This window comes from Bacillus sp. 0209A (assembly GCF_036765095.1).
GTDB lineage: Bacteria > Bacillota > Bacilli > Bacillales > Bacillaceae > Bacillus > Bacillus subtilis_G.
Window position 1 is genome coordinate 170748 of the sequence record NZ_JBAIZV010000003.1, and the last position, 461373, is coordinate 632120.

The 461373-nt window shown below is 42.8% G+C and carries 515 protein-coding genes, 1 tRNA gene, 1 other RNA gene, 20 pseudogenes, 4 riboswitches and 1 other annotated feature (2 of these 542 running past the window's edge); of the genes and pseudogenes, 101 read left to right on the forward strand and 436 right to left on the reverse strand.

The window, feature by feature from the left end; all coding sequences use genetic code 11:
- The 11 genes from V6D44_RS11460 to kdgR form a co-directional block, all read right to left on the reverse strand.
- On the reverse strand, positions 1-1526 hold the 5' end (the start) of the coding sequence (locus tag V6D44_RS11460; protein ID WP_333516527.1) for a dynamin family protein. The gene continues 2053 nt to the left of window position 1, outside the view; the window shows 1526 of its 3579 coding nt (coding positions 1-1526); its start codon is at positions 1524-1526; its stop codon lies off the left edge, out of view.
- Positions 1527-1698: 172 nt separating this feature from the next.
- On the reverse strand, positions 1699-1788 hold the full coding sequence (gene fbpC / locus V6D44_RS11465; protein ID WP_141113371.1) for a Fur-regulated basic protein FbpC: 90 nt from the start codon (positions 1786-1788) through the stop codon (positions 1699-1701).
- A 70-nt stretch (positions 1789-1858) separates the two neighbouring features.
- Complete coding sequence (locus V6D44_RS11470) at positions 1859-2365, reverse strand: isoprenylcysteine carboxyl methyltransferase family protein (protein WP_087990485.1); 507 nt, start codon at positions 2363-2365, stop codon at positions 1859-1861.
- A gap of 3 nt (positions 2366-2368) precedes the next feature.
- On the reverse strand, positions 2369-3466 hold the full coding sequence (locus V6D44_RS11475; protein WP_242519852.1) for a type III polyketide synthase: 1098 nt from the start codon (positions 3464-3466) through the stop codon (positions 2369-2371).
- 72 nt (positions 3467-3538) lie between these two features.
- The gene (pbuX, locus tag V6D44_RS11480) at positions 3539-4855 is read right to left on the reverse strand and encodes a xanthine permease PbuX (protein WP_087990486.1); all 1317 of its coding nucleotides are present in this window, start codon (positions 4853-4855) and stop codon (positions 3539-3541) included.
- Entirely contained in the window at positions 4852-5436 is a 585-nt protein-coding gene (gene xpt, locus V6D44_RS11485) for a xanthine phosphoribosyltransferase (protein ID WP_087990487.1), read from the reverse strand. The genes pbuX and xpt overlap by 4 nt, the downstream gene beginning before the upstream one ends.
- A 90-nt stretch (positions 5437-5526) precedes the next feature.
- A riboswitch (purine riboswitch) is annotated at positions 5527-5626 on the reverse strand.
- Positions 5627-5766: 140 nt separating this feature from the next.
- Entirely contained in the window at positions 5767-7272 is a 1506-nt protein-coding gene (ypwA, locus tag V6D44_RS11490; RefSeq protein ID WP_087990488.1) for a carboxypeptidase, read from the reverse strand.
- A 112-nt stretch (positions 7273-7384) separates the two neighbouring features.
- Positions 7385-8374: a 2-keto-3-deoxygluconate transporter gene (gene kdgT, locus V6D44_RS11495; protein ID WP_333516528.1), complete on the reverse strand. Its 990-nt coding sequence runs from the start codon at positions 8372-8374 to the stop codon at positions 7385-7387.
- Between the two features lie 41 nt (positions 8375-8415).
- Positions 8416-9006, reverse strand: coding sequence for a bifunctional 4-hydroxy-2-oxoglutarate aldolase/2-dehydro-3-deoxy-phosphogluconate aldolase (eda, locus tag V6D44_RS11500; protein WP_289347571.1), 591 nt, complete (start codon positions 9004-9006; stop codon positions 8416-8418).
- Between the two features lies 1 nt (position 9007).
- Complete coding sequence (kdgK, locus tag V6D44_RS11505; RefSeq protein ID WP_333516530.1) at positions 9008-9982, reverse strand: 2-dehydro-3-deoxygluconokinase; 975 nt, start codon at positions 9980-9982, stop codon at positions 9008-9010.
- 37 nt (positions 9983-10019) lie between these two features.
- Entirely contained in the window at positions 10020-11039 is a 1020-nt protein-coding gene (kdgR, locus tag V6D44_RS11510; protein WP_253268396.1) for a pectin utilization transcriptional regulator KdgR, read from the reverse strand.
- A 222-nt stretch (positions 11040-11261) separates the two neighbouring features.
- Here kdgR and kduI point away from each other — a divergent pair, with 222 nt between their 5' ends.
- Both kduI and kduD read left to right on the forward strand, forming a co-directional pair.
- Positions 11262-12089 (forward strand): 5-dehydro-4-deoxy-D-glucuronate isomerase, encoded by an 828-nt coding sequence (gene kduI, locus V6D44_RS11515; RefSeq protein ID WP_253268397.1) that lies wholly within the window; start codon positions 11262-11264, stop codon positions 12087-12089.
- Between the two features lies 1 nt (position 12090).
- Positions 12091-12855, forward strand: a complete 765-nt coding sequence (gene kduD / locus V6D44_RS11520) for a 2-dehydro-3-deoxy-D-gluconate 5-dehydrogenase KduD (protein ID WP_087990494.1) — start codon at positions 12091-12093, stop codon at positions 12853-12855.
- A 43-nt stretch (positions 12856-12898) separates the two neighbouring features.
- Here kduD and V6D44_RS11525 read toward each other — a convergent pair whose 3' ends face one another.
- Together V6D44_RS11525 and V6D44_RS11530 are read right to left on the reverse strand one after the other, a co-directional pair.
- A complete protein-coding gene (locus tag V6D44_RS11525; protein WP_087990495.1) occupies positions 12899-14824 on the reverse strand; it encodes an ATP-dependent DNA helicase in 1926 nt (641 codons plus the stop codon).
- A 103-nt stretch (positions 14825-14927) separates the two neighbouring features.
- A complete protein-coding gene (locus V6D44_RS11530; protein WP_087990800.1) occupies positions 14928-15119 on the reverse strand; it encodes a hypothetical protein in 192 nt (63 codons plus the stop codon).
- A gap of 163 nt (positions 15120-15282) precedes the next feature.
- Between V6D44_RS11530 and V6D44_RS11535 the strand changes: the two genes are divergently transcribed.
- The gene (locus V6D44_RS11535; RefSeq protein ID WP_010327933.1) at positions 15283-15435 is read left to right on the forward strand and encodes a YpzG family protein; all 153 of its coding nucleotides are present in this window, start codon (positions 15283-15285) and stop codon (positions 15433-15435) included.
- A 52-nt stretch (positions 15436-15487) separates the two neighbouring features.
- Here V6D44_RS11535 and V6D44_RS11540 read toward each other — a convergent pair whose 3' ends face one another.
- The 9 genes from V6D44_RS11540 to V6D44_RS11580 form a co-directional block, all read right to left on the reverse strand.
- Positions 15488-16645: a THUMP domain-containing class I SAM-dependent RNA methyltransferase gene (locus V6D44_RS11540; RefSeq protein ID WP_087990496.1), complete on the reverse strand. Its 1158-nt coding sequence runs from the start codon at positions 16643-16645 to the stop codon at positions 15488-15490.
- 100 nt (positions 16646-16745) lie between these two features.
- Positions 16746-17128: RNase P RNA component class B (gene rnpB / locus V6D44_RS11545), an RNA gene on the reverse strand.
- A 65-nt stretch (positions 17129-17193) separates the two neighbouring features.
- The gene (gpsB, locus tag V6D44_RS11550; protein WP_003225629.1) at positions 17194-17490 is read right to left on the reverse strand and encodes a cell division regulator GpsB; all 297 of its coding nucleotides are present in this window, start codon (positions 17488-17490) and stop codon (positions 17194-17196) included.
- 77 nt (positions 17491-17567) lie between these two features.
- Entirely contained in the window at positions 17568-18113 is a 546-nt protein-coding gene (locus V6D44_RS11555; RefSeq protein WP_087990801.1) for a DUF1273 domain-containing protein, read from the reverse strand.
- Positions 18114-18201: 88 nt separating this feature from the next.
- Complete coding sequence (gene cotD / locus V6D44_RS11560) at positions 18202-18426, reverse strand: spore coat protein CotD (RefSeq protein ID WP_087990497.1); 225 nt, start codon at positions 18424-18426, stop codon at positions 18202-18204.
- A gap of 83 nt (positions 18427-18509) precedes the next feature.
- A complete protein-coding gene (locus tag V6D44_RS11565) occupies positions 18510-18638 on the reverse strand; it encodes a hypothetical protein (RefSeq protein ID WP_003230707.1) in 129 nt (42 codons plus the stop codon).
- A 100-nt stretch (positions 18639-18738) separates the two neighbouring features.
- Positions 18739-19992, reverse strand: a complete 1254-nt coding sequence (locus V6D44_RS11570; RefSeq protein WP_087990498.1) for a ribonuclease H-like domain-containing protein — start codon at positions 19990-19992, stop codon at positions 18739-18741.
- Between the two features lie 15 nt (positions 19993-20007).
- Positions 20008-22257: an ATP-dependent helicase MrfA gene (mrfA, locus tag V6D44_RS11575; protein WP_253268398.1), complete on the reverse strand. Its 2250-nt coding sequence runs from the start codon at positions 22255-22257 to the stop codon at positions 20008-20010.
- A 102-nt stretch (positions 22258-22359) separates the two neighbouring features.
- Positions 22360-22866 carry a PTS sugar transporter subunit IIA gene (locus V6D44_RS11580; protein ID WP_087990802.1) on the reverse strand — a complete coding sequence of 169 codons (507 nt, stop codon included), beginning with the start codon at positions 22864-22866 and terminating at the stop codon, positions 22360-22362.
- A gap of 137 nt (positions 22867-23003) precedes the next feature.
- Between V6D44_RS11580 and V6D44_RS11585 the strand changes: the two genes are divergently transcribed.
- Positions 23004-23423 carry an Hsp20/alpha crystallin family protein gene (locus tag V6D44_RS11585; RefSeq protein ID WP_087990500.1) on the forward strand — a complete coding sequence of 140 codons (420 nt, stop codon included), beginning with the start codon at positions 23004-23006 and terminating at the stop codon, positions 23421-23423.
- 20 nt (positions 23424-23443) lie between these two features.
- Here the strand turns inward: V6D44_RS11585 and V6D44_RS11590 are convergent, their stop codons facing one another.
- On the reverse strand, positions 23444-23812 hold the full coding sequence (locus tag V6D44_RS11590) for a YppG family protein (RefSeq protein ID WP_087990501.1): 369 nt from the start codon (positions 23810-23812) through the stop codon (positions 23444-23446).
- A gap of 186 nt (positions 23813-23998) precedes the next feature.
- Between V6D44_RS11590 and V6D44_RS11595 the strand changes: the two genes are divergently transcribed.
- Positions 23999-24187 carry a YppF family protein gene (locus V6D44_RS11595; RefSeq protein WP_333516531.1) on the forward strand — a complete coding sequence of 63 codons (189 nt, stop codon included), beginning with the start codon at positions 23999-24001 and terminating at the stop codon, positions 24185-24187.
- A 39-nt stretch (positions 24188-24226) separates the two neighbouring features.
- Here V6D44_RS11595 and V6D44_RS11600 read toward each other — a convergent pair whose 3' ends face one another.
- Entirely contained in the window at positions 24227-24598 is a 372-nt protein-coding gene (locus V6D44_RS11600; RefSeq protein WP_087990803.1) for a YppE family protein, read from the reverse strand.
- 45 nt (positions 24599-24643) lie between these two features.
- Positions 24644-24889: a DUF5446 family protein gene (locus tag V6D44_RS11605; RefSeq protein ID WP_087990502.1), complete on the reverse strand. Its 246-nt coding sequence runs from the start codon at positions 24887-24889 to the stop codon at positions 24644-24646.
- 199 nt (positions 24890-25088) lie between these two features.
- On the opposite strand from V6D44_RS11605, the gene sspM reads away from it, so the two are divergent.
- Positions 25089-25193: an acid-soluble spore protein SspM gene (sspM, locus tag V6D44_RS11610; RefSeq protein WP_003225606.1), complete on the forward strand. Its 105-nt coding sequence runs from the start codon at positions 25089-25091 to the stop codon at positions 25191-25193.
- A 24-nt stretch (positions 25194-25217) separates the two neighbouring features.
- Here sspM and V6D44_RS11615 read toward each other — a convergent pair whose 3' ends face one another.
- On the reverse strand, positions 25218-26180 hold the full coding sequence (locus V6D44_RS11615) for a DUF2515 domain-containing protein (protein ID WP_087990503.1): 963 nt from the start codon (positions 26178-26180) through the stop codon (positions 25218-25220).
- Between the two features lie 40 nt (positions 26181-26220).
- Between V6D44_RS11615 and recU the strand changes: the two genes are divergently transcribed.
- Both recU and V6D44_RS11625 read left to right on the forward strand, forming a co-directional pair.
- Positions 26221-26841 carry a Holliday junction resolvase RecU gene (gene recU / locus V6D44_RS11620; protein ID WP_087990504.1) on the forward strand — a complete coding sequence of 207 codons (621 nt, stop codon included), beginning with the start codon at positions 26221-26223 and terminating at the stop codon, positions 26839-26841.
- Positions 26842-26862: 21 nt separating this feature from the next.
- Entirely contained in the window at positions 26863-29604 is a 2742-nt protein-coding gene (locus tag V6D44_RS11625) for a PBP1A family penicillin-binding protein (RefSeq protein ID WP_087990505.1), read from the forward strand.
- Between the two features lie 75 nt (positions 29605-29679).
- Here V6D44_RS11625 and V6D44_RS11630 read toward each other — a convergent pair whose 3' ends face one another.
- The 18 genes from V6D44_RS11630 to V6D44_RS11715 form a co-directional block, all read right to left on the reverse strand.
- The gene (locus tag V6D44_RS11630) at positions 29680-30174 is read right to left on the reverse strand and encodes a YpoC family protein (RefSeq protein WP_087990506.1); all 495 of its coding nucleotides are present in this window, start codon (positions 30172-30174) and stop codon (positions 29680-29682) included.
- On the reverse strand, positions 30171-30830 hold the full coding sequence (gene nth, locus V6D44_RS11635) for an endonuclease III (protein ID WP_087990507.1): 660 nt from the start codon (positions 30828-30830) through the stop codon (positions 30171-30173). The genes V6D44_RS11630 and nth overlap by 4 nt, the downstream gene beginning before the upstream one ends.
- 18 nt (positions 30831-30848) lie before the next feature.
- Entirely contained in the window at positions 30849-31547 is a 699-nt protein-coding gene (gene dnaD / locus V6D44_RS11640) for a DNA replication protein DnaD (RefSeq protein ID WP_087990508.1), read from the reverse strand.
- A 94-nt stretch (positions 31548-31641) separates the two neighbouring features.
- The gene (gene asnS / locus V6D44_RS11645) at positions 31642-32934 is read right to left on the reverse strand and encodes an asparagine--tRNA ligase (RefSeq protein WP_148961503.1); all 1293 of its coding nucleotides are present in this window, start codon (positions 32932-32934) and stop codon (positions 31642-31644) included.
- 143 nt (positions 32935-33077) lie between these two features.
- A complete protein-coding gene (aspB, locus tag V6D44_RS11650; RefSeq protein WP_087990509.1) occupies positions 33078-34259 on the reverse strand; it encodes an aspartate transaminase AspB in 1182 nt (393 codons plus the stop codon).
- Between the two features lie 22 nt (positions 34260-34281).
- Entirely contained in the window at positions 34282-34767 is a 486-nt protein-coding gene (gene tseB, locus V6D44_RS11655) for a cell wall elongation/penicillin-binding protein regulator TseB (RefSeq protein WP_087990510.1), read from the reverse strand.
- Positions 34768-34775: 8 nt separating this feature from the next.
- Positions 34776-34946 (reverse strand): YpmA family protein, encoded by a 171-nt coding sequence (locus V6D44_RS11660; protein WP_003225588.1) that lies wholly within the window; start codon positions 34944-34946, stop codon positions 34776-34778.
- 142 nt (positions 34947-35088) lie between these two features.
- The gene (dinG, locus tag V6D44_RS11665) at positions 35089-37884 is read right to left on the reverse strand and encodes an ATP-dependent DNA helicase DinG (protein WP_333516533.1); all 2796 of its coding nucleotides are present in this window, start codon (positions 37882-37884) and stop codon (positions 35089-35091) included.
- A 125-nt stretch (positions 37885-38009) separates the two neighbouring features.
- Positions 38010-38393, reverse strand: coding sequence for an aspartate 1-decarboxylase (gene panD / locus V6D44_RS11670; protein WP_087990512.1), 384 nt, complete (start codon positions 38391-38393; stop codon positions 38010-38012).
- Between the two features lies 1 nt (position 38394).
- Positions 38395-39255 carry a pantoate--beta-alanine ligase gene (panC, locus tag V6D44_RS11675; RefSeq protein WP_087990513.1) on the reverse strand — a complete coding sequence of 287 codons (861 nt, stop codon included), beginning with the start codon at positions 39253-39255 and terminating at the stop codon, positions 38395-38397.
- A gap of 1 nt (position 39256) precedes the next feature.
- On the reverse strand, positions 39257-40090 hold the full coding sequence (gene panB / locus V6D44_RS11680) for a 3-methyl-2-oxobutanoate hydroxymethyltransferase (RefSeq protein ID WP_087990514.1): 834 nt from the start codon (positions 40088-40090) through the stop codon (positions 39257-39259).
- A gap of 244 nt (positions 40091-40334) precedes the next feature.
- A complete protein-coding gene (locus tag V6D44_RS11685) occupies positions 40335-41312 on the reverse strand; it encodes a biotin--[acetyl-CoA-carboxylase] ligase (RefSeq protein WP_087990515.1) in 978 nt (325 codons plus the stop codon).
- Entirely contained in the window at positions 41297-42490 is a 1194-nt protein-coding gene (locus V6D44_RS11690) for a CCA tRNA nucleotidyltransferase (RefSeq protein WP_087990516.1), read from the reverse strand. Before V6D44_RS11690 ends, V6D44_RS11685 begins: the two co-directional genes overlap by 16 nt.
- Before the next feature lie 4 nt (positions 42491-42494).
- Complete coding sequence (gene bshA, locus V6D44_RS11695; protein ID WP_087990517.1) at positions 42495-43628, reverse strand: N-acetyl-alpha-D-glucosaminyl L-malate synthase BshA; 1134 nt, start codon at positions 43626-43628, stop codon at positions 42495-42497.
- Positions 43625-44335 carry a bacillithiol biosynthesis deacetylase BshB1 gene (bshB1, locus tag V6D44_RS11700; RefSeq protein ID WP_087990518.1) on the reverse strand — a complete coding sequence of 237 codons (711 nt, stop codon included), beginning with the start codon at positions 44333-44335 and terminating at the stop codon, positions 43625-43627. The genes bshA and bshB1 overlap by 4 nt, the downstream gene beginning before the upstream one ends.
- On the reverse strand, positions 44328-44741 hold the full coding sequence (gene mgsA, locus V6D44_RS11705; protein ID WP_087990519.1) for a methylglyoxal synthase: 414 nt from the start codon (positions 44739-44741) through the stop codon (positions 44328-44330). The genes bshB1 and mgsA overlap by 8 nt, the downstream gene beginning before the upstream one ends.
- 15 nt (positions 44742-44756) lie before the next feature.
- Positions 44757-45560, reverse strand: coding sequence for a 4-hydroxy-tetrahydrodipicolinate reductase (gene dapB / locus V6D44_RS11710; RefSeq protein WP_087990520.1), 804 nt, complete (start codon positions 45558-45560; stop codon positions 44757-44759).
- A gap of 11 nt (positions 45561-45571) precedes the next feature.
- The gene (locus tag V6D44_RS11715) at positions 45572-45907 is read right to left on the reverse strand and encodes a nucleotide pyrophosphohydrolase (protein WP_039074303.1); all 336 of its coding nucleotides are present in this window, start codon (positions 45905-45907) and stop codon (positions 45572-45574) included.
- A gap of 139 nt (positions 45908-46046) precedes the next feature.
- Here V6D44_RS11715 and V6D44_RS11720 point away from each other — a divergent pair, with 139 nt between their 5' ends.
- Positions 46047-46919: a YitT family protein gene (locus V6D44_RS11720; protein WP_087990521.1), complete on the forward strand. Its 873-nt coding sequence runs from the start codon at positions 46047-46049 to the stop codon at positions 46917-46919.
- A gap of 286 nt (positions 46920-47205) precedes the next feature.
- Here the strand turns inward: V6D44_RS11720 and ypjB are convergent, their stop codons facing one another.
- From ypjB to V6D44_RS11900, 36 genes are all read right to left on the reverse strand, one after another.
- Complete coding sequence (gene ypjB, locus V6D44_RS11725; RefSeq protein ID WP_087990522.1) at positions 47206-48000, reverse strand: sporulation protein YpjB; 795 nt, start codon at positions 47998-48000, stop codon at positions 47206-47208.
- Positions 48001-48068: 68 nt separating this feature from the next.
- Positions 48069-48662, reverse strand: coding sequence for a DUF1405 domain-containing protein (locus tag V6D44_RS11730; RefSeq protein WP_176365269.1), 594 nt, complete (start codon positions 48660-48662; stop codon positions 48069-48071).
- Positions 48663-48774: 112 nt separating this feature from the next.
- Positions 48775-49542 (reverse strand): menaquinol-cytochrome c reductase cytochrome b/c subunit, encoded by a 768-nt coding sequence (locus V6D44_RS11735; RefSeq protein ID WP_087990523.1) that lies wholly within the window; start codon positions 49540-49542, stop codon positions 48775-48777.
- Positions 49543-49576: 34 nt separating this feature from the next.
- Positions 49577-50251 carry a menaquinol-cytochrome c reductase cytochrome b subunit gene (qcrB, locus tag V6D44_RS11740; RefSeq protein WP_003225560.1) on the reverse strand — a complete coding sequence of 225 codons (675 nt, stop codon included), beginning with the start codon at positions 50249-50251 and terminating at the stop codon, positions 49577-49579.
- 1 nt (position 50252) lies between these two features.
- Positions 50253-50756, reverse strand: coding sequence for a ubiquinol-cytochrome c reductase iron-sulfur subunit (locus V6D44_RS11745; RefSeq protein WP_333516534.1), 504 nt, complete (start codon positions 50754-50756; stop codon positions 50253-50255).
- A 145-nt stretch (positions 50757-50901) separates the two neighbouring features.
- Positions 50902-51345: a YpiF family protein gene (locus V6D44_RS11750; RefSeq protein WP_333516535.1), complete on the reverse strand. Its 444-nt coding sequence runs from the start codon at positions 51343-51345 to the stop codon at positions 50902-50904.
- 54 nt (positions 51346-51399) lie between these two features.
- Entirely contained in the window at positions 51400-51939 is a 540-nt protein-coding gene (locus tag V6D44_RS11755; protein WP_087990525.1) for a ReoY family proteolytic degradation factor, read from the reverse strand.
- Positions 51940-52010: 71 nt separating this feature from the next.
- Positions 52011-53282, reverse strand: a complete 1272-nt coding sequence (locus tag V6D44_RS11760; protein WP_087990526.1) for a tetratricopeptide repeat protein — start codon at positions 53280-53282, stop codon at positions 52011-52013.
- A gap of 347 nt (positions 53283-53629) precedes the next feature.
- Positions 53630-54916 carry a 3-phosphoshikimate 1-carboxyvinyltransferase gene (gene aroA / locus V6D44_RS11765; protein WP_087990527.1) on the reverse strand — a complete coding sequence of 429 codons (1287 nt, stop codon included), beginning with the start codon at positions 54914-54916 and terminating at the stop codon, positions 53630-53632.
- A gap of 11 nt (positions 54917-54927) precedes the next feature.
- Positions 54928-56043 (reverse strand): prephenate dehydrogenase, encoded by a 1116-nt coding sequence (locus tag V6D44_RS11770; protein ID WP_087990528.1) that lies wholly within the window; start codon positions 56041-56043, stop codon positions 54928-54930.
- A 48-nt stretch (positions 56044-56091) separates the two neighbouring features.
- A complete protein-coding gene (gene hisC, locus V6D44_RS11775; protein ID WP_087990529.1) occupies positions 56092-57174 on the reverse strand; it encodes a histidinol-phosphate transaminase in 1083 nt (360 codons plus the stop codon).
- Positions 57175-57180: 6 nt separating this feature from the next.
- Positions 57181-57987 (reverse strand): tryptophan synthase subunit alpha, encoded by an 807-nt coding sequence (gene trpA / locus V6D44_RS11780; protein WP_087990530.1) that lies wholly within the window; start codon positions 57985-57987, stop codon positions 57181-57183.
- Positions 57980-59182 (reverse strand): tryptophan synthase subunit beta, encoded by a 1203-nt coding sequence (gene trpB / locus V6D44_RS11785; RefSeq protein WP_087990531.1) that lies wholly within the window; start codon positions 59180-59182, stop codon positions 57980-57982. The genes trpA and trpB overlap by 8 nt, the downstream gene beginning before the upstream one ends.
- On the reverse strand, positions 59163-59810 hold the full coding sequence (locus V6D44_RS11790; RefSeq protein WP_333516537.1) for a phosphoribosylanthranilate isomerase: 648 nt from the start codon (positions 59808-59810) through the stop codon (positions 59163-59165). The genes trpB and V6D44_RS11790 overlap by 20 nt, the downstream gene beginning before the upstream one ends.
- A 4-nt stretch (positions 59811-59814) precedes the next feature.
- The gene (gene trpC / locus V6D44_RS11795) at positions 59815-60567 is read right to left on the reverse strand and encodes an indole-3-glycerol phosphate synthase TrpC (protein WP_202327396.1); all 753 of its coding nucleotides are present in this window, start codon (positions 60565-60567) and stop codon (positions 59815-59817) included.
- Complete coding sequence (trpD, locus tag V6D44_RS11800; protein WP_087990534.1) at positions 60560-61576, reverse strand: anthranilate phosphoribosyltransferase; 1017 nt, start codon at positions 61574-61576, stop codon at positions 60560-60562. The genes trpC and trpD overlap by 8 nt, the downstream gene beginning before the upstream one ends.
- Positions 61548-63095, reverse strand: coding sequence for an anthranilate synthase component I (gene trpE, locus V6D44_RS11805; RefSeq protein WP_202327394.1), 1548 nt, complete (start codon positions 63093-63095; stop codon positions 61548-61550). The genes trpD and trpE overlap by 29 nt, the downstream gene beginning before the upstream one ends.
- 213 nt (positions 63096-63308) lie before the next feature.
- Positions 63309-63692 (reverse strand): chorismate mutase, encoded by a 384-nt coding sequence (gene aroH, locus V6D44_RS11810; protein ID WP_087990536.1) that lies wholly within the window; start codon positions 63690-63692, stop codon positions 63309-63311.
- Complete coding sequence (aroB, locus tag V6D44_RS11815) at positions 63689-64777, reverse strand: 3-dehydroquinate synthase (protein ID WP_087990537.1); 1089 nt, start codon at positions 64775-64777, stop codon at positions 63689-63691. The genes aroH and aroB overlap by 4 nt, the downstream gene beginning before the upstream one ends.
- Positions 64777-65949, reverse strand: coding sequence for a chorismate synthase (gene aroC, locus V6D44_RS11820; protein WP_202327392.1), 1173 nt, complete (start codon positions 65947-65949; stop codon positions 64777-64779). Before aroC ends, aroB begins: the two co-directional genes overlap by 1 nt.
- 74 nt (positions 65950-66023) lie before the next feature.
- Entirely contained in the window at positions 66024-66794 is a 771-nt protein-coding gene (locus V6D44_RS11825; protein ID WP_202327384.1) for a protein-glutamate O-methyltransferase, read from the reverse strand.
- Positions 66795-67027: 233 nt separating this feature from the next.
- On the reverse strand, positions 67028-67477 hold the full coding sequence (gene ndk / locus V6D44_RS11830; protein WP_087990540.1) for a nucleoside-diphosphate kinase: 450 nt from the start codon (positions 67475-67477) through the stop codon (positions 67028-67030).
- 114 nt (positions 67478-67591) lie between these two features.
- Positions 67592-68554, reverse strand: a complete 963-nt coding sequence (hepT, locus tag V6D44_RS11835; RefSeq protein ID WP_176365272.1) for a heptaprenyl diphosphate synthase component II — start codon at positions 68552-68554, stop codon at positions 67592-67594.
- Positions 68555-68579: 25 nt separating this feature from the next.
- The gene (gene menG, locus V6D44_RS11840; RefSeq protein WP_087990542.1) at positions 68580-69281 is read right to left on the reverse strand and encodes a demethylmenaquinone methyltransferase; all 702 of its coding nucleotides are present in this window, start codon (positions 69279-69281) and stop codon (positions 68580-68582) included.
- A gap of 6 nt (positions 69282-69287) precedes the next feature.
- Entirely contained in the window at positions 69288-70043 is a 756-nt protein-coding gene (hepS, locus tag V6D44_RS11845) for a heptaprenyl diphosphate synthase component 1 (RefSeq protein ID WP_064812849.1), read from the reverse strand.
- A 163-nt stretch (positions 70044-70206) separates the two neighbouring features.
- A complete protein-coding gene (mtrB, locus tag V6D44_RS11850) occupies positions 70207-70434 on the reverse strand; it encodes a trp RNA-binding attenuation protein MtrB (RefSeq protein ID WP_087990544.1) in 228 nt (75 codons plus the stop codon).
- 21 nt (positions 70435-70455) lie between these two features.
- Positions 70456-71028: a GTP cyclohydrolase I FolE gene (folE, locus tag V6D44_RS11855; RefSeq protein WP_202327382.1), complete on the reverse strand. Its 573-nt coding sequence runs from the start codon at positions 71026-71028 to the stop codon at positions 70456-70458.
- A 187-nt stretch (positions 71029-71215) separates the two neighbouring features.
- A complete protein-coding gene (gene hbs / locus V6D44_RS11860) occupies positions 71216-71494 on the reverse strand; it encodes a non-specific DNA-binding protein Hbs (RefSeq protein WP_003153447.1) in 279 nt (92 codons plus the stop codon).
- 375 nt (positions 71495-71869) lie between these two features.
- The gene (spoIVA, locus tag V6D44_RS11865; protein ID WP_087990546.1) at positions 71870-73348 is read right to left on the reverse strand and encodes a stage IV sporulation protein A; all 1479 of its coding nucleotides are present in this window, start codon (positions 73346-73348) and stop codon (positions 71870-71872) included.
- 182 nt (positions 73349-73530) lie between these two features.
- The gene (locus V6D44_RS11870) at positions 73531-74265 is read right to left on the reverse strand and encodes a hypothetical protein (protein WP_087990547.1); all 735 of its coding nucleotides are present in this window, start codon (positions 74263-74265) and stop codon (positions 73531-73533) included.
- 21 nt (positions 74266-74286) lie between these two features.
- Positions 74287-74490 (reverse strand): DUF2768 domain-containing protein, encoded by a 204-nt coding sequence (locus V6D44_RS11875; RefSeq protein ID WP_087990548.1) that lies wholly within the window; start codon positions 74488-74490, stop codon positions 74287-74289.
- Positions 74491-74828: 338 nt separating this feature from the next.
- Positions 74829-75866 (reverse strand): NAD(P)H-dependent glycerol-3-phosphate dehydrogenase, encoded by a 1038-nt coding sequence (locus V6D44_RS11880; protein WP_202327381.1) that lies wholly within the window; start codon positions 75864-75866, stop codon positions 74829-74831.
- Between the two features lie 17 nt (positions 75867-75883).
- Positions 75884-77194, reverse strand: coding sequence for a ribosome biogenesis GTPase Der (gene der, locus V6D44_RS11885; RefSeq protein WP_148961470.1), 1311 nt, complete (start codon positions 77192-77194; stop codon positions 75884-75886).
- Positions 77195-77347: 153 nt separating this feature from the next.
- Positions 77348-77542 (reverse strand): capping complex subunit for YIEGIA, encoded by a 195-nt coding sequence (locus V6D44_RS11890; RefSeq protein WP_333516541.1) that lies wholly within the window; start codon positions 77540-77542, stop codon positions 77348-77350.
- Positions 77539-78432 (reverse strand): YIEGIA family protein, encoded by an 894-nt coding sequence (locus tag V6D44_RS11895; protein WP_333516542.1) that lies wholly within the window; start codon positions 78430-78432, stop codon positions 77539-77541. Before V6D44_RS11895 ends, V6D44_RS11890 begins: the two co-directional genes overlap by 4 nt.
- Entirely contained in the window at positions 78429-79028 is a 600-nt protein-coding gene (locus tag V6D44_RS11900; RefSeq protein WP_333516543.1) for a YphA family membrane protein, read from the reverse strand. Before V6D44_RS11900 ends, V6D44_RS11895 begins: the two co-directional genes overlap by 4 nt.
- Before the next feature lie 77 nt (positions 79029-79105).
- Between V6D44_RS11900 and V6D44_RS11905 the strand changes: the two genes are divergently transcribed.
- Positions 79106-79237, forward strand: coding sequence for a YpzI family protein (locus V6D44_RS11905; RefSeq protein ID WP_010334754.1), 132 nt, complete (start codon positions 79106-79108; stop codon positions 79235-79237).
- A 42-nt stretch (positions 79238-79279) separates the two neighbouring features.
- Here V6D44_RS11905 and fni read toward each other — a convergent pair whose 3' ends face one another.
- The 17 genes from fni to V6D44_RS11990 form a co-directional block, all read right to left on the reverse strand.
- Positions 79280-80329 (reverse strand): type 2 isopentenyl-diphosphate Delta-isomerase, encoded by a 1050-nt coding sequence (fni, locus tag V6D44_RS11910; RefSeq protein ID WP_333516544.1) that lies wholly within the window; start codon positions 80327-80329, stop codon positions 79280-79282.
- A gap of 12 nt (positions 80330-80341) precedes the next feature.
- Positions 80342-81490, reverse strand: a complete 1149-nt coding sequence (gene rpsA / locus V6D44_RS11915) for a 30S ribosomal protein S1 (RefSeq protein ID WP_087990555.1) — start codon at positions 81488-81490, stop codon at positions 80342-80344.
- A 234-nt stretch (positions 81491-81724) separates the two neighbouring features.
- Positions 81725-82399: a (d)CMP kinase gene (gene cmk, locus V6D44_RS11920; RefSeq protein ID WP_148961465.1), complete on the reverse strand. Its 675-nt coding sequence runs from the start codon at positions 82397-82399 to the stop codon at positions 81725-81727.
- A 78-nt stretch (positions 82400-82477) separates the two neighbouring features.
- On the reverse strand, positions 82478-82654 hold the full coding sequence (locus tag V6D44_RS11925; protein ID WP_087990557.1) for a YpfB family protein: 177 nt from the start codon (positions 82652-82654) through the stop codon (positions 82478-82480).
- 44 nt (positions 82655-82698) lie between these two features.
- Positions 82699-83352, reverse strand: a complete 654-nt coding sequence (locus V6D44_RS11930) for a flagellar brake protein (RefSeq protein ID WP_289347611.1) — start codon at positions 83350-83352, stop codon at positions 82699-82701.
- A 93-nt stretch (positions 83353-83445) separates the two neighbouring features.
- A complete protein-coding gene (ypeB, locus tag V6D44_RS11935) occupies positions 83446-84798 on the reverse strand; it encodes a germination protein YpeB (RefSeq protein WP_087990559.1) in 1353 nt (450 codons plus the stop codon).
- 36 nt (positions 84799-84834) lie between these two features.
- The gene (gene sleB, locus V6D44_RS11940) at positions 84835-85746 is read right to left on the reverse strand and encodes a spore cortex-lytic enzyme (protein WP_087990560.1); all 912 of its coding nucleotides are present in this window, start codon (positions 85744-85746) and stop codon (positions 84835-84837) included.
- Between the two features lie 149 nt (positions 85747-85895).
- Positions 85896-86552: a glutamic-type intramembrane protease PrsW gene (prsW, locus tag V6D44_RS11945; RefSeq protein ID WP_087990561.1), complete on the reverse strand. Its 657-nt coding sequence runs from the start codon at positions 86550-86552 to the stop codon at positions 85896-85898.
- A 119-nt stretch (positions 86553-86671) separates the two neighbouring features.
- Positions 86672-87646, reverse strand: coding sequence for a YpdA family putative bacillithiol disulfide reductase (locus V6D44_RS11950; RefSeq protein ID WP_087990562.1), 975 nt, complete (start codon positions 87644-87646; stop codon positions 86672-86674).
- A gap of 110 nt (positions 87647-87756) precedes the next feature.
- Positions 87757-89031 (reverse strand): NAD-specific glutamate dehydrogenase, encoded by a 1275-nt coding sequence (gene gudB, locus V6D44_RS11955; protein WP_087990563.1) that lies wholly within the window; start codon positions 89029-89031, stop codon positions 87757-87759.
- A 158-nt stretch (positions 89032-89189) separates the two neighbouring features.
- Positions 89190-89774: a genetic competence negative regulator gene (locus tag V6D44_RS11960; RefSeq protein ID WP_148961461.1), complete on the reverse strand. Its 585-nt coding sequence runs from the start codon at positions 89772-89774 to the stop codon at positions 89190-89192.
- 158 nt (positions 89775-89932) lie between these two features.
- Positions 89933-90712 (reverse strand): metallophosphoesterase, encoded by a 780-nt coding sequence (locus V6D44_RS11965; RefSeq protein WP_333516546.1) that lies wholly within the window; start codon positions 90710-90712, stop codon positions 89933-89935.
- Positions 90713-90797: 85 nt separating this feature from the next.
- The gene (locus V6D44_RS11970) at positions 90798-91241 is read right to left on the reverse strand and encodes a YpbF family protein (protein WP_087990566.1); all 444 of its coding nucleotides are present in this window, start codon (positions 91239-91241) and stop codon (positions 90798-90800) included.
- Positions 91242-91307: 66 nt separating this feature from the next.
- Positions 91308-92045: a LysM peptidoglycan-binding domain-containing protein gene (locus V6D44_RS11975; RefSeq protein ID WP_333516547.1), complete on the reverse strand. Its 738-nt coding sequence runs from the start codon at positions 92043-92045 to the stop codon at positions 91308-91310.
- The gene (locus V6D44_RS11980; protein WP_176365270.1) at positions 91996-92598 is read right to left on the reverse strand and encodes a CPBP family intramembrane glutamic endopeptidase; all 603 of its coding nucleotides are present in this window, start codon (positions 92596-92598) and stop codon (positions 91996-91998) included. The genes V6D44_RS11975 and V6D44_RS11980 overlap by 50 nt, the downstream gene beginning before the upstream one ends.
- 26 nt (positions 92599-92624) lie before the next feature.
- Positions 92625-94115: a RecQ family ATP-dependent DNA helicase gene (locus tag V6D44_RS11985; protein ID WP_333516548.1), complete on the reverse strand. Its 1491-nt coding sequence runs from the start codon at positions 94113-94115 to the stop codon at positions 92625-92627.
- Positions 94108-95166 (reverse strand): helix-turn-helix domain-containing protein, encoded by a 1059-nt coding sequence (locus V6D44_RS11990; RefSeq protein WP_087990808.1) that lies wholly within the window; start codon positions 95164-95166, stop codon positions 94108-94110. Before V6D44_RS11990 ends, V6D44_RS11985 begins: the two co-directional genes overlap by 8 nt.
- A 265-nt stretch (positions 95167-95431) precedes the next feature.
- On the opposite strand from V6D44_RS11990, the gene V6D44_RS11995 reads away from it, so the two are divergent.
- Positions 95432-95680: a ferredoxin gene (locus tag V6D44_RS11995; RefSeq protein ID WP_003225461.1), complete on the forward strand. Its 249-nt coding sequence runs from the start codon at positions 95432-95434 to the stop codon at positions 95678-95680.
- 39 nt (positions 95681-95719) lie between these two features.
- On the opposite strand, the gene fmnP is transcribed toward V6D44_RS11995, so the two are convergent.
- Positions 95720-96292, reverse strand: coding sequence for a riboflavin transporter FmnP (gene fmnP / locus V6D44_RS12000; protein ID WP_087990569.1), 573 nt, complete (start codon positions 96290-96292; stop codon positions 95720-95722).
- A 151-nt stretch (positions 96293-96443) separates the two neighbouring features.
- A riboswitch (FMN riboswitch) is annotated at positions 96444-96579 on the reverse strand.
- 206 nt (positions 96580-96785) lie between these two features.
- Between fmnP and serA the strand changes: the two genes are divergently transcribed.
- Positions 96786-98363 (forward strand): phosphoglycerate dehydrogenase, encoded by a 1578-nt coding sequence (gene serA, locus V6D44_RS12005; RefSeq protein WP_087990570.1) that lies wholly within the window; start codon positions 96786-96788, stop codon positions 98361-98363.
- Positions 98364-98405: 42 nt separating this feature from the next.
- Here the strand turns inward: serA and aroD are convergent, their stop codons facing one another.
- From aroD to scpA, 15 genes are all read right to left on the reverse strand, one after another.
- Entirely contained in the window at positions 98406-99173 is a 768-nt protein-coding gene (gene aroD, locus V6D44_RS12010; protein ID WP_087990571.1) for a type I 3-dehydroquinate dehydratase, read from the reverse strand.
- A 109-nt stretch (positions 99174-99282) separates the two neighbouring features.
- A complete protein-coding gene (locus V6D44_RS12015; RefSeq protein ID WP_333516550.1) occupies positions 99283-100389 on the reverse strand; it encodes a GerMN domain-containing protein in 1107 nt (368 codons plus the stop codon).
- A complete protein-coding gene (gene sigX / locus V6D44_RS12020; protein WP_202327357.1) occupies positions 100325-100909 on the reverse strand; it encodes an RNA polymerase sigma factor SigX in 585 nt (194 codons plus the stop codon). Before sigX ends, V6D44_RS12015 begins: the two co-directional genes overlap by 65 nt.
- A gap of 204 nt (positions 100910-101113) precedes the next feature.
- A complete protein-coding gene (resE, locus tag V6D44_RS12025) occupies positions 101114-102883 on the reverse strand; it encodes a sensor histidine kinase ResE (RefSeq protein ID WP_202327355.1) in 1770 nt (589 codons plus the stop codon).
- The gene (resD, locus tag V6D44_RS12030; RefSeq protein WP_087990574.1) at positions 102880-103602 is read right to left on the reverse strand and encodes a DNA-binding response regulator ResD; all 723 of its coding nucleotides are present in this window, start codon (positions 103600-103602) and stop codon (positions 102880-102882) included. The genes resE and resD overlap by 4 nt, the downstream gene beginning before the upstream one ends.
- Positions 103603-103683: 81 nt before the next feature.
- Positions 103684-104859, reverse strand: a complete 1176-nt coding sequence (resC, locus tag V6D44_RS12035; RefSeq protein ID WP_202327353.1) for a cytochrome c biogenesis protein ResC — start codon at positions 104857-104859, stop codon at positions 103684-103686.
- A 37-nt stretch (positions 104860-104896) separates the two neighbouring features.
- Positions 104897-106507 carry a cytochrome c biogenesis protein ResB gene (resB, locus tag V6D44_RS12040; protein ID WP_202327350.1) on the reverse strand — a complete coding sequence of 537 codons (1611 nt, stop codon included), beginning with the start codon at positions 106505-106507 and terminating at the stop codon, positions 104897-104899.
- Positions 106504-107043, reverse strand: coding sequence for a thiol-disulfide oxidoreductase ResA (gene resA, locus V6D44_RS12045; RefSeq protein WP_087990577.1), 540 nt, complete (start codon positions 107041-107043; stop codon positions 106504-106506). The genes resB and resA overlap by 4 nt, the downstream gene beginning before the upstream one ends.
- A gap of 94 nt (positions 107044-107137) precedes the next feature.
- The gene (rluB, locus tag V6D44_RS12050; RefSeq protein ID WP_087990578.1) at positions 107138-107872 is read right to left on the reverse strand and encodes a 23S rRNA pseudouridine(2605) synthase RluB; all 735 of its coding nucleotides are present in this window, start codon (positions 107870-107872) and stop codon (positions 107138-107140) included.
- Positions 107873-107963: 91 nt separating this feature from the next.
- Positions 107964-108500 (reverse strand): spore maturation protein SpmB, encoded by a 537-nt coding sequence (gene spmB, locus V6D44_RS12055; protein ID WP_087990579.1) that lies wholly within the window; start codon positions 108498-108500, stop codon positions 107964-107966.
- Between the two features lie 4 nt (positions 108501-108504).
- Positions 108505-109095 (reverse strand): spore maturation protein SpmA, encoded by a 591-nt coding sequence (gene spmA / locus V6D44_RS12060; protein WP_024121904.1) that lies wholly within the window; start codon positions 109093-109095, stop codon positions 108505-108507.
- A complete protein-coding gene (locus tag V6D44_RS12065; protein WP_087990580.1) occupies positions 109083-110231 on the reverse strand; it encodes a D-alanyl-D-alanine carboxypeptidase family protein in 1149 nt (382 codons plus the stop codon). The genes spmA and V6D44_RS12065 overlap by 13 nt, the downstream gene beginning before the upstream one ends.
- Positions 110232-110353: 122 nt before the next feature.
- The gene (locus V6D44_RS12070) at positions 110354-110893 is read right to left on the reverse strand and encodes a YpuI family protein (protein ID WP_087990581.1); all 540 of its coding nucleotides are present in this window, start codon (positions 110891-110893) and stop codon (positions 110354-110356) included.
- Between the two features lie 55 nt (positions 110894-110948).
- Positions 110949-111542 carry an SMC-Scp complex subunit ScpB gene (scpB, locus tag V6D44_RS12075; protein ID WP_333516551.1) on the reverse strand — a complete coding sequence of 198 codons (594 nt, stop codon included), beginning with the start codon at positions 111540-111542 and terminating at the stop codon, positions 110949-110951.
- Positions 111532-112287 carry a segregation/condensation protein A gene (gene scpA / locus V6D44_RS12080; RefSeq protein WP_202327346.1) on the reverse strand — a complete coding sequence of 252 codons (756 nt, stop codon included), beginning with the start codon at positions 112285-112287 and terminating at the stop codon, positions 111532-111534. Before scpA ends, scpB begins: the two co-directional genes overlap by 11 nt.
- A gap of 273 nt (positions 112288-112560) precedes the next feature.
- On the opposite strand from scpA, the gene V6D44_RS12085 reads away from it, so the two are divergent.
- Positions 112561-113085, forward strand: a complete 525-nt coding sequence (locus tag V6D44_RS12085) for a DUF309 domain-containing protein (RefSeq protein ID WP_333516552.1) — start codon at positions 112561-112563, stop codon at positions 113083-113085.
- A gap of 13 nt (positions 113086-113098) precedes the next feature.
- On the opposite strand, the gene ribT is transcribed toward V6D44_RS12085, so the two are convergent.
- The 8 genes from ribT to V6D44_RS12125 all read right to left on the reverse strand — a co-directional run bounded on the left by ribT (position 113099) and on the right by V6D44_RS12125 (position 118916).
- The gene (gene ribT, locus V6D44_RS12090) at positions 113099-113473 is read right to left on the reverse strand and encodes a GNAT family N-acetyltransferase RibT (protein ID WP_087990585.1); all 375 of its coding nucleotides are present in this window, start codon (positions 113471-113473) and stop codon (positions 113099-113101) included.
- 113 nt (positions 113474-113586) lie between these two features.
- On the reverse strand, positions 113587-114051 hold the full coding sequence (gene ribH, locus V6D44_RS12095; RefSeq protein WP_202327339.1) for a 6,7-dimethyl-8-ribityllumazine synthase: 465 nt from the start codon (positions 114049-114051) through the stop codon (positions 113587-113589).
- Positions 114052-114083: 32 nt separating this feature from the next.
- Entirely contained in the window at positions 114084-115280 is a 1197-nt protein-coding gene (locus tag V6D44_RS12100) for a bifunctional 3,4-dihydroxy-2-butanone-4-phosphate synthase/GTP cyclohydrolase II (protein WP_202327338.1), read from the reverse strand.
- A 14-nt stretch (positions 115281-115294) separates the two neighbouring features.
- Positions 115295-115942 carry a riboflavin synthase subunit alpha gene (ribE, locus tag V6D44_RS12105; protein ID WP_087990587.1) on the reverse strand — a complete coding sequence of 216 codons (648 nt, stop codon included), beginning with the start codon at positions 115940-115942 and terminating at the stop codon, positions 115295-115297.
- 10 nt (positions 115943-115952) lie between these two features.
- Entirely contained in the window at positions 115953-117038 is a 1086-nt protein-coding gene (ribD, locus tag V6D44_RS12110) for a bifunctional diaminohydroxyphosphoribosylaminopyrimidine deaminase/5-amino-6-(5-phosphoribosylamino)uracil reductase RibD (RefSeq protein ID WP_087990588.1), read from the reverse strand.
- Positions 117039-117168: 130 nt separating this feature from the next.
- Positions 117169-117313, reverse strand: a riboswitch (FMN riboswitch).
- A gap of 119 nt (positions 117314-117432) precedes the next feature.
- Positions 117433-117777: a hypothetical protein gene (locus tag V6D44_RS12115; protein WP_087990589.1), complete on the reverse strand. Its 345-nt coding sequence runs from the start codon at positions 117775-117777 to the stop codon at positions 117433-117435.
- Positions 117778-118009: 232 nt separating this feature from the next.
- The gene (gene sipS / locus V6D44_RS12120) at positions 118010-118564 is read right to left on the reverse strand and encodes a signal peptidase I sipS (protein ID WP_087990590.1); all 555 of its coding nucleotides are present in this window, start codon (positions 118562-118564) and stop codon (positions 118010-118012) included.
- Between the two features lie 94 nt (positions 118565-118658).
- A complete protein-coding gene (locus tag V6D44_RS12125; RefSeq protein ID WP_087990591.1) occupies positions 118659-118916 on the reverse strand; it encodes a hypothetical protein in 258 nt (85 codons plus the stop codon).
- 15 nt (positions 118917-118931) lie between these two features.
- Here V6D44_RS12125 and V6D44_RS12130 point away from each other — a divergent pair.
- Positions 118932-119169: pseudogene (locus V6D44_RS12130) on the forward strand (hypothetical protein).
- Here V6D44_RS12130 and V6D44_RS12135 read toward each other — a convergent pair.
- The gene (locus V6D44_RS12135; RefSeq protein ID WP_087990592.1) at positions 119112-119318 is read right to left on the reverse strand and encodes a zinc ribbon domain-containing protein; all 207 of its coding nucleotides are present in this window, start codon (positions 119316-119318) and stop codon (positions 119112-119114) included. The pseudogene V6D44_RS12130 and the gene V6D44_RS12135 sit on opposite strands and share 58 nt — an antisense overlap.
- Positions 119319-119617: 299 nt before the next feature.
- Here V6D44_RS12135 and V6D44_RS12140 point away from each other — a divergent pair.
- Positions 119618-119825, forward strand: a pseudogene (locus tag V6D44_RS12140) (spore germination protein).
- Positions 119826-119998: 173 nt separating this feature from the next.
- Here the strand turns inward: V6D44_RS12140 and V6D44_RS12145 are convergent.
- On the reverse strand, positions 119999-120430 hold the full coding sequence (locus V6D44_RS12145) for a peptidylprolyl isomerase (RefSeq protein ID WP_087990809.1): 432 nt from the start codon (positions 120428-120430) through the stop codon (positions 119999-120001).
- A 257-nt stretch (positions 120431-120687) separates the two neighbouring features.
- On the opposite strand from V6D44_RS12145, the gene V6D44_RS12150 reads away from it, so the two are divergent.
- Positions 120688-121560, forward strand: a complete 873-nt coding sequence (locus V6D44_RS12150) for a DUF1002 domain-containing protein (protein WP_087990593.1) — start codon at positions 120688-120690, stop codon at positions 121558-121560.
- A 30-nt stretch (positions 121561-121590) separates the two neighbouring features.
- On the opposite strand, the gene lysA is transcribed toward V6D44_RS12150, so the two are convergent.
- The 23 genes from lysA to ansA all read right to left on the reverse strand — a co-directional run bounded on the left by lysA (position 121591) and on the right by ansA (position 141465).
- Positions 121591-122910 (reverse strand): diaminopimelate decarboxylase, encoded by a 1320-nt coding sequence (gene lysA / locus V6D44_RS12155; RefSeq protein ID WP_202327723.1) that lies wholly within the window; start codon positions 122908-122910, stop codon positions 121591-121593.
- Between the two features lie 106 nt (positions 122911-123016).
- A complete protein-coding gene (locus V6D44_RS12160; protein WP_087990595.1) occupies positions 123017-124498 on the reverse strand; it encodes a spore germination protein in 1482 nt (493 codons plus the stop codon).
- Positions 124443-125060, reverse strand: coding sequence for a stage V sporulation protein SpoVABEA (gene spoVAEA / locus V6D44_RS12165; protein ID WP_087990596.1), 618 nt, complete (start codon positions 125058-125060; stop codon positions 124443-124445). The genes V6D44_RS12160 and spoVAEA overlap by 56 nt, the downstream gene beginning before the upstream one ends.
- Before the next feature lie 7 nt (positions 125061-125067).
- Positions 125068-125418 carry a stage V sporulation protein AE gene (spoVAE, locus tag V6D44_RS12170; RefSeq protein ID WP_087990597.1) on the reverse strand — a complete coding sequence of 117 codons (351 nt, stop codon included), beginning with the start codon at positions 125416-125418 and terminating at the stop codon, positions 125068-125070.
- Position 125419: 1 nt separating this feature from the next.
- A complete protein-coding gene (gene spoVAD / locus V6D44_RS12175; protein WP_087990598.1) occupies positions 125420-126436 on the reverse strand; it encodes a stage V sporulation protein AD in 1017 nt (338 codons plus the stop codon).
- Positions 126437-126449: 13 nt separating this feature from the next.
- On the reverse strand, positions 126450-126902 hold the full coding sequence (spoVAC, locus tag V6D44_RS12180) for a stage V sporulation protein AC (RefSeq protein WP_202327333.1): 453 nt from the start codon (positions 126900-126902) through the stop codon (positions 126450-126452).
- 12 nt (positions 126903-126914) lie between these two features.
- Positions 126915-127340, reverse strand: coding sequence for a stage V sporulation protein SpoVAB (spoVAB, locus tag V6D44_RS12185; protein ID WP_087990599.1), 426 nt, complete (start codon positions 127338-127340; stop codon positions 126915-126917).
- Positions 127330-127950: a stage V sporulation protein SpoVAA gene (gene spoVAA / locus V6D44_RS12190; RefSeq protein ID WP_087990600.1), complete on the reverse strand. Its 621-nt coding sequence runs from the start codon at positions 127948-127950 to the stop codon at positions 127330-127332. The genes spoVAB and spoVAA overlap by 11 nt, the downstream gene beginning before the upstream one ends.
- A 126-nt stretch (positions 127951-128076) precedes the next feature.
- A complete protein-coding gene (sigF, locus tag V6D44_RS12195) occupies positions 128077-128844 on the reverse strand; it encodes an RNA polymerase sporulation sigma factor SigF (protein ID WP_087990601.1) in 768 nt (255 codons plus the stop codon).
- An 11-nt stretch (positions 128845-128855) separates the two neighbouring features.
- The gene (gene spoIIAB, locus V6D44_RS12200; RefSeq protein ID WP_087990602.1) at positions 128856-129296 is read right to left on the reverse strand and encodes an anti-sigma F factor; all 441 of its coding nucleotides are present in this window, start codon (positions 129294-129296) and stop codon (positions 128856-128858) included.
- Positions 129293-129646 carry an anti-sigma F factor antagonist gene (spoIIAA, locus tag V6D44_RS12205; protein ID WP_087990603.1) on the reverse strand — a complete coding sequence of 118 codons (354 nt, stop codon included), beginning with the start codon at positions 129644-129646 and terminating at the stop codon, positions 129293-129295. The genes spoIIAB and spoIIAA overlap by 4 nt, the downstream gene beginning before the upstream one ends.
- A gap of 95 nt (positions 129647-129741) precedes the next feature.
- A complete protein-coding gene (gene dacF, locus V6D44_RS12210; protein ID WP_202327324.1) occupies positions 129742-130911 on the reverse strand; it encodes a D-alanyl-D-alanine carboxypeptidase DacF in 1170 nt (389 codons plus the stop codon).
- Between the two features lie 153 nt (positions 130912-131064).
- On the reverse strand, positions 131065-131880 hold the full coding sequence (locus V6D44_RS12215; RefSeq protein WP_087990605.1) for a purine-nucleoside phosphorylase: 816 nt from the start codon (positions 131878-131880) through the stop codon (positions 131065-131067).
- Between the two features lie 12 nt (positions 131881-131892).
- The gene (gene deoB / locus V6D44_RS12220; RefSeq protein WP_202327317.1) at positions 131893-133077 is read right to left on the reverse strand and encodes a phosphopentomutase; all 1185 of its coding nucleotides are present in this window, start codon (positions 133075-133077) and stop codon (positions 131893-131895) included.
- Positions 133078-133238: 161 nt separating this feature from the next.
- Positions 133239-134129, reverse strand: coding sequence for a site-specific tyrosine recombinase XerD (xerD, locus tag V6D44_RS12225; protein ID WP_087990607.1), 891 nt, complete (start codon positions 134127-134129; stop codon positions 133239-133241).
- A gap of 7 nt (positions 134130-134136) precedes the next feature.
- On the reverse strand, positions 134137-134364 hold the full coding sequence (locus V6D44_RS12230; protein ID WP_003223970.1) for a YqzK family protein: 228 nt from the start codon (positions 134362-134364) through the stop codon (positions 134137-134139).
- Between the two features lie 124 nt (positions 134365-134488).
- Positions 134489-134938, reverse strand: coding sequence for a ferric iron uptake transcriptional regulator (gene fur, locus V6D44_RS12235; protein WP_010328189.1), 450 nt, complete (start codon positions 134936-134938; stop codon positions 134489-134491).
- Between the two features lie 112 nt (positions 134939-135050).
- Complete coding sequence (spoIIM, locus tag V6D44_RS12240; RefSeq protein WP_202327315.1) at positions 135051-135695, reverse strand: stage II sporulation protein M; 645 nt, start codon at positions 135693-135695, stop codon at positions 135051-135053.
- A gap of 101 nt (positions 135696-135796) precedes the next feature.
- The gene (locus V6D44_RS12245) at positions 135797-136012 is read right to left on the reverse strand and encodes a hypothetical protein (protein ID WP_087990609.1); all 216 of its coding nucleotides are present in this window, start codon (positions 136010-136012) and stop codon (positions 135797-135799) included.
- A 103-nt stretch (positions 136013-136115) separates the two neighbouring features.
- Positions 136116-137435 (reverse strand): NAD-dependent malic enzyme, encoded by a 1320-nt coding sequence (locus V6D44_RS12250; protein WP_087990610.1) that lies wholly within the window; start codon positions 137433-137435, stop codon positions 136116-136118.
- A gap of 17 nt (positions 137436-137452) precedes the next feature.
- Positions 137453-138859 carry a malate-H+/Na+-lactate antiporter MleN gene (gene mleN / locus V6D44_RS12255; RefSeq protein ID WP_087990611.1) on the reverse strand — a complete coding sequence of 469 codons (1407 nt, stop codon included), beginning with the start codon at positions 138857-138859 and terminating at the stop codon, positions 137453-137455.
- A gap of 143 nt (positions 138860-139002) precedes the next feature.
- Entirely contained in the window at positions 139003-140430 is a 1428-nt protein-coding gene (gene aspA, locus V6D44_RS12260; RefSeq protein ID WP_087990612.1) for an aspartate ammonia-lyase, read from the reverse strand.
- A gap of 45 nt (positions 140431-140475) precedes the next feature.
- Complete coding sequence (gene ansA / locus V6D44_RS12265) at positions 140476-141465, reverse strand: asparaginase (protein ID WP_202327305.1); 990 nt, start codon at positions 141463-141465, stop codon at positions 140476-140478.
- A gap of 180 nt (positions 141466-141645) precedes the next feature.
- Between ansA and ansR the strand changes: the two genes are divergently transcribed.
- The gene (ansR, locus tag V6D44_RS12270) at positions 141646-141996 is read left to right on the forward strand and encodes an HTH-type transcriptional regulator AnsR (RefSeq protein ID WP_202327303.1); all 351 of its coding nucleotides are present in this window, start codon (positions 141646-141648) and stop codon (positions 141994-141996) included.
- Positions 141997-142004: 8 nt separating this feature from the next.
- Here the strand turns inward: ansR and V6D44_RS12275 are convergent, their stop codons facing one another.
- Positions 142005-143168: a TIGR00375 family protein gene (locus V6D44_RS12275; RefSeq protein ID WP_202327301.1), complete on the reverse strand. Its 1164-nt coding sequence runs from the start codon at positions 143166-143168 to the stop codon at positions 142005-142007.
- Positions 143165-143722, reverse strand: a complete 558-nt coding sequence (gene nudF / locus V6D44_RS12280; RefSeq protein ID WP_202327300.1) for an ADP-ribose pyrophosphatase — start codon at positions 143720-143722, stop codon at positions 143165-143167. Before nudF ends, V6D44_RS12275 begins: the two co-directional genes overlap by 4 nt.
- A gap of 74 nt (positions 143723-143796) precedes the next feature.
- Between nudF and mciZ the strand changes: the two genes are divergently transcribed.
- Both mciZ and V6D44_RS12290 read left to right on the forward strand, forming a co-directional pair.
- Positions 143797-143919, forward strand: coding sequence for a Z-ring formation inhibitor MciZ (gene mciZ / locus V6D44_RS12285; protein WP_014114281.1), 123 nt, complete (start codon positions 143797-143799; stop codon positions 143917-143919).
- Positions 143920-143982: 63 nt separating this feature from the next.
- Positions 143983-144903 (forward strand): aldo/keto reductase, encoded by a 921-nt coding sequence (locus V6D44_RS12290; protein ID WP_087990617.1) that lies wholly within the window; start codon positions 143983-143985, stop codon positions 144901-144903.
- Positions 144904-145192: 289 nt separating this feature from the next.
- On the opposite strand, the gene V6D44_RS12295 is transcribed toward V6D44_RS12290, so the two are convergent.
- Entirely contained in the window at positions 145193-145417 is a 225-nt protein-coding gene (locus tag V6D44_RS12295) for a YqkE family protein (protein ID WP_087990810.1), read from the reverse strand.
- Positions 145418-145582: 165 nt separating this feature from the next.
- Between V6D44_RS12295 and V6D44_RS12300 the strand changes: the two genes are divergently transcribed.
- On the forward strand, positions 145583-146503 hold the full coding sequence (locus V6D44_RS12300; RefSeq protein WP_087990618.1) for an alpha/beta hydrolase: 921 nt from the start codon (positions 145583-145585) through the stop codon (positions 146501-146503).
- A 78-nt stretch (positions 146504-146581) separates the two neighbouring features.
- Here the strand turns inward: V6D44_RS12300 and V6D44_RS12305 are convergent, their stop codons facing one another.
- The 7 genes and pseudogenes from V6D44_RS12305 to V6D44_RS12335 all read right to left on the reverse strand — a co-directional run bounded on the left by V6D44_RS12305 (position 146582) and on the right by V6D44_RS12335 (position 150771).
- Positions 146582-146821, reverse strand: coding sequence for a YqkC family protein (locus tag V6D44_RS12305; RefSeq protein WP_003236767.1), 240 nt, complete (start codon positions 146819-146821; stop codon positions 146582-146584).
- A gap of 14 nt (positions 146822-146835) precedes the next feature.
- Entirely contained in the window at positions 146836-147159 is a 324-nt protein-coding gene (locus tag V6D44_RS12310) for an iron-sulfur cluster biosynthesis family protein (RefSeq protein ID WP_087990619.1), read from the reverse strand.
- Positions 147156-148187, reverse strand: coding sequence for a bifunctional GNAT family N-acetyltransferase/GrpB family protein (locus V6D44_RS12315; RefSeq protein WP_087990620.1), 1032 nt, complete (start codon positions 148185-148187; stop codon positions 147156-147158). Before V6D44_RS12315 ends, V6D44_RS12310 begins: the two co-directional genes overlap by 4 nt.
- Positions 148180-148525: pseudogene (locus V6D44_RS12320) on the reverse strand (antibiotic biosynthesis monooxygenase family protein). Before V6D44_RS12320 ends, V6D44_RS12315 begins: the two are co-directional and overlap by 8 nt.
- A 9-nt stretch (positions 148526-148534) precedes the next feature.
- A complete protein-coding gene (locus V6D44_RS12325; protein WP_087990621.1) occupies positions 148535-149005 on the reverse strand; it encodes a GNAT family N-acetyltransferase in 471 nt (156 codons plus the stop codon).
- Positions 149006-149197: 192 nt separating this feature from the next.
- Entirely contained in the window at positions 149198-149536 is a 339-nt protein-coding gene (locus tag V6D44_RS12330) for a YolD-like family protein (protein ID WP_087990622.1), read from the reverse strand.
- On the reverse strand, positions 149533-150771 hold the full coding sequence (locus tag V6D44_RS12335) for a DNA polymerase IV (protein WP_087990623.1): 1239 nt from the start codon (positions 150769-150771) through the stop codon (positions 149533-149535). The genes V6D44_RS12330 and V6D44_RS12335 overlap by 4 nt, the downstream gene beginning before the upstream one ends.
- Positions 150772-150938: 167 nt before the next feature.
- On the opposite strand from V6D44_RS12335, the gene V6D44_RS12340 reads away from it, so the two are divergent.
- Positions 150939-151145, forward strand: coding sequence for a YqzH family protein (locus V6D44_RS12340; protein WP_148961969.1), 207 nt, complete (start codon positions 150939-150941; stop codon positions 151143-151145).
- A 63-nt stretch (positions 151146-151208) separates the two neighbouring features.
- Here the strand turns inward: V6D44_RS12340 and V6D44_RS12345 are convergent, their stop codons facing one another.
- Positions 151209-151382 (reverse strand): hypothetical protein, encoded by a 174-nt coding sequence (locus V6D44_RS12345; protein ID WP_202327287.1) that lies wholly within the window; start codon positions 151380-151382, stop codon positions 151209-151211.
- Positions 151383-151685: 303 nt separating this feature from the next.
- On the opposite strand from V6D44_RS12345, the gene V6D44_RS12350 reads away from it, so the two are divergent.
- Positions 151686-152918, forward strand: a complete 1233-nt coding sequence (locus tag V6D44_RS12350; RefSeq protein WP_253268409.1) for an MDR family MFS transporter — start codon at positions 151686-151688, stop codon at positions 152916-152918.
- A gap of 205 nt (positions 152919-153123) precedes the next feature.
- On the opposite strand, the gene V6D44_RS12355 is transcribed toward V6D44_RS12350, so the two are convergent.
- The 5 genes from V6D44_RS12355 to V6D44_RS12375 form a co-directional block, all read right to left on the reverse strand.
- The gene (locus V6D44_RS12355; RefSeq protein WP_087990626.1) at positions 153124-153510 is read right to left on the reverse strand and encodes a VOC family protein; all 387 of its coding nucleotides are present in this window, start codon (positions 153508-153510) and stop codon (positions 153124-153126) included.
- Between the two features lie 4 nt (positions 153511-153514).
- Positions 153515-154474, reverse strand: a complete 960-nt coding sequence (gene coaA, locus V6D44_RS12360; protein WP_087990627.1) for a type I pantothenate kinase — start codon at positions 154472-154474, stop codon at positions 153515-153517.
- A gap of 71 nt (positions 154475-154545) precedes the next feature.
- Positions 154546-155880, reverse strand: a complete 1335-nt coding sequence (dsdA, locus tag V6D44_RS12365) for a D-serine ammonia-lyase (protein WP_087990628.1) — start codon at positions 155878-155880, stop codon at positions 154546-154548.
- 78 nt (positions 155881-155958) lie between these two features.
- The gene (locus V6D44_RS12370; protein WP_087990629.1) at positions 155959-156738 is read right to left on the reverse strand and encodes an SDR family NAD(P)-dependent oxidoreductase; all 780 of its coding nucleotides are present in this window, start codon (positions 156736-156738) and stop codon (positions 155959-155961) included.
- Between the two features lie 5 nt (positions 156739-156743).
- Positions 156744-157703, reverse strand: coding sequence for an MBL fold metallo-hydrolase (locus V6D44_RS12375; RefSeq protein WP_087990630.1), 960 nt, complete (start codon positions 157701-157703; stop codon positions 156744-156746).
- A gap of 402 nt (positions 157704-158105) precedes the next feature.
- On the opposite strand from V6D44_RS12375, the gene proC reads away from it, so the two are divergent.
- The gene (gene proC / locus V6D44_RS12380) at positions 158106-158936 is read left to right on the forward strand and encodes a pyrroline-5-carboxylate reductase (RefSeq protein ID WP_202327283.1); all 831 of its coding nucleotides are present in this window, start codon (positions 158106-158108) and stop codon (positions 158934-158936) included.
- A 43-nt stretch (positions 158937-158979) separates the two neighbouring features.
- On the opposite strand, the gene V6D44_RS12385 is transcribed toward proC, so the two are convergent.
- Positions 158980-160614 (reverse strand): M20/M25/M40 family metallo-hydrolase, encoded by a 1635-nt coding sequence (locus tag V6D44_RS12385; RefSeq protein WP_202327281.1) that lies wholly within the window; start codon positions 160612-160614, stop codon positions 158980-158982.
- A 173-nt stretch (positions 160615-160787) separates the two neighbouring features.
- Between V6D44_RS12385 and namA the strand changes: the two genes are divergently transcribed.
- Together namA and V6D44_RS12395 are read left to right on the forward strand one after the other, a co-directional pair.
- Positions 160788-161804: an NADPH dehydrogenase NamA gene (namA, locus tag V6D44_RS12390; protein WP_148961976.1), complete on the forward strand. Its 1017-nt coding sequence runs from the start codon at positions 160788-160790 to the stop codon at positions 161802-161804.
- Between the two features lie 109 nt (positions 161805-161913).
- Complete coding sequence (locus tag V6D44_RS12395; RefSeq protein WP_333516554.1) at positions 161914-162675, forward strand: alpha/beta fold hydrolase; 762 nt, start codon at positions 161914-161916, stop codon at positions 162673-162675.
- Positions 162676-162717: 42 nt separating this feature from the next.
- Here V6D44_RS12395 and rpmG (V6D44_RS12400) read toward each other — a convergent pair whose 3' ends face one another.
- Positions 162718-162867, reverse strand: a complete 150-nt coding sequence (gene rpmG / locus V6D44_RS12400; RefSeq protein WP_003226511.1) for a 50S ribosomal protein L33 — start codon at positions 162865-162867, stop codon at positions 162718-162720.
- 82 nt (positions 162868-162949) lie between these two features.
- A complete protein-coding gene (gene rnz / locus V6D44_RS12405) occupies positions 162950-163873 on the reverse strand; it encodes a ribonuclease Z (protein ID WP_333516556.1) in 924 nt (307 codons plus the stop codon).
- 226 nt (positions 163874-164099) lie between these two features.
- Here rnz and zwf point away from each other — a divergent pair, with 226 nt between their 5' ends.
- On the forward strand, positions 164100-165569 hold the full coding sequence (gene zwf / locus V6D44_RS12410; protein WP_333516557.1) for a glucose-6-phosphate dehydrogenase: 1470 nt from the start codon (positions 164100-164102) through the stop codon (positions 165567-165569).
- 125 nt (positions 165570-165694) lie between these two features.
- Here zwf and gndA read toward each other — a convergent pair whose 3' ends face one another.
- Positions 165695-167104, reverse strand: a complete 1410-nt coding sequence (gene gndA / locus V6D44_RS12415; protein WP_289347648.1) for an NADP-dependent phosphogluconate dehydrogenase — start codon at positions 167102-167104, stop codon at positions 165695-165697.
- A gap of 109 nt (positions 167105-167213) precedes the next feature.
- On the reverse strand, positions 167214-168458 hold the full coding sequence (locus V6D44_RS12420) for a DNA polymerase IV (RefSeq protein ID WP_333516558.1): 1245 nt from the start codon (positions 168456-168458) through the stop codon (positions 167214-167216).
- 72 nt (positions 168459-168530) lie between these two features.
- Here V6D44_RS12420 and mifM point away from each other — a divergent pair, with 72 nt between their 5' ends.
- From mifM to V6D44_RS12435, 3 genes and pseudogenes are all read left to right on the forward strand, one after another.
- Positions 168531-168818: a membrane protein insertion/folding monitor MifM gene (gene mifM / locus V6D44_RS12425; RefSeq protein WP_075746683.1), complete on the forward strand. Its 288-nt coding sequence runs from the start codon at positions 168531-168533 to the stop codon at positions 168816-168818.
- A gap of 29 nt (positions 168819-168847) precedes the next feature.
- Positions 168848-169675 carry a membrane protein insertase YidC gene (locus tag V6D44_RS12430; RefSeq protein ID WP_333516559.1) on the forward strand — a complete coding sequence of 276 codons (828 nt, stop codon included), beginning with the start codon at positions 168848-168850 and terminating at the stop codon, positions 169673-169675.
- Positions 169676-169837: 162 nt separating this feature from the next.
- A pseudogene (locus tag V6D44_RS12435) lies at positions 169838-170387 on the forward strand (YqjF family protein).
- Between the two features lie 48 nt (positions 170388-170435).
- On the opposite strand, the gene V6D44_RS12440 reads toward V6D44_RS12435, so the two are convergent.
- The 3 genes from V6D44_RS12440 to mce are packed head-to-tail and all read right to left on the reverse strand — an operon-like array spanning position 170436 to position 173504.
- Positions 170436-171551: a tripeptidase T gene (locus tag V6D44_RS12440; protein ID WP_087990640.1), complete on the reverse strand. Its 1116-nt coding sequence runs from the start codon at positions 171549-171551 to the stop codon at positions 170436-170438.
- Positions 171552-171568: 17 nt separating this feature from the next.
- On the reverse strand, positions 171569-173092 hold the full coding sequence (locus V6D44_RS12445; RefSeq protein ID WP_253269163.1) for an acyl-CoA carboxylase subunit beta: 1524 nt from the start codon (positions 173090-173092) through the stop codon (positions 171569-171571).
- Complete coding sequence (gene mce, locus V6D44_RS12450; RefSeq protein WP_253269164.1) at positions 173085-173504, reverse strand: methylmalonyl-CoA epimerase; 420 nt, start codon at positions 173502-173504, stop codon at positions 173085-173087. Before mce ends, V6D44_RS12445 begins: the two co-directional genes overlap by 8 nt.
- An 89-nt stretch (positions 173505-173593) precedes the next feature.
- On the opposite strand from mce, the gene prli42 reads away from it, so the two are divergent.
- A complete protein-coding gene (prli42, locus tag V6D44_RS12455; protein WP_003226489.1) occupies positions 173594-173686 on the forward strand; it encodes a stressosome-associated protein Prli42 in 93 nt (30 codons plus the stop codon).
- A 20-nt stretch (positions 173687-173706) separates the two neighbouring features.
- On the opposite strand, the gene V6D44_RS12460 is transcribed toward prli42, so the two are convergent.
- From V6D44_RS12460 to brxB, 6 genes are all read right to left on the reverse strand, one after another.
- Positions 173707-174240, reverse strand: a complete 534-nt coding sequence (locus tag V6D44_RS12460) for a L,D-transpeptidase (RefSeq protein WP_087990641.1) — start codon at positions 174238-174240, stop codon at positions 173707-173709.
- 51 nt (positions 174241-174291) lie between these two features.
- Complete coding sequence (locus V6D44_RS12465) at positions 174292-175260, reverse strand: aromatic acid exporter family protein (protein WP_202327274.1); 969 nt, start codon at positions 175258-175260, stop codon at positions 174292-174294.
- A gap of 72 nt (positions 175261-175332) precedes the next feature.
- The gene (artR, locus tag V6D44_RS12470) at positions 175333-176055 is read right to left on the reverse strand and encodes an arginine ABC transporter ATP-binding protein ArtR (RefSeq protein WP_087990643.1); all 723 of its coding nucleotides are present in this window, start codon (positions 176053-176055) and stop codon (positions 175333-175335) included.
- A complete protein-coding gene (artQ, locus tag V6D44_RS12475) occupies positions 176048-176707 on the reverse strand; it encodes an arginine ABC transporter permease ArtQ (RefSeq protein WP_087990644.1) in 660 nt (219 codons plus the stop codon). The genes artR and artQ overlap by 8 nt, the downstream gene beginning before the upstream one ends.
- A gap of 80 nt (positions 176708-176787) precedes the next feature.
- Entirely contained in the window at positions 176788-177555 is a 768-nt protein-coding gene (gene artP / locus V6D44_RS12480; RefSeq protein WP_087990645.1) for an arginine ABC transporter substrate-binding protein ArtP, read from the reverse strand.
- A 267-nt stretch (positions 177556-177822) separates the two neighbouring features.
- The gene (brxB, locus tag V6D44_RS12485; protein WP_087990646.1) at positions 177823-178260 is read right to left on the reverse strand and encodes a bacilliredoxin BrxB; all 438 of its coding nucleotides are present in this window, start codon (positions 178258-178260) and stop codon (positions 177823-177825) included.
- Positions 178261-178416: 156 nt separating this feature from the next.
- On the opposite strand from brxB, the gene V6D44_RS12490 reads away from it, so the two are divergent.
- From V6D44_RS12490 to V6D44_RS12500, 3 genes are all read left to right on the forward strand, one after another.
- Positions 178417-179310, forward strand: coding sequence for a YegS/Rv2252/BmrU family lipid kinase (locus V6D44_RS12490; RefSeq protein ID WP_253268411.1), 894 nt, complete (start codon positions 178417-178419; stop codon positions 179308-179310).
- A 101-nt stretch (positions 179311-179411) separates the two neighbouring features.
- On the forward strand, positions 179412-180581 hold the full coding sequence (gene bmr / locus V6D44_RS12495) for a multidrug efflux MFS transporter Bmr (protein WP_087990648.1): 1170 nt from the start codon (positions 179412-179414) through the stop codon (positions 180579-180581).
- A 71-nt stretch (positions 180582-180652) separates the two neighbouring features.
- Entirely contained in the window at positions 180653-181492 is an 840-nt protein-coding gene (locus V6D44_RS12500) for a MerR family transcriptional regulator (protein WP_087990649.1), read from the forward strand.
- A 57-nt stretch (positions 181493-181549) separates the two neighbouring features.
- On the opposite strand, the gene V6D44_RS12505 is transcribed toward V6D44_RS12500, so the two are convergent.
- From V6D44_RS12505 to V6D44_RS12540, 8 genes are all read right to left on the reverse strand, one after another.
- Positions 181550-182824 (reverse strand): dihydrolipoamide acetyltransferase family protein, encoded by a 1275-nt coding sequence (locus tag V6D44_RS12505; RefSeq protein WP_333516562.1) that lies wholly within the window; start codon positions 182822-182824, stop codon positions 181550-181552.
- A 21-nt stretch (positions 182825-182845) separates the two neighbouring features.
- Positions 182846-183829 carry a 3-methyl-2-oxobutanoate dehydrogenase subunit beta gene (bfmBAB, locus tag V6D44_RS12510; protein ID WP_289347658.1) on the reverse strand — a complete coding sequence of 328 codons (984 nt, stop codon included), beginning with the start codon at positions 183827-183829 and terminating at the stop codon, positions 182846-182848.
- A 13-nt stretch (positions 183830-183842) separates the two neighbouring features.
- Positions 183843-184835 (reverse strand): 3-methyl-2-oxobutanoate dehydrogenase subunit alpha, encoded by a 993-nt coding sequence (gene bfmBAA, locus V6D44_RS12515; RefSeq protein WP_333516563.1) that lies wholly within the window; start codon positions 184833-184835, stop codon positions 183843-183845.
- A 21-nt stretch (positions 184836-184856) separates the two neighbouring features.
- On the reverse strand, positions 184857-186281 hold the full coding sequence (lpdA, locus tag V6D44_RS12520) for a dihydrolipoyl dehydrogenase (RefSeq protein WP_289347660.1): 1425 nt from the start codon (positions 186279-186281) through the stop codon (positions 184857-184859).
- A gap of 20 nt (positions 186282-186301) precedes the next feature.
- On the reverse strand, positions 186302-187393 hold the full coding sequence (gene buk, locus V6D44_RS12525) for a butyrate kinase (protein ID WP_333516564.1): 1092 nt from the start codon (positions 187391-187393) through the stop codon (positions 186302-186304).
- Between the two features lie 18 nt (positions 187394-187411).
- Positions 187412-188506 (reverse strand): branched-chain amino acid dehydrogenase, encoded by a 1095-nt coding sequence (bcd, locus tag V6D44_RS12530; RefSeq protein WP_087990654.1) that lies wholly within the window; start codon positions 188504-188506, stop codon positions 187412-187414.
- Positions 188507-188517: 11 nt separating this feature from the next.
- Positions 188518-189417: a phosphate butyryltransferase gene (gene yqiS, locus V6D44_RS12535; protein WP_087990655.1), complete on the reverse strand. Its 900-nt coding sequence runs from the start codon at positions 189415-189417 to the stop codon at positions 188518-188520.
- A gap of 124 nt (positions 189418-189541) precedes the next feature.
- Complete coding sequence (locus V6D44_RS12540; protein WP_087990656.1) at positions 189542-191620, reverse strand: sigma-54 interaction domain-containing protein; 2079 nt, start codon at positions 191618-191620, stop codon at positions 189542-189544.
- Positions 191621-191771: 151 nt separating this feature from the next.
- On the opposite strand from V6D44_RS12540, the gene V6D44_RS12545 reads away from it, so the two are divergent.
- The gene (locus tag V6D44_RS12545) at positions 191772-192008 is read left to right on the forward strand and encodes a DUF2627 domain-containing protein (protein ID WP_087990657.1); all 237 of its coding nucleotides are present in this window, start codon (positions 191772-191774) and stop codon (positions 192006-192008) included.
- A 43-nt stretch (positions 192009-192051) separates the two neighbouring features.
- Here the strand turns inward: V6D44_RS12545 and prpB are convergent, their stop codons facing one another.
- From prpB to V6D44_RS12580, 7 genes are all read right to left on the reverse strand, one after another.
- Positions 192052-192957, reverse strand: a complete 906-nt coding sequence (gene prpB, locus V6D44_RS12550) for a methylisocitrate lyase (protein ID WP_202327240.1) — start codon at positions 192955-192957, stop codon at positions 192052-192054.
- 16 nt (positions 192958-192973) lie between these two features.
- On the reverse strand, positions 192974-194392 hold the full coding sequence (locus V6D44_RS12555; RefSeq protein WP_202327238.1) for a bifunctional 2-methylcitrate dehydratase/aconitate hydratase: 1419 nt from the start codon (positions 194390-194392) through the stop codon (positions 192974-192976).
- 21 nt (positions 194393-194413) lie between these two features.
- Positions 194414-195532: a citrate synthase gene (gene mmgD, locus V6D44_RS12560; protein WP_333516565.1), complete on the reverse strand. Its 1119-nt coding sequence runs from the start codon at positions 195530-195532 to the stop codon at positions 194414-194416.
- Between the two features lie 37 nt (positions 195533-195569).
- The gene (locus V6D44_RS12565; protein WP_087990660.1) at positions 195570-196703 is read right to left on the reverse strand and encodes an acyl-CoA dehydrogenase; all 1134 of its coding nucleotides are present in this window, start codon (positions 196701-196703) and stop codon (positions 195570-195572) included.
- A gap of 31 nt (positions 196704-196734) precedes the next feature.
- Positions 196735-197598 carry a 3-hydroxybutyryl-CoA dehydrogenase gene (locus V6D44_RS12570; RefSeq protein ID WP_087990661.1) on the reverse strand — a complete coding sequence of 288 codons (864 nt, stop codon included), beginning with the start codon at positions 197596-197598 and terminating at the stop codon, positions 196735-196737.
- Positions 197599-197623: 25 nt separating this feature from the next.
- Entirely contained in the window at positions 197624-198805 is a 1182-nt protein-coding gene (locus V6D44_RS12575) for an acetyl-CoA C-acetyltransferase (RefSeq protein WP_087990662.1), read from the reverse strand.
- Between the two features lie 127 nt (positions 198806-198932).
- Positions 198933-199664 carry a glycerophosphodiester phosphodiesterase gene (locus tag V6D44_RS12580; RefSeq protein ID WP_087990663.1) on the reverse strand — a complete coding sequence of 244 codons (732 nt, stop codon included), beginning with the start codon at positions 199662-199664 and terminating at the stop codon, positions 198933-198935.
- 407 nt (positions 199665-200071) lie between these two features.
- Between V6D44_RS12580 and V6D44_RS12585 the strand changes: the two genes are divergently transcribed.
- A complete protein-coding gene (locus V6D44_RS12585) occupies positions 200072-201190 on the forward strand; it encodes an NADH-dependent flavin oxidoreductase (RefSeq protein ID WP_333516566.1) in 1119 nt (372 codons plus the stop codon).
- Between the two features lie 43 nt (positions 201191-201233).
- Here V6D44_RS12585 and V6D44_RS12590 read toward each other — a convergent pair whose 3' ends face one another.
- The 28 genes from V6D44_RS12590 to V6D44_RS12725 all read right to left on the reverse strand — a co-directional run bounded on the left by V6D44_RS12590 (position 201234) and on the right by V6D44_RS12725 (position 224540).
- Positions 201234-201587, reverse strand: a complete 354-nt coding sequence (locus V6D44_RS12590) for a hypothetical protein (protein WP_333516684.1) — start codon at positions 201585-201587, stop codon at positions 201234-201236.
- 129 nt (positions 201588-201716) lie between these two features.
- Positions 201717-202520, reverse strand: a complete 804-nt coding sequence (gene spo0A, locus V6D44_RS12595; protein WP_003226427.1) for a sporulation transcription factor Spo0A — start codon at positions 202518-202520, stop codon at positions 201717-201719.
- Positions 202521-202795: 275 nt separating this feature from the next.
- The gene (gene spoIVB / locus V6D44_RS12600) at positions 202796-204076 is read right to left on the reverse strand and encodes a SpoIVB peptidase (protein WP_202327226.1); all 1281 of its coding nucleotides are present in this window, start codon (positions 204074-204076) and stop codon (positions 202796-202798) included.
- 174 nt (positions 204077-204250) lie between these two features.
- A complete protein-coding gene (gene recN / locus V6D44_RS12605; protein WP_087990666.1) occupies positions 204251-205981 on the reverse strand; it encodes a DNA repair protein RecN in 1731 nt (576 codons plus the stop codon).
- A gap of 37 nt (positions 205982-206018) precedes the next feature.
- Positions 206019-206468, reverse strand: coding sequence for an arginine repressor ArgR (argR, locus tag V6D44_RS12610; RefSeq protein ID WP_087990667.1), 450 nt, complete (start codon positions 206466-206468; stop codon positions 206019-206021).
- A 96-nt stretch (positions 206469-206564) separates the two neighbouring features.
- Positions 206565-207410, reverse strand: a complete 846-nt coding sequence (locus V6D44_RS12615; protein ID WP_087990668.1) for a TlyA family RNA methyltransferase — start codon at positions 207408-207410, stop codon at positions 206565-206567.
- Complete coding sequence (gene dxs / locus V6D44_RS12620; RefSeq protein WP_087990669.1) at positions 207407-209308, reverse strand: 1-deoxy-D-xylulose-5-phosphate synthase; 1902 nt, start codon at positions 209306-209308, stop codon at positions 207407-207409. Before dxs ends, V6D44_RS12615 begins: the two co-directional genes overlap by 4 nt.
- A gap of 180 nt (positions 209309-209488) precedes the next feature.
- Entirely contained in the window at positions 209489-210379 is an 891-nt protein-coding gene (locus V6D44_RS12625) for a polyprenyl synthetase family protein (RefSeq protein ID WP_202327220.1), read from the reverse strand.
- Positions 210369-210623: an exodeoxyribonuclease VII small subunit gene (locus V6D44_RS12630; protein WP_003226409.1), complete on the reverse strand. Its 255-nt coding sequence runs from the start codon at positions 210621-210623 to the stop codon at positions 210369-210371. Before V6D44_RS12630 ends, V6D44_RS12625 begins: the two co-directional genes overlap by 11 nt.
- Positions 210620-211966 (reverse strand): exodeoxyribonuclease VII large subunit, encoded by a 1347-nt coding sequence (xseA, locus tag V6D44_RS12635; protein ID WP_087990672.1) that lies wholly within the window; start codon positions 211964-211966, stop codon positions 210620-210622. Before xseA ends, V6D44_RS12630 begins: the two co-directional genes overlap by 4 nt.
- Positions 211967-212103: 137 nt before the next feature.
- Positions 212104-212955, reverse strand: coding sequence for a bifunctional methylenetetrahydrofolate dehydrogenase/methenyltetrahydrofolate cyclohydrolase FolD (folD, locus tag V6D44_RS12640; protein ID WP_087990673.1), 852 nt, complete (start codon positions 212953-212955; stop codon positions 212104-212106).
- A gap of 11 nt (positions 212956-212966) precedes the next feature.
- Complete coding sequence (nusB, locus tag V6D44_RS12645) at positions 212967-213362, reverse strand: transcription antitermination factor NusB (RefSeq protein WP_087990674.1); 396 nt, start codon at positions 213360-213362, stop codon at positions 212967-212969.
- A 264-nt stretch (positions 213363-213626) separates the two neighbouring features.
- Positions 213627-214034, reverse strand: coding sequence for a fatty acid biosynthesis protein YqhY (gene yqhY, locus V6D44_RS12650; protein WP_010328286.1), 408 nt, complete (start codon positions 214032-214034; stop codon positions 213627-213629).
- 20 nt (positions 214035-214054) lie between these two features.
- Positions 214055-215407, reverse strand: a complete 1353-nt coding sequence (gene accC / locus V6D44_RS12655) for an acetyl-CoA carboxylase biotin carboxylase subunit (RefSeq protein ID WP_333516567.1) — start codon at positions 215405-215407, stop codon at positions 214055-214057.
- A gap of 11 nt (positions 215408-215418) precedes the next feature.
- Positions 215419-215901 carry an acetyl-CoA carboxylase biotin carboxyl carrier protein gene (gene accB, locus V6D44_RS12660; protein ID WP_087990676.1) on the reverse strand — a complete coding sequence of 161 codons (483 nt, stop codon included), beginning with the start codon at positions 215899-215901 and terminating at the stop codon, positions 215419-215421.
- 156 nt (positions 215902-216057) lie between these two features.
- Positions 216058-216720 (reverse strand): stage III sporulation ratchet engulfment protein SpoIIIAH, encoded by a 663-nt coding sequence (spoIIIAH, locus tag V6D44_RS12665; protein WP_087990677.1) that lies wholly within the window; start codon positions 216718-216720, stop codon positions 216058-216060.
- A complete protein-coding gene (gene spoIIIAG / locus V6D44_RS12670) occupies positions 216721-217410 on the reverse strand; it encodes a stage III sporulation protein AG (RefSeq protein WP_333516568.1) in 690 nt (229 codons plus the stop codon).
- Positions 217403-218023 (reverse strand): stage III sporulation protein AF, encoded by a 621-nt coding sequence (gene spoIIIAF / locus V6D44_RS12675; RefSeq protein ID WP_087990679.1) that lies wholly within the window; start codon positions 218021-218023, stop codon positions 217403-217405. The genes spoIIIAG and spoIIIAF overlap by 8 nt, the downstream gene beginning before the upstream one ends.
- A 13-nt stretch (positions 218024-218036) precedes the next feature.
- Positions 218037-219236, reverse strand: coding sequence for a stage III sporulation protein AE (gene spoIIIAE, locus V6D44_RS12680; protein WP_087990680.1), 1200 nt, complete (start codon positions 219234-219236; stop codon positions 218037-218039).
- 18 nt (positions 219237-219254) lie between these two features.
- Positions 219255-219656: a stage III sporulation protein AD gene (spoIIIAD, locus tag V6D44_RS12685; protein WP_003230228.1), complete on the reverse strand. Its 402-nt coding sequence runs from the start codon at positions 219654-219656 to the stop codon at positions 219255-219257.
- A gap of 6 nt (positions 219657-219662) precedes the next feature.
- Positions 219663-219869 carry a stage III sporulation protein AC gene (gene spoIIIAC, locus V6D44_RS12690; RefSeq protein WP_003153142.1) on the reverse strand — a complete coding sequence of 69 codons (207 nt, stop codon included), beginning with the start codon at positions 219867-219869 and terminating at the stop codon, positions 219663-219665.
- Positions 219870-219891: 22 nt separating this feature from the next.
- A complete protein-coding gene (gene spoIIIAB / locus V6D44_RS12695; RefSeq protein ID WP_202327206.1) occupies positions 219892-220407 on the reverse strand; it encodes a stage III sporulation protein SpoIIIAB in 516 nt (171 codons plus the stop codon).
- The gene (gene spoIIIAA / locus V6D44_RS12700; protein ID WP_087990682.1) at positions 220401-221324 is read right to left on the reverse strand and encodes a stage III sporulation protein AA; all 924 of its coding nucleotides are present in this window, start codon (positions 221322-221324) and stop codon (positions 220401-220403) included. The genes spoIIIAB and spoIIIAA overlap by 7 nt, the downstream gene beginning before the upstream one ends.
- Before the next feature lie 76 nt (positions 221325-221400).
- Positions 221401-221682, reverse strand: a complete 282-nt coding sequence (locus tag V6D44_RS12705; RefSeq protein WP_003226379.1) for a YqhV family protein — start codon at positions 221680-221682, stop codon at positions 221401-221403.
- Positions 221683-221825: 143 nt separating this feature from the next.
- Entirely contained in the window at positions 221826-222383 is a 558-nt protein-coding gene (gene efp / locus V6D44_RS12710) for an elongation factor P (RefSeq protein ID WP_148962031.1), read from the reverse strand.
- 24 nt (positions 222384-222407) lie between these two features.
- Positions 222408-223469, reverse strand: a complete 1062-nt coding sequence (papA, locus tag V6D44_RS12715; RefSeq protein ID WP_087990684.1) for an aminopeptidase PapA — start codon at positions 223467-223469, stop codon at positions 222408-222410.
- Positions 223466-223912: a type II 3-dehydroquinate dehydratase gene (aroQ, locus tag V6D44_RS12720; RefSeq protein ID WP_087990685.1), complete on the reverse strand. Its 447-nt coding sequence runs from the start codon at positions 223910-223912 to the stop codon at positions 223466-223468. The genes papA and aroQ overlap by 4 nt, the downstream gene beginning before the upstream one ends.
- An 88-nt stretch (positions 223913-224000) precedes the next feature.
- Positions 224001-224540 (reverse strand): YqhR family membrane protein, encoded by a 540-nt coding sequence (locus tag V6D44_RS12725; protein ID WP_087990686.1) that lies wholly within the window; start codon positions 224538-224540, stop codon positions 224001-224003.
- A 224-nt stretch (positions 224541-224764) separates the two neighbouring features.
- Between V6D44_RS12725 and V6D44_RS12730 the strand changes: the two genes are divergently transcribed.
- Positions 224765-225721 carry a DUF1385 domain-containing protein gene (locus tag V6D44_RS12730; protein WP_087990687.1) on the forward strand — a complete coding sequence of 319 codons (957 nt, stop codon included), beginning with the start codon at positions 224765-224767 and terminating at the stop codon, positions 225719-225721.
- 39 nt (positions 225722-225760) lie between these two features.
- Positions 225761-226156 carry an SA1362 family protein gene (locus V6D44_RS12735; RefSeq protein ID WP_003226367.1) on the forward strand — a complete coding sequence of 132 codons (396 nt, stop codon included), beginning with the start codon at positions 225761-225763 and terminating at the stop codon, positions 226154-226156.
- On the opposite strand, the gene V6D44_RS12740 is transcribed toward V6D44_RS12735, so the two are convergent.
- The 3 genes from V6D44_RS12740 to lipM form a co-directional block, all read right to left on the reverse strand.
- Entirely contained in the window at positions 226153-227028 is an 876-nt protein-coding gene (locus tag V6D44_RS12740; RefSeq protein ID WP_087990688.1) for a patatin-like phospholipase family protein, read from the reverse strand. The two genes, V6D44_RS12735 and V6D44_RS12740, sit on opposite strands and share 4 nt — an antisense overlap.
- A 126-nt stretch (positions 227029-227154) precedes the next feature.
- Positions 227155-227583 carry a transcriptional regulator MntR gene (gene mntR, locus V6D44_RS12745; RefSeq protein WP_003236923.1) on the reverse strand — a complete coding sequence of 143 codons (429 nt, stop codon included), beginning with the start codon at positions 227581-227583 and terminating at the stop codon, positions 227155-227157.
- A 99-nt stretch (positions 227584-227682) separates the two neighbouring features.
- Positions 227683-228519, reverse strand: a complete 837-nt coding sequence (gene lipM, locus V6D44_RS12750) for an octanoyltransferase LipM (protein WP_087990689.1) — start codon at positions 228517-228519, stop codon at positions 227683-227685.
- Between the two features lie 190 nt (positions 228520-228709).
- Here lipM and V6D44_RS12755 point away from each other — a divergent pair, with 190 nt between their 5' ends.
- On the forward strand, positions 228710-229090 hold the full coding sequence (locus V6D44_RS12755) for a rhodanese-like domain-containing protein (protein ID WP_014664580.1): 381 nt from the start codon (positions 228710-228712) through the stop codon (positions 229088-229090).
- Between the two features lie 36 nt (positions 229091-229126).
- On the opposite strand, the gene gcvPB is transcribed toward V6D44_RS12755, so the two are convergent.
- From gcvPB to gcvT, 3 genes are read right to left on the reverse strand one after another with little or no spacing between them, the layout of a single operon-like run.
- On the reverse strand, positions 229127-230593 hold the full coding sequence (gene gcvPB / locus V6D44_RS12760; RefSeq protein WP_202327204.1) for an aminomethyl-transferring glycine dehydrogenase subunit GcvPB: 1467 nt from the start codon (positions 230591-230593) through the stop codon (positions 229127-229129).
- A complete protein-coding gene (gcvPA, locus tag V6D44_RS12765; RefSeq protein WP_253268416.1) occupies positions 230586-231932 on the reverse strand; it encodes an aminomethyl-transferring glycine dehydrogenase subunit GcvPA in 1347 nt (448 codons plus the stop codon). Before gcvPA ends, gcvPB begins: the two co-directional genes overlap by 8 nt.
- A 29-nt stretch (positions 231933-231961) precedes the next feature.
- Positions 231962-233050, reverse strand: coding sequence for a glycine cleavage system aminomethyltransferase GcvT (gene gcvT, locus V6D44_RS12770; protein ID WP_087990691.1), 1089 nt, complete (start codon positions 233048-233050; stop codon positions 231962-231964).
- A gap of 172 nt (positions 233051-233222) precedes the next feature.
- Positions 233223-233324: riboswitch (glycine riboswitch) on the reverse strand.
- A 168-nt stretch (positions 233325-233492) separates the two neighbouring features.
- On the opposite strand from gcvT, the gene V6D44_RS12775 reads away from it, so the two are divergent.
- The 4 genes from V6D44_RS12775 (at position 233493) to sinR (ending at position 236707) form a co-directional block, all read left to right on the forward strand.
- Positions 233493-235166, forward strand: a complete 1674-nt coding sequence (locus tag V6D44_RS12775) for a DEAD/DEAH box helicase (protein ID WP_253268417.1) — start codon at positions 233493-233495, stop codon at positions 235164-235166.
- 20 nt (positions 235167-235186) lie between these two features.
- The gene (locus tag V6D44_RS12780; protein ID WP_253268418.1) at positions 235187-235981 is read left to right on the forward strand and encodes a YqhG family protein; all 795 of its coding nucleotides are present in this window, start codon (positions 235187-235189) and stop codon (positions 235979-235981) included.
- Positions 235982-236164: 183 nt separating this feature from the next.
- Complete coding sequence (sinI, locus tag V6D44_RS12785; protein ID WP_087990694.1) at positions 236165-236338, forward strand: anti-repressor SinI; 174 nt, start codon at positions 236165-236167, stop codon at positions 236336-236338.
- Positions 236339-236371: 33 nt separating this feature from the next.
- Positions 236372-236707: a transcriptional regulator SinR gene (sinR, locus tag V6D44_RS12790; protein ID WP_003226345.1), complete on the forward strand. Its 336-nt coding sequence runs from the start codon at positions 236372-236374 to the stop codon at positions 236705-236707.
- Between the two features lie 91 nt (positions 236708-236798).
- Here sinR and tasA read toward each other — a convergent pair whose 3' ends face one another.
- The 3 genes from tasA to tapA all read right to left on the reverse strand — a co-directional run bounded on the left by tasA (position 236799) and on the right by tapA (position 238964).
- A complete protein-coding gene (tasA, locus tag V6D44_RS12795) occupies positions 236799-237584 on the reverse strand; it encodes a biofilm matrix protein TasA (RefSeq protein WP_087990695.1) in 786 nt (261 codons plus the stop codon).
- Between the two features lie 62 nt (positions 237585-237646).
- On the reverse strand, positions 237647-238219 hold the full coding sequence (sipW, locus tag V6D44_RS12800) for a signal peptidase I SipW (protein WP_087990816.1): 573 nt from the start codon (positions 238217-238219) through the stop codon (positions 237647-237649).
- Positions 238203-238964, reverse strand: a complete 762-nt coding sequence (tapA, locus tag V6D44_RS12805) for an amyloid fiber anchoring/assembly protein TapA (protein WP_202327199.1) — start codon at positions 238962-238964, stop codon at positions 238203-238205. The genes sipW and tapA overlap by 17 nt, the downstream gene beginning before the upstream one ends.
- A gap of 261 nt (positions 238965-239225) precedes the next feature.
- Here tapA and V6D44_RS12810 point away from each other — a divergent pair, with 261 nt between their 5' ends.
- Positions 239226-239555, forward strand: coding sequence for a YqzG/YhdC family protein (locus tag V6D44_RS12810; RefSeq protein ID WP_087990817.1), 330 nt, complete (start codon positions 239226-239228; stop codon positions 239553-239555).
- 43 nt (positions 239556-239598) lie between these two features.
- Here V6D44_RS12810 and V6D44_RS12815 read toward each other — a convergent pair whose 3' ends face one another.
- The 10 genes from V6D44_RS12815 to V6D44_RS12860 all read right to left on the reverse strand — a co-directional run bounded on the left by V6D44_RS12815 (position 239599) and on the right by V6D44_RS12860 (position 245429).
- Positions 239599-239778, reverse strand: coding sequence for a YqzE family protein (locus V6D44_RS12815; protein WP_087990697.1), 180 nt, complete (start codon positions 239776-239778; stop codon positions 239599-239601).
- A gap of 68 nt (positions 239779-239846) precedes the next feature.
- Complete coding sequence (comGG, locus tag V6D44_RS12820; RefSeq protein ID WP_202327198.1) at positions 239847-240221, reverse strand: competence type IV pilus minor pilin ComGG; 375 nt, start codon at positions 240219-240221, stop codon at positions 239847-239849.
- Positions 240222-240629 (reverse strand): competence type IV pilus minor pilin ComGF, encoded by a 408-nt coding sequence (gene comGF / locus V6D44_RS12825; protein ID WP_284690388.1) that lies wholly within the window; start codon positions 240627-240629, stop codon positions 240222-240224. It lies immediately after the preceding gene.
- Between the two features lies 1 nt (position 240630).
- On the reverse strand, positions 240631-240978 hold the full coding sequence (gene comGE, locus V6D44_RS12830; RefSeq protein WP_087990700.1) for a competence type IV pilus minor pilin ComGE: 348 nt from the start codon (positions 240976-240978) through the stop codon (positions 240631-240633).
- On the reverse strand, positions 240962-241393 hold the full coding sequence (gene comGD, locus V6D44_RS12835) for a competence type IV pilus minor pilin ComGD (RefSeq protein ID WP_087990701.1): 432 nt from the start codon (positions 241391-241393) through the stop codon (positions 240962-240964). The genes comGE and comGD overlap by 17 nt, the downstream gene beginning before the upstream one ends.
- On the reverse strand, positions 241383-241679 hold the full coding sequence (comGC, locus tag V6D44_RS12840; RefSeq protein WP_087990702.1) for a comG operon protein ComGC: 297 nt from the start codon (positions 241677-241679) through the stop codon (positions 241383-241385). Before comGC ends, comGD begins: the two co-directional genes overlap by 11 nt.
- Before the next feature lie 13 nt (positions 241680-241692).
- Complete coding sequence (gene comGB / locus V6D44_RS12845) at positions 241693-242730, reverse strand: competence type IV pilus assembly protein ComGB (RefSeq protein ID WP_202327196.1); 1038 nt, start codon at positions 242728-242730, stop codon at positions 241693-241695.
- On the reverse strand, positions 242717-243787 hold the full coding sequence (gene comGA / locus V6D44_RS12850) for a competence protein ComGA (protein WP_087990704.1): 1071 nt from the start codon (positions 243785-243787) through the stop codon (positions 242717-242719). Before comGA ends, comGB begins: the two co-directional genes overlap by 14 nt.
- Positions 243788-244002: 215 nt before the next feature.
- Positions 244003-244413 carry a CBS domain-containing protein gene (locus V6D44_RS12855; RefSeq protein ID WP_087990705.1) on the reverse strand — a complete coding sequence of 137 codons (411 nt, stop codon included), beginning with the start codon at positions 244411-244413 and terminating at the stop codon, positions 244003-244005.
- Positions 244414-244475: 62 nt separating this feature from the next.
- Positions 244476-245429 (reverse strand): magnesium transporter CorA family protein, encoded by a 954-nt coding sequence (locus V6D44_RS12860; RefSeq protein WP_087990706.1) that lies wholly within the window; start codon positions 245427-245429, stop codon positions 244476-244478.
- Between the two features lie 143 nt (positions 245430-245572).
- Between V6D44_RS12860 and V6D44_RS12865 the strand changes: the two genes are divergently transcribed.
- Positions 245573-246901, forward strand: coding sequence for a hemolysin family protein (locus tag V6D44_RS12865; RefSeq protein WP_087990707.1), 1329 nt, complete (start codon positions 245573-245575; stop codon positions 246899-246901).
- Positions 246902-246960: 59 nt separating this feature from the next.
- Here the strand turns inward: V6D44_RS12865 and V6D44_RS12870 are convergent, their stop codons facing one another.
- The gene (locus V6D44_RS12870; protein WP_087990708.1) at positions 246961-247800 is read right to left on the reverse strand and encodes an STAS domain-containing protein; all 840 of its coding nucleotides are present in this window, start codon (positions 247798-247800) and stop codon (positions 246961-246963) included.
- An 88-nt stretch (positions 247801-247888) separates the two neighbouring features.
- Here V6D44_RS12870 and V6D44_RS12875 point away from each other — a divergent pair.
- Positions 247889-247959 (forward strand) — tRNA-Gln (locus V6D44_RS12875).
- A 66-nt stretch (positions 247960-248025) separates the two neighbouring features.
- On the opposite strand, the gene mgsR is transcribed toward V6D44_RS12875, so the two are convergent.
- On the reverse strand, positions 248026-248403 hold the full coding sequence (mgsR, locus tag V6D44_RS12880) for a transcriptional regulator MgsR (protein WP_087990709.1): 378 nt from the start codon (positions 248401-248403) through the stop codon (positions 248026-248028).
- A 231-nt stretch (positions 248404-248634) separates the two neighbouring features.
- Between mgsR and V6D44_RS12885 the strand changes: the two genes are divergently transcribed.
- Positions 248635-248880: a DUF2626 domain-containing protein gene (locus V6D44_RS12885; RefSeq protein WP_003226300.1), complete on the forward strand. Its 246-nt coding sequence runs from the start codon at positions 248635-248637 to the stop codon at positions 248878-248880.
- A gap of 39 nt (positions 248881-248919) precedes the next feature.
- Here V6D44_RS12885 and V6D44_RS12890 read toward each other — a convergent pair whose 3' ends face one another.
- On the reverse strand, positions 248920-249555 hold the full coding sequence (locus tag V6D44_RS12890; RefSeq protein ID WP_333516569.1) for an MBL fold metallo-hydrolase: 636 nt from the start codon (positions 249553-249555) through the stop codon (positions 248920-248922).
- Positions 249556-249710: 155 nt separating this feature from the next.
- Here V6D44_RS12890 and V6D44_RS12895 point away from each other — a divergent pair, with 155 nt between their 5' ends.
- Positions 249711-249884 (forward strand): DUF2759 domain-containing protein, encoded by a 174-nt coding sequence (locus V6D44_RS12895; protein WP_202327183.1) that lies wholly within the window; start codon positions 249711-249713, stop codon positions 249882-249884.
- A gap of 31 nt (positions 249885-249915) precedes the next feature.
- On the opposite strand, the gene V6D44_RS12900 is transcribed toward V6D44_RS12895, so the two are convergent.
- The 12 genes from V6D44_RS12900 to V6D44_RS12955 all read right to left on the reverse strand — a co-directional run bounded on the left by V6D44_RS12900 (position 249916) and on the right by V6D44_RS12955 (position 260179).
- Positions 249916-250230, reverse strand: a complete 315-nt coding sequence (locus tag V6D44_RS12900) for an MTH1187 family thiamine-binding protein (RefSeq protein ID WP_202327181.1) — start codon at positions 250228-250230, stop codon at positions 249916-249918.
- Positions 250231-250232: 2 nt separating this feature from the next.
- Complete coding sequence (locus tag V6D44_RS12905; RefSeq protein WP_202327178.1) at positions 250233-251288, reverse strand: hypothetical protein; 1056 nt, start codon at positions 251286-251288, stop codon at positions 250233-250235.
- 68 nt (positions 251289-251356) lie between these two features.
- Positions 251357-252487, reverse strand: a complete 1131-nt coding sequence (locus V6D44_RS12910; protein ID WP_333516675.1) for a M14 family metallopeptidase — start codon at positions 252485-252487, stop codon at positions 251357-251359.
- 81 nt (positions 252488-252568) lie between these two features.
- Complete coding sequence (locus V6D44_RS12915; RefSeq protein WP_087990715.1) at positions 252569-254485, reverse strand: LTA synthase family protein; 1917 nt, start codon at positions 254483-254485, stop codon at positions 252569-252571.
- Between the two features lie 115 nt (positions 254486-254600).
- Positions 254601-255566, reverse strand: a complete 966-nt coding sequence (glcK, locus tag V6D44_RS12920) for a glucose kinase GlcK (RefSeq protein WP_087990716.1) — start codon at positions 255564-255566, stop codon at positions 254601-254603.
- 17 nt (positions 255567-255583) lie between these two features.
- Positions 255584-255787: a YqgQ family protein gene (locus V6D44_RS12925; RefSeq protein WP_087990717.1), complete on the reverse strand. Its 204-nt coding sequence runs from the start codon at positions 255785-255787 to the stop codon at positions 255584-255586.
- A 110-nt stretch (positions 255788-255897) separates the two neighbouring features.
- Positions 255898-257424 carry a rhomboid protease YqgP gene (gene yqgP, locus V6D44_RS12930; protein WP_333516570.1) on the reverse strand — a complete coding sequence of 509 codons (1527 nt, stop codon included), beginning with the start codon at positions 257422-257424 and terminating at the stop codon, positions 255898-255900.
- 88 nt (positions 257425-257512) lie between these two features.
- A complete protein-coding gene (locus V6D44_RS12935) occupies positions 257513-257686 on the reverse strand; it encodes a hypothetical protein (protein ID WP_087990719.1) in 174 nt (57 codons plus the stop codon).
- A 67-nt stretch (positions 257687-257753) separates the two neighbouring features.
- Positions 257754-258317: a 5-formyltetrahydrofolate cyclo-ligase gene (locus tag V6D44_RS12940; protein WP_087990720.1), complete on the reverse strand. Its 564-nt coding sequence runs from the start codon at positions 258315-258317 to the stop codon at positions 257754-257756.
- 82 nt (positions 258318-258399) lie between these two features.
- Entirely contained in the window at positions 258400-258549 is a 150-nt protein-coding gene (gene rpmG, locus V6D44_RS12945; protein WP_003153056.1) for a 50S ribosomal protein L33, read from the reverse strand.
- Positions 258550-258632: 83 nt separating this feature from the next.
- Positions 258633-259712 (reverse strand): glycosyltransferase family 4 protein, encoded by a 1080-nt coding sequence (locus V6D44_RS12950; protein ID WP_087990721.1) that lies wholly within the window; start codon positions 259710-259712, stop codon positions 258633-258635.
- Complete coding sequence (locus tag V6D44_RS12955; RefSeq protein ID WP_202327161.1) at positions 259709-260179, reverse strand: hypothetical protein; 471 nt, start codon at positions 260177-260179, stop codon at positions 259709-259711. The genes V6D44_RS12950 and V6D44_RS12955 overlap by 4 nt, the downstream gene beginning before the upstream one ends.
- A 179-nt stretch (positions 260180-260358) precedes the next feature.
- On the opposite strand from V6D44_RS12955, the gene V6D44_RS12960 reads away from it, so the two are divergent.
- Together V6D44_RS12960 and V6D44_RS12965 are read left to right on the forward strand one after the other, a co-directional pair.
- Entirely contained in the window at positions 260359-260712 is a 354-nt protein-coding gene (locus V6D44_RS12960; protein WP_087990723.1) for a hypothetical protein, read from the forward strand.
- A complete protein-coding gene (locus V6D44_RS12965) occupies positions 260709-261173 on the forward strand; it encodes an endolytic transglycosylase MltG (RefSeq protein ID WP_087990724.1) in 465 nt (154 codons plus the stop codon). The genes V6D44_RS12960 and V6D44_RS12965 overlap by 4 nt, the downstream gene beginning before the upstream one ends.
- A gap of 29 nt (positions 261174-261202) precedes the next feature.
- Here V6D44_RS12965 and pstB (V6D44_RS12970) read toward each other — a convergent pair whose 3' ends face one another.
- From pstB (V6D44_RS12970) to V6D44_RS13010, 9 genes are all read right to left on the reverse strand, one after another.
- Entirely contained in the window at positions 261203-261985 is a 783-nt protein-coding gene (pstB, locus tag V6D44_RS12970) for a phosphate ABC transporter ATP-binding protein PstB (protein ID WP_087990725.1), read from the reverse strand.
- Positions 261986-261995: 10 nt separating this feature from the next.
- Positions 261996-262805 carry a phosphate ABC transporter ATP-binding protein PstB gene (gene pstB, locus V6D44_RS12975; protein WP_087990726.1) on the reverse strand — a complete coding sequence of 270 codons (810 nt, stop codon included), beginning with the start codon at positions 262803-262805 and terminating at the stop codon, positions 261996-261998.
- Positions 262806-262825: 20 nt separating this feature from the next.
- Positions 262826-263710 carry a phosphate ABC transporter permease PstA gene (gene pstA, locus V6D44_RS12980; protein ID WP_087990727.1) on the reverse strand — a complete coding sequence of 295 codons (885 nt, stop codon included), beginning with the start codon at positions 263708-263710 and terminating at the stop codon, positions 262826-262828.
- Entirely contained in the window at positions 263710-264639 is a 930-nt protein-coding gene (pstC, locus tag V6D44_RS12985) for a phosphate ABC transporter permease subunit PstC (RefSeq protein ID WP_087990728.1), read from the reverse strand. Before pstC ends, pstA begins: the two co-directional genes overlap by 1 nt.
- Positions 264640-264707: 68 nt before the next feature.
- The gene (locus tag V6D44_RS12990) at positions 264708-265610 is read right to left on the reverse strand and encodes a phosphate ABC transporter substrate-binding protein (RefSeq protein ID WP_087990729.1); all 903 of its coding nucleotides are present in this window, start codon (positions 265608-265610) and stop codon (positions 264708-264710) included.
- Positions 265611-265764: 154 nt separating this feature from the next.
- Complete coding sequence (pbpA, locus tag V6D44_RS12995) at positions 265765-267906, reverse strand: penicillin-binding protein 2A (RefSeq protein ID WP_087990730.1); 2142 nt, start codon at positions 267904-267906, stop codon at positions 265765-265767.
- Between the two features lie 113 nt (positions 267907-268019).
- Positions 268020-269312 (reverse strand): MFS transporter, encoded by a 1293-nt coding sequence (locus V6D44_RS13000; RefSeq protein WP_087990731.1) that lies wholly within the window; start codon positions 269310-269312, stop codon positions 268020-268022.
- Between the two features lie 106 nt (positions 269313-269418).
- Positions 269419-270027, reverse strand: a complete 609-nt coding sequence (gene sodA / locus V6D44_RS13005) for a superoxide dismutase SodA (protein ID WP_087990732.1) — start codon at positions 270025-270027, stop codon at positions 269419-269421.
- Positions 270028-270208: 181 nt separating this feature from the next.
- Positions 270209-270691: a DUF456 domain-containing protein gene (locus tag V6D44_RS13010; protein ID WP_087990733.1), complete on the reverse strand. Its 483-nt coding sequence runs from the start codon at positions 270689-270691 to the stop codon at positions 270209-270211.
- A gap of 109 nt (positions 270692-270800) precedes the next feature.
- Here V6D44_RS13010 and V6D44_RS13015 point away from each other — a divergent pair, with 109 nt between their 5' ends.
- From V6D44_RS13015 to ispG, 3 genes are all read left to right on the forward strand, one after another.
- Entirely contained in the window at positions 270801-271562 is a 762-nt protein-coding gene (locus tag V6D44_RS13015; protein WP_087990734.1) for a DUF1189 domain-containing protein, read from the forward strand.
- A 94-nt stretch (positions 271563-271656) separates the two neighbouring features.
- The gene (locus tag V6D44_RS13020) at positions 271657-271956 is read left to right on the forward strand and encodes a LysM peptidoglycan-binding domain-containing protein (protein ID WP_087990735.1); all 300 of its coding nucleotides are present in this window, start codon (positions 271657-271659) and stop codon (positions 271954-271956) included.
- Positions 271957-272077: 121 nt separating this feature from the next.
- Positions 272078-273211, forward strand: coding sequence for a flavodoxin-dependent (E)-4-hydroxy-3-methylbut-2-enyl-diphosphate synthase (gene ispG / locus V6D44_RS13025; protein WP_087990736.1), 1134 nt, complete (start codon positions 272078-272080; stop codon positions 273209-273211).
- Between the two features lie 24 nt (positions 273212-273235).
- Here the strand turns inward: ispG and V6D44_RS13030 are convergent, their stop codons facing one another.
- On the reverse strand, positions 273236-273622 hold the full coding sequence (locus tag V6D44_RS13030; RefSeq protein WP_087990737.1) for a hypothetical protein: 387 nt from the start codon (positions 273620-273622) through the stop codon (positions 273236-273238).
- Between the two features lie 132 nt (positions 273623-273754).
- Here V6D44_RS13030 and V6D44_RS13035 point away from each other — a divergent pair, with 132 nt between their 5' ends.
- Positions 273755-274336 carry a hypothetical protein gene (locus V6D44_RS13035; protein WP_087990738.1) on the forward strand — a complete coding sequence of 194 codons (582 nt, stop codon included), beginning with the start codon at positions 273755-273757 and terminating at the stop codon, positions 274334-274336.
- Between the two features lie 37 nt (positions 274337-274373).
- Here the strand turns inward: V6D44_RS13035 and zur are convergent, their stop codons facing one another.
- Both zur and V6D44_RS13045 read right to left on the reverse strand, forming a co-directional pair.
- Positions 274374-274811 carry a zinc uptake transcriptional repressor Zur gene (gene zur, locus V6D44_RS13040; RefSeq protein ID WP_087990739.1) on the reverse strand — a complete coding sequence of 146 codons (438 nt, stop codon included), beginning with the start codon at positions 274809-274811 and terminating at the stop codon, positions 274374-274376.
- Positions 274812-274943: 132 nt separating this feature from the next.
- On the reverse strand, positions 274944-275825 hold the full coding sequence (locus tag V6D44_RS13045) for a YitT family protein (protein ID WP_087990740.1): 882 nt from the start codon (positions 275823-275825) through the stop codon (positions 274944-274946).
- Between the two features lie 115 nt (positions 275826-275940).
- On the opposite strand from V6D44_RS13045, the gene V6D44_RS13050 reads away from it, so the two are divergent.
- Entirely contained in the window at positions 275941-276195 is a 255-nt protein-coding gene (locus tag V6D44_RS13050) for a DUF2624 domain-containing protein (RefSeq protein WP_202327157.1), read from the forward strand.
- Positions 276196-276220: 25 nt separating this feature from the next.
- Here V6D44_RS13050 and V6D44_RS13055 read toward each other — a convergent pair whose 3' ends face one another.
- Both V6D44_RS13055 and cshB read right to left on the reverse strand, forming a co-directional pair.
- Positions 276221-277114 (reverse strand): deoxyribonuclease IV, encoded by an 894-nt coding sequence (locus V6D44_RS13055; protein WP_202327156.1) that lies wholly within the window; start codon positions 277112-277114, stop codon positions 276221-276223.
- A 9-nt stretch (positions 277115-277123) separates the two neighbouring features.
- Positions 277124-278440 carry a DEAD-box ATP-dependent RNA helicase CshB gene (gene cshB / locus V6D44_RS13060; RefSeq protein WP_333516572.1) on the reverse strand — a complete coding sequence of 439 codons (1317 nt, stop codon included), beginning with the start codon at positions 278438-278440 and terminating at the stop codon, positions 277124-277126.
- A 167-nt stretch (positions 278441-278607) separates the two neighbouring features.
- Between cshB and vrrA the strand changes: the two genes are divergently transcribed.
- Together vrrA and V6D44_RS13070 are read left to right on the forward strand one after the other, a co-directional pair.
- The gene (gene vrrA / locus V6D44_RS13065; protein ID WP_087990743.1) at positions 278608-279330 is read left to right on the forward strand and encodes a VrrA/YqfQ family protein; all 723 of its coding nucleotides are present in this window, start codon (positions 278608-278610) and stop codon (positions 279328-279330) included.
- Positions 279331-279452: 122 nt separating this feature from the next.
- Positions 279453-280397, forward strand: coding sequence for a 4-hydroxy-3-methylbut-2-enyl diphosphate reductase (locus V6D44_RS13070; RefSeq protein ID WP_087990744.1), 945 nt, complete (start codon positions 279453-279455; stop codon positions 280395-280397).
- Positions 280398-280421: 24 nt separating this feature from the next.
- Here the strand turns inward: V6D44_RS13070 and V6D44_RS13075 are convergent, their stop codons facing one another.
- The 25 genes from V6D44_RS13075 to rpsU form a co-directional block, all read right to left on the reverse strand.
- Positions 280422-281543 (reverse strand): Nif3-like dinuclear metal center hexameric protein, encoded by a 1122-nt coding sequence (locus V6D44_RS13075; RefSeq protein ID WP_333516574.1) that lies wholly within the window; start codon positions 281541-281543, stop codon positions 280422-280424.
- Positions 281536-282186 (reverse strand): tRNA (adenine(22)-N(1))-methyltransferase TrmK, encoded by a 651-nt coding sequence (locus V6D44_RS13080; RefSeq protein WP_242519863.1) that lies wholly within the window; start codon positions 282184-282186, stop codon positions 281536-281538. The genes V6D44_RS13075 and V6D44_RS13080 overlap by 8 nt, the downstream gene beginning before the upstream one ends.
- Positions 282187-282440: 254 nt before the next feature.
- The gene (cccA, locus tag V6D44_RS13085) at positions 282441-282803 is read right to left on the reverse strand and encodes a cytochrome c550 (RefSeq protein ID WP_087990746.1); all 363 of its coding nucleotides are present in this window, start codon (positions 282801-282803) and stop codon (positions 282441-282443) included.
- A 328-nt stretch (positions 282804-283131) separates the two neighbouring features.
- Positions 283132-284247, reverse strand: a complete 1116-nt coding sequence (gene rpoD, locus V6D44_RS13090) for an RNA polymerase sigma factor RpoD (protein WP_003226225.1) — start codon at positions 284245-284247, stop codon at positions 283132-283134.
- A 199-nt stretch (positions 284248-284446) separates the two neighbouring features.
- Positions 284447-286258, reverse strand: a complete 1812-nt coding sequence (gene dnaG / locus V6D44_RS13095; protein WP_253268420.1) for a DNA primase — start codon at positions 286256-286258, stop codon at positions 284447-284449.
- 33 nt (positions 286259-286291) lie between these two features.
- Positions 286292-286786: a YaiI/YqxD family protein gene (locus V6D44_RS13100; protein WP_087990748.1), complete on the reverse strand. Its 495-nt coding sequence runs from the start codon at positions 286784-286786 to the stop codon at positions 286292-286294.
- A gap of 255 nt (positions 286787-287041) precedes the next feature.
- Complete coding sequence (locus V6D44_RS13105; RefSeq protein WP_087990749.1) at positions 287042-287854, reverse strand: pyruvate, water dikinase regulatory protein; 813 nt, start codon at positions 287852-287854, stop codon at positions 287042-287044.
- A gap of 25 nt (positions 287855-287879) precedes the next feature.
- Positions 287880-288518 carry a transcriptional regulator CcpN gene (gene ccpN / locus V6D44_RS13110; protein WP_003237058.1) on the reverse strand — a complete coding sequence of 213 codons (639 nt, stop codon included), beginning with the start codon at positions 288516-288518 and terminating at the stop codon, positions 287880-287882.
- Between the two features lie 133 nt (positions 288519-288651).
- Positions 288652-290691 carry a glycine--tRNA ligase subunit beta gene (gene glyS / locus V6D44_RS13115; protein ID WP_333516575.1) on the reverse strand — a complete coding sequence of 680 codons (2040 nt, stop codon included), beginning with the start codon at positions 290689-290691 and terminating at the stop codon, positions 288652-288654.
- Positions 290684-291571 carry a glycine--tRNA ligase subunit alpha gene (gene glyQ / locus V6D44_RS13120; RefSeq protein WP_087990751.1) on the reverse strand — a complete coding sequence of 296 codons (888 nt, stop codon included), beginning with the start codon at positions 291569-291571 and terminating at the stop codon, positions 290684-290686. The genes glyS and glyQ overlap by 8 nt, the downstream gene beginning before the upstream one ends.
- Before the next feature lie 87 nt (positions 291572-291658).
- Positions 291659-291835 (reverse strand) — a binding site (T-box leader).
- 39 nt (positions 291836-291874) lie between these two features.
- Positions 291875-292642 carry a DNA repair protein RecO gene (recO, locus tag V6D44_RS13125; RefSeq protein ID WP_087990752.1) on the reverse strand — a complete coding sequence of 256 codons (768 nt, stop codon included), beginning with the start codon at positions 292640-292642 and terminating at the stop codon, positions 291875-291877.
- A 36-nt stretch (positions 292643-292678) separates the two neighbouring features.
- Positions 292679-292822 (reverse strand): YqzL family protein, encoded by a 144-nt coding sequence (locus V6D44_RS13130; RefSeq protein ID WP_087990753.1) that lies wholly within the window; start codon positions 292820-292822, stop codon positions 292679-292681.
- Between the two features lie 143 nt (positions 292823-292965).
- Complete coding sequence (gene era, locus V6D44_RS13135; RefSeq protein ID WP_087990754.1) at positions 292966-293871, reverse strand: GTPase Era; 906 nt, start codon at positions 293869-293871, stop codon at positions 292966-292968.
- Complete coding sequence (locus V6D44_RS13140) at positions 293852-294262, reverse strand: cytidine deaminase (RefSeq protein ID WP_010330699.1); 411 nt, start codon at positions 294260-294262, stop codon at positions 293852-293854. Before V6D44_RS13140 ends, era begins: the two co-directional genes overlap by 20 nt.
- Before the next feature lie 121 nt (positions 294263-294383).
- Positions 294384-294755 carry a diacylglycerol kinase family protein gene (locus V6D44_RS13145; protein ID WP_087990755.1) on the reverse strand — a complete coding sequence of 124 codons (372 nt, stop codon included), beginning with the start codon at positions 294753-294755 and terminating at the stop codon, positions 294384-294386.
- A complete protein-coding gene (gene ybeY, locus V6D44_RS13150; RefSeq protein WP_087990756.1) occupies positions 294736-295209 on the reverse strand; it encodes an rRNA maturation RNase YbeY in 474 nt (157 codons plus the stop codon). Before ybeY ends, V6D44_RS13145 begins: the two co-directional genes overlap by 20 nt.
- Positions 295210-297345 (reverse strand): cyclic-di-AMP phosphodiesterase PgpH, encoded by a 2136-nt coding sequence (gene pgpH, locus V6D44_RS13155; RefSeq protein WP_087990757.1) that lies wholly within the window; start codon positions 297343-297345, stop codon positions 295210-295212. It abuts the gene before it with no gap.
- A gap of 78 nt (positions 297346-297423) precedes the next feature.
- Positions 297424-298383 carry a PhoH family protein gene (locus tag V6D44_RS13160; RefSeq protein ID WP_087990758.1) on the reverse strand — a complete coding sequence of 320 codons (960 nt, stop codon included), beginning with the start codon at positions 298381-298383 and terminating at the stop codon, positions 297424-297426.
- Positions 298380-299576 (reverse strand): sporulation protein YqfD, encoded by a 1197-nt coding sequence (gene yqfD, locus V6D44_RS13165; protein WP_087990759.1) that lies wholly within the window; start codon positions 299574-299576, stop codon positions 298380-298382. The genes V6D44_RS13160 and yqfD overlap by 4 nt, the downstream gene beginning before the upstream one ends.
- 18 nt (positions 299577-299594) lie before the next feature.
- Positions 299595-299876: a sporulation protein YqfC gene (yqfC, locus tag V6D44_RS13170; protein ID WP_003237082.1), complete on the reverse strand. Its 282-nt coding sequence runs from the start codon at positions 299874-299876 to the stop codon at positions 299595-299597.
- 56 nt (positions 299877-299932) lie between these two features.
- Positions 299933-300349, reverse strand: coding sequence for a hypothetical protein (locus V6D44_RS13175; protein WP_087990760.1), 417 nt, complete (start codon positions 300347-300349; stop codon positions 299933-299935).
- A 24-nt stretch (positions 300350-300373) separates the two neighbouring features.
- Positions 300374-301369 (reverse strand): flotillin-like protein FloA, encoded by a 996-nt coding sequence (floA, locus tag V6D44_RS13180; protein ID WP_087990761.1) that lies wholly within the window; start codon positions 301367-301369, stop codon positions 300374-300376.
- Between the two features lie 21 nt (positions 301370-301390).
- Positions 301391-302704, reverse strand: coding sequence for an NfeD family protein (locus V6D44_RS13185; RefSeq protein WP_202327137.1), 1314 nt, complete (start codon positions 302702-302704; stop codon positions 301391-301393).
- A gap of 130 nt (positions 302705-302834) precedes the next feature.
- Positions 302835-303281: a GatB/YqeY domain-containing protein gene (locus V6D44_RS13190; protein ID WP_087990762.1), complete on the reverse strand. Its 447-nt coding sequence runs from the start codon at positions 303279-303281 to the stop codon at positions 302835-302837.
- Between the two features lie 14 nt (positions 303282-303295).
- Complete coding sequence (rpsU, locus tag V6D44_RS13195; RefSeq protein WP_003152957.1) at positions 303296-303469, reverse strand: 30S ribosomal protein S21; 174 nt, start codon at positions 303467-303469, stop codon at positions 303296-303298.
- 172 nt (positions 303470-303641) lie between these two features.
- Between rpsU and V6D44_RS13200 the strand changes: the two genes are divergently transcribed.
- Positions 303642-304565: a Na/Pi symporter gene (locus tag V6D44_RS13200; protein ID WP_087990763.1), complete on the forward strand. Its 924-nt coding sequence runs from the start codon at positions 303642-303644 to the stop codon at positions 304563-304565.
- A gap of 33 nt (positions 304566-304598) precedes the next feature.
- On the opposite strand, the gene mtaB is transcribed toward V6D44_RS13200, so the two are convergent.
- The 12 genes from mtaB to gpr all read right to left on the reverse strand — a co-directional run bounded on the left by mtaB (position 304599) and on the right by gpr (position 318537).
- A complete protein-coding gene (gene mtaB, locus V6D44_RS13205) occupies positions 304599-305954 on the reverse strand; it encodes a tRNA (N(6)-L-threonylcarbamoyladenosine(37)-C(2))-methylthiotransferase MtaB (RefSeq protein ID WP_087990764.1) in 1356 nt (451 codons plus the stop codon).
- Complete coding sequence (locus tag V6D44_RS13210) at positions 305954-306724, reverse strand: 16S rRNA (uracil(1498)-N(3))-methyltransferase (protein ID WP_087990765.1); 771 nt, start codon at positions 306722-306724, stop codon at positions 305954-305956. Before V6D44_RS13210 ends, mtaB begins: the two co-directional genes overlap by 1 nt.
- 22 nt (positions 306725-306746) lie before the next feature.
- The gene (gene prmA, locus V6D44_RS13215; protein WP_253268425.1) at positions 306747-307682 is read right to left on the reverse strand and encodes a 50S ribosomal protein L11 methyltransferase; all 936 of its coding nucleotides are present in this window, start codon (positions 307680-307682) and stop codon (positions 306747-306749) included.
- 24 nt (positions 307683-307706) lie between these two features.
- Positions 307707-308834 (reverse strand): molecular chaperone DnaJ, encoded by a 1128-nt coding sequence (dnaJ, locus tag V6D44_RS13220; protein WP_087990767.1) that lies wholly within the window; start codon positions 308832-308834, stop codon positions 307707-307709.
- Between the two features lie 201 nt (positions 308835-309035).
- Positions 309036-310871 carry a molecular chaperone DnaK gene (dnaK, locus tag V6D44_RS13225; protein ID WP_148962094.1) on the reverse strand — a complete coding sequence of 612 codons (1836 nt, stop codon included), beginning with the start codon at positions 310869-310871 and terminating at the stop codon, positions 309036-309038.
- Positions 310872-310894: 23 nt separating this feature from the next.
- A complete protein-coding gene (grpE, locus tag V6D44_RS13230) occupies positions 310895-311458 on the reverse strand; it encodes a nucleotide exchange factor GrpE (protein WP_087990769.1) in 564 nt (187 codons plus the stop codon).
- 71 nt (positions 311459-311529) lie between these two features.
- Complete coding sequence (hrcA, locus tag V6D44_RS13235; protein WP_148962096.1) at positions 311530-312561, reverse strand: heat-inducible transcriptional repressor HrcA; 1032 nt, start codon at positions 312559-312561, stop codon at positions 311530-311532.
- A gap of 80 nt (positions 312562-312641) precedes the next feature.
- The gene (hemW, locus tag V6D44_RS13240) at positions 312642-313781 is read right to left on the reverse strand and encodes a radical SAM family heme chaperone HemW (protein ID WP_087990771.1); all 1140 of its coding nucleotides are present in this window, start codon (positions 313779-313781) and stop codon (positions 312642-312644) included.
- A gap of 56 nt (positions 313782-313837) precedes the next feature.
- Positions 313838-315673 (reverse strand): translation elongation factor 4, encoded by a 1836-nt coding sequence (gene lepA, locus V6D44_RS13245; protein ID WP_087990772.1) that lies wholly within the window; start codon positions 315671-315673, stop codon positions 313838-313840.
- Between the two features lie 133 nt (positions 315674-315806).
- Positions 315807-316145, reverse strand: coding sequence for a YqxA family protein (locus V6D44_RS13250; protein ID WP_087990773.1), 339 nt, complete (start codon positions 316143-316145; stop codon positions 315807-315809).
- Between the two features lie 17 nt (positions 316146-316162).
- Positions 316163-317368: a spore autolysin SpoIIP gene (gene spoIIP, locus V6D44_RS13255; RefSeq protein ID WP_087990774.1), complete on the reverse strand. Its 1206-nt coding sequence runs from the start codon at positions 317366-317368 to the stop codon at positions 316163-316165.
- Positions 317369-317430: 62 nt separating this feature from the next.
- Positions 317431-318537, reverse strand: coding sequence for a GPR endopeptidase (gene gpr, locus V6D44_RS13260; RefSeq protein ID WP_087990775.1), 1107 nt, complete (start codon positions 318535-318537; stop codon positions 317431-317433).
- A gap of 203 nt (positions 318538-318740) precedes the next feature.
- On the opposite strand from gpr, the gene rpsT reads away from it, so the two are divergent.
- Positions 318741-319007: a 30S ribosomal protein S20 gene (gene rpsT / locus V6D44_RS13265; RefSeq protein ID WP_087990776.1), complete on the forward strand. Its 267-nt coding sequence runs from the start codon at positions 318741-318743 to the stop codon at positions 319005-319007.
- 14 nt (positions 319008-319021) lie between these two features.
- Here rpsT and holA read toward each other — a convergent pair whose 3' ends face one another.
- Positions 319022-320065, reverse strand: coding sequence for a DNA polymerase III subunit delta (holA, locus tag V6D44_RS13270; protein ID WP_333516576.1), 1044 nt, complete (start codon positions 320063-320065; stop codon positions 319022-319024).
- A gap of 39 nt (positions 320066-320104) precedes the next feature.
- Positions 320105-320254, reverse strand: a complete 150-nt coding sequence (locus V6D44_RS13275; RefSeq protein ID WP_141113374.1) for a hypothetical protein — start codon at positions 320252-320254, stop codon at positions 320105-320107.
- A 40-nt stretch (positions 320255-320294) separates the two neighbouring features.
- On the opposite strand from V6D44_RS13275, the gene V6D44_RS13280 reads away from it, so the two are divergent.
- Positions 320295-320429 carry a YqzM family protein gene (locus V6D44_RS13280; protein ID WP_003229983.1) on the forward strand — a complete coding sequence of 45 codons (135 nt, stop codon included), beginning with the start codon at positions 320295-320297 and terminating at the stop codon, positions 320427-320429.
- A 40-nt stretch (positions 320430-320469) separates the two neighbouring features.
- Here V6D44_RS13280 and V6D44_RS13285 read toward each other — a convergent pair.
- The 3 genes and pseudogenes from V6D44_RS13285 to V6D44_RS13295 form a co-directional block, all read right to left on the reverse strand.
- A pseudogene (locus V6D44_RS13285) lies at positions 320470-322799 on the reverse strand (DNA internalization-related competence protein ComEC/Rec2).
- Between the two features lie 3 nt (positions 322800-322802).
- The gene (locus V6D44_RS13290; RefSeq protein WP_087990779.1) at positions 322803-323372 is read right to left on the reverse strand and encodes a ComE operon protein 2; all 570 of its coding nucleotides are present in this window, start codon (positions 323370-323372) and stop codon (positions 322803-322805) included.
- A 66-nt stretch (positions 323373-323438) separates the two neighbouring features.
- Positions 323439-324053 (reverse strand): helix-hairpin-helix domain-containing protein, encoded by a 615-nt coding sequence (locus tag V6D44_RS13295; protein ID WP_087990780.1) that lies wholly within the window; start codon positions 324051-324053, stop codon positions 323439-323441.
- Positions 324054-324136: 83 nt separating this feature from the next.
- Between V6D44_RS13295 and comER the strand changes: the two genes are divergently transcribed.
- Positions 324137-324958 (forward strand): late competence protein ComER, encoded by an 822-nt coding sequence (gene comER, locus V6D44_RS13300; RefSeq protein ID WP_087990781.1) that lies wholly within the window; start codon positions 324137-324139, stop codon positions 324956-324958.
- A 65-nt stretch (positions 324959-325023) separates the two neighbouring features.
- On the opposite strand, the gene V6D44_RS13305 is transcribed toward comER, so the two are convergent.
- From V6D44_RS13305 to V6D44_RS13340, 8 genes are read right to left on the reverse strand one after another with little or no spacing between them, the layout of a single operon-like run.
- On the reverse strand, positions 325024-325767 hold the full coding sequence (locus V6D44_RS13305) for a class I SAM-dependent DNA methyltransferase (protein ID WP_087990782.1): 744 nt from the start codon (positions 325765-325767) through the stop codon (positions 325024-325026).
- The gene (rsfS, locus tag V6D44_RS13310) at positions 325764-326120 is read right to left on the reverse strand and encodes a ribosome silencing factor (RefSeq protein WP_019258939.1); all 357 of its coding nucleotides are present in this window, start codon (positions 326118-326120) and stop codon (positions 325764-325766) included. The genes V6D44_RS13305 and rsfS overlap by 4 nt, the downstream gene beginning before the upstream one ends.
- Positions 326121-326137: 17 nt before the next feature.
- On the reverse strand, positions 326138-326698 hold the full coding sequence (gene yqeK, locus V6D44_RS13315) for a bis(5'-nucleosyl)-tetraphosphatase (symmetrical) YqeK (RefSeq protein ID WP_087990783.1): 561 nt from the start codon (positions 326696-326698) through the stop codon (positions 326138-326140).
- Positions 326688-327257: a nicotinate-nucleotide adenylyltransferase gene (locus V6D44_RS13320; RefSeq protein ID WP_087990784.1), complete on the reverse strand. Its 570-nt coding sequence runs from the start codon at positions 327255-327257 to the stop codon at positions 326688-326690. The genes yqeK and V6D44_RS13320 overlap by 11 nt, the downstream gene beginning before the upstream one ends.
- Positions 327258-327268: 11 nt before the next feature.
- Positions 327269-327559, reverse strand: coding sequence for a ribosome assembly RNA-binding protein YhbY (gene yhbY, locus V6D44_RS13325; protein ID WP_003226133.1), 291 nt, complete (start codon positions 327557-327559; stop codon positions 327269-327271).
- Entirely contained in the window at positions 327553-328395 is an 843-nt protein-coding gene (gene aroE, locus V6D44_RS13330) for a shikimate dehydrogenase (protein ID WP_202327125.1), read from the reverse strand. Before aroE ends, yhbY begins: the two co-directional genes overlap by 7 nt.
- A gap of 18 nt (positions 328396-328413) precedes the next feature.
- Positions 328414-329514, reverse strand: coding sequence for a ribosome biogenesis GTPase YqeH (gene yqeH, locus V6D44_RS13335; RefSeq protein ID WP_087990786.1), 1101 nt, complete (start codon positions 329512-329514; stop codon positions 328414-328416).
- Positions 329515-329517: 3 nt separating this feature from the next.
- Positions 329518-330036 carry a YqeG family HAD IIIA-type phosphatase gene (locus tag V6D44_RS13340; RefSeq protein WP_087990787.1) on the reverse strand — a complete coding sequence of 173 codons (519 nt, stop codon included), beginning with the start codon at positions 330034-330036 and terminating at the stop codon, positions 329518-329520.
- Between the two features lie 357 nt (positions 330037-330393).
- Between V6D44_RS13340 and V6D44_RS13345 the strand changes: the two genes are divergently transcribed.
- Complete coding sequence (locus tag V6D44_RS13345; RefSeq protein ID WP_003226124.1) at positions 330394-330534, forward strand: sporulation histidine kinase inhibitor Sda; 141 nt, start codon at positions 330394-330396, stop codon at positions 330532-330534.
- A 304-nt stretch (positions 330535-330838) separates the two neighbouring features.
- Here the strand turns inward: V6D44_RS13345 and V6D44_RS13350 are convergent, their stop codons facing one another.
- The 3 genes and pseudogenes from V6D44_RS13350 to V6D44_RS13355 all read right to left on the reverse strand — a co-directional run.
- Positions 330839-331570: an SGNH/GDSL hydrolase family protein gene (locus V6D44_RS13350; protein ID WP_087990788.1), complete on the reverse strand. Its 732-nt coding sequence runs from the start codon at positions 331568-331570 to the stop codon at positions 330839-330841.
- Between the two features lie 248 nt (positions 331571-331818).
- Positions 331819-331914: pseudogene (locus V6D44_RS21130) on the reverse strand (peptidoglycan-binding domain-containing protein); the annotation flags it as partial.
- Between the two features lie 12 nt (positions 331915-331926).
- Positions 331927-332360, reverse strand: a pseudogene (locus tag V6D44_RS13355) (peptidoglycan recognition protein family protein); the annotation flags it as partial.
- A gap of 254 nt (positions 332361-332614) precedes the next feature.
- Here V6D44_RS13355 and V6D44_RS13360 point away from each other — a divergent pair.
- Entirely contained in the window at positions 332615-333241 is a 627-nt protein-coding gene (locus V6D44_RS13360) for a TVP38/TMEM64 family protein (protein ID WP_087990789.1), read from the forward strand.
- 18 nt (positions 333242-333259) lie between these two features.
- On the opposite strand, the gene gnd is transcribed toward V6D44_RS13360, so the two are convergent.
- Positions 333260-334153: a phosphogluconate dehydrogenase (NAD(+)-dependent, decarboxylating) gene (gene gnd, locus V6D44_RS13365; RefSeq protein ID WP_202327124.1), complete on the reverse strand. Its 894-nt coding sequence runs from the start codon at positions 334151-334153 to the stop codon at positions 333260-333262.
- A 381-nt stretch (positions 334154-334534) separates the two neighbouring features.
- Between gnd and V6D44_RS13370 the strand changes: the two genes are divergently transcribed.
- Positions 334535-335257, forward strand: a complete 723-nt coding sequence (locus V6D44_RS13370) for a YqeB family protein (protein WP_333516676.1) — start codon at positions 334535-334537, stop codon at positions 335255-335257.
- Positions 335258-335292: 35 nt separating this feature from the next.
- Here the strand turns inward: V6D44_RS13370 and nucB are convergent, their stop codons facing one another.
- Positions 335293-335703: a sporulation-specific Dnase NucB gene (gene nucB / locus V6D44_RS13375; RefSeq protein ID WP_148962112.1), complete on the reverse strand. Its 411-nt coding sequence runs from the start codon at positions 335701-335703 to the stop codon at positions 335293-335295.
- 198 nt (positions 335704-335901) lie between these two features.
- Between nucB and sigK the strand changes: the two genes are divergently transcribed.
- Complete coding sequence (sigK, locus tag V6D44_RS13380) at positions 335902-336630, forward strand: RNA polymerase sporulation sigma factor SigK (protein ID WP_013308023.1); 729 nt, start codon at positions 335902-335904, stop codon at positions 336628-336630.
- 120 nt (positions 336631-336750) lie between these two features.
- On the opposite strand, the pseudogene V6D44_RS13385 reads toward sigK, so the two are convergent.
- The 12 genes and pseudogenes from V6D44_RS13385 to V6D44_RS13440 all read right to left on the reverse strand — a co-directional run.
- A pseudogene (locus V6D44_RS13385) lies at positions 336751-336855 on the reverse strand (recombinase family protein); the annotation flags it as partial.
- A pseudogene (locus V6D44_RS13390) lies at positions 336813-336991 on the reverse strand (hypothetical protein). The pseudogenes V6D44_RS13390 and V6D44_RS13385, both read right to left, overlap by 43 nt.
- A 451-nt stretch (positions 336992-337442) precedes the next feature.
- Positions 337443-338456, reverse strand: coding sequence for an NADP-dependent oxidoreductase (locus V6D44_RS13395; protein ID WP_087990821.1), 1014 nt, complete (start codon positions 338454-338456; stop codon positions 337443-337445).
- A gap of 463 nt (positions 338457-338919) precedes the next feature.
- Positions 338920-339669, reverse strand: coding sequence for an SDR family NAD(P)-dependent oxidoreductase (locus V6D44_RS13400; RefSeq protein WP_087990793.1), 750 nt, complete (start codon positions 339667-339669; stop codon positions 338920-338922).
- A 359-nt stretch (positions 339670-340028) separates the two neighbouring features.
- Positions 340029-340814, reverse strand: a complete 786-nt coding sequence (locus tag V6D44_RS13405) for an SDR family NAD(P)-dependent oxidoreductase (protein ID WP_087990794.1) — start codon at positions 340812-340814, stop codon at positions 340029-340031.
- A 336-nt stretch (positions 340815-341150) separates the two neighbouring features.
- Positions 341151-342209, reverse strand: a complete 1059-nt coding sequence (locus V6D44_RS13410) for an alkene reductase (RefSeq protein WP_087990795.1) — start codon at positions 342207-342209, stop codon at positions 341151-341153.
- 14 nt (positions 342210-342223) lie between these two features.
- Complete coding sequence (locus tag V6D44_RS13415; RefSeq protein WP_087990796.1) at positions 342224-343072, reverse strand: alpha/beta fold hydrolase; 849 nt, start codon at positions 343070-343072, stop codon at positions 342224-342226.
- 111 nt (positions 343073-343183) lie between these two features.
- The gene (locus tag V6D44_RS13420; RefSeq protein ID WP_087993865.1) at positions 343184-343759 is read right to left on the reverse strand and encodes a TetR/AcrR family transcriptional regulator; all 576 of its coding nucleotides are present in this window, start codon (positions 343757-343759) and stop codon (positions 343184-343186) included.
- Between the two features lie 217 nt (positions 343760-343976).
- Positions 343977-344119, reverse strand: a pseudogene (locus tag V6D44_RS13425) (tryptophan--tRNA ligase); the annotation flags it as partial.
- A 224-nt stretch (positions 344120-344343) separates the two neighbouring features.
- Positions 344344-345351, reverse strand: coding sequence for an NADP-dependent oxidoreductase (locus tag V6D44_RS13430; RefSeq protein ID WP_253268432.1), 1008 nt, complete (start codon positions 345349-345351; stop codon positions 344344-344346).
- Between the two features lie 7 nt (positions 345352-345358).
- Positions 345359-345661 (reverse strand): annotated as a pseudogene (locus V6D44_RS13435) (zinc-binding dehydrogenase); the annotation flags it as partial.
- A 128-nt stretch (positions 345662-345789) separates the two neighbouring features.
- A pseudogene (locus V6D44_RS13440) lies at positions 345790-345911 on the reverse strand (TetR family transcriptional regulator); the annotation flags it as partial.
- Between the two features lie 526 nt (positions 345912-346437).
- Between V6D44_RS13440 and rapE the strand changes: the two are divergent.
- The 5 genes from rapE to V6D44_RS13465 all read left to right on the forward strand — a co-directional run bounded on the left by rapE (position 346438) and on the right by V6D44_RS13465 (position 350553).
- Complete coding sequence (gene rapE, locus V6D44_RS13445; protein ID WP_087993863.1) at positions 346438-347565, forward strand: response regulator aspartate phosphatase RapE; 1128 nt, start codon at positions 346438-346440, stop codon at positions 347563-347565.
- Positions 347555-347689 (forward strand): phosphatase RapE inhibitor PhrE, encoded by a 135-nt coding sequence (phrE, locus tag V6D44_RS13450; protein ID WP_014114495.1) that lies wholly within the window; start codon positions 347555-347557, stop codon positions 347687-347689. Before rapE ends, phrE begins: the two co-directional genes overlap by 11 nt.
- A 109-nt stretch (positions 347690-347798) precedes the next feature.
- On the forward strand, positions 347799-348212 hold the full coding sequence (locus V6D44_RS21135) for a CDI toxin immunity protein (RefSeq protein WP_017696292.1): 414 nt from the start codon (positions 347799-347801) through the stop codon (positions 348210-348212).
- A 114-nt stretch (positions 348213-348326) separates the two neighbouring features.
- A complete protein-coding gene (locus V6D44_RS13460; protein ID WP_333516578.1) occupies positions 348327-350252 on the forward strand; it encodes a ribonuclease YeeF family protein in 1926 nt (641 codons plus the stop codon).
- A gap of 13 nt (positions 350253-350265) precedes the next feature.
- Positions 350266-350553: a hypothetical protein gene (locus V6D44_RS13465; RefSeq protein ID WP_087993861.1), complete on the forward strand. Its 288-nt coding sequence runs from the start codon at positions 350266-350268 to the stop codon at positions 350551-350553.
- Between the two features lie 66 nt (positions 350554-350619).
- Here the strand turns inward: V6D44_RS13465 and V6D44_RS13470 are convergent.
- The 4 genes and pseudogenes from V6D44_RS13470 to yrkP all read right to left on the reverse strand — a co-directional run.
- A pseudogene (locus V6D44_RS13470) lies at positions 350620-350870 on the reverse strand (IS3 family transposase); the annotation flags it as partial.
- Positions 350871-351758: 888 nt separating this feature from the next.
- The gene (gene psiE / locus V6D44_RS13475; RefSeq protein WP_253268434.1) at positions 351759-352175 is read right to left on the reverse strand and encodes a phosphate-starvation-inducible protein PsiE; all 417 of its coding nucleotides are present in this window, start codon (positions 352173-352175) and stop codon (positions 351759-351761) included.
- 45 nt (positions 352176-352220) lie between these two features.
- Positions 352221-353519 (reverse strand): two-component system sensor histidine kinase YrkQ, encoded by a 1299-nt coding sequence (gene yrkQ / locus V6D44_RS13480; RefSeq protein WP_253268435.1) that lies wholly within the window; start codon positions 353517-353519, stop codon positions 352221-352223.
- Positions 353506-354201, reverse strand: coding sequence for a two-component response regulator YrkP (yrkP, locus tag V6D44_RS13485; protein ID WP_253268436.1), 696 nt, complete (start codon positions 354199-354201; stop codon positions 353506-353508). Before yrkP ends, yrkQ begins: the two co-directional genes overlap by 14 nt.
- Positions 354202-354468: 267 nt before the next feature.
- Between yrkP and V6D44_RS13490 the strand changes: the two genes are divergently transcribed.
- Entirely contained in the window at positions 354469-355665 is a 1197-nt protein-coding gene (locus V6D44_RS13490) for a DUF418 domain-containing protein (protein ID WP_253268437.1), read from the forward strand.
- A 531-nt stretch (positions 355666-356196) separates the two neighbouring features.
- Complete coding sequence (locus V6D44_RS13495; RefSeq protein ID WP_202327121.1) at positions 356197-356754, forward strand: GNAT family N-acetyltransferase; 558 nt, start codon at positions 356197-356199, stop codon at positions 356752-356754.
- 60 nt (positions 356755-356814) lie between these two features.
- Here V6D44_RS13495 and V6D44_RS21140 read toward each other — a convergent pair whose 3' ends face one another.
- Entirely contained in the window at positions 356815-357183 is a 369-nt protein-coding gene (locus V6D44_RS21140; RefSeq protein WP_442893320.1) for a hypothetical protein, read from the reverse strand.
- A gap of 90 nt (positions 357184-357273) precedes the next feature.
- Positions 357274-357722, reverse strand: a pseudogene (locus tag V6D44_RS13505) (ArpU family phage packaging/lysis transcriptional regulator).
- Positions 357723-357978: 256 nt separating this feature from the next.
- Between V6D44_RS13505 and V6D44_RS13510 the strand changes: the two are divergent.
- Positions 357979-358245 carry a transcriptional regulator gene (locus V6D44_RS13510; RefSeq protein WP_087993855.1) on the forward strand — a complete coding sequence of 89 codons (267 nt, stop codon included), beginning with the start codon at positions 357979-357981 and terminating at the stop codon, positions 358243-358245.
- Between the two features lie 135 nt (positions 358246-358380).
- Here the strand turns inward: V6D44_RS13510 and V6D44_RS13515 are convergent.
- Positions 358381-358906: pseudogene (locus V6D44_RS13515) on the reverse strand (DUF421 domain-containing protein); the annotation flags it as partial.
- 200 nt (positions 358907-359106) lie between these two features.
- Here V6D44_RS13515 and V6D44_RS13520 point away from each other — a divergent pair.
- Positions 359107-359970, forward strand: coding sequence for a ferritin family protein (locus V6D44_RS13520; RefSeq protein WP_202327717.1), 864 nt, complete (start codon positions 359107-359109; stop codon positions 359968-359970).
- 345 nt (positions 359971-360315) lie between these two features.
- Positions 360316-360693: pseudogene (locus V6D44_RS13525) on the forward strand (glycosyltransferase); the annotation flags it as partial.
- A 799-nt stretch (positions 360694-361492) separates the two neighbouring features.
- Here the strand turns inward: V6D44_RS13525 and V6D44_RS13530 are convergent.
- Positions 361493-361852 (reverse strand): hypothetical protein, encoded by a 360-nt coding sequence (locus V6D44_RS13530; protein ID WP_333516580.1) that lies wholly within the window; start codon positions 361850-361852, stop codon positions 361493-361495.
- 112 nt (positions 361853-361964) lie between these two features.
- A complete protein-coding gene (locus tag V6D44_RS13535; protein WP_202327120.1) occupies positions 361965-362132 on the reverse strand; it encodes a hypothetical protein in 168 nt (55 codons plus the stop codon).
- Positions 362133-362406: 274 nt separating this feature from the next.
- Between V6D44_RS13535 and V6D44_RS13540 the strand changes: the two are divergent.
- From V6D44_RS13540 to V6D44_RS13550, 3 genes and pseudogenes are all read left to right on the forward strand, one after another.
- Positions 362407-362578: pseudogene (locus tag V6D44_RS13540) on the forward strand (transcriptional regulator); the annotation flags it as partial.
- 360 nt (positions 362579-362938) lie between these two features.
- Positions 362939-363781, forward strand: a complete 843-nt coding sequence (locus V6D44_RS13545; RefSeq protein ID WP_333516581.1) for a sialate O-acetylesterase — start codon at positions 362939-362941, stop codon at positions 363779-363781.
- Positions 363778-364305, forward strand: coding sequence for a PadR family transcriptional regulator (locus V6D44_RS13550; protein WP_202327716.1), 528 nt, complete (start codon positions 363778-363780; stop codon positions 364303-364305). The genes V6D44_RS13545 and V6D44_RS13550 overlap by 4 nt, the downstream gene beginning before the upstream one ends.
- Positions 364306-364502: 197 nt before the next feature.
- On the opposite strand, the gene V6D44_RS13555 is transcribed toward V6D44_RS13550, so the two are convergent.
- The 4 genes from V6D44_RS13555 to V6D44_RS13570 form a co-directional block, all read right to left on the reverse strand.
- Positions 364503-364766 carry a hypothetical protein gene (locus V6D44_RS13555; RefSeq protein WP_253268440.1) on the reverse strand — a complete coding sequence of 88 codons (264 nt, stop codon included), beginning with the start codon at positions 364764-364766 and terminating at the stop codon, positions 364503-364505.
- A 621-nt stretch (positions 364767-365387) separates the two neighbouring features.
- Positions 365388-365957 (reverse strand): flavin reductase family protein, encoded by a 570-nt coding sequence (locus V6D44_RS13560; RefSeq protein WP_087993829.1) that lies wholly within the window; start codon positions 365955-365957, stop codon positions 365388-365390.
- A gap of 413 nt (positions 365958-366370) precedes the next feature.
- On the reverse strand, positions 366371-367216 hold the full coding sequence (locus tag V6D44_RS13565) for a MerR family transcriptional regulator (RefSeq protein WP_087993828.1): 846 nt from the start codon (positions 367214-367216) through the stop codon (positions 366371-366373).
- 440 nt (positions 367217-367656) lie between these two features.
- Positions 367657-368007 (reverse strand): DUF2200 domain-containing protein, encoded by a 351-nt coding sequence (locus V6D44_RS13570; RefSeq protein WP_087993827.1) that lies wholly within the window; start codon positions 368005-368007, stop codon positions 367657-367659.
- A gap of 404 nt (positions 368008-368411) precedes the next feature.
- On the opposite strand from V6D44_RS13570, the gene nikA reads away from it, so the two are divergent.
- Genes nikA through nikE form a run of 5 tightly spaced genes read left to right on the forward strand, consistent with a single transcriptional unit; the run spans position 368412 to position 373501 of the window.
- The gene (gene nikA / locus V6D44_RS13575; protein WP_253268441.1) at positions 368412-370031 is read left to right on the forward strand and encodes a nickel ABC transporter substrate-binding protein; all 1620 of its coding nucleotides are present in this window, start codon (positions 368412-368414) and stop codon (positions 370029-370031) included.
- A 9-nt stretch (positions 370032-370040) separates the two neighbouring features.
- Complete coding sequence (nikB, locus tag V6D44_RS13580) at positions 370041-370985, forward strand: nickel ABC transporter permease subunit NikB (protein WP_253268442.1); 945 nt, start codon at positions 370041-370043, stop codon at positions 370983-370985.
- Positions 370982-371812 (forward strand): nickel ABC transporter permease subunit NikC, encoded by an 831-nt coding sequence (gene nikC, locus V6D44_RS13585; protein WP_087993824.1) that lies wholly within the window; start codon positions 370982-370984, stop codon positions 371810-371812. The genes nikB and nikC overlap by 4 nt, the downstream gene beginning before the upstream one ends.
- A gap of 18 nt (positions 371813-371830) precedes the next feature.
- Positions 371831-372658 (forward strand): nickel import ATP-binding protein NikD, encoded by an 828-nt coding sequence (gene nikD, locus V6D44_RS13590; RefSeq protein ID WP_087993823.1) that lies wholly within the window; start codon positions 371831-371833, stop codon positions 372656-372658.
- 24 nt (positions 372659-372682) lie between these two features.
- A complete protein-coding gene (nikE, locus tag V6D44_RS13595) occupies positions 372683-373501 on the forward strand; it encodes a nickel import ATP-binding protein NikE (RefSeq protein ID WP_253268443.1) in 819 nt (272 codons plus the stop codon).
- A 206-nt stretch (positions 373502-373707) separates the two neighbouring features.
- On the opposite strand, the pseudogene V6D44_RS13600 reads toward nikE, so the two are convergent.
- Positions 373708-374306, reverse strand: a pseudogene (locus tag V6D44_RS13600) (autotransporter-associated beta strand repeat-containing protein); the annotation flags it as partial.
- A 149-nt stretch (positions 374307-374455) separates the two neighbouring features.
- The gene (locus V6D44_RS13605) at positions 374456-375211 is read right to left on the reverse strand and encodes a metal-binding protein ZinT (protein WP_202327112.1); all 756 of its coding nucleotides are present in this window, start codon (positions 375209-375211) and stop codon (positions 374456-374458) included.
- Positions 375212-375636: 425 nt separating this feature from the next.
- On the opposite strand from V6D44_RS13605, the gene V6D44_RS13610 reads away from it, so the two are divergent.
- The 5 genes from V6D44_RS13610 to V6D44_RS13630 are packed head-to-tail and all read left to right on the forward strand — an operon-like array spanning position 375637 to position 377954.
- A complete protein-coding gene (locus V6D44_RS13610) occupies positions 375637-375882 on the forward strand; it encodes a spore gernimation protein GerQ (RefSeq protein ID WP_087993820.1) in 246 nt (81 codons plus the stop codon).
- A gap of 17 nt (positions 375883-375899) precedes the next feature.
- Positions 375900-376268, forward strand: coding sequence for a spore coat protein (locus tag V6D44_RS13615; RefSeq protein ID WP_087993819.1), 369 nt, complete (start codon positions 375900-375902; stop codon positions 376266-376268).
- A gap of 18 nt (positions 376269-376286) precedes the next feature.
- The gene (locus V6D44_RS13620) at positions 376287-377423 is read left to right on the forward strand and encodes a zinc-dependent alcohol dehydrogenase (protein ID WP_087993818.1); all 1137 of its coding nucleotides are present in this window, start codon (positions 376287-376289) and stop codon (positions 377421-377423) included.
- A gap of 18 nt (positions 377424-377441) precedes the next feature.
- Positions 377442-377639, forward strand: coding sequence for a hypothetical protein (locus tag V6D44_RS13625; protein ID WP_087993817.1), 198 nt, complete (start codon positions 377442-377444; stop codon positions 377637-377639).
- A gap of 15 nt (positions 377640-377654) precedes the next feature.
- Entirely contained in the window at positions 377655-377954 is a 300-nt protein-coding gene (locus V6D44_RS13630; protein WP_202327110.1) for a spore coat protein, read from the forward strand.
- Between the two features lie 112 nt (positions 377955-378066).
- Here V6D44_RS13630 and V6D44_RS13635 read toward each other — a convergent pair whose 3' ends face one another.
- Together V6D44_RS13635 and adhR are read right to left on the reverse strand one after the other, a co-directional pair.
- Positions 378067-378345 (reverse strand): HPr family phosphocarrier protein, encoded by a 279-nt coding sequence (locus tag V6D44_RS13635; protein WP_087993816.1) that lies wholly within the window; start codon positions 378343-378345, stop codon positions 378067-378069.
- 237 nt (positions 378346-378582) lie between these two features.
- On the reverse strand, positions 378583-378981 hold the full coding sequence (gene adhR, locus V6D44_RS13640) for an aldehyde stress transcriptional regulator AdhR (RefSeq protein WP_087993815.1): 399 nt from the start codon (positions 378979-378981) through the stop codon (positions 378583-378585).
- A 180-nt stretch (positions 378982-379161) separates the two neighbouring features.
- On the opposite strand from adhR, the gene V6D44_RS21145 reads away from it, so the two are divergent.
- The 3 genes from V6D44_RS21145 to yraA all read left to right on the forward strand — a co-directional run bounded on the left by V6D44_RS21145 (position 379162) and on the right by yraA (position 381359).
- Positions 379162-379461: a 4-carboxymuconolactone decarboxylase gene (locus tag V6D44_RS21145; protein ID WP_087993814.1), complete on the forward strand. Its 300-nt coding sequence runs from the start codon at positions 379162-379164 to the stop codon at positions 379459-379461.
- Between the two features lie 188 nt (positions 379462-379649).
- The gene (locus tag V6D44_RS13650) at positions 379650-380699 is read left to right on the forward strand and encodes an NAD(P)-dependent alcohol dehydrogenase (RefSeq protein ID WP_087993813.1); all 1050 of its coding nucleotides are present in this window, start codon (positions 379650-379652) and stop codon (positions 380697-380699) included.
- Positions 380700-380849: 150 nt separating this feature from the next.
- Entirely contained in the window at positions 380850-381359 is a 510-nt protein-coding gene (gene yraA / locus V6D44_RS13655; protein ID WP_087993812.1) for a cysteine protease YraA, read from the forward strand.
- Positions 381360-381455: 96 nt separating this feature from the next.
- Here yraA and V6D44_RS13660 read toward each other — a convergent pair whose 3' ends face one another.
- The 8 genes and pseudogenes from V6D44_RS13660 to V6D44_RS13695 all read right to left on the reverse strand — a co-directional run bounded on the left by V6D44_RS13660 (position 381456) and on the right by V6D44_RS13695 (position 390202).
- Positions 381456-383489, reverse strand: a complete 2034-nt coding sequence (locus V6D44_RS13660; RefSeq protein WP_202327108.1) for a GH32 C-terminal domain-containing protein — start codon at positions 383487-383489, stop codon at positions 381456-381458.
- Positions 383422-383564: pseudogene (locus tag V6D44_RS13665) on the reverse strand (hypothetical protein). The gene V6D44_RS13660 and the pseudogene V6D44_RS13665 overlap by 68 nt, the downstream one beginning before the upstream one ends.
- An 85-nt stretch (positions 383565-383649) precedes the next feature.
- Complete coding sequence (gene levG, locus V6D44_RS13670) at positions 383650-384477, reverse strand: PTS fructose transporter subunit IID (RefSeq protein ID WP_014114571.1); 828 nt, start codon at positions 384475-384477, stop codon at positions 383650-383652.
- A gap of 22 nt (positions 384478-384499) precedes the next feature.
- Positions 384500-385306: a PTS fructose transporter subunit IIC gene (gene levF, locus V6D44_RS13675; RefSeq protein WP_087993810.1), complete on the reverse strand. Its 807-nt coding sequence runs from the start codon at positions 385304-385306 to the stop codon at positions 384500-384502.
- A gap of 16 nt (positions 385307-385322) precedes the next feature.
- Positions 385323-385811, reverse strand: coding sequence for a PTS fructose transporter subunit IIB (levE, locus tag V6D44_RS13680; protein ID WP_087993809.1), 489 nt, complete (start codon positions 385809-385811; stop codon positions 385323-385325).
- Positions 385811-386251, reverse strand: coding sequence for a PTS fructose transporter subunit IIA (levD, locus tag V6D44_RS13685; protein ID WP_087993808.1), 441 nt, complete (start codon positions 386249-386251; stop codon positions 385811-385813). Before levD ends, levE begins: the two co-directional genes overlap by 1 nt.
- A gap of 189 nt (positions 386252-386440) precedes the next feature.
- Positions 386441-389248, reverse strand: a complete 2808-nt coding sequence (gene levR / locus V6D44_RS13690) for a transcriptional regulator LevR (protein WP_253268445.1) — start codon at positions 389246-389248, stop codon at positions 386441-386443.
- Positions 389249-389611: 363 nt separating this feature from the next.
- The gene (locus V6D44_RS13695; protein WP_242519848.1) at positions 389612-390202 is read right to left on the reverse strand and encodes a hypothetical protein; all 591 of its coding nucleotides are present in this window, start codon (positions 390200-390202) and stop codon (positions 389612-389614) included.
- Positions 390203-390633: 431 nt separating this feature from the next.
- Here V6D44_RS13695 and V6D44_RS13700 point away from each other — a divergent pair, with 431 nt between their 5' ends.
- Positions 390634-392022, forward strand: a complete 1389-nt coding sequence (locus V6D44_RS13700) for an amino acid permease (RefSeq protein WP_253268446.1) — start codon at positions 390634-390636, stop codon at positions 392020-392022.
- Between the two features lie 123 nt (positions 392023-392145).
- Here V6D44_RS13700 and V6D44_RS13705 read toward each other — a convergent pair whose 3' ends face one another.
- Entirely contained in the window at positions 392146-392775 is a 630-nt protein-coding gene (locus tag V6D44_RS13705) for a LysE family transporter (RefSeq protein ID WP_087993804.1), read from the reverse strand.
- Between the two features lie 151 nt (positions 392776-392926).
- Between V6D44_RS13705 and V6D44_RS13710 the strand changes: the two genes are divergently transcribed.
- Positions 392927-393754 (forward strand): TrmB family transcriptional regulator, encoded by an 828-nt coding sequence (locus V6D44_RS13710; protein ID WP_087993803.1) that lies wholly within the window; start codon positions 392927-392929, stop codon positions 393752-393754.
- Positions 393755-394109: 355 nt separating this feature from the next.
- Here the strand turns inward: V6D44_RS13710 and V6D44_RS13715 are convergent, their stop codons facing one another.
- The 7 genes from V6D44_RS13715 to V6D44_RS13745 form a co-directional block, all read right to left on the reverse strand.
- On the reverse strand, positions 394110-395369 hold the full coding sequence (locus V6D44_RS13715; RefSeq protein ID WP_087993802.1) for an MFS transporter: 1260 nt from the start codon (positions 395367-395369) through the stop codon (positions 394110-394112).
- Positions 395370-395390: 21 nt separating this feature from the next.
- On the reverse strand, positions 395391-396584 hold the full coding sequence (locus tag V6D44_RS13720) for a spermidine synthase (RefSeq protein ID WP_087993801.1): 1194 nt from the start codon (positions 396582-396584) through the stop codon (positions 395391-395393).
- Between the two features lie 22 nt (positions 396585-396606).
- On the reverse strand, positions 396607-397290 hold the full coding sequence (locus V6D44_RS13725) for a pentapeptide repeat-containing protein (protein WP_333516584.1): 684 nt from the start codon (positions 397288-397290) through the stop codon (positions 396607-396609).
- Entirely contained in the window at positions 397283-398107 is an 825-nt protein-coding gene (locus tag V6D44_RS13730) for a CmcI family methyltransferase (RefSeq protein ID WP_333516585.1), read from the reverse strand. Before V6D44_RS13730 ends, V6D44_RS13725 begins: the two co-directional genes overlap by 8 nt.
- An 8-nt stretch (positions 398108-398115) precedes the next feature.
- Positions 398116-398736, reverse strand: coding sequence for a DUF6445 family protein (locus tag V6D44_RS13735; protein ID WP_333516586.1), 621 nt, complete (start codon positions 398734-398736; stop codon positions 398116-398118).
- A complete protein-coding gene (locus V6D44_RS13740; protein ID WP_087993991.1) occupies positions 398733-399344 on the reverse strand; it encodes a DUF6445 family protein in 612 nt (203 codons plus the stop codon). The genes V6D44_RS13735 and V6D44_RS13740 overlap by 4 nt, the downstream gene beginning before the upstream one ends.
- 88 nt (positions 399345-399432) lie before the next feature.
- On the reverse strand, positions 399433-399597 hold the full coding sequence (locus V6D44_RS13745) for a hypothetical protein (protein ID WP_164907163.1): 165 nt from the start codon (positions 399595-399597) through the stop codon (positions 399433-399435).
- 310 nt (positions 399598-399907) lie between these two features.
- Here V6D44_RS13745 and V6D44_RS13750 point away from each other — a divergent pair, with 310 nt between their 5' ends.
- Positions 399908-400204 (forward strand): YrhK family protein, encoded by a 297-nt coding sequence (locus V6D44_RS13750; protein WP_087992244.1) that lies wholly within the window; start codon positions 399908-399910, stop codon positions 400202-400204.
- A 235-nt stretch (positions 400205-400439) separates the two neighbouring features.
- Here the strand turns inward: V6D44_RS13750 and cypB are convergent, their stop codons facing one another.
- The 7 genes from cypB to V6D44_RS13785 form a co-directional block, all read right to left on the reverse strand.
- Positions 400440-403604 carry a bifunctional cytochrome P450/NADPH--P450 reductase CypB gene (gene cypB / locus V6D44_RS13755; RefSeq protein ID WP_087992245.1) on the reverse strand — a complete coding sequence of 1055 codons (3165 nt, stop codon included), beginning with the start codon at positions 403602-403604 and terminating at the stop codon, positions 400440-400442.
- Positions 403605-403622: 18 nt separating this feature from the next.
- Positions 403623-404213, reverse strand: coding sequence for a transcriptional regulator FatR (gene fatR, locus V6D44_RS13760; protein WP_087992246.1), 591 nt, complete (start codon positions 404211-404213; stop codon positions 403623-403625).
- 221 nt (positions 404214-404434) lie between these two features.
- On the reverse strand, positions 404435-404977 hold the full coding sequence (locus tag V6D44_RS13765) for a class I SAM-dependent methyltransferase (protein WP_087992247.1): 543 nt from the start codon (positions 404975-404977) through the stop codon (positions 404435-404437).
- A gap of 187 nt (positions 404978-405164) precedes the next feature.
- On the reverse strand, positions 405165-405323 hold the full coding sequence (locus V6D44_RS13770) for a hypothetical protein (protein WP_333516589.1): 159 nt from the start codon (positions 405321-405323) through the stop codon (positions 405165-405167).
- Positions 405324-405479: 156 nt separating this feature from the next.
- Positions 405480-405629: a YrzI family small protein gene (locus V6D44_RS13775; RefSeq protein WP_087992248.1), complete on the reverse strand. Its 150-nt coding sequence runs from the start codon at positions 405627-405629 to the stop codon at positions 405480-405482.
- A 394-nt stretch (positions 405630-406023) separates the two neighbouring features.
- Complete coding sequence (locus V6D44_RS13780; protein ID WP_253268447.1) at positions 406024-406824, reverse strand: formate/nitrite transporter family protein; 801 nt, start codon at positions 406822-406824, stop codon at positions 406024-406026.
- A gap of 261 nt (positions 406825-407085) precedes the next feature.
- Positions 407086-407454 (reverse strand): DUF2294 domain-containing protein, encoded by a 369-nt coding sequence (locus V6D44_RS13785; protein WP_024714924.1) that lies wholly within the window; start codon positions 407452-407454, stop codon positions 407086-407088.
- A 314-nt stretch (positions 407455-407768) separates the two neighbouring features.
- Here V6D44_RS13785 and fdhF point away from each other — a divergent pair, with 314 nt between their 5' ends.
- Complete coding sequence (gene fdhF / locus V6D44_RS13790) at positions 407769-410711, forward strand: formate dehydrogenase subunit alpha (protein WP_333516677.1); 2943 nt, start codon at positions 407769-407771, stop codon at positions 410709-410711.
- Between the two features lie 18 nt (positions 410712-410729).
- The gene (locus V6D44_RS13795) at positions 410730-411212 is read left to right on the forward strand and encodes a DUF1641 domain-containing protein (protein WP_202327089.1); all 483 of its coding nucleotides are present in this window, start codon (positions 410730-410732) and stop codon (positions 411210-411212) included.
- A gap of 35 nt (positions 411213-411247) precedes the next feature.
- Here the strand turns inward: V6D44_RS13795 and V6D44_RS13800 are convergent, their stop codons facing one another.
- From V6D44_RS13800 to V6D44_RS13820, 5 genes are all read right to left on the reverse strand, one after another.
- A complete protein-coding gene (locus V6D44_RS13800; protein ID WP_087992250.1) occupies positions 411248-411478 on the reverse strand; it encodes a YrhC family protein in 231 nt (76 codons plus the stop codon).
- Between the two features lie 82 nt (positions 411479-411560).
- Entirely contained in the window at positions 411561-412700 is a 1140-nt protein-coding gene (locus tag V6D44_RS13805; RefSeq protein ID WP_202327088.1) for a bifunctional cystathionine gamma-lyase/homocysteine desulfhydrase, read from the reverse strand.
- 1 nt (position 412701) lies between these two features.
- Positions 412702-413625 carry an O-acetylserine dependent cystathionine beta-synthase gene (locus V6D44_RS13810; protein ID WP_087992252.1) on the reverse strand — a complete coding sequence of 308 codons (924 nt, stop codon included), beginning with the start codon at positions 413623-413625 and terminating at the stop codon, positions 412702-412704.
- Positions 413626-413686: 61 nt separating this feature from the next.
- Positions 413687-414382, reverse strand: coding sequence for a 5'-methylthioadenosine/S-adenosylhomocysteine nucleosidase (gene mtnN, locus V6D44_RS13815; RefSeq protein ID WP_087992253.1), 696 nt, complete (start codon positions 414380-414382; stop codon positions 413687-413689).
- Positions 414383-414402: 20 nt separating this feature from the next.
- Positions 414403-415044: a class I SAM-dependent DNA methyltransferase gene (locus V6D44_RS13820; RefSeq protein WP_075748112.1), complete on the reverse strand. Its 642-nt coding sequence runs from the start codon at positions 415042-415044 to the stop codon at positions 414403-414405.
- A 191-nt stretch (positions 415045-415235) separates the two neighbouring features.
- Here V6D44_RS13820 and V6D44_RS13825 point away from each other — a divergent pair, with 191 nt between their 5' ends.
- Entirely contained in the window at positions 415236-415439 is a 204-nt protein-coding gene (locus tag V6D44_RS13825) for a YrzA family protein (RefSeq protein WP_003225924.1), read from the forward strand.
- A 17-nt stretch (positions 415440-415456) separates the two neighbouring features.
- Here V6D44_RS13825 and V6D44_RS13830 read toward each other — a convergent pair whose 3' ends face one another.
- The 4 genes from V6D44_RS13830 to greA all read right to left on the reverse strand — a co-directional run bounded on the left by V6D44_RS13830 (position 415457) and on the right by greA (position 418783).
- Positions 415457-415627, reverse strand: a complete 171-nt coding sequence (locus V6D44_RS13830; RefSeq protein WP_202327085.1) for a hypothetical protein — start codon at positions 415625-415627, stop codon at positions 415457-415459.
- Between the two features lie 102 nt (positions 415628-415729).
- A complete protein-coding gene (locus V6D44_RS13835; protein ID WP_087992254.1) occupies positions 415730-416437 on the reverse strand; it encodes a YrrS family protein in 708 nt (235 codons plus the stop codon).
- Positions 416438-416501: 64 nt separating this feature from the next.
- Complete coding sequence (locus V6D44_RS13840) at positions 416502-418256, reverse strand: peptidoglycan D,D-transpeptidase FtsI family protein (protein ID WP_333516594.1); 1755 nt, start codon at positions 418254-418256, stop codon at positions 416502-416504.
- Between the two features lie 53 nt (positions 418257-418309).
- Positions 418310-418783 carry a transcription elongation factor GreA gene (gene greA / locus V6D44_RS13845; protein ID WP_087992256.1) on the reverse strand — a complete coding sequence of 158 codons (474 nt, stop codon included), beginning with the start codon at positions 418781-418783 and terminating at the stop codon, positions 418310-418312.
- Between the two features lie 662 nt (positions 418784-419445).
- On the opposite strand from greA, the gene V6D44_RS13850 reads away from it, so the two are divergent.
- The 3 genes from V6D44_RS13850 to V6D44_RS13860 all read left to right on the forward strand — a co-directional run bounded on the left by V6D44_RS13850 (position 419446) and on the right by V6D44_RS13860 (position 421999).
- A complete protein-coding gene (locus V6D44_RS13850) occupies positions 419446-419634 on the forward strand; it encodes a hypothetical protein (protein ID WP_333516595.1) in 189 nt (62 codons plus the stop codon).
- 162 nt (positions 419635-419796) lie between these two features.
- Positions 419797-421647 (forward strand): T7SS effector LXG polymorphic toxin, encoded by a 1851-nt coding sequence (locus V6D44_RS13855; protein WP_333516596.1) that lies wholly within the window; start codon positions 419797-419799, stop codon positions 421645-421647.
- A gap of 10 nt (positions 421648-421657) precedes the next feature.
- Positions 421658-421999: a tRNA-Val4 gene (locus V6D44_RS13860; RefSeq protein WP_333516597.1), complete on the forward strand. Its 342-nt coding sequence runs from the start codon at positions 421658-421660 to the stop codon at positions 421997-421999.
- 36 nt (positions 422000-422035) lie between these two features.
- Here V6D44_RS13860 and V6D44_RS13865 read toward each other — a convergent pair whose 3' ends face one another.
- From V6D44_RS13865 to V6D44_RS14095, 48 genes and pseudogenes are all read right to left on the reverse strand, one after another.
- On the reverse strand, positions 422036-423013 hold the full coding sequence (locus V6D44_RS13865; protein ID WP_333516598.1) for an N-acetylmuramoyl-L-alanine amidase: 978 nt from the start codon (positions 423011-423013) through the stop codon (positions 422036-422038).
- Positions 423014-423056: 43 nt separating this feature from the next.
- A complete protein-coding gene (locus V6D44_RS13870; RefSeq protein WP_326139141.1) occupies positions 423057-423479 on the reverse strand; it encodes a phage holin family protein in 423 nt (140 codons plus the stop codon).
- Between the two features lie 53 nt (positions 423480-423532).
- Positions 423533-423709: an XkdX family protein gene (locus V6D44_RS13875; protein WP_252684466.1), complete on the reverse strand. Its 177-nt coding sequence runs from the start codon at positions 423707-423709 to the stop codon at positions 423533-423535.
- Complete coding sequence (locus V6D44_RS13880; RefSeq protein WP_333516599.1) at positions 423709-424074, reverse strand: hypothetical protein; 366 nt, start codon at positions 424072-424074, stop codon at positions 423709-423711. Before V6D44_RS13880 ends, V6D44_RS13875 begins: the two co-directional genes overlap by 1 nt.
- A 12-nt stretch (positions 424075-424086) precedes the next feature.
- Complete coding sequence (locus V6D44_RS13885) at positions 424087-425904, reverse strand: BppU family phage baseplate upper protein (protein WP_333516600.1); 1818 nt, start codon at positions 425902-425904, stop codon at positions 424087-424089.
- Positions 425905-425916: 12 nt separating this feature from the next.
- Positions 425917-426087, reverse strand: coding sequence for a hypothetical protein (locus V6D44_RS13890; protein WP_333516601.1), 171 nt, complete (start codon positions 426085-426087; stop codon positions 425917-425919).
- Positions 426084-426392 (reverse strand): hypothetical protein, encoded by a 309-nt coding sequence (locus tag V6D44_RS13895; protein WP_333516602.1) that lies wholly within the window; start codon positions 426390-426392, stop codon positions 426084-426086. The genes V6D44_RS13890 and V6D44_RS13895 overlap by 4 nt, the downstream gene beginning before the upstream one ends.
- 14 nt (positions 426393-426406) lie before the next feature.
- Entirely contained in the window at positions 426407-428311 is a 1905-nt protein-coding gene (locus V6D44_RS13900) for a phage baseplate protein (RefSeq protein ID WP_333516678.1), read from the reverse strand.
- A 28-nt stretch (positions 428312-428339) separates the two neighbouring features.
- Entirely contained in the window at positions 428340-430046 is a 1707-nt protein-coding gene (locus V6D44_RS13905; RefSeq protein WP_333516603.1) for a phage tail protein, read from the reverse strand.
- 11 nt (positions 430047-430057) lie between these two features.
- Complete coding sequence (locus tag V6D44_RS13910) at positions 430058-430897, reverse strand: phage tail domain-containing protein (RefSeq protein WP_442893321.1); 840 nt, start codon at positions 430895-430897, stop codon at positions 430058-430060.
- The gene (locus V6D44_RS13915; RefSeq protein WP_333516604.1) at positions 430897-434775 is read right to left on the reverse strand and encodes a phage tail tape measure protein; all 3879 of its coding nucleotides are present in this window, start codon (positions 434773-434775) and stop codon (positions 430897-430899) included. The genes V6D44_RS13910 and V6D44_RS13915 overlap by 1 nt, the downstream gene beginning before the upstream one ends.
- 12 nt (positions 434776-434787) lie before the next feature.
- Positions 434788-434967 carry a hypothetical protein gene (locus tag V6D44_RS13920; RefSeq protein ID WP_268377658.1) on the reverse strand — a complete coding sequence of 60 codons (180 nt, stop codon included), beginning with the start codon at positions 434965-434967 and terminating at the stop codon, positions 434788-434790.
- Positions 434968-434969: 2 nt separating this feature from the next.
- Entirely contained in the window at positions 434970-435308 is a 339-nt protein-coding gene (gpG, locus tag V6D44_RS13925) for a phage tail assembly chaperone G (RefSeq protein WP_268316547.1), read from the reverse strand.
- A gap of 53 nt (positions 435309-435361) precedes the next feature.
- On the reverse strand, positions 435362-435976 hold the full coding sequence (locus V6D44_RS13930; RefSeq protein ID WP_333516605.1) for a major tail protein: 615 nt from the start codon (positions 435974-435976) through the stop codon (positions 435362-435364).
- A gap of 3 nt (positions 435977-435979) precedes the next feature.
- Positions 435980-436357: a tail completion protein gp17 gene (gene gp17 / locus V6D44_RS13935; protein ID WP_333516606.1), complete on the reverse strand. Its 378-nt coding sequence runs from the start codon at positions 436355-436357 to the stop codon at positions 435980-435982.
- Positions 436354-436737, reverse strand: a complete 384-nt coding sequence (locus tag V6D44_RS13940) for an HK97-gp10 family putative phage morphogenesis protein (protein WP_333516607.1) — start codon at positions 436735-436737, stop codon at positions 436354-436356. The genes gp17 and V6D44_RS13940 overlap by 4 nt, the downstream gene beginning before the upstream one ends.
- Positions 436730-437101, reverse strand: a complete 372-nt coding sequence (locus V6D44_RS13945) for a phage head closure protein (protein WP_333516608.1) — start codon at positions 437099-437101, stop codon at positions 436730-436732. The genes V6D44_RS13940 and V6D44_RS13945 overlap by 8 nt, the downstream gene beginning before the upstream one ends.
- Positions 437034-437384, reverse strand: coding sequence for a head-tail connector protein (locus tag V6D44_RS13950; protein WP_010330946.1), 351 nt, complete (start codon positions 437382-437384; stop codon positions 437034-437036). The genes V6D44_RS13945 and V6D44_RS13950 overlap by 68 nt, the downstream gene beginning before the upstream one ends.
- A 14-nt stretch (positions 437385-437398) precedes the next feature.
- Positions 437399-437908 (reverse strand): collagen-like protein, encoded by a 510-nt coding sequence (locus V6D44_RS13955; protein WP_010330947.1) that lies wholly within the window; start codon positions 437906-437908, stop codon positions 437399-437401.
- Between the two features lie 28 nt (positions 437909-437936).
- Positions 437937-438251, reverse strand: a complete 315-nt coding sequence (locus V6D44_RS13960; protein WP_010330948.1) for a hypothetical protein — start codon at positions 438249-438251, stop codon at positions 437937-437939.
- A gap of 15 nt (positions 438252-438266) precedes the next feature.
- Complete coding sequence (locus tag V6D44_RS13965; protein ID WP_333516609.1) at positions 438267-439469, reverse strand: phage major capsid protein; 1203 nt, start codon at positions 439467-439469, stop codon at positions 438267-438269.
- A gap of 36 nt (positions 439470-439505) precedes the next feature.
- A complete protein-coding gene (locus V6D44_RS13970) occupies positions 439506-440132 on the reverse strand; it encodes an HK97 family phage prohead protease (protein ID WP_010330950.1) in 627 nt (208 codons plus the stop codon).
- Entirely contained in the window at positions 440122-441369 is a 1248-nt protein-coding gene (locus V6D44_RS13975; protein WP_333516610.1) for a phage portal protein, read from the reverse strand. Before V6D44_RS13975 ends, V6D44_RS13970 begins: the two co-directional genes overlap by 11 nt.
- A gap of 5 nt (positions 441370-441374) precedes the next feature.
- Positions 441375-441545, reverse strand: a complete 171-nt coding sequence (locus tag V6D44_RS13980; protein ID WP_276735231.1) for a hypothetical protein — start codon at positions 441543-441545, stop codon at positions 441375-441377.
- Positions 441546-441557: 12 nt separating this feature from the next.
- Positions 441558-443267: a terminase large subunit gene (locus V6D44_RS13985; protein ID WP_333516611.1), complete on the reverse strand. Its 1710-nt coding sequence runs from the start codon at positions 443265-443267 to the stop codon at positions 441558-441560.
- Positions 443267-443800: a phage terminase small subunit P27 family gene (locus V6D44_RS13990; protein ID WP_333516612.1), complete on the reverse strand. Its 534-nt coding sequence runs from the start codon at positions 443798-443800 to the stop codon at positions 443267-443269. Before V6D44_RS13990 ends, V6D44_RS13985 begins: the two co-directional genes overlap by 1 nt.
- 71 nt (positions 443801-443871) lie before the next feature.
- On the reverse strand, positions 443872-444021 hold the full coding sequence (locus V6D44_RS13995) for a hypothetical protein (protein ID WP_250634967.1): 150 nt from the start codon (positions 444019-444021) through the stop codon (positions 443872-443874).
- 160 nt (positions 444022-444181) lie between these two features.
- Positions 444182-444556, reverse strand: coding sequence for an HNH endonuclease signature motif containing protein (locus tag V6D44_RS14000; protein WP_333516613.1), 375 nt, complete (start codon positions 444554-444556; stop codon positions 444182-444184).
- A 112-nt stretch (positions 444557-444668) separates the two neighbouring features.
- Positions 444669-445427, reverse strand: coding sequence for a hypothetical protein (locus tag V6D44_RS14005; RefSeq protein WP_333516614.1), 759 nt, complete (start codon positions 445425-445427; stop codon positions 444669-444671).
- 62 nt (positions 445428-445489) lie between these two features.
- Positions 445490-445828, reverse strand: a complete 339-nt coding sequence (locus V6D44_RS14010; RefSeq protein ID WP_333516615.1) for a hypothetical protein — start codon at positions 445826-445828, stop codon at positions 445490-445492.
- A 191-nt stretch (positions 445829-446019) separates the two neighbouring features.
- Complete coding sequence (locus tag V6D44_RS14015) at positions 446020-446700, reverse strand: FRG domain-containing protein (protein ID WP_333516616.1); 681 nt, start codon at positions 446698-446700, stop codon at positions 446020-446022.
- Between the two features lie 170 nt (positions 446701-446870).
- Complete coding sequence (locus V6D44_RS14020) at positions 446871-447458, reverse strand: hypothetical protein (RefSeq protein WP_333516617.1); 588 nt, start codon at positions 447456-447458, stop codon at positions 446871-446873.
- Between the two features lie 223 nt (positions 447459-447681).
- Complete coding sequence (locus tag V6D44_RS14025) at positions 447682-448224, reverse strand: tyrosine-type recombinase/integrase (protein ID WP_333516618.1); 543 nt, start codon at positions 448222-448224, stop codon at positions 447682-447684.
- On the reverse strand, positions 448224-448673 hold the full coding sequence (locus V6D44_RS14030; RefSeq protein WP_333516680.1) for an ArpU family phage packaging/lysis transcriptional regulator: 450 nt from the start codon (positions 448671-448673) through the stop codon (positions 448224-448226). Before V6D44_RS14030 ends, V6D44_RS14025 begins: the two co-directional genes overlap by 1 nt.
- 253 nt (positions 448674-448926) lie before the next feature.
- A complete protein-coding gene (locus V6D44_RS14035; RefSeq protein ID WP_333516619.1) occupies positions 448927-449445 on the reverse strand; it encodes a hypothetical protein in 519 nt (172 codons plus the stop codon).
- A gap of 169 nt (positions 449446-449614) precedes the next feature.
- Positions 449615-450286 carry a hypothetical protein gene (locus V6D44_RS14040; RefSeq protein WP_333516620.1) on the reverse strand — a complete coding sequence of 224 codons (672 nt, stop codon included), beginning with the start codon at positions 450284-450286 and terminating at the stop codon, positions 449615-449617.
- Between the two features lie 63 nt (positions 450287-450349).
- Positions 450350-450606 (reverse strand): annotated as a pseudogene (locus V6D44_RS14045) (hypothetical protein).
- A complete protein-coding gene (locus tag V6D44_RS14050; protein WP_333516621.1) occupies positions 450603-450929 on the reverse strand; it encodes a VWA domain-containing protein in 327 nt (108 codons plus the stop codon). Before V6D44_RS14050 ends, V6D44_RS14045 begins: the two are co-directional and overlap by 4 nt.
- Before the next feature lie 41 nt (positions 450930-450970).
- On the reverse strand, positions 450971-451168 hold the full coding sequence (locus V6D44_RS14055; RefSeq protein WP_045384225.1) for an XtrA/YqaO family protein: 198 nt from the start codon (positions 451166-451168) through the stop codon (positions 450971-450973).
- Between the two features lie 78 nt (positions 451169-451246).
- Positions 451247-451402 (reverse strand): hypothetical protein, encoded by a 156-nt coding sequence (locus V6D44_RS14060; RefSeq protein WP_014480890.1) that lies wholly within the window; start codon positions 451400-451402, stop codon positions 451247-451249.
- Positions 451403-451414: 12 nt separating this feature from the next.
- On the reverse strand, positions 451415-451555 hold the full coding sequence (locus V6D44_RS14065; protein WP_003237439.1) for a BH0509 family protein: 141 nt from the start codon (positions 451553-451555) through the stop codon (positions 451415-451417).
- A gap of 107 nt (positions 451556-451662) precedes the next feature.
- Complete coding sequence (locus tag V6D44_RS14070; RefSeq protein WP_202328079.1) at positions 451663-452211, reverse strand: hypothetical protein; 549 nt, start codon at positions 452209-452211, stop codon at positions 451663-451665.
- Entirely contained in the window at positions 452208-452366 is a 159-nt protein-coding gene (locus V6D44_RS21150; RefSeq protein ID WP_373925782.1) for a DUF6906 family protein, read from the reverse strand. Before V6D44_RS21150 ends, V6D44_RS14070 begins: the two co-directional genes overlap by 4 nt.
- On the reverse strand, positions 452363-452512 hold the full coding sequence (locus V6D44_RS14075) for a hypothetical protein (protein ID WP_252684375.1): 150 nt from the start codon (positions 452510-452512) through the stop codon (positions 452363-452365). Before V6D44_RS14075 ends, V6D44_RS21150 begins: the two co-directional genes overlap by 4 nt.
- Positions 452513-452524: 12 nt before the next feature.
- On the reverse strand, positions 452525-453355 hold the full coding sequence (locus tag V6D44_RS14080) for an ATP-binding protein (RefSeq protein WP_333516681.1): 831 nt from the start codon (positions 453353-453355) through the stop codon (positions 452525-452527).
- Positions 453339-454211 carry a phage replisome organizer N-terminal domain-containing protein gene (locus V6D44_RS14085; RefSeq protein ID WP_333516622.1) on the reverse strand — a complete coding sequence of 291 codons (873 nt, stop codon included), beginning with the start codon at positions 454209-454211 and terminating at the stop codon, positions 453339-453341. Before V6D44_RS14085 ends, V6D44_RS14080 begins: the two co-directional genes overlap by 17 nt.
- Positions 454212-454423: 212 nt before the next feature.
- On the reverse strand, positions 454424-454753 hold the full coding sequence (locus tag V6D44_RS14090) for a hypothetical protein (RefSeq protein ID WP_003237453.1): 330 nt from the start codon (positions 454751-454753) through the stop codon (positions 454424-454426).
- Positions 454754-454798: 45 nt separating this feature from the next.
- Positions 454799-454996 (reverse strand): helix-turn-helix domain-containing protein, encoded by a 198-nt coding sequence (locus tag V6D44_RS14095; protein WP_010330981.1) that lies wholly within the window; start codon positions 454994-454996, stop codon positions 454799-454801.
- Positions 454997-455196: 200 nt separating this feature from the next.
- Between V6D44_RS14095 and V6D44_RS14100 the strand changes: the two genes are divergently transcribed.
- The gene (locus V6D44_RS14100) at positions 455197-455586 is read left to right on the forward strand and encodes a helix-turn-helix domain-containing protein (protein ID WP_129550689.1); all 390 of its coding nucleotides are present in this window, start codon (positions 455197-455199) and stop codon (positions 455584-455586) included.
- A 223-nt stretch (positions 455587-455809) separates the two neighbouring features.
- Here V6D44_RS14100 and V6D44_RS14105 read toward each other — a convergent pair whose 3' ends face one another.
- Both V6D44_RS14105 and V6D44_RS14110 read right to left on the reverse strand, forming a co-directional pair.
- Positions 455810-456040 (reverse strand): hypothetical protein, encoded by a 231-nt coding sequence (locus V6D44_RS14105; protein ID WP_333516623.1) that lies wholly within the window; start codon positions 456038-456040, stop codon positions 455810-455812.
- Entirely contained in the window at positions 455979-457163 is a 1185-nt protein-coding gene (locus tag V6D44_RS14110) for an AimR family lysis-lysogeny pheromone receptor (protein WP_333516624.1), read from the reverse strand. Before V6D44_RS14110 ends, V6D44_RS14105 begins: the two co-directional genes overlap by 62 nt.
- Positions 457164-457452: 289 nt before the next feature.
- On the opposite strand from V6D44_RS14110, the gene V6D44_RS14115 reads away from it, so the two are divergent.
- Positions 457453-458625: a site-specific integrase gene (locus V6D44_RS14115; protein ID WP_333516625.1), complete on the forward strand. Its 1173-nt coding sequence runs from the start codon at positions 457453-457455 to the stop codon at positions 458623-458625.
- Between the two features lie 416 nt (positions 458626-459041).
- On the opposite strand, the gene udk is transcribed toward V6D44_RS14115, so the two are convergent.
- The 3 genes in view from udk to V6D44_RS14130 are tightly spaced (at most 18 nt apart) and all read right to left on the reverse strand, a layout consistent with a single transcriptional unit that may run on beyond the window.
- On the reverse strand, positions 459042-459674 hold the full coding sequence (gene udk, locus V6D44_RS14120) for a uridine kinase (RefSeq protein WP_333516626.1): 633 nt from the start codon (positions 459672-459674) through the stop codon (positions 459042-459044).
- A gap of 6 nt (positions 459675-459680) precedes the next feature.
- A complete protein-coding gene (locus tag V6D44_RS14125) occupies positions 459681-460949 on the reverse strand; it encodes a peptidase U32 family protein (protein ID WP_087992257.1) in 1269 nt (422 codons plus the stop codon).
- Between the two features lie 18 nt (positions 460950-460967).
- Positions 460968-461373, reverse strand: partial view of a peptidase U32 family protein gene (locus V6D44_RS14130; protein ID WP_289347776.1) — the 3' end only. The gene runs 524 nt beyond the window's last position; the window shows 406 of its 930 coding nt (coding positions 525-930); the start codon falls outside the window, past its right edge — the gene reads right to left on this strand; its stop codon occupies positions 460968-460970.

A 461373-nucleotide genomic window follows, 5' to 3' on the forward strand; every position in this document is an offset into this window, starting at 1 on the left:
TTCTCTAAACGGGCCTGTTCTTGAAGAATGGCAAGTTTTTCTGATTCATGAATGAGCCGGTCATTGATCGTTTCCAAGTCTTTAGAAACACTCTCTTTCACCATCGCAGTAAGCGCCTTTATGATGTCTGCCGCTTCTCTTTTCGCTTCTTTGCGGATGAGCTCTGCCAAATCTTTTGTATATTGCAATACATATTCAGAAGAAAAAGCTGCACCATGCTTAACCGCGCGTTCTATGATGTCAGCTTCCAGCGGCGTGCAATAGGCCTGTATCAGCTTTTCACTTTCAGCTGTATGAACATGAAATGCCTTGGCGAGTTGATGGAACGTGTCTATTATGTGCCAATCCGCTTCGGCCTCTGTTCGTTTTGACACATCAGAGAAAAAAACATTTCTTCTTCTATCTCTTTCCTGTGCAGTTTTTGCTTTCGAAAAGAAAAAACCGGTTTTAAAGGAAGGCTCTCGTGATTCTAAAAATGCAGCTGCGAGTTCACGCATTTCAAAAGGCGTCAGGTTGGCGTTCTTTAAAATGCGGTTGACTTCTTCCAGCATCCTGTTTTCTGCCTCGGTCGCTTGCTTTGCCGTCTCATCCAATTGATCACGCAGCGATTGGACCAGTTCAGCTTGTGTGTTAAGCTGTTCAGTAAAGCTGGGACCATCTGTTTCGTCTTTTAAAAGCATCTCCGTATGTTCGTTCAGCAGATTGCGGACTTTTTGTTCTGTTAAAGGCTGGAGGTTGCTTTTTGATTGCTGTTCTATTTTTTTTAATTCTTCTCTCAGAGCCCCAATCTGATTGAACGGATGGTTTGGTTCTGTCACTGACGTAAAATAGAGAGCGTCCTTTGAAATGCCTTCATTGCAAAGCATCTCCTCTACCTGCGCTTTATAATCTTCAAAATGCGTTTCCGCCTCATCATGGCGGTCAATTTGATTTACGATAAAATACACATTGGGAATGCTTTCTCTTTTCGACCTGAGAAACTTTACATTTTCCTCAGCGTGCACGTGATTATAGTGAACGACGTAAAACAGCGCATCCGCCTGATGGAGAATAGACGCCGCCGACAGAAAATGCGCATCATCTGTTGAGTCAATCCCAGGGGTATCAATATACGCAACCCCGGCATCGATGTCAGTATATCGATCAAAAATTTCAACGCTTTCAATCTGCTCCCCATCTTTGCAATATTGCTGCACCTTGTCTTTCCGATAAGCCCCCTCCAGCTCAGCACATGCTCCGTCTGTTGTATGAAGCCGCACACGCTTTTCCCCGTTTCTGATCACAACAAGGTTAGCGCTTGTCGGAATCGGGCTTGTGGGCAATATATTCTCCATTAACAAGCAGTTCAGCAGTGAGGATTTACCTGCCGAATAGTGCCCGGTAAACGCGATATAAACCTCTTCATCAGCCGCTTTGTTCATGACCGCAGCCAGTTTAGCAGCTCTTTGTTCATCTTGATTCTCGATAAATCGCTTATAAAGTTCCCCAGTTTTGTGCAAAAGCTCTTCTCTGTTATATTCTGTCATAATTCTGAACCCCTTTGTGCCATTTCACTTGTGAATCTTTCGAAAGATCTGAATACATTCCCTTTCATTTTACACAAAAATGAGCCGAATTTCTTTAAGAGAATAGAAAAAAGCCGCCATTACGGCAGCTTCTATAAAAGAAAATCTGCAACTTTGACAAGTTCCAGATTCATTAAACAGATCTATTAGAGATTCCTTTTAATACAAAACCAATTAATACACTATATGTACAAACCGCCCCAAGCAAAAACAGCATTGTCATTTGCTTCACCATCCTGATTGAGAATCTTTTTCAAATTCATTCTAACACGGGTGAGAATGATTTTCAATCTCTATTTTATACTGAATTCCTCTAATGCTTTGTCTTCTGCACGAATTCTGACGGTTAACAACACGGCATTAACAATGGAAAACAGACACATGGTGACGTACGCTTGATACAGCAGCGGAATCAATAAAATTTCTAGTATAACAACGGTATAGTTGGGATGCTTCATCCATTTGTAAGGGCCTTTTTTTACAAGCTCAGCACCTGGAACGACAAGGATTTTCGTATTCCAATATGCTCCTAAGGAACAAAGGGCCCAATACCGTACTGCCTGCACGCTTAAAATAGCCGCAGCGATACCGATCCACCAGCTTGACGGCTGTTTGTTCATCAGCAGCACTTCTGCAGTTAAAGACAGGAAAAAAAGGATATGCATGATGATGATATACGGATAGTGGCTCTCACCGAATTCGATCGCCCCTTGTTTCTTTACCTTTTGTTCATTTTGTCTGGCTACAGCCATTTCAGCTGCTCTTTGAGTAATGAGAATAGCGATCAACAACCAAAACATGAGTCAAGCCCCCTTTTCCCAGCTGAATAACAGCAGCTCTGATGAAAATCCCGGCCCTAATGCGCCAATCAGTCCCCGTTCTGCTTCGTTTTTATGCCCGTTCAACAGATGCTCTTTAATCACATACAATATTGTGGCTGAAGACATATTTCCGTGCTTTTGCAATACGCTTTGCGCAGATAAAAGCTTTTCTGCTGACAGTTCAAGACTTTCGATGTATGCATCAATCACCTTTTTTCCGCCAGGATGTGCTAAAAAAACACTGATATCACTGAATAAAAGCTGATGTTTGTCCAAAAAAATTTGCACATTTGTTTTGAGCCACTTTTCCACCAAAGTCGGAATATCTCTTGAGAAAATGACTTTGAAACCTCGATCAGTAAAGTCCCAGCCCATGACATCTTCTGATTGTTTCATCAAAACGGATTGGGAATCCGTTATCCTCGGCACCAGTTTTAGTTTCGACATCGTGCGGTCCGCCTTCTCTCCGCATAATAATGCTGACGCAATGCCGTCCCCAAAAAGTGAGGTGCCGATCAGATTGCTTTTCGTTTTATCTTCCGGCTGGAATGTCAGGCTGCACAGCTCAGCAGCAATGACAAGCACAAAAGCCTCAGGATACGCTTTGCAGTATTCGGCTGCGCGCGCTAGTCCGCTGGCTCCTCCTGCACAGCCGAGACCCCAGAGCGGAATTCGCTTCGTATATGGAGAAAACGGAAGTTCATTCATGAGCCGCGCCTCGATGCTCGGTGTGGAAAGACCCGTGCTGGAGACGAAAAAAACAGCATCCACCTTCTCATAAGGAATGGCGCCTTGAATAAATGCAGGATGGGAGAGGCACTCTCTCACCGCTTCTCTGCTGTGCTTAAGTGTTTCTTCTATGTATATTTGATTTTTTTCTTCGAAGCTGTGGCCTTCTTTATACCATTCAATCGTCTTGACAAATTGTCTCGATTGAATTTGCCCGTTTTTAAAGGAGGTTAACAGCCGGTCAATATCTTTAAAGGAATGCTGAAACATGTAGCGGGCGAACTCAGCCGCTTTCTCTTGGTTTACATCGTACGCAGGAAGACTTGTTCCGACGGATAAAATAAACGCCATGTGATCACCTCTTTGCATACATTGTGCCGCAACGATCTTTTTTATATGCAAAAAACTCCGCCGCGGCGGAGTTTAGACTGCTGTTTTTTGTTCAGTGATATCAGCTTTTTGTTCTGTTTTTTTGGCTTTAGAAAATACGTTATATATAATATTCAAGATTACTGCAGTAAAGCTGCCGGCGACAATGCCGTTTGTTGTAAGAAGCGTTAAGGCACTCGGAAGCTGTTTAAAAATATCCGGCACAACGGTCACACCAAGACCCAGACCCACTGAGCAGGCAACAATCAGCAGATTTTCTTGTTTTGCAAAATCAATGCGGCTGAGCATTTTGATTCCGTAAGCGATCACCATTCCAAACATCGCTACCATTGCCCCGCCCAGAACAGCAGATGGAATGATGGTCGTGAAAGCAGCGATCTTCGGAAACAGCCCGAATGCCATTAAGATCACACCCGTGACAACAATTACGGCATTTTTCTTGATTCCTGTAAGCTGCACAAGTCCGACATTTTGAGAGAACGCCGTGTAAGGAAAAGCGTTAAAAATACCGCCCAGCAGCACAGCCAGTCCTTCAGCGCGATAGCCTTTAGACAAATCTTTCTCTGTCAGACTGCGGTTCGTCAAGTCACCTAAGGCAAAGTAAACACCAGTTGATTCTACAAGGCTGACAATCGCCACGATGGTCATCGTAATGATAGGCGCTGTGTGAAAAGACGGCGCTCCGAAGTAAAACGGCTGAATCATTTGAACAACTGCCGCGTCCGATACGTTATCAAATTGAACTTTTCCCATAAAATAAGCGATGAAAGTCCCGATCAAAATACCGATCAAAATCGAGATGGATTTGATAAAGCCTTTCGTAAAACGGTATAAAAGCACAATGACACCCAAAACGATAAAGGCGAGTGCAAGATTGGAAAGATCTCCGAAATCTGCACTTCCTTCTCCCCCGGCCATGTTATTCATGGCTACCGGCATAAGGGTAATACCGATAATCGTAACAACTGAGCCTGTCACGACCGGCGGAAAAAACGATACCAGCTTTCCGAAGAAAAATGAAATCAGAATGACAAGAATACCTGAAGCGATAATACTTCCGTAAACCGCGGAAACCCCGTATTCAGATCCAATTGCAATCATCGGCGATACAGCCGTAAATGTACAGCCAAGCACAACCGGAAGCCCGATTCCGAAAAATCGGTTCCTCCACACTTGCAAAAGTGTAGCCACACCGCACATAAAAATATCAATCGATACTAAGTAGGTCAACTGTTCAACAGTCAGCCCCATTGCTTTTCCGACAATCAGCGGAACAACAATGGCACCGGCATACATGGCGAGCACATGCTGTATTCCTAAAGACAGCGTTTTGCCGAATCCGTTTTTCATGAATGAACCTCCTGTACGAAGGACACTTTTCCTTCTTCTAAAGATTGAATTCTTGCCAAAGATTCCACTCTGTAGCCAAGGTTCACTAGTTCTACTCTCCCTGGTTGAAATGATTTTTCAATGACAATGCCAAGCCCCCCAATAGAAGCTCCCGCCTGCTTCACAATCGACACGAGCCCGTGCGCCGCTTGTCCATTTGCCAGAAAATCATCGATAATCAGCACATGATCCTGATCCGACAGGTGGGTTCCTGACACTGCGATTTGGCTTTCTGTTTGCTTCGTAAAGGAATAAACAGACGCTGTCAGCAAGTGATCAGTGAGTGTTAAAGATTGATGCTTTCTGGCGAAGACAACCGGCACACCCAGCTGCAAGCCCGTCATCACAGCGGGAGCGATTCCGGATGACTCGATTGTCACAATTTTAGTAATACCGTCTTTTGCAAATCTCGCTGCAAATTCGTCACCGATTTTCTGCATAAGCAGCGGGTCAATTTGGTGATTCAAAAAAGAATCCACTTTCAATACTTGATCAGATAATACGACGCCTTCTTCCTCTATTTTCCGTTTCAGTGCTTCCATCCTGTCTTACCTCCGTTATGAGAATAAAAAAAGCATTGCCCGCTCAAAAAAAGAGCAAGCAATGCTGATATAACAAAAAACCGTACACATGCGGTCTCATTGCTCACTCATAGTCGGACATTTATGGTGCCCGGTAGAAACTTGCGTGCCATATCCACGCGATTATATGAGTGTTCCTATGATATTGTCATAAATTATATCAAGATTCTAATCTCTTGCATAGACAAAAAAGCGAAATTCCCGAACTTTATTTTTATTTTCTATTTAATCATTCGTCTTTTAAGTTTTTTGATCGTAAAAAGCCTGACGGCCACGCCGCCAGGCTTTTAATTACGACAGATAGAGATTTGAATATTTGTTTGACAAATAGTCAATCAAATAGCGTACATTCAATTCTTCCCCAGTTGCATCTTTAATAATCTCTAACGGCTTTTTCCGTTTTCCGTGAATGTGCACCTTTTCCGTCAGCCATTGTTTAATCGGATGGAATTCCCCTCTTTCCAAAAGGGTGTCAAATTCAGGAAGATCCTCAAGCATTTTTTGTTTCAGCTGGGCCGCATACATGTAGCCGAGCGCATAGGATGGGAAGTAGCCAAAATCTCCTCCTGCCCAATGGACATCCTGTAAAATCCCCTCTGCGTCCGTCTGCGGTGTAATCCCTAAATAATCTTGGTATTTTTGATTCCAAAGCGATGGCAGTTCTTCCACAGACACTTCATTGCTGAAAATCGCTTTTTCAATTTCATAACGGATGATAATATGAAGAGGATACGTCAATTCATCCGCTTCAACCCTGATGAATGAAGGCTTTGATTCGTTGATTGCCCGGACAAAATCATCCAGAGAAATGTCCTTGAACTGTTCAGGTGATGCTTCTTGAATCTTCTTGTAGTACGGTGTCCAAAAATGCTTGTTTCGGCCAATAAAATTCTCGTAAAATAATGATTGAGATTCATGGATTCCCATTGATGCGCCATCTGACAAGTTCGTGCCGCTCAGTGCTTCGTCAATATTTTGCTCGTATATGGCGTGACCGCACTCATGAATGGTGCCAAAGATCGCCGTACGGAAATCTTTTTCATCATATCTCGTCGTGACCCGGACATCTCCGCGGTTCATCGTGGTCGCAAACGGATGAACCGTTTCATCAAGCCGTCCCCCATCAAAATCGTAGCCAAGCTCCTGCAAAAAATACAAGCTGAGCTCTTTTTGCTTTTCTTTAGGGAACGCTTTTGTAATAAAGCTTGTATCCGGTTTATTTCCGGAAGCTGTCACTTGTTTAACAAGCGGAATGATCGCTTCTTTGAGCTCAGCAAACAGCTGATCAAGCACCTTTACCGTGACACCCGGCTCAAACAAATCAAGCAATGCATCATAAGGATGCTCTTGATAACCCCAATATGTAATAAAATGTTTATTGAATTCAATCAGCTGTTCTAAATAAGGGGAAAATAAGCTGAAATCAGATTTTCCTTTCGCTTCTTCCCACGCGGTTTCTGCCTTTGAACACAGAATGACGTATTCCTTGTATTCAGCCTCAGGGATTTTTTTATTCTCTTCATACTCTTTGTTCGCCAGCTCCACTGCCTTTTTCGTATCTTCAGACAAGTCATCAAATCGTTCATACAGGGCATCGATAAGCGCCTTCATCCGATCTGATGTCTGGATATTAAATATATCTGTTGAAAGCTGGCCGATACTTTCGGCACGGTCTTCTGAACCGTTTTTGGGCGCACCTGTTCTGGAGTCCCAGTGCATTAACGCAACTGCTTCGCTGTAGTGTGAGATTCTTTTTAGAAGATCAAAAAATTCCTTTTCATATGTATGTATCTCCATATCCATTCCCTCCCTATTCTAGCCGTTCCATTACAGGCTAATGGAAGGGTGTATGAAAGTCAAATTGTTTGGATAAGAGGCTGCCGGTATTCTTGGCGGCAGCCTTCTTTATTCAGTTGATCGTCATTTGATTTTTTGGAGGCGGTGTTTTCCGCTTTTTTTTGATTTTTTTATCCACCCACACTGTTGCCAGCGGGGTTAGCAGCGAGGTGACAATCACGCTTGTCGCTATGATTGCAGTTGCTGATTCGGCAACTGGCGCAAACGAAGAGTTGGCTTCCGCTAATGCGTACGGCACGGCCACTGCCGCACCCGCCGTAGAAGAAGCGGCCACGCCCGCGACACCGTCTCCCCGCGCGACAAAACGATCAAGCAAAAACAAGGAGCTGCCCGATAAAATGACGACCGAAACACCGATAAATATCCCAAGCAGTCCTGATTGAATCAGCATTCCAAAATTCAAGGTATTGCCGAGCGAAAAAGCAAAAAACGGGATAATTGCCGGCACAACCTTGCTGAATAAGTCTCTGAGATCATGATCAAGATTTCCAAGTATACAGCCGAGTAAAAACGGGATGACCGTCGCTGCCAGCGTTTCCCACGGGAATGCCGCAAGCCCCGTTACACCAAACGTCACCATGGTCATAAAAGGCCCTGATTCTGTACTGATAAACGCGAAAGCCCCCGCATCCTCTTTTCTTCCCAAATGGTTCATGAGCGCCAAATACAGGCCGCCGTTCGTTTCATTCATCACCGCAACAATTGCTAAAACAGAAAGACCTGCAAAAAAACCGGATTGTATGCCATTATCAGGAATAAATTGGGCCGCGATCACGCCGAGAAGCGCCGCAAATCCGATCTTCCCCAATAATAATGTGATTCCTTTCCTTGCGATATAGCCTGAAGAACGAAAATCAATCGTCACCCCTACACAAAAGATAAAAACACCCAGTATCGGCAGCGTTCCGGTAATCAAAGCACCCGTAAACCCTCCAAAGAACTCCGCTGTTCCAGGCGCAAACGTATTGAGCGCCGCTCCCAGAAACAGCGGAATAATCATCATGCCTCCAGGTACCCGTTCAATTGTCGCTTTGATTTTCATATGTGGATTCTCCCATCTCCGGTTATGAAAAAACAATACCCTTACACTTGGAAAACAGCCTGCAAATCGTCTTTTGAACAGCTGTCCAGCTGGCTGCCGACACCAACGGCGCCTGCTCCGGCCTTGAGCCAATCCGGCACTTCAGACGGATGTATCCCGCCTGTCGGAATAAAGGTCACCTGCGGGAAAGGGCCTGCTAAATTTTTCATAAACGGGATGCCAAACACACCGCTTGGGAACAGCTTTAATGTAGTATAACCGCATGTCAGCGCTTCCATAATTTCGCTTGGTGTCAATACACCGGGGATATAATGTATCTTCAAAAACGAAAGATGTTCAGCGAGGTCAGGTGAAAAACCCGGACTGACAATAAATTGCGCACCAGCCTCGGCAGCTTCTCCCGCTTGCTGCGCAGTGATGACTGTGCCCGCGCCGATTAAGATATCTTCTCTATTACGGAATGATTCGATAATTTCCGATGCCCCAGGTGTAGTATACGTCACTTCAACTGCACGAATCCCTTTATTTAATAAGCTCTCAATCTGCCGGCAGGCTTCCTGTTTATCCTGTGAACGAATGACTGCAATCAGCCTTGCTTCTTTCAGACGGTTTTCAACGATTTTAGACTCCATATTAATAATCCCCTTTCTTTTGGTAAACCGTTCTTTGAGCAGATAAAAACGCAGCTAATTTCTCCCTGGTCGGCAGGCCGTCCATATCCCCCGGTGCCTGCACTTGCAAAGCGCCGATCGCATTTCCTCTTTGAACCGCATCCTTGTACGACAAACCGTCAAGGATGCCGCTGATCACACCGACTGCAAATCCGTCTCCGGCACCGACCGTATCAACCACCTGTTCAACCCGGAAACCTTCTGCAAATCCTTCACTTTCCCTTGTTTTAAAGTAAGCGCCTTCTTTTCCGAGTTTAATAGCAACAAAGCTGACACCTTTATTCAGATAATAATCGGCAATACCTTCAGGTGTTTTTTCTCCGGTCAACAGCTCCCCCTCTGCGATCCCCGGGAAAAACCAATCTGCAAGCCCCGCCAGATCATTGATCGTCTGGGCCATCGTTGCTTGATCAGGCCAAAGCGAAGGCCTTAAATTGGGATCTAACGATACCGTTTTCCCAGCATGTTTCAAATCCTTCATCACGTGGTAGGAAAAGTCTTTCATTTCAGCGGATAAGGCTGGGGGAATACCTGTCACATGCAAATGGCCCGTGCATTGAAAATAATCTCTCGGATATTCAGCAGACGTTAGTGTGCTTGCAGCTGAGTGTTTCCTGTAATAGGAAACTTGCGGATCGCCTTCTTTCACTTTTGACTTCAGCAGCAGGCCGGTGGGATTTCCGTCCTGCGAGCGGATTACGCGGGACACATCCACTCCCTCTTTTTTAAGCTCCTGTAAAATAAATGTTCCGAGCTGATCATTGCCGACCTTGCTCATCCATCCCACCTGAAATCCAAGTCTGGCCAGACCGCAAGCGACATTGCTTTCTGCTCCGGCCAGCCCTTTAGAAAAAGTGGATACTTCATGAAGGCCTCCGTACTCATTTGCATAAAACATGGCCATCGATTCCCCAAATGTCACCGCATCAAGCTTCATCTCTCCCAACCTCCTCTTCAGTTGAGGGCATCTAGGATTAAAGTGACTGTCTCATGATGACTTCCGCCTCTAATTCAATGGTTTGAGGCGCTCCCTTGTCACCTTCAATCCTTTTTAATACACGTTCCATCGCCGTCCTGCCCATATCATGTGACGGCTGGGCAATCGTTGTAATGCCCGGACCGATCAGTTTATACCATTCCGTATCATCGAACCCTGCAATCCCTATATCTTGAGGGATGAGCAGGCCGAGCTCTTCCATACAGCTGATGATTTTCAGCATAATTAGGCCGTTCAAGGCCAGAATCGCTTTTTTTTGCTCCGGCATCTCCTTGTGAAAAGAAAGAAGCGCCGCCTTAAGCTGCTCCTTGTTTTTCACGTCAATTTCATACATTCTGACAAGCCCGTTCACATTTTGAGCCGAAGCCATTTCCTGGTACACAGCTGCTCTTTCTGCACGAGGGCTGATAGATGAAATCGGTTCGCTAAACAGTGCGACATCAGTGTATCCTTTGCTGTAAATCTTCTGAAGTATCTCTTTTGTGATCCTTCTATTGTCAGTTGTTACCGTATCCAGTTTCAGATCCGGAAGTTTCCGGTCAATTAATATCGTGGGAATTTGCTGCTCTGCAAAGGTGTGCAGTACATCCTTGTTTTCTCCCGTTGCGTTTAAAATCAGCCCTTCAACCGAATGGGCTTCAAGCTTTAGGAGCATTTCCCGCTCTTTTTCAGGACTGTTATCTGTGTTGCACACCATAATGCTGTAGCCATATTGATCACAAATCTCTTCGACTCCCCTGAAAGCCGCGACTGAAAAAGGATTTGTAATGTCAGCTACAACAAATCCGATTAATTTGCTTTTTTTTATTTTTAAACCCTGTGCCATTTTACTTGGCCGATAATTCAATTCTGCGATTGCCTTTTTAATGCTTTTCACTTTTTCAGGAGAAATCGCATCAATTTTTCCGTTGATATAACGGGAAACTGTCGATTTCGAAACTCCTGCACATTCTGCTACATCTTTGATCGTCGTATGGCTTGTTGTTTTCTTTTTCATTCAAGTGCTCCTGTATCATCTTATATTTGAAACCGATCCCAAAACCGTTACAACACAAGAATACCATATTTTTAAAATTCGAAAAGAGTTTTTTCAAAAATGTGCCTATTAATAATTTTAACATTGACTCTTTTCACTATTTATCCTAAAATTTTCTTTGAAACCGTTACCAAAATGTTTTCATTCAAGTGGTGCCGAAATCTTAACTAAGGGGGAAACACAATGGAAAATCGTTATTCTGTACACCCTGAACAAGTAAAGCGCTTTACAACTGAGGAGCTGCGCAGTCATTTTTTAATGGAACCTTTATTTAAGGAAAACAAACTTTCAATGTATTACTCACATGAAGACCGAGTTGTCATCGGCGGCGCGGCTCCGGGACAAAGTGAACTGAAGCTTGATGCCGGAGATTTCCTTAAAACAGACTTCTTTTTGGAACGGCGTGAAATCGGGATTATTAATGTTGGCCAGCCTGGCGCTGTCAGGGTTGGTGATGATGAATATGTGCTTCAAACAAAGGATTTTCTTTATATCGGAATGGGCAATCAGGATGTAACGTTTACAAACCTGAACGGAGGCAAAGCTAAGTTTTACTTCGTCTCCGCTTGTGCTCATCAAAGCTATCCGACACAAAAAGCCGCTCTTTCCGAACTGACACCGGACCGCCTTGGCGATGAGGCAGCCTCTAATGTCAGAAGCCTGTACAAAGTCATTCATCAAGAAGGCATTAAAAGTTGTCAGCTAATGATGGGAATTACGATGCTAGATCAAAACAACAACTGGAATACCATGCCGGCTCACGTCCATGACCGCCGGATGGAGGCTTACCTTTACCTTGATCTTAAAAAAGATTCAAAGGTGTTTCACTTCATGGGCCAGCCGAATGAAACGCGCCATCTTGTTGTCGGAAATGACCAGGCTGTCCTTTCTCCTGCCTGGTCTATTCACTCTGGCGCAGGAACTTCGAACTACAGCTTTGTGTGGGCGATGGCTGGAGAAAATTACACATTTACGGACATGGATGCCGTCCCGATGGATGGGCTGAAATAAGATGAGTTATCTACATGATACCTTTTCATTAGAAGGAAAAACAGCGCTGGTGACAGGCCCGGGAACAGGAATCGGTCAAGGAATTGCCAAAGCGCTGGCGGGGGCTGGCGCCGATATTATCGGCACATCACATAAAAGCAGCCTGACTGAAACACAACAGCTTGTGGAACAGGAAGGCCGTACCTTTACATCTTTTACATTGGACATGAGCAAGCCGGAAGCAATAAAGGATTCTGCAGCTGAACTGTTTGAAAGCCGCCAAATCGACATCCTTATCAATAATGCCGGCATTATTCACCGGGAAAAAGCAGAACATTTCGCAGAAGAGAACTGGCATCACGTACTGAATGTCAATCTAAACAGCTTGTTTATTCTGACACAGCTGGCAGGCAGACACATGCTGAACAGAGGTTATGGAAAGGTTATTAACATCGCCTCCCTTCTGTCTTTTCAAGGCGGTATTCTCGTTCCCGCATATACAGCGAGCAAACACGCGGTTGCCGGTTTGACTAAATCATTTGCTAATGAGTGGGCAGCGTCCGGTGTTCAGGTCAACGCCATCGCCCCTGGTTATATTTCTACCGCCAATACACAGCCTATACGCGATGATGAAAAACGAAATGAGGACATTTTAAAGAGAATCCCCGCCGGCCGCTGGGGCAAAGCGGATGATATCGGCGGGACAGCAGTCTTTCTGGCATCCCGCGCTTCAGATTATGTAAATGGGCATATTTTAGCCACTGACGGCGGTTGGCTGGCCCGCTGACAAAATAAAAAAGCTGACGAATACGATCGTCAGCTTTTTTCTATTACATCATTTTCGGTTCAACAGGCAAGACCTTTTTGACTTCATCAATGATGCGTTCATTTTCTCCGCCGGCGTAAATGTGGATCGAGCCGCTGTCTTGATTCGAACGGATCAGACGCCCGATGCCCTGCCGCACGCGTAATAACATATATGGCAGATCAACTTCTTCAAACGGATCTTTTTTTGCCCCGTTGCGTTTCGCTGTAAATACAGGATCATGAGGCGGGAATGGCAATGACCAAATGGTCACATTTTTTAATGCGTCACCGGGAATATCAAGTCCTTCCCATAAGTGAACCGAACATAGTACGGTTTCCTCTTTCTCTTGGAATTTCTCCACTAAGCCGCTGATTTCCTCATCGCCTTCAAAGTAAATCGGATACGGCAGCTCCCAAGCCGCTGACAGCTGCTTAAACTCGTTTAATTCCTCAAAAGAAGGGAAAAGCATCAGCGTTCTGCCTTTATAACGCTTGATCGTTTCAATCGTTTCAGCCGTTTTTTGTTCGGAAGTCATATCTGTTTTCGCATATAGATTAACGGTCATTTGCTCGTCATAATCATATGGAGAATCAACAGTTAACGACAAATAATCATGAATCCCGAGGCTGTCGGCAATATAATCAAACGATCCGCCTTCTGACAGCGTAGCAGAAGAAAAGATATGAGGAATTTTCTTGGAAAACACTTTTTCACCCAGCACTTCTGCTACCGTTCTCGGCATGACAACAAAAGTTGATTCTTCTTCTTTTTTCTCCAGCCAGCTGATCGCATCCTTTTGATATAGGGATAATGAATACGCCATTTGTTCTACATATTCTTCCACAACTGACAATTCGTATTGATCAATTGTGTACATCTCAGACTCAAACACGAGAGCCTCACCGATTTTATCGAGCAAACGGCAAAGCTCGTCCGCCGCCTTTTTGACACGCTGGTCATTTTTTATTTCTAAACGGTGTGAACCGGCTACTTCTTTAGCTTCTTCAGAAAGAACATAGAAAAATTCGTCGTTTGCAGCAAGGGCATCTTCAATCAGTTCGGCAAACTCTTCTCTGATGTCATTTTGAAGCAAGCGCTCTAAAAACAATTCAAGAGTAGACTGCTTCACTCTGTAGGTTAACGCTTTTTGTGCGGCAAACTCTAACAAATGCCCTTCGTCAAATACAACCGCGCTATGATCAGGCAAGAGTGGCAGCTGTCCCTCTCGTTTACGGGATTCTTCCGTCCACACATGCTCCATATAAAAATCATGGGAACAAACGATCAAGTCTGTTGACTTGCGGTAGTGATCTCTGGAAAGCGTCAAACCGCATCTGTGCCTCATATCACAAGTCAGACAATCCTGAAACGAATCATAGCTTACTTCAGACCATTCTTCATTTGACAGATTGGCATACTGCTTACGGTCGCCATACGGATAAAAGCGCTGCATCGCCTGTGATTCATGAACAAATGACGGTAACGACTCATAAAGATCCAGCCATCTATCATCATCAGAGCGTTGCATTGTTTTTTCCAGTTTCTTTAAGCATAAATATTGCTCATGTGATTTTGACAGTCTTGTATCAATTTTCAGATCCAAATGCTCAGCCAACTTCGAAATATCGCCCTCTTTTTTCACTAGCTGTTCGATTAATGTTTCATCAGCACAAGCGATAATGGCGGGTTTGCCGACATATCTTGCATAGCTGATCGCAAAAAGAAGATAAACCAGTGTTTTCCCCGTTCCCACTCCAGCTTCGGCAAACATGACTTTTTTCTCTTTAAACGCTCGCTCCAGCTGAAAAGCCATAAATACTTGCTCATCCCGAAGATCAAACCCTTTTTCGGGAAGGATATCGTAAAACACGTCACCAATCCAATTGTTCAATTCTTCATAAAAATTCTTTGTTTTCGTTAAAGAAAAAGGCAAACGTGATGTTGTCACCTAGTTCCAACCCCCAACTATTCGACATTCAGACCATCAATAATATCATTTCCCACTGATGAATACAATAAAAAAACCTGGCATTGCCAAGTTTTTTTACAGCTTACTTTCGATTGATCACATGCGAAGATAAAAAAGGATGGTCTGTTGAATAAATATGTTCCACCGCTTTTTCTAAATCGATTTGCGCATGGGAAATCACGGACGGAGACAAATCAACTCCGAGCTCGTTCAGCTCGTTTGCTGTTGCGTCAAGCGCCCTTTGAATAAGATTAAAATGTTCACTGTTCAGCATGAGATCACCTCTGATGGAAATAATCATCATTGTATGCGAACTTTTCATTTTATATACATGCTTCCCGCATGTTATCACCGAAACATGCGCAAACTACAATTGATATTCCGGTATCCGGATTATCCGTCTTATCAACAATATTCTATCAGGGAGTGATGTTGACATGAGTTATAGAAATCGATTAGATCAGCATTCTGAGCTGTTTCATCACAATTGGACGCGGCCTAAACGTTCTAAGTCTCAAGTAAACGGTCACACTGAAATGTCCCAAACCAACATTATATTGAGAAGCAACGCGAAAGCGCACCGTTGGTAACGATAGAATATAGCTGAAAGACGAAAGAAGACGCATGCAAAGCGTCTTCTTTTTATTCGTTTTCTGTTTTCGTGCGCTGCGGTCTTACTTTTGACCAGTATTGATAATAATCCGTTTTAATAAATCCGTTAAAGAGCTTTCGTTTCTTCGTCGCTTTTCTGCCGTATGCTTCCTCAAAATCCTCATTTGATGTCAGCATATACACAGACCAGCTATCAAGCGGTTCGAATGCCTGTCCCATTTCTTTGTACATCTGCTCAACAGCTTTTTTCTCGCCGAGACGCTCTCCGTATGGCGGGTTTCCGACAATTACCCCAAACTCCAGATTTGTCGTGAAGTCTTTGACCTGCATCTGCTTAAATTCGATTAAATCTCCCAAGCCTGCTTCTTCTGCATTCTCTTTTGCGATTTGAACCATGCGGTGGTCTATGTCGCTTCCGAAAATCGTAAGCGGCTGGTCATAGTTCGCTTTTTCTTCAACTTCAAGGCGCGCTTTGTCCCACTGCTCTTTACCGATCCATTCCCAATCCTCCGAGACAAAATCACGGTTAAAACCCGGGGCGATGTTTTGGCCGATTAACGCGGCTTCAATCGCGATCGTTCCAGAACCGCAGAAAGGATCAACAAACGGACGGTCCGGGGTCCAATTTGTTAGTTGAACTAAAGCGGCAGCAAGTGTTTCTTTAATCGGCGCGCCGCCCTGATCGACACGGTATCCTCGTTTGTGGAGGCCTGTCCCTGAGGAATCGAGCGTTATAACCGCCTGATCTTTCAATAAAGAAATTTCAACCTTATACTCGGCACCTGTTTCTTCAATCCAGTCATTGGCTTTGCCGGACTGAAGCTTGAGCTTTTCGACAATTGCTTTTTTGACGATCCGCTGACAGTCAGGAACGCTTGCAAGTGTCGATTTCACTGATTTCCCAATGACAGGGAATTTCCCGTTTTCAGGTATAAATGAGCGCCAGTTAATCGCTTTCGTTTTTTCAAACAGTTCATCAAATGTTTTCGCTTTAAAAGAAGCAACCTGAACCTTTATGCGGTCGGCTGTTCTAAGCCAAAGGTTTGCACGGCAAATGGCAAGCGCATCACCTTCAAAAATAATTTTTCCGTTATCAACCTTGCATTCGTATCCTAAGTCTCGTACTTCCTTTGCGACAACAGCTTCAATGCCCATCGGCGCCGTTGCAATTAGTGTATACTTCTTCATCGTATCACCCTGTCTTTTAAAACTTTTCTCTTTTCAAGATAAAAGCTCTCCTTATACGGGAGAGCTTGTTTTCATCATTTTAAATGTAAGTGGTCTAACGTTCTGTAAGCCATGTTTTGTTTCCGTCGTACTGCAAGCGGCTCATCACCTCGTACTCAGGCGGCAATCATCTATCTACAGAAAGTATTCTGTCCTTCTCTCCGTTGAATTCCGTTAAGAAGGTTCCCCTACCAAAATTTGGGTTTCTCGCTCGAGGGGTTTACCGCGTTCCACTCTCACCATTTCTAGTGAGACTTCGTCACTGTGGCACTTTCAAGGATACTCAGCCATATCCAAAGGACGTAGGCTTTTTTCCTGCCGTCAGCCTATCAAGGCTGCCCTAGCTTATGACTTCGCTAGGCACGAACACTACGGGCATCTCAGCACCGTGCGAGCATGGACTTTCCTCTACAGATTCAAGATCTGCAGCGATTACCCGAACGTTAAGAACATGAATTATTATATAACAACTGATTGCAATTTACAAGTGCCATTTTTTTCAAGAACGATCAATCATAAAGCTTGCTGCCAAAAACGTGTTTTTCTAAGTTAGACAGCCGTTTTAAAATATCAAAGTTCGTTGTGTTAGATTGCACCGGCTGTTTTTTGCTGGCTTCTTCAAGCTGTTTTTTCAGCTGCAGATTTTCCTGCTGCAGTTCTTCAATTTCTTGATGGAAGGTTTCATAATCCTTAATAATCATATCTAAAAATTTGTCAACGTCTTCTTGCTTGTAGCCTCTAACGCCTGTTTTAAATTCTTTTTCCAAAATTTCTTTCGCAGAAAGCTTTACTTTATCAGCAAGCATCTTTTTCACCTCGTATCGTGAATCATCAACTATATTTTTTCAGAAATCTGTACGGTTGTCAAATTTCTCTTTCTTTGTTATGAGTAGCTGTCTTCCTCTACTGTCACTCTCAAGTCATCCATTGTAATAAAGTAAATAGGGTAGCCGTCCTGTTCGCGTCGCTTTTCCGCTGTCTCAAGCATATACTTTGGAGAGCCTTCCATTTCCGAATCATATAAAAGCATAAGCGCATCTGATTTCTCAATGAAGAACTGATTTTTTTGTTTAAACTGAAGCGGGCTTTCATATGGCCTGTGAGTCAGGCTTTCTTCATAGTCAGCCTGTGCCAGAACAGCTTCATAAAGCTCTTTATTAGGTTCTTTCCAGTTCTTTTCCTGATCGTAAAAAGGGGTAATCACAGCTACCTTTAAATCAGGGTATTCCTCCTGCAGATCATAGGCAGCTTCAGCCGCCCAGAGTTCGGCTCCGAGCTGGCCCGAAATTAAAATCCATTCCAGTCCTTCATCTAAAAAAGCAATCAGCCGGTTCTTAATGGCTTTTTTTATGTAATACAACGCTTTGTCATCTTGTTTAAAAATCCCGAGTTCAAATGGCTTGTATCCTGTTACTGCCAATACTTTCATTATTTCACCTGCTTTAAAAAATGGGGCTCCCCATTGGGCCCCATTTTGATGTGCTGTTGTTTCAACCATCAAGCTGCACGTTTCCATACTAGTCGAAGAAAGGTCTTCTCGCTTGAAAATGTTGATGCGTAGCCGTATCAACGTTTGAGAAAGTGTGTGGAAAGTAGTGAACGTGCTGAAAATGCTGGTGATTTACGTTTGTTGTGTGCTGTGGGTGAATATGCGGCACGATAGTATTTGAAAACGTATGGTTTTCACAGCAATGAGTAGGATGGACAATCGGCGCCATCATGTGCGGTCTGCAGTGATGCATGATTAAATCCCCTTTCCATAAACTTTATTACAATACTAAGTTATGAAAAATAGGGGGTACATGTTCTGATGCAATGACCTATTTTAAAAGTGTGCAATTAAGCTGTCTTTAAAGTTTGAAAATACGAAAGCAATCAAAAAAACAACGACAAAGAACAAATAAAAAACACCCTTATACATACCAACTCTCCCTTTAAAAATAACTAACGTCATTTTACAGGATTCGCCGGTATTCTACAACAAAATCGATGTGAATCCAGCAAAAAAAATTCTTGGCGAAAGAAGTCGTCTTTTGCGCTTTCCCGGGGAATATTCAAGAGGAATATTTCCTCTTCAGCCGCGCAATTCTTACATGCAGATTTTCAACTTCTTTTTCTGATAAAAACGCCTCATCGCTAAGTAATTGTTCTGCTATACGCAGGGCTTTTCCGAACTCTTTTTTCTTATGCTCAAAAAATTTCGCAAGCTCTATCACAGCGGTGTATCTGCACTTCTGATTTTGGGAACGGGACAGCTTTTCCCAAAGCGGCACTGCCTCCTCCAACCGGTTTTGTTTTTTGTACAGTAGTGATAAATCCAGCCGGGCCCTATCCTGACCCTCAAACGGCTTTTCTTTAAGCCTTTCCAGCTGTTTGACCGCTTGATCCGTTTCTTTATGGGCCATAAACCATTTCGCCATCGCATAAGCTTCACTGTGCTCTTTTGGCGCATGTGATTCAGAGAGAATTTTTTTAGACATATGAATGTACAATGAAATGAGCGATAGCACATCCATTTCATTATGATGCAGAACACCTTTTAGAAGATCCGGCTCTTGCGCCTTGATAAAATGAAAGTAAAGCATTGGCGCCAAGTAGCCCGGTGTATCTTCTTGCCTGCGGATGCCGAGCTCCTCTTTTTCAACCGTGCCAAGCGATACGCGGTCCATTTTGTGTTTCCACAAGCGTCTTGCTCCGTGCAGCAGGTCAAAGTGGCCGAACTCCGGGAGATTCGGAAGTCTGTCGCGGATCAATGTGTGCCTTGTTTTCACCTGCGGCCAATCAAAGGCTTTACCGTTGTAGGTCACGAGTGATGTAATGTCAACCTCGCTTAAAAAGCTTTGATACAAGGCGACTTCATTTCCCGGCTTGGGCAAAAGATGCTGTTTGACTGACACTCGGTCTTCATATACTCTCGCATGCCCAAGCAAAAAAATGGTATTTCCGGCGCCGCCTCCAAGACCGGTTGTTTCCGTATCAAAGAAAAAGAGACTGTTTTTGTTATACCCTTTTGCTGACAAAGTATGCGCCAGGCAGCTTTGATTCCACAATGCAATCACTTCATCAAGTTCAGAAAAACGGTATAACCCATGCCGGTGAGAAAGCGGATATTCTACTTCTCTAATGAGGCAGTACTCATCTTCGAAGAAAAAAGGCTTCATACCAAAAGCCTCCCACTCTTCTAAAAATGGAATCTCAGCATGGTTCTCAATGAGTTTGTTTTCTTGTTCGCCTTTTTCTATTTTATATTCCCCTTCATCAAGCACCATATGCTTTTTCATTCGCTGGAGTTTCCCTTTTAATGACATATCTGACCTCCCTCCTTACGACATTTGATCCAGCAGCTGCAAAATTCTTTCCTTTGCTTTTATCCCTTCTATTTCGGTACCTATACAAGACGGACAGCCGTCATGACAAGGACATTGTTTAATAAGCTGTTTCGCCGCTTCGTTTATGTCTGAAAAACGTTTGTAGACTTCCTCCGCCAAACCAATACCGCCCGGATAATGATCGTACAAAAAGATGGTCGGCAATCCGGTATGGGCCGCTTTAATTTGAGAAACGACATGCACATCGTTTCGATCACACATGATATACACAGGGACAATATGCTGCAGCACATTCGAGATGCCAAGAAGGAGCTGTTCCAACGTCTTTTCCCCGATATCTTCGTCTGCTGTTTTGATTTCGAGCCAAGCTGCACTTGTATGCAGTTCTTCTTCCGGCAAATGAATAGGGCCTGAGCCAATATTTTCAAAGGTGGTCATTTTAATTTTTTTAAAAATGGTCGGCAGGGCATTGACAGTGACGTCACCATAGTGCAATGACATACTGCTTTTTTCGTTCGTTTTATCAACTTCTAATACTTTCAGCTGAACTGCCAGGTTGGCATCCGTGTAATACTCGACATCGACGTTTCTGACATAAGCCTTTTTATGGTCCCAATCAAGCTTCTCTACTTGATATTGCACCCCTTCATGCAAATAAATCGCTTCATCATGTAAAAGCGTCATCGCGCTAAAACGATCCATTTCACCGATAATCCGCACATTTGCAATATCTGACTGATCAACAATGACGACATTTTCTTGTGAAGCGGACCGTAAACTGATATTTGATGCGGGGAACGATTCACTTGCCCAATGATACCGTTCGCCGTTGCGGTGAAGAACGGCCTCTTCCTGAAGGTACTCAAGAATATCACTTACATCCATCGGCCCAAACTCTTCATCAGCTCTAAAAGGAAGCTCATAAGCCGCACACTTTAAATGGTCTACTAAAATAATCAAATTCTCCGGATTGATTCTTGCAGATTCCGGCGAACGGTTAAAGAAGTATTCGGGATGCCTCACAATATATTGGTCAATCGGCGTTGAATTGGCGACCATGATAATCAAAGACTCACCGTGCCTTCTGCCGGCTCGTCCCGCCTGCTGCCATGCACTTGCCACACTTCCAGGATAACCCGTCATCACACACACTTGCAGCTGGCCGATATCAACACCAAGCTCTAAGGCATTCGTACTGACCACTCCTAAAATCTCGCCTTCTCTCAGACCTCTTTCGATTTCTCTCCGCTCTTTTGGAAGATAGCCTCCCCGATAGCCTCTGATTGACTTTGTCCCAATCTCTTTTTTCACAAGCTCCTGAATATGGCTTAAAATAATTTCCACCCGGACTCTGCTTCTGGCAAAAACAATGGTCTGCACTTTGTTTTTCAGGAACTCTTTCGCCAGTTCATTCACTTCTGCTGTTGCGCTTTTTCTAATATTCAGCGGTTTGTTCACAATTGGCGGATTATAAAACACAAAGTGTTTCCGTCCGCTCGGGGCTCCGTTGTCATCAACCAGCCGCATCGGTTTTCCCGTCAGCTGCTCCCCCAATTCCTTCGGGTTGGCAATCGTTGCGGAAGTACAAATAAAAACCGGATCACTTCCGTAAAACCGGCAGATTCGCTTCAGCCGCCGGATCACATTCGCCACATGGCTCCCGAACACACCGCGATACGTATGAAGCTCGTCGATGACGATATACTTAAGGTTTTCAAACAAACTGACCCATTTCGTATGATGCGGAAGAATGGCAGAATGAAGCATATCGGGGTTTGTAATGACAATATGGCCTGCTTTTCTCACCTTTTGCCTAATTGCCGGAGACGTATCCCCGTCATATGTAAAGCTTTTAATATCAATGCCCATTTCATCAATGATTTCATTTAGCTCGCTCTTTTGGTCTTGCGCCAGCGCCTTAGTCGGAAATAAATATAGCGCCCGATTTGTTTCGTCGCGGGCGATGGACTGCAACACTGGGAGGTTATAGCATAATGTTTTTCCTGATGCGGTTGGCGTTACGGTAACGATGCTTTCTCCTTTTTGCACATATTGAAAAGCGGAATATTGGTGGGTATATAGTTCATTAATGCCCCTTTTCGAAAGGGCTGCTTTTATTCTTTCATCTATACTTTCAGGCATCGGCCTTGTTCTTGCTTCACGAGGCTCAATTTCATGCCAATTCACAACGTTTTCATTTCCTTTTAACTCAGAAATGAGCTCAGTCAGTGATTTCCTTTTCATTCTTTACACCTCTTTGTCAAATACAGTTTACCGAATATTTGTTTGCATGGCTAGGTGCAAATTTTATACAATCGAATAAAAAAAGCAAGGCATGCGCCCTGCTTATTTCGCTTTTATTGTGAGAAGCTTTGTTTCGCCTTTGAGGGCAGCGTTTTCTCCTGCCGGCACAATTGATCCTACAGCCTCACCATTCATGATAACGATCGGGATGACCGTGCTGCTCGCTTTTTCTTTAATTAATTCCAAGTCACACGTAATCAACGGATCACCGACTTTCACTTTATCCCCTTCTTTCATGTGGGCAGTAAACCCTTCTCCGTTCATATTGACTGTTTCCAGCCCGACATGAATTAAAAGTTCAATTCCCGAGCGAGTTCGAATGCCCACGGCGTGTTTGGTGTGGAAAATCTGAATCACTTCACCTTCAACAGGTGAAACGATTTCACCGTTTGATGGTTCCACCGCTATTCCTTCCCCCATCATTTTCTGTGAAAAAACAGGGTCCGGCACATCAGTCAGGTCCATTACCGTACCATCTGCCGGAGAATAAATAACCTCTTCTGCCACTTTTTCCTGAGTTTTGCCCATTCCGAATAATTTTTTCAGCAATGTGTTTTCTCCCTTCTCATTCGCCTCAACCATTATCCCTTCAATCACCACTATTTAACCACACTTTCAATTTTGCTTCAATTTATAACAACATCTGGCACAGGCGCATAATCTGGTTAAAAAAGGCGGTGGCAAATTTGGAATTCAATCATGACAAAAAAAACGAACTGCAAAAGAAAGAAGAAATCATCGCGGAGGCAATGGACCATCTTTTTCAATCCTCAGCATTCGGCAACCTATTAAACGGATTTCAGAACTTGATCAACTCGAGTTTAAAAGATGTACAGACGACCATACATGTCAGAGAAAGAGATACCGGGCTGTATGTCGATATCACGATTCCGGAGACGTTTCGAGATGGCGAGATCATCGTTGATATTAAATCGAGGTATCTGCATGTAACTCTCCAAGAGAAACAAAAACAGCAAAATGAGGCCACTTTTACAAGCATGACCAGAACGGTTCAGCTGCCTTATGAAGTACACCAAGAAGATATGGAAACATCTTGGAACGAGCAGACAATGACGCTTTTCTTCCCAAAAAATAAGCATGAATGAGTGATTCATTCATGCTTCTATCATTTAAAAAAGCTGGTAAATCCCTTTATTAAAGATCCGACCTGATTCATTGCACTCATCACTTGACCTGTCGTATCCATCATTTTATTAAAATCAAACTGCCCGTTGGCTTTTTTGAACTGCGACATGATACTTTGAAATTGTGAGGGCTGCTGCTGGTTAGGCCTTGGGATTGGATAAGGGTTGGAGAATACTGGAGGCTGCGTAGGCATCGGCTGGAGCGGAGAATGCGGCTGATAAAAATCCGGCTGTCCATAATGCTGCTGCGGCCAGTATTGTCCATGTGCTGCCTGCTGATAATATCCTTGCATTTGCTGAGGATAATAATAGTCCATTTGCCGAGGATAGATTTGAGAACTCCTGTTCATTGCGATTCCCCCTAAACTCAACATGTTTCTCTTCTATATATGTATGAATGAAGTCTATTGGTTGTGTCACAGGTTCTGATTCGCGTTTGTCAAATTGTGTCGAAAGTTTAAATTTTTTAAAAACAGAAAAAAGTCGAATCATTATGGTACCATATTTTCAATACAGATGAGAGGGGATGCACCATAATGAACGTATCATACTTAAGCAAACGTTTTGCAGAAATGAAGAAATATGAAACAGACTGTATGAATAAACTGATGGACTTTGCCAAGTTCCTCTATATTCAAGGACATCTCAGCACAACTGAGTTTCGTTACAGTATGAAGGTTCTCGAAGCAAATGGAGCAGAAAGCCCGGCATATGAGTTGAATTAACGTCCGGCCCCCTACAACAAACTTAAAAGAAGACAGCCTTTACCGGCTGTCTTTTCTTGCAATTTCATCCTTTACTGCGTGCAATGTATAAAGGACTGACTCAGTGATGTCCTTGAATCGTTTTTTATGAATATGATGAACATATGATTGAAGGACCAATTCCAGGAAATTGTCCTTTACGGTCTCAATTTGCTCTCTATGCACATATTTCGGACGGCGGGCTTTTACCAATTCAAGCGCCCCTTGCGCCCAGCGAGCCGCCAGATCATCATTCTCTTCAACTGCAGGCTTTATCGTCTCAAAAAAATCATATGAAAGATTCTTGTCTTTTCCTTCCTGGTATCGATCAGCGCCATTTTCAGCAGTTTCAATCATTTGCTCGGTCATTTCCAGCAATGTTTGTGATTGCAACATCCTTCACCTCAATGACTATCGTACCAAATTTCGCCCGCAAATTCAGCCGATGCGGTATACCTTTTCAAATGCATACCTGTGTTCAGGTGATTGATGCAGCTCATTTATACAAATATGAAGGTCCATGATTTCTTCTTCCAGCACACTCAGGCGATCGTTTTCCTTTTCCCGCATCTCAGCCTCCCATGCGTTTAAGGAATGGTTCAGGCTTTGGTCGGCTCGGGTTAATTCATCTTCTATATCAGAAAGCATACGGAGAATATCTGTCTTGCTTACGTAACCGGACATTCGTGGTACCTCCCTTTCCTCGTCTCTCCCGGTTAAGATTCTTTGCTCTTCAGTCTCTTTCCTTCCTCATGACAAAACTAGAAGCAAATCGTCAAACAAACAGGTTTTCCACGGAAAGCTGAAGTTTTCGACAAAAACAACCGCAAAAATTGTATGATCCTCCCCCTTAATGCAAACGATACTTGTGAGGAGGTGCCGTATGAAAACCAGACCGAAAAAAGCCGGCCAGCAAAAAAAGACTGAATCAAAAGCAATCGATTCTTTAGATAAAAAATTAGGCGGCCCGAACCGCCCTTCTACGTAAGAAGCAAGGAAATTCCTTGCTTCTTTATTTTTTCAGCCAATGCTCGACTGCAAAAAGCGCATGAAGCTGGCGTTTTTTATGCAGATACCAGTCTGTCAATTCAATCTGCTTCGGCAATTCCTCACGTCTAAAGAACGCTTTCTTGATCTTTCCATGAAACCAATCCGTTTTCTTTCCGTCTAATGAGTGGATGAACTCAGGGTAGCATGTCCTTAACATAGGAGATGTTCTTTTTGTGATCCCGATCATTTTTTCCATATCAAAACGGGAGCCTGTGTGCGGCACTGTGTGCAAAAAGTGATAAAAAGAGGAGAATAATTCGGGGCTGAACAGCAATTGAGACAGCTGCTTTCCCAGCCTTATCCTTTCCTCTGTCTTTGAAAAGCGTTTCACTGAAATGCCGTAAAGAAACCCGTCTGAAGAAGGAAAAATAACGGTGTTAAAATGAAACCAGTCACTTAAATAAAAAGGAATCGTGTCAAAAACGTTCTTTTTAAACGAAGGATTTTGTATAATAGGTGTTTGGATAGTGTTTTGTTCATTTACAATGAGGGCATACATCAGCCGCTCGGTGTTTCGCTCATGCCAAAAACGGGCCCATTCTTCCGTCATAAATTGCGAGACGCCAAACACATGGAGATGATGGAACAGCGGTTTCCCGATTTTTTTTGACCAGTGGTACAAAAGAAGCTGCGGATAGGCATCCGAAAAAATAAGCCAGTTCGCTCTTTCATAGGCTAAAAAGAACCACTTTTGCTGTCTCTCACGGAGTCCAAGCTGAAACAGACTGCCTTTTAAGTCAGTCATTGACCAGCCGGCATTGCGAGAAACAAAAGATGCTAAGAGCGACCATTTGATTTCCGGATGACAGTCATAAAATGCTTTATATGCGTTCGTTCTTGAAATGTTATCTGCGTTTTTTGCTTTTGTCTGCCGTTCAATCCGGCTAAGAAGCTTTCTGATGGCCTGTTGTTCTTGCACGTACATTCACTTCCGTCACGAATAGTTTAATAAGGAGGATGAGAAAGTGATTCGGTATCCTAACGGAAAAACGTTTCAGCCGAAACATTCGGTTTCATCCCAAAACAGTCAGAAAAGGGCCCCGTCCTACAGTAATCGCGGAATGACCCTCGAAGATGACTTAAACGAAACGAATAAGTATTATCTGACAAACCAAATTGCCGTTATACACAAAAAGCCGACACCTGTTCAAATTGTAAATGTCCATTATCCAAAAAGAAGCGCCGCGGTGATTAAAGAAGCTTACTTTAAACAATCATCGACAACAGATTATAACGGGATTTACAAAGGGCGGTATATTGATTTTGAGGCGAAAGAAACGAAAAACAAGACCTCTTTCCCCCTGCAGAATTTTCATGACCATCAAATCGAGCATATGAAGCAGGTAATGGCTCAAGACGGCATTTGTTTTGTTATTATATCCGCTTTCGACCAGGTTTATTTTTTGGAAGCCGATAAACTGTTGGATTTCTGGGACAGAAAAGAAAAAAACGGCAGAAAATCAATTCGAAAAGATGAATTAGAGGAAGCGGCTTATCCGATTTCTCTTGGATACGCACCTAGAATTGATTATATTAGTATTATTGAACAGCTTTATTTTTCGCCGTCATCTAGTGCGAAAGGTTGATTAACGAAAGGTTGAGATGTTATGTCAGATCAATTTAACAGCCGTGAAGCTCGACGAAAAGCGAACAGCAAATCGAGTCCTTCACCGAAAAAAGGCAAGAAACGAAAAAAAGGCGGATGGTTTAAAAAGACTCTTTTTACCTTACTCATTCTGTTTGTTTTAGGTGTAGTTGGCGGTGCCGTCACATTTGCTGTCATGGTTTCCGATGCGCCAAAACTTGACGAAAACAAATTAAAGACGCCTTATTCTTCGACAATATATGATAGAAATGGAGAAGAAATTGCTGAATACGGCTCCGAAAAGCGAACCTACGTCTCAATAGATGAAATTCCTGATACTGTAAAAGAAGCTTTTATTGCGACAGAGGACGCCCGTTTTTATGAACACCATGGGATTGACCCTGTCCGTATCGGAGGCGCCGTAGTCGCCAACTTTACAGACGGTTTCGGAGCTGAAGGCGGAAGTACGATCACCCAGCAGGTTGTCAAGAACTCCCTTCTTTCTCATCAGAAGACGCTGAAACGGAAGGTGCAGGAAGTGTGGCTTTCGATTCAGCTGGAGCGCAATTACTCTAAAGACGAAATTTTAGAAATGTATTTAAATCGGATTTATTTTTCTCCTAGAGCATATGGAATCGGAAAAGCGGCGGAGGAATTTTTCGGCGTCACAGATTTAAGCAAATTGACTGTGGAACAGGCGGCAACACTTGCGGGCATGCCGCAAAGCCCGACAGCGTACAATCCCGTTAAAAACCCGGATAAAGCGGAAAAAAGACGGAACATCGTACTCAGTCTGATGAAAAAGCAAGGATTTATTTCTGATTCTGAATTTAATAAAGCCAAAAATGTGGCGATGAAAGACGAAGGCGTTGTGTCACAAAAGGAATATGAAAAAAACAATTCAAACAAATACAGCGCGTTTGTTGAAGAAGTCATGAAAGAAATTGAAGAAAAATCTGATGTCAATCCAGGAACTGACGGATTAAAAATTTATACGACATTAGATACAAAAGCACAAGACAAACTAGATGAATTAATGGACGGAGACACCGTCGGATTTACTGAAGGCATGCAGGGCGGCGTTACCCTTCTCGATACAAAAAACGGAGAAGTCCGCGCGATTGGTGCTGGGCGCAATCAGCCTGTCGGAGGCTTTAACTATGCAACTCAAACTAAGGCACAGCCTGGTTCGACCATAAAGCCGATTTTAGACTACGGTCCAGTTATTGAAAACAAAAAATGGTCTACGTATGAACAAATTGATGACTCAGCTTACACTTATTCTAACGGAAAACCAATCCGTGATTGGGACCGTAAATATCTAGGGCCTATCTCTATGCGTTATGCACTTGCACAATCTAGAAATATACCAGCCTTAAAAGCATTCCAGGCAGCTGGTAAAGATACTGCTGTAGACTTTGCAAATGGACTTGGACTGGGATTAACAAAGGATAATGTACCAGAGGCCTACTCAATTGGCGGTTTTGGTGGAGACGATGGTGTTTCTCCTCTGACAATGGCAGGCGCATACAGTGCGTTTGGAAATAACGGAACATATAATGAACCGCATTTTGTAAAATCCATCGAATTCAACGATGGCACGAAGCTTGATTTAACACCGAAATCAAAGTCAGCAATGAGTGACTATACTGCGTTTATGATTACAGATATGCTGAAAACAGCTGTTAAGACAGGTACAGGACAGCTCGCTCAAGTACCTGGGATAGAAGTAGCCGGTAAAACCGGGACTACAAACTTTGATGAAAGTGAAGTCCAAAGGTACAATATCGCAAGCGGCGGTGCCCGAGATTCTTGGTTTGTCGGTTACACACCGCAATATACTGCAGCCGTCTGGACGGGTATGGAAGAAAACGATGCTGGAAAGAAATCACTTTCTGCTGAAGAGCAAAAAGTCGCAAAACGAATCTTCGCCCAGCTCATTGCCGATGTCGATGACGGAAGCGGATCGTTTGAGAAGCCTGACAGCGTAGTTGAGGCCACTGTAGAAAAAGGCTCTAACCCGGCAAAACTGGCAGGGCCGAATACGCCAAGCGATAAAAAGCTCACGGAGTACTTTGTCAAAGGCACTGCCCCTTCCACTGTTTCTAAAACGTATGAAAAAGAAGAAACAGATAAACCGACTGGCTTAAACGTGAAATATGATAAAGACAATCAATCTCTGACATTAAGCTGGAAATATGACGGTGATGCCACCTTTGAAGTGAAGCAGTCTGTCGATGGCGGCAGCTACTCCGAGATTCAGAACAGTTCTGCAAAAGAAGCCGTCATATCCGGTGTGCAGCCTGGATCTGTGTATAAATTCCAAGTAACAGCCATCAGCGACGATGTCCGCAGCGATACAGCCGCCACTTCGTATGAAGTGCCGAAGGCTGAGGATAAAGAAGATAAAGACGACGAAGAGAAAACCGATGATGAAAAGCAAGATGAAGATAAATCTCAGGATGATACACAGACTGATGATTCGCAAACAGATGACAGTCAGACAGATCAAGATCAGACAGATGATTCAACGAACGATCAAGACAAAAAACAAGACAACACGAACACCAATCCGTCCGACAACAGCAATCAAGACCAAACCAACGATAACAGCAACAATAACAACAGCAACAATCAGGGTACGTCGGATGATGATTCGAACTCAGATACAAATGATTCATCAGGCTCTGATACAAATAAAAACAAAACAAATACATCTGACAAAACACAAACGAATTCATCATCAACTGAAAAAGCAAATTAAACAAAAAGCCCCGTCACTCTATTGGGTGATGGCTTTTTCTTCATCATAAAAAACCTCCCCTTAAAAGGGGAGGTTTTAGCGATTCATCGCATGGTATTTATAAAAATGCTTTTTCATTTCAGCAAATAGCTCATCAAGCTGAATAAAGCAATGGTATTGAGTCGGCTTTAGAAGAATAAATTCTACTCGTTCAGGCCAATTGATTGGCTTCACGGGAAATGATTTTTCCGTTAGTTCTGGCCAATCGAGCGATTTTACCCGCTCACCCGCTGTCCAGTGGAACGAAGCGAGCAAACATACAATGCCCTTCAGCATGTCATTTTGGTCACATCTCGATTTTCGTGTTTGAAAGACTGGGAGAAGTGATTCTTTAATGTCTTCCCACACTTCAAATAAAAGCGGAACGTACTTGCCGCTGTCTTCCCATGGCAAAACACCTTGAGATTCCAAACAGAGGTCAACATACACAGGGTTGATTCTCAAGGCTTCTGATATATCCAGGGAGTTCATCTGGCCAAGACTGCTTAAGTACTGCTCATAGGAAGCCAACACGTCTTTCGCTTGCGTCATCGTTTCACCAGTCCTTTTTTATCTCTCTTCTGCCCTTCTCTGCACAAAGACAGCAGCGGACATTCCGCACAGCGCGGAGACTGGGCCTTACAGTGATATCTGCCGAAGAAAATAAGCCGGTGATGGGTAACAGACCAGTCTTCTTTTGGCACCTTGCGCATCAGCGTCTTTTCCACTTCCAGCACCGAGTCTTTCCACCGGCAGATTCCCAAACGTTTGCTGACTCTCTCCACATGGGTGTCTACAGCAATGGCCGGCACGCCAAAGGCAACAGATACTACGACGTTGGCGGTCTTTCTTCCGACACCAGGCAGTTTGACAAGCTCATCGCGGTCTTTCGGCACTTCTCCGCCGTAATCTTCAATAATCATTTTACTCAATTTTTGGATGTTATTTGCCTTATTACGATACAAACCGATTGATTTAATATCCTGCTGAAGTTCTTCCAGCGAAACAGCCAGATAGTCTTCCGGCTGTTTATATTTTTGAAATAATGTTTTGGTCACCCTGTTTACAAGTGCATCTGTACATTGCGCAGATAAAGCGACTGCCACCACTAATTCAAAAGGATTGGAATGAACCAGTTCACACTCTGCGTGGGGAAACATGTCGCCTATCTTGTCCAAACAGAATTCAATTTGTTTTAGATTTAACACGATTGTCACCTTTTCACTTTATTGTTCAAGCCAATTGTAAAAAGGAACTTGCCTTTTATACTCTTTTTGCGGTTCAGTCTGCTTGGTTTGTACCCGCCGGAATTTCTGGCTGTGGATTTTTGCCTGCTCCACAGTTTTCAGCCCGTTTTTCTTCCACTCAAACAAAATCCGGTCAATGTAGCGGAAACTGAGTTTCCCTGACAGTACCGCCTCTTTTAAGGCGTGTTTGATCAGCTGTGCGTCATGCTGATCTTGATCCTGCCAAATGGCCAGTGTTTCACACTCCAAAGGTGATAACGGCCTTGCGAACTCTTCCTCAAAAATGGTATAAAGGCTTTTTTGTTCCCCTTCTGCTTTTCTTTCCTGCGTTTGATTCTGTGCAAGCTGTATATACTCGTACAGATTGCCCCATAAAGGCTGAAGAGAATATTTCTCAAATTTGATACCGTTTTGGTCCTCACATTCTTCAATAAACAGAAAACCTTTTTGAATAAACATCCTCAATCTGTTTGTGCATTCTTCAACAGAAATTGACATCCCTTCTTGCAGCTGATTCGGTGTAGGAAAATAAGATCCTTTTTCTAAATGCATTTTAATTTTTAAGAGCAGAATAAGTTCTGTTTCGTTAAGCCCGAGCTGTTTATAATGCGTAAGCAGAAGATTAGGGATTGTTGACGTTCCCTGTTCATGCATATCAATAAATTGCTGTTTTTTCATCGTCACACCTCTTACTGTAAAGGATCATGTTTTCCCCTTTACTGTAAAAAGTCTCCCTTGCAGGAGACTCTTTTTCTTGTTTCATTTGAATGTATTATGGATATAGACGGTTTAACAGTCTTGGGAACGGAATGGTTTCACGAACGTGAGGCGCTCCGCTGATCCAAGCTACTGTCCGCTCTAATCCAAGGCCGAAGCCTGAATGAGGAACTGATCCATATTTTCTAAGTTCAGCATACCATTTATATGCGTCAGAATCCAGTCCATGTTCTTTAAGGCGCGCTTCCAAAAGCTCCATATCGTGAATCCGTTCGGATCCGCCGATGATTTCTCCATATCCTTCCGGCGCAATCAGGTCAGCGCAGAGCACGACATCCTCACGGTCAGAAGCCGGCTGCATATAGAATGGTTTTAAGGACGTCGGGTAGCGAGTGATGAAAACCGGTTTGTCATAGTGTTCCGCAATCGCTGTTTCATGAGGCGCCCCGAAGTCGTCTCCCCACTCGATATCGTCAAAGCCTTTTTCTTTCAGAAAATCAAGCGCTTCATCATACGTGATTCTTGGGAACGGAGCTTTGATTTGCTCAAGTTTTGATGTGTCTCTTCCTAATGTGTTTAATTCAATTTTGCAATTCTTAAGTACGGATTGCACAATGAAAGAAACGTAATTTTCCTGCACTTGAAGGTTTTCTTCAAATTGTACAAACGCCATTTCCGGTTCGATCATCCAGAATTCGATCAAGTGGCGTTTTGTTTTAGATTTTTCCGCTCTGAATGTCGGCCCGAAGGAAAATACTTTTCCTAAAGCCATTGCCGCAGCTTCCATGTAGAGCTGGCCGCTTTGAGACAGGTAAGCATCTTCCTCAAAGTACTTTGTCGCAAAGAGCTCTGTTGTTCCTTCAGGCGCGCTTCCAGTCAGAATGGGCGGATCCACTTTTACGAAGCCTTCGTTATTAAAAAATTCATAAGTCGCGCGAATGATTTCATTACGAATTTTCATGGTGGCATGCTGGCGTTTTGAACGAAGCCATAAATGTCTGTGATCCATCAAGAATTCTGTGCCGTGTTCTTTTGGCGTAATTGGATAATCAGTCGCTTCGTGAATGACTTCAATACCTGTCACAGCTAGCTCATAACCTAGCGGAGAACGCTCGTCCTCTTTGACAATCCCTTTTATATAGAGTGACGTTTCCTGCGTCACTGATTTAGCTGTTTGGAAAATGCTTTCTTCCACTTCCGCTTTGACTACGACACCTTGAATAAAGCCGGTACCGTCCCGCAGCTGCAAAAACGCGATTTTCCCGCTTGAACGCTTATTAGCGACCCAAGCTCCGATCGTTACTTCCTCACCTACGTGTTTGTACACTTGGTTGATTGTTGTTTTCAACATATTTCCCTCCAAAACAAGAAAGACATTCGGAAGCCCATTGCCCCGCGAACTCTTTTATCATCACTTTATTATACCCGCTCTTAACTAGCCGGGTCAATGCAGATAAAAAGCGGCTTTTCTGTCAGCCGCTTTTTGATCTGTTAGCTATGTTTTTCTACAAAACGTTTGATTCTCTCAACCGCTTTTTCAAGAAGTTCTAACGATGTTGCGTAAGAAAGGCGTACATTATCAGGAGAGCCAAATCCGGAGCCAGGAACAATCGCAACTTTTTCCTCCTCAAGAAGCGCTTTAACAAATTCGTCTACATCTTTGAAACCGCAAGTTTGAGCTGCTTCTTTTGCATTCGGGAACAAGTAAAAAGCACCTTCCGGCTTCACACAGCTAAACCCGGGGATCTCTAAAAGCTTTGCGTAGATCGTGTTTAATCTATGTTCAAACGCTTCTCTCATTTCTTCCAGCGGCTCAGAAGGCCCGTTATAAGCAGCAATCGCTCCGTACTGTGCGATTGATGTCGGATTTGACGTGCTGTGGCTTGCAAGGTTAGTCATTGCTTTAATAATGTCTTCGGCCCCCGCCGCATAACCGATTCTCCAGCCCGTCATGCTGTGTGACTTCGACACGCCGTTAATAATAACCGTTTGCTCTTTCAGGCTGTCAGACAGCTGTGCAATGGAAACGTGTTTCTTTCCGCTGTATGTAAGTTTTTCATAAATTTCGTCAGACACAATCAGGATGTCATGTTCAAGGCACACTTCACCGAGCGCCGCCAGTTCGTCTTCCGTATACATAACGCCAGTCGGGTTGCTTGGAGAATTGATGACGATCGCTTTTGTTTTTTCCGTGATCGCATTTTTCAGCTGTTCAGGAGAAATTTTGAAATGATTTTCCTCAAGCCCTTCTACATAAACAGGCTTTCCGCCAGCGAGTTTCACCTGCTCCGGATAGCTCACCCAGTAAGGTGTTGGAATAATGACTTCATCTCCTTCATCCAAAATCACTTGGAAAAGGGTGTACAGCGCATGTTTGGCACCTGTGCAGACAATGATTTGAGACGGTTTGTATTCAATATTCTGGTCACGTTTAAATTTCTCTGCAATGCTGTTTTTGAGTTCAGCCAGACCACCTGAAGGCGTGTACTTCGTATGGCCTTCGTTCATAGAACGTACAGCGGCATCAATGATGTGCTGCGGTGTATTAAAGTCAGGTTCGCCTGCCCCTAGGCCGATAACATCATGGCCTGCCGCTTTCAGTTCTTTCGCTTTTGCTGTGATTGCCAGTGTGGTAGACGGTGTTAATGCGGATACTCTTTTTGCCAGTTTCAACTTGAACTCCCCCTAATTCGTCTTAAGGCGTCATATTTTTGAGAATCTTTCCAGTTGTAAAGTCCACATAACTTAAACTGTATTGACCTTCTTTGTCTAAGTACGTTACTTCCCAAAGCAGGACATTTCCCTCTCTTGCCAGATGAACCTCTTTTTGCTTTGAAACCAGTCCTTCATCCTGTATGATTTTCGCCGCTTTGTCTTCGGAGATTCCCTCTTTTGCTTCTTTTGAGAGAATTTTTGCTTTTTTATCGGCAGGAACCCAGACATATAATTTGCTTCCTTTTTTGTCCGTTCCCTTTACAACATAATATTTTTCTTTTCCGACAAATGTTTCGACTTGATCAACGTTGGCGAGATCGGTTTCTTTTTTAGCTTCAGCAGCTGCTGCTTCGTGCCCCTCTTCCTTTTGTGCCATGGCTGATTTATAAATGCTTGCCGAGACAAGAAGTACTGCTAAAAAAATAATACCAAAAATGGCGGTAAATATTAATGCTTTTTTTCTCATCTTCTCACCTACGTACGATAAATGGTAAAAACGGCTTGGTTTTTGTTTTCTTCATCCAGCGCAAGGCCGAACATCAGATTATCTCTTTTCAGTGTCCGATTCAGTGTGTCTACAATTTTATAAAGGTCATCAGAATGCTCTACATTAATTGTTGAAAGAATCTCGATTTTGCTTTCCATTTTTTCATCCTCCAGTTTGAACAAATATTGTTAGTCATACTCCGTTTTAGGACACGCCATACTAGTATCACAGAGCGGCAAAACCGCTTTTAAATAAAACACCATCCTATTCCCACACCGCAAAAGCCGCTTTATGCGGCTTTTATTCTTTTTCCCCTGCAACGTAAGCCTCAAGCTCGCTGTCAGTCATTTCGGATACGTAAGTTGTCGGCAGGGCATCAAGAAACAACCGGCCATAACCTGCCGTTTTAATCCGTCTGTCCAATATGACAATCGTCCCTTTGTCTCCCGCTGTCCGCAGCAAACGGCCGATTCCTTGCCTGAAGGTCAGCACAGCTTCCGGAAGTGATACTGTTTGAAACGGATTCCGCCCTTGTTTTCGGGCAAGCTCACATTTCGCAGCATGAAGCGGATGATCAGGGGACCGGAATGGAAGCCTTGCGATCATTACCGTTGTCAGCTCATCACCAGGAAAATCAACGCCTTCCCAAAAGTGATTTGTACCAAGCAAGATCGCCTGATTGGATGTTTTAAAAGTTTTCATCAGTTTGCCTGGACTTCCGCCTGAAATTCCTTGCGCCAAGAGCTGAATGCCGGAAGCACTCATCGCTTGCTTCAGCTCCTGATGAACCTTTTTCAGCATATCATGAGACGTGAACAGCACAAGGATTTTGGGCTGTTTTTCCTTTGCCATCAGTTCAATATAACGGGCCGTATCCTGTATAAATTCAGTTTGCCCTGTATCTTGAATTGATTTCATTTCTTTTGGAATCATCACCCGCATGCGCTCATCGTAAGAAAAAGGCGACTCAATTCTCATTGTTCGCGGGAAAAAGTCATCCAGTCCCAGACGTTCAATCATAAATTGAAATGAATCTTCGACAGTAAGGGTTGCAGATGTCAGCACCACACTGTTTTTGCGCGCGAAAAACTGATCAGCCAGGAGTTCACCAGGTTCAAGCGGCTGTGCGTAAATGGCCACTGCGTTTTTTGCTCCCTTTGCGTCTATTTCAACCCAAACCGCTTCATCGTCATCAGACTCGAAGAACAGCTTCTGCAACGTTAGACAGTAATGCTGCAAGCCTTTCATGACTCTTTGATATTCATCGGCTAAATAAGCGGTTTTGCTCTTCATACTCGTCAGATGTTTTTCCATCAGAGCCGACTGTGCCTCAAAAAGCTGCTGCAAATGTGTCAGCATGGAACAAAGCCTCTCTGCTCCATCCGTTAAAATAGGCCAGCTTTTATCTTGGCTTTCTTTGTTCACCTTATAGACTAGACGGTTTAAGTCTTCTTTAGGTTTTCTTCGTTTGACAAAAGAATGCACAGAGCTGAAGAAAGCATCACTTTCTGCTTGGATGTGCTGAATCCACTCTTCCAATTCGAAAAAAGAATCAACGGGCAGGCTGTTTCGCTGAAATAGCTGTCTCATCTTTTTTAGAAGCCCCTGTTCCTTCAGAGTGCCGATTCTGTTCAATTTAGAATGCAATTCTATATACGTGGCTCTTTTTCCTAAATGTTCGCTCGCCGCACGTTCAAAATGATGGGCTTCATCGATAATAAATGTGCCGCTTTCAGGGAGTCTTTTTTTCTGGCTGCCTTCATCGGTCAGCAAAAGGGAATGGTTGGTAATCACCAAATCGGAACGCATGGCAATCTCCTTGGCACGCTCATAAAACCCGGTCACACTTTCATGTCGACTTCTTTTATAGGAGCCCTCGTCATAAGCCAATCTGTCCCACAGCAATTTTCCGCCTGAAGGCAGATTCAGTTCAGCTACATCTCCTGTGTTTGTCTCAGTCAGCCAAACGAGGAGCTGTGCCTTTGTCAATACGGCATCATAATTATCATCTTCTTCATGAAGCACCTGCTCGAATTTATACAGGCATAAATAATGCGATTGTCCTTTTAAAACCGCCGCTGTTACCGGAAATGGAAACAGATCTTGGACAATCGGCAAATCCTTTGTCAAAATCTGCTGCTGTAAAAGCGTTGAATACGTGCTGATAATGACCGGTTTTTTTGATTTCTTGGCAAAAAGCGCAGCCGGAATGAGGTAGCCAATCGTTTTTCCGATTCCCGGAGGAGCTTCAATCAGCGCATGCTCACGATTCGCAAACGCTTCAGCCACCTCTTTGATCATCATCATTTGGCCGTCTCTTTTTTCATAACCGGGCATTAACGCAGACAGCGCTTTTTCATTGCCCGCTTCCCAATTTTCCATCTCAAATGAGAAGTTTCCGTCTTCATTGACACGTTCATCGATCGTTGCAGGTTCTCTGACAGAAAAGGAAGAAAAGCGCGCATAGCCGGGTATTTCGGTATGTTTGTTTTCATAAATGAACATATCCAACAAATGCGTCAGATCACTGATAAAATGCTGCGAAAGTCTTCTTAACTGTTTTAATGTCGGATCAGGAAGCTGCCGCAGCTTTTCAAGGATTTCCAAAAAAATAAGCCCTGTCACTTCAGCGTCGCTGTCAGCCCGGTGCGGCTGATCATGCCGCAGTTGAAGCTCCTCGCTTAATTCGGTCAGCTTATACCCTTCAAACCCCGGAAAAACAATACGGGAGAGTTCGACAGTATCCAGCACTTCACAATCTGGGAGCTGAAAGCCCGCCTTATGTAACTCATACTTGACAAATCCAAGGTCAAAATGGATATTGTGGGCGACAAAATAAGCGCCGTCAAGCAAATGAAACACTTCCTCAGCGACAGCCTCAAACGGCTGTTCATGCTCTACCATTTGATTGGAGATTCCTGTAAGCTGCTCAATGAAAGCAGGAATGGATTTATTTGGATTAATGTATTTTGAAAACCGCTCAGTAATTTGTCCATTTTCAATTACAACCGCTGCGATTTGTATGATTTTATCGCCTTTCTTCGGCGAATTCCCTGTTGTTTCTACATCTATAACAACGAACCGTTGCTTATTCATTAAAATGGACACCTCAATTCTTGCATACGACAAAAGTGTAACACGTTTTGTACGGAAATGGAGCGGCAAAACCGTTTTACTCTCAAAATCTTAAAAGAAAACCCCCGATAAAGGGGGCTTTTCTTCTACAACATTGTACGGGCTGGTTCGTTCCCCAGCATTTGTTCAATTTTGTTTTGATCATTCAGAACAGCCACTTTTGGCTCGTGGCTTGCCGCATCTTGATCAGACATCATTTTGTAGGAAATGATAATAACCTTATCTCCTACCTGCACAAGGCGTGCGGCTGCACCGTTTAAGCAGATGACGCCGCTTCCGCGTTCACCAGGAATAATATACGTTTCCAGACGCGCTCCATTATTATTATTCACAATTTGCACTTTTTCATTAGGAAGCATTCCCACTGCATCAATAAGATCTTCATCAATTGTAATGCTTCCCACATAGTTCAGATTTGCTTCCGTAACGGTTGCCCTGTGAAGCTTGCCGCTCATCATCGTGCGATACATATTATATTCTCTCCATTTCTCGAATATCAATAATGATATTATCTATTAAACGCGCTTTTGAAAAAGCAACTGCAACAGCCAGAATGACCTTTCCTTCCATTTTGTCCGCAGGCTCGAGTTTCGGATAGGAATAAAGCTCCACATAGTCAATGGTGCCGCTTGTCGTTTCAATGATTTCTTTCGCCGCTTTTATCACCGCTTCAGGGTCTCTTTCGCCGGCTCTGATCAACTCCGCACTTGTTTGAAGGGCCCGATACAGCTTAGGCGCTTCTTTTCTTTCCTCAGCAGTTAAGTATACATTGCGGGAGCTTTTGGCTAAGCCGTCTTCCTCTCTGACTGTATCGACAGCAACCAGTTCAATATCCATGAAGAAATCGCTGATTAAGCCATCAACAACCGCCACCTGCTGTGCATCCTTTAAACCGAAATAGGCACGGGTCGGCTGCACAAGATTGAACAGCTTCGTCAGTACAATTGCAACACCGTCAAAATGTCCTTCTCTTGAGCGTCCGCATAAAACATCCGTGCGTCTTTCGACGCGAATCGTGACATTCTTTTCGCCAGGATACATATCATGGGCACTAGGCGTAAAAAGAATATCGACGCCTGCGTTATCTGCAAGGCCCGCATCCCGCTCAATATCGCGCGGATATGCCTCAAAATCTTCATTAGGACCGAATTGCGCAGGATTCACAAAAATACTCATAACGACGGCGTCATTTTCTTGTCTTGCTTTGTCTGCCAAGGTTAAATGCCCCTCATGCAGAAAGCCCATCGTCGGAACAAATCCGATTGACTTCCCCTCTGACTGGTATTGTCTTATGGCTTCTTTCAGCTGTGAAATATCTGTAATCTGTCTCATCTTATTTTCCTCCGTACAAGCCGTCCAGCACTGTCTGATTCATTTGAAAGGAATGTTTTTGTTCAGGGAAAGCACGATGTCTTACATCCTGGACATATCCGCTGATTGCTGTTTCGATTGTTTCGTCAATTCGCGTATATTGCTTTACAAATTTAGGTGTTCTCTCTACACCGTGGCCGATAATATCATGATAAACGAGAACTTGTCCGTCCGCTTTCACACCGGCACCGATTCCGATGACAGGTATGCTTAGCATCTCGGCAATTTTGGCTGTGAGTTCTGCAGGCACACATTCCAGCACAAGCATCATAGCTCCTGCTTCTTCGCATTTTATACTGTCTTCTATTAATTTTTTGGCGCTTTGTTCGTCTTTGCCCTGTACTTTATATCCACCCAATACACCGACTGACTGCGGTGTCAGACCTAAGTGACTAACTACCGGAATGCCCCCAAGCGTCAATGCGCGAATGGATTCAAACACGCCTTCTCCGCCTTCAAGCTTCAGTGCGTCGGCTCCGCTTTCCTGAACGATAGCCGCTGCATTTTTCAGCGTATCTTCCTTGGACAGGTGATAAGACATAAACGGCATATCCGTTACGATAAATGTATTTGGCGCGCCCCTTTTAACGGCTTTTGTATGATGGATCATGTCCGCAACTGTCACGCCGACAGTTGAATCAAGTCCGAGGACGACCATTCCGAGTGAATCACCGACTAAAATCATGTCAACTCCCGCTTGTTCAGCAAGCTTAGCTGCCGGATAATCATAAGCGGTCAGCATCACAATCGGTTCTTCAGTCTGCTTCATTTTTAGAAAATCGAGTTTTGTTTTCATGTTTTCTCCTCCTCATGTTTAGAGGAGATGAGCTGCCGTTTTCTTATACAAGCCAAAAAACCTTCCGTTACACGAGAAGGATTCTTCACTTTCTAAAGTTCGGCGAGTTTCATCCCTCTGTCCCAGTCCTTTTTTGGATCAAGGCAGACTGCTGCAATGTCAATCTATTTTTATAATAGGTGCAGTTCGCAGGCGATACTGCCCAATGGAAGTATACCAAAATCAACGGGCTTGTACCAACACATTAACCTAATTCTATATCGGCAGAATAGATTTTTTTAATGCCTTCCTTCGTTTCTAAAAGAAGAACACCTTCATCATCTATACCTAACGCCTTCCCGTAAAATGTTCCATTTAATGTTCTGGCCCTCATATTAGAGCCGATTCCCAGCGCGTAGCTTTCCCATAAAAGCTTAATCGGCGTAAAACCGTGCGTCATATAATCCCGGTACCGTTTTTCAAAGGTAAGCAAGATATGCTGGATGACACCGGCCCGGTCAATTTTTTCTCCGGCGGCTTGGCTGAGGCTTGTCGCAATGTCCTTCAGGTCATCTGGAAAATCATCCGACTGCTGATTGACGTTAATGCCAATCCCGATGATGACCGAACGTACCCGGTCTTCCTCGGCCTGCATTTCTGTTAAGACGCCGACTGTTTTTTTTCCGTTAATCAAAATATCATTAGGCCATTTTATATCCGTTTGGATGCCTGCTGCCTCTTCTATTCCCTGCACAACAGCTACTGCAGCAAGTAATGTGAGCTGCGGTGTTTTTTGGAGCGGAATGTCAGGCCGTAAAATCAGGCTCATCCAAATACCGTTTCCCTCTTGGGAATGCCATACCCTTGACATTCGCCCCCTGCCGGCTGTTTGTTTATCAGCCACGACGAGAGTGCCCTCTGCTGCGTTATTATTTGCAAGCTCATGCGCCGTTTTTTGCGTGCTTGCTAGAACGTCGTGATAAATAAGGTACTGGCCCATCACTTCCGTTTTCAGTCCGAAGCGAATTTCACTTTCACTGAGTTTCCCGGGCTTTTTGATGAGACGATATCCTTTTCTCCTAACAGCTTCTACTTCATAGCCCTCTTTCCGAAGCTCTTCAATATGCTTCCACACAGCAGTTCTGGAACAGCCGAGGGCGTCACTGATTTTTTGGCCGGAAATAAATTCATTTCCAGCCTGAGAAAATAATTCAATAAGATCTTTTCTTAATGTTGACCGCATGTCTTCAGCCACTCCTCTATGTGCTTCTTTTGATTGGAGAGCTTTCCCGTCAAAACAGCCTGCTCAATCCGCTGTAATTCTTCCGACACCCATTGTCCGGCAGGCCGGTTTCGCAGCGCAAGCAAATCCTTACCCGTGATATCAAGATCCTTAAGGTTTTTAATCGGCAGGCTTTGATAAGCGTTTTGGATGTCCTTCAATTTTTCTTCATCTAGTCTTTCGTTTTGCCGAAGCTGTGATATTCTGGCCGCTGAAAGAAGTGCTTTTTCCCCAGCCTCGTACATTGACATAGCGTCAAGGCTTTGGCCAAACGTATAGGCAATGTGAATGGCTTCCTTCATTACTTTTCCCGGAAGCTTCCATGCTTTCAGGAAAAGCGGCGCATCTTTCAAATCTATTTCAAGATCAATTAAAAGCGCAGCCCAAAGCTCCTCACGGGATGTTAAAGATTCAAACGAAAACTCACTCGCCGCAAGCAGGTTCTCTCGTTTATGATAAAAACCAGGCAGTTCTTCGTACAACCCAGTTTGAATGAGAGTTTGAAGCGCCTGGCGGGACGCTCTTCCCTTTAGCAGTTTCTCGAACTCTATTGTTTTTCGTTCAACTGAAACATGGGATAAGAGTGTTTTTTCCTTCGTGATCGCTTCTTCTGTTTCTAGTGAAAGCGTAAAGCCAAGCTGGCTCATAAAACGTACGGCTCTCAGCATGCGAAGCGCATCCTCTTGAAATCTGTGATTGGGCCTTCCGACGGTTCGAATCAGCTTCTGATCAATATCTTTCTTGCCGCCAAAATAATCAAGCACTTGACCTTCCGCTGTCATGGCCATCGCGTTAATCGTCAAATCCCTGCGTTTCAAATCCTCTTCTAATGATGTGATAAAGTTCACTTCTGAAGGTCTTCTATAATCCTCATACTCTGATTCAGTCCGGAATGTCGTGACTTCATAGGTTTCATCTTCCCAGAGCACAATAATGGTCCCGTGCTCTTTTCCTACATCAACCGTCCGCTGAAACAGCCGTTCTACTTGATCCGGTGCCGCATCAGTCGCAATATCGACATCTCCGATCGTTCGTTTCATATAGCTGTCTCGAACTGCGCCTCCCACAAAATAAGCCTGGTGGCCCGCTTCAATTAAGGTGCGGAGCACGGGAAGCGCTTTGATAAAAACTTGTTCCATATGATCACTCCGGTTCTGCTAAATCGGCATAAATCTGTTCATACTGGCTGACAATTTTTTGTGAAGAAAATTCATTTTTTAGCATTTCCATTGCCGCCTTTGTAAAACCCTTGCTTAGCTGTTCATCTTCTAAAATACGCATCGCGCAGGCTGTTGCGGCTGCAACGTCGCCGACATCCACCAAAAATCCGCTCACACTGTTTTTAATAACCTCCGGGATACCGCCAGTGTTTGTTCCGATACAAGGCACTCCGCAAGCCATCGCTTCAAGCAGGACAAGTCCGAAGCTTTCTTTTTCGGACAGCAGCAGTTTCAGATCGCTAATAGAATAAAGCTCCTCAACACGGTCTTGATTTCCAAGCATTAAGACTTGGTTTTCCAATCCATATTTTCTGACAAGCTCACAGGCCGTCGACTTCTCCGGGCCGTCCCCGACTAAAAGCAGCTTGGCTTTCGTTTTGCCGGCGATATTCCGGAACACGCGGATGACATCCTGCACGCGTTTGACCTTTCTGAAGTTAGACACATGGATGACGACTTTTTCGTCTGGTAAAATACCATGTTTCTCTTTAATCGCTCCATTGTTTTTCTTCAAATACACGCGCTCATCTATAAAGTTATAAATCGTTTCTATTTTTTTCTCCGGTTTAATTAAATCGTACGTTTCAGCTGCAAGCGCTGAGGAGACAGCGGTCACCCTGTCTGATGCCTCAATGGCAAAACGGATAAGATCTTTTAGAGACGGGTCATATCCCAGCACCGTAATATCCGTGCCGTGCAAAGTTGTCACAATGCCGATATTGCGTTTCAGCATCTGCTTTGCTAGATAAGCGCAAACCGCATGCGGGAGAGCGTAGTGAGCATGTATAATGTCTAAATTCTCCCGTTCCGCCACCTCAGCAATTTTGCTTGCCAATGCCAAATCATACGGCGGATACTTAAAAACAGCATATTGATTAACCTCAACCTCATGAAAATGAATATTGGGGTGATATGTATTCAGTCTAAACGGGATGCTTGATGTGATAAAATGGATTTCATGTCCTTTTTCAGCAAGCTGCTTCCCCAGTTCTGTCGCAATGATACCTGAGCCTCCGACGCTCGGATAACATGTGATCCCTATTTTTAGTTTTTTCATTGTTCGCCCCCAAGCACATCATGATCGAGCAACAGCATCCGTTTGGAAAAGAAACCCTCGGCATACTCCACACCCGCTTCTTTACCGTAAAGCTTTTCTCTCGCTTCAACGATCTCGATATAGCCATTCGTCAGAGGAGTTGAAACTGAATCCTTTGACGGTATAAACTGGCTTTTGTAGGCATTAAGGCTTTGTTTCTTGGCCTCTATTGTATTCGATATATCAATGACAAAATCAGGCTGATGAAAACCATTTATCATATAGTAGTAAACCTTGCTTATTTTATGCGCGGGAAGGCTCTTTTCATCTTTATATTTATGGATTCCTGCGGAAAAGATTGCTTCTTCCACCAGTGCAGCGGCATTGCCGTGATCCGGATGGCGATCCTTTTTATATGGCATAAAAACTGCTTTTGGCCGGCAGGTTCTGATCACACTGACAATCGCCCGAATGGCCTGGTCACTCATCATCAGGCCGCGGTCTGGAAGCGTCAGCTGCATTCTTTTTTCTGCGCCTAATATACGGGCTGCTTCAGCTGCTTCTTCTTTACGTAAACTGACAGTTCCGTTTGAAGAGAGTTCCGCTTCGGTCAAATCGCATATCATTACTTTTTTTCCTTGTTTGACAAACTTTGCGATTGTGCCGCCCATTCCGATCTCGACATCATCACTGTGGGCGCCAAAAGCAAGAACGTCAGCATTATACATTCGGCTCTTCTCCCCTAAGAAGATTGCGGAATTCGAAAACACCTTCATCAAGGGTGCGGACAAGAATCTCCGCGGTACCCATATTTGTGGCGAGCGGAATGGAATACACGTCACATAACCGGATTAATGCCGAGACATCCGGTTCATGCGGCTGCGCGGTCAGCGGGTCGCGCAAAAAAATGACAAGGTCGAGTGCATTGGCTGCGATCAGTGCGCCGATTTGCTGGTCTCCACCTAAAGGGCCGGATTGAAAACGTTCAATTTGAAGACCTGTCGCCTCTTGAATTTTCAACCCCGTTGTTCCGGTTGCGTATAGGTCGTGATGCCTCAAAATATTCCGATAGGCAGTCGTGAATTGAATCATATCCTGTTTTTTCTTGTCATGCGCGATCAAAGCAATTTTCATCATTTATCCCCCTGTCTAATCAATGATATTTTCTAATCCATACACAAGCTGGTCAATCTTCATGACTTGTTCGACTGACAGTTTAACACCTGACATGAAAGAAGCGCGGTTATAGGAATCATGGCGAATCTGAAGCATTTGGCCATCCATGCCGAACATGACTTCCTGATGTGCGATCAGCCCCGGAAGACGCACGCTGTGCAAGCGGATACCGTTTTGCTCCGCTCCTCTTGCTCCTGGGAGAATTTCTTTTTCATCGGGATGTCCTTGTTGTTTTTCTTTACGGACTTCTGAAATCATTTCCGCTGTTTTAAGTGCAGTTCCGCTCGGTGCGTCAAGCTTTTGGTCATGGTGAAGCTCAATAATTTCTACATCCTCAAAGTAGTTGGCAGCCATTTTCGAAAATTTCATCATCAGCACCGCACCAAGTGCAAAGTTTGGAGCGATGATGGCTCCGATTCCCTTCTCTTCTGTTAGAGACGTGAGCTCATTTAAATCATCTTCTGAGAAACCGGTCGTTCCGACAACAGGACGAACTCCGTACTCTAATGCAATTTTTGTATGTATTTTCCCAATTTCAGGCGTTGTTAAATCAATTAAGACATCCGGCTGTGTTTCTGTAAAGCAGGCATGGATATCTGTGTAAATCAGAGCCTCTGACTCAACAGACATCACATCAGATAATTTTTGCCGGTCGTATGTATGGTCAATGGCCCCAACAAGGTCAAACTGAGGTGTTCGTTCCGCCAATTTCACAGCTTCCTGCCCCATTCTTCCACGCGGCCCTGCAATGACTACTTTAATTGTTTCGTTTGACATCATGATCTCCTCTACTTTCCTTCTTCTATTCTAGTCCAGCGATCTTTATCTCTCGTATTAAATTTATACATCACTCGGTCGTGGGCTTCCTCTAATGAAATATCAAGTGAGTTGGCTAAACAAACCAACACAAACAGCACGTCGCCCATTTCCTCTTCCATGCTTTTATCATCTTCAGTCGCTTTTTTTGGTTTTTCTCCATAACGATGATTGACTTCTCTGGCAAGCTCGCCCAGTTCTTCGGTCAGCCTTGCCATCATGGCAAGCGGGCTGAAATACCCTTCTTTAAATTGGCCAATGTAACGGTCTACCTCAGCCTGTATGTCTTTCATTGTTTTTTCACTCACTGCACGAAACCTCCTATCATCCTCTTACATGTTAGCTAATTCAGATACGTTTGACAAATGTTTAAGCACGTTTGCTGTTTTCTTTTTCATCCACTATAATATAAACGCTATCCAATGGAAGGAAAAGGGGTTTTGTGTGATGCTTGGAGAAATTAGATTAAAAAACATATTTTTCATTTTAATCGGAGCGGCAATTTTTTCATTCGGCTTGGTTCATTTCAATATGCAGAACAATCTGGCTGAGGGCGGTTTTACAGGTATTACACTTTTGCTTTATGCCCTTTTCCATATCAGCCCCTCTATCTCGAACCTGGTTTTGAACATCCCGATCTTTTTTATCGGCTGGCGTTTACTTGGCAGGACTATGTTTGTTTATACCCTTGTCGGCACTGTCGCCTTGTCTTTGTTCCTCAGCATCTTTCAGCGATATGAAATACATATGCCTCTTCAGCATGATTTAGCGCTCGCTGCTTTATTTGCCGGCGTGTTTATCGGAGCCGGATTAGGAATTATATTTAAGTTTGGCGGAACGACAGGCGGGGTTGATATTATCGCCCGTTTGGTCAATAAGTATTTTGGGATTCCGATGGGCAGAACGATGTTTGCTTTCGATGCCTGCGTCATTATTTTGTCTTTGCTTACTTATCTCTCCTATAAAGAAGCGATGTATACCCTGGTGGCTGTATTTGTAGCTGCAAAACTCATTGATTTTATTCAGGAAGGCGGATACACTGCTAAAGGCGCTACGATCATCTCATCGAAAAACGACCGGATTCAGAAAAAGATTCTTGAAGAAATGGAACGAGGCGTCACCATTTTGAAAGGACAGGGTTCCTATACAAAAGAGGATATAGATGTCCTTTATTGTGTGGTGCCGAAAAACGAATTGGTAATGCTGAAAAGTGTGATTAACTCCGTTGATCCTCATGCCTTTGTGGCGGTAAGCGATGTCCACGATGTGCTCGGAGAAGGATTTACGCTTGATGAAAATAAAAATCCGCTTCCCCGCTGATATTTAATTATAAAAAGGCGGCTGCCGCCGCCTCAGATTGTTGACAAAATCCTAAAACGACTTTCGTTTTAGGATTTTGTCATCTTTTCAGCGTGATTGAAAACCTTTGAAGTCTAGGAAGGACGAGCATTGGAGCAGGCTTCCGCAGGATGCGGTGACAGCGGCGTCTGAGCAGGGCGCTCTAGCTTTTAGCCGCTGATCTTTTTTTACGCGAGCACCAACGCGCAGGACTGACAACGAATGCGAGGGTTTGCCGACACGCTGAGGCAGCTGCCGCCCCTCATGCTTATTTAGGGTAGTCCCGTTTTTTCAGCTTGTTTTTTTCCGCTTTGTATTTTCTGTAGCCGACATAGGTGAGAGCAGTAATAATGATACTGCCGGTTGTGATCATCACCCAGAGCAAAGACGGATCAGCATCATCCTCTTCCACCCTGTCAAATACGTTTTTCAGATCATGCTGAAGAAGGGATAGCCGTTCAAGCTTCGTGCTCTCGGTCATTTGCTGAAATTCCTCTTGCTCAATGACTTCTATATGTTTTCCGACTGTTTCAAGCTGATCCTCTGATACATCGATTGTAAGACTGGGATAAATCAAATCATATAAACTGATAAATTCATTCCATTTTTCATGAAAGCTCGTGCTTTCATTCTTTTGAACATCCTGCTTAAGTTCAGCAAAGGCTTCCATAATCGGTTTTTCCAGTGAGCCCCAAAGCGGAACGGATCGATTCTCAACCGCATCCACCAGCATTCTGAATTGCGCGGCTGCTCTGAGTTTTTGTATATCTGATGTATCAGTCTGCTTTAAGCTCCGTACCATATCGTTATAGCCCAGTGTGATTTGACGGATTTGGGCTCCGGTTAGCATGAGGTCTTGCTGTTTTTTTTCAGCGGATTTTAATGTTTTTTCAAAATAATCCAAGACTTGCAGCGCCTCTTCATATTTCGACTGGCGGGTCATTTGAAAGACTGTATCGGATAAATCATTCAATTCTTCGAGGCTTCCCCGCTCTGCAGCCTTGGCATTTCCATTATAAAAAATAAGAGCAATCAACAAACAGATCGTCAGCTTTCGTTTCATGCAGGTCCCTCCCACTCTCTCTCCTTACAGAATATGAAGAAAGGGACAAGGATAGACCAAGATTGTCTTTACATCAGGTCAAGCTTTGTTTGCTTTTTTGAAACCACTAAAAAGTAAGCTAGCCCGATTGAAAAGATGCTGAGCCAAAATGTTCCGTACCCTATATCTGTCATATAATCAGAAAGCATAGAGTATTGAGGCATCATGTCAAACAAGTAATCAATGACATCGTTATGCAGCGTCCAGACTGCAGCAATTGCAAGATGCCAAAAAGAAAAACGAAAATACGGACTGTACAATACGCCTTGGACCGCCATTGCAAAATGCGAGGCAATCAGCATATAGCCCTCCCACGGCAAGTCACCTGTTACAGCCAGCACAAGAAAATTCATAGCGACCGCCCATAGACCGTACTTTACGAGGGTGACTAGCGCAAGCGCCTCAAAGAGCGGAGCGTTCCGTTTCATGATAAAGGCGAGCAGCACAAACAGAAAGAAAAATGTTGCTGTCGGACTGTCCGGAACAAAAATCAGGAAACGGGCCGGTGTCTCCAGAAGCTGCGGCAAGTACCAATAGTACCCGTAAACCGTTCCCAGAAAATTAATGGCTAAGACAAGAATCAGCATCGGGCGCTGTCCTAATACATATTGAAACCATTTCACATCATATCAACTCTCAGTCTGTAAAAAATAAGGTGTCCATATAAAAAAGCTGACGCCGGGTCAGCTTTTGATATTCAAAGTATATCCTTCCATTACACCATTCACAATATGTTTATTTTGCGGTTGTTTCCGAAATGAATTTCGCAAGTTCTTCGAGCTGCTTATCATTCCCTTTAAACACACCCGCCGGCATTTGGCCTTTCCCTTCGACAGCGATTTTTTTGATTTCTTCCGGTTTCAGTCCAGTGTCCACTAATGAAGGCCCGGCCGCTCCCCCTTGAAGGTTATCCCCATGGCAAGAAATACAGCCCTGCTCCTTAAAAATCTTATATCCTTCCGCATTGGTGTCAATGTCGGCTTCTTTTGTGATTTTTCCCTGTTCTTCTGCCTTGGCCCAGTCGTGAGTCGCAACTGACTGCCACGTCAAAAATACAGCAGCGGAAATGGCCAGAAGCATCATACCGACAGCAACAGGACGCTTCCAAGGCCTTCTTTCCGTTCCTCTGTCAAGAAATGGCGCCAAAAGCAGGGCGCCAAAAGCGAGCCCCGGCATAATCATGGCGCCGACCACTGTAAAGCTCCCGGCGGCGTATTCATACTTCAACAGCTGGTATAAGAAAAGAAAATACCAATCCGGCAACGGAATATAACCAGTATCAGTCGGGTCCGCCATCCGCTCCAAAGGCGGCTGATGCACAATCGTCAAAACAAGAAAACCGATCAGAAAGACAGCGCCAACCATCCATTCCTTCAACAAGAAATTCGGCCAGAAAGCCTCTGTTTTCCCGGGATACTCCGAATAATCCTTCGGTATATTCGGCTTTTTTTCAGCCGGTATCCTTGAGTCGCCTACAAATTTCATCCCTTTGCCCCGGTGCATGTCATCCCCTCCCTTTTATTCGCAGATCAAGAGTTTAAAGCGGTCCTGAAATCCCCTGCTTTCGGATCATAATAAAATGTGCAGCCATCAGCCCGAACAATGCGGCAGGAAGAAAGAATACATGGATCGCAAAAAACCTAGTCAGCGTTTGGGCGCCTACAATATCCGGGTGCCCCGCAAGGAGTGTTTTGACTTGCGTCCCGATCAAAGGCGTGGCTTCAGCGATCTGCAGCCCGACTTTTGTTGCGAACAGAGCCTTCATGTCCCAAGGCAGCAAGTAACCTGTAAAGCCAAGCCCGAGCATGACAAAAAAGATCAGCACACCGACAATCCAGTTCAGCTCGCGCGGCTTTTTATACGCCCCTTGGAAAAAGACCCTCAGCGTATGTAAAAACATCATCACAATGACCAGGCTCGCACCCCAGTGGTGCATCCCCCTGACAATCTGGCCGAATGCCACTTCATTTTGCAAATAATATACCGATTCCCAGGCATTTTTAATATCCGGCACATAGTACATCGTTAAAAACATTCCAGATAACACTTGGATAACGGTTACAAAAAACGTCAATCCTCCAAAGCAATACACAAACGCAGAGAAATGATGGGCGGGATTTACATGTTCCGGTACTTCGTGATCGGCAATATCCCTCCACATCGGTGTAATATCAAGCCGCTCATCTACCCAGTCATAAATTTTGTTCAGCATGTCACCCTTCCCCCTTAGGCTTTGCTTTTCCAAGATACAGGAAGCCGTCTTTTACTTCTTGCTCATAATGATCAAGAGGCGCTAGCGGCGGCGTGCCCGGGACATTGGTGCCGTCCTTTTCATAGAGTCCGTAATGGCATGGACAAAAGAATTTATTCGGATTTTTAGGATCACTATTCCAGTTCACCGTACATCCTAAATGTTTGCAAATTGGCGAAAGCGCTACAATTTCATCCTCGTTTTTGAAGACCCAGGCTGATCTTGACTCTTCTGACTCATACCAGGCATCGACTTGATTAATTTTGAAATCAAAACGCTGCGGTTCTTTTGTCAGCTCATCTACGCTGACAACCTGAACCATATCCTGCTTTCCTGTCGATTTTAATACCGGGTCGAGTGCGAAGCGAACCATAGGCATGAGCATACTAGCCGCCATAAAACCCCCTACGCCTGTAAGCGTATAATTTAAAAATTGACGTCTGGATATATCATGTTTTCCGCCCATCTTTTCTCCCCCCTCTAGGTCACCCCTGCAAACTGACTAAAATAGAAAATATTGCAATAACACTAGACACCCTCATAATATATGAATCTCTCAACAAGGTCAATATAGCCAAAATATTGTTTATCAGGAAATGTAAGTGTTTTTATTAAGTGCTCCACAACTGTAACAAAACGTTCAAAATTTCAGCAGTGCGTTCATCTAATATTTTTCTTTTTAAAGAGTCATTCAAATGCTCTAACGGAACAGACGGTGTCACAATGATTTCACCTAATGCATGCTCGTTTTTCCAATTTTCGTCAGATGTGAGCAACACAACATGCGGAAATTCTGATATGAGCTCTTCCCGTAAATCTTGTAGTCCATGAACGGTTTTTTCATTTCTATCAACATATATATAAGGGGGCAGTAAATATACCCGTCCCTTTAGCTGCCTTTCCAGTTCTTCTGACAGAAGCTGCGTGAATTCGCCTTTCTCGGCCGCCATTTTGAAATGGCCCCCTACTTTAATGTTAATTAGTGGAATGACAGCGGTATCAATATAATCTTTTGCTTGTAAATAGTCCTTGGCATCAGTGATTCTCCACCTCATCGTTCTCCCCCTTTACGACAACAAGCCTTGCAATACGCTGCAAGGCTGGTCTTATTATGTGAGCTGATTCAATTGGCGCGATAATTGTTCAAATGCGTCTTTATCATGACGATCTAGCGCGTCGTCAATATCTTTTAATAATTTTTCTTTTTGGAATGTAGAAATAGCGTGCTCCAAAATTTGTTCAGCCAACCCCTGATCTTTTTTGTTCTCAAACAGATCCTTTGGAATATGCGGATTGGACTCCAGCACCGCCGCATACTCAGGTGAGCTGTAAGCTGAACGGAAATTAAGCTGGATAAACAAATCCTGCTGTTTATTTAATCTAATATCATGAAAAGATTTTTCCGCGTCGGTTGTCATGACATTCTCTTTATAGAACCGAAACGGAACTTCTTCAACACAATGTGTTGACATGATGATGCCTCTCGGACAAAATTCTGCCTGCTCTACAAAATGAACCTTTTCCATGAGAGAATCATGGCTCATTAAGTAGTTCAAGATCCAAACGCACTCTCGGCGCTTTAACTGATAATGGTTTAAAAACCAACGGATAAAATCCTTTTTCTCATTGACAGAAACAGGGGTCTGCATGTAATTCCCTCCTCTATCGTTCGTATAATCTATATACTTATATGTTCCACATGAATGGTGATCATTCCTGCTTATCTAGAAAATTCATCTTCGATTCGCAAAATCGTTTCTTCCAGCTCTTCATTGGTTCCGTCAATTTCAAGAACCTTTTTCAAAAGCGGCAGCGCTTCTTTTTGAAGGCCTTCTTCTAACAGGAAGCTTCCGTATTCATATAAGAAATCTCTGTCATCCCGGTAGTGAAGAAAGGCAGCCTCAAAGGATTGTTTTGCTTTCTCGTAATGCTCCAATTCGGTATATGCGCTTGCAAGATACCAGTTGTATTTCGGATCTTCTTCTCCGTAGCCGCGCACCTCTTGAATAAGATCAATGATCAGTTCATAATCCTCTTCTTTATGATACACGGCAAGCAGTGTATGAAGTGCTTCGACGAAGCCCGGATCAAGCGCAAGCGCCTCCTGAAGCAGCTTTTTCCCATCTTCTGACTTCCCGATTTTCAAGGCCATTTTTGCAGCATAGAGGAAAAGTTCTTTGTTATATTCATCATAACTGATACCCTCTTTTGCCGTTTTTAATGCCTCTTCATACATTCCTTCAGCTTCATAGCTTTTCGAAAGCGGCATATAAAGTGAAGAATAAGACGGATCAAGCCCCTTTAAATCAGACAGCTGCTTAATCGCTGTTTTAACAAACCCCGCCTGTAAGGCTGTAAACCCATAGCCGAAAATCGTATTAGGATCAGGATTCTCATCAGCAGCTTTCTCGTACCACGGAATGGCATCCTCAAATTCACCTGAGGCACTTAACGATTCTGCAAGTCTTTGATGGACGTTAACGCCACCGATCTCACTCTGCTCCTCAGCCGTTGTTTTAAAATATTGAACCGCTTTTGCATAGGCTCCCTGAGTAAAGTAAAGTTCACCCAGTGCGAAATCAATAATGGGTTCATTGGCCAAAATGGACTTTGCTTGTAAAAGCTTTTGTTCACTGACTTCGAATAACCCCTGCATCTGATAAAGATCCGCCATAAGCAGCAAACTTTCCGGATATGATGGATCTGTTTCCGGAATGGTTTCCAGCACAGCGAGGGCTTTTTCTTCTTCGTCAATATCTATTAAAAGTTCAGCATAAAAATTCGTCAGTTCTGTTTCATTCGGATATAAATCATGTAAGTCACTGATCAGTGAAATCGCTTTTTCTACATTGCCCCACTCGTAATACAGCTGGGCTGCGATGGCTTTATCTTCATCATGGAGCTGTTTTTCGGCTTTTGACAGAGTATTGAGGCCTTTTTCTGTTTCACCTGCTTCAACTAATTTTATGGCTTCTTGAATCAATGTATTCAAATCGGACCGGTCCTTTCTTTTCCTATACAACATCAACCATACAAAAAACTTTATTTGTTGGGGTTAATCTTATCATAATTCAGACGATTGCCCCCGGCAAATAAGATGCTTGCTGTACGGCAGGGAATGATTGAGTCTTTTTAGTTTACCAAAAGATCTTGAGATAGAAAATGAAAAAAGGAAGATCGCCCTCTGTACAGTAAAGCAGCTCTCTGACCTGCCGGCTTGTAAGTAAAGCAAATCCCCCCTTTTCGTTTTTCTTTTCCCTCTATAAGACAAGCTATGTTTTTTTCCTTGAATTATGATTCTTACAGCCAATCCGCACAAAAAATCCTGAAGCAAGAACTTCAGGATTTGTTTGAAAGCGTCGTTAAATGCTCGAAGAAGGTTGGATAAGAGACATGAATGGCATCTGTCTGCTCGATTTCAATCGGCTCCTCCGTTATAGAGGAAGCGATGCCAAGCATCATTCCGATTCGATGATCTCCATGACTGGACACTGTGGCGCCGCCTTTTAGTGTTTGTTTGCCATGAATCATCATTCCATCTGCTGTCGGTTCAATCTCAGCACCCAGCTTACGAAGCTCGGAAACCACAGTGTCAATGCGGTTTGTTTCTTTTACTTTAAGCTCTGCCGCGTCCTTAATTACGGTGATTCCTTCCGCCTGAGTCGCAAGAAGCGCGATGATAGGGATTTCATCAATTAAACGCGGAATAATATTTCCTCCGATTTCAACCGCTTTTAGAGATGACGTTTCTATGACCAAATCTCCGTAAGGCTCCGCACTGCTGTCAGCAGACGGTTTGATGTCAAGTTTTGCCCCCATGTTTTGAAGGACGTCAATGATACCTGTCCGAGTCGGATTTAAACCTACGTTTTTCAGTACAATGCTGCTGTTTGGAACCATTGCACCCGCAGCAAGGAAAAACGCCGCTGAAGAAATGTCCCCAGGAACAAAAATATCTGCAGCTGTCAGTTTCTGGCCTCCTGCAATAGAAACACTCGTTTGATCTTCAGAAAGTTTAACCCCAAAAGCAGAAAGCATCCGCTCAGTGTGGTCACGAGATTTATGAGACTCTGTGACGGTTGTTGTGCCCTCAGCTTGCAGTCCGGCCAGCAAAACAGCCGATTTAATTTGCGCGCTTGCAACAGGTGAGACAAAATCAATTCCTTTTAATGAAGCGCCGCTCACTGACAGAGGTGTAAATTCTCCGCCGGATCTGCCGTCGATTTTAGCCCCCATTTGTTTCAAAGGCTCAGTTACACGTTTCATAGGGCGCTTTGCAATGCTCTCATCTCCAGCTACCGCACTGTAAAAAGGACGGCCCGCCAAAATTCCGAGCATCAGGCGAATCGTTGTGCCTGAATTTCCGACGTCTAAAAAGCTTTCTGGCTCGCTCAGGGAATCGATTCCTTTTCCGTAAATCACTACATCGCTGCCGTTTTGCTCGATTTGAACACCCATTTTTCTAAAGCAATCGATCGTGCTCAGACAATCCGCTCCCGGCAGAAAGTTTTTAACAGTTGTTGTGCCTTTCGCCAGCGCCCCAAACATGACGGAGCGATGAGAAATGGATTTATCACCGGGAATCTGTATTTCTCCGTTTAAAGCCTGCACCTTTTCTCTTTTCATTATTTTCCACCTCAATCAGCATAAAAAGTTTCATATTCCGCCCGGGCTTCAATGCAATGTTCAGCCCGTTTGCGATCGTCATCAGACTGAAAACTGATCCTTAAAATCCCGTTAATATCTTCTCGTGTTTCAATAATGCGGATATTCGTAATACTGATGCGCTCCGCAGCTAATATAGCCGTTATCTCGGAAATCACACCCGGATGGTCGGGAACATCCACATATAAATCATAAAATGCAGGGATCGCACCCTTCTGCCGAAGCGGCAGCCCGTCGCGATAATCCTTAGCGTTTTTAAAATAACGAAATAGATTTTCCGCATCTTCTTGTTCTACATATGTCCGGATCGTCTCGATTTCTCGAATCCACTCATCAAAACGATCCAAGATTTTATCTTTATTATGTAATAGAATATCCCGCCACATTGCCGGGCTGCTCGATGCAATCCTCGTAATATCCCTGAACCCGCCGGCAGCAAAACGCTTAACAAGCGGATAAAGCTCTTCCGAATGATGGGTTTGGTGAACAAGGCTTGCTGCGACAATATGCGGAAAATGACTGATCACGCTTGTCACGCCATCATGCTCTTCCGGTGACATTTCCACAAAATGGGCATTTGTCCCGTTCAGCAGGTTTTTTAACTGTTCTACCGCTTGTCTTTCCGTTTTATGCCCTGGCGTTAAAATATAAAATGCATTTTCAAACAGGAATTCCTTCGCAGCAGCCACTCCTGATTTGTGTGACCCCGCCATCGGATGCCCTCCGACAAATTGATAGCGGCTAGGCAGCACTTGATCAGCATATTGAACCACTTTTTGCTTTGTGCTTCCTACATCGGTAATCAAAAGCTGGTGTTCAATTCCTGAATGAGCCAGCTCATCAAGCATAAGCAGCGTTTGCGCGACAGGTGTCGCAATGATCACTGTAGCTGCCTCTTTCGCACCGCTAATAAACGAATCAGCACGCTCGTCAATCACACCTAATTTTAAAGCGGCTACCGCCTGTTCATCAGAAATGTCGATCCCGATAATCCGTTTGCCGGGATGCTTTTTTTTGATCGCTAACGCAATCGAACCGCCTATCAATCCGAGACCGGCGAGCAATATTGTGTCTTTCATTCGATTCATACGTCATCACCTGGTTTATAGACTAAAGAGGTGATATTTAATCACCTCTTATAAAATTTCAGCTAAAATTGCAAGGATTTCTTCATTTTGCTCTTTTGTTCCGATCGTTATCCGGAGTGATGTCGGGAAACCTAATGCATTTCCTGACCGGACAATATAGCCTTTTTCCAGGAGAGCCTGAAACAGTTCATCGGAAGGACGGTTACAGTCTATTAACACAAAATTTGTTTCTGAAGGGTAGCACTTTAAACCATGAGTCTGAGCAAAATCAAAATATTGCTGAAGGCCTGCTTTATTTTGCTCGACACAGGACGTAATAAACGCTTGGTCATCAAGCGCTGCGATCGCCGCAGCCTGGCCTAGACGGCTCGTGTTAAAAGGCTCTCTGGCCGGCTCAATCTGGCGAATCAGGTTCTCGTCAGCAATTCCGTATCCGACTCTGAGCGCTGCCAGTCCGTAAGCCTTTGAAAATGTGCGCAATATCATTAGATTGGAATAGTTGCTTAAGAGCGGCACGGTTTCCGGGTAATCCTCTGCTGTTACATATTCATAATATGCTTCGTCAAGCACAACGAGGACACGAGAAGGCACGCGCTCCAGAAAAGCAAGTAATTCTCCTTCTGATGTATAAGTGCCAGTCGGGTTATTCGGGCTGCATATCCAAACGACTTGTGTCTGTTCGTCAATCGCTTCAAGCATGGCGTCTACATCATGTGAGCCGTCAGGACGAAGTGCGATTTCACGAACTTCAGCACCTTCAATGACCGCATTGTGTTTATATTGCGGAAAAGTCGGTGCAGCAGTTATCGTGTTGGTTTTCTCATTTAAAAATGCCCGGCAGATGATCTGAATGATTTCATCTGAACCGTTTCCGAAAATAAGCGATGTTTCGCTGACATTGAGGTGCTCACTGAGCCTTGTCCGCAAAGCGGCGCTATACCCATCGGGGTAAAGGGCAAGCTGTTGAATCTCATGATGAAGCGCCTCTTTTGCCGCTTCTGAACAGCCGTAAGGGTTCTCATTTGAAGCTAGCTTCACGACTTTATCCAAGCCATATTCTAATTTCACTGCTTCAATCGGCTTACCAGGCTGATAAGGCTTCAGCTGTTTTAAATGTTCTTTGATACGCAAATCCAGTCACCTCTTTAAACTGTACAAGCCGCCAAACGCCGTTGCGTAATCTTCAAACTCCTGCAGCGCTTGATCTCTCGTTTCAGCGCTGATGAGCCGGTCCTTTAGCTCTTCTATTTTTCTGACGAGCGCACTTCCCACTACGACACCGTCACAAATTTTATTCATCTTCATAACCTGTTCGCGGTTTGAAATACCGAATCCTACAGCAACCGGAACAGTACTGAGATCCTTCACTGCCCGGATGAACGGATAGACGGATGAATTGAACTCATTGCGGACACCGGTCACACCTAGAGAAGATACACAGTAGACGAAGCCCTCGGCTTGTTCAATAATGGTTTTCAAACGGCTTTCGCTTGTCGGCGCAACCAAAGAAATATACGTCACCTCATGATTTTTGCATTCCGCTTGGAGGCTGGCGCTTTCTTCTAATGGCAGATCCGGAACAAGCAGACCGTCAATATGATTTTCCCGCAGTAAAGCGAAAAAGTATTCTTTGTTCAATTGTAACACAGGATTATAATACGTAAAGAGGATAATCGGAATATCCACTCCGTTTTTTTTCATTTTTCCGCCTAATTCGATTGCCTTTACGATATTCATTCCATGATCAAGCGCCCGCTTTGAAGCTCTCTGGATCACCGGACCGTCTGCAAGCGGGTCTGAGTATGGAACACCAAGCTCCAATGCCGTGGCACCTGCTTTTTGGAGAGACTTCGCCAGTTCAATCGAAACCTCAGGCAATGGATCACCCGCTGTAATAAACGGGATAAACAATTTTTCTGGCGCTTGAAGGTTTAATTTAAACATGCGCTTTCACCTCTTCTTCCAATACATTCATTAATGTGTTGACATCCTTATCTCCCCGTCCTGATAAACAGACAAGAATGATTTGATTGCGATCCATCTCTTTGGCGAGTTTGAATGCTTTCGCTAACGCATGGGCAGATTCAATCGCCGGCAAAATTCCTTCTTTTTCTGATAAGAGTTTTAATGCATCCACCGCTTCTTCGTCTGTGATACTGTCATAAGTGACACGGCCGCTCTTATGCAAATAAGCGTGCTCCGGACCGATTCCAGGGTAGTCGAGTCCTGCTGAAATGGAGTAAGGCTCAATAATTTGCCCGAACTCATCTTGAATGAGATAAGTCAATGAACCGTGAATAACGCCTACGGTTCCTTTCGAGATAGTAGCGGCATGAAGAGGGGTATCAATTCCTTTTCCGGCTGCTTCAGCACCGATCAGTTCAACGTCTTCATCTAAAAACGACTGAAACATGCCCATCGCATTGCTTCCTCCGCCTACACACGCCACTACTTTATCAGGCAGAGCGCCTTCAATGCGTTTCAGCTGATCCTTCGCTTCTTCTCCGATCATTTTTTGAAATTCACGAACCACTTGCGGATAAGGGTGCGGTCCGACAACTGATCCAATCATGTAAAAATGATCCTCGCAATGTTGAACCCAGTACCGAATCGCCTCATTTGTGGCATCCTTCAATGTGCCGTTTCCGCTTGTTACAGGCACAACTTCCGCTCCAAGCAGCTTCATGCGGAAAACATTCAGAGACTGGCGGGCAACATCCTCCTCGCCCATAAACACAGTGCAGGAAAAGCCGAATTTAGCTGCGACTGTCGCTGCGGCAACACCGTGTTGACCAGCGCCGGTTTCTGCAATGATTTTCGTTTTTCCCATTTTCTTAGCGAGCAGCGCTTGACCTAACGCATTATTGATTTTATGAGACCCTGTATGGTTCAAATCTTCTCGTTTCAAATAAATTTTCGCGCCGCCTAAATACTCAGTAACTCGATCAGCGAAAGTGAGTGCAGTCGGCCTACCGGAATAGTCATTTAACAGCTTGTAATATTCATTACGAAAAACAGGATCATCCTTGATTTCTTTAAATGCGGTTTCAATTTCTTCTAATGGCTGCATCAGTGTTTCCGGAACAAACTTTCCGCCAAAATCGCCGTATCTGCCTATTTCATTCGGATATGGATACATATTGATTCATCCTTTCTTCTAAAAGCCTCATCAGATTCTGATCTTTTTGTCCGTTTTTTTCGATTCCGCTGGCTAGGTCAATTCCTGCCGGATGATATTTCAATAGGTCTGTGATGGTATCAGGATTCACGCCGCCTGCGATAAAACAGCGTTTGCCTATAGCCGCCTGCTGGTATTCCGGCACACAATCCCACGAAAAAGCAACACCAGTGCCGCCTCTTGCCCCTTTGACAGATGAATCAATCACAAAGCCGTCCACATCACCTTTAAAGCGGGCTATTTCTTGAGTTGTGTTCTCATGATGGTGAAGCGCCTTCCATATTTCACAATCTGTCAGCATGCGAAGCGCCTCGGCATCCTCAGGTTCCTCATCACCGTGAAGCTGAATGACGTCGAGATTCAAGTCTTCGGCAATGCGTGACATCATCTCTATCGATTCATTAACAAAAACCCCTGCAACCTGTTTTTCGACACGAACTTGACTCAGCCACTTTTTCACATCTTGCGGAGATACTTTTCGTTTGCTTTCAGCAAAAATAAAGCCCAGATAATCAGCCTGTGAGTCCGCTGCAAGCTGCAAATCCTGCAATGACCGTATGCCGCAATATTTTAATGCCGGCTTCTTCACATCCTCACTCCCCAAACAAAGCATAGATTGCTTTTTGCTGTGATGTTTGTCTCATCAATGATTCACCGATAAGCACAGCTTGTGCCCCTTGTTCTTTGACGAATGTTAAGTGTTCTAAAGAACCGATCCCGCTTTCGCTGACTAGCAGTGATTCTTTCGGAACTAGAGTTGCGATTTGTTCTGTCTGTTTTATAGAGGTTTCAAATGTTTTTAAGTTTCGATTGTTGATGCCGAGAATATCAGGTGTGAACACTTTCAATATTTGTTCAAGCGTTGATGCATCATGAACCTCCACTAACACGTCCAGCTGCTTTTCACCTGCTTCCAGATACAGTTCGTGAAGTTGGAAAGGATCAAGCGCCTCACCGATTAACAATATGGCATCCGCTCCGATTCTTTTTGATTCCTCCACTTGCAGAGAATCAATAATAAAATCTTTTCTAAGTACAGGTATTGAAACAGCGCGCTTCACGTCTGATAAATAGCTGTTTTCCCCTTGAAAAAACGGGGTGTCAGTTAAAACGGAAAGCGCATCTGCCATCGCATTTTGATAGTCTTTTGCAATCCGCTCAGGGACAAAATCCTTTTTAATAAGCCCCTTAGACGGCGAAGCTTTCTTCACTTCGGCAATCAACCCGATAAACCGATTCGGGCTTGCCAGCGCCTCTTTAAATGAACGTTTTTCGAAAGGCTGCTCTTCCGGCAGGACCAGTGTTTTTACTTCTTCTTTCTTTTGTTTGATGATGTTTTCAAGCATAGATCTCTTCCTCTTTCTGCTTTAGTCGTTCGAGCTGCGCGGCTGCGCCTCCGCTTGTAATCGTCTCTAACGCTAGCTCGGTTCCTTCCTTCAATGAGGCGGTAATCCCCGCCGTGTATATCGCAGCCCCTGCATTAAAAGCAGTAATAGATAAAGCGGAACTGCTGCTTTTATTTTCAAAAATATTCTGAATGAGATAGGCACTCTCTTTCGGTGACTGCACCTGTAAATCTTCAAGTCTGCCATTTGTGAAACCGAAATCTTCGGGTGATACGGTATATTCCCGGCGCTCCCCGTCCTTTAATTCAATTACATCAGTCGGTGCTGTAATGGAAAGCTCATCTAAACCGTCACGGCTTGCTACGAACAGGACGTGCTTCGGCTGAAACGGCTCCAGCGCGCTTGCCATTAGTCCCGCTTTTTCAGCGGAATAGACTCCGATCACCTGACGCTTCGCTTGTAAAGGATTGCTGAGCGGTCCGAGCAGATTAAATACCGTTCTAAAACCTAGTTCTTTTCTTGTACCGGCTACATGTTTCATAGACGAATGATAAAGCGGGGCAAAGAGAAAACCCATATTGTAAGTTTCAATGCTGCTTTTAACCTTCTCGGGAGTAGTTTGAATCGGAACCTCTAACTCCTCTAGTACATCAGCGCTTCCGCTTTTAGAAGAGACAGAGCGATTGCCGTGCTTAGCGATTTTTGCACCGGCTGCAGAGGCAACAATTGCCGATGCTGTTGAGATATTAAAAGTGGAAACACCATCTCCTCCGGTACCGCATGTATCAACTACATCAGGAAGTCCATCGACTGCAAGAGCTCGCGCCCGCATCGCCTTCACAAAACCCGTAAGCTCTGCTGGCGTTTCTCCCCGATGGGCAAGGATAGACAATATACCGCCCATTTCAGAAGGAGCCATTTCCGCTGTCATCATCATATTCATCAGTGCTTCAGCCTCACCGGCAGTAAGTGTTTTTCCGTCAACGCACAATTGTAGAAATTTGTTCATCAGCTTTATCCTCCTTGCTATGGAACATGTCTTCTGCAATATGAATCGTTTTCAGCAGCGCACCCGCTTTATTGCAGCTTTCTTCATATTCGGATTCCGGAATAGAATCAGCAACAATACCAGCTCCTGCTTGTATTGATGCAACACCGTTCTTTACACTCATCGTGCGAATCGTAATACAAGAATCGATATTCCCGTCAAATCCGATGTAAGCGATACAGCCGCCGTATGTCTCTCTCGGCGTGGGCTCAAGCTCTTGCAAAAGCTGCATGGCACGGATTTTTGGAGCACCTGTTAAAGTTCCTGCCGGGAAAGCGGACATCAGTGCATCGACAGGATGAACACCTTCTTTCAAGCGGCCAGTAACCACTGAGATAATGTGCATAACATGCGAAAAGGAGACAATTTTGGTGAACTCCGGCACAGAAACAGATCCGTATTCTGCTACTCTGCCGACATCGTTCCGAGCAAGATCAACGAGCATGTAGTGCTCCGCTTTTTCTTTATCATCCTTCATCAGCTCAGCTTTGAGTTTTTCATCCTCCTCTTTGTCTGCGCCTCGTTTTCTCGTTCCGGCAATCGGATGGATTTCCAAGTGCCCGTCCTGAACGTGGATTAACCGTTCTGGAGAGCTGCCGACTATTTCTCTGTCTTGGAGTTTCATATAATACATATACGGAGAAGGATTGACGATCCTAAGCACTCGGTATAATTCAAAGGCCTCTGCTTTTATCGGAATCTCAAATTTCTGTGACAAAACGCCTTGGAAGATATCGCCCGCTTTTATATATTCTTTGATTTTCTCTACATCAGCCATAAAAGCCGATTTTTCATAATTAGAAGACACGGTTTCAAAGCTGGGTGTCTGATATGAATCAGCAGATAGAAACAGCTCTTTTATATTTTTTTGATTCATCATTTTTTCAATGAGATCTTGGAGCTCCTGATGATGTTGATGAAACACATCGATTTTTTCGTTTTCTGTTTCTTGTCCATTGAGTCTCGCATATTGGATAAAGTGGACATTTTTGGTTTCATGATCATACGCAATTAATGTCCGACAAACAAAGAGCATACACTTTTCCAATCCTGTTTCCTTTGCGTGCGGAGGAACAGATGACTCAATCAGCGGAATCATATCATAGCTTAAGTATCCGACAGCACCGCCGACAAAAGGAATACCAAGCTCCGGCGTTTTGATTTTGTACGTGGTATTCATCCAGTTCAGCACTTCTTTTAATTCGTTTCCTGTGTAAAGAGATCTGCCGTCCTGATCAGCAGCTGTAAAACGGCTCTCCTCTTCTTTAATCGTGAGAAATGGATTCAGGCCGATAAACGAATATCTTGACCAACTGGATGTATCATCCTTGCTTTCAAGAAGATATGTAATCTCCCTGTCGAGCTTCTCTATCATTTGAATGGGTGTCAGCGTATCGACTGTGAAGGTCTCCACAATCGGTATAGTGTGGGAGGACAAGCTGTCCTCTAAAAATGCAGAAATGTTTGATTGGAAATTCATAACTCTCACTCCTTTTGGCAAGGAGAATGAGAAGATGGCATGAGAGGATAAAACGATATAACAAATAAACCCAAAAGAAAGGCTTCTTTTGGGTAGAATAAACATACATGTCTCAGCTCAACTAAACTCATTCTCTGCTACCCTATTCTCTGACTCAACTCATTTAATCGCTTTATACACGCTCTTGTGTATTTCTAAGCTGTTCTTATCGTATTACAATTCAGTATTTTTTGTCAATGATAAATCGGGTCTTAATACGACGGCTTTTTCTAAATATACATGTCTGATCTGATCCTGAGGAACATCTGTCTGGACGGTCATCATGACTCTTATGCACTTTTTCAGACCACCGGCCACATCCATTTCCTGCATACATGTTACCGGCACATACTGCCAGCCTGAAAGCTCACGAACAGCTTTTGCCGGAAAAACGGAGTGCAAATCAGGTGTCGCCGAAAGAAGCATTTGAACAACATCTTCGGGCTTTGTTTTGTTTTCTTCTATGATTTTCTCTAACAGCTGTTTTGTTTTTTGTAAAATTTCTTCTTCAGTATCCCGTCCAACTGTAGTTGCTCCGCGAATTCCGCGAATCATCATGATGTTACCTCCAATCGCCATTTGTTCAGCCAGCTCTCTAGTTCATTTTTGGAAAATGTGCGATCAGCAACTTTTCCTAATTCGTTGAGCACGATAAACTGAATCATCCCGCCGCGGGTTTTCTTATCATTCATCATGCGATCTAAAAGAACTGAAGATTGCGCCTCTTTTTTGATTCGACTTGGATACCCCAAGCTTTTTAGCCAGCTGACCAAACGTTTTCTGTCCATTTCACAGCCCGCTGTCTTTTCGCTTAAATATAAAGCAAACTGCATCCCGAGGGCTACGGCATCACCGTGAGTGATCTGCCCGTATCCATATTCCGCCTCAACGGCATGGCCGAGCGTATGTCCAAAGTTTAAGTAAGCTCTTATCCCCTCTTCTTTTTCATCCTGCTGAACAACAGACGCTTTAATTGAAATGCCTTTAAAAATCATATCATTCAGCTGATCACTTGTAATATCGTGCAATGAATGGATATTCAGCAGCTCTTCCAGAAACGATTTGTCATAGATAAAAGCGTGTTTAATCACTTCTGCCATCCCGGACCGAAGCTCCTTTTCGGACAGAGAACGAAGGAAGTCTGTATCGTAGAGCACGGCTTTCGGCTGATAAAACGCACCGATTAGATTTTTTCCGAGCGGATGATTCACGGCCACTTTTCCTCCGACGGCGCTGTCATGCGCTAAAAGCGTCGTAGGCATTTGAATAAAATCAATGCCGCGCATAAAAGTAGCAGCCACAAATCCGGCAAGATCTCCTACAACACCGCCACCGAATGCGATGATGCATGAGGAGCGATCCATATGAAAACGAATCGCTTCACTCTGCAGTTTTGTGTACATGTCCATAGATTTCGCCTGCTCTCCGCTCGGCACCGTCACTTTTTTCACAGGCCATTTTTCTTCCAGCAAATGAAGCATTTCATCACCATACAGGCGATCCACCTCTTCATCTGTGACAAGCATAATTCGTGTTAAAGGCCTGTTTAAAGAGGTTAATAGTTCACAAACCTCTTTTCTGATGCCTTGTCCGATAAAAACAGGATACGACGAGGAAGCGGTTTGAACATGCAGTGTTCTCATTAAAATTCCCTCGACAGTTTTCTCATATTCTCCACATTTTCTCTAATGCGGTCGATTTGATCTAAGCCGAATTGTTCAACGACTGCGTTCGCAATTTCCCATGCGACAGCGGCTTCAGCTACTACACTTGCCGCAGGCACTGCACAGCTGTCTGAACGTTCAATGCTGGCAGAAAATGGTTCTTTTGTTTCAATATCCACGCTTTTCAGCGGTTTATACAAAGTCGGAATCGGCTTCATGACCCCGCGGACAACAATCGGCATACCTGTTGTCATGCCGCCTTCCAGTCCTCCAAGTCTGTTTGTAGCGCGAGTATATCCCTTTTCCTCGTCCCAAATGATCTCATCATGAACTTCGCTTCCATTTCTGCCGGCCGCCTCAAAGCCGATGCCGAATTCAACACCTTTAAATGCGTTAATTGAAAGTACAGCAGCAGCAAGCTTGCTGTCCAGCTTGCGGTCATAATGGACGTAGCTGCCCACGCCTACTGGCATTCCCTCGACAATGACTTCTACAATTCCGCCGATGGAATCGCCGTTTGCCTTCGCTTCATCAATGGCAGCCATCATTTTGTTGCCTGCTTCTTCATCGTAGCATCTGACCGGAGACTCCTCCGTGACACGCTGCAGGTCATCAATTGACGTATATTCTGTTTTCTCAGCTTTAACTGCGCCAATTTGCAATACATGGCCCGCCACCTTAATGCCCAGCTCAGAAAGAATCTTTTTAGCGACAGCTCCTGCCGCCACTCTGACAGTTGTTTCCCTTGCTGAAGAGCGCTCCAGCACATTTCTCATATCGCGATGATTATATTTAATCGCACCGTTTAAGTCAGCGTGACCTGGTCTCGGTCTGGAAATTTGACGCTTCATTTCCTTTTCTTCATCCTCTGTAATCGGAGCCGGACCCATGATTTTAGTCCAATGTTTCCAGTCGTTGTTTTCTACTGCGAGAGCAATTGGTGAACCGAGCGTTCGGGCATGGCGCACCCCGCTCATAATTTTGGCCTGGTCTTTTTCAATCTGCATGCGGCGGCCGCGGCCGTGGCCTTTTTGGCGTCTGGCAAGCTCAAAATTGATATCTTCCTCCATTATGTAAAGCCCGGCAGGCACACCTTCAATAATGGTCGTCAGTTGGGGGCCGTGTGATTCTCCGGCTGTTAAATATCTCATGACTTCTTCTCCCTTCATCGCATTAACGCTTTTAAGTAAAACTACTATAACATATTTTTCAGCAAAAAGTCAGTCTATCTTTTTTGATAAAAGAATGTATCAGCTGAAACCAGGCCGAATTTCTCAGGATTGAAGATTTGCTCGGTGCTGCCGACAAAAAGAATCCCATTCTTTTTCAGGCTCTGTGCCATTTTTAAATAAAGCTCATCCTTTGCGCTTTCTGTAAAATAAATCAATACATTTCGGCACACGATTAAGTCAAATTCTTGTTCATAACGGTCCGCCAGCAGATTGTGCTTTTTGAATGTAATATTATTTTTGATTTCCGGTTTTACTTCATAACTTCTATTTGCATGCTGAGTAAAATAACGATCCTTCACAGATGTCGGCACTTCCTGTAAAGACCGCTCCTGATACACGCCTTTTTTCGCTTTCTCCAATGCTTTTTCATCAATATCAGTCGCCAGAATCTGAAAGCCGGGAAGACCTTTTTGCTGATTCAAAAGCATGGCAAGCGTATAAGGCTCCTCACCCGTTGAGCAGGCGGCACTCCATATCTTTAAAGGCTTAGAATGCTTGATTAACGGCAGAATAGCAGTCTCAAGCACTTCCCATCTTTTATAATTACGATAAAATTCAGAAACATTAATCGTCATTCTGTCCAGTGTTTCATTTAAGAGCGCTTGATCCTTTTCCAAGGCTGCCGCAAAATCCTTAAAGCTTTGAAACCCCTTTTTCTCATAAAGCGACGTCAGCCTTCTCTTCATTTGTGCTTCTTTATATAAAGTTAAATCAACACCGGTTAATTGTTTCCATTTTGTTATAAATAAGCTGTATGTATCCATCTCTACTCTCCCAGTCTCGCTGTCTTTTTGTCCTAGTATAGCTTGTTTTCTCAGAAAATTGTATTGTTTCAATAAAAAAATCAGCTTTTCAGCTGATTTTAGATCATTGGGAAGGCAGGAATCTGATCAACATTGCCATTAACCCCTTATTCACTTAATGTAAACCTTTACAAAAGAAAACGAAAACCGGCGTCATTACATAGTGCCGGCCCTGCTACTTATTTTCATAATGATTAATAGATCCAGCCTGCCATGAGCTGTTGATATGATACTAATTCTTCATTCTTAAAGAAAATGTTAATCTCGCGTTCAGCACTTTCGAGAGAATCAGAGCCGTGGATGATGTTTTTTCCGACAAACATGCCATAATCTCCACGAATTGTGCCAGGCAAAGCTTCTTTAGGATTTGTCTTTCCGATCAGCTGTCGTGTCACTTCAATGACATTTTCGCCTTCCCAAACCATTGCGAATACAGGTCCTGAAGTAATAAACTCAACGAGCTCTCCGAAGAAAGGCTTCCCTTGATGTTCGGCGTAGTGTTTCTCAGCTATTTGTTCAGTCACTCTCATTAACTTGGCACCAGATAATTGTAAGCCCTTACGTTCGAATCTCGACAAAATATCACCAATGAGCTGACGTTGGACACCGTCTGGTTTCACCATAATAAAAGTCTTTTCCATCACATTCTCCACCCCATCATTATGTATGTATAGGCTTTCACACTGCACACCGAAATCGTAACATCTTTCTGAAAATTAATCAATCCGGGGCGGAGAAATTTCTAAATATCTACAAAATTAAAATTTTCTTTTTCCGATATATTTTGCGATGGCCGCAAGAGACGAACGTGCACGCCCTCTCGGAAGCGTGTTTAATTTCTGGAAAGCTTTCTGCAGATACATTTCGCTTACTGCCATAGATGCTTCAATTGCATCTGTTTTTTTCATTTCTTCAATGATCGGCTCAAGCTGTTCCTGCGTTGTCTCGGTGTTAATCAATTTAAGCTGATTTTTTAATGCTGGATTTTTCAGGGCATACAGCACTGGCAATGTAACATTTCCTTGAAGTAAATCTCCTCCAACAGGTTTGCCCAGCTCTTCTTCCGTTGAAGTAAAATCAAGAATATCATCAATGATTTGATAAGACATGCCGACGTAATACCCAAACCAGTACAGCGCCTTATGAATCTTTTCATCAGCGCCGGACGCAATGGCACCGAGCTGGCAGCTGACCGCGATAAGGAGCGCCGTTTTTCTTTTGATGCGGCGGAGATATGTTCTGAGGTTTTGTTCCATGTTGTATTTGTCTTTGATCTGCTCGATTTCCCCAAGACAAACTTCAACAATCGTCTGCGACAAAATCCTATGGGCTTTCGGTTCGTTAATTCTCGTCATCATTTCAAGAGATCCCGCAAGCATATAATCACCTGTGTACATCGCAATGCGATTGTCCCACTTTGCTTTGATTGTCGGCTTCCCTCTGCGAAGCTCCGCATCGTCAATGACATCATCATGAACCAAAGATGCCATGTGAATCATTTCCAAAGTGACGGCGACATATTTAATCTTATTAATGTCATAATCGCCAAACATGCCGGAAAGCAGCACGAAAACAGGGCGTATGCGTTTCCCTCCCGCCTGCAGCAGATGAAGACCCGCCTCGCTTAAAAGCGGGTAATCGGAACGTACGGTTTGTTCAAGTTCTCTTTCAATTACATCAATATCGTCATTTAAAAAAGAGTAGGCCATTTTAAATTTCATATCATTCACCCAAACATCTGTGTTTTCATTTCCATCCGATATGCGTGGCAGCGACTCCGCCAGTAAACGAATGATATTTGACATTTTTCAAGCCCGCCTCTTCAAACAGGCCCGCCAGTTCTTTCATTCCAGGGAATTCTCTGGCTGATTCTTGAAGCCAAGAATATTCTTTATAGCTCTTCGCAAACAATTTCCCGAAAAACGGCATAATATACTTAAAGTACATAAAGTAAGCCTGTCTGAATCCGAACGTTTCCGGCTGGGACGTTTCCAGACATACCACCTGGCCGCCCGGCTTCACCACACGTCTCATCTCTTTCAGTACGGTCAAGTAATCAGGGACATTGCGCAGTCCGAAGCCAATGGTCACATAATCAAATGTATCATCATCAAAGGGAAGCTCCATCGCATTTCCGTGCAGCAGTTCAATTTGGCTGAATCCGCCGTCTTTTACTTTCTGCTGGCCGACACTCAGCATATTTTCACTGAAGTCCAAGCCCTTGATCTCACCGCTTTTACCGGCTGCTTTTGCAAGAGCGATCGTCCAGTCAGCCGTTCCGCAGCAGACATCAAGTGCCTTGGCGCCTTCTTTTACATTCATGATGCGCATCGTTTTGTCGCGCCATTTTTTATGCTGCTGAAAACTGATGACAGAGTTCATTTGGTCGTAGTTTTTATATATTTTTTCAAATACTCCGTGTACGCGCTGTTCTTTTGAGTCCTGCATAATGGTTTACCCTTCTTCCACTTTCTGATGATAGGTTTGATCTTGGCTGATTGTCTTCAGGCGGTTTAATAAAATATGCTGAATAGGTGAATTTAGAGGCAGAAGTGACTCAATGCTGTTTTTCGCTTTTTTAAAACAATCTTCTAATATCTCTTCTTTTGTTTTTCCCAGCTGTATAAAACTGCCGATCACATCCAGAAATGTATCATTCCCGTTCATAAGCCGCTTAAATACAAAAAAATCACTCGACAGCTTTTTCCAGCGCGGGAGGTTGAAGTGTTCCGCCACCCGATGGAATAAAGCTGACTCAACAATGCCGACACTTTCGAAAAAATCGTGTTCATCCTTGAAAGAACGGTCATATAGCCGAATTTTGTGTTCATTGATTTCTTTGATAGCTGTAGCAAGCGTCCGAATCATGTAGATATCCTTCATTTCAGATAGTAAAGAGTAGTACAGCCCGCTGAAATAATCGCCTGCGAGAACAGTCAATTGGCGGTTTTTGTTTTCGTCTCGTTTTATGACTCTGGCTGTCGTCACTTCATCATGGGTATCAAGGGCGCTTTGTACAAGCATCGCTGTTACAATATAATTTTCTCTGTCATTGTTTTTTATGTCGGCTTCTTCAAATAAAGCATGAAAAAGAAGAAGCTTATCCTCATCAATTTTCGGCGCAGAAATATGCTTCGCTAAATAAGGATGAGACAGCTTTTGTTTTAATTTTGTGTTCAGATTGGCTAAAGTTCCGTAGATGTCTTGCAAAAATATCACCCTTGTCCCCAAATTCACATTTATTTCTTAATCTATGTATGAGTTTTATCTTTTCATTCACTTACGCATGTATCATTATAGCATAAAAAAAAGAAATTGGCTGTATCCTCCCGCTGTTTGCGAGCATTTGCTTTTAACAGCGGGGACAGCCAGCTTATTTTTTTTCGCTTTTCATTTCTCCGTATGCGGTTTGAATGAGTGCCTCTCCTCTGATTTTAATGGCCGAAGTATGCTCTGTAAACTGAGCGATGATTACTTCTCCCTTGTCGAGTTTTTCGGAATGGTGAAACTTTGTATCGGTTCCTCTTGTCAGGCCGATCACATTCACTCCGTCTTCAACCGCTTTTATGATGACAAAATCACTTGAATGCTTTTCGTTCATTTCTAGCACCCTCTATCTTTATTAGTCCTGGTGTTTAATATGTTCCAATACTTCGGCACGGGCAGCTGCATCATCTTTAAAAATGCCTCTGACTGCTGAAGTGACGGTTTTTGCACCCGGTTTTCTCACACCGCGCATCGTCATGCACATGTGTTCTGCTTCAACCACTACCATGACGCCATACGGGTCAAGCGTTTCTACGATGCTTTCCGCAATTGTAGATGTGATACGCTCCTGAAGCTGCGGACGCTTTGCAACGGCTTCAACGGCACGCGCCAATTTACTGAGCCCTGTGACCTTTCCGCCTCGCGGTATATATGCAACGTGCGCTTTTCCATAAAAGGGAACAAGGTGATGCTCACACATAGAATGAAACGCGATATCTTTTACAAGAACAAGCTCCTCATGGTTTTCACCGAAGATAGTCTGGAAATGTTCTTTTGGGTCTTCATTCAAGCCGGAGAATACTTCGGCGTACATCTTTGCGACTCTTTTCGGAGTATCAAGAAGCCCTTCTCTGTTCGGGTCTTCTCCGATCGCTTCTAAAATTTGACGAACAGCTTGTTCGATTTGCTCTTTATTAACTTCTTTCATGTTCTATGTCCTCCACCAATGAATACATTTAATTTCGATTCTAGCACACATGCCCCGCTAAAAGCAAAGTGAATGCCCTGTCAGGAAGCCCATGCCCTTGAAATATGAAAAGCCCCTTGGAAAGGGGCTTTTCTGTGAAGAAATAAAGTGTATGTAAGCTAGATGCATACACGATCTATATTCACAATTATTTTCCGGCAACTGCGTCTTTAAGCGCTTTACCTGGTTTGAAAGCAGGTACTTTGCTCGCTGGAATTTCGATTTCTTCACCTGTTTGAGGGTTGCGTCCTTTACGTGCAGAACGTTCACGCACCTCGAAGTTACCAAAACCGATCAGTTGAATTTTATCACCGTTTTTAAGTGCATCTAAGATCGTATCAAAAACAGAGTCAACTGCTTTTGTAGCGTCTTTTTTAGACAATTCGCTTGCTTCTGCAACCGCATTGATAAGTTCTGTTTTGTTCATGCCTTTCACCTCCTCCCAAAAGGGATACATTCAGTTCGTTTATTATCATTTCTTCACAGTTCAGTCTGATTCTAAACCTGGCCCAGAAAAAAATCAGAGCAGGCAAGAGAAAGACAATTAAACGGCTTTTTAAGAAAAACTGCACTCTGAGGAATGTTTGTCCAACAAAGTGAAGAATTTCTGTATGTAGAGTAACACATATAAAAAGCCATATCAAGCATTTTAAAGCGTCAATCCCTTGCTCGTCAAGGATTTAACGTGGTTTACCGAACAAATATTCCTTTTTTTTGCTTTTTTCATCCTATTCTTTGATCCTTTTCCATTATTAAGAGCAAAGAAAAAAGACCTCCCATTCTATAAAGAGGTCTTCCGGTATTACAGGATGATGGCGATTAAGCCGCCAGAGCCTTCGTTTATAATTCTTTCTAACGTTTCTTTTAATTTATACCGCGCGTTTTCAGGCATTAATGACAGCTTTGCCTGAATCCCTTCTCTCACAATTGAGCTCAGTGATCTTCCGAAGATATCGGAGTTCCAGATGGAGAGCGGATCATCCTCAAAGTCCTGCATTAAATAGCGTACAAGCTCTTCGCTTTGTTTTTCCGTTCCGATAATCGGCGCGAATTCGCTTTCGACGTCTACTTTGATCATATGGATCGATGGCGCGACAGCTTTTAGCCTCACACCGAATCGTGAGCCCTGCCTTATAATTTCCGGCTCATCGAGACTCATATCAGTTAAAGCAGGCGCTGCAATGCCGTATCCCGTCTGTTTGACCATTTTTAAGGCATCAGACACTTGATCATATTCTGTTTTCGCATGGGCAAAGTCTTGCATGAGTTCAAGCAAATGGTCTCTTCCTCTGATTTCAACACCCACCACTTCTTTCAAGATTTGATCATATAAGTGGTCCGGCGCGTACAAATCGATTTCTGCGACCCCTTGACCCAGCTCAATTCCGGCTAATCCGGCACTTTCAATAAATTCAAACTCGCTGAATTGGCCGACAACCCTGTCTACGTCCCGAAGCCGCTTAATATCCTTAACAGTTTCCTTCACGGATTCCTGGTAGCTTTCACGCAGCCAATGGTTTTCTTTTAGCACCATTACCCAGCTTGGGAGGTTGACATTTACCTCAAGCACCGGAAACTCGTAGAGGGCTTCTCTGAGCACACTCAGCACATCTGATTCCCGCATGCTTTCCACGCTCATTGCCAAAACCGGGATATCATATTTTTCGCTTAAATCCTGGCGCATGGCTTCTGTTTCCGGATGATACGGCCTGACTGAGTTGATGACCATAATAAAGGGTTTGCCAACCTCTTTCAGCTCTTCAATGACTCTTTCTTCAGCCTCTATATAGTCACTTCTGGCGATATCACCAATGGTGCCGTCTGTTGTAATGACAACTCCGATGGTCGAGTGTTCTTGAATGACTTTTCGCGTGCCAATTTCAGCAGCCTCATGAAATGGGATCGGTTCTTCGTACCAAGGCGTGTTAATCATCCGCGGCCCGTTTTCATCTTCATATCCTTTAGCGCCGGGTACTGTGTAGCCTACACAATCTACTAATCTTATATTGACATCGAGTCCGTCTGACACGTGAACAGACATCGCCTGATTCGGAACAAATTTAGGCTCTGTAGTCATAATCGTTTTGCCGGCCGCGCTCTGCGGCAACTCATCCTGCGCACGGGCCCGGTCTGCTTCGTTACCGATATTCGGGAGCACCACAAGCTCCATGAATTTTTTAATGAACGTGGATTTTCCTGTACGGACAGCACCTACGACTCCTAAGTATATATCGCCTCCTGTTCGTTCAGCGATATCCTTGAAAATATCGACCTTTTCCAAGTGAATCCCTCCCGGACTTCCTATCCTTATCAATTTTATTAAGCTCTTTCAATCAAACACAGGACACTATATGTGTATGACGTTGTCCTATTTCAATATGACATCTTTAGAAAATTTTCCGTCCTCAATCTATTAAAGTATAAAAAAACCTTTCTCCCTATTTGTATGCAAGGGAGAAAGGTTCATTCCTTTTTCATATCATTTTCTAAAAAAACAGGTTCCTGTTTGTCATTTACCGTATATTTCACAGAAAACGCCGGGACGAAAGGCGTTTCTTGCCAAATCATATCCTGAATTTCAGATCCGGGCTTAAACGTTTTTTTGCTTTTTTTGAGCCAAGAAGCCAGCTCAGTCCGGTAATCGGCATATATTTCTCCGTCTCCGTCAATCATAAGCGGCAAGGAATTCCCTGAGATTGGGCTTGTCACTGTAAGAGAGCTTCCAACCCCCAGCTTCTTCTCATCTAGTGTAAATAAATCACGTGACAGCACATCCTGATAAGGCGGATATTGATGCTCCTGGCGGTACATTTGGACACGCAATTTCACATCGCGGATTTTTTCAGCCATCTTTAGATCAATCAATTTAACAGTCGGATCGTTCTCTACGTCGACAAGCACGTATTGATAGTCTCCTCCGCTTTCATATGCCGTGCTTGGAGGTTCGGCCATATACCTCGGCGCTAAACGGTTAAAGTCTATCGGATATTTTTGATACAGAGGTGTCGACATATCTTTTGTTTGAATGGGAAGCAGTCCTCCATTTGCCTTTTGGAATTCGTCAACAGCAGACTGGACCTGCTCTAACTGGTCCTGATAAGGAATGGCATGTACACTGCTTTTCCGCTCATTTGGATATAAACAGCCTGATAAAAACACGACTGCCGCAAAAATCATAGCGCACTTCAGTTTACCCATACAGCACTTCCTTTTACAGCTTTATTCATTGACAGGACCGCTGAATACCACGACAAACACAATAATTCCCGATATGAGCATACACATGTAAGCAAACGATGAAACCGCAATCTTCAGAAAACGATTCCGAAACTTAAACCGGCTTAAATAGATGGACGCTACAGCCAGAAACATCAGGCCCATGGACCCCAGTGCAAACCACATTTTCATCAATGCCAGACTCAATGACCTGCGCCTCCCCCTAATATGTATGATGTAAGCGTTATATTTCATTTTAATATACAGCGCCGGTAAAGATCAACCAGATTTTCCATCCTTTGATAGAACAAAAAACTGAAGCAAAGAGGGGGACCTTCGCTTCAGTCAAATTGACTATATTCACCTGCACGTTTAAGAAACACTCTCTTGGACTTCGATGCTATAGTATGCGACTTGGCATACAGATGCATCCTCTATTGCCTAAATCAGCAAAATGTTTCAGGAGATCCCAAGACTTGGGTGTTCTACTGTTTTTCGGGCTTTCGTTCAATTAAGATATGCGGTCGTCAATACAATTGACACTTTTACTTCACTTGATTTTCAAACGTATTTACCAGATCCTCCATCTCGTGGGTTTTCCCTCTCGCCATTAAAGATTCAACAGCAGTTTCCACTTTTTGTCCGTTAAATAGAACTTGATGGAGTGCTTTTGTAATCGGCATTTTCACATCATATTTCTCCGAAAGCTGGTAAGCCGCTTTTGTCGTACGGACGCCTTCGACTACCATTCCCATCTCTTCAAGAACGTCTTTGAGCTTGTACCCTTTTCCGAGCAAATTGCCGGCACGCCAGTTTCTGGAATGAACACTTGTGCACGTCACAATCAGATCGCCCACTCCTGTCAATCCAGAAAACGTCAGGGGATTCCCGCCCATTTTCGTTCCGAGTCTCGCGATTTCGGCAAGTCCGCGCGTAATCAATGCAGCTTTGGCATTGTCGCCATACCCTAAACCGTCTGTAATTCCTGCGGCAAGTGCAATGATATTTTTTAAAGCCCCGCCGATCTCAACTCCGATAATGTCAGGGTTTGTGTACACCCGGAAATTGTGATTAATAAATAAATCCTGCACCTCTTCTGCTGCCCGCATGCTTTTTGAAGATGAAGTAACGGTCGTCGGATGGCGCAGCCCCACTTCTTCCGCATGGCTCGGGCCGGAAAGGACCACAACATCTTTTCTGACATCGCTTGGGAGCTCGTCTTCCATAATCTCAGAAATGCGAAGGAGCGAATCAGGCTCTATTCCCTTGCTGACATGAACAAAGACTGCCTTTTTCGTGATAAAAGGCACAGCCTGTCTCAGCACTTCCCGAATCGCTTTTGTCGGAACCGCAACAATAATGAAATCTGCGTCCGAAACAGCTTTCCCGATATCCGTTGTAGCCTCTATTGATTCCGGCAGCTTGACGTTCGGCAAATAATCCTTATTTTCATGCTGATCATTGATTTGATCAATCAGATCTGCACGGTGCCCCCACATGGTTACATTGTGATGATTATCGGCTAACACTAAAGCCAGTGCCGTCCCCCAGCTTCCCGCTCCGAGCATAGTGACTTTTTTCATATTTGCTTCACACCTTTTTATTTTCTAGCTCTTGCAAATATTTTGATTGGTGTCCCTTCAAAATCGAACGCGTCTCTGATTCGGTTTTCTAAAAAGCGTTCGTACGAGAAATGCATTAATTCCGGATCGTTTACAAACACAACGAAACTCGGCGGTTTTACCGCCACTTGGGTCGCATAATAAATCTTCAAACGAGAACCGTTATGAGTCGGCGTCGGATTCATTGCCACAGCGTCCATGATGACATCATTTAAGACATTCGTTTGAACCCGCAGTGAATGATTTTCACTCGCTTTGATAATCGCAGGCATCAGCGTATGAATCCGTTTTTTCGTTAAGGCTGACATGAATAAGATTGGCGCATAATTAAGAAATTGAAAATGGTCACGGATATTTTCTTCAAATTCTTTCATCGTGCTTTCATCTTTGTCAACAGCATCCCATTTGTTTACGACGATCACGACAGCTTTGCCCGCTTCGTGTGCATAACCGGCGATGCGCTTATCCTGTTCAATAATGCCTTCTTCGCCGTCCAGCACAACCGCAACGACTTCTGAGCGGTCGATTGCTTTCAGCGCCCGCAGTACACTGTACTTTTCAGTCGTTTCATAGACTTTCCCTTTTTTTCGCATGCCGGCAGTATCAACAATGACAAACTCCTGCTGGTTGTACGTAAATGCCGTATCAACAGCATCTCGTGTCGTTCCTGCCACGTTGCTCACAATGACGCGCTCTTCGCCGAGCATCGCGTTCACTAGCGAGGACTTTCCGACGTTCGGGCGTCCGATCAGGCAGAATTGAACCACTTCTTCATCGTATTTCGTTTCAGGAATGTTTTTAAAATGCTCTGCAACGGCATCCAGCAAATCACCTAATCCGAGTCCGTGTGTTCCCGAAATTGGATACGGCTCGCCAAAGCCAAGCGAATAAAAATCGTAAATATCCGCTCTCATTTCTGTGTTATCCAGTTTATTAACTGCCAAAACAACTGGCTTTTTCGTGCGGTACAAAATTTTCGCTACTTCTTCATCAGCAGCAGTCACGCCTTCACGGCCGTTCACCATAAAGATAATGACATCCGCTTCATCCATGGCGATTTCAGCCTGCTGGCGAATCTGCGCTAAGAACGGCTCATCACCGATATCAATACCGCCAGTATCAATTAAATTAAAATCATAATTCAGCCACTCAGCCGAGCTGTATATCCGATCCCTTGTCACACCAGGGGTATCTTCTACTATTGAAATTCTTTCTCCCGCAATCCGATTAAAGATTGTGGATTTTCCTACATTTGGTCTCCCGACAATGGCTACGACAGGTTTACCCATAGTACCCTTCCTTTCGATCCAGCCGCTTTCATTTTTACATAAATTTTCAACCGGTTATTAAAATCATTTCATTCACTTTTATGAAAAGAAACCCTTCAGAGGAAGGGCTTAACTCATTTATTATATCAGTTTTTACTGGGATCACAACTATTCTTAAAAATGTTTCACGATCAAATACACGTCATCTCCAATTCTGTGCGCTATTCCATCAAGGATCGCCTCAAGATTTATAGCGAAAAGCTCCATCTCCTTTCTGTCATTGCAAAAAAAGACAGGAGCTCCCCCCGCAGCCCGGTTTCGGTTCGTCGTAATCACAGACAAAATCATTTTCGTAAGAGATTCGCTCATTCTATCACCTTATCCTGGTTCTTGATAAATTCCGTCGGCATTCTGATCGCGTTTTCCAAAGTTGGAACATTGCTGATAATCTGAACAGCTGTTTCGGGGTGATTAATTTGCGGAAGAACAAAAACTGCCACTCTCCCGTCATTTAAATCGCGTTTTGCAATTGGAGTGAGAGACGGCTCGCCCGAATCCCGATAAACCCCGAGTACATTCGAAACATCAAATAAAATGGCCTGGCGCTGCCCTAAGTTGGCAATCGTCGCTGCTGAATTAAAGTTTTTTGGCGTTAAAATAAATCCCATGCCGTGCTTTAAAATCAGTTCCTGTTTTTCCGGTAGCCCAATATTCATCATATAAATATTATCAACAAACAGTCCCGGGCCGTCAAAGCGCGGCTTTATGTACTCGATATCTACAATCTCCTTCAACACACTGCCCGACATAAATTTCATTGCCAGCAAGAAACAAACAATAGCTGCTATAACTGCAGCCCAAACGGATAAAAGCACATACGCAGAGGTTGTCAAAAGAGCTGTAAAGATCACGATATAATTTCTGCTTTCAAACGCAATCGCAATTCCCTCAATATATGTGCTTCCCCTTGAGACAAGTTCATACGAATCCATTTGCGTCAGTGTGTTCCGCTCCATGTTTCGAACATCTCTAAATTGCGTCGCTGCCAATGTTAAAAACGTGATGGCCGTAAATTCCTCCTGCAAAAGCGCCGGCATAATAATGGCCCCTAAACCAGCCGCAATCAGCCCTAGTGCAATGTGAATGACTTTCCCATGAACATAGGTCGGATACTGGCGGTAATCCGTTTTCAGCATATAAAGCCGTGTCGCGACCCCGGCAATGACCCCAGCAATAATTGGATAAATGTAATCACTCATGACATTTTGGTAGCTCCTTTGTTTGATCTTTTGCTCCTTTGACCAATCTGGCTTGCCAGCTGTTCGTATTTCGATATGCCAAACAGCAATATAATACCCGCGGAACACGTATTCAGCCATTGAAAGCCACCGACAGCCAAAGCCCCGGCCAGCTTCTGAATCACAAACGAATACACCAGTTCGCCTTGGCACATCCCTAGCACAAATAATGTAAGCTGTTTCTGGAACTCCCTTTCAACCGAAGCTGTCAAAAGCACTAATAATATTACGGCAGCCCACTCAGGTTTTATGATAAACCAAACTGGATCATATAATGCAAAAAGATAAACAAACGCATACCCGGCAATAAGCATCAGATAGACCATGAGATAACGAAAACGATACATTTTCAAATACCCTGCATAGACACACCCGCAGAAAAAAAACATCATATAAGCAGTATTTAGGGAAAAATATAAAGTGATGTCATGTATGCTTAGAATCATATTAGTCAAAATAAAGACAGAGACGGCAAATCGCCTTTTCGTCTTTTCAAAAATAAACGTCGTCAGGACCCACAGAAACCACATTGACCAATAGTAATAAAATTGTTCCATTTTGCTTCCTCCATACTCCCAGTATGGAGCCCGAGCGCTTTTTTTAAACAATCCACCTCACAATAAGGAGTATGATCATGGGAAAAGACAGACAGGAAAAAAAACTCAAAGCTTCTGGCAGAGTCGAATCAGATCGCGACCAGTCCATTCACTATGACGGAGCAACAAGCCTTGAACAAAACGGAAAATTCAAAAAGCGAAAATCATAATGCAAAAGCCCAAAACTCATAAGGTTTTGGGCTTTTGATCATTCATCGCACACTATAGCTGGACGTATCAATCCCTCTCTCTGTGAGCCAGTGATGGGTTTCACCTTTGATCACAAGAGGTGTCTTTTGCAAATCAGTAATCGTTCTGGCGCCCAGTACGGTCATAATCATTTTTAATTCGTCAAGGATCAGCTGAACCTCCTCAAGCAGTCCTTCCTCTCCGCTTTCAGTCAGCGCTTTTAAAAAGTGTCCTGCCATTCCGGTGCAAGAGGCCCCCAGCGCTATTGCCTTTGCCACATCAAGCGCATCCTGCAGGCCTCCGGACGCCATCATTGTGCTTGCGGGAAACGCAGAGCGGATTTCCGCCAAACTTGCTGCTGTCGAAATGCCCCACGAGTTAAAAAAGGTGATTTGCCGATGTCTTCGGAGATTTTCGATTTTCGAGAAATTCGTGCCCCCGTAACCGCCGATATCTACAGCTGCAGCACCAGCTTCATAAAGCTTCCCTGCTGATTCTTTGCTCATACCGAAGCCGACCTCTTTCACAATGACCGGCACACTGACCTGACTGCAAATCTGTTCAATACGGTCCAGAGCTCCGCTGAAGCTTCTGTCTCCTTCAGGCATCACAATTTCCTGAATCACATTCAAGTGAATCTGCAGCGCGTCTGCTCCAATCATTTCCACTGCTTCCTTTGCCTGATCAGCTGTCGCCTCGCTTCCCAAGTTGGCAAAAATCAGTCCGTTTGGGTTTTCTTTTCGAACGATTTCATACGAAAAACGCTCTGAGGGATCTTTTAATGCTGACATTTGGGATCCGACAGCAAGAGGTATACCGGCCTGACGAGCCGCTCGTGCAAGTGATTGATTAATATCATATGTAAGTTGTCCGCCGCCGCCAGTCATTGCATTGATAAAAATCGGCGAACTGCTTGAAAGTTCGCCGATTTTTGTGGAAATATCTACTTGTTCTAATGCAAGATCGGGCAGACTGGCATGAACAAACGTAATATCATCAAGACCCGTGTCCCGCTTTTGTCCAGTGGACAGGGCATGATTGATGTGTTGTTTTTTCCGTTCTGCTCGAGTCACGTTTATCACCAATTATTTTAGTTTATTCAGCTTATCTCCGATCAAATCACCAAGCTGGAAGCCAGTGCTTGTTTCTTCCTTCGCCTGATATTGACGGTAATCTTCCTGATCGGCTTTAGGCGCTTCTTCAAGTTCACGCATACTTAATGAAATGCGCTCCTCATTTTCATTCACATCAAGAACCTTCACTTTTACAGTCTGTCCTTCTTCAAGGACTTCATGCGGCGTGCCGATGTGTTTATTGGAAATTTGAGAAATATGAACGAGACCTTCAACACCCGGAAAAATTTCAACAAAGGCTCCGAAGCTTACAAGACGCTGCACAGTTCCTTCAAGCACATCGCCTGGTTTCACTTTCTCGCCGATTTGGCTCCACGGTCCAGGCAGTGTGTCTTTGATAGATAAAGAAATACGTTCATTATCACGGTCAACCGATAATACTTTCACTTTTACTTCTTGTCCTTCTTCAACAACGTCGGACGGCTTCTCCACATGGGAGTGGGAAAGCTGCGAAATGTGTACAAGTCCATCGATACCGCCGATATCAACAAACGCACCAAAATCAGTCAGGCGCTGCACTTTGCCATCAAGTACACTTCCAACTTCGAGAGACTGAAGAAGTTCTTGTTTTTTATTTACTTGCTCACTTTCAACAACGGCACGGTGTGAAAGGATCACGCGGTTTTTATCACGGTCAAGCTCTACAACGAGCAGAGACAGTGTTTTTCCTTTATAATCAGTAAAATCTTCAACGAAATGCGCTTCAACAAGTGATGCCGGAATAAAACCGCGAACGCCGATATCAACGACAAGTCCGCCTTTCACGACATCTTTAACTTCAGCTTCAAACACTTCTTTTGTTTCAAATTTTTTCTCAAGGTCTTCCCAAGCGCGGTCTGCATCAACAGCACGTTTAGATAAAATCAAAGCATCGTCTTCCACTTTTGTTACTTTCAGGTCAAGCTCGTCGTCTACTTTTACAACATCCGATGCTTTCTCTACATGAAGACTTGATAATTCACTGATTGGAATAATACCGGACTGTTTGACATTGATAATTTCAACATCCACATGTTTATCCTCTACCTTTGTCACAATCCCTTTAACTACATCTCCAACCTCTGGCACTTGAACATCAATTTGATTCATTTCCTCTGTCATTTGAATAACCTCCTTGGTCCAAACCTACACAGCTTAATTAAAACGGTTTGAAAGCTGGACATATAACATGCCCGCTTTTAGCCGAATATGTATTTTAAAGAATCATCCAAAAAAGTTTTTTGAATGATCAATAAAAAGTTTTATTAGTATTAACTTCTAATAAAAGGACAGGTTTGTCAAGCAATAACATTCTTTCTTGGCTGAAAAAATCCAAAAAAGTGGCATTCGCCATAATCAGCGGGACTTTTGCTCCACTGCCTTGAGGATTTTATCAGCTACCTCTTGAATGGAAAGAGATGTCGTATCGATCTCAAGAGCGTCTTCTGCTTTGCGCAACGGAGATACTTCGCGCTCTGAATCAAGCTTGTCTCTTCTTGCAATTTCCTCAATCAATGTCTCATAGTTGACATCGTAGCCTTTTTTCACGTTTTCTTCATAACGGCGTTTCGCTCTTTCCTCAACAGAAGCCAAAAGAAAAATTTTCACTTCAGCATTCGGCAGCACGTGAGTCCCGATATCACGTCCATCCATGACGACGCCGCCTTTTTCCCCAAGCTGCTGCTGGCGTTTCACCATTTCTCCCCTGACGCTTCTGTGCTTTGCTGCTATTGAAACTTGGTTGCTGACTTCGTCTGTTCGGATCGCCTCAGTTACATCGGTGCCATTAACGAGCACTTTTTGTCCTACTTCTGTTGTCATCAGTTCAATGTTTGTCCGCTTTAGCAGCTCAGCCAATTTTTCTTCATTTGCCAGGTCAATGTTTTCTTGCAAAGCCGTGTACGTTATCGCCCGATACATCGCTCCTGTATCAATATATATGTACGATTTCTTCTCAGCCACAATTTTGGCAACGGTGCTTTTCCCCGCAGCTGCCGGGCCGTCAATTGCAATCGATAATTTCTTTTCCATAATTCCTCTCCTTGCTCTTTTCTCCTCTATGGATTGTATCACGAACTTTATGAAAAAGGGTGGAAAATTGATGAATAATTAATGTTTGAAGGTTTCAATCCTATTGTTCTCCTCCATTTTATCCACCCCTTCATATTGAATCACTTTTGATACATAAGGCTCAATATGCTCATAGTGAAAAAGAATCTGGACACCAAGTAAAATGATGGCCTGAATGAACAATAATTTGATCAGCAGCCGTTCAAATGTTTTCATCGGAGCACCTCCATCACAAATAGTATGGAAGTGTTTGCCGATGTTTATTCCATCCGTGCCTTTCTTCTCTTATTTAACTGGCGCCGGATGCAATATTGAAGCAGAAACTGCTGGTCACTCGCTGAGATTCCCGTATACTCAAGGGTCATTTTATGCTTCCCTGTTTTCGGATCGTCAAAGACTCGTCTGACAACGGCTGCTGTTTCTATTTGACGTATGTTTTCATTTTCAGAAAGACTGATAATCAGGCGCAATGATTCCCCGGATTGAAAGGAATGGCCATCCGCTAAAATTAAGGCGATGCCGCCCGCGCTGATATTATAGGAAAGTGTGCTGAACTCTTCCTCAGCTGCCGGCTGCATTCGCACATCCAATACCGCATCAGTTCTCACATACTGGCGGCGCTGGATCCGTTTCACCTTTTCACGGGGAGGCACTTCAAGACAGATCATTTGAAGTTTGTCCTTCACTTTACCTTTTATACGGCTTGTAAAGCGGTAAGGAACTTCGTCTTTGCCCACAAACTCTACCGTTACTTCCATATCGTTATGCAAAATCACAGTTCGCCCTGTAGCTACATCAACCGGGTACGCGATCAAAAGCTCATTGTTTTCGTTGCTTACAGCTTTACTTTTCGCTTTTTTCAATTCATTTTCTTCTATATATTCTAAATATATATTTTCCCCAATCTCAATCATTAACTTCACTCTTTCGTATTCAATATACTCTCATTTTTATTAAAGCACGTTATGAAAAAAAGGAAAAGACATTTAGTCCTTTCCTCCTGTTTTTTATAGGTCTTTATATATAGGTTCAGCATTTTTTAATTTTTCAACCTTTTCTTCCGAACCATCACTGGCATTTATATACATTCTGAATGTGTCATTTTCAATTGTCCCGAGCATTTCATAGCATAACACTTCTTGGCCAAGTTCATTTGTAATCAAAGCAAGCCTTGTTTCTCTTACTTGTACATTTTTATTTAATTTCGATTTCGCTTCTGCCTCAGTAATGGCCGGCTTAGGAATATTTCTTTTTCTGTGGGATGTTAGGAAGTCCCTTGCTGAAAAGCCTACAACCTCACCGTCATCCAAAGCCACTTTCATGCGAATGGCTTCCGGGTACATTCGGATTTTATTTTCAACAGGCACATATGAAAATACGCCGATTTTATCATATTGGGCACTTTCATCAATTTCCAAATCATCTGTTTCAAATCCGTTTTTCTTTAAAAAGGCGAGCGCGCGGTTCGACCCGTCATTCAAACTGAATTTCTGATTCTTCACTTTTCTGTTTTGGATCAAATATACCGGATGCCCGCCCTTTCTCGTAATATCCATATAAATCGCTGCTTTATGGTCTGGGTCTTTCATGCTGACGCTATATACGTCGCGGTTTGTTTTTTTTCCACTTTTCACCACTTTAATTGAATAATTGTCATCCGGGGCAAAACGCTCAGCAATTTGTTTTGCTTCCTGTTCGGAAATTTGTTTTCCTTTCAGATGGCTGAAGCCCTTCTCTTCTTTTTTGGTGCTGGTGAAACTCGGGCCAAGGTCTGTTCCGGTGGAGAATGCACCGACATTTTTTTCGACGGTTTTAAAGCTGTTGATAATCGTATTATCGCTTTGTTTTTCGTCAGAAGCCAGTGCCATCTCTACGTCCATCCAGCGAAGGTTTTTGCTCATAACAAGGTGCTGAACATGACGCAATTCATTTTGTATATCTTCGGATTGCTGATATAGCTTATTTAGTGATGTATACTCTTTTTTATCTAGCGGCTTTTGCTCCAAATCTCTGACTGACGTTTTATAACTGAAATCGCCGATCTTTGATAATAACTCTTCTGTTTTGTTAAACGGCATTAATGTAAGCGGCAGCTGACTGACACTGTTATGGGCTTCAGATGTAATCCTCCACACATCTACCAATGCAGGTGACAGTGATTTTTGGCTGTTCATGGCGAGTGTTGTTCCGATTTTATCGTGAAGCTGATCCATCTGATAGGTAAGTTCATGGAACGCCCGCTGGTAGTTATTTTCAGCATGAAGAAGAACTGCGTCTTTTTCCTGGTGTTCTTTGTATCCCCAGTAGCTTGTACCGACAATTGCAATACCGAGCAACGCGATTAAAATACCTCTGATCATTTATCACACCTCATTTTTATGCTTTCTTATATCCTGCTACTCACAGAAAATGTGTTTTCCGATTCTCTTGATCTGCGGGCGTCCCCAAATCCATGCGCTGGTCGCTGTATCCGGATTAAAGTAGTACAGTGCTTCCTCGGTTGGATCCCAGCCATTAATGGCATCCAGCACTGCTTCTCTTGCCGTTTCATTCGGCTGCATATAGATTTGCCCGTCAGCCACTGCTGTAAAAGCAAGCGGTTCAAAAATAATACCAGCAACTGAATTGGGAAATAACGGACTGTTCAACCGGTTCAAAATAACTGCCGCGACGGCAACCTGACCCTCGTACGGTTCTCCCCGTGCTTCCCCGTAAACCGCTTGAGAAAGCAGCCGAATATCATTGTTGGAAAATCCGCCAGGCATGTTAGCTGCGACCGCGTCCTGTTTTCTTGTTTTTTCAGGTGTGTTGTTTTGCTGTTTATCCGCTTTAGGCTGCTGCGTTGTTTTTTCCGCAGGCTGTTTCTGCCGCGCTTCTGCTTGCTGTCTTGCTTTTTGTGTTGCTGCTTTTGACGGTTTCGTCTGATACTTTAGCGGAATTTTTCCGTAATGCGTGAACGTATTCCCTTTTTGAAGCTGTTCCATGACATATTCACGATAGTATTTAGATTTAGATATTAGGGTTTGCTTTGTTTTAGCCCCTACAAGGCCATCAACCTCTTTTAACCCGAATTGATCCTGAAAATTTCGAACTGCCCAGTACGTTCCCCATCCATAAACCCCGTCAATTTTTCCGTTATAGTATCCATTATATTGAAGGCGCGCTTGGAGTTCGATCACATCGTCTCCTGTAGCCCCTCTTTGAATGACCTGATTGGAAAAGGCAGAGATGGTTTCAGTATTGATAAACGTCGTTATTGTAAAGGAAAAAAGGATGAGACATGCCATAATCGTTCCTTTGGACTTCATCTTTTCAAGCCTCCTACAGCAAATTTTTGAGTGTAATCGTATTTTCTGTAACGAGGTTATTTTTATACACTCTTTCCTTGTTATCCCTCAGAACATAAATCTCATTTGATAAATCGGCACACAAAAAGCCGCACGGTTCTGTGCGGCTTCTATACTTGCATCATATTGACGGAACGGGCTTTTTTCGCTTTGCGCAAACCAAACCACCATAAAAACAACATAAATGGAAACATATAATAAATCCAATTGCTGAGTGCTGTCAGAATAAAATCATACGATCCATGCAAAAGTGACGGAACAGCTAAAGAAAGAATAAGCCACTTCACACGCGCCTTATGAGCGGAAAAACGGGCTTTCCCAAGGTAAAATCCCATAATAACACCTATCAAGGCATGGCATGAAACTGGCAGCAGCGCCCTGACAAACGCATGCTCCACACCGTGGCCGATTAAGTAAAGAATATTTTCGAGAGTTGCAAAACCGAGCGATACACTGGCCCCGTACACAATCCCGTCATAATGCTCATCAAAGTGGGCGTGCGGGTATACACTGACCATCAGAATAAACCATTTCAGTGATTCCTCCAAAAACCCTGAAGTCAAAAAAGAAACGAAAAAGCTTCCGCCTCCCACATTCTCTTTTTCAAGCACGTACTGGATAAACATTGTGGGAAATACAAGAACAACTCCCAGAAAAAACGACCGAAGCACCATATGTACAGGTTCATTATCATACTGATCTTTTAAATAAAAATAACTTAACAGCGCGATGCCGGGAGCGATTCCTGCAGAGATGATTGCAAACATCAGGCAACCTCTTTCCTTTATATTCCTAAGTCTATCCTACCATGTTGTTTATGATTTTACATCTGTCTGAACTTAAAAAAACAAAAAGAGCATACGAATTCTTCATATGCTCCCCTTCTTTAACAATTTTCTCTTTTGGCGATTTCCGCTGCGATATGTCCCCCGTGAAATCTGCCGTTTTCAATAAATATTTCATTTGCATTGTTCCCGGCAACAATGACCCCGGCAATAAAAATGCCTTCAACGTTTGTTTCCATCGTTTCTTCATTAAAAAATGGACGTCCTGTTTCTTGATCAATTTTAACACCCATTTTTTCAAGAAATTGATGATCGGGATGATAGCCTGTCATGGCAAATACAAAATCATTTTTAATGGTAATGGGTTCCTTCTCGCCGGAGCGGAATACCACTTCATCCTCGGTGATTTTTTCGACACATGCCCCAAATTCCATGCGAATTGTCCCGTTTCTGACGAGCGACTCAAATTCAGGCAGGATCCACGGCTTAATGCTTGGCGAATACTCATTGCCCCTGTATAAGACTGTGACACGCGCTCCAGATTTCACGAGTTCAAGCGCAGCGTCTACGCTTGAATTTTTGCCGCCGATGACGACGACATCTTTATCAAAGTACGGATGGCCTTCTTTAAAATAATGGAATACTTTTGGCAAATCCTCACCGGGTACGTTCATATAGTTTGGATGATCATAATAGCCTGTTGCAATAATACAATACGGTGTCGTGTAAGTTCCTTTTGACGTCTCTATAACAAATGAATTGTTTTCCGCTTTCGTGACTCTATGCACCATTTCAAACGCATTGACACGGATGTTTTTCCGTTTGACGACTTCCCGGTAATACGACAAAGCCTGAATTCTGACAGGTTTTCTGTTTTCCGTAATAAATGCCACGTCTCCAATTTCAAGCTTTTCACTTGAGCTGAAAAAGGTTTGATGCGTCGGATAATTGTAAATGCTGTTAACGACATTGCCTTTTTCAATGACGAGGGCATCAATGCCAATTTGTTTTAGGTGAATGGCAGCAGATAGTCCACAAGGTCCTCCACCAATAATTATTGCTTTTTCTTGAATCATTTCCGTCAACTCCTGCGATTGGCATTTCACTTCATATTTTTATATATCCGAATAAAAAAAATCTCCTATTTTATCATAGGAGATTTTTTATTTTTATGCAAATTATCAACTTATATCCAGCCTCTAAAGCGCGAAGCTTCAGCCATTTTGCGAACACCGACCATATAAGCAGCGAGCCTCATGTCAATTCTTCGGTTTTTAGCCATTTCATAAATATTGTTAAATGATTTGATCATCATTTTTTCTAATTTCTCTTCTACCTCTTCTTCACTCCAGTAGAAGCCTTGGTTATTCTGAACCCATTCAAAATATGAAACCGTTACGCCACCGGCGCTTGCCAGTACGTCTGGCACAAGCAGAATGTCCCGGTCTGAAAGAATTTTTGTTCCTTCAAGCGTTGTTGGCCCGTTTGCCGCTTCAACGACAATTCCAGCCCGGATATTATGGGCATTTTCTTCTGTAATTTGATTTTCAATTGCGGCAGGAACAAGGATATCACAATCCAGCTCCAGCAGCTCCTGGTTCGTAATAGTATCGTTGAAAAGCTTTGTTACGGTACCGAAGCTGTCGCGGCGGTCGAGTAAGTAATCGATATCGAGGCCTTCCGGATCATAAAGTCCGCCATACGCATCTGAGATGCCGACAACCTTTGCTCCCGCATCATGCATAAATTTAGCTAAATAGCTTCCCGCGTTTCCGAAGCCTTGAACAACGACACGCGCACCATTAATATCGATGCCTTTTTTCTTTGCCGCTTCTTTAATACAGATCGTTACGCCTTTTGCTGTCGCAGATTCTCTCCCGTGAGATCCGCCAAGCACAAGCGGCTTGCCCGTAATAAATCCAGGCGAATTAAATTCATCAATTCTTGAATACTCATCCATCATCCAAGCCATGATTTGTGAGTTTGTAAATACATCCGGTGCCGGCACGTCTTTTGTCGGGCCGACAATTTGGCTGATTGCTCTGACGTATCCTCTGCTCAGACGCTCCAGCTCTCTAAACGACATATCCCTTGGATCACAAACAATTCCGCCTTTACCACCGCCATATGGAAGATCAATTATGCCGCATTTTAAACTCATCCAAATAGAAAGCGCCTTCACCTCTTTTTCTGTTACGTTCGGGTGAAAACGTATCCCGCCCTTCGTCGGACCGACAGAGTCATTGTGCTGCGCACGATAACCTGTAAAAATCTGTACTGAACCGTCGTCCATACGAACAGGTATTTTTACCGTTAATAATCTCATCGGCTCCTTTAACAGTTCGTAGACTTCTTCGGGATATCCCAATTTTTCCAGAGCCTTATGTATTACGGTTTGGGTTGATTTTAACACATCAAGTTTGTCCTCTTCTGTATGACCGGTGTTTCGATCGGCTGCCATTTGAGTTAACCTCCTAGAATCTTCTGTTTCTCACATGCTCCCTTTCAGAGAATAGTATACACCTTCATATGATTTATGCATAGAATAAACGTTATGTTTTTCCATGTTTTTTAACTCAAAAAAAACTGCTGTCAAATCAGCAGTTTTCCGTTGCATTTTTATAAAAAATGAGTCTGTATCGTCTCAACAGCATTATCGTCCATAATAAGCTTACCATACTCTTGCAAGCGATAAATCGTTAAAGTTGTCGGATTGCCGTATTCAGCCAGAACCGACACAACTCCCTCAGCCGTATGTGACCCCAGGTCTTCAAGGCTTAAAAAGTACTGTCCCTCATAGTGGTAGACAGTCCCCCCTGTGATACCGATTCGCTGTAAGCTTTCTGAAAGCTGAATGATATCTTCAAAGGAATGGAATTGATAAATGATGTCCGCGCTTTCATCAAGCTTGACTTGCATTTCGATGTAATCATCATCATACTCATCGTCTTCGGAATCTGCTTCCTGGTTCTTTGTTACGATCACAACCATCCCTTGTGCTTGGAGAGAATACACTTCCACTGCAATCGGTCCATTCGCTTCAAAGCCGAGCTCTGTATTAGCTTCATTCATCATATCTTTAAATAACTGGTGGACTTTAAATGAGTCCTTCCAGAGGTCTTCTTTTGTCAATCCCCGGTCTGTCAAATCATCGAGGGTTAAAAAGATTTTAATCTTATTATAATTCAGACGCTCAAGCCGCATAACGTTCCCTCCTGCCTCTACTTGCACACAAATCATATAACACATTATATGAGATGATGAGTCATAGGTTCTTAATTGTTATCAGTTTACACTGAGTTCACTAGTAAGACAAGCACAATGCAGTTTTTATTGCCTTATGGATTTTTGCTTTTGAGAAGTTATTCTGGCGCGCAAAGAGTTACAATATGTGTTTCCGGCTCAGCACCTAAACGAAGAGGCACTTTTGTCGTGCCATATCCGTTGCTGATCAGATACGCCGCATGTTTAACAATACCTGTTTTTCCAAGCTCATACGGGCCGAATTTCCCAAACCTGATCTGACCGCCATGGGTATGCCCGCTGAATATCGCATCAATACCGTCGGTTTCATTGATTTGTTCGTGGATTTCCGGGTTATGGCAAACCAGAATATTCAGCTGGCTTTTGTCGAGCTCTTTAATGGCTTCCTCATAATGATCCATCTCCATCTTGATATCATCAACTCCCGCAATCGCAATCGTATGCCCATTGTGCGAAAACGAAACTGATTCATTCCTCAGGCTGATGACACCGTACGCTTTGAATATGGAATACAGCTTATGCTGTCTGACTTCATAATCGTTATTTCCCCACACAAACACAACAGGGACCCCAATATTTGAGAGCCGTTTGATGTTTTCCTCGATTCTCGTACTGGGCACCCCGCCCTCGGCTAAATCACCGCCGATGATAACCAGGTGAGGGGTATGACTACGCGCTTTTTGTAAAAGGTCTTGATCGATGGAACGTTTATGAATGTCCGAAATAAAAAAGATTGTAAGAGGCAATTTGCCCTTCATTTTTGATAAAAGAAACGTATGTGTTTTCAAATGGTTGCCTTTTGCTGTTGAATACATTTTTGCCGTCATAGCCGCTGCGGCAACAGTTAGGGCACCGGCAATTTTCACTGATAGCTTCATAAAAACTCTCCATTCTTTTTAGAACTTATCAATAAGACGGACAATAAAAAAAAGACGTTTCTATCGTTTGAGAAAACGCCCCATTTTATTTACTTTCAAAATATAGATTAATATCATATTTGTGCTTCATCATTTGAAAAACAGACTCTCTCGCCTTCCATTTATCCGGCTGCGGCCAAAGATCAGTGCTCTTCTGAATAATTTCGCATCTCAGTTTATGGAAATCGCCCTCAGCTTTATCTTCCTTTTTCTTAAAATAAAATGAAGTGCAGTATGCAAAAGCGGTTGCCATCATCCAAAATAAATAAAAGGTACGGCTTAGCATTTCTTGAAGAACGAGCTGAGGCGCCGGGCTTTTGATCATGATCATAAGACATAATAAGCCCAAGCAAATGAGTGAAGCCCATCGCCATCTGCGGCATTGCGCTGCATAATTTTCAAATTTTTGTTTTCGTTTCACCAGCGCTTGGAGCATCTGTTTGGTCGGCGCATCTGTAAACTGATCGAGCTGATTCCATAAGGATTCCATACGCTTCACACCTTGTCCATTTTCATTGCTACAATATATGAGCGTGAATTAAAAAAAATGCCCTATTCATCCATCAAGGGGGATGTCCAAAACTTGTCCGGTGTATACATCATTTCCATTCAAATGATTATACGCACGGATTTTTTCTTCTCCCGACCGGCTTTTATAATATTTCATGGAAATGCGGTACAGCGTTTCTTTCTTTTGGACGGTGTGCTTAACTACGCGTTTCGCCTTAGATTGAACTGGTTCTGCCGGCTGCTGTTCTTTTTGGGCTGCTGTTTGTTGAGAAGAGGAAGCAGCCGCGGCGGTTGCTTCCTCCTTATTTTCTGAGTCTTCTGTTTCCGCTAAAGCAGGCTGTTTTTTATCAGTTGTTGTTTTTGCCGGCTCTTTAGCCTTTGTATTCTCAGACTTTTTTTTGGACGCTTGCTGCAGTGCAGTCTCTTTGGTGTCGTCTTCTTTGGTGTTTTTTTCACCCTCTGATTTCGATACAACCTCATATTTGCTTTGGCTGCTGTCGATAAAAACATCTTCATAATCGTCACGGTGATCCGGGTGGTTTTTTAGATAAAATAAACTGACTAAAACGATAACCGGGACAAATACAAATAATACAGCGAGCACAGTGAATAATGGCGTTTTTGTTTTACCTTGCTTTTTTTTCTGTTCTCTTTGATTTTTTACAGATTGTCTTGTCGGAAGGCTTTCTCCATCATCATCGAAATATTCGTCCGCCAAGGCGGCGTTTTGATCTTCATAAAGATTCTGGTTTTTTCTTCGCTCTACTCTCGACATGTTCGTCATGTTTATCCCTCCTCACATGTTCAAAACGAATCTGACAGGCAAACACGGCATCAATGATAAAATGCGCCGTCATCGGAACAAATAAGTTACCGGTCCATTCATACATCAGTCCGAGCAAAAAGCTGATTGCTGTCACCATGATAAATAACAGCCATTTTGACAAATACCGAAAATGAAGAACGGCAAATACAAGGCTGGCCGCCCATAAACCGATATGAGTCTGCAGCACTCCTCTGAATAACATTTCTTCCGCGAAAGCAATCAGAAGCGTTAAAAATATAATATGAGGGATTGACCTCTTACTGAATATTTTTTTATTGATTCCCCCGTCATCATATAGATGGGGCGGGCACCATTTCATCACTGCCATATCGGCTAAAATCACAATAACAGCAATAGAAACACCGTACCATATGATTCGCATATCGCTAATATCCCAGAGTTTTAGTACGTCTCTGACATCCTTAAAAAAGAACAATCCTGCTGCAGCTGCGGCGATGAGGATCAAAAGCTGCGTCAAATATAACTGCTTCAGCATATCACGGTCTGACATTTGCTGAATGAAATCCTTTTGCTGTTTCAGTCCAGTTCACCTACAGTCTGCAAGCTGAATATTCGGTGCAATTCCGAACTCCAGCTGTCTAATGAAGCCTTTTTATTCCGTTCTTCTTTTTGTTCATACAAGGATAGATCGAAACCGCAATGAGAACAGCACGGGAGGTTTCCGTCCTCAGGATCGTATGATTCATCAAAATAGGTTAACAGCGATTGTCTTATACAGCCATCACGCTGAAGCAGCAAAGATACGCGGCGAACTTTTTCCAGCTTAAGTTCCATGCGATAAGAAATCTCCCGCTTCACCAGTTCAATTGATGTTTTGCCCTGCATGAAGAGATGTATTATCATACGGCCTTGGGTCTCTCCGATATCATATTGCATTAATAAGTCACGCAGCCTTCTCTCATCCCGCTCCTCCGTCTCCTCAAGCACACGGATCACATTGGCGATTTCTTCAGCTGTAACACTCTCCATTTGGATAATCTGCTCCTGAAGTTCAAAATCCCCTGGCGCCCGCAGCAAAATGCTGACACTCGGTTTTCCATCGCGTCCCGCTCTGCCGATTTCCTGCATAAAAGCTTCAGCCGTTTGCGGGAGGTGAAAATGGATCACATATCTGATATCAGGTTTATCGACACCCATTCCAAACGCATTCGTACAACATATCACATCAAGCTGGTTATGAATAAACTGCTGCTGAATTAAAATCCTGTCGCCAGATTCCATACCGCCATGGTAAAAGTCGGCTCTGCTGCTCGTTTTGCTTTTAATTTCACCCGTTAATTCCTCAGCCCATTTCCTTGTCGGACAATAAACAATTCCCGGACCTTGCAGGTTTTCAACCAGCTGAATGACCCTATCTATTTTTTCGACAGTATCAGCCGCATGTTCAACCCTGAGCGCGATATTTGGACGATTGACTGAATTGAGATGCCGTTCGGCATGCTGCAGCTCAAGCAGGTCCGTGACATCTTGCAGCGTAGCCTTTGTAGCTGTAGCGGTCAATGCCAGAACCGGCGGATGCCCAAGTTTTTTTCTCAGCTGTCCAAGCTTTGAATAGTCAGGCCTGAAGTCATGCCCCCATTCAGATATACAATGCGCCTCATCAATAACAAATAGGCTGATCGATACGCTTTTCAATTTTTCCAATACATATGGGGACTGCAAAGCCTCAGGAGACAAGTACAAAAATTTATAGCGATGAATATGATCTAAAACGAATTGTCTCTGCTGCATGCTAAGCATGCTGTTCAAAGCTGCCGCACGCTTTTCACCCCGCGCCTTCAGCTGCTGTACCTGATCCTCCATTAAGGAAAGCAATGGAGAAACGATTAATACCATGCCGTCAAGCATATAACCAGGCAGCTGGTAGCAAAGCGATTTTCCTCCCCCAGTCGGGAGCATCGCAATGGTATCCTTCCCGCTAAGTATGCTTCTAATAATGTCCTCCTGCCCTTTTTTAAAGGAAGTAAAACCAAAAAACTGATATAACGTTTGCTGTAATTTAGTCATATTGCTGCACCTGCTTTGTCAATGCCAATCTGATTTGAAAATAGCTGAACCGCTGTTCCATCCCGTCGCGAATTTGTTTGATTTTGTTCGTTCTCATCCGTTTGGCAAACTCTGCAATTTTGAGCTGGTCTTCCGCTGATACATAGTCATCTATCTTAAACGCAGGCTCGTGGAGAGAAATCTCGACAATATGGTCTTCGATCGTCGCTGTTTTCAGCTTTCTGATTTCTGCAATTCGCTGTATCGGAATCCCTTGTTTGACCATCTGCCATGTTTTTCTCGTTGACTCTGTCAGGGCATTCTCAACATGCACATCAGAGAGGAGGTCCTTTAACAGAGAATGTTCACACTCCGGAAGAGAATGTATAAAATAATGTACGGAAGCCCAAAACATGATATAAACATACCATTCATCTTCTTCCAGCGTGTCAGCAAGCTGTCTGCTCGTATAGCCGATCCTATCGTGCGAGGTTAAAGAGTAGACAAAAATTTTCGCTTCTTTGTCATCAATCTTATACAAATGCTCCTCCAGCATGGCAAAAAAGCTGCGTGCCATCTCTATATGATCCGTATGGCGGGAGAGGTATTTCTTTACCCAGTGAAGCGTCTTATAATCCTTTGTGACAGGAATATACTGCCTGCTCCCTTGCAGTTTATTAGATAAGACCTGCACAAGCAGGGAAAGCCTTCTCCAAAGCACACCGGCAGCCTGCTGGTAATAAGCGCCGTGGCAATGAACAGGCCAAGGCCGTTCATTGAGAGCATGACTCAATGCCGCTGCGCCGCTGGCTGTCACTTTATATGTATCTGTTTCAGCCATTGGTTCGAGATATGAATGCTGTTCGAGCTTGGTGATTGACGCTAAAATATCGCTTCTCGAACATTTCCGCGCCATTCCAAAGTATTTTGCAGTCTGAAATAAGCCGGCGTCTTGAATGGTTTGTGACGATCTTTTGCCTTTGAATAGGTGAAAAACAGCGCTTCCCGAACGTTCTCCGTTTATTTTGCAAAGGCAATCGAGAACCATAATATCGAAGTAATTTAATGACAACCTATCCACCCACATTCTTCCTGACAAAAATCGTTGATTTGCTCTTTTTATTTTAACAGATTTTAAACAGAAATCGACGTTTAAAGTCATCGTTAGGGGGGATGTTATGTAGATAACCCCTTATGTGATAAGCATTCTCAATCATTTTTCTGTTGAAATGTGGCAGCAACATCATTACAATAAGTAAGAGGAATAGGTGTTAAATTGATTAAATATAAAGATTGATCCATTTGTTCCACCAAGAACAATCTGGGAGGTTTTATTCATGGCAAAGTACACAATCGTAGACAAAGATACATGTATTGCATGCGGCGCTTGCGGCGCTGCTGCACCAGACATTTACGATTACGATGATGAAGGCATCGCGTTCGTAACACTTGATGAAAACAAAGGCGTTGTTGAAGTTCCTGAGGTACTGGAAGAAGATATGATTGACGCATTTGAAGGATGTCCTACTGATTCCATCAAAGTGGCGGATGAGCCATTTGAAGGCGACCCGCTTAAATTTGAATAGAAGTATGGAAAAAGCTCCCCTGCGGGAGCTTTTTATATTTTAATGGATATGAGCGCTTCGCTGCTGTTCAATCCATGGCTTCAACTTGATGAAAATAAGTGAGAAAACAATCGTAATCACAATGCCTTTTATGATGTTAAACGGCAGAATACCAGCGACGACGGCTGTTTTCAGCGCGCTGTCGGATAATGCCGGCGAATGTAAAAACCACGTGTAAGCCGGAAGAATCAGTACATAATTTAAAATACTCATCAAAACGGTCATCGCTGCAGTTCCCAGAAGCAGACTGACAGCCATCCCCTTTGCTGAGCTCAGCTTTTTAAATAAGAAAGCAGTCGGCAAGATAAAGAGTGTTCCTGCGATAAAATTCGCAGTCTGCCCGACAGGAACTCCGGCCATGCTTCCCTGAATAATATATTGAAGAACGTTTTTTATCGCTTCGACGGCAATTCCCGCCAAAGGACCGTAAATCAGAATGGCAATAATAGCGGGCACGTCGCTAAAATCAATTTTCAAATAATCCGGAAGCCCCGGAAACGGGAAATTTAACAGCATCAAAACAAATGCAATGCTGCTCAGCATACTGATCACAACTAATTTTTTCACTTTCACTTCACTCTCTCCTTTTCGATCACATCTTACTCGAAAACGGAAAGGTTCTTTTCCAGCCAATAAAAAAACCGCTTCATCTAAAAAGCGGGGTTTCGAAAATTAGGCTAGGCAAAGAAACGTTTGAGAAATAAATTTCAAAACGCTTATGAACCTCCATCTTCTCCCATCCAGACTGTACTGTCGGCTCCGGAATCTCACCGAATCCTGCTGTAAAAAACAGCTCGCGGGCTTAGAGCCATCGGCTCATCACCGCCGGTAGGGAATTTCACCCTGCCCCGAAGATTGATCATATGAATTTAGTTCCATTATAAACGATAACTTGTTGCCTGTATAGAGAATTGCTTCAAATTATAAATAATACCCAAAAGCTGTGAAAACATTGATTTTCAAGCTTTCCTTTTACCCTTTACTGCGTCAATACACGTTGACACTCTATTGAGAATATGTTAAATTATCAGATATTTAGTTTGTCAATTTAGGAGGAAATCTAACGATGTTTCGAGTATTGGTCTCAGACAAAATGAGCAACGACGGCTTACAGCCACTTATTGAATCAGACTTTATTGAAATCGTTCAAAAAAACGCAGCAGAAGCAGAGGATGAATTACATACTTTCGATGCTCTTTTGGTGCGAAGCGCAACAAAAGTAACAGAAGACCTTTTCAACAAAATGACTTCTTTAAAAATTGTCGGAAGAGCCGGTGTCGGTGTAGATAATATCGATATTGACGAGGCGACTAAACACGGCGTCATCGTAATTAACGCTCCAAACGGCAACACCATTTCGACAGCTGAGCATACATTTGCGATGATCTCTTCTTTAATGAGACACATTCCTCAGGCTAATATCTCCGTGAAATCCAGAGAGTGGAACCGCACGGCTTATGTCGGTTCAGAGCTTTACGGGAAAACGCTTGGGATTGTTGGATTAGGCCGCATTGGAAGCGAAATCGCACAGCGTGCGAGAGCGTTCGGTATGACCGTTCACGTTTTTGATCCTTTCTTAACTGAAGATAGAGCGAAAAAAATCGGTGTAAACAGCCGTACATTTGAAGAAGTGCTTGAAAGCGCAGATATTATTACTGTTCACACACCTTTAACAAAAGAAACAAAAGGCTTGTTGAATAAAGAAACGATTGCAAAAATGAAAAAAGGTGTTCGCTTAATTAACTGCGCACGAGGCGGTATTATCGATGAAGCTGCACTTCTCGAAGCTTTGGAAAGCGGGCATGTTGCCGGAGCGGCGCTTGACGTTTTTGAAGTTGAACCGCCTGTTGACAATAAACTCGTTGATCATCCATTAGTCATTGCAACTCCTCACTTGGGAGCATCGACTAAAGAAGCACAGCTGAATGTCGCGGCTCAAGTCTCAGAAGAAGTTCTGCAGTTCGCAAAAGGTCTTCCTGTCATGTCAGCTATCAACCTGCCAGCCATGACAAAAGATGAATTCGCTAAGATTAAGCCTTACCATCAAATCGCAGGAAAAATTGGCAGCCTAGTATCCCAATGCATGAAAGAGCCGGTACAGGATGTTGCCATTCAGTATGAAGGCACAATTGCTAAACTTGAAACATCGTTCATTACAAAAAGCCTTCTGTCAGGCTTTTTAAAACCGCGCGTTGACTCAACTGTTAACGAAGTCAATGCCGGCGGTGTCGCAAAAGAACGCGGCATCAGCTTCAGTGAAAAAATTTCCTCTTCTGAATCTGGATACGATAACTGCATCAGCGTAAAAGTAACGGGAGACCGCAGCACCTTTACTGTGACGGCTACGTATATCCCTCATTTCGGAGAACGTATTGTCGAGATCAACGGCTTTAATATCGATTTTTATCCGACAGGTCACTTGGTATATATCCAGCATCAGGATACAACAGGTGTCATCGGCCGAGTAGGACGTATTCTCGGAGATAACGATATTAACATTGCAACCATGCAGGTTGGCCGTAAAGAAAAAGGCGGAGAAGCCATCATGATGCTTTCCTTTGACAGACATTTGGAAGATAAAATCGTGAAGGAACTAACAGAAGTTCCCGATATTGTATCTGTTAAGCTCATTGATCTTCCATAAATCAAAAAAACTCAAGCTATATAGCTTGAGTTTTTTATTGTTTTATTTTCGTATGTTTTTGTGCAAAATGTCTAAGACACTCCTCAGCTCAGAAACAGGTATTTGACCAGGTGCCGAGGCCTCTTCTCCGGCGCCAAAAGTACAAGCTGATCCAAAAACCTCGCCGCTCAGTCTGCTGATCAGTCCTGTTGCAGCCATGGACATTGTAATGATTGGACGGTTTGCATATTTTGTTTTCATTGTATACGTTGCATCAAGCAGCGTTAAGAGATCTCCTGTATCATTCGGCATGACAGCCATTTTTGGAATATGCGCCCCTAAATCCTGCATTTTTCGAAGTCTCGAAAGAATTTCATCTTTCGCAGGCGTTTTCTCAAAATCATGATTTGACATCACCACATAGACATTATGTTCTTCTGCCAGCGATACTAACGCTTTCACATTTGCATCTCCTGAAAATAATTCAATGTCAATAAGATCGATGTCTTTTGTCTGGACTGCCGCTTCCAGCAAGGCAATATATGAGCTTTCATCCATTTCCATACTGCCGCCTTCTTTATGGGTTCTGAAGGTAAATAGAAACAGCTTGTCAGCTACAGACTCCCGAAGCTTAGAAATCATCTGTGTGACAGCTTCTTTGTCGTTTGCTTTTTCAAATAGGTCGACTCGCCACTCCACAATGTCCGGATCCAGTAATTTTACAGCTTCTGCTTCGTTCAAAATTTGTTTTTCCGTTTTTCCCATCAACGGAATGATGATTTTCGGCATCCCTTCTCCGATGGAAACTCCTTTGATTGTTAACACGTTCACTCATCTCAAATCCTTTCAATCGTTACCTTGTTTTATTATACACGCACAACTATTTTTTGAAAATTTCTATTATATGAAAGGCAACTAAAAAAGACCCTGAGGGCCACTTTTAGTTTAAAGAGATGGGGTTTGGAGCAGCAGGTACCGGAATAGCACCTGATACGTCATACCTGCCGATTTTTTTTGTTCTGGTTTCCGTAAAGGTCACCTTTGTAAAACCAAATTCCTTTGCTGTTAAAAGAAGTCCTTCAAGCATTAAGATACCAGCAATAGAATCGTCAACTTTTGAGTCTTTTGAGAAGTGGATATATAAGTGTTTCTTTTTCTTCGTTACAGATTTGACAGCTCCCGCTTGAAAAAGAGGTGTTGTATCTTGTTGGTTGCTCGATTCCATTTCCTTAATCGCTTCTTTTACCGTATCAAATGTTTTTTCTGATGGTACGAGAAAGTCTTGTCCTTGTTTATTTCGGTACAAGTAGTAGGCTCTTTTCGACTGTTTGGGAATCGAAATTTCCGTAAAAGTGCCATATGAGCCAATACGGATGCCACCATCGTTTTGATCCGATAAAAATTTGATTTTTTCATAAGGACTCCATTTTAAAGATTCTTTCAGCAATTTTTTTAACAGTGTATCATCTTTTACAGAAAAATCCTGAACCGGCTGATGGACTCGTATACTCAATTCCTTCTGGTTTGGTTTTTCCTTTACCTCTATTTCATCTATGAAGGATGGGATCGTAATGGCATGATCCAAAATACCCAGTTCACTACTTTCAAACAACATCTCCTGTATCGTTTGGTCTTCGTTTGTTTTTTTGATGCTAAGAGGTATAATTGCGGATGTTTCGGCATCAGCAATCGCTACAGTGATGTAATTGTTCTGTTCCTTTTCAGAAACAACATACGATGTCTGATCCAGGGATGATGCAGCCTTTGGGCTGTCTGCTGTCTCAGTTTTCGTCACAGCGTTATCTTGGGACGCTTCTTTTTGTTGAGGTTGTGCCTGATCAAAAAATTGAGGAGAAATAATGAAGGCGATATAAACCGCAATTGCAGTGGCACACGCGGGGCCAATCCACCTAACAGCTGGCTTTTTTTTGATTTTTGCCATCGTCAGCCGCTTGTAAATATCTTGGGGCGAACGATGGTCTTTAACTGCCGGAAGTTGACTTAACAACTCCTTTATCTGCTCTTCGTTCCAATCTGACTTCATCATCCATTAGCTCCTCCCTCAAAAGCTCCATATGTTTCCGAAGTACTTTGAGCCCTCTGTGTTGGGTCGTTTTGACTTTGCTTTCCGAGAAGCGCAGAGCATTGGCTGTTTCCTGTATTGAATATCCCTGAATAAACCGCAAGATAATCACAGCTCTTTGATCGATCGTACATTGATCAAGCGCAGCATAAATTTCCCGGACATTTTCATTTTGAACCGCAAGTTCATCCGGAAGCAATTGCTGATCTCTGACATCCTGTGTATCCCAATCAAATGTGCCGAGTATACGCTGTCTGATCGTCTGCTGTTTACGGAACCAGTCTATCGCAACATGGCGTGCGACAGACAAAAGCCATGTTTTTTCACTGCTTCTTCCTTCAAACGTATGATAAGAATGTAATACCCGGATATAAACCTCCTGAAGAAGATCTTCAGCCTGGTTTTTATCCTTTACCATATAAAATAAAAACTGGTATAAATCTTGATGATAAGTATCATATAACAATTGAAAGGTTTCTTCCATTTGAAACCCCTCCGTTCACTTTTTTGTCGTATTAATAGCTTGAAAAGTTACATTACAACTATATTACGAGAAACTGGAATTTGGAAGGGAATTTATATTAACATATCCTTAAATTTTATTAATATTGGCTTTTAAAAAAACACCCGCTAAGATCAGCGGGTGTTTCTTATGGAACAAGATTCTTCGGCAAATTCAGACTCGATTTTATGGTTTTGTCGGAATATAAAATGTAAATGTCGTTCCTTTATCCATTCGGCTGTGCACCGTAATTGACCCGTTGTGGGCCTCCACGATATTTTTAACAATAGCCAGCCCAAGTCCGGTTCCTGCTCTGCCTCTAGTCCTCGCTTTATCTGCCTTATAGAACCGCTCAAAGATAAAAGGGAGATCTTCTTCCGGTATACCGGATCCAGAGTCTTTGATATCGATTTTCAATCCATCCTTCACAGAATGGACTTCAATAGAAACACTGCCGCCGGATGAAGTATGCCGCAGCGCGTTATCGACCAAATTGGTAAATACCTGCTCCATCTTGTCTTCATCAAACATAAATTCCTCTTCTATGAGAGAAACGTCTTGATGTAAAGCGATATTTTTTTCTTTAGCAACGCCGGAAAATTTCCGGATGATCTTCTCTAAAAATTCATTAACATTGATTTTTTCATAATGCAAGCCTGTATGGCCTGATTCCATTCGGGCTAAATCAAGCAGATCGTTGACTAAGCGGCCCATTCGCAGCGATTCATCATAAATGATTTGAGCAATTTCTTTTCGGTCTTCTTCAGAGCTTGCAATGTCATCGACAATCGCTTCACTGTATCCCTGAAGCATGGAAATCGGTGTTCTCAACTCATGACTGACATTTGCGATAAAATCCTCACGCAGCTTATCAAGGCGTCGTTCTTCCGTCATATCGCGCAGCACGGCAACCGCTCCTCTGACGTGCGCTTCCGCATAAAGCGGCGACATCAAAAGCACCCATGATCTGCCTTGCAGCGTCATTTCTATCATTTGTTCTTTTTCGGTGCTGACAGCGTTTTGGAACAGCTCTTTTGCTTCAGGCGGAAGATTATCCCCTTCTTTAATATTCATGTTCTGCTCATAATACCAAGCTTGAAGAAAACGTTCAGCCGGCGGGTTTGTCACAAGAATCGTACCGTCAATATTAATGGTAATGACCCCGTCAGCCATACTGCTCAAAATATTAGAAAGCTGCTCTTTTTCTTGATTGAGCGCATTAATATGAAAGTTAAGCTGCCGCCCCATTTGATTAAAAGCAGTTGCCAGTTCACCGATTTCATCCTGAGTTAAAATTGGGATTTTTGTATCAAACTTGCCCTTAGCCAAGTCCTGTGCGCCCTCTCTCATTTTTCGAAGCGGATACGTGACCCTGCTTGATAAGAAGAAAGCGAAAAACGTGGTCAGTACAATCGCAATCCCCGCGGCCAGAAAAATATAGCGGGTCGTGTGTTTTGTTGTATCTTTAACGGCAAGCAAAGACTGGGATAAAAAGACCATGCCTTTCTTTCCGTCTTTTTCATACGGGACACCTACAATCAGACGCTCATTATCCGTGTCTGTATCGCTCAGCCCCGATCGTTTGCTTACTTTTTTATGATCTTGGAGAGCTTGATTTAAGTCATTGTCATGCTGTATTTGCTCAACCGTAATAGACGACAGGCGATTTTTATCATTCGGAGAATACCAATACTGTTTCTCATCTTGAATGATTGCAATGCTTGTTAAGTTATCAGCGAGCTCCCAAGTGATTGATCTTGCCAGCGCCTGGTCCTCGTGATTTTCTAAGATGACAGCAACTTTATTCGCAAGCTGTGTTAAATCATTCTCGGCTTCTTCCACATGGTAATTTTCAATAAACTCCAACAAAAGAACCGTTAAAATAAATAATACGATCAAAACGAGTGAAAGGATCGTAAACCACAGCTTGCCTACTACGCTTTTCCAAAATTTCATTCAGCGCCTACCTCAAATTTATAGCCTACACCCCATACGGTGACAATTTTTTTCGCAGCTTCCGGGGATACCTTGTTCAGCTTCTCTCTCAGGCGTTTAACATGAGTGTCCACTGTCCGCAGATCACCAAAAAACTCATATTGCCACACTTCTTTGAGAAGCTTTTCCCGATCATACACTTTGTCAGGAGTTTTCGCTAAGAAGTGTAGGAGCTCATACTCTTTCGGCGTTAGGCTTACTTCTGTTCCCTCAGCCGTTACGCGGTGGGCATCATGGTCAATGGACAGATGTGAAAACACAAGCACATTTTTCGTCGGTGTATTGGCGTTGATATAAGAGGTTTGGGATGCTCGTCTCAAAAGGGCCTTTACCCGCAGCACGACTTCTCTCGGGCTGAACGGCTTGACAATATAATCATCTGTTCCCGCTTCAAACCCCTGCACCCGATTTGTTTCTTCTCCTTTTGCGGTCAGCATGATGATTGGTGTCGCTTTTTTTTCCCGAAGTTGCCGGCACACTTCAATTCCATCAGTCCCCGGCATCATCAGATCAAGCAAAATCAAGTCATAATTGGCTTCAAGTCCTTTGGCAATGGCTTCATCACCATTTTCCGCTTCGTCTATGACATAATTTTCACGTTCCAGATACATTCTTAAAAGGCGGCGAATTCTGGCTTCGTCATCAACTACTAATATTTTGGTTTCGTTCGTTTGGTCCATCGTTTTCCCCCTGCTTTCCTTCTGTTACTTTCATTTTATCAAATCGTGAGAAAGTTTGAGAACTGTGTCGCTTTCTTAGGACTAAGCATAAGAATGAAGTCCGGCAAGCACTAGATTTACGAATATTAAATTAAACATAATAATAGCAAAACCAATTACGGCCAGCCATGCTGACTTCTCACCGTGCCAGCCTCTTGACAGTCTTAAATGCAAATACGCGGCATAAAACAAAAAGGTGATCAGCGCCCATACTTCCTTCGGGTCCCAGCCCCAAAATCTGGTCCATGCGAGCTGAGCCCAAATCATTGCAAAGATCAGCGCGCCGAGCGTAAAGATCGGAAACCCGATTGATACGGCCCTGTACCCAACCTCATCCACCAGATCAAGATTGACGTTTTTCACAAGCGGATGTAAAAGGGCACTGATTCTTTTTCTGATAATCAGACGAAGCGCGCCGTACAAAACCAGCCCTGTGCCAAATGACCAAATGACAGTGTTCACCTTTCTGCCTGAGAAAAGAGCAGGAAGCTCAACAAGCGGCTCCATTTTTTCCTCGGTCAAAAGCTCTCCCTGATGCGGGCCGACAAGCGCAGGCATTTCGTACACCATCACGCTTTTTTCCTTATTTTTATCCACCCAGTTGAACTCCGCCTCATAGCCTGCAAGACGAAATGCTGATGTGATCAAAATAAAAGCGACGGTTGTGACGAGGATAAACATAATCGCTTCAAGCCAGAAGGTTTTTTTGCTGCGTTTTGTCTGGTCTACATGCTTCAAAAGAAAGATGACACCTGCGACAAAGCTGATGGCAAGTATAGCTTGCCCAAGCGCGGCCGTTGTTACGTGAATATACAGCCAATTGCTCTGCAGGGACGGAATTAATGGCGAGATATCCGTCGGAAACATGCTGGCGTATGCAATCAGCAATAAAGCGATTGACAGCGTAAACAAGCCTAATGAAGGCAATCTATAGATAAAATAAAGAATAATAAACGCTAAAACGAGCATCATGCCAAACGCGGTGGTGAATTCAAACATATTGCTGACAGGCGCATGGCCGCTGGCAGCCCACCTTGTGCTGAAATATCCAAGGTGGCAAAGAAAACCGATAATAGAAAGAGTGATTCCAATGTTTGCCCATCGGTTTGGCTTGCCCTTTTGATCTTTATTTCCTCGTATGGCCCCGCCGAAAATCGGGACAGCGATTAAATACACAAGAAAGGCCGCATAAAGAAAATTTCCGCTCAGCTCTGCCATGTCATCACTCCCTTTTCGCCTATTTCTGTGTTTTGATTCATTCTTTTTGGTCCGCCGGTTCAGTCAGTCCGGAATCAGCCAATACAAATGCTAAATCCTTCTTAAGGCCATACCAGTTTTTATTGGTATGCGCCGCCACCATAACTGCCCCGCCCTGTGAGCGCAGCCAGATTCTTCGGTGCTGCCAGTACATTCCTTGAATGACACCGATCATAAAAATAGCTCCGCCGACGGCAAGCACCCAAAGTGTCAGATCCTTTCTGACTGTAAGTCCGGTAATGCTTTTCGTTTCGACATGGTCAAATTTCAGCTTGTATTTATTGCTGCCGGAGCCTTCGATTGTTTCTTGGATGGCGACAAAGCTCTTTTCACCCTTCGGTTTGTCCGGTGTTATGACATTAAAGACAAAAGCCGGATTGTTAGGGAGCTTTGTTTTCGTGCTCGGTTCCCCGTCCTGATTAAAATAGAAGTCTGGCAGGTAGCTGGCTATTTCAATTTTGTAACCGTTGCCAAGATCATAAACCGAATCTGGATCCAAAAGGTTGATCTTCATGCTCCCAAAGGATTTTTTTGTTTTTTTGTCTATAAGCTGAAACACCATTTGATCAAGCTGATTCTCTTTATAATCCACCTGGTAAACGGAAAAAGAATCAAAACGCAGCGGCTGATTGACTCGGATATCCTCTTCTGATACTTTTTTCAGTTTTGGCTTCTCACCGTAAACAATTTTTCCTTCTCTCTTGTAGAGTACGGCATCTGTTTGAAAGTTCTTTGCCACTTTCCCGTCCCCGACTCTGTCAATGGCATCTGCGAATACCTTTTTTTCCGTTTTACTGTTATAGGTCTCTACGCTGAATTGATTGTTTTTTAAATAATATTTACCGTCTGTTCCCGGGATTGCCGCGGTCTCGCCTTCTCTGACCCAAAGCGTCTCATCAACGTACATGCCAGGCACAAATCTCAGCATCGCACCAATCAGAAAGATAATCAATCCAATGTGGTTGACATACGGGCCCCAGCGGGAAAAACGCCCTTTTTCGGCAAGGATGCTTCCCTCTTTTTCTCTGATTCTATAATGCTTTTTCTTTAAGAGAGCTACAACCTTTTCTTTTGCTTCCCCATCCAATCCAGTATCCGTTTCACTGAACAAGCGCTGCCTTCTTAAAAAAGCAGGACTCCTTTTGACACCTTGTTTCTTTAACGCCCTGTACAACGGAATGACCCGATCGAGGCTGCAAATCACGAGTGAAATGCCGATCGAGGCGATAAGCAGCAAATACCACCAAGAACCATATAAATGATGAAATCCGAGCAAATAATAAAGCTGACCAAATGTGCCGTACTGCTCTTTGTAATAAGTGTCAGCCTGTGCGCCCGGAGGCAAATAGGCTTCTTGGGGAAAAATGGTGCCGAACGCTGATGCAGCAAGGGTTATCATGATAAGCCAGATTCCAACCTTAACCGAAGAAAAGAAATTCCAAATTTTATCAATAATTGTTTTGTTATAAGTTTGTGAACGCCTTGCGCTTCCGTCATATCTCATATCAGCAAGCGGAGGCTGAGTGACTTGGAGAGCTCTTCCGCACGATTCACATAGAACGGTTCCGACCGGGTTTACATGTCCGCATTCACATTTGACTTGCTTCATCCCGAAGTCTCTCCGGGTTTTATCAGATTCATATAATCATGGATCATGCTTTCTGTCATAGTGCCGGTCACCACCTTGACAACTTTTCCTTCCGGATTGATTAAAAAGGTTGTCGGAAGCGGAGATACGTCATAGGCATCAAGCACTTGGCGATCTGTATCCAGAACAACCGGGAAATTGACTCCGTAGGATTTCATAAAATTATGTACTGCTATCTTTGACTCCCCAACATTTACCGCGACAACTTCAATACCTTTGTCTTTAAAATGCTTATATTGGTTCGCCATATAAGGAAATTCTTTTTTGCACGGTTCACACCATGTACCCCAGAAATTCAAAAAAACACCTTTCCCTTTTAAATCACTGAGCTCGATACGCTTCCCATTCGTATCTTCAAGGACAAAATTCGGTGCGTCGGACCCTTCGGATATGCTCTCTTTGCCGGCAAATACAGCATTGTAAATCGTATAGCCAAGCGCGCAGATTAAAACGAGAAGGATGCCGGTCCGAATGAATAAACGCCTTTTTTTCTTCATTGTCCACTGCCCCCTTCCCCCTATTGCAGATCCATTCAATTATATCATTGCACATTCATTTCACATTTCTTACTTTTTGAAGGTTATGTGAAATTTAGAAAGCGTTTTTACCGTGCTCCGCCAGCGCTCTGAGTCTTTTGACTTCATGCGGCGTAAGTTCTCTGGCATCTCCCGTGTGCAAGCCTCGCAGGTTTAAAAACGCGTATTCTTCGCGCTTCAGCTTGATTACCTCATGCCCGATCGCTTCGAACATGCGGCGCACCTGTCTGTTGCGTCCTTCATGAATTGTCAGCTGAATAATGCTTGTCTGCTTTTTCTTATCCAAAGACAGAAGCTTCGCTTTAGCAGGCGCCGTTTTGCCTTCTTCCAGCATAATTCCGCGCTCCATCTTTCTGAGCAGCTCTTTAGGCGGAATGCCTTTCACCTTCGCCACGTATGTTTTGTCTATTTCATATTTAGGATGCATCAGCTTATTGGCAAACTCGCCGTCATTGGTTAAAAGCAAAAGACCGCTCGTATCATAATCCAAACGCCCGATCGGATAAATGCGCTGCGGGACTTCTTTAAAAAAGTCTGTCACGACTTTGCGTCCTTTGTCATCTTGGGCTGCAGAAATAACGCCTCTTGGTTTATATAAGAGAAAGTAAACCGGCTCCTCACGTTCAACCTTTAACCCGTTTACCTCAACCTGATCAGAACCGGTGACCTTAACACCAAGCTCTGTTACTACTTTGCCGTTCACCTTTACTTTTCCTTCTTTAATCAGCTCTTCTGCCTTTCTGCGCGATGCAAATCCGGCATGAGCAATCACTTTTTGCAGTCTTTCCATGTCTTTCACCTCAAGTATTATCTTACTTTTTTCGACCTGAACAAACAAGCTTTTTCAGACTGTATGCGCCCAATCTAAAAAAACGCCGTTTTCAGGCGCCCCCAAATAATAACGTAACGATGATGATAGATGCAACTACACCGATTAAATCAGCAAGAAGTCCCACCTTTAATGCATCACCCATTTTTTTAATGCCGACTGCCCCGAAGTACACAGTCAGCACATAAAGCGTTGTATCCGTTGACCCCTGCATAACGGATGCCAGTCTGCCAATGAAGGAGTCCGGCCCGTAAACTGCAATTATATCGGTTGTCATACCGAGTGCAGCCGTACCCGAGATCGGGCGGATCAGGGCAAGCGGAACCACCTCAGCGGGTATACCGATAGCGGAGAAAACCGGTTTTAATAGGTCCATTATAAAATCAAGCGCGCCTGATGATCTGAAAACAGTAATGGCGACAAGCATTCCGACTAAGTAGGGGATAATGGAAAAGGCGATCTCTATGCCTTCTTTTCCGCCTTCTACAAATGATTCATATGTGGGAACCTTTTTGATTGTTCCATAAAGAAGAATGCCGGCAATAATGATCGGAATCATGGCTAAAGACAGCCAATTAATGATTTCCATCCGCTCACCTTCCCTTCTTTTTGCGGCGGTAATAAAAATACCTGTCAATGATAATGGCGCCGATTCCAGAAATGAGGGTCGCCAAAATACTTGGTCCGACGATATCTGTCGGTGTTTTGGAGGAATAAGCCATTCGGACAGCGATTACGGTTGTCGGAATGAGAGTGATGCAGGACGTATTGACAGCTAAAAAAGTAATCATCGACCGGCTTGCTTCCGATCGGTTTCCATTCAGCTTTTTCATTTGCTCCATTGCTTTAATGCCCAGCGGAGTTGCCGCATTCCCAAGGCCGAAGAAGTTCGCCATGAGATTAGATAAAATGTAGCCCATCGCCGGGTGATCCGGAGGGATATCCGGGAACAGCTTAGATATAAAAGGCCTGCACATCCGGCTGAAAATATCCAAAAGCCCTGACTGCTCGGCTATTTTCATTAAGCCAAGCCAGAAAACAAGCACGCTCATCAGCCCGAATGAGATCGTAACAGCTTCCTTTGCCCCCTTAAACACAGCTTCATTTACATCTTGCAAGGTTCCGTTGCACATCGCAAAAACAAGTCCGATCACAGTTAAGCTGACCCATATTATATTGACCATTTTGCCCCGCCAGCCGCATTCAGAAAGATTGATTTGAACGTTTCAAAAAATTGTTTCTTCGGTTTTTGATTTCGTTCATTTTCATAATAGATCGGCACTTTTGCGATGGTTTCATCGTTAAACATGATCTTCATGTGCCCTACGATGTCGGGAATCTTTGAGGCGTCTTTTTCCCATCCTTTTTTCGGTTTAAGCAGCGTGGTTTGAATGTTGACCTCTTCTTTTTCCTCTTCGGTTAACAAATAGGTGATGTCCCGTTTAATAAAAGCCTTAGATTCATAAAATGTGCCATTCAGCCTTGGAATGTCCCCTTTTTTCGCGATTAAATAGGTTTGATAATGATTAAACACATAGTTAAACATTTTCATATGATCATCCCAATCGTCAGGATCATTGATGGTCACGGCTATCAGGTCAATGCTATCCTTTGTGGCTGTTGAGACCAGTGTCCGTTTTGCAAGTTTTGTATAGCCTGTTTTCCCTCCTGTGCTGTATCGATAAAGCATCGTCAGCAGTTTATTTTTGTTTTTCCAAACGCTTTCCATCGTTTCTGCTCTGTATACTTTTGTGCCTGAAATTTTTTGATAGTCTTTCAGCTTCATAGCGTATTTGGTTAAAATGGCCATATCAAAGGCTGTTGAATAATGGTTTTTGTGGTCGTCCAATCCGTGCGGGTTTTGAAAACGGGTATTCTCCATACCAAGCTGCTCGGCTTTTTGATTCATCATATAAACAAATCCATCAAGACTTCCGCCGACATGTTCAGCAATCGCAACAGCGGCGTCGTTTCCTGATCTCAGCATGAGGCCGTACACAAGATCTTTTAGTTTCACTTTTTGGCCTTCTGTTAAATAAATGGCAGAGCCTTCTGTTCTGACAGCATTTGCCGAAACCGTCACCGTTTCATCCATTTTGCCGGATTCGATGGCGAGAACAGCCGTCATGATTTTTGTGATGCTTGCAATCCGCCTTTTTTCATGCTCGCTCTTGGCAAATAACACTCTGCCTGACGCTCCATCAATGACAATCGCACTTTTTGCACTGACATCTATAGCAGCATGTGCTGTGTTCACATTTACATTTGCAAAAAGAAAAGAAATCATAACCATGAATACTGCTTTTTTGAAAATGCGCATGTTTGCTCACGTCCTTGTGGTGGTTTGTACAAGTTTATGCGCATGTCCACCAGTTATGAATACCAATTATAGATCTGCAGGCAAACATAAAAAAACTCTCCCTGAAAAAGGGAGAGTAAACGTTATCTGATTGGCGCCATGCTTGATCCGGACGCTTCGTAATGAGCCAGCTCTTCTCTCATTCTCAGAAAGGCTGCGCTCAGCGGCAATAATAATTGCTCAAGCGACGCAGGAACAGCATGGTAAAACTCAATTGCGCTGACCCCGGTATAAGACGCCCGGCTATTTTCACACCACGTGTCCTTTTTGGGCATAAAGAACTCTTCAATGCATTGGTGATACACCTTGTAAAGTGTTTTTCCCGCTCTGGCTTCTTGAAAAGGCTCCTGCATCAGGAGACGGCGGCACGCTTCTGCGCCTCCTTCACAATATACTGTCATTCTTCTCAGAGTGCTCAGCACATCACAGCAGTATCCTTTCTCAATAGGCAATTCAGCCTGCAAGGACGCAAGCGTTGTTTGGTTTAGGTAATCGTTAACAGTATTGACAACCATTGATAAGAATTCGTCTGTTTTTTGAGTCTGCGCTCGCACAATCGAATGTCTCATTTCGTTTGGTATCTTCCCCTCATGTCTTTGTCTCTCACATTTTGCTTCTTTCATAATAGCTTCTTTCCTTATATCTTATGTTGATGAAAAATCGCGATTCATTAAACATCTATTTTATATCTTCGAAGGTTTGGTTAAAGTTTTCAAAAAATAAATCTGCTTCTTCTTGAAGAACGTCTTCTTCCGCATTTTCAGGCAGCGGCGGAAGCTCGTCCAGCGTTTTCAAACCGAATTGTTCAAGAAAAGTCGGCGTGGTGCCGTATAATATGGCCCGTCCCGGACCGTCAGCCCGTCCAACTTCACACAATAAAGCCTTCGCGACGAGGCTATGTAAAATCCGCTCTGATTTCACGCCTCTGATTTCTTCAATTTCTGCTCTGGTAATCGGCTGTTTATAAGAAACAATGGCCAGCACTTCTAATGAAGCTTGAGAAAGGCCCTTTGACGGCACTTCTATTAGTTTTTTCAAATACCGCGCAAAGGCTTTTTTGGTAGAGAGCATGTACGTATCTGCATATGTAATAAGTTCAATGCCCCTTGCATCCCCGCGGTATTCTTCCGCCACATCCGCCATAATGGTGTTCAGTTCAGGCTCTTCGATTTCAAGCACTGTTAACAGCTGCTTTTTTGTGAGCCCTTCATCGCCTGCCGCATAAAGAAGGGCTTCCACTATAGCTTTCCAATTCACGATATCAAGCCCCATGAATGGATTCACTCCCCGTAATGTAAATATCTGAAAAATTGTGCTCCTGTTCAATGAGAATCCGCTGATTCTTCATCAGCTCGAGAACAGCTAGAAAAGTTACAACCAAATGGTCTTTTTGCTCATACGGAAACAGCTCCATAAAGTTGATTCTCGTTCCTCTAGATTTCAGGCTGTGCACGATTTCGTTCATTCTGTCTTCGATTGGTATTTCTTGTCTGGTAATTGTTGTTTCCATCGGTTTTGTTATTTTTTTGCGTTTCAGCACTTTTTGAAAAGCCCCGATCATGTCATAGACCGTGACTGAGAGCTTTTGCTCAGACTGTTTGACTTCTTTTGCATATTCACTCAAATCACTCGGCGGTTTCGTGAACGATTTTTGTCTTTCTTCTTCCCGTTCTTTTAAATCCTTCGCCGCATCTTTATATTTTCTATACTCAATCAGCTTTTCAATCAGTTCCTCCCGCGGATCCTCTTCTTCAAGTAATTCATCTTCAAAAAGCTCCTCCTCTTGCTTCGGGAGCAGCATTCTGCTTTTAATGCTGAGCAGCGTGGCAGCCATGACCAAATACTCGCTGGCAATATCGAGCTCAAGCACTCGCATCGTATGTACATATAATAAATATTGTTCAGTGATCTTTGCCACAGGGATATCATATATGTCAATTTCAAGACGATTGATTAAATGAAGCAGCAGGTCCAATGGGCCCTCAAACGTATCAATTTTCACTTGATATTCTTCCATCATCTCACCATTTTCAAGTATCACTCTCATTGCCGGTTAAACTGGCTATCCTTTAGTATAAGGCACCAAAAAGCTCTCGTCCAATACTATTTCATTTCCTGTTTTGAAGCTATTTGTACAGAAAATTCAAAACAATAAAGGAGTTGCGAGAAAGGCCCCCGCGGCGGTTTCCCTTTCAATTGTCGTGGTAAACAAAGAATCAATCAGGGCTGAGCGTTTTTTTCTTTTATTCTTCCTATGTTACACTGAAAGCAGATTAAAGGAGGAAGCATCGTGTACCCGAAAGCTTATATCGATTATCTCGTTGAGTTTCACGCAACACGGGATTATTTTGAATGCCATGAAATATTAGAAGAATATTGGAAGGAAGATCCTCCAAATCAACGAAAAATGTATTGGGTCGGCTTTATTCAGCTTGCGGTTGCTTTGTATCATCATAGAAGGCAGAATACAGCCGGTGCAAAAAGACTGATGGCGAACAGCATCCGGATTCTTCAAGCCGAAAAACAAGCGGTCGAAGACTTGGGACTTGATTATAGCCGTTTACTCGAACTTATGCAGTCGGTTTACGAACAAATCGAAATGGGATCTTCCTATAAAAGCATCATGCTGCCGATCAAAGATGAGAAGCTGGAGGAAACATGCCGCATTGAATGTCAGAAAACAGAGTACACATGGGGGCAGCCCAGCACAATCACCGACACATTTCTTATTGACAAGCACCGTTTGCGGGATCGGACTGAGGTCATCCTTGAGCGTGAAAAAGAGATAGAACGGAGAAAAAAAAGCAGAGGCTGATGACAGCCTCTGCTTAATTATTGTATGAAATGTCTTGATCCTGCTGATCTTGACAACGTTCGAAAAAGCTCTGCGTTAATTCATTCGGAACCAGTATCTGCGTTTTGAATAAATGCTTTAAAGCATCCATCATCTGTTTTCCGATTCCTTGATGGCGATGAGAAGGATTCACACTGATATGCCGGATTTCAACCTCGGAATCCTTTTTTTCGACTCCGATTGCTCCGACGATATCCTCGTCCTCTTTCCAAAGAAAGAGCTGGCGGTCTGTATCCGTTTCGTAGTCCTTAATTGTCTGCTGAAGCTGCTTAAGGTCTTTTTCATTCGGCATGAACGAAAGAAGCCCCATCGCAATCTTTTCAAACGATTTTTTATAACGAATTAACATAAAAACCCCTCTATATCCAAAATGTCCAGTCTGGCTATTAACGGATACGAATAGGTGATCCGTTTTCTCACATTATATCATTTTCGCCATATTTTTAAACTGTTTTCAACAAATTATTCAAATGAGCGGTTTAAATTTGCCATTTCTATGGCAGAAACAGCGCAATCTACACCTTTGTTGCCTGCTTTCGTGCCGGCACGCTCAATTGCCTGCTCAATGTTTTCAGTGGTGACAATGCCAAAGATGACAGGTACGCCTGTCGTGTTTGCTGTTTGCGCGATGCCTTTTGCAGCTTCATTGCAAACATAATCATAATGTGTCGTTGCACCTCTGATAACAGTGCCCAATGTGATAATCGCGTCATATTTTTTTGTTTCCGCCATTTTTTTGGCGGCAAACGGTATTTCAAATGCGCCTGGAACCCAAGCCACATCAATATCATTTGTGTCTACGCCGTGTCTGAGCAACGCATCTTCTGCACCGCTTAGCAGCTTGCTTGTAATAAAATCATTAAATCTTCCTACTACGATTCCGATTTTAAGACCTGTACCAACTAAGTTTCCTTGTATGATATTCATATGATTCCCATCCTTTTTTGTGATATTTGTGATTAGAAATGAAGCAAATGACCCAGTTTATTCATTTTGGTTTGTAAATATTTTTTATTGTGCTCTTTTGCCTCCATTTGAAGGGGCACTCTTTCTGAAATGCTGAGTCCATAGCCTTCAAGACCGGCGATTTTTCGCGGATTATTCGTCAGAAGCTTCATATTCCGCACACCGAGATCGCGTAACATTTGTGCCCCGATGCCATAGTTGCGAAGGTCCGGTAAGAACCCGAGAGCTTCGTTGGCTTCTACGGTATCATAGCCTTGTTCCTGAAGCTTATAAGCTTTTAATTTATTGATTAAACCGATGCCTCGGCCTTCTTGGCGCAAATACAAGAGCACTCCCCGCCCTTCAGCGGCAATTTGCGCTAGCGCGGCGTGCAGCTGCGGGCCACAGTCACAGCGATGAGACCCAAACACGTCACCTGTGAGACATTCAGAATGAACCCGGACCAATACCGGTTCTTCACCGAACGGCACGTCTCCCATCACAAATGCGACATGCTCTTTTCCGTCTACCTCGTTTGTGTATCCGTAAATCTTGAATGTGCCAAAATCAGTGGGCAGCGTAATGTCGACTTCGCGCTCGACAAGTGTTGTCAGGTTGTAACGGTATTGAATTAAATCTTTAATGGTGATCATTTTTAATTGATGCTTTTTCGCTATTTCAATGAGCTCAGGCACTCTTGCCATCGTCCCGTCTTCATTCATAATTTCACAAATGACGCCGGCCCCTTGGGATCCGCAGGCTTCAGCAAGATCAACAGCGGCTTCTGTATGGCCTGCTCTTTTCAGGACACCTCCTTTTTTCGCAATGAGCGGAAAAATGTGCCCCGGACGCTGAAAATCAGACGGCACGGATTTGCTGTCCAGCAATGCTTGAACGGTAAAAGATCTTTCTTGAGCACTGATACCCGTTTTCGTTTTGCGGTGGTCAATGCTTACCGTAAATGCAGTATGATGAGAATCTGTATTGTGCTCAACCATTGGGTGAAGATCAAGCTTGTCCGCGATTTCCTCACTAAGCGGCGTGCAAATCAGTCCTCTTCCGTGGGTCGCCATAAAGTTAATGACTTCTGGGGTTGCATGCTCGGCAAGAGCGACAAAGTCTCCTTCATTTTCTCTGTCTTCATCATCTACAACGATGATAACTTCGCCTTTTTTTAAAGCGTCTAGCGCTTCTTCTATTAGATGAAACATGCGAATCTTCCTCTCTAAAAGCCGTTTTCGCTTAAGAAGGCTTTTGTAATGGTTTGTTGGGTCTTATTTTCATTGGCTTTATGCAAAAATCGATACATATATTTTCCGATCATATCGCACTCGATATTCACTGTAGAGCCGATTGTTTTTTCTGAAAAAATCGTTTCGCTGATGGTATGCGGTATTAAAGAAATCGTCACTTTATCTTCCGACAGGCCGAATATGGTCAAGCTTACACCATCCACGGTAATGGATCCCTTTAAAACCAATGTTTTTGTTAAAGACGGGTCCATCTTTAAATCATAGTAAACAGCGTTAGATTTCTCTTCAATTCGTGTAATTTCAGCAGTTCCGTCAACATGTCCTGAGACGAAATGGCCTCCGAATCGGCCGTTTGCCGCCATCGCTCTTTCCAAATTTACTTTGCTTCCTTTTGATAATTCATTCAGTGATGTCGCTTTGACTGTTTCAGGCATTACATCTACTGTGAATTGATTTTTTGTAAAATCGGTGACAGTCAGGCAAATGCCGTTCACCGCAATGCTGTCGCCCAGATGAACATCCTCTAATATCTTTGAGCATTTAATTGTTAAGGCCATTGAATGCCCTGCTTTTTTCATCGATTCGATTGTGCCTGTTTCTTCTATAATTCCTGTAAACATGGTCACCATCCTACTCGTTTATCGGTTTTGCCGTCAGTTTGATATCACGGCCGATTTGGGTTATATCAGTGAATTGCAATAAGGGGACATCTTTCATTGATTGAAAACCTTCACCGGAGATTAAGCTGGGAGCATGCGTTCCTCCGATTAGTTTGGGGGCAAAATAGAAGATGATTTCTTGAAAACAGCCTTCTTGGACAAAGCTTCCGTGAACAGCAGAACCGCCTTCCACATACACAGACATAATGCCTTCTTCTGCAAGGATTTTCAGAACATCAGGAACTTGAATGTGATCTGTTTCAAACGTATATATCTTCACTCCCAAAGCTGAAAGCCGTTTTTTCTTTTCCTCGTCTGCGCGTGCCGTTGTGAAAATCCATGTCGGCGCTTCCTGATCGCAAATCACTCGGGCGTCCTCAGGAATCGAGAGTTCGGTGTCAAGGATTACCCGAACCGGCTGTTTGGCCACATTCGGCAGCCTGCAGGTTAAACTCGGATCGTCGGCTTTCACGGTGCCAACTCCGACTAAAATGCTTTGGTTTGTTTTCCTGTATTGCTGAGCATCCTGTCTTGCAGCCTCTGACGTGATCCATTTGCTCTCGCCCGTGCTGGTGGCTGTCTTTCCGTCAAGGCTGGCGGCAGCTTTTAGTGTGACGTAAGGGAGGCCTGTCCTCATGAAGTGCAGGAATTTTTCATTCAGCTTCTCCGCCTGGTCTGCCAAGATGCCTTCCTTTACTTCAATACCGGCTTCTTCAATCATGTTGACTCCTCTTCCAGCCACAAGCGGATTAGGGTCTCTCATCGCCACAAACACTCTTTTGATTCCAGAGTTGATAATCAGCTCTGCACATGGCGGTGTTTTACCGTAATGGCTGCACGGTTCGAGTGTCACGTAAATATCAGCACCCTTTGCGTGGGAGCCGGCCATATGGATGGCATGAACTTCTGCATGAGCTTCCCCATATTTTAAATGGGCGCCCATTCCGACAATTTGTCCGTCTTTTACCACAACAGCGCCGACGAGCGGATTAGAATCGGTCTGTCCTTCGCCCTGCTTCGCAAGATCTAATGCCAGCTTCATATAATACTCTTCCATTTATTTCCCTCCCCTCTTTTATTGATTTACCGTCAAAAAAGCCCCGAATTTATGAAAAATCCGGGGCTTTAGGTATTTTACGCAATAAGAAATAACACTATGCATTTTTGAACCATTTGCATAGCGGCTCATCATCCTTCTCCCATCCAGACTCTCACTGTCGGCTTCAGCTTAAACTGAATCCACCGCGCGCTGATGCACACGGGTCACGGGCTCTAAAGCGCATTCGCTTTACTACCGCCGGTCGGGATTTCCACCCTGCCCCGAAGGATACAATCTTTATTCATTTGTCCTTATTGGCTATTATAGCGATCCTTCTTAAAGTACGCAATGAAATAAACTTACAATTTGAGAAAACAAAACATCACCCTTCAATCCGAAAGGTGATGTTTTGTTAATCATTCACTTTGGCAACTTTAATTAATCCGTCGATCCGCTTTGATTTGCTGAAGTATGCCTTAATCTTGTCGCCTTCTTCTATATCAGACAAATCCTGATTTAATTTTTTTCCATTGAAGATGATTTTCGTACCGTTTTCGGCTTCTCCATGATATTCAGAGCCGTCAATTTCCGTCACTTTATATTCCTGAATGGTGTATTCCTCTTCTTCCGAGGACAAGGTTTGTCCAATTGCTGTTGGAACATCCTTCAGCTCAACGCCATTTATGTACATATAACCGCCTGCAAGTAGAAGCAAAAGCACTAACAGAATGGTAATCTTGGTTTTTATTCTTCCCATTTTTAAACCTCCAGCCGATATGAATCTATTCATTCATATGAGTTATTCCACTTTTTCATGAATAAAAAACCGTCATTTCTCGTAAATTATTAATATAACGATGCATAACGAGAATATGTTTCACCTTTCTGCAATTTCTTTTCTATAGTTATACGAATTTATGTTCTGGTTTTGGGGGATGAATATAAAAAAGAAATAAAAAAAGCAGCCCCTGTTCGGAAGCTGCTCGATCCTAATTTGTTTTACGCATTTCGTTAAATGGGAAGAAAACAAACTTTGACGTGCCGGCAATTTGTTTTTTTGTGAAGAGGCCAAGCCCGTTTCGGCTGTCCATTGAGTTCCGCCGATTATCCCCCATCAAAAAATACTTGTCATCAGGCACTTTCACCGGGCCGAAATCATCGGTCAGAAGGTCATAATTGTCCTGTTTTGCTCTCTTTTTATTAGCTGCCAAATAAGGCTCGGCCACCTTTTTCCCATTGATATAAAGCTGGTCGTTCTTCATTTCAACCGTATCTCCAGGCAGGCCGATAATCCGCTTGACATAGTGGACATCATCCCCGTTTAATACGACGATGTCTCCTCTATCAAACTCACCGATGTACTTGATTGTCATGTTGACAAAGACTCTTTCCCGGTTATGAAGGGTTGGATACATAGAGTCACCGTCAACGACATACGGCGCAAAAATAAAATGGCGGATGAGCAAAGCGAGAACAACAGCAATCACAATTGCTTTTGCCCATTCTAACATTGTTTTTTTCTTCGAAACATTTTCTGATTTCAACTGATTTCCTCCAATAAACAACGGTCTTCAAATTTATGTTATCACGAATCGAAAAGAAATCCTATCAGGACCATTGCCATGATTTTATACTCTATCAATCTTCATCTTCTACCCAAATCATGCCTATCTTTTTCTTGCCAGCCACAACCAGCCCTGCATCAAATGTCGCTTGGGAAATTGGAGTCCAGCTGCTTAGTTCAACATAACCGGAATGAACAACAACATCAGCATTTGTATAATACGTAGGCACATCCGCAAAGTAATCAAAAAAATAATCGCATAATTCAGAAGCAATGGACTTGGATGAAAGAGTGAACTCGTATGCTAAATCTTTAGATAGGATATAAGTCATGAGGTGACGGGCAGTCTGTTCATCTACTGCATTCCATTGATCGCCAAGTTCATGATACCCATAGCACTTGACAAAATGATTCACGTCATGAAGGGTACTGGAATGTTTACGGCAGCCTATTTCACAGGTGATATAACCGGCATCCCGTTTGGCTTTCAGGATGTGTTTAAAATCATTGAAGCTCGAAAACATGGATCAGCCTCCAAAAAACAAATCCAATATGTTGCCGGCTGTTGAGGATTCTTTATTATAAAACTCTGAATATCCGCAATTCTTGCAGTACACCACTAGAAAACGGTTATGCTGCACGTCAAACAACTTTGACAATCCCGTGCCGGTTGTGGCGATTTCTTTTTGGCCTGCTTCAGAGCTTCCGCATTTTATACAGCCTTTGTTGTTCATAACGCCAAACTCCTTTTCATCACATTACGTTTGTTTTTGATTTATTTTACTACAAAATACCATTTTTTTGAACGATGTAACTTTAAAGTTTTCTTAATTTTACATATAACTCCACACAAAAAATCCCATTATGCAAGCTTGAATTGGAAGCGAATACGCATGACTCGCTAAACAAGATGCAATGCACCTTTGCACGACATCATATAAAAGTTAATTATTTTTACCAATAAGTTTACGCTTAACGCCTCTAGCACTAATACATATAAAAAATAGAATAATATGAAAGGAGACTCGATAGTGTGATTGTTTATCCTATCAATATAAACAACATTTCCGGAAACAGCGTAGTGAACGTAGGCGGCGCTTTTATGATCAGGCCATTAACTGTGTCCAAATCTGTGTCTGGTTCCGGCGGCTCGAATACGGGAATTGTTATTGAAAACAACTTTGTAAGCCAAACTAATTAACCATCAATTTACTGATCAGAACGTGACCAAAATATTTTAATTACATTTCATCATGAAGCGAAAGGCGGGGAAACACTCGCCGCAATGTCTTCACTTCAACCTAATCAAGCCTGTTTGTTTTTACAGCCTCCAGCACTCGGGCGGTTTTTTATTGGTATATTTTTCGCAAATAAAAAAGCTTCCCCCGATACGAGGAAGCCTTTTGCCTGCCTATTAGCCTTCTACACGAACTTCTTTCATGACGTCGCCGTTAGACATGTTTTTCGCGAATTCTAGTCCGCTTGTTACTTTACCAAATACAGTGTGAACCCCGTTCAAATGAGGCTGTGGCTCATGAACGATGAAAAATTGGCTGCCGCCAGTGTCTTTTCCTGCATGTGCCATAGAAAGCGAACCCGCTTCATGAGTGTGCGGGTTTCCTTCTGTTTCACATTTGATTGTGTATCCTGGACCGCCTGTGCCAGTTCCGTGCGGGCAGCCTCCTTGGCTGACGAAGCCCGGAATCACTCGGTGGAATGTAAGACCGTCATAGAAGCCTTCGTTCGCAAGCTTTTCAAAGTTTGCGACAGTGCCCGGTGCAGCTTCAGGATAAAGTTCAAATTCAATTTTGTTGCCGTCTTCTAATAAAAAGTAACCTGTTTTCAATTGTATGCCTACTTTCTTTATTTTAATTTTCAAAGGAGATTATGTATGATAGGTTATAGCCTGTCTCTCCTTGTCGCGGCTATTATACCACACCTTTCGGGGGAAAACGAATCTCCCGGCTTTAGTAAAAAATAAAAATGAAACCTGAATGTCTTTATCTCCGTCTTACCTAACGGAACTGTCTTTTCATCATGATTCAGGTCCTCGCAAAGCAGCTCTACCCCGCTGCTTGTGAAATTGAAGGAGGTCAAACTGCTTTGAAAAAAATATGGATTGGAATGCTGGCAGCGGCCGTTTTGCTGCTGACGGTTCCGAAAGTCAGTCTCGCGGATGCCGCAGTTGGAGATGTCATTGTCACACTGGGTGCTGATTTGTCAGAATCTGATAAACAAAAAGTGCTTAATGAAATGAATGTCCCTGATAATGCCACAACGGTAACGGTGACCAATAAGGAAGAGCATGAATATTTAGGAAAATATATATCGAACGCTCAAATCGGATCAAGAGCGATTTCTTCATCGTCAATAACCATCGCCAAAAAAGGCTCTGGACTGAATGTTGAGACACATAATATTAGCGGCATTACAGATGAAATGTACCTAAATGCGCTGATGACAGCCGGTGTTAAAGATGCGAAGGTGTATGTGACAGCACCGTTTGAGGTATCCGGGACTGCGGCTTTAACCGGATTAATTAAGGCGTATGAAGTTTCTTCTGATGAAGCGATCTCAGAGGATGTGAAGCAAGTAGCCAACCAAGAGCTTGTCACGACATCAGAGCTTGGAGACAAAATCGGTAACGAAAATGCGGCTGCACTGATTGCAAAAATCAAAGAAGAATTTGCTAAAAACGGTGTGCCTGACAATAAGGCTGACATTGAAAAACAAGTGGACGACGCGGCTTCTGACTTAAACGTCACACTTACAGACAGCCAAAAAGATCAGCTTGTCTCCTTATTCAATAAAATGAAAAATGTCGACATCGACTGGGGACAGGTCGGTGACCAGCTTGATAAAGCGAAAGATAAGATTACGAAATTCATAGAATCAGATGAGGGCAAAAACTTCATCCAGAAAGTTATTGATTTCTTCGTATCTATCTGGAATGCGATTGTTTCTATATTCAAATAAGAAAAGGCGCCGAGAGATTCGGCGCCTTTCTTATTGCTTTACACTCGTTTTAAAGGGCAGGTCAAGTTTGACTACATCCTCGTATGTTTCTCGCTTCACGACTAAATGGGCCTCTCCATTTTCTACAAATACAACAGCAGGTCTCGGGATTCGATTGTAATTGTTGGCCATGCTGTATCCGTATGCGCCTGTACAAAAAACGGCAAGAAGATCGCCTTCTTTTACTTCTGGCAGATCAATATCCCAAATCAGCATATCACCGCTTTCACAGCACTTTCCGGCAATCGATACCGTATTGTCATGCGCTTCTCCGATACGATTGGCTGTCGCTGCTTCATACTTAGCCTGATAAAGTGCAGGACGAATATTGTCGTTCATGCCTCCGTCTACAGCCACATACTGGCGGACGCCCGGCACTTCTTTTTGAGAGCCAACCGTATAAAGGGTTGTGCCAGCATCTCCCACGAGAGAACGTCCCGGTTCGATCCAAATTTCCGGAATGTTAAAACCGTAACGGGCAGCATTTTCTTTCACAGCATCGATAATTTTTTCAACGTATTCAGTAGCGTGAAGCGGTTGATCTTCTTCGGTATAACGGATGCCGAAACCTCCTCCGAGATTCAACACCTTGGATACAAACGAGTATGATTCTCTCCACTCGTCGAGTTTTTTGAAGATTTTTTCCGCTGCTAACACAAAACCGGCCGTATCAAAAATTTGCGAGCCTATATGGCAATGGACACCCAGAAGCTGAATGTGTTCTGATTGTAATACTTGCTCAATCGCCCGTTCAGTTTGTCCGTTATGAAGATCGAAACCAAACTTCGAATCTTCCTGGCCAGTTGTAATGTAGTCATGCGTATGCGCTTCTACTCCTGGCGTGATTCGAAGAAGAACATCGATGGAGTGTCCCGTTTCTTTACATAGGTCTTCCAAAAGCGAAATTTCATAGAAATTATCCACCACAATGCAGCCGATGCGATGCTCAAGTGCCATCCGCAGTTCTTCCCTGCTCTTGTTATTCCCATGAAAGTGAATGCGTTCTGCAGGGAAGCCCGCTGCAACAGCTGTATAAAGCTCTCCACCGGACACGACATCTAAAGAAAGTCCCTCTTCCTCAGCAAGCTGAATCATTGCAACTGATGAGAATGCTTTGCTCGCATATGCCACCTGTGCTTTAAGCCCTGCAGTCATAAATGCCTGCTTAAAGCTTTTAGCACGCTCACGTATTAAAGCCACATCATATACGTAAAGAGGTGTTCCATATTTTTCCGCTAAATAAAGAGCGTCCACACCTCCGATTTCTAAATGCCCATGTTGATTTTGTCTGCTTGTGCCATGTAAGAACAATGTCATTCCCTCTTTCTTCGCTTATGGGTGAAAAGGACAGTTTTATGGACTGTCCCTTCATAATTAAGACATACATTATCATACTCTTCAGTCAGTTTCAATGCGATTATGAATTGGTAGGTTGTCTTAAGCGATTTCTTGGGTGAACGATACTTGGTCTTACTTTTGCGCCTGGTTTCGCTGTGCGGACCAGTACCTGCCACAGCGCCTTGCCGTTAAAGGGCATCAGCGGCCATAAGTACGGTGTTTGCAGGGATTTGATACTGGCCATGGCAATAATCAGCACTGTAAAACCGATAACAAGCCCTTTTACATGAAATAAGGCAACGAGTATCATGAGGGCAAGTCGGCTCATTTTATTTGCCAAACTCAATTCATAACTAGGCGTCGTAAAGGTTCCGATCGCTGCAAGTGAGACGTATAGAATCACCTCTGGTGAAAACAGGCCGACTTCAATGGCAATCTGTCCGATCAGCACAGCAGCAATTAATCCCATTGCTGTCGATAAAGCGGTCGGTGTGTGTATGGCGGCCATTCTGAGAAATTCGATTCCTAAGTCAGCTAAGAATATCTGCAGGATGATCGGGATATGCGTATCTTTATTTAAACCGATAAATTTCATATTCTCGGGCAGCAGGTCCGGCTGCAGCACAAAGAGAAACCAGATTGGGAGAAGTATAGTGGATGCCATGATACCGAAAAATCTCACCCATCTTAAAAAAGTACCGACTGCAGGCGCCTGCCTGTATTCTTCAGCATGCTGGACATGGTGGAACATTGTCGTCGGTGTGATAATCACACTCGGCGATGTATCAACCATGATGACGACATGGCCTTCAAGCACATGATTGGCCGCGACATCGGGTCTTTCGGTATAACGGACGAGCGGATACGGGTTGTAGCCTTGTTTAATAATGAATTCCTCTACTGTTTTGTCAGCCATCGTTAAGCCGTCGACATCAATGGCAGCAAGTTCTTTTTCCACAATATCTACCAGATCCGGATCTGCAATATCTTCAATATAAATAATGCTCAGATCCGTTTTTGATCGCTCGCCAACCTTTGTCATCTTAATGCGAAGTCGTTCGTCTCTGATCCGCCTTCTGAGAAGGGCCGTATTGACGACGATATTTTCAACAAATCCGTCTCTGGCTCCCCTGACCACCTTTTCCGTATCAGGTTCTTCCGGATTTCTGCCCGGATAGCTTCTGACATCAATAATAAATGCGAAGCCCGTGTCTTCAACAATAACTGCGACTAATCCCGACAGCAACTGGTCAGTCGTTTCATCCAGCGTTTTTACTTTTTCGACCTGGGCGTTAAGAAGCCTGTTTTCGACAATATCGACCAGATGATCTGGATCCTCATCCCGATTGTTAATGGCAACGAGTTCTCTCATTAAATGAATGATAAAGGCCGTATCACATAATCCATTCAAATAGTAGAGCTGGATTTCTTTATCTAAAATGGTGAGCTTGCGAACCCCTACATCGTAGCTCGTTCCCATCCCGACACGGTTTTTAAAGTATGCTTCATTTTTGTCTGGATTCCGATAAACCCGGGTTTTCTCTTTCTTTTGGTCCGGCATGATACCCGCTCCTTTCTAAAATAAACTCGACCGCTTTCATGGTGATGGGCGACCCTTTTGAGATATCGTCTTTTCTGCCCATTTTGCCAATATCCCCGATACCGACAATAAGCGGGAGATCAAGTTTATCAAGGCAATAGACTGTATCTCCGTTCATTCTGTGTTCATCAAATTCCCGTTCCCCGACTTTATCTACACCGTATTCAGTTATTTCTCCATTGCGGTCAATGCTTACGTCAACCCTAGTCCATTCAGCCTGATGTGTTTTTGATGCGACCGCAATCACACCGAGCACTTCAATTGACGGATGCGTGGCGACATAGGTTAGAGCGGCTTCTCCCGGACCCTCTCCTTGAAGGCCGGAGTCGTCAAACATGACAAATACGGGATCATACGGTGCTGAGGTGATCAACTTGACAAGCTCCGCGCCGCTGCGAATGGAGGGATTGCCCTTTGATTGTGATATACATCGCCCTCCCACTTTGCTTGCGGCGTATTCAATTGTTTTAGCGGCGTATACATCCCCGTCTGTTACCAGTATGACCTTTCGTTTTGTCGTCATGTCGGCATTATCCTTTCGGTTTGAAAATAACAGCTACGATAAAGGCGAAGAGAATGGCGGCTGAGATACCAGCAGAGGTCAGCTCAAAAATCCCCATGCCGATTCCGATAAATCCATGTATATGAGCCTGGTGCATGGCACCGTGCAGAAGGCTGTGGCCAAAGCTGACGATCGGAACGGTGGCGCCTCCTCCGGCAAATTCAATAAATTTATCGTAAATGCCAAAACCATCTAAAATCGCGCCACTCACAACAAATGATGTCATGACGTGGGCTGGCGTCAATTTAAAAATATCCAAGAGCAGCTGGCCGACAATACAAATGGCCCCGCCGCATACAAAAGCCAAAAGGTAGTCCATGTTAAGATGCACCTCCCGCACGCTCAAATACAACCCCGTGTGCAATGGTCGGGATGGTTTCTTTTTGCTGGATCATCGTCGGGCTTAACAGCGCTCCAGTCGCCACGACGAATACACGGTTTAATTTTCCTTCTCTCAGCTGCTTAAAAATGTGAGAGTAGGTGACAAGCGCTGAACAAGCACATCCGCTCCCTCCGGCAAAGACCTGCTGATCCGGTGTATAAACTAAAAGCCCGCAATCATCATGTTTTGTGCCGACCGGATAGCCATCTTCTTTTAAGAGATCTTTTACGATAGGAGATCCGACGCCGGATAGATCACCTGTCAGGATTAGATCATAGTCATCCGCTGTCCGGTTGAGATCTTTAAAGTGCTGCTTAATCGTATCTGCTGCCGCCGGAGCCATGGCGGATCCCATATCAAACGGATCTGTAATTCCTAAGTCAGAGACCTTTCCGACAGTCGCGCTTGTGATTTGGATATCACCCCGTGTCTGACTGATAACAACGGCTCCGCTTCCGGTCACAGTAGAAGTGGCGGTGTCCGGTTTTTGCCCCCCGTATTCCGTCGGATAGCGAAACTGTCTTTCCGCTGTAGCATTATGACTGCTGGTGGCAGCGAGCGCTCTCTTGGCAAATCCGCCGTCAACTAAGGCTGATGCGACAGCCACTGTTTCCATTGATGTTGAACAGGCGCCAAACATACAAAGAAACGGGATGTTTAAGTGTCTTGCCACATAGTTGGCCGTTACGTTTTGATTCAGCAAGTCGCCTGCCAGCAATAGATCAATATCATCTTTTGTCAAATTATTTTTTTGAAGTGTTGCATTAACAGCATCTTCCATCAGCTGACGTTCAGCCATTTCCCAGCTTTTTTGATTACAGTGCATTTCATCATAGGTTTTATCATATAAAGAGCCGAGCGGTCCGTCTTTTTCCTTCGGTCCTGCTGCTGTTCCTGCCGAGTTTACAAATAACGGATGTTCAAATACCCAGGTTTGCTTTCCTGTTAATTTCATTTTTCTTCTCCTCCTATGACATCAGTTTCTCAAAAGCAAACCGAATCATTCCGACGATGTACGCAGCCACAACACCGAAAACGATGACATTCCCCGCCAGTTTAAACATGTTTGTCGCTACTCCGAGCACGAACCCTTCGCTTTTATATTCAAGAGCCGCGCTTGCCATGCTGTTGGCAAAACCTGTGACCGGCACGGCTGAACCGGCGCCTGCAAACTGCCCGATTCTGTCATAGATGCCAAACCCGGTAAGCAAGGCTGAAATTAATATCAGTGTTGCCGCCGTTGGATTTCCCGCTGTTTTTTCATCAAAATCGAAAAAATGAATAAAAAAATTTTGCAGACCTTGTCCGATCGCACAGATCAGCCCGCCTACAAGAAAGGCTTTGACACAATTCCAGACGTAAGGCGGCTTAGGCTGATATGTTTTCACTTTTGATTTGTAGTTTTCTTTTATGTTTGTCATCTTGAAACCTCCTTATGAATGATCAATAAAATACAGCCAGTGAAATAAAGACCCCGCGATTTTCCCAATCACGATGGCCATTAACAGAATAATAATTTTACTTCTGAGCCCGATTCGTTTTGCTAAAATCGGCAGGACATTTAAAACCTCTGTAAGGGCAGCTGCGAGCATCCCGACAAACACACCTGCCAGCAGCCCGACCGGTACGGCAATCCATTTTGTTAAAAAAAGATGGTTCATATGAAGCGTCTCCCATCCCCCGAAAACAGCGCCAAGTATAACAGCTGCTTCATAGGCCTGAACGAATCTCATCGTTTTGGTGAGCTGCATCAGCCGCGGAATGATTCCCATTACGGTTAAAAAAGCAACGAAGCCAGCCCCCACCGTGATGCCTCCGCCGAGCCCGACAAAAATAATGAACAATGCACTAACGATCATGCAGGTCCTTTATTGTCTCTTGATTCTCATGCATGGACACATAGTGATCGAGATCAAGCTGATAGTTAAACATCTCAACCTCCAGCGGACTGGGCTCTTCATTAAGGCGCTTTTTAAAGATGTGGTTAAAAAAAACGATCATCCCCAGTCCCAAACCGATGCTGTATGGGATTTGAAGCAAGTATGGATAGTCATTCCTCTCTCCGGTTATGATTTCATATAGTGCGATATGAACATCTCTCATGCTTACATCCTCATGAAAGTTCATGATGGCAAGACACGATCCGGTAAACAGAAGCAGCCAGACACCGATAAACAGAACCGTTGACATTTTCCGTTTGCGATATTGAATTTCGACAATGGTTTCTGCTCCGCCAACTGTTTGAACATCAAGTGCCGGATCTTGTAAATGAATGGCTTTAAGGACTTGTATGATATCCAGAATTACGATATTTTTATCTTTTTCGCTCACCTGATAAAGCGGCATAGCCGAAAGTTTCTTTTTCAACTGAATCTGTCCTTCAATTTGCGCTGCATCTCCAACCGTGATGATATCTCCCGGATGGGCCAGCACCCTGTGGCGAAGTCGGATAAATATACGTCGTTCCATTATTGATCACCATCTTTCGGTGGTTATATATGTAGTATGTGGTTCGATTTTGTTCTCATTCATCCGCTCGAAAAGACCATAAATTACCACGCTTTTACACACAAAAAAGCCAGCCTGCATGGCAGACTAGCTATCCGGATGGTCCATTTGAACCTTGATCTGTTTTAATATTTTCTTTTCAAGTCTGGAAACCTGAACTTGAGAGATCCCAAGCCGCTCAGCCACCTCGGACTGCGTTTGGTCTTTATAATATCTGAGATAGACGATTAGTTTTTCCCTTTCTTCCAAATCTCTGATTGCTTCTTTCAATGCAATTTTGTCAAACCACTTTTCTTCAGAGTTGTCAGCGATTTGATCAAGCAGGGTGATTGGATCTCCGTCATTCTCATATACTGTTTCGTGAATCGAAGACGGCGCCCTTACCGCCTCTTGAGCGAGTACGACATCTTCAGCTTCAATCTCCAGATGCCCGGCGATCTCCTGCACTGTCGGCACTCTGCCCAGTGTTTTTGAAAGCTCATCTTTCGCGCGCCGGATTTTGTTTCCGAGTTCTTTTAATGACCTTGATACCTTTACCGTTCCGTCATCGCGGATAAAACGCTGAATTTCACCGATAATCATCGGAACTGCATACGTTGAAAAACGCACATCATAGGTTAAATCAAATTTGTCAACAGATTTTAACAGCCCAATGCAGCCGATCTGGAAAAGATCATCAGGCTCATATCCTCTGTTTAAAAACCGCTGTACGACAGACCAAACAAGACGCATGTTTTTTTCTATGAGGAGGTCTCTTGCCTGCTGGTCGCCATTTTGGCTTTGTTTGATTAATTCCTTTACTTCATGGTCCTTCAGCTGAGCGTTTTTGCCGTTTTTCTTAACCTCCACATCCATAACAAATCTCCTTAATTACAAAGCGCTTTGCTTTTTGATAAGTGCTTTGTTAAGCGAATCGTTGTCCCCATCTCAGGCGAGGAATCGATACTGACATCATCCATGAAATTTTCCATAATGGTAAAGCCCATTCCAGATCGCTCAAGTTCAGGCTTAGTCGTGAATAAAGGCTGGCGGGCTTCGTCAAGATCTGTAATGCCCATGCCTTCATCACGAATGGTCATATATACGACATGATCTTCCAGCGTCACTGAGATGTAAACTTTCCCGTCACAGTTCTCTTCATATCCATGGATAATGGCATTCGTTACAGCCTCTGACACGACTGTTTTGATTTCGGTCAGTTCGTCCATAGTCGGGTCTAGCTGGGCAATAAATGAAGCAACTGTCACACGAGCGAACGATTCATTCTGGCTGAGGGCAGAAAATTCAAGATGCATTTCATTTTTCATGATGCCACCCCCAGTGTCAGCAGCGCCTTCTGCTCAGATTGTTCAAATCTGATAATTTTAAACAGGCCCGACATATCAAACAGCCGCTTTACCGCAGGGGAGATAGCGCAAACGACCATTTCCCCGCCAGTTTGCTTAATTTGCTTGTATCTTCCTAAAATGACGCCAAGCCCCGAGCTGTCCATAAAGGAAAGGTCCTCCAAGTTCAGTACGATGTGGCAAATATCATCCTTCTCCAGTGATTGAGTCACTTTGTGTTTCAGGGTTTCAGCCGTATGGTGATCGAGTTCGCCTGTTAATCGAATACAAAGCACAGATTCTTTGACATGCATGTCAATTCCAAGGCTCATGCTCATTCCTCCTTGATATGATCGGATAATGAGTGTTTCGATTTCGACGGAATAAATTCCTTCACCGTGACAAAACTAGTGGTCATTCGGCATAATTACTTAAATTTTGTCCAGTCTCCCATCGTCCGCTTCAAGAATGTTAAGAAACCGGCTTTCTTCATATCTTCTTTAGCAGCAACAGGACTTTCAGCAAGCACTTCTCCATCCTTTTTCAGAACGAGTGTGCCAAGCTCCTGGCCTTTTTGAATCGGAGCACTTACATTGTCATTCATTTTGATTTCTTTTTTCACATTTTTCATATCCTCGCCTTTTTTCGTCAATATTGAAATCGGCTCAGAAGTAGTGAGTTCGATAAATGTTTGTTTTCCTTTTTTGACCTTTACTTTTGCTACTATTTCATTTCGTTTATATAAAGGATGTGTTTCGTATTGACTAAAAGCGAAATCAAGCATCTTTGTGACTTGCGCGTTTCTTTCTTTAGGTGTACTCGCCCCGAACACAACCGCAATGGCCCGCATGTTTCCTTTTTTAGCCGAAGCTGTCAGACAATATTTCGCCTCTCCTGTATAGCCCGTTTTCACGCCGTCTACACCATGGTAAAATTTAATAAGCCGATTCGTGTTGACGAGCCAAAACTTTTTATCTGTATTTTCCCGCAGGTAATCCTCATACGTGCCTGTAAATTTCGTGATTGATTCGTATTTCAATAATTCCTTAGCCATGATTGCCATGTCATAAGCAGAGCTGTAATGGCCCTCCTCGGTCAGTCCGGTCGGGTTTTTAAAAGATGTGTTTTTCAAGCCCAGCTCTTTTGCTTTTTTGTTCATCTTGTTTACAAATTCTTCTTCAGAGCCGGAAATAAATTCAGCCATCGCTACGGAAGCGTCATTTCCCGAAGCGATTGCGATGCCTTTCAGCATTTCTTTGACAGTCATTTCCTCACCGGGCTCGAGGAAAATTTGTGATCCGCCCATTGAAGCCGCATGCTCACTTGTCCGGACCTTATCATTCATTTTGATTTTGCCTTCATCTAAAGCTTCCATAATTAAAAGCATCGTCATAATTTTCGTCATGCTTGCGGGAGCCAGTCTCTCATTGCTGTTCTTGTTGTAAAGCACTTTTCCCGTGTCACGTTCTATCAGCACCGCAGACTTCGCTTCATGAGCAAGCTCCGATGTGCCTTTTCCGTCTTGTTTTGCAAATGCAGACGGTGCAAATGTAAGCAGCATGATACCAATCAACAAAGTGGATAAAAGACGTTTCATCTCAAAAGCCCTCCATTTCATAATCTTTTTTATTTTTTCCAAGCGGGATGGTTTTATACGCCACTGATGGAAAATGTTTCGTATCTTTTTTGGGCATAAAAAAAGACAGCTGCGTCATATCAGACACAGCTGTCTTTTGATCTTACTATTGTTTTATTCGTATTGAGCGACAACTGCTTTTACGAGCTGCAAGAATCCTGCTTTTACTTTTTCCGTCACTTCCATTACTTCAGCATGACTTAAAGGCTGATCCAGAATTCCGGCTGCCGCGTTAGAGATGCAGGAAATGCCAAGGACACGCATTCCGGCATGATTAGCCACAATAACTTCCGGAACAGTGGACATGCCGACTGCGTCAGAGCCCATTGTTCTTAAGAAACGGACTTCTGCCGGTGTTTCGTAAGAAGGTCCTGTCACAGCGGTATACACGCCTTTTTGGATCGGAATGTTAAGGTTTTTCGCAACCTTTTCAGCCAAGCCGGATAGATCTTTGTCATAGGCTGAAGACATATCTGGAAATCTGGCGCCGAAATCGGCTTCGTTTGGCCCGATTAACGGATTTGTTCCCATAAAATTGATATGATCGGTAATGATCATTAAGTCTCCCGCACGGAATTCAGTGTTGACGCCGCCAGCGGCGTTTGTCACGATCAATGCTTCCACGCCGAGCGCTTTCATCACACGTACAGGGAAAGTGACTTTCTCCATTGAATAGCCTTCATAAAAATGAAAACGGCCCTGCATCGCAATGACGGAAACTCCTTCAAGGGTGCCAAGCACAAGCTGGCCGGCATGTCCTTCAACAGTAGATACCGGGAATTCTGGTATGTCTTCATATTTCAGTTTGACCGGATTTTCGATTTCGTCTGCCAAAATACCAAGACCAGATCCTAAAATAAGGCCGATCTTTGGAGATTCCGGCAGTTTTTGCTTAATAAAAGCGGCTGCGCGTTCGATTCTGTCTTTCAAGAAACAGTCCCCCTATTGTAATGAAGATAAAAAGCTTTTTCCGTATTTCGGTTTATTCGCTTGGAAATTATCAGCGATCGTCGCGCCGATATCAGCAAATGTATCTGCAAGCGGCAGCATTTGCACGTTCTTATGTTTTTTGCTGTAAGCGAGAATCGGCACATACTCGCGTGTATGGTCGGTTCCGTGATGAACCGGATCGTTGCCGTGGTCGGCTGTAATGATTAACAAATCGTCTTCTTTCATTTTCTCAAATACTTCCGGAAGCCGCGCATCAAATTCTTCAAGCGCGCGTCCGTAGCCTTCCGGATCGCGGCGGTGTCCGAATAAGGCGTCAAAATCAACAAGGTTCGCAAAGCTCAAACCTGTAAAGTCTTCTCCCAGCGTGTCGATCACCTTGTCCATTCCATCCATATTGGAAACTGTTCTCCGTGAAGAAGTAATGCCTTCTCCGTCATAGATATCAGAGATTTTTCCGATTGAGATCACATCTAAGCCGCTGTCTTTCAATTCGTTCATGACAGTGCGGTCAAACGGCTTAAGCGCATAGTCATGACGGTTTGGTGTCCGTTTGAATTGTCCCGGCTCTCCGACGAACGGCCGTGCGATAATGCGGCCTACCATATACTTCGGATCAAGCGTCAGCTCTCGCGCCGTTTCACAAATACGGTACAGCTCCTCAAGCGGCACAACCTCTTCGTGAGCGGCAATTTGCAGAACAGAGTCAGCAGATGTGTATACAATTAAAGCCCCTGTCTCCATGTGCTCTTGGCCAAGTTCATCCAAAATCGCTGTGCCGGAAGCCGGCTTGTTTCCAATAATTTTGCGTCCAGATCTCTTTTCCAGCTCTTGAAGCAGTTCATCAGGAAAACCTTCCGGGAACACTTTAAACGGTTTATCAATATACAAGCCCATGATCTCCCAATGGCCGGTCATGGTATCTTTACCGTTAGACGCTTCTTGCATTTTTCCATAATACGCAAGCGGATGTTCTGTTTTTTCCACACCTTTGATATCTCCGATGAGACCAAGGCCGAGTTTTGCCATATTCGGCATATGTAATCCATTCATATGCTCGGCAATATGCCCGAGCGTATTGGCGCCTTCGTCATTAAAGTCAGCGGCGTCCGGCGCTTCGCCGATTCCGACTGAGTCCATCACAATTAAAAACACACGATTATATTTGTATGCAGGCATCTTGAAAGCCTCCTTTTTTTCTATACGTCTATTGTATCGCTAAGAGGTCTGACAACTCAAGTATAAACCGTTTTCATTCCCGTTGACAATGAATTCGGAAATAATGAGAAACTTCAATATTTTCTGTCGCGCTAAACAAAAAAGCCGCAGCCCCCCTGCGGCTAGGCGCGCGGATGAAACTGCTTGTACACATCCTTCAGCCTTGTTTTCGTCACATGCGTATAAATTTGCGTCGTGGATATATCCGCATGGCCGAGCATTTCCTGCACCGCTCTAAGATCAGCCCCGTTCTCAAGCAGATGCGTCGCAAAGGAATGCCTGAGTGTATGCGGGGTCAGCTCTTTTTTGATTCCGGCTTCAAGGGCGATTTTCTTTAGGTTTTTCCAAAACCCCTGACGGCTGATTTGCTTGCCGTGATGATTTAAAAAGAGGGCGTCAGACACTTTGTTTTTCAGTAGTTTCCCCCTGGCTTTCGTCATATATTCCTCAATGGCGGAAGCGGCAGCTTCACCGATTGGCACAATCCGTTCTTTTCTTCCTTTCCCGAAGCAGCGGACAAAACCCATGGATAGATGAACATCTGCCGTTTTCAATTCTATCATTTCACTGACTCGTATGCCTGTTGCATAAAGCAGCTCCAGCATCGCTTTATCCCGATAGCCGAAAGGGCTCGTCAGTTTAGGCGTGTCCAATAATCGCTCGACCTCATTAAGCGCGAGCACCTTCGGAAGCGCCCGTTCGGTCTTTTGTGTTTCGATATGAACGGAAGGATCCTTGTCCGTCACCTTTTCCCTGAGCAGAAATTGGTGAAAAGAGCGAATGGATGCCAAATGCCTCGCTGATGTCTTGCCGGATTTCCCCGAGTCCTTCAAATGCTTTAAATATTGGATAATATGTATGCGGGTTACGTGATTCCAATCTGTAACATGAAGGGTTTCTGTTACATAGAGAGAATAGCTTTTCAGGTCCCGTTCATAGGATACCACCGTGTTTTGTGAAAGCCCTCTCTCTACCATGACGTAGTGGATGAAATCCTTTATTTGATCTTTCACTCTAGATCTACTCCCCGTTTTGGTAAAAAAAGATCAACCGGTCGAACCATCCGCCTTTTTCATCCTGATCCATTTCAACAACTTTTACAGCGGAGCCTTCCGGTTTATCGTACCGATGATAGTTTTCATATTCTTGATTCACCCATATCATAGCATAATAGAACAGAGCGGTAAAACCGGTAAACAGGATGAAAACTTTCAATGCATCGAGAGCTGTTTTCAGGAATCTTCCCATGTCTTAATCGATCCTTTCCCTATGGTTCCAGTTATTTAAACCATATGCCAAATCAGAAAGGTTTTATACATAGAAACAGCAAAAAACCCTTTCCCCGTGAGAAAAGGTTCGCGCTCGGCATCGTCTATTCAGTTTCTGTTCCGTTACAGCGGTGGCAAATGCCGTGAAACGTCAATCTATGATCTTTAATCTTAAATTTCCAATCACGTTCAATGATTTCTTCCACGTCTTCAAGCAAATCTTCTTCAATTTCATCAACGGCTCCGCACTCCATACACACCAAGTGATGATGAAAGTGAGCTGCGCCCTCTTTCCGTAGGTCGTAACGGGACACGCCGTCTCCAAAGTTAATTTTATCAACGACTTTTAATTCAGTTAATAATTCAAGCGTACGGTATACTGTTGCGAGACCGATCTCAGGAGATTTCTCTTTTACGAGGAGGTATACGTCTTCTGCGCTTAAATGGTCTTCTTCGTTTTCAAGCAGCACTCTTACTGTCGCTTCACGCTGAGGCGTAAGTTTGTAGCTGGATGAGTGCAGTTGTTTCTTAATTCGATCAATACGGTTTTCCATGTCTTTCCCTCCTACGCCGCATTCCATGACTCATTATAACAAAATACGCGCAGAGTTCCAACTATAATTATTATAAACTGATAAATAAAATGTTTTTCTTTTAATAATCATTTTAAAAAAGTCTCAATGTAAGCTTTTCCATTAACACAGGAGATAAATATGCTTCAAAGAGAGATGAGATCAGTGCTAAAAACAGAATGACCAGAAGCACGAGGGCATATTGGCCGAACCACTGAATCGGCGCATCATGCAGGCTTCGTTTAACGAACAGCTGCCTGATTAACTTTAATGAAAACGCAATTGCACATGTGCCCATAATGAGATAAGCCGGAATTAGCAGTACATTTTGCGGCAAAACGGAGACAAAGGATAAGAAAAAACCGCTGATTCCCATCTGATTGACGAGAAATCCGACAGTAAAGCCGACAACAATTCCTTTCAGAAAGATCATGATGAAAATAATCGGCATCCCAATGACGGAAATCCCCAATATCCACATCAGCCCTAAATATTTTACATTATGAAAGATACTTTGCCCAAACATATCGGATGAACTTGCCTGTTTTCCATCCGAAAGCTGTCCGAAAAATTGGCTTAAATAGTAATATAAATCTTCTTTCTGGCTGATGGTCATGCTGTTGACAATAATCGCCCCAAAAATGACACCCATGAAAAACAGGACTGAGACAAATATATAAAGAGAGAGATGATCTTTGACATGTCTGAGAAAGATGTCCTTATAAGAAATTTTTCGCATTCCGTTTCCTCCCGCCCGCTCTAGTGATTTGATTTAATAGATTGTATGAAAGAAACGGAAAAACATGCCCTTTTTCAAAAAGGAACGCTAGGAGAAGAATGCTAGGCGGCTTTTTTGGGCACAAAAAAACCCTTATCATCAACTGATATATGATCATAAGGATTCTTGGGCTTTCTTGTATTCAACATCTCTTTTTTGCTTTTCGTCATTCTTTCATGTGTACTGAAGGATGGTGTGCTGCCTCTTGATAATAAGACGTCACGTCCGCCGTTTCTCAGCAAATGCTCCCGCTTCTTTTTCGCTCGGCTTTTTGCCATGCTAATCACTCCCTTATTGATTTTCATAGCAATTATAGCAAAAAAATGAACTCATGATGGAAAAAAAGCAGCACCTTGTATGCCAGGTGCTGCTTTACTTCATTTATTTCACTGCTGTAAGAGCTGCTCGCTCGACCGCAGCTGCTACCTCATGATGGACTTTTGAGTCAAGCGGCTGAGGAACCACATCGCCTTGCTTTGTGCAGGCTGCGATGGCCTCTGCTGCAGCGACAAGCATATCATGATTAATCTCCTTGCTTTTTGCGTTGAGCGCCCCTCTGAAAATACCCGGGAAGCCAAGCACATTATTAACAGAACGCCCGTCAGCTGCATATGCGGCGCCAGCCTGCAGCGCGGCCTCCGGCTCAATTTCCGGCTTCGGATTCGATAAAGCCAAAATCACCTGGCCAGAACGTACAAATGCTGGTTTAATTAACCCGGGAACTCCGGTTGTGGCAATGATAATATCGCATGTTTCCATGAGCTCCTCGATGCTGGCAGCTGCCTGTCCGCCATATTGTTCGAGACGGTTCATCGCTTCCTCAGATTTGTCTGTTCCGTATACAGCTTTTACGCCATAGGCCATAAACATCCGGCAGATAGCCACGCCTGCTGCGCCCAGACCGATTTGCCCCACCTTCGCTTCTTTCAGGTCAACACCCGCGCTCCTGCATGCCGAGATGGCAGCAGCCAGCGTCACAACAGCTGTACCGTGCTGATCATCGTGCATAACAGGGATGTTCAGCTCCTCTTTTAGGCGGTCCTCGATTTCGAAGCAATGCGGCGAGCCGATATCCTCAAGCAAGATGCCGTTAAAACCTGGTGAAATATGTTTTACTGTTTTGATGATCTCTTCAGGATCACTCGTATCAAGCAATATCGGTATGCCGCTGATACCCGCCAGCTGATCAAACAAAGCAGCCTTTCCTTCCATGACAGGCATGCCTGCCACAGAGCCGATATTCCCAAGACCGAGAATTGCCGTTCCATCCGTTACAATCGCGACAGAATTGCTGATTGTTGTATAAATAGAAGCTTTTTCGGGGTCTTTTTCGATCAGCCTGCACACGTCTGCAACACCTGGTGTATAGACACGCCCGAGCTCTGCCAGTGAGCGGATCGGCATTTTGCTTTTCATTTGGATTTTTCCGCCTTCATGTGCGGACAGGACTTCATCAGATACGGTGTGAAGCCTGATCCCTTCTCCCAGGCCCTGTACAGCCGCGATCACTTCCTGAAGCTGTTCTTCATTCTCCACTTGAACGGTAATATTCCGCATTGTGTAATTGGGTCCGACTTTTACTGTCTCCACTTCACCAATATCCCCGCCCAGAAGGCCGATTGCCGTCGCTACCCTTCCAAGATTTCCGGGAACCGAAGGCGTTTCAATCATCAGTGTCCGAATCATGTGTTTCGCTATCATTCAGTGATCCTCCCCAATTAGCCTAGTTTTTCGGCTTTAGCTGTATTGTTTTTCGTATACCATATAAATTTTCCTGTATAACCATAGATAATAGCAAGACCTATTGCAACAAAACTGAGCCACATAAACGGCAGATAGGCGAAGGTAGAAACCCCTAAAATACCAGCCATGTAAATACCGTTATCAGACCAAGGGACCATACCTGAAGTTAATGTCCCCCCCACCTCTGAGTTACGGGATAGCACCCTTCTGTCTAGATTCAATCGATCATAACTGTTTTCCATAATCTTCGGTGTCAAAATAAGAGATACATACATCGCACAGCCGAAGATGTTCGCTAAAAATGCTACAATCAGCGTAGATATAGTGACGTTGCCCGGTGATGTTAATTTCTTTTCAAACATAGAGACGATCACTTTTAAGACGCCAAGCTTTTCAAGCAGCCCGCCAAATCCGAGACCAAAGATAATGACGACAAGGGAACCGAGCATTCCGACGATGCCTCCGCGATTTAACAGGCCGTTCAAGAATTCAACATCTGTTTTAATAGAGAAGCCGTTGTAGGCAGTTGCAATCGCATCCGCTGGATTCATGCCTTGGAAAACAACAGCCCAGATAGCGCCAAGCAAAGCGCCAATTACGATAACCGGCATTGACGGCTTTTTCATCGCCAATAAGACGATGACGACAACAGCCGGGATCAGCATCCAAATATGAATGTCAAACGTATTTTGCAAAGAAGATTTCAAAAATTCAACTTTATCAAGATCAATATTTTTCCCGCCGTACATAAAACCGGTAATTGTAAAGAGGATTGCCGTAATCACATAAGCTGGCACAGATAAAAAGAGCATGGCTCTGACGTGGTCTAAGACGTCCACTTTCGCTAGTGAAGATGCGAGAACTGTGCTGTCTGAAAGAGGTGACAGCTTGTCCCCGAAATAAGCGCCTGAAAGAATAGCGCCCGCTACAAGAGGAAGCGGAAGTCCTAATCCTTCTCCAATTGCGATCATGGCAATACCGGCAGTCCCGACTGTTCCCCACGACGTACCTGTTGCTACAGACATAATGGAACAAATAATTAACGTTGCAAGTAAAAAGATACTAGGATGAATAAATTCTAAACCATAGTAAATCAGAGTCGGTACGATCCCTCCGGCGATCCATGTTCCAATAAGTGCTCCTACTGAAACAAGAATCAGAACAGCTTCAAGACCGTTTGATATACCATACAGAATGGCATTCTGCATATCTTTATAAGAATAACCGAGTCTGATACCGAGAATCATTGCGATAAACCAGGAAATGAAAAGCGCAAGCTGTATCGGCAAGTCTAAAAAGACTGTAAACGACATGACAAGTGCTAAAAATGATCCTAGAACAATAATTATTTCGAATAATGTTGGCAGTCTTACATCCTTCAAAAGAAGTCCCCCTTCATGTAAAAAGCTAAAACGCTTTCAATAAATAGTGCAATACACGTATACTATACTTCCTCATCCCTATGTTGTAAACAGCTTATTCATCCGATTATCCGGAGATGAATAAGCTGTATTTTGTTCAAATTTTATTTTTCTAATAGTTCTTTCCCTGCAATCCCTGGTTTTGTCATCTCATACGGGTTTAAAATAGTATCCAATTCTTCCTCTGTCAGCACATCATGCTGCAGGCAAAGATCACGGACTGATTGGCCTGTCATAATGGCTTCCCGGGCAATTCGGGCTGCCGCTTCATATCCAAGATGCGGATTGACTGCAGTGATCACACCTGCGCTTTTTTCCACGTACTGTTTCAAGCGTTTTTCATTGGCCTCGATGCCTTTTAAACAATTGTCAGTGAACGAACGGAAGCCGTTGTTCATGATGCTGATGGATTGAAGCAAATTAAAGACAAGCACGGGCTCCATCACGTTCAATTCAAGCTGGCCGGCTTCTGAAGCAAGGCAGATTGTATTATCGTTTCCGATGACCTGAAACGCAATTTGGTTGATCAGCTCTGCCATAACCGGATTGACTTTACCCGGCATAATGGATGACCCCGGCTGACGTGCAGGCAGAGAAATTTCCGCAAGTCCGGCGCGCGGGCCTGATGCCATTAAGCGAAGATCGTTTGCGATCTTAGACATGTTCATCATGCAGACCTTTAATGCTGCTGACACCTCTGTATAAGCATCCGTATTTTGTGTGGCATCAACAAGATGATCAGCGCCGACAAGAGGAAGCCCGCTAATATCAGCAAGATGCTTCACTACCTGTTTGATATATTCTGGATCTGCGTTCAGGCCTGTGCCGACAGCAGTTGCGCCCATGTTGACCTCATACAGGTGCTGGCGTGATTGCTTGATTCGTTTGATATCACGCTCCAGAACGCGGCTGTACGCTTCGAATTCCTGGCCGAGACGAATCGGAACAGCATCTTGAAGGTGTGTCCGCCCCATTTTAATAACAGAATCAAATTCCTGTGCTTTTTGTTTGAACACACTATGCATATCTTCCATTGTTTTCAACAGTTTTTCTAAAAGATTCAACGTGGAAATATGAATAGCAGTCGGGAACACATCGTTGGTTGACTGTGACATATTCACATGTGTGTTTGGGCTTAAATGGATATAATCGCCCTTTTTATGTCCCATAATTTCGAGCGCCCGGTTTCCGATCACCTCATTTGCATTCATATTCATAGAAGTTCCGGCACCGCCCTGAATCGGATCGACGATAAACTGATCGTGCCATCTGCCTTCCAGAATCTCGCCAGCGGCTTGTACGATAGCTTGGCCAATTCCTTCATACAGCCGTTTCACGTCCATATTGGCAAGAGCCGCAGCTTTTTTTACGATCGCCAGCGCGTTAATCATTTCTTCATGGATCTTGTATCCCGTAATCGGAAAGTTTTCAGAAGCACGGAGCGTCTGAATTCCGTAATAAACATCCGCTTCAATTTGTTTTTCCCCAAGGAAGTCTTTTTCCACACGGTATTCTTTTTGGCCGTTTAACATAATCTTTAACCTACTTTCTCTTTGGTGGTTATCGTTTTTGACCTTTTAGAGGACAACGTCATCAGCAATCGGCGTTTCCATAATTCTCTTGACGACAGCAAGATCCGAAGACTGGCCGAGTGCCCACATTAATTTTGGCACGATTGCTTCTGTGTTCATATTTCTGGATCGGATAATTAAATCTTGGTTGACTCTGCGGCCGACTTCGTAAATGCTCATGTCTTCGCCTTCTTCCAGACATTGAGTTGTGATGACGACGACGATTCCGCTTTCGATCAGCTCATTCACTTTCGACAAAATGTCTCTGCCTTCAAACGGCACGCCTCCGCTGCCGTAACTTTCAATGACGATTCCTTTGAAGATGCTTTTTAAGGCATCAAACATTTCAGGCTTTAAGCCCGGATGCAGCTTCAGCAGACATACATCTGTGCATAGTGAAGTATCAACTTTAAAGGTGTCGTTCTCAGGTTCCGTTACTTGTTTGTTGTATTCGATCCCGTCTTCATTGATAAAAGCGATATATGGGTAATTGATGCTTTCAAATGCGTCGTAGCTTTTCGTTCTTAATTTGATCGCACGTGTTCCTTGGATGACTCTGCCGTCAAACACAACATAAACGCCGCCCACACCTTCACAGGCAAAGCGAATGGCGTCTGTGATATTTTTTTTGGCGTCCGTTTTTTGAAACGTGATTGGAATCTGCGAGCCAGTGATCACAATCGGTTTATTGGCATGCTGCAGCATATACGATAATGCGGCAGATGTATAGGCCATTGTATCTGTACCGTGAGTAATAACAAACCCGTCATAGGCATCATAATTTTCCTTAACAGCTTGTGCTATTTCCACCCAGTATTCAGGCTGCATATTGGTGCTGTCTATATTCATAAGCGACTGAGTTTCCATCGTGTAATCGTTATCAAGTTTTGATACGTAACTTAATAATTCATCAGCCTTGACCCCGGGAGCCAGCCCATTTTCCCCTTCAACTGAAGCAATCGTTCCCCCAGTTGTCAACATCAATAATTTTTTCATACCATGCACCTCTTCACTGTATCTAAAGATGGGTTGCGAGAAGTATTCGCTTTTCGCATACTTTTAATGCCATTATAGACACGGAAAATAAAATACGCAAGACATTATTATTCAATTCGCGTACACTTCCTAATACCTATATGATATAATCAGCTCAAGGTGAAAAAGGAGCGAAAGTTCATGAATCTAGATCGTTTAACTGAATTGAGAAAAAAGAAAAATTGGTCGCTTCAATATACAGCTGACCTTCTGGGTATCGCAAAAAGCACATATGCCGGCTACGAATCAGGCTACCGGCGGCCTTCACTTGAGGCGCTTGCCATGCTGGCTGACCTCTTTGACACAACCTGCGATGAACTTTTGGGCCGCGAGAAACAAAAGCAAACTGCTCCTCAGACCATTGAGTTGACCACGTGGAGCAGCCTTGACTTGACTATTTCTGTTGATGACAAGCCGCTGAGTGAAGACGAAATCATCCAGCTGATCACCTTTATCCGGACGAAGAGAAAAGTACAGGAGGAAATGAGTTAATCTTTCACTCACGGTTTAATTTTACCGTAGGTTCCTCCTCCTCCGGCTTTTAATTCCAGCTTTCCGGATCTCGCTTTTACAATCAACGCCGCGGTTTTCGGCGGGACAACGCGAGCCAAATCTTCTTCTGCCGCCTCATGAAGAACAGCCATTTCTGTTCCGAAGGCTTTTTTTAGTTTGTCCAGCGTTTTCGGACCGACACCCGGAACAAATTGCAGCGGGATCTGATGAACATATCTTGGACGCGAGACGCGAACTTCAGTCTGATCACTCAATTCACGCAATCTTTCGCTAACTCCCTTTGTAAACTTGGCATTTCCGCAATTCGCGCACACCGTTTCCCCGCTCACAGCAGGTTCTCCGCATGCTTCGCAAGCTGTCTGATAATATTTTCCCAATAACGGATCCAAGCCATAATTTGCGGTAATTTTCCTGTCACCCTGCACCTTTAATGCAAGAGTAAATTCGATAAAATCAGCTGACTGCACATATAGTTCATTATATTCTCTGCCGATTTTCGCTAACGAATGCGCATCAGAATTTGTTAAAAAAGGATACTGATTCAATTCAGATACATGTGAAGCCATGTCTGTATCACAGCTTAATCCTAGTTCCACCGCATCTATCATAGAGGGATCAAAAACCTGGGTTAGGCTTGATGCAACCCCTTTTCCATATAAGCTTTTATGCGGTGTAAAGATATGGGCGGGGATAAACAGTCCGCCCAATTCCTTCACTTTTTTTTGCAGGTTCAAGCCCGTTTCATAAATCCGCTGTGAGCTTAAATGAATGTTTTTCAGCCGCGATGACAGCCAGTTTGAAAACCGCTTCATTTCAGCAAGCGTTGGCATAAACACGAGGACATGGATCGGCCCGCTGCAGGCTTCGTCATAAATCTCCAGCTCGCTTCCTAATAAAAGAGTCGTGCTGCGGTACCGAATCCCCCCGCCATCAAGCTCGCGATATGTTCCTGATGAAATGCCTTCTTCTAGCTCCAAAATGACTTCCGGAGAATGGCAGTCGATAATGCCAAGAAGTTCTATCCCTTTATGCTCACTGGCTTCTATCAAAATTCGGTCCAGCGTAAGTGTTTTGGCGCCTGTTATTTTGACAGCCCTTCCTGTAAAGGTCCGGCCGATATGAATGTGCAAATCCGCGTAAATCTTTTTCATTTTTGTGCTTGGAGCGCTTCTTTTAGCTGAAGATACTGAATCGCATAGGCTGTCTTAGCATCATATACTTCACGCGATTCAACCAGCTTCTGCGCATCTTCAAGCGTCACCTCCATCACTTCAACAAACTCGTCCTCATCAAGCTCCCGTTTTTCTTCGAGAACAGAAAGCTCTTCAGCAAGAAACACGTGAACGATTTCATCAGCAAAGCCGGGCGATGTATAAAACGCAGTGATTTTTGTCAGCTTTTTCGCTGTATAACCCGTTTCCTCTTCAAGCTCCCGAAGTGCCGTATACTCCGGCTCCTCCCCTTTTTCAAGCTTTCCGGCCGGAATTTCAACGATCGTCCGCTCAAGCGGCTTGCGGAATTGTTTGACCATAATGATTTTCCCTTCATCAGTAACAGCTAATATCGCTACAGCCCCAGGGTGTTTCACAATTTCACGTTTACTCGCTTTGCCGTTTGGCAGCTCCACGTCCTCCACATATAGATCAATGACTTTACCTGAAAAGATCTGTTCTTTAGCAATTGTTTTTTCTTCTAATGATTTCATTTCTTCATCTCCCGTTCTGTCTCTATATGATGCCCCATACATTTTATCATACTAGAGAAAAGGGGGGCTTCTTCGTGAAAGTGCATCGCATGCCAAAAGGTGTTGTCTTAGTCGGAAAAGCATGGGAGATTCGGGCGAAATTAAAGGAATACGGGCGCACATTCCAATATGTGAAAGATTGGGTCTCTAAGCCGTAAAAGTTGAAACTTTAGCTCCTTTATATTACGGTCAATACAAAGCTTTAAAAAAGGAGTGTGCACATGAGAAAGCGCAAACTGGGTACATCTGATTTAGAAATAAGCGAAGCCGGACTCGGCTGTATGTCTCTTGGTACTGAAAAAAACAAAGCTTTGTCTATCTTGGATGAAGCCATCGAGCTTGGCATCAACTATTTGGACACAGCGGATTTGTATGACCGCGGACGCAACGAAGAAATCGTCGGTGATGCGATCCAAAACAGACGCCAGGATATTATTTTGGCAACGAAAGCGGGAAACCGCTGGGATGACGACAGCGAAGGCTGGTATTGGGACCCATCAAAAGCTTACATAAAAGAAGCCGTGAAAAAGAGCCTTGCACGGCTGAAAACAGATTATATTGATCTCTATCAGCTTCACGGCGGCACGATAGAGGACAACATTGATGAAACGATCGAAGCGTTTGAAGAATTAAAGCAAGAAGGTGTCATCCGTTACTATGGCATTTCTTCCATTCGCCCGAATGTCATAAAAGAATATGTAAAAAAATCAAACATCATCAGTATTATGATGCAGTTCAGCCTGTTTGACAGACGCCCCGAGGAATGGCTTCCGCTTTTAGAGGAACATCAAATCAGCGTAGTCACCAGAGGTCCGGTTGCCAAAGGGCTCTTGACAGAAAAACCGCTTGAACAAGCAGCGGACAGCATCAAACAAAACGGGTACTTGTCTTATTCCTTTGAGGAATTGACAAATGCCCGCAAGGCAATAGAGGATGTTGCTTCCGATCTTTCCATGACAGAAAAGTCGCTGCAGTATCTGTTAGCACAGCCGGCTGTCGCTTCAGTGATTACAGGCGCGAGTAAGATTGAGCAGTTACGGGAAAACATTCACGCTGCAAACGCACGGCGTTTAAGCGAAGAGGAAGTCAAAGCGCTCCAATCTCATACGAAACAAGACGTTTACGAAGCTCACCGCTCATAACAGAAAACAAGCACCTGTACGGGTGCTTGTTCATATGGTTGACAAAATCCTAAAACGGTTTTCGTTTTAGGATTTTGTCATCTTTTCAGCGTGATTGAAAACCCTTGAAGTCTAGGAAGGACGAGCATTGGAGCAGACTTCCGCAGGATGCGGTGGCAGGGGCGTTTGAGCAGGACGCTCTAGCTTTTAGCCGCTGATCTTTTTTCACGTGAGCACCAATGCGCAGGACTGACAACGAATGCGAGGGTTTGTCGACACGCTGAAACCAGCACCTGTACGGGTGCTGGTTTTATTTATATTGATGCCAATCCATTTGGCTTTCATCAAGGAGCTCTTCAAAGCTTTTATTTTTTTCGATCTCTTTTTTCTTTCTGAGCTGTTCTGCTTTTTCTCTTTCCTGCCTCTTTTCGTCCTCTTCCTTCAACTGACTCTTCATCTCCATAAGCTTTGCTTTGATGTCGGTTTGAAGGCCGTCTTTTAATTGGTGTTTGTCAGCGGATTTTTGTTTTTTCATGTAGACTTCCCCCGTGTTTTGTTTTGAAGCCAGTTTATCACGGAGCATACAGACTGAACAAGCGGGCTCTCTTCTCAAAACTTTTTTGATCCGCGCAGAAGTGTTTAGGTATAATGATTTTAAGTGTAAATTTCCTGTATTTAGTTGAAAGGTGCTGTGACTCTTTTGAAGAAAATCCTTTTGGCCATTGGCGCTCTCTTAACCGCTGTTATCGGAATCGGAGTTGTTTTTTCGAATATCATTCTATTTATCAAGAAAAAGACAGATGAAGACATTATCAAAAGAGAGACAGACGACGGACATGATGTGTTTGAATCCTTTGAACGAATGGAGAAAACTGCTTTTGTGATACCATCGGCTTACGGATATGATATAAAAGGATACCATGTCGCTCCGCATGACACACCAAACACCATTATCATCTGCCACGGGGTGACGATGAATATATTGAATTCTCTTAAATATATGCATTTATTTCTCGATTTCGGCTGGAATGTAGTGGTTTATGACCATCGCCGTCACGGTCAAAGCGGCGGAAAGACGACTGGCTACGGGTTTTATGAAAAGGATGATCTCAGTGAGGTTGTTAATTGGGTCAAAAACAAAACAGGTCATCGCGGATTGATCGGCATTCACGGTGAATCAATGGGAGCTGCGACCGCCCTGCTTTATGCTGGTGAACACTGTGATGATGGGGCTGATTTTTATATTGCTGATTGTCCGTTCGCACGTTTTGATGAACAGCTTGCCTATCGGCTGAAAGCGGAATACAGGCTCCCGTCTTGGCCGCTGCTCCCCATCGCCGACTTCTTTTTGAAGCTGAGAGGCGGCTATCGGGCACGCGAAGTATCTCCGCTTGCTGTCATTGATCAAATCCAAAATCCGGTCCTCTTTATTCACAGTAAGGATGATGATTATATTCCGATTTCTTCAACCGAGCGGCTTTTTGAAAAGAAACCCGGACCGAAGGCACTGTATATTGCCGAGAACGGTGAACACGCCATGTCGTATACCAAAAACCGGGACACGTATCGAAAAACGGTGCAGACGTTTTTAAACAAAATGAAGGGTTCAACAACATGCTGAAATCTTAGGCCTTGCCTCGTTTTTTTCTTTTCCATAATAAAAAGCGAAAGGCCACTTCGGCTCTTTCGCTTTTCCATTTCATAAAACGTCGGTAATGCCATCCATATTTTCTCTGATCCATTCAATCGCAAGATCTATTGTTGTGAACTCTTGTGTTTCGAATGTCATTTCATCCTGCAATAGCCAAACATCTTTCTTGATAGACTCTGCTCCTCCAATTGACCAATGGAGCAAGGTATAGGGATGGTTTTGGTTTAGGAAGGATACCCACGTTTTATTCTGTGCTGTGTTCTTCATTGACTTCAGCTTTTGTTCCACGTTTTCGTGTCTCCCTACTTTACTAATATGCTCATTCTGGGGCTGAGCATTTCAGCCGGACTTTTCAGCGCCAGTGTTTTAGCTTTTTCATTGTAATCGATCGTCATTTGATCGTCAAAAAACACTTTTTGCGACGATTGGATATAAAGCGGGATGCCGTTCGTTTCCAGCTGCTCGCACTGTCCCGTTAATTCTTCTGCCAGCCAGATTGTCGGTACACCGCTTACCGCGCAGCCGCATCCTTCTGCATCGTAACGAAGCTGGGCTTTTTTCCTTGGGTTGGCGTCAAACGCCTGCTGCAGTGCTTGTTTTGCTGCATCTGTCACGTGTATGTTCATAAGGTGAGTCCCCCGTTTCCATCATTTTCGCTATTGTAGCATACAACGTTTCTATCCGCATTGTTTCCGCCTTCCTTCCACCGCTTCGCATTTTCTTCTGCAGCCTTAATCCAATCATCTTTCCCTTGTATGTACTGATTGATACTATCCGGATGTTGGGCCGCCAGTCGTTTTTTGAGATTGGCGTATTCGTTCGCTATTGCTGGATGAGCTCTGAGATAATCTCTCAATAGCAGATGCCTTTCAATAGCAGGGTTTCCCTTTTCGTACATATGGAGATGATGAGTGCGTTTATTACCGCCCTTTTGGAAGTAACGCCTGCCCGCTGCGCCATTTTCTCCTTTCGGTGTGTAGCCGATTGCCTTCATTTGTGTATCATATTGGCTCACAGCTTCAATTCTTCTTACTTCAATCAGAATATCAATGATTGGCTTTGCCGCCATGTTCGGGATCGATGTGCTTCCGATATGATGAACAGCGATGATCTCCGGTCCGAACACAAGCTTCAGCCGTTCTTTTTCTTCACTGAAAAGTTCCGCCCATTTTTCATTGTAGGGAACGACTTCAACTTTTCTTTTCGGATACAAATAAAAGACAGACAGCAAAAGACCCTCCGCCGCTTCGACAGTTTCTGCCTTTTGAAATCCCGCCTGTGTATAGAGCGACATGGCCGGTGTATTTTTCTCAGCTGTGACTACTTCGATTTTCTCAGCGTCTTTGTTTTGATCGATGACAAATTGCAGAAGTGCCCGTCCAATCCCTTTTCTGAAACCGCCGGGATGCACGACAAGCCTGCAAATGGTGAGATGATGCATGTTTTTCTCATATGAAATGACACCTATCAGTTTGCCGTCTTTCCGATATCCCGCAAACTGTTCATGGGATGCTTGAATATCCTTCGTCTTCTCTTGTAAGGCGGGGATACCGTCAAAACCGATAAGCTCCGCTTCTTTTATGTAGGCGGGCTGCTGTACGGCAATAATCTCACGCGCTGTGTTGTCTTTCTTATGTTGAAGAGATTCAATCATTTCTGTTCTCCTGAAAATAGCAGCTGTCTCTCGACCTTTGCAACGCGGACTGCATACGACGCGTACCAAACGCTCTTTCCTTTTTCTTTTGCCGCTTGATGTTCGGTGTGATGCTTCCAGCGATTAATGGCGTCCATACTGTCCCAATAGGACACCGTTATGCCCCTTCCATTCGCTTCACGAACGCTTTCGACGCCTAAAAATCCGGGCTGATCCGCCGCCAGCGATACCATCCGCTCTGCTGTTTCTCCATATCCTGTGTCACTTTCGCTTTTGACAGATGAAAAAATAACTGCATAGTAAGGAGGTTCAGGTGTTTTTGATAAAAAATCCATCATATTTCCCCCTCATATGTTTTTGACAAACAGGACCTTGTCTTGGCCCGGGCCATCGTAGTTTGCAAACACTGAGATGCCATTTAGCGTTTTGGTTCCTTTTTCAATGTCAAAGCCCAATTTTGTGTGATACGCGATTGATACCTTATTCACCGGTGAAGTGACGCACTTGACCCGGGTGCATCCTCTTTGTTTTACCATTTCAATAAAGACATCGTATAATTGTTTTCCAATTTGCATTTTTCTGAAATCAGGGTGCACACCGGAAAAATGGATGTATGCCGTTTCAGGATCCGATTGCGATTGAAACCCGATTAAAAACCCTGTCATGCTGTTATGTTCAGATGCAATAAAGCTTGTGTCCTGAAAATGCTCAAAAAATAGCCTCGGCAATTTTTCTTTCAGCGGTCGGCCGCCCCACCATTCATTCATTACAGACGTTACCATTTCATAATCTGAAGACGTGATTGTTCGAATATCCATTTACGATTTAATCTCCCTCCGTCTGGCAAAACGAATGTCAGCTCTTTTTTTTTCTACAATACAAAAATTATATTTTGCCTGACTGGAATTGTAAATGCCTTCTTTTCGGTATCATACGTTTCGGAGACTGCGGAGGGAACAATGTTTGATCATTTTACACATATTTCTCCCACAGTGCAGGAGGGAGAAACTTTACAGCACAATATCAAGCACCTGATCAAGTTTCAGCTTATAAAGCTGATCCTCGTCTCCTTTTACCCATACTGTTTTTTCAAACTCTTCATACCGGCAGATTTTCCCGGTGCAGCGGACAATTTCACCGTCCTGAAAGCAGCTGACAGTAATATCCTGAGCAAACTCCATCGCGGCGCAAAGCGTTTGATTCATTTCCTCCAGCTTATCGGGATCAAGGATCGGCTTTTGCAGCTTCTGTTTATGACGCTTTCTCTCAAGCAGGCTTTGTTTATGTTCCGGCAGAAACATCCTGCTCCCTTCCCACAGCAGGTTGCCTCTTTTTAAATGGTCGTTCATTTATAGTGCCCTCCTATTTTAGCCGCACGTTCAAATGCCTGGCCTGCCGCTGTCAGTGACGCCGCCCTGACGATGGCTGTGTCGCCGAACCGGTTTTTAATGCCGTCCATCACATAGCCAAGGCTCATTTTCTTTGCATCATCCTGAAATAAATTGAGCTGCCATATGTCATCAGATGAGAGCTGAGACAGATTGACCCCCAGGCGGCGGACAGGCTTCCCGTCCCAAAACGTAAGAAACAGCCGGCACACAGCCTCATATACATCCTGCGTGGAATTAGTAGGCTCCGCCAACTTCACTTGCCGGTTGAAGCCTGTCGGCCAATCAAAATCAGCCCCCCGGCAGCTTACTGACACCGTCTGTCCCATTGCCCCGGCGTTTCGGCTTCGCCTGCACACTTCTTCACTCAGCTCCAACAGCACGACTTTAATTTCTTTGTCAAAGTGTTCGTAGTCTCTCGGGAGCGTCATTCCATGGCCGATGGCCTTTTGCCCGTCCAGAGATGAAGTTGAAACAGGGGAATAGTCGATCCCGTTCGCCGTCATCCACAGCACGTGGCCGTTAATGCCCCATTTCTTTTTTAAAAGATCGAGCGGAAAAGCCGCGAGCCCGCCGATCGTGCTGATGCCCATTCGGTTTAAATGATGCCTCATGCGCCTCCCTACACCAAACATGCTGCCCACCGGGAGCGGCCACATTTCGATTTTCATACTTTCTTTCGTTAAGGTAAAAATACCGTTCTTATTCTTTTTGGCAAAATTGTCGCATGCGATTTTAGCCAGCGCTTTATTAGGGCCGATTCCGACACGCGCATAAACGCCGATCTCCCGCATAATTCTGCCCTGAATGCTTTTTGCGATCTCATCCGGCGTCCCAAACAGCTTCTGGCTGCCTGTAATGTCCATGAACTGTTCATCGATGGAATACGGCTCTACAAGATCTGTATATTCCTCTAAAATGGCCGTGATTTGCAGTGATACATCAATATACCGCTGCATACGAGGCCGGAGCACAACTGCTTCAGGGCACTTTTCCTGCGCCTCCCACAGCCGGGAAGCATTCGCGACCCCCTTTTGTTTCGCCAGCGGGCAGGCGGCCAATACGACTCCTCCCCTTCTTTCAGGGTCACCCGACACAATGACGGGCCTATTTTTCAAATGTGGATTTTCCGCTTTCTCTACAGATGCATAAAACGATTGCATGTCAACGAGAAAAATCACTTTTTCTTTCATCATACACACCTCTAAAAAGAACTTATGTTCGCTTTTTCTATTATATGCGAAAATATGTTCGATTTATACTGGTAAATGATTCTTGCCTGACAGAAAATATGATCCAAGGGTTTGAGAGAAGAAAAACATTTAGTAGAATAAAAGCGAGGCATAAAGATAGGAGAGTCATAATGGAGAAATTTGTCGAGAAAATGCTGGGACAGGCACTGCGTCAATACGGCCGAAATGTTGCCGTAGATCCGTTAAGCCCGTATGAAAAACAAAGCCTGAAAGCAGCCTTGGAAGAGAGACGGAATGAAGAACCCGATGAAGATTTGCATGCGCATATAGAAGATATCATTTATGACTATGTCACCAACCAAGGACTGTTCTCTTAAACATTGGCCAAAAGAAACAGAGACGCACAGCGCCCCGAATCGGACTGTGAGTTCTTTCAGCCGCTAATGCGGCTTTCCTTTGTAAACACCGCCATGAAAACAAACAAAAGTCTTTGTCATTATGCAGAAAGGCTTGTAAAAAAGCAAAGCCTGAGTCATACCCAGTGCCGCCTGTTCTGCCGGTCCATGCAGCGCTCCGTCAGCTTGAATCAGCGGATGATCGCCTTTTATATTCAAACAGACACCATCTGCTTCCACGGTCTGCCGAATCGCTTTGAAATGCACGGCATTCCAGCATCAATCACATCAAATAATATGCTTTCACCAATCATAAAAACATCGGATATATTATCATTTTACTCCCGAACGCCTCAACCTCAATTTCAACGATGTAACCTCCGCCAGCGACGTGCATCATCCTCAGGTAAGATATGTTTCACATTCATATCAACAATAAAATATTTTGAATTTCCCATTGGATAAGGAAATTTTTTCATATATGATAGAAAAAAATCCTACATACAGGAGAGAATACGATTCATGAAGAAATGGAAAGATATCCACCCCATCAGCTGGACAATTATAATCGGAACTATTTTCGGCAGGATGGCAACATCAATGAGCATACCTTTTTTAGTGATTTATTTAACAGCCGTCCAAGGCACATCAGCTTCCTATGCAGGGCTGGTTATCGCTGCAAGCTCATCAGTCGGCATCCTCGCAAGCTTTTACGGCGGATATATCTCGGACAAATTCGGCAGAAAAAACATGATGCTAGTGTCCATTTTCGGCTGGATGCTGGTATTTGCAGGATTTGCGGCGGCATCTCATCTCTGGGTGTTTTTTGTGGTAAACGCATTAAACGGCCTTTGCAAATCACTATTTGAACCTGCTTCAAAGGCTTTGCTGTCTGATATGACAGAAGAAAAAACGAGACTGCTTGTTTTTAATTTACGCTATGCAGCTATAAATATCGGCGTTGTCTTCGGACCGATACTAGGCCTGTATTTCGGCTCATCGCAATCGACCGCACCCTTTTTGGCGCCCGCAGTCATTTACGGACTATACGGACTCGTGCTTGTTATCCAATTTAAAAAGCATCCATCCTTATCAGGATCAGGCCAATCCCGAAATATGAGCGTGCGGGAAGCATTTATGGTGACGCAAAAGGATCTTCTTTTTACAATTGCTCTGGTCGGCATTACGCTATGCACCTTCGGCTACTCACAATTCAGTTCCACATTTCCGCAGTATATGGCGCAGAACCCCTTGTTTGGCAATGGAACGAAACTGTACGGGCTGATGCTGACATTAAACGCAATCGTTGTGCTGGCAACGCAATTTCCCATCGTCCATTTTGCAAAACGTTTTTCGCCGCTTTGCTCCTTGATGCTCGGTAATGTGATGGTGAGTATCAGCATGGCTATTTTCACCGTATCACACGGTGTTTCATCCCTTGTGCTGATTGTGGTCACATTTACAATCGGCGAAGTGCTTTTATTCTCTATGATGGATTTGTTTGTAGACCAAATTGCAAAACCCGGGTTAAAAGGCACTTATTTCGGGGCCATCGGTTTTTCACAGCTCGGAAACGTCATCGGCCCTTGGATCGGGGGTATATGTATAGACCTATTTGGCGCTGGCCGGCCGATTTTTATTTTTTCTGTTCTGAGCGGGATCACCCTGCTCGGCCTGCCATTTTTGGTGTTCGCCTATCGGCAGATGAAAACGGGAATGACAAAACACCGGCCAGGGCTGGAAAAGCCGCTTTAAATTAAAAAACGGGAGAGAACCAATCTCTCCCGCAACAATGGGGTGATGAACACGAATATAGGCAATGGGATGTTTCAGCTTTAAGTATTTATTATGTTGCCGCTGTCATCTTTGCAGCTGTTACAGGCTTCAAGTACGCGAAGAACCGAAAAGCGCAGCTGGATCGCATTGAGGAAAAGCTTAACAGCCTGTCCGAAGACCATGATTAACCGCTTGGGGCAACGAGCTCTACCTTCATCCGGTCCGGATCCTCGCAATAAACGGCATAATGCCCGTCTCCTCCGGCAAAAGGATGGCGGTCCCGATACAACACACGATAGCCTTTTCTCATCAGTTTTTCGGTCATCTGGTCAACTTGAAGCTTGGATTCAGCATGAAAGGCGAGATGGTTCAGCCCGATACGGCATCTGTGGTATGCCGGCTCGAGAAATGGCTCTTTCGCCTGCACAATCACAAGATAAAAATGATCTTTCTTCCAGCTAATGCCTGAGCCCCATTTTTGATACTCTCTATAGCCAAGTTCTGTTAAGAACCATCCCCAAAACCGCCGAGACGCTTCCAAATCGGAGACATACAGTTCAATATGGTGCACGATATTACACCCGCCTTACCAGCACTTCTTCCACCTTATGCCCGTCCCCCTTACGCAAAATGAGATCGGACCTGAATTTAGTCGGCAAGATATTTTCATATAAATTAGGCCGGTTGACACTCTGCCAAATCGAAGCTGCCATCTCGTCAGCCTCCTGATCAGACAAGTCTTTAAATTTATGAAAATAAGAATCGGGATTTTGAAAAGCCGTTTCCCGAAGCAGACGAAAACGCTCTAAATACCATGTGAAAATCCGGCTTTCGTCCGCGTCCACATAAATCGAAAAATCAAAGAAATCGGAGACAAAAATACGCGGATCTTCCCGGTCATCCTCCAAGGTGGGCGACTGAAGAACATTAATGCCTTCGATAATCACAATATCGGCCTGTTCTACAATCTCGAACACCCCTTCCTCGCGATCATAGGTCAGATGGGAATACACCGGAGCCTTTACTCTGTCTTTTCCTGATTTTAAGTCATTCAAAAATTCGAGCAACGCCTTTACGTCATAGCTTTCGGGAAACCCTTTTCGTGACAGCATATTTTTCTTTTTCAGCTCGGCTGTAGGAAATAAAAAACCATCTGTCGTGATAAGGCTCACTTTAGGGCGGTCCGGCAAACGCGAAAGCAGCTTCTGCAATATCCGCGCCGTCGTGCTTTTTCCGACTGCCACACTGCCGGCGATGCCAATAATAAACGGAATTTTGGCTGAATGAGGGTGCTTCAAAAAAACATTGACATGCTTATTGCGCTCGGCGGCTGACTTCACATGCAAATGAAGCAGGCGAACAAGCGGAATATAAATCGTTTCCACTTCTTCAACAGATAAATAATCATTCAGCCCTTCCACGGCTTTTGCCTCTTCTTCAGATACAGCAATCGACAAATGTCCCCCAAAACCAGACCAAGACTCGCGATTGTGCTGTGTATATAAAGTATGTAAGTTAAGCTCTTTATTTTTCACTGTTTACACCTGACTCTCTGTAGGTTAAAACCCTTACAAAGATTGTAACGGAAAACCCTTTCACTGTCTGCTTATTTTTTCAGCAAATCCGCACCGATTCGATTATAAGCGGACATCTCTTCTTTTGGAACCATGCTTCCTCCCGTTCCCCAGACGACATGTACGGCATGTTCCATGTTATGCTTCTGACTATATAGCCTTCCTTCTTCTGTCGAAAAAAGCTGAATGGCCCCGAACATGCCGGCAAGAGCAGAGGGCTCTAAATATTTACTTTCAGATACAGCCAGCATATGAAGCAAGGCATAAAGCGTATTGTCCTCTACGGTATAACAGCCGCTCAGCAGCGGTTCAATCAGCTTGCCCACAAACCCTGACGGCCTTCCTACAGCAAGCCCGTCAGCAGCCGTCCGATTATCCAGACCGATATCATGGACGGAAATCTTCTCGTGGAGGCCGGAATAAAGCCCCAGCAGCATACACGGTGAATGAGTCGGTTCTCCGAAAAACACATGGACATGGTCGCCGTATAAAAGCTTCAGCCCAAATGCCACACCGCCCGGCCCTCCGCCGACTCCGCACGGCAGATACACAAACAGCGGTGTCTCTAGACTTGGCTGTATATTCATACAGTCGAGCTGCGTTTTTAATCGGCTGGCGGCAACAGCATATCCTAAAAACAGCTGACGGGAATGTTCATCATCAATAAAATAACAAAATGAATCTTGCTCCGCCTGCCGTCTCCCTTCTTTCACCGCTTCACTGTAATCTGATTCATACTCCATGACAGTGACACCTTTTTGGCGAAGGAGATCCTTTTTCCACTGCTTGGCATCAGCGGACATATGCACTGTCACGCGAAATCCGAGTGTCGAACCGATGATGCCGATACTTAATCCAAGGTTTCCTGTCGAACCGACAGCAATCGAATAGCGGGAGAAAAACGCGGCAAACCGCTCTTCCTGTAAGATGCGGTAATCATCGTTTTCCAGAAGCATTCCTTCTTGAAGCGCCAGCATTTCAGCATGCTTCAATACTTCATAAATCCCGCCCCGCGCTTTAATCGATCCTGAAATCGGAAGTTCATGGTCGCACTTTAAAAGCCATCTTCCCGGAAAGGGCTGCTGATACGCCGCTTCCAGTTTTCCCTTCATATGCTGCATTTCAAAAAGCGGAGATTCGATTATTCCTTTGGCATCTTTCGTCTCAGGAAACACCTCGGCAATGTAAGGAGCAAACCGCCGCAGCCTATTTTCCGCTCCCTCTATCTCGCTTTCCCACTCATCTGCGTGAAATAACGGGCTCTCTTTCTTGCCGGAATTTGCCCAGAATACAGGCTCTGCGTCAATCAGTTTCTGAATGAACGGATCTTTGAGCAGAACATGAAGGGCTTCTTGATTGATTGACATCCAATGATTCTCCCTTCCTCTATAAAAAACTGCCTGTGGGTATGCGAACAAGCCATCTCACCACAGGCAGTTCCACCATTATTTTTTCATAAGCACGCGTCCTGCCAGCTTTTCAACCAGAGCTGGAAACAGCTGGTACAGCTTGGTGCCGGCATTCATGAAACGCGGAAGATTGATCTCCCGTTTGTTCGTGAAAATAGCAGCTGTAATGTGAGCTGCCACGTCATCAGGATCAAGCATCCAGCGACTCACATTTTTGGCGTATTCCCCGCCTTTATCAGCAATGGAAAAAAAGTCCGTCTGAATCGGTCCCGGATTAACTGTTGTCACATAAATGCCTGTTCCCGCCAGCTCCATCCGCAAAGCGTTTGAGTAGCCGAGCACGGCATGTTTTGTCGCGGAATAAAGGCTCGACTTCGGTGTTGCAATTTTCCCCGCTTGAGAAGCGATATTGATGATATGGCCCTTTTTTTGCTCAAGCATATGCGGAAGCACCGCTTTTGTACAGGCGATCAGGCCGAAGACATTCACATCAAACATCGCTTTCATATCATCCAGCGTCGAGTCTAGGACCGTTTCAAATATACCGAAGCCCGCATTGTTAATCAGTACATCAACCGAGCCGATCTGACCGCGGACACAGGCGATATCCTCCAGGCTGCCGACATCCAGAGGGAAAATCTCACACTGTCCGCTCCATTCCTCGGTTATCTTCCTTTTAATTTCTATTAAACGCTCCTCACGTCTTGCCGACAGCAGGACATGGGCTCCTTCAGCCGCGCATAAGTATGCGATTCTTTCACCGAGCCCTCCTGAAGCGCCGGTTATCCATATCCGCTTTCCCGCTATATGCTTCATCCATTTCACCTCTTCATTGTTCTAAAATATGCAGTATTTCCTTCCCAATATGACGTGATGGATTCTTCAGCCGCCAACACATCAAGATGCCCTGCCGTTTCTGACATCGTTAAAAATAAGTCCTTTTCATACACAGCAGGAAAAAGCTGCTGGCAGACCTGAAAAGCGGTCATCGGCTTTTCATCCAGCATGCGCCGCACATCCTCCGTCCTGTTCCTCTGCTTGTCAAAACGCTTCTCTATCAGCGCCTGTACGTTGGTGATCGTCTCGCCGTGGCCGGGAAACACGATTGTTGGATCAAGTTCAGACAGCCTTCGCAATGACCGCTGATAATCAACTAAAGGCTTTGATCTTATGTCTCCCGTTTTCGGCGCTTCCAGAATCGGATTAGACGAGCTGTTGGCCAGCAGAAGATCGCCGCCAATCATTCTACCGCTTTTTTCATGGAAAAGAACAATATGCGATTCAGCATGTCCAGGCATCTCCAAAACAGTCCAGCCCCCAAGCCCATCAACGCTCATCCCTTCTCTGACTGTTTTCGTCAGGGATCTCGTACAGGAAAACGCGTACGCTGACCGAATCAGCTTTTCTGTCTTTCCCGTATCAAACGGAACGCCTAATTCAGGCAGAAGCTTTTGAAAAAAACATTTTTGCCAATCCCTAAAAGCTTGATTTCGGCTGATATAAGGTTCGTTGAACGGATGCCCAATCACTTCGATTTCATCAGAAAAGGCATCAAGCAAGCCTGCATGATCAGCATGATGGTGAGTCAGTACAACCTGCTCGATATCTGACATTTTCACATTTACAGCGGCAAGCTGCTCTTGAAGGGCTCTAACAGCCTCTTTTGTATTCGGCCCGGCATCGATAAGTGTCAGCGCATCACCTTTTACGAGGTAAACGATAACATCGCCCACAGCAAAGGGTGTCGGGACGCGGATCGTCATAACATCTGCAGTTGTCATCCTTTCGCTCCTTGTCTTCATTCATTACTCATATTTTAGCTTTTTCTCAGTCTTGTGTCATTATTGCCGAATGAGAAAGTCCCTTTTTGAAAAAGCTATTGACATGAGCTTGTCCGCATTGCATAATGAACAACAAAATAAAACGAGAACCATTGGAACGCTATGACGAGGAATCGTATACAAGGCAATGGCCAAAGAGAGCGATGCCCCCGGCTGAAAGGCATTGCGGTTCGCTTGTTTGTAGAACCTGCCCTCAAGTCGCGGTTAGGAAAACCTAAACGTTTCCCGCGTTACGGGATTAGAGCTGAGCACAACTTGTGCTAATGAGGGTAGTACCGCGAACCTTTTCGTCCTTTACGTGATGAAAAGGTTTTTTGCTGTTCTGATTAAAGGAGGATATCAATGAAAAAGATAGGATTTGTCGGCGCCGGGTCCATGGCAGAAGCAATGATTAACGGTATTTTGCAAAGCGGCATCACAAAACCAGAACATATCTATATCACAAACCGCTCAAATGACGAGCGTTTGATTGAATTAAAGGAAACGTACGGCGTGTGTCCCTGCAGAGATAAAAATGAGTTTTTCACTCAAACCGATATCATCATCCTCGCTTTTAAACCGAAGGACGCAGCGGAAAGCATTGACAGCATTCGTTCGTATATCAAGGACCAGCTTGTGATTTCAGTACTTGCAGGTCTTACCATCGAAACCATTCAGCACTATTTTGGCAGAAAGCTCGCGGTCATTCGCGTCATGCCTAATACATCTGCAGCCATCCGCAAATCAGCAACCGGATTTTCCGTAAGCGCTGAAGCAAGCCAGGAAGATATGACCGCGGCAAAAGCTTTATTGGAAACAATCGGTGATGCCACACTTGTTGAGGAACGGCATCTCGACGCTGTCACGGCAATAGCCGGCAGCGGCCCGGCCTTCGTGTACCGTTATATTGAAGCAATGGAAAAAGCGGCGCAAAAAATAGGATTGGATGAGGAAACGGCAAAGGCTCTCATTTTGCAGACAATGGCAGGGGCAACAGATATGCTCCTTCAAAGCGGCAAACAGCCCGCAAAACTGCGCAAGGAAATCACGAGTCCGGGAGGCACAACAGAGGCAGGTCTTCGCGCTTTACAGGACTCACGCTTTGAAGAAGCGATTATTCACTGTGTTGAAGAAACCGCTAAACGCAGCGCCGAGATTAAAGAGCAGTTTTCCGGTGCCGCCTTAGAGACGTAAGCCCAGAGACAGAAGGGGCAATGCCTTCTGTCTTTTGTTTTTCCTAAATCAGCCGGCTGGCAGTTTCTGATGGTTTTAATAGCGCGGAGATCGTAAATAAAAGCAAATCGGGAAGCACTTCAAAGGAATAAGGCATATACAGCCTTTCCGTCCATTTGTGCGGGTCTTTTCCAGCCGGACCGACATTTAAAACCGGGACATATAAAGCCTGATCTTTGCCGCTTGGCAGTGAATATCCTCTATTAAAGAGCGGCATATTGCTTGTGTACACGTCGACTTCCTGCTTTTCGAGCTGTAGATAGCTTAAGTCTGAAAGTCCCGGGAAATACTGAACCTCCTGTAACGCTATGCCGTATCTGTCAGCCGCATAATGCATAAGCTGATCAGCTGTATTCCTAATCAAGTGATCGTCCTTTGAAGAAACCGCCGGATAAAACGGCGGGCTGTAAAAAAGAACAATCAGCGGCGCATCCTCCTTACAAAGCGAAGCAAGCTCAGATACCATTTTCGTCGAAAAATCCCTGTCCCCAAGATCTCCCCTGTTGGCAAAGGCATAATTCAGAACCCGCTCTATTTCAGAGTTTCCGGCACGCTTTCTCGCACGCGCGGCCAGCTCATCAAATGTCAAAACAGAGACGTCGCGTTCCATCGGCGTAAACGACTCAAATTGCTGAAAATCCTGTGTTTTCTTCCGAATATTCGCGGTTATTTCTCTCGCCGCCTGTTCCGCGGTTTTAAGCAGCATCTGATGCAGTTCATTGGCCGAGCGTTTCATGGACAGCACATTAAATAACGTGACAGCTGTATGCGGTGTCTGAACAGAATACGCCTCTTTCAAGTCCTTTTGCATTAAGTTTACCGGAGGCGGGGTGACTTCACCTTCAACCTTCTCGCAATAATCAGAATTCAGTTCAAGCAAGCGGTTAATCTCCGATACCATTAAATTTGCGTTTATGCCTGAAAACGGCTCTCCGACATGGGTTTCAATCCCCTTGCAGAAAAATCCCGCAAGCACCTTGCCGATACTTCCTGTATAAATATATTGCTGCTGGTCGCCGGGAAATTTTTCGAACATCGGTTCAGCATTCAGACAAGCGGAAAATGAGAGATCATGCTTTTTCTCCATTTCCTTCAGTACAGGAACCGCTTCAATCATGCCTCTCGAATTCACTTCCTCGTCAGGAACCGTAATCAACAGCAGATTGCCTTCAAATTGGCCGTTCATTGCCCGCTCCAGCATCGACAGCTGAACGGCAAGTCCCGCTTTCATATCCATCGTGCCTCTTCCGAACAGCCAGTCTCCGCTTTCAGCGTCTGTTCTCACACGTTCCGGAAGCAGCTCTTTTTTCTCTAAAAAGGAGCTCAAAAGCTCAGCAGGCTTACAAGCCATATGTTTGAATTCTCCGTAATCCTCTATGTCCACGACATCAAAATGGCTCAGCAAAAGCACTGTCTTTTTGACATTCTTCTTTTTGACAAGAGCCGTAAGAAAGGATCTGCCGTCGTCCATCGGATGAAGTGTTACATCATCAGGATGTTTTTGAAAATAAGGCTTGTCTTTCAAAATAAAATAAAGATATTCTGCAAGTGCTGCCTCTCCCTTCGAACCGGTGATGCTTTCGTATTGCACAAGAGAAGTTAAAAGGGTCAGTAATTCGTCCTTCGTCTGCCAATTCATCGATCTCCGCCCCCTCCTATGTATAAAAACGCTTCTAGCTTGAAAAATAAAATGATTCCATATCTATTATACAGAAATGTTTGACAAAAACGGATCTTTTGAGCAGTTTATATGACGGGAAAGAAATGACTTGATATAATCAACCTCTAAAAACCTTACGGGAGGCGAAAGAAATGGCCAGAAAATTATTCACACCGATTACCATTAAAGATATGACGTTAAAAAACCGCATTGTCATGTCGCCAATGTGCATGTACTCTTCTCATGAAAAGGACGGAAAATTGACGCCGTTCCACATGGCACATTACATATCGCGCGCAATCGGCCAGGTCGGGCTGATTATTGTCGAGGCATCAGCAGTTAATCCTCAAGGACGAATCACAGACCAAGACTTAGGAATTTGGAGTGACGAGCATATTGAAGGCTTTGCCAAACTGACTGAGCAGGTCAAAGAACAAGGCTCAAAAATCGGCATTCAGCTTGCCCATGCCGGACGTAAAGCAGAGCTTGAAGGAGATATTTTCGCTCCATCGGCGATTGCGTTTGACGAACAATCAGCAACACCTGTAGAAATGTCAGCAGAAAAAATAAAAGAAACAATCCGCGAGTTCAAACAAGCGGCTGCCCGCGCAAAAGAAGCCGGCTTTGATATGATTGAAATTCATGCGGCACACGGATACTTAATTCACGAATTTTTATCTCCGCTTTCCAACCATCGCACAGATGAATACGGCGGCTCACCAGAAAACCGCTATCGTTTCTTAAGAGAGATCATTGATGAAGTCAAACAAGTATGGAACGGCCCTTTATTTGTCCGTGTATCTGCTTCTGACTATACAGATAAAGGCTTAGACATCGCCGATCACATCGGTTTTGCAAAATGGATGAAGGAGCAGGGTGTTGACTTAATTGACTGCAGCTCAGGCGCCCTTGTTCACGCAGACATTAACGTATTCCCCGGCTATCAAGTCAGCTTCGCTGAGAAAATCCGTGAACAGGCCGACATGGCAACTGGTGCTGTCGGCATGATTACAGACGGTTCAATGGCTGAAGAAATTCTGCAAAATGGACGTGCCGACCTCATCTTTATCGGCAGAGAGCTATTGCGGGATCCTTTCTTTGCAAGAACAGCAGCGAAACAGCTCAATACAGAGATTCCGGCCCCTGTTCAATATGAGAGAGGCTGGTAATGCCCACAAGAGATATCCTCAAACGGATATCTCTTTTTTTATTTTTAGAGAAACGATCAGCTCAGGTTCTCCGTCTCCCTAGTAGAACCAATTAGAGGAGATGACTCCAATGAACTCAGCTTGGATGGAAAAGACATATACAATTGACGGATGTGCGTTTCATACACAACACCGGAGAGGATCAAGCGGTGTAACGATTGTCTTTGAGGCCGGCTACGGTACTTCTTCTGAGACGTGGAACCCATTAATAGCGGACATTGATGATGAATTTGGCATTTTTACATATGATCGGGCGGGAATTGGAAAAAGCGGACAAAGCAGCGCTAAACGAACAGCTGAACAAAAAGGGGAAGAATTGGAGAGTTTGCTTAAAGCAGCAGATGTAAAACCTCCTTATCTGGCTGTTTCACATTCATATGGAGCTGTCATCACCGGTTTATGGGCTTGCAAAAACAAGCGAGATATTATCGGCATGGTTCTCCTTGATCCAGCTTTAGGAGATTGTGCAAGCTGCTCCTTTATTCCTGAAGAAATGCACAATGCTGATACAAGAAAGATGATGCTTGAGGGCACACATGCAGAATTTTCAAGAAGCCTGCAGGAGCTCAAACGGAAGCAAGTCCATTTGGGAAACATGCCTCTCCTTGTGTTGTCATCGGGTGAACGGACTGAGAAATTCACCGCTGAACAGGAGTGGCTAAACATGCACAGCAGCATATTGTCTCTATCTCATCAAAGTGGCTGGATTCAAGCTAAAAACAGCTCTCACAACATCCATCATGATGAACCTCATATCGTTCATTTGGCTATTTATGATGTATGGTGTGCAGCGTGCCAGCAGGCTACTCCACTTTATCAGGCAGTCAATTAACATAAAAGAAGACCGGGTATGTACGCCCGGTCTTCTTTTCTATTATTTCGTTTCACGATGAAGGGTATATTTCTTTAAACGCGGTGAATATTTTTTCAGCTCTAAACGATCTGGGTTGGTGCGTTTGTTTTTTGTTGTGATGTAATTCCGGTCTCCCGTTTCAGTGCAGGCTAAAGTAACATTGACTCTCATAATTAACATCTCCTTATAAAACGTAATGATTACGTTTTATTATACAACATAATTACAAATTGTCAAATAAGAACTCTTGGCCTCAGCCCCGGGGGACGTTTACCTCTAAGAAATCATAAGCCGCTACGCTGTTCGGGAAAACGTCATCCGCTTCTTTCTGAAGCTCCAGAGAGGCATCTCCCTGATATCTGGCGCTGATATGGGTTAAAATGAGCTTCTTCGCCCCTGCTTCTTTCGCTGTTACGGCCGCTTGTTCCGTTGTACTGTGAAAATAATCATAAGCAAGCTTCCGATCTTCTTTAGCAAAGGTCGCTTCATGAACAAGCACATCACAATCTCTTGCAAAGTCTTTTAGCTTATCACTTACTCTCGTATCTCCGGAAAATACCACAGCCCTTCCCTTCTTAGGAGGCTCCAGAAAATCATTCCCATTGATGATGCGCCCGTCTTCAAGCGTTACCGTTTCGCCTTTTTTAATTTTTTGATACACAGGCCCGGGCAGGATATTCATTTCCTTTAATAAATCCGCCTTTAAGGAACCAGGCACATCTTTTTCCTGCACACGGTATCCGAAAGCTTCCACTCCATGAATAACAGATACGGCCGTGACCATAAACTGCTCGTCTTCAAACACGATTCCTTCTTCGATTTCCTGGATCATAAGCGGATATGTCAGATGGGTTTTCGTGACGGCAAGGCTTGTTTCAATAAACGCCTTGATCCCTTTAGGTCCGTACACCGTCAGCTCGTCCTCTCCCCCTTGAAAAGAACGGCTCCCCAGAAGCCCTGGAAGTCCGTATACATGATCGCCGTGCATGTGGGTAATGAAGATTTTTTCGATTTTACGTGGTTTAATCGTGGTATGTAAAATTTGATGCTGTGTGGCTTCCCCGCAGTCAAACAGCCATACCGAACGTCTTTCTTCAAGCAATTTTAACGCCACCGACGTTACGTTTCTCGCCTTAGCGGGAATGCCGGCTCCCGTCCCTAAAAAAAGTAATTCCACATTTCCTTCCTCCTACTAGAACTAGTTACCTACAAGAATACAGGATCATGCGTAAAATGTGAATCTTGCCTCTGAAAGGAACAATCCTTTTGTTCTAGAGACATTTTTACGGTATTCTGCAAAAAAAGGGGCTGAAATGTTTGCTTTCGTTCAATTTTAGATTTAAAATGAAGAAAATATACGGGGTGTACTAAAATAAAGCTTCGAATAAAGTGAGGTACTTTTAGTGAAAACAAACCAACAACCAAAAGCAGTAATTGTCATATTCGGCGCAACGGGAGATTTAGCAAAACGAAAACTGTATCCGTCTATCCACCGTTTATATCAAAACGGACAAATCGGAGAAGAGTTTGCAGTAGTAGGAGTTGGAAGAAGACCTTGGTCTAATGAGGATCTTCGCCAAACGGTTAAAACATCCATTTCCTCATCTGCAGATAAGCATATAGATGATTTCACGTCTCATTTTTACTATCACCCGTTCGACGTGACAAATCCTGGCTCTTATCAAGAGCTTAACGTATTGCTTAACCAGCTGGAAGATACATATCAAATTCCGAACAACAGAATGTTCTACTTGGCAATGGCTCCTGAATTTTTCGGAACAATTGCAAAAACATTAAAATCAGAAGGTGTGACAGCAACAACAGGCTGGTCCCGCCTTGTCATTGAAAAGCCGTTCGGCCATGATCTGCCAAGCGCACAGGCACTGAACAAAGAAATCCGCGAAGCGTTTACAGAAGATCAAATTTACAGAATCGACCATTACCTAGGCAAACAAATGGTTCAGAACATTGAAGTGATTCGATTTGCCAATGCGATTTTCGAACCGCTTTGGACGAACCGCTACATCTCAAATATTCAAATCACATCTAGCGAATCACTTGGCGTCGAAGACCGTGCGAGATATTACGAAAAATCAGGCGCCCTTCGCGATATGGTGCAAAACCATATCATGCAAATGGTTGCCCTTCTTGCAATGGAGCCGCCGATCAAATTGAACACAGAAGAAATCCGCAGCGAAAAAGTGAAGGTGCTGAGAGCACTGCGCCCTGTTGCAAAAGACGAAGTAGATGAGTATTTTGTACGCGGACAATATCAAGCCGGTGAAATTGACGGTGTGATGGTCCCTGCTTATACGGATGAAGATAATGTCGCTCCTGACTCAAATACAGAAACCTTTGTTTCAGGAAAGCTCTTGATCGACAACTTCAGATGGGCTGGTGTTCCATTCTATATCCGCACCGGAAAACGAATGAAAGAAAAGTCCACGAAAATCGTCGTTCAATTTAAGGACATTCCGATGAACCTGTACTACGGCAATGAAAACAACATGAATCCAAACTTGCTCGTGATCCATATTCAGCCTGACGAAGGCATTACGCTTTACTTAAACGCTAAAAAGCTCGGCGGAGCAGCACACGCGCAGCCAATCAAACTGGATTACTGCAGCAATTGCAATGATGAGATGAACACCCCTGAAGCATATGAAAAATTGATTCACGACTGTCTTCTGGGTGATGCCACAAACTTTGCACACTGGGATGAAGTTGCCTTGTCTTGGAGTTTTGTCGACGCCATTTCTGAAACATGGGCAGCAAACAAGACCCTATCTCCAAACTATGAGTCAGGCTCTATGGGACCGAAAGAATCAGATGATCTTTTGGCGAAAGACAGCTTGAACTGGTGGAATATATAATAGAGAAAAAGCCGAAAATGCTCAACAGCATTTTCGGCTTTTTTTGCAGCTGTCAAGACTATTCCTTAAGACGCAAATTCAATAACAAAAAACCCCGAAGCCCTAAGGCGCTTCGGGGTTCACTATTACTTCATCCATTCAGTATGGAAGATACCTTCTTTATCTGTACGCTCATAAGTATGGGCGCCAAAGTAGTCACGCTGCGCTTGAATTAAGTTTGCAGGGAGTACAGCTGTGCGGTAGCTGTCATAGTAAGCTAATGCGCTTGAGAATGATGGCACCGGCACACCTTGGGCAACAGCAAGTGAAATCACTTGGCGAAGCGCTCCTTGGTAGCTTTCTACAATATTTTTGAAGTAGCTGTCAAGAAGCAGGTTGTCGAGCTCAGGTTCGCGATCGTAAGCTTCTTTGATCTTCTGAAGGAATGCCGCGCGGATGATGCAGCCGCCGCGGAAGATCATAGCAATTTCGCCATATTTCAGATCCCAGTTATATTCTTCAGAAGCAGCTTTCATTTGGGCAAATCCTTGCGCGTAAGAACAGATTTTACTCATGAACAGCGCTTTTCTGACTGCTTCAATCAGCTCTTCTTTATTGTCTGTAACAGGCTTCACTTCAGGTCCTGAAAGAAGGCCGCTCGCTTTCACACGCTCTTCCTTCATCGCTGAGATAAAGCGCGCGAATACAGACTCAGTAATAATCGGGAGCGGCACACCTAAGTCAAGCGCGCTTTGGCTTGTCCATTTTCCTGTTCCTTTTTGTCCTGCTTTATCGAGAATGACATCAACAAGCGGTTTGCCTGTCTCTTCGTCTTTTTTCGTAAAGATGTCAGCCGTGATCTCAATCAGGTAGCTGTCAAGCTCGCCTTTATTCCATTCAGCGAAAATGTCATGAAGCTCATCCGCTGAAAGGCCAAGCACCTGTTTCAAAATGAAGTAAGATTCAGAGATCAGCTGCATATCTCCGTATTCAATTCCGTTATGCACCATTTTCACATAATGGCCGGCACCGTCTGGACCGATATATGTCGTACAAGGTTCTCCGTCAACTTTTGCAGAAATCGCTTCAAGTATCGGCTTCACAAGCTCATGTGCTTCTTTTTGTCCTCCAGGCATAATAGAAGGCCCTTTAAGCGCTCCTTCTTCACCGCCGGAAACGCCTGTTCCGATAAAGTGAATGCCGCTTTCTGCAAGTTCTTTGTTACGGCGCTGTGTATCTTTATAGTATGTATTACCGCCGTCAATTAAAATATCATCCTTTTCTAGATGAGGAAGAAGAGATTGAATTGTCGCATCTGTTGCAGTTCCCGCTTTCACCATTAATAAGATTTTACGCGGTGTTTCCAAGGATTGGACAAATTCTTCAATGCTGTATGTGCCAACAACATTTTTTCCTTTTGCCTCCTGCAAAAACTCCTCCGTTTTACTGCTTGATCTGTTGTAAACAGAAACAGAAAATCCCCGGCTCTCGATATTTAAAGCCAGATTTTTACCCATGACCGCAAGTCCGATAACTCCGATTTGTTGTTTTGACATATTCTAACGTCCCTTCTGCAAACGTTTAATCATTTTAAAATTTAAATTAAAATAAAATGATATTTATAATAAAGAAATTACCATACTTTCACCCTTTTTTTCAAGCTATTCACCTTTTCTTTTCATCCTGAAAAAAATCTTTATTAAAGCTTGTTCCCTTCGTTTTGCTCTCCTCCTTTTTTATCCTTGCCCCTTTTCTGATCAGCTTGGATCCGTACCTATCATTCAGCTTTTCCATCATCTGCTGAATGGGCTCATCCTTCGCATCTTCATTAAAACTGAACAAATCGAGCTGCTTATAGGCCTGTTCTTTTTCTACTAAATCCGTTCCGGTAATGCCAAGCAGCCTGACAGGACTTTTATTCCAGTGTTTAAAAAAGAGGTGCTCCGCTTCTTTCATTATTTCACTTTTTTGATCGATCGGATTTTTCAGCGTGATGCTTCTCGTGATGGTTTTCCAATCTGCATATCTAATCATAATAAAAAGCTTCGAAGCCATGACTTCCTTGCGCTGTAAGCGGTCACTCACGGAAGCGGAAAGCTTTCTGAAAACGCCTAACAGCTCTTCTTCATCACTGGAATCGTGTGATAGTGTCGATGAGTTGCCGACGCTTTTAAATTCGTAAATGCGCTCCGGGTCAACCGGCGCATGGTGAATGCCGTTTGCTTTATGTTTAAGGCGCGGGCCGTTGATGCCAAGCAGGCGTTTCAGCGAGTGTTCATCAGCTGCAGCTAACTCTCCAATCGTATGAATGCCGAGTCCCTTCAGCTTTTCCGCTGTCTTTTTGCCGACTCCGTGCATCTCTCCAACAGGAAGCGGCCAAAGGATATCAGGCACTTGCCTCTTTCTTAAAATCGTGATGCCAAGCGGTTTTTTCATATCAGACCCCATCTTCGCGAGAAATTTATTCGGCGCGATCCCTATGCTTGACGGAAGCAGCAGCTCTTTTTGCAGCCTGCTTTGGATTTCTTTTGCCGTCTCCAGAGCGCGGCTGCTGTATGGTGTATCGGTCATATCCATATAGCCTTCGTCGATGGAGACAGGCTCCACCAGGTCAGTATATTCACGGAGGATGTTAAACATCGCTCTTGAAGAGTTTCTATAGCGGTCAAAGTTCGGCGGAAGAACGATTAGCTCAGGACAATTGCGCTTCGCTTCCCAAACCGGCATCGTTGTTTTAACGCCGCGCGCTCTTGCTTCGTAGCTGCATGTCACCACGATGCCCTTTCGCTCCTTTACATTTCCGGCAACTGCGACCGGCTTCCCCCGGAGAGCCGGATCATATGCCATTTCCACCGATGCATAGAAGCTATTCATATCAATATGGAAAATAATTCGGCCCTTTCCCTGCATAAATAAATCTCCTTTTCGTTCATTAGACAACGGCTTGTACATATAGTAAAATGAAGGTATTGAATGGATGTGATGACAATGTTTGTGGAATCGATAAATGACGTTTTATTCTTAGTCGATTTTTTCACAATTATTCTTCCGGCTCTGACAGCAATCGGGATTGCGTTTCTTTTACGAGAATGCCGTGCTGGCGAGCAATGGAAATCAAAACGAACAGACGAACATCAGACGGTCTTTCAAATAAACCGAACAGACTTTCTTATTATTATATATCATCGCATTACAACTTGGATACGTAAAGTCTTCCGCATGAATTCGCCTGTGAACGATGATGAAGACGCCAGTTCCCTTCTTTTATAAACCGCATTTATAAAAAGGAGGAGAACAAATTGTTAAAAACATATCAAAAACTTTTGGCTGTAGGAATCTTTTTGATCATATTATGCTCGGGCAATGCAGCGTTTGCGGCGACTAATCAGGTGGGAGGCCTCAGCAACGTCGGTTTTTTCCACGACTATTTAATCGAACCGTTTTCCGCTCTGCTTAAAGGTGTTGCCGGACTGTTTCACGGAGAATACGGACTGTCTATTATTCTCGTAACCATTATTGTGCGTGTGGTTGTACTGCCTTTGTTTGTCAATCAGTTTAAAAAACAGCGTTTGTTCCAAGAGAAAATGGCGGTTATTAAACCTCAGGTTGACAGCATTCAGGACAAATTGAAAAAGACGAAGGACCCAGAACAGCAAAAAGAACTGCAAACGAAAATGATGAAGCTGTATCAGGAGCACAATATCAATCCGCTTGCCATGGGATGTCTCCCAATGCTGATTCAGTTCCCTATTTTGATTGGGTTTTATTACGCGATTCGCTCTACACCTGAAATTGCGTCACACTCGTTTTTATGGTTCAGTTTAGGACAATCTGACATTCTCGTGTCTCTTAGTGCGGGAGCTATGTACTTTATTCAGGCCTATGTTGCTCAAAAACTGAGCGCAAAATATTCCGCTGTTCCGCAAAACCCTGCAGCTCAGCAATCAGCCAAACTGATGGTGTTCATTTTCCCTGTGATGATGACAATTTTCTCGCTTAATGTTCCTGCAGCCCTTCCGCTGTACTGGTTCACAAGCGGGCTGTTCCTGACAGTGCAAAACATCGTCCTTCAGATGACACACCATAAAACGAAAAAAGCAGCTGCTCTTACTGAGCCGGTGAAATAATGAAACAACCCCGAGCGAAAAGCCGGGGTTGTTTTTTGTTTCACCGCACCCTTTTCTTTCAAGGCTGATGCAAAAATGGCCATCCTAACAAAACAGCCATATCGTTTAAAAAGAAGGAAAGCGGGAATACCTTTAGTCACATCCACTGAAAGGAGCATATACGTGACGGAACGCTTTCAGCAAAAAAATATGTCTGTGCCTGTGGGAATGTGGATCATGAGACAAACCTGGAATGATGTCTTATAAGCCCGCTGGCCTGTTGATGTTTCTATCCTTCGCCCTTTAGTACCGCCAGTTTTAGAATTAGATACATATAACGGGCAAGCTTGGGTCAGCTTGCTTCCCTTTATGCTCACGAACTTGAGGGCCTGATTTCTTCCTGCCCTTCCCGGTGCGCGTGCTTTTCCTGAGCTTAACCTCCGCACCTATGTCACATATAAAGGCAAGCCCGGCATTTATTTTTTCAGCTTAGATGCTGATCATCGGCTGGCGGTCCTGGGCGCTCGCACGTTCTTTCATTTACCTTATTTTTACGCGGATATGAAAGCTGAAAAAAGTGGTGATGGCATTGACTATGTCTGCAGGAGAAACAGCATTCCGCGCCGCATACCGGCCCATTTCAGCTCCTTTTACAGCGCCAGCGTCAGATCCATTGCTTCATTTCGCTAAAAAACAGGACGTGTTATTTTGGCCGCTTAGGCAATGGAGCTGAATGCAAAAAAAACCCGATGCGGTGCTGGTCCGCTCGGGTTTTCCTTTTTTATTTCGCCGCCTCTTCAATAATGGCAACAACCATTTCCGCGGTTTTAACGAGTTCTTCAATCGGCATTTTTTCATTTTTTGTATGAATTTGCTCATAACCGACAGCAAGGTTGACCGTCGGAATGCCATGACCTGCAATCACGTTCGCGTCGCTTCCGCCGCCGCTTGTTTGCAGCTCGCTCGGGCGCCCGATTTTAGCTGCCGCTTTCTTCGCGATTTCAACCACTTGGTCGCCGTCTTGATATTTGAAGCCCGGATACATCACTTCAATTTCGACTTCCGCGCGTCCGCCCATATCAGCAGCGGCCGTTTCAAAAGCAGCTTTCATTTTTTGAACCTGAGCTTCCATTTTCTCAGGAACTAAAGAACGTGCTTCCGCAAGAATATGGACTTCATCGCACACAATATTTGTTTGTGTGCCGCCTTCAAACCGGCCGATGTTTGCTGTTGTTTCTTTATCGATGCGGCCTAATGGCATTTTTGAAATGGCTTTGCTAGCAATTGTAATGGCAGAAATGCCTTTTTCAGGTTCAACCCCGGCATGTGCGGTTTTCCCGTAAATTGCCGCTCTTACCTTCGCCTGTGTCGGCGCGGCCACAATGATATTCCCGACTTTTCCGTCTGAGTCAAGGGCATAGCCGTAGGATGCCGTGATCATAGAACGGTCAAGCGCCTTCGCTCCGATCAGGCCTGATTCCTCACCTACTGTGATGATGAATTCAATCGTGCCGTGCTCAATGTTTTCTTCTTTCAGCACTTTAATCGCTTCAAACATTGCAGCCAGCCCCGCTTTATCATCGGCGCCTAAAATCGTTGTGCCGTCTGTTTTGACATAGCCTTCTTCAACAACCGGTTTTACGCCGTTTCCGGGTACAACTGTGTCCATATGAGATGTAAAGTATATCGTATCTGCTTGTTTTGTCCCTTTTAATGTGCAGATCAGGTTTCCGGCTCCATGACCAGTGATATCCATTGTATCGTCTTCTTTTACATCCACACCTAAATCAGAAAATTTTCGTTTCAGCACTTTGCAGATTTCTGCTTCGTGTTTTGTTTCTGAGTCAATTTGGACAAGCTCTAAAAATTCTTCCAGCAGGCGTTTTTCATTCACCATTTGTAAGTCCCTCCATATTATAGCGGTATGTTACCGTGCTTTTTTTTCGGCCTCTCTTCTGTCTTATGTGCAAGCATGTAAAAGGCTTGAATCAGCCTTTTCCTAGATTCTTCAGGCAAAATGATGTCATCGACCATTCCGCAGGCCGCCGCTTTGTACGGGCCGGCGTTTTGCTTTTTGTATTCAGCTGTTTTTTCACGTTTTGTCTTTTCCGGGTCTGCCGAAGTTTTTATGTCCTTTTCATACAAAATCGAAGCCGCGCCTTCTGAACCCATCACTGCGATTTCAGCATTCGGCCATGCAAACACAAGGTCCGCTCCGATCGCTTTGCTGTTCATGGCCACATAGGCGCCGCCGTACGCTTTTCTGATAATGAGCGTGACTTTTGGGACGGTCGCTTCTGCATAGGCATACAATAATTTTGCGCCGTGCCTGATAATTCCGTTATGCTCCTGCTGAATACCAGGAAGAAATCCCGGCACATCCTCGACAGTTAACAGCGGGATATCAAATACGTCACAAAAACGGATGAACCTTGCCGCTTTATCAGCAGCATCAATCGTCAGGCTGCCCGCCAGATGCTTCGGCTGGCTCGCAACGATGCCGATTGTTTTTTCACCCAGCCTTGCAAACCCGATGACAATGTTTTTCGCAAAAAACGGCTGAATTTCAAAAAAAGACTGCGGATCTGCCAGCTCTTTAATCACCGTCCGCACATCATACGGCTTTGTCGTGTCAGCGGGCACGAGACGGTTTAATAACGGCCTTGAGACCTCTTTCTCTGGCTGCGGCACTGTTGTCTGGCCATTCAGCGGCAAATAAGACAGCAGTTTTTTCACCCCTGTCAGAACCTCCTTCTCCGTATGTCCGGAAAAGTGGGCGTTCCCGCTGACGGCATTATGTATCCCCGCTCCGCCTAAGCTCTCCGCATCTACCTGTTCTCCTGTCACTTTTTCAATCACCTTCGGCCCGGTAATAAACATCCGGCCGGTCTGTTCAGCCATAAAGATAAAATCTGTGAGGGCCGGAGAATATACAGCGCCTCCAGCGCATGGCCCTAAAATAACCGATATTTGCGGAATGACTCCTGAATATAAGACGTTTCGGTAAAATATGTGACCGTATCCATCTAATGATACCACACCCTCTTGAATTCTCGCACCACCTGAGTCATTCAGCCCGATAATCGGCGCCTTATTTTTTGCCGCCAGATCCATCAGAGCGCAGATTTTTTTGGCGTGGGTTTCGCCAAGGGCCCCGCCGAACACTGTGAAGTCCTGCGCAAATACATATACAGAGCGGTCGTCAATTGTGCCGTACCCTGTTACGACCCCATCACCTAAAATGCGCTGTTCTCTTGTTAGCGCTTGGCTTTCCATGAAGGGATGCAGCTCGATAAAGCTGCCCTGATCAAGAAGAAATGTGATCCTTTCCCGTGCTGTGAGCTTTCCCTTTTGCCGCTGCTGGGCCAGCTTTTCATGTCCTCCGCCTTGTTCTGCCTGCCTGCGCCTCGTGTATAAATGATCAATGTGCTCATTCATGTTCATTGGTTTCTCCTTTCGGCTCGCAAAGCTCTACAAGAACGCCGTTTGTTTCCCGCGGTGAAAGAAAAGCGATCCATTTCCCGTTTGCTCCCTGTCTTGGATACCTGTCGATCAATTGAACTTGCCGGTCAGACAATACTTGAAGCTGTTCAGATAAACCGGTGCACAAAAACGCAACATGATGCAGCCCCTGCCCTTTCTTCTCCAAAAAGAAACGGACGGGGCTGTCAGATGTCAGCGGTTCAATCAGCTCCAGCTTGACGCTGCCCGCTTGAAAAAAAGCAACATTCACCTTTTGCTCTTCAACCGTTTCTTGATGAAGAAACGCAAGCCCCAATACTTCTTCATAAAAGCTCCTCGCTTCTTCTATCGAAAATACGGCTATCCCGATATGGTCAAGCCTGTTCATTTTCATCCCTGCTTTCCGCCAATAGATATTACTTGTCCGCCCCCTCAAAACACGCTAAAATATAGACAGATTGTCTAAGGAGTGAAATCATGTCTCAGAAACTGATGAAAAGCGTTTTGATCGTGATTTTGGGAGTTTTTATTCTTTCAACTGTACTCTCAGGAATCGTCATGTTCTTATAATGATAAAAAAGCAGGCAGCCTTATTGAATGGGAACATCCTGCTTTTTTATCAGAGCTTTATGTTCAATGGCAATCTCTTCAAAAGAGCGGGAGTCGTCCGTTATCAACACTCTCGTACCCACCGGAATCGTTTGAAACAAATGAACGACTTCATCATTATGCATACGTATACAGCCGTTAGACACAAATTTCCCTACGGATTCATCCCGGTTTGTCCCATGAATTCCGTAAATCCGCCCGTCTGTCCCTTTCGCGTCAAATCCGAGCCATCTTGCTCCAAGCGGATTGTCAGGAGATCCCCCTTCAATATTTTTCTTTCTGTAGTAAGGATTCGCCGCTTTTACTGTTATCGAAAATTCTCCTTCAGGCGTTAAATCGTCTGTTTTTCCGGTCGCCACGCTGTACACGCCTTCTACTTTGTTGTCGAGGATGACAGCGAGTTCGTTTGTTCTCTTGTTGACAATGACATACGGATCACCCGGCAGCGGATTGTCGCCGAGCGGCCAAATCGGTGACATCATCATGATAAAAATCGAACATAAGAAAAAACGCATAAGCCCCTCCTTTTTCATTAGGTTGACCAATGAAGGAAGAGCTCATGCGAATCATGCGAGTGATTTTTGCGCTTTTATTCCTTTAAAATAACTTTTAATCACTAAATATTGTTCCATTTCCCCGAGAAGATGGAAGAGAGCGGCTCTCGCTTCAAATTCCTCTCTTGTCGCCGGAAGCGGCATCTCCTCAAATTCTTTTCTCATATCGGCAAGCCTTTTCAGAAATTTGTGCGCCGTATTTCCCGGGTGTATCGCTTCCCGTAAATCGTGAATAAATGCTGCGATCATTTTTCCCTGATCTACCGTAATGGAGATAGAAGTCACTTTAGGGAGAAGGCGTTCGATAATTTCAAATTGCTTTTCTCTCATTTTAAAATAATGATAATGCAAATTTTCGTAGCGCAGAATGTGGTTTTGCACATCTCGGTATGCCAGATTTTTAGCTTCCGTGATGAGCTGATGTGTTTCCGGAATTTCTTTTCCAGTCCAATCTTGCTCACCAGTTAACAAATACCGCTCTATTTCTGCGAAAATGACGGCAAAGTTATCCTCTATCTTTTTGCGATAGGCAATCAGCTTTCGGTCAAGGCTCGGCATATACAAGTTCATCAAAAGAGCGACGCCGATACCAACCGTAATCAATTGAACTTCATTCCAAATGAAAGCAAGCGTTATGCCGCCCGACATATACAGATGAAGAATAATAACGGAACTTGTGACGATTCCCTCATTAATTTTTAACAGGACCGTTATCGGGATGAATATCAAAAGGAGCGCTCCGATAACAAACGGGTGATAGCCAATCAGCTCGAAAAAGAGATAAGAAAAAAGAATTGCCAAACAGCATGCCGCAAAGCGGGCCCACGATGCCTGAAGCGACCGTTTTTGTGTGATTTGAATGCACAAAATGGTGATGATTCCTGCTGATGCGAAGTTTTGCAAATGCAATAGCTGGCTTAAATAAATAGCCAAAGCTGTTCCAAACGCTGTCTTTATTGTGCGGTAACCAATTTTAAACATGTCGGACTCCATTTCTATTTGTTTCTTCAATAAAAAAGAAGAAGCTACCAGCCTTCTTCTTTTTTCTATATTCTATAATATTTTTTCTAAAAAGTCCTGCGCTCTTTTGGATTTTGGCGATAGAAAAAATTCTTTCGGATTGCCGTCCTCGACAATCATTCCCTGATCCATAAACAGCACGCGGTCTGCCACTTCTTTTGCGAAGCCCATTTCATGCGTGACAATCACCATGGTCATACCGGTTTCAACCAGCTCTTTCATCACCTGGAGCACTTCTTTGACCATCTCCGGATCAAGTGCAGAGGTCGGTTCGTCAAACAGCATGATGTCCGGATTCATCGCAAGAGCCCGGGCGATGGCGACACGCTGTTTTTGCCCGCCTGATAAGCGGTTTGGATAGTCATTTCGCTTTTCAAACAAACCGACTTTACGGAGCAGCTCTTCGGCTTTTTCCTGCGCAGCCTGTTTTGATTCTTTTTTGACATTGACAGGCGCGTACATAATATTTTCGAGAACTGTTTTGTGCGGAAAGAGATGAAAATGCTGAAAAACCATCCCGATGTTTTCCCGGACCTTTAATGTGTTGGTTTTCGGCTTCGTGATCTCTTTGTCTTTGATTGTAATGGTGCCGCCGTTGGGTTTTTCCAACAGGTTTAAACAGCGAAGGAACGTTGATTTGCCTGAGCCTGAAGGGCCGATCACGGCAACAACCTCACCTTCAGAGATTGTTGTTGAAATGTCTTTTAGTACTTCATGTTTCCCAAATGATTTTGACAGCTGTTCAACCTTAATCATTGGATTTCAGCTTCCTTTCTACAGCCTTGCCGATAAACGTTAGAATCAGGACAAGCACATAATAAATCAATCCGGCGATAATGAGCGGCTCAAGGTAATTGTACGTGGCGGCGCCAGCTTGATATGCGCGTCTCATAACATCACCAAGCCCGATAACAGTGACGATCGCCGATTCTTTTGTTAATGTAATTAATTCATTCAAAATTGCAGGTGATATATTTTTAAAAGCCTGCGGCAACAGGAGATCCTTCATCATTTTGCCGTACGGAACCCCCAGTGCGACAGCCGCTTCTCTTTGGCCTTTATCAATGGCGTTGATTCCGGCTCTGATAATTTCCGATACATAAGCGGCGGAATTCAATGACAATGCGACAACTGCTGCCCAAAACTGGTCAATTTGAAATCCGAGCAACTGAGGAAGCCCGAAATAGACAATCATAAGCTGCAGCACTAAAGGCGTGCCGCGGAACACTGATGTGTAAAAATCAGCGATCCAGACAAGCGGGCGGAACGTGCTGATCTTGCATAAGCTTAGCACAATACCGAGTATAAGTCCGATAATGGCTGATACAACGACAATTTTCAAAGTAATTGCCAAACCTTCTAATATAAAAGGAATTTGGGGGATCGTTGCTGAAAAATCCAAATTCATAGTCTTTGTCTCCTTTTCTTACAGGAAAAAAGATTTCCTATTCAATAAAAAGGCTCAACGAAAAAGTTGAGCCGCTTTTCTTACTTCTCGCCAGTGAACCATTTTTTCTTCAAATTCTCAAGCTCTCCGTTATCTTCCATTTCCTTGAGCGCTTTATTGAATTTGTCTGTCAGTTCACTGTCCTTTCTGAAAGCAATCGCTGAACCGGCTTCCTCCGCTTTGGCATCAGGAATCACGAAGCCTTGCAGGTCGTCGTTTGACTCGAAATACCCTTCTGCTACCATGTCTTCGATAATCGCGGCTTCAAAGCGATCTGATTTGATTTCCTGCACCAAATCAGAAATTCTGTTGCGGTCTTCTGTTTTAAAACCATATTCCGGAGAAAGCTCTTTCCCCTTCTCTTCCTGAATAGAGCCAAGCTGAACGCCGACTGTCTTTCCTTTCAGGTCTTTCAGAGATTGAATGCCGCTGTCTTTTTTGCTGACAATCATATGGTTCGCTGTATAGTACACATCGGAAAAATCAACTTGTTTTTTACGATCAGGCGTCGGAGTCATTCCTGACAGAACCAGATCCACCTGTTTTGATTTCAGCGCTGTGATTAAGCTGTTGAAATCCATATCCTGCACTTCAATTTCGTAGCCCGTCTTCTTCGCCAGCGCTTTTGCCAAATCTACATCAAAGCCGACAATTTGATCGCCTTCTTTATATTCAAACGGTTTGTAATCCGCCGAAGTTCCCATAATTAATTTTTTCTTGCCGCCTTCTGAACCTGAATTGCTTGAGCCGCAAGCGGATAGTGCTAAAGTGATGCAGGCAGCTACAAGTAATAAGAGCCATTTTTTCATGATCCATTTCCCCCATATTCATTACTTTTAGTGTATTTGAATATTTATTCGTTAATTTGTATTTTAAACAGTTTCTTATTTTTATGCAATAGTATTTTTAGAAATTATCTTTAAGCTTATTTTTCCAACGATATCTTTTTGATATTACTTAAGGAAAATAGATTCACTGTACAATCTAATTGAATAATCCCTTAATAATTATTCATATCTTCTGGGTATTTTATGCATGAAAAAACCCGAGCCACTTAGGCACCCGGGTTTTTCGTCTTATACTTCTTCACAATATTCTTCAAAGGCTTCTTGCAGCTTTGCCACAACTGCCATCGGCTCATGGCCTTCAATTTCATGGCGCTCGACCATTTTCATGATTTTTCCGTCTTTCAAAATCGCAAAGGATGGGGAAGATGGCGGATATCCTTCAAAATAGTCACGCGCTCGCGCTGTCGCTTCTTTATCCTGTCCGGCAAAGACGGTGACGAGGTGATCAGGTCTTTTATCATAGTGAACGGAATGGTATGCGGCCGGTCTTGCAATTCCTCCGGCACATCCGCAAACAGAGTTTACCATGACTAACGTCGTTCCTTTTTTCGCAAGTGTCTCATCCACCTCTTCAGCTGTTTTCAGCTCAGTGTATCCGGCAGCTGTTATTTCTTGTCTCGCTTGGCGGACAATATCATTCATAAATAAATTAAAGTCCATGTTCAATGAAGACCTCTCCTTTTTTATCATCTGTTCTTATCATAGCAAGGAAACGTCTATATCGGCAAATGACATTGCTTGGCCGTACACTTTTCTATTTGTTTACAGCTTACAGAAAAAGGGGATGATATAACCAGATGTAAAATAAAGGAGCAGTTTTGTATGAGCCATCGGAAAGCATTACTGATTCATAACGGAAATGCCGGCAACAAACATATAGAAAAAGCATTAGGAGCTGTGGTGCCGGTCTTATCACAACATTTAGATGAGGTGATCATTAGACAAACAAAGAATAAGGATGATGCGTTTCATTTTTGCCAATCCATTGATGGTTCTGTTGACACCGTCTTTATTCTCGGCGGCGACGGCACAGTCCATCAATGCATTAACGGCATCAGCGCTTTAGAAAGAAAACCCGCTGTCGGAATTTTGCCCGGCGGCACGTGCAATGACTTTTCAAGAGTGCTGGGCATCCCTCAAAATCTCGCAAAAGCGGCGGAAGCACTTCTGTCAGGAACAAAAACGAACGTAGATGTATGTCAAATGAACGAGCATTATTTTTTAAATTTCTGGGGAATCGGCCTGATTACAGAAACGTCGAATCAAATCAACGAAACGGCCAAAGCATTATTTGGAAAAATCAGCTATTTTACAAGTGCATTAAAAACCGTCTCAGCTGCTGAATCGTTCCCGATGACATTAAGAATTGATGGAAAAGAAATGAAAGAAGACGCCGTTATGCTGCTTGTGATGAACGGACAATACATTGGAACGAACCGAATTCCCCTGCCGAATGCCAGTATAGAAGACGGCTTACTCGATATCCTCATTTGCCGCAGCACCAACCTCTCCGCATTGCGGGAGCTGATGAGCATGGAACAGGGCACAATTGACCGATTTACCGGAGAGCTGTCCTATATCCAAGCCTCCCGGATCGAAATTGAAACAGACACCGCCCAAAAGGCGGATACAGATGGAGAAGTCTATACTCATACGCCCGCTGTGATTCAAGTCCTGCCGCAGCACATTGAAATGCTTGTCCCGTGCAGTGAATAAGGATCGGAACACTGTTAGAAAGATGATGTAAATCCGTTGACTCTCCCCTAAGAGGAGGCCTTACAGTATAGGAGATACACTTTCGAAAAAGGGGAAGTCACATGAAGAAACAAAATATGACCTTAACGATATTATTAACTAATTTATTTATTGCTTTTTTGGGGATCGGGCTAGTGATTCCGGTAACGCCTACTATTATGAATGAATTGCATTTATCGGGAACCGCGGTTGGCTATATGGTTGCGTGCTTCGCTGTTACACAGCTTATTGTATCACCAATAGGCGGACGATGGGTTGACCGCTTCGGACGTAAAATCATGATCGTGATCGGTCTGTTTTTCTTTAGTGTTTCGGAGTTTTTATTCGGCATCGGAAAAACAGTTGAGATGTTATTTATCTCCCGGATGCTTGGCGGGATCAGCGCCGCCTTCATTATGCCCGGGGTCACGGCTTTTATCGCAGATATCACAACCATTAAAACACGGCCCAAAGCGCTTGGTTATATGTCAGCCGCTATTTCAACAGGCTTTATCATCGGCCCAGGTATCGGGGGATTTTTAGCGGAAATTCATTCCCGTCTGCCTTTTTTCTTTGCGGCAGCCTTTGCATTGTTAGCAGCTATTTTATCAATGCTCACGCTGCGCGAGCCGGAACGAAACCATGAGAATCGGGACATAAAAGGGCAGAAGACGGGCTTCAAACGGATTTTTGCCCCCATGTATTTCATTGCTTTTCTCATCATTTTGATTTCGTCTTTTGGCTTAGCGTCATTTGAATCGTTATTTGCGTTATTCGTTGATCATAAATTTGGATTTACGGCCAGCGACATTGCCATTATGATTACAGGAGGTGCGATTGTAGGCGCCATTACGCAAGTCGTCTTATTCGACCGTTTTACAAGGTGGTTTGGCGAAATCCATTTGATTCGGTATAGCTTAATCATCTCAACGAGTCTGGTTTTCTTGCTGACAATCGTGAATTCTTATTTTTCGATTCTGCTGGTTACTGTCACCGTATTTGTCGGATTTGACCTCATGAGACCGGCGGTAACGACTTATCTGTCAAAGATTGCGGGAAATGAACAGGGATTTGCCGGTGGTATGAACTCAATGTTTACAAGTATCGGCAATGTATTCGGACCTATTATCGGCGGAATGCTGTTCGATATTGATGTAAACTATCCATTCTACTTTGCAACGGTAACTTTAGCCATAGGCATTGCGCTGACCATTGCTTGGAAAGCGCCTGCACATATTAAAGCCAGCACGTGATAAAAAGCGTATTCTTTGTATACTGCAAAGAGTGCGCTTTTTCATTATACTGATATAGAAGGAGTGATGGCATGAAGGAATCGTATTACTCAATTGGAGAAGTATCAAAACTGGCAAACGTGTCGATTAAAGCGCTCCGTTATTACGATAAAATTGATTTATTTAAACCCGTCTATGTCGACCCGGATACAAGCTACCGCTATTATACGGATTCCCAGCTTTATCATCTGGATCTCATCAAATCATTGAAATATATCGGCACACCTTTAGAGGAGATGAAAAAGGCACAAGACTTAGAGATGGAAGAACTGTTTGCTTTTTATACAGAGCAGGAGAAGCAAATCAGGGAGAAATTGGAGTTTTTATCAGCATTGGAAGAAACCATTTCACTGGTGAAAAAGCGGATGAAACGGCAGATAGAATACCCTGCGCTCGGGGAGGTGTTTGTTTTAGATGAAGAAGAAACACGCATCATTCAGACAGAGGCAGAGGGAATCGGACCTGAAAACGTGCTCAACGCCTCCTACAGCAAATTAAAAACATTTATCGAATCAGCAGATGGATTTGCGAACAATAGCTACGGTGCCACTTTCTCGTTTCTCCCGTACACCAGCATTGATGAAATGACTTACCGCCATATCTTTACGCCTGTATTGACGAATAAACAAATTTCCGCCGTTACCCCGGATATGGAAATCACAACGATCCCTAAAGGCACATACGTTTGCATCGCGTACCATTTTTCGCCTGAGCATTATTTTCTCAACTTACAGAAGCTTATCAAGTATATCATAGACCGCCAATTAACAGTTGCCAGTGATGTTTACGAGTTAATCATACCGATTCATTACTCGCCTAAAAAACAAGAGGAATACCGGGTTGAAATGAAAATCAGAATTGCTGAGTCATGATGCATAAAAAAAGAGCATTTTTTGAAGTTATGTATCAAAAAATGCTCTTTCTGCTTATTAGTAAACAGATGTTTTCTCGTCAATCGATTCTAAAATTTGTTTTACTCGTCCGAGGAATCGTCCGCACACAAGGCCGTCAAGCACTCTGTGATCCAAGGACAGGCACAGATTGACCATGTCTCTGACAGCAATCATGCCATGATCCATGACAACCGGGCGCTTGACGATGGATTCCACTTGAAGAATCGCAGCTTGAGGGTAATTGATGATACCCATCGACTGAACAGATCCGAACGAACCTGTATTGTTGACGGTAAACGTCCCTCCCTGCATGTCATCTGCTGAGAGTTTTCCCTCTCTCACTTTTTTAGCAAGGCCGTTAATTTCTCTCGCAATGCCTTTAATTGTTTTTTCATCAGCGTTTTTAATCACCGGAACAAATAAAGAATCCTCTGTGGCAACAGCGATTGAAATATTGATATCTTTTTTTTGAATGATTTTGTCTCCCGCCCACATGCTATTCATTTGCGGGAATTCTTTTAACGCCTGAGCGACCGCTTTTACAAAAAAGGCGAAGAACGTTATATTAAAGCCTTCTGTCTGCTTGAATGAATGTTTTATACTGTTGCGATATGCCACCATATTTGTGACGTCGACTTCCATCATCGTCCAAGCATGCGGAATTTCTGTTTTGCTGCGTTTCATATTGGAAGCAATTGCTTTTCTTACAGCTGTGACAGGGATTTCTTTATCTCCCGATGCAGACGCAGGATATGAAATCTCGTCCTTCGGCTCTGTTTTTGGTGCAGACTCTGCTGCAGGAGCTGCTGTTGTCGGCTCCTCAGGCCGCTTTTGCACACCGCCTGTTTCAATGATGCGCTGAATATCTTTTCGCGTAATGCGTCCGCCTGCACCTGATCCTGTCACTTGATCAAGATCAATGCCGTGCTCTCCGGCCAAACGGAGTACAGCTGGCGAGTAGCGCTTTTTATTGGGCTGGTTGTCTGCTTCGGATCGGCTTTCTGCAACAGGTGTTTCAGCGGGTTCTGGTGCCTCTGGCTGCTCTTGTTTTTGTTCAGACGGATTCACGCCTTCTATTTCGATTTTACAAATGATTTCCCCGACTTGCAGAGTCTGGCCTTCTTCTCCCACAAGCTCTGTTATCGTACCGGTAAAAGAAGATGGAACCTCTGCATTGACCTTATCTGTCATGACTTCCGCTATCGGATCGTATTTGTTTACTTTATCACCGGGGGCAATTAGCCATTTGCTGATCGTCCCTTCCGTCACGCTTTCTCCAAGCTGCGGCATCGTCATTTGTTCAATTGCCATGATTGTGTCCTCCTTACGTCTTTAAAACTCCGCTAACTCTCTCATCGCCGCTTCCACTTTATCAGGGTTGAGCATAAAGTATTTTTCCATTGTCGGCGCATAAGGCATAGCCGGAATATCAGGACCCGCAAGCCGTTTAATCGGCGCGTCTAAGTCGAAAAGACAATGTTCAGATATAATTGCGGCCACCTCACTCATGATGCTGCCTTCTTTTGTATCTTCTGTAACCAAAAGCACCTTACCGGTTTTGGATGCGGCTTCGATGATTGCTTCTTTATCAAGCGGATAAACCGTTCTTAAATCTACTACATGCACTGAAATTCCATCTTTTTCGAGACGCTCTGCAGCCTGTAACGCGAAGTGGACACACAGGCCATATGTGATCACTGTGATGTCGTCGCCTTCCCGTTTGACATCAGCCTTGCCGATTGGCAGGACATAATCGTCTGCCGGAACCTCACCTTTTACCAGACGGTACGCGCGTTTGTGCTCAAAAAACAGCACCGGATCTTCATCACGAACCGCGGCTTTTAAAAGTCCTTTCGCGTCATATGGCGTTGATGGCATGACAATTTTCAGTCCGGGCTGATTGGCAAAAATCGCTTCGACTGATTGAGAATGATAAAGGGCCCCGTGCACGCCTCCGCCGTATGGCGCTCTGACGACAATCGGACAGCTCCAGTCATTGTTGCTGCGGTAGCGGATTTTAGCCGCTTCAGAAATAATTTGGTTGACCGCCGGCATAATAAAATCAGCAAACTGCATTTCAGCAATTGGTCTCATCCCGTACATAGCCGCTCCGATGCCGACTCCGGCAATCGCAGATTCAGCAAGCGGCGTATCCATCACACGCTCTTCTCCAAATTGTTCGTAGAGGCCGGCTGTCGCTTTAAATACACCGCCTTTTCTCCCTACATCTTCCCCAAGGACGAAAACGCGAGGGTCTCGTTCCATTTCTTCTTTCATCGCCAAATTGATTGCATCAATATATGACATTACTGACATTTGTTCTTCCTCCCTACTTCGCATACACATAATCAAGCGCTGACTCAGGAGCTGCATAAGGGGCGTTCTCCGCTTCATCCGTCGCTTCGTTTATGATGGCCATTATTTCATCCAGCATGGTTTGTTCTGTCTCATCGGACAGCAGGCCTGTTTCCTTTAAGTAAGCTTGATAAGTAAGCAGGGGATCGCTTTTTTTCGCTTCCTCTACTTCTTCACGGCCTCTGTAACTGCTGTCATCGTCATCACTGGAATGCGGTGTAAGGCGGTAAGAAATTGTTTCAATTAATGTCGGGCCTTCTCCTCTGCGCGCCCGTTCGCGTGCTTCTTTGACCGCTTGATAAACCTCCAGCGGATCATTTCCATTCACGGTTACGCCAGGCATTCCATAGCCTACGGCACGGTCGGAAATGTTCTCACATGCGACTTGCTTATCGTAAGGCACAGAGATTGCGTATTTGTTATTTTCACACATGAAAATAACCGGCAACTTATGGACAGCGGCAAAGTTTGCCCCTTCATGGAAATCGCCTTGATTTGAAGAGCCTTCACCAAATGTAACAAAGGCCGCAACATCCTTTTTCTCCATACGCCCCGCAAGCGCAATGCCGACCGCGTGCGGCACTTGCGTTGTAACTGGAGACGATCCTGTCACGATCCGGTTTTCCTTTTGACCGAAATGTCCCGGCATCTGGCGGCCTCCTGAGTTTGGATCTGCTGCTTTGGCAAACCCGGACATCATTAAGTCTTTTGCTGTCATGCCAAATGCGAGCACAACACCCATGTCTCTGTAGTACGGCAGTACATAATCCATTTCACGGTCAAGAGCAAAAGCCGCCCCTACCTGCGCTGCTTCCTGTCCTTGACAAGAGATTACGAATGGAATTTTTCCAGAACGGTTTAACAGCCACATTCTTTCATCGATTTTTCTTGCTAACAGCATGGTTCTATACATATCAACGGCTTCCTGATCAGTCAGCCCTAGTGCTTGATGTCGGTTTGTACTCATTCAAGCCCCTCCTTTATGCTTTTAAAAATGAATGGCTTTGCCGTCTGCGGCAAGCGCTGCTTCTCCAATCGCTTCAGAAAGCGTCGGGTGCGGGTGAATTGTTTGCCCGACCTCCCACGGCGTTGCGTCCAGCACTTTGGCAAGACCCGCTTCTGAAATCATGTCGGTGACGTGCGGGCCGATCATATGCACGCCGAGAATATCATCCGTGTCACGATCCGCTACGATTTTTACAAATCCATCGCTTTCTCCGTATACAAGCGCTTTTCCAATTGCCATAAATGGGAACTTGCCGATCTTGACATTATGCCCGTTCGCCTTCGCTTCTTCTTCGGTTAAACCTACACTGGCAGCTTCAGGGCTTGAGTAGATGCACTTCGGTACAAGCATTGGATCAAGCGGATGCGGATTGAGTCCAGCAATATGCTCAACAGCAATGATTCCTTCATGCGATGCGACGTGAGCTAATTGAAGACCTCCGATTACGTCCCCGATTGCATAAATATGAGATTCCTTCGTTTGGCAGCTTTCATTGACAGAAATGAAGCCATTTTCAGTGACAATATCAGTATTTTCAATGCCGATGCCTTCGATATTTGCCTGTCTGCCAATGGAAACAAGCATTTTTTCAGCAGAGTAAGTGACGGTTTCTCCGTCTTTTTCCGCTTGTATGCTGATGTCACCCGCCGTTTTTGTCATTGTGTCAGGCAGCACTTTTGCCCCTGTGACGAACTGAATGCCTTTTTTCTTAAGAAGACTTTCCATTTCTTTTGAAATGTCTTGATCTTCAGTCGGCAATATGCGATCCGCATATTCAATAACCGCTACCTCCACACCAAAATCATGAAGCATAGACGCCCATTCGATACCGATCACGCCGCCGCCGACGATGATGATCGATTTTGGCAGCTCCTCCATTTGGAGCGCCTCATCCGATGTCAATACAGATTTTCCGTCCGCTTCCAAACCCGGAAGCATTCTCGGTCTTGATCCTGTTGCAATGATGACTTGCTTCGGGATCAGCATGTCATTTTCTTCGCCATTTCCCCGTTCAACAGAAATCGTTCCCGGCAGCGGAGAGAAGATTGATGGTCCGAGGATACGGCCATATCCGTTGAATACGTCGATTTTTCCTTTTTTCATCAAATGATTCACACCGGCCGCAAGCTTATCAACAACAGCTTGCTTACGCTGCTGCACTTTTTCAAAATTGAGGGAAACGCCAGCCGTTTCCACTCCGAATTGATCTGCTTCACGAGCTGTCCGGTATACCTCCGCGCTTCTAAGCAGCGCTTTACTCGGGATACAGCCTTTATGCAGACATGTTCCCCCGAGTTTTTCCTTTTCCACAACGGCTGTCTTTAAGCCAAGCTGAGCGGCTCTGATCGCCGCAACATAACCGCCGGTACCGCCGCCCAAAATGACTACGTCATACTCAGTTGCCATGGTGACTCACTCCTGTCTGTCTATTCAATACGATATTGTTTGGATTGCTCTTCGCCCAGCAATACCCTGAGCGCCCCTTGGGCCAGAGACTGCAGTTCATTTTCTCCCGGATAGACTAAAACGTCTGAAATCCAATCTATGTATGAGCTGATACTGGAAACAAAGCTTTTGCCGTACGCCAAGCCGCCCGTTAGCACAATCGCTTCCACTTCGCCTTTTAATGCCGCGCTGGCTGCCCCGATTTCCTTCGCTACCTGATACGCCATGGCATCAAAAATGAAGCGGGCTTTTTCATCGCCCCCCTGGATCATCTGTTCCACTTTTACTGCGTCATTCGTACCGAGATAGCCCAAAAGCCCGCCGGTGCCCACCAGTTTTTTCATGATTTCTTCTTTTGTATACTGTCCTGAAAAACATAAATCGACAAGATCCCCCGCAGGCACTGTCCCTGCACGTTCAGGACTGAATGGCCCCTCTCCGTGAAGGCCGTTATTGACATCGACCACCCTCCCGCGGTCATGGACGCCTATTGTAATCCCGCCGCCCATATGGGTAACAATCATTTTCATGTTCTCATATCGTTTGCCGAGAGAGGCTGCCGCCTTACGGGCGACAGCTTTTTGATTTAACGCATGAAAAATGCTTTTCCGTTCAATCTCAGGCATGCCTGAGATTTTTGCGAGTACTGACATTTCATCTACGACAACAGGATCGACGATATATGAAGGGATATTCAGCCCGTCAGCGATTTCCCGCGCGATAATGCCGCCTAGATTCGAAGCATGCTGGCCGGCGTAGCCGCTTTTCAAATCCTCAATCATGTCATCATTCACTTCATACGTTCCGCCTTCAATCGGCCGGAGAAGACCGCCTCTGGCGCAGACTGCATCAAACTTTGAAATATTGATTCCCTGTTCATGAAGCGTTTCAAGAATCTGTTTTTTGCGAAATTCATACTGATCAATAATATGGTCAAATCGCTGCAGCTCTTCTATGTTGTGTCTCAATGTTTTTTCAAAAATGCCTCGTTCGTTATGAAAAACACCGATTTTCGTTGAAGTTGAGCCTGGATTAATAGTGAGAATGCGTTTTTCATCATGTAACACTTTCATAACCTCCAGATCAATTTCTTAACGTCTGCTTAATACACTGTGGCCGTTTTGCAAAAACTGGCTTCTTGAGTGGCGCATGCGTTCAATCCGTTCCTCTGCCAAGCGGTCAGCCGCTAAATACGTCGGAATACCATCACGCTGAGAAATTTCAAGTACACGCTCAATATTGCCGTAAATGCCTTCAACTTTCTTCAATGCGCGTTCTGCATTATAGCCGTAAAGCTCATCTGCCACGTTGATGACGCCGCCCGCGTTAATGACATAATCCGGCGCGTAAACGATGCCCATTTCGTGAATTTGATCGCCATGGCGTGTTTCTTTTAATTGGTTGTTGGCCGCACCCGCGATGACTTTCGCCTTCAGCTGTTTAATGGTGTCGTCGTTGATTGTCGCACCGAGTGCACACGGCGCATAAATATCGCAGTCTTGTGAATAAATCTCATCCGGATCAACTGCACGGGCACCAAAATCTGCAACTGCGCGCTGTACCGATTGTTTATTGATATCCGTCACGATTAAGTTTGCCCCTTCTTCATGAAGGTGGCGGCATAGGTTATAGGCTACGTTCCCTACACCCTGTACAGCGATGGTTTTTCCTTCGAGAGAGTCAGTACCGAAAGCAGCTTTAGCAGCAGCTTTCATACCTCTGTACACGCCGTAAGCCGTAACTGGGGATGGATTTCCTGAAGATCCGAAAGCAGGAGAAATCCCTGTGACATAGTCTGTTTCATCATGAATGATGTCCATATCCTCAACCGTTGTGCCCACATCTTCAGCTGTAATGTACCTGCCGTTCAAACCTTGAATATAGCGGCCAAACGCGCGGAACATTTCCTCATTTTTATCTTTGCGAGGATCACCGATAATCACTGTTTTTCCGCCGCCAAGGTTTAAGCCTGCCGCCGCGTTTTTATAGGTCATGCCTCTCGCCAGCCTGAGCGCGTCTTCAATCGCCGCTTCTTCATTTTCATACGTCCACATTCTCGTTCCGCCAAGTGCCGGACCGAGCGTTGTATCATGAATCGCGATAATCGCTTTTAAGCCGGATTGTTCATCTTGGCAAAATACCAATTGTTCGTAATCGTATTTCTCCATATATTTAAAAAGTTCCATGTTCGTTCCTCCTAATGTGTGTATTCTTCTGATGCGCATATCGCGAGCGCAATGGAATACAGTTTATTTTCAGCGGAGTCCGCTCTGCTCGTTAAGGCAATCGGCGCTTTTGCCCCCGTAATGACAGCCGCCACGCTGGCCTTCGCAAAATAAATCAGTGATTTATATAAAATATTGCCGGCCTCAATTGTTGGGACGAGAAGGATATCAGCGCTGCCCGCTACGTCTCCTGAAATCTTTTTCTGGGCCGCGGCAATTTGCGAGACTGCGTTATCCAAAGCAAACGGCCCATCAACAATACAGCCTTTGATCTGGCCTCTTTTGCACATTTGAGCAAGAGCAGCTGCATTTACTGTCGCTTCCATTTTCGGGTTTACCGTTTCGACAGCTGCCAGAGCAGCTGCTTTTGGCATATTGTTCCCTACTGCACGGGCCACATGAACGGCATTTTGCAAAATCTGCCGAAGCTCTTCAAGTGAAGGAGCAATATTCATTGCCGAATCTGTCACAAACATCAGCCTGTCAAAGTCCGGTATATCAAACACAGCGACGTGAGAAAGGACGTTGGATGACCGAAGCCCCTCCTGTCTGTTCAATACCGCTTTAAGCAAAACAGAAGTCGGCACATCCCCTTTCATTAACACATCCGCTGTTTTATGATGCACAGCACGAACCGCTAATTTTGCCGATTCCTCAGGCGTATCCGCATGAACGATTTCCACTTGATCCCCTTGAATAGATGATGTCAGATCGTTCAGTTTTTTGCTGTCGCCCACTAACAAAAAACGGGCAGATAGGTGCTCGGCTGCCAGCTTTACAGCCCGGATCACTTCCTCATCCTCAGCATGAGCAACCGCAATAGTCTTGTTTTTGTACATCGACGCTTTACCGATCAAATCTTTCAGCTTCATCTGTTACCACCCTTCTTGTTTCGACTCCGCCTTTTATTATGCAAGTTCCATGCCAGCTCCTCAGCGTACTGTCATACCAGATCTATTGAAAAACTCGTGCAGATGTTTGCGCTTATTCTGCAAATTATTGCATGCCTTCATTTGCAAGGCCATATTTATCCATTTTGTAATATAAATTCCGTATGCTGACTCCGAGGGCTTTCGCTGTTTTTGTCCGGTTATAATGATGCTTCTCGAGCGTTTGCTGGATCAAATGCGCTTCAAATTTTTCTACTGCAACAGACAGCTTCTCGCCTTCAATATTCGGAGAATCAAAGCCTGCACCCTGTTCTGGGTCGCTTTCTTTTTGTTCAACTTCGAATACAGGCAAGTGATCTTTTTCAATCCATTCCATATGCGGATTCAGAAAAATCATGGCTCGTCCTAGGACATTTTCCAATTCGCGGACATTCCCCGGCCAATGATAAGCGGATAAAACACGCAAAGCTTGCTGCGAGAGACCCTTTACATTCCTGCCGTAATCCCGGTTAATCTTTTGGATAAGCCTGACGCTTAGTGCCTCAATGTCTTCCAGCCGCTGCCGCAATGGCGGGATGGAGATGGGGTAGCGGTTGATTCGGTAATACAAGTCTTCACGGAACGCACCATCCGCCATCGCCTTTTCGATATTTACATTTGTCGCCGCGATCACTCTGACGTTGACAGGGATCGCCTTCGTACCACCCACTCTGACGATTTCCTTTTCTTGAAGGACGCGGAGCAATTTCGCCTGCATATTTTGTGTCAGTTCGCCGATTTCATCTAAGAAAATACTGCCGTTATTGGCTTCTTCAAATAACCCCTTTTTACCGCCACGCTTCGCTCCTGAAAACGCACCATCCTCATAACCGAACAATTCTGATTCGAGCAGGTTTTCAGAAAGGGCAGCACAATTCACCCGAATAAATTTATTGTACTTCCGGTCGCTTTCGTTATGGATGGCATGGGCGAACAGTTCTTTTCCTGTTCCTGATTCCCCGCGCAGCAAAATGGTTGCCGGCGTTTTCGCCCCGAGCTTGGCCTGCTCAAGCGCAACCAGCATTTGCTCGCTTTTGCCGATAATGTCGTCAAACGTGTATTTCGCCTCAAGTGTGCGAATGATTTGTCTGGCCCGGTTAAGCTCCGCTGTCAGCATTTTAATTTCGGTCACGTCGTGAATCACACCGACGCTGCCTTTCAAAATTCCGTCTACAATCACCGGCGCTACATTGACGATGACCTCTTTTTCATTCGGGCCGACCTTCATTCTGACACCGCGGACAGGGCGTCTCGTTTCAAGCACCTTTAAATGCATGCTTTCACCTTCAGAAATATCAGTGTTGGCAGGCTTGCCGATGACTTCTTTTTCGGAGAGCCCTGTCATTTTCGTATACGCTTTATTAATCAGGAGTCCGATGCCGTTTTCATCAACGACAGAAATCGCCTCATCGGAGGATTGAATAATCGCCTCCAGCATCGTACGGACCTGCTTTAAGTTTGTCACTTCCTCTGCCAGCTCAACAGCATCGGTGATATCTTTAAACACACAAAGCGCCCCGAGCAAACGTCCGCCTTCATCAATAATCGGCAGCCTCGTCGTCACAATTTGCAAATGATCGCCTAAAAGCTGCTTCTGGTTGTATTCAGGCACTCTTGTTTTTAAAATCCGCGGCAACTTCGTGCTCGGAATGACTTCTTTTATCGGGCGTCCAATGACTTCCTCGCGTTTTTTCCCGACCATTTTTTCGGCCATATGGTTAAAGAGAATGATTTCTTCATTGATATCAATAAAAATCATCCCGTCATGGGTAGAATTAAAAATTCGGTCGTGTTTGTATGTTTGCTCTTTCAGCATTTGAATCAGGTGCTGCTTTTCTTCCATCAGCTGAAAAACGATGTACGCCATTTTTCCCGGCATAATAGTGGTCTCTTCATGCTTTTCTTGAAGGAGTTCGTCAAACACGGCTTGATCGCCGGTGGTATGAATGACGATATCCGGTTTTAGTTGTATGTAAGGTTTCCAATCAGATGAAACGGCAATCCCATACTGTTCTGCTTCTTTCAATCCCGGCGCCTCGGGGTCTTTGTCAACTACGGCAATGACCTCTATGATGGCTGTTTTGATCAGAATATGTAATAACGCCGTTCCCCTTTTGCCGGCACCTACAATCAGTACCTTTTGCATCCCGCTACCCCTTTGTATGAAAAAATTTGCACACCTATTTATTCCGTTGCAATAATTTGCACAACCCTATGTTACCACGTTTTCTTCTCTTGACAAAATATTTTCCCCGCTGGACAATAAAGAAAATGAAAGATAAAGGAGTTTTCTGAGGATGAGCCGACTTCTTGCGCTTTTGATATTAGTCGTCCCCGGCGCCATATCCGCTTTAGGCATTAAACTGATGAGAGATACACTTTTCGGTCATAGTGTAAAGCCATTTGCAGCTCTTTGGCTCCAAGGTTTGTCAGGGTTCATCTTTTTTGCGTTCGGCCTTTATGTGCTGGCAGGGTTCGTTTTATACAGGGACAGAAAACGCCATCAAGTCAGCCCGCGATTCAGAAAACGATAGCTGCAAAAAAAGCCGGAGAACACTCCGGCTTTTTTTGACCGCACTATTCGTCAGGCAAAACGGTCTTGGCAATCGTTTTATCTAACGTTTCATAGTCATAATAAGAAATCGTCTCGTACAGTTCTTTTCGTGTCTGCATATGATGAAGCCCTTCTTTTTGTGAGCCGCGCTCCTTAATCAAATCAAATAGCCGTGCATAAGCTTTTGCCGCCGCTCGAAGCGATGTGACAGGATATATCACCATGTCAAACCCCATAGCTTCGAATTCATCGGCACGATAATACGGCGTTTTCCCAAATTCGGTCATATTCGCAAGGAGCGGAACGGAAATGTGTTCAGCAAACTGGCGGAATTCGTTCTCCGTCTGAAGCGCTTCCGGAAAAATCGCGTCCGCTCCAGCCTCAATGTAAGCCGCTGAGCGCTTCACCGCGGCGTCAAGCCCTTCCTGCGCTCTGGCATCAGTACGGGCAACAACGACAAGGGTGGGCGCCGCTTGTTTGATCACTTTTATTTTTTGCGCCATTTCCTTTATCGAGACAAGCTGTTTGCCATTTAAATGCCCGCATTTTTTCGGAAGCTGTTGGTCTTCTATTTGAACGGCGGCTACTCTGGCTTCAAGCATCTCACGGGCGGTTCGGGCGGCATTTAACACACCGCCGAATCCCGTATCTATATCAACAAGGAGAGGCAGATCAGCTGCACGCACAAGATCCTTGGCTCGATCAGCCATTTCTGTTGACGTGATGATCCCTAAATCAGGGAGCCCCCTGCTGGCTGTATATGCCGCACCAGACAAATAAACAGCAGAAAAACCGGCCTCTTTCGCAAGCAAGGCGGCCATCCCGTCATGAGCGCCGGGAATCTGCAAAATGTCCGGCGCTGACATCAGCTTGCGGAAACGAACGGCAAGCTCTTCTTGTGACGATTGCTTATTAACGATCCACGACATGACGTAAGTCCTCCTTTTACATGCAAAACATATCTATGAATTCATTTACACGCATCGTTTGTAATGTCTCATAGCTGGTACAGCGCTTATAAATGTGTTTTTGCTGTTTATTAGAGAAATGGGTTTTAAGATTGGCAGAAAACTTTTCCAGCAGCTTCGGCACTGCCTCGTCTCTTCGAAAACGATGGCCGAGCGGAAATTCACATTCCACCATTTCCGTGCTCGTTCCGTCTTTAAAATGAACTTGAACTGCATTTGAAATGGAACGCTTGTCGGGTTTCAGGTAATCCTCGGTATATGTTTTATTTTCAGTCACTTCCATCTTATCCCGAAGTTTATCTATTCTCGGATCACTCGCTGTTTCAGCCTCATAATGCTGCGCGGTGATATCACCAAAAAGCAATCCGATTGCTGCGATGTATTGGAGGCAGTGATCACGATCTGCCGGATTGTGAAGCGGGCCTTTTTTATCAATGATTCGGATAGCGGATTCATGCGTTCTGATGACAACACGGTCAATCTCATCAATCCGGCCCTTTACCTGCGGATGAAGAATGACGGCGCACTCTACCGCTGTCTGAGCGTGAAATTCCGCAGGATAAGACACTTTAAATAACACATTTTCCATGACATAAGCGTCGAGCGGGCGGGCGAGTTTAATCTCTTGTTTATTGAATAAAACGTCTTGGAAGCCCCACCCCGGTGCGCTCAAAGCTGTCGGATAGCCCATTTCCCCTTTTAACGCCATCAGCGCCAAATGAACTCCTCTGCTCGTTGCGTCTCCTGCCGCCCACGATTTGCGCGAACCGGTATTCGGTGAATGCCGGTATGTCCTCAAGGCTGCATTGTCAATCCATGCATTTGAAAGCGCATTTTTGATTTCTTCTCTTCCGCCGCCCAAGAGCTTTGCTGCAACAGCGGCTGTAGCGACTTTGACAAACAGCACATGATCAAGGCCAACTCGGTTTAAGCTGTTTTCTAAAGCAAGCACGCCTTGAATTTCATGTGCTTTGATCATCATTTCAAGTACGTCGCGTACCATTAAAGGTTCGTTCCCTTCAGACAGCCTTACTCTCGATACATAATCAGCAGCCGCAAGGATCCCTCCCAAATTATCGGACGGATGCCCCCACTCCGCCGCCAGCCATGTATCGTTATAATCGAGCCAGCGAATCATGCAGCCGATATTAAACGCTGCTCTCACAGGATCGAGAACATATGACGTTCCCGGAACTTTGCTCCCATTCGGCACAGTCGTTCCGGGAACAATCGGGCCGAGCAGCTTGGTGCATTCGGGATACCGGAGCGCCAAAATCCCGCAGCCCAGCGTATCCAGCAGCACGTGCCCCGCTGTTGTAAACGCCTCGGAGCTTGTAATCTCTTTCTCAAGCACATAGTCTGTGATTTCTTCAATGACATGATCCGTTTTCAGCATTCTACCAGTTCCTTTCATGATTTAAGATTCGGCCTGATACCGCGGGCCCAAATAACTGACACGTGGACGAAAGAGACGGTTATTGGAATGCTGTTCGATCACGTGGGCGCATAAACCGGATGTTCTCGCACTGAAAAAGACAGGCGTATACAAAGGTATCGGTATGCCGAGCATCCAATACACCGGGGCAGCGTAGTAATCCAAATTCGGGTAAAGCCCTTTTTCCTTCTCCATCAGCCGCTCGCCTGCTTCACACATCTCATATAAACGATGGTCGCCGGCTTTATCGCATAATTGCTGCAGCGCCTCTTTCATCATGAGTGCTCTCGGGTCCATTTTTTTCATATACACTCGGTGGCCGAATCCCATAATTTTTTCTTTTCTTTGCAGTTTTGATTGCAGAAGCTGCTCAAAATCGGACGGTGTTTTCGCCTCCAAAAGCATATACATCACGACTTCGTTTGCTCCTCCGTGAAGATTCCCTTTCAGAGAGGCTACAGCTCCTGTCAAAGCGCCATAAAGATCTGAATGTGTAGAAGCGATGACTCTGGCGGTAAAGGTTGAATTCGGCATTTCATGTTCACTGTACAGGATGAGGGACCGGTCAAAAATACGTTCTTCCAGTGAGGTCGGCAATTTCCCAGTCATCATAAATAAAAAATTCGCACTGTAGGATAGGGTTTTAAGCGGAAGAATCGGCTCTTTCTTATTGATGATCCTATAGCTGGCAGCAGTGAGGACAGGCATTTTCCCCAGAAGCTGATAGGCGCGTTCTTTGTTAGCGGAAGGAGAACGATCATCAATTTGCCGGTCATAGCCGGCAAGAGCAGACAGCCCGGTCCGCAGACTATCCATCGGATGAGTGTGTTTGGGGAGCAGCTCAAGCAGACGGAGATGATCTGCCGGCAGGTCTGATGCGCTGTTTATGTTTCTTTCCAGCGTTTCCGTTTCACTTTCTTTCGGCAGCCTGCCCTCCAGCAATAAATGGATAATCTCCAGATAGCTTTTGGTTTTAGAAAGATCGATTAAATCATAGCCTCGTATCAAAATCTGGCTGGACTGCGTGTCAAGATAAGAAATTTGAGTTTCTGCCGCAATCACACCGTCCAAACCCGGAGAATAAAGCTTTTTCTCCTGCATATCCTCAACCTCCGTTTTGCGTTTTTGTCGATCGGATTTAACCAAGCAGATGCTTTGAAATAATCAATCTTTGAATCTCGTTCGTTCCTTCATAGATTTGCGTCACCTTTGCATCGCGAAGCAGCCGCTCAACCGGGTAATCCTTCATATAGCCATATCCCCCGTAAATTTGGACGGCGTCTAACGCCGCCTTCACCGCAGAATCTGAAGAAAATTGTTTAGCCATAGACGCTTCTTTTTCACAGGCCAAGCCGCGGTTATGAAGGTCTGCGGCGTGGTAGACAAGGTGCCTTGCCGCCTCTGCCCTTGTCGCCATATCAGCCAGCTTAAATGATATGCCTTGATTGGCTGCGATAGGCCTGCCAAATTGCACCCGCTGCTTCGCGTAAGCAACGGCATGCTCAAGAGCCGCTTCTGCAATGCCGAGCGCCTGGGCCGCAATACCGATGCGGCCGACATTTAAATTCGCCATGGCGATGGTAAAGCCATCTCCCTCTTTGCCAAGCAAATTTTCTTCAGGCACTTCTGCATTGTCAAAAATCAATTCCGTAGTATTGGAGCCATAGAGCCCCAGCTTTCTTTCTTTTTTTCCAACGGTAAAACCGGATGTATTTTTTTCAACGATAAAAGCGGAAATCCCGTGCCTGCCTTGATCCGGAGCTGTTAAAGCAAACGTGATATAGACATCGGCGGCTCCGCCGTTCGTAATAAACATTTTTGATCCGTTTAATAGGTATTTGCCGTTCTTTTTGATGGCTGTCGTGCGAAGGCTCCCTGCATCCGACCCTGAAAGAGGCTCCGTCAGTGCAAATGCGCCCAAATGGTCTCCTGAAGCGAGCTTCGGGATATATTTACTCTTCTGTTTTTCGTTTCCAAAGTAAAAAATAGGATTTGTGCCGACCGAGGTATGAACGGAAAGAATGACACCGACAGCCGCGCTGATTTTAGAAATCTCATGAATCGCCAAAATATAAGAAATAACATCCGCCCCAGCGCCGCCGTATCGTTCCGGCACCGGTATTCCCATCAGGCCGTGTTCACCCATTTTTTTGATGAGCTGAAACGGAAATTCGTCCGTTTCCTCCATGATTTTCGCAGCGGGAGCAATTTCTTTTCGGGCAAAATCACGCACCATTTTTCGCATCATGACTTGCTCTTGGGTTTCATGCAACTCGCCACCCCCGGATGAAATGAAATGAACTTCAGAAAGTCCTCTCCACATATTGATAAAAGCCGCGTCCGCTCTTTTTGCCGAGCCAACCCGCTTTGACGTATTTACGAAGCAGCGGACAAGGACGATACTTGGAATCGCCAAGGCCGGAATGAAGAACTTCCATAATCGCTAAACACGTATCAAGCCCGATAAAATCCGCTAGTCTAAGCGGTCCCATGGGATGGTTCATACCCAGCTTCATCACCTCGTCTATTGCCTCGGGCTTCGCCACCCCCTCATACACGCAATAGATGGCTTCATTAATCATCGGAAGAAGCACGCGGTTGGAAACAAACCCTGGAAAATCATTGACTTCTACCGGTGTTTTCCCCATCTTTTCCGCTAATCCCATAACATCTAAGGCCGTTTCCTCTGATGTAGCCAAGCCGCGAATCACTTCAACCAGCTTCATCACAGGGACAGGATTCATAAAATGCATGCCAATGACTCGTTCAGGCCGGTTTGTCACAGCAGCGATTTCTGTAATAGGCAAGGAAGATGTATTGCTGGCCAAAATCGTATGAGGCGGGCATATGTGATCAAGTGTGTTAAACATTTCGGTTTTCGCCGCCATGTTTTCTGCGATAGCTTCAATCACAATGTCCGCGTGTTTTGCCTCCTCAAGCGTTTGAGAAAGCGAAATGCGGCTAATTATACCCTTCATTTCCGCTTCGGTCTTTCTCCCTTTCTCAACATCACGGGTCAGCTGTTTCTTCAACCGTTTCAATCCTGCCTCCGCAGCCTCTGGGTTCACATCGTACATCCTCACATCAAAGCCTGCGTCGGCAGCTGTTTGAGCGATCCCGCTTCCCATCTGTCCTGCACCGGCCACCATGATATGTTTCATCTCCATTTAAATCCCCTTTTTCGTCATTGTTTTAATGAACATGCACTAAGACAGCATCTCCCTGAGCCGCACCGCTGCAAATGGCGGCAACGCCCAGCCCCCCTCCCCGGCGCTTTAATTCATAAACAAGCGTCATGAGAATTCTTGCTCCGCTTGCACCGATCGGGTGGCCGAGCGCGATCGCACCGCCATTCACATTTACTTTTTCAAGATCGAAACCGACGATTTTTTCACATGTCAAAACAACAGAAGCAAACGCTTCATTTATTTCAAACAAGTCAATATCTTGAATGGTTAAACCGTTCTTTTTCAGCAGCTTGTTGATTGCAAATCCCGGGGCTGCCGCCAGCTCGTGCGCTTGCATTCCCATCGTCGAAAAACCAAGAATGGTAGCCAGAGGCGGTGTGCCAAGTTCAGCAGCTTTGTCCTCAGACATCAGCACAAACGCGCCAGCTCCGTCATTGACCCCGGGAGCATTGCCGGCTGTGACAGAACCGTCACTTGTATAAATCGGTGAAAGTTTCGCAAGTTGATCCAGACTTGTGTCACGGCGAATCGCTTCATCTTTGTCAACAATGTTTGTTTTACCTTTTCGTCCGATCCAGCTGACGGGAACCATTTCATCCTGAAACTTTCCTTTATCGGCAGCCTTAGCTGCCCGCGCATGACTTCTTAGCGCCCATTCATCCTGATCCCCGCGTGAGATTCCATATTCCTTGGCCGCTGTATTTCCGTGAACAGCCATATGCACCTCGTCAAACGCGCACATTAACCCGTCATAAACCATTAAGTCCCTAAGCTCGCCGTCTCCCATCCGTGCTCCCCAGCGCCCGGCGGGGACGGCATACGGAATATTACTCATGCTTTCCATTCCCCCGGCAACAAGAATGTCCGCATCTTGCGCCCGAATCATTTGATCACATAAGGTGACAGCGCGCAGTCCGGATGCGCAGACTTTATTCAGCGTTTCTGACGGCACATGCCAAGGCATTCCAGCCAAACGGGCAGCTTGCCGGGAGGGTATCTGCCCTGAGCCGGCTTGGACAACCATGCCCATGACAGTTCCTTCAACCTCGTCTCCAGAGACGCCAGCGCGATGCAACGCCTCCTTCATCGCAATGCCTCCAAGCTCCGCAGCTTTCACCTCTTTCAACGCTCCGCCGAACTTGCCAAATGGTGTTCTTGCGGCACTTACAATGACTGTATTCCTCATGGTTTCACCTCATTCAGAAGATAGACAGCGCTTACAATTTCTAGTTGTCTTCTATGAATGTATGCTTTGTAACGGGCTTGAATGAATGAAAAAAGAAGGCTGCGCCAACAGCCTCCTTCTAAAACAACTATTTATTTTTCAGCAATGCCAAAGCCTTTGCAGGAAAATCGGTGAAAATGCCGTCTACCCCCGCTTCAAAGAGACACTTCATATCTTCCGGCCGATTGACTGTATACGGCCTTACCTTGATCGAACTGTTCCTCATTTTTTTCAGTACTTCATCTGCGGTCCCCGGGCTGTTCAGCTTAGGGTGATAGCCGGAAGCCGGAATCGATGTGATATACCGGTCAGCCTGATAAAGCACATCTGAAGTCAACACCGCCCGTTCAATATGGGGAGCGAGCCGTCCGCATAGCGCCAAGCTTTCATGGTTAAATGTGGACAGGATCACTCTTTCCTCTATTTTGAATCGCTTCACTGACTCCAGCAACTTTTCTTCCATGCCTTCATATCGGATCACACTGTTTTTTAATTCAATGTTAATAAGGAAATCCTTTTTTTCCGCCCACGAGAGAACGTCTTCTAGCAGCGGCACTTGGACATCACTGTATGTTCGACCGTGACCAGCAGCCGCATTCGCAGTCTTTATCACATCATACGCTGTATCCTTCACGAATCCTTTGAGCGATGTCGTCCGGTCAAGCCTTTCATCATGGATCACAACAATACGTCCGTCTTTTGACAGCTGCACATCAAGCTCTATCCCCTCCGCTCCGGCTTCAATTCCTTTTTCAAAGGCTAGCATTGTATTTTCGGGAAATTGGCCAGATGCCCCCCGATGGGCAAAAATCTTTGTCATCGTTTCACCTCAAGCCCTAAAGTTTCCTGTTTTCTCCATTATACTGTTTTTAGTGCTTCCACTCTAGGATTAAGGCTGTATCACAATCTACTGTTCGTAATAAGAATCAATGCCATTGGACAATCACATCCGCGGCCTTTTGCTGATATTACGCGAAAACCAGCATGAGGGTTCCACATTTTTCAAAAACCTTTTAAAGAATATTTCTTTACAGATGTTAAAGCCATGAAAAATTCGTTCTCCTCTGGCTGCAGCGGTCTTTACTTAAACCTTCAAGGACCCCGAATAGGAGCGAAGAAAATACCTCGCTGTAACTCAAGATATTCAGCTGGTAAAGCAGATCAATTGCATTAATTTATATATATAGGCTAGAATATTTGCGAATCCAAACGAAGGAAGATGATCAAATGAACCCTAAGTATAAACCGCTGTTTGAACCATTTACGTTTAAAAGCGGCGTTACAATCGACAACCGGATCACAGTAGCACCAATGACTCATTACGCTTCTAATGAAGACGGTACGATATCTGAAGCAGAGCTTGACTACATCATCCCCCGCTCAAAAGAGATGGGAATGGTGATTACAGCCTGCGCAAACGTCACACCGGACGGAAAAGCATTTCCCGGGCAGCCGGCCATCCACGATGACTCGAACATTTCAGGTTTAAAAAAATTAGCGCAAGCCATTCAGGCGCAAGGTGCTAAAGCCGTTGTGCAAATTCACCACGGCGGCATTGAATGCCCGTCTGAGCTCGTTCCGCAACAAGATGTCGTAGCGCCAAGTGACGTATTTGATAACGGCAAGCAAATTGCCCGCGCTTTAACAGAAGAAGAAACGGAAAATATCGTAAAGGCATTTGGAGAAGCGACAAGACGCGCCATTGAAGCCGGCTTTGACGGTGTCGAAATTCACGGCGCGAACGGATACTTGATCCAGCAGTTTTATTCTCCGAAAACCAATCAGCGCACAGACCGCTGGGGAGGAAGCGATGAAAAACGGTTAGCCTTCCCGCTTGCTATTGTCGATGAAGTAAAAAAAGCTATTGCAGAACATGCGAAGGGCGCGTTCTTAGTGGGCTACCGCTTGTCTCCGGAAGAACCTGAGACACCAGGATTAACAATGACTGAAACCTTTACGCTTGTTGATGCTTTAGGGAATAAAGAATTGGATTACCTTCATATCTCACTGATGGACGTGAACTCAAATGCACGCCGCGGTGCAGATCCGGATCGCACACGCATGGACTTATTGAATGAACGTGTCGGAAACAAAGTGCCGCTGATCGCCGTCGGTTCCATTCATTCCGCAGATGACGCGCTGGCCGTGATCGAAAGCGGCATTCCGCTAGTCGCAATGGGACGCGAAATTTTAGTTGACCCTGACTGGAGTGTGAAAGTAAAAGAAGGGCGGGAAAAACAAATCGAAACCGTAATCAAAGGCACAGATAAAGAAAAATATCATTTACCTGAACCGCTATGGCAAGCCATCGTGAACACGCCTGGCTGGGTGCCTTATAAAGACTAATGTGTTGAGACTGCCGAAACGATTCGGCAGTCTTTTTTCAACTTTAAATAAATAGTTTATGTAAACATCTAAACAGCAAGGGTAGGAGCTCGCCAGCTGCTTCTGGAAGCAAATCTAGGAGAAGCCCGTCACGCTTTCTTGCTTTTTTCTTTTTCATTCGTACGTCTCCTTTGTTCATGTATGCTTCCTTACTTACGATTTTACAGAGAATGGGTTTCAATTTGATTCTGATTGTTTGGTTTTGATTCTCCAAGCAGAGAAAAACACAAGAAACCATGACTGTAAATGAGATAAAGTCGATCAAGATGCCTAGTATGCGTGATTCTGTAATGATGTTCGAATTGACGCAAAGCGCAAGAATAAATAGCGCAATGAACAATCCATACTTTTCAAACACATGCATCACTCCTTGCGGAAAATAGATCCTTCCTATCATTATATCCCCAAAACAAAACGCCTCCTATTTATCAGCGCGAACCAATAAATAAAAGACGTTTGATTTAATCATCGCTTGATATTCTCATGCTTAAGAAGCCTTATGTTCTAATCTCAGCTTATCCGCAACCATCGCAATGAATTCGCTGTTAGTAGGCTTAGCTTTTGTCATGCTGACTGTATAACCGAACAGCGAGGAAATGGAATCAATGTTTCCTCTGCTCCATGCGACTTCAATCGCGTGGCGGATTGCTCTTTCTACACGGCTAGCGGTTGTGTTGAATTTTTTGGCGATGTCCGGATAGAGAACTTTTGTAATGCTGCCGAGCAATTCGATGTCATTGTATACCATTGAGATTGCTTCGCGCAGATAGAGATACCCTTTAATATGCGCTGGGACGCCGATTTCATGGATAATGCTTGTAATGCTCGCGTCGAGATTTTTCTTCTTTGGTTCAGGCTGGCTGCTGCGTATAATGCTGCTTTGCGATGATGGCGCGCGATGCGTCACGCTGCTTGCATTCCCGCTGACCTGGCGGATATGTCCAACAAGGTTTTCCATATCAAACGGTTTGAGAATAAAGTAAGAAGCGCCTAAATCGACGGCCTTTTTCGTGACATCTTCCTGTCCAAAGGCTGTCAGCATAATGACATTCGGCTGTTTCTTCAGATCTGATTCCCTCAGCCGCTCTAAAACCGCAAGTCCGTCCAAATGCGGCATAATAATATCTAATACGAGCACATCGGGATCTTTTTCTTTAAACAACGACAGGCATTCCTGTCCATTATAAGCAACACCGATGACTTCCATGTCTTCCTGTCCTTCAATATATTCACTCAACAGGCTTACCAGCTCTCGATTATCGTCAGCAACACAAACTTTAATTTTCTCCACGTTTCTTCCTCCCCAAATGTAGTTAACAGGATTCACCCTTGCTACATGTTTACATTCGACAAAACCGCTATATACCCTCTAAAAAAATCATCATAACCAATATTAGTGGTATATCTTTGTTTTTCTATGTTTTTCTCCGTTTTTCGACTAAATATGAAATTTGACAAATAAGGAAACGTGAATTTGTCGAAAAATCTTCTTTTGTACATTTTACCGTATGTATTCTGAGAAGTGAAGAGGGATCAAAGCAAAAAAACTGCCGGAAATTCCGGCAGTCAGCTTGCTTTTTCTTTTCCGTAAATATCAATTCCCGCTTCTGACAGCATCCATTCAATATGAACGCCGTAGCCGCTTGTCGGGTCATTTACAAACACATGGGTGACAGCGCCGATCACTTTGCCATTTTGGATGATCGGGCTTCCGCTCATCCCCTGGACGATGCCGCCTGTTTCTTTTAATAGCCTCGGATCGGTTATTTTCAAGACCATTCCTTTTGTTGCCGGGAATTTTTGCGGGGTTGTGCTGACGATTTCAATATCAAACTTTTCTACCTTGTCATCATTAATGACCGTTAAAATTTCAGCCGGGCCTTTTTTGACTTCAGTAGAAAACGCAACCGGCAGTCCTTGATCTGAAATCTTGTTTTGAATCGGCTGATGCAGTGTCCCGAAAATCCCAAACGGGCTGTTTCTGTTAATATCCCCGATCGTTTTGCGTTCTGAGGAAAATCGCGCCAGTTTTTCTCCCGGATTTCCGCCTGTCCCTTTTTCAATTGATGTTACAGTTGATTTAACGATTTCGCCATTCTCCACTACAATCGGTTTCTTTGTGTCCATATCGGAAATCACGTGGCCAAGTGCTCCGTATTTTTTTGACTTCGGTTCATAAAAGGTCATAGTGCCGATCCCAGCGGCAGAATCCCTGATATATAACCCAATTCTGAACTTGCCTTCTGCTTCATCCTTTTCCGGAATGAGCTTTGTTTTGATTTTCTGTTTATCACGTTTAATAAGCAAATCTAAAGATTCGCCGGTTTTACCGGCATTCTGAATAAATGGGGCCACATCATTCATTTTTTCAATTTTCTGTCCATTCATCTCAATAATGATGTCGCCCGCTTCAATACCGGCCGTTTCTCCCGGGGATTTTTTACCTTCACTAGTGTTGATCTGATGAAATCCGACGACAAGAACACCGACGGAATGAAGTTTAACACCAATCGATTGTCCGCCAGGTATGACTTTTAAATCAGGAAGAACTTTTACTTTTGTTTTTTTGATTGGAAATCCTGCAAGATCGTATACTAACTCTGATTCACCTGATTTTTTGCCTGTCACCTTGACTTCATGCGGGTCTTTCTTTACTGTAAACGCTTCTGAAGATTCTTGTGTATGAGCGTTTACCGATAAACCCGTTTCAATCGCTTGTGTTTGGGTTTCAAATACTCTCATTTGCGTTGGAATCAGTAAATACTCTTTTAGCGGTTTGCATAAACCTACACTTAATAACGAAACAAGGAGAATTAAACCTACTGCTTTTCTGATGTTATCGGGCATTTACTACTTCACTCTCCTCGCTCCTATCCCACACCTTCTTTATGACTTGCTGCTACATCATTTAATTTTGCCTTCTGACGCCTTATTTATAACTGTCATATAAAGAAAAACATTGGATATACTGATGAACGAATGGATGTGCGTGAAAAAAATAAGCTGCGCTTTTCGCGCAGCTCACCCCGTTGTTTTGACTTGGTCCGCTTGTCTTAAAAGTTCTTTTGCATGGCGTTTCGTTAAGTCTGTTACTTCGACTCCTGCAATCATACGCCCGATTTCCGCTACCTTTTCCTGCTTAGACAGCGGCTTGACATGTGTTGTCGTTCTGCCGTCTTTTAACTCCTTCGCAATATAAAGATGCGTATCTGCCATGGCAGCCACCTGAGGCAAGTGTGTAATACACAGCACTTGCGATCCTATTGACACTTTATGGATCTTCTCAGCGATTGCCTGTGCGACTCTGCCGCTTACACCGGTATCAACCTCATCGAATATAATCGACGTCACATCCTGTTGAGAGGAAAAAATGCTTTTAATAGCTAGCATCACCCGTGACAGCTCTCCTCCGGAAGCGACTTTCGAAAGGGATTTCAGCGGTTCGCCTGTATTGGTTGAAATTAAAAACTTCACCAAATCAATCCCTTGTTCAGTCATCTGAACAGGCTGGCCGTTTACAATCGGCGCCTCCTCATTTCGGGGCGCTGTTCTGATCTTAAATTCCGTATCAAAAGTTGATTTTTCCATGTAGAGGCTTTTTAATTCCCGATGAATCTCATCAGCCAGCTTTTTCGCCCATGCTTTGCGGATTTTTGAAACATTTGCCGCTTCCACTGCGACATCTTTGCCGACTGAGTCAAGCTCCTTCTTCACGCTTTGAAGATGGCTGTCCCTGTTTTCAATTTGGTCAATCTCTTCTTCAATTTTAGAAGCGTATTCCAAGATATCCTCAACAGATGCACCGTATTTTCGTTTCAGCTGTTTGATTTCATTAAGGCGCGTCTCAATATAGTTCAGGCGTTCCGGATCATATTCAAGTTCATCCAGCATATTTCTCATCTGAAATGTAGCGTCCTCCAGAAGATAGTAGGAGTTCGAAACATTTTCAGACAGTTTTTTCAGCGGTTCGTTAATATCGGATATATCTTCAAGCTGCGCTGATGCCATTCCGACCCAGTCCAGTCCGCCCTGCTCGCTGCGAAGCGCGTTATATGCATTTTGCAGCGATTCATATATCTTCTCAAAATTTGAAATTTGCTGGCGCTCTTCCTGAAGCTGCTCATCTTCATTAAGCTCGAGCTTAGCCGATTCGATTTCTTCGAGCTGAAATTGAATGAGATCAAGACGGTGGGCCATTTCCTGTTCGCTTTCAGAAAGCTGCTTTAGCTTTTTAAGCAGCTTCATATACCGCTGGTACCCTTCCTGATACGTTTGAAGCGCGCTTTCCGCTTCGGCTCCGGCAAACTTGTCCAAAAGCTGGAGGTGATTTTCGTCCTCCATTAACAGCTGGTTATCGTGCTGCCCGTGAATATCTAATAAAAGCCTGCCGATCTCTCTTAGCGAGGCAATCGTGACAAGCTTGCCATTAACTCGGCAAACGCTTTTTCCGCTCGTGCTGATATCCCTTCTCATGATGATCATTTCGTCAGAAACGTCAATTCCCTGCTCAGCGCATACGTCAAAAACGGGATGGCCGCTCTCCAATAGAAACAGCCCTTCAAGCTCGGCTTTTGTCTCCCCATATCTGACAAATTCGGATGAGCCGCGGCCTCCGACTAAAAGAGAAATGGCATCTATGATGATGGACTTGCCGGCTCCGGTTTCTCCTGTTAAAACCGTGAGCCCGCGTTCAAAAGAAACCGTCAGTTCCTCAATAATGGCAAAGTTTTTAATGGATAGTTCAGCTAACAAACAGCATTACACCTCTTTATCTTTGTTAGATTTTCTATTACAGCAGCTCAAGCAGCCTGTTTTTTACGCCGTCTGTATCTTCAGGAGTCCGGCAAATCATTAAAATCGTGTCATCTCCGCAAATGGTTCCCATTATTTCATCCCAGTCCAAATTGTCCATCAGCGCCCCGATTGCCTGGGCGTTGCCGGGCATCGTTTTGAGCACAATCATATGGCTTGCTGAGTCTATTTTCACAAATGCGTCCATCAGTGCCCGCTTCAGTTTGGACAGCGGATTGAAACGCTGGTCTGCCGGAAGACTGTATTTGTAAGAGCCGTTATTCGTAGGCACTTTCACTAGGTGAAGCTCTTTAATATCGCGTGAAACCGTGGCTTGCGTCACTTTGTATCCATCCTGCTTCAGCATGTCAACCAATTCGTCCTGCGTTTCGATTTCATTGCTTGTAATGATCTCTCTGATTTTAATATGCCTCTGGCCTTTGTTCATGTAAGCACCTCTATTTCCAGCTTATCTGTTCTTTTATGTTATATGTTTCTCTGCAAAATGTACATAAATGCAGAAAAAAGGAATAATAGCGCCCTATTATTCCGGTACATCTGCTTTTTTTTCTTTTAACGTCTTATGTGCCTCTTCTACAATGCGATTGATCTCTTCTTCTGACAGCTCCTGTCCTTCCTGTCCCTCTCCCGGCCAATGCAAATGAAGGAGAAATTCAATATTTCCGTCTCCTCCCGTGATTGGAGAAAATGACAGGCCTTTGCAGATATAGCCTTCAGCAGCAGAGAAACTGACCATACGCTTGAGAACATCAGCATGTACTTTAGGATCTCTGACAATCCCTTTTTTGCCGACGGATTCCCGTCCCGCTTCAAACTGCGGCTTAACAAGAGCCATGCAGTCACTGCCAGGCACAAGCAATGTTTTGAGGACAGGCAGGATAAGCCGCAGTGAAATAAAGGACACGTCAATCGTAGCAAACTCCGGCATGCCCTTTGTAAAGTCTGCCGGTGTTGCGTAACGGAAGTTTGTCCGTTCCATCACGACGACCCGTTCATCCTGTCTAAGCTTCCACGCAAGCTGATTGTAGCCTACATCTACCGCGTATGACTGTTTAGCACCGTTTTGCAGAGCGCAGTCCGTAAAACCGCCGGTGGAGGAGCCAATATCAATCATGATTTTATCCTTAACAGAGATGGGAAACTCCTTCAGCGCTTTTTCAAGCTTTAAGCCGCCTCTGCTCACATATTTCAGCGGGTTTCCTTTGACTGTTAACGGCAGATCGCGGTCAATTTTTTCCCCAGCCTTGTCCAAGCGGTTTTCGTTTGAATAGACGATTCCCGCCATAATGGCTCTCTTGGCTTTTTCCCGCGTTTCCGCCAACCCTCTTTCTACTAGTAATACATCTAATCGTTCTTTCTTTGACGTCATGATCCAATTCCTTTGTGTGTCTTCGGCGGCATCAGTAATCTAATGCGGTTTGCCGCCTGCTGTTTTGTTAGTCCAATTTCTTCAAGGAGCGCCGTTACGCTTCCGTGTTCAATAAACCGATCCGGGATACCCATTCTGTCAATCGGTGTAAGGAATTCACCTTGATCATGAGCGAATTCTAAAATCGAGCTTCCGAAACCGCCTTCTAAGACCGCTTCTTCAATCGTTAAAATCGGCAAGCCTTCTTTTAAGATATCCTTCATCATTTTTTCATCCATCGGCTTAATAAAACGCGCATTGACAACGCGCACGGACAGGCCTTCTTTTTGCAGCTCTTCAGCTGCTTCAAGCGCCATTTCGATTGTTGTTCCAAATGTTAAGATGACTGCGTCGTTCCCCGGGCGCAACACTTCCCACGTGCCGATCGGAATCGTTTTCAGCTGTTCATCCATTTTTACGCCGAGTCCGTTTCCGCGCGGAAAACGCATCGCAATCGGGCCTTCGTCATAGCTGAGTGCTGTATGAACCATATGCTGTCCTTCATTTTCATCTTTCGGCATCATTAAGACCATGTTTGGAATGTGGCGCATAAATGCAATATCAAACACGCCTTGGTGTGTCTCTCCGTCAGCGCCCACAAGCCCTGCACGGTCAATGCCAATAAACACATTGGCGTTTTGGCGGCAGATGTCATGAACCACTTGGTCATATGCCCTTTGCAGGAAGGTTGAATAAATCGCCAAAAACGGCTTCATCCCCTGCATTGCCATAGCTGCAGCCATCGTTGCCGCATGCTGTTCGGCGATTCCTACGTCAAACATGCGATCAGGGAATTCGTTTGCGAAGCCTTCAAGCTTTGAGCCGACAGGCATAGCCGGCGTAATGGCTACAATGCGTCCGTCCTCTCGCGCCATTCGCTGCACAGTCCCGCTGACAAGACCGCTCCATGAAGGTGCTGCGGCTTTCGGTTTTACAAAGTCACCGGTATTAATTTTATATGGTCCGGTACCGTGCCATGTTCCGATCGTATCGGTCTCAGCCGGTTTGTACCCCTTCCCTTTTTTTGTGATGACATGCAGGAGAACAGGGCCTTTCGTTTTTTTGGCATATTGAAGATTCTCAATCAACTCATGGTAAGAATGTCCATCCACCGGGCCTAAATACGTAAAACCAAGCTCTTCAAAAAACATGCCCGAGACAAGCATGTATTTCAGGCTGTCTTTCACGCGTTCCGCCGTGGCGGCAAGTTTGCCCCCAACTGCCGGGATCTTTTTAAACAAGTATTCGAGCTCATCTTTCACCCACTGGTATTTTCCGGCAGTGCGCAGCCGTCCGAGCATAGAATGAATGGCTCCGACATTCGGGGCAATACTCATTTCATTATCATTTAGGATGACAATCATGTCTTTTTTCTCGTCGCCGATGTGGTTCAGCGCTTCGAGCGCCATTCCGCCTGTCAGCGCACCGTCACCGATGATCGGAATAATAAATTCATCGGTTCCTTTTATATCACGCGCGGCTGCCATTCCCATCGCACCTGACAGAGAGGTTGAGCTATGCCCTGTTTCCCAAACATCATGCTCGCTTTCACTCCGCTTTGGGAATCCGCAAAGCCCTTTGTACTGGCGAAGCGTCGCAAATTCTTTTCCGCGTCCTGTCAGCAGCTTGTGGACATACGACTGGTGGCCTACGTCCCACAGAAATTTGTCTTTCGGGCTGTTAAATTCCTTATGCAGCGCAACAGTAAGCTCTACGACACCTAAGTTTGGGCCGATATGGCCGCCGGAAGCGGATAACGTTGTAATTAAAAATTGGCGGATTTCATCACTTAATTTTTCTAATTCATCAATGGACTTGTTTTTTAAAAATGACGGGTCCTGTATTGATAAAAGATCCAAAGCGGATCAACTCACTTTCAGCATGAATTTCTGCAATGATACATGTCTTCCGCATGCCGAGCTGGACAATGGCCAGTTCTCAGACATAAAAAAAGACAAACGGGCTTTTCTCTTTCATTTTTCATATAAACTGCTTACATTTTACCATATCTCGTGCAGCCGCTTCAAATTAGGATCGGTTTAGTGATCTCTAGCCGCAATTAAATCACAAAGCTCATATAAAAGCTCTTTTTGAAGAGAGAGTCCGCCGATCAAACGCTTCGCCTCTTTTATGTGAACATCCAATTTATGTTTGGCCCCTTCCAGTGACAGAAGGGACGGGTAAGTCGATTTGTCGTTTGTTGTATCCGAGCCGACACGTTTGCCGATTTTCTCTTCACTGCCTTCTAAATCTAAAATATCGTCTCTGATTTGAAAACCAATTCCAATATGGCTGCTGAAGGTACGCAGTGTTTCAATGTCTTCTTCAGGCGCATCCGCCAAAATAGCACCGGCGGTAACGCAAAAACCGAGAAGCTTAGCGGTTTTCCGTTCATGAATGGATTCAAGTTCTTCAAGCGTGACCTGGCGGTTCTCCGCTTCCATATCAGCTACTTGTCCACCGACCATGCCTTCAGTGCCTGCCGCTGAAATCAGTTCATTCACAAGCCGAAGGCGCTTTTCTGCTGACACCCCGTCCGACAAGTGGGAGGTGATCAGCTTAAAGCTTTCCGTGAGCAGCCCGTCACCCGCTAATACTGCTGTCGCTTCACCGAACACTTTATGGTTTGTCGGCTTCCCGCGGCGTAAATCATCATCATCCATACAAGGAAGGTCGTCGTGAATTAACGAATACGTGTGAATCATTTCGACAGCACACCCCACCGGAATGCCGTCCTTTTCACTTTTCCCATATGCGTTTAAAACGGCCAGTACAATGAGAGGACGCAGCCGCTTTCCGCCAGCCTCAAGGGAATACAGCATAGACTTTTTTAATGAATCCGGCATATCGAGCTTTTCTGTATAGACAGAAAGCTGATTTTCAATCGTTTTTTTCCGCTCCGCCAGAAAAGCCGTTAATTTATTTGTCACCTTCGTCTTCCTCCTGAACACTAAAAGGTGCCAGTTCGCCGTCTTCTTTTAAAATGAAGTCCATTTGTTTTTCGACTTTTTGCAGCTTTTCGTGGCACATTTTTGAAAGAGCCATGCCTTCTTGGAAATAGTTAATCGCTTGCTCTAAAGGCACATCGCCCTCTTCAAGCTTTGACACAATGCTCTCAAGCCCTTTCATCGCTTCTTCAAATGTCATGTTTTCATTTTTTTTCACGTCTGTCATTTTTCTTCCCCTCTCTTTTCTAATACTTCACAGGTCAGCACGCCATCCTTCAGCTTGACTTCAAGCTGGTCCTTCTCTTCTATCTGACTGACACTTTTAATGAGTTCGTCTTCTTTATAAGCCAAGCTGTATCCTCTTTCCATCACTTGAAGAGGGCTCAACGCATTCAGCTTGCCAAGAACCGTCTGAAATTGGGAATGCAGCTGTTTCATTTGGATAGTCATATTTTTTCTCAGCTGATTTGTCTGTTCCTCATATCGTGTTCTCGCTTGCTTCAGCTGTTCATGAGGGTGCAGCGCTTCTAATCTGTACGTTTCACGCTCCAGCTGTCTGCTTTTTCGATCTAAAAGAGCGGTTAACTGTGATTGAAACTGCTGATAGGCAAGGTCAAACTGCTGCTCTTTTTGGGCATACAACCGCTTTGGAAAACGAAAGGCATACGAGGATTGCAGCGTTTGAATCCGTTCTTTTTTCTGGCCGAGATGCTGTTGCATTGCTCTTGTCATTCTAACTTCCGCTGTTTTTGTCCGTTCGATTAATTCAGTTGTATGCGGTACGGCAATCTCAGCTGCTCCTGTCGGCGTCGCGGCTCTGATATCAGCGACAAAATCACTGATCGTAAAGTCCGTTTCATGCCCGACTGCCGATATAACCGGAATGTTAGAAGCAAAGATCGCGCGTGCTACAATTTCTTCATTAAATGCCCACAGTTCTTCTATCGAACCGCCGCCTCTCCCAACAATTAATACGTCGCAAACCTCTTTTTCATTTGCCTCTTCAATGCGCGTAACGATGGATCTGCTCGCATTTTCGCCTTGTACGAGCGCTGGAAGAACAATGACTTTGACAAGGGGATATCTTCTTTTTAGAGTTGTAATGACGTCTCTGACAGCGGCACCCGTTGGAGATGTCACAACCCCGATTGTGGCTGGAAATGCGGGGATTTGTTTTTTGTAGCGGTCGTCAAATAAACCTTCTCCGGCAAGCTTCTTTTTTAATTCTTCGTACGCTAAATAAAGCGCTCCGACCCCGTCAGGCTGCATTTCTTTGGCATATAATTGGTAGTTTCCGCTCGGTTCATATACGGAAATTCCCCCTCTGACCAGCACTTTCATGCCGTTTTCAGGTTTAAACGGCAGACGCTCGCTTTGTCTTGCAAACATCACCGACTGCATTCTGGCGTTTTCGTCTTTCAATGTGAAATAAATGTGGCCTCTTGTATGTATTTTTACATTCGATAATTCGCCTTTAATCCAAATATTTTCAAGGTGAGGATCTACATCGAATTTTCGTTTTATATACTTTGTCAGCGCTGAGACGGTAACATACGCTGTTTCACCCATGTCTCAAACTCCTCTCATAAGCATTCCTGCACCATAACTAAAGAAAACCCGCCCTGGCTGTAGGAGCCTGAAGAAGCGGGTATCGTGCTCATATTCACGGCGGGCAAAATCTCCCGCCTGTGAACATCTCCAATTATCTATGATAACGTACGTTTCGCAGATTTAACAGTATTATGCGCAAGCATCGTGATAGTCATTGGACCAACTCCGCCAGGGACTGGCGTGATGAAGGACGCTTTTTCCTTTGCTCCTTCAAATTCAACGTCTCCGCAAAGCTTTCCGCTTTCCAGTCGGTTAACGCCGACGTCAATCACAACAGCGCCCTCTTTGATCTGATCTGCATTGATGAAATTGGCTCTGCCGACTGCCACCACCAGGATGTCCGCTTTTTTCGTATGTTCGGTTATATTTTCTGTTCTTGAATGACAGTAAGTAACCGTCGCGTTCTCATTTAATAAAAGCTGGCCGACAGGTTTGCCGACAATATTGCTTCGGCCGACTACAACAACCTCTTTACCGGAAAGGTCGATATTGGTTTTCTTCAAAAGCTCAACAATTCCGTGAGGCGTGCAAGGAAGAAACGTATCTTCGCCAAGCAGCATTTTCCCTACGTTTAACGGATGAAAACCGTCTACATCTTTATCAGGAGAGATACGTTCGATCACCGCTTTTTCAGAAATATGGTCTGGAAGCGGGAGCTGAACGAGGATGCCGTGAAACTCAGGGTCTTGATTGTATTGATCGATAATGGAAAGCAGTTCCGTTTCTGTTAGACTGCTGTCGAATTGATCGAGCTTGAAATTCATTCCCATAGTTTCAGCCGCTTTTTTCTTTCCTCGCACGTAAGAGTGAGAAGCAGGATCATCTCCAATCAAAATAACCGCGAGCCCGGGAGTGACGCCTTGCTTTTTAAGCTCTTCTACCTCTTTTGCCAATTGTTCGCGTTTTTCTCTAGCCGTTTCTTTTCCGTCGATGATTGTTGCAGTCATTTTCTTTCCTCCTATGATTGTTCAATATCAGATTTAATGTTAGAAAGAACCCCGTTTACAAACTTTGTCGCTTTGTCATCACCAAACCGTTTTGCCAGCTCAATCGCTTCGTTCATAGAGACATTCACCGGAATGTCTTCGGCATACGCCATTTCATATGCTCCCAGACGCAAAATCGCGCGGTCAACATTGGCAATCCGATCGAGCTTCCAATTCACCAGATGATTGGAGATCATTTCATCAAGCTGGACTTGGTGTTCCAATACCCCGTGTACAAGCTGTTCAAAGAAAGGATCTGTTTTTTCTTCATCCAATGCGTGTTCTATGGCTTCATTCACTGCAATATCGCTGACATCAATTTGAAATAGTGCCTGCAAAGCTTTTTCTCTTGCTGTTCTTCTTTTCATTTTCTTTCTCCTTTGATCCTCTTTATCCGCTTGTCGTTAAGCCATAAAGAGATCATAACATATTTTTTTCGTATCCGCATATTGAAATCAAGGTTTTTTCACCCTATTACCGAATATTTTCACACACCTTGATATGATCATTCGGATTTCACGATCATGAAGAAACTCGGCTGCCTTGAGCCGGCTTTCTTCATGCTTTGAAATAAGGGGTAACGTGTAAAAAAACCAAAGGGCCGCCCTCCCCTTGGTTTCTTGTTAAGCCATTTACATTTCTTCGTCGATTTGGACTTCCTGGGCTTTTGTGTCAAATTGAATGCCGACGATATGAATATTGATCTCGTTAATCGAAAGAGACGTCATATTTAATAAGGTTTGACGAATGTTTTCCTGAACGGACGCTGCAACTTTCGGAATCGAAACGCCGAATGTAACGACGCAGTATACATCGATCGTAATGCCGTCATCCGCCAGGTCGACTTTGACACCTTTGCCATGATTTACTTTACCGAAGCGTTCGACGACACCTGTCGCAAAGTTTCCGCGCATTTCGGCAACACCGTCAACTTCTGAAGCTGCTATGCCGGCAATGACCTCGATGACTTCCGGTGCAATCTCAACCTTACCTAAATGCGTATCTTCTTGATTCATTTTAAGCAAGCTGTTGTCTTTCATTCAATTCACCTCCGTAAAAATTATGAGCCCATTACATCATATGTTTCTAAAAATTTCGTATTAAACTCTCCGCCAACAAATGTTTCATGTTCAAGCAGTTTTAAGTGGAATGGGATTGTTGTCTCAATGCCTTCAATGACGAATTCGTTCAATGCGCGCTTCATGCGGGCAATCGCTTCATCTCTCGTTTTTCCGTATGTGATCACTTTTGCAATCATGCTGTCATAGTACGGAGGAATGGAATAGCCCGGGTAAGCAGCTGAATCTACACGGACACCAAGACCGCCCGGAGGCAGGTACATTTTAATTTCACCAGGAGACGGCATGAAATTTTTACTTGGATTTTCTGCGTTGATTCGGCATTCGATCGCCCAGCCTTGGAATTCGACATCTTCTTGGTTAAGGCTCAGTTCCATTCCTGATGCCACTTTAATTTGTTCCTTAATCAGATCTGTTCCCGTCACCATTTCTGTGACTGGGTGCTCCACCTGGATTCTCGTGTTCATTTCCATAAAGTAGTAGCGCTGTTCGTTGTAGTCATAAATAAATTCAACTGTTCCCGCGCCTGAATAGCCAACTGCTTTTGCAGCCTTAACCGCTGCATCTCCCATCTGCTCCCTGATTTCTGAATCAAGCGCCGGAGATGGTGTTTCTTCCAAAAGCTTTTGCAGGCGTCTTTGAATCGAGCAGTCGCGTTCACCTAAATGGATGGTATTTCCGTGGTTATCGGCAAGCACTTGGATCTCAACGTGACGAAAATCTTCTATGTATTTTTCGATGTAAACACCTGGATTTCCGAATGCTGTTGCAGCTTCCTGCTGTGTAATCTTAATGCCTTTGATCAGTTCCTCTTCGGTGCGGGCAACCCTGATTCCTTTTCCGCCTCCGCCTGCGGTGGCTTTTATAATTACAGGATACCCAATTTCATTAGCAAGTGAAACCGCTTCTTCCACATTTTCTATAATTCCTTGCGAACCCGGCACGATCGGCACGCCGGCCTGTTTCATCGTTTCCCTCGCAACGTCTTTTGTTCCCATTTTTGAAATGGCGTCAGCGCTCGGACCGACAAATGTGACGTTAACTTCTTCACATAATTCCGCGAAATCTGCATTTTCAGCTAAAAATCCATATCCCGGATGAATAGCATCCGTTCCTGTCAACTTCGCAACACTCACAATATTTGTAACATTTAAATAGCTGTCTTTTGATGCTTTCGGCCCGATACAAAAAGCTTCATCAGCCATTTGAACATGAAGGGCATCTTTATCAGCTTCTGAATAAACAGCGACAGTCTCAACTCCGAGCTCTTTGCAGGCTCTGATGATTCTGACAGCAATTTCTCCTCTGTTGGCGATCAATAGCTTTTTAATCATGTTAAGTCTCCTTACTCTGCTTTCACAAGAAATAGAGGTTGTCCGTATTCGACCAGCTGGCCGTTTTCTACTAACACTTCAACGATTTCACCTTTTACTTCCGCTTCAATTTCGTTGAAAAGCTTCATCGCTTCTACAATGCAGACAACTGTGTTTTCATTTACTTTTGAACCGGCTGTTACATATGGGCCAGCTTCAGGTGATGAAGACGCATAAAACGTTCCTACCATTGGTGAAGTGATTTTATGCAGATTCTCATCTTGCTTCGGTGCTTCTTGGGCAGGTGCCGACGCTGCTTGCTGCGCTTGCGGCTGAACTGCCTGCGGAGCCTGTGCCTGCACTGGTGCTGCCGGCGCCTGCTGCATCACTTGAACAGTGCCTGCTTCATGTTTTTTCAGTTTTAAGGATACACCTTCATTTTCATATACGAATTCATCAATTGCAGACTCGTCAATTGCTTTAATCAGCTCGTGGATTTCTTTAATATTTAACATTCAATCGCACTCCTATGTATAAAATGTCTTTTTTTATAGGTTACTACTAAAAGTACATACTATGTTTATCTTACAGGAGCGGACTTTTGAATTCAACTCTAATATGATTGGCACACAAAAAGCCCGCTGCTTAAGCGGGCGTATTTTTCCTCTTATTTACTTGGATGGCTCAAATGTGACAGCGACGTCTTTCATTGTTTTGATTTCTTTTGCCACAAGGTCTATGATGGCTGTCGCCTTAGATTTAGAATGTTTGTCTGATTTGACTGTAATGTTGATTTTGTCTCCTTCAGCATTGACGAGCGCGTCTTTGTAGCCTTGTGTTTTAATAAGGGTTTCCAGCTGTTTTTCTGTTCCTTCCACTTCACTGAGAGCCGTCATTTTATCATATGCTTCGCTCTTTTCCTTTGCTGTCGCATCATCGCTTGACACTATGGCATTCAGCTCTTCTCTTTCTTTGCTTCTGGCATCTTCTAAATCTAGACGGTATGTTGTAAACAAATCATCATCGGCTGTTTCTGTTACCACAGTTCCTTTTTCACTGGCTTCAGCGGATGTTTCCTTGTCTGCTGATGAATCTTTCGTGCCCTTTGTTCCATCTTCTTTTTCCGTTTCTGTTTCAGTTTCCGGACCGCTTTTTTCCTTCGTGTCTTGCTTGGCAGGCGCTTTTTCAGTTGCGACCTCTCCTGAGTCAGACGCATTTTTTTCACTTTTCATTTGCACGGCATTTTTGCTTTCCGGAGACATGATATAGTAGACGCTTAACACCACGACAAGACTGAGCATTGTTAATAGCCAAACGGTTTGTTTTTTGAGCATTTATGAATCCTCCTTTATTTTTTTAGGGGCAACCGCAACCCGGTGGCTTGGAACATCCAGGACCCGTGTCACCGCTTCAATAATCGTTTGTTTTATTTGAACGTTGTCCACTCCTTGAGCAACAACGAGTACACCGCGTATATCAGGTTTTTTCGTTTGGACGACGACGGGTGTTTCTTTATCGCCGTTTTTGATCATCACAATTTCTTCTTCCGATGTCTGGTCTGTGACGCTTCTTGTCCCGCCCTCTTTGTCTGTTTCTTCAGTGGTTGTATTTTTGTTTGATTTGTTTTTTTCATATACTTTCAGCGACGTTGCATCAACATTCACGACAACCGAGACATCGTCTACACCTATGATCGTTTCAAGAATTTCTTTCAGCTGATTTTCGTATTCTTTTTCATAATCATCGATCGAGTATTTAGGTTCATCAGATTTTGAGGCTTTAAACACTTCGGCTGTTTTCCCTTTGCCGGCTGCGGTATCCTGTGATGATACCGCCGTTATCGGTTTGGCGTTTTCCGTTTTCTCCGGCGATGAAAACAGATGGCTGACGAGCATGAAGGAAACTCCGAGAACAAAAACGAACAGAAAGTAATGATATTTGGTCAGCTTCGGCTTTTCGCCGTGCTTCGTTTGCCCCGGAAGAAACTGCTTTTTCAATACATTCCATAATCCGTTTTTATTCATTGCCGACACTCTCCCCGCCTTCCATTTGAACCGTAATTTTCTCACTTTCGATCTCCCAAATGTCCGCAAGCTGTGACTGGATCTGTTTTGCTTCTTTTTGTTCGGCTGCTTCTTTTGTTGCATACGCATCATCTGTGTCAATGCGAACCGGCGCGACCGTTTGGACCGTGTTTTCAGAAGACGGGGCCATATACACGCTGATTGTTTTAATATCCTCTTCTGAATCTACCTTTTCTCCTGCCGTGAGTTTGATGTGGTCTACTTTGTATTCATCATGACTGAATCTCTCCTCCGCTTTCTTTTTTAGTTGGACAGCCATTTCTTCTAAAATATATGCACGCTGGGAAGCTTGTATTTCTATTTTTTTTGAATTGATTTGATTTTTTATGTCGGCAGACTCTGACTGCCTGTTTTTTGTGAGGTATTCAAAGATGACTTCAGGATCTGTGTTGAAAAGCTTGAAAATCGGTGTAAGCATGACGACAATCAAGAGCAGGCTGACCACCATTTTTGCGTACTTTTGCATGCTGGAGCTCGGCAGCAGCATATCAATCACAATGGCAAATAGGATAAACAACACGATGGTGGTAAGCCATTCAGTTAGAAAACTCATCCGCCAGCCTCCTTTATTTCATCATCATCGTGAGGTTTCCGGCTGTGATGATGACGGTAAGGCTTAAAAAAAACATGAGGGACACAATGGCGAGAGCTGCAAAAATATAAATGACGCTTTTGCTGATGACATCGAGGCAAGTAATGACGGGTCCGCCTCCAAGCGGCTGAAGAATCGCGGCTGCCAGCTTATAAATAAAAGCGAGGGAAAGCACTTTGATTGCCGGAAAGGCCGCGATACAGATTAAAATAGCAACACCGAGAATCCCTACGGTATTTTTCAGCAATAAGGAAGCGCTGATCACTGTATCTGTCGCGTCTGTAAACATTCGGCCAAGAACGGGAATAAAGTTTCCGGTTATAAATTTAGCCGTTCTGAGCGTAATGCCGTCTGTCACTGCAGCTGAGGCTCCCTGAACAGAAATAACACCGAGAAAGATGGTGAGAAACACAGCCAGTGCTCCGATGGCGATATTCCTGAGCAGGTTGGCCAGCTGCGTTACTTTGTATTGTTCAGTCATAGTGCTGACAATGCTTAGAATCGCTGATAAGAAAATCAGCGGCATGACGATATTCTGAATTAATAGACCGCTCGTATTCATCAGAAAGAGGATAACAGGATGAAAGAAAGCTGCAGATACAGCTCCGCCTGAGGAAGCCAAAAGCGCCAAGAGGAGCGGAATGAGCGCCAATATAAAGCTAGTCATCGTCTGAATGGCCTCCGTCGCATAATTGATTGCCACATGAAAACTGTTCAGCGCAAGAATAATCAACACCATATACACAATTGAATAGGCGACCTTGCTGACGGTGCTTTTCTGAAACGCATTTTGCAGAAGCTGCAGGATGACGCAAAAAATGGTGAGTAAAATTAATGTGCCCAGCAGCTTGCCGTTGGCTAGCACTTCATGAAACAAATAAGAAAAGAGAGCTTTCAGCCATTCTTGCGGTGAAAATGATTTATCGCCATTGATAAACTCAATTAAGCTGCCTTTTTGGCTTTCCGGCAGCAGTCCGCCATATTCTGTCATAATGTCATTCCAAAATTCACCGATCTTGTCTGTTTCAAGTGAGGCCGCTGTTCTTTCCGCTAATTGCTCAGCCGTTTCAGCATGTTCATCCGCTTGTTCGGCATCACCGGCTGCTTGTACCAATTCTGCACGGCCTGCTATGATCAGCACGGCCAGAACTAAAGCCCAGTGGAAACGCTTCAATCTACCGCCTCCCTTCGGTTATGACATAGAAGGTATAAGTCCGAGAATCGTTTCAATAATGACTGTTAAAATAGGCACAGCCATAACAAGAATTAAAATTTTCCCCGCCAATTCTATTTTCGAGGCGATGGCCCCTTGACCGGCATCTTTTGTAAGCTGCGCCCCGAATTCAGCGATATAGGCGATTCCGATAATCTTTAAAATGGTTTCAACATAGACCATGTTGACGTTTGCGTTAATTGCAATTTTTTCTATCATTCGAATAATGTCGTAGATTTGGTCTACCAAATAAAGAAAAATGGCACAGCCTGCAAACACGACGATTAAAAACGCAAAAGTCGGCTTTTGTTCTTTAACAATTAAAGAAAGGAAGGTGGCGATCAGCCCTAAACCTACAATTTGAACAATGTCAATCTGCAAGCCCCCCTATCCTTGGAATAAAAACACAGCTTTTATCTTTTTAAATAGGTCGTCTACAATTGTGGCGACCATAAATAAAATATAGATAAAACCTAACAGCGTCACCCACTGGGCATATTCTTTTTTGCCCATCTGATCCAAAATCGTGTGTAAAAAAGCCACCACAATTCCCACTCCGGCGATTTGAAATATCACGTTCACGTCTACTCCCATTTTATTTTTGCTCCCCTCACGTTTACATCAATAGAAGAATGAGTAACAAGCCCGCTAAAAAGCCTAAACTTTTTATCATCTTTTCATTTTTCGCCTGTGCCTGCTCAGCATCCGCTTCCGAGGCTTCCAAGTGTGTAAGCGCCAGCTTGATGTGCTTTTGCTGCGAGATTCGGTCATGAATCCCGAGCGTCTCGCCAAATTGCTTCAGCACTTCATATTCGCTTTTTTTCAAAGACATGGTGTCCCACACCTTCTTTAAGCTTTGCTCCCACGCGGTTTTTGCGGAATCGCTGCCCTTGTCCAGCTGATTACTGAATGTGGTAAAAAGAGCCGAAACAGGCTGTGCCAGCTGCTTGGCAATCTGCTGTGAAGCGATATGAAGCGGTGTATGGCCGTACATGATTTCAGCCTCGAGGGATTGGAGCGCCGCACGCAGCTGGCGGATTTGCCGCGGTCGTTCCGTATAAACTTTCGCCATCTCAAAACCTGTCCATGTTGTCGCCACCACAATGAATACAGCACCCAGCAGCTTCAGCATGTCTTCACGCCCATCGTCCCAGACAGCACATTTCCATCTTTGTCATAAATGCGGCTTATTGTGCCCGGCCCCTTCGCTCTCGATAATTCCAAATAGCGGTCAAAGGCTCTTTCTTCCCACAATCGCTTTAATGAAGGCCGTTTCATCAGATCAGATATGCTCCAGCCATGCGCCGATACGATGACTGAAACACCTGCATGCAGCGCTTCAAGAAGTGCGTCTGTATCTTCCATACGCCCGATTTCATCGACAATGATCACCTCAGGGCTCATAGACCGAATCATCATCATCAGGCCCTCAGCCTTTGGACAGGCGTCTAACACGTCAATCCTCTGCCCGAATTGATGCTGGGGAATACCGCGCAGGCATCCGGCAATTTCTGACCGTTCATCGACGATTCCTGTCTTTACGGGCGACATGCGTTTTTTGCCGGTGCTCGAGAGTCTCGCAAGATCTCGGAGAAGTGTTGTTTTTCCAGTTTGCGGCGGACCGATAATCAGCGTATTCAACCAGCTGTCTTGATATAAGTATGGAAGCAGCGGCTCCGCAATCCCCAGTTTTTGCCGGGCAATTCGTATATTAAAAGATGCGATGTCACGGAGGCCTTTCACACCTCCGTTTTCCGTAATGACTCTGCCTGCCAGCCCGACTCTGTGGCCGCCTCTGATCGTGACATACCCTTTCTTCAGCTCTTCTTCGAGCGTATACATACTATAGTTGCTGAGCCGGCTGAGAATCAGATGGGCATCCTCGGCCGTACCCGCATAGGATAAAAAAACAGGTTGTCCTTTTCGAATTAATTCAACAGGGCGGTTGACCCGAATTCTGACTTCTTCGATTTCAAGCCATTGATGTTCCGGTATTTCAGAAAGGGCGTTTTTCATGGATTCAGGGAGAACCTCAGCGATTTCATTCAAACAGAGCCTCCTCCTTTCTACCGATTGGCTTCTTTAAAATGTATGATGTGAGGCAGACTTTATGACAAGCCTCTCTTTATTTATGAACACCCGCCAAAATTAAAACAACACCCGTAAAAATCAGAATCAGCTTTGCATACGACAGCTGCCCGGCAATTTGATAGATTCCGACAGTCATGGTGATGATAAAAATCAGCGGACCGACAATAGCGAGAATGCTGTTAACCACAACCGCCTTCCGGACATCATTTGTCACAAGCATGATAATCGCTGCCGTCAGCTCAATCATAGAGGATAAAACGCGCAATCCGGCCATTGTTAAAACAGTAGAATTGATATTTCCAAGTAAAAATTTCATAGCACTCTCCCAACCTCCCATTTTTTTATATGATATGCTCTAGCTTGCGGAAGTAGTCTTGTCATTTTCGTATAAAAGGAAGATTCTCTTTTTAGGCACAAAAAAAGCCTGCTCCCATTTGGGAACAGACTTCTCTTTTCTTTCTATGCTCTTGAAACGTATGAACCGTCAGATGTATTGACAACAAGTTTGTCGCCTTCATTTACAAAGAACGGCACGTTTACAATAAGGCCGGTTTCGGTTTTCGCAGGTTTTGTACCGCCAGATGCTGTATCACCTTTAATGCCGGGTTCAGTTTCAACAACTTTCAGTTCAACTGTGTTTGGAAGTTCGATACCGAGCGTTTCTTCTTGGTACATCATGATATGCACAGACATGTTTTCAAGCAGGTATTTTAATTCCTCTTCGATTTGAGTCTCGCTTAGTTCAAGCTGCTCATAAGAAGAAGTATCCATAAATACGTGCTGGTCTCCGTTTGCATATAGATATTGCATTGTTTTTGTTTCGATTTGCGCTTTCGCTACTTTTTCACCAGCGCGGAATGTTTTTTCCTGAATCGCGCCAGTTCGAAGATTGCGGAGTTTAGAACGGACAAACGCCGCGCCTTTACCAGGTTTTACATGCTGGAAGTCAACGACGCGCCAAATGCCGCCGTCTACTTCGATTGTTAATCCTGTACGGAAATCGTTAACTGAAATCATGTTTAATGTCCTCCTATATTCCAATCACAAAATAATAAGTTCTTTTGGGGAATGGGTGATTGTCCGGTTGCCGTTTTCTGTAATCACGATGTCATCTTCTATGCGGACACCGCCTGTTTCTGGTATGTAAATGCCCGGCTCCACTGTCACCACCATGCCCGGTTCAAGGATAGCTGAAGATCTGACGGACAATCCCGGTGATTCATGAACCTCCATGCCGAGCCCGTGTCCGGTTGAATGGCCAAAATATTCACCGTAGCCTTTTGCCGCAATGTGATCCCTTGTGAGGGCGTCAGCCTCTTTTCCTGTCATTCCCGGCTTAATATGTGCGACGCCTAATGCCTGAGCATCAAATACGACCTGATAAATCTCCTTCAATTGGTCACTTGGCTCACCTACAGCGACCGTACGGGTAATATCAGAACAATATCCTTTATAATAAGCGCCAAAATCAAGCGTAACTAGGTCTCCGCTTTCAATCAGTTTGTCACTGGCCACACCATGCGGAAGGCTTGACCGAAGGCCCGAGGCAACAATCATATCAAAAGAAGAGCTGTCAGCTCCCTGGCTTCTCATATAAAACTCCAGCTCATTGGCAACAGCGATTTCAGAAATGCCGGGTTTCATAAACGTCAAGATATGTCTGAAGGCATCATCTGCAATCTTCGCAGCTTCCTCTAATATCTTAATCTCTTCATTAGACTTAATCAAGCGCAACTTTTCCACGGATTCAGCCACAGGCACTAATTCAGCCTCACTGATAACCGCGCTGTACGACGCATATGTGCCGTATGTCATGCTGTTTTGCTCAAAGCCGAGGCGTTTGATGCCGAACGCTTCAATCGTGTCGGCGGTGGTCTGAATCAGGCTTCCGCCATGCTCAATGATTTCAAAGCCCTTTACCTGAACCTTCGCCTGCTCTGTATAACGAAAATCCGTAATAAACGCCGCCCTATCACCTGATATAACAGCCAGACCCGCTGAACCTGTAAATCCTGTCATATAGCGTACATTCGTGCTGCTTGTGATCAGCATTCCGTCAATCCCCAGCTGTCCAAACTGGTCTCTTAATTTCTCTAGCTTCATCTTGATTCTCCCCCTTGCTGGCTTAATAAGTAGCGAATCGCAAGCTTATAGCCTTCAGCTCCAAGACCGACGATCTGCCCTTTCGCAACCGGAGCAATGACCGACTGATGTCTGAATTCCTCCCTGGCATATAAGTTTGATAAATGCACCTCAACCACAGGAAGGCCGATGCTCGAAACAGCATCTCTGATTGCATAGCTGTAATGGCTCAGCGCTCCGGGGTTCAGAACTATGCCGTCGTATTGCTCCGCTGCCTCATGGATGGCATCAATCAAATCACCTTCGTGATTAGACTGGAAGAAAGTGATCTGGATATGTAAGGCTTCAGCAAATTGAAAAAGATCTGTTTCTATGTCGGTCAGTGTCTGGCGGCCGAATACCTTCGGCTCACGCTTCCCCAGCCGATTGACATTCGGCCCGTTCAAAATCAAAAAATGAGGCACATGAATCTCTCCTTTTCGTGAGGGTATCTCATGTAAAAAAATGTCCACTTCTCGTGAACATTTTATCATACTGGAAAAGGATAATACACTATTCTCTATGCACTGTTCCCAGCGCACGTGCCAGCTTCTCCGAATTCAGCTCATTGTATTCAAATGAGATGGAATAACCGACAAACAGCCCGTAAAGCAAATAAATGCAAATGGTCGTAATAACTGTATCAGCTTTCAGTTCGGTCACCGCGCGCACATCAGGAAAAATGGGATTAAAAACAAAAAACACGAGCATCCAAAGCAGAAAGCCATATAAAATACCCGGCCACATTGTTTTTAACCGTTTCAATAGAAGAAAATATAGGAATGCTGCGCCGATTGAAAGAATTCCGATTAAAATAATGCTGATTACTGTCCCCAGTCCATGTTTTTTCCACTCTCCGAGTACAAACGGCTGCAAAATCATATTCGGACTGACTTCGGAAAAATGAAACAAATACGCAATATAAGCGATGAAACTCCATAATACGCCTCCGAAAAAACCTGTTGCCGCCACCCTGCTGGCCATCGGAACAGGCGGTCCCTGCTTCTCATTCGATTGTTCATTTTGTTCTGTCTTTTTTTCGCTTGTCATCATGGCACCTCCAGTTAAAGTGTGCCCAAAAAATGAAATGTCAATAAAAAAGCTCACACTTTTTGACAGCTGCGAGTAAAATTTGAAATTAACGGGTATAATGCATGTAGATAAAGCAAGGCTAGACAATTTTTCAGCCTGTCAATCTAGAGGTTTAGCGCTGTTTCCTGTACAATAGAGTGAAAGGAAATGGTTAGCAATCCTAAAGAAATAGGCAGGTTGATAATATGTCAAAACATAAAATTCCGCCCGCTTACGGCGGTCAGGCAGTTGTGGAAGGTGTTATGTTTGGAGGAAAGCATCATTACGTTACAGCAATCAGAAGAACGGACGGAAGCATTGACTTCTTTAAGCTTCCCCGCAAACGCAACCCGAAACTGAACATCGTGAAAAAGATTCCGTTTTTACGAGGGATCGCGGCCATTATTGAAGCGAGCGCAAACGGCACCAAGCATTTGAATTTTTCTAGCGAACGTTACGGGCTTGATCCATCTGAAGACGAGACACTTGAGCAGGAAGAAAAAAAATCCTCCGGGCTGTCTATGTATCTCAGCCTCGCGGTTATCGGCGTCTTATCATTTTTGTTCAGTAAATTTGTATTTACATTGGTTCCTGTTTTCTTAGCTGAACTGACAAGGCCGGTTTTTTCATCGGACACAGCGCAAATCGCGGTTGAAAGCCTGTTTAAGTTGATTTTGCTGCTCGGTTACATTTATTTTTTATCCATGACACCGCTCATTAAAAGAGTGTTTCAATATCATGGAGCCGAACATAAAGTCATAAACTGTTATGAACAGAATTTGCCAATTACAGTAGAGAATGTTCAAAACCAATCTCGGCTTCATTACCGCTGCGGATCAAGCTTTATTTTATTTACGATTATTGTCGGCATGTTTGTCTATTTGCTCGTTCCGACAGATCCGCTTTGGCTGCGTGTTATAGATCGTGTCGCGCTGATACCGGTCGTACTCGGCATATCCTTTGAAGTTCTGCAGCTGACAAACAAAGTGCGTGATATACCCGGACTGAAATTCCTTGGGTATCCGGGGCTCTGGCTTCAGCTGTTAACAACAAAAGAGCCTAAGGATGACCAGGTTGAAGTTGCAATCGAAAGCTTTAACGAGCTTCTCAGACTCGAAGAAATGTCTGCACAAAATCAGAAGCCTTCTCACAACGTCATCTAATATCCGTTGCCCTGCTATTACTTTCGGAGGTGGACAGTTATGAATCATCGTGTACAACCTATTATTGCTGTATTAATTGCGCTGGGAGCGTTCGGTTTCCTCTATGTACTGGTAACCAATCCCGGAGAAATGGCAAAAATGGCGGTAACCGTCATCGTGGCAGGTATCATTATTTATTTTATTGTGAAATATGTAATGAATCGAAATGCGGGCAGCGAAGGAGCGGCCTTCAAAAAAGCGGCGAAACAATCCCGGCGCCGGATGAAAGAACAAAAAGCAAAGCACCGCGCCGGACATAAGGGACGTGTCAGCCACCTGCGCAGCGTTCCGAGCGCCAGCAAGCCTAAGCCGATGATTCTCAAGAAAAAAAGCCAGACTCAGCTGACTGTTATAGAAGGGAAAAAAAATAAAAAGAAAAACAGAGCGCTTTTTTAATAGGTCCACTGTTTTAAAAACTGCTCTGTCCGTCTTTTACCTAGCTCAATCAGGGCTAGTTTTTTTTGTTGTGTTAAATGAAAATCGGTCGCCATGATGTCATCAACCGGGAGAAAAATGATGTTTTGTTCATAGCGTGACGCAATGTGCCTTGCGTCATGTGCATCCTTCATCGTTTCAAACAGGGCGCCGAACAGTTCGAATGCGTTGCGGATATTTTTTCGCGGACGCTCCCTTTCCCGCGGTGCAAGCGTCACACCGATAACAGGGCGTTTTCTTTCCTTTGAAAACAGCCAGATGGGAAAATTGCTTAACACCCCTCCGTCAACAACCGTGGCGGTGTCTGTGTCCGTTTTTAATTTTATCGGTTCAAAGAAATACGGAATGCTGCAGCTCATTCTTACCGCCCTGGCAACCGGAAACATATCGGGATTTAACCCGTAACGGACCAAATCGTCCGGCAAAACAATCATGGTGCCGTTTGTCAGATCAGAAGCGATAAGGCGCAGAGACCCCTTCTGCAAATCACCGAAAACCCTTATGCCTTTCGCTCTTAACAGATCAGCAATCCATTTTTCTATCGTATCGCCTTTATATAAGCCAAGACGCCAGTAAATGGACACCCACTGAAGCATTTTCAAGGGGAGAAATGAGTACCGCTGGTCCAGCAATTTCTCTCCGTCCACTTCTTCAATTAAAGCATGGATTTCTTTACTGGTGTAACCTGAGGCAATGAAAGCGGCTATAATTGCGCCCGCGCTTGTACCCGCAAGCCGTTTAAAGCGGAAGCCTTTTTCCTCAAGCACTTCATAAGCGCCTGCCAGGGCAATGCCTTTTACTCCGCCGCCGGAAAATACACCGTCAATATACATCTCATTCCCCTCCCCCTCCATTCAATCGTTTATTACCATTTTAAGAAAACATGCGAAGAAATAGACCAACGAATGACGCGCGGCGCAGCGAATCAAAAAAAGACGGCCTCCTTCGAGACCGCCTTTTTACTGATTATGATGTTCTGTTTTCTTTTGGATTGATTTCAGATCTTTTTTACGAGCATCATCTTCTTCAAAATATTGAACAAGATCCCCGATGCGATCAATGCTGTTCCAGCTTAAATGATGTTCGATTCCTTCGACATCGTTATATATTTTCTCTTCATCAACACCAATGATTCTTAAAAACTGCTCAAGCAATTCATGTCTGTATACCAGCCGTTTGCCTATTTTTTTCCCTTTAGACGTTAACACGAGACCGCGATATTTTTCATAAATTAAATATTCGTCTTTATCTAGTTTTTGAACCATTTTCGTTACAGAGGAGGGATGGACTGCCAATGCTTCCGCAATATCGGAAACCCGTGCATATCCTTTTTCTTCAATCAGCATATAAATCTGTTCAATATAATCTTCCATACTTGGTGTCGTCATCGAAACCCTCCCAAAAAGCACCTTAACTTTATAAACCATTACAAGTTTACACTAATGAACTTGAAAAAACAAGGATGCTCCGCGGGCCAAAAGCCCTGTTTACCGCTTGTAATTCCATTCATCTGAAGCGTATTTTGTTTCTGCCAAGTGATGTACAAAATCAAGCTCTTCCTGAGATAGTTCGTATGGCTCCAAATGAATGTTAAGGCCTGTTTCAAATCCTTCTTTAAAGGCTTTACGGGCCTCATCCATCGTTACCTGTTTTTCAGTGAGTTCATTAATGGCAACCGCTTTATTTTTGAAATTGCGCTGCATCCGCTCTCTGACTCTTTCACTCGGATACAAGAACAGATCAAACAGCTTGTCCTCATCCAAGTCGAGCAGAATGGAGCCGTGCTGAAGAATCACGCCTTTTTGCCTCGTTTGCGCGCTTCCCGCCACCTTGCGTCCCTCAACCACTAGCTCATACCATGAGGGCGCGTCAAAACAAACGGATGACCGCGGGTTTTTTAAGCTTTCTTTTTCTTTGTCAGTTCTCGGAATGGCAAAATAAGCGTCCAGACCAAGATTTCTAAAGCCTTGGAGTATGCCTTCTGAAATGACCCGGTATGCCTCAGTGACCGTTGCCGGCATTTCGGGATGTTCTTCTGAAACAATCACGCTGTATGTCAATTCCTGATCGTGCAGCACACCTCTCCCGCCGGTCGGGCGTCTGACGAATCCGAGATTATACTTATGTACGGCTTCAAAATTGATTTCCTTTTTAATATTTTGAAAATACCCTACAGAAAGAGTCGCCGGATTCCAGCCGTAAAAACGGATAACCGGGGGGATTTTTTCTTCGCTGTGCCAATATAAAAGCGCTTCATCAAGCGCCATATTGAATGCAGGATTTGCATTGCCTGAGTCTATAAACCGCCAAGTTTCTTTTTCCATTTTGAGACCTTCCTTACCGTTTTAATAGAATTAGTTTATCAAACTGCCGGGAAAATGAAAAATATTTTCGTTTCATTATGGATGACAATCGCGCCATGCTTTACTATAATAGTATTTGTCGAAAACGGCTCTATGGCCTTGTTTTACAAAACAGGGTTTTGATTTTATATGCTAAAGGAGTAGAATCACATTGTCTAATATGATCGTTTTGATTATTTTTGCTGCGTTTATCGTGTATATGATTGCTTCATATGTCTATCAGCAGCGAATTATGAAAACACTTACGGAAGAAGAATTCCGCGCGGGTTACCGAAAAGCGCAGCTCATTGATGTCCGTGAACCAAATGAGTTTGAGGGCGGGCATATTTTAGGCGCCCGCAACATCCCGCTTTCCCAGCTGAAACAGAGAAAAAATGAAATCCGTCCGGACAAGCCTGTTTATCTGTACTGCCAAAACAGCGTCCGCAGCGGACGCGCGGCACAAACCCTGCGCAAAAACGGCTGCACTGAGATTTACAACCTAAAAGGCGGCTTTAAAAAATGGGGCGGAAAGATTAAGGCAAAGAAATAAAGCAAACAGCTGTCTTTTTACAGACAGCTGTTTTTTTCACTTCTCTTTCGTCTCATACCTGAGCACTGGATGTCTCGCCGCTTTTGTTTCATCCATTCTTTTTACAATTGTCGTATGCGGCGCCTCCTGGACGATCTCCGGATTCTCCTCCGCTTCTCTTGCGATTTGAATCATAGCGTCGATAAACACATCCAAGGTTTCCTTTGATTCCGTCTCTGTCGGCTCAATCATGAGGCATTCTTCAACATTAAGCGGGAAATAAATCGTAGGCGGGTGATAGCCGAAATCGAGCAACCGTTTTGCTATATCAAGCGTACGCACCCCCAGCTTTTTCTGCCGCTTACCTGACAATACAAATTCATGCTTGCAATGACGGTCAAACGGAAGATCGTAATAAGGCGCGAGCTTTCTCATCATATAGTTGGCGTTTAACACTGCGTTCTCCGTAACAGCCTTTAACCCGTCAGGCCCCATGGAGCGGATATACGCATACGCTCTGACATTGATGCCGAAGTTGCCGTAATACGGCTTTACGCGGCCGATCGAATGAGGGCGGTCATCATCAAATGTAAAGCGGCCTTCCTTTTTGATTAAAACTGGTTTTGGCAAATAAGGAATCAGATCTTTTTTTACACCGACAGGGCCTGAGCCAGGACCTCCGCCGCCATGAGGGCCAGTGAATGTTTTATGCAGGTTGAGGTGCACTACGTCAAATCCCATATCGCCCGGTCTCGCTTTGCTTAAAACCGCATTTAAATTGGCGCCGTCATAGTACAGTTTCCCCCCCGCTTGGTGAACAATTTCCGCCATCTCGGTGATCTGCTCCTCAAACAAGCCAAGCGTGTTCGGATTCGTCAGCATAAGAGCAGCAGTTTCTTCATTCACTGATCTTTTTAAATCTTCCAGATCGACAAGCCCATTTTCATTCGATTTCACCGTAATCGTTTCAAAGCCAGCTACTGTCGCTGAAGCAGGATTTGTCCCGTGCGCGGAATCAGGAACAATGACCTTCGTCCGCTTGAAATCCCCGCGCGCTTCATGATAGGCGCGGATCATCATCAGCCCCGTCCATTCGCCATGCGCCCCGGCAGCTGGCTGAAGCGTAACCTCATCCATTCCCGTAATTTCCTCGAGGTGCTCACTTAAATCATATAAAAGCTCTAAAGCGCCTTGCACCGTGTCTTCATCTTGAAGAGGATGAATTGCAGCAAAACCGGGAATGCGCGCGATTTTTTCATTGATTTTCGGATTGTATTTCATTGTGCAAGAACCGAGCGGATAAAAGCCTGAATCCACCCCGTGATTCCGTTTGGACAGCGCTGTATAATGGCGCATGATATCCAGCTCCGACACCTCCGGCAGCTCTGCGTCCCCGCCACGAATATAGGTGTCTGATAAGAGGTCCTCCAATTCGACTTCCGGTACATCGAGCTCCGGCAGACTGTAGCCGATGCGGCCTTTTCTGGAAAGCTCAAAAATAAGTGCCTGATCTTGATTACTCATGGCGATCCCCCAATTCCTGAATGAGTGCGTCAATTTCTTCTTTTGTTCTCAGCTCCGTTACAGCAATCAGCATATGACAGTCCAGCTCCGGATACGTCAGCCCAAGATCGTATCCGCCGATGATGCCTTTTGCCAGCAAACGTTGGTTCACAGCTTTCACCGGTTCATCCAGTTTGATGACAAATTCATTAAACATCGGTCCGTCAAATATGACGGGGAGGCCCGCTTTTTTTGCTTCTTGCTTTGCATAGTTGGCTTTTAGGAGATTTTGGCGGGCGATTTCTTTTACGCCGTTTTTCCCGAGAGCTGTCATGGCGACAGAAGCTGCCAGCGCATTTAAAGCTTGGTTCGAGCATATATTTGATGTCGCTTTATCCCTGCGGATATGCTGTTCTCTTGCTTGTAATGTAAGCACAAAGCCTCTTTTTCCATTTTCGTCTTCCGTTTGTCCGACGAGACGGCCTGGCATCTTTCTCATTAATTTTTTGATGACGGCGAAAAAGCCGCAATGCGGGCCGCCATATGCTGATGGAATGCCGAAAGGCTGCGCATCGCCGACGACGATATCAGCCTGAAACTTGCCCGGCGGAGCGAGCAGGCCTAACGCAAGCGGGTTGGCTGACACAATAAACATGGATTTCCCTTGATGAGCAATAGGTTCAATATCCTTTAACGGCTCGACCCGGCCAAAAAAATTCGGGTACTGAACGATCACTGCGGCTGTATCCTCGCAAACGGTTTGGCGCAAAGCGTCAAGATCGGTGACGCCATCTGCAGCGGGAACTTCAACGACTTCAATATACTGACCTTTTGCATATGTCTTCAGCACTTCTCTCGATTCAGGATGCACGGTTTTTGACACAACGATTTTTTTCTTTTTCGTATGACCGGAAGCAAGCATTGCCGCTTCCGCCAAGGCTGTTCCGCCGTCATACATAGAGGAGTTGGCGATATCCATTCCTGTCAGCTCACAGATCATCGTTTGGAATTCGAAAATGGCCTGAAGCTCCCCTTGCGAAATTTCCGGCTGGTAGGGCGTATATGCCGTATAAAACTCAGAGCGTGAAATAACATGATCCACAATCACAGGCTGGTAGTGGTCATATACACCCGCTCCCAAGAAAGACGCGTGTTGTAAGGTATCCTTATTTTTAGAGGCCAGCTTTGTCAGTTCTCTTGTGAGTTCCGTTTCTGACTTCGCTTTTTTGATTTGATACTCTTTTTTATATTTGACGTTTTCCGGTATATCAGCAAATAGTTCATCGATGCCCCTTACGCCGATAGCGGCAAGCATTTCTTGTTTATCCTCTTCTGTTGCGGGCAAATAACGGTGCTTCATGTGTTGACTCCTCTCCCCAAGAAAAAATATTAGCGTTTATAAAATGGTGTTTTAACAACCTTTGCTTTCACTAATTTTTTGCGAATCTCCACCTCTACAACTGTCCCGATTTCACTCGCTTCCGCAGCAACTAGGGCAAGGCCGACGTTTTTCCCAAAGGTCGGCGACTGCGTGCCGGTTGTCACCTTTCCGGCAGGCTTGCCATTATAGAACACTTCATATCCGTGCCGCGGTATCCCTTTTTCGATCATTTCGAGACCGACAATCTTCCTCATTGCTCCGTTTTCTTTTTGTTCACTCAATACTGACTTGCCGAAAAAATCAGACTCCTTTTTGTGTTTTACGGCAAAGCCTATACCTGCTTCAATCGGTGTAATATCCCGGGTCAGCTCCTGGCCGTAAAGCGGGAGCTTCGCTTCAAACCGGAGAGTATCGCGTGCGCCGAGACCGCATGGAATCAGCCCATATGCTTCCCCCGCATCAATAATTTGTCCCCATATATACACAGCATCCTCATTGCGGCAGTAAATTTCATACCCGTCCTCACCCGTATAGCCGGTGCGCGAAATAAGTGCTTTGCAGCCGCTGATATCAGCTTCATCGATAAACGCAAACGGCTTTAATGCAGATAAATCTGAAGACGTAAGCGTTTTTAAGATTGTTTCTGCTTTTGGACCCTGTACAGCTAAGAGCGCGATCTGATCAGACAAATTATCAATCTGCACATCACCTGCGGCATGTTCTTTCATCCAAGCCAAATCTTTATCTATATTAGATGCATTAATGACCAGCAAATAACTGTTCTCACCTTTTTGATAGATAAGTAAATCATCGACGGTTCCGCCATCCGAATAGCACATCGCCGTATATTGCGCACGGCCTGGCGTTAACGCGGAAACATCATTGGTCATCAGCCTTTGCAAAAAAGACAGACTATCGTTTCCTGACACTTCGATCTCTCCCATATGAGATACATCAAACAGCCCGGCCGCAGTTCGGACAGCCTCGTGTTCCTTTTTTATAGAAGAAAATTGAACAGGAAGCTCCCAGCCCCCGAAATCAATCGTTTTCCCTCCATATTCCTTATACAGGTCAAATAACGGCGTTCTTTTCAGCATCGAATTCCTCCCCTTTTTTAACGGCGCAGCTAAAAAAACATACAAAAAAGGACAGAGAAACACCTCATGTAAAATGAAGGTTCTCTGTCCTGGCACCTGAAAGTTTACTTTGCATACGCAAAGACGTCCCCTTTGGTGGTTTGCGCATCCGCACAAACACTCTCCAGAGTTGCGTCGAGCAAGAGTTCTTTTGCCTGAGAGATTCACTCCGCAGTTTGCTCCTTCGGCGCCTGTATCCCGAAGTTCTCGGTCAGGTCTCTCCCCTTGCTGTCATTCGCTCATATTTTCATGCTGTTATGGACATACTATAGCAATATCTTACATCAAATACATACTCATATCCTACCACCATCACTATATGCTGGGCAACAGCAATTTGGGCAGATTTTTCTTATATTGTGCATTTTAAGAATCGAAGAATAAGAAAGGCGGTTTCAAAACAATGGACGCTGAAATGATCTACGATGCAAAATGGCCTGATGAATTCGCTGAAAGGCTTCAACATGATGGCCCGTGGGCGAACTGGGAACTGTACAAGCTTTCTGCAGAAATCCAGAAAACATTAGCCATTCCTGAATTTGAAGGCTTACGGGCCCCTTTATACCTGCCTTCCTTTACGCCGCTCCCGCACCAACTTGAGGTTGCGCAAAAAGTGGTTGAAAAAATGAACGGGAAAGCGATTTTAGCAGACGAGGTAGGCCTTGGGAAAACGGTTGAAGCGGGACTGATTCTAAAAGAATATATGATTCGCGGTTTAGCCAAAAAAGTGTTGATCCTTGTGCCCGCTTCCCTTGTATCACAGTGGGTCAAAGAGCTTCAGGAAAAATTTTTGATCCCGGCTGTTGAACAAAAAAAAAGCTATGTGTGGGAGCAATGCGATATTGTCGTCTCATCAATCGATACCGCAAAGCGCTCGCCCCACCGTGAAATCGTGCTGTCAATCCCATATGATCTCGTGATTATTGATGAGGCGCACAAACTGAAAAATAGCAAAACGAAGAACTATGAATTTGTCCGGAGTCTCGTAAAAAAATATTGCCTGCTGCTTACCGCGACGCCAATTCAAAACCGTATTGAAGAAATTTTCAATTTGGTGTCCTTATTAAAACCCGGCCATTTAGGCAGCCAAAATCACTTTCAGGAAGAGTTCGCTAACAAGAAATCCAGTTTAGAAGCGCATGAACATTTAAAAGATCTTGTGAATAAAGTCATGATCCGAAACAGGCGGCATGATACCGGGCTGTCTTGGAAACAGCGCCATGTTGAAACAGTGCCGATTGAATTTTCTCCATCAGAGCAGGCGCTTTATGATGAAATTTCCCGCCTGAAAGAAGGCATCAATAAGCCGGCCAGCATGTTCTCGATTATGACATTGCAAAGAGAATGCTGTTCGAGCAGAGAAGCGGTATATATGACGCTGAAAAAAATGCTTGATCAAAAAGAAAAACAAGCACCGGCCATTGATGAACGCACCATTTCGGTTTTAATAGACCGCATCAACCAAGTCACACAAAACTCTAAAGCGCTGCAAGTCGTTGATCTGATCAAGAAGATAGACGATAAGGTCATCATTTTTACAGAATACCGGGCAACCCAGATTCACCTCCAATGGTTCCTTCAGCAAAACGGCATCAGCTCCGTGCCGTTCAGAGGCGGATTTAAACGCGGGAAAAAAGACTGGATGAAGGATCTTTTCCGCGAAAAAGTCCAGGTTCTGATTGCAACTGAAGCCGGCGGAGAAGGGATTAACCTGCAATTTTGCAATCACATGATCAACTATGACCTGCCATGGAATCCGATGCGTCTTGAACAAAGAATCGGAAGAATTCACAGGCTCGGACAGGAACGTGACGTGCACATTTACAACATGGCGACAAAACATACTGTGGAAGAGCATATTTTAAAGCTCCTGTATGAAAAAATTCACCTGTTTGAAAAAGTGGTCGGCGAACTTGATGATATATTAACGAAAATTCAAGTGAACAATTTTGAAGAACATCTGCACGATATTTTGTGCCATTCAGCAACAGAGGAAGACATAAAAATCAAAATGGACAACTTAACTTCATTTTTGTCTTATAAAAAACAGCAGCCTGCTGAAAAAAGAGGATCTTAGCCTGTAAGGAGGTTTTATAAGTGAGACAGCAAGAGATTCACGATTTTCTACTTCGTTTTTTTCAGGCAAACAGCTGCCCGATCGTCGATCAAGGTTCCGGCTATATGACAGTGCAGCTTACAGTTGAAATGGACAAACAGATCATGAACCGCCCTTTCTACTGGCACTGGCGCGAGAAGACAGGCGGCGATCCGAATCCAATGAAAATCACTTTTATTACAGATAAGGACACCGCTCCAAAAGACCTAGATGGCGAATTTATTTATTTTGGGGCGCCGCGCCTCTTTCAAATTTTCAAAGCTGTTAAACAAAATGGGAGATTTACCAGAATGTATGAGAAAATTGAATCAGCCGGAGCCAAAGTCCCACTTCAGCCTTGGCTTGGTATAAATGTCACGATTTCATACCAGTCCGACATGAAAAAGGATAAGCTATTGTCACTAGGTCTTCATCTAGTCTCTGGAACCATAATTGAACATTTTCAAAGCAAGCTGACACACCTTTCATTGACGTCGCAAATATGCGACTATTGCTTCACCATATCGCCTATGATCAAACCAGCAAGCGGCCTTACGCGGATGGAAAACTATATTGCTAAATCCGCCATGCAGGAGCCGTCAGACTGGGCAGAACAGGCGGTAAACAGGTGGAAGAATGATATGTCATTGCTTGACAAGTTTTATGAGCATGTAGAAGAAAAACCAGAAGAGTATCATCTAGAAAAACAGGCGCTGAAATCCTTGTATCAACCAAAGATATTGGTGGAAATTGAAAATGGCGGATTATTTTATTTGCAAAATAATATTTCAAGCTAACTTTTTTAACATTCGACATCGTTCTCGTTTTTTTTGAAAAAATGCGATTATAATAAAGGTATACTGGAAAAAAATTCTGGCAATTTCAATGGCAAATGACTTCCAGAGACGCTGAAGGCATACAATGAGTCATGGCCGGACTGGCTGAAATACATAAACAAGTATTTTAGGAGGAGAAACTGCATGAAAAATGCAAAACAAGAGCACTTCGAATTAGATCAAGAATGGGTTAAATTGATGATGAAAGCCAAAGAGGCAAATATCAGCCCGGAAGAAATACGAAAATATTTACTTTTAAACAAAAAGTCTGCTCATCCTGGTCCGGCAGCCAGAAGTCATACCGTAAATCCTTTCTGAATGTGCTATAATATCACAAGGAAGGTGATGACATTGATTGGCCAGCGTATTAAACAATACCGAAAAGAAAAAGGCTACTCACTATCAGAACTAGCTGAAAAAGCTGGGGTAGCGAAGTCTTATTTAAGCTCAATAGAACGAAATCTACAAACGAACCCCTCCATTCAATTTCTCGAAAAAGTCTCCGCTGTTCTGGACGTCTCGGTTCATACTTTGCTCGATGAGAAACATGAAACCGAATACGATGGTCAATTAGATAGTGAATGGGAGAAATTGGTTCGCGATGCAATGACATCCGGGGTATCGAAAAAACAATTTCGTGAATTTTTAGATTATCAAAAATGGAGAAAATCTCAAAAAGAGGAGTAGTGCCCGAGCAGAGGCACTGACTCCTCTTTTGTCAATCAACATAGAAACGGCCCAGTACTCGATATACTGGGCCATGTCTTTTTTATTGCTATTAATTTTTATCCTCACTGTGCGCTTTTTCATTTTCTTTAATGTAACCGTCTTTATCAGTATGTTCCTTTTTGATTGTCAAGCCGTTCCACTGTGTCGCTTCGAATGAGAATTGAAGCTGCACTGAGTTGCCTTGATATTTATTTTGAACCATTAGCCCGTTTTCGTCTTTTGTTTTATCGTCTTTGAATTGGATCTCCATTTGGACTTGGTCAAAATCAATCGGTGTTTTTGGAATACCATCATATTCAGGAGCAGTTTTACCGTCAATAGTTGCTACATTGACTTTACCGCTTGCATGTAAGAATTTAGGGTCAATTTGTTTTTTGATTTTTTCAGCAGCTGCTGCATCATTCTTAGCGGACATCAAATACAAGTCCTTGAGGTTTGCATCATCTAAAATAATATTTTTCGGGTATCCATTGCCGCCCTCTTTTCCAACTGTCAATAGAGTCACTTCAAACTGGCTGAGAAAATCTTCTGCAGATGTATTGCTGCCGCCGTTTGCTTTAAATTCACCGTAATTCAGTGCCATTAATACTTCTTTGATCGCAAGTGAGCCGTTATTTTCAAAATGGAAGTCTTTCGTCAATTTGTCTCCCGGCTTTAGATTTGACAGGTTAACACTCGCTGAATTTTCTTTAGCAGATAAATCAAGTGTACCTGATGCAAAAGTAGCATCCGTTGATTTAATGTCGTTAAATGCTGCCCATGTTCCTCCTCCTACTAAAGCTAATCCTAATGCCGCCGAAGCCACTCCTAAACTTAATTTCTTTTTCATACCCATGGCAAACTCCCCTTTTATTGAATGATTTATATCGAAACCTGTTGCCAGGTTTACAACTGAAGTTAAGTGGACATGGTGCTGTCCTTTGTATCTGTTTCCAAATCTTTTGTCTTTCTTTCAATTTCTCTAATGGCGCTTGTGATCGTCACAAAAGCATACATCAGCAGCATCACGCCGGGAACAATCAGTAAAACAGCTGTTCCGATTGGCTGACTGGCAAAATGAAGCATATAGCCGGCATACGGAAGCTGAAAACCCGTATATTGCGCGCGGATATTTTCTTCCGATACTAGCGCTGAATCAGCTGCGGCGTTATTGTCCCCTTTTGTTTTAAATAACAAATGGCCTCCTTGCTTCGTCACGTCAACAATCCTGTGGGTGACCGCCGTATTTGCATCCTGCATAAATGTAATGACGTCACCCTTTTGGAGCTCTTTCACATCGGTGATTTCCTTGACCAATATTAAAGAACCTGTGTTGAACTCGGGCTCCATTGAACCCGAGAGAACTGATTTCAGCGTGTATCCAAACACTGCCGGCTCTCCCCCGGATGAACGTGTTGATATCACGACAAGCGTAAGTACAATAATGAGAGTAAAGATGATCACGTAGAGAATATTACTGATCATCTTCATTGCTTTTTTCATTCTCATCCCCGCTTTCCTTCACAACTGATTGAGTATCTTTTTCTTCCGTTACCGCTTCTTGAGATGCATCCTCTTTATTTGGTTTTTCTTGCACATCCTTTTGCGGTGTTTCCTTCTCCTTTTTGACGGCAGGCTTCGTTTCTTTTTTCGGGACTGTCGGTTTTTCATCGCACCTTGCAAGCGTCATTGGCTCCGACCACTCAAATGTACTGCCGTCTGCCGGATAGCCGGCCGGTTGATATACTTTAAATGCATAAATGCCGGGTTTCATTTTTTTCTTCGTCTCAATTTTATAAAGTGAATCGCCAATTTGATTGGAAATGAAGCCTTTTTCGATCACGTTCCCATCCTTTAGCGGTTTGCGGGCATTTTTCAGCTTATGAAGCTCCCACTTCCACTTTGATTTCTTCAGTTTCTCACCTGTATTTTTAAGCTCAGCAAATAAAGTGAGAGGTGAGCATACAGTACCTTTTGTATCCGTTTGATCTGACAGATGCAAATCACTTTGATCCCAACGTTTATCGTAATGGCAGTTTTTATCTGTATGCTGAAAATCTTTACATGTTTGAAGCGAAGCATTAAATGTTTCTATATCATGAAAAACAGCGCTTGTATCACCGGAAAATTGTAAGCATATCGCGGCAGTCAGACTGAAAATGACTGAAAGCTGAAAAAAAAGCAGAACTTTTAGTTTCGTCTTAGGCTTTTGCTGATTGCGGAACAATCGAAACATATCTTACCTCCTGTAAAACACTGTAACTTAATACGACAATCGTTCTCTTTAAAGAACTGCACAAATTGAGTATAGTCAACGTTTAATGGATTGAAAAACACCAAAATCGACCTTTTAGTTCGTTTAAGAGAACATTTTCGTCATCTTACTAAGTCTTACTCAGTATTGCTCATCTTTTTGAAATTTTTAGATTGTTATGTGAGAAAGTAAATGCATATCCAAGTTCGATTTGGAAATCATAAACAAGGAAAGGGTGACAGCATAATGTTCAAACAGTGTGTGATTTGTCTTTCTCTTCTCGTTTTCGGCACCCCTGCCGCTCACGCAGAAGAAGGGCCTCTTGTGACCGCCGCCCGTCACATATCTAAATGGGAAGAGCTTGCAGTAAAAGAAGCAAAAAAAAGATACCCGCTCGCACAGGTACTGTTCAAACAAAAAGTATGGGACCGCAAAAGAAAAGATGAGGCAGTGAAGCAATACCATTTAACCCTAAGAGAAGGATCAAAGGAATTCGGCGTATTTGTCACGATTTCATTCAATCCCTATAGCCAAAAGGTTAATAAAATTGCCATATTAGAAGAATATCAATAAGGTCCTCCATTTTAGAAGGACCTTATTCGCTATAGCAGTGCAATTATTTTTTTCGCTTCAGCCATAACCTGAAACCATAGGGTAAAATACCGAACCACTGCTGTGAGGCAGGTGTTTTTGTTTCTTTCCGCACCTCTTTTCGTTCTTTTCGTTCATCTTTCGGAGTATCTATATATTTGACAAATTGCTGAGTCATGTATTTGACATAATCATTTGTTTTCACGTGATCACCTCATCATTCAATTATTATGAGTGTTGGCTCACAGGACTTTTTTTATACCCTTCTTTGCTTTATTCTGTCCAGCTCAGCAGTTGTTTCTGTTTTTGATCAAACACTAGCTGTGCAGTTCTTTCTGTTCCCGACTCCGTCATGGCTTTTAAATTGATTTCTTTTTGCTCTTTTATCGATGTATCATGAATGTCATAAGAAACCTGCCCATATGTAAACTGCTGTGAACCCTTTTGGCCTTTCCGTTGCTCAAGAATATGCCGAATAGACAAAAGCGCGCCATTCTGAAGTAAATTCTCTCCTGTGTAAAACTCTTTTGTTTCCTTTTCAAACATGCAGCGTGAAATATATTGAGCAGCAGTAAAGTTCACGATCAGCAGTACAAGCGCGGATACAAAAAGAACAGCGGGATAAACAAACCCTCTCGTGCGGTACATTCACCCTCCTCCTAAATACCGATAAACCGGAAAAGCAGTTTGATACACTTTTTGATTCTCACTCTCAATTTTTAACAAAACCATTCCATTTTCAATATCGGCTTTCATGACTGTAATATGATCTAGTATCGGAACATGCCCTTTCCCATCTACCCTTTTTCTTATCATTGAATGATAGGTTTCAAAACGGATGTCTTGCCCGGAAAGATTGGTGCAAATCAATACGCTCCCATGCTCAGTTGTTTTGACTGCGCGGGACTGCTTGCACTCGTTCATCATCTGCTCCACCGAAATCATCCATTCTTGCTCTGTGAAACCGTCATATCCCTGTTGGCGCGACAAAAACAGATGGAAGATCATAGCTAACGATCCTGATATGAGTAAAAAGACAGAAAGCGAAAATAATATGTTAAGAAGCGTATAGCCAGTCTGTCCGCATAATGCTGAGGCAAAATGGTTTTTCTTTATAAGCTGCTGCTGAGATGCATACGTTTTGATCATGACCCTCCTCCTCCCACTTCAGCGCATAGATCTTATTGTTCTTTATAACCGTTTTTGAAGCATCTCTTTCACCAGTCATCATATATTTTCCAATGCTTTCATTCATTATCTGGTAGCCGGTTTCTCGTGATTCCGCCATCTTTTCATCAGCTATCAGCTTGCTCCACATGGGAACGACTGTCAGCAGCAGAAACAGCCACAGACTAAGCGCAGACATTGTTTCTATTGTAGAAAAACCTTTATTTTCTCTCCACATTGACTCTCCCGCTCCCTAAATAAACTGTTATGTCGTAAGCGTCATGTCCTTTTACTCGTATTTTTCCGCCTGTATTCGGATGCCCTTTCTCATTAAATTCCAAACGGTCTTTTAATGTCAGCGGCTCTATAGAAAGTCCTGTTGGATAGGGACGTTCAATCACCGTATTATCCATGATTAATTGATAGTCTTTTCTCTGAAAGAGAATTTTCGTTCTTTGATGACTGGACATTGCAGTCTGCTGTGCAAGCATAATATCGTTTTTCAGCTGCCATGCCGCCTGACGAACCGCTGTATTGCCATAAATAGGAGGAAGTGCGGTAAACACGGCAATCAAGAGGATAGAGGCGAGGCTTAACACAAGTAAGCTTTCTAAAAGAGTAAATCCCTCCTCCTCGTTTAATTTAATGTTCAACCTTAACTTCTCCGCCAGTGATGACAATATGCTTCCCATCTGGACAAACCGCATCCTTTTTCACATAGCCCTCTGACTGTAAATCGGCAAGGCTCGGTGTCTGTCCTTCATGATCGAGCTCATATGCAGTCATTTGTGCCTTAATCATGTTTTGCAGGCCCTCACAGCCCTTTTTCTGAATGGTTTGATTATGTTTCGTGACGTTCGGTATCGTAATTAAAAGCAAGATTGAAATAATAAAGAGCACAATTAGCATTTCAACAAGAGTGAATCCTTTCTCATTCATCGGCCTCTTCCTTTCACATTTGATTCATCATCTGATACATAGGCAAGAGCATAGACAAATACACAATTAAGATCATCGCAGCAACAAATCCATAAATCATAGGCTGAAGGATGCCTGTCCATTTCTGCGCCTTGTGTTCCAGCCGCTGCAATATGAACTGGCTGTATGTGAAAAGCTCCCTGTCTAGGCGGCCGCTCAGCTGGCCGTGAGATATGACTTTTGAAAAATCTGTTTCATAAAAAGGGCTGTCACAAATAGCGGCTTCAATAGATTCACCAGCTTTTAACCGTTCAATCACTTGCTCAGCCTCGCAGCGGTAGAAAGGGAGAAACGATTGATGTTTAAATGCATTAAGGCTGTCATAAATTGAGAGGCCTGATTTTAAAAGGCTGCTTAGCTGCAAAGAAAAAAAGTAGCTGTTAAACAGCCTGACAAGTTTTCCAACTAAAGGTATCCTGACACAAATAAGCATTTGCCGGACAGGTGACTTTTTCTTAAACACCAACCAATAATAAAGCCCGATACCTGCTGCAAAAAGAGCAGCCGAAACGACCATCAGATCACTATGCTGAAAACAAGCGAAAAGCATATCGGTTGAACGTGAGGTTTCCATATTCATCGATTGATAAATACCGGAAAACTGCGGAATGATGATGGAATGTAACATATAAAACATGACAGCGACTGTAAAGATGAGGAAAAGCGGATAGCGCAGCACCCTTTTCAGCTGGTCTGCCTGTGCGATTTTTCGTTCCAGCAGCTCTCCGCTCTGGATCATGGAAGCAGGCAATTCACCATGTGTTACAGCAAAATAACAAATACCTATGGCTTCCTTATGAAATGACAAACTCTTTAATACTTGATAAAACGGAGCCCCTTCCCTCAAATGAGTGACCGCGTCAGCCAAGTCGGCCACCTGCCTCTTATTCATCTGAAGCTCCATCAGGCGTAATCCATCCAGAAGCGTATATCCGCCCGCCATCATTTCACCAAGCCGCTTTAATAACAAGGCTTGATCCTTTAGCGGCCAAGTTTTTCTAATCTGTTTCATGATAAACCCACCGGTCATAGTTGTTTGTCGTCAAGTAGCCAAGTGCAATTCCTTTTCTGATAATTTGACGCAGTGTTTGATATTGGTAATTTGCATGATTGCCTTTTGCCTCCTGAATACACTGCTGAAGGTTTTTTCCGTAAAGCAGCTCATAAACGCTTACTCTTCTGGTGTTTCGAGACTGGTGGCAATATACCGATGAACATCTGTTTTCACAAAACGGGCAAGCTAAATCAACCAAGCGCTGAGCCGCTATCGCAATGACGGTCTGTTCGATTTCATTCATATTGATGCCGAATTCAAGCAGCCTGTAAATCGCGCCCTTCGCATCTCTCGTATGAAGGCTCGTCAGCACCAAATGCCCCGTCATCGCTGCTCGCACGGCAATTTCAGCTGTTTCCGCGTCTCTGATCTCACCTAAAATAATCATATCCGGGTCATGGCGCAAAATAGCCTTAAGCCCTGCCGAATATGTCACACCGGCTTTTTCATTCACCTGCACCTGAAGAACATCCTCGTCCCTTGTTTCAACAGGGTCTTCCAGTGTGACAATATTTCGATTAAAGTGTTTTTTTGCATATTGAACGAGAGAGTATAATGTGGTGGTCTTCCCTGAGCCAGTTGGCCCGGTAAAAATGAGCATGCCGTGAGAATGTTTTAAAAATGAGAGTAAAGTGGCTCCTGTCTTAGGAAATAACGACAGTTTATGAATTGATGGGATATTGTATTGAGGCATCACTCTGATCACGAGGCTTTCTTCATTAATAGTGGGAAGTGTTGACATTCTTAAATGAACATTTCCCTTTCCCAGTTTTAACGTAAGCGAACCATTTTGCGGCTTTCTCCTTTCCCCTATGTCCATCGCTGAGAGAAATTTAAAATGTGAAATCAGTCTTACGCACTCTTCTTTTTTCATGTTCCTTTTTTTCAGCAAGGCGTGATCTACCCGAAAATGAATGATGGCGTCCTGCTCCCTCGGCACAATGTGAATGTCAGAAGCCTTTGTTGAATACGCCTCTTCAATCAAGGTTCTGCTTATCGTTTCTATTGAATCCAATTTGATTCCCTCTCCTTTCAATGCGTATTGTAGAAAAATAAGGACTGGTAATCAAACGGAGAAAAAGTGATTTTCCGGAGATGTTATATGCCGAAAAATCAATTTCTGCTGACAGAAAAGATTGTTTCAGCTGAATGTTCCTCCTTGATTTTATTATTTTTCTTAATAAAAAAGCAGGCATGATGACCATCATGCCTGCTTTCCTCTATCTTTCATTATGCTGATTTAGAAATTTCACTTAATGCTTCTCCGGCTTTTTGGTCTGTATTTTTCTCAACGGAAAGATCGCCTAATGCAACAATACCGGCAATTCGTTCGTTTTGAAGAATCGGTAAACGGCGGATTTGGTGCTCTGCCATAAGCTGACTCGCTTCTTCAGCAGACATATCAGGGTGGCCGGATACGATGTCAGCGCTCATGATGTCTCTTGCTTTTGCATCCATCTGATTCTCAGCTAAGCATCTCGTCACAATATCCCGATCAGAAACAATCCCCTTAAGTGTGTCGTTTTCACAGATTGGAATAGAACCGACATTAGAGTCTTTCATCTGTTTCGCTAGTTCTGTGATTGAAGCGGTTGGTTCACAGCATTCTACATTCTTCGTCATAATATCTCTTATTTTCATTTCCATTCCTCCTTTACCGTGTTCTATTTATTTTTTATCCGCTGCACAAAAAATGAAACATCCTACAGTGTCTGCCTTTTTTGAGATTTCTTTTTCTTCTTTCCCTCCTGCAGCATATCTCCCGTCCAGCCTTTCTTCTTCAAATAGAGGTAGATCAGGACCGTAGACGTGCCAATCAATAAGAGCGATAAGAGATATCCGTATTTCCAATTCAGCTCAGGCATCACTGAAAAGTTCATCCCCCAGAGGGCCCCAAGTGCTGTAACCGGCGTAAAAAGCGTCGTGAAAATGGTCAGCGCTTTGAATATTTCATTTCCCCTGTGAGAGGTAATGACTTCCTCTGAATGCAGCAGACTATTAAGCTCCCCTTCAAATTCACTGATGTATGTAAACCCCCTGTCAATTTTGAGTTGTGTCCGCTGATAAACCTTTTTATCTTCATGTTGAGACAAGAAGGTTTCTTTCAATGCCATTTCAATTTTTTTAGTGTTTAGGATTAAGTTTTTCCAGATCATCAGCTCATGGTGCAAGAGATGGACACGGTTTAAAATGCTTTTGCTATTGTCGTCTTTGATTTGCCATCTGAGCTTTCTCAGCTTTACTTCAAATTCATCTAAACCGATTAGATACGCATTCATTAACTCGCTGAGAAGGATCAAAAATCCCTCCATGGTGCTATCTGCTCTTTCCATTTGCTGGACAACTTGTTTTCCCTTAATCCCATTCAAAATCGAAAAATCAAAGTTTATTGTAAAAAAATATTGTCTGGTAATATAAAAGTGAAAAACGGTATGGTCTTTTTCCTCACCCAGCCCCTGATCATATATAATTGAGCCAAATACTGCTTCATTTTCCGTTTCAGTTGTGTCCACACGCAAAAAGTTAATATGATGGTTATTTTCAAACCACTTTTCGCATTGAGGCCAGTGAGAAAAATGGATCAGATCTCTTGCCTTATCTCTTTCCTGAGGCCCCATTTGGTACCAAAACCAATCCTTTCCCGTATGTGCCTTCATGTCAAGCTCCTCCAAACTTTTATTCTTTTGTTCTTTAATTGCCCAAGAAAGGCCTCGCTAAACCAGTCAGCCGCTTCAACACATGTTTTGTGAGCATTTTCCTGTGGTATGGAAAAAAGAAAGACATCGGAAAAGGGAGGTGCATGCCTTCCTTGGAGAAGGCAGTTGTTTTGGAATTTGTCAATTTACTAGCAGTCGCTATTCTCATTTTGTTAACAGGATTTTTTGTTGCCGCAGAATTTTCAATCGTAAAAGTGCGGCGTTCCAGAATTGATCAGCTTGTCGCAAAAGGAAAGAAAGGCGCTAAAGCAGCAAAGCATGTCATCACTCACCTTGATGAATATTTATCAGCCTGCCAGCTGGGCATCACAGTGGCAGCTTTAGGATTGGGCTGGCTGGGGGAACCGACCGTGCAAACCTTGCTTCGTCCCCTTTTTCATAAAGCAGGCTTGAATGAGTCGCTCACCCACCTTCTTTCACTTGTCATTGCCTTTTTAGCGGTGACGTATTTAAATGTCGTCATAGGGGAGCTGGCGCCAAAGAGCTTCGCCATTCAAAAAGCAGAAAGCATTACATTGATGCTTGCCAAACCGCTTATTTGGTTTTATAAAATCATGTTTCCATTCATTTGGCTGCTGAACCACTCTGCCCGGTTGATTACAGGGTTGTTTGGGCTGAAGCCGGCATCAGAGCATGAACTGGCGTATACAGAGGAAGAACTGCGGGTTCTTTTAGCTGAAAGCTATAAAAGCGGTGAAATCAGAAAAAGTGAATTAAGGTATATGGATAATATCTTCACCTTCGATAAACGAATGGCTAAGGAAATCATGGTGCCGCGAAATGAAATGGTCAGTTTGTCACTTGATGAAGACTCAATCCCAAGTCTGCAGGAAACAGTGAAGCAAACAAAATATACACGGTACCCAGTTGTAAGAGAGGATAAAGATAACGTTATGGGCGTAATCAATATGAAAGAAGTGCTGTTTTCAATGCTGGCGAAAGATTTTTCACTGAACAAGCAGCATATTGAACCTTTCATTCAGCCCGTTATCCATGTTATTGAGACAATTCCTATTTATAAATTACTGCTGAAAATGCAAAAGGAACGCACCCATATGGCGATTCTCATTGATGAATATGGCGGAACTTCCGGTTTGGTCACTGTCGAGGATATTATCGAAGAAATTGTAGGAGAAATCCGCGATGAATTTGACGAGGATGAGGTGCCTCATATCCGCGAGCTCGGAAAGAATCACTACTTATTAAATGCAAAGTTATTAATCAGCGATGTAAACAACCTGCTTGGAACAGATTTATCAGAAGCTGAAGTGGACACCTTGGGCGGCTGGTTTCTGACACAAAACATAGACGCCGAGGCTGAAAGTGTGATTGAATATGATGGCTACTCTTTTAAGGTAAAAGACATTGACAGCCATCACATTTTATTCATAGAAGTTAAAAAAGCTGAATAGCCCACGGGAGGCTGTCCAGCTTTTTTCCAGAATGAACATGGTTGTGATTGTTCAGGGTATTATGATTCTTCTATCTTAAATCCTTTATTGGCCAGGGCTTTAGCAAGACTTTGCTCGGTTTTTACATTCGAAAAATCCAGACCCAGCTTCACCACAGTTTGAGCAATTTCTGGCCTGATTCCTGAAATAATCGTCTCAATTCCGAGTAGTTTGGTGCTGTCAATCACTTTAAAAATTTGATAAGCCACCATTGTATCGACGATGGGAACGCCCGAAATATCTAAAAATAAATAGGAGAGTTTTAACGCTGAGCACTGATGCAGCACCGACTCCAAAATCGTCCTCGCTCTGTACGTATCAATTTCACCGACAAGCGGAAGAATCCCTATCCCCTCAGAGATCGGCATAATCGGCGCACTCAATTCATTAATCATTTCTTTTTGTGCGTTTAATTGTATCATCGTGACCTGGGAATATTCTTCAGTAAACACTTCGATGATCTCATCAATGGTTTGATTCAAGATCCGGCTCCACTCATAAATGTCCTGAATGCTGATTTCTTGAGAAGAGGCTTCGCTGAATGTCTGAATCCATTTAAACATGATGTGCCTGAAGGCGTTAAGTTGGCCGACACTTTCTGTTACAGTCACTTCATGAACGGCACGGTCTCTGGCGCATTGAAGAGACCATCGATTGAGCTCATCCTTTACGTCTTCTGCTTTACTAAGGGGTTTCGCCACGATGGTCACTAATGATTCATGCTGGTCTTTTAACTTTTGTTCTAATTTCTTTTGATCTTGAGCGGAATGCAGCCCACTTCCTTTTGACATGCAAGTTTCCAGCCATTGTTTGATAATATCTTCTTTGTGCTCTCTTAAATACTGATCAAGAGCTATCATCTTAATGAGCTACCTCCTGTTTTTTTGAAAAATATATGTTTCCTATGTATAATGCGTCTTCCTCAGCACATACTATGTTTACATTCGATGGGCTATAGCCAAGCGGTAAGGCAATGGACTTTGACTCCGTGATCGTTGGTTCGAATCCAGCTAGCCCAGTTTCTGAACAGGTGAAAAACCGAAGATAAGCTGATTCATAAAAATCAGCGGATCTTCGGTTTTTCATCATGCAGATTGATGAACCGTTTTTTTCTTCGATAGCTTCAACAGTTCTCCCGGATTATAACCGATCACCAGCTTTTTGTTGTCCACAAGAATCGGACGTCGCAAAAGCTTCGGCTTCTCGATTAAAAGTTCCAACACCTCATTTACCGTCATCTCTTCGATGTTTAGATTTAAATCTTTGAAGGTCTGGCTTCTTGTCGCTAAAATTTCATCAATACCTTCTGTCGTTAACGATAAAATGTACCTTAATTCTTCTATTGTCGGGGTTTCTCTGAATAAGTGCCGTTCGTTAAATTCAATTTGATGCGCTTTAAGCCAATGTTTTGTTTTTCGGCATGACGTGCAGCTTGGATATGAGTAAAAAATTAATTGTTCCATTCGTTTTTTCCTCCTAGTTAACCATCTCTTTGTAGAATAACTACCCGGATCATTTTTTATTTAAACCATTTAAAGAACTTTTTTTCGGCTTATTTTTAAAAAAACAGCCATATAATAGAAAACGCAATCAAAGGAACAAATTCCATTTGTATAACAATAATGAAAATGTTTACATTTCTAGGTGTGATCTATTATAATAACAGTCAGAGGTACTCTCGGGAGGGGATAAAAATGAATCGCATGTTCCGGGTGTTAGGATTTTGGACGGGAATTTTTGCAGTCATGTTTTATTTGGGTGATATGAAAGATGCTTCCCTATTATTTTTTGGACAGACGATCCTATTTGTATTTCTATCGTATTTGAACTTAACTGAACGCATGTATATTTATATTTTTGGCGCTTATTTAACGATTTTCTTTGCCGGCTTTACATATTACTCAATTTTTATTATGGTGCCCGGCGGCGGAGGCCATTAAATGCAAAAAGAGACAAACCTTATCGGTTTGTCTCTTTTATTACAATGAAAACCCATTTAAAAACGGATTTTGATCCTGCTCATTCTGCACGTCTGTTTCAGGGCCATGGCCGCTTAACACCAGCGTGTGCTCCGGCAGCGTAAGCAGTTTTTCATGAATGGACGTCAGCAGCGTCTCTTGATCGCCGCCTATCAAATCCGTACGCCCTATGCCGCCTTGAAACAGGACATCTCCGGAGATTACCAAGTCTGCATCCTTCACGTAGTAAGAAACACTGCCTGGCGAATGTCCCGGCGTAAATAATGTTTCCAAATGAAATGGTCCGATATTGAGCTCACCGTCTCCTTCAATCAGATGATCTGCAGGCTTAGCTGTGATTTCTATCCCTCTCAGCATGCCGGAGCCGTTTAAAGAGGCATCCGTAAGCCAATTCTTTTCATTCTGATGCAGGTAAACAGGGATATCCCATTTTTCTCTCACTTCATCCAGCGCTCCAATATGGTCGAAATGGGCATGTGTAAGCAAAATGGCTAAAGGCGTCAGCCCGTTATCTTTTATGTATTGATTGATTTTATTTCCTTCTCCGCCCGGATCAAAAATCAGGCATTGATCATCATTGATGAGAAAATATGCGTTCGCTTGAATCGGCCCAACTGGCATTCGTCTCCATTTCACTATGATCACCTCTTTCTTTTTATGCTCCTATTATGAGGGTTTTTGAAAAAAGATTCAAACAATCGCAATGAAAACGCTATCGACAAACCTCTAAAAAACAGGTAGAATAAAAATGGAAAGAATTGCAGGTTTTTCAATGTAAAGGGGGCTGCGTAATGTTACTTGTCGTGATTTTCGGCCTTGTCGCTCTTTTCGCTTTATGGGGAGTCTTGCGTTCTGTTAAAAATAGAAATATACTTGGATTTTTAATGGCCGGAGCCACCTTATTTGTCTTTGGCTGGTTTACGGTGATGACCGTGATAAACAGCGGCTATCCAACCGCGCATTAAAACCTGTATCCCATTGGATACAGGTTTGTTTTTATTGCTGTAATCGTTTATTGACACTTTCTATTTTGCTTTCAAGCGTCGTTTTTTTGTCACGTCTGTCATCAATTCGGATGTTTGTTGCCACTCTGTGCAGCCCTTTTTGAAACGGTGCTTCGTGAATTTCCTGAATAACTGTGAAAAGGTCACTGAGTTCTCCCTCGATCAGCGTGTTCATCGGTGTCAGCTGGTATTTGATTTTCCCTTCAGCTTGATATTTTTCTAAAATTTTTTGGACATCGGCCACGTAATCACTCACACTAGGTGTTTCCGTTCCGATTGGGATAATGGTTACATCTGCGATAGCCATCGTTATTCCATCTCCTTTTGATCAATGATGAGTTGCTTCATTTCATGTGATTCCAATAAAATGATCTGCTCAAAATGAAAGCCGTATAACGCATATTTCCCGTTCGGAGAAATTTGTATCGGCTCCATTTTCGGCAGGGAGAAAAGATCGTTTGCCTTTCCCGATGCCACATTGACAGCTGCGAGCTTATATGAATCGCCGCTTTCTTTAAACGTATAAAAAAGAGCTTTTGCTTCATCATAATCATACTCCATCGGAGCCAAATTTGTATATTTTGTTTGGAGCGGCCATTCCGCTGTAACTGGCGATTTTGTTTGCGGCGTATTAAACTGATACGTCCCTTTTTGTCCGGAAGCTGATTTGACAGTAAAACTCATTTGATGGAAAGAATCAAAGAAAAGAACATCATCCTCGAGCTTTTCTTCCGTATTGGAGGCCGTATCGAATGTATATAAAGGCCCTGACTTATCCTCTCTTCCCTCTTTTACATAACCAAATGTATTTTTGGATGTCCAATGAATAAATGGAACCTGTACCGGACTTAAGGAAGACTCGTCTTTTTTGGCATTCACCTGATATGTATGGAAATCCCAGTTTTCAGAGAAGACCGTAACCATCATTTGATAAGGATCATACTGGTTCCAAGCAGCCTCGAGCTCATACGTTTCATATTCTTTTTGGTAAAGCGTCTCTCCTTTTGCATTAAGCAAAACCACTGCTGTCTTTTGGCTGTGCGTAACTTGCAGCAGAATCATCTGCTTTTTCGGATTGATTTGAACATCAACGATTTGGCCATCCGTCCGATAAAGCTTTTTCGCTTTGCCGGTATAGATGCGGTACGAAAAAAGCTCTGTTTTCGTCGGATCGGACGCGGTATATAAAATTGTGCTGTTATTCAGCCATCCTTCAGCTCCATCCGCTTTTTCCGCGGAAAGCGGAATGATGTCTTTTTCCTCATCTTTTGCCGCCGATGTTTGTTTTTGCTGCTGATGAGATGGTTCGCATGCCGTTAAACTAAACAGCAAAGCCGACAGCAGAATGAAACAAACTGATCTCATCAGCCTTCCCCTCCGATCATCTTTATTGTCGCATATTTGCTGCGGCAGAAAAAAGAAAAAGTTTTCAGTTACTCATGAAAAAATAGCGACCTCCACAAAATGCCGTTTGTCGCATTATAAATATGTGAAAACTGCTGAAACGGCAAAGGATTTTGACCTTTTCCAAGTTCCACCGTATATCCTTCTTTAAAATAATAGTGAATAAACCAATCGCGAAATCCCGCATAGCTATCTATATCCCTTATCCCTTTATAAATGTTCCCGCTTAACTTCTCAAAATCCTTTATGACTGCAACAGATTCTTCAGGTTCAAGGCCTTTGTAGCCCCAATAAATTTCTTCTCCCTGAGTATGGAGGGCCAGCAGTCTGTCAGGTGGATTCTCCGTTATCAGACGGTACATCGCGATGGATTCCGGTTCCGTAAGCGGAGTGATTCCCGGAAAATCGCGGTAGGTCGGTGCTGTCGGTTTGCGGTGTTTCTCAATTTCCCATAATGACGGAAATTGTTTATTTAAATCAACTCCGTTTATGTTTGCCTTCCATTCATTAAAATTCGGACGATGGCCATTTAGCCGTTCGAGCTCTTCTTTCCTGGTTCCCATGCCTTCTGATCCATTCAAGACAAGATCAACGCCATCCGGATTAACAAGAGGAACGAGAGACAGAGATGTGCTGCTGAACAGCTTCATGGGAGAAAAGCCGAAGAAAGGCGAGTTGCAGCATAATGACATGCAGTATTCCTTAAACCATTTTAGCAGGACAGACGTGGTGATCCACTCATTCGCATGAAACGAGGCGTTCATATGAACCTTTTTTACAGCATGCTCTCCACCTGCCTTCAGCTCCCAGATTGGTCTGCCAAGTACAGAACGGCCAATTTTTCGGCATGAAACAAAGGGAAATACATCAATAATCTTCTTTACTTCCTTTTCAACACCTGCATCATCATAGATTTTTCCTTGCTCTATCCAGTTATCAGAAAGATCAAGCTCTCGAGGCTGTAAAAAGCTCTTGATCTCCTGAATGGTTTGAAGCTCCTTATCGTTATTCTCTTCAATCAAATAACCAGGACAATACAATTGGTGCTTCTGTCCGGTGCGATTTGCGCTTTTAAGCAGTTCCTCGTCTATCTTCAGTTCTCTCGCCACTCTGGTCAAGTTGTGCTTGATCTCAGGTTTCACCGTAATAAACGCCATCATCATCCCCCTTTTTTGTTACTATATGACAGCGTGTTTAAAAAAAGAAAGCCTCCCGCCACTTTGTTGGGGGAGACATTGTGATTACGATGCCTGATCGATCATTTGTTTTTCTTTTCGTTTTGACGAATGGTCCAGCCTTTTCTGATCATAAAAACGCAACAAATCACCATAGATGATTTCATCAGAAAGTGACAGCTCCTGTTTCGCTTTATCAGCAAATGCTTCACATTGTTTTGCCTCTTTTAGCGGCTTACCGGTCTCTTTGTCATAACAAACACCGTCAGTATATACAACCTGATCCGTGATAAAACTCCCGTCCCGGAGCACTGTAAAGTCCATTTTTTCCTCTGAAAGCAGATCGTTGCCAAATTGAATTTGATCTTTCGTTTCAATCCCTAAAAGATTCATCAGCGTCGGCCTGATATCAATTTGTCCGCCTACTGTTTCAATGGTTTGCGGCTTTTTATCAGTAATACCGGGAATATGAATGACAAGCGGCACCTTTTGGAGCTGTACTTCTTCAAATGGTGTAATCTCTTTCCCTAAAAATTGCCCCATCGCTTCATTATGGTTTTCCGATATACCATAATGGTCACCGTATAATATGATAATAGAGTTGTCGTATAATCCGTCTTCTCTCAGCTTTTCGATAAACCGTTTCAGCGCCTCATCCTGATAGCGTACGGTCGGGAAGTATTTATTTAGCGTCTGGCTGCTTGAATCATATCGATCAATCAATTTGTCCTCTTCATCAAGATCAAACGGGAAGTGGTTCGTCAGTGTGATCAACCTCGAATAAAACGGCTGAGGCAGATTTTTCATCAGCTCTGAAGATTGCTCAAAAAATTCTTTGTCCTTCAGTCCCCAGCCGACTGAATTTTTGTCATTTACATCATAGGCATTACTATCTAAAAAAGAATCATATCCAAGCGATTCATACATTAAATCACGATTCCAAAAGCTTTTATTATTAGCGTGAAGGACAGCTGAATAGTAACCGCTGTTTTTCAGAATCTCAGGTGCGGCTCTGTATTCGTTTCCTGCATTTGTAAAAAACACGGCACCTCGTCCAAGCGGATACAGTGAATTGTCCACGATAAATTCAGAATCCGATGTTTTTCCCTGACCGGTTTGGTGGTAAACATTATTGAAATTGTAGCTCTGTTTTATAAAGTCATTCAGAAAAGGCGTGATTTCTTTTCCATTCACCTTTTCATTGACCACAAAGCTTTGCGTCGACTCTAAGGATACGAGAATGACGTTCCTGCCTTTTGCAGCGCCGAATAAACTTTTGTTGGCGTCTTTCGCATTAGCGGTTACGTAGTTTTCAATTTCCGTCAGGCTGTTGCTGTCAGCCAAGGCTCTTTGTGCAGACTGCTTCGACTGAAGAACACCGTCGTAAATATGAAAATTAAACAAACTGATGTTTTTAACAAGCATTTCTCTGTCAAATGAACGTGTCAATAGCTGAGGTCTTTCTGCTTCAGACAAGCCCAAATTGAAGAAATAAACAGAAGCAACAAACAGAAAATATGCCGCCCGTTCATTTTTCGTGGAGGGAATGTCCGATTGAAAAGCTTTTTGCCCAATGTGAAGCCATATTAAAACCACAATATCTACAGCCAATAGAAGGTCTGTCGGCTCTAGAAGTGTTCCGATGCTGCTTCCGAGATCACCCATATTGCTCGTTTGAAAAAGAACAGGAATCGTTAAGAAATCATTGTAAAAACGGTAAAAAACCATATTTGCCAGCAATACAAATGTGACAAGACAGCTCATCGCAATCATGTAACGATTTCTGTTTTTGCCTTTTAAAAACAGGCTGAAGCCAAAAATGAACAGCAAAAAGCTCAATGGGTTGATAAACAGAATAAATTCCTGCGTTAGATTGTCGATTTTAATATGAAAACTGGTTTTGTAAACAGCATACGTTTTCAGCCACATCAATAAAATGGCAATCAGCATAAATGAAAACTTCGAAAAAAACGTTTTTCGCATTTCAACCTCCTATGCAGCACGCTCGAAAAATCAGTCTATTCCTAACATTCTCATTATCACATTAATTTAAATCTTAACCTGAACATAACAAAAAATCAATTTCATTTATACAATTTTAACAATTTTGGTGTTTCATCCATTCGTTTTTAGCGATCCAAGCGCCGCCGATAACGCCGGCATCATTTCCAAGTGTGGCAATTGAAATATCAGCCGCTTCTGCCGCCCGTGGAAACGCGCATTTGCGGAATGTTTTCTCGACTTTTGATCTCAGCAGTTCTCCAGCTCTCGAAACGCCGCCGCCCAGAACGATTTTTGACGGATTAAGCGAGCTTGCCAAATTTCCGAGCACCAAACCAAGGTGTTCGGATACATAATCAATGACTTCCAGGGCAATTTCGTCATTTTCATCCGCCGCTTCAAATACATCCCTCGCTGACAATTGTTCAGATGCTTGTAAACGTGTCGTCTGTTTAGCATCTGCAATTTTCTCTTTTGCAATTCTTACAATTCCGGTTGCGGACGCTATTGTTTCGATACAGCCCGTCTTTCCGCAGTTGCAAGGCGCTCCGCCTTCAGGAATGCTGCAAATATGGCCGATTTCCCCGCCGGCGCCATTTATGCCATGTACAATTTCACCATTTACAATGATACCGCCGCCAACTCCCGTGCCAAGCGTCACGAGAATGACGTCTTTTGCGCCGTCACCCGCTCCCTTCCACATTTCCCCGAGCGCAGCAATATTCGCGTCGTTTTCTATCACAGCCGGGATGCCGGTTTCTGTCTCCAGATGGTTCTTTAAAGCATAGTTTTTCCACCCCAGATTTACTGTTTCATAAACGACTCCGGCTGCCATATCTACAGGACCCGGTGCGCCCATTCCGATGTATTTAATGATATGCTTCGGTTTTTGCAGCTCATCCAGCTTGCTGTCGATTGTTTTTGCAATCGCAACGGTAATGGTATCGCCGGTTTTATCAGTCGGGACTTCCCACTTATGCTGAATTTCACCATATTGATTAATAAAAGCGAGTTTAATCGTCGTTCCTCCCAGATCAATGCCTGCAAACCATATCTCGTCCATTTTTATCACCTTAGCCTTTACATCTTTCGTTTTTTTGTTTGTTCCAATTCTTTTCGAAGGACAGCTGCCGCTTTGGCCCATTGCTCCTTCTCAATCATGTGGTTCATGTATAATTCCTTTAATTCATCCAGCATAAACTCTATTTCAAGCTCTCTGTCTCCAAAATAAACAATGTGGCCAAACGTTTTTAACAGCTGCTGCACATCATAAAATGTATTCATTTTTCCTCACCATTCTTGATCTTAACTATCATAAGCGTATTCATATAGATGCAGCCGGTCAAGAAGAAATGACAAAAAAGCCAGTCTCCCTCCCCGGCATATTCCATTCCTTATGATTCTTCTTTATTGTTTTCTATTTGTCGCTGCAGCTCTTTATAACGCTGCTCCTTCGGCTCTAGGTTTACAGCCGACTCGATAGCCTTCCCTGCTTGACCAAGCTCATTTTTTTCCGCATACAGCAAGGCTAAATAGTAATAGGAGTCATGGTCTTTAGGTTCTTTTTCCACTGCTCTTTCCAAAAGGGAAATCGCCTGATCATATTCACCGATTTGAATATCTGAAACAGCCAGAATTTTCAATAGATCAACAGAGGCATCTTTTTGCTCCGCTTCTCCGTTCAGCAATTCCGTTACTTCTTTATACTTTCCTTCCTGATTCAGCTCTCTCGCCTGCTGAATCAGCGCCGACTCCTGATGGGAGGGCGAATGCAATCCGTAGTATAAAAACCCGGCCGCCAAAGCAAGCAGCAAAACCGCTGACAATAATCTTCTTGCCAATGCTCGGGCTTTGGGTAATCCTAGTGCGGCGGCTGCGAAAAAACCGCCAATCAAGCCGCCGATATGTCCTGAATTATCAATATTCGAAACCGCAAAACCAAAGCCCAGATTGATGATAATAATGACGATAATATTGGTTCCGATCGTTCTAAAAAACATTTTCCGATTTGACAAAGCTATATACAGCAATGCACCTAAGCATCCGAATATGGCTCCTGAAGCGCCTGCTGAAGGATACGGGCTGAACACAAAGCTTGCGATCGAACCCGTGATGCCAGCAGCCAGATAAATCAGCAAAAATCTGCCCGATCCGTACATCCGCTCAACCGCTGTACCGACCGACCATAAAGCCAGCGTGTTAAACGCTAAATGCGCAATGCCGATGTGAAGCACAATCGGTGTCAAAAGCCGCCACCATTCTCCAGCTGCAATCAGGCTGTTTTCCTTTGCTCCAAAAGCGACAAGCGTCTCCGTATTTGTACTGCCCCCGTTTAATTCAAGCAAGAAAAACATCAAGATCTGAAGCGCGATGAATAAATATGTAAAGATTGGTTTTCCGTTTTGAAAAACCGCCGCTTCATTTTTTCTCTGTTCTTCTTGTTTCAGTACTAGCGAAAGGAAGCGTTCTCTCGCCATTTGCGCGTCTTCAAACGAAGCGCGGGCTTCTGTGCATTCTTCCGCAGGAAATGATGGAAAAACAGCTTGAAGATCATCACGGAGCATCGTTCTCCTCACGATCGCCGGCTCAACTGATACAGGCCCCTTCTCAAAAGGCTTTTCGGCGATCTCTTCCCAGTCATCAACAGGGGCTTCCGCTGAAAAAAATACATTCAGCAGTTTCATCTGACGATTGCCCATCGACGCCCTGATTCGTTCTACTCGTTCAGCCTGCTCTTCTATGTCTCTTGCCATTTCCTGGCGAAAATCAATATCATGTTTATATAGGCGAACCAGATCATAAGAGGACTTGTCCGGTGCTTCCAGCCACATTTCATCTGACTCACCGGCTTGTATGACGCCATACCCGCTATTCACTAAGTGCGCCGCAATTTTCCAATATGTATACTCCAGCAAATACATGTTTACCGCTCCAATGGTTTTTTTTCATTATAACAGCTGATGCTCCGAACGCCTACCGAAAGCAAAAAATCCCGTTTTTCACGGGATTTTAGAAAGCTTGCTGTATAAACTTATTGCGGATAAACGGAATTCTTAAAAATAAATGAATAAAAGACCGCCTGATTCCCGGCTGGCTGAGTACGGTATTCATAAGACGGTAGCGGTTTTGATAAAACATGACGGCAGAAACAGCGAAAATGGCATAAATCATAAGTTTTTTCATCATATCCCTCCTGCCAATTAGGGTTTGTCATTCTTTTTTATTTATTCTTAAATAAGGAGCAGGAACGTTAGGGACAACAAAAAACGATTCGACCCTCTGTTATCAGCTGATGTACCGGGATGTCATGCGGCAGACGGGGAACGTGTGAAAACAGCTGGCACTCCAAAAGCAAAGAGACTGTCTTCCCTTCATAATCGCTTAAAAAACGGTCATAATAGCCGCCGCCAAAGCCGACCCTAAACCCGTCAGTATCGAAACAAACACCCGGAACGATTATCAAGTCAATTTGTGATGGTTCCACTTTTTTTGTTTTTTCGATTACCGGCTCAAGAAGTCCGGCGTAAACGGTTTCGAGCTGATCATCGGTCTGATATGTACGGAATTGCATGTTCTTCGATTTCGGGTCGCATTTGGGAATACAAACTTGTTTCCCTTCTTTCCAAGCCTGCTTAATGACGGGACGCGTCGGTATTTCCAGCCCTCTGGAGATGGTGACGGCAATGGTGCTGGCATTTTGCCACTCCGGCAGAGAAAACAAACGCTTGTACATACGCGCTGTTTTTTGAAGTAGATCTTCATCTGATACAGCAGATAGTGCCTCCATCGTCTTTTTTCTTAATTGTGATTTCATCTCTCATCCCCCTCGGAAAAGAAAAAAGCCAGAACCTTTTTTCAAAGCTCTGGCTTTTTTTACACCTCAAACAGCTGAGCTGTTATTTTGTTTCACGGTGTAACGTAGATTTTTTATCACGTGGGCAATATTTTTTAAATTCAACGCGGTCTGGATTGTTGCGTTTGTTCTTTTTAGAAATATAGTTACGCTCACCACATTCAGTGCAAGCCAAAGTAATATTAACGCGCATTATTTTCCCTCCAAACTAAAATCATTTACTTATTCAGACTTATATATAATACCACTATAATGGACGGAATGCTAGGCTGATTTTCAATGAATTATTGAATTATGAATAATACGCTCATAAAGCTGCAAATATGATTCCGTAATGAGCCGGGGATGGTGTAGTTTGATCACTTGTTCTCTGCCGGCTTCTTTTATCCGGCGGGCTCTTTCCCGGTCTTTTAAAAACCTGTCCAGCAGATCAGCCGCTTCCTGCGCGCGCGTAAAATCAACGGTGAATGCTGTTTTGTCGTGAAGGGCAAAGTCACAAAAACCGCCCGACTGAGAAACGGCAGTCAGCACACCTTGTTCCATGCTTTCTTGCGCGGCAAGCCCAAACGGCTCATAAAAACTAGGGAAAACAGCCATTTCACAGTGAGACAGAAACGTTCTGATGTCTCTTCTATGCAGAAACGGCAGGAACATAACACGTTCCTTCAAATTCAATGCTGCAGCCAGTTTTTCATAGGAGGAGAGAGACGGACCTTCCCCAGCCAGCACCAAATGCAGGTCAGGCTGACGCCGCCTCAGGATAGCAAACACCTTTAACAGCTGAGAAAAACCTTTTTCCGGAACAAACCTACCAAACGAAAATATGAACCTTCCATTCATGTTCCTTGGAACTTCTCCCTTTTCCTCCTCCATAGATGCAGGGCTTGGGATGACAGTTATTTTTTCACGTGCTGCCTTATCAAGCGACCGTTTCATAAAAGAGCTTAGTACAATCAATTCATCAGCAGATTCTATCAGGAGCCGTTCGGTCTGCAGTCTGTATGGATGCGGGGCTTCTTGGCACGCCTTCTTCCTTTCGCTTTCAAGACCGTGGATAGTCACTGCAAGCGGGATGCCAAGCCGTTGTTTCAAATAATGAGCAGCGGGAGCTGTCATATCATCATGGGCATGAATCAGATCGAAACGCTCATTGCAGGATAACACATGCTGAACCATTGTAAAGTTAGCATCAGCCATAAAATCTTCAAACTGCGCATATGAAAACAGCCGCCTGCTTGGAGTAAAAACAGTTATGTTGATATGCGGGTTTAAATAAGAAATAAGACGGTTTAAATGGACACCAAGCCCGCTTTTCGGCTCATGAGGATGTTCAAGTGAAAGCATGAGAACGTTCATCTTTCTTTTTCCCCTCCTCCATAACACGTGTAGGCAGAAAATTGCTTCTCCCACCAGGTGTACGCGTCCTCAGCCTGAAAGCTTTTTAGATCAGTAACCCCATTTTCCGCAAGATAGATGTCCTCTGTATCCGCGAGCTTGAGAGAGACATTCATTGAGTTAACTATTCTGTATTCAGCCCCATATACAGCATCACCAGCTGCCTGTCCAATTGTCCATTCCCCTTTATGATACGTTATGCGTTTCGTCCTGACAGCTTCGATGTTTTTTCTTTTGATGACAATGCGCAATTCTTTTATCATATCCCGCGGGCTTTCGAAAAGCACAGCTTCAGCCAGCCGCATTGTTTCTTCTGAGATGTCCCAGCGTACGGTCAAGGTGCGGGCGTTTTGAATCATCATATCGAATGTATCCCTAAAAAAAGAAAACTTATGTCGTATATTATAGAGAAATGGGTATTGATCCATGGATTTTTAACATTCTCCTTTCCTATCGTTCACTCGGTGTTCCTATTAAATCATTACATAGAGTGGAAGCAAAGAAAGACTTCTCGACAAAATCTCGTTTTTTTCGCGAATACCTTTAGAATCTATTGGTTTTATGGTATAAAAAAGAAGGATAAAAAAAGAATAGAAGGTGATGAAACGTGGAAATTGCTATTATTGCGTTGTTTATCGTCAGTATAGCGCTAATTGCATTCTCATATTCTCAAAGAGATCCGATGAAAGATGTAGAGCAAGAGCTCGAAACACTGCAGCTTTCTGCGATGCAGGAAATTTACAAGCTCAAAAAGAAAATGACAGTGCTTGAGGAAGAATTACTGGAAACAAACCTTGTCATCCGCAAATCAAAGCATAGCGATATCAATCAAAAGATCGCTAAACAAATACTTTCAAAATATAATAATGGCATGTCCGCTGAAGCGATCGCTAAAGCTGAGCATGTATCAGTGGAAGACGTAAATACGATTATCAAAGATAACGAGAGGGTGCTCGTATGACAAAACGGGGCATTCAGGCATTTGCAGGCGGCATTATTTTAGCGACAGCCGTTCTTGCAGCTGTTTTTTATCTAACAGACGAAGACCAGGCCGCTGCTGTAAAAGAAAATAAAACAGTAACCGAACAAGACGTGAGCAATTACCTCGATTCTAAAAAAATGGTTTCTGTTAACCGTGATGAATATCAAAAACTTCTTGATTCAAAAGAGAAATCCTTGAACGATGACAGCAGCTCAGACGCAAAAAAAGACAAAGTCAAAACATACAAGCTCACCATTAAAGACGGCATGAGCACCGCAGATGTATCTGCTATTCTTGAAAAAGAAGGCATCATTTCCTCGGCTCAAAACTTTAACGACTATGTCATTGATGCCGGATATCATAAAGAAATCCGCGCCGGCGAGTTTAAAGTAAAATCAGACATGAGTTTCAAAAAGATCGTAAAAACATTAACACGATAAAAAAACAGGCTGACAGTCAGCCTGTTTTTTTATCCAAACTTTCCTGTGATGTAATCGAGAGTTCTTTGATCCTGCGGGTTAGAGAACATTTTATTGGTATTGTCACATTCAACAAGCTCGCCCATGTAGAAAAAGGCGGTTTGATCAGAAACCCTTGCTGCCTGCTGCATGTTGTGCGTAACGATTACAATAGTATATTTATTTTTCAGCTCAAGAATCAGTTCTTCAATTTTTCTCGTTGAAATTGGATCTAGTGCAGATGTCGGTTCATCCATCAGCAAAATATCAGGATTTGTCGCAAGCGCTCTGGCGATACAGAGACGCTGCTGCTGGCCGCCTGATAGAGAAAGGGCTGATGAATGCAATCGATCCTTCACCTCATCCCATAACGCCACGTCTTTTAATGACTTTTCCACAATGTCTTGAAGCTTCTTTTTATTTTTGGTGCCGTGGACTCTCGGTCCGTAAGCGACATTATCAAAGATAGATTGCGGAAACGGGTTCCCTTTTTGAAATACCATGCCGATATTTTTTCGTAAATCCACGATATCCACTTTATCCTTTAAAATGTTGCTGCCATTATAATTCAGTTCACCTGCAAGCTTTACATTCGGCGTCATTTGAATCATTAAATTCAATGTTTTAATGAAGGTCGATTTCCCGCATCCTGACGGCCCGATAATCGCGGTGATCTCGTTTTCATGAATACTCAAATTGATATTTTTTAAAGCGTGATGCTGTCCATACCATAAGTCCATTCCATTGACTTGATAGACTTCCTGTTTCATTACAGCTTCGGTAGCAATACTCATTGCCGCCCTCCTATCCGAATTTCCCGTTTATATAATCCTCTGTCTTTTGCTGTTCCGGACTGGTGAAAATTTGTTCAGTCTGCCCGTATTCTACAAGCTCGCCGTTTAAAAAGAATGCCGTCCGGTCAGAAACCCGCAGCGCCTGCTGCATATTGTGCGTGACAATAATAATTGAGTATTCGCTTTTCAGTTGTGTTATTAATTCTTCTATTTTTGCATTTGAAATCGGATCTAGCGCTGAAGCTGGTTCATCCAGCAGAAGAACGGCCGGCTTCATCGCAAGCGTTCTCGCGATGCATAAACGCTGCTGCTGGCCGCCTGATAACGAAAGTGCAGACGAATGCAAACGATCCTTCACCTCATCCCAGAGCGCTGCTTTTGTTAAGCTTTCTTCCACAATCTCATCTAAAACAGCTTTATTCCGCTCTCCAGCATATTTCAAGGCATGTGTGATATTCGCATAAATCGATTTCGGAAATGGATTCGGTTTTTGGAAAACCATTCCGATTTCTCTTCTTAAGCTGACAACATTAATATTGCCGCCCAGTATATTTAATCCTTCATAAAGGATTTCACCTTCAGCCCTTGCAGAAGGAATTAAATCATTCATTCGGTTAATGTTTCTCAAAAAAGTGGACTTTCCGCACCCTGACGGTCCAATCAAAGCGGTCACCGCATTTTTTTCAATATCCATATTCACGCGGTGAACTGCCTGTTTATCTCCGTAAAAAATAGACAGATCTTTCACTTCGAGCACGTGGCGCTGTTTCGGAACGAAAACAGCACGTTCAGGCTTTTCTTTTACCATTTGTTCAGACATGTTTTTCGCCTCTTTCCGTTCTAATTTGCCGTAAGCTTTTTGTAGATCATCGTGCCAAGCCATCTCGCTGCGAGATTAAATACAAGAACAGAAATGACCAGCACCGCAGAACCTCCGTTGGCAATCGCTTCAGCATCCGGAATAATTCCTTGCGTATTTACGTTCCAAATGTGAACCGCAAGTGTTTCAGCGGGCCTGAAGATATTAAATGGCGATGTTTCAGAAAACGGGTTCCATTCCGTAAAATTAAGACGCGGTGTTGTCAGACCGGCTGTAAATAATAATGCCGCCGCTTCCCCGAACACCCTTCCTGACGCTAAAATCGCTCCGGTGATGATAGAAGGGATTGCACTTGGAATTAAAACCGTTTTTACGGTATGCCAGCGTGATACACCTAAAGCGAGAGAGGCTTCCTTCAAATCTTTAGGGACTGAACGAATCGCGTCTTCTGTCACACGCACCATGACAGGAAGGTTAAAAACAGTTAATGCAAGCGCCCCGCCTATGATCGTATATCCCCAGCCTGTTAAGTTAACAAACATCAATAATCCAAACATCCCAATCACAATTGACGGAAGAGATGAAAGCACCTCTATACATGTTCTGATGAAATCAGTCACTTTGTTATTAGGCGCGTACTCAGCCATGAACACTCCGCCGCCCACACCGAGCGGGATTGTAATCAGCATCGTGATAAACAAAATATAAAAGGAGTTGAACAGCTGGTCGCGTATTCCTCCTCCAGCTGCAATGGCACTTGATTTTGTCGTAATAAAGTCGAAGCTGAGCTGGGAAACACCGTTAATAATAATATAGGAAAATAAGCCTACCAGAATTGCCGCGATAATGGCTGCGCATAAACCAAATATTCCAGTTGCCAGTTTATCTGTTATTTTGCGGTTCATTACACTTTCCTCCTAGATGACAAGTAGCGGATAAACAGGATGAACAAGAATGACATCACCAGAAGCACAAGCCCCATTGACCACAGCGTATTGTTTTCAACGCTGCCGTATGTGGTATGCCCCATATTCAGCGTAATGATCGTTGTCAGGGTTCCGGCAGTGTCAAACAGGCTTTCCGGCAATACTCTTGTATTTCCAATGACCATCTGAACAGCCAAAGCTTCGCCAAACGCCCGTGCCATACCAAGCACAACAGCCGTCATTAATGTCGGAAAAGCTGCGGGTACAAGTACTTTTCTGATCGTCTGCCATCTTGTCGCACCGAGCGCATAAGAACCTTCTCTTAAACTCTTCGGAAGAGAAGCCATCGCATCAGCAGAGATCGATGTAATGGTCGGCAGGATCATAATGGAAAGGACAATCGTTCCCGCCAATAAACTGTGCCCTGTTCCGCTCGATTTGAACTGAGCGATAAACGGCACTAATACTGTAAGACCTATGAATCCATAAACAACAGATGGAATGCCGACTAAAAGCTCAATCACCGGCTGCAGTACTTTCTTTCCCCAATTCGGCGCAATTTCTGTCATAAAAATCGCACCTGCAATGCCGAGCGGCGCAGCAATGAGTGCAGAAAGAATCGTTACTGCAAATGATCCAAAAATAAATGGAAGCACTCCATATTTCGGATCCGTATCTGTAGGGTTCCAATTTAGGCTCGTTAAGAATTCAATTGGGCTTACACCATTTACAAGAAAAGATTGCAGCCCCTTCACGCCGAGGAAAATGGTGATCGCAACAGATGCCGAAATCATAATAAGCGCACAAGCTGTCACAATCATTCTTCCCCGAACTTCATCCAATTGCCGATTTTGCCTTGAGCTGATTAAACGCTCGCTCACAGACATATTTTCTCTATTGTTTATCATTGTTTTACACTCCTATGAATGTGTTAAGAGGAGAAACGGTTGCCACCGCACTCCTCTATTTATAAAGATCAGCTTTGCTTCCCGTTGGCATCGCGTGTCACTTTCATATCAGTAACCGGAATGTACCCTTGGTCGGTAACAATGCTTTTTTGAATGTCATCACTCTTTAAATAATCAAGGAATTCCTTAGCTAAATCTGTCGCTTCACCTTTTGTGTAAGAATGCTGATAAGCCCAAATTGGATACTCGCCAGCTGCAACATTTTTCGCTTCAGGTTTTACACCGTCAATAGATAGAGCAGTTACTTTGTCATCTGTTAAATATGAGAATGCAAGATACCCAATCGCTCCCGAAGTATCAGCAATGATTTTTTTCACTGTGTTAGATGAATCTTCAGTAATGCCTTCTGCAGGTTCTTCTCCGTCAAGCGCATATTTCACAAATGTAGCACGTGTGCCAGAAGAATCAGGACGGTTTACAAGTGTGATCTTTTGGTCTTTGCCGCCAAGCTCTTTCCAGTTTTTGATTTTGCCGGTGAAGATTTTTTTCAACTCATCTTTTGAAATATCCTTCACACCGGCATCAGGGTTTACAGCTGCTGCCATACCCACTACTGCGACTTGATGATCGACTAGCGCTTTTGCATCAATTCCTTCTTTTTCTTCAGCAAAAACATCTGAATTCCCGATCTGAACAGCTCCTTCAGAAACTTGAGAAAGCCCTGTTCCAGAACCGCCAGCTTGCACCTGTATATCTGCATCAGGGTTTTCTTCCATAAATTTTTCTGCGGCAGCGAGTACTAATGGCTGCATAGCAGATGAACCAGAAATGGTTAAAGATCCTGATGCCTTTTCTTCCCCTTTTGCAGAATCGCTATTCGATTTTTCACTTTCTCCTGCATTTCCGCATGCAGCTGCAATCATCATAAAAGCAGCCATTAGAAGCATAAGCACCCATTTGTTTTTTTTCATTTCCTGAATTCCCCCTGCATATAATGTGTAATTTGTCCTACACGTATAGAATAAAGGTTCTGTGTAAAAAGGGTTTGAATCGAATGTTAAGGTTTTGTAAATCAATGCGTTTTTTTGTATAAAAAAAACGCCCACATCATGTGAGCGTTTCATTTTAGTCATTAGAAGACGTTGCGTTTTCTTCGATTTTGTCTTTATTCTTTTGCTGAGTATCTTCTTTGTCCTGCTTCGATTTCAGCTCAAAATATTTATCCAATACTTCTCTGCCGATTTCGTTTGTAATGGTATATTTAGCGCCATAATCAATATAAGCCCAAGGTACTACGACAGAGATCGCAATCTCAGGATTATCGGCCGGCGCATAAGCGACAAGTGTCGTATTATAAGCCGCTGTTCCTGTTTTTGATTTATCAGGCCCATCATAGAAAGACTGCGCTGTTCCTGTTTTGCCGGCAGGCTGATAGGAAGCTGAAGCAAATTGGGTCGCGGCTGTCCCTTTTGTCATCACTCGTCTGAACCCGGCCTGTACCTCTTTAATATAATCGCTTTTCATATCAATTTTATTCAGCACTTCAGGCTGAACAGATTGTACAACTGCTCCGATCCCTTTTTCAGCATTGGGTTCTCTGACTTCTTTTACAAGCTGAGGCTTCAAACGATAGCCCCCGTTTGCAATCGTTGATACGTATTGCGCCAGTTCCAACGGTGTATAAGTATCGTACTGACCGATCGCATAGTCAAGCAAAAATCCCGTCAATCTGTTTGTTCCTTTATAGCCTGTCATTTCATTCGGAAGATCAATTCCAGTTTTGACACCCAATCCAAATTGGCTAAAATGATTACGGAATGTATCAAAGGCCGCAGTATCAATCGGTAAAGCTTGATGTGGTTTATACTCGCCTTTACCGATTGCAATCGCAGTTTTAAACATAAATACGTTGGAAGACTGCTCTAACGCTCTTTGAATATTAACCGAACCTAAATTCTTCCAAGATTTTTTACCATTTTTATCTTGACCGATATATAACGGCTCATCTTGAAAAACCGTATTTAAGTTGATGGCGCCGGTTTGAAGACCCGTTAGTACGGTTGCACCTTTAACAGCTGATCCCATGGCATAGGATGAAGTCATATTTCCTAATGCATAATCATCAAACTTGTATGCCCCATTTTCTAGTTTAATCTGCTTGCCCGCCATTGTCAGCACTTCACCGTTTCTTGGATCCATCATGACAACGAAAGCGCGGTCTAACAATTGAGTGCTTGCTCTTGCTTTAGCTGATTTTAAATTCTTCTCAATGATTTTTTCAACTGACTTTTGCAAATCAATATCAATCGTAAGCACGAGATCTTTACCGGCTTTGCCTTCAGAAACGGTTTTCGTTCCCGTGACATTGCCGTTTGAATCTGTAATGTTTTCTACCTTTGCTTTTTGTCCTTGAAGAAGGCTTTCGTATTGGTATTCCAAATAGCTTTTTCCGACCCTGTCATTTCGGCTGTAGCCAAGCGACAGATAATGCTCGAGCAAATTGGACGGCAATCCTTCATCAGAGCTGGAAACACTTCCGAGCACTGAACGGAGAAGGTTTTTATACGGATAGTCACGTTCCCAATCGGACGTGACATCAACACCCGGCAGTTCGTCTAAATGTTCACTTACCACTGCCATTTCCTTCGCTGATACATCTTCATTTTTGATATATTGAGGGGTCAATGCGTATCCTGAATCCATCTGTCTTTTGATGGCGAGGATCTGCATGTCTTTATCCGTCAGGTCATTCATCTGCTTGTCAGTAATTCGTTTTAGCTGAAGCTGATATAAATCGTTATCGGATAATTTTTTGTCTTCTGCCTGCTGTCTTTCTTGAGAGGTAATCAGCTTTTTGGCTTCTTTTGGCCTAGTCAAAATCCAATAATCCTTTTTATCCCGTTCTGTTACTTTTTTTGTATCGACTTTAATCATCTCAGACAGCTTTTTTGCGATCTTTAAACGCTGCTCTTGCGAGGTCGATTTAGATCTGGTGTATGTGATTGCGTTTAAAGCCTTATTTGTCACGATGGCATTAAAGTTTCGATCATAAATTTTACCGCGCGGCACTGCGGAGCTGACTTCACTTTGTTCCTGCTTATTGGCTTGATTTTTGTAATCATCGCCTTGCACGATCTGCTTGATCCCCAGTTCCACAATGATCCAGGTAAATATAACAAAGGCGGCCAAGAATAAAATATTCAGCCGGATCGGCAGCGACTTCTTTTTCTCTTTATGATTTTGTGTTTTTGGTTTATTTCTCCTCATAACATCACCTTTTTCTATTTACAGAAAGAAAAGACACTCAAGTAAGAGTGCCAGTTTTCATTTTAAAGGTTTTTTCGACTTTTTTCTACAGATAACCCCTTTTTGACAAAAAATTATCTTTCGCCTTTTAAAAGATTCGGTTCAGTGACCCTTTTTTGGCCATCCTCTTCCATGGTTTGATTTTCCTCTTCTTTCTCCTTAAAACGGATATCTTTGACAAAGTAATAAATCAGCGGATGTCCTACACCCAAGATAGCAAGTGACAAAGGAATTCCCACATCTTCTTTGAGAAGAGCCACGATCAGGAGAAAGCCTAAAATGGAGACAATCCTGCCGGCGTTTAAAAACAATTCCCTCAGCACGATATATTCAATTCTTGCTTTTCTGGCATGTCTCGCCCGGCCTATCACATCATATGTAAGTGAAACATATGGCACGAGCAAAAGAGGATAGCCGATGGCAATAAATACGCCGTACGTCAATAATGTCGCAAAGCTCATATGAAACAGAATCAGAAACAGCGCTCCATACAAAATAAGGCCGCCCAGCAAAATCGATTTTTTTCTGGCCTTTTTCTTAATCAGCCTGGATGCAAAGTAATAGGCAAAGAAAGAAACAGCTGAGTTGACAAGGCCGAATGTGCCGAGGGCCAGTTCGCTGTTTGTCTCAATAAACACAAAAACACTGATTAAAAAAATAAAAATCCCTTCTCTTAAGCCTTGAAAAAAATGCGCATTCGTAATTCTCCGCCAATTCATATTGCTATGGCGCTCTCCAAATACTTTGCTCAGCATAAAACGGCCCTTTGATTCTCTTCGTTTTAAAAAAAAGCTCATCACAACAGCCAATGCAAACAAACTGAGGGAGAGGCTGAAAATCACTGTGTAACCCGTATTATTTTCAAGCCTTGAGATAACAAATCCCGCTACAATCGGGCCGATCATTCCTGCCGAGGAAGACAGAATGCCCATAAATCCGTTGAAAAAGTCTCGCGTATCCGGCTCTGTGATTTCAAAGGTCAGAACGTTAAACGCAAGCCAATAAAAGCCATAGCCCACTCCAAGCACCGCGCCGATCAGCACGAGCCGGCTGGCTGCCGTTTCTCCGGCTAAAAGCACACTTAAATAAAAGGCAGCTAAAAAAATGACGCCGAACCTTAAAATGAACACCCTGTCTATTTTTTTGGCTAACCGTCCAGCCAAATAAAAGGTTATCGGCTGCATTGTCACAATGGATAAATTATATATCGCCAAATCAATAAATTTCCCTGACTGCTTCCAAAGATACACATTAACAAATGTATTGGACAGTGCAATTCCCAGTGAGTAAAGCCCGCCAATAGTCAGCAGAAAGAGTAACCCTTTGTTTACGTCTACATCGCCAATCACTTTTTTTAGTTTGCTCATTACTGACTCCCCTTTACTATCCCTTAGTCTGTCTCACTCAAACCGAGATATGTAAAAAGAAGACATAAAAAAACAAGGCCCTGTATCGAGGACCTTGCTAGTGTCATTATTTTGCTTCGCTGTATAGACGAGCCACTTCGTCCCAGTTCACAACATTCCAGAACGCTGAAATGTAATCAGGACGGCGGTTTTGATAGTTAAGGTAGTAAGCATGCTCCCAAACGTCAAGACCTAAGATAGGCGTTTTGCCTTCTGAAAGCGGAGAATCTTGGTTTGGCGTGCTTGTGATTTCAAGTTTGCCGTTGTTAACAACAAGCCATGCCCAGCCAGAACCGAAGCGTCCTGCTGCTGCAGCTGCGAATTGCTCTTTGAATTTGTCAAAGCTTCCAAATACACTATTGATCTCATCAGCAAGCGCGCCAGTCGGCTCGCCGCCGCCGTTTGGAGATAAAAGTGTCCAGAATAATTTGTGGTTCGCGTGTCCGCCGCCGTTGTTGCGGACTGCAGTGCGGATGTTTTCAGGAACAGAATTAATATCTGCAACCAGCTCTTCAACTGATTTGGTTGCAAGAGCAGTGTTTCCTTCAACCGCTTTGTTTAAATTTGTAACGTATGTGTTGTGGTGTTTCGTATGATGAATAGTCATAGTTTCCTTGTCGATATGCGGTTCTAAAGCATCGTACGCATAAGGTAATTCTGGAAGTTCGTAAGCCATGATAATTCCTCCTTTAATATATATATGTACTGAAATGCCGCTTCACAGCGAGCCTTTCTTCATTCAATGTAACAAAAGTATGCTTTGTAAGCAATGAAAAAGCTCACATCTTGGCTCATTTCAGCGAACATATTTCACTTTAACCGATAATTCGCCCCATTAAACATGCCGTCCGCAATTCTTATAGGACCGTCCATAAAAAATATCCGATCATCAAAAGCTGTATCATGCCCTTTGCAATAACCCCTGTTAAAAAGCCAATGAGTGAGCCGAGACCGATTTTAAACGCTGACTTGACGTCCTTTTGGCGGACGATAAGTTCTGCACAAACAGCCCCGATAAACGGACCTAATATGATTCCCGCAACCGGAATGACAAAAGGCCCGATTAATAAACCGATCGTGCTTCCCCATATAGCGGCTTTGCTTCCGCCGAACCTTTTTACTCCGAGCAGATTAGACACGTAATCCGCGGCGAATAATACTGCGGCAAAAACAGCTTCGACGAGCCAGAACATATAAGAATAAGGACTGAATGAAAACAAAAATCCATACAATACAAATCCGGCAACGATAAATATGACACTCGGAATAATGGGATACACCAGCCCAATAAAGGCGATGATAAATACCGCCGCAATCAACAGCCAATACAACATATCCATAGCATTCTTCCTCCCTTTTTCATCTGTTTTCTTCATGTCTTCCTTGTATTCACACGCGGGCAACGATACAATAAGCAACATATATTAGTATAGCTAGGAAGTGAAGATAGTGAATATATTTCAGCTTTTCATCAAAAGTACATACTCTCCCCGCGATATCGCAAAAACACGATTTCAAGGAATCGGTAAAACGATTCTTTATGTATTTTTGCTTTCTGTCCTTTTTGCAATTCCTACCGCTTATTATGTAAGCTCAGGGACCGTAAAATCAATGAACGGCTTTAAAACCGTGTTAAACAAAGATTTCCCTGATTTCACAATTTCAAACGGCAAACTTCAAACGGATGAGAAAAAAGCGACGGAATCACAGGCAAATGGTTTCGTTATCGTATTTGATCCGACGGACGCTTACGGCACCAAGCAAATTGAAGCAAAGCAAAATGCGATCGGCATCCTCCAGAACAAATTTGTTTTGGCCATTGACGGACAGGCTCAGGAGATGCCTTACTCAATGATACCGTCAGAGTTAAAGAAAAAAGATGTCATCGCAGGTTTAAACCAAAATAAAACGATGATCGTAACTGTTCTCTCAGCTCTCATTTTCCTCGTAACTGCCGCAGGAAAATTTATTGAAGTATCATTTTTGGCGCTTATCGGGTTAATCATTAAGAATTCACAAAGAAAGCATCTATCCTACCATCAGCTCTGGAAGCTTTCGGCCTATTCCATCACCCTTTCGACCGTATTCTTTACGATCATGCGCGCATTAGAAGCGGCAGTTCCAAGTGAATTTTTGCTGAACTGGTTTGTCAATATTGTCATCCTGTTTCTCGTGTTGAAAGAGATTCCGTCCAAAAAAGCTGCTGTATAATCCGAGACTGCATTCGCAGTCTCTTTTCTTTTGTCATGGATTAAAAAGGACAAGCATACGATGGTATAAAATCTTGTATGCGGGAGGAAAAGTGATGAAGCGTCTCACCTTTGTATGCAGCATTGTTTTTATACTTTTTATTCTTTTTTATGATCTTAAAATTGGAACAATACCCATTCAGGACCTCCCTGTCTATGAAGCATCAGCAAAAACGGCTGCACAAGGACCAGCGTATAAAACGGTGAAGGTTAAGCCGGGTGACACGGTTATGTCAATTGTCGGACCAGCAGGTTCTCCTGACGACATTGTAAAGGATTTTGAAGCACTGAATCCGAATGTAAGGGCCAACGCCATTCAAGCGGGAACAGCGTACAAATTCCCGGTCTACCCTTAATTAACGTTAATTTCTTGTCAGTTTGGCGAAGACACTGTTACAATGTAATTTGTAAAATAAATTCACATAAACCATACTAGAATTGTTACATCTAGAAGCGGCAACTACAATTAAGGAGCGATTGCAAGTGAGTGAAATCACACATCGTACAAAAACGCGTCCCGTCAAAGTGGGACCTTTAACAATAGGCGGCAACAATGAAGTTGTCATCCAAAGCATGACAACAACAAAAACACATGATGTGGAAGCAACGGTTGCGGAAATTAACCGGTTGGCTGAAGCCGGATGCCAAGTCGTTCGGGTAGCATGTCCGGATGAACGGGCGGCAAACGCCATTGCAGATATTAAAAAACGGATTTCCATTCCGCTCGTTGTTGACATCCATTTCGATTATAAGCTTGCGTTAAAAGCCATTGAAGGCGGCGCTGATAAGATCCGAATCAACCCTGGCAACATCGGCCGCCGTGAAAAAGTCGAAGCGGTCGTTAAGGCGGCGAAAGAAAAAGGGATTCCGATCAGAATCGGAGTAAACGCCGGTTCACTTGAAAAACGGATTTTAGAAAAATACGGTTATCCGACAGCCGACGGAATGGTAGAAAGCGCACTTCACCACATTAAAATTCTTGAAGACCTTGACTTTCACGATATTATTGTCAGCATGAAGGCATCTGACGTCAACCTTGCGATCGAGGCTTATGAAAAAGCGTCGAAAGCATTTGATTACCCGCTGCACCTTGGGATCACCGAGTCAGGAACGCTGTTTGCCGGCACAGTTAAGAGCGCAGCAGGACTCGGCGCGATTTTAAGCAAGGGCATCGGAAACACCTTGCGTATTTCATTAAGCGCAGATCCTGTGGAAGAGGTAAAAGTAGCAAGGGAGCTTCTGAAATCTTTCGGCTTAGCCTCCAATGCTGCCACACTCATCTCATGTCCGACTTGCGGCCGTATTGAGATTGACCTCATCAGCATCGCCAATGAAGTGGAAGAGTATATTTCTAAGATAAAAGCGCCGATCAAAGTTGCTGTTCTCGGCTGTGCCGTAAACGGACCGGGTGAAGCTAGAGAAGCCGATATCGGAATCGCCGGCGCACGCGGTGAAGGACTGTTATTCCGGAAAGGAAAAATTGTCCGTAAAGTTCCAGAGGAAACAATGGTAGAGGAACTCAAGAAGGAAATCGACATTCTTGCTGAGGAACACTATGCAAAGCTTGAAGCTGAAAAAGCTAAATTAAAAGAAGAGACACAAAAAGCTTGACGGGAACCCGTCAAGCTTTTTATGTTAAAAAAACGGAATAATAAATATTCCAAGCACTAATGAAACGACACCGATACCCATCGCCCAAGCTCCCAAGCCCTGAGCACCTCTTCTTCTTGCGATATAGCCGACAATAATACCGGCAGCTCCCAATAAAACAGGCAGTACAAACAATGAAATAATGGACAAGGCTAACGCAATATATCCCATTCCCCGTCCTTCATTGACATTGCCGCCGCTGCGGTCATTGTCTCGATCATTGTTGCGATCAGCAGCACGGTAAGGCTCTGCGATTTCTGCAGCCGTTTCCTCAAAAAAACCATCATTGTCGCGGGTAATATTTGTTCCTTCAGAACCATGGTCAACATAGTAGCTGTTGTTGTCACGTTTTTCGTAATCTGCCACCTTCAATTCCCCCTTCTGTTTTATTAAAGGAGCTTTTATAGTTTGAACCATTTTACCCGTTTCATGTTTGCTAAACTTTTCTGGTAATGTTAATTGTTTATGTTACACTTGAAAGGATGAAACTGAAGGAGTGTGGGCATGTTACGCTTAGGAATAGATATTGACGGCACAATCACGGCTCAGGATACATTCGTCCCTTATTTGAACCGCTCGTTTAATCTTTCCATTTCATTAGAAGATATGACGGATTATGATTTGACAAAGCTGTTAAACATTACGCAGGAAGAATTTTGGGATTGGATGAATCAAAATGAAGCGATCATATATAAGGAAGCAATGCTTGCGCAGCACGCAAAACAGTCACTTGACCTCCTCAAAGAGGAGCACAAGCTTATTTATATTACAGCGAGGCGAACTCATTTAACTGATATTACCTATGAATGGTTTGACAGACAAAACATTCATTTCGACCATATCGAACTCGTTGGCGGCCATCATAAAGTTGAGGCAGTCAAAAATCATAACATCGACTTGTTTTTCGAGGATCATCACGGAAACGCAATGATGATTGCGAAAGAAGCCGATATACCGGTGATTTTATTCAATTCCCCCTATAACCAGCTTCCAATTGATTCGAACATCATCAGAGTCAGCAACTGGCTGGAAGCTGTTCAATGGATGAACAAAAACAAACATCATTTGATACGTGTCAATAACTGAAAAAGGAGCCCAGGGCTCCTTTTTCTCATATATACAATTACGCAGTCGTGTTTTCTTGATTTTCCGCTGTACAATCAGGGCATGTGCCGTAAATCTCAAATTTATGCCCGCTGACCTCATAGCCATCTAAATCATCATAAAGCTTGTCCATCGGACATGACTCAATTTCCTTTGTTTTGCCGCAGGCAAGACAAATAAAGTGATGGTGATGATGAGTAAACGAACACTTAAATCGGAAGAGCTTTTCACCGGACAGCTCAGTTGTTTCCAAAATACCTAGTTCTTCATACAAAGAAAGGTTTCTGTAGATTGTATCAAAGCTTAAGCCGGGATAATCATCATTTAATGCAGACAGTACGTTTTTAGCGGTAAGATACCTGTCTGAATCAGCAAAAAGCTGCAGCATATCTTCCCGTTTATTTGTATATTTATACCCATTTTCTTTCAGTAGGTTCAACGCTTCTTGTACGTTCATGAAGGGTCCCCCTTTTCACTTTGCTTAAGAACACATGTATGAAAAAGAAAATGGCAGCTGTCTGACCAGCAAGCCATTTTCTTTACCGCAGATAAAATTATACCCATAAAATGAATAAAAGTAAATGAAAGCCTAATGGATTGCGTTTTTGAATTTCCCGCCTCTCGTTTCATGGGTATTCATAATGGTAATGAAAGCGTTATGATCAACTTCAAACACGATCGTTTTAAGCTTTGTCACTTCCAGTCTAGTGACAACTGCGTAAATCACGTCCTTTTCTTCGTCAGTATATCCGCCTTTCCCCTTCAGCTTGGTTGTTCCTCGACCAAGACGGTGCAAAATCGCGTCGGAAATCTCATCATACTGATCTGACACAATAATGACAGCTTTTGTTTCATCAAGCCCTTGGATCACGGCATCAATGGTTTTCATTGCAATATAATAAGTCATGAAAGAGTACATTGCTTGCTCAGGACCGAACACAAAACCAGCCCAAATGAAAATGAATACATTGATGAGCATAACGAACTCACCTACTGAAAACGGCAGCTTTTTCGTCAGTAAAATCCCAAGAATTTCCGTACCATCCATTGAACCTCCGTTTCGAATAACGAGCCCGACGCCAAAGCCGAGTAAAAGACCGCCGAAAACAGTCGCCAAAATAGGTTGGGTTGTAATGGCTTCTACATGGTGAAGCGAGGATTCAATAACGGCAAGCCCGACAATCCCAATCATCGTAGAGACAAGGAAGGTCTTACCAATATATTTATAACCGAAGATCATAAAAGGAATGTTTAAAATGACAACAAATATAGCGAAATTCAAAACGGGAGTTGACATGAAGAGATGGTCTAAAATAAGTGATACACCGATGATTCCGCCATCAATAAAATGATTGGGGATTAAAAATAATTCGATACTAACAGCCGCAGATGCAGCTCCTGCCAGAATCATGAAGACCCTGAACATAAAGTGGAAAAATGTTTCTCTTTTATGCTGTTTTGTTGGGGTCATAAAATCTCCTCTCCTGCAATAACTATTTTAAATATATTATAAATCTATTTTACCATTAAACACTGACACATTTTGATGATTTGCCCATACATTAAGTTTGGAGGTGGAATGGTCGATGATTTTATTTCAAAGAATTATTTTGCAGCGACTTAATCAGGCTACTGCTGACGATTTGCTGAAGTACTCAAAACAATACGGAATCAACCTAACAAGACCGCAGGCCATTGAAGTAGCAAACCTGTTATACGGGAAAAATGTGAACATCTTTAATGAAAATGAACGAATGCGGCTGCTGAAACAAGTAGAGGCAATTACATCAAAAGAAACAGCGCAAACCGTTAATGAACTATTCAAACAATTCACAAGCTAAAAAATGGGGGATAGCCCCCCATTTTTTATTGCTGTAAAATCTTTTCGAGCAATGTGTCATCAAATTGTTTTTCTTTCAGCATGTCAATCTCAAAGCGGTATGGCGGTTTTTTATTCTTTTTATCTTCACCGACATACGGTGTTTCAAGGATTTTTGGGATGTCTTTTAACTGGTCATGATGAACAACATATTGCAGTGCGTCAAATCCGATTTCACCAAAGCCGATGTTTTCATGTCGGTCTTTTCTTGCGCCTTTGACATTTTTGCTGTCATTAATATGGAGCACTTTAATACGGTCAATGCCAACGATTTTATCGAACTCATTCAGCACTCCGTCAAAGTCTTCGACAATCTGATATCCGGCATCATGTGTATGGCACGTGTCAAAGCATACTGACAAAAGCTCATTGTGTGTAACGCCATCAATAATCTGTGCAAGCTCCTCAAAGCTTCTGCCGCACTCTGATCCTTTTCCTGCCATTGTTTCTAATGCAATCTGGACATTTTGATTCGGATCAATTACTTCATTTAAGCCTTCAATAATTTTTTTGATGCCTGCTTCAGCTCCCGCTCCTACGTGAGCGCCCGGATGAAGCACAATCTGCTTCGCTCCGATGGCCGCTGTCCGTTCAATTTCAGAACGAAGAAAGTCGACACCCAGCTCAAAAGTGGACGGGTTTGTCGTGTTGCCAATATTAATAATATAAGGCGCATGTACGATAATCTCGTCAATGCCGTTTTCTTGCATGTGTGTCCGGCCAGCTTCTATATTTAAATCTTCAATTTTCTTCCGGCGCGTATTTTGCGGTGCGCCTGTATAGATCATAAACGTGTTCGCCCCATAAGAGGCTGCTTCCTGGCTTGCAGCCAGAAGCATATGTTTCCCGCTCATAGAGACGTGTGAGCCTATTCTCAACAACAGGTTCCCCTACTTTCTTTTCTTAGATTGGTTTCTTCTCTGTTTTTTCTTGATTTTCTCCATCTCGTAGCTCATTTTCTTTTTATATCCAGGCTTAACCTTCTTCGGCTTTTTCACGAGACGATGCGCTATTTCATCCGCTTCATTCTGCGTTTTTTTGCGTTTTTTGCGGCGCTGGCGGTCATCGCCTTTTTTCCACTCGCCCTTTTCAAGCTCTAAGTAATCAAACTCGATGCCCATTTTCTCAAGTCTGGCTAATGCATCCTCATCAGAAAGCTCGTAAATGGTCATCGCTTGTCCTGATGAGCCGGCGCGAGCTGTTCTGCCCACACGGTGAACATAGAAATCGAGATCATCCGGCAGCTCATAGTTGATCACATGGCTGACACCTTTAATATCAATGCCTCGTGCGGCAAGGTCAGTTGCAATGACATAAGTGAATTCCAAATCATTAATCTGCTTCATGACTTTTTTCCGCTCTCGAGGCGTTAATCCGCCGTGCAGCAGCCCGATTTTCATGCCCTTGCCAGTCAGATATTGAGCGATATGATCAGCAGCGTTTTTCGTATTGGCAAACACAATGCCCAAGTATGGATTCAGATGAGACATGATGTCAAAAAGGAGCTTGTCCTTGTCACGATGTTTCGAAGGAATGAGAACATGCTCGATTTTCGCAGCAGTCACCTGTTTTGGCTCCACGTGGGCGTATTTTGGATTTTCCATATATTTCTTCAAAAATGGTTTCAGCTTTTCCGGAATGGTCGCTGAGAACACAAGCATCTGCAGATCCTCAGGCATGCGGGAACCAATGTAATCTACATCCGCAATGAATCCCATGTCCAGCATTAAATCGGCTTCATCAATAACAAGGGATTCCGCTTTATGAACACTTAACGCCTGTTCTTTGATTAAATCGGCAATCCGACCGGGCGTACCGACGACAAGATGCGGCTGTGTCTTCAGTTTATCAATCGATTTTTGTTTATCTGTGCCTCCGATAAAACATTTCGAGCGAATCTGACTGCCTTCTTCACCCTCGGTGATTTTAAGTGCTTCCTGATGAATCTGGTTGGCAAGCTCTCTTGTCGGAGCCGTAATGACAGCCTGAACGACATCCTTAGCAGGATCGATTTTGTTTAATAATGGCAGTAAATAAGCGTGAGTCTTTCCGGTTCCCGTCTGTGACTGGCCGATGACGCTTTCTTTTTTTAACACTGCAGGAATCAGCCTTTTCTGAATATCAGTCGGTTCGTAAAAACCAAGGCGGTGTACTGCATCTATAATAAACGGTTTCAATTCATATACTTCAAATTTAGTTTCTTTCATTTTTCCCAGCTCCTTAAAGCGGCACATTATGTATCCATCATTACATTATACCCGATCTTGCTTAAAAACACCACGTTTGCAAGGCTTTTGTTTTATTCGGTTATGTAAAGCAAATCCGAAGCACATGCATATTCTAATAGCAGAGAGAGCTGAAAGGAGGTACAAGTATGTTTTCACCACAGCAGCCGATGAGAAATTACCCGCAGCCCGGACCGCCCCGCCCCATGCCAAATCAGCAAATGATGGGAAGAAGACCGCCTAATATGCGAAGACCTTCATTTGGACCGCAGCAGCAAGGTTTTCAGCAATCCGGACAATTTCTTCCTCAGGCAAATGCCGGGGCGAGAAATGGTGCGGGCGGAGGCATAAAAGGAATGCTGTCAAGGTTCTTACCCGGAGGAGGAGGCGCTGGCGGCGCCGGAGTTCCTGGAGCTGGCGCCGCAGCGAGCGGAGGCTCAAGTCTCCAAGGGATTCAAAATATCGCCAATCCTGCATCTTTATCCAGTATGCTCGGGAATGTGCAAAAAGTGCTCGGCATGGCGCAGCAAGTCACTCCCATGATCCAGCAGTACGGCCCGTTAGTCCGCAACCTGCCAGCAATGATGAAGCTGTACAGCCAATTAAGTAAAAGTGATGATACAGAGAGCAATGAGGAAAATGAAAAACAAACAGATTCGGAAGAAACCCCAGAAACAGAGAACGAGGCTGAAGTAAAGACCTCAGGCGGAAACAAAAAATCAAAACCAAAAAGTTCTTCTCTCCCCAAGAAATCAAAAAAACCTGACGGAGAAGAACACACATCAAAAACATCTGCCCCGAAGAAAAATGAAGCCGCCTCTCCTTCTTCAAAAAGAACATCAGGCAGTTCAAAGCCGAGATTATATATTTAACATTCTTTGATATCTGAAGTGAGATTGGCTATAATGAGATCAGAAGAATGCAAGAATAGAGCCGTTTGATTACGGCTTTTTATATTGCCTTTACTCACTTCAGTATTGGAGGACAACCGAAAATGGACGTAATTAAAATATCGCCGCGCGGCTATTGCTATGGCGTTGTTGATGCTATGGTTATTGCCAAGAACGCGTCACTTGATAAGAGCTTGCCAAGACCCATCTATATACTCGGGATGATTGTTCATAATAAACACGTCACTGATGCGTTTGAAGAGGAAGGAATCTTTACTTTAGACGGCGCTAATCGTCTGGATATCCTGAAGCAGGTTGACAAAGGAACTGTGATTTTTACTGCGCATGGTGTTTCTCCCGAGGTCAGAAAAATCGCCGACGAAAGAGGATTAGTCGCAATTGATGCTACATGTCCGGATGTGACGAAAACTCATAATTTAATTCTAGAGATGAAAGAAAAAGGATATCACGTAATCTACATCGGCAAAAAAGGGCATCCAGAGCCTGAAGGAGCCGTTGGCGTAGCCCCTGAGATCGTTCACTTAGTTGAAACAGAAGAAGATGTGAAAAATCTCGATATCCAAGCAGAGAAATTAATCGTGACCAATCAAACAACGATGTCTCAATGGGATGTTCACGACATTATGGAGCTTGTACAAGAGAAATATCCTCATGTCGAATATCACCAAGAGATTTGCCTCGCTACTCAGGTACGGCAGGAAGCTGTATCAGAACAGGCGAAAAAAGCGGATCTAACAATCGTTGTAGGCGACCCGAAGAGCAACAATTCAAATAGGCTCGCTCAAGTGTCGGAGGAAATAGCAGGCACTAAAGCATACCGAATCGGCGACCTAAGCGAATTAAAGCTCGAATGGCTGAAAGGCGTTAATACCGTCGCTGTTACTGCGGGAGCTTCAACACCAACGCCGATCACAAAAGAAGTCATTCGCTTTTTGGAGCAGTTTGATCATGAAGATCCATCAACTTGGACAACTGAACACAGTGTACCGCTCAAAAAAATACTCCCAAAAGTAAAAGCAAAAAACTGAGGCTGTAAAAAGCCTCAGTTTTTTTTATAGAAATGCAAATGGATTTGTATCTGTTTCAGAAACAAAGATATTCACATCCAGTTTTTTATCATTGCACATGGATGTTAGTTTTCTCGTGACGCCTTCTTTCATAATTTTTTCCGCGTAATGGCCCGGATCAACAACATTCAGGCCAAGCATCATCGCATCATGGGCCACATGGAAGTATAAATCTCCTGTAACGTAAACATCGGCGCCCTTTCGTTTCGCATGATGAATATACTTGTTGCCATCCCCGCCAAGAACAGCCACCTTCTTCACCATGCTGTCAGCTTCACCCACCATTCTGACACCATTGACTTCAAGCTTGTCTTTCACAAATAAAGCGAATTCCTTGAGCGTCATCTCATTTTTAAGTGTTCCGACACGTCCAAGCCCTTTTTCAGCTAGAGACTGCTCGACAGGATAGATATCGTAAGCTACTTCTTCATATGGATGGCTTTTGATCATTGCATTTATAACAGCTTTTTCAATGCTTTTAGGAAACACAGTCTCCAGCCTAACTTCATGAACAAGCTCAAGCTCTCCCACTTCACCGATAAAAGGCTTAGCGCCGTCCAATGGCTTAAAGCTGCCGATTCCTTCAGACGAAAACGCACAATGGCTGTATTCGCCGATATGGCCGGCTCCCGCATTTCCGAGCGCCGCTCTGACCTGCTCTTCATATTCCTTCGGCACGTATACGGCCAGCTTTTTAAGAGGATCAGTATAAGTAGGCGCCAGCACCTCCGTCTCACTCAGCTCTAATGCTTCAGCAAGCAAATCATTCACACCGCCGTCCGCAACGTCTAAATTTGTATGAGCTGCATAAACAGCGATATCATGCTTCATACACTTTTCAATTAACCTTCCGGCTGGCTGATCTGTTGAAATATGCTTTAGGGGCCTGAAAATAGGAGGATGGTGTGCGATAACCAAATCAACCTCTTTTTCAATGGCTTCATCGATAACGCTCTCCAACACATCAAGCGTAACCATTACATTTTTAATCGGTTTTTTTAAGGTGCCGATTTGCAAGCCGATTTTATCGCCTTCGACCGCATAGGCTTTCGGAGAAAATTGTTCAAACAGCTGGATGATCTGCTGCCCATTTACAGTTTTAGTCACGATCGATAACCTCCTTTAGCAACTCCATCCGATCGGAGAGCTCCTTTAATTTTTGTTTGTTTTGTTCTGTACTTGAAGCTCGGCTGATCTGTTTATAAATGCTTTCTGTATGCTGAAACTCTTGTGTCCATTTTTTCAAAAATACAGGATTCTTTTCTTTTGCCAAGAAAGGGCCGACGAGCATTCCGGCTGATAAGGAAATACCGGCATAAGCCGAATCTCTGTCTCCCGCTTCGGCGACAAGCACCTCATAGCACTTTCCGTCCTCTTCAAGGATCACCTCATCTATCAGCGCATATCCTTCTTTATAAAGCCACTCCCTGATATGAACAGCATGAATATTCGGCTGTAAAATAAGCCGTTCCTTCCCTGTTAATTTGTCTTTACCCGCTTCTAAAATGTGCGCGATCAAAGATCCGCCCATTCCCGCAATCGTAATGGCATCGGCTTCACCTTTTTTAATGACTTCCAGGCCGTCTCCCTGCCTTACAGAAATGTGCGGGGCTAAGCCTGATTTTTCAACCTGCCGCTTGGCGGACAAAAACGGGCCGTCTGTTATTTCTCCGACAATTGCCCCGCTGGCTTTATGATTCAGCACCGCATAACAAGGAAGGTAAGCGTGGTCAGATCCGATATCGGCCATCACCGCTCCATTCGGTATGTACTCCGCTACTGTTTGCAATCGTTTCGATAATTTTAATTCGTTCACTTGTCATCACAACTTTTCTCAATCATTTTTTCCTTTTCTATCATATAAAAAATCAGCCCGGAATCCAAGCTGAGTGAATGATTTTCAGTGTTTTCTTTTGAGACGGCTCTGCACACGGCAGATAAAAATAAAAGGCTGTCGAGAATATCTCGGCGGCCTGAGAACGTATAAGGAGAAAGATAGATCTTTTATTTAATTTTTGACACCCACTCTGCCATATCATCCAGCTTATCGGGCGGAACAAGACCAGAAGGCATTCCATTACCGCCTTTTTCGATCTTGGTTTTAATGTCAGCGACATCTTTCTTATCGCCTACACCTTTTAAGCTCGGACCTGAAACACCTTCATAATTTTCACCATGGCACGCGATACAGTTTGCCTTGTAAATATCCTCAGGTGAAGCGTTTGCATCTTCTTTTTCAGCAGATTTGCTTTCTCCGCCGCTTGCAATCTCTCGAGAATCATCAAGCCCCTTTACTGCTAAAAAGAAAGTCAGACCAATACCTAAAACAGCGATCAGTAAAAATGGAATAAGCGGATTCCATTTCATTTCCCTTCCCCCTTTTTGATCCTTCCCCTATGTAAACACTTCTAATTCTAACTTAATTTTACAAAAAGTAAATGGATTGCTATACAAAAGTTTTTTATTCACACTTTATACAAAATTGAATTGAAACATGCCTATTTCTCCGATATCTATTTTATTCTATTGTATAATGTATTGTATACGCTTACAATAGAAAATATGGATTCATATTTGAATTTTTTCACCACAATGTTCATTTGCAAATGACACCATTTTTCAGTAAAATAAAGGCATATTATCCATATATCTTTTTGATAAAAAAGAAGAACGGATCTACAAGACCCGTTCCATCTTATTCCAGGAAATCTTTCAAACGTTTACTTCTGCTAGGATGTCTAAGTTTCCGCAACGCTTTAGCTTCGATTTGTCGAATACGCTCTCTCGTTACTCCAAATACCTTGCCGACCTCTTCTAGTGTTCTTGTGCGGCCGTCATCAAGACCAAATCGAAGACGCAATACATTTTCTTCACGATCAGTTAACGTATCAAGTACATCTTCCAGCTGCTCTTTCAACAGCTCATATGCGGCATGGTCTGAAGGTGAAGTTGCTTCTTGGTCTTCAATAAAATCACCAAGATGCGAGTCATCCTCTTCACCGATCGGTGTTTCCAGCGATACCGGCTCTTGTGCGATCTTTAAGATTTCGCGTACTTTTTCAGGTGTTAAATCCATATCTTCCGCAATTTCTTCAGGTGTCGGTTCTCTGCCTAAATCTTGCAGTAATTGACGCTGCACACGGATCAATTTATTAATGGTTTCAACCATATGAACGGGAATCCGGATCGTTCTCGCCTGATCGGCAATGGCGCGAGTAATCGCCTGTCTGATCCACCACGTAGCATACGTACTGAATTTATAACCTTTGCGGTAATCAAATTTTTCAACGGCTTTCATCAGACCCATGTTACCTTCTTGAATCAGGTCAAGGAACAGCATTCCGCGTCCGACATACCGTTTTGCGATACTGACAACAAGCCGCAGGTTCGCTTCAGCCAATCTGCGTTTAGATTCTTCATCACCTTCTTCAATCTTTTGAGCGTAGGCGATTTCTTCTTTTGCAGATAGAAGGTTAACCCGGCCGATTTCCTTTAGATACATCCGAACTGGGTCATTGATTTTGACACCCGGCGGTACACTTAGGTCATTAAGGTCAAATTCTTCTTCGGCTTTGGCAAGCTGCTGAATATTAGGATCTTCTGTTTCTTCATTCTCACTAATTAATTCAACACCTTGTTCACCTAAAAATTCATAATACTCATCCATTTGGTCTGATTCAATTTCAAAGCTGGACATACGCTCGGCAATTTCTTCATATGTCAAAACGCCACGTTTTTTACCAGACTCTGTTAATTGCTCTTTTACTTGATCGAATGTTAATTCTGTCTCGTGGGTTTGTTTATCAGCCATTATGGATCCCTCCTTCCAAAGCTTGCAACGAATTCTATAAGCGGTATGATTCTTATTCGGTCCATTCAGGCGTTTTCTATGTGAGCTGCCTTTAATAATGTGCGAATAATGAAATGACAATTCATGATGAGGTCAAGCGATCTATTTGCTCCTCCGCAAGGAATCATTGCCAATAAACGCTTCTCACCAGTTTTTCCAGTTATTTTAAAGATCGGTTCAATGTAACGATTTCTTGAGCAAGAGAAGCAGCTCTTAAAAAATCTTTTTGCCTTTCGGCTTCGGCTCTTTCCGTCTCTTTTTCTTTTATCATTGACCAATTTCTGTGATTCAACACTTTTTTTACATAATCTGATAACTCGGCTTCACTGAGTTCTTGATTAATCTGAAGCATTAAAATATCAGACAAGAGCTGGCTTATATGATCATCCGTCACCCTGGCCATCAGATGCTGAGGCGTAAGCTCGGCCCCCTCCTCATAAAAAGCGTAAAGATAGGCGGCTAATGCGCGGTGCTCATCAATATTAAATTGAAAGCCTACCCGGTCAATCACTTTTTTAATGACGCTCCGATCTCGAAGCATGTGGGCGAGTAACAGCCTTTCTGCATTTTCATACGCCGGACGCAGACGTTTTTGCCTTGCCTTTGTCGTCAGATGCGCACGCCGTGTTTTCGTTTCACCGCCATTGTCAACAGGTTTACTTTGCTTGCTGAAAACAGTCAGCTGCTCGGTTAAAGACTCCTGTGAAAGCGAAAACTCTGAAGCAAGCTGTTTTACATAGACTTCCTGCTCAAGCGATCCTTTAAGCGTGCTGATTTCTTTCAGTACAGCTTTAATGTAAGTCAGGCGATCACCTTCATCGGACAGGTTCTTTCCTTTTCGGAAATATTGCATTTTGAACGCCATCACGGTGACACTGGCATCGATAATGTCGTTTTTAAATTTTTCCCCGCCGAACTTTTTGATGTAATCGTCAGGGTCCAATCCGTCAGGAATCATTGCAACTCTGACTTTGCAGCCTTTACTTTGGAGAAGCTCAGAAGCTTTTAAGGTGGCTTCATATCCGGCTTTATCAGAGTCGTAGCAAAGAATGATTTCTTCGACATTTCTTCTCAGGATCTTGACATGATCATCTGTCAGAGACGTTCCCATCGTGGCTATACTCTCTTTTACACCCGAGTTTACGGCCGATATGACATCGGCAAATCCCTCAAATAAGACCGCTCTTTCCTGCTTTCTGATATGAAGGCGGGCCTTATAAAAATTGTAAAGCAGTTTACTTTTATGAAAGAGCGGTGTTTCAGGACTGTTCATATACTTAGGCTGCTGGCTGCCAAGAGCCCTACCTGAGAAAGCAACAACAGCCCCGTGATGATCATGGATCGGAAACATGACGCGGTTTCTGAAACGGTCAAAATATCCGCTCCCGTCTTCACGTCTGATCAGAAGACCCGCTCTTTCCATTTCCGCCTCACTATAGCCCCTCTTTACGAGAAACTTCGTGATGAAGTCCCAGGAATCAAGAGCATAGCCGATCTGAAATTCATCAATCAGCTCTTTCGTAAAGCCCCTTGAAAGCAGATAATCCAGTGCCTCTTGACCTTCTTTTGTATTTATTAACAAATGATGGTAAAATTTCTTCAAGAGTTCATGAACCTCTGCCATTTTTTGTTCTCCAGAAGATTCTGGCCGGGCTCCCGAATGAACTGTTATATCATCTGGAAAATCAATTTGGTATTTGTCAGCAAGGTGAGAAACCGCCTCAGCAAAAGAATAACCTTCCATCTGCCTTAAAAAAGAGAAAACATTGCCGCCCGCTCCGCAGCCAAAGCAATGAAAAATCTGTTTGTCGGGCGATACGGAAAACGAAGGTGTGCTTTCTCCATGAAAAGGACAGAGTCCAAAGTAGTTTCGGCCTTGCTTCTTTAATTGAACATAATCACCTATGACTTCAACGATATCTGCCGACTTTTGCACCTGATCCACAATTTCATCTGGTATCCGATTTCCCATCTTATAACACTCCGTCGTACATTATTCGATGCTTTAGTGCAAAATCCCTTCATCGTTCGACAGGATTTTTTGCAGCAGTGTAATAAATCGTTCTCGATCTTCTTTATTTAATTTTTTAGGCCCTTTGGCGTATATGCCTTTTTTTCTTTGTTTACCGGAAAAATGACGGCTCTCAAGAGCAAAATCAATCGTATCTTCTTTGTAAAGACGCCCTCTTTCCGACATAACTGAGACATTTCTGTTCAGTAGCAGGGATGCTAATCCGATGTCCTGCGTCACAACAATATCTCCCGTTTTCACGTGATTTGCGATATATAAATCAGCAGCTTCTTTATGAGGATCAACATATTTCCATATTTCTTCCTTGCTTCTGGAAAGCTGATAATGTTCAAATGAAGCGACAAAAAGAACTTGAACGTCATAATCGGATGCTGTTTGTAAAATTTCATCTTTTACCGGACAAGCGTCAGCATCGACAAAAATCGTCTTTTCTTGTTCATTAAGAAGAGTAATTCTCCATCCCTCCATTAAACTCCTGCATAAAAGCAAGCAAAATCGCACATCCTTTAGATCATTGCGGATGTATATGAATTTGTCGAAAAATTTCCGGGAGAAATTCTTGACATCTTACCCATAATAGTTTATTCGTATCACACGAACCTTAAACCTAAAATTAATCATTTTATCACAATTTTTTATTATAATACAAACTTCCCAAAGATGCTATTGTTTTTCATTATTCCCTTTTGGCATAGCCAAAAACCCAGGATAGAGCGTCCTGAGTTACATGTTTTTTGTTTTGAGATGATGAATAATATTCGCTGTTTCTTCAACCGCTTTATTTGAAACATCCACAACCTGGCATCCGATCCGGTCCACAATCTTTTCGAAATATTCCAGTTCCTCTTTGATTCTGTTGATATTTGCATAGATCGCTTTGTCATTAAGTCCGAGTGATTTTAACCGTTCTTTTCTGATATGATTCAGTTTATCCGGGCTGATCTTTAAACCGATGCATTTTTTCGGATCGACGTTAAAGAGTTCTTCCGGCGGGTCAACCTCAGGAACAATCGGAACATTGGCAACCTTCAGGCGCTTGTGGGCGAGATATTGAGACAGCGGTGTTTTAGACGTTCTCGATACGCCGATCAAAATGATATCTGCTTTTAAAATCCCTCTTGGATCCCGTCCATCATCGTATTTAACTGCAAACTCGATGGCCTCCACTTTTTTGAAATAGTCTTCATCAAGCTGGCGCACCCGCCCTGGTTCGTATTTCGCTGTTAAACCGTAGGCCGTTTCCATTTTATCAATTAACGGGCCGATAATATCATAATATAAAACATTTGCTTTTTCCGCTTCTGCAATCAAATATTCTCTTATTTCCGGCACCACGAGTGTAAAACAAATAATGCCGCCGTCTGCCGTGGCGAGTGAAATCACTTCATTGATCGTGCCTATATCTTCAACATAAGGAATTCTTCTGACATGTGTATCGTCCGCTGACCCGTTAAATTGGCTGAGTGCTGCTTTTACTACCAATTCAGCCGTTTCACCGACAGAATCTGATACGACATAGATGATGCGGTTATTCATATTATCCCCCCGTTAGTTTGCGATGTTATAGGATTTCATTTTCTGATAAACTGACAAGTATTTTTGTCATATTCGTTTTTGTCACTCTGCCGATCACTTCAAAGCCTTTATCGGTATCTTTGATAACAGGCAGTGCATCAATTTGTTTTTCTATCAAGTGCTTTGCAATGTCCATCACATAATCCTCGCGTCTGCAAACCGTAATGTTCGGCATCCTTGTCATGATGATATGAACAGGGACAGATGTAAGCTCCTGCTGGCCAATGCTCGCTCTCAGCAAGTCTTTTCGTGAAAGCACACCGACTAAAACAGCATCGCGGTCCACCACAAACAGAGTACCTACATCTTCTAAAAACATGGTGCAAATCGCATCGTACACAGAAACGTTTTCGTGAATCACAACGGGGATAGATTGAAAGTCTTTCACCTGAAGCTTTTTGAGTTTATCTGCCAAAAGCTGGGTGCCGGTTTTCCCTGTGTAGAAATAACCGACTCTCGGGCGCGCCTCGAGGAATCCTGACATGGTGAGTATGGCTAAATCCGGACGCAATGTTGCCCTGGTTAGGTTCAGCTTTTCTGCAATATGCTCCCCTGTAATCGGCCCGTTTTCTTTTACAATCTGCAAAATATGTTCTTGCCGTTTATTTAGTTCGATCGTACTCACCACCTTTTCACTTCATATCTATGTAAAGAAATAATAATCCATATTATATCGTAAATATCTTGTAATCAAACAAAAAAACTTATAAATGGGGAAAAGACGATTACCGATCACACAGCAACCGCCTTTTCTATCTTTATTTTACAATAAGGGCATTCATATTCGCAAAGGACTTGATCTCATCCGCCAAGCTTATCATTTGCGCTAAACGGTTTGCCTTTAATGTCTCGTTATGTGCTATAACCATTGTATGGTCGAAGTAAGCATCGATTGGTTCTTTTAAGGCTGCAAGTGAAGCAAGCGCCGCCTCGTAATCTTTTTTGCTGAAGTTTTCCTGCAGGTTTTGCTTCGCTGTTTGGTAGGCATCAAACAGGTTTGCTTCGTATTCATTTTCAAACAGATCAGGCTGAATGTCTCCGCGGACTCCTTTTTTGCTGATAGAGATGACTCGGCCTAATGCTTCCGCTGTTTCCTTAAAGCCTGGTGCACCAAGCTTTTGTTCCAGCACTTGTGCTTTATGCAGCGCTGAGTACGGCTCAAGCTTAGAGCTTTCCAGCACGGCGTCGATGACATCGTGTCTGATTTGTTCAGCATTCAAGACATATTTCAGACGCTGAGTGAAGAAATCCAGCAGTTCATTTTCTTTTTCCGTTTGTACGAAAGTAAGCAGCTCTTCAAACGAAATTCCCCAGTTGCGGTCAAGAAGAATCGCAACAATACCGCTCGCTTGGCGGCGCAGGCCGTAAGGATCCTGTGAACCAGTCGGAATTACGCCGATAGAGAAGAATGAAGCGATTGTATCCAGCTTATCCGCCATTGCTACAACAGCTCCGGTGAAAGTAGAAGGCGTTTCTCCGCCTGCTGATCTAGGCATATAGTGTTCGTTTACTGCCGCAGCCACAGCTTCATCTTCTCCAAGCATTTTCGCATACTTTTCACCCATAATTCCTTGAAGCTCAGGGAATTCGTATATCATATGTGTGACAAGATCGAATTTAGAAATTTCAGCAGCCCGCTTCACATGTTTTAATGTATCTTCATCAGCCTGAAGACGGACGGCAAGCTTCTCTGCGATTGCAGTGACTCTTCTGACCTTATCAGCAAGAGAACCAAGCTCTTCATGGAAAACAATGTTCTCAAGCTTCTTCACATTTGCATCAATGTTTAATTTCTGATCTTCCTTGTAGAAGAATGAAGCATCAGATAAACGCGCGCGCAGCACTTTTTCATTGCCACGGGCTACATTTTCGATCGCGTGGCTGTTTCCATTTCGGACTGTGATAAAGTGAGGCAGCAAATCACCGTTTTTGTCTTTGACAGGGAAGTAGCGCTGATGCTCTTTCATTGTCGTGACAAGCACTTCCTCAGGAATTGTCAGAAACTCAGATTCAAATGAACCGTAAAGAGCTGTCGGGTATTCTACTAAATGATTCACTTCATCAAGAAGGTCTTCGTCTACTGGAATGTTCCAATTGTTTTCTGCGGCCATCGCTTCCAGCTGAGATTGAATCATATGTTTCCGGATGTTAGGGTCAGCGATGACATGCTGTTCTTTCAGCTGCTCTTCATAGGAAGAAGGTGATTCAATTGACACTTCATGTCCGAGGAAACGGTGTCCCTGTGTTGTCCGGCCAGACTCAACGTTTGTGATCGAAAATGGAATGACATCCTGTCCAAATAAAGCGGCAATCCATTTGATTGGCCGGATATAACGCAAATCTTCATTTCCCCAACGCATGTTTTTCGGGAAGTGCAAGCTCGTAACCAAACCGCTCAGTTCCGGCAGAAGCGACTTCGTTTCTTGTCCGGCTTGGAATTTTTGCACAAATACATACTCTGTGCCTTTTACTTCTTTGATGTACAGATCTTTCACGTCTGCGCCTTGGCCTTTTGAAAAGCCGATTGCCGCTTTTGTCCAGTTCCCGTCTGCATCAAGAGCAATTTTTTTCGCTGGCCCTTTTGCTTCTTCTTTTATATCATCCTGCTTTTCTGCTACATCCTTTACGAATACAGCTAGACGTCTAGGTGTATTGAAGAGCTTCACTTCACCGTGAGTGATATTTTTTTCTTTTAGCCAGCCTGTCAGCTTCTCTCCGAGCTGAACCATGCTGTCATTTAAAAAGCGCGCCGGCATTTCCTCTAATCCAATCTCTAAAAATAAATCCTGTTTACTCATGAGAAGCACCCTCCCCTTTAAGCATTGGGAACCCTAGTTTTTCTCGTTCCTCATAATAGGTTTTTGCTACTTTTCTCGCTAAATTCCGCACTCTTGCGATATAGCCTGTCCGCTCGGTAACTGAGATCGCACCTTTGGCGTCAAGCAGGTTGAAGGTGTGCGAGCATTTTAGCACATAGTCATATGCTGGATGAACAAGCCCGTTATCCATTTGTTTGATCGCTTCTTTTTCATACGTGCTGAACAATTGGAACAGCATATCGACGTCTGACGTTTCAAACGTATAAACGGAATGCTCGTATTCCGCCATCATGAATAAATCTTTTACTGTGAACCCTGACGTCCATTCCAAGTCGAACACATTCTCTTTATCCTGGATATAAGACGCGAGACGCTCAATTCCGTACGTAATCTCTACAGAAACTGGTTTACACTCTAGTCCTCCGACCTGCTGGAAATACGTAAATTGTGTAATTTCCATTCCGTCAAGCCATACTTCCCAGCCAAGACCCGCGCAGCCTAAAGACGGGTTCTCCCAGTTGTCTTCAACAAAGCGAATATCATGCTCAAGCGGATCAATTCCAAGAGCGCGCAAGGAATCTAAATACAGCTCTTGAATGTTATCAGGAGACGGTTTAATAATGACCTGAAACTGATGATGCTGATACAGTCTGTTCGGGTTCTCCCCGTAGCGGCCGTCGGCAGGCCGTCTGGAAGGCTCTACATAAGCCACTTTCCACGGCTCAGGGCCGATACTGCGCAAAAATGTATACGGGCTCATCGTGCCGGCCCCTTTTTCTACATCGTAAGCCTGCATAAGCACACAGCCCTGACTGGACCAATGCTGCTGCAAGGTTAGAATCATGTCTTGAATATTCATTTCAAGCACCTCCACTTTACTTTTCCTTTATCAGATGACTGCGGCGGCAACCAAAAAACTCCCGTCTCTATGCTTGCCAGCCGCAAACATAGGGACGAGAGTTCTCCCGCGGTTCCACCCTAGTTGCTGAGATCAAAATCCCAGCCTCTTTTTTTGAAATTGCTCAAGAATGCCTTTCGTTGCGTGCTCATCCCTTAGCTTACACCGCCCTAAGGTCGCTTTTATGAGGTAAACGCAAGTACTTCTTTCTCTCACTGCAACATATTTTATAATAAATGATCATATAAAAAGATGGACCAGATGTCAACTTTTGTTTTCACCCATAAGATGTTTCATGCTCTCCATTTGATCTAAAAAGCGCTTTGATTTTAAATATAACCCTGAGTATTCTTCATAATATAAATCAATCACTTGCTTCAATTCAGCTTTTGTTTCCTGTTTTAAGGAGACATTGCCCAGCCTTGATAGATCGAAGTAATAAAACAGTCTCAACAGCCTTGCCGTTTGCGGTTTAATCGGAACCCTGTAAGGATCTTTTTCAAAACAGCGGTGGCAAATAAAACCGTTATCACGGATAGAAAAATGAAAGCTCCCATCCTGGCTTTTACAATGCACACAGTGATTGAGCTCGGGATACAGCCCCATGACACCGAGCATTTTCATTTGAACGATAAAGATGATAACATCCGGGTCTGTTCCTTCGTTCAGCTGTTTAAGCGATTCTAAAATAAATTCAAACAAATAAGGGTTTGGCTTTTTTTCTTCAGTGCCTCTGTCGACTAACTCGGTAATATATGCAGCATATGCTGTTAAAAACAAATCTTCCCTGATGCCTCTCATGCTGAGGATCATTTCACCCTGCTGAAGTGTTCCGAGGCCGGTTGTTTTTTGCATTAAGAATGAACCATACAAAAAGGGCTGGCTGACTGCTGATAAACGGCTGTTCGTTTTTTTGGCGCCTCTTGCCATAACACCTACTTTTCCGTGTTCTCTTGTCAGTAAAGTAACGATTTTATTCGTCTCTCCGTAATCATTTGTGCGAAGAACGATTCCTTCACATTTTGTCAGCATTTCCGCACCTTCCTAAAGCAGGAGCGGCCAAGAGGTTTATAAAATTGGATAATCAAATCGGGCTAGCTCATCTTCTAGTTCTTCGGGTCTTTCTATGTTCTCTTTTTCCAGTTCTTTAAAAAGAAGATACGTATCAACATTTCCTGTTTGAGAAAATACGTTCCAGGTAAAATTCAACACAAGAAACCCACCTTTCTGTAGTTAAACTAGCTTACCTAAACTCCAAATTCTTACCTTTATCTTGACCTGATGTCCTCCATTTCATGTTAAACAAAATTTGTTAATGTATCCCTGATCCTGTGAGATAATGACACAGCTAGAGATTAATATTCATCCTCTTTAAAGCCAAAATCGCGCAGCTGGGACATTTTATTACGCCAGTCTTTCTGCACTTTGACCCATAATTCAAGGTAGACACGGGAGCCTAACAATGCTTCAATATCCGCTCTCGCTCTTTTTCCGACCTCTTTCAGCAGGCTTCCTTTTTTCCCGATCACAATGCCTTTCTGGGAATCCCGTTCGACCACAATCGTCGCCGCTACGTGTACAGAACCATTGTCCTGCCCTTTGATTGATTCGATGGCCACCGCAATGCTGTGCGGGATCTCTTCTCTTGTCAAATGCAGCACTTTTTCCCTGATGAGTTCGGAAATGATAAAGCGCTCCGGGTGGTCGGTTACCTGGTCACTCGGATAGAATTGCGGTCCTTCCGGCAAATACGCTTCAATCTGAGTGAGCAATGTTTCGATATTATTTCCTTCTAGAGCAGAAATCGGAACAACTTCCTTAAAAGGATAACGTCCGCGGTATTCGTCAATTAACAGTAGCAACTGATCGGGATGAATTTTGTCAATTTTGTTTACGATTAAAAATACAGGCGTGGACATATTCTGCAATTTCTCAATGATGAATTCGTCGCCCTTCCCGTAGCCTTCCTCGGCGTTGATCATAAACAAGACCAAATCGACTTCTTTTAATGTATTTTGCGCCACTTTCATCATAAAGTCCCCAAGCTTATGCTTAGGCTTATGAATCCCTGGTGTGTCAATAAAGATGGTTTGTGATGTACCTGTCGTCAGAACTCCTTGCACCTTGTTTCTCGTCGTTTGGGGCTTATCGCTCATGATAGCGATTTTTTGTCCAATGACTCTGTTCAAAAATGTAGACTTTCCAACGTTTGGTCTTCCAATAATAGATACAAATCCTGATTTAAAGCTTTCGTTCGTCATGTAAATCCTCCGATGAAAATGCGCCTGGCAATAATTCTTCCACAGTCATTTCTTTTATTTGTCCTTGTAAATTAGTCATCACGACAATAACGTCCTTTGTGCAAAGCTCAGAAATCACCTGGCGGCATGCTCCGCACGGAGATACCGGACCAGGGGTGTCAGCCGCAACGGCCAGCATCTGAAACTCTGTATCCCCTTCAGAAACAGCTTTAAATAAAGCGGTACGCTCAGCGCAATTGCACATGCTGTATGCCGCGTTCTCGATGTTGCAGCCTCTGTACACTTTTCCATCTTTGGTAAGAAGAGCGGCTCCGACTTGAAACTTGGAATACGGCACATACGCCATATCACGTGCTTTTAATGCTTCTGTTATCAATTCCTGTCTGTTCATGTGTACATGTTCCTCTCTTACCTATAAAATGGTACCGCTATCACTTTATATTTTACATAATCGCGCGCATTTTTTCACGCCCATTTCTAAAAATGTAAAATAAATGTAAGAATTTTCAATCTTACAGCTTTGGCAAAAAAATAAGTAAACCAATGATACACGAAATGACGGCAAAAACGCAAACAGCCCCTGCGGCAGCGTCCTTAGCCGCTTTAGCAAGTGGATGATGTTTGTCTGTTATTAAATCAACCGTATGTTCAATGGCTGTATTTAAAAGCTCTAGCGAAAGCATTCCGCCGATCAAAAGGAAAATAATCGCCCACTCAATCAGACTGAGCCCCACGAGGAAGCCGCAAATGAGAACAGCACACACGGCTGCAGCATGAAACTGGAAATTACGTTCCGTCCGCGCTGTTTCCCGGATGCCTCGGCCTGCATGCACGAAGCTTTTGAAGAATCGCTGCAGCTCATTTCTATGATCTCTTGAGTCCATAGGCGTCCAGCAAATCCTTTTGCTTAGTAAACATCTCCTCTTCTTCCTCTTTCGTCATATGGTCATATCCTAAAAGATGCAGAAATCCATGCACGGCAAGAAATCCGAGCTCTCGCTTAAAAGAATGGTTATATTCTTCGGCCTGCTCCCTTGTGCGGTCCGCACTGATGATAATATCACCTAAAACCGGGGGCATTTCCGCGCCCAAAATTTCGACCTCGCCCTCGCCCTCCTCTTCAAGAGCGAATGAGATGACATCTGTCGGGGCATCCTTTCCGCGGTACTCTTTATTAATCTGCTGTATGTCTTCATTGGTAACGATCGTGACAGAAACTTCAGCCTGATCCTGAACGCCTTCACGCTCAGCGGCAAATTGAAGCAGATGCTCTACTTCTTTGAGCATCTCTTCTGAGACACTCCCCGTTTCATCAACAATATCAATCAGTAAACTCATTTATTTCACCTTCTTAGTAGCCTCCGGATATTCGATCCGGGAGTGGAAAATTCCTTTTAATGTTGCACAGAGTGTTTTGGCGATTGTATCCAGCTCTTTAAATGTCAAATCGCATTCGCTGAACTGTCCGTCCTGCAGCTTATCGGATATGATACCCCGGACAAGCTTTTCAATTCGTTCTGGATTTGGATTATGCATGGATCTGACGGCCGCTTCAACACTATCAGCAACAGATATAATCGCAGCTTCCTTTGACTGCGGCTTCGGTCCCGGATAACGGAACTCTTCTTCTGTAATCTGGTCGCCTTTTTCCTTCGCTTTATAATAAAAGAACTTTAACAGCGAGGTTCCATGATGCTGCTCAGCAATGTCGACAAGCTCTTGCGGAAATTTATAGCTTCTCAGCATGTTCGCACCGTCAGTGGTATGCGAGATGATAATATTTTTACTCAGCTGAGGAGACAGCTTGTCATGCGGATTGTCAATATTCATTTGATTTTCAATAAAATATTGCGGGCGCTTTGTTTTTCCGAGATCGTGATAATACGCGCCAACTCTAGCAAGCAAACCATTAGCCCCCACCGCCTCACAGGCTGCCTCTGACAAATTGGCGACCATTACACTGTGATGATATGTACCTGGTGTTTCTGTTAATATTTTGCGCAGCAGCGGATGGTTAGGATTAGACAGCTCGAGCAGCCTCATAGTGGATAAAATGCCAAATCCTGTCTCAAAAAACGGCATCAGGCCGATGATTAATACAGACGAAGCAAACCCCGAGACAACCCCCATCAGCATTAACGTGCCGATTTCAAGACCCGACAGCGCAGTGTTTTGAATCAATAATAAGGAAAGAACGACAATCATATTAATAAACGCCACGAAAAGCCCGGTCTGCAAAATCTTTGATCTGGCATTGTGTTTTCCTAAAAATAAAACACCTGAAATCCCGCTGATCAAATAATAAATTCCTATGACATAATTGAAAGTTCCCGTCACACCCTGATTAAACATCATACTCCCGCAAATCGCAAGAATGATACTTCCCAAAATGGCAATGCGTTCATTCATCAGCAGCTTGATTAAGATCGCGCCGGCCGCAATAGGAACAAGATAGCCGATATTATTATATTCCATCTTCTGAAATAAACTGACAACCTCCATGATAACAAGCAAAAGCGTTGTGATAATGGAAAACAGCAGGATAGATTGTTTTTTAAACTTCAGGTTTTGTTTTTGTTTTTCAAAGTAGTATACAAGCGTTGCGATGAAAAGTCCGATCATAATTAATAGGCCGCTGATCGGTTTAAAGAGATTTGAGTTATTTAATAACCCGGTCAGCTCGAGTTTTCTGTACACTTCCCGGTCAATGAGGTCATTTTCTTCCACAAGCACCTGGCCCTGTTTGATCTGAACCTGCTGGACATTGTCTGACGCTTCCTGCCTTTTTGCCTCTGTCGCTTTCGGATTGAAGACGTAATTCGGAATAATAGCAAAACGCCCGATTTCTGTCGCAGCTGCCAAGTATTTAGACGGGATCGAATTGCTCTTTAGCTCTTTTTCTACACGATCCTTTGCATCAGATAGTTTATCCGACGAAATTTCACTGCTCATGACTGTATTCACTGCCGTAATGACTGTATCTCTGACAAAAGAAAAGTCTTCACTGTCCGCTTTCAGCAATGTTTTGATGGTATCCTCTGATATGGAATCATTCACATCTGACGTTAGTTTGTTCTTAACAGACTTCACCATTGATTTTTCCGATGGTGATTTGCTGTCTTCTTCTCCTGATTTTTTCACTTCGCTGATACTGTCGAATATAGATGACACAAGGTCAATCCGATTATCTGTGTATTCTTTTTTCAATGTATATTGATCTTCGACCGCGTCCTCAGCGGCTTGTTTTTTTTCTTCTGTGGCTTTTTGATCTTCGACGGTTGCCGGAGCATAAATGGTCTTGTCGCTGACTGAAAACAGGTCTAAATCAAGTGTTTCCGGCTTAACATGTACAAAGAGCAAAGCAAACATAATGGCAGCCAGCAGAAGATACAGCAGTACATGCATGGAGCGGGCATTTTTAAAGCGGCTCCATTTTTTTGAGCTGCTTTTGGTCTTCCCCTTCTTTTTCAACACAAGAACCTCCTCTTGAAACATCAAGCCCATAAGCAATCATAAAAATGACCCGATAACGCGCGATCGGGTCATTCAGCATTAATTTTGCTTATCGTATGCTTCAATAATTTTCGCAACAAGCGGATGTCTGACCACGTCTGTCTGGTCTAGCTCAATCATAGAAATGCCGTCTATTCCTTTCAGCATCTCCTTCGCTACTGCAAGTCCCGATTTGACGCCTTTCGGCAGATCAATTTGGCTAACGTCACCTGTAATGATCATTTTAGAGCCAAAACCCAGTCTCGTCAAAAACATTTTCATTTGAGCAGGTGTAGTATTCTGTGCTTCATCAAGTATAACATAAGCATCATCAAGCGTCCGTCCCCTCATATATGCAAGCGGAGCAATTTCAATGACGCCTCTTTCCATCAGACGTTCTGTATGATCTGCCCCAAGTACATCATGAAGAGAATCATACAGCGGGCGCAAATAAGGATCTACTTTCTCTTTGAGGTCACCTGGCAGAAAACCAAGGCTTTCACCAGCTTCCACGGCAGGTCTTGTTAAAATGATTTTTTTGATATGTCCGTTTTTTAAAGCATGGACTGCTTTTACGACAGCCAGGTATGTTTTCCCGGTCCCCGCCGGGCCGATGCCGAATACAAGGTCATTCCGCTTCATGGCAGCCACGTATTCCCGCTGTCCCATCGTTTTTACACGGATTGGTTTGCCTTTTGCGTTTTTAGTAATTTCTTCTTCATACATGCTTTCAAAGTAATCAAGTTCATTCTTTTTTGCCATTTTGACGGCGTAAATCACATCACGTTCAGAGATCTCTATCCCCTTGCGAATTAAAGCGAGGAGAGATCCCAGCAGGCTATCTGCAACCTGAAACGAATCTTCATCGCCTGAAACGTAGATCGTTTCACCGCGCGTAATGATATTCACATTCAGATCTTTCTCCATCAATTTCAAAAAAGAATCTTGGTTCCCGAACAGTGCAAGCGCCTCGTCCGGGCTTTTCAGTTTTTGATTCATCGCAAGTAAATGTTCTGTCATTCTTCAGTCTCCCTGACAATAGGTGTGGTTTGAACGATATCTTCTATAACTTGGTAAAGAATAATCAACTTTACTTTACCATTCTCGACAGTATGGTGCAAAACTTTTTCACTTTTCACCTCGCCGTTTTCGCCTATTTTATTCTCTACATCCTGTTTACCCATTTTAATGCCTTCTTGAACTGCTTCTTCTTTCGTATATTTTCGCAAAGCCTCTTCACTTTCTCTCGTTTGCTCTTTGATATAGGATACAGGGAGCTTAAATCCGAGAAAATTAAGCGAATGCTTTTCTTGTTCTGTTTTTGGGTGCTTCAATTTCTCTTTTTTAAACGTTATGCCCCAGATCGGGATGGCCAAAGAGCCAAAAGAAAGCTTGTGCTTTGTCCTTACTTTGCCCGTGTAAACGTTAAATAATGTTTCAAGCGGAACCGTCACTTCAGATTTGTACCAGGTTTCTCCGTAAATTTCTGCTTTTGAGGCGACTTCCTGCTGATGCTCTTCACTGCCGATCAGTCCTGAAACAAGCAGCTGCCCCTTTTCTACATGATCGTGTATTGCGGCCATTGGCTGTCCTTTTTGCACAAACATTCTTGTAATGGTTGCTTTCTTTTTGGCGACAATATCGCGCGGGCTTACATACTTTTCTTTTTCAGGCTCATTTTTCTCCACGACTTTCATATGAATGGTCGTCCCCTTTAAATCAACACCGACCCAGGTGATATTGTCTATTCCGTTGGTTAACGATTTTTGTATTTTTTCTGGAGACATCATTAAAAACTGCAGACGACCCTTTTTAACGCCGATTTCATTCAGATGCTGCATCATTTGATGTTCCGTTTCAGGCTTAGCGCCTGTCACATCAATTTTCCACACCATATTGGAAAGCAAAAACAAAAGGATGAAAAACATTGCAAAACCGATCGTAAACCCTATATTCAGCTTTGATTTCAGCAATAAGAAAGGAAATCCCTTCCGATTAATAAATCGGGCTTTACATTTAAATTTTCTTCTCACCCGCCGAAAGGCATGTACATCCTGAAGCTGTATATATAACGATACGGCTTCTTTCTTTTTTTTGACATGAAAGACTGGAATCCCCTGTCTAGTGCATTCATTCAGGAGCCGTTCAATCCCTCTTCCCGTCAATTCAAGCTGGACCTTACCCGAAAAAAAAGACAGCCATTTATTTTTCACAACATTTCCCCCCCGGCTTTATGACTCAACATATCGAACGACATCAATCGTACCCTCCAAAAGAATTTCTTCCGGAAGAATCGCCTTGATGACAAAATTTTTTCCTGATATGATGCACTGGCCCTGCTTTAGCATCAGCCTCACTTCATTCTCACTGAAAAGCAAAAGGCCTCTGTGGTTTTCTATGTAGATATGAAGTCTGCCAACCATTGTAATCCGCGGCAGATCCATCATAACGTCCGGGGGAATTTCCAATGCTCTTGTCAGCCAAGCTTTCACACGATTCTTTCTTTGCCCCATACAAAAAGAACCCCCTTTCATCTCATATGTATGATTTGAAAGGCGGTTCTAACACTTTAATTTTTACGGGCCGTGCGCATCGTATGGTGAGGTTTTTTTGCCCTTGGAGGTCCGAATACCTCCCCTAAGACGATCCCCTGTACCACAGTGTCTTTATTAACCTGAAGCATTTTTTGTTTTGTGTATACTGCTTTTTGTTTAACTGCAGTAAGATCACGTTCCATCCCTTTCAGGTTTCTTTCTGTTTCCCTGCGTCTTTCTTCCGCTTCCCGTCTTGCCTGTTCTATGCGGTTAGGAATAGGTACAGGAGCTTCCTCAGACTGCTTCTTTTGAGGAGAAGCCGTTTGCACCTGCTGAGGTTTTTTCCTGTTTTGGCTGTTTTTATTTTCCTCTTTGCTCTTTTTACCGAAAATCATAGATATGATTCCGATAACCACTGCGATAATGAGCGGATTGGTCAGTATATCTTCCATCAGCGTTCTCCCTTCTTAGAGAGATTATGATTTACTGTCTTCATCAGACGAATCTTTCGTCAGCTTGCCGAATGAATCACGCATGTCTGTGTCAGCATCAATATTTTTGATATTCATGTAGTCCATGACGCCAATATTCCCTTCACGCAAAGCTTCTGCCATCGCAAGCGGCACTTCCGCTTCGGCTTCTACCACTTTCGCTCGCATTTCTTCTACGCGGGCGCGCATTTCCTGTTCTTGAGCGACAGCCATCGCACGGCGTTCTTCCGCTTTTGCCTGTGCGATATTTTTATCAGCCTCGGCCTGATCGGTTTGTAAAATTGCGCCGATATTTTTGCCAATGTCAACATCAGCAATATCGATCGAGAGAATTTCAAACGCAGTTCCTGAGTCCAATCCTTTTCCAAGAACTGTTTGAGAAATCATGTCAGGGTTCTCAAGCACTTTTTTGTGGCTTTCGGATGAACCAATTGTAGAGACAATCCCTTCTCCGACACGGGCCACAATGGTTTCTTCCCCTGCTCCCCCAACAAGACGGTCGATATTCGCTCTTACTGTAATTCTCGCTTTCGCTTTTACTTCAATCCCGTCCATAGCCACACCGGCAATGAACGGCGTTTCAATCACCTTAGGATTAACACTCATTTGAACGGCTTCCAATACGTCACGGCCGGCAAGATCGATAGCGGCACAGCGTTCGAATGATAGTTCAATATTGGCTCGCTGAGCAGCGATCAGCGCGTTGACGACTCTGTCAACATTTCCTCCGGCGAGATAATGGCTTTCAAGCTGATTGGTGGCAACATCAAGCCCAGCCTTATGCGCTTTAATCAGCGGGTTCACCACTCGGTTTGGTATAACGCGGCGAAGCCTCATTCCTATCAGAGTGAAAATGCTGATTCTCACTCCAGCTGCTAATGCTGAAATCCAAAGCATAACAGGCACAAATGTAAAAAATACAGCTAAAACAATGATCCCTACTACGACAATAGCCAAAATCATTAGTGTTGATGGATCCATATCAATTCTCCTCGATTCTGTTTAAATTTCTCTGACGACGATGCGTGAGCCTTCCACTTTTACCACTTTTACTTTCTTATCTTTTTCTGTAAACGATCCCTCCGAAACGACGTCAAGGCGTTCATCTTCAATAATAACGGTACCAGCAGGACGCAGCTGTGTAAAGGTTACACCCACTTTACCTATTAAGTCCGTGCGCGTTTGATTTGATACGTAGCCGCTCTCCGTATTTGTAGAATCATTTAATACAAATTTTTTAAAGAATTTCATACGCTTTCCCAACACCCTTGTCAGTAAAATAAAAGCTGTAATAGAGACAGCTGAGGCGATCAAGAGAGAAATCGCCATGACAGTGAAGCTCCCCGCGGCTAAAAATAGGCTTGCAATAATCGCTCCTAAGCCCAGTAATCCAATGATTCCTCCGGGAAGGAAAATCTCAAGCAGGATGAGGATCACCCCTCCTGCAAAGAGAAGAACTGTCTCGTATCCGGCAAGGCCGGCTGCGAGATGCCCGTAAAAGAACAGCAATAACGCGATGAATCCAACCGTTCCAGGGATGCCGACACCCGGGGAAAAAAGCTCCACCGTCAGACCTAAAAAAGCTATCGTCAGCAGAATAGGCACAATAACCGGGTTCGTCAGCCATCTTGCTGTCTTTTCCGTAAAGCTTTCCTTTGCATAACTGATATGCGCATTTTCGAACCCAAGCTTCTCTACGAGTGCGGATAAATTGTCAGCAGTCCCCTCTGAATAGCCTACATCAATCGCCTTACCAGGGTTAAGTGTAAGCAGATCTCCCTTCGGCGCACCAACTTCCTTGGCATCTATATCCGGGTCAGCCATAGCGAGCGCATATTTAGGATCGCGATTATTTTTCACTGCGGCATCCTCCAGCTCTGCCAGCCAAAGTGATTCAGCTTTTTGGTCAGCGGCATTGCCTTTACCGTCAATAATCGCGGCCGCTCCTATTTTTCCGCCGGGCGCCATATAAATATTATCGGCTTGCAGGGCAATATATGCACCAGCTGACAACGCGCGTTTGTTTACATATGCAGTTATAGGGATCTCGCTTTCGGTTATCGAGTCCGCTATATCAATAGCCGATTTGACCAATCCTCCCGGCGTATTGATATCAAGAATAATATGATCTGCATGCGCTTCTTTTGCATCTTGTAACGAACGGGATAAAAACGAGGCGAGTCCCTGTTCGACATTTTTCTCAACCGGGATCACATAAACTGTTTGTTTTTCTGCTTTGGCGTTCAGCTGTACGCCTAATAAAGAAAGTAAAAATATGCTCAAAAGAGCAGCACGGAATCCTTTGGTTTGAAGCAAGGGCAGTGTATCCCTCCTTCCTTTTATAATAAGTGCCTTCTCTTTATACGTAACAATGTATCAAAGGTTTCATTTTTTTATGTATAAAAAAAAGACATCTCTCTTAGAAAGATGTCCTTTTTTACGCCATTTAAGACAATTGATTGCTAACAAGCTTATTAATTAAGCTTCCATCAGCTTTACCTTTTACTTTAGGCATAATTGCACCCATTACTTTCCCCATGTCCGCTTTTGAGCTCGCACCAACCTCAGTAATGGTTTCATTTACGATTGTAAGCAGTTCTTCTTCTGACAGCTGCTCGGGTAAATAAACTTCTAAAATGTCCAGCTCTTTTTGAACTTTATCTACTAAATCTAAACGATTAGCGTTTGAAAATTCCTGGAGGGAGTCTTTACGTTGCTTAAGTTCACGAGAAAGGACAGTGAGTTCCTCATCCTCGGTCAAACTGTCTTTCTTAAGCTTAATTGCTTCATTTTGAAGTGAAGCCTTAACCATTCGAACGACAGTCAGTTTGTCTTTCTCACGGCTTTTCATATATAGCTTCATATCCTGGTTAAGACGCTCAAGAAGACTCATAAATCCACCCTCTTTTAGAATTTGCGTTTTCTAGCAGCTTCAGACTTTTTCTTGCGCTTTACGCTAGGTTTTTCATAAAATTCGCGCTTTCTTGCTTCTTGCAAAGTACCTGTCTTTGATACACTGCGTTTGAAGCGACGAAGAGCATCTTCAAGCGATTCGTTTTTTCTAACGACCGTTTTTGACATTCTCTTTCCCTCCCTCCGAATACACCAATCGACTACCTTTAAGTTACACATATAAACATGTACTTTGACATTATAATATAAGCCATCAGTCAGGTCAACTAAGTGAGTTCACTTTTCCGTCATGAGTACGACTGCCTGTCTATATAATGGTGGAAAGGGGTTGGTGAATAAGATGTTGATTCTGATCGGTTTTACTGCTCTTATATTATTCTTTCTCGCAGGCATGAACATGCTTCGAAAAGGCTTAATTTCAATGGCGTACTCAAAAATTGAAGAACGATTGCTATTTTTTACGGACCATCCGTTAAAAGCGTTCCTGATCAGTATTGTATTTACAGGGATTCTTCAGAGCAGTTCAGCCTTTATGGTCATTGTCATCGGTTTTGTAAGCGCGGGCGTCCTTCCTTTTAAACGGACAATACCGATGATTCTCGGAACAAATGTCGGATCTACCTTTACAACTGAATTTATCGCCATCAAAATGGATGTTTTGATTTGGATTCTTTTGATTGGCGGTTTATTGTTTTTTCTGACTGGCAGGTATCCCTTAAAACAGTTGGGAACAAGCCTCCTCGGACTCGGCATCATCTTTTTTTGCATCAGCGGGTTCAGCCACCTTGCAGGACCGCTTACAAAACTGAAAACGGGAGCCGACATTTTATACCACGTTAACGATTCAAACTGGTCCGCTTTGCTCATCGGTATGGTGCTAACTGCCATGATTCACTCAAGCTCCGTTTGTATCGGCATTTTGATGAGTTTTATGAATGAAGGCATTATCGGACTGACACAGGCGATGAGCGTCGTACTCGGGTCAAATATCGGGACTTGCATTACAGCTGTCATGGCTGCTGTATCCGGCGGATATGCGGCGAAACAGACAGCGTATGCCCATGTGGTGTTTAACATGCTGGGCGTGGCTCTCATATTTCCTTTTCTGGCGGCAGCGACCGGCTTTGTAGAACAGTTATCAGTTGACCCTGCACAAAGGATTGCGCATTTCAGTCTTTTATTTAATGTGGTGACAGCTTTTTTATTTCTTCCGCTTACAAACTTGTTTTACCGCTTGATTCACTTTCTTATCCCAGCAAAATAAAAAACCGGTACATTTAATGCACCGGTTTTTAGATTAAGAAGACAAACGCATGTGTTCAGTTATTTCGTCCTCAACAACACGGACGAATTGCCCTTCGTTGTAAGGATAGCCCGCTTTAAGGATTTTGACTTTCACGATTTTGCCGATCATCTCTTCCGTACCTTTGAAAACAACCTTCATATAGTTGTCTGTGTAACCGACAAACATGTTCTCTTCTTCTGTTTCTTTATACGCTTCCTCAGGGATAATCTCAAGCACTTCATTTTCATACTGAGAAGCGTATTCCTTCGCAAGCTGGTCGGACAGAGAAATCAGGCGATGCACACGCTCATTTTTGACGTTTTCATCCACTTGGTTTTCCATTCGCGCAGCCGGTGTACCTGTGCGTTTACTGTAAGGGAAAACATGAAGCTCAGAGAATTTATGTTCTTTAATAAAGTTATAGGTTTCCATAAATTCTGCTTCTGTTTCGCCAGGGAAGCCTACAATGACATCAGAAGTTACAGCTAAGCCAGGCAATGCCTTTTTCAGTTTGCTTAAACGGTCTGCAAAAAATTCCATCGTATATTTACGTCTCATCCGTTTAAGCACAGTGTTTGATCCGGATTGGATAGGAATATGCAAATGATTCACTATCTTATCCGAGCGGTCTAAGACCTCGATCACTTCATCTGTGATTTGGCTGGCTTCGATTGAAGAAATTCTGATCCGTTTAACGCCTTCAACACGAGTGTCTAATTCTCTCAAGAGCTTAGCGAAGCTGTAATCTTTCATATCTTCGCCATAGCCGCCTGTATGAATACCGGTAAGAACAATTTCTTTATATCCGGCATCGACAAGCTGCTGCGCTTGTTTAATGACTTCTTCAGGATCGCGGGAGCGGAGCAGGCCGCGCGCCCACGGAATAATACAGAATGTGCAGAAATTATTGCAGCCTTCCTGTATTTTCAATGACGCTCTTGTCCGGTCCGTGAAAGCAGGCACATCAAGCTCCTCATACACTCTTGCTTTCATGATGTTGCTGACACCGTTAATCGGCTGGCGTTCTTCACGGTATTGGTCGATGTAGCCAAGCATTTTTTCCCGGTCCTGCGTGCCAACTACAATATCGACACCAGGGATCGCCATAATCTCAGCAGGTGAGGTTTGCGCATAGCAGCCTGTGACACAGATGACACCGTCAGGATTTTGACGAATGGCACGTCTGATCACTTGGCGGCTTTTTTTATCTCCCGTATTGGTTACCGTACATGTATTAATGACATATACATCAGCTGTTTGTTCAAAGTCTCTTCTTTCGTAGCCCGCTTCTTTGAAAAGCTGCCAGATCGCTTCTGTTTCATAATGGTTGACTTTACAGCCAAGCGTATGGAAAGCAACAGTTGCCATTATTGATCACCTCTTAATAACTCTGTTTGATAAGAAATCGCACTCAACGCGTATAGCGGTGCGGTTTCTGTCCTTAAAATTCTCGGTCCAAGGCCGCCCGGCACACCGTCTTTCTCTGTGAGCCGTTCAACTTCCGCTTCTGTTAAACCGCCTTCAGGACCAAATACGATCAAAAGGGATGATCCTTTCGGAAGGCTGCTTACAACTGCGCTAAATGCGTTTATTTCTCCTTGCTTTGATGACTCCTCGTATGCAACGACACATTTATCGAAATCCTGCATCCTTTGAAGAAGCTGCTGAAAAGAATGGACATCCATCACTTGCGGCACTTCGTTACGGTACGATTGTTCAGCCGCTTCCTTCGCAATTTTCGTCCATCTTTCCCGCTTTTTCTTTGCCTTTTTGTCATCCAGCTTGACAACAGAACGAGCGGCTTGGAAAGGAATGAAGGCATGAGCTCCGAGCTCAGTCCCTTTTTGGATAATCCATTCAAGCTTATCTCCTTTCGGGAGGCCGCTTGCAATATAAACCTTTATCGGAAGCTCTCTGTTTTCATTCGTCCATTCTACCACAAGACAGGACACATGGTCCTTGGAAACAGATTGAAGTTCACACTTTGCCTCAAAGCCGTCCTGAGAGCAGCAGATGATCTGATCACCCTCATTCATTCTCATCACGTTCACAATATGATGAACATCTTCGCCGGTTATCGAAAAAGCCGGCGCTTCCTCCATTTGCTGCTTCGTGAGCTCGATAAAATATCGTTGCATACGCTGTGACACCTACTAACTGTTATTTTTTCGCAATAATGCTGACCCAATCTTCCATTGAAAGGATTTCTACAATGGTAAAGCCGGCTTGCTCCAGTGCTTCTTTTACTTCTTGTTTTTTATGAGCGATGATACCTGACGTAATAAAATGACCGTCTTCTTTTAACAGGCTATACGCTTGTGAAGTAAAGCGAAGAATGACTTCAGCCAAAATGTTGGCAACAATCACATCATGTTCCCCTTCAATTCCGTCTAACAAATTGTTTTGCTTCACTTGAGCAATATCGCTCACTTTGTTCAGCTTGAGATTGAGACGTGCACTTTCTACAGCTACGGGATCAAGATCGTAGGCATGAACCGATTCAGCCTCAAGCATTGCAGCCGCAATACTTAATATTCCTGAACCTGTACCGACGTCAATCACCTTATCACCCTTTTGTACAAAGCGTTCAAGCGCCTGAATACAGAGTACGGTTGTCGGGTGTGTGCCTGTGCCGAACGCCATTCCCGGGTCCATTTCAATAATCAGTTCATCCGTATGGACCGGCGTATATTCCTCCCACGTCGGAACAATTGTAAACTTTTCAGAAATTTTCACAGGATGATAATACTTTTTCCAGGCAGTCGCCCACTCTTCTTCATTCACTTCAGAAATCGTGATATGATTTCTGCCCAAATCAATATTATAAAGAAGCAAATTATTAATCGTTTCTTTAATGCCATCCACCGTTTCGCCAAGAAAGCTGTTGACCGGCAGGTATGCTTTGACAATGACACCCTCGTCTGGATAATCATTGGGGTCGAGCTGGTAGATTTCCCCGTACACATTCTCACGTTCTTTAATTAAATCAAGCGGGTCCTCTATCACAACCCCACTTGCACCAGCTTCATGCAATATATTTGAGATAGGTTCGACCGCTTCATGTGTTGTGTGAATGCTTAATTCGGACCATTTCAAAACTACCAACTCCTCATCCAATAATTAATCGCCTTTAAACGCGCGTTTTACCTTGTCGAAGAAACTCATTTCCTGTTCGTCAGGCAAGTTTCCGCTGACCTCGGCAAATTCGCGGATAATGTCTTTTTGTTTATCTGTCAGGTTTGTCGGCGTGACGACACGGACGACGATATGCTGGTCACCCTGTCCATAGCCTCTGACATTTTGAACGCCTTTGCCTCTTAATCTGAATTTTGTTCCTGTTTGTGTACCGGCTGGAATTTTCAATTTTACTTTTCCATGCAGCGTCGGAACTTCCACTTCATCTCCAAGAGCAGCCTGAGCGAACGTTAACGGCATTTCACAGTAAATATCATCGCCGTCACGCTCGAAGAACTCGTGAGCGCGCACGTGGAACACGACAAATAAATCCCCGGCAGGGCCGCCGTTTACTCCTGGTTCACCCTGTCCCGAGAGACGAAGCTGCTGCCCGTCATCTACACCGGCTGGAATTGTGACGTTGATTTTCTTGCGTTTTTTGACTTTTCCTTTACCGCCGCAATCCGCACATTTATTTTTAATGAATTTGCCCGTGCCTTCACAGTGGTGGCAAACCCGTCTGTTAACGACTTTTCCAAACGGCGTATTTTGCTCCACGTTTAATTGGCCGGAGCCTCCGCAGTGCGAGCACGTTTCCGGGTTTGTTCCAGGTTTCGCACCTGAACCTTTACATGTATCGCATGTTTCCTCACGCGGAATTTCGATGGACGTCTCTTTACCAAAAACGGCATCCTCAAACGACAAAGTCATCGTATACTGCAAATCGGCACCTTGGCGCGGGGCGTTTGGATCTCTTCGTCTTGTGCCGCCGCCGAAAATACTTGAAAAAATATCATCAAAACCAAAACCGCCGAAATCTCCGCCGCCAAAACCGCCGCCGCCGAAGCCTTGGTTAGGATCAGTATGGCCAAATTGATCGTAATGAGACCGTTTTTGATCATCAGACAGCGTTTCGTATGCTTCTTTTACCTCTTTAAATTTTTCATCTGATCCGGCTTCTTTGTTAATATCAGGATGATATTTTTTTGACAGCTTCCGATAAGCTTTTTTAATTTCATCCTTAGAAGCGCTCTTACTTACTCCCAGCACTTCATAGTAATCACGCTTACTCATCTCGCTTCACTCTCCCGAATTTATCACATAAATTAGATTGTATCATTTTGAATTATGATTTTTCAATTCCTTTTATCCCGGGCAAGAAAAAAAAGTCAAAGCCAAGAGATGCCTGACTTTGACTTTCTAATCATTGAATCAGATTATGAAATGTGTTCTTTTCGGTCAGCCCCGGAAGCGGGACTGACTCGGAAAAGCACTTTATTTTTTGTTTTGGTCGTCGTTTACTTCTTCATATTCAGCGTCAACAACGTTGTCATCCGCTTTGCCTTCAGCATTTGCATCGCCTTGAGCTTGCTGTTGTTTGGCAGCTTCTTCATAAAGTTTCATAGAAAGCTCTTGAACGATTGTTTGAAGCTCATCTTTTTTCGCTTTGATCTCTTCAAACTCGTTTTTCTCAATCGCCGCTTTTAAAGCTTCTTTGGCATCATTGGCTTTTTTCACTTGGTCTTCATCCACTTTGCCTTCAAGATCTTTTAAAGTTTTCTCAGTTTGGAAAACAAGCTGATCTGCTTCGTTTCGGACTTCGATTTCTTCTTTTTTCTTCGCATCAGAGTCAGCATTTTCTTCCGCTTCTTTTACCATGCGTTCGATCTCATCATCAGAAAGACCTGAAGAAGATTTGATTGTAATGTTTTGCTCTTTTCCTGTGCCCAAGTCTTTTGCTCTTACGTTTACGATACCGTTTTTATCAATATCGAAAGAAACTTCGATTTGAGGCACGCCGCGCGGTGCTGGCGGGATATCAGTAAGCTGGAAGCGGCCGAGTGTTTTATTGTCGGCAGACATTGGTCGCTCACCCTGAAGAACATGGATATCAACAGCTGTTTGGTTATCAGCAGCAGTTGAGAACACTTGAGATTTGCTTGTCGGAATCGTCGTGTTGCGGTCGATCAGTTTTGTGAACACGCCGCCCATTGTTTCGATACCGAGAGAAAGCGGTGTAACGTCAAGAAGAACTACGTCTTTTACGTCACCAGTGATAACGCCGCCCTGAATCGCAGCACCAAGCGCTACAACTTCATCTGGGTTTACGCCTTTATGCGCTTCTTTTCCAGTTTCTTTTTTGATTGCTTCTTGTACGGCAGGAATACGAGTTGATCCGCCGACAAGGATGATTTTGTCGATTTCGCTTGCAGAAAGTCCTGCATCTTGAAGCGCTTGACGGACAGGGCCCATTGTACGCTCTACTAAATGGGAAGAAAGCTCTTCGAATTTAGCGCGGGTTAATGTCAGTTCAAGGTGAAGCGGTCCTGCTTCTCCAGCTGTGATGAACGGTAAAGAAATTTGCGTAGAAGATACGCCGGAAAGATCTTTTTTCGCTTTTTCAGCTGCGTCTTTCAAACGCTGAAGCGCCATTTTGTCTTTTGACAAATCAATGCCGTTTTCTTTTTTGAATTCAGACACAAGATGATCGATGATGACTTGGTCAAAATCGTCACCGCCGAGACGGTTGTCACCGGCAGTTGAACGAACTTCGAACACACCGTCGCCAAGCTCAAGGATTGAAACGTCGAAAGTACCGCCGCCAAGGTCGTATACCAGGATCGTTTGATCTTCATCTGTTTTATCAAGTCCGTATGCAAGCGCTGCTGCAGTCGGCTCATTGATGATACGTTCTACTTCAAGACCTGCAATTTTACCAGCGTCTTTTGTCGCTTGACGCTCAGCATCGTTAAAGTATGCAGGAACTGTGATCACTGCTTTTGATACTGTTTCGCCAAGATAGCTTTCAGCGTATGATTTAAGGTGTTGAAGGATGATAGCAGACACTTCTTGAGGAGTGTAATCTTTCCCTTCAATTTCAACTTTATAATCAGTACCCATATGGCGTTTAACAGACATGATTGTATTAGGGTTTGTGATAGATTGGCGTTTAGCCACTTCCCCTACTTGGCGTTCACCGTTTTTGAATGCAACAACTGATGGCGTTGTGCGGTTTCCTTCAGCGTTAGCAATAACTTTAGGCTCGCCGCCTTCAAGCACTGCCACACATGAGTTTGTTGTTCCTAAGTCGATTCCGATAACTTTACTCACTTGAATAACCTCCTGCTATGTAATTATTGATTCACTTTGACCATGGAAGGGCGAATGACGCGATCCTTCAGCTTATAACCTTTTTGCATTTCTTCAACAACAATGTTGGAGCCGTAATTTTCATCTTCAGCCTGCATAACGGCTTGGTGCAGATTAGGATCAAATTCCTGCCCTACAGCTTCGATGGCTTCCACGCCTTCTTTTTTCAAGGCTTCTACGAGCTGACGGTGGACCATTTCCATTCCCTGAAGCAAACTTTTCGTCTGTTCATTGTCGGCTTCAACCTGCAGCGCTCTTTCAAAGCTGTCAAGTGCCGGCAGCAAATCAGCGACGATATTTTGAGAACGGTATTTTTGGGACGCTTCCATTTCTAAACGGCTGCGTCGTTTATAATTTTCAAAGTCTGCTTGAACACGCAAAAGTTTGTTTTCTTTTTCCTCAAGCAAACCTTGCAATTCGTTCATTTGATTTTGAAGAAGTTCGCTATCATTTGTTTCTTTCTGCTGTTCTTCAGCGGCAGCTTGTTCCTCAATGACTTCTTGCTCTTCTATTTCGTTTTGTTCAATGGTTTGTTTTTCTTCTGACATTGTGTTCACCTCCCTCAAAGTGTAAGAAGAAGGGCGGGTGCTGCCCTTCGATAAAATTTGCCAAAATTCCCTTATTCATCATACAAACTTGTCAATGCTTTTGACAAGTCCGAAGTCACATGCTGAAGCAGACTGACAACCCTGGAATAATTCATGCGGGTCGGGCCGATGATCGCAATTGAGCCGATCTGCTTCTGATCAACAGAATAAGAAGCCGTAATCAGACTGCAGTTTTCCATCTCTTCATAGTCGTTTTCTTTCCCGATTTTAATCGAAATTCCCGTGTGCGGGGATTGAACCAGCTTTAAAACATCCTGTTCTTTTTCGATTAATGTGAGCAACGATCGCACTCTGGTGATATCATGGAACTCCGGCTGGTTCAGCATATTGATTTTTCCGCCAAAAAACAATTTTTCAACGTGGCTCGTAGAATGAAAAGTTGAACGAAGCGCGTCAAGTATATTGTCATAGTTCTTAATGTGCTGTCTTAAATACATGACGACTTCCTTAAATATGTGCTCATTCAGTTCATCCATTGGAACGCCGCTTAAACGGCTGTTCAGTATATTCACCAGTTTTTCAATATCAGACAGATCCATTTTGGCTGGAAAATTAATCGTTTTGTTTTCCACGTGCCCTGTATTGGTAACAAGAATTGCTACCGCCTTATCAGGCTGAATCGGTATGATTTGAATCTGTTTAAGGTAATTCTCACTCAGCTTCGGCCCGAGCACGATGGATGTATAATTCGTTAAATCGGACAAAATTTGCGCTGATTTTTGAACTGTCTTTTCCAGCTCGAAAATTTTCTCTTTAAAGATCGAGTGGATTTGGTCCATGTCGCTTTTTGTCAATTTGACGGGTGACAGCAAATGGTCAACATAGTACCGGTACCCTTTTTCTGACGGAACACGTCCTGAGGATGAATGGGTTTTTTCTATGAAGCCCAATTCTTCCAAGTCAGCCATCTCGTTTCTTATTGTTGCAGAGCTAAATGTGATTTCATCTTTTTTCGAAAGAGTTCTTGACCCTACCGGCTGCGCCGATTTAATAAAATCATTTATAATGACCTGAAGGATCAGCAGCTGACGATTTGTTAACATCATCATCACCTCTGTTAGCACTCTCAATAAGTGAGTGCTAATTCTATAACAAAAGTATCAAACCACAAGAAAAATGTCAATTATAACTCACCCAAAAAAGCGCCAAAAACTTCATTACCTAATAATTTCCCCTGATGAGTCAAGTAAACGGCAGACTCCGAATGGTGAATCAGCCCTTTTTCTACGAGGTCTGTTAATACGCTTGGGAACAGTTCATCAAGGGAACGGCCGTATTTTTCTGCAAATCGTTTTTTGCTGACTCCGGCTGTTTTTCTCAAGCCCAAAAACATTTCTTCTTCAATTTGCTCTTCTGTTGTCACTACATGAGTATCTCTGTATGGAAAGCCTTTTTCAGCTATCAGGTCAATGTAATGTTTGACAGGTCCGACGTTTACATTGCGTGTGCCGCCGATATATCCGTGGGCCCCGGCTCCAAATCCGAAATATTCCTCGTTGCTCCAATACGTCAGATTGTGCTTTGATTCCATGCCTTGCTTGGCAAAGTTGCTGATTTCATACTGATGAATGCCGTGAGCTTCCATCCGACCCATCACCATTTCATACATTTCGGCTTCCTGCTCCTGCGGCGGAAGATGAAGCCGCCCTTTTTGCATGAGATTATAAAATACCGTTTTCGGTTCTACAATGAGGGAGTACACCGAATAATGCTCAGCATCCAGCGATAAAGCAGTGTCTAAGGAATGATCCAGATGCTTGAGGGCTTGTCCCGGGAGTCCGAACATTAAATCAAGACTGATATTGTCAAAACCGATTTCCCGCGCCCTTTCAAAAGAGGCAAATACATCTTTTTGTTTGTGCACTCGGCCGATTTTTTCTAACAAGTCGTCTTCGAACGTTTGGACACCGAAGCTGAGGCGATTCACGCCTGCTTCTTTTAATATTTTTAATTTCGCTGCGGACAGGTCGTCCGGATTCGCTTCAACCGCAAATTCCGATAATGCGCTTGAGGGCTTCAGCACTCGGATGATGATGTCCATCAGTTTTTTAAGCTGTTCCTCAGACAGAGAGGTCGGCGTGCCTCCTCCGATAAAGATGGTTTTGAGGTCAGGCTGCCCTGTTTTTGCAATTGTATTTATCATTTCCTGTTCGAGCGCGTTTAAATACTCGTCTACAGGCTGGCTTTGAATAAAATATTTATTGAAATCACAGTAGTGGCAAATGTGCTCACAGAATGGGATATGGATATAGGCTGATTTCAATGAATTCACCTTCTTTACAGAAAGAAGCCGCAGTACAGGACTGCGGCGGCTTCTATTTATTTTTTCGGGCTGTCGTCCATTTTCAGGACCGCCATAAATGCTTCTTGCGGCACTTCAACTGAGCCGACCTGCTTCATTCGGCGTTTTCCTTCTTTTTGTTTTTCAAGAAGCTTCCGTTTTCGCGAGATGTCTCCGCCGTAACACTTAGCCAATACGTTTTTACGCATCGCTTTAATCGTAGAACGCGCTACGATTTTCTGGCCGATCGCCGCTTGAATCGGTACTTCAAAGTGCTGACGCGGAATGAGCTCTTTCAGCTTCTCAACGATCACTTTTCCTCGTTCATACGCGTAATCCCGGTGCACGATAAAGGAAAGGGCGTCGATTTTTTCTCCGTTCAGCATAATGTCCATTTTGACGAGCTGAGACGGTTTGTAGCCGATCAGCTCATAGTCAAAGGACGCGTAGCCTTTTGTGCTTGATTTAAGCTGGTCAAAAAACTCATAGACGATTTCCGCTAAAGGCATATCATAGACAATGCTGACACGGTTTGCGTCTAAATATTGCATATCAATAAAATTGCCTCGTTTTCCTTGGCAAAGTTCCATAACAGCGCCGACAAAATCATTCGGCACCATCATTGTCGCTTTAACATACGGTTCCTCGATCCTTTCGATCTTTTGAGGATCAGGCATGTTGGACGGGTTGTCAACAACAACCTTTTCGCCGTCTGTCATATATACATCGTAGATAACACTCGGCGCTGTTGTAATCAAGTCGATTTTGAACTCACGCTCTATCCGTTCCTGAATGATTTCCATGTGAAGCATGCCTAAAAATCCGCAACGGAATCCGAATCCGAGTGCCTGTGACGTTTCCGCTTCATACTGAAGGGAGGAATCATTCAGCTCAAGCTTTTCAAGGGCTTCTCTTAAATCATTGTATTTGGCCGTATCAATCGGATAAAGGCCGCAGTACACCATCGGGTTGAGCTTGCGGTATCCCGGCAGCGCTTCGTCTGCAGGATTGGCAGCGCTTGTTATCGTGTCACCGACACGTGTGTCACCGACATTTTTGATCGCAGCAGTTAAAAAGCCTACATCTCCGACCGTCAGTTCATCTGTCGGAGTAGCTTTTGGCGTAAATACACCGACTTCTGTCACTTCAAATTCTTTGCCGGTTGCCATCATTTTGATTTTTTGCCCCGGCTTTACCGTTCCTTCAACGACTCTGATATAAGCCACGACACCGCGATAAGCGTCATAAAGCGAGTCGAAGATCAGCGCTTTAAGCGGCGCCTCCGGATCTCCAGTCGGTGCCGGCACCTTTTCTACGATCTGTTCTAAAATCTCCTCAATCCCGATACCGGCTTTTGCTGAAGCAAGCACGGCTTCTGATGCGTCAAGACCAATAACGTCCTCTACCTCTTGGCGCACACGTTCAGGCTCTGCGCTCGGGAGATCGATTTTGTTAATGACCGGCAGAATTTCAAGGTCATTGTCAAGCGCTAAGTAAACGTTGGCAAGCGTCTGCGCTTCAATTCCCTGCGCCGCATCCACAACAAGAATCGCTCCTTCGCAGGCAGCAAGACTTCGGGATACTTCGTATGTGAAATCGACGTGTCCCGGCGTATCAATCAGATGGAAAATATATTCTTCTCCGTCTTTTGCTTTGTATTTAAGCTGAACAGAGTTTAACTTAATGGTTATGCCCCGTTCACGTTCAAGATCCATAGAATCGAGCAATTGTTCTTTCATTTCTCGTTGAGTGATTGCCGACGTTTTTTCTAAAATACGATCCGCTAAGGTCGATTTTCCGTGGTCAATATGGGCAATGATAGAGAAATTCCGTATTCTCGACTGCCTCTCTAAACGCTTTTCTTTATCTGTCACAATCTATCACTCCTACTATTAAACGCAAAATACACTAGCTTAGATTATATCAATAGGATTGTTAAGATTCAATGTAAAACAAGAAAGAGAAAAGTTCCCTGTTAATCATGGGCTGCTTTTCTCTTTCACACATCTATTGATTCATATCACGTATCCATTCATACATCGACTGGGCAGTGTTGGTTACGGTGTTCGAAAGCGCTTTTCCGGCTTTAGAGAACATATTGAACGTTTCCACCTGTTCCAGCTCTTTTTGTTTTTCTTCTAAATCTTTCGCCGTGACTGTTTCTCCTAAGATTGAAGCTTCTTTTTCATTATTTTTTCCGTCGGTGAGCGTAAACGCGCCCTTAAGTGAAGGGTCTTGATAGCCTTTCATACTCAGCATTCCGTTATTCGCCTGCTGCATGCCGAACAGCACGCCTAAAAACATGATCGTGACAAGCAGCAAGCATTTGCCAAAGTAAGCAATCAAATCAAACCACCTATTTCTTATTGTTTTTTCGTCTCGCCGCTCTCCGCGTTGACCTTTTCAGCATCCCAGTACATTTCGCTGAATACGTCTGCGGCGGCGTCAGCCGCACGCTGCAGCTCCTCGAGGTTATTATCTACTCCGCCAAATTCGAGCAAAAGCGCTCTGTCGGTTAAATCCTGATTGTATACACCATTATCGCCTGGCGAGCCTTTCGAAAAGACACCTGTGCTGAGTCCAGGGTATTTTTTCTCCATCAGCTTATGGAGCTCGCTTGCAATTTTATAGTTTTCTTCGAAATTTTTGCTTTTTTTGCCGACGACAAAGGCCACCCGGGCATAACTTTTCCCTTTAATCGTTGCCGTCGTATCTTTCTTTCGCCGTGAATCTCTATGAATATCAATGATATATTGCAGATTTTTGTTTGATCCGAGCGCCTCTTTGACGACCGGCCTTGATTCATCATACGATCTGGCATAGTTTAAGCCTTTTTTGTTCAGTTTTGCCTGTATATCGGTTTTATTCACTGTGGCTCCAATGCCTTGGGATTCAAGCGCCTTTCCGAACATAGCTCCTACGAGCGTGACGTTGGCTTTAGAATGGCGTGCCATATCAGGATCAGTCTCGCCTTTTAATAGAGGGAGATATGATTCCGTGTTGTGCGTGTGATAGATAAAAACGACCTTTTTATCACCGGTTGTTTGTTTCGGCGGATCTTTTTTCGCACGATCTGATTGTGTTTGCTGTTTTTCAATCTCTGCCAGGTTCGCTTCTCTTTCTTCCTCCATCACCTTAGACGGCGGCGGCGATTCCGCCGGCATATTCGTATAATCCGTGCCTTGTCCAGCTAACAGAATCTCGGTATCAAATTGTGCAAACCCCGGCAGCTCCCGGCCGAGAAAGCTCCGCGGATCTTCAAGGTTGATGCTTGTCGCCAGCTTTAAAGAAAGACGCGAAAGATGAAATGAGCTGTCGGTTTGAGAAAGGTCTGAAGCGAAATAATGGTTCTCCATCCGCAGCAAGTGTGCAAACACGTCACCCGGCATTTCTTCAGTAATCCCGTAAAAAGAGTCAGACGACGGCCTGAGTTCAGGCCGGAGAGACGTCAGCACACCGGATAGAACAAAAATCACGATAAGGCTTACGATAAATAGAAAGATGGCTTTTACCGCTTTCCCGCCATTTACCGCAACAACAATTTGTCTGTTTCTGCGTTTATTTCTCATTGAATCCCTCCAGCGCTTGTCTAGTAATAACTCTATGAACAAGCTAGAGGAAGTAGAACAGTTTAGTGATTGTAGGAGCCTTTGTTTTCTTGTGACACTTTTTCATGAAGCGCTGTGTTTAATCCGTTCGCCAGCACATTTGCCATATCGTCGATGAATGAATCAACTTCCTTCGGCGTAACCATTAAGTTGTGCCCTAAAGGTGAAAGCACCTCGTGAATGAGCTGCCGTTTTTCATCCTCTCCAAGGGTACCAACAATTCCGAGAAATGATTGACGCTGCTTTTGATCGGGAAGATCTTCTTCAGTGAGCACTTTCTTTTTCCCAAACGTCATGCCTGCCGGAACAAGAGATCTTGACGGCCTGTCATCTTTCATTTCTCTTCCAAAGTGTTTTAATATGTAGTCCACCGTGTCGCTGGCAATCGTCACCGCGTCAACGACTGTCGGCACTCCGATTGCAATCACCGGTACGCCAAGCGTGTCTTTGCTTAAATCTTTTCGTTTATTCCCCACACCAGATCCCGGGTGAATGCCTGTGTCCGATATTTGAATGGTTGTGTTAACCCTTTCCACCGCCCGTGCCGCCAATGCATCAATGGCAATGACAAAATCAGGCTTCGATTGCTCAATCACACCTTTAATAATGTCGCTTGTTTCGATTCCCGTAATCCCCATAACACCAGGCGCAAATGCGCTGACAGGCCTGTAGCCCTCCTGCACGTTTTCCGGCTGAAGCTTAAACAAGTGCCTTGTGACCAATAGATTTTCTACAGCCATCGGACCCAGCGCGTCAGGGGTGACGTTCCAGTTGCCGAGCCCGACGATCAAACAGCTCGCATCTTTTGTGATATTAAGGCTTTCAAGGAAAGCCGAAAATTCCTCCGCGAAGACAGCAGAGACCTTTTCCTGCATTTCCGAATCATTCTCTCTGATTCCTTGCGCCTCAAGCGTTAAATAGCGACCTTCTTTTTTTCCTGAGAGCTCCGCGCCTTCCTTGGTAATATCAACAGTGCGGATTTTAATGCCGCCGCGATCGCGTTCTTTTTCAATAAAACCTTTAATTTCTTTTGCCGGCACAGCCTGCTGATTGGCCATCGCTTCCTTCGTTTCAACTGCTAAATCGGTACGTATCAAATACTGATTAACATCCAGTTCACTCTTTTTCATACAGGGGCCTCCTTCACATTCAGTACCTATATTGTTGCCATTTGCTGAATGAATCATGCTAAAAAGAGATCCTTCAATGAAAAATACTTTACATTTATATTGCAATCTAAAGGTGTGTTTGATAGAATACAATTTGTTCTATTGTGAAGAAGATTTAACCTTAAGACACTGTGCTACAGGTTGTATCTTAGGAGGTGAAACACATGCCAAACATTAAATCAGCGATTAAACGTACAAAAACAAACAACGAACGCCGCGTTCATAACGCGACAATCAAATCTGCTATGCGTACTGCAATCAAACAAGTTGAAGCTTCTGTTGCTAACAACGAAGCCGACAAAGCGAAAACTGCTCTTACTGAAGCAGCTAAACGTATTGATAAAGCAGTGAAAACAGGTCTTGTACACAAAAATACCGCATCTCGTTACAAATCAAGACTAGCGAAAAAAGTGAACGGACTTTCTGCATAATATAAAAACGATCCTCAATCATGGGGATCGTTTTTTTCATTTCTTTTTAACAGCTGTAAAAGGAACAGTTCGAGCAGGAGCTGCTTGTCCTTTTTCCCTGTTTTCATCTCGTAGTCCATGACGGCAAGCTGTTCAATAATTGACCGGAGCTCGGCCTCTGAAAAAAGCCTTGCTTGATCCATTGCCAGCTTTACCCGGAATGGATGGACTTTTAAATTAGAAGCGATTTGCTTTTGTCCGTAGCCTTGTTCCGCGAAATACTTTGTTTGCAGAATCAGCCGGAACTGATTCGAAATAAGCGCCATGATTTTGATCGGTTCTTCATTTTGTTTGAGCAAATCATAAAAAATTTGCAGGCTTTCTGTTCGTTTCCGGTTGACGATTTTATTGATCAGCTCAAATATATTTTGTTCAAGGCTTCTCGCTACAAGCATTTTCACATCATCCAGCGTAATTTCTTCACGATCTCCAATAAACGTGCAGAGCTTCTGAATCTCCTGAAAAATCGATGACAGATGTCCATTCACAAGCAGAACCAAATGCTCCGCCGCTTCAGTGCCGATTGTTTTCTGCTCGGTTTTTGCAAGGTTGACAGTAAAATCTGTCGTCTCCTTTGCGTTTAATTCCTTTGCCTCCATCATAAACGAGTGCTTCTTTAATGCTTTCGTCAGTTTTTTCCGCTCATCCAGCTTTTCATACGGGGCAAGCAGGACAAAGACCGTATAAGGCGCAGGCGATTGTAAATATGATTCAAGCGCGCTGACGTTATGCTCAATTTTTTCTTTTTTCTTTTCACCTGTTAAAAAATATGGATTTTTCACAATAACAAGACGCCGCTCCCCCATAAACGGAAACGTTTCAGCATCTGCAATTGCTTTGTCCAGCGGTTCCTCTTCCAGATCAAAAACGGATAGATTGAAATCCTTTGTTTCCTGATCAATGACCGCCTGTCTGATCCTGCTAACGGTTTCCTGCAGCAGATACGTCTCTTTTCCGTATAAACAATAAACCGGATGGACATCTCCTTTGCTCAGGCTTTTCCACACATCAAATACCATTGTTGTACGACTTCCTCTCTTTCATCATCCCCTTCTATCCTAAATTGAGTTTGCAAAATAGTAAAGAGGAAGCCTGACTGCTGCTTCCCCATTTATATTAAACGCCTGATCGCAAGCCCCCGGGACAGCTTGTAAAAAGGCGATAATCACCAGAACAGAAAACGTTACCTTAGCTTCTAGATTTTTCAAAACAATTCCATTATACTTAAATCAGTCAGGAGGGATTAAATTGAATGATTTTGAAAAAAACGTTCAAAGCAAACGAAATGATGCTGTAGATTCAGCTGTTGGTTTTGTTGTGTCCTTCGGATTTTTCGCCTTCTTGTTTGTCATGGCAACGGTTATTCACCTGGTTGGTTCATAACAGCGACTGCCCGGGCTGCTGATTTCTCGGCAGTCTTTTTTTAGTTCGTCTCTGTTATTCTGATGTATCATATGGGGGATAGACAGAAAAGGTTCCAACTCTGTTTTTATATCTATATTGGATCGTTCCGCTTTGATCGGTGCGCAGCACGCGGATGGAATGTCTCTGTAATATTTGCAGAACTTCTTGATGGGGATGATGGTACCGATTGTTTTCCCCTGCTGAGATAATGGCCGTTTCCGGCTGAAGCTGTTTGATGAAATCTTCACCGGTAGAGCCTTTGCTTCCATGGTGCCCCACCTTTAACACGTCTGCTTTTAGATTCGGAAACACGCTCATAACTTCCTGTTCCCCTTCTTTCTCCAGATCACCTGTCAAGATCCAGCTCATACCGCCCGTTTTCATCCACAGAACGAGAGAAGAATTATTTTTGCTTGCCGGATCAGGTCCGTCCGGTGACAGTACATAGAACTGTAAATCCTTTATTTGCAACACATCCCCTCGCTTCAACTCTTCAATTGACACTCCCTCCACTCTGGCTGCCTGCAGCACTTTCTCATCCTTAGGTTCAGAAACGAACCCTTTCGGAATCACGAGGCGCTTCACTTTATGATGCTTCAGCAGAGTCTCCGCCTCTCCGATATGATCTTGGTCAGCGTGCGTGAGAATTAACGCATCAAGCTGTTTGACCCCCTTAGCGGTTAAAAACGGAATCAGCACCTTTTCCCCGAGTGAAAACGGATGCTGTTTTTCCCGCCAAGGCTCTGACGAATAAGACAAAGTGCCGCCAGTATCAATTAAAACATGCCCCCGCTGATGCGGAGCACCTACATACATGCTGTCACCCTGCCCAATATCAATCATATCGACCTCTCCTTCAGAACTAAGACGAGGATATATAAAGAGAAGACAGAACATCGCGCAGCAAATGCCGCCAGTTACCATCAGCTGAGAGAAAGAGCGTTTTTCAATCGCCATAAACATTAGAATGATTGTGACCGTGAATAAAAAGAGCAGAATAGGTGCGGGACGTGCAATGATAATTGTGAATACATCAATATCTGCGATTCTTGTGATCAGCCTGTTGGTCCAGCTCATCAAGAAATCAAACCAGCTGAAGAACCATCGGCCAGCCGAAGCGGAAAGGATTAATAAAAAAACACCTGCTATAGTCCCCGGCAAAACACAGAATGTATAAATAGGAACAAGCACCATGTTCATCAGTACGCTGATCATAGAAAACTGCTGGAAATGATGCAGGAGAATGGGAAGTGAACCCAGCTGAGCGATCAGTGATACCATTGTCAGCTGACCTAAAGAGGTTTTAACATGCTGAAAAATAGAAGAAGATAGAATTAAAGAAAAACTCACGGCGAATGACAGCTGAAAACCGGCTTCAAAGAGATGGTAAGGATTGAAGAGCAAGAGGACGATGTATGAAGTGCAGATTGCCCTCGCAGCATGCACACGCCATTTAACGAGACTTCCAGCTAAGTAAATTCCCGATATCAGAGCGGCGCGCAGCACTGAAGGAGCAGCGCCTGTCAACATCACATAGAGCGGCAGAAATAACAGCAACAGGATTGACGCCTTTTCTCTTGTTATCCCAATACGGATCATGATATAAAACAAGCCGGCTGTCAAAATGCCGACGTGGAGTCCTGAAATCGCCAAGAGATGGACGACACCAAGCTTTTGATACGCGTTAAGCACCTCGGCTTCCACGTAAAATCTGTCTCCTACTATAAGAGCTTGTACGATTCCTGCCGAATCAGGAGGCAGCAGGCTGTTTGTGAATGACACGATGTCTTTTCTTAAACTGAGCAGTTTATAACTGACATTTACAGGTTCGCTGCACTTTTGAATAGATGTAACAGAATAGTTCCAGTGAATATGCTGCCGGTAAAGATATTCGTTATAATCAAATGCGCCCGGCACGGTTGCGTGTTTAGGTTCTTCCAACGCACCAGTCCATTCACATGCCATTCCTGGCTCTAGATATGACAGCTGATCTTTTTCTTCAGCAGACTGAATGCGGTACGAGGCGGCCCATTTTTCGCCATCAGGCGTCTTAACCACCATAGACATACGGTCGCCGTCAATTTTTGGAATGCTGTCAATTACTGCCTTGGCTTGATAGGTGCCCCGCTGATATACAGAGACATTCTTGGAATCTACGACTACATACAGTGAAAAAAACAATATAAAAGAGAAGAAACAAACCAAAATGAGAACAGCGTGTCTCGTTTTGATTAAAATGATGAGGAGAAAGAGGAAGAAAAGAAAAACAGCGGAGAAATAAGCGGCGGCAGTAATTCCAGCCGTTGCTGAAGCTGCCGCCAAAGGCAATAACAAACGCGAATTACGCATTCATCACACGTAGCTCGTGAAGAGTGTATTCGCCTGTTCATGTATCTTTTTCAAATCTTCCTCTGCAAGACCCGCATCCGCCAGTTTCTCTAAAAGACCCGCTATAAATGAAAGCTTTTCCCTGTTTTTCAGATCAACGATCATTTCATCGAGTTCAACCTGTTCAACAGTTACACCCGCCTGTTCAAATAATTCCTGTGCGTACGGATTCGTTTTGTAATCCTCAGCATAATAAACCGTTTTGATACCCGCTTGAATGATAGATTTACAGCATTGTATGCACGGATAATGCGTCACATAAATCTCCGCTCCATCAGTCGGCACCCCGAACTTAGAGCATTGAAGAATCGCATTCATTTCAGCGTGAATCGTTCTTGCGCAATGGTCATCTATCATGAGGCAGCCTTCGTCTGCACAGTGCACGCCGCCCGCGATTGACCCATTATACCCTCCTGCAATCATGCGTTTGTCTCTGACTATAGTAGCGCCGACAGACAATCTTGGGCAGGTGCTGCGCAGCGCCAGTAAATGGCTTTGAGCCATAAAGTATTGATTCCATGAAATTCGTTCCACGTTGTTCCCTCCAAATGTTGTGTTGCCTGACCTTTAGTTTACCTATCATTATGCATGACCGTCAAATCACTTTACTGTAATGGAAGACTTTATTTTCTCAAGCGACTTCTCACCGATTCCTGAAACTTTAGTGAGCTCTTCAATTGTCTGGAAACGCCCGTTTTCTTCCCGGTATCCAATAATAGCTTCAGCCTTTGATGGCCCCACCCCTGAGATGCCTTGTAATTCCTCTAAGGTTGCTGTATTGATATTTACCGGTGCTTCCTTCCCTCCATCGCTTTTCACAGCGCCTCCGAATCCTTGCTGCATTGTTGTCTCTTCTCCCTTTTTCGGGATGTACACCACTATCCCGTCCTGCAGCAGCTCCGCCAAATTCACTTGCATTTCATCTGCTTGTTCACCGGTCCCGCCCGCTTTCTCAATCGCCTGAGATACTCTGTCCCCTGTTCGCATTTCATACACGCCAGGATGCTGAACAGCACCCTTTATATCAATCACAATGGTATCGTTCTCGTCTTTTACCGCCTCCTGCTTTACCTCCGTATTTTCTGTCTCAGTTGATACAGCCTGCTTCACCGGCTCTTTGTTTTCCCCGCTGGCCAAAACGAAAATAACCGCTATGAAAGCAGCTGCAGAAGCCGCTAAAATGATTGCTTTTTTATGCAGATACAACCAATTCATCGTGCATGTTCCCCGCTTTCGTCATAATTTATTTTCATCACACATATGGTTTAGAGGATAATAGCTCAAAGGAGGGGAAATCATTGAAGATTGGTTTTATCGGCACAGGAAATATGGGTACGATCCTTATAGAGTCATTTATTGAATCAAAAGCAGCCGATCCCTCAAACATAACAATCACAAACCGCACAATTGAAAAAGCGTTACACATAAAGAACCGCTACAACAGCATAAACGTAACAGAAAGCCTGGAAAAGCTTGTTTCTGAAAACGAGATGATTTTTATTTGTGTTAAGCCGCTTGATATATATCCTTTACTAGCAAGAGCGGCGCCTTATTTAAGAAAGGACCATATTCTCATTTCAATTACAAGCCCGGTTCAAACTCAACAACTCGAGCAATATGTACCATGTCAAGTGGCGCGAGTAATTCCCAGTATTACAAACAGAGCGCTGGCAGGCGTTTCTCTCGTCACTTTCGGCACAAGCTGCGGAGAATTTGCAAAAACGAAAATCAATGAGCTCATGAAGCATATCTCTCATCCGCTGCAAATTGAAAGTGACATCACGAGGGTGGCATCAGATATCGTAAGCTGCGGCCCCGCTTTTATGAGCTATCTGATTCAGCGGTTTATAGATGCGGCCGTTTCGGAAACATCAGTGTCCAAACAGGATGCTATTCTGATGTGTAAGGAAATGCTTGTCGGAATGGGAAAACTGCTAGAAACCGAATTGTATACCCTGCCCGCGTTACAGGAAAAGGTTTGTGTTAAAGGCGGTGTGACAGGAGAAGGCATTAAAGCGCTGGAAAGCGGTGTGCAGGATATGTTTCACCGGGTATTCCAAAATACTCATATGAAGTACGAGGAGGATATTTCCGCAGTGAAGAAGCAGTTTCATGTGTAGACGAGTATGTCATACTTTTGTCTGCACTGCAAAAGCATAAAAAAGCATTTAAAAAAACCATCGTCTTAGGAAACGATGGTTTTTGATTTCTGCGCCTTGAAAAATAGGCGTTCTGATTGTGTTGTTGGTTCTGAATCTGTAAAATCAGCTGTCACGCCGTGCAGCTGAAAGCCGCAGTTCCTCAGCATTTCTTCATATTCATCCACCGGGAACGTTCTTTGCTCATGCGTCTCATCAAAACGGTCATACGCTTCTCCGTTCCGCACAAAAAACGACATATCATGAATGACAGAAAGCTCTTCACTTCCGGCAAAGCTCTGCCAAATATAGCTGATATCTTCATCCTGGTCAGCAAATGTGCTATCCGGAAAGACTTCACTGACTTTATAAGATGAATGAACATCAAATAGCAACATGCCTTCAGGTTTCAACACCCGAAATACACTTTTGAAGGTTTCGATCACATCATTTTTCGTTTTTAAATAATTTAATGAGTCACAGCATATCACAACAGCGTCAAACTGGCCGTCAAAGCCGGTAATCTCTCTCATATCCTGCTGAAGAAAAAGAATCGGCTGGTTACTGGAGACCTTTTGCTGGGCGTAAGCAAGCATTTCCTCACTGAGGTCGATCCCCGTGACCTCGAAGCCTTTTTCGGCAAGCCGGACTGAGATTTCCCCTGTGCCGCATGCCAGATCGAGGATACGGCCTTTTTCCGGGAGAGCTGCTTCAATCCACTTTGTCCATTGATCGTAAGGTGCGTGCGACATTAACTCGTCATACACGCTTGCAAAGCCTTGGTAAATCATTGGTTCATTCCAAGCTCAAGATCTGCGAGCGGAGCGTCCCCCCACAGTTTTTCCAGATTGTAGTAGCTTCTTTCATCCTTGTGGAAGACATGCACAATCACATCGCCAAGGTCAACGAGCACCCATCTTGCTTCATCGAAGCCTTCCATCTTTTTGATTTGAATGCCGTTTTCTTCAGCCTGATCCTTGATTTCACGGGCAATCGCCTGCACCTGTTTATCTGAATTCCCGTGGCAGATCAGAAAATAATCAGCAACCAGAGATATGCCTTCCATATCCAGTGCTAAAATATCCTCTGCCCGTTTATCATCACAAGCCGCAGCTGCGATCTTTAAAATGGACTTTTGGTTCATTCACAAATTCCTCCTGTTCAGTTGCCGGACACAAGCCAGTTATACGTTGAAAATGTGTCTGGAAAAACCGGTTGATTTTTTTTCATAAGAAACATCATTGTATTTTTAATGGATTGAATCAGCGCTTGATTCAAATCTGTCTCGGCAAGTTTACGCACCTCATCGACACCGGGAAATGCCCGGTTTGGTTCAATGTAATCGGCAACGTAAATCACTTTTTCTAAAAGTGTCATGCCAGGCCGTCCAGAGGTATGATACCTGATGGCGTCAAGAATGTCTTCATCTTGAATCCCCGCTTCTCTTTGGACCAAATAAGCGCCGACCGGAGCGTGCCACAGCTCCGGATTATGATCCAATAAATGCGAAGGCATTTTTTCTCGCGCAATAATTTGTTTCATTTCTTCTTTCGGGCGGAATTTGGCATAATCATGAAAGATAGCCGCTGTTTCCGCTTTTTTAGGGTTGGCTCCAAAACGCTCCGCAAGTTCGATCGCCGTGTTCATCACACCAATCGTGTGGATATATCGGTGTTCGGTCAATTGCTGCTTAACGCAGGCAAGTGCCTCCTCACGATTCATATAAACCATTCTCCTCTACATACTTCTTCACTTTATCAGGGATTAAGTAGTCAGTGGGTTTCTTGCTTTTAAACCGTTCCCTTATCATAGTTGATGATACCTCAAATTCCGGAACGTCTGCAAAGAGAAGCGGATAAGGGGTTTCAACATGAAAACCGGGGCGCTTTACTCCAATAAATTGAATGAGGTTCAGCAACTCGTCCAGCTTATACCATTTCGGCAAATATTCAATCATATCAGCACCGATAATAAAGAACAGCTGATCATTCGGATAACGCTGGTTCAGTAAAGAAACAGTATCAAACGTATAGGAAGGCCCTTCTCTTTCCATTTCAGCCAACTCCAGCTTAAAGGACGGATTAGACTGAATCGCAAGCTTCAGCATTTCCACACGATGAAAGCTGTCCGTATAGTTTTCTTTCTGTTTATGCGGCGGAATTTGATTGGGCATAAACCAAATTTCATCAAGCCCCGCCTGAAACAGCACCTCATTCGCCATTAAGAGGTGGCCGTTATGCGGAGGGTCAAACGTGCCTCCGAAAATACCGATTTTCTTCATTTCAACCACCTTTAAGGAAGCTCGATTTGTTTATTTTCCTTTGATTCCTTATATAACACAATCGTATTGCCGATTGTCTGCACCAATTGAGAGCGGCTTCCTTTTACAAGAGCTTCCGCAACATCGTTTTTATCCTCTTCACAATTCTGAAGAACGCTGACTTTAATCAGCTCTCTCGCTTCAAGCGCCTCAGCAATTTGTTTAATCATGTTGTCGTTTACTCCGCCTTTGCCTACTTGAAAAATCGGCGTTAAATGATGCGCTTTTGAACGTAAAAAACGTTTTTGTTTACCTGTTAACATTCTGTTCCTCCTAATTTTCCTATAACAATTGATCTCATTTTTTCAATATCAGGCTCTTGTCCAGTCCACAATTGGAAAGACAATGCTGCCTGTTCTACAAACATGCCCACTCCATCTAGTGTTTTCAGGCCTTTTTGGTTTGCTTCTTTTAAAAGAGCCGTCTGAATTGGATTATACACGATATCGCATACGACGGCACTGCTTTGTGCACACTGCAATGAAAGCGGCACATCTTCCACGTTCGGATACATGCCCACAGACGTTGTATGGATGATCACATCATACTGCTCAAGCCGCTCTTCTGCTTCTTTTATGCTTAACACTTCTTTATTTTGAAATGAGGGAGTGGATTCTGTAAGCTGCTTTGCTTTTTCCAACGTCCGGTTGCAAATGTCAAACTTTATCGGAACATTGCGGGCAATTGCTGTAAAAATGGCTCTTGCCGCTCCGCCCGCGCCGATCATTAAGAATGACAGTTCAGAGATGGGCTTGTCCAGTACCTTCATTAATGACTTCACAAAGCCTTCCCCATCGGTATTGTATCCGACAAGCTTGTCTCCCTCTCTTCTCACCGTATTTACGGCACCGATCACTTTTGCACTATCATCAATATGATCCAGGTAATCCATAATGGAAACCTTATGCGGAACAGTCACATTGATTCCTTGTACGCCAAGTGCTCTTATTCCTTTTACCGCATCTTCCAGATCATTCTCTTCTACCTTGAAAGCATGGTAATGTCCGTCTAGACCGAGATCTTTCAATGATGCGTTATGAATATCAGGTGACATGGAATGGCCAATCGGATTTCCGATAACTCCGTACAGCTTTTTCATGCTCCTCTCCCCTTTTCATTAAATTAATGAGCGCCGAACAAATACGTGAACGCCTTTTGGCGCGTAAGCAGTTACTTTTTTATCGGCGTCATGCACTGTTACCCAGCCTAACCCTGAGAAAACGATATCTGTCTTATTGTCTTTTATCGTAAACGTATGGGCGACCAATTCCGGAAACTCATCCATTTCATCTTTTCCCGGAGGTGTGAGCAATTCCCCTGCATGCTTTTCATAAAGCGCGTCTGCATTTTCCAGTTTTGTCCTATGAATCATCAGCTCATTCGGCATATAGCAAATAAAAGGAGCCCTTTCTCCGGACACATAATCGAACCTTGCAAGCCCGCCGAAATACAGTGTTTGCTGATCGTTAAGCTGGAATGTGCGAGGTTTCAGCTCCTTTTTAGGAGATAGTATTTTAAGATCCTTTTTATTGACATAATGCGCCATTTGATGATGGTTGATTATGCCCGGTGTATCATAAAGCGCTGAGCCGTCGTCCAGCGGGATTTCAATTGCATCAAGAGTTGTGCCAGGAAATTGGGATGTCGTAATAATATCTTCTTCACCTGATACTTCTTTAATAATCCGGTTAATAAAGGTTGACTTCCCTACATTTGTACACCCGACAACATAGACATCTTTATCGTTGCGGTAATACTCAATCGCATCAATTACTTCTCTGATCCCCTGGCCGCGTCCCGCACTGACCAAAAATACGTCAACCGGTTTTAAGCCAAGCTCTTTCGCTTCACGCTTCATCCACTGGATCAGACGTTCTCTTTTCAGTGACTTAGGCAAAATATCAGCTTTATTGCCAATCAATAAGATAGGGTTTCCCCCCACCAAACGCTGCAGCCCATTGATCCAGCTGCCGTTAAAATCAAAAATATCAACAATTTTAACAACTAGAGAATCGGTTTCCCCAATACCGTGAAGAATGTTTAAGAAATCATCATCCGTTAAGGAAACATCTTGTATTTCATTATAGTTTTTCAGTCTGAAGCAGCGCTGGCAAATCACATTTTCTTTCGTAAGCGATGCAGGCGGCGCATATCCCAGACCTGTTTTGTCCTCGGTTTGGATTGTCACTCCGCAGCCGATACAAACAACCTTTTCCATTTCTTACTCCTCCCACTGAATGTGCCCTTTTCGTTTGAGAGCACTCAGTATTCTGCGCTCGACCTGGCGGTTAAAGCGCGTAATAAACCCGTCAGAGGAAGCAACAGGCACGACCAAAATCGTATGGTAGCCGTTTCGATTTCCCCCGAGTACATCGGTCATGAGCTGATCTCCGATGACCACGCAGTCCTCTTTTTTCAGCTCCATATTGCGCACAGCTCTGTTAAAAGCTTTGCCCATTGGTTTTCTTGCTTTGTAGATGAATGGGATTCCAAGCGGCTCTGAGAAAAGTTTTACTCTTCTTTCATTATTATTAGAGACAATCGTCACTTTAATGCCGTGGTCCTTCATTTCTTCAAACCACTCGATCAAACGCGGCGTCGCGTTCGGCCTGTCCCACTCAACAAGCGTATTATCCAGATCAGTAATAATTCCTTTTACATTTCGTTCCTTTAATTTCTCAGGCGTAATATGAAAAATATTTTTCACGAACTCGTCAGGTAAAAAAAACTTTTTTAACAAAACCCGCACCCTTCCCTTTTCTCTTTAAAATGATTGTCGAAAAAAATCGAACTTGTGCCTAAAGAAAAACTGAGCAAAAAAATTTCGACAAAAATTGGGTTTCTTCACCAGTTGTGGATAAAATTACACACACTATCCACTCTTATTACATCACTCTTTAGACAAATTATAAACACGATACTCACAGGTTATCCACTTTCTGGTGTGGATAACAGAACGATTGTTCTTATATGCATTTCATGGTAGATTAAAGATAACTTCAGCCTCAGATGTGCGCAACGTATCAATGTATGCGTTAAAATCATGAATGATTCCAACTTTTAAGGAGGTGCCACTCCCATTAATTGGGTTCCTAGCATGAGAAAACTGTCTGATGAATTACTAATAGAATCTTATTTCAAAGCCACCGAAATGAATTTAAACCGTGACTTTATCGAGTTAATTGAAAACGAAATAAAAAGAAGATCGCTCGGACATATTATTTCCGTATCTTCTTAATAGGAACTTGTCTATTTTTTCCGGGCGTATTTCCTTTTTTTACTCAGATGACTGATATTATATCACTTCGGTTGCGCGCTTTACTACTGTTTTCAGCAAAAAACACCCCTAAAAAGAGGTGTTTTCAAGGGACGGTAACTATGCTAACCAATATATGCCGCCCACAACCAGGAGAACAACAACTAAAACAACGATAAAAGCGTATCCATATGCTCTGCCTGCGCCATACATTGAAGCGCCTCCTTACATAAGGTTTATAACAGCCTATGTAGGAGAAATAAAACGGCTTAGGCCGTTGTCCGGCTCAGTACTTCAAAACCTGCCCATCTTGTATTCCTTCATATACAATCCTTGCCCCTTTAGGTGTCATATGATTGCCTGAAGGATCTATCAGACCGGATTGGATAAGCGCTTCATCAGTTGCTTTTCCGCCGTCTGCTTCTATAAAATGCTTCCAGTTATCTACAAGAGGGACATCTAGGCGCTCCGACACATCTCTTGTAATATCGTTGTATGAATTGTGCCATTTTCTCGCCCCGCCCTTCGGTTCAAAAGCAGCTGCTTTATATCTCGAATAGTAAAACAGATGGTGCTTCCCGTTTCCTTCTATAATTGGGATACATGTCATTAGGATTGGTTTGATCCCGTCTTCTCTGCTTTCTTTAATAAAATAAACGAGATTTTCTCTAAAACGCTGCTTCGATACTCTCGGTTTCCCCTCAGTCAGTATCGCGGCGTCATTTGTGCCGAACATAATAAACAAATACTTCGGTTTTTGATCAAGCACATCTGTCTGAAACCGCAGACGTGCATCCTCTGTTGTCTGTCCGCCAATTCCCGCATTGAGTATATCAAGCTTTCCGCGTTCAGCCGTTTTTAACATATTAACCCACTGCTGTGCTTTTGGATAATCGCGGTAGTCCCAATTAGAGCCTCTCGTATTGCTGTCACCAAATGCTACAACGTCTTCGTATCCCTTACCCTCGCATCCTGCTGTAACGGACAGCAGAAGGAAAAGGATAAAAAAATGCTTCATCTTTACACCCCCAAAAGCCTCACCTTAATGTTATACCTCTGTTCCCTTTCGTTCAATGAAGAGTTTTCTTGTTATTACTTTTTTTTCCTATTGTTAACGTGTCCCCCTTAGTGAAAATCATGCTGCTTTCATTGCGGCATAGGTTGATTCCTTAAAATTCCCTTCTTCTCAATCGAAAAAACACACAAACCATAGAGAAGAAAATAACCTGCATCCGCATTAGAAACAGGTTATCCCTTGCCCTGTGTTCACTTTAACTTCGATTTAAGCTTGGCCTTTGTTTTTGGTCCATAGATGCCGTCTGCAGTTAATCCGTTCATAAGCTGAAAACGCTTGACGGCAGCGGGTAAGATGAACTCTTTTGGAGGTGTATCGGAGAAAGAAATTCTGTTTATAAAAGAACTCCAGTGCTCCAAGAGCTTGCCCGGACAGTCCTTCCCGGACCATTTTTTGTGGGGAACGACATGTTTCAGCGGAATATTGTTTTCTTTCATTAGTTTTCGGATCAGCCACTGGGCATTTGCTGTTGCTTTTTCAAAATCGGCGTCAGCATTTTCGCAGATTTCAATCCCGATTGAATTGCGGTTCCCTGTCCCGTTTGTGCCGTCACCCGCATGCCAGCCATTTTCATCTATCGGAAGATGCTGATAAATGACTGAATCATCAACTGTAAAATGCCAGCTGACAGATGTGCTTCGGTTTGTCACATAATTGGCGTGCATTTTCGCATCAGCGCCTTTGGCGGTATTCGCTGTATTATGATATGAACCGTAATATAAGCAGGAGTCATCGCATAGCCCGGACGATTATCGTTCGATGCCGGAATAAAATCCTTTTTTTATCGTGACCATTTCTATCCCTCCCTGCTATTAAAGAATGCAGAAAACATAGGGATGGGCTGCCTATTTTACAAGATTAAAAAGAATTGTGTTCTAAATCCAAATATCAATTTTAGTTGAATCGCTGAACTGACACCAGTTATACTAACGTAGATGACGGAGGTTTTGGCTCCTGACATCACCTTAGTTGGGAGTGACCATAAACATGTTAAAAAAGATACTAGGTATCATCGTGATTATAACTGTCATTGCAGTCGGTTTTTTTCAGAAAGAAGCTTGGCTTGAGGCGATCAAAGCAGGAGGGATGTTTTCTGTTTTATTCAGTATGCTGCTGATTGCTGCCGATGTTTTTTTCCCCATTGTGCCGTTTGCTTTGGTTGCCGCTTTAAACGGCGCTGTGTTCGGAATCGCAAATGGGATCTGGATTACACTGACCGGCTCAATGCTTGGTACAATCATGCTGTTTTTTCTCGCCAGATACAGCTTTAGAGATTGGGCCAGAAAAAAAGTTCAGGCCTATCCGGCTATCCAAAGCTACGAGGCTTCCTTCAACAAAAATGCTTTTACCGCTGTTTTATTAGGAAGACTCATCCCCGTCATCCCTTCTCTTGTCATGAACGTGATATGCGGGCTGAGTCAGGTTCGCTGGCATGTTTTTTTCTTCGCGTCTCTCATAGGGAAAATCCCGAATATTGTCGTTGTTACCATTGCAGGTGCTAATTTTTCCAGCGACAAATTACTGTCTTTCAGCATTTACGGAGCCTACATTCTGATCATCATGATGATCATTTATAAAAAGTTCCCTCATCTGCTGAACGTGCAAAAAAAATAAGGAGGCGTGTTCGTCCCCTTACTTTTTTTCTGTCGCATGGCCTCCGAATTCATTTCGAAGCGCAGCGACGACCTTTCCTGTAAACGTATCATCTGTTAAAGAACGGTATCTCATCAGCAGCGACATGGCAATCACCGGAGTTGCTGTCTGCAGATCAAGCGCTGTTTCCACCGTCCACTTTCCTTCACCTGAGGAATGCATGATGCCTTTGATCTGATCCAGCCTCGCATCTTTAGAGAAAGCTCGCTCAGTCAGCCCCATAAGCCAAGAGCGAATGACAGAGCCGTTATTCCATACTCTGGCAACCTTTTCGTAGTCAAAATCAAATTGGCTGTTTTCAAGCACTTCGAATCCTTCACCAATCGCGGCCATCATTCCGTACTCAATGCCATTATGAATCATTTTCAAGAAATGTCCGCTTCCCGCCTCACCAGCGTAAAGATATCCGTTTTCGACGGCAGTATCCCGAAACAGCGGCTCTGCAATCTCCCATGCTTCAGGGTCTCCTCCTATCATAAAACAGGCGCCATGGCGCGCGCCTTCCATTCCGCCCGACGTTCCGGCATCGAGATAATGGATACCCGCTTCTTTCATTTGATTGTGGCGGCGAATCGATTCTTTATAATGAGAGTTTCCGGCTTCAATAACAATATCGCCTTTGCTTAATAAAGGCGCCACATCACGCAAAACAGCATCGACAACGCCATGCGGCACCATAACCCATAGTATACGCGGCGTGTCTAATGAAGAAATCAACTCTTTTAGATTCGTTGTCCCCTCAGCCCCATAGGCTTTCAGTTCATCAACAGCCGCTTGATTCACATCATACCCGACAGCTTGATGTTTGCGATCAATGAATTGCTTTCCTATGTTTATGCCCATTTTTCCTAACCCGATTAATCCAATTTTCATGTCAGTTCCTCCTGAGTGTTTAAAAAGCCTTTACTCTTTATGTTCCCTGTGAACTGTAATGAGATACGTATAAAAACAAATGAGGCCAAAAAGGATTTTACCGTTCCCTCATCCTTTGTGATTTGTATGTTCTTTAGCATCAGCTTTTCTTTTTCCGAAACAGCTTAAGCAGTTTGACTTTCAGCTGCGTGCTTCGCCGAGACGACTGCGAATTCGGATGCGTGTCTTGTGTACCCTGGGCGCTATTGTTTCCAGCTGTTCTAGGCCCATTTTTTGAGCTTTTCTTTTATATCAAAAAAACATCAATTGATCCTTGATTTACCATGTTTTTAAGTTAAAATATGGGAAGAGAATACGATTTTTTCAAATAAAGAAGGTGACATATTGCAGAATCAATCTCACACTTTTGTTGGAGTTACGAAAACTGCTGTTTATTTTTTATACGCGGCACTTGCAATCATCGGCCTTGCGATCGGGTATTTTATCCCGCAGTTTGCAAAGTGGACATTATCCCTCCCCTGGATTCCTTTTGAAGGACCGCTCCGGCTGGTCACCTCTTTTCAAGGATCACCAGCTGCATTTATCACTGCGCTGCTTGGCGTGTCTGCAGGAATTTGGTTCGCTCATTCTGTTATTGCAATGCTGCTGTCTGTCAAAATTACAAATGACACAGTGGAATTAATCAAAGGAAAGAAAGTGCAAACGATTCGTTCCGACAGCATTGCTCTTGTGTTTATCGACCACAAACGGCTTGTCCTCCTAGGAACAGCCGGATATGAATTGGCACGGGAAGAAATTGATGAAAAACCAGTGAATGTCGAGAAAGCCTTTAGAAAGCACAATTACGAATGGGCAGCAGAAGGTGACCCGTTTAAAGATCAATTTCGCCGGTGGATACCTGATGCACCAGACCTTTCGCCAGGCGCCCATGCTATATTGAAGGCTCGTCACCAAGCGCTGAAAGACGAAGAAACAGACGATGTGGAAGAATTCCGGCTTGAACTTGCACAGCTGGGCATCGTTGTTCGAGACGAAGGCACACGCCAGTATTGGCGAAAAGCACAAACCAATCCTCCGAACCTTCAGCATCGCGAAGGTTCATAACAACAGAGGCTCAGGAAAGAGCCTCTATTCCTTTATTACTGCACAATAAACAGCACTCTGGTGCCGTCAGGATAACCGCTCATTTGATTCCCTACCCATGAGCCGGCCCCGCGATTATCAGAAGGCGTGACATATCGGACATCTGCCCCCGCGCCGCCCTCCTCACAAACCGCCATCGGCCACTCATCCCGGTCATAGCCCGGCTTCGTCGGAATTCCTTTTAATGATTCCTGCCGCCTTTTGTCCGCACCATCCCTATCGATGGTGCAAATATCAGAATGTCCCTCTGCAATCGCATCTCTAATATGATCCCCTGTTTCCGGATAACGAGACAGCGGAAAAGTCAACACTTTGTCATACAAAGAAGCGCCTTGGATCTGCTGCGGAACCATAAAACAAAGAAGAACTGCTGCAGCAAGAAACAGGCCTGCCATCCACTTTTTCATTCCCATCCCCCCATACATTATTTGTTCATTTCAATGTATGGGAGCCTGATTAAAATTATTTTTAAAATTTGAAGTTCGTATGCTGCTCACAAAAGCCAAGCTCCCCCGCGAGAAATTTCCCGGTACAGACACAGACAGCCTCCCGCCTACATACATTTACATATAGGCTTTAGCCTACATACTTTTGTGGAGGTGACGATGGTGACAGGTGTTTTCGCAGCGCTCGGCTTTGTTGTTAAAGAGCTTGTCTTTTTAGTATCTTACGTGAAAAACAATGCCTTTCCACAACCGCTCTCAAGCAGCGAGGAAAAAAAATACTTAGAGCTCATGGCTAAAGGGGATGAACATGCCAGGAACATGCTGATTGAGCATAATCTTCGCTTGGTCGCCCATATTGTGAAAAAATTCGAAAATACAGGTGAGGATGCAGAGGACTTAATCTCCATCGGAACAATCGGGCTGATCAAAGGAATTGAAAGCTATTCCGCCGGAAAAGGGACAAAGCTGGCGACGTATGCCGCGCGGTGTATTGAAAACGAAATCCTCATGCATTTGCGCGCATTGAAAAAAACAAAAAAAGACGTCTCCCTTCATGATCCGATCGGGCAGGATAAAGAAGGGAATGAAATAAGCCTGATCGACGTTTTGAAATCAGAAAATGAAGACGTGATTGATACGATCCAGCTCAATATGGAGCTTGAAAAAGTGAAGCAATACATTGACATTTTAGATGATCGTGAGAAGGAAGTGATTGTCGGGCGGTTTGGGCTTGATTTGAAGAAGGAAAAAACGCAACGGGAGATTGCCAAAGAACTTGGTATTTCGCGCAGCTATGTGTCGCGGATTGAAAAGCGGGCGCTGATGAAGATGTTTCATGAATTTTACCGGGCGGAGAAGGAAAAGCGGAAGAAGGCGAAGGGGAAATAATGTAGAAGAGGCCGGATCTCATATTCCGGCTTTCTCTATTTTACTAAAGTTTCTTAAAAGAAATAGAGAAAGAATATATCCTATATCCAAAGAGTTATGAACATCATTTTTGTTATCACTGATAATCTCTCCAGAAAACCCTTCATCTGCATACTTCAGCACATCCTTAGTCCCTGCTTTCTTTATACAGGCCTCGATCTGGCTGTCGATACTCGATCCCTTGATCGCTTGTTCCTCGGTCGATACCCTTACATATATTGCTATCACCCTGGATCTCCTTCCTATAAAGTTTTATTAAATAATGATAGCAATCGTTAATGCATTTGTCAGCTTGCGGTCCCTCGATGATTATTACCTTTATAAAATGCCTCACACCTTGGGTAATGCTATGTAATAACTGTTTGTCCTAATGAGGTGATTTTCAATGAGTATGAAAACATTATAAAAAACCGATAGTTTGAAACCATCGGTTTTTATTGACATTTACTAATGCCTAAGTCCCCAATAAAGAGTTTTCTTTTATAACTAGGCATATAACATGCCACTGGTGACATTTCTGTTAGAGCAACCGCCTGTCTCAATTTCACCCCAACATTTTTTATAAGAAACAATTAAAATGGCTAATTCTCCATGTTCTATAATTACTGATACAGGACTCCGGCTTTCTGAAGTTTTTCTATGATCTAATCTAGCTTTTTATCTTTACCATTTCTTAATCAGCAGAACTCGCGGTTTGTAACACTTTATTATTGCCTTTCAAAATCCTTTACATAAATGATCTCAACTTTTTGACTGCTTTCTTCATATTCCCCTTAAAAATTAATAATCACTTTCCCTTTTGGTCGTCCATTTGCGACTAGTTTTAGCGCTTCATTTACGTTTTCTATGGTAAATCGTGTTGGATGAATTGCTGGAACAATGTTGTTTTCTTCAATGATTTTGGTAATCTCTTTAAGTTGGGCGCCGTCAGAACGAACGAAGATAAAATGGTATTCCACGTTTTGTTTCTTGGCTTTGCGGTCATAATTTGCACCAGCAAGGGAAAATAGAATTTTTTTCCACGATGGGAAATTTCGGTCTTTTCCGAAACGTTTATTTGGTCCTGTACGGAGAGAGAGCAATCTTCCCCCTGGTTTGATGATACTCAATTCACTGTCAAACTCTTTAGGACCCAGTGTATCAATCACGTAATCCACATCAGACAACAAGTCAACATAGTTTTCTGTTGAATAATCCAAATATTGATCGGCACCCATTTCCAAAGTGCGTTCGCGCGCTTCTGAGCTGCCACTAACAATGACATTTAGGCCCATTGCCTTTGCGATTGGTACAGCCATTTGACCAAAACTGCCTGATCCACCTGGAATGAAAACAGATTTACCTGACTGTGCCTCAAGTTCTTCATGCAGGCCTTGATACGCTGTAAGTCCAGCCAGTGGTGCAGCAGCCGCTTCCACGTAAGACAAATTTTTTGGCATGGGTGCAATTGCGGCAGCGTCAATTGCGGCATATTCCGCAAAAGCACCAATTTTTTCTAGCGGGAGACGTGTATAGATGGCATCTCCTACGCGGAAGTTCGTTACATTTTTTCCTACTTTTTCAACAACACCTGTCAATTCATTACCAAGCGTTAATGGGAATTCATAATCTTGAATCAGTTTCACGCTACCTGTGATAATCAACATTTCGAGCGGATTGACCGCTGCAGCTTTGACCTTTACCAAGACTTCGTTTTCATCGATTTCTGGAATTGGAATGTCATTGACTTTGGCATGGATATTTTTTGAATACTTGGTGATCTGAGCTGCTTTTATGAGTGTTTTCATTTTTTTCATTAGCATCCTTCCATTGAGATTATTACAGCCGGTGTTCCCGCACTCCATCCGTGGAACAGACGTTAAAGTTCATCAGCCCATAGCGTCCGAATGCAGTATACGCCTGCCAGTAAAGCACAATTCATGCGTCAAGCATTTTTCAGTTGTATGCCATTTTTAAGCAAAAACTACTTTTTATTCCCTCTTTTTCTGTACAAAAATAGAGAGTCACTTCCAGTTCCAAACTGTTTGTGGACCTTGATATTTGCCATATAAGTTATGCTTATCCTTTCTGAGATTCTCATTCTTTCACGTAGGATAAGTAACCTTGACCATCGTCAGGAGGTTGTGTACCTTCACTAATAAGTAATCCCATAGATGCTCTTTAAGCATATTAAAGGGAACTTAGTTCTCCTGATGTACCATCTTCTTGCGCACTGCTACGTGTCATTGGTGCCATCGCCAAACGATTATGTTACCATACTAGTATTGGATAGATCGGCTTTCTCAAATTGAATTCATAGTTTTCATCTACAACCCCCACCACTTCATCTTTGTAATAAACCTCCATCATAAAACCTGCCATTTGCTTAGCTGTGTGGTACATAGGGAGATTTGCTTTGTAATCAAACTCTTTCTTATCATTTGCATGTTTTGCGAATTCTGTTTCCGTCATTGCTGGTGCTAAAACTTTTGCCTTCATTTTCGCACCTTTCAGTTCAAGTTCTTTTGCAAGCCCTTCGGTGAAGGCACTAACATAATATTTAGAAGCAGAATAAGCAACACTGCCAACAGCAATTACATATCCAAGTGCTGAGGATACGTTAATTAATTGAGTTCCCTCTACATCAGCATAATCTCTTACAAATAGTGTAGAAAGGATTGTCAAGGATTCTATGTTAACGCGTAACATGGTTTCTACTTTATCTAAATTCTGATCTATGACAGAAGAGGTTTCACCAAGCCCGGCATTATTAATCCAAGTCTCAATTTGATACTCCTTTAAACTGTTATACAGTGTATATGCCTGATCTGTGACAGATAGGTCACTTGTACGAATAATAACATCTAAATCAGGATTTAGATTCTGAATGGTTGATTTAAGTTCTTCTAATTTATCTAATCTTCTAGCTACAATAATTAAGTTTTTGCCACGAGCAGCAAATGCTAATGCTGTCTCATATCCTATACCTGAGCTTGCTCCTGTAATAACTGTGTACTTCATATTATTCTCTCCTTAAAAATATTTTCAGATTGGTGTTAATTAATTCAAATAACAAGATATATCTCAATCTAGTGTTGCCAAAATCAAATCGATAATGGTTTCTAATTCTTTTTTATCATTTGTTGTTTTTGCGAATACTCGTATTCCTACGAGTGAATTATAAATAAATTGAGAAAGCCCTTTGATATCATAGTGTTTAGAAATTTCTCCTTGTTCTTGACCATGTTTCAGCAGATCAAATAAAAAAGTTTCCGTCTTTATAACAGTCTCTGTAACTTTTTTATTAAACGATTTATTCCATTACGAGATCTTGGCTAGGATGGCAGATCATAATCAACTGCCACTCACCCTCAATTAGGTCAATGCCCTGTTCTTTGCTGTGTGGATCTGACCATACGGGTCACCATTTTGCGCGGCATCAACCGCGGAAGGAATGCCATGAACCGGTTGCGAGCACCTGGCATTATGAACGTCTTGCCGCGTAAGAAGCCTCGGTACCCTTCCTCAGCCACCTGCCCGGCCTCCATGATAGCACCACTCTGGAACAACTTCGATTCACCAATACCCGAACGATCAACGAAGCCGGTTGACGTCAGTCCCGGACATAGTGCCGTCACAGTCACCCCTGTGCCGCTCAGCTCGTTCTCCAAAGCCTCGGTAAACGACAGCACGTACGCCTTCGTTGCGTAGTAAACCGACATCATAGGTCCCGGGAAAAAAGCCACCAACGAAGCCACATTCATCACGCCTCCTTGGCCCCGTTTGACCATATCTGGCAAGAACAGTTTCGTCATAACAGTCAGAGCCTTGATATTGACGTCAATCATATTCGTCTCTTGTTCTAACTGCGTCTCCAAGAATGTCCCGTACAAACCGAAGCCGGCATTATTGACAAGATAGTCGACGACGATCCCCTTCTCCTTGAGCTCCGCAAAAATCTCCTCCGGCACGCCGGGTGACGCCACATCCTTGGCGATGACCGTCGCTTGACTGCCATATCTTTTCCGATATTCCTTCGCTAGCTCCAAAAGCTTACCCTCGCTACGCGCCACCAGCACCAAATTATATCCTCCCTTGGCGAAACGATCCGCCAACTCTTTGCCAATTCCACCCGATACCCCGGTGATAAGAACAGTTTTTTTCATTTGACAGCACACCTCCATTTTTAGTTTGAACTTTTAAAACGTTTTACAGCGTTTCTTACTGCGAGTTGTTACTATGGATGTATGTTATCCATAATTCAAATTTTTGTATCAAGAGGATTTATACTTGCCGCATATATCTCAACTAAGACCTCGCCATTATTTATTTTGGGCTTAGGGAAGTAAAAAATTTGTTTTTTTACCGTAGTTTTCAATCGCTAAAGCTTTCGTTACAATCCTCCACATTTTTATTTAACGCACATGTATCTTTTCCTAACGAACCTAAGAAAAAAGAATATGAATATCCCTTCCCTAGATGGGATATTCATATTAAATAAATTATTTTAAGAAAGGATAATCTGTATAACCTTCTTTTCCTCCTGCATAGAGCGTGTTTTGATCAGGTTCGTTTAGGGGAGCACCTGATTTAATCCGTTCTGCAAAGTCTGGATTAGCTAGTACCCAAGTGCCTACTGTGACAACATCTGCAAGATTATTATCTACATCAGACGAAAGTTGATCTAGAGGACGACCTGGACGGTTAACAAGAAGTGCTTGATCCCAAAGTTGACGCACATCTTTTAGGAATTGCTCGTTTCCAAAGTGCATTAAATGCAGATATGCAAGGTTAAGCTTATTTAATTCACTTATTAAATAGCGATACATCTCAAGGCTATTTTCCCCTTCATCAATGCCTTGCAGTGTTCCTTGAGGAGAAAAACGGATGCCTGTTCTTTCTGCTCCTATTTCATCAACAACTGCTTTAGCTACTTCAATAGCGAATCGAGAACGCCCCTCAATCGTACCACCGTATGCATCTTGGCGATGATTGGAGTTTTCACTAAGGAATTGCTGGATCAGATAACCATTCGCTCCGTGAATTTCAACTCCGTCTGCACCAGCTTCAATTGCTGAACGAGCTGCTAAACGAAACTCATTGATAACATCTTTTATCTCAAGCTCACTCAGTTCTCTTGGTGTTGGAATTTCTTTCATTCCTTCTGCCGTGAAAATTTCTACACCAGGTGCAATAGCTGACGGTGCAACTGCTTGGCGGTGGTGAGGGGTGTTATCAGGGTGTGATACACGTCCCACATGCATAAGCTGAATAAAAATATGACCGCCTTCACTATGAACTTTAGAAGTTACTTTTTTCCACCCTCTAATATGATTTTCTGTATAAATACCAGGTGTATTCGTGTAACCTTGCCCATCATCTGAAGGTTGGGTTCCTTCACTTATAATTAAACCGACTGAAGCACGCTGACCATAGTACTCTGCTACTAAACCGCTCGGCGTACCATCTGGTAAAGCTCTATTTCTAGTCATCGGAGCCATACCTATACGATTTTTTAAGTCAATGTTTCCAATACGAACTTTTTCAAATAATCTGCTCATATGAATACTCCTTTTTAATAAGAATTAGAATCAAGAAATAAATTTACGTGTTCTGCAAATAGTTCTGGAAATTGAAACAGATGCCCGTGACCAGAATCAGGATATATAATCAGCTGAGCTTTGGGTAATTTCTCTGCTAAGATGTAACTGTTTTTAGTCGGTACCATTACATCATTAACACCATTAGTAACAAGTACAGGGTGTTTGATGTTTTGTAACCATTCATAATCATGATTAGATTTTTGTTTAGCCCATTTTGCAATGGCTTGTAATTGTGCCTCTTTTACTTGTTCTGAACTGTTTACTTTTTTCTGATTAAAAATTCTTTGTAGTGAAGCCATTCCTGCAGATTTACTTGTTTCGGTTTGTGCGTAGAAAAAGAACATAAAATCATTTATTCCATCTTCCTCCGTTCCGCCGTGACGATTCATTCTTTCAAAAATCTCTGGATTTGGATTAATACCAGATTCAGGCGAAGTACCTGCCATAATAATTTTTCTTACTAATTCTCCTTCTTGTAAAGCTAGCTCTTGTGCAACCATACCACCAATGGAAAAACCAAGAATGTCAACTTGTTCTAATCCAAGAGCTTTTATAAATGTTGCTGTATCTTTTGCCATATCAGCAATTGTAGTAGGCGTTAGTCCATCTGTCTCACCAACCCCTTTATTGTCAAATAAGATTACTGGGCGTTTATTTGCAATAGGTTCAAGCATGTCTGGATCCCAGTTTTCCATCGTTCCTCTAAAGTGAACAAGAAATACTAGTGGTATACCATCTTGTGTACCAAATTTTCTATATGCGTAACGAGTTCCATCTGCTTCAATAAATTCTGATACTGATGGTATTTTAAAGTTTGTCATTTTTGTGTTCCTCCTTAGAAATTAAAAAACGATTTTATAAGTATGCATTATGATGGTTTGTTTCATGCTGATTTTAGAACGAACGTTCTAAATAGGGTAAAAAAAAGAAAGCTAGTCCAACACTGAAAGTGCTAGAGTAATGATGCCTTCTAATTCTTTTTTACTGTAATTAGTTTTTATTAGTACTCTTATACCTACCAAATTGTTGTGTAAGAAACGAGATATGTTATCAGAATCGATTTCTTTTGATATCTCTCCACTAGTTTGGCCCCGTTTTATAAGGTTATTAAACATATCTTCAGTACGGTTAAACATTTTTGTAACTATGCGTCCAATTTCTTTGTCCAACAAAGATAATTCAATGGCTGCATTTACTGATAGACAACCTTTTGGGTATTGTTCCATGGAATTCAGTACGAAAATAAAAACATCACGTATCGCCTGTTTAATGGATGAAGTGCTGCTAATTATGCTTTCCATCTCATTGACGATGAGCTCTTCATAGTGATTAAGGGAAGCTAAAAACAATGAACGCTTGTCACCAAATGTGTCATATATACTCCTGCGGTGTATCCCCATATGATTTACCAAATCTTGCATGGATGTTTTTTCATAACCCTGTTCCCAGAAAAGCTCCATTGCTTTTCTTAATACTGCTTTTTCGTCAAACTCTTTACTTCTAGCCATTTTTTTCTCCTTAAAAAAATCAATGAATCAATACTAACAAAAACAAACGTCATAATCCATTGTAGAATGAACATTCTCAAATTAACACATGAATTTCAAACCATGATTAAATAATACCCTTTTTAGAACGATAAGTAAAGAATTATAAATTTAATCATCAATATATTTGCTCCACATGTTGGATTTGGTCTTTTCCAACGGGAACAAAATCAGACTAAAACAGGAGAATATCAGCAGCCATTAAAATGAGATAGTATATAACCTCATGTTCACACCGGCATCCACATCTAATCCTTCTTCTTTGTTCTTGTCTACTTTTGCTTTGTATGCACGAGCCCTATTTATTAAACCTTTCGGTTTATAGAAGATAAAATCCAACTGGTCAACCGACTTCACTTGACTGACATCCGCAGCAATGCCTATTAAATTAGGGTTATCTTTGATTGCTTGGTCAATATTTTATTTCGAGTGACTAGTGACAATCGCCGTGTTGCTCATTTCAAGAATCTTTTTCGCATATGCATAGCCTATACCTGACGTCCCGCCCCTCACTAAAATCTTTGTCAATTTTATGTTGTTGTTTCTCACTCTTGTATAATCAGAAGAATCTTTCCTTGAGCTTTCCCTTTTGCGATTTTGGCAATAGCTTCGTTCACTTGCCGAAAAGCAAATGTCGAATCAATGGTTGGTTTGATGCCCGCTTCATCAATCCACTGGGTGATGTTTTTTAGTTGTTTGCCATTGGGCTGAACATATAAGAAATCATACGTTTTCTGTTGAAGATGTGCCGCTATATCAAACGGCATGCCGATCACACCGAAAAGAAGCCTCTGCAACGTTGAAAATCCGCCATGTTGAATTGCAAAACGTGCATTTGGACCAGCATTCAATGACAATAATTTTCCGCCAGGTTTTAAAACACGTAATTCATTCCTGAACTCACTTGCACCACGAGTATCAATCACGTAATCGAAATCTTTCAGCACCTCAACATAATCTTGCTTCTGATAGTCGATGAACTGGTCAGCACCAATGGATAGCGCTAAATGACGAGCTGATTCACTACCACTGACAGCTACAAAAAGCTTCTTTGATTTCGCAAACGGAATGGCAATCTGCCCAAATCCGCCTGTTCCACCAGGAATGAACAGTTTTGTGCCAGGTTTCACGTTCAGTACATCGAAGGCTTGAACAACAGTCAGAGCCGATAATGGAATGGCAGCCCCTTCTTCAAAAGTAAGATGTTTTGGCATTTTCGCAACGATATTTGCATCAGCCACAACATATTCTGCAAAGGCACCCATTGTATCTAGTGGCATTAGCGCATATACTCTGTCGCCCTTATTAAAGTCTGTCACCGCTTCACCAACCGATTCAATCACACCTGAAAGTTCATTTCCGAGTGTCAACGGGAAATCATAGTGGTCAAAAACGCGCACCTTTCCAGTAATCGCCAATATAAGATGTGGGTCAACGCCCGCCACATTTGTTTTGATTAACACTTGATGTTTGTTTATTCTTGGAATAGGCACATCGTTGATGTGAGCTTCTAGCTTTTTCGAGTAGCTGTGTATTTGGACTGCTTTCATCATGTCCCCCTTAAAAATTAATAATCACTTTCCCTTTCGGTCGTCCATTTGCGACTAGTTCTAGCGCTTCATTTACGTTGTCTATGGTAAATAGTGTTGGATAAATCTCTGGAACAATGTTGTTTTCTTCAATGATTTTGGTAATCTTTTTAAGTTTGTGCGCCGTCAGAACGAAGATAAAATGGTATTCCACGTCGTGTTTTTTGGCTTTGTGGTCATACTTTGCGCCAGCAAGGGAAAATAGCTTTTGTTTCCACAATGGAAAATTTTTGTCTTTTCCGAAACGTTTATTTGGTCCTGTACGGAGAGACAAATAATTTTCGTATAGCCTACTGAACCGTTAATTCTGTTTTCACATCCTTACTCCCATTACTTCTACATAGTGACTTAAGGCCGCATAAATAAAGTATGTTTGTCGCCAAATGTATCATAGATACTTCAGCGGGGAACGCCCATATGGTCCACCAAGTCTTGCGTGGATGTTTTTTCATAACCCTGTTCCCAGAAAAGCCCCTTTGCTTTTCTTAATGCTTTTTTTCATCAAATTCTTTATTTCTAGCCATGTAATCCCTCCTTAGAACGTATTGCCTCTTATTTCTGAGAAAGGATTGACAACTTTAAATCATTCATCCCTCTCTCAATATATTCTATACCAATTGAAGAATGATCATTCTCATTTGAGTAGCAAAACAGTTAGATCTAACGAGTTTCAAGTATATCAAATTTAAGAACGATATCGGTAGAGAATTTAGAATTAATCATGTGTTTTATATGGCTATGTGTGGCTATTACCTGAATTTTAATGAATATCGCTCCATCTTATTTCTACTCAAATCAGTTCTGTAATGTCATTGATGCCAAGTCATTGCACTCCTACAAGGGAGTTTAATAACTCTAAAGCAAAAAACAATAAAGAAAATATAGATGGTATCTTCTATCTTAGAAAAAGCCTCTCAACATAGTAGTGTAATAAAAAAGTTATTGCGGTCTCACCGAAAATTTAAATTGCGGTGCCCTATTGCCTTTTTCTGCGAACACAAACTTGTTAATATTTACATTACTTGTAGAGTTAAGGGAAGGGTGAATATCTTGATATCAATCACATCAGCTGAAGTGGGAATGAAAATTAATGAATGGCATAGGCATATTCAAAAATTCAACGTTACTGATGCTGAAATGTTAAAAGCTGAAATAGAACGTGATATAGAGGTTATGGAAGAAGATCAAGACTTGCTTATTTATTATCAATTGATGGCCTTTCGCCATAAGATCATGCTGGAGTATACGCTGCCATCTGATGAAAACCGAATGAAACTTTCAGAATATTTAAAGAAAATCGAAGGCCATAAGAAAAAACTAGATAATATGCGAGCTTATTATTATAACTTCTTCCGTGGGATGTATGAGTTTAGAAACGGTGAATATACAAAGGCTATTACATATTATAAAAAAGCTGAACGTAAAATTCCTTCGATCTCCGACAAGATTGAAAAAGCAGAGTTTTATTTTAAGTTATCCGAAGTCTATTATCATATGAAAATGACTCACATCTCAATGCACTATGCTGAACTTTCATACAATATCTATAAGAAACACGAGCTTTATTCTGTTCGGCGTATTCAATGTCATTTTGTGATTGCCGGCAACTACGATGACCTTGAAAATCATGAAAAAGCTCTCCCCCACCTTCAAGAAGCTTTAAAAGGTGCCGAGCTGCTTAAAAGTAAAAATACTCACATCTATGCCACTGCATTTTTCAATCTCGGCAACTGCTATCACAAAATGGACAACTTAAATAAGGCTGCACGTTACATCGAACAAGCCTTGGTTCAATACAGAAAAATAAACTCTGACGTACTTCCGCAAGCTTATCATGACCTAGCGTTGATTTATTTTAAACAAGGGAAAAAAGAACAAGCAATGGATTGCTTCCGCAAAGGAATCAGAAGTGCTGTAGATTTTAAAGACGAACTTTTTATGAACTTATTTGAAGCATTAGACGTTCTTTATATAAGAAATGGCGATACACCTAAACTCCTCAATATTTTTTCTCGTTTAGAGAACGGCAAAGGATACCCTTATCTGGAAGAGCTGGCATTGTTAGGAGGCAACCTTTTCGATTATAATGGAAAAATAGAGGATAGTATCATCTGTTTCAAGAAGATGGTATATGCTCAAAAGCAAATATCGAAAGGGGAATGCATGTATGAAATCTAAATTGTTTATCAGTTTATCCGCCGTTTTAATTGGACTTGCCTTTTTCGGATCTATGTCTAATGGCGAAATGAAGGAAGCATCCCGGAATGTAACTCTCGCACCTACTCATGAATTCCTTGTTTGATTCGATAAACAACATTAGTTCTGATTCCCTTTAGCCGTTTCATAACGGCTTTTTCTTATTTCTAATACTGAAAAAATCCATCATACATAAAGCTTTTGAGGTGAACATTTTGGACTTATTTGATGAATGCTTAGAAGCTCTAGGGAAAAACAAAGAAATCTTATCAGAAGAATTAACGGCAAAATATTATGAACTGCTTTCAAACAGTTTTCCCTTTACATCTTGGGGACGAATCAAGTGGGAAGAAGTTTGTTGTCATCAATCTATAGTTTACGAGGAAGAGATTTACGATTGGCTAGCTAAACACCATTTTAAAGATAGGAACATTATTATTCTTTGGGGTTACGGAGAACAGCCAGCATTAAAAACCAGTCTTGAGCATGCATTAAACGTAATTGATGATGTAACTGCCGTTGGATCAGATACTTTTATGTTTAGTGAATCTGGCTACGTTATCGAATTTTTTCATGATGGCGATGTTACAATTGGAAAGTCCCCTTTCATTGAAAGGATTAGCAAATAGGTAAAATGACACAGATCGAATGATTCATTTCCACCATTTGATCCACATAACAGTTAGTTTCATCATTCTTCCATGGTAATATTTTGTTATATGATTAAATGAGAGGGTATGATTATGAAAGTCTTTGAAGCTAAAACACTTATGTCTGAAGCTACAGACCGCGCCAAAGAATATAAAGAACTAAGGACGCAAATGGTCAACTTGAGAAAAGCTTTACAAAGCGTCGCTGAACTGGACGACAGCGAATTCTCAGGTAAAGGCGCTAATAACATTAAAGCATTCTATCACGATCATGTAGGTGTCACTGATCAATGGATCGACTACATTGACATGAAGATCGCATTTTTTAACAGCATTGCCGGAGCTGTCGAGGACAAAGGCCTCTCTGATGCTTATATTGAAGAGTCTTTTTTAGAACATGAACTGGCTAACGCCCATAAAAAATCCAAATCCATCATGTCTGAACAGAAAAAAGCCATGAAAGATATTCTAAACGATATCGACGAAATCCTCCCGCTCGACTTGTTTTCAACAGAAACCTTCAAAGATGAGCTTGCAGATGCCAATGATAAACGCAAAAAAACAATTGAAAAACTAGGTGACCTTGACGAAGATTTACTGACAGAGTATGCCCTGTCAGAACCTAATGAACAATTCATCAAATCCGACTTCCAAAAGCTCCAAGAAGCAACGGGCAAAGGCAAAAACGCTACACCCATTCACTACAACGCCAAGGCGTACCGTGAGAGTGATATACATAAGAAAAAAGGCGATATTGAAAAGCAAACGGCAGCTTATTTGACGATTAAAAAGAAAGAAGAAAAAGAACGGGAAATCGAAGAATTACAGAAAAAGCTCAATACGTTGGTTGATGATCCTGACGAGTATCTAAAAGTTGCTAAAGAGATTGGATACGACAACCTCACCACTGAACAACAGGAGTATGTTAAATCCCTCGAGTTTTGGGATAATCCTCTTCGAGCGACCAAGGATATTTTGAAAGAACAGATTGACGGTGTATATGAAGGTTTATTAGCCGGGATAGATGATACAGAGAAGACAGTTAAAGAATATTTAGCCCCTATAGATGCAGCGGGTAAAAAATATCTAGGTCCAGTATATGAATACTATAAAGGCAAACAAATGGCATATTATGATTTTTCGAAAGAAACTGGTGAAGGGCTCTTAGGAATTGGAAAATTCGGGATCGATCTCGGTTTAGATCCAAAAGGAACGATAAAGTCCGTTTTTGAATTCGACTATAAAAAAGCCTGGGATTCTACTTGGAATGAGGTAAAAGAAAGCTGGGATAAAAACTTTGTACACGGAGATATGTATTCACAATCGCACTACACCACATATTTCACTTTAAATGTAGCCAGCTTATTCATATCAGGTGGCGGTGGTGCTGTTACAAAGAGTGGATCCGTCGTTTCAAAGGTCGGGAGAGTCACAGAGAAGGGAATCAGCAAGTCGGGTAAAAAAGGGGTAAACAGCGCCGGAAATGTTGGTAAGTCTGCATCAAAAAAAGTAATAAAAGACACCAAAGATTTTGGGGAATTTTTTAAAAAAGGTTTAGAGTCAATACCAAATCCTTTTGCTAAAGAACTTCTGTTAGCTAGTGATGTTCCTATAAATGTGCTAAACTTACAAAAATCTGGACAAGATACAATTCAACAAATTAAAAAGTCTTTTGATCTTGACCATGGTTCTAAGGGGAATACTAATAGTAGCAAGGTAACCAGTGAAGCTAAATCAGTATCGAATATGAAAGAATTTTTTAATGATGGATTTGGAAAAAGTATAAAAAACAATGTTACAAAAACAAAAAATCAATTCCAAGGCCAATCAATCTATGAAGTTAATAAAAAATTGGATAATCCATATCTGAAAAAAGGAGATAGATTTTATTTAGATAATTTGCACAAGGATCATTTAGAAGTTTTCGATAAAAGAGGAAATTTAAGAGTAGTGTTGAATTTGGATGGAACATTGAACGAAGTTAAGACTAAGAATGCCATTGGAAGAAAATTAAAATAGGTGGTTAAGATAGATGAAAAATATTGATAAAATCTTTAGTGCTTTAAAAGAATTAAATGAAAAATATAATAGTACATTAATTTCCACAGAAGAACTTTTAGAAGAAGAGGAAAATATTAAAGAACTTCCGCAAATAGATGAAAGAATGAATAAAATTTTAGCTAACTTAAGTCAAATTGAAGATAAAGACAAACTAACTTCTGAGTTACTACAGTTACATTTAGTAATTGGTGATGTAGAATGGCAATTTGACCAAATACATGAGATGGTTAGACAGGTAATCGAAAATATTGAGGATTAATATAATACAAAAGGTCCTCTTGAATGGGACTGCCCCCGGTTTTTGAGACAGGGATCAAAACACCTTTTAAACAGCCAGTTGCCGATAGTGTATCGGTAATTGGTTGTTTAGTTTCGTTTGAATACGAATGTTGTTATCATATTGAATGTAGTCTTCGACGTACGCTCTACGATGATGGCCGTAGTTCGAACTATGTTGTTGAGGTAGAACGTTTCAGACTTTAGTATGAAATGAAACGATTCTATGGCGGCATTATCAGCGGGCGTTCCTTTTCTAGACATGCTCATGGTAATGCCTTTTCCTTTTACAGCCCTCTGTTTGATTTCAACCGGATAACTCACTCTTGTTCCCATAGAAAAACACCTCTTAAAGAAATAGAGAAAAAATAGATGAAAGAGTTATGAAAATCATTTTGTGCATACTAATAAGCTCTATGAGAAAGACAATCTGGATCATAGCAGATAACTTGATTATGAGTTCTTTAATCGCATCGTCCCTGCTTTCTTTATACAGGCCTCGATCTGGGTGCGGTTGCTTGATCGCTTATTTCTCGGTCAATACCCTTATATACTCTGGATCTACTTCCTATCAAGTTTTATTAAATAGAGGAATCGTTCATGCATTTGTCAGCTTGCGGCCCCTCGATGATTATCACCTTCATAAAATGCATCACCCCTTGGGTAATGCTATGTAATAACTGTTTGTTCTAATGAGGTGATTTTCAGTATGAAAACAAATAAAAAACCGATGGCTTGAACCATCGATCTGTTTTCTATATCACTGGGCCCCTATAGGAAATCTATCTCATTGGTTATGAAAGCTTATTTTTATTACACACTCTATATTCATTTCTATACGTTTATATCAATTATGGTTAAAAAATAGTGAGAAAAAAACAAATAACGTCCATTCTAACTTTTTCATCTTATTTATTAAGAATTTTAACCTCATCCTTGTAAAATAAAGAAGCGAATTTCATGTCCGATAGTTAATGCTATGTCATCGGGACATGTCTGTTAAAGTGGCCAAAAAATACATTCAGATATCCACTTGCAACCACAATTCAATTTGATCCACTACAGATTTCTGAACTGACATTAACAGCTAGACTTATAAATGCCGATTATCCATTTTTTTATTCTGTTCCAGTTCCCATTCACAATTAGGCATTTCAGCGGCGTATCGCCATAAAGTGAACTAATTTATTAATGTTCAACAACAGAATTTCGTCGATCGGCAATAAAGAATCCACAAATCATTGCAAGAATGGCCATCGCCCACCAAAACGTTGATATCGCCTGATCATGATCGATGATTATCAGACGAATGACAGCCGTGATGCCAATATAAATGAAGTAGCGAAGCGGGAAATGAAAGTCTGATTTGAAGTATTTGATAATCAAAGCAATGAACTCAAAGTACATGAAGAATATAAGCAGTTCTCCAAGCATCCCATAATAGCTGTCCACTTTGTTGAACAGTGACTTGTATACGAATTGCACAATGTACCATGTCTCGCTGATCAGAAGTGCGCTTAAAGCTATCGCCAGGAAGAACAGACAGATATTGAGAAGCGCTTGTAACAGGTAAGGCACCTTTTTGAATTTGTCGGAAAATCTCATCGTGTTGTCTCCTATTTCAATATATTCGTGGTTTTTATGCTCAGCCTACATCTTGGTGTTCCAAAATCGTAGCACAATGTAGTACTTAGAATTCTTTTGTATACTGTGAAACTGTCCCTGCATGCGGGACATCATTCGCGCAATGCTTCTTTCACCGAGTCCGTTGCTTTCCGGTGTTATATCCGCAAGTTTAATCGTATTGCTAACATGAATCTCAAATATCTCTTGATCCGATACAAACGTGATGCTGATTTCTTCTTCCGGATCTGCGTATTTAAATAAGTTTGACATCACATTATCAAATACACGACCAAGCTCCTCCAAATTCACGTTAATATAGGTTTCCGGCAGCTCGCCTGAAATATGGACTCGGAAATGCTCCTGATGAAGGATAGCAATCTGATCTGATATTAGATCGTAGATCACTTCTCTCACTGCAACGGTTTCCAGATCGGCCTCATATTCCCTGTCCAGCAGGAAATACGCAAACAGATTGTCAGACAAGCTTTTTAATTGCAGTGCTTTACCATAAGCATTGGCTACATACCGATCTTTGCTGGTACCCGCTTCGCCTCCCGCTTTTTTGGCAAACTCCAGATTCATGATCAGCGACGTCAGCGGTGTGCGCATATCGTGCGACATTTCGGTAACCAGGCTGCGGCTCTCAGCTTGCAATTCCTCGATAGCTTTAAGTTTGTCCAGGAAAGCTTTCCGCAGATCCTCAATGCTCTTTGCAATCATCGCTAATTCATCATGCCCTTTTATCGTCATCTCGTAGTCCAGTTCGCCCCCTTCAAGAATATGAATCTCTTGGTGAATCGTTTTAAGGTAGCGAAGACTTTGGCGAATTCCGAAGAGAACAATGATTAAAAAGATGAGGGTTGCTCCGAGCAAATCCAATGCAAAGGCCAGATCATAATATCGGGAAGAGTAGAAACCGTCGATAATGACTCGTCCTTCACCATCTCTAAACTTGACAGGATGTGAATGATTTTGAGCGTACTGAGTCAGCTTTTCCTTTCCATAATCCGATTCGGAATAAATAGAATCATATTGCAGCTCCTGATCCTTGAATATGGTGAGGTTAATGTAATTTTCTTTTTTGACCCACTCGCCAAACGCTTTTCTATCTGATGTAGACAACTCATTTTCTGAAACGTACTTGCTGAATTTTTGAATGTATCTTGCTGACTCCTCGTGATAATACTCTTCCGAACTCAGATATCCCTCGATCAGATCATCTGTGATCTTTTGCAACGTCAGAAAGATCACACCACTCACAATCGCAGCACCCACGATCAGCAAAGCCAGTTTTTTATTTAGTGTAAATTTACGATGCACCAAATCGATATCCTCTTCCCCATTCAGTTTTTATATAAACCGGACGTGCCGGATCATCCTCAATTTTGGAGCGCAGCTTCCGAATATGCACCATCACCGTATTGTTGGAACAGTAAAAATAAGGCTGTCCCCACACACTCTCATATATATTTTGGGCAGAAAATATTTTGTTGCGTTTGCTCATCAGAAGTTTTAGGATACGATATTCCAGATCTGATAACTTGATTTGCTGCCCCTCTTTCCAGACCTCATTAAATTCTTCGCTCACTCTTAGTTTGCCCCCGATAAGAAATGTTTCTTCCTGTTCCTTCTTTTCCTGATAGATAGTATATCTGCGTAATTGAGCAATCACTCTAGCATGAAGTTCCTCTTCCGAGAATGGTTTAGTCATATAATCATCACCACCTGCGAGTAACCCCTCAGTTTTATCGAGTGTACTCGATCTGGCCGTCAGAAACAGAATCGGGACGTTAGAGGATTTCCTGATGTGCTGACATGTTTCAATTCCCGAAATGCCTGGCATCATAATATCCAAAATAACCAAATCAAGCGAGTCATTCACAAGTTGCAATGCTCGCTTTCCATCCTTGGCTCTTAGCACCTCGTAACCTGCACGTGTAAGGGATTCCTCCAAAAGATCACCAATATCCTCATCATCCTCTACGACTAATATTCGATGGGTCATGTCTCTCTCACCTCATGATTCTTGTTGTTATTTCTCGTGTGTCCTTACTATATATCGTTCATAGTAATAAGTACGTTATAAGATACTACGTAAATCTTAACAATTTATGAAAGCTGATGGTCCGCCATAAATTTATCACATTTTCTAAAAAAATGATGACTCTTCATAAATTGTTAAGATTCGGTCTTTATATTTATCCATTGTAAGGCTCAGGCTTTTCAGATCCGCACTACACATTGCAATGGTAAATGGGAAAGGAGTATTGATATGATTGTACAAAAAGAAGGACGCGGGCAACCAGTGAGTCTGCGGGAACGGGTTCATTTTCTGGACATCGTACGTGGATTTGCCTTGCTTGGCATTATTATTGTCAATTATTTTCTGATCGTAGATTCAGTAAAAGGATTCGAAATGGCCTCCGATGACGTACTGCACAATCTGGTTTCCTGGTTTGCCGAAGGGAAATTCGTTACATTATTCTCCTTCCTGTTCGGGGTTGGGTTTATGATCTTTATGGATCGAGCCGCACAGAAGGTAGATAGTCCCAACAAGCTGTTTGCCCGTAGGTTATCTATCCTGTTGGGATTTGGCATTTTGCATATCACATTTGTTTGGGTCGGTGACATATTGACCTTTTATGCCGTAAGCGGCTTCCTGTTACTCGGCTTCTATAAACGAACAGCCAAAACGGTGCTTAGATGGATTATCGCACTTATCGTGTTTCAATTCCTGACTCCTGTTTTCACAATGTTGTACAATGTCATCAATACTGCAGGGTCAAAAAACCCGAATTTTTCAGAGTTTACTTTGTTTAGCCACAGCAGCCTTACCTACATGGAATCCATCAGCACTCGGTGGACAGATATGGTCACGATGGCTGCCAGCTCTTTCTCTATGGTCTATTCCATGTTTCTCATGTTTCTGCTGGGCGTGTACTTTGTTAAGATGGAATTTTTCAAAGACATGGAAGCGAAAAAGTTCATATGGAAACGTATCTGGATCATTAGCACAATCGCTTTTCTAATAACACAAAGCAGTATATTGCTAGACATGTTTAATTTTTCGGACATTTCCTCTGTCTTGAGTCAAAATGGCGGCTTAACTGGAAGTATGTTTTATATGAGCACTTTTGCAATGCTGTTTCTATACGTTCCTCAGCTGCGAGGCCCTATGATGATATTCACCAAAGTCGGACGGATGTCATTGACCTGTTATCTGCTTCACTCTATCCTTGGAACAATTCTGTTCCTCAGGTACGGATTCGGGCTTGCGGGTCATATTCAATCCGCCGGCACGTTCATGTTCAGTCTGGCCGTCTATTTCGTGCTTATGATCTTTAGTACATTGTGGTTGAAACGGTTTAAGTACGGCCCGATGGAATTGATATGGCGCAAGCTGACGTACGGCATAGTAAACGAGCGCTCCAAAGCAGCTCTACATGCGCCAAAATCAATTCAAAAATGACCCCTTTTCCCAGATTGCATGGACTTCAGTTAGTTGTTGACGGAAGTGGGTATTAAACGGACAGATTTGATTAGTATGGACTGGTTATTTTTATATCATTTAGTGCTTCTTTGGGATAACCTAGACAGAAAAATAACCAGAGTTTACTCAATTTGCATAGCTCATGATCAAATCTAACTTGAATCTTTTGCGCAGGCTCATAGTCAAGGGCTACACATTCGACTAATTGATGTGAATGTGATTTGAGATAGGAAAAATTTGAGAAGAATGACTAATCCCGCGCAAGACACTTAATACGGTAGTGAACGATAGTAACTAAGGGTTACATGCAGCTTGTATTCGAAGGAAACAAAGAAAAAGAAATCGTACAAAAAGACAGGAGAAAGCTTTTGCAGCAAGTATTTTAACGCCAAATTTACCGCGGAAGAAAAAGCGACGGAATCACTTTTTGTGAAAAGACCTCGTAGAACAGCTGGAATGTTTTACTGAACGACTGACTCGATATTTCAGCAAATGAAGGAGTGAGCAATCATGAAAACAAAAAAGGAACCAAAAGTTATTTTGGAACTAGCAAAGGAGTCTGATTTGCCAGAATTCCAAAAAAAAATACAAGAAGCATTTTCGATCGCCGTGATTGAAACGTTCGGTGATTGCGAAGATGGACCGATTCCATCGGACAATGACGTTCAGGAGTCTTTCAATGCTCCCGGAGCAGTGGTATATCATATTCTTCAGGATGGTAAGAAGGTCGGTGGTGCAGTAGTACGTATCAACAGCCAAACACATCATAATTCGCTAGATTTATTCTATGTATCTCCAGAATATCACAGCCAAGGGATTGGTCTTTCTGCTTGGAAAGCCATTGAAGAACAGTATCCGGATACTGTTCTTTGGGAAACCGTGACACCTTATTTCGAAAAACGAAATATCAACTTCTATGTGAATAAGTGTGGATTCCATATCGTAGAGTTCTACAATGAACATCACTCTGATCCGCATATACATTGCAATGGACGCGAAGATGACAAGCCCCTGCCGGATGATGATGACTTTTTCAGGTTTGTAAAGATTATGAAAAAAAAGGACTAAACAATTGAACACGAAGGTAATAATGCTGTTTAAAAGGTGTTTTGATCCCTGATCCCTGTCTCAAAAACAGGGGTCAGTCCCCAATTGAAGTGACCCCTCGCCAGAGAAATGAACATTGATAAAAACCAAGTCAGGAGATGGATTAACCAATTTCAGGCAGAGGGGATGAAAGAGCTTGAGGAGAAACGAGGCAAGGCAAAAGGCACTGCGACCGGATATTGGCTTGTTAATCCCTTCACGGCTTTTAAATAGAAATTCATGATCCTCTTTCCCTTCAACATAGGTTTTAAATTCTCTTTGAAGAGCTGGCGTCATGTCGATTTTCTTTTTCGTTTTCTTCTCTATGAGATTGAAGTATGGCCGTTTTTCGTCTCTTACTCTCAGCTGCAGAATATCCGATATGCGGGGCCCTGAATTAATACCGGTCACGAATAGCATGTAATTCCTCATGTTTAGTTCTTTTAAAAACCTCTTGATGTAGAAGATACATTCCGGATTACTTATTGGTAACAAAATTCATTAAGAAGCCGTCCCTTTCTTGTAGGCTTCTTCTCTAAGAGCAAATGCCAACCGATATAGTGCTTTTCCCTTCACACGATAATAACTGCGCTGGCTCAAGCCCATTTCTGCATATGCTCATAACCATACATTTCTTCCGATTGCATATAGAGCATGACAATGATCTGCCGTTCTCTTTGAGAAAGCCGGTTAACAGCCCTTTGAATCCTTTTTAAGAATTTGTCTACGCTGAATCTCCCAATCAAACGCTTTAATGCTGCCTCTTCTGTTGAGGAATGAAACTCATTCGTGATGCTTGACGGAACAATGCTGTAAGTCGGGGTAACCTTTGGTAAAAAATTATCTGGCACTTGTAAGAGATATAACCGATATTGATCCAACAGTTGCTCTACTTTTGCTTTAGTGGCTTCTTCGTCAATTTGGGGCAGGTTTAATGTTAATTGATTCATATTTACCTCCTGATTATTAAAATAAAACGGACACCAAACCAACAGCGTAAATGCTTTAGTTCAGTGTCCGCAGGCTTTCCTTCTTGGACAATATTACCTCTCAGCGCCCGTGCTGTGCCCTCATTTCGGGGTGAGGCATTCGGGAGGAATCTATATTTAGACTAAGTTCACAAAATATTAACAAAAAATACCTTGGATATTTTTGTATATCATGTAATAATACACTCGTATTAAAAAAACAAAGGGAGTGTTTAAAATGAAATTGAAAAAAGTTTTAACTGGTACTGCATTGTCACTTGCTTTGCTTGTTTCTGCTGCTCCTGCCTTTGCCGCAAGTCCTACTGATACTCATTCTGAAGAAAGTCATACAAAGGAAATATCTGCATTAGGTACCCTAGTTGTTCGTGGACTTCCTTCTGATCCAGACCCAGGACAAACAATCACTATCAACGGAACAACGTATTATTTAGACAGTGTTACTTTTTATCCTGATGGATCTTATATCGCCTACTATTCAAGTTAACTATGAGGAGGTTTATAGCCTCCTTTTTCTTATAGTTTTACTACTTGTTTGACAGTCATTGACTTGACGACCATTTGAAGTTCGACTTGTAATGGCATCCACTATGAAACTTCCCTTCAATTGCTTACCTGACTTGATGATTAACTCGATGGGGAGCTTCCCTTCTGTGTAGTGGCAACCCATAAATCCTTTTTTGTCACATTTCGAAATTGATGTTTTTTTAATACAGTTAATGTCCCATTTGTTTCAATGATCGCATAGAGCACTTCTTCAATTTTGAAAACTTCTTTTTCCCTTAATTGTTGACTTAAATAGTCAATTGTATAACGCATCTTGCGCATGTTGTGTTCAAGAATTTTCCCGTTTTCAATCACAACGGTTGGATCTCCAGCAAAGAGTTTCCGAGCTTTTTGATTGCAAAGTGATAAGTAGGCAGTGGCCAAGATAACAAATACAAATATAAAGAAAGCAAGTACCATGTGATGAATTTTAAGAGAAGTATTAAAAGCCAGATTTGCAGTAATTGCTCCTAATGTATTGAAGCAATAAAATCAAATATATTCATTTGTGAAATTGTTTGTTTTCCCAATAATCTTGACCCTACCAATAAAATGCCAAAGGCAAGAATCGATCGAAGGATCACTTCAACATGTTCACTCATAGATCTCACCAACTTATTGTATTTTCTAAAAACATCATAGACAAAAGAGATCTTATATATACTAGAACGATTCTTAAACAATATATACATGCACTCATTGTCGTATCAGACATACGCTACATTAGTAAATTCCGCAATAGGACGGTGAAATTGTGTACCCTTATTTTATTTATAACCCTTATATAAGCGATACATTTCGTATGTCTACTGACAGGAAACTAATTAATGACATCCACAAGGCAATTAACGGAGAGTATAGCGCTATTCTCTGTTATAAGCAAATAGCCACACAAGCCCCCACAGAAGAAATAAGAAAACAAATACTTGAAATTAGACAAGATGAACAACGGCATTTTGAAGAATTCAGCAGGATTTACACTAATCTTACAGGCAGAAAACCAATTCCAAAAATAACGGAAGAATGCCCTAAAAGTTATAGAACAAGCCTAGAGTCTGCTTTTAAAGATGAGCAGGAGACAGTGGATTTTTATTTAGATTTAGCCGATCGAATACAAGATAAGTCCATTAAAAAGATTTTTCAGCGTGCTGCCGCTGATGAACAAAATCATGCAGTATGGTTTCTGTTTTTTTTAAACACTCGGTCTACACAACAAACCCGTCAAGTTAATTATGGGGCAACAGGGGCTTTAAATGCCAGTAGACTCACCTTACCCCAAATGCTTACCTTTGCCATTCAGGATGAGTACTTAGCTCAAGCAAGATACAATGCAATTATCAGAAACTTCGGGGATATCAGCACCTTTCTGCAAATCAAAGAAGCAGAATTACGTCATATCAATGCATTACTTTCTCTTTTTGAACGATACCAAGTACAGATACCTAAAGACACCTCACAATTATATGTCAATACACCAGTAACCCTTAAGGATGCGTATGCTGCTGGAGTCCAAGGAGAAATTGATAATATCGCCATGTATAACAAGTTTCTAACTTTTGATCTGCCAGCAGATGCAAGAATAGTTTTTACTCAATTACACAACGCATCACTAAATCATTTAGAGGCTTTCCGAAGAGGTCTTGAGAGATTAGACTTAAACTTCTAAAATCAACATTACAAAACGAAGTGTTTTATTTGCAGGGGTAGAACCAAAAGGGTTTTTACCATATTAAAGATTGTTACCTTTCATATTCAAACATAACCTCAAAGGTCTATCTTTGGTGGTGTTTCCACCTGCCCCTCCCACTTCGATTCCTTCTACAAAATCGTCTGTTATTAAACCCATAACGTCCATCGTATTTAACAACCGATAAATGTTCTCAGTTCAGTACAAATGATATAGAACCTTCTGAAATGATCACCATTCCCTTTTTTAAAGGATGGAATCATTCCCTTTGAAAAATACAAATATATATATGTAGTACTGACTGTTACAAAGAGGGGCTGAGGTATGTTGAAAACGAGCATTATTGTGCTGACTTATAATGAATTGAATTTAACGAAACAATGTTTGGAGAGCATATGGAAGTATACGGATCATAACTGTATAGAAATCATTGTTGTAGATAACGGCTCTCATGACGGGACACGTGATTATCTTAAAGAGATGTCTTCCATTAAAGCAATTTTCAACGAGACAAACGAAAGTTTCGCGAAAGGCTGCAATCGAGGCTTTGAAGTTGCTTCAGGGGACAATATTCTTTTTTAAAACAATGACACGATTGTAACAAATCAGTGGCTGGAACCTATGATCAAGCTGCTTTACCACGATGAAAAAACCGGCATGGTCGGACCCGTAAGCAATTATGTCAGCGGCGCCCAGCAAGTCCAGTTGACTTTTAGAAGAAGAGGAAAATATTAAAGAACTTCCGCAAATACATGAAAGAATGAATAAAGTTTTAGCTAACTTAAGTCAAATTGAAGATAAAGAAAAACTAACTTCTGAATTACTACAGTTACATTTAGTAATAGGTGATATAGAATGGCAGTTTGACCAAATACATGAGATGGCGATTTTTCACTTCTATCATACTTCAAATTTCAATTTAGTTTTGAAACGAAAATGTTATCATAGGTTTCTACTTTTACCTCAAAAAACATTAATAAAAAAAATACCTAAGCAGCATTCTTGAACCCAGCTAAAGCCGCATAGGTACTCTTTTCAAATTCACAAAACTAAAGCTATACTTTTTGTATCATCCTCGGAATCATGATATTTGTAAGGAAAGAAAAAATCGCTCCTAAATCAGTTTGAATCTGAACATAAAAGAACCGCGCCTGGCGGTTCTTTCAGATTGTTGACAAAGTCATAAAACGGTTTTTGTTTTATGACTTTGTCATATTTTCAGCGTGATTGAAAACCCTTGAAGTCTAGGAAGGGCGAGCATCGGAGCAGACTTTCACAGGATGTGATGACGGCGGTGTTTAGGCAGGACGCCTAAGCATTTAACCGCCGTTCCTTTCATAACACGTGAGCACCGACGCGCAAGCCTGACAACGAATGCGAGGGTTTGTCGACACGCTGAAAGAACCGCGACTGGCGGTTCTTTTAGATTATATTCCTATTTTAAATAAACTGCTTCATTATTATTGGACAGTACCATAATCAAAATCAATATCTTTCTTGTCTAAATCCCCTTAAAATTTTTAGCATAGGTCATGGTTAAATGTACGTTTTTATCTATCCACCAAGTTCCATCATCAGCATTCGTATCCCAAGTAACATCTATATCTCTGCCAAAATTCTCAAAAAACACCAAATTCCCAACAGCTACTGTTTTTCCGTTGATCTTGTAATATATTAGAACAATTTTCTTATCAAATATACCTGTCCCGTGCTTTACGATTGTTAAACTATAAGGCTTATTAGGACAATGCTCTTCAAGTATAATTTCAGGATTTAAAAATAAAACATAACAAATGATTAGAATTGGCACAATCATTAACATTTTTAAAGATTTTTTATTGATATTTACCCCCTCCAACATAGTCCTCCCTTTTAACAATCCATTTCATTTGGGATACACCCCCATCATTTGAACGTACTTCCTATGAAATGAAAACCGGTAAGTATCGAAATGGAAAAAAGGGATCTTCTTATTAAAAACCTTGCAAGGTGTAAGTGAAAAAAATAAACAATACAATTATCGTTACGACAATAATTGTTTCTTTAATATAATGTTTATCATCTTCATGCTCGTGTTTCTTTTTTTTAAGCTCTTCTCTATATTTTCTTTGAACCTCTTTCATCTTTTCATTCATTTTCATGATTAAACTCCTTTGAAGTCCAGTTGGTTTACATGCCCCTGCAATTTTAATACTTTACAAATAATTACACCAGTAAAAAAAGGATTAGCAATGCTTTACACTCAATCGTGCAGCTTTTTAAGTACGGCAGTGGGCTCTCTTTTATTATATTCCATCACCTTTAGACGCATTTTCCTATGAAAAAAATCGTGGTTTTCCTATAATATTTAACGAATCCAATTTTTAGATTGTCATCTTTAAGGTTTTTTATTTTGAGGTATACAAAAACAATCATTTAAAGGATGAAAGCAGTGAAAAAGAATTCCAAGATGAAGCAAAAAAAGTGTTAAACGATCCTGAAACATTCCCTTGCAGTTATAGACGGTGAAGTAAATGAGGAAATTTTACAGGCTGCTTTGGAGATTATAACGGAGCAATTAAAGGAAAGACGGAAATCAGATAAATAAACGCCGTTAGTTTATTATTATTTATTTCTGTTTATTATGTTTAATTCTGTTAACTAATAAGATTTAGATTCTCATTTATATTTCAATCATATCCTCATTTATGTTATACATATTTTACATGACTAATATGTATAACTCCTTTAGTTCTTGTTCAATAATCGCGCCCGATTGTGGAAGATCGTTAATGAACGAAAGCCCCCGATAGTTGAATAAGAAAAAGCAAAGAACTTGCAATTTCTCAAATACATCCAGCAAATTTTCAATGTTGTTTTTCATACATACTAATAAACTTTACAAGACAAACTGAATTGACTATAGTCTAATTAGACCAAAATATTGATGTAAAGAAGTGAAAATTAGATGATAAAGTCTTTTTTAATGTTGGGGCAGTCGAATATGGCGGGCCGTGGATTTTTGAATGAAGTAGACCCTATCTATAATGAAAAAATAAAAATGCTGCGCAATGGACAGTGGCAGATGATGACAGAGCCGATTAATTACGACCGTCCGGTTTCCGGCGTTGGCCTGGCGGCATCTTTTGCAGATGCATGGTCGAAAGCTCATCCCGATGAAGAAATTGGCTTGATCCCTTGTGCGGAAGGTGGCAGTTCATTGAATGACTGGCATCCGGAAGGCATCCTTTTTCAGCATGCTTTGGCCGAAGCCCGCTTCGCTCTCCGGTCCAGTCAAATTTGTGGAATCCTTTGGCACCAGGGTGAGAGTGACAGTTATCGTTCGCTACATGAAACTTATTACGAGAAATTAACCCTTATCATCGAGACGCTAAGAAACGAGTTGAAACTTGATGAGGTACCGTTGATTATTGGAGGGCTTGGTGACTTTCTTGGGAAGACCGGTTTTGGACAGCACGCGACCGAATTTCGACAGGTTAACGAACAATTGCTGCGTTTTGCTAATGAACAACAGAATTGTTATTTTGTTACTGCAGCAGGTTTGACTGCGAATCCTGATGGCATTCATTTAGACGCAGCTTCACAACGCAAATTCGGTTACCGCTATTTCGAGGCTTTTTCGAAAAAGCACCATATCCTGAAACCCATTTCGGGAGAGGAGCAATCACTGAAAGTGAATGGTGACTATTCTAAAACAGAACAGATTTACCTCCATAGTATGGATTTGGCTTCGGGTAAAATCACGTACGCGGAATTTGAGGCGCGGATGGCGAAGGTGATGAAGCCATAATTCCCTTACTTATCCTTGGCTTGCTAATCCAAAACCCTGGAGCTCACGGCTATGAACTTCTGGCCTTAATGGAAAAACGTCATTACAAATACATTGTTAACTACACGAAAGGTTCATTTTATTACAATCTGCAGCAACTTGAAGAAAAGTGTTTTATTGAACAGATTCAGCAGAAATCCTCAACCAGTGGGCGTGAAATCCGTAACTTTAAAGTCACAGAATCGGGAAGGGCAGAATTCGAAAAATTAATGATCAAATACGGCACCAAATCGGAATATGTGAACCTGCAATTTTATGGGGCGTTACTCTTTGCCGATGAATTCGACAAAAATAAATTACTGGATCTGATCCAATCACAAATCGACCAGACTAAAACTCGAATCGAGCTCCTTGATGAATACCTGTCCATCACTCAAGAAATCCCCGGCACAATCAATTACTTTCGCCGTATGAACGAAAATTCCCGTTCACATCACTTGGTTAATTTAGAGTGGTTCGAAAAATTGAAAGCAGAAATAGAGTGAACTATTGCATAATAAAAAAATGTAATGTTAAATATATAAGAATATTAGTTACCTAAATATAAAACCTGTGTCGTAGATATCTAGTAACATCATTGATACAGGTTTTATACTCCTTCTTTAGTAAACCCGCTAATAGGGTTGTCAACACTTGCCCCCCCAACAAGAGCAAGTGACACTGCCCCCCGTTTTACCGATGTTTAAGGCTGATTCCAAAACATCGTCGAAGCAGCTGGTATTACTCCTGCTCCAATAAGAATAATGGCATTCCCGATAAGACCAACAAACTTTGTCCTACCGCTCTTACTTACAAGTGCAACAATAAATCCAATTAACGGTAGAACAATCGAAAAGAATATCATAACTGGTCCTGAAAAAAGGTCCTCATTAAAAAACGAAATTCCAAAAACCATCAACGAGATCAAGAAAAATAAAATTGAAATCCCACCTAAGTTTTTCATCATCCCCATCCTTTCTTAAACATCAACTAACCATAAACATAATCTTGGGTGAAAGACAAATTAATAGCGGACGATTTAGTTGAGTAAATAACAATGATCATTCACTTGTCTACGATATAGAGGCGTATAAAGATGAATTCCCTCATGGAAGAATTCCAATTGCAAATAAGCTTGACTATGAGGGCAATTCAATAGGGAAAGTTCATTTTTGGGATCATGAATCTGCAAATGAACGGGACGCATTTTATTTTGGTTGCGTAAAGCTTTACTGACTTTTTTGATAAATCTGGAAATGCCCTTTCCTTTATGGACTAATGTTGATCGGCAGAGAAAGTTGAAATACTTTCCATCGGAAGATAAATTGAGGCTTAGAAATAAAAAGATCGCAAAGCTATCTTGAAGAAGCTTCACGGTCTTTGGGTCTTTTTTTGCTAAGGCGAAGTCAATGGATTTCCAGCGGAAACCGCTGCACATACATCCATTGATTTTTATTTTGATAGTGGTTTCCTCAACTCTTACGATCATTGTGTCTGAGATGATAAATGCATTTGGGTTTACCCAAGACATAGGGGTTTTATGAGCATGTATACCACACAACAATGAAGTTGAAGGAACTTGCACGTTTCAATCAGCATTGGGACCAAAGGGATGTTGATGTTCCTCTGCTCTACTATTTAGTATTCGATAGCTGGACTCTCCAATATGAAGCGGAATATCCAGCTTCTCTAAATTTGGCATTCCATTTTTTAAGAAAAGCTCTTTATCTTGATATCTCTGTAATACTTCTCCCACAACCCACTCTTGATCGCCCAAAGTGGATATACTGTGTACTTTACACTCATAAGCAAAATACGCATCTGTTAAAATCGGTATCTCAGCTTTTCGTCCTTCTTCGTATTGAATATGAAATGCTTCAAACTTATTTATATCTCTGCCGCTATGTGTGCCTAATGCTTGAATGAATTCCGAACATCTCCCTGGAAGAAAATTCACACCGAAAACACCGCTTTTTTCAATCATTTTGTAAGTATATGTCCCTTTGCCTATTGAGACCCCATACATGCCAGGAGAAGATCCAATATACGTGTGCCATCCAGAAGCCATTGCGTTTTTTTCACCTTCATATTGAGCCGTAACGACAGCTACCATTCCAGGGTAGGAGTACCAAGTTGGTTCGTCTATCGGCGCTCTCATATTCATCGCTCCTTTTGTTTTAGATTTATTTTTTATTAGAATTTGAAATACGATAAAACGTGTTTCAACGTCTTTTTGTTGATATCCTCCAATAATGGAAGTCACTGCAACACATTTTGTAAGTTATACGCATCCAATGGAAAATGTTCTGTAATCCCAAGTCCTGCAACATCATAGGCTTTGGCTACATCCTGGCATTTCTTCAAATGGATCATTCGTTTTAGGTGCAAGCCCGTTAAATAAATGGGCTCCAAGTACATACGGAGGGTTGTTTGCGCCTTGCCATTGCCGCATAAGTAAGCGAAGCGTCTTACCTCTTTTATTTTTCATCTTATACATCCTTCCTTTTACAAATTCATAAGAACGATGCATAAATCATAAACCCTATAGCAACGATAGGGTCAAGGGGTTCGTTATTTTTTCCGCACTCTAAATTCTGTGAGGAAGTCTTCTTCTCTTAATGAGTCGTAGCTGTTTGGAAGAGAAATTTGATATACTTTTTCATCCGTTTGGATGCCATGAGATTCAATAAAATGGTACAGTTTTTGATAGTATGAAAAATAATTTGTTGCAGAGCAATCAAATGAGATACACACATATTCACCGGATGGGAAAGAATCGATCGTCATGTTTTGTCCTTCTATCTCTATCTTTACTCCATCATGAATGGTCGTATAAACACTGTTGCAATAAATATCACCGGAATCTTTATAAGGCTTTAAATCATAAATAAGTCCATAATAGTTATCAACCATATCTCCTCTCTCTTCAAGGACTTCAGCCAATTTTCGGTAATACAAATCTGATTGGTCATGAGGATTCACTTGAGGTGTCGCTGCTTTTAAAATGGTTTGGCCTTCTATATGTCGAACATAAACTAGACCTTCTTCTTTTTTAGTGCGTATCTCCACTTGTTCATGAAGCTGGTTCTTTCTTCTATGAAGCAATTGCCTGGCACGTTCGAGTCTTTCCATTTCACGTTCAATCACGCTTTCTTGCTCGTCAAGAAAGGTTTGCATCCGTTCAGGGGTACATGTATGTGAGATAATGCGCTTAATGTCTTCCAAAGGTGTTTTAATACATTTGAGATATTTTATGATATCTAAATAAAAGAACTGTTTAACATGGTAATATCGATAGCCATTATCCTGATCTGTATAATAAGGCTTGAAAATCCCGATCTTATCATAATAGCGCAATGTTTGAATTGAGATGTGATTGAGACGGGCTGTTTCCCCAATCGAAAAGTATTCCTTCATCAAACTCATCCTTTCTTCTTTGTTCGTTCTTAAAAATTTCATTATGCACGATGACAGTCAAAATCCTAACTGAACGATCTCCGAGAAAAAAACCGTTTTAAGACAATCTTCTTTTTCCTCCAGTTCGTTTTTAATCCTACGTCTAATCTTGTCTACAGATGATCTACCGTCAGATCTTCCTGAGTAAAACCATCCCTTTCTTTACCACTTTAATAATATAGTAAAAATGGTAACCCTTGATTTTAAAGATTTTTTAAGGCTTTGAAATAAAAAGGATCTCTAGAAACCCATTTTAGAACAAATAAAAAGAATCCATTTCGAAAAATGTTTGATCAAAATGGATGTCTTTTTTGTGAATTCGTATACATTTTTTATAAAAAAGGTTGATCATTAATGACTTAAAAGTAAACCTATATAAATACAGTGTCTCTTTGTCATTATTATTTCCGCAAAATCTTCTCCATCGATTTCCCCTTTGCTAGCTCATCGATTAATTTATCCAAATAGCGGATTTCCCGCATCGTTGATTCTTCGATATCTTCCACCCGGACGCCGCAGACTACACCTTTGATCAAAGCCCGTGAAGGATTCAGTTGGGGGGCTTTCGCAAAGAAGGTTTCAAAGTCTGTCTGTTTTTCCAGTTGCCCTTCTAACTCTTTCTGGCTATATCCTGTCAACCAACGAGTGATTTCATCGACTTCTGATTTTGTGCGTCCTTTTTTCTCAGCTTTCGAAATATAATAGGGATAAACTTTTGCGACACTCATTGTATAAATCTTATGTTTAGTCATGATAATCCTCCTTTGTGGCTTGTTTGGGGAATAGTTACAATTCAGCTATTAACATAATTGTATCAAATTTTATTTCGATGCCACATATGTTTTTGACTTCAAAGCTTGATACAAAATAAGCACCACCTTTCGCTATAGAAAGATGGTGTTTTTATATTCAAAATCCTCATCTCTAAGAGTAAGATTCATATTCAGATGAGCAAGGATTTGTTCACCGGATCATTTCCGTATAGTGGTAAAATTTTCACTAATTATGACTTTAGGAAAGATATGATGAATGCAGATCTATGAGTTAACACTTTATTAGTTTCAAAATAATCAATACCTATATTCTTACATTGACAAGAGTATGATGCCTCCTTAAAATGAAAATGATTATCAACATCACTTAGGAGGAAATACAGATGCATAGCGGGAAGATTCGTTCGAAAATTAAAATTACTTTCTTATCCATGCTCATCTTTTCTATTTTATTAGCAGGATGTACTAATGCAGGAAATTCAACAGAGATGAAAAAACATAACAATATGGTCACAATTGCTTGGCCTAGAGATATAGGCGAAATGAACCCGCATGTCTATAACCCTTCCCAATTGTTTGCCCAATCAATGGTATACGAGCCTTTGGTCACTTATGGAACTGGAGGGAAGCTTAAACCGCATTTAGCTGAGTCTTGGGATCTATCTAATGACGGTAAAGTGTATACATTTCATTTGCGTAAGGATGTCAAATTCTCGGATGGAACAACCTTTAACGCAAAAATCGCGAAAAAGAATTTCGACTCCATTTTAAAACATCCTGAGTTACATAGCTGGTTAGGATTTATAACAAAAATAGCTCAAACAAAAGTGATCGATGATCATACATTTCAATTGACAATGACTGAACCCTATTACCCAACCATTCAGGAGCTGGCAGTCGTACGGCCTGTTCGATTTTTAGGAGAGGCTGGATTCCCTCAGGATGGCGATACATCAAAAGGTGTCGCAAAACCGGTGGGAACGGGTCCATGGGTATTGGACGAATATAAAGCTGATGAATATGCGATTTTTAAACGCAACGAAAATTATTGGGGTGAAAAGCCTAAAGTCGAGAAAATCAAGGTGAAAGTCATCCCGGACGCAGAAACAAGAGTGCTCGCATTTGAAAAAGGTGAATTGGACTTAATTTACGGTGAAGGCGTCATCAGCTTGGATGCATACAAGCAGCTGCAATCGACAGGTCAGTATGAAACTAGTCTTTCTGAACCGGTAGCGACGAGACAGCTTGTCATGAATACGAAAAAAGAACAACTTTCTGATGAACGTGTGCGCCAAGCCCTGCACTACGGTTTTGATAAAGACGCCATGGTGGAAGGCATTACCTCCGGGTTAGAAGAAAAAGCAGATCATATTTTGCCGACAACTTTCCCATACACGTCTGATATTGATGTAAAGCCAGTAAAATATGATGCAGAAAAAGCGAAAGCGTTATTAGATGCGGCCGGCTGGAAACTTCCGAATGGCAAGACGGTGCGTGAGAAAGACGGAAAGCCTCTTGAATTTAGTTTAATGTATGATTCAGCGGAATCCATTCAAAAAGCAATGGCAGAAACACTGCAAGCAGAGTGGGCAGCGATTGGAGTGAAGTTGAATCTTGAAGGAGTAGAATTGGCGACTCAGGTTAAACGGTTCAAAGCGAATGAATTTGATATGAACTTCTTTAGCAACTATGGCGCGCCTTATGACCCGCATACCTTTGTAAACATTGTCGCGTCAAAAGGGTTTGGATTTAATGAAGCGATTTCTGCCTATCCAAACAAAGATAAGTTATTGAAGCAGATGGCAAAGGTTCCTCAAACAACTGATGAAAAAGAGCGTCAAAAGCTTTACTCATCTATTTTAACATCCCTTCAAGATCAGGGAGCCATCGTTCCGATCTCTTATATTAAAAAGACAGCGATCTACCAAAAGAATATGACAGACTTTACTTTCCCTGCCAATCGTGACGAACATCCATTTACAGGTATTCGCATGAAGCAGTAGGAGGCTTTTATGGGTATCTATATATTGAAACGAATCATGTCCATCATTCCAGTGTTTCTTTTAGCTGCGCTTCTGACAACTGGAATGATTCAACTCTCACCGGTTGACCCGGCTGAAGCGTATGTAGCCGCAGCGCATATCCAGCCAAACGATGACATTTTAGAACAAAAGAGACATGAGTTTGGCTTAGATCAACCATTCTTTATCCAATATGTAAACTCTATTTTGAAGATATGCCAATTCGATTTTGGCATATCTTATGTTTCGAATAAGCCGGTTTGGGACGAGGTTGCCCTCCGAATGCCAGCAACGATCGAACTTGCGCTTGGGAGTTTATTGATCGCGGTGCTTGTCAGTGTGCCTCTCGGCTTCTTTGCTGGAATCAAAAAAAATCGCGCAATTGATCATATCAGTCGCTTCATTTCCTTTTTCGGGGCATCCATTCCGACTTTTTGGTTAGGGTATATGTTGGTTTTTTTCTTTTCTGTTCAATTAGATCTTTTTCCAGTAGAAGGAATTGGGACATGGCAGCACCTCGTACTGCCGTCAATGACGCTGGCGCTTCCTTTAATTGCAATGTATACAAGGCTTTTGCGCGCCAGTGTGATAGAAAACCTGCAAGAACCGTATGTCCAATACGCAAAAATCAGAGGACTGAAGAATAAAAGCATTATGGCTAAGCATGTATTGAAAATGGCCATTTCTCCGATGATTACAGGCCTAGGAATGAATCTTGGCAAACTTCTCACCGGAACCATTATTGTTGAAGTGGTTTTTTCTCGGCCTGGCTTTGGCCGTTATTTTATCGAGGCCATTTTCAATCGTGACATCCCTGTCATTCAATGCTATGTGTTCATAGCCGCCGCCTTTTTTATATTGAGCAGCTTAATCGTTGATCTCATTCAAATGTATATTGATCCGCGCATTTCCAGGAAAGAAGGGCAGTATCGATGATTACAAGCATACGCAGGATATACAAAAGTCAAAAAGTGATAACGGCATGCATCACCATACTATCCATTCTGTTTCTCATCGCTGTATTTGCCCCTTGGATTGCGCCGAATAATCCTGTTGCTGTTCATTTGGCATATAAGCTGCACCCTCCATCCTTGGAGTTCCCTTTAGGAACTGACCATTTAGGAAGATGCAACTTATCCCGCCTTTTGTACGGAACACGGATTTCTTTGGGATTTGCAATGCTCATTTTTATTTCCTCACTCGTGATCGGTCTCATTGTCGGTACGATTTCAGGATATAAAGGCGGATGGGTTGATCAGCTGTTAATGAGATTTTGTGATGGTGTGATGGCCTTTCCAAACTTAATTTTAGTTCTTGGTCTAGTGGGCATATTCGGCCCTGGACTTCCTCAAGTCATTCTTGCTCTCATGCTGGTGCAATGGGTCTATTATGCGAGAATCTTTAGAGGAATGGTGCTTAGCCTGAAAGAGGAAAACTTTATTAAAGCCGCAAAAATCAATGGATCATCACAATGGAAGATTCTGAAAAAACATATCATACCTAATGTGCTCCCTCCCCTCGTTGTCATGGGTACATTGGAAATGGGCTGGGCCATTATGGACATATCCGCTATGTCGTTTCTTGGATTAGGCGTCCAGCCCCCAGCTGCGGAATGGGGAGCGATGATTCATGAAGGTAAATCGTATATTCGGACGAACCCTGAGTTGATGATTTATCCAGGGCTGATGATCATGATTGTGGTTGTAACGTTCAATTTATTGGGCGAGAGTTTATCAGAAAAATACGGAGTTAAACGTCGATGATAAAAAGGAATGACGAAGTTGGGAACAGAACAATCACCGGTGCTCAAAGTGAGAGATTTGCATGTACAGGCCAAAACGCAAAAAGGAGTTTCAACCCTAGTGCAAGACGTCAATTTCGAACTGAAGCGAGGTCAAATCCTTGGTCTGATTGGTGAGAGCGGATGCGGAAAAACAGTAACGGGCATGTCCATTCTTCAGATGCTTCATCAGAAAACAACCAAGGTGGAAGGAAGCATTTCCTTACAAGGCCGAGAATTAAACGGATTGGCAGATCAAGAAATGCGCAAGATCCGCGGCAAAGATATGGCCTATATTATGCAAAATCCGATGAACGCTTTTACACCCGTTTTTACGATTGGCCATCAAATGATCGAAACGATTCGCTCTCATACGTCTTTTAACAAAAAGCAGGCGAAGGAGCTTGCAATCGAAGCATTGCATAATGTGAGCTTATCCAATCCTGTTAAACTTTTAAAATCTTACCCTTTTCAATTAAGCGGCGGAATGCTTCAACGGGTGATGATTGCAACCGCTGTTTGCTTACATCCGGCCATTCTGATTGCGGATGAACCCACAACTGCACTAGACGTCAATAATCAGAAGACCGTGCTGAAACATTTAGATGACCTGCGCTCTACATGTGGAACGGCGATTTTGCTCATCTCTCATGATCTGGGCGTCATTGCTGAAATGGCGGATGAAGTTGCTGTGATGCAGAAAGGAAAAATCGCAGAAAAAGCAGATGTGTTTCAGCTGTTTGATGCACCAAATCATGAATATACAAAGAAGCTATTGGATGCACGTTTGACATTGCCAATAGATAAACGTTCCATTGGATCATGTTGACAGAATTTGATACGGGGTGATGAAGTGAGTTTATTACAAGTGAGAGGAGTTAGTCATTGTTATGGGGCTCGGACATTGTTTAAATGGCAAACCCCATCTAAACAAGTCCTTTCCGATGTCAGCTTTTCGATTGAGCAGGGTACATGCTTAGGCATGATTGGGCCAAGCGGAGCCGGTAAGAGTACATTGGGAAAAGTATTGCTTGGGTTAGAACGGCCGCAATCAGGTCAAATCCTTTTCCAAGGCCATGATATGTATAGCGCAAATAAATCGATCCGGCGAAAAATCCGTCGTGACCTTCAAGCTGTCTTTCAAGATTCATACTCGTCCGTCAACCCGCGAATGACAGCGGAACGGATTATCGCAGAACCATTAGAAAACTATGAAACACTTACAATAGCGGAACAAAGGCGAACCATCATCGAGCTGTTGGAAAGAGTAGGCTTAAGTGAACAGGATTTAACAAAATACCCGCACCAATTCAGCGGCGGTCAATTGCAGCGGATCAATATCGCTAGAGCAATCTCGCTCAAACCGAAGCTGATCGTATTAGACGAATCAGTCAGCAGTCTGGACATGGTAACCCAAATGCTTATACTCGATTTGTTAAAAGAGCTCAAAGATGAGTTTGGGTTATCGTATTTTTTTATTACGCATGATTTGAAAGCCGCTTATCAATTGAGTGACACACTAGGTGTACTGGATAACGGAAAATTAGTTGAACTTTACGAGTCCAAACATCAGTTCTTTGCGTCAGACCATCCAGCAGTAAAAGAGATGAAAAGCTCCATACTTGCAGAACACCCGCGCTTTCGTTCGATAGGAACAAAAACGGTTCAGTGATAAACTTGCTTAAGCCCTTTCATTACGTCAACTAGCAATGCCTCTTTCCGATGACAAAGGCAATGAAATCGTTCTTCGGTCAGCCTGATCACCGGCGCAATCAATCAGCACGAACACTGATAAACACAAAAAAGCTGGCGCCAAACGAGCACCAGCTTGATACTCTTTATGGTATAACCCCCCAGGCATCAGCACACCACGCAAACTTAATTTCCCTTGACTTTTAATTGGATACTGTTGGACTGATAGACGAGCTTCACTTTGTACTTGCTTGGCAAGCCCGTGGTTTCGATTGAAGAAAAGGATCCATTACGCTTATGACAGGTGATGATCGCGGGTCCGTCCTCCGGTATATAATTGTCCGAAAAATGGAGACGTAATGTCCCTTTTAATTTTTCTTTGCCCTTGATTTTGAGCAGATTATGCTTACCGCTGAGATTGAGTTCAAGTATACCCTTGGCTGATTGTTTGTAGTCTCCGCCGATGATCAGTTTTCCTGAGACACCTTCCTTCAGGATGCCTCTGTTGTTTGAAACATCACCTCTCCCAAAAGCTGTCTCGGAGCCGCCCTCAAGCGTACCCTGATTAATCCGCGTGCCGCCAGAGTATGTATTGTTCCCCTCCAGCTTTAACGTGCCTGTCCCCTTTTTGGTCAGCTTTTCGATGCCGGAGATATCGTTGCGCCAGCGATCGAGTGCATAGAAGCCGCCTTTGGAAGAATCCATAAAAGCGCCATAGCCATCAGCGCGGAAAAGAGATCAAGCCTTCCCCACCCTTCTGCATCATCAAGAACAGGATAGCCGGAAGAGGCGAAAAAGCTGCTGACTCCTCGTCAGCAGCTTTTTCAGAGACATCTGAGTAATCACTCTCTACAAAGGTAGACGTTATCCCTTTCTATCTATTTTCACAGTAAAAAAAAGAAATAATACACTTCATGGGCATGTTACTCCCCAATTAATGCGCCATCATCTCATGGGCAATATCATGTCCGTCCATTTCTGACGGATAGTAGGTAGGCCAGTTTTTGACTTCATCAAGTAAAGCTTCACGGTCAGCACCCCAATACAGATGGTAATGACTAGCTTTAGTCGGATAGATACTATGATCACTAAACTGAATATACTGAGGAAGGCCTTCAGCTTTTTTATCCAGTTTGAAAATGTATCTTACCCCTCTATTGCCCGCATCATATGTTAAAATTTCATACCCGTCATAAGTATACTTACCAGAATATTCTTTTCCGTTTTTGAAGAACTTTACAGTATCTTGCTGGATTAAGATACGGTCAACATCTGTTTTATACCCTTTTTTATAATACTCTTTATATTCTTCAGCTGTCTTGTCACCTTCATGTTCTGATTTATGTGAAAATACTTCATCAAGAGTGCCATCTTGCAGGTACGGATATACTGATTGCCAGTCTCCTTCCCAATCAGAAAGTGACCGATCCTTTACTTGGCTGTTTTTAAAATAGCCTTCATAAATTTTTTCTGTCTCTTTATCATGTGCATGTGCATGACTATGATCGTGTTCATGATCATGATCATGAGATTCAGATGTTTGCTCTTGGGTTTTAGAAGAGTTTTCTGAAACTGATGAACTTGTTTTATGAGACTCACCTTTTGATGAATCTGAAGCCTGACATCCTGCCAATACTAGTAATGAACCAATCGTTAATATACCTAACCTCTTACCAAATAAAATTCCCATTACAACACTCCTTCTCATTAAAACGAAATAATTACGATTTGTATTATACAACGATCTTGTTAAAATATCAAAGGGAAAATGACTGAATCATGACTGAGTGCACTTTCCAGCCCCTCTCTCCTTATAAACACCGTGCGTCTGACTTGCCTACATCCGATCAATAAATTAAGTCCTTTAAAAGTGGAATCATTCCTAAGTTTTCGTTTCAAAGATACCCTATCCTTATAGAAAACCCCCTTTTAATCAGTTGTTTGTAATCATTTCATTAACTTGCAGCAGGAGCCGTTAGGCCGACGTCACCACGTACAGACTGTTTATCATTCAATTTATATTGAATATGCAATTTTTCGCGGCGCAATGTTCTTTCTGTATGCTTCAAATTCATTTAGGGAAAAGTAACGTTGATTAAAGGAGGTTAAATCAATATGGATCATCAAACATTAGCTGCTCACGAGGCTGTAGATTTACATGAAATCGTGAACTTTAAAACACTTTGTATAGCGAAATCGAAATTAATGCAGGGACTTGTGTTTGACCAAGACCTGAAAGACTTGATGCAAAACGATGTGCAGCAAGCCATTCAAGATCTTACTGATTTACAAGCGGTTTATGAGCGTGCGCCATTTCAGGCCCCCGTCCCTCAAAGCCGCCCAACGCCAATCATCAATTGAAAGGAAGGTAAGCAAATTTGAACCATGATCATTTAGACCCTATTAATTCGCTAAATGTGCCTGAACTTGCAGACACTACATTTGCATTGGATTTTCTTATACGAGCAAAAGAAGGCGTGAGAAATACAGCTGTAGCATTGACTGAAACCGCATCATCAGATGTAAGAGCCTTGTTGCGGAAACAGCTGATGCAAGGAATCGCGATGCACCAAGAGATTACAGAACTGATGATAAGCAAAAAATGGTTCCACCCGTATGAGCTGAGCGAACAATATAAACTGGATCGGCTCTCTGCAAAAAACACGATCATGGTCGGCAACATGAATCTCTTTCCTGTTGAAACAAATCGAAAAGGGATGTTTGACCGGACACCTGATGAACACTAACACTGGAGGTTTTACAGCATGAAGGCCGTAACGTATCAAGGCATTAAAAATGTTGTTGTCAAAGATGTGCCAGATCCAAAGATTGAAAAATCCGATGACATGATTATAAAAGTTACCAGTACAGCCATTTGCGGATCGGATTTGCATTTAATCCATGGATTGATTCCTAACCTGCAAGAAGACTATGTCATCGGCCATGAACCGATGGGAATCGTTGAAGAAGTTGGGCCGGGAGTGACAAAGGTGCAAAAAGGCGATCGCGTCATTATCCCTTTTACGATCGCCTGCGGTGAATGCTTTTTTTGTAAACACCAGCTGGAAAGTCAGTGTGATCAATCTAATGACAACGGAGAAATGGGCGCCTATTTCGGCTATTCAGGGGATACTGGCGGTTATCCAGGCGGGCAGGCAGAATATTTAAGAGTGCCATTTGCGAATTTTACCCATTTTAAAATTCCTGAAACCTGTGAGGAGCCCGATGAGAAGTTAAGCGTGATATCCGATGCCATGACCACCGGTTTCTGGAGTGTAGACAATGCCGGTGTAAAAGACGGCGATACAGTTATTGTTCTCGGCTGCGGGCCAGTCGGCCTTTTTGCTCAAAAGTTTTGTTGGTTAAAGGGCGCAAAGCGTGTCATAGCGGTTGACTATGTAAACTACCGCTTACAGCATGCCAAACGAACAAATCAAGTAGAAATCGTTAATTTTGAAGACCATGAAAATACAGGGAGTTACTTGAAAGAAATCACCAAAGGCGGAGCGGATGTTGTGATTGACGCTGTTGGGATGGATGGGAAAATGAGCGACCTCGAGTTCCTTGCCAGCGGATTAAAACTTCATGGCGGAACGATGAGTGCATTGGTCATTGCTTCCCAAGCCGTTCGCAAAGGCGGAACCATCCAAATTACAGGTGTGTATGGAGGAAGATATAACGGTTTTCCGTTAGGTGATATCATGCAGCGAAACATCAATATACGCTCTGGACAAGCTCCGGTGATCCACTATATGCCATACATGTTTGAATTAGTGTCAACGGGCAAAATTGATCCGGGAGATGTTGTAAGCCATGTTCTGCCGCTTAGTGAAGCTAAGCATGGTTATGACATTTTTGATACAAAAATGGATGACTGTATAAAAGTAGTGTTAAAGCCTTAAAAAACGGAGGTTACAGAAATGGAATACGCCTTACATGAAGTGCTTGAGGTCCAAGAAATGACTGCATTTAAGACCCTTTGTTTGACGAAATCCAAAACAATGAAGGCGCTGGTGTCTGATCCGAAGCTTAAAGAAATCATGCAGCAAGACGTTGACATTACGACACGACAGTTACAGGAATTTGCTTCTATTTTAACTAATGCAAAGCATGAATGAGGAGATGAATGAATCATGAATCCTATCATTGAATATCTCACCGGCATGAACGTCTTAACAGACCAAATCATTGCCATGGACTTATTGATTGCAGCAAAAAACGGAGTCAGAAATTATGCGATGGCCGCAACTGAAGCTGGGACGCCTGAAGTGAAAGAGATCCTTACCAGGCATTTGGAAGAAGCTCTCGATATGCACGAACAAATCTCAAGCTATATGATGGAAAAGGGCTGGTACCATCCTTGGAACACAGACGAACAAGTCAAGCTGAATTTAAAAAATATCGAAACTGCGATTCAGTTGCCAACCCTTTAACATACATTAGCTGAGGAGCAGTATGGATTGGCAAAACGGTTCCTCAGCTAATGTTTTTAAAAGTTGAATCATCTTTAAACTTTCGACATTTCATTTTATGTTTATCAATATATTAACTCTTCGTGAACCCGCTTCTTCCCAGCCGGTCTTCTATCGTCTGCAAAGCCTGTTCTTCATCAATCCCTTCAGCTCTGATTTGAATGTGGGTACCAGATGTAATGCCTAATGACATCACATCAATAAGGGACTTGGGCGGATTTTTGAGATCAACGGATTTCTCCTCATATAAAAGAAATATATGAGAGCGAAATTTGCAGGCTGCACGAACCAACAAAGTTGCTGCACGGGCAAAACCTGTACTTGCAATAATCGTATACTGTTTTTCAATCATGCTTCCCTGCTCCTTCTTCCCATATTAACGGTATTTATATGTTATTTTCATTTCGATGAGGAGTCAGGAGCCCTCCTTTTCATATTACCTGAGGGTACTTGTTGTCACACCGATGATGTTTGCAAATCCTCCAATCGAATAAGTAATCGAATCCACCTCTTTTTATTCACCATTTCTTGACGGGGAAATAAGCTCGAAACAACCTGTCCCCCCTCGGAGGCAAAGAATGCTACCTTGTCACTTATCTTCCGTTTTAGGCCTGTTTTTAAGCTTAGCCTCATTTTCACGTAATTTCCCATCATAATCTTCAATTTTTGTATCTAATCTTTTAATTGTTTCATCAATTTCTTTCCGCTTCTCTATGAGCCGCTGTCTTTCATCAGCCAGGATATTTTTGCGGGCTTCTACCGTACGATCTCCTTCAGTAAATAACGATGTATATTCTATTAACGCTTCAATCGATAGACCCGCATTTCGCATGCATTTAATGAATTCAATCCATTTGATATCTTCTTCATCATAATCGCGAATGCCGCTTTCTTTTCGTTTTACCGGCGGGATTAATCCGACACGTTCGTAGTATCTGAGTGTCGCCGCTGTGAGGCCGAACTGCTTTGCCACCTGCGCAATATTCATACTTTTCACCTCTCTGTCCTGCATGTTTTGAAGGTAACACTTAAAGTTAACTTTAAGTCAAGCGGAAACAAGTTTTAACAGCTGAATCTTTTTTCAAAAATTCAAGACTTGCCTTAAAGCACACTTTAAGCTCTATACTTCTCCATGCAATAAAAACAGTTTAGATGGAGGGATTGCTAAATGGCAAAAAAACAAACTGCTGGACGAGATATACGAGGAAAATCAGCGCAAAAGTTTGCTCAACTTAACGATGATGTTCTGTTCGGTGACATTTTGGCAAGAGAGGAAGAACTGTCTCCGCGGGATCGCAGCATGATTACAGTCTCAGTTAATTGCACTGGAGATGTCATAAATATCCCACCCCATGTAAAACATTGGCACGGTGCGACAAAAGACAGTTGGTTTGCGCACTTAGCCATTACACCGGGGGAAACGGTTTGGTTAGAGCCTGTTCATGATGACGTGTACCATACCTTATAAAATGTTCTCGTTTTGAGTTCATCCAAGCTCGTTATCTATCAAATTCAATTAGAGATGAAGTTTTTTTCAAAAAACCCTTGCCTTAAAGCGGACTTTAAGGTTTATCGTTATGTTGAAGATACGATAAAACATAAATAAGTGCATGTTTTTACGAACAACCACTTATGATAAAGAAAGGGTAGGTTCATATGTGTAATCAACATCAAACTCGTGTATTAAGCGTATCACATGCAAAAGCCAAATTTGAGCAAACGACGATTGAGCGAAGAGAATTACAGCCGCATGATGTCTTAATCGATATAAAATTCAGCGGCATTTGCCATTCAGACATCCATAGCGCATTTGATGAATGGGGGGGAGGCATATTCCCAATGGTGCCCGGACATGAAATTGCCGGTGTCGTAACAGCTGTTGGATCAGAAGTGACTAAGTTTGCTGTCGGGGACCGCGTTGGTGTCGGCTGTTTTGTTGACTCCTGCGGAGAATGCGAATACTGTCTCAGCGGTGAGGAACAGTTCTGCACAAAGGGCGTTGTTCAAACTTATAACTCACTAGACTACGATGGAAATCCGACGTATGGCGGGTACAGCCAAAAAATCGTTGTCACCGACAGATTTGTTGTCCGAATTCCAGACAGTTTGGAAATGGATGTTGCCAGTCCGCTATTGTGTGCAGGTATCACAACGTATTCCCCGCTGAAACACTGGAATGTTGGGCCTGGTAAAAAGGTTGCCATTGTAGGAGTTGGAGGTCTTGGACATTTGGCAATTCAATTTGCACATGCGATGGGTGCAGAGGTAACCGTCCTGAGCCGCTCTTTGAATAAAAAAGAGGAAGCGCTGGAACTTGGGGCAGATCATTACTTTGCTACAAGTGACCCAGCGACATTCACTGCATTGTCCGGGCGTTTTGACGTGATCTTAAATACAGTATCCGCGAATCTTGATGTAGACGCCTATTTATCAATGCTTCGTATTGACGGAACACTTGTAAATGTCGGAGCGCCCGCTGAGCAGGACACATACAGTGTGTTTTCCTTAATCATGGGACGCCGCAGCCTCGCAGGTTCTCTTGTCGGCGGTATTGCCGAAACTCAAGAGATGCTTGATTTCGCTGCTGAACATGGCATCGCACCTAAAATCGAAGTAATCCGCGCTAACCAAGTAGACGAAGCATACGAACGTATCCTCCAAAGTGATGTCCGTTATCGATTTGTGATTGATATTTCCACATTGTAATTCTAAAAAATGGATTAGTCCTTAAATGGGCTGACCCGCTTTTATTTAAAAGAAATTCACGAAAAACGATCTTCTTAAGCAAATGTTTTGAAGGCCGGTCAATCTTCCTGTTATTCTATGGGCATAAAGAGGGTATAGGAGGTTTTTTATATGAGCAAAAAAATTGCAGTTCTCGTTACAGACCAATTCGAAGATATCGAATATACAAGTCCGGTAAAAGCATACGAGGAAGCTGGCTATAGTGTCACAGCTATCGATTTGGAAGCTGGCAAAGAAGTTACCGGTAAGCATGGAGAGAAAGTAAAGATCGATAAAGCAATCTCAGAAGTGAATGCAAGTGAATTTGATGCACTTTTAATTCCTGGGGGATTCTCTCCGGATTTGCTCCGTGCAGATGATCGCCCTGGTGAATTCGTGAAAGCATTCGTCGAAAATGAAAAACCGGTTTTCGCTATTTGCCACGGCCCGCAAGTACTAATTGATACGGATCTCCTGAAAGGCAAAGATATCACAGGCTACCGCAGCATCCGCAAAGATTTAATCAATGCCGGCGCAAATTACAAAGATGCAGAAGTCATCGTCAGCCACAACATTGTCACAAGCAGAACACCTGATGATTTGGAAGCATTTAACCGCGAATCATTGAAGTTGTTGAAATAATGAGAAGGCACAGACTGTTTAGGTCTGTGCCTTTTTTTAAGAAAAAATGTTGCTAGCCAGGTAATCGCGTTTGCTATATCACATGAACCCCTCTATTTAAGATCCCTTATTTACATTCTGAAAGACAGCAGTTGCATCCCACACATTTAAGCCGAATTGACCTTCGGAGAATGTAGAATCATTCGTATCAATTACAAGACGATCATCTAAATAGATTTTGAAGTGATCACCCCGAGCCTCAGTTTTCAGATGATACTTTTTATTTACGTCTATCGGTGTTTTGTATTCGGCAATGACAGAAGCAGCACCGTTCTCAAATTTAAAGAATTTCACTAAGTCATGTTTCGCATCCACATTGGCAAGATAACCGTTTTGGGCATCTTTGTCAGAGCGAAACATAAGCGCTCCTGCCCCCCTTCCGTTTCCATCCTTAATAGTGATATCAGATTCATAGGTGAAGTCAGATCCGGATGCTGAAGACAAAATAAAGGAATCACCCTCCGATCTTCCTTGTTTTCCTTCAATTGTGTCGGCCCACGTGCCATTTACAGTCGTCCAGCCAGCCAAATTAGAGATGAAAGGTGATGTTCCCCATACCTTTTTTAAAGGGTATATCTTTAAAGATTTCATCTTTACACCGCCATTCGCCGCATATAATTCAAGACCGTTGCTTGATCGATCCGGGAGAATGATATCGGTTATGACCTGCTGTCCGTCATTCCCAAATACTTCAACTGAAGAGCGGTCGACAAAAATGCGCATCTTTACCCTTCCATTTACCGGTTTCAGCGGAGCTGTTTGTTTTCCGGTGTTAAAGGTCGGATTAAAGGTGACGTTCCCCGACTCGCTTCGGTCAACGAACAGTTTGGCATTTTTTCGATCATAGCCGACTTTTGTGAATTGATTTCTGCCTGTTCGAACTTTAAAACCAAATTCAGCAGCTGAACGTGGTGTCACTTGAAATTCTGCATGTAATTCATACGCATCTCCAGATAGGCCCGCTAACACATTTTGGCTTGTGGTCGATATGGTCTGATTCTTCCACTTTTTAGAGGTTCCGCGAATGGTTTGCAGCTCTTTTACTGGTGTTTGGACGACCCTGACTCCTCCAGTAAGCGCTTTCAATTTTAACTCTCTTGGAATAGACGCCGCACTTCTCCATGGGGAGGTAGGAACATCATTCGCATATTGCCAATTGCTCATCCACCCTAACCATAGCCGCCGGCCGTCTGAGGATGGAATATCGGACCAGGATACAGCCGCATAAAAGTCTTTGCCGTAATCCGTCCAGAGAACTTTGTTTGACGGATTTTCATTTTTAAAATGAGTTCCATCAAAGTCCCCTACAAAATATTGCATGCCTGATCCTCCCGAAACCGCTCCGTTTCCGACACTGACCTGCATCACCCATTTTTTTTGATTCGGATTGCCGTCTACCGGAAGCTCAAACAAATCCGGGCACTCCCATACTCCCCCATGGCTCCCTTGTCCCTGTCCAAACTCACTTGCATATGTCCACTGCTTCAGATTTTTTGATGTATAAATGAGGATTCGGTCACCGGCCGCAAGCACCATCACCCACTTGTTTTCTTTTTCATACCAAAAGACCTTTGGATCGCGAAAATCTTTTTTTCCCGGGTTCGGAATGACAGGGTTTCCAGCGTATTTCGTCCACGTTCTTCCTTTGTCATTGCTATAAGCAATGCTTTGCACTTGATGGCCTTCCCTGTCCTGTGTATAAACAGCCACAAGCGGCTTCTCTTCGCCTGTTTGAAAACCGCTTGTGTTATTTCTATCTACAACTGCGCTTCCAGAAAAGATCGTGCCTTTGTCATCCGGAGCCAGCGCAACAGGAAGGTGTTTCCACGTAACCAAATCTTTGCTCACGGCATGCCCCCAATGCATGGGCCCCCACTGAAGTCCGTATGGATGGTATTGATAGAACAAGTGATATTCTCCAGCATAATATACCATCCCGTTTGGATCATTCATCCAGTTTGCCTCCGGCGTGAAATGATATTGAGGACGATAATCCTCATCATAGTAGCTTGAATCAGCTGCCTCAACCGAAAATGCCATAGTGAATAGCAGGGTGAACATGATGATGACTTGAGAAAGTCTCTTTTTCATTTGTTTCTTCGCTCCTCTCTTCATGTTTGAACACTTCAAGAGAGACTGCTGCACAAGTTGGTCCGTTTCTGGCAATTCTCCTCTGTTTTGCTGTTATCCGAATGATTGATATGTGATAGACTGCCGCAGTTTCCCTCTTCTTTCTTACTTCACACAGAGCTTATGCTAAGAATCCAGCCCAATACCCAAGAATTCCGATGATAAAGATGCCGCATATAATGAGAAGAGGATTCACCCCTTTCCGCAGCATCCATGCCACCAATAACGTTAACCCTAGAGGCAGCGCCCCCGGCATGATGCTGTCTAACACATTTTGTACGGTTTGAACATCCACTTTTCCGCTTTCATCCTTAATCCTGGACACAACGATGGGAATGTTGATGGTGGTCCATTTGGAAACGAGAGCTCCCATTACAAATAATCCGAGAATCGAAGCGCCCTCTGTCAGCTTTTGAATGCGATTCCCCGCTAAATCCTGCAGAATCTCCATTCCTTTCACATAGCCATACTTTAATCCGTAATATTTTGTGCTTAATCTTATGGCGTTCAGCAAGAAAAAGAATAGCAAAGGGCCGGCAATGTTTCCTCCTAAAGCAAGGGATGCCCCTAACGCAGCTAAGACCGGGCGAATCGTTCCCCAGAAAATCGGGTCGCCTACACCCGCTATCGGGCCCATCAAACCGATTTTCATTCCGCTGATCGCTTTTCCATCAATTCCTTTATTGTTCGCCATTTCTTCTTCCATGGCTGCCGTCACGCCAAATATAGGCGCTGTCAGCCACGGATGTGTATTAAACCATTCCAAATGCCGCTGCAAGGCTTCGTTTCTTTTCGCGCCGGGACCGTATAATTTTTTGATCGCCGGTATCATGACATAGCAATAACCCATGGCCTGCACACGTTCGAAGTTAAAGGAGCCGAGCAAAAAGTTTGAACGAATAAACATGCTGAAAATTTCTTTTTTCGTTAATCGCTTTTCTTTCTCCATCTTTTTCATCCCCCCTCATGGTTTAGGCATCAAGATCATCATCGTCATCATAAACACCGACTTGGCCACTGTCAGATGCGGCGGCCACCGCTCCGTGCGCGGTATGTTTTTGCATCATCTGCTGGTATAAAAGCGCCAGACAGAGACCGAGGGCTCCAAATCCTACTAAGTTGAAATCGGTAAACGCTGCTAATAAGAAACCAATATAGAAAAATGGCTTTAAATATGGAATATTCATCATATTGATCACCATGGCATATCCGACAACAACGATAATGCCTCCGCCTATTTGCAGCCCTTTTGTAATCACATCCGGAATATTGCCCAAGAACGCCTGAACAGCGCTGACACTGATCAATGCGACAATCAAAGTCGGTATCATGACGCGAAGCGCTTGAAACACCATCGCGGTAATATGCATAATTTCAATTCCTTTTATATTCCCTTCTTTTGCGTATTGATCAGCGCGGTGAATGAAAAAGACAGTGATCGTCCGCACAAAAATCGTCAGCGCCTGACCAGCAGCTGCCAAAGCAACAGCTACGGCAATCCCTTCGCCAATTCCCTGATCAGCGGTAATAACTAAAATGGTTGAGATGACAGAGGCGATCGCTGTATCAGGCGCCATAGCAAGGCCGACGTTCATCCAGCCCAGCGCCATCAGCTCCAGTGTGCCGCCGAGAATAATGCCTGTTTTTAAATCCCCGAGCACCAAGCCAACCAGCGTGCAGGCCACAAGCGGCCGGTGTGTCTGCCCTTCATCCAATACACTTGCGATTCCGGTGATTGCTGCAATGATTAACAACAAAATAATTTGTAATGAAGACATATTCTCATCCCCTTGATTATTTTGTTACGTTCCGTAAAATCTGGACAAAGTCCTCGCTGGCATCTGAAGGCAGCTGTCTCAATTCCACTGTCACGCCCAGATCACTTAATGTTTCAAACGCCTTTATATCTTGCTCTGTGACGCTGACTGATTTTGTGATTTGCCTGCGGTGATTTTCAAAACGCATTCCTCCAACGTTTACTGTTTTGATCGGTACGCCTGCTTCTATAAGAGATACAATATCGGACGGATTTTCAAACAAGAGCATTGCCGTTACCCCTTCATAACGCGGACTATGAAACGCTTTTGCCATTTTTGAAACCGAAACGGCACTCGCTTTTACATTTGAAGGCGCAACAGAAAGGATCAGCGCTTTTCTCATGTCGTCCTGTGCAATATCATCGGAGACAACGATAATTCGGTCTGCCGCATGGACTTTAATCCACCTTGTCAGGATTTGGCCGTGAATAAAGCGGTCATCAATTCTTGCTAACACAATGTTCATCACAATTCATCCTCTCTTGTTTCTTGATTGGCTGTTTTTACTTTTTCTAAATGTTCACTGCACACTTGAAAGCTTTGCTGGCTCATTGCTTTTAAGTTGTTCAGCAAATCTTTAAGTGTCAGATGTTCTCTCAGGCTTAATACCTCCAGCAGAATCGGCAAGTTTACGCCGGCTGCCATATCCATTCTTTGATCTTCAGCAATGAAAGAAGCTGCCGCGTTATATGGCGTTCCTCCAAAAATGTCGACTAAAAAAAGCACTTCATTTTCTTCCGGAATGTCTTTGAGCGCCTGATGATATTTTTCTTGCAGTGTTTGAACTCCTTCTCCTTTAAAAAACGGCACTGCAATCAGGTTATTTTCTTCACCGAATATCATCCCTGAAGACTCTTTTAATGCTATGGGAAAATCTCCATGACCACTGATAATAACTGAAATCATATTCATTGCTCCTTTCCTGTTTTGTACACCCATATATAATGCAAGGATCGTGCCAACAAAGTTGTGTTAAGCGTTTTCATTAAGTTTTCAGCAAATGACAGTCTATTGTTGAAACACTTGAAACCAAAAAAATAAACCTGTATTAAAATGGCGTTCCATTTAATACAGGTTCACATAAAAAAACCGCTTTTAAAACAGCTGGCCAGGCACTTCTTCAGCGAAGATGGCGGCAATAAATAATTTTTCATCATCACTTATGCGAAGTCCAAGCTTTTGTTCATATGGGGCTAATGTACGTTCTGTCACGTTCAGCATTCTTTTTAGCTGTTCATTTATTTCATCTTCCTCTGAGAAAGCTATCGGATTCTGCTTAATCACCCTCTCAAAGGCGAAAGCCGTATGCATGATGACTTTGATTAAAACAGCATTATTGAAAATGACTCCCAGCTCATCTTGAACGGTTTGCAGCCACTCTAATAACATCTCGATCATATGGTGGGGGTTCAAGAAGACAAGGTACTTTTTCAAGCTATCCTCGCAAAGCTCCCTGACAATGATATTCGCTTCGTTCAATCCATTGCTCAAGGGGGTGCTTCCTTTGGTAATCGCCTGTTGAATCAGCTTCTCTCCCTCCCCTTCAATTAACACTTCTAAAGATACATGCGGAGCATTGATTTTAGGATCTTTCGTTCCGACTGTCGCAAGGATCTCATACTCTTTTTCAATTTCTTTTATGTTGTTTGCCAATTTAATGGATGAAACAGTCAATATGTGAATCGGGGTATCAGAGGCCTTGTTTACGATCGTTGTCAGGATGTCTTCCAGCTTTTTGGCCGTCCCGCTGCCTGTCGTACAGATGGAAACCAATGCCTTCTTTTTGCCGGATGCTGCTGGCTGCCGCTCCCATAACTCAATAAAATCTTTCGTGACCGATTGATAGATCGCATGCAAATTTAAATTCAAATAGTTCACTTTTCTGACAGCATCCAGCACCATTGAGGTCGTCACATTGCTGATGGTTTTGATGGCAATGCCTGTCTTTTCCTCCAGCTTGCTTTCCAGCATCGCAAGTGACCCCATATCTACCAGCATTAAAACACCTTCCCCTTCGTCAACCTGTTTCATTTTTTCCGCTACGCATTCGATAATGTCCGAAGGTGAAACAGAAAGCGGCATATCAACTGCTGCAATGGGAGTGCTTCCTAACAGTTCTGTCGCGACTTCAACCATTGAACTCGCCGTGCTATTTCCATGTGCAGCCACGATAATACCGACCCTTTTGTTCTCTTTTAACGATTTGATGGAATGAATCAGCATTGTTAAGTAGATAACTTCTATTTCCGGGATGGCCACTTTAAAATATTTCTGAATTTGATCTTTAAATATCATCGCCACCCGATATTCTTTCACATGAGTGTCACGGATTTCATCAGTCTCCTGTGTATTTAAAACATCAATTTGTTTTCCGCGCTTTAAAAATGCGTCAATATGCATACTCAAGAAATAAATAAATTTACGGTCAAATGTGCAAGCCAGCTCATGCTCAGCTATTTCTTTTAACTGTTTGGTCATTTGAATCACGTCGTCTTCAACGAATGTCAGCAGGCTGTCCTTTTGAAACGCCCGATGATGAAAAAAACTTCTGACATGCAAATGGATATCAGTTAAGATGTACTGATTAATATCCTTTTTGGATAATCCTTCTTTCATAAGGGTTTTCACTTTTTCCTCGATCAAATGATACAAGTTAAATGAGAGGTCTTCGTCAATTTTTGTTGTTTCATCTTCTACAATCGGAGAGATAATCGTTGTAATATTGACATATTCAGAAATAGCTTTGCTTCTTTGCATGTTTTTGCTGCTGGACATCCATTCTTGCTTGATTTCATCCGGCAGATCCCGAACAGTCAGTTCAATAACCTCATTTTTTTCAAGGTTGTGCAAAAACCCGTGTGCACAAACTAACTGGACATTTGATTTCAGCTGTCCCACATTTCCAAATTTCGCAGAATGAATAAGCGCATTATAGACATCTATGTGCACACTCAGATTTTTCTTAATTCGCTCTGCTTCTTTCCCTAATAAAAACGTCGTCAGATCCACTCTTTCTTTAAGCGATCGTTCTTCAAGCGAAGGAATATGTATGGTCATTGGAATTCTTCGCAAAAATGTTTTCAATAAAGCAGAACTCGGATTTTCTGTTGTGGCGGAAATAAACAATACGTTCGATGTTCGTTTATGTTCCGATTCCCCAAGCCGGTTATAAGAACCGCTGTCAATAAAATAAAACAGCATTTCCTGCCCCTCAGGAGGGAGACGGTGGATTTCATCCATAAAAAGAATGCCCCCATCAGCCTGTTCGACTAAGCCAGCCTTATCCTCGCCGGCACCTGTAAATGAACCTTTTTTGTGTCCGAATAATTGAGATAGCAATAATTGAGGATTGTTGTAGTAATCTGCACAGTTAAATGTAATAAATGGTGAGCCGGCCTTCAAAATGTCAGAGTAAATGGCAAACTGGTAAATACGGTTCGCAAAAAGGGATTTACCGGAACCAGTCGGCCCTAGGAGGAGCATATGCAGGCCGTTCGGCGGATAAAAAACAGCTGCTTTTGCCTGGGAAATGGCTTTCTTCAAACTGCCTTTTGCCCCAATCATAAGCTCTAGAGGATTCGTAGAAATAGGTTGTTGTTTCTGTTTGGAATTCCCGGAAAACGGCTCCAGGCTTTTCACTTCCATCAACTCGGTATCCCATTTCTTGTTGCACAATCTTTCCGCTATTTCGACTGGGATGTATCGCACAGGAAACGATTTTATTTTTATGACCTTTTTGGACCGGACGAGATTGTTCAACTCAAAACTGACATTGGACCGCTCCATTTTCAGCTGCTCAGCAATTTCCTTTGCCGAACTCCCCTGTACTTTTAAAAGATGATCTAAACTTGAATCATGAAAATTATGCATAAGCTGATGGTATATTTTATCTATTCTTTTCACGTCTATCATCCTTTGTCCTTATTAGATAAGCCCTGAATATTCCGAATCTTCATGGCGGAAACATCTAATTCTACACTTCCAGAAAGGCCTCTATAGCAGATTGACATGCCGGCCTTTTATGCTTATGTGTTTAGAATGTTGAATCATTTACATCTCATATTAGTATTTTAGATTCGCGTTCCCCAGGGCTGGGCTCCTTCCAAAGTAATAATCAGTAAACAGTTTATCATTCTTGAGGAATGTAAAGATGCCAAAATCACGAATGACAAAAAATGAATCTTAAAGACTGGGTCAAATCACCTAAAATGCATCCAATTGAAACAAAGAAATGGCGGACACTCTATGTGTGTCCGCCGCAGTGATTCACGATAAAAAATCAGGATGCAGCAACTGCTCGATCTTTCTCTTTTCATTATGCAAAACTTCTTCATCTTTACAAAACATCTGGAAGGTCAGTGAATCTGTAAACATAAAAACTTTATCTCCATCGGCAAAAAATAAATATTGATGATTTCTCGCAGCCATCTTGCCCAGAATTGAAAAATCTCCGATATGATCGATTTGATATCCCCTGCTGGTCTCAATCAAAGCGGGCGTATGATCATACAATCCGCTACCTATTAAAAAAGCCTTGTACGCTTCATAAGCATCAGCAAACTCATCATCCAGATGACATTCACCCTCCCAGTCATTACTTAGAAATGGCGTAACAACTGTTTGTCCGAAAGTTGATAGATAAGGAGATATCCATTGAAAAAATAGATCCTCCATATGCACCCACTGTTTTTTTGAGATTTTTATGTTTGAATACGGATTCTCGACTGATTCAAAACCGAATGATTGATAAAAATCTTTTATTTCATGCTTATTCTCCGGGAGGCCAATCAGGATGCGATGTTTATTATTCTTTTGATGCTCCCAATCAAAAAACTGATATTCTGATAAAATTTTCAATAGCTGTGCTGTATGTAAGTTCATTATATGTCCTGCCTCATGTCATTCATTTCGCCTGTATTCTTATTAATGAGCGGCCCTCATAAGCATACTGTTATCATCTATCCTAGCAAAACAAAAAAGACATCGTCAAAACAATGTCTTTTTGTTTGCCATTACATATTTATTACTGTTTTCACTCGGTCACGAATGACGGTTACGCCAGTAGGACGTTTTACCAAAATCTCTTTTCCTCACTGAGCATTTACCTTTTTTTCTACTATTCAATAAAACTGGAAGTGAAAATAGAGAGTGAGAGATATTTAGCACCTGTACGAACAAGCAAATGAAAATTATATTTTTAAAATTTAAAAAGTAAACATTGTATTCTTTTAGATGGTATAATATCCGATAAAACTTTATTCATCTTTTATTATTGGAGGAAAATAAAATTGAGAGGCAATTCTAACAAAGACAATTTTGGACAACAACAAAAATTGTCTAGAGGCCTTAAAAACAGGCATATACAATTAATGGCGATTGGGGGTGCAATCGGGACAGGTTTATTCTTAGGCTCAGGAAAATCCATCCACTTTGCGGGACCATCTATTTTATTTGCTTACATGATCACCGGTGTATTTTGCTTTTTCATTATGCGTTCGCTCGGAGAACTGCTCTTATCAAATACGGGATATCACTCTTTCGTTGATTTTGTAAGGGACTATCTAGGAGACATGGCAGCGTTTATTACTGGCTGGACCTATTGGTTCTGCTGGATTTCTCTCGCGATGGCTGATTTAACGGCAGTCGGGATTTATACGCAATATTGGCTTCCTGCGGTGCCTCAATGGCTGCCGGGTCTTCTTGCGCTTATCATCTTGCTGATCATGAACCTTGCAACCGTTAAACTGTTCGGAGAATTAGAATTCTGGTTTGCATTGATCAAAGTTATCGCCATTTTGGCTCTTATCGCAACTGGTATTTTCTTGATAGCGAAAGGTTTTTCCGCTGATTCCGGCACAGCCAGCCTCACGAATCTTTGGAGCCACGGCGGCATGTTTCCAAATGGATGGCATGGATTTATCCTTTCATTCCAAATGGTTGTCTTCGCTTTTGTGGGAATTGAACTTGTTGGATTGACTGCAGGTGAAACTGAAAATCCCCAAAAAGTGATCCCTAAAGCCATCAATCAAATCCCAGTTCGGATTTTACTTTTTTATGTCGGCGCACTTTTTGTCATTATGTGTATCTATCCTTGGAACGTTTTGAACCCAAATGAAAGCCCATTTGTTCAAGTCTTTTCTGTTGTAGGCATCGTTGCCGCCGCCAGTATGATCAATTTTGTTGTATTAACATCAGCGGCATCAGCGGCCAACAGCGCTTTATTCAGCACAAGCCGCATGGTCTATTCTCTCGCCAAGGATCATCACGCCCCTGGATTATTGAAGAAACTGACTTCTTCTAAAGTTCCAAGCAATGCGCTGTTCTTTTCAACCATCGCCATTCTGATTGGCGTTAGCCTGAATTATATAATGCCCGAGCAAGTCTTTACATTGATTACAAGTGTTTCTACCATATGTTTCATTTTCATTTGGGGCATTACGGTGATTTGCCATTTAAAATATCGAAAAACAAGGCAGGATGAAGCGAAAGCAAACAAATTTAAAATGCCCTTTTACCCATTATCCAACTATTTAACACTCGCATTTCTCGCGTTCATTCTTATCGTATTGGCACTGGCGAATGATACACGTGTTGCTTTATTTGTCACTCCGGCCTGGTTTGTTTTATTGATTATCATGTATAAGGTACAGACCACCAGGGGACATAAGATAAAATAACAAAAAGACAAGGGATACACACTCCCTTGTTTTTTTTGTATTAAAAATGATACTGCCGGACTAAAAGAGGATTCGAAAGGCAAAACAACTGCTTGACTGATCTCCAATTCATGTAAGCTAATTTCAATTCATACCAGTTTTGATGCCGAAACCCACTAATATAATACCAGTTATTTTTTGAAACGCTTTCTGGAACTTCGAGTTTTTCATCCATTTTTTTGCGAAATCAATCATATAAACGAGAAAGAGGAACCACAAAACCGCTAATAAGGTTAGGATTGAAGCTAAAATGATGAGCTGCTGGTTTATGTTTCCCTTTAGATTGATAAATTGGGGCATGATTGTAACATAAACCAAAACAGTTTTAGGATTGAGAATATTACTAAGTGATCCTTGCATAAAGGAAGTTTTATAATAACGTTTCGGAGAATTTTCCTTGCTTGCTTGAGATTGCGTTTCATCAAAAGAAAACATGCTTTTGGCAAAAAAACTCTTGATTCCTAAATAAATTAAGTATGCTGCTCCCAAATATTTGATCGTTGTGAAAAGAAATACCGACTTTGCAATAACCACTGATAAACCTAAAATGGCGATAACCGTCCAAAAGGAAAGTCCTGTTGCCAATCCAAGGATGTTATAACGGCCAGCCTTTGCGCCATATCTAAGGGTATTTTTCATCACAAGCATCGTATCTGCTCCCGGTATGATAACCATCATGGCAGCAATCGGTATGTATGTGAGTATGCTGTGCATTTCTTCTCCCCCTTTAAAAAATCTCCGCAATATATAGTGACTACGATAGTAACTACTTATAAAATTGTATCAATGCGTTTGGAATAAATCAATATGGTTTGTTAAAATAGCGATTACAAGGGCAGCGACTGCTCTTTATATTGGAGGATGTATGAAGGAAAATATGTTAGACATTTTAAAAAACCTTAATTTTACCGAATATGAATCAAAAGCATATCTTGCTTTATTGCAAGAATCGCCTTTAACAGGCTATGCCGTCGCCAAAAATTCCGGAGTGCCCCGTTCTAAAATTTATGAAGTCTTGGAAAGTCTTGTCTTAAGAGGAGATGTTTTTGTAAGTCATGGAAATACACCTCAGTATGTGCCTGTCCCCGCTAAAGAACTGATTAAAAACCGCCGGCTCAAAGCGGAAGAGCATTTTGATCAGGCTGAGAAATACTTTGAAAAATTCGAGCAGACCGCAAATGACCGGGAAAATATCTGGAATATCACCGGACGCAATGAAATTCTTGAAAAAGTGAAGGCTTGTATCTTATCCGCCAAAAAAAGAATTCTCTTGGAAATATGGGAAGAGGATTTTGAAGAAATAGAATCAGAGCTAAGACAAGCGGCAAATCAAGGTGTCATTGTGACCATTATTGCGTACGGAGACATCACATCTGATTTTGCTGCTGTTTACCTTCATGATATGAGCAGTGAAATTACAGAAGAGTATGACGGGCGGTGGCTTGTCTATAGCGGAGATGATTCAGAAGTTGTAGCAGGTATCGTCTCTCTTGGCAACGACAGCCGTGCTGCATGGACGATGCATGTAGGTTTAGTCATGCCTATTACTGAAGTCATCATTCATGATCTGTACCTCATGGAAATCCTGAAAAAGCATAGAGGGCTTTTAGAAGAAAGCTTTGGGAAAAATCTCATCCAGCTGCGCCGCAAATTTTCAATCCACTCTGATTTCAAAAAACATTATTTGGAATAGAGCAAATGATGTTTCTGATATCATTATTTAACCAAAAACATTGCTTATATCAATACAAAGAACTTGTCGAGAAAAACTATTTTTCGGCAAGTTCCTTGTATTGCAAAATTTTTTTACCGATTGATCAGTCTGGCGTGGCTTTGAGGAGAATTTGTTCACTCATTTAAATCGCAATAAGGTGAGTGGGATCAGACAATAAGACATATTCCCCATTTTTATGATTGTCTTTTTTGTTAATTAATTTATTTTGCAAGGCTTAGAAATGTTTAAGCACTATTTATTGATTCTGAGAGGAATCTGGTCAGCAAACGACATTTCCTCGTATTCATTATGATCGAATATCTATACTCTGTAATCATACACCTTCAAGCCTTTCCTTACTGAATAAGCGAATGGCAATAAAGAAAAAGATAATATACACACATAAAAGCACCAAATAAGGAAGACGGAGAGCCCATTCACGATTAAAAGCCACTTCACCCACACTGACTAGAATACCGCCTAAAATTGTTCCAATGGAACTGACTCCCCAGGACAAAAAGCGAAATACTGTATTCACGCGCCCTAACAGCTCTTGGGGAACAATTCGCTGTCTATACGTTACATTCAAGACACCCCATACCACAATAAAAAAAGAGGCAATAATATAGGATAGACAGACAATATACCAATTACTGCTAAGGCCTGCAATACCGTAACATATTCCCATGGTCAAAATCGAGATAAGCAAACTTTTTCTTGCCCCCAATTTTGTTTTTAGATTTGAAACTGCTCGTCCCCCGATCACACTGCCTACAGTTGCAAAGGAAATCAGCAAACCAAACTCAAAAGAACTCAAATGCAAAATCTCTTTCATGAAGAAAACTTGCATAGCAGTAATCATTGAGAAAACCATAGTGACACCAGATCCAAACAATGCTAAAGGTCTTAGCAAAGAATCATTCCAAACAAAGAGTATACCTTCTTTTAAATCAGCTTTGAAAGTAACCTTTTTTCTTTCCTCTCTCGCTTGAAAGTTACCTTTCATTCTTATTAACAAAGGAATTGAAGTGACAGAAGTAATCACATCTATAACGAAAGGCGCGGGAAGGCCAATTAGAATTAGAATGCCTGCGAGCGCTCCCCCTAAAAGATCGCTTGCGATTAATTGAACCGAAGCAAAAAGACCGTTCGCCTTCTCAAGTTGTTTACTATTAACAACCATTGGCACTATCGTTTGTGCTGTGCAGTCAAACATTACCTTAGCAGTACCAAAAAGAAACGTTAAGATAATCAAAAGCGGTACAGTCGCCCATTCATAGATTATCAGAACAGTTAACAGCAATATCATTACTGCCCTGACTGTTCCCGAAACAGCCATTAGTAAATTGCGGGGATAGCGATCAATTAAGATTCCAAAAGGCAAACTAAACAGTAACCAAGGCAGAAAGATGGCTGAGGATACCAATGACGCTAATATTGTATTACTTGTTAGTGAAGCTGCAACCCAAGGAAGCGCATTAAAAGTGAGGCCATCTCCAATACTTGTTAAGGTTACAGCAGTAAAAAGACGGCGAAAAGAAGGATCAAAAGCAGGAGTTTTTGATTTGCGTTTAATGTTCAGTTCAATTTTCATTTCTTTCTCCTTTAACCTTCATTACATAGGATTAGTTAGGTTAAGTTTCGTCACAAGCTGTTGAATATCACCTGCCCAGTGATCAAAATGAGCATAAGGGTTTGCCGTCATAGCCAACAGCTGCCAAAGAGCTGTGTTTATAAACCACTCTGCATTTAGTTTCATTAATTTTTCAGCATCCTCGGTCATCCATTGAAGGTACCATTCTAATCCTTTAGGTTTTTCAAAGGCGTATGCTCCGATTAAAACAGGTATGAGAGAACTTTCAGCTGATTCTTTAACTAGTAAGTATTCTGTTAAAATACGAGCTTTTAAAGAATCGTAAGCAAGTTCTGATATCTTGTTAATACCGGAAAGTCCACATTCGTGTAATGAAAGATTGCATACGTTAATGAGATGTGACCATCTGCTGTACATTTCACGATCTATTTCTTCAGTTGTATTATTAGGAATGCTAAAATGCTTATCATCCAGCTTTTCCAATTTGATCTCTAATGCATATTTTAGCCTATTAGGCAATATTTGAGAGATTATTTTGTCTATATTCCTAAGGGAATATCCAAATTTTTGTTTAGGCTCCTCTAGCTTCTGATGTTGGTAAGCAAGAAAAGTTATGTTTCGTCGGTGAGGTAATACCCGTACATTTTTGAAATGTTTGCATATCAATTGTGCTACCCGCTGTTGTATAGTTCCTCCTTCCAAGGGTCTTAACTGTTGAGGAAGCCCCCAAGAATTAAATAAAACAACGCCTTTAGGAGCGATGTTGTTTATGATTAACTTCCAAAACTCACAAGTTAAAACAAATTCCGGATAATCACTCTTTGTGTATAAATCAATGCAGATTGCATCAAATGGTATGTCCCTAAATTCTTTTAAATATTCTAATGCATCTTTATGTATAAAATTAATTTTCCTGCTTAATGCAGGAAAATACTCGTCGAAAATTAATGAGCTAATTTTTATTGATCGAGGATTCAAATCCACAGCTGTTATTTCTACACTGCTGTTTCCAATTAATAAAGGTCTTAGTGCCCCGCCATACCCTACTCCAAGTAATAAAATTCGTTGAGAATTCTGTAACACTTTTGCTACAGCAAAATCATCTGTTTGATTTCCTACAAAAACCCTGTCGTGTGTTATTAGTGAGTCAATTGTGTGAATATGTAGCTGATTTGCACTATAAAGTTCGTCTTTCACTGATATATTATTAATCATTACTTGTCTCTTTCCTCCTTCACTAAGAACCTCTTGTATCTGCTCGTGACAAGTCGACCCCTTCATAAAAAGCAGTGCTTAAATCAGCTCCCCATAAAGTTGCAGACCAAAGCTCAGCTCCTCTAAGCGCTGTTCCTTTCATATTCACATTTCTTAATTCAGCATAAGTTAAATTTGCTCTACGGAGATCCGTATTGGTAAGATCCGCTCCAAATAGGTTTGCTTCGTTCAAGTTGCACCCTTGAAGATTCGCTCCTTCAAGACATGCTCCTTTAAGATTTGCTCGAGCTAAGTTTGCACCTTGAAGATCACAATTTTTCAAATTTGCCCCGCGTAAATCTGCTGCTTCTAAATGAGCTCCCTTTAAACGTGCTGCTTCTAAATCTACATATTGTCCATATTTCCGTATCATTTCAACTGCATCTAATATCGTTAAAATACTACCGTTCTTGAGATGAGCAGTGTCTTCATCTTCCCACAATATATCCTCAAAGGTTGTTTCTGCAACTCCAATTAAATGCAAATATGAAGACTGTTTCGTCAGAGACTTAGCAGTTTTTGACACGATGATCTCTCCTGATAAATCTCTTTTATTAAATATTCTGTTAATTTTTTCAACATCACAAAGAGCCAAAAGAAATAATGGTTCAGAGAGAGAGACTTGATCACTTACATGATTACTAATTACATCTAATAAGCTATGCATATGCATTGTTTGCCTCCTTCTTCACTAAAATTGAATTTACAGCAGAAGTACCGTTAATCCCATAAAAATCAGTGTAAAATGTATCTACTAAAATATTTTTTTGTGTCAAAGACCACTCTTTTAATTCGTCTTGCTTTAATATACTGTCCTCTATCATTAAATAGTCTCCTTCTAGCATTAAAAACCCTAGATACTGCAACACCCTTTTAAGATGAACATGTGCATCCTCAATTATTAAAAAGGGTCTGGGCAATGTTTCAATAAAACATGCAGTCAATAAATAATCTATTTTGCCGATATCACCCCTTCTAAATTCAACATCTTTTGGTAAGGTTCTAGGCTGGATTTGATCTATTCCTATTATTCTAACCCCAAGATTATTTAAATCTGTAATATCTTTAAGCCAACATAAACTTGCTTCTGTCGAGCCAATCTCAATAATAGTGGCAGGGCGAATTTCACTTATCATCATATGGTAAATAGCTAAGTCATAGGCGCTCTTAAACAACGGTTTTCCTTGCCAGCAAAAAACATTATGTACACCTTGACTGCACACCCTAGAAAAATTGTCTAAAGAGCTAACAGGCATATTAATAAGTCGATCGCTTAAATTAACAAACCTTCTATCCCCTGTAATGGTGACTATTTCTAAAACACGTTCTAAAATCTCACTATCATATTTATTATCTTTCAAGAATGCTTCCCCTTGTTGTAGAATTAAATTATCAAAAAAAGTTGTAACTCCATTTTGGTGTTGATTTATTTTCATTAATGTTTTATCTATTATTTTATGAACGAGTGATTTTTCTAAATACATTTTTGGGATCACCTCATTTTTTCTTGGAAGAAAAAATTTTGAGTTAAACGTGCATCATTGATAGAATTACCGAATTGTTCTGTAATCCCATGAAAGTATTTTGAGCCTTGAAACAAAATTAAACGGTTAAATTTTAAAGGAATTTCATAAATCTTTTCCCAGGCATCTTCTTTTTTAGAATCTGGAAATACGTACTTGCCGTCAAACTCGCAAATGTCCGTACAATGGTAAGTTTCTAATTCATACAATTCCGGCGCTTTATTTAAACCCGTTTTTTTATGACGATAAATACCTAAACCTCCACGGCAATCTTCATCTTTTGTCAAATAGATGATACCTGTCCATTCAACACCATGATCAAGATGTACTTTTGTGTGAGCAAAATCCTTTTTAGTCGAGTACCTAAATTTACCGAATACATATTCACCTGGTTTAGTAATAATCGGCTTACCTATCAATTTCTCGAATGTTTCCTTATGATTTGAAGAAAAAAATGATTTTTCACTTTCTGCACCTGGGAAGTTTTGTTCATCACCAAAATTCGTATAATCCGCTCTTAAAGCAAAACTGCGAACTTGCTCTGGATTTGAATAAAATCCATCAACTACAAAAATATCTTTTGGAATCATTCTGCTGACCCCAAAAAGAAAAAATTATGTGTGATACGACAGTTCTCAGGAGTATCACCGAATCCGCCAATAGGAGCATGGTAAAACTCTCTTCCTTTAAATAAGACTAATCGATTAAAAACAGGACTAACGGATGTTACCAATTCCCAACGAGTTAAATCTGCTTGATCTCTGTAAATCACTTGTCTTTCAAACTCTGCTGCGTCTTCAAAGCCAAGTTTTCTTGCTTTACTGTTTGAGGGAGGACCTTCAAGTCCAGTTTCAATATGCCGATAGAAACCAACACCTTTGTCTACGGGAGCATTTGGAGTTAAAAATATAAGAGCTGCCCAATCTACAGAGTCAGCATGAACTTTTGGCATTTTCCCTGTTTCTTCTGTTATTAGTCTAAACCCTCCAAATGTAAAACGATCAGGATCTACTTCAATTGACGAATCAATAATTTGTTCAAAAGAACTTTTTAACACTTCAGAGTTAAAAACTCGGTGACTTTGGTACCCAGGATAGTTAAATTTAGCAACACTCGAATATTGATCTTCCAAAGCTAGATCCCTTATTTTGTAAGGCTGAGAATAATAGTTATCAATAACTAAAATTTTTTGATCCAAAGTTGTAAGCCTCCTTTTGTTTTTCCATAGATATTATTAGGAATAGAAAGGAGAGGATACCCTCTCCTTTCTATGTAAAATGCGTTTCTTAAAGTGCTGTTTTGAAAAGTTTGTCGATTTCTTTTTGTTCCTCTTTAGTGTTAGGAACTTGTGCAGTAATTCTAGGCATGTTATTAGGTGAAGTTCGTGCATATACACTGTTATCAAAAGACTCTAACTTAGTTTCTTTTTCCTTTGTTCTTTTGAAATTCATTTATATCTCCTCCTTTCATAATCTGCTCCAAGAATAAGTTGTCTAATAATATCCCTGAAACAATTTTAGATTATTACAAATTTTCAATTATTTCAAGTTATTTCTAAAATATGGTTAATGATGACTGTTATAGGGTATTTTAAAAATGAGGTATTATTCGATAATACTCATCTAACAACAATTATAAGATTTGATGTCTAATAATAAAATAATTATAAAATAAAGAGAGATTTCCCATTGTCACTCACTCTACTTATATGTTTTCTTCTATTCACGTTAGGGAATGAACATGTTGAATGGAGGGAGAATAATGGCACCTAAAGAAGAAAATGAGATCAAAAAAGAACTGAAACGATACGAGCTCTTTTTCAAAAAACGATATAAGATTCTTTATACAGTAAATGATTTTATCATTGGTGCCTTGTTTCTTGTCGGAAGTATTTTCTTTTTTTATGAGCAGTTCAAGTCGGCAGGGATATGGCTGTTTGCGATTGGGAGTTTGCTGCTGTTAATCAGGCCGACGATTCGGCTGATTCATGACTTTCATTACCGTAAACATGTGGAAAACCAATTTAAACATCGATCTTCAACAGATGGTTCATCTTGAGGCATACGCGAGAGCAAAATGCCATAAAACTAATGCGTAAACCAAAAACAAGACTTTCAGACTATTTATTTTTAAAAATAAGACAAAAGAACTAAACTTTTGCCCCTGTTTGACGATATGAACAATAAGGCCGGCGCGATACTCCCTATAACATCCTTTTCAGTAGATTTCATTATCGTGCCGGTTTTCTCACATGCAAAATTATCCCGCCAATCTGATGGCGGGATTTTATTTTTTACATTCCTGTCCAAACGTCTTTACCATATCGTTTTTGGTTTTGCAGCTTCTGCAGCCATTCAGCTGATTCTTCCCGGCTCGCTCCTTTTTCAGCTTCATACGCCAGACGCAGCGTATTCTCTACATCAGGAGCCATTTGCGATCCATCACCGCATACGTATATGTGTGCCCCTTTTTCAATGAGTGATATCAATTTCTGCGTATCTTGTTTGAGCAAGTGCTGGACATATCCCTTTGGTTCGTTTTCGACGCGTGAGTAGCATCGGCGGATGGTGACAATACCATCCTGTTCCGCTTGATCCAGCTCTTCTCTGTATAGATCGTCATGATTGGGGCGCCGGCAGCCGAAATACAAAAGAGCTTCACCAAGCGTGTTTCCTTCCTTCTTCAAAACAGATCTTGCCTGAATAAAGCCCCTGAATGGTGCAATTCCTGTACCCGGTCCAACCATAATCATAGGCGTTTCAGGGTCATCTGGCATTTGGAATCCGGATTGAGGCGTTCGGATGAAACAGGCTGCTGCATCACCTGTATTCAGCTCTGCTAAATAATTAGAAGCAACGCCCCGGTATTCACCACGCCCGCTCCAAGCTGATGCTTTAACAACGCCTACTGTCATGCTCACGATATTGGCTTGGACCTTCGGTGAGCTTGAAATGGAATAATATCTTGGTTTTAATGATGGCAAAAGTTCTAAAAACCGCTCAAACGGCATTTCGCAAGCAGGGTAATCCTCTAAAAGATCAAGCATGGTGAGACGTTTTGCCAATACCTGCTCTTTATAAATGCCATCTTCTGAAACGAGCTGTTGCAACTTTTTTTTATGCGGCGGACAGACTGTATAAGAAGCCAGCTCCCGAAGTTGAAGTCTTGAAGCCGGGTCCTGCAGCTCCACATAGGACGCCAATACATCCGCCACTTTAATCGGCCGATCCATCGGAAGATGAGCCATATGAGGGCTTCCGCTCATTTTTATGACATGATTGGCCTGCAAACTGAATCGGCTCAGGACCCGCTGAACAAGTTTCCGGCTGTTTTGCGGCAGAATTCCGATATGATCGCCTTCTTGATATGTTTTGGCATCAGAAATTTGCAATTCAATATGGCGGGTAGAACGCGGACTATCTGCTGTCTGGAGCTCCCGGTTCTCTAACACAATCCCTTCAAACGCGCCATATGCCTTAGCAAGCGGCGTTTCTGTCGCTTCACTGAGAAAAGTAATGGATAATGAAGGCCTGTCTTCTTTCTGAGATATTTCGTTTATATCAAATGCGTCCATCGTTTCCTTCCAGAAACGGTTTTCCCAAGACTCGCGATGGCTTTCAAAATCATCGGCGGCATCGCCTTCCCCAATCGCTATTAAACGCGTTGCCCCCTTTGCTTTCATCATGTCATCTATGAGTCGGGGAATTCGCTGATACGTGCTGGCCCAGCTCCGGTTTCCGCAGCCGAATACCGCATAGGAAACACCTTTCAATCGGCCCTCCTCAAGCTCCTCCAGCCACTCCAAAAAGCCGGCAGCATTATCAGGCGGCGCCCCGTTATAAGAAGCCGTAACAATGACCACGGCACCTTGGTCGGGAAGCTTGCCAATATAATCGTCAAGCGGAGCGATTTCAGCTGTAAAGCCCAGCTGGCGGCCGTAAGCAGACAGTTCACCGGCTATTCCTTCCGCTGTTCCAAGATTAGAACCGTAAAGAACAAGTAAAGGTGTGCCGTGTTTAGGTTTTGTTTCTTTTGGCTTCGTTTCTGTTTTGATGTCAGCCTGTTCTTTTCTCTGTACGTTGATTGCTGCTGTTTTCCGCGGTTTCACAGTAATTTTAAATTCATCCGGCTTGATCGTTAATGCCTCTTTGATTTTCAGTTCGTATCCAGTATGGTTCATCAAATCAAAATGCTTTAATACAAGACCTAGAACCATCGTCGCTTCCTGGAGAGCAAACTGCATGCCGATACAAGCGCGCTGTCCGTTTCCAAACGGCTTATACGCATGGTGAGGAATGCGCGAAGGGTCTTCAAACCGTTCCGGACGAAAATCTTCTGCATCCTCTCCCCAAGCGTTTTGATCCCTGTGCAGTTTCGGAATCAAAATAGTGACAGGCTGCCCTTTACTGATCGGATATTCCCCGCCTAAAACAGTATCTTCCTTAGCGTAGAGAGAAAAGGCCGGAGCTGTTGGGAACAGTCTTAGCGTTTCATTTAAAACCATCCGAATGTATTTCAGCTGCTGGATTTGTCTATATTCCGGCGTGTCATCCGTTAACACGCGATCTGCTTCCTCTTGCGCTTTTTCCAGTTTTTCCGGATGTGTAAGCAGACAGTAGATCGCAAAGGAAAGCAAACCGCTTGTGGTTTCATGTCCTGCAATCAAAAACGTTATGATCTGGTATCTAATGTTTTCATCATCCAGCGTTTCACCTGTTACAGGATCTTTGGCATAAAGCATGAGTGATAAAAGGTCCTTAATGTTTTCATCCGGGTTCGCTTTTCGCTCCGCTATCATTCTATCGACAAGAGCGTTCATGACTTCTATATCTTTTTGGAACTGCAGCTTTGTTTTCACCATCACCTTATCTTGCAGACCCAGTCTTTTCGATTGATTCATCGCCTCTTTTAAGGCACGGAGCATACTGGTGATAAACGGATGCTGTGAATCACGGTAAAAGCTGTTGAAACGGTAGTTAAACCCGCATAACCCAATCGTATCAAGCGTCAGACGGGTCATGTCGTCCGCTACATCAATTTCTTCATTAGGATTAAGCCGACTCCATTTTTGAATCAGCTGGGTTGCGATATCCAGCATCATAGAATGATAGCTTTTCATCGCTTTTTGACTGAAACTCGGCAGCAGAATGCGGTGGGCTTTTTGCCAATTCGGCTCATGCGTCCAGCTTGTAAATAACCCGTCTCCGCCAAACTCGCGCACCTTTAGCAAGCCTTTGCCAAGATTTTTATCAAAACGGCTTTCATCACACACTTCAGCCACAAGACTGTGGCCGGATACAAAAACACTGGATACCCCCGGAAAATCGAAACGGAAAATCGGCCCCAATTCATCTGCTATCTTCCATAATGACTGAGAAAGCTGCTCTTTTTCCAGATGCGGAAGGTTTTTTAAAGGTCCGTATGTTTTGGGCTGAGGTATTGCGCTTGCCTGTTTCATCAACATCTTCCTTTCCTATTATTTTTGTGAAGTAAATGAATGAAGCTTAATGGCGTCCCAGCAGCATTGTTCCAATTCAGTCCTTAAATCCATGTCCATCTCTATATCACCCGTTTGGACAAGCTGATATATCTTGAGAAACGCCCCTAACACAATCGCAATTAACACGTTTGAGGGCAGGCTGCGAATTACACCTTCCGCTTTTCCCTTATTAAAATAGTCATCAAGCATTTGAGTCAGATTTTCTATCATTTTTCTGCTTGTGGCATTTAAGTAATGAGCGTCTTTCTTCGTTTCAAGAAAGAAAAGCGCATAGTCGCTCTCTTTTGTAAATTGAATGAGACAGCAAAATACATGGTGAAAGCCTTCTCTGACACTCAATTCCGAAAAGTCTTGTTTCAGCTTTTCCATAAAGCGCTGAATGCTTTCTTGAAACAATACGTTGACGAGTGTTTCTTTGCTGTCAAAATAGCGGTAGATCGTTCCTGTACCCACATGGGCTCGTTCAGCTATCATTGGGATAGTGGTAGCGTCAAATCCCCTCTCTGTAAATAGTGAAACCGACGCTTTCATAATCATGTCGTATTTACTGCTGGATGCGGATAACATGGAATGTTAGTACCTCCGATCGTTGCGGAATGAATATTCATTCCTTTTGTTCATAATGAATATCTGACCTGTCTGATATCACCTCTTTACCCTTTCTTATGATATCAGTTTATATGAAAAAAACTTTTTTTAATATAAAGTATATGCAAAAAATAAAAAATTAAGAAAATATACCCAATCCCCAAAATAAAGGCTCTGGATATATTTCCCGAGAAATGATTTTATTTAACAGCCACAATGCAAAGACAGGAATCACGCCTGATGATAGAAAGATCCCTGAAATGCTGATCTTCCAGCAGTTGAATATACATGTTCTCTTTCTCACCGGTATTTGTATCAATATTGATGTAAAATTGGCCGTCAATTTGAAGCACACGGTAAATTTCCCTTAATGCAAGCCTAATATCAGTGCAGCTCTGAACCGTATGTAAGGAAAACACTTTATTAAAGGTACGGTCATCAAAGGGAATGTTCTCGGGATAGCCATGAAAAATCTCCCCTTTCCCCATGTTCTTTCGATTTGCGAGTGATATTTGCCTTACCTTTCGCTTTGAAGGGTCAATGCTTTTTAAGCTTCCCTTTTCTAGTTTCTCGGTTATGTTCTTAAAAACAGTGGCATTTCCGATTCCAATTTCTAAAATTCTGTCATTTTCTTGTATGTCTATAGAGTCAATCATCATATGCTCAATTGTTTTGGTTTGCTTATATTTCCGAGAAAATAATTTAAAAAGATTCAATTGTTTATAGAGTCTATTTTCTAGCATTTTAAACACCTGCTTTTGGTTTCCTACGTTTATTTATTATATTCGAAAAATAAACCTCATCTTCATTTCCAAATGGGAATGAAGATATCAACTAGACGGCAATGTGTTTAAAAATGTTTCAATAGAACTGAACTTTTTCATTTTTTCCCGCAAAAAAAGCAGAAAACAAATGTTTTCTGCCCTCTTTCTAGCGCCAATGATAAGGGAATACATACAACCTTTGCTGCTGCATGGCCATCAGCCTCTGCTGGCGGAATGGATTTCCATAACCATGTTTGAAGGAATGCGGCATGGACGCATAACCATGGCCAATCGACGGCAGCCTTTTCTGATAATCGTTCATCATGCCATCACCTGCCTTACCGTAACGTTGATTTATCATATGCAGGCAGACATTTTCTTGACAGCTGTTTCGCTAAACTTGGTCCTTCTCCATCGTATAATGCATCAATAATTCCATTCTAAGCATATGTCATCTCCCCCTTCAGTTTTTCATTGCTTTTTAGCGCCAGTTTGTTAAATAAAGATGCTTTAACTGAGACTCTTTCATTTCATCATAAATCTGCTCAATCTGCTGTTCTCGTTCGAATTCTTCCGGGTTTTTAAACCGTTTGTTAATCGTTAACGTTAAAAAGAATAGGTTAATCGTCATATCGCTCACCCCCTTTCAAAGTCCGCTTCAAGCGAAATAACCCGCGGCATCATTTCTTCTGCCGCGGGCAAATAAAAACCGCAGACAAAAGAAGACACCAAACCAATGCCTCTACTGCCTGCGGGGAGTTGCGTATGTCCGTCTATTCCGAATTTAATGCGTGCGATAAGCATCGGTTAAGGAAGGACACGAACTCTTCCACAGGCTGAATGAACCATGAATTTTTTCTTGTGTATCACGTACAGGTTGACGTCGTTGTCTCATTGTCATTTTGTTCAGCCTCCTTTGCTTTTTTCTTCCTTTGTAAGTATATCCACCAAATTCCATTTTGTAAACATCTTTTTCTAAAAATGGACTGAATTTGTACGTTTCCTCGAGTGGATTTGCCCTTTATTCATGATACCTGCTTCATTTCTTTTCTGGAGCAGTCTTTCTTATGATATCCAATAAAATAAATGAGACCGACAAACACCGCTCCGCCGATGACATTGCCGATAAAAGCCGGAATGATGTTTCCGATAAACTGCCCCCACGTGAACGAGCCAGCAAAAATGGCAGCGGGAATCACAAACATGTTGGCGACAACGTGCTGAAATCCGATTGCAACAAAAGCCATAATGGGGAACCAGATGCCAAGGATTTTCCCTGCTCCGTCTTGGGCGCCGAAAGAAAGCCACACCGCAAGACATACAAGCCAGTTACAGCCGATGCCGGAAATGAGAACCTTGCCGAAGCTCATATCAAGCTTTCCTTGCGCAACGGCGATCGTTTTTTCTAAATAAGGACCTGTTTCAGTCAACCCAACCAAATGCCCGAAAAAGTAGGCAACAAACAATGCGCCGATTAGGTTCATAATCGTGACGATTCCCCAGTTAACCGCCAATTCTTTTACTGATATTTTTCTCGAAAATAAGGCCATCGCAACGGACATCATATTTCCTGTGATCAATTCAGCGCCAGCGAGCACCACAAGGATCAGACCAACAGGAAATACAGCAGCCCCGATAAGGCTGGAAAGGCTTCCCCATTCTTTCGGCAGGTCGCCGATTACCCTGATATCAAGCAAGTACCCGAGCGCGATAAATGCGCCGCCTAAAAACCCCAATACAAGCAGAGACGGCAGCGGAAGCTTTACTTTTTTCATCCCTGCTTCAATTGCTGCATCCGCTATTTCATCCGGTTTTCGAAAAGCCATACTAAAACCCTCCATTATTTCTTCTTTTCTCACAGTTATGGCAGAAAGGCAATAAAAAAAGGCAGCACTCAAATGACCTGTGTCAACCAGGCGTTTGAATGCTGCCTAACTTGTATGCATACCCATACAACAATATCAAGCAGAATTTAAGATATTGAAAGAGAATATATACAGTTCGTGCATACATTCCATTGCTTTTGCCTTCTATAACTGTAGCCACATCATATCAAATGTGACAAATTTGTGTCAATGACAAATGTGCTAGCTTTGCAGGGCTTCTTTTTGATCATCTATTTTTTGGTCAAAGACAAACACAGATACAGCGATATTTTCCTCAATTTTTATATCAGAAAACAAATGGACTAGCTTAGCCCCAATCAGCTCTTCCATTCCCTCCGGCGTTTGTTTGGAATAAAGGTCTTGAATCAGGCTTGTCCGGGCCGCATGTACCATTTCTCTTCCTTCAGGTGTGCGGGCGATAAACTGCTCGCTTGCACTCAGATTTCCGTATAGTGTTGAGACTGCCATGTTTTCTACAAATACAGTATGAATTCGTTCAGGCCCTTTGCCGAATAATTCTTTACGAAGTTTTCGAATGATATCATTGAACTCATGAATTTTTTTAGACATGCTGATTACCCCTTCCGATATGGCCTCGTAAGGCTTTTCCCGGTTCCCCTCAGGACATTTCACTTGGTTAAAATTTTCCTGCTATATTGTATTATAATAAATATCACTTTATAATAAAAGCAGTGTTGATGGATTTGTAATAGGATTTTGTTATAAGTCTATCGTTTTATAAAAATCAAGGATTGGTCTGTTAGTAAGACTTGCTAGTGAACTATTCCGCCATGTGTGTTTACACCTTCTTAGCGTTAAGGACAGGTGTATCTATACATGGCTTTTTTTGACTTCTTGAAAGAAAGATGGAGGGATATATGAATATGATGGACGTTACGTCGATCAGTGTCCGTGTAGACGGAAACGAAATTCAAGCACGAGCAGGGGCCACAATTTTAGATATTTTAAATGAAAACGGGATTGAGTACCCACAGATTTGCCACGTTCCAGAGGTTGACCCGCTTCAAACTTGTGATACTTGCATTGTAGAGGCAAACGGCAAGCTGGTTCGTTCATGTTCTACTGTCGTGGAAAATGGAATGTCAATTGACCTTTCGGGAAATCGGGTGAAAGAGGCGCAAACCGAAGCGATGGACCGCCTTCTTGAAAATCATTTGCTGTATTGTACGGTTTGCGATAACAACAATGGGAACTGTACGCTGCATAACACAGCGGAAATGATGGGGATCGAGCATCAAAAATATCCATACACGCCAAAAGAAGATCCGTCTTGCGCGATTGATATGTCTCATCCGTTTTACCGCTATGATCCAAACCAATGTATCGCCTGCGGCCAATGCGTTGAGGTATGTCAAAACCTTCAGGTAAATGAAACCCTCTCAATCGACTGGGAACGCGAACGTCCTCGCGTGATTTGGGATGAGGGAGTTTCGATCAATGAATCTTCTTGTGTCAGCTGCGGCCAGTGTGTCACCGTATGCCCATGTAATGCGCTGATGGAAAAATCAATGCTCGGGCAGGCTGGCTTTATGACAGGCATCAAAGAGGATGTCATGGAACCGATGATTGATCTCGTAAAAAACGTTGAACCCGATTACGGCAGCATTTTTGCCATTTCTGAAGTCGAAGCGGCTATGCGTGACACGAGAACGAAAAAAACAAAAACGGTATGTACGTTCTGCGGTGTGGGATGTTCTTTTGAAGTATGGACAAAAGGACGGGATATTTTAAAGATCCAGCCTGTTTCCGATGCTCCGGTTAATGCGATTTCTACATGTGTCAAAGGAAAATTCGGCTGGGACTTCGTCAATTCTGAAGAGCGGATCACAAAGCCTTTAATCCGTAAAAACGGGGCTTTTGTTGAATCTTCTTGGGAAGAAGCCCTCGATCTTGTCGCAAGCAGATTAGGATCAATTAAGGAGCAGTTCGGCAAAGGTTCTGTCGGATTTATTTCTTCTTCTAAGATTACGAATGAAGAAAACTATGTTATTCAAAAATTAGCGCGTCAGGTATTTGAAACAAACAACGTCGATAACTGCTCACGCTACTGCCAGTCTCCTGCTACAGACGGATTGTTCCGCACTGTCGGGATGGGCGGTGACGCCGGCACGATTAAAGATATTGCCAAAGCCGGTCTTGTCATCATTGTCGGCGCCAATCCGGCGGAAGGGCATCCGGTGCTTGCAACACGTGTCAAACGGGCGCATAAGCTCCACGGTCAAAAACTGATCGTTGCCGACCTGCGTAAAAATGAGATGGCGGAGCGGTCTGACCTGTTCATCAGCCCTAAACAAGGTACAGACCAAGTTTGGCTGATGGCTGTAACAAAATATATGATCGATCAAGGATGGCACGATCAGGCGTTTATTAATGATAACGTGAATTACTTTGAAGATTATAAAGAAACACTTCAAACCTATACACTTGATTACGCGGAACGCATTACAGGCCTTTCAAAAGAAAACATGATTGAAATGGCGGAAATGATTCGTGACGCTGATGGCACTTGTGTCCTTTGGGGAATGGGTGTCACACAAAATACAGGCGGTTCTGATACATCAGCAGCGATTTCAAACCTGCTTCTCGCTACGGGCAACTATCGCCGTCCTGGTGCCGGCGCGTATCCTCTGCGCGGACACAATAACGTACAAGGCGCTTGCGATATGGGAACACTGCCTGGCTGGCTGCCGGGGTATCAGCATATTACTGATGACAAAGCCCGCGCTAAATTTGAAGAAGCTTACGGTGTCGAAATTGAAGGAAAACCTGGTTTAGATAATATTCAAATGCTTCATTCCATTGAAGAAGGAAAAATGAAGGCGATGTATCTTGTCGGTGAAGATATGGCGCTTGTCGATTCAAACGCGAACCATGTGCATGATATTTTATCAAGCCTTGATTTCTTCGTGGTTCAGGACATCTTCCTGTCAAGAACAGCGCAATATGCCGATGTCGTCTTGCCTGCCACTCCTTCACTTGAAAAAGACGGGACATTTACCAATACAGAACGCCGCGTGCAGCGATTGTATCAGGCGCTTCCGACACTTGGTGACGCAAAACCGGACTGGTGGATTATTCAAGAGGTGGCAAACCGCTTAGGAGCAAACTGGAATTACAGCCATCCAAGTGACATTTTCTCAGAAATGGCGAGCCTTTCTCCTCTGTTTGGGAAAGCAAGCTATGAGGTGCTTGAAGACTGGAACAGCTTCCTATGGGGCAGCTTTACAGGTGAAAGCACACCGCTTCTGTATGAAGACGGATTTAATTTCCCTGACAAAAAAGCCCGCTTTGCACTTTCTGATTGGACTGAGCCAGCGGCATTTCCGGAAGAATATGACCTTCATATCAATAATGGCCGGATGCTGGAGCATTTCCATGAAGGAAACATGACAAATAAATCAAAAGGCATCCAAGCAAAAGTGCCGAATGTATTCGTTGAAATCTCGCCTGAGCTTGCACAGGAGCGAGGTGTTTGTGACGGTTCGCTTGTCCGGCTCGTTTCTCCGTTCGGAGCAGTCAAATTAAACGCGCTGATCACAGACCGGGTACGGAAAAATGAACTCTATCTGCCGATGAACTCAACCGACAAGGAGTCAGCGATTAACTTCTTGACAGGGCCTGCGGCTGATAAACGCACGAACACGCCTGCTTATAAACAGACGAAGGTACGCATGGAAGTGCTGGGAGGCTGCGAAAGCACACCGCTTCCTAAAACAAATCCGCGTAACAAGAAACGGAACCCGCAAAACGGCGTCGAGGCAGAAAGAAAATGGAATCGTCCGGGCTATGTTCATCTAACTGATTAAACGAAAGGGGGAAACAAAATGGCTACTCCGATTACAACGATCAAAAAAGAAACAAAAACACCGGAGCAAATCAAGCTTGAAAAAATTGAGGAGCTGAAAGGGCTGCTGGCGGAAAATGAAGATGCTGTCTCGAAAACGATGACGTTAATGAGTGAACTGAATGAACTTGGAATCTTTGATGCGGCAGCAAGTATGCTGAGGGCGAAGGAAGACATCGCCAAGATTGCGCTTGGCCAAGTCTCGCGTGAGCCTGTCACCAACCTCATCAACACGATGATGGCCGCTGGAGGCGCATTGACAAAAGCAGATCCTGAGTTTACAGGAAAACTTTTAGAAAGCGTAATGGCTGGAACTGAACAGGCGCAAAGCTTTTTAAAAGAAGACAAGAAAGTCGGGATTTTCGACCTTTTAAAAGCAATGAATGATCCTGATATCAACAGAGCCGTCGGCTTCGGCCTTCAGTTTTTAAAAGGCATGGGAAAAGAACTGCAAGAAAAATAACAAAAAACAGCCATCGCTGATTGATGGCTGTTTTTTTATTCGTCGGCTTCTTCCAAACGCTTCTTGTAAATTAATGAACGATCTACGCAAAAGAAGGCACCGGCTAAAAATACGCAATCCGCTAAAAGCATCATCGATTTTTGGCCTAAGGTTAAGCCTTGATCGGGGAGAACTGCGCCTATATATAAAAAAGTGCTGACTGCAAGCAACGTAAAAGCAAAATGCTTGTAATCTTCTTTTAAAGATTTCATTCTATTTTTATTCAAATGAATCACCTGCCAGATTCGTAGTATACGACTATTATAATATAATCTGGCGGCTTACAGAGAAAGTAATTGTATCCATTTGTTATATATTTTTAAGCGCTTGCTCAATATCTTCCAGCAAATCTTCTGCATCTTCAATTCCTACAGAAATTCTGATTAAGCCATCCGTAATACCGAGTTCAAGCCGGCGTTCTCTCGGAATAGAGGCATGTGTCATTCTTGCCGGAACAGAAATTAAGCTTTCTACCGCGCCGAGGCTTTCAGCAATGGTAAACAATTTCAGATTTCCTAAAAATGCATCAACCTTCTCTTCACTGCCGATATCAAAAGAGATCATGCCGCCGAAGCCAGACCCTTGCGTTTTTGCAAGCTCATGTCCGGGATGATTTGAAGAACCAGGATAATATAACGTTTGGACAGCAGGGTGATTCTCAAGAAAACTCGCGATTTTCCGCGCATTTTGATCGATCGCTTCCATTCTGAGACCCAATGTTTTGATTCCTCTCATTAACAGCCAGGAATCTTGAGGGCCAAGAACGCCGCCTGTGGAGTTTTGCACAAAATGCAGCTCTTCCCCAAGCTCTTTCGATGCGGTCACAACTAAACCGCCGACGACGTCACTGTGTCCGCCAAGATATTTTGTCGCACTGTGAAGCACGATATCAGCCCCTAAAGTAAGCGGCTGCTGAAAATAAGGGGTGTTAAAGGTATTGTCTACGATAAGAAGTACACCGGCTTTTTTTGCGATATCAGCCATGAGCGACAAGTCGGTGATTTTGAGCAGCGGGTTTGTCGGTGTCTCAATATAAATGGCTTTTGTGTTAGGACGAATCGCTTTTTCAACTTCTTCTCCGCTGCTTGTATCGACAAATGTTGATTCAATGCCAAGACGATTGAGCACCTTTGTCATCACGCGGTATGTTCCGCCGTACACATCATCAGTTAAAACAACATGATCTCCGCTGTTAAACAGCATCATAACCGCTGTAATGGCAGCCATTCCTGAACTGAACGCATAGCCTGCTTCCCCGCCTTCCAGCTCTGTCACAAGCGCTTCGAGAGCGGCCCTTGTCGGATTGGCCGTTCTTGAATACTCATAGCCGGTATGCTGCCCTGCTTTTGGCTGCTTGTACGTACTCACTTGATAAATAGGCACGGACACTGCGCCTGTTTTCTCATCACCTGTGATTCCGCCGTGTATCATCAAAGTTTTTTTCTTCATATCAGATGCCTCCTTCGTAAATTTGTTTGCTGATATATCGATCACTGCTGTCAGGGAATACCGTGACAATGTTTGTTCCTGCGGATGCTTTTTTCGCTTCCTCCAATGCTGCATAAAGCGCTGCACCTGAAGAGCTACCGATCAGCAGTCCTTCTTTTTCCGCCGCTTCTTTTACAAGTCTAAACGCATTCTCATCTGTTACGGTGTAGATCTCATCAAAATGGCTTTTATTCATATAATCGGGGATAAACTCCATGCCGATGCCTTCTGTTTTATGAGCGTGAGGCTCTCCTCCGTTTAAAATGGAGCCCTCCGGTTCGACAATCACTGTTTTAACTGCTGGGTTTTTTTCTTTTAAGAAGAAAGCTGTTCCTGCGAATGTGCCTCCTGATCCTGCCCCTGCGACAAACGTATGAATATTGCCGTCAAGCGCTTCCCAAATTTCAGGCCCAAGCGTTTTATAGTAAGTCGATGGATTTACTTGGTTTTTAAATTGCAAAACGCAATAAGAATTTTCAATTTCAGTCTCCAGCTGAATGGCTTTTTGAATGGCTCCCTGCATTCCGTCTTGACGCGGTGTATGGATGATCGATGCGCCAAGCGCTTGCATAATTTGCTGTTTCTCTGTGCTGAAATGTTCAGGGACACAGAAAATTGCTTGTAATCCATATTTTCTGGCACTCAGCGCAAGGCCGATTCCTGTATTTCCTGCCGTAGCTTCTATAATCACTCCGCCGGGCTTTACTTTGCCCGAATCCAAAGCGTCACGGATCAGCATATCTCCCAGTCTGTCTTTGATGCTTCCGCCGGGATTCATCATTTCAAGCTTGGCATACACTGCGACCCCGTCTGGAACATCAAAGTTCTTCAGGCGGAGAAGCGGTGTATTCCCAATCAGCTCGGTAATGTCCGTAATAACAGTCATATATGTCCTCCTCCTTGATAGAGGTTGTTTTTAGGGAAAACGGAGGAGAACTCTCCCCCGTTTAATGAATTCGTTTGATCACTTTTAACACAAGCTCTGTGGAATTGACAGCGGCCTGCTCTAAAAATTGGTCAAATGATACATGTGATTCTTTTCCAGCGATATCAGATAAAGCTCTGATGACGACAAACGGCGTTTTAAATTGATGACACACCTGAGCCACTGCCGCAGCCTCCATTTCAACCGCATACAGCTCAGAAAATCTCGCACGCACTTCTTCAACCCGCTTCGGATCGTTCATAAAAGAATCACCTGTTGCGATCGTTCCTTTTGCAACCTGAATGCCGTCAAGTTCAGAAATCGCTTCTTCAGTGATGCTGATCAGCTTTTCGTCTGCTGCATAAGCAGCCGGAAGACCCGGAACCTGGCCGTATTCATAGTCAAAGGCCGTTACATCTACATCATGATGGCGAACGTCAGTTGAAATGACGACATCTCCTACATTCAGTGTATGATGAAATCCGCCCGCTGAGCCTGTGTTAATCACATAATTGGGCTTATATCGGTCAAGCAAAAGCGTTGTGCTGATGGCAGCATTTACTTTTCCAATTCCAGATTTTAAAAGAATCACTTCGGTTCCTTCATATTCACCTGTTGTAAATTCACAGTGTGCGATTGTTTCTGTTTTTGCATTTTCAAGTTTGCTTCTTAGGATGGTAACTTCCTCTTCCATTGCTCCGATGACTGCTAGTTTCATCTATTCACATTCCCTTCACTTTACCGTTTGATCGCCTCCATTATCCACACGAAGTCGTTTTGCTGAGTGAATTGGACTGCAAAACCTTCAGCTGTAAACATCTCTTTCAGCGCATCCAATGTGGGATAATGCTCTGTCTCTAAATCATTTGCAAGCTGATAGAAGCCTTGAGAACGGGCTTTATCGATAGCCTGTTGATACGCTTGCGCATCTTTAAAGACGGTATCGGCAAACACTATTTTATCATGCAAGTGAAGGTATTTGCCATATTGCTTTATTGCAGCCCGCTTTTCTTCATCGGTCAAATGATGAAAAGCATATGAACTGACAATTGTGTCAGCATGAAATGGCGGCTCGGGAAATGTCAGGAAGTCTCCGTCAACGAATTCCGCCCTGCCTGAAAGCTTGTCAGAAGCCAATTTTCGCATGGCGGGAGACGGTTCGATTCCAAATACAGATTTGCCCGCATCCAGCAGCTTGGCTGTCAAATTCCCTGTCCCCGGGCCAAATTCTAACACATGTGTTCCAGACCTGCTGACGATGGCATCAAGGATATCATCGTAGCCTCTGAATGCTTCTTTATACTGAATATCAAAACCTTGTACTGTTTGATCATAAGTTGCTGCCCAATCTTCAAAAAGAGGGATAAATTCACGTCCCATATTTGTCACACTCCATATTTTATAATTCCTATAAGCATACTATGAATTAATGATGGAACAGTTCCTATCATACCACATCTTCTGAAAAGGAGGTACTAAAACACTTTGTGTATTTTATGCCAACGATATTGCGCGTTTACGGCAAAAAAGCTTATACTTCATATGACTTGTGAAAGTAGGAGGGCCGAGAGATGAATTTTCAATTAGATTTGATAAAAGACAAAGTGGAATTTTTCGAAGCGGCTTCATTGCAGGAGCTTGAAAAGAAAATCAATACACAAATTGAAAACAATAAAGCCATCATGCTCCGGGTGAAGTCTGTTTCACACCAGACCGCTGTGGCAGACGGTAGAATATTGTACAGCGCGGTTGTTCATTTCGCAGCTGAAGCCTAAAACAAACGCAGCCGGCTCTAAACCGGCTGTTCACCGTGTCGACAAACCCTCGCATTCGTTGTCAGGCCTGCGCGTCGATGCTCACTTGAGAAAAGATCAGCGGCTAAAAGCTGAGCGTCCTGCTCAAACGCCGCTGTCACCGCATCCTGCGGAAGTCTGCTTCGATGCTCGTCCTTCCTAGACTTCAAGGGTTTTCAATCACGCTGAAAAAATGACAAAAAGCTAAAATGAACACCATTTTAGCTTTTTGTCAACAATCTGAGCAGCCGGCTCTAGACCGGCTGCTTTGTTTATTTTAGTTTTTCTACTTTTGTCGGCTTCCAGCCTTTGTCATCAACCCATGTAATCGTGACTTGATATTTATCTCCGGTCGTCTTGTCTAAAACCTTGCCTTTGGCATCCTGAGGGCTGCCGTTATTCCCGAGCCAGAGCACCGTCATGTTATCTTTTGAAACACCGGTTGCATATGAAATAGCTTTCAGCATCTCAGCCCAGTCTTGTGAGCTTGAGTCATAAGTGGCGGCATGTTCGCCCGTCTGCTCAGTTCCGACTGCTTTCCAATCAGAATTTACATACGTTTTTTCTACATCGCTTGATGAGCCGCCTTCTGTTACTTTTGCGTCTTTAAGCGGGTCACCTGAATCTGAGCTTGAGTCTGAATCGGAATCAGAGTCATCACCTTTAGAAGAATCATCTTTTTTCGAATCTGAGTCTGAATCAGAAGACTTCTCAGCATCCTTTTCGCTGTCAGATGTATCTTTCTTGCTGTCTTTTATATCCTCATCCGATTTCTTTTCCGTCTTTCCTGAAGCCGGAGATTCTTGTTTTTGCGCCGTTTCAGAATCCTTGCTGACATCTTTGCTAGAAGGACTGTTAATGAAGAGATTAGCTGCTACCACGACGATTAGTATGGATACGATTGCAATTAAAATGTTAAGCACTAAATTAGTTTTCCTGCGCTTATCACGGTTTTCATAACGAGATTGATTATTGCTCAATAATTCTGCACTCCTTTATCCCTCTTGGCTCAGCATATATTTTACCATGTGCTGAGAAGTTGTTCTATTTCTGATTGATTTCTATTTCGTGTACTTTTTTAACAATATCATAAAACACGGAATTTGTCAGAGCCTTATCCCCCGGCGTATCCATGTGTAAAACGACAAGAGCGTATTTCGGCTTATCCGCCGGAAAATATCCGGCAAACCATTTTTCATAGAGTGCTTTTTGCTCTTTTGAAAGCTTGCCTGTCTGGGCTGTGCCTGACTTCCCTGCTACAGTATACGGAAGATCCTGAAACCTTCTGCCCGTTCCGGAAGGAGATTCCACCACCCGCCGCAGCATTTTTTGAAGCTGTTGTGCCGTATATTTGTCTATCGTTTCTCCGCTGAGCTTCTGATCTTTAAACTTGGCGAGCGTTGTGCCGTTTTTATATTCAATTTGTTCAGCGATTTTCACCTGCCGCTTTTCTCCGCCGCGGGCGATGGCCGCCATCATATTGGCTACCTCGAGCGGCGTTACCTTCACATTTTTCTGCCCGATCGCTGTTTGCGCAATGGCTTTTTTGACTAATTTGTCTTTTTCATCCCCCCAAACCACGCCGCTTTTTTCATTATACAACTGACGGAAATTTGATTCGTGATACAGTTTTCCTTCCCAGCCTGCCCGATCTGTGAGAGCCAGCTTTTCTGCCATATCTTCAATAACCGAGCTGTCTTTTTTCATTAATTGTTCTGCAAGACTCGTAAATGTGTAATTGCAGCTCTGGGCAAAACTTTCATCAAAAGACAAGGTTCCTTTATCGTCACCCGGTTCCCCATACAGGTTTAAATTGCAATTAAAGGTTTGACTCGGCTTCACCGTATCATTTTCGATTGCAGCTGCGGCAATGACTGTTTTAAAAACAGAACCGGGATAGATTGGCGTCAGCATGTAATTTTGAAGCGTGTTTTGCCGGGACACATCCGCATTCGGTTTGCTTACTATTCCCAGAACACTGCTATTTTCGATGTCCAGCAGCACAGCTCCTCCTTTTTTCAGCCCCTGTTCATCCAATACCTCCTCCATCACTTTTTGAATGCTTTGATCGATCGTTGTTTTGACCTGAAGCGGATAAAACGTATTGGCTTCAGCAGTATATTTGACGTCCATGCCAAACAAAGGATTTCCTCTTCCGTCCACATGATATAAAAGTTTTGTATCTTGTTCTGGAAGCAAAAACTCATCAAATGTCCGTTCTAAACCGGTTGTTCCGATTTTCGTTGTAATCGGGAGGTTCTTCTGGTCCGGATATTTCTTCCGGAGAAGCGCCGGATCTTGATTTGTGTTTCCTATCGTATGTGAAGCAAGGCTTGGCTTGTCTTCATTCTCCATATATACGCCGTAAATGCCGGGATATTTCAAAGAATTGATTTTTGTAATGGATTGTTTCGAAAGTGTTTTGATTTTCCTTTGATGCAAAATGACCGGTTTTTTCGCTTTTGTGAGTGTCTGGTGCAATTCATCTTCAGACATGCCGATGATGTCCGCAACTTTTTTGATCGGCCAATCCTGCGTCAGCAGAAAAGGGAACAAAACAACTGCAGGCTCGCTTTTGCCGGTCAGCGCCTGCCCGTTTCGATCTAAAAAGGAACCTCTTCCGTCAGAAATGAGCACTTCCTCCGTCCGCTGTTTCACACTTTCCTGGATCAAATTGATTTTCTTTTTAGAAAATGATTCGGTGAAAAACAGCTGGATTTCCGCCAGCCGCAGCAACAGCAAAAAAAATACGATCAAAAAAGCGATGACTGCCAGCTTCATTCGTTTCGATATCTTCATAAAAAAACACCTCACCCACATTGTGGACGAGGTGTTTATCCGCTAAACGGATATTATGAAATTTTCACAATTTTCACGAGCATTTCTCCGCCCGGTGTTTGAACTGTGACTTCATCATCGACTTTTTTGCCCAGCAGGCTTTTTGCGATCGGTGAGTCGTTTGAGATTTTCCCTTCAAACGGATCAGCTTCAGCGCTTCCAACGATTGTATATGATTCTTCTTCACCGTCAGGCAATTCGACGAAAGTGACCGTTTTACCCAAACCGACATCGTTAGAGCCGCCGTCATCTTCAATGATTTTCGCGTTGCGGATCATATTTTCCAGAGTCGTTACACGGCCCTCTACGAATGCCTGCTCTTCTTTTGCTGAATCGTATTCAGAGTTCTCGGAAAGGTCTCCGAAACTTCTCGCAATTTTGATGCGCTCTACTACTTCTTTTCGTTTAACCGTTTTCAAATATTCCAATTCTTGTTCAAGTTTTTGTTTTCCTTCTTCAGTCATAGGAAAAACTTTCTCTTGTGCCATGTCCCTTCACTCCTTCTGGTTGTCCCTCAACATCTTCGATTATGTATGAGAGCATAAACTAAAAAATACAAGAATGAGAACACAGGGCAGTCCTCGTTCTTCTCTCCCATATAGGTACTGTTTATCTTAAACTGAATCTTGTCGTTCTGCAAATATTTCGCGTTTATAAACAGGGAAAGAAGGGAATTCGCACATCCCCTTCCTGCCTATACATAATATGGTCAGAGTTATTTATGTCTATGCTATGGTATTACAAAATCGCGTTTTGTTCAAGGATGGTCTGTATTTTCGTGACCATCAGATCAATTGTTCCTCTAGAGTATTGAGTACAACCCATTTATAACGAAATCCTACTATGTCAGGCTTTATGTAAGGTTTCCGTATATGTCAATTTGCTCTGGTTTACACTGTTTTATAAAAAAGTATGGGCAAACTGTGGGCAATGTGGGCATTTCTCTTCTAGTATAATTGATGTGTGTACTTGATAAGGGAGTGACTCATTTGATTCTTAACAACGCCCATGGATTTTCACTTACTTTAGCACGCATCTTAGGCAATGTGCAAGCAACAAGTAAAGGATCGCTCAGAAAAAGCATTACCCGGCATTCTTCAGGTAAAGCCACTAACAAATTAATGAGAAAATCATCAAGTAGGTTTTTACCATGACCGACTTTGAACGAAAGTTATATCGGATCATTGTGAACATGCATTTATATAGAAAGAACCCGACTTTACAAGAACTCAAAAGAAAGACTGGGAAAAGCGAACAGGAGATCCGTGAGACTACAAAAAGTCTGATCCGCAAAGGCGCGCTTTCATGGGATAAAAAAAACAAAATATGGATTATATAAAGTCCCGCTGTGAAATGAGTCGGGACTTTTCCGTTTTACAAAACAGGAACAAAGACACAGATCAAATGAATCATTTTCCTATAAGACAAAGACTTTTCAATTATTCGCCTTTTCCTCGTGGTAAAATTTTGGATGTGCAATACCAAAAGAAGGGATATGATCATGAAAGTATTTGAGGCCAAAACACTGCTTTCAGAAGCAGATAAACGCGCAAAGGAATACAAAGAATTAAGAAGTCAAATGGTCAATCTAAAAAAAGCTTTTAAAGCTGTAGCTAATTTAGATGACGGCGAGTTTTCCGGCAAAGGCGCTGACAACATTAAAGCATTTTATCAAGACCACGCAGGTGTAGCTGATAATTGGATTGACTTACTTGATATGAAAATTGCTTTCTTGACAAGCATTTCAGACACTCTAGAGGACGCCAGCTTATCTGATGCATATATAGAAGAATCCTTCTTAGAACATGAGCTGACTAACGCCTACACAAAATCAAAATCTATAATGTCTGAACAAAAGAAAGCGATGAAAGATATTTTAAATGATATCGACGATATCCTCCCGCTTGATCTGTTTTCAACTGAAGACTTTAAAGATGAACTCGCCGACACGGAGAACCAACGCAAAAAAACAGTCAATAAAGTAGACAGCGTTGACGAAGCGCTTGTTTCTGAATATGCCCAGTCAGAGCCAAACGAGCAATTCATCAAGAAGGACTTCCAAAAGCTTGAGGAATCAACAGGCAAAGGCAAGAATGCCACACCTATCCACTACAATGCTAAAGCGTATCGTGAAAGTGATATACATACGAAAAAAGGCGATATTGAGAAACAGACTGAAGCTTATTTGAAGATTAAGAAAGATGAAGCGAAAGAACGAGAAATCAAAGAGCTGAAAAAGAAACTAGCTGACGGAGTGATAGATCCGGATGAATACTTAGACATTGCGAAGAAGGTCGGCTATGAAAACCTGACACCAGAACAGCTCCAGTACGCAGTGCAGCTGGAACAAGCAAAACAGCTGAAGGCTGTCGGTGAAAATGTAATCAATGCCGGTAAAGCAGTAATTGATTTCGTCGATGGGGTTAATGATGGAATTAACGATGCGATTGACGATACGATATATGGCGTCAAAGACTTGGTTGTGGGCGCATGGGACTATTCGCAGCTCCCTACCGAACTAAAACTCACAAAAACAATTACAACAGTTTTAAGCGTACCTTCTTATTCTAAAATCATCTGGACAAACCTTGCCGACTCATGGAATGATAAAATGATAAATGGCAATGCATACGAAAAAGGACATTATATCAGTTATGTGGCAGGAAATATCGTTGGTACAAAAGGTGCGGGTTCCGCAGTGCAAACAACGACCAAACTTTCTAAAGTAGGTAAAGTGGTTGAAGGTGGAACAGCCGCTGCTCATGTCAATAAAGGAATAAACAAAGGCAAATCTTATCTCAATTCTTTTGTTAAAAATAAGAATGAACTTGCACTTGTTGGGATTGCACAAGACGTCGAGAATACGTATAACGCAAAAAATACTCCTCTATTAAAAAGTATGATTGAAGATAAAAAAGAGAGTGTTCTCACTAAATCAGTCAATTCAAACGGTTCCGGTGGCTCTAATGGTATTTCTAAAAAAACTATAAAACACGTATATCACGGTGAAATTAACAGAAAGAAAAGAGCAGTTGGTTATCATCATGAGAGTATGATGAGTGGTAGCAGAATATTACCAGGAACAGAAGAAGCACCTGATATAAACGGGGTATATAGAGCTAAAGTAGAAGTAAATGGCGTAAAAAAAGTAGCAAGGTCCACTTTCTTTCCAAAGGAATGGGATAGAGTAAAAGTATACAATACAATATCTGAAGCCTACAAAAACAAAAAACTAATACGAGATAATAAGTATATCGGCAAAACTTCATCAGGGATTGATGTTGAAATGTATATTAATAAGGATGGCTCAATATCAACTGCCTATCCTTTATATAAAAAACCAAAGGAATGATTGATTTATCATGGAATTTTCATTTGAATTTAAAAGAGACCTTTTAGGATATTTAAGAGTAGTTCTTCCTACAGAACTAGAATACTTTTCTGATTTCATTGAAGACATTGTTTCGTTAGGTGAAGCTGATGAATACTTAAAAATTATTCAAGAAGTATTGGATGGCTCTTCTGAAGAATATGAGATTCAATTAAACACCACCATTGCATATATAAAAAAAGATAAAACAGTCGTAGAACACCTTTATACAGAAAGCGAAAACGACAAAAGTTCCATGGAAACAGAAAAATTTAAAAAACTTATGCTTGTTTGGAGAGACAAGATCCCAGAAAGGTATAAGAGCGTTGATTGAAACTTTTAGGTCCCTTGAATTTCAAGGGACCTTTTATTACTTCAATTTTTCTTCAATTTTCGCTTTAGTAGCTGGTCCATAAATGCCGTCAGCAGTCAGGCCACTTACTGACTGGAACCGTTTGACCGCGTTTGCTGTTTTCGGACCATACACGCCATCAATTCCGTTATTCTTCGCCCCTTTATCCGGATAGAAATAAAGAGCTGCAAGCGCTCTTTGAATCTTAGTAACGTCGTCTCCTTTTCTCATCGGCTTTATAACTTTAAAGATGCCAGAAGGCAGCGCATAGGACGTTTTTTTGCTGCTTGGTTTAGGGCTCGAAGTGCTTGAGCCTGTGAGCTTTAATACTTGGCCGACCTTTATCAAGTTCGGATTCTTGATACCGTTCAACCTTTGCAGGGTTGCCATACTTACGCCTGTTTTCTGTGCAATGACAGAAAGAGCATCACCTTTCTTCACGGTGTACGTCGCCCCGTTAGCCTTTGTTTTCGTTTTCGTAGGAGAAGGTGCTTTTTTACCACCAAGGCGTTCTAATTCTGCAGCAATGGCCGCCTTCACTTGTGCCCATCTTCCCTCAGATAAAATACGGTGCGGGCAATACTTGCCGTTCCAGTCTTGATGCTTTCGTACACGATCAATCCCCCAGCCGCGTTCTTTAAGTAGCTGCGCCACAAACTTAATGGCCAGCGCTTCAGCTTTTTTATACCGTGCGCCCCCTGACTTGCTGTAGCAGATTTCAACGCCGATAGACTTACGGTTCCCGGTGCCGTTTGTTCCGTCTCCAGTGTGCCATGCATTGCGATTTGTGGGAATTCCCTGCCGCACCTCTTTGTCATCGACTGCAAAGTGAAAGCTTGTCGAGCTTGTATTCCCGATCATATAACTGATCTCGTTGGCAGCTGACGCGTCATTGGCTGTATTGTGGATGGTGATGTACTTCGCAGTCATTGCGTTCGGACATTTCAAACCGTATTTAGATTTTGATACAAGATTCTTTTTCACTGTGATTGTCATAAATGTTCTCTCCTTTATTTTTGATATTGAAAAAGCCGCCGGGTTACCCAGCAGCCTGTTCATCCTTTTCATTTGTTTGTTCGTTGTCATTTTCAATTACGTGAAGTCTGTCAGTGATGGCTGCCGGAATCTTAACGCCGATCTGTGCCAGATTCTCCGTAATGGAAAGCCCTTCATTGGCGATATAAAAAAGAACGGTTCCAAATGTCAGGACCCCGTTCAGATTGAGAATTGTATCTATGATGTTTGCCACAATGACCACTGAAAAACTAAGCATTTTCCGAACATAACCGAACCACGCGCTCCGGCTCCGCAGTTTCTTAAATTTCCAAGCCTTGATGACGCCTGTTATTACGTCAAGAATGCTCAGAACAAGCAGTAAATCAAGATATTTCACACCCCCAAACAGGTACACTCTCGCTAAATCTAATGTTTCAAAATTAATAAACACAGTCGTTTCCTCCATTTCTTGTTATCACCTCCTTAGAGGCAAAATAAAAACACCTCTTTGGGTGCTGGTTAACTTCCTAAATCTACGACAACCGGCTCAGTGGCTGGATAAGTCAGGCCGGTGATTTCTTTATATTGTTCTTCTGTTATCCTATTGAGCTCAACAAAACGGGCAACATCAGCGTTTGTGTAATACTGTCTCCCCCATCCATAGATGATCTTGATATTTCTAAACCAATAATCCATTATGCTTTCCCTCCCTCGGCCATCATCAGAAACAAGTCCGAAATCATTTTGTTCTGAGACTCTATCACGTTCTGAGCCTCAGCCAGCTGTACTATCGTCAATGCGTTTTGTGCTTTCAATTCATCTAAAACAGAAGGAGGGTCTGGTCCCTTCAAACTGTCTTTATATTCCTGATCAGCTTTTTCAATCCACTCTTGTTTGTCAACGTCAAACCAAGGGAGCCACATGCCCGAACTGTTTTTTTCAGGCGGTTTATCAGTAGCATTAGGCGGTATATTATACTTGCCTGTTTCAGCGTTAGGAAAAAGCTCAACAGGTTGTCCAACATAAAAGCCATCTTCTCTATACGGATAAATTAAGATCATGCTTCTCCCTCCTTAGTTTAATGGGATCACTTTATCTATATAGTAGCCAGTCACTTTGCTGCTATCATTTGCCATCAGACCGGTCAATTTAAGATCCCCTGACGGAAACACGATTAATTTACTTTGTCCTGTTATTCCACTTACAGCAACTAAATCCATCACTCCTTTAGACGGTGCATAGGAAGAGGGTATAGATGCAAAAACGATTTCACGGTCTGTCACTACATGTCCAGTAAGATGAAGGGCATCCGCTACTTTTTTAAACTGCAGCTGACGATCTCCTGTTTTTGCTCCATTTTTGTAAGTGGCATTACTCCAAGGCACTTGAGTAGTTTCATTTTCAGTAAGCAGGCGTTTCCAACCTGTCCAGCCAGCAGAATTGCCATCATAATAATTTGTAAAAACATTATTTCTATAATCCATCGCATACACCCAGCCATACATGCCTTTTCCGTCAGCTGACTGGCTGGTCATTTGATAAAACCCTCTCGTTGAGGCGGCAGAAGGAGAATTTAACGCTTTTCCATTTGCGTAAAATGTGCCCATGCTCCTACCTCTACTTATAATTGCCTGAAGCATGTCTTCCCCTTCGTTTACTGCAAAAGATACTCCCCCGACATCATTTGTAATTTTTGATAACTGGGCTCCATTCCACTTCGTTCTTTCTGTAGAGGTGATATGAATTCCAGAATCCTTTGCATGGTCATTCACCTTGGCTTGTGCCCCTGCTGTAGACTCAACGGGATACCAATTGATCGCTGTATGATTCGAATTATAATAGAACCACCAAGCATTTCCTCTTATGTCCACAGCATATCCAATGCCTATCCCCGGCTGCCCGACCAATTGCATACCACGTAGGCTTGTGTCTGACGGGTTATCCGTCACTGCATTAGTTCCATAGAAAGAAACTGATCCAACAGCTTTTAGCGACTCATAAAACGAGCCAGACGTTAAATTGATTTTCTGTGTTCCGTTATCAGCCGTTATTTTAAACAATTGACTGGCATTCCATTTGTCCTTTTCGTTTTTTGAAACATGGCGTTCATTGTTAAAGTTATGTTGTCTGAACTCATAAAAATCGGCCTGTTTGACATTATCAACATTCCCCAATCCCACTTGATCGGCTGTCACTTTATGTGGGTTGGAGGTATCATCTACATGACTATCAAATTCAGCCTTTGACGCTTGTTTTACGTTTTCGACATTTCCCAAGCTGACCTGACTTTTTGTAACACCATGAGGGTTCAACTTGTCATTTATATGGCTGTCTAAATTCGACTGAACAGCATCAGCCTTTTTCTGTGCCCCATCTTTTGTTTCAATGTTCTTTAAGTCCTCAAATTTTTTCCGCAGCTCTTCAACAGTCTGAATAGTCTCGTTATAAAGCTCATTGATCTTATGTTTCAAGGACTCAAAATCATCTATATAGTATTCCGCACTTGGCAAGATATCGGTGTCAATCAAGGCTTTCTTAATCTCAAAAGAAAACTCATGAATCGACATGGCCTGCTGATTGGTGTACGAAACATCTAGCTCAGCCTGAACGGTCCCAACGTGTCTGATTTCTTCATCAGAGAGAACATACGACAGCCGGCCGTTCAATTTATCAATGATTTCAATGTTTCGGACAAATCGGCTGCCATCAGACATGAAAAGAACGAGCTTCACCACTGCCGCGGATAACGGTAGGGGAACCCCGTCCTTCATAAGCTGGAATGATAGCTTTGCTGTTCCTTTGTCTTGAGTTGTATATTGAATGTTTGTTTGTACCGGGCTTTTGCGCCTGCCATTGATCGTAAATGTAAGTGATTCGTCTTTGTACGGCATGGTATCCCCCCTTTACTCCTCTCCAGAAGGAGATCCTTCAGCCTGCCGCAGCCTTTTGATCTCATTCATTTCCTCTTCTGTTATCTTGCCTTGCTCTACGGCCATAGAAAGAAGTTCCTCCTTACCGTCCCAATGCCCTGATAGATAACACGTCTTAATGGCATTATAAAAAGGGCTGCTCATCCCGCATCACCCCTTACCATTGTTTCCAGTATATCGGCGACAGCTTTCAGCGCCTTTTCCCCATCGCTTTCTTCAACTGATTCAGCAGTCTCAAGAGATTCAATGTATTCAGCCGATGCACTTTCTACCCATTCTGTTCCCGTCCATTTGGCCTTCACCAAGTCACCCGGACTGATCTCAGTTGCATTTTCCGGCACAATCCGTTGCATATTTCCTTCATCTTCTTCAATGTATTGAATTTCAACCGGACAATCATAAATATAATTTTCATCATATTGGTAAGCCCATATTTGTTCATATTTCATATTGACACCCCTTTTTAATCCAGCTTGATGATTTCATCAATATAGGTGTAAGTTGCATTCGACTCGTTTTTGGCAAACAGCCCGTGTGCAGAAATATTTCCATTGGATCGAAAAACGATCTTTCGCTCTCCTGTTGTTCCGGCTACAGGGCAACATTTAAATACATTCTTTTTAGGCCGGGCACTGGCAGGCAACGTGGCGAAATCGATGCCATCTTTTTTCGGAATCGTAACTCGGCCCCTTACAAAAAGAAAACCTCCCTGCACTGCAAATTGGAGACGAAAGTTGCTGTCAGGATTCTTTGCGCCATTCTTTAAAGGCAGGTTTGCCCAAGGTAGCTTTCCACTGGCTGAAATCTCGGACCAATCTCCAACATTCCCTTCATTTGTAACAACTCTTGTCAAAATCTTAATTGGCCGCCCTGTTGCGTTTCTGGTTAACGTTTGAATAACTGATCCGGCACGATCTGCCGGTGCAATGTTCAACCACCAGCCAGCGTTACCGCTGTCCGGATGATCCGAAAGCGTCTTAGTTTCTGTCGTCAGCATATAGTAAAAACCGGGTTGCCTAAATTCTTTTAAAGATTTCAGACCATCCGGCAGCCGCTTTGAATAACCATTATTTTGAGTGAGTTTATACCCTTGATACCCCTGAGCTAAATCAATGCCGAATTTGGCTGCATTCTCTTTTGAATGGTAGGCGTATACCTTGGCAAGTCTTTTTCCGACGGCTCCCGTCACCACGCCTGCAAATAGTGATTTTTTCCCTGTCTTCGGGTCCTTGTATAAAAAGATGGACTCAGGCTCACGGAAACCATCTTCATATTTGCCATCTGGCCCATAACCAAAATCACAAGAGATGCGTTTTTTTAAGCTTCCATCCTTAAAACTAAATAACGCCAGCTCACATGGATAGGTTTTGTTGTTTGTATCGCCGGTGTACCAGTACAAGTCGTACCCGTCTATTGTGAAGCCTTGGAGATAAAACAAGTCATTCGGAATGATCACCTTCCCCAGCACTTTATTTACTCCGTTTTTCACGTCACTTAATTTCCGAAGCTCTACCAAACTAGTATCATCTTTTAATCTCATTCGGAAAGCTATAAAGCCACTTTCTCTATCAATAACAGGGATCGTATAGTAATCATTGAATTTGTTATAACGCTTGATCCCTCCACTGCCGCCGTTCAATGTGGCGCCCGCTGTATAAGGAAAACGCACTAGATCGTTTCCGACAGTGTTCCCGTTTGAGTCGACAACATTATAGTTAGACCAGATATACATTTTCCCGTTTTCCCGTTCCAGTCCAATTGTGGTACCGTGGCCGCCGTGAACTAGCTTCATGCTGTCCAACATCACCCCGTTTTGGTTCATACGTGTAATGGTGAAACTTTCGCTCTTATCTTTGTTTCCACTAGCAACCTGCGTGGCGTAGATATCGCCAGTTGGTTCATCAATCACAAAACACTGCAGCACTGTTTTATCTGCTAAATTCAAGTTTGTATGGTAAACCGGCGGAACGGTGGTGAAGTCGAACCCCATTTCTTTTTGAACAATGGAATCTAAGTTTTCAACTTCTGTCTCTTTTGCAATTAAATGATCACGTAATGTTGGATAGACCTTTCCCCGCTTATCTACGCGAGCATCGAGCATTTCTTTTATATTGGTTCCGTCTGCTTGTAAAACAAGGTTTCGGATTCGCGCTTTCGCTATTTCAATTTCCTCATAGACAGTTAGTCCGTCGCCATGAGCGACCTGTGAAGATGTATGAGCATTGTCTGCCCGTTTATGATTCGTAATATCTCGCTCAATACCATTCACAGCAGTTTCAACGCTTCCTAAATCATTTGCAAGCTGTTCCTCAAATAATGTGTTTCTGATGGTGCCAAAATACTTCCTTAGCGTTAACAACAGCAGCACTCCTTTCTTGAGCAAAATAAAAAAACGCTTATCGGAGCGTTCGCATTAACTGATCAATATAGCGTTTTTGATCCCTTATTTTCTTGGCCTGATTGACTGCAATGTCTTGAATATCCTTTCTAAAATTAGCAAATGTAAGCTTAGGACTGCTGTAAGGGTTCAAGGGGTTATATTGAATGGTCAATAAACGAACATCATCTTCAAACGTAATGCCGTCGGCCGTATCAGCCAAAACATGAATTGTATCACCTTTCCAAAAAGGCTTTTCAATGGATAAAAGCTTAGGTTCATAGATATATTGATAATCGACACTTACCGTTGTTTCCGGGTAGGGATTAACATGTTTCTTTAAGGCCGAGACCATGCTGCCGGCCTTTTTGATTGTTTCATCTTTTATCGGATCAGCCCATCTTGGTTTACCTTCTCGCAAGAATTTTTTCTCCTCGGGATGAACGTAAAGGATAGGCTCAAAAACATACTTGGGTTTTTTATCTGTTGCATTGCTATCCTTTGCCATGGCACCGTATCCCCATGCCCGAGTGGTGCAGTTTTGCGAGTTTGTTTTGATGTTAATTCCCGGCATGTTATAACGGGAATCAAGCGTGAAGTCTACTTCCTGCCCCATTTTCTTGTAAACATGTATCTTATAATTATCAACATCAATTTCTAAGTCATAATCTTCTATGATCTGATCCATTAATTCTGTACTGTTTTTCTCTCCGAAATTCTCTTCTTCTGCCGATGGGAAATCACTTTCGGGAGCTTCTAATACATAAGTGAAGTCCGTGCCTTTTAAAGCAATATCAAGCGCCTCTTTTAACTTTAGCTTTTTAGAGACATTTTCCTCAACACGGTTTTCGACTAGAAGGACAGAATAGATATGATTCGCGGTAATTTTTTTTATGATTACATTTTTTGATTGTTTCAGGTCAACATCCGTAATGTAGTATTTCTGATGATTGAACTTTCTCTCGTCGATATAAAGGATATTGTCGTTTATTAAAAGATCAAATTCAGCTGCATTCTGCTGCGTTTTTGTAATAGTGAAAGTAAAGCTTTTCTTTCCCGTGGTGTCATCTGTCAAATCAACAATAACACCTGTGATTTCAACAACGTCGGTTCCGTCCGTCGTCGAAACAAACAATTGGGGGAAATCAACATCTGAAGGCAAGTTTTTATTTAAAGAAACGTCTTTCCCCGCATATTCTTTACTTGGAAATATAGGGTCCTCAACCGGGGTATCCGGACTATCAGGTACATCTGGTTCGTCAGGTAGGGTCGGTATGTTGTCATATTGCGTCAAATTATATTTTTCTATGATACTGATTAACTTGCTCGGGTATTTTACATCTGTAGCATAGCCGCCGTCTTTTACTGCTTGGCATGCTTTTTTATAGTTGTTCTCACCCACAACCGCCTTATACCGATCAAGACGGTTATACAAGCTTCCTAAATCAGCCAAGCTTTCTGCATAGGTGGGATACTTTCTAAACTTCGCTTGAATCCGAGTAACGTTTCCGTATTTGTCTTGCTCGCTTGTCCACATCAAGACATACTGACCGTTTAATGTCCCTTTTATGCCGAAAAGGTTATGAGCTTTTTGAGCAAGTCCACTTGTGCCGTACCCACTTTCAAGACACCCCTGAGCGATGACAAGGCTGGCGAGAACATTGTATTTTTTGTATACATTTTGGGCACCGGGCAAAAGGCTTTTAATAAAGTCTGCTGCAGCCATATCATCCCTCCTTACTTGTAATAAAAATGGGTATCAAATTTGATTTCAAAATCATTCGAGTTTTGTATTTCAAACTCGTTCCATCCAATATCTAAAGACGGAAGCCGGCCAGAGGTTTTAATTCGTTTATCATTAATCACTGTATATTGTTTGATGAACGATACCTTCTGAGATCGTTGAAGCTCTTGCTCAATTTTTATCTTTTCACCGTTTGTGCGATTCACTATTGTGACATTCTTACCTTTTGCCCAAAGGGTAACATTGTAGTTATGCCGCAATGTATTTACAATGCCATCTCCCGGATTGTAAACGCTGAATCGCTTCTTGTTTTTGAAGTGATATTCCAGATCATCTCTCATTAAAATCCCCATGCCCGAACTCCAATGTTCTCCGTTGAAATTCTGAAGAGTTGAAGAGGTATACTTAGATTCAGCCAGCCCGAGAATGTCTGTAAAATCTACTGTGAATGTTGCATAGTTTTTCTGTTTATCTTTCTGGATAGAGAAGTTTCCGTCACAGGTAACCAGAAAACGACGGTTAGGAAGCAAGTCCGTTGAAATGTAATAAGGAAACGGCTGCACTAACAAGGCATAAAGCTCATGCCTGTTCTGGTAAAACGTCTCAGCGATAATTGAATCAAGAAGAAATTCAACTTTGACACTACGCTCTTTATACACAACATCCCGAGGATGCTGCGGCAAGACTAAGCCGTTTATCCTCGGGATCGTTGTTGTTTCTCGCTCAATATTGGGAGAGTCGGGTGTAAAACTCCTCACACTAAAACGAGGGAGCAAGCTTTTTAGCTCTCGCTCCCCCTTTCCATCGTTAAAATCTATATATAGATCAATCATTAACCTCTCACCCCACCTTTATAGGCACTCTGGTTGTAACGATCCGCGCTTTTTTGATCAAGAATTTTCCCATCTCCTTTTTCAAACAGGATATTTGCAACATGCTGACCATCTATCTGAACAGGTGCAGGATAAATGACAACTGGAGCTTGTGCCATTCCTGCGCTTCCTCCTCCATCACCTGTAAGTCCCTTGGATAAAAGCGTGATCAAAGCATCAAGCTTTTGGTTTAACGATGGGGTATCCACTTCATTTCTGACCACAAGTTCCGATTTCATGGAAATCAGCTGATCGGCCGCGCCCTTTATGTCAAAAGCCATCTGGCTAAGTTCCTGTTTAAATGAACTCATGGTACTTTGAGCCATGGAAACAGCGCTTTTCTTCACTTTTTTTGCCTTATCTTGAATCCCAATTGCAAAACCATCAGAGAAGTTATGACCCTCAGATTGAGTTAGTTTTGACGGAGAATGAGAGTCAATGGATTTCTTTAGTGCACTTAATGCAGACTTACCGAGATTCCATGCAGCGCTGAAAAGCGAACCATTTTGCGACCCCATGCCGTTTATAAATCCTGTTACAAAGTCTTGGCCTACACCTCTTGTTTTTACGCTTTGAAGTCCTGTTTTTGCACTATTAGAGACGTTTTTACCAGCAGAATTCGCACTTCCTTTTTGGCTGTTCACTCCACTTGCTAACTCTCTCCCTGCCTTTTTCCCTCCGCCACCGTCTGTGGTTTTACCCAATGTACCTGTAACAGATGAACTAAGAGAACCAGCAGCTGATGTATTGGCACCTTTAGTGGAATTTAAACCAGCTTTATGTTTATTCCCCTTGTTCTGACCAGCTGAATTGGCTTGCCCTCCGCCTTTATTGAGTTCACTCAGCACAGCTTGACGCAAGACCGAGACACTTTGAACATTAGAGTTTTTTGTTGAATTCAAACCTGATTTGAATGCGTTCCCTTTAGACTTACCGGCTTGGGTAGGCGTAGCAGTATCAGACTTCAATGAATTATTTAAAGCCTGCTGTAAAACTGTTCCTTCACCCACAACAGCTGGCTTTGCTTGTTTTAAGCCGCTGGCAAAGTCACGAACCACTTTTTCACCGGCAGCTTGCGTGTTACCCGGCTTATTCATTTCATCTTCAACAGCCGAGACGACTTTGCTTGCTTCTGCCCGTGCTTCACCTTCTGTCATCCCCACGCCTTGATAAAACTCTTGAAGTGCCTGCTGTGTCGTGGCAATGGCTTCTTCTTTGCTTTTACCTAGACTTTGGAGAAACTCAATCTGTTTATTGGCCCAACGTTCTTGATAGGCGGATTCAGATTCCTCAGTTTTGACCATAATCCCCATTGAGTTAGAAATATATTCATCTTGTCGCTTTAATGCTTTTCCAGTCTCTAAATCTAATAGTTGTCCGTCTCTCGACATTTTTGAGAAGAGAGCACTTGAATTCTTTTCATAAGCAGCTGTGTTTTTTGCTAAAGCCTTGTCATAATCAGCTGTGCTCTTACTGAGCAAAGTATTGCGTTTTTCTGCATCAATATAGCCCTGTGCATATAGTTTTTCAATGACATCATTCCGATAATCCAAGTCCTTTTTGGCTGCTTTTTGTCCATCTTCATAAACCTTCTTAATATCATCGTTGTACTGTTTCGCCTGTTTGAATGATAGTTTCCCTTGTTGCTCGGAAACAGCTTTTTGCATGGCGATAGCTTCTTTTTGATTGGCCGCAAACTTACTTGTAGATTGCTCAAAATATGAAAGAATCTCATTGAATTTAGCCTTTTGCGATTCATTCATTTTTGAGGATACAAGACCCGTGTCCTTCTGTAGCTGTTCTAATTCTTTTACTTTTTGTCGGGCTTCCTGCATGTCCTTATCAATAGCGCCGACCATCTTATCTGTGATCTTTTCGCCTTGTTTCTTGGTATTCTCGTCTGTATCTTCAAATAATCCTTTGAGAACAACTAACGCATCTTTCTTTAATCCCTCAAGTTCCTTGATTAGACTGTCCCGCATTTGAGAATAAGTGGTTACAAGTTTAGAAGACATTTTTTCTGCTTCTTCACCGGAAACCCGGCTCAATTCAAACAATTGAAGTTCAGCTTTTTCTCTTAAATCAACATAAGCTGCTGCTGATTTTTGAGTTGCTTTAGAAACTCCTTCGCCGTAAAGCAATGCAGCTTCCCGTGCCTCTTCCTGCTTCTTCTTTTGATTCTTTAATTCTTCATTGTAAGCATAAGTGGCAACAGTAATTCCTCCGAGAAGGGCAGTTCCACCGACAATAGCAAGGCCAACAGGACCGGTAAATGCTAGAAGAGCTCCTATTCCAGCTGTTAACGTCGCAACGGCTGTTGTTACGCCTAGAACTCCAGTGGCAAGAAGAGCAGTTTTGGCAATGGTTTGAACTGTGCTGGAATCCATATTATTAAAAACAGATATAATCTCTGTTCCTTTTTCGGCCAGATCACCAAGCGCCGGCAGAAGATTTTCAGTTAGTTTGATCTTTGCACCTTCAAGCGCAGACTGAAAAGCAACAATGCTGCCTTGTGCATTATCAAGCATAGTATCAGCCATTTTCTTGGCTGCACCATCTGACTTTTCAAGGGCTTTTGTATTATCTCCGAGGGCTTTCGATCCTTTTTCAAGAAGTATTGTCCAATGTTTATACGCCTCGGCTCCTACGATTGTTTTCAGCGTAGCAGTCTGTTGCTCTTTCGTCATGCCCTTCATACCTTTTTCCATCTCAGCAATTACTTCAGGCATGCTCTTCATATTCCCAGCAGCATCAAAGAAATTAAGACCTAGCCTTTCTATTTCTTTAGCTGCCTTTTTGGAAGGCGCTGCAAGGCGAGTCAAAGATGTACCAAATGCTTGTCCTGCTAATGTCCCTTGAAGACCAGCATCACCAAAGGCCATAACTGCGGCAGCTGATTCCTCCATGCCCCATCCAAGTGAGTGAGCATTAGGCGCCAAGAATTTCATGGCTTCCCCCATCTGCTCTACATTTGTGTTTGCATTAGAAGCCGCATACGCAATGACATCCGATGCATGACCTGATTCTTTAGCTTTTAGAGCAAATGCAGTCATGATATTTGATGTAATATCTGCCGCAGCACCGAGCTCTAACTGACCAGCAGCCGCAAGACTGAGCATGCCCGGCATCGCATCGTAAATTTCATTTACTTTGAATCCAGCCATCGCTAAAAAGCCCTGTGCATCCGCTGCCTGACTCGCTGTAAAGGCAGTGGTTGCACCGAGCTCTTTCGCTTGCTCTTTCAATTTGGCTACCTCTGACGCTGTTCCGCCGGAGATCGCTTTTACCTTGCTCATTTGCTTTTCAAATTCCATACCGGTTTGTATGGCGTCTCTGAATGTCAAAACTAAACCACCGAAGGCCACGCCCGACGTCATTGCAACCGATGATCCTACAGAGCGCATCGTACCGCCAACAGAATTCATGCGCTGCCCCATCTGTCTGATTCGCGCCGCAGCTCTTTTTGATGCACTCTCCATCTCTTTTATCTTCTGAGTCGTTTCCTTCAAGGCATGTTGCGTTCTATTCATCTGTGCAGTCGCATTGTTCAGTCGGCGTGCAAGAGCTTGTGTCTCTTTTGCATCCTTCCCTTTTTTGATTGCTGCATCTGCATAAGCTCTTTCAAGGGCTTTTACTTTTTGTTTATGCTGCTCAAGCTGTTGGCTAAGAGTCCGGGCTGTTACTTGGGCAGTCTTTAACTGATTCCCCCATACGCCAACTGCTGTACGGTTCTTCTCAAACTCTGATTTGATATTTTTCATCTGGACAGCAATACCACGCATTTCAGTATTAAACTGCGATGAATTGGAATACAGTTTGACTTTAATGTCCTTGCTCAATCGGGCACCTCCTTATCCTAAAATCTGATCTATGTACACTTGATCATTCTCATTAGGTTTTGGATTTTCAGTCGTTTCTTTTCTCCTAGCTAACCGTTTGAGATGATAAACAATGTCCATTTCGTCAATTTGGTTTTGAGAGAACCCGACTTCTTCCAAGGCGTTGTACATATCCATGACAGCCTCGGACAAACTTACTCCCCCGGTTCTTCACCATCTGCATTCTGATTCGGATTTAATAATGCACTGGCTTCAGTTATGTTTCCTAAGACATAAGTTGCAGTAGCATAAATTGTTCTTCCAGCTAGTCGGGAATCGATTCCCTCTTCAAATTGATCAAGCGTGAATTTATTTCCGAATACATTACAGACAAATTCATTTTGTTTTTCAGTAAACAGCCTGTCAGTATCGTTAGATTCAAAGTCTTCCGCAATAGCCGCAGCACTACGAAACAACTTTCCGGAAATGAAGTCTGGTGTCACGAACTTTTTGTCTTTCCCGTCAATTTTTAGAGTGATTGTTAAAGCTTCCATTTGAATTCCTCCTTTAATTCAATAAAAAAGAGCGCTTTAAGCGCTCAGGTTACTTATTTACCAACGTCAACAACTTCATCATTTCCGCCAGAAGTAAAACTATCTTCGTTATAGACAACTTGTCTGAACCAAGTATCGGCATTAATGCCGTTTCCTTCTTCGGCTTTGGCTTCCCATCTTCTCTTTCCTTTTTTCACATTTGTCAGTGGACTAAATTTAATTTTCACTTGAGTAGATTGTGGTGACGGTTTTCCTTCTTCCGTTTTATGTTCAACTGGTACCATTTCAGGCTTCCCTTTTAAGGCCCAATAGTAACGGTACCCACCAGTTGAAATTTTAGCGCGGAAACCCAGTGCAATCTCTAGCGGCCTGTCATCTGCACTAGAGAAATGAATGCCATTTTCAACCGTTTTTCCGAAAATCCTCGCCTGCATATCAAGGGGTAAATCTGCGACTTCCATTTCCCCGTCAATGTCTCCTAAGCTGCTTAACTGTGCATACGCACCGTTATCCGCGTAGAAAGTTTCTGTTTCAGACTTTGGATCAAGTTTCATACTTACTGCGCCTGGTAATTCCTCTGGATCTGAAAATTCAAGTTCACTTTTTGTATCTTTCAATACTTCTGCGATATGGAACATGTCCAATCCAGTTAAGACTCTTCCTGACATCTATTATTCCTCCTTAAAATAGCCTTTCACGTATCTCATTGCTTTGTGATAGACTTTTGTGTCTTCTTCGTACAATGGTTGCGAATCATAACGGCCATAACCGATTGAACGCATTAACTTATCTATTTCATTAGCAATCGGCTTTTCAAATTTCCGCGTACATGACTGAGTGAATATACTAATCTGAAACCGCACTTCAAAGCAGTATGCTTTGTTATCTGCATAACCGGCATCGGCATCTTTAAGCTCATAAAATACGACTCTCGGAAAAGCATTCACATCATTTGCGGTGAGATTATGAATGCCGCCCGTTACTAATTCACTCAATTGAGAACTAGACGTAAGAGTTTTGACCAATTCACTAACCGGGTCCATTGTCATTTGATCGGCGCTGTAAGGATTCTCTGCATGACATCAACAGCGCTTGCCTCCCCTTCTTCTCCGCCTTTTTCAATAAAGGGATGTGGCGGCATTTTTGAAGTGCCCCATTCTAAAAATCTGGCACGATAAGCGACTTTTTTATTCGGACCAACAGAAACAAATTTCTCTCCGTCCTTGGATTCTCTTACATTAGAGACTGTAATATTGTCCTGCATATGAGGCTGTTGTTTATCACTTCGGTTAACATGGTCGCGCTGCCGTTCAGCAATAATTTCACCGCCGGCCTTCAATGCTACAGGTTCAACCTTTTCAACATTTTCACCGATTTTTTCAAAATACCGTGTTAAATCATCAAGGCCGTCAATGTCCATATTAGCCATTCAGACCAACCTCCTGACACATGATCTCAAGCTCTTCCTTGTTATCCTCGGGATCATTAAAATCTAATACATCAAACGTGCGGAACACCGGTTCATCCTTTTTATCTCGGCCGACACACTTCACAATTCTCATATCTTGTTGAACGTCGTCTCGATAACGTATGGTGATTTTTTTTGGTGATTTGACTCCCCTTGCTCCCGCGATAACAGATTCATTGTTTCCGAGAGAACTAAAGCCGTCTATCGCACCCCATACAGTGAATAAATCAATATATTCCTCATTCCAATTCAGCTCTTCATCCTGTGTCGACTCCTTCTTTTGAAAGGTCAGTCTGTGCCGGAGTTCGCTGATTTTCTTCTTCATGATCTTGCTCTCCTTCGGATGTATAACGTAATTGAGTCAATAAATGCTCAACAGTAAAAGGGATGGATGAGCCGGTTGTCCCTGACTCATACATCCCTCTATTTTCATACCAGTGTGCAACCAACATTTGAAGCACGACTTCAAACTGTGCGTGCCCTTCCGTGTATCTACCGATTGCATTCACGATATAACTTTTGGCTGCGGTAATGTATTGTGTAAGCAAATGATCATCTGCATCATGCTCCACTTTTAAATAGTGTTTGACGGCGCTTAATAACTCCATGCTATATCACTGCCTCACTCTTGTGGCGCTTCATCTGTTCCTTTGAGAGTTTCCACTTCATTTTTCAGTTCATCAATTTGGTTTTGCAGCTTGTCAAATACTGCCTTCACCTCTGCATTCAAGTGATCCATCATGACACTTCCCGTGCCAATATTTTTGCTACGAACCGACTTTTCCAGCAGCATTTCGTGAGTAATAGAGCCATCTGCAATTACAGCTGGATCGCCCTTTTCTCCCTTTGGCCCCTGTGGTCCTGCTTCCCCTTGAGGCCCTTGTTCTCCTGTGTCTCCCTTATCGCCTTTCGGACCTTGAGGACCAGTTTCTCCTTTTTCACCTTGAGGGCCCTGTGGTCCGGTTTCCCCTTGTGGTCCTTGAGGGCCCGGGTCACCTTTTAATCCTTTCACATAGACAGGGTTATCCTCACTGTTTTCTTTTAGATAAACAGGTGTGATTGCTTTACCGTCAGCCCCCTTTTCTGATGATGTTTTTACTCCGCCACTCTCATAAAGATAATCTTCTGCCATTTTCGCTCATCCTTTTCTATTATATTTTTCATTCAGTTGCAGCTGGTTCTGTTTTCGCTGTCTCTAATGCTTTCAATCTATTTTCTAAACTTGAAAGTCTTTCTGTGATAGCTGAATTCAAGTGCTCTTCCATTACGCTTCCGGTGCCTATATTGTTGCTGCGGACTGACTTATCCTGCAGCATTTCATGGGTTACACTGCCTGCACCCATTTCGGCTTGATTTCCGCCGCCTAATGAAATTTCCTGACCGTCTTTCATTACAGTTCCGCCATCAATGGCTAAAACACCGCCAATGACGGTACGATCCCCGCCATCAGTGGTGTAATTTTTAGTTACTCGCATAATAACCCTCCTTTATTACTCAGTAGGCAAAGTCAACTGACCATACACGACCGCCTCAGAGTCCCACAGTTTTACATCTTCACGCTCAATTGCGCGCACTTTAGTTGTATTTGTCTCAAATGCACCAGCACCGACATCAGTAGAGGCGATTGATTGTTGCTGGCGGTCAAATAATACAATCGCTTCTTTTAGATCGCCGACAATAACAGGCGCTTTCCCTGATTTTGTTTTTAGAATCTTGTTTGGAATGACTACTACCCGGCGGCCAAACAGCATTTTATTTGTCGGTTCAGTTGGGATATCTTTAAGCAGATATTTGCCGTCTGCATCCTTTAACTGATCAAGATAGTCAAATCCGTCTTGGTTCGTCATGATAATTGCGTTTGGTGATATTGCTGGATCAAGCGTTACGTTTAAAGTCTTTTTGATAGCATCCAGACCTTTAAATTCTGTCTTTTTCAAGTCATCAAGAATCGCTAAAATCAAAGCATTTCGAGTTGTGATTGATTTCTTCACAAACCACTTAGCAACATAGGCCATGATTGCTTGATCTGTGTCTTGAAGCAATGTATTTGAAAGTGGCAATATGCCAGCATAATCCACAATGTTATAAGAGAGTTTGGAGAATTTCGGCTGATCCGTTTCTTGAATCTCGTCCATTTCTTCAAGAACTGCAAACGGAGTCAAATCACTATTTTTCTCAAGCATCCGACTTCCAGAACGAGTTGCAACTGGCTCAACAGTCACGTATTGCTCCAACTGATGCACTTGCTCCCGTTTTAACTCTTTGATTAGTCTAGAAATATCTTCCGGGATCAGGATGCCGCCGTCTTCTTCATTTTTTCCGGACATTGCCCGAAACTCTTCGCTTTCAAAAAGATCACGTTCCTCATCACTCAAACGCTTACCGCGAAGAGACTTCATGAATGCTTGAGCGAACATCTTTTGACGCTCCTCTTTCGCTCCTGTATCACCTGTCCTACCTTCTGGATTCCGTTCCTGCTCCGGCACAAAATTCACACCGCCCGGCAAGTCAGGCACATCAAGAGAACGCCCTTCGGTCATCAAGTCGATTTGATTCTTGAGCTGCTTCACTTCATCAAGCAATGCACGCGCTTCATCGGTTTTTCCCTCCTGCAGCGCCTTGTCTGCTTGCTGCTTCTTTTCAGTAAATTGTTGCCTTAATTCAATTTCTTTTTTGCTCATTTGCATTGGCATATAGGTTTCCTCCTTATTTAGACACAAAAAAAGACCTTACTCCGGGAGTACAAGGTCAAGTAGTTCCAATTCCATTTTTAATGTTTCATCTGATGCGTCGCGGCTCTCCTTCAACTGCTCCACTTTTTCCAAACTGCGGGCGCCCACGACAGCCTCTGTATCACTATAGGCCGGCGTTGTGACAAGAGAAATATCAAAAATACGATTGATTCTATTGATTCTTCTCTCATAGATGTCTTCGTCTTCATTCAGCCGCCATTCGTCCGCGTCTGCGTCACCATAATCGAGTGAAAAAGCAAAAGAGCATTGATTAATAACACCACTGCGGACATTTTCCATTAAATCACGCGCGTATGACGTGTCTGAGGGCTTAAATCTGAATTTGAGACCTATTCCATCTATTTCAAGGTCTAGACGCCCAGAATCGCCTGAGACAGTATTTCTCGCCAAAGGAAAGTCTTGCTGATGATTAAAAAGGGCAATAACGTTTGAAAAATCGGCTGAATCGAGTGCATTCCTGCTAATAATCTCCTTGAACCACCCCAGACGCTCTGACCATTTTTCAAATTTCAAAGCGTATCCTTCGATAAATTCGCTTTGCCCTTCACCTTCTGAACGTATTTCAATGGGTGTTGTTAACTGCCGGACCTCTTTATCCTTCATTCTTGATGTCACCCCCTTTCACGGCACCGCCAGCTTTAAGGCGCTGATATTCTTCCATGAAATCAAGGAATACATAATTTAAGCTTGATATATACTTATCACCGTTTTCAATAGGGTTGCGCTCAAGCAATTCTCTGATTTCGTCTTTATTCAGCACCCCTGTTTCATGCAGGGTTTTCAAATACTCCGCCTGCGTCTTACTGTCGCCGCGCAGCTCGCTGTCTATGTTGAATTTCACGTAATGACCGCTTTTCTGATCATGATCTAAAAACAATTTCACATTAAGCTCTTGTTCAAAATTCACGATCCACGGCTGCAGCGTATTCCTGACATATTCAATAGACTGATGTTCAATATTAGAGAATGTTGCTTTATCCAATTCGTTCAGCTTATGCAACGGCACTTTATAAATCATGGAAATCTGGGCTTTGTTAAACTTCATGGACTCAACGAATTGAGCTTCTTGTAAAGGCATGGAAATAGATTGATATTCCAAGCCGTTATCTATGATGGCGATATTTTCACCTTGGTTTACCCGTTTCCACTCTTTGCGCACGTTCTCTTTTGGTTTTTCATCCAAGAATGCCGGGACTTTCAAAATCCCCCGAGGTGTTGCCTCGTTTTTGTACAGTTTAGCATTATATTTTGTGGCAGCAGCTTGCGCCCCGATATGTTCTCGCACTACCCCTATGGGTGATTTTCCGTGTATGCCATCTGTTGAAAGTCCTTTAAAATGCAGCACTTCATGATCATACAGTTCCATGGTCTTTCCATTGACCACCGTTTGATACCACAACATGCCTGTTGCTGGATGTACATAAGCATTTGTGAAATCAGGACGTAATGGAAACAACGCGCCCGGGTAACCATCTGATCCGAATTGAATATAGGAATATGCATTTCCCCAAGTCAGAACATGAGTCATCATCAGCTTTTTCCATGTGAAGGCTGTCATGTAAGGATTAGGACGAGCATAAACAGCATACGCAGACTTGTGCTCGGGTTTCCGCTCTATGCCCCAGTCCGTTTTTTTATATGTGTGAATCGGCAGTTTTGCAATATCATCAGATAATACATTCACACATGCAAAAATGTCGGGTTGCATCAAAGAACTTCTTTCATTCACGGTTTCGCCACTCGCTGTTTTCCGGCCGCCAAATAGGTTTATAAATAAATCATTGAAATCGTCTATATCCGTTGAACCGGACCGTTTTTCAAACATCCGATCTATTAACAATTATTTCACCTCGCTTTCTTGGTCAGAAGATAGGCATAAAACATAAAAAAGACACCCGTCAAAATCAGACCGATGTTTGTATTCCATCTATAAGCAGCTGTCAGGATAAAGGCGGCGCCCGCCACAAACAGCAAATCGTTTAGTATTAACATGAAAAAAGAGAACACTTTCTTCATTCCGATCACATCCTAAAAACTAAAATTTCCCGATCCAAAGTGTTCATTCAAATCAACTCTTCCACTATTGCCGAAGTACATCGCACGGGCATACGCATTTATAACCGCTGCAATAGGGTCAATCCTTTGCGGCGATTTTGCTTTATCCAGCATGATATTTTCCTGCGGATCAATTTTCATGATCGCGTTATTGATAGCCCATGCTAAAACTGGATCATCACCGTGTATGATTTTCCCCTCATAAACATTTTCACGAAAGCTCTTAGTTGGTAATGAAAGATGATTTATTCTTTGCGGCATCTCAACAGTCGTAAGCCCTTTTGATTCAAGCCGTTGAGCTAAATGAAGAGCGTTCCATTTGTCATATACGATCTCTTGTGGTCGAAAACGATGTTTATGAATGAATTCCATTATCCATTGTTCGACCCGTTGATAATCAACCGCTTCCCCTGCCGTGTACGTGATGTAACCCATCTCTTTCCACAAGTCATATGGCACCTTATCTGTGGCCATTTTTTCCTTGGCTCGTGCTTCAGGCATAAAGGAATGTTGTCCAACATAGAACAAACCTTCCTGCACGGCCACATATCCAACAGATGTTAAGTCTGTAGTCATGGACAGATCAAGCCCCAGATAAACTGACATGCCCTGCAGATCAGGAATGTCGCCGCTGCATGCCCGCCACTTTGTCATGTTCATGTATCCATTATCCTTTTGATCAACCCACCGATTCATATTTTTAGTCAAGAAGCTTCTCATTTTCTCCGGAACTTCCAGCGCTACTTTAAGCGCAGCACGCAAAGACTCCATGCCCTCTGGATACGTTGCAACAATCGGATTGGCTTTAATCCAATTTGACTCGTCTTTTATATCGTCCACGGGATCAAGCTCACAGATCATAACAAAATAATCATCATTTTCTGTATCAATGTCTGGATCAAGGATTTTACTTGTATATTGATATTCACTGAAACATGGCCTTTCCATATGAAAGCCGGCTGTCGTAATAACGGCCATTAATGGGCTGCGGCGGGCGACCATACCACTATCAAGAACATCGTAAATTTCACTTGTTTCATGAGCATGATATTCGTCCACTATCCCAATAGATGGGTTTTTCCCGTCTCCTAATTTACGGGCTTCCCGAGATAAAGGCTGAATGATGGAGTTTGTCTTGTATTTTTTCACTCGCCCATTAGCTGAGGAGTATTTCCCTTTCAGTATGGGCGCATGATGCAGCTGTTCGAGTATGGCTTGATAAACCTCATCTGATTGTTCTCTGGACCAGCCGGCGATAAATACCCGGTGTTTTTCTTGCGTCGGAAAAATCTCGTATGACGCCATTAAAGCAAGAAACTGCGATTTTGCATTTTTACGGGCCAACTGGATATAAACTTTTCTGAAACGCCGAGCACCGTTTTCTTTTTTATAGAAACCGTAGATATTAGCCGCTATAAAAAGCTGAAAGTCTGTAAGCTCAATCGGCTGTCCGGAAAGAATCCCCTCGACGTGTCTGAATTGCCGCGCCCATTCATAAAAATCGACAACAGCCTCGGCATCAAAATAATAAGGGCAGTCATCATCTGCAAGGCGTTCAACATCTCGAAAAAAACGTTCAACCGCCCATCTGTGCTTTTTACTTGCCTTGATTTCACCAGAACGGATTTTCTCAGCGTATGACCATACCCGTTCAATGAGAATTTCGGCATTAATCTCTTGCATTACATGCGGCCCCCGAACCGTTCTTCCTCTTTTGACTTCGGTTTCCCATCATCTTTTTTCGGGATGACAAGTCTACAGCGAGAGGAAATGGTCAGCCCTAAATCACTGGAAGCTTGCCGGCATTGTTTAAACAGCTTGTCTTGGTTTATCAATAGTTCAGAATAGTCATCATTGGGAACAAGTTTTTCTTCTTCTCCTATTACATTGCCTTCATCGTCAAATTTTCTAACGATCACTGTTTTCATCGGACCCCGTTCAAGCAATTGCTCTGTTACTTGCAAATATAATTTCCGGGCAAACAAAAAACGGGCAAGCGCATCAACATCTAAATTGGTCATAATCCCGATGTTTTTTAGATCGTCCGCTATCTTTTTAAACTCTCTTTTTAAGTCTTTTGGCAAATAAGAAGGAGCTTTCACTTTGTCGTTTGGTGCCTTTATTTCCTGTTCTCGACGTTCCTCAATCTCTTGCTGTGTCAGGTGTTTCTTCCCTTTCACCAGTAGCAAATCAACAGGTTGCCGCGGTCTAGCCATTCCCTCACCTCCTTCCGAATTTTCATTTAGGGAATTTTTCAAAATGGGGAGGGGAGCGCGGTCTCCAGCGTTCATCCCTCAGAGATTTTAGGGTGGGGGGTGCTCATTTCCTCTTTCAGCTGCAGCATTGCGGCTTCTAATTTCTTTTGTGCTTCTTTTAATTTCTTTGTATACAGATCGAATGCTGTTTCCTTTTTCATCGTTGTACGAAGAGCAAACAATTTCTTTACCTTCTGTTGCATATGTCTTATGTCAGCATTCGTGTAATAGGATGTATACTCAGTCCGACACCGCGGACACTTGATATAATGTTCACGGATGCCGTCGTCATGCTTCCTGACCTTCGAGCATCCTTTAACTAAGAGCATTGTTCCACATTCATTACACATGCACGTTTGATGTTCTGTTCCCAAATCCTCCATCCTCCTTAGCTGTCTTGCTGCTGTGGCATGGCGCACATAGTGGCTGCCAGTTGCTTGAGTCCCAAAAGAGTTTCTTGTCTCCTTTATGCGGTTTGATATGATCGACTACTGTTGCCGGCACCCGTCTCCCTACCATCATGCATGATACACAGAACGGATGCTTTGACAAGTAGCCAAGACGTGCCTGCCTCCACTTGCTGTTATATCCACGCTTAGCAGCGGACTCCCGGTGCTGATCATAGCCCGGCTTGGTTCGCTTGTGCTGTTCACAGTAGCTCTCTCTTGTTAGGTTAGGACAACCGGGTTCATTACAGGGTTTCAAAGACTTATGCATATTAATAGATTACCCCCATTAAAAAAGCTCTCCAGATTGGAGAGCTTTTAAAAATGTTAGATTTAAAATTGTGTGTTAGTTTGTGTATGTTCACAATGCTGAAAACTAATTATTAATTATTCTCATCTGTAGGTGGAAGTAAACTTGTAGGTAAAGAATCTTCAATCTCTTTTGGAAGTAAAGTTTTTACAGCCGATTGACCAATCTGTTTTGCCGCCTGAGGATTTCTTGCGCACCAATTAACTAGCTTAACCATTAAAGCAGTTGCCCATTTCTTTTTAGTTAAGTATTGAACTTGGTCCTTTAACAACTCAATTTCTTGATGCAACTTTTTCTTTTCAGCTTTTAGTTCAGATTCAAGTTCTTCCGATTTATCAAAGGCTGAAGAATACTTTTCTTCAAGCTCATCAAGTTTATCTTTAAGCTTTTGTCCTTCAGCTTTTGTAAAATAACTCTCAGATACTTCTTCAAATTTTTCTTCCAAAATCTTTTCAATTTCTTCTATTTTTTCTTGTGTTTCTTTAATTTGTCTTCCAACAACTGAATTTCCCATTTCTTTTCTTAAATTTTTAACCCAAGTGGTTATTTCTCTTGTAAGTGTACCATAAGAGAAAGTGCCATTTATTTTTTCACGAGATAATAGTTTTCCAGGACTTATCTCCAAATCTTTCATTTCTCCATCAGGATTTAATATAAATGAAAAGCAATAATCCTTGTGATAAATATAAGTAATTTGCAAAGTTAATTCATCCAAAAAATTTTTATTTAATGTGGTGGATGTTGAGATTTTAAAATCATCTGCAGTAAAACCATTTCCCTCTAATTTTTCTCGTAAATTCATCAGGAAAGTTTGATTAATATCTAATGACAATAATTTCACCCCTGTTATGTTTTACACTATAAACAAAAAGCATCTCGAGGGATGCTTTTTGTTTATTTTTTAAAGATTAACCTATAAATCATCTGCTTCTTATAATTGTCATTTTTAAACTCTGACCGATCCGAAGAATATATGTACCATTTATCGTGACGGTCTGACCAATTGGTTAACTCAACTTTAGTTATGTCAGGATAGCTGTATGTATATTCTTCGTTAGTTTCTGGGTTCTTCAAATGAATAAGTAAGAGCGTACCTGTCTTAGTTTCAAATACCTGATGACCTTTTATCTCGTGTAGAATTTGTTCATCTTTTCCTGGTATATCTGGTTCGACGCTTAATTCTACCTTTGGATAATTGTTCAAACAATTAATTAACATAGGATCAATAATCATTAAATTCACCTCCTATTTTATATATCGTCTTATACATCCTAAATTTTAACACTTTATTTAAATCTTTAAATGCTGTTAGATGAATAAAAAAAAGTCTCATGCAGTTTCTTTATCGATTTAATACCTATTACCATAATACCTTGACCAAAACAAAATTGTTTGCCGTTATTCTGCCGAATTTATGCCATTTTTTAGTTACTTCTAGGTTTATATACTCCTTGGCCATTCACATATCTTGCTAATCCATCTAAATCTGGAAATAAGGTAAATTGACTTACACCACTAATATTAAGAAATTTCTTTACATCTTTTTTTAACTTAGAACTTATATTAATTTTTTTCAATATATCCGGACGATCTGCAAGTTCTTCTTCTAAGGGAAGGCCTGATTTCCCTTGTATAGTAAACATGCCATGTTGAGCTACAATTCTTGTACTGTTTCTCATTGGATATAAAGCTAATGAATTATCACTGAGTTTGGGCTCATTTATATTCACAATATCTTCATAGCTATTTTCAGGAATATAATATTTTTCTTCTCCCAAAGTTTCTTTGTTCAATTTAAGTGGTTTTAACATCCAAATTGAGCATGGATTAATATGTAACCAATCTAGGCTTGCAAAATATAATGCAACTGCAAATGATTCACTCCAATCAAGGAGTCTAGTTTTTACACCGTGATGTTGCATTAAAAATAACAAATCCCACCCCTCAGTTTTGTGGTGAATATACCCCATTCGTTTAAATAAGTTATAGTATGTTAACTCTGTAGCAATATGATCAAAATCTGGTGTACTAGGACCCATACGATATAATCCAGAATGCAACTTATAATGTGAAGCGTTTTGGCCTCTGAACCATACCTTTCCCATCTTTTCACTATCCTGGAATTCATTAATTTCATTCAGTATCTTATTCCACTCTTCTGAAAACAATTTCTCTCACGCTCTTTCAATTTTTTTAGACATGAAGAATTGCGAAATATACACAAATCACTCATAAATTTATACTGTGTAATTTGCCGAATTTAATCAAACCCCTATTATCCTGAACAATTTGACATTGACACTTTCATTTCTTTTGTGAATTCCTTCCCTGTTCCTGATACAACAATTATATTCACCCAAACATGATTTTTATTTGTATTCATCATCTCTTCAAAATAACTGAAAGGGATAACAACTTCTATGGAATGAAAAGTTTTTAATGTCGTCGGTAAGACTTCTCCATCATCGAACTTTTTTTCTTTTACAAACTTATAAGGTGTAAAGCGGTGACCACAAACAAAAAAACTTCTTAAATAATAATATACATCTTTCGGATCCCTAAAGAGGTTCTTAAAACAACTTATGTCTCTTGCTGAATATGATCTTGCCACATGTTTTGGAGGTTCTATTAAAAAATCTTCTAAATAAATATCTCTATATCCTATATTTTGAATCTTTATATAACAGAGATCACCATACTTTGGATCATAATTGCCCCCTATATAGTTAGTAAGAATGTTTATTTTTTCTCCCCTATCAGTCTTAGCTAAGAATAATGAAACCGTGATTGCAATAAAAGTTCCTATAGCTGAAATAGATGTCCATGTAATCTCATTCAACTTCCATATAATTTCATATATCATATTCTTTTCCTCCCAATTTTCTACTTTACTTGATTATCTAAATACGAACAACTTTAAATTAACCATAACTTATATACTGTGCAACTCGCCGAACTGAGCCAACCCCTTGTCCTCTCTGTTTTTAACCAATATCTCTAAAATGAATTACACACCTGTTATTTTTGAGGAATTGACGAAAGATGCAAAGAAAAAGGCCCATCCTTATTGTTTTGGATGAGCCTGGTTATATTTTAAATTTCTTCATAGCGTTGTTCATTGCGTCTTGGTTGATTCCGATGTATCGCAGGGTTGTCCGTTGGTCTGAGTGATTAAATATCTCCTGCAGCATGGCAACGTCCTTCGTTTGTTTGTAAAAATGATAGCCAAATGTTTTCCTCAATGTATGCGTGCCGATGTCATCTAAACCAACATACTCAGCAGCACCCCTGAGAATCTTGTAAGCCATTGACCGGGATATCGGTTTGTTGATTCCTTCTCGGCTTTTAAAGAGAAACTCATGATCCTCTTTCCCTTCGACATAGGCCTTAAATTCTCTTTGAAGAGCTGGCGTCATGTCGATTCTCTTTTTCTTTTTCGTTTTCTTTTCTATGAGATTGAAATAAGGGCGTTTCGCGTCTCTTACTCTTAGCTGCAGAATATCCGATATTCGGAGCCCTGAATTGATACCGGTCACGAATAGCATGTAATTCCTCATGTTTTGCTCTTTTAAAAACCTCTTGATGTAGAAGATACACTCCAGATCACGTAAAGGCTGAACAAAATTCATTAAGAAGCCGCCCCTTTCTTGTAGACTTCTTCTCTAAGAGCAAATGCCAACCGATATAGTGCCTTTGCCTTCACACGATAATAGCTACGCTGACTCAAACCCATTTCTGCATATACCTCATAATCATACATGTCTTCCGATTGCATATAGAGCATGACAATGATCTGCCGTTCTCTTTGAGAAAGCCGATTAACAGCCCTTTGAATCCTTTTTAAGAATTTGTCACGTTGAACCTCCCAATCAAGACGCTTTAATGCTACATCTTCTGTGGAAGAATGAAACTCATTCGTGATACTTGGTGGAACAATGCTATAAGTCGGGGTAACCTTTGGTAAAAAATCATCTGGCACCTGTAAGAGATATAACCGGTATTGATCAAGCAGCTTCTCTGCTTTTAATTTAGTCGCTTCTTCATCAATCTGAGGTATATTCAATGTGAACTGATCAATCGTATTTTTCTGTATATCCATCATTTTCATATTTTTACCCTCCCGTTTATCTACGTCTTAAAGCCACGCCTTTGCTTCTTTTCAACGTTTGCCTATCTTGTCCGTCAAAGCCATTCTGAGCGTTCCTGCGCGTTTTTATTGAGCTTTTTCTTTCTATTCTTCATGTCATCCCTCCGTTCAATAAAAACGGACACCAATCAATGCACAGATTCCTCTGTACAGTGATCAGTGTCCGCAGGCTCTCCGTCTTGGACTATTTATTAAGTTTTAAAAAATCTTGTTCTTTAGTTTCTATAATTTCATTAAGTTTTTTTAATTCTTGTTTCAATTTATTACTTGCTACTTTAACATGTGCTTCATGGGATGGATGTATCTTTAGGAAGTAAAGTTCTAAAGTTGAACAAACTGTTACAATTACAGAGTAATGCTGGACATACTCAAAACTAAATTTATTTTTATCAACAGACTTAATATTATTTAAACATCTGATGGCATATTCTTCATTTGCTTTTTGTGCCATAGACAAGCCTCTTCTATATTCTGGATCATCTCTTTGGTTTTTAATTTCTTCCGTAACAATTATATATTTTTCTAAACAGTTATCAAGAGACATAACATTATCCCTAAAATATATAGCTTCAATCAAAAATTGTTCAAGTCTATCAATATTCTTGTTCTTGCTTTCTCTCCTAGCATTAAATTGCATGATAAATATTGCTACACCTGCCGAAATTAATGCTCCTAATAATGACCCCCATAAACTAGGACTCAATAATATTCCTATAAGGTTATTCACCGTTTGAGCACTATTTGATGGAAAATAGAAGTTAATATTTATAATCTTTCCCTCTCTTCGATTAAAGATGGACACCAATTAGAGCATAGGTATTTCTATGAAATTGTTGGTGTCGTAGGCTTTCTGTCTTGGACAAACTTTTTATTCACTTTTTTATTTTCCTGAATAAGGAACCGCCCTTAAAGTTCAAAAGAAACATAGAGATAAGCAAGACTATAATTATTAATGCTGCTAATACTACTAAACTAATTTCAATCAATTGATTGTTCTGTAAGTAATCAATCACATTTGTAAAATCACTCATAAGCAAATAGATCATTAAAATTGATAAATATAAAAGAACGACAGTAGCAAAAGATTGTTTTATCTTTTGTAATTCTTTTAGTTTTTGTTCACTTTTATCAACTATTCTGACATCAACTTTACCATCTCTTGTTTCTATAGAACGAATAATCGAATCTTCTTTCATAGCAAGTAATTTATTAGCTATATCAGATTTCTGATCAATGGATAGAAAATTTGTTTCAAAAATTTCTTTTACGAGATGATCTAAAATTTCGCTTACACTATTCATACTGTTTTTCTTAATATTATTAGACTTGGAATAGGCTGAAGACAAGGACTCCAAAAGTGGTTTAGATGGTATTTCTCCCTCTGATATGATGTTCTTTAAAGCGATAATTAACTCTTTATTAGCCTTATCAACTCTTCTAATATAATCCTTTTTCCCAAGGAAATTACTAAGAAAATTCACAATAACTGTGCTTGCAATTGCTGTTAATAGACTCACAATCCAAGGATTAGTTAACCAGTTCATTTTCCACAACCTTTTTAGATAAATTATACCATAATCTCAAAATAATAGTTGTTTAGTTAGGTGTCATCCCCCTATCCCCGGCAGAACTGCAATCGTAAAGAATAAAACCAACGCAATCCCACCGAGAAGCCAGCCATTTGTTTTATCACGCTTTGCAATGATAGTTTCATCACCGATCATTTTCAGATCATCTGCCTTTGCCACGAGTATCGGTATGTAATCTGGATGCATTTCAAATATTCCGCCGCCTGCTCAACTGTCATCGCTTCGTCTTTTGTGGCTTTGACTGCCCGCTGAAGCTCAACCTGTAAAGGTATCATTCTGCATCTCCCTCCAATTCATTTTGAGCAACTGTTATTGCAAAATTGAGATTGGTAATGATCTTCTCTAATGCTTGTTTGTATCGTTTCCTATCTCCGTTAAGATGCTGAATATCCTTTTGTGCCTGCTTGAACTGATGAACCGTTATTTCCTGTTGACGCTTGTTTTCCTCAATGATTTCCTGTTGCTTAACAGACAGTTCAGTCCGATCAATCAGAAAGTCAATATGCTCTTTGGCCATCCAATATTGATCTGTCAGCTTAGCATTTTCATAGCCTTTTAGTTTTGAAATACGCGCTTTAATTTCCTGTAATTTATCCATGTCTGTTCCCCCTTATCGCAGAGAGGACCGGCCCCTCTGCGTCACATTTTATAGCCGATCTCAAAATCAATTCTGGAGAGATTACCTTTTGACGTTTGTACGATTGTTTTACCGTGCTCCGGCATTTCCGTTAATTTGAATGATCTATTGTTTCCGTCAATCACAATGACGTAATTTTTGTCATTTTCAATTTGATTAAGTACCTGTTCCAGATTTTCTATATGTTTTGGACAGTTCACTGTAAACGCCCCCATATGGTATAATAGAAGTGTCGAGTTTCTATTTTCCATACGGGTGACGTCTACTAATGACTGTCATCACATCCAATCGTTCATCGGGAAAACTTGCAGCTTTGTCTGTGGTTCTTCCGTTGGGATGATTGGATGTTTTTTTATATACTCCAAACGCTCCTCTTCCGTCATAACCCATGTAATGACTTCTCCATGCTGACGTAAGTTCTTATTTTCTGTCATGTCCTCGCCTCCTTACTCTTCGTTTAATTGTTTGATGCGCAGATTGTAAAGCGTCTCAATTTCATCGTCAGACTGGCGTTCCAGAAATGCTTTTCCGTATCCGCCCAAGATAGTGAGCCACTCAATCAAGTGCTGACGTTCTGTCCATTCCAACGGTCCCCGCTCCCTTCTTGATCAATAATTGCATCGCAGCATTTTTATAGTCAGGCGGACATTCTTCATACCGCACAATGACCATAAGTTGGTGAATGGTTGCTTTCTCAAAAGGGGAGGCGCTGCCTGATAAGATCATGTTCTGTCGCATCCTTTCCGAGAAGTCCGTTTTTCCGCGGATCAATGAAACCTTTGCCCGCTTGATCAATGATCAGGAATAGCACTTCATCAATGTCTCTATTAAGCTGCTTTGATATCCAGATGATAGAATCATCGGCTTCCCACATTTCACGGAATCGCTTGATCTCCCAATCATTCCAGACAAAGTTTTTTTCGATGAATGGAATATACACCGGACTATCCTGCACGAACCGCCGCAAATTATCTTTTTTATCTCTCAGATGCTTTTTACTGATGAAGATTCGGTTATTCGCATTTAACCCGTAGGGACGTGGCGGAAGCACGCGGCCTCTTGCAAAGTCAACAATCAGCAAAATGATTTCATCCGGCTTTCTGTTCAGCAGCTCGGCCATGTCATAAATAGATTTGCCGTCATACCAGTAATCAACAACCTGACGCATTTGCACCAAGGACCATTCAAAATTAAGATCCACTAAGGCAATTTCTAACCGATCAGCAAGGGCCGCGACACTCATGCCAAACACTTCCTAACTCTCCCAGTATTCCGATGAACTAGAACGAGACGATGCTCCTGCCGCAAATCTTTTGATACGAGCCAGTTTTCAACAGTTAGACCGTTTGCCTTGATAATCTCCCTTTGCGCGCGTGTTGGACGTTTGCCATGTTTCATACTGCATTCCTCCTAGAGTTTTGATAGTCTGCTATTTTCTGATCAATGTGAGCAATGAGTTTATTAACCTCTTGCTTGCGCTCAGCGTCAGTAAGCTTCCGTTCTGGCTTGAGCTCCCAAACGCCGGGCATCACTGCTTGTACCACTTGTTTCCCCCCTTAATTCAGCAGAGCCGGTGTCTTACGCCCTTTGTTCTTTTGCTTCTCTTCAAAATCAATTTGTTCAAGATGGGCTGTAAGGCGGTTGACGGTCTTTCTGTCATAAAGCTTTGCTAAAGCAATGCCGGTAAGGTTTGTTGTCACTATGGTCACCTTGCCTTGTCTGCCAGTAGAGACCCCATACCAAACTCTTTGAATGAAATCAGGTGCTGTCCTTTTCTCGTTATCTGTGTCACCCACTTCGCTCCCTAAGTCGTCGATAACGAGGTAATCGACTCGTGTAAGCAGTTCGATTGCCTTAAACTCCGTAAGCTTTTCAGAATCATCGTTGAAAGAACTTTTGATACGTCGCATAAGTGCATCACTATTAACGAAAAGCGCTGATTTTGCATATTCTTCTGAATTCTGTTTGTTCAGTTCTTTAAGAGCTGATATTGCAAGATGACTCTTTCCAGCGTTGGACTCGCCAGTTAGAAATATATTCATGACCGCGCCCGCTTTGATCTGGTCTACCAGTTCAAGCATCCGGCATTTGTTATCTGCGTCCTCATTGTTGTAACAATGAAACGTTTCGAACGTTGCCTTTACAAGAGTTGGATCAGCAATAAGCGAATGTGTAGAAAGAACCTTTCTCTCTACCTGCCGACGCCATGTCTCAGCTTCTTTTTCAATCTCCTTATTGCGCTGTTCCCTTTCGCACATCGGGCATTTTACTGAACCGTCATGCAGCTTCATCAGTTGAACAGGATAAGGCTTTTCTTCGCTGCTGATAATTCTTGTATGTTTATTGCAGTAGACAGGATTTCCAGCTTCATCAGTATGGAATGTCATCCTCCGAGATATTTCGCCCTTGACTGCGGCTGCCCGCTCCCTTGTGATTTCCTCCATGTGATAAGCCTCCTTTTTGGTTAAGATAAGACTCGAATTTTGTGCCGAACAATGTTTCAGGACGTAAAAACCTATTCATAGCAGGATCATTGAGCCATTCCTCTGTTTTTACTAGAATGACATGTTTAAAATCTTCAAAGCGAAAACCTTCGTTCCAGCGTGCCTTGATGTCTTTTTTTGTTTTAGGTGTAGTATGCCGGTATCGTGTACCCGCTACTTTGTTCAGCAGATCAATGATCAGTTTGTATGGAATCTCTTCTTTTTCTTTTTTTGAAGAAGATGCGGCGTCGGGTTTACCCGACAATATATCTTTTATTTCTTTCTTCTTACTTCTTACTTCTTCTTCTTGTTCGTTACATTGAGTTACTGTAACGTCACCTGTAACGTTACTCGATTGTGAAAGTTTTAGAGCCTTTTGTTTTTCCCGATATTTCGCAACTCTTTTGCGAGTATCTTCACGAATTTTATTCAGTGCATCCACGTTTTGATGTTTCTCCCAATTACAGATACTTATATAATTTTGATCATCAATTTCAATCATTCCGAAGCGTCTAAATGTTTCCAAAGCCATTCTGACAACGCCTATCGGGCGCGAAAAAATAGCTGCAAGCATTTCATCTGTATACGGAACATTTTCACTAAGAAAGATATAACCTGAAGCATTTGTTTTACCGGCTTGAGCAAGCAGCTTAACCCATATAATTAATAAAGTGTCTGCTTCGGGCATCTGTTCAATGAGCTTAATCTTCTCGTCATCGAACATTTGAGTACTAAGCTTTACGAATTTGATTTCAGACATCTAGATCAGCACCTTCTGACTTAGTTAAAGGCCAGGGCGATCTCTTTCCGTTAACAATGACTGTACCCAACAGGTTATCTGCCCTTTCACGTCGGATAACCTTTCCGCCTTGCGAAAGAATTTTATCCAAAGCTCTTTGATGAGTTGATTCAGATTCACTGATCACTAAGTGAAATTTTTTTTGTTGCCAAACGTGACTGATTAAAAACACTTCACCCAATCCTTTCCGCTCTAGTGCAATTTTTTTGAGCAATCCACGCCTCGACTGCACGCCGCGAAAACCTCTGTTGTGTTTTTCCTGAACCGGGCCGCCCTGGCAGCTCAAATACCGGAAAATCTGGCTGACTAAAATATAATTCTTCTGCTGTTCTGGCTGTGCATTTCAAGATCCCCTCATACACTTCTTTTTTAGTCAGAAGTTGATCTTGAGAGGACAAAACCGAAATCATTTCTTGAATTTTAGGAATCAAAGCCGCACTCACATTTGCAATTACATCATTTGTAATTCTTTCGATATCTGATTGTTCGAGTTCAATTTTCATATTGTTCCTCCAAGTATTTTTTATTTCCTCACAGGAAACTAAATGTTAAAAAAAATGACTCATTGGAATATTTAATTTGCGGGCTATTTTTTCTATACTTGTAATACTTGGGTTTACTTTCCCGTTTTCAATCTTCGAAATATATGATGCTGAAAATCCAAGTGACCCTGCAAACTCTCTGAGTGTCTGCCCTTTTTGCGTTCGAATTGCTTTGACTCTGTTTCTGAATTTCGAGATATTCATTTATTCACCTCTCTCATCAGTTTCCTGTGTGGAAACTAAGAAAACTATAACACCTTATCTTGGAATTGACAACCCCTCTCTTACGATAATTTGTATACTATTTGTCAACACAGGTGTTATAATGTCTATAATACAGGTGATAAAACTAATTAGATATTTTACACATAAAAAACTTTTAAATGGCGAAATAAGGTGATTATTTGAATAAGAATATAGGTGCCAATATAAAAAAATTACGTGAAGAAAAAGGTTATGGTTTAGTTCAAGCAGCTGAAGGCATAGGAATATCACGAGGTTATTTATCTAAGTTAGAAAAAGGTACGCAATATCCATCTGTTAAAACAATAGATAAGATTGCCGAATTTTTTTCTGTTGATCGTTCTTACTTTTTTACTGATCTTGACAACTTGGATCAATTCTCGGAGGCTGAAAGAGAAATTACTTTCGAGCGTGACTTGTCTATAGAAAACCTTAGAAAGAAATATAACCTAACTATGGAAGGCAAAGAGGTTTCTGATGATGAAATTAATGTGATGTTAGAAGTCTTAAAAGCGTATAGAAAATCAAAGGGTAGTTCAGATATCGATTGATTCATCTTCAGCCAGCTGTTTAATTTTCTCCAGTAGTTCATCAAGTGGAACATCTTTTTTCATTTTTCACTAACCCCTTCTACGAACGTTCGTTCTAATTATAATCGAATACACTTATAAAATAAATATGTTGAGAAGGATTTCCTATTTTCTCATTTTGTCAAAATAGGAAATCCTCTTTAAAAACACGAAAGACGTTGCCTATGTATATGGCAGCGTCTTTTTAATAAAATATAGCTTTTTCTTCTTTTGGTTGTGGTGTTGGTATTTGTGTCGGTGTTTCTCTTTTTAATTTAAAGCTCATGCCAACTGGAGGATCAGCCAGTTGTTTAGTTCCTGTTGATGGAACGACTATATCGCTCTTTGAACCCGGAGCATCCGTACTATTTGCACTAAAAACAAATGCTAGTGCTATTGCTAAAGTAATCAAAACTCCTATAATTGTCTTTTTCACCAATTTTCACCTCCCTTTTTAATATATTATAATCAACTCCTAATTTTAGCAACTCCATTTTTGGTAGATTTGCTCTAAAGTAATCTTTCTTTTCGCCAAAAACATGTAACGATAACAGCAGTTTCTCCTGATTCTTTTCTCTTCTCCCGTCAAAATAAAAAGCTAAGGCTGAATAATATTTGTCATCATAAAAATATTTCAAATTAGCTTTATTGACAACAGATTTAATAAAATCAGTCACTATATATTCTTCCGGTACGGGTCTGTTCCAGAATAGGTTTGTTATCGCTAATTGTTCACGTAAGTCATTTGCTACAAAATATCTTTCTTTCGTGTTATTTAACTGAATTCCTTTCTTGAGAAAGTTTGATGTTTGCTCGTATGATTCAAATAAATAAGATAAACCCAATATAAAATATCCATTAGTCACAGAATTAACACTAAAATTTCTTTCGATAAGCTTTTCAGCAATCCTTCTGGATTTATCTATTTCATTTTCAAACTTAAGATACATATTGGCGAGTGCTTCATCTGTGCGGCTTAAAAATGCTTTTTTAATAAACGGATCTTTCATTTCAGGAAGCATATTGTGAATTTTTCTTATGTAGTGCAGAGACAAGTCATACTTCTCACTATAATAAAAACAAAGCATCTCAAGAATTTGCAAAAGTGTTTTTAAGTCATCAGAATTAGGTTGCAGCTCTTTCAACATCTCAAGATAATCAACTTCACTATAAACACGATTGTGTTTTGACCATAGTTGCCACTGATAGACTATTGCCCATTCCTTTAACTCTCTGTTATTTCCGTCCAATGTTTTGTTAAGCAACATACAAGTAACTGAGTCCAAACTTTTTGAATGAGCATATTCAAAAGCAGTTTTTATATTCTTCTTAGTCGCCTCAAGACAGCATTGGCGCATGATATCGACCTCGTTATCCTTATCAAGATAACGCACTATCTCCAACACCATCCAAAGTGAAATTTCTTGCCCATTCAAAAACTTGCTTAAGTGGGCAGCACTAATCCCAATTTTATCGGCAATCTCTTTCTGTTTTTCATCCGAAGACTCAATTATACGCTTTAAATGATTTCTAACATCAACTATACCTTCACGCATCATAATCACCATTTCAAAATTAATTTAACATACTGAACCAAAAAAGATTGTCGATTAATGACGAAAGAGTCAAAGAAAGAACAAAAAATTTAAATAGAAATAATTTTCCTATTATTCTTTATTATACCATAATTCTGACTAAAAAGATATATTTTATATGTTATTTTAATTCAAAATTAATAAAATCAATTATTATTGATTTACTGCCTTAGTATCAACTTCGTGTATTTTTTCCTACAAAAACAATATGTAACATTGCATAATAGTATTAGAGTTATATTTTAGAAAAAGTTTGGAGGTAATACCCATGGCGAGTTATAGGAAGCGTGGGGATAACTGGGAATATAGAATCACTTACAATGACCCTATAACCAGAAAACGTCGAGAAAAAACAAAAAAAGGCTTCCGAACAAAGAAAGAAGCTATGATTGCAGCTGCAGAGGCTGAATTAAATATTGACCAACAATTCTATGAGAAGAACGATTCCATTACAATTTCAGAGTATTTAGACTTGTGGTTTGACACGTACAAACACACTGTAAAAGAAAGCTCGTGGAAGGCCCGGAAAGATAGCATGGTCATCATAAAAAAACATATCGGAAGCATCAAGGTGAAAAACATCAATGCGTCTATGTATCAAAAATTTCTGAATGACATAGCCCCTGATTATGCAAAGAACACGCTAACAGGCGTACACCAAGTTTTTAAGATGATGACTAAAAATGCTATGAGAGATCAATACTTCAAACTTGATCCGCTTGTGGGGATTCGTTTGCCTCGTGCAAAAGACGCTGAACGAGTCACAGATGATCAGGATCTGAAAGACATTAAATTCTGGGAGAAGGAAGAGATATCTCAATTCCTACAATGTGTAAAAAGGAGAGGACGGCCGCAAGATTTAGCAATGTTTGTCCTGCTCGTTTATTCAGGACTTAGAATTGGTGAAGCTGTGGCTTTAAAATGGGACAAGATAGACTTCGAGGAATCAATCATACGAGTTCGCTATACGTTGTATCAGCAAGGCGGTCTGAGAGACAATTATAAATTGCTCAGTCCCAAAACTTCATCCTCAATAAGAAATATACCTGTGCCGCCTCAAGTCATCAATCAATTAAGAATACTAAAACATATACAGAATCACATCAAAATGGAAAACCGAGACCAGTATAAGGATGAAGGATTTGTGTTCACAGACAAAACCGGCCGCCCTATCCCTGCCCGGAATTTCAATTATAAATTAGACACTTATATAAAAAAATCCAATGTCACCCGGATCACGCCCCATAACCTAAGACACACATATGCATCACTGCTGATTGACGCAGAAGTTAAATTGAAGGAAGCTCAAAAACGTTTAGGACATGCTTCCTCCAAAACAACATTAGATATTTATTCGCACATCATGAAAGATACCAAAACTGAAGCAATCGTTCAATTCAATGCTGTTGCAAATGAAATCTTTTAAAGACTTTTCCTAACCTTTGTTCTTGAGTTAGTTTTAAGTTAAGCGAGACCAATAGTATAATAATGGAAAGGGAGGTGCTGTAAATGATGAAGTTGAGGATGAACTATGTAGTATTGTTCATTATTTTATCCGAAGGGTTTCTTATAGCAGGCTTTGCATTAGAAAATGTCCTTGACTATTCATTGGTGATCGGAATCATCTTACAGATCATATGTGTTATTTGTGCCTCAATTTTCGCAGTCAAGAACAATAAGAATTCAAACAGGACACAGTAAGGAATTGCTGTGTCTTTTTCATGTTATTATCGAGGTTCTAAAGAGCAATAGAATGAAAAGAAAATACATTGTCTTAAAAACTGTGGGCAAAAAATGGGCAAGATCATATTTTTGACCTTGCCCACCCACTTCAAAAGCTTATTACATCAGGTTATTCTCTAGTATCGTCTGAATCTTCGTGACCATCAGATCAATTGCGACGTGATTCTGTCCGCCTTCCGGGATAATAATATCAGCGTATCGTTTTGTCGGTTCAACGAATTGGTTATGCATCGGGCGGACAACTGACACATATTGTTCAATGACAGAATCAATAGAGCGGCCGCGCTCATTAATATCTCTCATAATCCGTCTGATGATACGCAAGTCAGCATCTGTATCCACGTAAAGCTTGATATCCATCAGATCACGGAGTCTTTTGTCTTCAAGAACAAGAATGCCTTCAAGGATAATAACATCCTTTGGCTCTACGTGAACCGTTTCTTCTGAACGTGTGTGAAGCTTATAGTCGTAAATCGGCTTTTCAATCGGGCGGTAATTCAATAGATCTTGAATATGCTCGATTAAATAGTCATTATCAAACGCAAGCGGATGATCATAGTTTGTGTTCAGCCTTTCTTCAAATGGAAGATGGCTTTGGTCTTTATAATAAAGGTCTTGCTGGATCATTAAAATCGAGTGCCCTTTAAATTGTTCATAAATGGACCGTGTGACACTCGTTTTTCCTGAACCGGAACCTCCTGCGATTCCAATGACTACTGGATTCTTACCCATGGGTTGTTACTTCCCCTTTCTCATCATGTTGCTCGGATAAATCTTTTTGTCTAGTTTGAATTTGACAATTTGCAGGGGATGGCGGGCAGCATCTAGCTCATTTCCGTCTTCGTCCCAAATGGCTTCAATCGTATGTGTAAAGTTTTCAATTTCCGGACCGAAAAATTCCACTTCGTCGCCTTTTTTGAAGAAATTACGCTGCTGAAGCGTGACCATTTGTGTGTCTTCGTCATAATTCAGTACCAAGCCGACAAAATCAAACGTCGTTTTTTTGGCGTGCTCGCCGAACATTTGCTCTTCATAGCCTGGCGTTCCTTCAAAGAAAGCTGTCGCAGTGTCCCGGTTGGCGCACTTATCAAGCTCTTCCAGCCATTCTTTTTGAATCACAAAGTGATCCGGATCAGCGCAATAAGCGTCAATGACTTTGCGGTATACGCTGACAACTGTCGCTACATAGTGAATTGACTTCATGCGTCCTTCAATCTTTAAGCTGTCGATGCCCATTTCGATCATTTTCGGAATGGATTCAATCAGTTTCAAATCTTTAGGGCTCATTGCAAATGGCGCATCTTCTCCACCATACAAAGCGACGGCGTTGGCACCGTCTGTTTGATACAGATCATAATCCCAGCGGCATGACTGGCAGCAGCCTCCGCGGTTGGAATCCCGCGCTGTCATGTGATTGCTCAACACGCAGCGGCCGGAATATGCGATACACATCGCGCCGTGAATAAAGGATTCGATTTCGATATCTACCTTTTCTTTCATTTCTCTGATTTCGAGAGCGCTTGTTTCACGTGCAAGCACAACGCGGTCAAGGCCTTCTTCCTTCCAGAACTGGACAGCCTTCCAGTTTGAAAGAGACTGCTGCGTGCTCAAGTGAACCTCAACATTCGGCGCCACTCTGCGGCATGTTTCGATAATAAGCGGATCTGCCACAATGATGCCGGCGACGTTGGCGTCTCCAAGCGCTTTTAAATATTCCTCTAGCCCGTCCATGTTTTCATTATGGGCGAAAATATTCGTCGTCACGTAAATCTTTGCGCCATATTGTTTCGCGAATTCTACGCCTTCTGCAATTTCTTCGATCGTAAAGTTATCGGCATTCGAGCGCAGACCGTATTCCTGTCCTCCGATAAAGACCGCGTCCGCTCCGTAATGAACAGCAATTTTCAGCTTTTCAAGATTACCCGCGGGTGCGAGAAGCTCGGGCTTTTTCGTAATCACACGCTTACCATTGACAATTTTGGATATCTTATCATTTACGGCAGTCATAGCTTAACCTCCTTTTGATTAATAAACCGTTTCTTTGAAGAAGAATCCGGTATCGATTTTTCTGTTTACTGGCTGGATGCTTTCAATGCGTTCGATCCAGTCTTCTTTTTTCGCTTCATATTCGTCACGGTTTTCCACACACAGATCAATGGCTTCTCTGTACATTTTGGTGACTTCTATTAAGTATTCAGACGTTTTCAGGACACCGTCGATTTGGAAAGAATCAATGCCGGCATCTATCAATTCTTCGAGCTCATCAATGATGCACACATCGTTCGGGCTCATGATGTGCGTGCCGTTTTCATCTTCGAAAATCGGATATTTATTGTCACGTTCTTTATCGTGCAAAAACATGCCCGATTCCTTTTTCTTTCCTTCAATGTCCATGACTTTGCCTTGGTATTCAAAATAGTTTCCAATCAAA

Bases quoted from the DNA above. Each gene is read 5' to 3' on its own strand.
- V6D44_RS13210 (WP_087990765.1), bottom strand. From the start codon at position 306,724: ATGCAACGATATTTTATCGAGCTCACGAAGCAGCAAATGGAGGAAGCG.
- V6D44_RS13970 (WP_010330950.1), bottom strand. From the start codon at position 440,132: ATGAAGGATAAAGAGGTCCGGCAGTTAACAACACCCATTGAAATACGT.
- V6D44_RS11615 (WP_087990503.1), bottom strand. From the start codon at position 26,180: ATGTACGTGCAAGAACAACAGGCCATCAGAAAGCTTCTTAGCCGGATT.
- V6D44_RS13010 (WP_087990733.1), bottom strand. From the start codon at position 270,691: ATGGATATGTTGTATTGGCTGTTGATTGCGGCGGTATTTATCATCGCC.
- V6D44_RS13560 (WP_087993829.1), bottom strand. From the start codon at position 365,957: ATGAGAGCGCCGATAGACGAACCAACTTGGTACTCCTACCCTGGAATG.
- V6D44_RS11595 (WP_333516531.1), top strand. From the start codon at position 23,999: ATGAACGTATCATACTTAAGCAAACGTTTTGCAGAAATGAAGAAATAT.
- V6D44_RS13890 (WP_333516601.1), bottom strand. From the start codon at position 426,087: ATGAGCAGCCCTTTTTATAATGCCATTAAGACGTGTTATCTATCAGGG.
- nudF (WP_202327300.1), bottom strand. From the start codon at position 143,722: ATGAAATCATTAGAAGAAAAAACAATTGCTAAAGAACAGATCTTTTCA.
- era (WP_087990754.1), bottom strand. From the start codon at position 293,871: ATGACGAACGAAAGCTTTAAATCAGGATTTGTATCTATTATTGGAAGA.
- V6D44_RS13045 (WP_087990740.1), bottom strand. From the start codon at position 275,825: ATGACCCCAACAAAACAGCATAAAAGAGAAACATTTTTCCACTTTATG.
- artP (WP_087990645.1), bottom strand. From the start codon at position 177,555: ATGAAAAAATGGCTCTTATTACTTGTAGCTGCCTGCATCACTTTAGCA.
- namA (WP_148961976.1), top strand. From the start codon at position 160,788: ATGGCCAGAAAATTATTCACACCGATTACCATTAAAGATATGACGTTA.
- V6D44_RS13765 (WP_087992247.1), bottom strand. From the start codon at position 404,977: ATGCTAGAAAATAGACTCTATAAACAATTGAATCTTTTTAAATTATTT.
- nikB (WP_253268442.1), top strand. From the start codon at position 370,041: ATGGGTATCTATATATTGAAACGAATCATGTCCATCATTCCAGTGTTT.
- V6D44_RS13140 (WP_010330699.1), bottom strand. From the start codon at position 294,262: ATGAACAGACAGGAATTGATAACAGAAGCATTAAAAGCACGTGATATG.
- V6D44_RS12015 (WP_333516550.1), bottom strand. From the start codon at position 100,389: ATGATGAAGTCAGATTGGAACGAAGAGCAGATAAAGGAGTTGTTAAGT.
- nusB (WP_087990674.1), bottom strand. From the start codon at position 213,362: ATGAAAAGAAGAACAGCAAGAGAAAAAGCTTTGCAGGCACTATTTCAA.
- V6D44_RS11890 (WP_333516541.1), bottom strand. From the start codon at position 77,542: ATGAGCGAATCTCTTACGAAAATGATTTTGTCTGTGATTACGACGAAC.
- scpA (WP_202327346.1), bottom strand. From the start codon at position 112,287: ATGGAAGAATATCAAGTGAAAATTGATACGTTTGAGGGCCCATTGGAC.
- V6D44_RS12350 (WP_253268409.1), top strand. From the start codon at position 151,686: ATGAAGAAATGGAAAGATATCCACCCCATCAGCTGGACAATTATAATC.
- V6D44_RS13880 (WP_333516599.1), bottom strand. From the start codon at position 424,074: ATGATCTTAATTTATCCGTATAGAGAAGATGGCTTTTATGTTGGACAA.
- V6D44_RS14110 (WP_333516624.1), bottom strand. From the start codon at position 457,163: ATGATGCGTGAAGGTATAGTTGATGTTAGAAATCATTTAAAGCGTATA.
- V6D44_RS12895 (WP_202327183.1), top strand. From the start codon at position 249,711: ATGTTACTTGTCGTGATTTTCGGCCTTGTCGCTCTTTTCGCTTTATGG.
- V6D44_RS21145 (WP_087993814.1), top strand. From the start codon at position 379,162: ATGGCAAAAAAACAAACTGCTGGACGAGATATACGAGGAAAATCAGCG.
- mtrB (WP_087990544.1), bottom strand. From the start codon at position 70,434: ATGAACGAAAAGCATTCAAGTGATTTTGTCATCATAAAAGCGGTTGAA.
- V6D44_RS11555 (WP_087990801.1), bottom strand. From the start codon at position 18,113: ATGAAAGTATTGGCAGTAACAGGATACAAGCCATTTGAACTCGGGATT.
- V6D44_RS11895 (WP_333516542.1), bottom strand. From the start codon at position 78,432: ATGAGTGATTACATTTATCCAATTATTGCTGGGGTCATTGCCGGGGTC.
- fur (WP_010328189.1), bottom strand. From the start codon at position 134,938: ATGGAAAACCGTATTGATCGAATTAAGAAACAACTGCACTCATCCAGC.
- V6D44_RS14080 (WP_333516681.1), bottom strand. From the start codon at position 453,355: ATGACATTCCATACTGATGAAGCTGGAAATCCTGTCTACTGCAATAAA.
- V6D44_RS11565 (WP_003230707.1), bottom strand. From the start codon at position 18,638: ATGACGTTAGTTATTTTTAAAGGGAGAGTTGGTATGTATAAGGGTGTT.
- ybeY (WP_087990756.1), bottom strand. From the start codon at position 295,209: ATGAGTTTACTGATTGATATTGTTGATGAAACGGGGAGTGTCTCAGAA.
- gcvPB (WP_202327204.1), bottom strand. From the start codon at position 230,593: ATGAGTAATCAAGATCAGGCACTTATTTTTGAGCTTTCCAGAAAAGGC.
- V6D44_RS12325 (WP_087990621.1), bottom strand. From the start codon at position 149,005: ATGGATATTCGAACAATCACGTCTTCAGATTATGAAATGGTAACGTCT.
- pstB (WP_087990725.1), bottom strand. From the start codon at position 261,985: ATGAGTATTGCTACCGAAGCTGTAATGAAACAGGAAGTCTATCAAGTC.
- hepT (WP_176365272.1), bottom strand. From the start codon at position 68,554: ATGAAATTTAAAATGGCCTACTCTTTTTTAAATGACGATATTGATGTA.
- spoIIIAC (WP_003153142.1), bottom strand. From the start codon at position 219,869: ATGGGAGTAGACGTGAACGTGATATTTCAAATCGCCGGAGTGGGAATT.
- ribD (WP_087990588.1), bottom strand. From the start codon at position 117,038: ATGGAAGAGTATTATATGAAGCTGGCATTAGATCTTGCGAAGCAGGGC.
- aroB (WP_087990537.1), bottom strand. From the start codon at position 64,777: ATGAGAACACTGCATGTTCAAACCGCTTCCTCGTCGTATCCTGTTTTT.
- levE (WP_087993809.1), bottom strand. From the start codon at position 385,811: ATGAACATTGTGTTAGCAAGAATTGATGACCGCTTTATTCACGGCCAA.
- V6D44_RS14020 (WP_333516617.1), bottom strand. From the start codon at position 447,458: ATGATATATGAAATTATATGGAAGTTGAATGAGATTACATGGACATCT.
- spoIIAA (WP_087990603.1), bottom strand. From the start codon at position 129,646: ATGAGCCTTGGAATTGACATGCATGTCAAAGAATCTGTGCTTTGTATT.
- V6D44_RS14000 (WP_333516613.1), bottom strand. From the start codon at position 444,556: ATGCATAAGTCTTTGAAACCCTGTAATGAACCCGGTTGTCCTAACCTA.
- prpB (WP_202327240.1), bottom strand. From the start codon at position 192,957: ATGTCGTGGATCGTTAATAAGCAATCGTCACAAGAAGAGCTTGCCGTT.
- V6D44_RS11625 (WP_087990505.1), top strand. From the start codon at position 26,863: ATGTCAGATCAATTTAACAGCCGTGAAGCTCGACGAAAAGCGAACAGC.
- argR (WP_087990667.1), bottom strand. From the start codon at position 206,468: ATGAACAAAGGCCAGAGGCATATTAAAATCAGAGAGATCATTACAAGC.
- accC (WP_333516567.1), bottom strand. From the start codon at position 215,407: ATGATTAAAAAGCTATTGATCGCCAACAGAGGAGAAATTGCTGTCAGA.
- V6D44_RS11930 (WP_289347611.1), bottom strand. From the start codon at position 83,352: ATGATTGAGATTGGGGAAAATATATATTTAGAATATATAGAAGAAAAT.
- aroE (WP_202327125.1), bottom strand. From the start codon at position 328,395: ATGAAAAAGCTGTACGGAGTTATCGGAAATCCGATTGGCCATTCCATG.
- cshB (WP_333516572.1), bottom strand. From the start codon at position 278,440: ATGAAAGAAACTAAATTTGAAGTATATGAATTGAAACCGTTTATTATA.
- comGG (WP_202327198.1), bottom strand. From the start codon at position 240,221: ATGTACCGCACGAGAGGGTTTGTTTATCCCGCTGTTCTTTTTGTATCC.
- trpE (WP_202327394.1), bottom strand. From the start codon at position 63,095: ATGAATTTCCAATCAAACATTTCTGCATTTTTAGAGGACAGCTTGTCC.
- udk (WP_333516626.1), bottom strand. From the start codon at position 459,674: ATGGGTAAGAATCCAGTAGTCATTGGAATCGCAGGAGGTTCCGGTTCA.
- V6D44_RS12990 (WP_087990729.1), bottom strand. From the start codon at position 265,610: ATGAAAAAAAACAAATGGGTGCTTATGCTTCTAATGGCTGCTTTTATG.
- V6D44_RS13605 (WP_202327112.1), bottom strand. From the start codon at position 375,211: ATGGGAATTTTATTTGGTAAGAGGTTAGGTATATTAACGATTGGTTCA.
- gcvT (WP_087990691.1), bottom strand. From the start codon at position 233,050: ATGCTGAAAAGAACGCCGTTATTTGACCTGTATAAGGAATATGGAGGG.
- comGB (WP_202327196.1), bottom strand. From the start codon at position 242,730: ATGAAACAGATTAGAAAAACTTGGCCGCTAAAGGATCAAGCCTTGTTA.
- V6D44_RS13985 (WP_333516611.1), bottom strand. From the start codon at position 443,267: ATGCAAGAGATTAATGCCGAAATTCTCATTGAACGGGTATGGTCATAC.
- V6D44_RS12630 (WP_003226409.1), bottom strand. From the start codon at position 210,623: ATGACAGACGTGAAAAAAAATGAAAACATGACATTTGAAGAAGCGATG.
- artQ (WP_087990644.1), bottom strand. From the start codon at position 176,707: ATGAATTTGGATTTTTCAGCAACGATCCCCCAAATTCCTTTTATATTA.
- V6D44_RS11965 (WP_333516546.1), bottom strand. From the start codon at position 90,712: ATGAAGCTATCAGTGAAAATTGCCGGTGCCCTAACTGTTGCCGCAGCG.
- pstA (WP_087990727.1), bottom strand. From the start codon at position 263,710: ATGAACCGCAAAATAACAGATAAACTGGCAACTGGAATATTTGGTTTA.
- xseA (WP_087990672.1), bottom strand. From the start codon at position 211,966: ATGGGTGAAACAGCGTATGTTACCGTCTCAGCGCTGACAAAGTATATA.
- dinG (WP_333516533.1), bottom strand. From the start codon at position 37,884: ATGAATAAGCAACGGTTCGTTGTTATAGATGTAGAAACAACAGGGAAT.
- spoIIIAB (WP_202327206.1), bottom strand. From the start codon at position 220,407: ATGCTGAAGCTGCTGGGTGCTGTATTCATTGTGGTGGCGACAACATGG.
- mtaB (WP_087990764.1), bottom strand. From the start codon at position 305,954: ATGGCAACTGTTGCTTTCCATACGCTTGGCTGTAAAGTCAACCATTAT.
- V6D44_RS13570 (WP_087993827.1), bottom strand. From the start codon at position 368,007: ATGACTAAACATAAGATTTATACAATGAGTGTCGCAAAAGTTTATCCC.
- yqgP (WP_333516570.1), bottom strand. From the start codon at position 257,424: ATGTATTTGCTGGAGTATACATATTGGAAAATTGCGGCGCACTTAGTG.
- V6D44_RS14050 (WP_333516621.1), bottom strand. From the start codon at position 450,929: ATGGATAAATTACAGGAAATTAAAGCGCGTATTTCAAAACTAAAAGGC.
- spoVAA (WP_087990600.1), bottom strand. From the start codon at position 127,950: ATGGAACGACGTATATTTATCCGACTTCGCCACAGGGTGCTGGCCCAT.
- V6D44_RS13625 (WP_087993817.1), top strand. From the start codon at position 377,442: ATGGAATACGCCTTACATGAAGTGCTTGAGGTCCAAGAAATGACTGCA.
- V6D44_RS12115 (WP_087990589.1), bottom strand. From the start codon at position 117,777: ATGGGAAGAATAAAAACCAAGATTACCATTCTGTTAGTGCTTTTGCTT.
- V6D44_RS14070 (WP_202328079.1), bottom strand. From the start codon at position 452,211: ATGAGTGTCGCGGCCCTTGCTGATCGGTTAGAAATTGCCTTAGTGGAT.
- V6D44_RS13530 (WP_333516580.1), bottom strand. From the start codon at position 361,852: ATGTTGGAGGGGGTAAATATCAATAAAAAATCTTTAAAAATGTTAATG.
- V6D44_RS12375 (WP_087990630.1), bottom strand. From the start codon at position 157,703: ATGACAACTGCAGATGTTATGACGATCCGCGTCCCGACACCCTTTGCT.
- gpG (WP_268316547.1), bottom strand. From the start codon at position 435,308: ATGGAAGCTTTAACAATCACTCTAAAAATTGACGGGAAAGACAAAAAG.
- V6D44_RS12275 (WP_202327301.1), bottom strand. From the start codon at position 143,168: ATGAAAAAGATTTACGCGGATTTGCACATTCATATCGGCCGGACCTTT.
- V6D44_RS11660 (WP_003225588.1), bottom strand. From the start codon at position 34,946: ATGGAAAGCAAAATCGAGATTCTTTCAACAATTAATGTAGAGCATTCT.
- serA (WP_087990570.1), top strand. From the start codon at position 96,786: ATGTTTCGAGTATTGGTCTCAGACAAAATGAGCAACGACGGCTTACAG.
- V6D44_RS13190 (WP_087990762.1), bottom strand. From the start codon at position 303,281: ATGAGTCTTCTTGAGCGTCTTAACCAGGATATGAAGCTATATATGAAA.
- V6D44_RS12545 (WP_087990657.1), top strand. From the start codon at position 191,772: ATGAGCCGACTTCTTGCGCTTTTGATATTAGTCGTCCCCGGCGCCATA.
- mgsR (WP_087990709.1), bottom strand. From the start codon at position 248,403: ATGGAACAATTAATTTTTTACTCATATCCAAGCTGCACGTCATGCCGA.
- aroA (WP_087990527.1), bottom strand. From the start codon at position 54,916: ATGAAAAGAGAAAAGGTGCAGGCTTTAAACGGAGAAATACAGATTCCC.
- cmk (WP_148961465.1), bottom strand. From the start codon at position 82,399: ATGGAAAAGAAATTATCGATTGCAATTGACGGCCCGGCAGCTGCGGGG.
- V6D44_RS13305 (WP_087990782.1), bottom strand. From the start codon at position 325,767: ATGATTTACCAAGGCTTTGCAAGCGTGTATGACGAGTTAATGTCGCAC.
- V6D44_RS11905 (WP_010334754.1), top strand. From the start codon at position 79,106: ATGGGAAAAGACAGACAGGAAAAAAAACTCAAAGCTTCTGGCAGAGTC.
- V6D44_RS13050 (WP_202327157.1), top strand. From the start codon at position 275,941: ATGATTTTATTTCAAAGAATTATTTTGCAGCGACTTAATCAGGCTACT.
- yqhY (WP_010328286.1), bottom strand. From the start codon at position 214,034: ATGAAAGACAACAGCTTGCTTAAAATGAATCAAGAAGATACGCATTTA.
- V6D44_RS11530 (WP_087990800.1), bottom strand. From the start codon at position 15,119: ATGCTGAACAGTGAACATTTTAATCTTATTCAAAGGGCGCTTGACGCA.
- V6D44_RS13805 (WP_202327088.1), bottom strand. From the start codon at position 412,700: ATGAAGAAAAAAACTTTGATGATACACGGCGGAATCACAGGTGATGAG.
- scpB (WP_333516551.1), bottom strand. From the start codon at position 111,542: ATGGGGCTTGATATCGTGAATTGGAAAGCTATAGTGGAAGCCCTTCTT.
- V6D44_RS11880 (WP_202327381.1), bottom strand. From the start codon at position 75,866: ATGAAAAAAGTCACTATGCTCGGAGCGGGAAGCTGGGGGACGGCACTG.
- V6D44_RS12860 (WP_087990706.1), bottom strand. From the start codon at position 245,429: ATGAAGGCACATACGGGAAAGGATTGGTTTTGGTACCAAATGGGGCCT.
- hbs (WP_003153447.1), bottom strand. From the start codon at position 71,494: ATGAACAAAACAGAACTTATCAATGCGGTTGCAGAAGCAAGCGAATTG.
- V6D44_RS12615 (WP_087990668.1), bottom strand. From the start codon at position 207,410: ATGACGTCAAAGAAAGAACGATTAGATGTATTACTAGTAGAAAGAGGG.
- zur (WP_087990739.1), bottom strand. From the start codon at position 274,811: ATGAACGTACAAGAAGCGTTGAACCTACTGAAAGAAAATGGGTATAAA.
- V6D44_RS12740 (WP_087990688.1), bottom strand. From the start codon at position 227,028: ATGTATATTGACGGTGTATTTTCCGGCGGCGGAGTAAAAGGCATTGCC.
- V6D44_RS13730 (WP_333516585.1), bottom strand. From the start codon at position 398,107: ATGTATTTAGAAAAATCACTCGTTCATAAAATAATAGATAAAACATTA.
- V6D44_RS12385 (WP_202327281.1), bottom strand. From the start codon at position 160,614: ATGAATTGGCAGACGAAGGACGAATTACTGACCCTTTTAACTTCTCTT.
- V6D44_RS11605 (WP_087990502.1), bottom strand. From the start codon at position 24,889: ATGTCCGGTTACGTAAGCAAGACAGATATTCTCCGTATGCTTTCTGAT.
- gp17 (WP_333516606.1), bottom strand. From the start codon at position 436,357: ATGACAATGGACCCGGTTAGTGAATTGGTCAAAACTCTTACGTCTAGT.
- yraA (WP_087993812.1), top strand. From the start codon at position 380,850: ATGAGCAAAAAAATTGCAGTTCTCGTTACAGACCAATTCGAAGATATC.
- papA (WP_087990684.1), bottom strand. From the start codon at position 223,469: ATGAAGCTAGAGAAATTAAGAGACCAGTTTGGACAGCTGGGGATTGAC.
- prsW (WP_087990561.1), bottom strand. From the start codon at position 86,552: ATGTTTGCAATCATCTCTGCAGGAATCGCTCCCGGCATCGCGCTGTTA.
- tseB (WP_087990510.1), bottom strand. From the start codon at position 34,767: ATGAGAAAAAAAGCATTAATATTTACCGCCATTTTTGGTATTATTTTT.
- V6D44_RS13495 (WP_202327121.1), top strand. From the start codon at position 356,197: ATGAAAACAAAAAAGGAACCAAAAGTTATTTTGGAACTAGCAAAGGAG.
- V6D44_RS13980 (WP_276735231.1), bottom strand. From the start codon at position 441,545: ATGAAGAAAGTGTTCTCTTTTTTCATGTTAATACTAAACGATTTGCTG.
- V6D44_RS12900 (WP_202327181.1), bottom strand. From the start codon at position 250,230: ATGGCTATCGCAGATGTAACCATTATCCCAATCGGAACGGAAACACCT.
- V6D44_RS14025 (WP_333516618.1), bottom strand. From the start codon at position 448,224: ATGAATTTTGTTCAGCCTTTACGTGATCTGGAGTGTATCTTCTACATC.
- lipM (WP_087990689.1), bottom strand. From the start codon at position 228,519: ATGGAAAAAGAAACTTGGCGGTTTATAGACTCAGGCAATGCAAATCCT.
- V6D44_RS14125 (WP_087992257.1), bottom strand. From the start codon at position 460,949: ATGACTGCCGTAAATGATAAGATATCCAAAATTGTCAATGGTAAGCGT.
- dapB (WP_087990520.1), bottom strand. From the start codon at position 45,560: ATGTCAAACGAAACAATTAAAGTAGTCATTGCAGGGCCGCGTGGAAGA.
- V6D44_RS13990 (WP_333516612.1), bottom strand. From the start codon at position 443,800: ATGGCTAGACCGCGGCAACCTGTTGATTTGCTACTGGTGAAAGGGAAG.
- yrkP (WP_253268436.1), bottom strand. From the start codon at position 354,201: ATGACCCATCGAATATTAGTCGTAGAGGATGATGAGGATATTGGTGAT.
- deoB (WP_202327317.1), bottom strand. From the start codon at position 133,077: ATGCCTGCATACAAATATAATCGTGTGTTTTTAATTGTGATGGACTCA.
- V6D44_RS13430 (WP_253268432.1), bottom strand. From the start codon at position 345,351: ATGATGAAAGCAGTCCAAATACACAGCTACTCGAAAAAGCTAGAAGCT.
- V6D44_RS13885 (WP_333516600.1), bottom strand. From the start codon at position 425,904: ATGCCGTACAAAGACGAATCACTTACATTTACGATCAATGGCAGGCGC.
- V6D44_RS13100 (WP_087990748.1), bottom strand. From the start codon at position 286,786: ATGGAGGGATGGAGAATTACTCTTCTTAATGAACAAGAAAAGACGATT.
- pbuX (WP_087990486.1), bottom strand. From the start codon at position 4,855: ATGAAAAACGGATTCGGCAAAACGCTGTCTTTAGGAATACAGCATGTG.
- V6D44_RS11750 (WP_333516535.1), bottom strand. From the start codon at position 51,345: ATGAGGTGGAGAATCACTGATGCCAAGGACTATTTACAAGCAAAAGAT.
- yhbY (WP_003226133.1), bottom strand. From the start codon at position 327,559: ATGTTAACAGGTAAACAAAAACGTTTTTTACGTTCAAAAGCGCATCAT.
- V6D44_RS14085 (WP_333516622.1), bottom strand. From the start codon at position 454,211: ATGTCTGAAATCAAATTCGTAAAGCTTAGTACTCAAATGTTCGATGAC.
- V6D44_RS12070 (WP_087990581.1), bottom strand. From the start codon at position 110,893: ATGAAAGAAGCAAAATGTGAGAGACAAAGACATGAGGGGAAGATACCA.
- sigK (WP_013308023.1), top strand. From the start codon at position 335,902: ATGGTGACAGGTGTTTTCGCAGCGCTCGGCTTTGTTGTTAAAGAGCTT.
- yqeK (WP_087990783.1), bottom strand. From the start codon at position 326,698: ATGAATCGTGAGGAGGCACTTGCCTGCGTTAAGCAGCAATTGACCGAA.
- V6D44_RS12440 (WP_087990640.1), bottom strand. From the start codon at position 171,551: ATGGTGAATGAAAAACGCCTGCTGGAAGAATTTTTAGAGCTTGTCCAA.
- V6D44_RS11590 (WP_087990501.1), bottom strand. From the start codon at position 23,812: ATGAACAGGAGTTCTCAAATCTATCCTCGGCAAATGGACTATTATTAT.
- mrfA (WP_253268398.1), bottom strand. From the start codon at position 22,257: ATGAAAAGGAAATCACTGACTGAGCTCATTTCTGAGTTAAAAGGAAAT.
- V6D44_RS12340 (WP_148961969.1), top strand. From the start codon at position 150,939: ATGGAGAAATTTGTCGAGAAAATGCTGGGACAGGCACTGCGTCAATAC.
- yqiS (WP_087990655.1), bottom strand. From the start codon at position 189,417: ATGAAGCTGAAAGATTTGATCGGTAAAGCGTCGATGTACAAAAACAAG.
- lpdA (WP_289347660.1), bottom strand. From the start codon at position 186,281: ATGGCAACTGAGTATGACGTAGTCATTTTGGGCGGCGGTACCGGCGGT.
- V6D44_RS13715 (WP_087993802.1), bottom strand. From the start codon at position 395,369: ATGAAAATTGAACTGAACATTAAACGCAAATCAAAAACTCCTGCTTTT.
- aroC (WP_202327392.1), bottom strand. From the start codon at position 65,949: ATGAGATATTTAACAGCCGGAGAATCACACGGCCCCCAACTGACGACC.
- glyS (WP_333516575.1), bottom strand. From the start codon at position 290,691: ATGAGTAAACAGGATTTATTTTTAGAGATTGGATTAGAGGAAATGCCG.
- V6D44_RS14040 (WP_333516620.1), bottom strand. From the start codon at position 450,286: ATGAACTGGTTAACTAATCCTTGGATTGTGAGTCTATTAACAGCAATT.
- trpB (WP_087990531.1), bottom strand. From the start codon at position 59,182: ATGTATCCATATCCGAATGAAATAGGCAGATACGGCGATTTTGGCGGA.
- dnaG (WP_253268420.1), bottom strand. From the start codon at position 286,258: ATGGGAAATCGGATACCAGATGAAATTGTGGATCAGGTGCAAAAGTCG.
- fatR (WP_087992246.1), bottom strand. From the start codon at position 404,213: ATGTTATCCGCATCCAGCAGTAAATACGACATGATTATGAAAGCGTCG.
- V6D44_RS14090 (WP_003237453.1), bottom strand. From the start codon at position 454,753: ATGAAAATTGAACTCGAACAATCAGATATCGAAAGAATTACAAATGAT.
- spoIVB (WP_202327226.1), bottom strand. From the start codon at position 204,076: ATGCCCGATAACATCAGAAAAGCAGTAGGTTTAATTCTCCTTGTTTCG.
- V6D44_RS14015 (WP_333516616.1), bottom strand. From the start codon at position 446,700: ATGGGAAAGGTATGGTTCAGAGGCCAAAACGCTTCACATTATAAGTTG.
- spoVAEA (WP_087990596.1), bottom strand. From the start codon at position 125,060: ATGACGACAAAACGAAAGGTCATACTGGTAACAGACGGGGATGTATAC.
- sspM (WP_003225606.1), top strand. From the start codon at position 25,089: ATGAAAACCAGACCGAAAAAAGCCGGCCAGCAAAAAAAGACTGAATCA.
- buk (WP_333516564.1), bottom strand. From the start codon at position 187,393: ATGAAAGTGTTACATGATGAAAAACGCATTCTCACTATTAATCCAGGC.
- panB (WP_087990514.1), bottom strand. From the start codon at position 40,090: ATGAAAACAAAACTCGATTTTCTAAAAATGAAGCAGACTGAAGAACCG.
- grpE (WP_087990769.1), bottom strand. From the start codon at position 311,458: ATGTCAGAAGAAAAACAAACCATTGAACAAAACGAAATAGAAGAGCAA.
- resE (WP_202327355.1), bottom strand. From the start codon at position 102,883: ATGAAATTTTGGAAAAGCGTAGTAGGCAAGCTGTGGTTTACGATCCTT.
- V6D44_RS13565 (WP_087993828.1), bottom strand. From the start codon at position 367,216: ATGAAGGAATACTTTTCGATTGGGGAAACAGCCCGTCTCAATCACATC.
- V6D44_RS12370 (WP_087990629.1), bottom strand. From the start codon at position 156,738: ATGAAGCATATAGCGGGAAAGCGGATATGGATAACCGGCGCTTCAGGA.
- cccA (WP_087990746.1), bottom strand. From the start codon at position 282,803: ATGAAATGGAATCCGCTTATTCCATTTTTACTGATCGCTGTTTTAGGT.
- rpoD (WP_003226225.1), bottom strand. From the start codon at position 284,247: ATGGCTGATAAACAAACCCACGAGACAGAATTAACATTCGATCAAGTA.
- qcrB (WP_003225560.1), bottom strand. From the start codon at position 50,251: ATGCTGAACAAAATTTATGACTGGGTAGATGAGCGGCTTGATATTACA.
- pbpA (WP_087990730.1), bottom strand. From the start codon at position 267,906: ATGAGGAGAAATAAACCAAAAACACAAAATCATAAAGAGAAAAAGAAG.
- ribE (WP_087990587.1), bottom strand. From the start codon at position 115,942: ATGTTTACAGGAATTATAGAAGAAACAGGCACAATCGAATCGATGAAA.
- V6D44_RS13545 (WP_333516581.1), top strand. From the start codon at position 362,939: ATGATAAAGTCTTTTTTAATGTTGGGGCAGTCGAATATGGCGGGCCGT.
- V6D44_RS13610 (WP_087993820.1), top strand. From the start codon at position 375,637: ATGGATCATCAAACATTAGCTGCTCACGAGGCTGTAGATTTACATGAA.
- V6D44_RS13735 (WP_333516586.1), bottom strand. From the start codon at position 398,736: ATGATTCCAAAAGATATTTTTGTAGTTGATGGATTTTATTCAAATCCA.
- V6D44_RS12925 (WP_087990717.1), bottom strand. From the start codon at position 255,787: ATGAATACATTTTATGATGTGCAGCAGCTGTTAAAAACGTTTGGCCAC.
- spoVAD (WP_087990598.1), bottom strand. From the start codon at position 126,436: ATGAAATTAACAGGAAAGCAAACCTGGGTATTTGAACATCCGTTATTT.
- V6D44_RS13940 (WP_333516607.1), bottom strand. From the start codon at position 436,737: ATGGCTAATATGGACATTGACGGCCTTGATGATTTAACACGGTATTTT.
- V6D44_RS11755 (WP_087990525.1), bottom strand. From the start codon at position 51,939: ATGCAGACCCCTGTTTCTGTCAATGAGAAAAAGGATTTTATCCGTTGG.
- V6D44_RS11470 (WP_087990485.1), bottom strand. From the start codon at position 2,365: ATGTTTTGGTTGTTGATCGCTATTCTCATTACTCAAAGAGCAGCTGAA.
- ribT (WP_087990585.1), bottom strand. From the start codon at position 113,473: ATGTTAATTCGTTATAAAAAATCGTTTGAAAAGATTGCGATGGGGCTT.
- V6D44_RS13820 (WP_075748112.1), bottom strand. From the start codon at position 415,044: ATGGGACGTGAATTTATCCCTCTTTTTGAAGATTGGGCAGCAACTTAT.
- V6D44_RS11475 (WP_242519852.1), bottom strand. From the start codon at position 3,466: ATGGCGTTTATTTTATCCGTCGGAACAAGTCTTCCTGCGTACGATGTA.
- V6D44_RS13420 (WP_087993865.1), bottom strand. From the start codon at position 343,759: ATGGCTAGAAGTAAAGAGTTTGACGAAAAAGCAGTATTAAGAAAAGCA.
- mce (WP_253269164.1), bottom strand. From the start codon at position 173,504: ATGAACAGGCTTGACCATATCGGGATAGCCGTATTTTCGATAGAAGAA.
- V6D44_RS13705 (WP_087993804.1), bottom strand. From the start codon at position 392,775: ATGCACAGCATACTCACATACATACCGATTGCTGCCATGATGGTTATC.
- nikA (WP_253268441.1), top strand. From the start codon at position 368,412: ATGCATAGCGGGAAGATTCGTTCGAAAATTAAAATTACTTTCTTATCC.
- eda (WP_289347571.1), bottom strand. From the start codon at position 9,006: ATGGAGTCTAAAATCGTTGAAAACCGTCTGAAAGAAGCAAGGCTGATT.
- V6D44_RS12915 (WP_087990715.1), bottom strand. From the start codon at position 254,485: ATGCGAAAAACGTTTTTTTCGAAGTTTTCATTTATGCTGATTGCCATT.
- V6D44_RS13895 (WP_333516602.1), bottom strand. From the start codon at position 426,392: ATGAAATATGAACAAATATGGGCTTACCAATATGATGAAAATTATATT.
- spoIIP (WP_087990774.1), bottom strand. From the start codon at position 317,368: ATGAGAAATAAACGCAGAAACAGACAAATTGTTGTTGCGGTAAATGGC.
- V6D44_RS12335 (WP_087990623.1), bottom strand. From the start codon at position 150,771: ATGATGAAAGAAAAAGTGATTTTTCTCGTTGACATGCAATCGTTTTAT.
- tapA (WP_202327199.1), bottom strand. From the start codon at position 238,964: ATGTTTCGATTGTTCCGCAATCAGCAAAAGCCTAAGACGAAACTAAAA.
- V6D44_RS13630 (WP_202327110.1), top strand. From the start codon at position 377,655: ATGAATCCTATCATTGAATATCTCACCGGCATGAACGTCTTAACAGAC.
- V6D44_RS11685 (WP_087990515.1), bottom strand. From the start codon at position 41,312: ATGCGGTCAACATTAAGAAAAGATCTTATTGAATTATTTTCTCAGGCT.
- V6D44_RS13555 (WP_253268440.1), bottom strand. From the start codon at position 364,766: ATGATGAAAAACTTAGGTGGGATTTCAATTTTATTTTTCTTGATCTCG.
- V6D44_RS13810 (WP_087992252.1), bottom strand. From the start codon at position 413,625: ATGACTGTTATTACGGACATTACCGAGCTGATTGGGAATACACCGCTT.
- V6D44_RS12725 (WP_087990686.1), bottom strand. From the start codon at position 224,540: ATGATGACAAGCGAAAAAAAGACAGAACAAAATGAACAATCGAATGAG.
- V6D44_RS11870 (WP_087990547.1), bottom strand. From the start codon at position 74,265: ATGGGTAAACTGAAGTGCGCTATGATTTTTGCGGCAGTCGTGTTTTTA.
- folE (WP_202327382.1), bottom strand. From the start codon at position 71,028: ATGAAAGAAGTTAATAAAGAGCAAATCGAACAAGCTGTTCGTCAAATT.
- gpsB (WP_003225629.1), bottom strand. From the start codon at position 17,490: ATGCTTGCTGATAAAGTAAAGCTTTCTGCGAAAGAAATTTTGGAAAAA.
- V6D44_RS13415 (WP_087990796.1), bottom strand. From the start codon at position 343,072: ATGACAAACTTTAAAATACCATCAGTATCAGAATTTATTGAAGCAGAT.
- nucB (WP_148962112.1), bottom strand. From the start codon at position 335,703: ATGAAAAAGTGGATGGCAGGCCTGTTTCTTGCTGCAGCAGTTCTTCTT.
- rpsT (WP_087990776.1), top strand. From the start codon at position 318,741: ATGCCAAACATTAAATCAGCGATTAAACGTACAAAAACAAACAACGAA.
- V6D44_RS12500 (WP_087990649.1), top strand. From the start codon at position 180,653: ATGAAGGAATCGTATTACTCAATTGGAGAAGTATCAAAACTGGCAAAC.
- V6D44_RS12965 (WP_087990724.1), top strand. From the start codon at position 260,709: ATGACAAAACGGGGCATTCAGGCATTTGCAGGCGGCATTATTTTAGCG.
- V6D44_RS13770 (WP_333516589.1), bottom strand. From the start codon at position 405,323: ATGATGAACGATTATCAGAAAAGGCTGCCGTCGATTGGCCATGGTTAT.
- hrcA (WP_148962096.1), bottom strand. From the start codon at position 312,561: ATGTTAACAAATCGTCAGCTGCTGATCCTTCAGGTCATTATAAATGAT.
- V6D44_RS12395 (WP_333516554.1), top strand. From the start codon at position 161,914: ATGAACTCAGCTTGGATGGAAAAGACATATACAATTGACGGATGTGCG.
- V6D44_RS13360 (WP_087990789.1), top strand. From the start codon at position 332,615: ATGTTAAAAAAGATACTAGGTATCATCGTGATTATAACTGTCATTGCA.
- artR (WP_087990643.1), bottom strand. From the start codon at position 176,055: ATGATTAAGGTTGAACAGCTGTCAAAATCATTTGGGAAACATGAAGTA.
- phrE (WP_014114495.1), top strand. From the start codon at position 347,555: ATGAAATCTAAATTGTTTATCAGTTTATCCGCCGTTTTAATTGGACTT.
- gcvPA (WP_253268416.1), bottom strand. From the start codon at position 231,932: ATGAAGCACCGTTATTTGCCCGCAACAGAAGAGGATAAACAAGAAATG.
- mgsA (WP_087990519.1), bottom strand. From the start codon at position 44,741: ATGAAAATTGCTTTGATCGCGCATGACAAGAAAAAACAGGATATGATT.
- V6D44_RS13020 (WP_087990735.1), top strand. From the start codon at position 271,657: ATGAAGCGTCTCACCTTTGTATGCAGCATTGTTTTTATACTTTTTATT.
- V6D44_RS13510 (WP_087993855.1), top strand. From the start codon at position 357,979: ATGAAATTGAAAAAAGTTTTAACTGGTACTGCATTGTCACTTGCTTTG.
- panC (WP_087990513.1), bottom strand. From the start codon at position 39,255: ATGAGACAGATTACAGATATTTCACAGCTGAAAGAAGCCATAAGACAA.
- V6D44_RS13395 (WP_087990821.1), bottom strand. From the start codon at position 338,456: ATGAAAACACTCATAAAAGCAGCTCAGATCACCAAGTATTCAAAAAAT.
- V6D44_RS11690 (WP_087990516.1), bottom strand. From the start codon at position 42,490: ATGGAACAAGTTTTTATCAAAGCGCTTCCCGTGCTCCGCACCTTAATT.
- kdgK (WP_333516530.1), bottom strand. From the start codon at position 9,982: ATGAAGCTTGATGCGGTGACATTTGGGGAATCGATGGCCATGTTTTAT.
- holA (WP_333516576.1), bottom strand. From the start codon at position 320,065: ATGGTATTTGATGTGTGGAAAAGCCTGAGCAAAGGAGATGTCCATCCG.
- V6D44_RS13345 (WP_003226124.1), top strand. From the start codon at position 330,394: ATGAGAAAACTGTCTGATGAATTACTAATAGAATCTTATTTCAAAGCC.
- V6D44_RS12420 (WP_333516558.1), bottom strand. From the start codon at position 168,458: ATGCAGGGAAAGGGCCGAATTATTTTCCATATTGATATGAATAGCTTC.
- V6D44_RS13780 (WP_253268447.1), bottom strand. From the start codon at position 406,824: ATGGCTTTTCGAAAACCGGATGAAATAGCGGATGCAGCAATTGAAGCA.
- V6D44_RS13465 (WP_087993861.1), top strand. From the start codon at position 350,266: ATGAAAAATATTGATAAAATCTTTAGTGCTTTAAAAGAATTAAATGAA.
- V6D44_RS13870 (WP_326139141.1), bottom strand. From the start codon at position 423,479: ATGGAGGAAACGACTGTGTTTATTAATTTTGAAACATTAGATTTAGCG.
- dacF (WP_202327324.1), bottom strand. From the start codon at position 130,911: ATGAAACGTCTTTTATCCACTTTGTTGATTGGTATCATGCTGCTTACA.
- V6D44_RS12125 (WP_087990591.1), bottom strand. From the start codon at position 118,916: ATGACTTATATCCTATCTAAAGATTTAGCATACGAGTTCACTCTTTCA.
- V6D44_RS12330 (WP_087990622.1), bottom strand. From the start codon at position 149,536: ATGAACGACCATTTAAAAAGAGGCAACCTGCTGTGGGAAGGGAGCAGG.
- V6D44_RS11900 (WP_333516543.1), bottom strand. From the start codon at position 79,028: ATGGAACAATTTTATTACTATTGGTCAATGTGGTTTCTGTGGGTCCTG.
- aroH (WP_087990536.1), bottom strand. From the start codon at position 63,692: ATGATGATTCGCGGAATTCGCGGAGCAACTACAGTTGGACGGGATACT.
- V6D44_RS13950 (WP_010330946.1), bottom strand. From the start codon at position 437,384: ATGGAGTTATTAAGCGCCGTCAAACACTATTTAAAAGTGGAGCATGAT.
- spoIIAB (WP_087990602.1), bottom strand. From the start codon at position 129,296: ATGAAAAATGAAATGCATCTTGAATTTTCTGCCCTCAGCCAGAATGAA.
- V6D44_RS13795 (WP_202327089.1), top strand. From the start codon at position 410,730: ATGGCTACTCCGATTACAACGATCAAAAAAGAAACAAAAACACCGGAG.
- V6D44_RS11925 (WP_087990557.1), bottom strand. From the start codon at position 82,654: ATGAAAACATTTGAACGGCTGCTGATCAAATTATTGTTCATTCAGGCC.
- cypB (WP_087992245.1), bottom strand. From the start codon at position 403,604: ATGAAACAGGCAAGCGCAATACCTCAGCCCAAAACATACGGACCTTTA.
- aspA (WP_087990612.1), bottom strand. From the start codon at position 140,430: ATGTTAAACGGCCAAAAAGAATACCGTGTGGAAAAAGACTTCCTTGGG.
- V6D44_RS13750 (WP_087992244.1), top strand. From the start codon at position 399,908: ATGGCACCTAAAGAAGAAAATGAGATCAAAAAAGAACTGAAACGATAC.
- rpmG (WP_003226511.1), bottom strand. From the start codon at position 162,867: ATGAGAGTCAATGTTACTTTAGCCTGCACTGAAACGGGAGACCGGAAT.
- pstB (WP_087990726.1), bottom strand. From the start codon at position 262,805: ATGTCTGAACAAATGGTAAAAGAAAAGCCTGAACGTGCTGTTTTCGTT.
- floA (WP_087990761.1), bottom strand. From the start codon at position 301,369: ATGGATCCATCAACACTAATGATTTTGGCTATTGTCGTAGTAGGGATC.
- fbpC (WP_141113371.1), bottom strand. From the start codon at position 1,788: ATGACAATGCTGTTTTTGCTTGGGGCGGTTTGTACATATAGTGTATTA.
- tasA (WP_087990695.1), bottom strand. From the start codon at position 237,584: ATGGGTATGAAAAAGAAATTAAGTTTAGGAGTGGCTTCGGCGGCATTA.
- dnaJ (WP_087990767.1), bottom strand. From the start codon at position 308,834: ATGAGTAAGCGTGATTACTATGAAGTGCTGGGAGTAAGTAAGAGCGCT.
- nikC (WP_087993824.1), top strand. From the start codon at position 370,982: ATGATTACAAGCATACGCAGGATATACAAAAGTCAAAAAGTGATAACG.
- spoIIIAG (WP_333516568.1), bottom strand. From the start codon at position 217,410: ATGAATAAAAACGGATTATGGAATGTATTGAAAAAGCAGTTTCTTCCG.
- rsfS (WP_019258939.1), bottom strand. From the start codon at position 326,120: ATGAACCAAAAGTCCATTTTAAAGATCGCAGCTGCGGCTTGTGATGAT.
- gudB (WP_087990563.1), bottom strand. From the start codon at position 89,031: ATGGCAGCCGATCGAAACACCGGTCATACAGAAGAGGACAAACTTGAT.
- rpsU (WP_003152957.1), bottom strand. From the start codon at position 303,469: ATGTCAAAAACGGTCGTTAGAAAAAACGAATCGCTTGAAGATGCTCTT.
- prli42 (WP_003226489.1), top strand. From the start codon at position 173,594: ATGTCTCAGAAACTGATGAAAAGCGTTTTGATCGTGATTTTGGGAGTT.
- V6D44_RS12935 (WP_087990719.1), bottom strand. From the start codon at position 257,686: ATGAAAAAACTTATGATTTATGCCATTTTCGCTGTTTCTGCCGTCATG.
- resD (WP_087990574.1), bottom strand. From the start codon at position 103,602: ATGGACCAAACGAACGAAACCAAAATATTAGTAGTTGATGACGAAGCC.
- ypjB (WP_087990522.1), bottom strand. From the start codon at position 48,000: ATGAAACGAAAGCTGACGATCTGTTTGTTGATTGCTCTTATTTTTTAT.
- gpr (WP_087990775.1), bottom strand. From the start codon at position 318,537: ATGAAAAAGAGTGAACTGGATGTTAATCAGTATTTGATACGTACCGAT.
- V6D44_RS13520 (WP_202327717.1), top strand. From the start codon at position 359,107: ATGTCTACTGACAGGAAACTAATTAATGACATCCACAAGGCAATTAAC.
- ansR (WP_202327303.1), top strand. From the start codon at position 141,646: ATGAATCTAGATCGTTTAACTGAATTGAGAAAAAAGAAAAATTGGTCG.
- V6D44_RS12575 (WP_087990662.1), bottom strand. From the start codon at position 198,805: ATGAGGAATACAGTCATTGTAAGTGCCGCAAGAACACCATTTGGCAAG.
- V6D44_RS13460 (WP_333516578.1), top strand. From the start codon at position 348,327: ATGAAAGTCTTTGAAGCTAAAACACTTATGTCTGAAGCTACAGACCGC.
- V6D44_RS11570 (WP_087990498.1), bottom strand. From the start codon at position 19,992: ATGTCATTAAAAGGGAAACTCCAGCGAATGAAAAAGCATATGGTGCTT.
- bfmBAA (WP_333516563.1), bottom strand. From the start codon at position 184,835: ATGAGTACAAACCGACATCAAGCACTAGGGCTGACTGATCAGGAAGCC.
- kduD (WP_087990494.1), top strand. From the start codon at position 12,091: ATGAGTTATCTACATGATACCTTTTCATTAGAAGGAAAAACAGCGCTG.
- cotD (WP_087990497.1), bottom strand. From the start codon at position 18,426: ATGCATCACTGCAGACCGCACATGATGGCGCCGATTGTCCATCCTACT.
- V6D44_RS11720 (WP_087990521.1), top strand. From the start codon at position 46,047: ATGCTTGGAGAAATTAGATTAAAAAACATATTTTTCATTTTAATCGGA.
- V6D44_RS13955 (WP_010330947.1), bottom strand. From the start codon at position 437,908: ATGGCAGAAGATTATCTTTATGAGAGTGGCGGAGTAAAAACATCATCA.
- V6D44_RS11825 (WP_202327384.1), bottom strand. From the start codon at position 66,794: ATGGATACATACAGCTTATTTATAACAAAATGGAAACAATTAACCGGT.
- yqeH (WP_087990786.1), bottom strand. From the start codon at position 329,514: ATGGAAAAGGTTGTTTGTATCGGCTGCGGAGTGACAATCCAAACCGAG.
- V6D44_RS13635 (WP_087993816.1), bottom strand. From the start codon at position 378,345: ATGATTGAAAAACAGTATACGATTATTGCAAGTACAGGTTTTGCCCGT.
- sleB (WP_087990560.1), bottom strand. From the start codon at position 85,746: ATGAAGTCCAAAGGAACGATTATGGCATGTCTCATCCTTTTTTCCTTT.
- V6D44_RS13175 (WP_087990760.1), bottom strand. From the start codon at position 300,349: ATGGAAGATATACTGACCAATCCGCTCATTATCGCAGTGGTTATCGGA.
- folD (WP_087990673.1), bottom strand. From the start codon at position 212,955: ATGACTGCAACAATCATCGACGGAAAAGAAACGGCTAGAGAAAAACGC.
- spoVAB (WP_087990599.1), bottom strand. From the start codon at position 127,340: ATGATCGTTAGTGCATTGTTCATTATTTTTGTCGGGCTCGGCGGAGGC.
- V6D44_RS13295 (WP_087990780.1), bottom strand. From the start codon at position 324,053: ATGAATTGGTTGTATCTGCATAAAAAAGCAATCATTTTAGCGGCTTCT.
- adhR (WP_087993815.1), bottom strand. From the start codon at position 378,981: ATGAATATTGCGCAGGTGGCAAAGCAGTTCGGCCTCACAGCGGCGACA.
- V6D44_RS12855 (WP_087990705.1), bottom strand. From the start codon at position 244,413: ATGAAAATAAGAGATATTATGACGAAGAATGTAGAATGCTGTGAACCA.
- V6D44_RS13080 (WP_242519863.1), bottom strand. From the start codon at position 282,186: ATGGCCGATATCGGATCTGACCACGCTTACCTTCCTTGTTATGCGGTG.
- V6D44_RS12705 (WP_003226379.1), bottom strand. From the start codon at position 221,682: ATGAAATTTTTACTTGGAAATATCAATTCTACTGTTTTAACAATGGCC.
- sodA (WP_087990732.1), bottom strand. From the start codon at position 270,027: ATGGCTTACGAACTTCCAGAATTACCTTATGCGTACGATGCTTTAGAA.
- V6D44_RS12295 (WP_087990810.1), bottom strand. From the start codon at position 145,417: ATGAAAAAACAAAAATCCGCTGACAAACACCAATTAAAAGACGGCCTT.
- V6D44_RS13490 (WP_253268437.1), top strand. From the start codon at position 354,469: ATGATTGTACAAAAAGAAGGACGCGGGCAACCAGTGAGTCTGCGGGAA.
- V6D44_RS12585 (WP_333516566.1), top strand. From the start codon at position 200,072: ATGAACCCTAAGTATAAACCGCTGTTTGAACCATTTACGTTTAAAAGC.
- V6D44_RS13660 (WP_202327108.1), bottom strand. From the start codon at position 383,489: ATGAAAAAGAGACTTTCTCAAGTCATCATCATGTTCACCCTGCTATTC.
- mmgD (WP_333516565.1), bottom strand. From the start codon at position 195,532: ATGCAGGAGAAAAAGCTTTATTCTCCGGGTTTGGACGGTGTGATTGCG.
- ribH (WP_202327339.1), bottom strand. From the start codon at position 114,051: ATGAATATCATACAAGGAAACTTAGTTGGTACAGGTCTTAAAATCGGA.
- V6D44_RS13105 (WP_087990749.1), bottom strand. From the start codon at position 287,854: ATGAATAACCGCATCATCTATGTCGTATCAGATTCTGTCGGTGAAACG.
- rluB (WP_087990578.1), bottom strand. From the start codon at position 107,872: ATGGAAAGACTGCAAAAAGTGATTGCTCATGCCGGATTTGCATCGCGC.
- V6D44_RS13070 (WP_087990744.1), top strand. From the start codon at position 279,453: ATGGACGTAATTAAAATATCGCCGCGCGGCTATTGCTATGGCGTTGTT.
- V6D44_RS13410 (WP_087990795.1), bottom strand. From the start codon at position 342,209: ATGAGCAGATTATTTGAAAAAGTTCGTATTGGAAACATTGACTTAAAA.
- sigX (WP_202327357.1), bottom strand. From the start codon at position 100,909: ATGGAAGAAACCTTTCAATTGTTATATGATACTTATCATCAAGATTTA.
- comGE (WP_087990700.1), bottom strand. From the start codon at position 240,978: ATGTGGAGAGAAAATAAAGGTTTTTCTACAATAGAAACAATGTCTGCG.
- kdgR (WP_253268396.1), bottom strand. From the start codon at position 11,039: ATGAAAAAGAAAACAACAAGCCATACGACGATCAAAGATGTAGCAGAA.
- rpsA (WP_087990555.1), bottom strand. From the start codon at position 81,490: ATGACAGAGGAAATGAATCAAATTGATGTTCAAGTGCCAGAGGTTGGA.
- der (WP_148961470.1), bottom strand. From the start codon at position 77,194: ATGGGTAAACCTGTCGTAGCCATTGTCGGGAGACCAAATGTAGGAAAA.
- V6D44_RS12315 (WP_087990620.1), bottom strand. From the start codon at position 148,187: ATGATTGAATCTCTTCAACATAAGAAAGACAACACAGCGCGTGAGATT.
- bshA (WP_087990517.1), bottom strand. From the start codon at position 43,628: ATGAAAAAACTAAAAATAGGGATCACATGTTATCCGAGCGTCGGAGGC.
- V6D44_RS12580 (WP_087990663.1), bottom strand. From the start codon at position 199,664: ATGACAAAGATTTTTGCCCATCGGGGGGCATCTGGCCAATTTCCCGAA.
- levF (WP_087993810.1), bottom strand. From the start codon at position 385,306: ATGTCTTCATTACAAATTATTTTGTTGTTAATCATTGCAGCAATCACC.
- V6D44_RS13620 (WP_087993818.1), top strand. From the start codon at position 376,287: ATGAAGGCCGTAACGTATCAAGGCATTAAAAATGTTGTTGTCAAAGAT.
- gndA (WP_289347648.1), bottom strand. From the start codon at position 167,104: ATGTCAAAACAACAAATCGGAGTTATCGGACTTGCGGTCATGGGTAAA.
- efp (WP_148962031.1), bottom strand. From the start codon at position 222,383: ATGATTTCAGTTAACGATTTCCGTACAGGATTAACAATCGAAGTAGAC.
- V6D44_RS12950 (WP_087990721.1), bottom strand. From the start codon at position 259,712: ATGAACGTTCTCATGCTTTCACTTGAACATCCTCATGAGCCGAAAAGC.
- V6D44_RS13965 (WP_333516609.1), bottom strand. From the start codon at position 439,469: ATGCCAATGCAAATGAGCAAAAAAGAAATTGAATTAAGGCAACAATTT.
- V6D44_RS12775 (WP_253268417.1), top strand. From the start codon at position 233,493: ATGGACGCTGAAATGATCTACGATGCAAAATGGCCTGATGAATTCGCT.
- psiE (WP_253268434.1), bottom strand. From the start codon at position 352,175: ATGAGATTTTCCGACAAATTCAAAAAGGTGCCTTACCTGTTACAAGCG.
- V6D44_RS14095 (WP_010330981.1), bottom strand. From the start codon at position 454,996: ATGAATATCTCGAAATTCAGAAACAGAGTCAAAGCAATTCGAACGCAA.
- V6D44_RS13865 (WP_333516598.1), bottom strand. From the start codon at position 423,013: ATGACAATCACAGTGAAAAAGAATCTTGTATCAAAATCTAAATACGGT.
- proC (WP_202327283.1), top strand. From the start codon at position 158,106: ATGAAAAAGATAGGATTTGTCGGCGCCGGGTCCATGGCAGAAGCAATG.
- bcd (WP_087990654.1), bottom strand. From the start codon at position 188,506: ATGGAACTTTTTAAATATATGGAGAAATACGATTACGAACAATTGGTA.
- spmA (WP_024121904.1), bottom strand. From the start codon at position 109,095: ATGGTCAATATAATATGGGTCAGCTTAACTGTGATCGGACTTGTTTTT.
- greA (WP_087992256.1), bottom strand. From the start codon at position 418,783: ATGGCACAAGAGAAAGTTTTTCCTATGACTGAAGAAGGAAAACAAAAA.
- V6D44_RS12870 (WP_087990708.1), bottom strand. From the start codon at position 247,800: ATGATAGCTCTTGATCAGTATTTAAGAGAGCACAAAGAAGATATTATC.
- V6D44_RS12245 (WP_087990609.1), bottom strand. From the start codon at position 136,012: ATGGCAAAAAGCCGAGCGAAAAAGAAGCGGGAGCATTTGCTGAGAAAC.
- V6D44_RS12555 (WP_202327238.1), bottom strand. From the start codon at position 194,392: ATGCTGAAAACGGATCATGTCATTGAAGAAATCACAGACTATGTGCTT.
- V6D44_RS12445 (WP_253269163.1), bottom strand. From the start codon at position 173,092: ATGAATGAGCACATTGATCATTTATACACGAGGCGCAGGCAGGCAGAA.
- mntR (WP_003236923.1), bottom strand. From the start codon at position 227,583: ATGACGACACCAAGTATGGAAGATTATATTGAACAGATTTATATGCTG.
- gnd (WP_202327124.1), bottom strand. From the start codon at position 334,153: ATGAAAATTGGATTAATCGGGTTAGGAAAAATGGGCATAAACATAGGA.
- V6D44_RS13720 (WP_087993801.1), bottom strand. From the start codon at position 396,584: ATGATTAATAATATATCAGTGAAAGACGAACTTTATAGTGCAAATCAG.
- kdgT (WP_333516528.1), bottom strand. From the start codon at position 8,374: ATGAAAATCAAAGCGACAATTGAACGGGTACCTGGAGGCATGATGATT.
- V6D44_RS11770 (WP_087990528.1), bottom strand. From the start codon at position 56,043: ATGAATCGAATGAAAGACACAATATTGCTCGCCGGTCTCGGATTGATA.
- V6D44_RS13825 (WP_003225924.1), top strand. From the start codon at position 415,236: ATGAATTTTCAATTAGATTTGATAAAAGACAAAGTGGAATTTTTCGAA.
- dsdA (WP_087990628.1), bottom strand. From the start codon at position 155,880: ATGTCAATCAATCAAGAAGCCCTTCATGTTCTGCTCAAAGATCCGTTC.
- V6D44_RS13000 (WP_087990731.1), bottom strand. From the start codon at position 269,312: ATGAGCAAACTAAAAAAAGTGATTGGCGATGTAGACGTAAACAAAGGG.
- V6D44_RS12160 (WP_087990595.1), bottom strand. From the start codon at position 124,498: ATGCCGGACCAAAAGAAAGAGAAAACCCGGGTTTATCGGAATCCAGAC.
- V6D44_RS12065 (WP_087990580.1), bottom strand. From the start codon at position 110,231: ATGCGCATTTTCAAAAAAGCAGTATTCATGGTTATGATTTCTTTTCTT.
- V6D44_RS13320 (WP_087990784.1), bottom strand. From the start codon at position 327,257: ATGAAGAAAATCGGTATTTTCGGAGGCACGTTTGACCCTCCGCATAAC.
- V6D44_RS14060 (WP_014480890.1), bottom strand. From the start codon at position 451,402: ATGACAGAAAATAAGAACTTACGTCAGCATGGAGAAGTCATTACATGG.
- V6D44_RS11985 (WP_333516548.1), bottom strand. From the start codon at position 94,115: ATGACTAAATTACAGCAAACGTTATATCAGTTTTTTGGTTTTACTTCC.
- V6D44_RS12735 (WP_003226367.1), top strand. From the start codon at position 225,761: ATGAATCATCGTGTACAACCTATTATTGCTGTATTAATTGCGCTGGGA.
- sinI (WP_087990694.1), top strand. From the start codon at position 236,165: ATGAAAAATGCAAAACAAGAGCACTTCGAATTAGATCAAGAATGGGTT.
- V6D44_RS12465 (WP_202327274.1), bottom strand. From the start codon at position 175,260: ATGTTTAAAATTGGTTACCGCACAATAAAGACAGCGTTTGGAACAGCT.
- sigF (WP_087990601.1), bottom strand. From the start codon at position 128,844: ATGGATGTGGAGGTTAAGAAAAACGGCAAAAACGCTCAGCTGAAGGAC.
- panD (WP_087990512.1), bottom strand. From the start codon at position 38,393: ATGTATCGCACGATGATGAGCGGCAAGCTTCACAGGGCAACCGTTACG.
- trpA (WP_087990530.1), bottom strand. From the start codon at position 57,987: ATGTTTAAATTAAACCTTCAAGCGCCAGAAAAATTGTTTATCCCGTTT.
- V6D44_RS12460 (WP_087990641.1), bottom strand. From the start codon at position 174,240: ATGCGTTTTTTCTTATGTTCGATTTTTATCATGATGATGTCACCGATT.
- trpC (WP_202327396.1), bottom strand. From the start codon at position 60,567: ATGCTTGAAAACATCATCAAACAAAAGAAAGAAGAAGTAAAAACACTG.
- spoIIIAH (WP_087990677.1), bottom strand. From the start codon at position 216,720: ATGCTCAAAAAACAAACCGTTTGGCTATTAACAATGCTCAGTCTTGTC.
- comGC (WP_087990702.1), bottom strand. From the start codon at position 241,679: ATGAATGAGAAAGGATTCACTCTTGTTGAAATGCTAATTGTGCTCTTT.
- resA (WP_087990577.1), bottom strand. From the start codon at position 107,043: ATGAAGAAAAAAAGGCGTTTATTCATTCGGACCGGCATCCTTCTCGTT.
- V6D44_RS11745 (WP_333516534.1), bottom strand. From the start codon at position 50,756: ATGGGCGGAAAACATGATATATCCAGACGTCAATTTTTAAATTATACG.
- V6D44_RS13400 (WP_087990793.1), bottom strand. From the start codon at position 339,669: ATGAAGTACACAGTTATTACAGGAGCAAGCTCAGGTATAGGATATGAG.
- ypeB (WP_087990559.1), bottom strand. From the start codon at position 84,798: ATGATCAGAGGTATTTTAATCGCGTTGCTCGGTATTGCAATTGTCGGT.
- bmr (WP_087990648.1), top strand. From the start codon at position 179,412: ATGAAGAAACAAAATATGACCTTAACGATATTATTAACTAATTTATTT.
- V6D44_RS13910 (WP_442893321.1), bottom strand. From the start codon at position 430,897: ATGATTGATCTATATATAGATTTTAACGATGGAAAGGGGGAGCGAGAG.
- V6D44_RS13785 (WP_024714924.1), bottom strand. From the start codon at position 407,454: ATGTCTAAAAAAATTCATGAGTTCAATGATATCATTCGAAAACTTCGT.
- V6D44_RS13725 (WP_333516584.1), bottom strand. From the start codon at position 397,290: ATGCATAGCTTATTAGATGTAATTAGTAATCATGTAAGTGATCAAGTC.
- spoIIIAF (WP_087990679.1), bottom strand. From the start codon at position 218,023: ATGAGTTTTCTAACTGAATGGCTTACCACCATCGTGTTGTTTATCCTA.
- V6D44_RS11970 (WP_087990566.1), bottom strand. From the start codon at position 91,241: ATGGAATCCTTATGGAATCAGCTCGATCAGTTTACAGATGCGCCGACC.
- V6D44_RS12290 (WP_087990617.1), top strand. From the start codon at position 143,983: ATGAGAAAGCGCAAACTGGGTACATCTGATTTAGAAATAAGCGAAGCC.
- V6D44_RS13775 (WP_087992248.1), bottom strand. From the start codon at position 405,629: ATGACGATTAACCTATTCTTTTTAACGTTAACGATTAACAAACGGTTT.
- spoVAC (WP_202327333.1), bottom strand. From the start codon at position 126,902: ATGACAAACATAAAAGAAAACTACAAATCAAAAGTGAAAACATATCAG.
- levD (WP_087993808.1), bottom strand. From the start codon at position 386,251: ATGATTTCAGTTATTATCAGTGGTCATGGAGATTTTCCCATAGCATTA.
- V6D44_RS11960 (WP_148961461.1), bottom strand. From the start codon at position 89,774: ATGCGGCTTGAGCGTCTGAATTATAATAAGATTAAAATCTTTTTAACC.
- V6D44_RS13035 (WP_087990738.1), top strand. From the start codon at position 273,755: ATGTTACGCTTAGGAATAGATATTGACGGCACAATCACGGCTCAGGAT.
- V6D44_RS13160 (WP_087990758.1), bottom strand. From the start codon at position 298,383: ATGACAGAACATTTACTTGCGATGAATCAAAAACTGAAAAGCCCGGAC.
- V6D44_RS12310 (WP_087990619.1), bottom strand. From the start codon at position 147,159: ATGAACATACACGTGACAGATGCAGCAAAACAAGCACTGCAGCAGGCG.
- trpD (WP_087990534.1), bottom strand. From the start codon at position 61,576: ATGAACAAATTTCTACAATTGTGCGTTGACGGAAAAACACTTACTGCC.
- ansA (WP_202327305.1), bottom strand. From the start codon at position 141,465: ATGAAAAAATTATTGATGTTGACAACTGGGGGAACGATTGCTTCAGTT.
- V6D44_RS13945 (WP_333516608.1), bottom strand. From the start codon at position 437,101: ATGAAGAAGAAAATCAGCGAACTCCGGCACAGACTGACCTTTCAAAAG.
- V6D44_RS12570 (WP_087990661.1), bottom strand. From the start codon at position 197,598: ATGGAGATGAAACATATCATGGTGGCCGGTGCAGGACAGATGGGAAGC.
- V6D44_RS13145 (WP_087990755.1), bottom strand. From the start codon at position 294,755: ATGGACTCAAGAGATCATAGAAATGAGCTGCAGCGATTCTTCAAAAGC.
- sipW (WP_087990816.1), bottom strand. From the start codon at position 238,219: ATGAAGATGATCAGTAATATTCTCTACGTGATCATCTTTACTCTCATT.
- V6D44_RS13855 (WP_333516596.1), top strand. From the start codon at position 419,797: ATGAAAGTATTTGAGGCCAAAACACTGCTTTCAGAAGCAGATAAACGC.
- xpt (WP_087990487.1), bottom strand. From the start codon at position 5,436: ATGGAAGCACTGAAACGGAAAATAGAGGAAGAAGGCGTCGTATTATCT.
- levG (WP_014114571.1), bottom strand. From the start codon at position 384,477: ATGGAGAAAGAAAAGCGATTAACGAAAAAAGAAATTTTCAGCATGTTT.
- pstC (WP_087990728.1), bottom strand. From the start codon at position 264,639: ATGATAAACAATAGAGAAAATATGTCTGTGAGCGAGCGTTTAATCAGC.
- spmB (WP_087990579.1), bottom strand. From the start codon at position 108,500: ATGGAAATCATTAATTGGCTGTCTTTAGCCATGATTCCGATCATTATT.
- V6D44_RS13200 (WP_087990763.1), top strand. From the start codon at position 303,642: ATGTTGATTCTGATCGGTTTTACTGCTCTTATATTATTCTTTCTCGCA.
- rpmG (WP_003153056.1), bottom strand. From the start codon at position 258,549: ATGCGCGTTAATATTACTTTGGCTTGCACTGAATGTGGTGAGCGTAAC.
- fdhF (WP_333516677.1), top strand. From the start codon at position 407,769: ATGATGGACGTTACGTCGATCAGTGTCCGTGTAGACGGAAACGAAATT.
- V6D44_RS12865 (WP_087990707.1), top strand. From the start codon at position 245,573: ATGCCTTCCTTGGAGAAGGCAGTTGTTTTGGAATTTGTCAATTTACTA.
- resC (WP_202327353.1), bottom strand. From the start codon at position 104,859: ATGGCAGAGCTGAGCGGAAATTTTCTTTATGCGGCCTTTCTTGTGTAT.
- bfmBAB (WP_289347658.1), bottom strand. From the start codon at position 183,829: ATGTCAGTAATGTCATATATTGATGCAATCAATTTGGCGATGAAAGAA.
- V6D44_RS12505 (WP_333516562.1), bottom strand. From the start codon at position 182,824: ATGGCAATTGAACAAATGACGATGCCGCAGCTTGGAGAAAGCGTGACG.
- V6D44_RS11535 (WP_010327933.1), top strand. From the start codon at position 15,283: ATGAGTTATAGAAATCGATTAGATCAGCATTCTGAGCTGTTTCATCAC.
- V6D44_RS11995 (WP_003225461.1), top strand. From the start codon at position 95,432: ATGGCAAAGTACACAATCGTAGACAAAGATACATGTATTGCATGCGGC.
- V6D44_RS13710 (WP_087993803.1), top strand. From the start codon at position 392,927: ATGAAGGAAAATATGTTAGACATTTTAAAAAACCTTAATTTTACCGAA.
- V6D44_RS12730 (WP_087990687.1), top strand. From the start codon at position 224,765: ATGTCAAAACATAAAATTCCGCCCGCTTACGGCGGTCAGGCAGTTGTG.
- V6D44_RS12230 (WP_003223970.1), bottom strand. From the start codon at position 134,364: ATGGGAAGATTCCTGAAAACAGCTCTCGATGCATTGAAAGTTTTCATC.
- V6D44_RS14010 (WP_333516615.1), bottom strand. From the start codon at position 445,828: ATGATTATTGATCCTATGTTAATTAATTGTTTGAACAATTATCCAAAG.
- vrrA (WP_087990743.1), top strand. From the start codon at position 278,608: ATGTTTTCACCACAGCAGCCGATGAGAAATTACCCGCAGCCCGGACCG.
- recO (WP_087990752.1), bottom strand. From the start codon at position 292,642: ATGCTGACAAAATGTGAAGGAATCGTTCTTCGCACAAATGATTACGGA.
- V6D44_RS13535 (WP_202327120.1), bottom strand. From the start codon at position 362,132: ATGAAAATGAATGAAAAGATGAAAGAGGTTCAAAGAAAATATAGAGAA.
- kduI (WP_253268397.1), top strand. From the start codon at position 11,262: ATGGAAAATCGTTATTCTGTACACCCTGAACAAGTAAAGCGCTTTACA.
- V6D44_RS13745 (WP_164907163.1), bottom strand. From the start codon at position 399,597: ATGAATTTCAAAAGAACAAAGGAAAAAGAAACTAAGTTAGAGTCTTTT.
- V6D44_RS12490 (WP_253268411.1), top strand. From the start codon at position 178,417: ATGAGCCATCGGAAAGCATTACTGATTCATAACGGAAATGCCGGCAAC.
- V6D44_RS13960 (WP_010330948.1), bottom strand. From the start codon at position 438,251: ATGCGAGTAACTAAAAATTACACCACTGATGGCGGGGATCGTACCGTC.
- ypwA (WP_087990488.1), bottom strand. From the start codon at position 7,272: ATGGAGATACATACATATGAAAAGGAATTTTTTGATCTTCTAAAAAGA.
- V6D44_RS11735 (WP_087990523.1), bottom strand. From the start codon at position 49,542: ATGCACCGGGGCAAAGGGATGAAATTTGTAGGCGACTCAAGGATACCG.
- V6D44_RS21150 (WP_373925782.1), bottom strand. From the start codon at position 452,366: ATGAAACATGGCAAACGTCCAACACGCGCGCAAAGGGAGATTATCAAG.
- V6D44_RS13350 (WP_087990788.1), bottom strand. From the start codon at position 331,570: ATGAAGCATTTTTTTATCCTTTTCCTTCTGCTGTCCGTTACAGCAGGA.
- V6D44_RS12100 (WP_202327338.1), bottom strand. From the start codon at position 115,280: ATGTTTCATCTAATAGAAGAAGCGCTAGACGCTTTAAAAAAAGGCGAA.
- glyQ (WP_087990751.1), bottom strand. From the start codon at position 291,571: ATGAATATTCAAGACATGATTCTAACCTTGCAGCAGCATTGGTCCAGT.
- V6D44_RS13860 (WP_333516597.1), top strand. From the start codon at position 421,658: ATGGAATTTTCATTTGAATTTAAAAGAGACCTTTTAGGATATTTAAGA.
- V6D44_RS13875 (WP_252684466.1), bottom strand. From the start codon at position 423,709: ATGGATTATTGGTTTAGAAATATCAAGATCATCTATGGATGGGGGAGA.
- V6D44_RS12910 (WP_333516675.1), bottom strand. From the start codon at position 252,487: ATGATGGCGTTTATTACGGTGAAACCTGAGATCAAGCACAACTTGACC.
- mtnN (WP_087992253.1), bottom strand. From the start codon at position 414,382: ATGAAACTAGCAGTCATCGGAGCAATGGAAGAGGAAGTTACCATCCTA.
- V6D44_RS11980 (WP_176365270.1), bottom strand. From the start codon at position 92,598: ATGTCAGACCGTGATATGCTGAAGCAGTTATATTTGACGCAGCTTTTG.
- V6D44_RS12250 (WP_087990610.1), bottom strand. From the start codon at position 137,435: ATGATAGCGAAACACATGATTCGGACACTGATGATTGAAACGCCTTCG.
- accB (WP_087990676.1), bottom strand. From the start codon at position 215,901: ATGTTAAATATTAAAGAAATCCACGAGCTGATTAAAGCAATTGACGAG.
- V6D44_RS11975 (WP_333516547.1), bottom strand. From the start codon at position 92,045: ATGACGAACATGTCGAGAGTAGAGCGAAGAAAAAACCAGAATCTTTAT.
- menG (WP_087990542.1), bottom strand. From the start codon at position 69,281: ATGCAGGACTCAAAAGAACAGCGCGTACACGGAGTATTTGAAAAAATA.
- V6D44_RS13850 (WP_333516595.1), top strand. From the start codon at position 419,446: ATGACCGACTTTGAACGAAAGTTATATCGGATCATTGTGAACATGCAT.
- V6D44_RS12905 (WP_202327178.1), bottom strand. From the start codon at position 251,288: ATGAGATCAGTTTGTTTCATTCTGCTGTCGGCTTTGCTGTTTAGTTTA.
- V6D44_RS13930 (WP_333516605.1), bottom strand. From the start codon at position 435,976: ATGTCAGGAAGAGTCTTAACTGGATTGGACATGTTCCATATCGCAGAA.
- resB (WP_202327350.1), bottom strand. From the start codon at position 106,507: ATGAAGCAAGTCAAATGTGAATGCGGACATGTAAACCCGGTCGGAACC.
- mifM (WP_075746683.1), top strand. From the start codon at position 168,531: ATGACAATGTTTGTGGAATCGATAAATGACGTTTTATTCTTAGTCGAT.
- V6D44_RS11630 (WP_087990506.1), bottom strand. From the start codon at position 30,174: ATGACGCAAGCGAAAGACGTGTTGGCTTCCTATGAGCAGTACTTAAGC.
- glcK (WP_087990716.1), bottom strand. From the start codon at position 255,566: ATGGACGAGATATGGTTTGCAGGCATTGATCTGGGAGGAACGACGATT.
- V6D44_RS13405 (WP_087990794.1), bottom strand. From the start codon at position 340,814: ATGAAAAAAACTGTTCTTATCACCGGGGTATCGGGTGGAATTGGCAAA.
- spoIIM (WP_202327315.1), bottom strand. From the start codon at position 135,695: ATGCGAAAAATTTCTTATAAGGACATCTTTCTCAGACATGTCAAAGAT.
- V6D44_RS12135 (WP_087990592.1), bottom strand. From the start codon at position 119,318: ATGAACAACAAAGGCTGTATAAAATGCGGAAGCTCTGAAGCAGGCCAA.
- V6D44_RS11540 (WP_087990496.1), bottom strand. From the start codon at position 16,645: ATGAAGAAGTATACACTAATTGCAACGGCGCCGATGGGCATTGAAGCT.
- V6D44_RS12940 (WP_087990720.1), bottom strand. From the start codon at position 258,317: ATGAAATCACAATTAAGAAAAAAGACGATGGAGGCACTATCTGCTGTA.
- V6D44_RS13905 (WP_333516603.1), bottom strand. From the start codon at position 430,046: ATGGCTGCAGCAGACTTTATTAAAAGCCTTTTGCCCGGTGCCCAAAAT.
- V6D44_RS12540 (WP_087990656.1), bottom strand. From the start codon at position 191,620: ATGCAAAAGGTACTGATTGTAGGTGCCGGCAAAAGGGGAACGGCGTTA.
- bshB1 (WP_087990518.1), bottom strand. From the start codon at position 44,335: ATGTATAATGCTGACGTTCTTGCTTTTGGCGCCCACAGTGATGATGTC.
- V6D44_RS13650 (WP_087993813.1), top strand. From the start codon at position 379,650: ATGTGTAATCAACATCAAACTCGTGTATTAAGCGTATCACATGCAAAA.
- dnaD (WP_087990508.1), bottom strand. From the start codon at position 31,547: ATGAAAAAACAGCAATTTATTGATATGCATGAACAGGGAACGTCAACA.
- V6D44_RS12885 (WP_003226300.1), top strand. From the start codon at position 248,635: ATGAATCGCATGTTCCGGGTGTTAGGATTTTGGACGGGAATTTTTGCA.
- V6D44_RS11950 (WP_087990562.1), bottom strand. From the start codon at position 87,646: ATGATTCAAGAAAAAGCAATAATTATTGGTGGAGGACCTTGTGGACTA.
- V6D44_RS13840 (WP_333516594.1), bottom strand. From the start codon at position 418,256: ATGAAGATATCGAAACGAATGAAGCTGGCAGTCATCGCTTTTTTGATC.
- spoVAE (WP_087990597.1), bottom strand. From the start codon at position 125,418: ATGGACTACCTTTTGGCTTTTGTATGCGGCGGGGCCATTTGTATTGTC.
- V6D44_RS12955 (WP_202327161.1), bottom strand. From the start codon at position 260,179: ATGGATCAATACCCATTTCTCTATAATATACGACATAAGTTTTCTTTT.
- yqfC (WP_003237082.1), bottom strand. From the start codon at position 299,876: ATGGGGCAAAGAAAGAATCGTGTGAAAGCTTGGCTGACAAGAGCATTG.